At 65.2% G+C, this 451,658-nt stretch carries 428 protein-coding genes, 5 tRNA genes and 1 pseudogene (2 of these 434 cut by a window edge); 237 read left to right on the top strand and 197 right to left on the bottom strand.

All coding sequences use genetic code 11. The features are described from left to right. Positions 1-252, top strand: partial view of a lipid-A-disaccharide synthase N-terminal domain-containing protein gene (locus ACE191_RS04055; protein WP_400190903.1) — the 3' end only. 483 nt of this gene lie to the left of the window's left edge; the window shows 252 of its 735 coding nt (coding positions 484-735); its start codon lies beyond the left edge, outside the window; the stop codon is at positions 250-252. Here the strand turns inward: ACE191_RS04055 and ACE191_RS04050 are convergent. Then, on the bottom strand, positions 226-1,221 hold the full coding sequence (locus tag ACE191_RS04050) for a GDP-mannose 4,6-dehydratase (RefSeq protein ID WP_400190902.1): 996 nt from the start codon (positions 1,219-1,221) through the stop codon (positions 226-228). The genes ACE191_RS04055 and ACE191_RS04050 overlap by 27 nt on opposite strands. 150 nt (positions 1,222-1,371) lie before the next feature. Between ACE191_RS04050 and ACE191_RS04045 the strand changes: the two genes are divergently transcribed. After that, positions 1,372-3,042 carry an ArnT family glycosyltransferase gene (locus ACE191_RS04045; protein ID WP_400190901.1) on the top strand — a complete coding sequence of 557 codons (1,671 nt, stop codon included), beginning with the start codon at positions 1,372-1,374 and terminating at the stop codon, positions 3,040-3,042. Positions 3,043-3,077: 35 nt separating this feature from the next. Here ACE191_RS04045 and ACE191_RS04040 read toward each other — a convergent pair whose 3' ends face one another. The 8 genes from ACE191_RS04040 to ACE191_RS04005 all read right to left on the bottom strand — a co-directional run bounded on the left by ACE191_RS04040 (position 3,078) and on the right by ACE191_RS04005 (position 11,884). Further along, complete coding sequence (locus ACE191_RS04040; RefSeq protein ID WP_400190900.1) at positions 3,078-4,016, bottom strand: hypothetical protein; 939 nt, start codon at positions 4,014-4,016, stop codon at positions 3,078-3,080. Positions 4,017-4,831: 815 nt separating this feature from the next. Continuing rightward, positions 4,832-5,953: a tetratricopeptide repeat protein gene (locus ACE191_RS04035; RefSeq protein ID WP_400190899.1), complete on the bottom strand. Its 1,122-nt coding sequence runs from the start codon at positions 5,951-5,953 to the stop codon at positions 4,832-4,834. Positions 5,954-6,018: 65 nt separating this feature from the next. Continuing rightward, positions 6,019-8,571, bottom strand: coding sequence for a DNA gyrase subunit A (gene gyrA / locus ACE191_RS04030; protein ID WP_400190898.1), 2,553 nt, complete (start codon positions 8,569-8,571; stop codon positions 6,019-6,021). A gap of 110 nt (positions 8,572-8,681) precedes the next feature. Further along, positions 8,682-8,924, bottom strand: coding sequence for a hypothetical protein (locus ACE191_RS04025; protein WP_400190897.1), 243 nt, complete (start codon positions 8,922-8,924; stop codon positions 8,682-8,684). 47 nt (positions 8,925-8,971) lie between these two features. Further along, positions 8,972-9,649 carry an HD domain-containing protein gene (locus ACE191_RS04020; protein WP_400190896.1) on the bottom strand — a complete coding sequence of 226 codons (678 nt, stop codon included), beginning with the start codon at positions 9,647-9,649 and terminating at the stop codon, positions 8,972-8,974. A gap of 73 nt (positions 9,650-9,722) precedes the next feature. After that, complete coding sequence (locus ACE191_RS04015; RefSeq protein WP_400190895.1) at positions 9,723-10,511, bottom strand: DUF547 domain-containing protein; 789 nt, start codon at positions 10,509-10,511, stop codon at positions 9,723-9,725. A 58-nt stretch (positions 10,512-10,569) separates the two neighbouring features. Beyond that, on the bottom strand, positions 10,570-11,739 hold the full coding sequence (locus ACE191_RS04010) for a hypothetical protein (RefSeq protein WP_400190894.1): 1,170 nt from the start codon (positions 11,737-11,739) through the stop codon (positions 10,570-10,572). A 72-nt stretch (positions 11,740-11,811) separates the two neighbouring features. Then, positions 11,812-11,884 (bottom strand) — tRNA-Thr (locus ACE191_RS04005). 253 nt (positions 11,885-12,137) lie between these two features. Between ACE191_RS04005 and ACE191_RS04000 the strand changes: the two genes are divergently transcribed. Continuing rightward, positions 12,138-12,611, top strand: a complete 474-nt coding sequence (locus ACE191_RS04000) for a hypothetical protein (protein WP_400190893.1) — start codon at positions 12,138-12,140, stop codon at positions 12,609-12,611. A gap of 10 nt (positions 12,612-12,621) precedes the next feature. Here ACE191_RS04000 and ACE191_RS03995 read toward each other — a convergent pair whose 3' ends face one another. The 4 genes from ACE191_RS03995 to ACE191_RS03980 all read right to left on the bottom strand — a co-directional run bounded on the left by ACE191_RS03995 (position 12,622) and on the right by ACE191_RS03980 (position 16,824). Further along, positions 12,622-13,086 (bottom strand): RES family NAD+ phosphorylase, encoded by a 465-nt coding sequence (locus ACE191_RS03995; protein ID WP_400190892.1) that lies wholly within the window; start codon positions 13,084-13,086, stop codon positions 12,622-12,624. Between the two features lie 5 nt (positions 13,087-13,091). Beyond that, on the bottom strand, positions 13,092-13,547 hold the full coding sequence (locus tag ACE191_RS03990; protein ID WP_400190891.1) for an antitoxin Xre/MbcA/ParS toxin-binding domain-containing protein: 456 nt from the start codon (positions 13,545-13,547) through the stop codon (positions 13,092-13,094). Positions 13,548-13,709: 162 nt separating this feature from the next. Continuing rightward, positions 13,710-16,202 carry a DUF349 domain-containing protein gene (locus ACE191_RS03985; RefSeq protein ID WP_400190890.1) on the bottom strand — a complete coding sequence of 831 codons (2,493 nt, stop codon included), beginning with the start codon at positions 16,200-16,202 and terminating at the stop codon, positions 13,710-13,712. A gap of 55 nt (positions 16,203-16,257) precedes the next feature. Further along, positions 16,258-16,824 carry a YqgE/AlgH family protein gene (locus ACE191_RS03980; protein WP_400190889.1) on the bottom strand — a complete coding sequence of 189 codons (567 nt, stop codon included), beginning with the start codon at positions 16,822-16,824 and terminating at the stop codon, positions 16,258-16,260. Between the two features lie 230 nt (positions 16,825-17,054). Between ACE191_RS03980 and pdxH the strand changes: the two genes are divergently transcribed. From pdxH to ACE191_RS03965, 3 genes are all read left to right on the top strand, one after another. Next, positions 17,055-17,705, top strand: coding sequence for a pyridoxamine 5'-phosphate oxidase (gene pdxH, locus ACE191_RS03975; protein WP_400190888.1), 651 nt, complete (start codon positions 17,055-17,057; stop codon positions 17,703-17,705). Positions 17,706-17,802: 97 nt separating this feature from the next. Continuing rightward, a complete protein-coding gene (locus tag ACE191_RS03970; protein WP_400190887.1) occupies positions 17,803-19,104 on the top strand; it encodes a DUF1015 domain-containing protein in 1,302 nt (433 codons plus the stop codon). Between the two features lie 160 nt (positions 19,105-19,264). Further along, complete coding sequence (locus ACE191_RS03965; RefSeq protein WP_400190886.1) at positions 19,265-19,849, top strand: Maf-like protein; 585 nt, start codon at positions 19,265-19,267, stop codon at positions 19,847-19,849. Positions 19,850-19,880: 31 nt separating this feature from the next. Here the strand turns inward: ACE191_RS03965 and ACE191_RS03960 are convergent, their stop codons facing one another. After that, a complete protein-coding gene (locus tag ACE191_RS03960; protein WP_400190885.1) occupies positions 19,881-20,522 on the bottom strand; it encodes a DAPG hydrolase family protein in 642 nt (213 codons plus the stop codon). Next, positions 20,519-20,821 carry a hypothetical protein gene (locus ACE191_RS03955; protein ID WP_400190884.1) on the bottom strand — a complete coding sequence of 101 codons (303 nt, stop codon included), beginning with the start codon at positions 20,819-20,821 and terminating at the stop codon, positions 20,519-20,521. The genes ACE191_RS03960 and ACE191_RS03955 overlap by 4 nt, the downstream gene beginning before the upstream one ends. Positions 20,822-21,072: 251 nt before the next feature. Here ACE191_RS03955 and ACE191_RS03950 point away from each other — a divergent pair, with 251 nt between their 5' ends. Together ACE191_RS03950 and ACE191_RS03945 are read left to right on the top strand one after the other, a co-directional pair. Then, entirely contained in the window at positions 21,073-21,495 is a 423-nt protein-coding gene (locus ACE191_RS03950) for a Fur family transcriptional regulator (protein WP_400190883.1), read from the top strand. 71 nt (positions 21,496-21,566) lie between these two features. After that, positions 21,567-23,615 (top strand): heavy metal translocating P-type ATPase, encoded by a 2,049-nt coding sequence (locus tag ACE191_RS03945; protein WP_400190882.1) that lies wholly within the window; start codon positions 21,567-21,569, stop codon positions 23,613-23,615. 114 nt (positions 23,616-23,729) lie between these two features. Here the strand turns inward: ACE191_RS03945 and ACE191_RS03940 are convergent, their stop codons facing one another. The 8 genes from ACE191_RS03940 to sdaAB all read right to left on the bottom strand — a co-directional run bounded on the left by ACE191_RS03940 (position 23,730) and on the right by sdaAB (position 33,132). Further along, a complete protein-coding gene (locus ACE191_RS03940; RefSeq protein ID WP_400190881.1) occupies positions 23,730-25,424 on the bottom strand; it encodes a catalase in 1,695 nt (564 codons plus the stop codon). A 155-nt stretch (positions 25,425-25,579) separates the two neighbouring features. Next, a complete protein-coding gene (locus ACE191_RS03935; RefSeq protein WP_400190880.1) occupies positions 25,580-26,740 on the bottom strand; it encodes an MFS transporter in 1,161 nt (386 codons plus the stop codon). Between the two features lie 418 nt (positions 26,741-27,158). Continuing rightward, positions 27,159-27,587 carry an EamA family transporter gene (locus tag ACE191_RS03930; protein WP_400190879.1) on the bottom strand — a complete coding sequence of 143 codons (429 nt, stop codon included), beginning with the start codon at positions 27,585-27,587 and terminating at the stop codon, positions 27,159-27,161. Next, a complete protein-coding gene (locus ACE191_RS03925; RefSeq protein WP_400190878.1) occupies positions 27,588-27,992 on the bottom strand; it encodes a DUF4259 domain-containing protein in 405 nt (134 codons plus the stop codon). Positions 27,993-28,070: 78 nt separating this feature from the next. After that, complete coding sequence (locus ACE191_RS03920) at positions 28,071-29,060, bottom strand: NAD(P)H-dependent glycerol-3-phosphate dehydrogenase (RefSeq protein ID WP_400190877.1); 990 nt, start codon at positions 29,058-29,060, stop codon at positions 28,071-28,073. A gap of 166 nt (positions 29,061-29,226) precedes the next feature. Then, a complete protein-coding gene (locus tag ACE191_RS03915) occupies positions 29,227-30,624 on the bottom strand; it encodes an efflux RND transporter periplasmic adaptor subunit (RefSeq protein WP_400190876.1) in 1,398 nt (465 codons plus the stop codon). 191 nt (positions 30,625-30,815) lie between these two features. Continuing rightward, positions 30,816-32,348, bottom strand: coding sequence for a TolC family protein (locus ACE191_RS03910; protein ID WP_400190875.1), 1,533 nt, complete (start codon positions 32,346-32,348; stop codon positions 30,816-30,818). A 103-nt stretch (positions 32,349-32,451) separates the two neighbouring features. Next, positions 32,452-33,132 (bottom strand): L-serine ammonia-lyase, iron-sulfur-dependent subunit beta, encoded by a 681-nt coding sequence (sdaAB, locus tag ACE191_RS03905; protein ID WP_400190874.1) that lies wholly within the window; start codon positions 33,130-33,132, stop codon positions 32,452-32,454. A 176-nt stretch (positions 33,133-33,308) separates the two neighbouring features. Here sdaAB and ACE191_RS03900 point away from each other — a divergent pair, with 176 nt between their 5' ends. The 8 genes from ACE191_RS03900 to ACE191_RS03865 all read left to right on the top strand — a co-directional run bounded on the left by ACE191_RS03900 (position 33,309) and on the right by ACE191_RS03865 (position 40,781). Continuing rightward, positions 33,309-34,301, top strand: a complete 993-nt coding sequence (locus ACE191_RS03900) for a tryptophan 2,3-dioxygenase family protein (protein WP_400190873.1) — start codon at positions 33,309-33,311, stop codon at positions 34,299-34,301. 66 nt (positions 34,302-34,367) lie between these two features. Then, the gene (locus tag ACE191_RS03895) at positions 34,368-34,859 is read left to right on the top strand and encodes a hypothetical protein (protein WP_400190872.1); all 492 of its coding nucleotides are present in this window, start codon (positions 34,368-34,370) and stop codon (positions 34,857-34,859) included. Between the two features lie 113 nt (positions 34,860-34,972). Further along, on the top strand, positions 34,973-35,725 hold the full coding sequence (locus ACE191_RS03890) for a TonB family protein (protein ID WP_400190871.1): 753 nt from the start codon (positions 34,973-34,975) through the stop codon (positions 35,723-35,725). 109 nt (positions 35,726-35,834) lie between these two features. Continuing rightward, positions 35,835-37,412: an NAD(P)/FAD-dependent oxidoreductase gene (locus ACE191_RS03885; RefSeq protein ID WP_400190870.1), complete on the top strand. Its 1,578-nt coding sequence runs from the start codon at positions 35,835-35,837 to the stop codon at positions 37,410-37,412. Between the two features lie 159 nt (positions 37,413-37,571). Next, on the top strand, positions 37,572-37,937 hold the full coding sequence (locus ACE191_RS03880) for a CoA-binding protein (RefSeq protein ID WP_400190869.1): 366 nt from the start codon (positions 37,572-37,574) through the stop codon (positions 37,935-37,937). A gap of 177 nt (positions 37,938-38,114) precedes the next feature. Then, on the top strand, positions 38,115-38,693 hold the full coding sequence (locus ACE191_RS03875) for an RNA polymerase sigma factor (protein ID WP_400190868.1): 579 nt from the start codon (positions 38,115-38,117) through the stop codon (positions 38,691-38,693). After that, positions 38,674-39,570 carry a hypothetical protein gene (locus tag ACE191_RS03870; protein ID WP_400190867.1) on the top strand — a complete coding sequence of 299 codons (897 nt, stop codon included), beginning with the start codon at positions 38,674-38,676 and terminating at the stop codon, positions 39,568-39,570. Before ACE191_RS03875 ends, ACE191_RS03870 begins: the two co-directional genes overlap by 20 nt. Positions 39,571-39,632: 62 nt before the next feature. Beyond that, positions 39,633-40,781, top strand: coding sequence for an outer membrane beta-barrel protein (locus tag ACE191_RS03865; protein ID WP_400190866.1), 1,149 nt, complete (start codon positions 39,633-39,635; stop codon positions 40,779-40,781). 113 nt (positions 40,782-40,894) lie between these two features. Here ACE191_RS03865 and ACE191_RS03860 read toward each other — a convergent pair whose 3' ends face one another. After that, complete coding sequence (locus tag ACE191_RS03860) at positions 40,895-41,644, bottom strand: TrmH family RNA methyltransferase (RefSeq protein WP_400190865.1); 750 nt, start codon at positions 41,642-41,644, stop codon at positions 40,895-40,897. A gap of 11 nt (positions 41,645-41,655) precedes the next feature. On the opposite strand from ACE191_RS03860, the gene ACE191_RS03855 reads away from it, so the two are divergent. Continuing rightward, positions 41,656-44,247, top strand: coding sequence for a BamA/TamA family outer membrane protein (locus tag ACE191_RS03855; protein ID WP_400190864.1), 2,592 nt, complete (start codon positions 41,656-41,658; stop codon positions 44,245-44,247). A gap of 131 nt (positions 44,248-44,378) precedes the next feature. Here the strand turns inward: ACE191_RS03855 and ACE191_RS03850 are convergent, their stop codons facing one another. Next, positions 44,379-46,487 carry a thiamine pyrophosphate-dependent enzyme gene (locus tag ACE191_RS03850; RefSeq protein WP_400190863.1) on the bottom strand — a complete coding sequence of 703 codons (2,109 nt, stop codon included), beginning with the start codon at positions 46,485-46,487 and terminating at the stop codon, positions 44,379-44,381. Between the two features lie 160 nt (positions 46,488-46,647). Between ACE191_RS03850 and ACE191_RS03845 the strand changes: the two genes are divergently transcribed. Beyond that, on the top strand, positions 46,648-48,507 hold the full coding sequence (locus ACE191_RS03845) for a gliding motility-associated C-terminal domain-containing protein (protein WP_400190862.1): 1,860 nt from the start codon (positions 46,648-46,650) through the stop codon (positions 48,505-48,507). Between the two features lie 385 nt (positions 48,508-48,892). Continuing rightward, positions 48,893-50,215, top strand: a complete 1,323-nt coding sequence (locus ACE191_RS03840; protein WP_400190861.1) for a DUF2254 domain-containing protein — start codon at positions 48,893-48,895, stop codon at positions 50,213-50,215. 103 nt (positions 50,216-50,318) lie between these two features. Here ACE191_RS03840 and ACE191_RS03835 read toward each other — a convergent pair whose 3' ends face one another. Next, positions 50,319-51,740 (bottom strand): Glu/Leu/Phe/Val dehydrogenase, encoded by a 1,422-nt coding sequence (locus tag ACE191_RS03835; RefSeq protein ID WP_400190860.1) that lies wholly within the window; start codon positions 51,738-51,740, stop codon positions 50,319-50,321. A gap of 629 nt (positions 51,741-52,369) precedes the next feature. Between ACE191_RS03835 and hemF the strand changes: the two genes are divergently transcribed. Next, positions 52,370-53,314, top strand: coding sequence for an oxygen-dependent coproporphyrinogen oxidase (gene hemF / locus ACE191_RS03830; RefSeq protein WP_400192295.1), 945 nt, complete (start codon positions 52,370-52,372; stop codon positions 53,312-53,314). Then, positions 53,307-53,897, top strand: a complete 591-nt coding sequence (locus tag ACE191_RS03825; protein ID WP_400190859.1) for a phosphatase PAP2 family protein — start codon at positions 53,307-53,309, stop codon at positions 53,895-53,897. Before hemF ends, ACE191_RS03825 begins: the two co-directional genes overlap by 8 nt. A 112-nt stretch (positions 53,898-54,009) precedes the next feature. On the opposite strand, the gene ACE191_RS03820 is transcribed toward ACE191_RS03825, so the two are convergent. The 5 genes from ACE191_RS03820 to ACE191_RS03800 all read right to left on the bottom strand — a co-directional run bounded on the left by ACE191_RS03820 (position 54,010) and on the right by ACE191_RS03800 (position 57,846). After that, positions 54,010-54,213, bottom strand: a complete 204-nt coding sequence (locus tag ACE191_RS03820) for a hypothetical protein (RefSeq protein WP_400190858.1) — start codon at positions 54,211-54,213, stop codon at positions 54,010-54,012. A gap of 87 nt (positions 54,214-54,300) precedes the next feature. Continuing rightward, entirely contained in the window at positions 54,301-55,065 is a 765-nt protein-coding gene (locus ACE191_RS03815) for a hypothetical protein (RefSeq protein WP_400190857.1), read from the bottom strand. Between the two features lie 12 nt (positions 55,066-55,077). Then, positions 55,078-55,680, bottom strand: a complete 603-nt coding sequence (locus tag ACE191_RS03810) for a DUF6882 domain-containing protein (protein WP_400190856.1) — start codon at positions 55,678-55,680, stop codon at positions 55,078-55,080. A 33-nt stretch (positions 55,681-55,713) separates the two neighbouring features. Next, complete coding sequence (locus ACE191_RS03805; protein WP_400192294.1) at positions 55,714-56,304, bottom strand: riboflavin synthase; 591 nt, start codon at positions 56,302-56,304, stop codon at positions 55,714-55,716. Between the two features lie 123 nt (positions 56,305-56,427). Next, the gene (locus ACE191_RS03800) at positions 56,428-57,846 is read right to left on the bottom strand and encodes a sugar transferase (RefSeq protein WP_400190855.1); all 1,419 of its coding nucleotides are present in this window, start codon (positions 57,844-57,846) and stop codon (positions 56,428-56,430) included. 152 nt (positions 57,847-57,998) lie between these two features. Here ACE191_RS03800 and ACE191_RS03795 point away from each other — a divergent pair, with 152 nt between their 5' ends. From ACE191_RS03795 to ACE191_RS03780, 4 genes are all read left to right on the top strand, one after another. Then, on the top strand, positions 57,999-58,661 hold the full coding sequence (locus ACE191_RS03795) for a protein-L-isoaspartate(D-aspartate) O-methyltransferase (RefSeq protein WP_400190854.1): 663 nt from the start codon (positions 57,999-58,001) through the stop codon (positions 58,659-58,661). Between the two features lie 153 nt (positions 58,662-58,814). After that, on the top strand, positions 58,815-60,974 hold the full coding sequence (locus ACE191_RS03790; protein WP_400190853.1) for a M43 family zinc metalloprotease: 2,160 nt from the start codon (positions 58,815-58,817) through the stop codon (positions 60,972-60,974). 143 nt (positions 60,975-61,117) lie between these two features. Continuing rightward, positions 61,118-61,636: an acyl-CoA thioesterase gene (locus tag ACE191_RS03785; protein WP_400190852.1), complete on the top strand. Its 519-nt coding sequence runs from the start codon at positions 61,118-61,120 to the stop codon at positions 61,634-61,636. A 100-nt stretch (positions 61,637-61,736) separates the two neighbouring features. Continuing rightward, positions 61,737-62,567: a hypothetical protein gene (locus tag ACE191_RS03780; protein WP_400190851.1), complete on the top strand. Its 831-nt coding sequence runs from the start codon at positions 61,737-61,739 to the stop codon at positions 62,565-62,567. Between the two features lie 24 nt (positions 62,568-62,591). Here the strand turns inward: ACE191_RS03780 and ACE191_RS03775 are convergent, their stop codons facing one another. From ACE191_RS03775 to alaS, 12 genes are all read right to left on the bottom strand, one after another. Continuing rightward, positions 62,592-63,737: a redoxin domain-containing protein gene (locus ACE191_RS03775; RefSeq protein ID WP_400190850.1), complete on the bottom strand. Its 1,146-nt coding sequence runs from the start codon at positions 63,735-63,737 to the stop codon at positions 62,592-62,594. Between the two features lie 129 nt (positions 63,738-63,866). Beyond that, positions 63,867-65,018 carry a redoxin domain-containing protein gene (locus ACE191_RS03770; protein ID WP_400190849.1) on the bottom strand — a complete coding sequence of 384 codons (1,152 nt, stop codon included), beginning with the start codon at positions 65,016-65,018 and terminating at the stop codon, positions 63,867-63,869. Between the two features lie 275 nt (positions 65,019-65,293). Then, positions 65,294-66,418: a redoxin domain-containing protein gene (locus ACE191_RS03765; protein ID WP_400190848.1), complete on the bottom strand. Its 1,125-nt coding sequence runs from the start codon at positions 66,416-66,418 to the stop codon at positions 65,294-65,296. Positions 66,419-66,497: 79 nt separating this feature from the next. Continuing rightward, a complete protein-coding gene (locus ACE191_RS03760) occupies positions 66,498-67,616 on the bottom strand; it encodes a TlpA family protein disulfide reductase (RefSeq protein ID WP_400190847.1) in 1,119 nt (372 codons plus the stop codon). An 84-nt stretch (positions 67,617-67,700) separates the two neighbouring features. Beyond that, positions 67,701-69,161, bottom strand: a complete 1,461-nt coding sequence (gatB, locus tag ACE191_RS03755) for an Asp-tRNA(Asn)/Glu-tRNA(Gln) amidotransferase subunit GatB (protein ID WP_400190846.1) — start codon at positions 69,159-69,161, stop codon at positions 67,701-67,703. 136 nt (positions 69,162-69,297) lie between these two features. Beyond that, positions 69,298-69,981 (bottom strand): DUF6624 domain-containing protein, encoded by a 684-nt coding sequence (locus ACE191_RS03750; protein ID WP_400190845.1) that lies wholly within the window; start codon positions 69,979-69,981, stop codon positions 69,298-69,300. 138 nt (positions 69,982-70,119) lie between these two features. Then, positions 70,120-70,974 (bottom strand): energy transducer TonB, encoded by an 855-nt coding sequence (locus tag ACE191_RS03745; RefSeq protein WP_400190844.1) that lies wholly within the window; start codon positions 70,972-70,974, stop codon positions 70,120-70,122. A 122-nt stretch (positions 70,975-71,096) separates the two neighbouring features. After that, entirely contained in the window at positions 71,097-71,858 is a 762-nt protein-coding gene (locus tag ACE191_RS03740) for a DUF5995 family protein (protein WP_400190843.1), read from the bottom strand. Positions 71,859-72,131: 273 nt separating this feature from the next. Further along, entirely contained in the window at positions 72,132-72,878 is a 747-nt protein-coding gene (locus ACE191_RS03735; protein ID WP_400190842.1) for an energy transducer TonB, read from the bottom strand. Positions 72,879-73,138: 260 nt separating this feature from the next. Further along, positions 73,139-74,080, bottom strand: coding sequence for a toxin-antitoxin system YwqK family antitoxin (locus ACE191_RS03730; RefSeq protein WP_400190841.1), 942 nt, complete (start codon positions 74,078-74,080; stop codon positions 73,139-73,141). A 249-nt stretch (positions 74,081-74,329) separates the two neighbouring features. Next, positions 74,330-75,049 (bottom strand): hypothetical protein, encoded by a 720-nt coding sequence (locus tag ACE191_RS03725; protein WP_400190840.1) that lies wholly within the window; start codon positions 75,047-75,049, stop codon positions 74,330-74,332. Between the two features lie 22 nt (positions 75,050-75,071). Continuing rightward, the gene (gene alaS, locus ACE191_RS03720; RefSeq protein ID WP_400190839.1) at positions 75,072-77,756 is read right to left on the bottom strand and encodes an alanine--tRNA ligase; all 2,685 of its coding nucleotides are present in this window, start codon (positions 77,754-77,756) and stop codon (positions 75,072-75,074) included. A 257-nt stretch (positions 77,757-78,013) separates the two neighbouring features. Here alaS and ACE191_RS03715 point away from each other — a divergent pair, with 257 nt between their 5' ends. The 3 genes from ACE191_RS03715 (at position 78,014) to ACE191_RS03705 (ending at position 80,875) form a co-directional block, all read left to right on the top strand. Further along, positions 78,014-78,379, top strand: coding sequence for a MerR family transcriptional regulator (locus ACE191_RS03715; RefSeq protein WP_400190838.1), 366 nt, complete (start codon positions 78,014-78,016; stop codon positions 78,377-78,379). Between the two features lie 529 nt (positions 78,380-78,908). After that, positions 78,909-80,030: a DNA-processing protein DprA gene (dprA, locus tag ACE191_RS03710; protein WP_400190837.1), complete on the top strand. Its 1,122-nt coding sequence runs from the start codon at positions 78,909-78,911 to the stop codon at positions 80,028-80,030. Next, complete coding sequence (locus tag ACE191_RS03705; protein WP_400190836.1) at positions 80,027-80,875, top strand: aminotransferase class IV; 849 nt, start codon at positions 80,027-80,029, stop codon at positions 80,873-80,875. The genes dprA and ACE191_RS03705 overlap by 4 nt, the downstream gene beginning before the upstream one ends. On the opposite strand, the gene ACE191_RS03700 is transcribed toward ACE191_RS03705, so the two are convergent. The 4 genes from ACE191_RS03700 to ACE191_RS03685 all read right to left on the bottom strand — a co-directional run bounded on the left by ACE191_RS03700 (position 80,872) and on the right by ACE191_RS03685 (position 82,739). Beyond that, positions 80,872-81,075 carry a hypothetical protein gene (locus tag ACE191_RS03700; protein ID WP_400190835.1) on the bottom strand — a complete coding sequence of 68 codons (204 nt, stop codon included), beginning with the start codon at positions 81,073-81,075 and terminating at the stop codon, positions 80,872-80,874. The two genes, ACE191_RS03705 and ACE191_RS03700, sit on opposite strands and share 4 nt — an antisense overlap. 208 nt (positions 81,076-81,283) lie before the next feature. After that, a complete protein-coding gene (locus ACE191_RS03695) occupies positions 81,284-81,652 on the bottom strand; it encodes an energy transducer TonB (RefSeq protein WP_400190834.1) in 369 nt (122 codons plus the stop codon). Between the two features lie 6 nt (positions 81,653-81,658). Then, a complete protein-coding gene (locus ACE191_RS03690) occupies positions 81,659-81,871 on the bottom strand; it encodes a hypothetical protein (protein WP_400190833.1) in 213 nt (70 codons plus the stop codon). 73 nt (positions 81,872-81,944) lie between these two features. After that, the gene (locus ACE191_RS03685) at positions 81,945-82,739 is read right to left on the bottom strand and encodes a thymidylate synthase (RefSeq protein ID WP_400190832.1); all 795 of its coding nucleotides are present in this window, start codon (positions 82,737-82,739) and stop codon (positions 81,945-81,947) included. A 294-nt stretch (positions 82,740-83,033) separates the two neighbouring features. Here ACE191_RS03685 and ACE191_RS03680 point away from each other — a divergent pair, with 294 nt between their 5' ends. Then, positions 83,034-84,092 carry an N-acetylmuramoyl-L-alanine amidase gene (locus ACE191_RS03680; RefSeq protein WP_400190831.1) on the top strand — a complete coding sequence of 353 codons (1,059 nt, stop codon included), beginning with the start codon at positions 83,034-83,036 and terminating at the stop codon, positions 84,090-84,092. Positions 84,093-84,186: 94 nt separating this feature from the next. On the opposite strand, the gene ACE191_RS03675 is transcribed toward ACE191_RS03680, so the two are convergent. Beyond that, positions 84,187-84,438: a hypothetical protein gene (locus ACE191_RS03675; protein WP_400190830.1), complete on the bottom strand. Its 252-nt coding sequence runs from the start codon at positions 84,436-84,438 to the stop codon at positions 84,187-84,189. A 159-nt stretch (positions 84,439-84,597) separates the two neighbouring features. On the opposite strand from ACE191_RS03675, the gene ACE191_RS03670 reads away from it, so the two are divergent. From ACE191_RS03670 to ACE191_RS03645, 6 genes are all read left to right on the top strand, one after another. Beyond that, positions 84,598-86,895 (top strand): RND family transporter, encoded by a 2,298-nt coding sequence (locus ACE191_RS03670; RefSeq protein WP_400190829.1) that lies wholly within the window; start codon positions 84,598-84,600, stop codon positions 86,893-86,895. 110 nt (positions 86,896-87,005) lie between these two features. Beyond that, the gene (locus tag ACE191_RS03665; protein ID WP_400190828.1) at positions 87,006-87,596 is read left to right on the top strand and encodes a hypothetical protein; all 591 of its coding nucleotides are present in this window, start codon (positions 87,006-87,008) and stop codon (positions 87,594-87,596) included. A gap of 19 nt (positions 87,597-87,615) precedes the next feature. Continuing rightward, a complete protein-coding gene (locus tag ACE191_RS03660; protein WP_400190827.1) occupies positions 87,616-87,975 on the top strand; it encodes a hypothetical protein in 360 nt (119 codons plus the stop codon). A 586-nt stretch (positions 87,976-88,561) separates the two neighbouring features. Beyond that, on the top strand, positions 88,562-89,002 hold the full coding sequence (locus tag ACE191_RS03655) for a DUF2147 domain-containing protein (protein WP_400190826.1): 441 nt from the start codon (positions 88,562-88,564) through the stop codon (positions 89,000-89,002). 93 nt (positions 89,003-89,095) lie between these two features. Next, on the top strand, positions 89,096-89,545 hold the full coding sequence (locus ACE191_RS03650) for a DUF2147 domain-containing protein (protein WP_400190825.1): 450 nt from the start codon (positions 89,096-89,098) through the stop codon (positions 89,543-89,545). A 97-nt stretch (positions 89,546-89,642) separates the two neighbouring features. Next, positions 89,643-90,269 (top strand): hypothetical protein, encoded by a 627-nt coding sequence (locus tag ACE191_RS03645; RefSeq protein WP_400190824.1) that lies wholly within the window; start codon positions 89,643-89,645, stop codon positions 90,267-90,269. A 54-nt stretch (positions 90,270-90,323) separates the two neighbouring features. Here the strand turns inward: ACE191_RS03645 and ACE191_RS03640 are convergent, their stop codons facing one another. Beyond that, entirely contained in the window at positions 90,324-92,339 is a 2,016-nt protein-coding gene (locus ACE191_RS03640; RefSeq protein ID WP_400190823.1) for a M1 family aminopeptidase, read from the bottom strand. Positions 92,340-92,558: 219 nt separating this feature from the next. On the opposite strand from ACE191_RS03640, the gene ACE191_RS03635 reads away from it, so the two are divergent. Next, positions 92,559-94,823, top strand: a complete 2,265-nt coding sequence (locus ACE191_RS03635) for a gliding motility-associated C-terminal domain-containing protein (RefSeq protein WP_400190822.1) — start codon at positions 92,559-92,561, stop codon at positions 94,821-94,823. Positions 94,824-94,909: 86 nt separating this feature from the next. On the opposite strand, the gene ACE191_RS03630 is transcribed toward ACE191_RS03635, so the two are convergent. From ACE191_RS03630 to ACE191_RS03620, 3 genes are all read right to left on the bottom strand, one after another. Then, the gene (locus ACE191_RS03630) at positions 94,910-95,554 is read right to left on the bottom strand and encodes a heme-copper oxidase subunit III (protein WP_400190821.1); all 645 of its coding nucleotides are present in this window, start codon (positions 95,552-95,554) and stop codon (positions 94,910-94,912) included. Between the two features lie 140 nt (positions 95,555-95,694). Further along, entirely contained in the window at positions 95,695-96,039 is a 345-nt protein-coding gene (locus ACE191_RS03625; protein WP_400190820.1) for a hypothetical protein, read from the bottom strand. Continuing rightward, a complete protein-coding gene (locus ACE191_RS03620) occupies positions 96,032-96,274 on the bottom strand; it encodes a hypothetical protein (protein WP_400190819.1) in 243 nt (80 codons plus the stop codon). The genes ACE191_RS03625 and ACE191_RS03620 overlap by 8 nt, the downstream gene beginning before the upstream one ends. Before the next feature lie 155 nt (positions 96,275-96,429). On the opposite strand from ACE191_RS03620, the gene ACE191_RS03615 reads away from it, so the two are divergent. The 4 genes from ACE191_RS03615 (at position 96,430) to ACE191_RS03600 (ending at position 100,575) form a co-directional block, all read left to right on the top strand. After that, complete coding sequence (locus tag ACE191_RS03615; protein WP_400190818.1) at positions 96,430-97,257, top strand: hypothetical protein; 828 nt, start codon at positions 96,430-96,432, stop codon at positions 97,255-97,257. Positions 97,258-97,309: 52 nt separating this feature from the next. Continuing rightward, positions 97,310-97,822, top strand: coding sequence for a DUF4920 domain-containing protein (locus ACE191_RS03610; RefSeq protein WP_400190817.1), 513 nt, complete (start codon positions 97,310-97,312; stop codon positions 97,820-97,822). 264 nt (positions 97,823-98,086) lie between these two features. Then, positions 98,087-100,120, top strand: a complete 2,034-nt coding sequence (gene ligA / locus ACE191_RS03605; protein WP_400190816.1) for an NAD-dependent DNA ligase LigA — start codon at positions 98,087-98,089, stop codon at positions 100,118-100,120. Positions 100,121-100,191: 71 nt separating this feature from the next. Next, positions 100,192-100,575 carry a rhodanese-like domain-containing protein gene (locus ACE191_RS03600; protein ID WP_400190815.1) on the top strand — a complete coding sequence of 128 codons (384 nt, stop codon included), beginning with the start codon at positions 100,192-100,194 and terminating at the stop codon, positions 100,573-100,575. 40 nt (positions 100,576-100,615) lie between these two features. Here the strand turns inward: ACE191_RS03600 and ACE191_RS03595 are convergent, their stop codons facing one another. After that, positions 100,616-101,959 (bottom strand): glycoside hydrolase family 2 TIM barrel-domain containing protein, encoded by a 1,344-nt coding sequence (locus tag ACE191_RS03595; RefSeq protein ID WP_400190814.1) that lies wholly within the window; start codon positions 101,957-101,959, stop codon positions 100,616-100,618. A gap of 202 nt (positions 101,960-102,161) precedes the next feature. On the opposite strand from ACE191_RS03595, the gene ACE191_RS03590 reads away from it, so the two are divergent. After that, positions 102,162-104,594: a glycosyltransferase gene (locus ACE191_RS03590; RefSeq protein ID WP_400190813.1), complete on the top strand. Its 2,433-nt coding sequence runs from the start codon at positions 102,162-102,164 to the stop codon at positions 104,592-104,594. Positions 104,595-104,617: 23 nt separating this feature from the next. Here the strand turns inward: ACE191_RS03590 and ACE191_RS03585 are convergent, their stop codons facing one another. From ACE191_RS03585 to ACE191_RS03575, 3 genes are all read right to left on the bottom strand, one after another. Next, complete coding sequence (locus ACE191_RS03585; RefSeq protein WP_400190812.1) at positions 104,618-105,196, bottom strand: NAD(P)H-dependent oxidoreductase; 579 nt, start codon at positions 105,194-105,196, stop codon at positions 104,618-104,620. Between the two features lie 63 nt (positions 105,197-105,259). Then, on the bottom strand, positions 105,260-105,823 hold the full coding sequence (locus ACE191_RS03580) for a Crp/Fnr family transcriptional regulator (RefSeq protein WP_400190811.1): 564 nt from the start codon (positions 105,821-105,823) through the stop codon (positions 105,260-105,262). A 110-nt stretch (positions 105,824-105,933) separates the two neighbouring features. Continuing rightward, on the bottom strand, positions 105,934-106,863 hold the full coding sequence (locus ACE191_RS03575) for a polysaccharide deacetylase family protein (protein WP_400190810.1): 930 nt from the start codon (positions 106,861-106,863) through the stop codon (positions 105,934-105,936). 126 nt (positions 106,864-106,989) lie between these two features. Here ACE191_RS03575 and dapA point away from each other — a divergent pair, with 126 nt between their 5' ends. Together dapA and ACE191_RS03565 are read left to right on the top strand one after the other, a co-directional pair. Next, entirely contained in the window at positions 106,990-107,877 is an 888-nt protein-coding gene (gene dapA, locus ACE191_RS03570) for a 4-hydroxy-tetrahydrodipicolinate synthase (RefSeq protein ID WP_400190809.1), read from the top strand. Further along, positions 107,874-108,536 (top strand): hypothetical protein, encoded by a 663-nt coding sequence (locus ACE191_RS03565; RefSeq protein ID WP_400190808.1) that lies wholly within the window; start codon positions 107,874-107,876, stop codon positions 108,534-108,536. The genes dapA and ACE191_RS03565 overlap by 4 nt, the downstream gene beginning before the upstream one ends. Before the next feature lies 1 nt (position 108,537). On the opposite strand, the gene ACE191_RS03560 is transcribed toward ACE191_RS03565, so the two are convergent. From ACE191_RS03560 to ACE191_RS03545, 4 genes are all read right to left on the bottom strand, one after another. Beyond that, entirely contained in the window at positions 108,538-109,275 is a 738-nt protein-coding gene (locus tag ACE191_RS03560) for a (Fe-S)-binding protein (protein WP_400190807.1), read from the bottom strand. Between the two features lie 141 nt (positions 109,276-109,416). Beyond that, on the bottom strand, positions 109,417-110,268 hold the full coding sequence (locus ACE191_RS03555) for a hydroxymethylglutaryl-CoA lyase (RefSeq protein ID WP_400190806.1): 852 nt from the start codon (positions 110,266-110,268) through the stop codon (positions 109,417-109,419). A 66-nt stretch (positions 110,269-110,334) separates the two neighbouring features. Further along, positions 110,335-111,309, bottom strand: a complete 975-nt coding sequence (locus tag ACE191_RS03550; protein WP_400190805.1) for a hypothetical protein — start codon at positions 111,307-111,309, stop codon at positions 110,335-110,337. 121 nt (positions 111,310-111,430) lie between these two features. Beyond that, entirely contained in the window at positions 111,431-112,159 is a 729-nt protein-coding gene (locus ACE191_RS03545) for a helix-turn-helix domain-containing protein (RefSeq protein ID WP_400190804.1), read from the bottom strand. 101 nt (positions 112,160-112,260) lie between these two features. Here ACE191_RS03545 and ACE191_RS03540 point away from each other — a divergent pair, with 101 nt between their 5' ends. Then, positions 112,261-113,619, top strand: a complete 1,359-nt coding sequence (locus ACE191_RS03540) for a peptidoglycan DD-metalloendopeptidase family protein (protein WP_400190803.1) — start codon at positions 112,261-112,263, stop codon at positions 113,617-113,619. Between the two features lie 105 nt (positions 113,620-113,724). Here the strand turns inward: ACE191_RS03540 and ACE191_RS03535 are convergent, their stop codons facing one another. The 3 genes from ACE191_RS03535 to ACE191_RS03525 all read right to left on the bottom strand — a co-directional run bounded on the left by ACE191_RS03535 (position 113,725) and on the right by ACE191_RS03525 (position 116,957). Beyond that, the gene (locus ACE191_RS03535) at positions 113,725-114,330 is read right to left on the bottom strand and encodes a hypothetical protein (protein ID WP_400190802.1); all 606 of its coding nucleotides are present in this window, start codon (positions 114,328-114,330) and stop codon (positions 113,725-113,727) included. A 156-nt stretch (positions 114,331-114,486) separates the two neighbouring features. Next, entirely contained in the window at positions 114,487-115,197 is a 711-nt protein-coding gene (locus ACE191_RS03530) for a hypothetical protein (protein WP_400190801.1), read from the bottom strand. Then, positions 115,197-116,957: a S8 family serine peptidase gene (locus ACE191_RS03525; RefSeq protein ID WP_400190800.1), complete on the bottom strand. Its 1,761-nt coding sequence runs from the start codon at positions 116,955-116,957 to the stop codon at positions 115,197-115,199. Before ACE191_RS03525 ends, ACE191_RS03530 begins: the two co-directional genes overlap by 1 nt. A gap of 195 nt (positions 116,958-117,152) precedes the next feature. Here ACE191_RS03525 and ACE191_RS03520 point away from each other — a divergent pair, with 195 nt between their 5' ends. From ACE191_RS03520 to ACE191_RS03510, 3 genes are all read left to right on the top strand, one after another. Then, positions 117,153-117,983 (top strand): OmpA family protein, encoded by an 831-nt coding sequence (locus tag ACE191_RS03520; RefSeq protein WP_400190799.1) that lies wholly within the window; start codon positions 117,153-117,155, stop codon positions 117,981-117,983. Between the two features lie 187 nt (positions 117,984-118,170). Continuing rightward, on the top strand, positions 118,171-120,168 hold the full coding sequence (locus ACE191_RS03515) for an AAA domain-containing protein (protein ID WP_400190798.1): 1,998 nt from the start codon (positions 118,171-118,173) through the stop codon (positions 120,166-120,168). A 274-nt stretch (positions 120,169-120,442) separates the two neighbouring features. Then, positions 120,443-120,955: a peptidylprolyl isomerase gene (locus ACE191_RS03510; protein ID WP_400190797.1), complete on the top strand. Its 513-nt coding sequence runs from the start codon at positions 120,443-120,445 to the stop codon at positions 120,953-120,955. A gap of 61 nt (positions 120,956-121,016) precedes the next feature. On the opposite strand, the gene ACE191_RS03505 is transcribed toward ACE191_RS03510, so the two are convergent. After that, positions 121,017-121,427, bottom strand: coding sequence for a hypothetical protein (locus ACE191_RS03505; RefSeq protein WP_400190796.1), 411 nt, complete (start codon positions 121,425-121,427; stop codon positions 121,017-121,019). Positions 121,428-121,443: 16 nt separating this feature from the next. Further along, a complete protein-coding gene (locus ACE191_RS03500) occupies positions 121,444-122,034 on the bottom strand; it encodes an ACP phosphodiesterase (protein WP_400190795.1) in 591 nt (196 codons plus the stop codon). A gap of 196 nt (positions 122,035-122,230) precedes the next feature. Here ACE191_RS03500 and ACE191_RS03495 point away from each other — a divergent pair, with 196 nt between their 5' ends. The 3 genes from ACE191_RS03495 (at position 122,231) to ACE191_RS03485 (ending at position 126,964) form a co-directional block, all read left to right on the top strand. Next, positions 122,231-122,740: a pyridoxamine 5'-phosphate oxidase family protein gene (locus ACE191_RS03495; RefSeq protein WP_400190794.1), complete on the top strand. Its 510-nt coding sequence runs from the start codon at positions 122,231-122,233 to the stop codon at positions 122,738-122,740. Between the two features lie 134 nt (positions 122,741-122,874). Further along, positions 122,875-123,615, top strand: a complete 741-nt coding sequence (locus ACE191_RS03490) for a spheroidene monooxygenase (protein ID WP_400190793.1) — start codon at positions 122,875-122,877, stop codon at positions 123,613-123,615. A gap of 403 nt (positions 123,616-124,018) precedes the next feature. Beyond that, complete coding sequence (locus ACE191_RS03485; protein WP_400190792.1) at positions 124,019-126,964, top strand: leucine--tRNA ligase; 2,946 nt, start codon at positions 124,019-124,021, stop codon at positions 126,962-126,964. 138 nt (positions 126,965-127,102) lie between these two features. On the opposite strand, the gene ACE191_RS03480 is transcribed toward ACE191_RS03485, so the two are convergent. The 5 genes from ACE191_RS03480 to ACE191_RS03460 form a co-directional block, all read right to left on the bottom strand. Beyond that, positions 127,103-127,753, bottom strand: coding sequence for an NAD(P)-dependent oxidoreductase (locus tag ACE191_RS03480; protein WP_400190791.1), 651 nt, complete (start codon positions 127,751-127,753; stop codon positions 127,103-127,105). A gap of 111 nt (positions 127,754-127,864) precedes the next feature. Further along, complete coding sequence (locus tag ACE191_RS03475) at positions 127,865-128,311, bottom strand: Rrf2 family transcriptional regulator (protein WP_400190790.1); 447 nt, start codon at positions 128,309-128,311, stop codon at positions 127,865-127,867. Between the two features lie 105 nt (positions 128,312-128,416). After that, positions 128,417-128,764, bottom strand: coding sequence for an MmcQ/YjbR family DNA-binding protein (locus ACE191_RS03470; protein WP_400190789.1), 348 nt, complete (start codon positions 128,762-128,764; stop codon positions 128,417-128,419). A 111-nt stretch (positions 128,765-128,875) separates the two neighbouring features. Further along, a complete protein-coding gene (locus ACE191_RS03465) occupies positions 128,876-129,055 on the bottom strand; it encodes a DUF6728 family protein (protein ID WP_400190788.1) in 180 nt (59 codons plus the stop codon). Positions 129,056-129,164: 109 nt separating this feature from the next. After that, positions 129,165-129,686 (bottom strand): GNAT family N-acetyltransferase, encoded by a 522-nt coding sequence (locus ACE191_RS03460; protein ID WP_400190787.1) that lies wholly within the window; start codon positions 129,684-129,686, stop codon positions 129,165-129,167. A 99-nt stretch (positions 129,687-129,785) separates the two neighbouring features. On the opposite strand from ACE191_RS03460, the gene ACE191_RS03455 reads away from it, so the two are divergent. Next, the gene (locus ACE191_RS03455) at positions 129,786-130,241 is read left to right on the top strand and encodes a nuclear transport factor 2 family protein (RefSeq protein ID WP_400190786.1); all 456 of its coding nucleotides are present in this window, start codon (positions 129,786-129,788) and stop codon (positions 130,239-130,241) included. A gap of 11 nt (positions 130,242-130,252) precedes the next feature. Here ACE191_RS03455 and ACE191_RS03450 read toward each other — a convergent pair whose 3' ends face one another. From ACE191_RS03450 to ACE191_RS03420, 7 genes are all read right to left on the bottom strand, one after another. Then, entirely contained in the window at positions 130,253-130,525 is a 273-nt protein-coding gene (locus tag ACE191_RS03450) for a DUF6984 family protein (RefSeq protein ID WP_400192293.1), read from the bottom strand. 64 nt (positions 130,526-130,589) lie between these two features. Then, a complete protein-coding gene (locus ACE191_RS03445) occupies positions 130,590-131,255 on the bottom strand; it encodes an HAD family hydrolase (protein WP_400190785.1) in 666 nt (221 codons plus the stop codon). Between the two features lie 82 nt (positions 131,256-131,337). After that, complete coding sequence (locus tag ACE191_RS03440; RefSeq protein WP_400190784.1) at positions 131,338-131,751, bottom strand: contact-dependent growth inhibition system immunity protein; 414 nt, start codon at positions 131,749-131,751, stop codon at positions 131,338-131,340. Positions 131,752-131,803: 52 nt separating this feature from the next. Beyond that, positions 131,804-133,885 (bottom strand): (E)-4-hydroxy-3-methylbut-2-enyl-diphosphate synthase, encoded by a 2,082-nt coding sequence (ispG, locus tag ACE191_RS03435; RefSeq protein ID WP_400190783.1) that lies wholly within the window; start codon positions 133,883-133,885, stop codon positions 131,804-131,806. Positions 133,886-134,001: 116 nt separating this feature from the next. After that, positions 134,002-135,174: a chromate efflux transporter gene (gene chrA, locus ACE191_RS03430; protein ID WP_400190782.1), complete on the bottom strand. Its 1,173-nt coding sequence runs from the start codon at positions 135,172-135,174 to the stop codon at positions 134,002-134,004. A gap of 154 nt (positions 135,175-135,328) precedes the next feature. Next, on the bottom strand, positions 135,329-135,625 hold the full coding sequence (locus tag ACE191_RS03425; protein WP_400190781.1) for a hypothetical protein: 297 nt from the start codon (positions 135,623-135,625) through the stop codon (positions 135,329-135,331). 103 nt (positions 135,626-135,728) lie between these two features. Then, complete coding sequence (locus ACE191_RS03420) at positions 135,729-136,412, bottom strand: MarR family winged helix-turn-helix transcriptional regulator (protein WP_400190780.1); 684 nt, start codon at positions 136,410-136,412, stop codon at positions 135,729-135,731. A gap of 113 nt (positions 136,413-136,525) precedes the next feature. Between ACE191_RS03420 and ACE191_RS03415 the strand changes: the two genes are divergently transcribed. Beyond that, entirely contained in the window at positions 136,526-138,979 is a 2,454-nt protein-coding gene (locus ACE191_RS03415; protein WP_400190779.1) for a carboxypeptidase-like regulatory domain-containing protein, read from the top strand. Positions 138,980-139,061: 82 nt separating this feature from the next. Here the strand turns inward: ACE191_RS03415 and ACE191_RS03410 are convergent, their stop codons facing one another. Both ACE191_RS03410 and ACE191_RS03405 read right to left on the bottom strand, forming a co-directional pair. Continuing rightward, on the bottom strand, positions 139,062-139,493 hold the full coding sequence (locus ACE191_RS03410) for a hypothetical protein (RefSeq protein WP_400190778.1): 432 nt from the start codon (positions 139,491-139,493) through the stop codon (positions 139,062-139,064). Between the two features lie 49 nt (positions 139,494-139,542). Further along, entirely contained in the window at positions 139,543-140,511 is a 969-nt protein-coding gene (locus ACE191_RS03405; protein WP_400190777.1) for an NAD(P)H-quinone oxidoreductase, read from the bottom strand. A 211-nt stretch (positions 140,512-140,722) separates the two neighbouring features. On the opposite strand from ACE191_RS03405, the gene ACE191_RS03400 reads away from it, so the two are divergent. The 4 genes from ACE191_RS03400 (at position 140,723) to ACE191_RS03385 (ending at position 144,163) form a co-directional block, all read left to right on the top strand. Beyond that, positions 140,723-142,099: a peptidoglycan DD-metalloendopeptidase family protein gene (locus ACE191_RS03400; protein WP_400190776.1), complete on the top strand. Its 1,377-nt coding sequence runs from the start codon at positions 140,723-140,725 to the stop codon at positions 142,097-142,099. 135 nt (positions 142,100-142,234) lie between these two features. Next, a complete protein-coding gene (locus tag ACE191_RS03395; protein WP_400190775.1) occupies positions 142,235-142,747 on the top strand; it encodes a hypothetical protein in 513 nt (170 codons plus the stop codon). A gap of 40 nt (positions 142,748-142,787) precedes the next feature. Further along, a complete protein-coding gene (locus ACE191_RS03390; RefSeq protein ID WP_400190774.1) occupies positions 142,788-143,288 on the top strand; it encodes a glycine-rich domain-containing protein in 501 nt (166 codons plus the stop codon). After that, positions 143,288-144,163 carry a hypothetical protein gene (locus ACE191_RS03385; protein ID WP_400190773.1) on the top strand — a complete coding sequence of 292 codons (876 nt, stop codon included), beginning with the start codon at positions 143,288-143,290 and terminating at the stop codon, positions 144,161-144,163. Before ACE191_RS03390 ends, ACE191_RS03385 begins: the two co-directional genes overlap by 1 nt. Before the next feature lie 208 nt (positions 144,164-144,371). Here the strand turns inward: ACE191_RS03385 and ACE191_RS03380 are convergent, their stop codons facing one another. Further along, positions 144,372-146,558, bottom strand: coding sequence for a glutamine synthetase III (locus tag ACE191_RS03380; RefSeq protein WP_400190772.1), 2,187 nt, complete (start codon positions 146,556-146,558; stop codon positions 144,372-144,374). 487 nt (positions 146,559-147,045) lie between these two features. On the opposite strand from ACE191_RS03380, the gene ACE191_RS03375 reads away from it, so the two are divergent. Next, on the top strand, positions 147,046-148,911 hold the full coding sequence (locus tag ACE191_RS03375; RefSeq protein WP_400190771.1) for an LTA synthase family protein: 1,866 nt from the start codon (positions 147,046-147,048) through the stop codon (positions 148,909-148,911). A gap of 98 nt (positions 148,912-149,009) precedes the next feature. Here ACE191_RS03375 and ACE191_RS03370 read toward each other — a convergent pair whose 3' ends face one another. Next, a complete protein-coding gene (locus tag ACE191_RS03370; RefSeq protein ID WP_400190770.1) occupies positions 149,010-149,399 on the bottom strand; it encodes a hypothetical protein in 390 nt (129 codons plus the stop codon). 238 nt (positions 149,400-149,637) lie between these two features. After that, positions 149,638-150,504, bottom strand: a complete 867-nt coding sequence (locus tag ACE191_RS03365; protein ID WP_400190769.1) for a pirin family protein — start codon at positions 150,502-150,504, stop codon at positions 149,638-149,640. Between the two features lie 135 nt (positions 150,505-150,639). On the opposite strand from ACE191_RS03365, the gene mtaB reads away from it, so the two are divergent. After that, positions 150,640-151,983 carry a tRNA (N(6)-L-threonylcarbamoyladenosine(37)-C(2))-methylthiotransferase MtaB gene (gene mtaB, locus ACE191_RS03360; RefSeq protein WP_400190768.1) on the top strand — a complete coding sequence of 448 codons (1,344 nt, stop codon included), beginning with the start codon at positions 150,640-150,642 and terminating at the stop codon, positions 151,981-151,983. A gap of 95 nt (positions 151,984-152,078) precedes the next feature. On the opposite strand, the gene ACE191_RS03355 is transcribed toward mtaB, so the two are convergent. Together ACE191_RS03355 and ACE191_RS03350 are read right to left on the bottom strand one after the other, a co-directional pair. After that, a complete protein-coding gene (locus tag ACE191_RS03355) occupies positions 152,079-152,255 on the bottom strand; it encodes a hypothetical protein (RefSeq protein WP_400190767.1) in 177 nt (58 codons plus the stop codon). A gap of 1,095 nt (positions 152,256-153,350) precedes the next feature. After that, a complete protein-coding gene (locus ACE191_RS03350; RefSeq protein ID WP_400190766.1) occupies positions 153,351-154,592 on the bottom strand; it encodes an ABC transporter permease in 1,242 nt (413 codons plus the stop codon). A gap of 147 nt (positions 154,593-154,739) precedes the next feature. Here ACE191_RS03350 and ACE191_RS03345 point away from each other — a divergent pair, with 147 nt between their 5' ends. Further along, a complete protein-coding gene (locus ACE191_RS03345; RefSeq protein WP_400190765.1) occupies positions 154,740-156,008 on the top strand; it encodes an asparagine synthetase B in 1,269 nt (422 codons plus the stop codon). Positions 156,009-156,156: 148 nt separating this feature from the next. Beyond that, positions 156,157-158,022: a glycoside hydrolase family 2 protein gene (locus ACE191_RS03340; RefSeq protein WP_400190764.1), complete on the top strand. Its 1,866-nt coding sequence runs from the start codon at positions 156,157-156,159 to the stop codon at positions 158,020-158,022. A gap of 91 nt (positions 158,023-158,113) precedes the next feature. Here ACE191_RS03340 and ACE191_RS03335 read toward each other — a convergent pair whose 3' ends face one another. From ACE191_RS03335 to lpxK, 4 genes are all read right to left on the bottom strand, one after another. Continuing rightward, positions 158,114-158,563 (bottom strand): hypothetical protein, encoded by a 450-nt coding sequence (locus tag ACE191_RS03335; protein ID WP_400190763.1) that lies wholly within the window; start codon positions 158,561-158,563, stop codon positions 158,114-158,116. A 178-nt stretch (positions 158,564-158,741) separates the two neighbouring features. Beyond that, positions 158,742-159,362, bottom strand: a complete 621-nt coding sequence (locus ACE191_RS03330; RefSeq protein WP_400190762.1) for a tRNA-(ms[2]io[6]A)-hydroxylase — start codon at positions 159,360-159,362, stop codon at positions 158,742-158,744. 87 nt (positions 159,363-159,449) lie between these two features. Continuing rightward, positions 159,450-161,390: a putative porin gene (locus ACE191_RS03325; protein WP_400190761.1), complete on the bottom strand. Its 1,941-nt coding sequence runs from the start codon at positions 161,388-161,390 to the stop codon at positions 159,450-159,452. After that, positions 161,383-162,453 carry a tetraacyldisaccharide 4'-kinase gene (lpxK, locus tag ACE191_RS03320; RefSeq protein WP_400190760.1) on the bottom strand — a complete coding sequence of 357 codons (1,071 nt, stop codon included), beginning with the start codon at positions 162,451-162,453 and terminating at the stop codon, positions 161,383-161,385. Before lpxK ends, ACE191_RS03325 begins: the two co-directional genes overlap by 8 nt. 197 nt (positions 162,454-162,650) lie before the next feature. Here lpxK and ACE191_RS03315 point away from each other — a divergent pair, with 197 nt between their 5' ends. The 13 genes from ACE191_RS03315 (at position 162,651) to groL (ending at position 176,403) form a co-directional block, all read left to right on the top strand. Beyond that, positions 162,651-163,334 (top strand): uracil-DNA glycosylase family protein, encoded by a 684-nt coding sequence (locus ACE191_RS03315; protein ID WP_400190759.1) that lies wholly within the window; start codon positions 162,651-162,653, stop codon positions 163,332-163,334. Positions 163,335-163,415: 81 nt separating this feature from the next. Then, complete coding sequence (locus ACE191_RS03310) at positions 163,416-164,519, top strand: Nif3-like dinuclear metal center hexameric protein (RefSeq protein ID WP_400190758.1); 1,104 nt, start codon at positions 163,416-163,418, stop codon at positions 164,517-164,519. Next, the gene (locus ACE191_RS03305; RefSeq protein WP_400190757.1) at positions 164,509-165,261 is read left to right on the top strand and encodes a zinc ribbon domain-containing protein; all 753 of its coding nucleotides are present in this window, start codon (positions 164,509-164,511) and stop codon (positions 165,259-165,261) included. The genes ACE191_RS03310 and ACE191_RS03305 overlap by 11 nt, the downstream gene beginning before the upstream one ends. A gap of 63 nt (positions 165,262-165,324) precedes the next feature. After that, positions 165,325-166,872: a DUF3808 domain-containing protein gene (locus ACE191_RS03300; protein ID WP_400190756.1), complete on the top strand. Its 1,548-nt coding sequence runs from the start codon at positions 165,325-165,327 to the stop codon at positions 166,870-166,872. 35 nt (positions 166,873-166,907) lie between these two features. Next, positions 166,908-168,182 (top strand): aminodeoxychorismate synthase component I, encoded by a 1,275-nt coding sequence (pabB, locus tag ACE191_RS03295; protein ID WP_400190755.1) that lies wholly within the window; start codon positions 166,908-166,910, stop codon positions 168,180-168,182. Between the two features lie 166 nt (positions 168,183-168,348). Further along, positions 168,349-169,791, top strand: a complete 1,443-nt coding sequence (miaB, locus tag ACE191_RS03290) for a tRNA (N6-isopentenyl adenosine(37)-C2)-methylthiotransferase MiaB (RefSeq protein ID WP_400190754.1) — start codon at positions 168,349-168,351, stop codon at positions 169,789-169,791. A gap of 41 nt (positions 169,792-169,832) precedes the next feature. Then, positions 169,833-170,213: a four helix bundle protein gene (locus ACE191_RS03285; protein WP_400190753.1), complete on the top strand. Its 381-nt coding sequence runs from the start codon at positions 169,833-169,835 to the stop codon at positions 170,211-170,213. 56 nt (positions 170,214-170,269) lie between these two features. Next, entirely contained in the window at positions 170,270-171,580 is a 1,311-nt protein-coding gene (locus ACE191_RS03280; RefSeq protein WP_400190752.1) for a sigma-54 interaction domain-containing protein, read from the top strand. After that, positions 171,567-172,100 carry an LptE family protein gene (locus ACE191_RS03275; RefSeq protein WP_400190751.1) on the top strand — a complete coding sequence of 178 codons (534 nt, stop codon included), beginning with the start codon at positions 171,567-171,569 and terminating at the stop codon, positions 172,098-172,100. The genes ACE191_RS03280 and ACE191_RS03275 overlap by 14 nt, the downstream gene beginning before the upstream one ends. A 142-nt stretch (positions 172,101-172,242) precedes the next feature. Then, a complete protein-coding gene (locus ACE191_RS03270; RefSeq protein ID WP_400190750.1) occupies positions 172,243-173,736 on the top strand; it encodes a hypothetical protein in 1,494 nt (497 codons plus the stop codon). 3 nt (positions 173,737-173,739) lie between these two features. Then, positions 173,740-174,138 (top strand): preprotein translocase subunit SecG, encoded by a 399-nt coding sequence (gene secG, locus ACE191_RS03265; RefSeq protein ID WP_400190749.1) that lies wholly within the window; start codon positions 173,740-173,742, stop codon positions 174,136-174,138. A gap of 286 nt (positions 174,139-174,424) precedes the next feature. Continuing rightward, positions 174,425-174,712 (top strand): co-chaperone GroES, encoded by a 288-nt coding sequence (gene groES / locus ACE191_RS03260; RefSeq protein ID WP_400190748.1) that lies wholly within the window; start codon positions 174,425-174,427, stop codon positions 174,710-174,712. 44 nt (positions 174,713-174,756) lie between these two features. Then, on the top strand, positions 174,757-176,403 hold the full coding sequence (groL, locus tag ACE191_RS03255) for a chaperonin GroEL (protein WP_400190747.1): 1,647 nt from the start codon (positions 174,757-174,759) through the stop codon (positions 176,401-176,403). A gap of 78 nt (positions 176,404-176,481) precedes the next feature. Here groL and ACE191_RS03250 read toward each other — a convergent pair whose 3' ends face one another. From ACE191_RS03250 to ACE191_RS03240, 3 genes are all read right to left on the bottom strand, one after another. Then, positions 176,482-176,919, bottom strand: a complete 438-nt coding sequence (locus tag ACE191_RS03250) for a protein NO VEIN domain-containing protein (RefSeq protein WP_400190746.1) — start codon at positions 176,917-176,919, stop codon at positions 176,482-176,484. A gap of 229 nt (positions 176,920-177,148) precedes the next feature. Then, positions 177,149-180,763 (bottom strand): ABC transporter permease/M1 family aminopeptidase, encoded by a 3,615-nt coding sequence (locus ACE191_RS03245; protein ID WP_400190745.1) that lies wholly within the window; start codon positions 180,761-180,763, stop codon positions 177,149-177,151. Next, entirely contained in the window at positions 180,760-181,689 is a 930-nt protein-coding gene (locus ACE191_RS03240; RefSeq protein WP_400190744.1) for an ABC transporter ATP-binding protein, read from the bottom strand. Before ACE191_RS03240 ends, ACE191_RS03245 begins: the two co-directional genes overlap by 4 nt. 218 nt (positions 181,690-181,907) lie before the next feature. On the opposite strand from ACE191_RS03240, the gene ACE191_RS03235 reads away from it, so the two are divergent. Together ACE191_RS03235 and ACE191_RS03230 are read left to right on the top strand one after the other, a co-directional pair. Continuing rightward, positions 181,908-182,933 carry a sensor histidine kinase gene (locus ACE191_RS03235; protein WP_400190743.1) on the top strand — a complete coding sequence of 342 codons (1,026 nt, stop codon included), beginning with the start codon at positions 181,908-181,910 and terminating at the stop codon, positions 182,931-182,933. Continuing rightward, positions 182,902-183,627, top strand: coding sequence for a LytR/AlgR family response regulator transcription factor (locus ACE191_RS03230; protein ID WP_400190742.1), 726 nt, complete (start codon positions 182,902-182,904; stop codon positions 183,625-183,627). Before ACE191_RS03235 ends, ACE191_RS03230 begins: the two co-directional genes overlap by 32 nt. Before the next feature lie 156 nt (positions 183,628-183,783). Here the strand turns inward: ACE191_RS03230 and ACE191_RS03225 are convergent, their stop codons facing one another. Beyond that, on the bottom strand, positions 183,784-185,211 hold the full coding sequence (locus ACE191_RS03225; protein ID WP_400190741.1) for a peptide MFS transporter: 1,428 nt from the start codon (positions 185,209-185,211) through the stop codon (positions 183,784-183,786). A 268-nt stretch (positions 185,212-185,479) separates the two neighbouring features. Here ACE191_RS03225 and pckA point away from each other — a divergent pair, with 268 nt between their 5' ends. Together pckA and ACE191_RS03215 are read left to right on the top strand one after the other, a co-directional pair. Beyond that, positions 185,480-187,105: a phosphoenolpyruvate carboxykinase (ATP) gene (pckA, locus tag ACE191_RS03220; protein ID WP_400192292.1), complete on the top strand. Its 1,626-nt coding sequence runs from the start codon at positions 185,480-185,482 to the stop codon at positions 187,103-187,105. A 186-nt stretch (positions 187,106-187,291) separates the two neighbouring features. After that, complete coding sequence (locus ACE191_RS03215) at positions 187,292-187,780, top strand: SRPBCC family protein (RefSeq protein WP_400190740.1); 489 nt, start codon at positions 187,292-187,294, stop codon at positions 187,778-187,780. A 94-nt stretch (positions 187,781-187,874) separates the two neighbouring features. On the opposite strand, the gene ACE191_RS03210 is transcribed toward ACE191_RS03215, so the two are convergent. After that, positions 187,875-189,086, bottom strand: coding sequence for an SDR family oxidoreductase (locus ACE191_RS03210; protein WP_400190739.1), 1,212 nt, complete (start codon positions 189,084-189,086; stop codon positions 187,875-187,877). 176 nt (positions 189,087-189,262) lie between these two features. On the opposite strand from ACE191_RS03210, the gene ACE191_RS03205 reads away from it, so the two are divergent. The 5 genes from ACE191_RS03205 (at position 189,263) to ACE191_RS03185 (ending at position 193,245) form a co-directional block, all read left to right on the top strand. After that, entirely contained in the window at positions 189,263-190,048 is a 786-nt protein-coding gene (locus ACE191_RS03205) for a S1/P1 nuclease (protein ID WP_400190738.1), read from the top strand. A gap of 66 nt (positions 190,049-190,114) precedes the next feature. Further along, positions 190,115-190,549, top strand: coding sequence for a hypothetical protein (locus ACE191_RS03200; RefSeq protein WP_400190737.1), 435 nt, complete (start codon positions 190,115-190,117; stop codon positions 190,547-190,549). Between the two features lie 36 nt (positions 190,550-190,585). Next, positions 190,586-191,296: a 16S rRNA (uracil(1498)-N(3))-methyltransferase gene (locus ACE191_RS03195; RefSeq protein WP_400190736.1), complete on the top strand. Its 711-nt coding sequence runs from the start codon at positions 190,586-190,588 to the stop codon at positions 191,294-191,296. Positions 191,297-191,863: 567 nt separating this feature from the next. Further along, complete coding sequence (locus tag ACE191_RS03190; protein ID WP_400190735.1) at positions 191,864-192,448, top strand: helix-turn-helix transcriptional regulator; 585 nt, start codon at positions 191,864-191,866, stop codon at positions 192,446-192,448. 134 nt (positions 192,449-192,582) lie between these two features. Then, complete coding sequence (locus ACE191_RS03185; protein ID WP_400190734.1) at positions 192,583-193,245, top strand: DUF4159 domain-containing protein; 663 nt, start codon at positions 192,583-192,585, stop codon at positions 193,243-193,245. A 193-nt stretch (positions 193,246-193,438) separates the two neighbouring features. Here the strand turns inward: ACE191_RS03185 and ACE191_RS03180 are convergent, their stop codons facing one another. The 7 genes from ACE191_RS03180 to ACE191_RS03150 form a co-directional block, all read right to left on the bottom strand. After that, positions 193,439-194,053: a hypothetical protein gene (locus tag ACE191_RS03180; protein ID WP_400190733.1), complete on the bottom strand. Its 615-nt coding sequence runs from the start codon at positions 194,051-194,053 to the stop codon at positions 193,439-193,441. 38 nt (positions 194,054-194,091) lie between these two features. Then, entirely contained in the window at positions 194,092-194,988 is an 897-nt protein-coding gene (locus ACE191_RS03175) for a methylated-DNA--[protein]-cysteine S-methyltransferase (protein WP_400190732.1), read from the bottom strand. Between the two features lie 72 nt (positions 194,989-195,060). Next, entirely contained in the window at positions 195,061-196,224 is a 1,164-nt protein-coding gene (locus ACE191_RS03170) for a hypothetical protein (RefSeq protein ID WP_400190731.1), read from the bottom strand. 27 nt (positions 196,225-196,251) lie between these two features. Further along, the gene (locus ACE191_RS03165; protein WP_400190730.1) at positions 196,252-196,809 is read right to left on the bottom strand and encodes a 1-acyl-sn-glycerol-3-phosphate acyltransferase; all 558 of its coding nucleotides are present in this window, start codon (positions 196,807-196,809) and stop codon (positions 196,252-196,254) included. A 34-nt stretch (positions 196,810-196,843) separates the two neighbouring features. Further along, on the bottom strand, positions 196,844-197,656 hold the full coding sequence (locus ACE191_RS03160; protein ID WP_400190729.1) for a patatin-like phospholipase family protein: 813 nt from the start codon (positions 197,654-197,656) through the stop codon (positions 196,844-196,846). An 8-nt stretch (positions 197,657-197,664) separates the two neighbouring features. Continuing rightward, the gene (locus ACE191_RS03155; protein WP_400190728.1) at positions 197,665-198,513 is read right to left on the bottom strand and encodes an MBL fold metallo-hydrolase; all 849 of its coding nucleotides are present in this window, start codon (positions 198,511-198,513) and stop codon (positions 197,665-197,667) included. A gap of 69 nt (positions 198,514-198,582) precedes the next feature. Then, positions 198,583-198,789, bottom strand: a complete 207-nt coding sequence (locus ACE191_RS03150) for a hypothetical protein (RefSeq protein ID WP_400190727.1) — start codon at positions 198,787-198,789, stop codon at positions 198,583-198,585. Between the two features lie 341 nt (positions 198,790-199,130). Here ACE191_RS03150 and ACE191_RS03145 point away from each other — a divergent pair, with 341 nt between their 5' ends. After that, positions 199,131-199,382 (top strand): hypothetical protein, encoded by a 252-nt coding sequence (locus tag ACE191_RS03145; protein ID WP_400190726.1) that lies wholly within the window; start codon positions 199,131-199,133, stop codon positions 199,380-199,382. A gap of 101 nt (positions 199,383-199,483) precedes the next feature. Here the strand turns inward: ACE191_RS03145 and ACE191_RS03140 are convergent. The 3 genes from ACE191_RS03140 to ACE191_RS03130 all read right to left on the bottom strand — a co-directional run bounded on the left by ACE191_RS03140 (position 199,484) and on the right by ACE191_RS03130 (position 200,199). Further along, positions 199,484-199,557, bottom strand: a tRNA-Asp gene (locus tag ACE191_RS03140). A 247-nt stretch (positions 199,558-199,804) separates the two neighbouring features. Then, a tRNA-Asp gene (locus tag ACE191_RS03135) sits at positions 199,805-199,878 on the bottom strand. Between the two features lie 247 nt (positions 199,879-200,125). Further along, positions 200,126-200,199, bottom strand: a tRNA-Asp gene (locus tag ACE191_RS03130). 263 nt (positions 200,200-200,462) lie between these two features. Between ACE191_RS03130 and ACE191_RS03125 the strand changes: the two genes are divergently transcribed. Beyond that, positions 200,463-201,413 carry an acetyl-CoA carboxylase carboxyltransferase subunit alpha gene (locus ACE191_RS03125; RefSeq protein ID WP_400190725.1) on the top strand — a complete coding sequence of 317 codons (951 nt, stop codon included), beginning with the start codon at positions 200,463-200,465 and terminating at the stop codon, positions 201,411-201,413. Positions 201,414-201,566: 153 nt separating this feature from the next. Here the strand turns inward: ACE191_RS03125 and ACE191_RS03120 are convergent, their stop codons facing one another. Together ACE191_RS03120 and ACE191_RS03115 are read right to left on the bottom strand one after the other, a co-directional pair. Then, positions 201,567-202,532, bottom strand: coding sequence for an ADP-ribosylglycohydrolase family protein (locus ACE191_RS03120; RefSeq protein WP_400190724.1), 966 nt, complete (start codon positions 202,530-202,532; stop codon positions 201,567-201,569). Positions 202,533-202,626: 94 nt separating this feature from the next. After that, positions 202,627-208,701 carry a carboxypeptidase-like regulatory domain-containing protein gene (locus ACE191_RS03115; RefSeq protein WP_400190723.1) on the bottom strand — a complete coding sequence of 2,025 codons (6,075 nt, stop codon included), beginning with the start codon at positions 208,699-208,701 and terminating at the stop codon, positions 202,627-202,629. 441 nt (positions 208,702-209,142) lie between these two features. Here ACE191_RS03115 and ACE191_RS03110 point away from each other — a divergent pair, with 441 nt between their 5' ends. After that, on the top strand, positions 209,143-209,394 hold the full coding sequence (locus ACE191_RS03110) for a hypothetical protein (RefSeq protein WP_400190722.1): 252 nt from the start codon (positions 209,143-209,145) through the stop codon (positions 209,392-209,394). A gap of 111 nt (positions 209,395-209,505) precedes the next feature. On the opposite strand, the gene ACE191_RS03105 is transcribed toward ACE191_RS03110, so the two are convergent. Genes ACE191_RS03105 through ACE191_RS03090 form a run of 4 tightly spaced genes read right to left on the bottom strand, consistent with a single transcriptional unit; the run spans position 209,506 to position 213,015 of the window. Beyond that, positions 209,506-210,153 (bottom strand): hypothetical protein, encoded by a 648-nt coding sequence (locus ACE191_RS03105; protein ID WP_400190721.1) that lies wholly within the window; start codon positions 210,151-210,153, stop codon positions 209,506-209,508. Between the two features lie 37 nt (positions 210,154-210,190). Further along, positions 210,191-211,564 (bottom strand): tyrosine-type recombinase/integrase, encoded by a 1,374-nt coding sequence (locus tag ACE191_RS03100; protein WP_400190720.1) that lies wholly within the window; start codon positions 211,562-211,564, stop codon positions 210,191-210,193. A 1-nt stretch (position 211,565) separates the two neighbouring features. Further along, complete coding sequence (locus ACE191_RS03095) at positions 211,566-212,075, bottom strand: DUF4236 domain-containing protein (RefSeq protein WP_400190719.1); 510 nt, start codon at positions 212,073-212,075, stop codon at positions 211,566-211,568. Positions 212,076-212,091: 16 nt separating this feature from the next. Beyond that, complete coding sequence (locus ACE191_RS03090) at positions 212,092-213,015, bottom strand: helix-turn-helix transcriptional regulator (protein WP_400190718.1); 924 nt, start codon at positions 213,013-213,015, stop codon at positions 212,092-212,094. Between the two features lie 151 nt (positions 213,016-213,166). Here ACE191_RS03090 and ACE191_RS03085 point away from each other — a divergent pair, with 151 nt between their 5' ends. From ACE191_RS03085 to ACE191_RS02955, 27 genes are all read left to right on the top strand, one after another. Next, a complete protein-coding gene (locus tag ACE191_RS03085; protein ID WP_400190717.1) occupies positions 213,167-213,358 on the top strand; it encodes a hypothetical protein in 192 nt (63 codons plus the stop codon). Between the two features lie 32 nt (positions 213,359-213,390). After that, complete coding sequence (locus ACE191_RS03080; RefSeq protein ID WP_400190716.1) at positions 213,391-213,747, top strand: hypothetical protein; 357 nt, start codon at positions 213,391-213,393, stop codon at positions 213,745-213,747. An 83-nt stretch (positions 213,748-213,830) separates the two neighbouring features. After that, positions 213,831-214,094, top strand: coding sequence for a hypothetical protein (locus tag ACE191_RS03075; RefSeq protein ID WP_400190715.1), 264 nt, complete (start codon positions 213,831-213,833; stop codon positions 214,092-214,094). 2 nt (positions 214,095-214,096) lie between these two features. Further along, a complete protein-coding gene (locus ACE191_RS03070; protein ID WP_400190714.1) occupies positions 214,097-214,411 on the top strand; it encodes a hypothetical protein in 315 nt (104 codons plus the stop codon). Positions 214,412-214,421: 10 nt separating this feature from the next. Next, the gene (locus ACE191_RS03065) at positions 214,422-214,544 is read left to right on the top strand and encodes a hypothetical protein (RefSeq protein ID WP_400190713.1); all 123 of its coding nucleotides are present in this window, start codon (positions 214,422-214,424) and stop codon (positions 214,542-214,544) included. Positions 214,545-214,550: 6 nt separating this feature from the next. Continuing rightward, positions 214,551-214,739, top strand: coding sequence for a hypothetical protein (locus ACE191_RS03060; protein WP_400190712.1), 189 nt, complete (start codon positions 214,551-214,553; stop codon positions 214,737-214,739). 63 nt (positions 214,740-214,802) lie between these two features. Beyond that, positions 214,803-215,861 (top strand): hypothetical protein, encoded by a 1,059-nt coding sequence (locus tag ACE191_RS03055; protein WP_400190711.1) that lies wholly within the window; start codon positions 214,803-214,805, stop codon positions 215,859-215,861. Positions 215,862-215,948: 87 nt separating this feature from the next. Next, the gene (locus ACE191_RS03050; RefSeq protein WP_400190710.1) at positions 215,949-217,016 is read left to right on the top strand and encodes a PolC-type DNA polymerase III; all 1,068 of its coding nucleotides are present in this window, start codon (positions 215,949-215,951) and stop codon (positions 217,014-217,016) included. Positions 217,017-217,072: 56 nt separating this feature from the next. Then, complete coding sequence (locus ACE191_RS03045; protein ID WP_400190709.1) at positions 217,073-218,011, top strand: hypothetical protein; 939 nt, start codon at positions 217,073-217,075, stop codon at positions 218,009-218,011. After that, positions 218,011-218,502 carry a hypothetical protein gene (locus ACE191_RS03040; protein WP_400190708.1) on the top strand — a complete coding sequence of 164 codons (492 nt, stop codon included), beginning with the start codon at positions 218,011-218,013 and terminating at the stop codon, positions 218,500-218,502. The genes ACE191_RS03045 and ACE191_RS03040 overlap by 1 nt, the downstream gene beginning before the upstream one ends. Continuing rightward, positions 218,499-219,974 (top strand): replicative DNA helicase, encoded by a 1,476-nt coding sequence (gene dnaB, locus ACE191_RS03035; protein ID WP_400190707.1) that lies wholly within the window; start codon positions 218,499-218,501, stop codon positions 219,972-219,974. Before ACE191_RS03040 ends, dnaB (ACE191_RS03035) begins: the two co-directional genes overlap by 4 nt. Positions 219,975-219,976: 2 nt before the next feature. Beyond that, entirely contained in the window at positions 219,977-220,999 is a 1,023-nt protein-coding gene (locus ACE191_RS03030; RefSeq protein ID WP_400190706.1) for a phosphoadenosine phosphosulfate reductase family protein, read from the top strand. A gap of 2 nt (positions 221,000-221,001) precedes the next feature. Then, entirely contained in the window at positions 221,002-222,375 is a 1,374-nt protein-coding gene (locus ACE191_RS03025) for a DNA-methyltransferase (protein ID WP_400190705.1), read from the top strand. Between the two features lie 8 nt (positions 222,376-222,383). After that, entirely contained in the window at positions 222,384-222,575 is a 192-nt protein-coding gene (locus tag ACE191_RS03020; RefSeq protein ID WP_400190704.1) for a hypothetical protein, read from the top strand. Further along, on the top strand, positions 222,572-222,733 hold the full coding sequence (locus ACE191_RS03015) for a hypothetical protein (RefSeq protein ID WP_400190703.1): 162 nt from the start codon (positions 222,572-222,574) through the stop codon (positions 222,731-222,733). The genes ACE191_RS03020 and ACE191_RS03015 overlap by 4 nt, the downstream gene beginning before the upstream one ends. A gap of 11 nt (positions 222,734-222,744) precedes the next feature. After that, positions 222,745-223,110 (top strand): hypothetical protein, encoded by a 366-nt coding sequence (locus ACE191_RS03010; RefSeq protein WP_400190702.1) that lies wholly within the window; start codon positions 222,745-222,747, stop codon positions 223,108-223,110. Continuing rightward, positions 223,107-223,289 carry a hypothetical protein gene (locus ACE191_RS03005; RefSeq protein ID WP_400190701.1) on the top strand — a complete coding sequence of 61 codons (183 nt, stop codon included), beginning with the start codon at positions 223,107-223,109 and terminating at the stop codon, positions 223,287-223,289. The genes ACE191_RS03010 and ACE191_RS03005 overlap by 4 nt, the downstream gene beginning before the upstream one ends. Positions 223,290-223,333: 44 nt before the next feature. Further along, the gene (locus ACE191_RS03000; protein WP_400190700.1) at positions 223,334-224,287 is read left to right on the top strand and encodes a hypothetical protein; all 954 of its coding nucleotides are present in this window, start codon (positions 223,334-223,336) and stop codon (positions 224,285-224,287) included. Further along, positions 224,284-224,487, top strand: coding sequence for a hypothetical protein (locus ACE191_RS02995; protein ID WP_400190699.1), 204 nt, complete (start codon positions 224,284-224,286; stop codon positions 224,485-224,487). The genes ACE191_RS03000 and ACE191_RS02995 overlap by 4 nt, the downstream gene beginning before the upstream one ends. Next, positions 224,484-224,669, top strand: a complete 186-nt coding sequence (locus ACE191_RS02990) for a hypothetical protein (RefSeq protein WP_400190698.1) — start codon at positions 224,484-224,486, stop codon at positions 224,667-224,669. Before ACE191_RS02995 ends, ACE191_RS02990 begins: the two co-directional genes overlap by 4 nt. Before the next feature lie 7 nt (positions 224,670-224,676). Next, on the top strand, positions 224,677-224,943 hold the full coding sequence (locus ACE191_RS02985; RefSeq protein ID WP_400190697.1) for a hypothetical protein: 267 nt from the start codon (positions 224,677-224,679) through the stop codon (positions 224,941-224,943). A gap of 85 nt (positions 224,944-225,028) precedes the next feature. After that, positions 225,029-225,373 carry a hypothetical protein gene (locus ACE191_RS02980; protein ID WP_400190696.1) on the top strand — a complete coding sequence of 115 codons (345 nt, stop codon included), beginning with the start codon at positions 225,029-225,031 and terminating at the stop codon, positions 225,371-225,373. Between the two features lie 67 nt (positions 225,374-225,440). Continuing rightward, on the top strand, positions 225,441-226,247 hold the full coding sequence (locus tag ACE191_RS02975; RefSeq protein WP_400190695.1) for a terminase small subunit: 807 nt from the start codon (positions 225,441-225,443) through the stop codon (positions 226,245-226,247). Continuing rightward, positions 226,240-227,424, top strand: a complete 1,185-nt coding sequence (locus tag ACE191_RS02970; RefSeq protein ID WP_400190694.1) for a PBSX family phage terminase large subunit — start codon at positions 226,240-226,242, stop codon at positions 227,422-227,424. Before ACE191_RS02975 ends, ACE191_RS02970 begins: the two co-directional genes overlap by 8 nt. After that, entirely contained in the window at positions 227,424-228,029 is a 606-nt protein-coding gene (locus ACE191_RS02965) for a hypothetical protein (RefSeq protein ID WP_400190693.1), read from the top strand. The genes ACE191_RS02970 and ACE191_RS02965 overlap by 1 nt, the downstream gene beginning before the upstream one ends. A 4-nt stretch (positions 228,030-228,033) precedes the next feature. After that, entirely contained in the window at positions 228,034-228,696 is a 663-nt protein-coding gene (locus ACE191_RS02960) for a hypothetical protein (RefSeq protein ID WP_400190692.1), read from the top strand. Positions 228,697-228,797: 101 nt separating this feature from the next. Then, complete coding sequence (locus tag ACE191_RS02955; RefSeq protein ID WP_400190691.1) at positions 228,798-232,214, top strand: hypothetical protein; 3,417 nt, start codon at positions 228,798-228,800, stop codon at positions 232,212-232,214. Between the two features lie 842 nt (positions 232,215-233,056). On the opposite strand, the gene ACE191_RS02950 is transcribed toward ACE191_RS02955, so the two are convergent. The 5 genes and pseudogenes from ACE191_RS02950 to ACE191_RS02930 form a co-directional block, all read right to left on the bottom strand. Further along, the gene (locus tag ACE191_RS02950) at positions 233,057-233,200 is read right to left on the bottom strand and encodes a hypothetical protein (protein ID WP_400192306.1); all 144 of its coding nucleotides are present in this window, start codon (positions 233,198-233,200) and stop codon (positions 233,057-233,059) included. Positions 233,201-233,459: 259 nt separating this feature from the next. Continuing rightward, positions 233,460-233,567, bottom strand: a pseudogene (locus ACE191_RS02945) (HNH endonuclease); the annotation flags it as partial. A 334-nt stretch (positions 233,568-233,901) separates the two neighbouring features. Continuing rightward, positions 233,902-234,180, bottom strand: a complete 279-nt coding sequence (locus ACE191_RS02940) for a hypothetical protein (protein ID WP_400190690.1) — start codon at positions 234,178-234,180, stop codon at positions 233,902-233,904. 1 nt (position 234,181) lies between these two features. Next, complete coding sequence (locus ACE191_RS02935; RefSeq protein WP_400190689.1) at positions 234,182-234,595, bottom strand: hypothetical protein; 414 nt, start codon at positions 234,593-234,595, stop codon at positions 234,182-234,184. 6 nt (positions 234,596-234,601) lie between these two features. Beyond that, a complete protein-coding gene (locus ACE191_RS02930) occupies positions 234,602-235,135 on the bottom strand; it encodes a hypothetical protein (RefSeq protein ID WP_400190688.1) in 534 nt (177 codons plus the stop codon). A gap of 195 nt (positions 235,136-235,330) precedes the next feature. On the opposite strand from ACE191_RS02930, the gene ACE191_RS02925 reads away from it, so the two are divergent. The 16 genes from ACE191_RS02925 to ACE191_RS02850 all read left to right on the top strand — a co-directional run bounded on the left by ACE191_RS02925 (position 235,331) and on the right by ACE191_RS02850 (position 252,230). Further along, a complete protein-coding gene (locus ACE191_RS02925; RefSeq protein WP_400190687.1) occupies positions 235,331-235,507 on the top strand; it encodes a hypothetical protein in 177 nt (58 codons plus the stop codon). 94 nt (positions 235,508-235,601) lie between these two features. Further along, entirely contained in the window at positions 235,602-235,967 is a 366-nt protein-coding gene (locus ACE191_RS02920) for a hypothetical protein (RefSeq protein ID WP_400190686.1), read from the top strand. Between the two features lie 261 nt (positions 235,968-236,228). Beyond that, complete coding sequence (locus tag ACE191_RS02915) at positions 236,229-237,215, top strand: AAA family ATPase (protein ID WP_400190685.1); 987 nt, start codon at positions 236,229-236,231, stop codon at positions 237,213-237,215. Next, positions 237,208-239,934, top strand: a complete 2,727-nt coding sequence (locus ACE191_RS02910) for a S8 family peptidase (protein ID WP_400190684.1) — start codon at positions 237,208-237,210, stop codon at positions 239,932-239,934. Before ACE191_RS02915 ends, ACE191_RS02910 begins: the two co-directional genes overlap by 8 nt. 239 nt (positions 239,935-240,173) lie before the next feature. Beyond that, complete coding sequence (locus ACE191_RS02905) at positions 240,174-240,671, top strand: hypothetical protein (protein ID WP_400190683.1); 498 nt, start codon at positions 240,174-240,176, stop codon at positions 240,669-240,671. Positions 240,672-241,226: 555 nt separating this feature from the next. Then, entirely contained in the window at positions 241,227-241,616 is a 390-nt protein-coding gene (locus ACE191_RS02900) for a hypothetical protein (protein ID WP_400190682.1), read from the top strand. Between the two features lie 294 nt (positions 241,617-241,910). After that, entirely contained in the window at positions 241,911-242,186 is a 276-nt protein-coding gene (locus ACE191_RS02895) for a hypothetical protein (protein ID WP_400190681.1), read from the top strand. Continuing rightward, positions 242,183-242,401, top strand: a complete 219-nt coding sequence (locus ACE191_RS02890; protein ID WP_400190680.1) for a hypothetical protein — start codon at positions 242,183-242,185, stop codon at positions 242,399-242,401. Before ACE191_RS02895 ends, ACE191_RS02890 begins: the two co-directional genes overlap by 4 nt. Next, positions 242,398-242,844: a hypothetical protein gene (locus tag ACE191_RS02885; protein WP_400190679.1), complete on the top strand. Its 447-nt coding sequence runs from the start codon at positions 242,398-242,400 to the stop codon at positions 242,842-242,844. Before ACE191_RS02890 ends, ACE191_RS02885 begins: the two co-directional genes overlap by 4 nt. Further along, the gene (locus tag ACE191_RS02880; RefSeq protein ID WP_400190678.1) at positions 242,841-243,254 is read left to right on the top strand and encodes a hypothetical protein; all 414 of its coding nucleotides are present in this window, start codon (positions 242,841-242,843) and stop codon (positions 243,252-243,254) included. Before ACE191_RS02885 ends, ACE191_RS02880 begins: the two co-directional genes overlap by 4 nt. Continuing rightward, complete coding sequence (locus tag ACE191_RS02875; RefSeq protein WP_400190677.1) at positions 243,255-243,758, top strand: hypothetical protein; 504 nt, start codon at positions 243,255-243,257, stop codon at positions 243,756-243,758. Between the two features lie 3 nt (positions 243,759-243,761). Then, a complete protein-coding gene (locus ACE191_RS02870) occupies positions 243,762-245,834 on the top strand; it encodes a hypothetical protein (RefSeq protein ID WP_400190676.1) in 2,073 nt (690 codons plus the stop codon). Then, positions 245,831-246,157 carry a GNAT family N-acetyltransferase gene (locus ACE191_RS02865; protein WP_400190675.1) on the top strand — a complete coding sequence of 109 codons (327 nt, stop codon included), beginning with the start codon at positions 245,831-245,833 and terminating at the stop codon, positions 246,155-246,157. The genes ACE191_RS02870 and ACE191_RS02865 overlap by 4 nt, the downstream gene beginning before the upstream one ends. Further along, positions 246,154-248,358, top strand: a complete 2,205-nt coding sequence (locus tag ACE191_RS02860) for a hypothetical protein (protein ID WP_400190674.1) — start codon at positions 246,154-246,156, stop codon at positions 248,356-248,358. Before ACE191_RS02865 ends, ACE191_RS02860 begins: the two co-directional genes overlap by 4 nt. Before the next feature lie 4 nt (positions 248,359-248,362). Next, a complete protein-coding gene (locus tag ACE191_RS02855) occupies positions 248,363-251,692 on the top strand; it encodes a hypothetical protein (RefSeq protein WP_400190673.1) in 3,330 nt (1,109 codons plus the stop codon). Between the two features lie 49 nt (positions 251,693-251,741). Next, entirely contained in the window at positions 251,742-252,230 is a 489-nt protein-coding gene (locus ACE191_RS02850) for a hypothetical protein (RefSeq protein ID WP_400190672.1), read from the top strand. A gap of 57 nt (positions 252,231-252,287) precedes the next feature. On the opposite strand, the gene ACE191_RS02845 is transcribed toward ACE191_RS02850, so the two are convergent. Together ACE191_RS02845 and ACE191_RS02840 are read right to left on the bottom strand one after the other, a co-directional pair. Beyond that, positions 252,288-252,575: a hypothetical protein gene (locus tag ACE191_RS02845; protein ID WP_400190671.1), complete on the bottom strand. Its 288-nt coding sequence runs from the start codon at positions 252,573-252,575 to the stop codon at positions 252,288-252,290. 220 nt (positions 252,576-252,795) lie between these two features. Further along, positions 252,796-252,969, bottom strand: coding sequence for a hypothetical protein (locus ACE191_RS02840; protein ID WP_400190670.1), 174 nt, complete (start codon positions 252,967-252,969; stop codon positions 252,796-252,798). A 103-nt stretch (positions 252,970-253,072) separates the two neighbouring features. Here ACE191_RS02840 and ACE191_RS02835 point away from each other — a divergent pair, with 103 nt between their 5' ends. The 14 genes from ACE191_RS02835 (at position 253,073) to ACE191_RS02770 (ending at position 265,371) form a co-directional block, all read left to right on the top strand. Further along, complete coding sequence (locus ACE191_RS02835) at positions 253,073-254,380, top strand: ATP-dependent Clp protease proteolytic subunit (protein WP_400190669.1); 1,308 nt, start codon at positions 253,073-253,075, stop codon at positions 254,378-254,380. A 48-nt stretch (positions 254,381-254,428) separates the two neighbouring features. Continuing rightward, positions 254,429-255,514: a hypothetical protein gene (locus ACE191_RS02830; protein WP_400190668.1), complete on the top strand. Its 1,086-nt coding sequence runs from the start codon at positions 254,429-254,431 to the stop codon at positions 255,512-255,514. Positions 255,515-255,584: 70 nt separating this feature from the next. Then, a complete protein-coding gene (locus tag ACE191_RS02825) occupies positions 255,585-256,178 on the top strand; it encodes a hypothetical protein (RefSeq protein ID WP_400190667.1) in 594 nt (197 codons plus the stop codon). A gap of 3 nt (positions 256,179-256,181) precedes the next feature. Further along, positions 256,182-256,748, top strand: coding sequence for a hypothetical protein (locus ACE191_RS02820; RefSeq protein WP_400190666.1), 567 nt, complete (start codon positions 256,182-256,184; stop codon positions 256,746-256,748). 87 nt (positions 256,749-256,835) lie between these two features. Beyond that, on the top strand, positions 256,836-258,251 hold the full coding sequence (locus ACE191_RS02815) for a hypothetical protein (RefSeq protein ID WP_400190665.1): 1,416 nt from the start codon (positions 256,836-256,838) through the stop codon (positions 258,249-258,251). Next, positions 258,248-258,727: a hypothetical protein gene (locus ACE191_RS02810; RefSeq protein WP_400190664.1), complete on the top strand. Its 480-nt coding sequence runs from the start codon at positions 258,248-258,250 to the stop codon at positions 258,725-258,727. The genes ACE191_RS02815 and ACE191_RS02810 overlap by 4 nt, the downstream gene beginning before the upstream one ends. A 3-nt stretch (positions 258,728-258,730) precedes the next feature. Continuing rightward, positions 258,731-259,855, top strand: coding sequence for a hypothetical protein (locus tag ACE191_RS02805; RefSeq protein WP_400190663.1), 1,125 nt, complete (start codon positions 258,731-258,733; stop codon positions 259,853-259,855). 3 nt (positions 259,856-259,858) lie between these two features. After that, positions 259,859-260,572, top strand: a complete 714-nt coding sequence (locus ACE191_RS02800) for a hypothetical protein (protein ID WP_400190662.1) — start codon at positions 259,859-259,861, stop codon at positions 260,570-260,572. Between the two features lie 5 nt (positions 260,573-260,577). Next, entirely contained in the window at positions 260,578-262,848 is a 2,271-nt protein-coding gene (locus ACE191_RS02795) for a hypothetical protein (protein WP_400190661.1), read from the top strand. Positions 262,849-262,878: 30 nt separating this feature from the next. After that, positions 262,879-263,478: a hypothetical protein gene (locus ACE191_RS02790; RefSeq protein WP_400190660.1), complete on the top strand. Its 600-nt coding sequence runs from the start codon at positions 262,879-262,881 to the stop codon at positions 263,476-263,478. Between the two features lie 3 nt (positions 263,479-263,481). Further along, positions 263,482-264,039: a glycoside hydrolase family 19 protein gene (locus ACE191_RS02785; RefSeq protein WP_400190659.1), complete on the top strand. Its 558-nt coding sequence runs from the start codon at positions 263,482-263,484 to the stop codon at positions 264,037-264,039. Between the two features lie 62 nt (positions 264,040-264,101). Beyond that, on the top strand, positions 264,102-264,341 hold the full coding sequence (locus ACE191_RS02780; RefSeq protein WP_400190658.1) for a hypothetical protein: 240 nt from the start codon (positions 264,102-264,104) through the stop codon (positions 264,339-264,341). Beyond that, positions 264,341-264,811: a hypothetical protein gene (locus tag ACE191_RS02775; protein WP_400190657.1), complete on the top strand. Its 471-nt coding sequence runs from the start codon at positions 264,341-264,343 to the stop codon at positions 264,809-264,811. The genes ACE191_RS02780 and ACE191_RS02775 overlap by 1 nt, the downstream gene beginning before the upstream one ends. Next, entirely contained in the window at positions 264,808-265,371 is a 564-nt protein-coding gene (locus ACE191_RS02770) for a hypothetical protein (RefSeq protein ID WP_400190656.1), read from the top strand. Before ACE191_RS02775 ends, ACE191_RS02770 begins: the two co-directional genes overlap by 4 nt. A 219-nt stretch (positions 265,372-265,590) precedes the next feature. On the opposite strand, the gene ACE191_RS02765 is transcribed toward ACE191_RS02770, so the two are convergent. The 4 genes from ACE191_RS02765 to ACE191_RS02750 form a co-directional block, all read right to left on the bottom strand. Continuing rightward, positions 265,591-266,058: a DNA polymerase beta superfamily protein gene (locus tag ACE191_RS02765; protein ID WP_400190655.1), complete on the bottom strand. Its 468-nt coding sequence runs from the start codon at positions 266,056-266,058 to the stop codon at positions 265,591-265,593. Positions 266,059-266,111: 53 nt separating this feature from the next. Next, entirely contained in the window at positions 266,112-266,873 is a 762-nt protein-coding gene (locus ACE191_RS02760) for a DNA polymerase beta superfamily protein (protein WP_400190654.1), read from the bottom strand. Positions 266,874-266,965: 92 nt separating this feature from the next. Continuing rightward, entirely contained in the window at positions 266,966-269,560 is a 2,595-nt protein-coding gene (locus ACE191_RS02755; RefSeq protein WP_400190653.1) for a polynucleotide kinase-phosphatase, read from the bottom strand. A 52-nt stretch (positions 269,561-269,612) separates the two neighbouring features. Continuing rightward, a complete protein-coding gene (locus ACE191_RS02750) occupies positions 269,613-271,055 on the bottom strand; it encodes a 3' terminal RNA ribose 2'-O-methyltransferase Hen1 (protein ID WP_400190652.1) in 1,443 nt (480 codons plus the stop codon). 154 nt (positions 271,056-271,209) lie between these two features. Between ACE191_RS02750 and ACE191_RS02745 the strand changes: the two genes are divergently transcribed. After that, positions 271,210-271,767, top strand: a complete 558-nt coding sequence (locus ACE191_RS02745) for a hypothetical protein (protein ID WP_400190651.1) — start codon at positions 271,210-271,212, stop codon at positions 271,765-271,767. A 151-nt stretch (positions 271,768-271,918) separates the two neighbouring features. Here the strand turns inward: ACE191_RS02745 and ACE191_RS02740 are convergent, their stop codons facing one another. Further along, positions 271,919-272,437, bottom strand: coding sequence for an NUDIX domain-containing protein (locus ACE191_RS02740; RefSeq protein ID WP_400190650.1), 519 nt, complete (start codon positions 272,435-272,437; stop codon positions 271,919-271,921). A 103-nt stretch (positions 272,438-272,540) separates the two neighbouring features. Between ACE191_RS02740 and ACE191_RS02735 the strand changes: the two genes are divergently transcribed. Together ACE191_RS02735 and ACE191_RS02730 are read left to right on the top strand one after the other, a co-directional pair. Further along, a complete protein-coding gene (locus ACE191_RS02735; RefSeq protein ID WP_400190649.1) occupies positions 272,541-273,947 on the top strand; it encodes a DEAD/DEAH box helicase in 1,407 nt (468 codons plus the stop codon). Between the two features lie 225 nt (positions 273,948-274,172). Beyond that, on the top strand, positions 274,173-274,649 hold the full coding sequence (locus ACE191_RS02730) for a hypothetical protein (protein WP_400190648.1): 477 nt from the start codon (positions 274,173-274,175) through the stop codon (positions 274,647-274,649). Between the two features lie 66 nt (positions 274,650-274,715). Here ACE191_RS02730 and ACE191_RS02725 read toward each other — a convergent pair whose 3' ends face one another. The 3 genes from ACE191_RS02725 to ACE191_RS02715 all read right to left on the bottom strand — a co-directional run bounded on the left by ACE191_RS02725 (position 274,716) and on the right by ACE191_RS02715 (position 278,296). Then, on the bottom strand, positions 274,716-274,889 hold the full coding sequence (locus ACE191_RS02725; RefSeq protein ID WP_400190647.1) for a hypothetical protein: 174 nt from the start codon (positions 274,887-274,889) through the stop codon (positions 274,716-274,718). A 638-nt stretch (positions 274,890-275,527) separates the two neighbouring features. Further along, the gene (locus ACE191_RS02720) at positions 275,528-276,130 is read right to left on the bottom strand and encodes a helix-turn-helix domain-containing protein (protein WP_400190646.1); all 603 of its coding nucleotides are present in this window, start codon (positions 276,128-276,130) and stop codon (positions 275,528-275,530) included. Between the two features lie 393 nt (positions 276,131-276,523). After that, the gene (locus ACE191_RS02715) at positions 276,524-278,296 is read right to left on the bottom strand and encodes a murein L,D-transpeptidase (RefSeq protein ID WP_400190645.1); all 1,773 of its coding nucleotides are present in this window, start codon (positions 278,294-278,296) and stop codon (positions 276,524-276,526) included. A gap of 282 nt (positions 278,297-278,578) precedes the next feature. On the opposite strand from ACE191_RS02715, the gene ACE191_RS02710 reads away from it, so the two are divergent. Both ACE191_RS02710 and ACE191_RS02705 read left to right on the top strand, forming a co-directional pair. Next, a complete protein-coding gene (locus ACE191_RS02710) occupies positions 278,579-280,369 on the top strand; it encodes a M1 family metallopeptidase (protein WP_400190644.1) in 1,791 nt (596 codons plus the stop codon). An 85-nt stretch (positions 280,370-280,454) separates the two neighbouring features. Next, the gene (locus ACE191_RS02705; RefSeq protein ID WP_400190643.1) at positions 280,455-281,378 is read left to right on the top strand and encodes a cyanophycinase; all 924 of its coding nucleotides are present in this window, start codon (positions 280,455-280,457) and stop codon (positions 281,376-281,378) included. 98 nt (positions 281,379-281,476) lie between these two features. Here the strand turns inward: ACE191_RS02705 and ACE191_RS02700 are convergent, their stop codons facing one another. Continuing rightward, positions 281,477-282,451: an isoaspartyl peptidase/L-asparaginase family protein gene (locus tag ACE191_RS02700; protein WP_400190642.1), complete on the bottom strand. Its 975-nt coding sequence runs from the start codon at positions 282,449-282,451 to the stop codon at positions 281,477-281,479. A 188-nt stretch (positions 282,452-282,639) separates the two neighbouring features. On the opposite strand from ACE191_RS02700, the gene ACE191_RS02695 reads away from it, so the two are divergent. From ACE191_RS02695 to ACE191_RS02680, 4 genes are all read left to right on the top strand, one after another. Then, entirely contained in the window at positions 282,640-283,056 is a 417-nt protein-coding gene (locus tag ACE191_RS02695) for a DUF3127 domain-containing protein (RefSeq protein WP_400190641.1), read from the top strand. A gap of 109 nt (positions 283,057-283,165) precedes the next feature. Next, a complete protein-coding gene (locus ACE191_RS02690; protein ID WP_400190640.1) occupies positions 283,166-284,038 on the top strand; it encodes an SDR family NAD(P)-dependent oxidoreductase in 873 nt (290 codons plus the stop codon). 271 nt (positions 284,039-284,309) lie between these two features. After that, the gene (locus tag ACE191_RS02685) at positions 284,310-284,570 is read left to right on the top strand and encodes a hypothetical protein (RefSeq protein WP_400190639.1); all 261 of its coding nucleotides are present in this window, start codon (positions 284,310-284,312) and stop codon (positions 284,568-284,570) included. Between the two features lie 350 nt (positions 284,571-284,920). Beyond that, positions 284,921-285,580, top strand: a complete 660-nt coding sequence (locus ACE191_RS02680) for a helix-turn-helix domain-containing protein (protein WP_400190638.1) — start codon at positions 284,921-284,923, stop codon at positions 285,578-285,580. Positions 285,581-285,626: 46 nt separating this feature from the next. Here ACE191_RS02680 and ACE191_RS02675 read toward each other — a convergent pair whose 3' ends face one another. Next, positions 285,627-286,160 (bottom strand): DinB family protein, encoded by a 534-nt coding sequence (locus tag ACE191_RS02675; RefSeq protein ID WP_400190637.1) that lies wholly within the window; start codon positions 286,158-286,160, stop codon positions 285,627-285,629. 219 nt (positions 286,161-286,379) lie between these two features. Between ACE191_RS02675 and ACE191_RS02670 the strand changes: the two genes are divergently transcribed. Then, a complete protein-coding gene (locus ACE191_RS02670) occupies positions 286,380-286,877 on the top strand; it encodes a YkvA family protein (RefSeq protein WP_400190636.1) in 498 nt (165 codons plus the stop codon). 23 nt (positions 286,878-286,900) lie between these two features. Here ACE191_RS02670 and ACE191_RS02665 read toward each other — a convergent pair whose 3' ends face one another. Then, positions 286,901-287,701, bottom strand: coding sequence for a DUF4184 family protein (locus ACE191_RS02665; RefSeq protein ID WP_400190635.1), 801 nt, complete (start codon positions 287,699-287,701; stop codon positions 286,901-286,903). A 104-nt stretch (positions 287,702-287,805) separates the two neighbouring features. On the opposite strand from ACE191_RS02665, the gene ACE191_RS02660 reads away from it, so the two are divergent. After that, positions 287,806-290,082, top strand: a complete 2,277-nt coding sequence (locus tag ACE191_RS02660) for a S46 family peptidase (protein ID WP_400190634.1) — start codon at positions 287,806-287,808, stop codon at positions 290,080-290,082. A gap of 659 nt (positions 290,083-290,741) precedes the next feature. Here the strand turns inward: ACE191_RS02660 and ACE191_RS02655 are convergent. Beyond that, positions 290,742-291,506 carry a glycosyltransferase family 2 protein gene (locus tag ACE191_RS02655; protein ID WP_400190633.1) on the bottom strand — a complete coding sequence of 255 codons (765 nt, stop codon included), beginning with the start codon at positions 291,504-291,506 and terminating at the stop codon, positions 290,742-290,744. Between the two features lie 122 nt (positions 291,507-291,628). Here ACE191_RS02655 and ACE191_RS02650 point away from each other — a divergent pair, with 122 nt between their 5' ends. Continuing rightward, positions 291,629-291,928, top strand: a complete 300-nt coding sequence (locus ACE191_RS02650; RefSeq protein ID WP_400190632.1) for a hypothetical protein — start codon at positions 291,629-291,631, stop codon at positions 291,926-291,928. Positions 291,929-292,004: 76 nt separating this feature from the next. Next, on the top strand, positions 292,005-292,841 hold the full coding sequence (locus ACE191_RS02645) for a DUF1571 domain-containing protein (RefSeq protein ID WP_400190631.1): 837 nt from the start codon (positions 292,005-292,007) through the stop codon (positions 292,839-292,841). 191 nt (positions 292,842-293,032) lie between these two features. Here the strand turns inward: ACE191_RS02645 and ACE191_RS02640 are convergent, their stop codons facing one another. Continuing rightward, complete coding sequence (locus tag ACE191_RS02640) at positions 293,033-293,908, bottom strand: SDR family oxidoreductase (RefSeq protein ID WP_400190630.1); 876 nt, start codon at positions 293,906-293,908, stop codon at positions 293,033-293,035. A 146-nt stretch (positions 293,909-294,054) separates the two neighbouring features. Between ACE191_RS02640 and ACE191_RS02635 the strand changes: the two genes are divergently transcribed. From ACE191_RS02635 to ACE191_RS02625, 3 genes are all read left to right on the top strand, one after another. Further along, complete coding sequence (locus tag ACE191_RS02635) at positions 294,055-294,912, top strand: NAD(P)H-binding protein (protein ID WP_400190629.1); 858 nt, start codon at positions 294,055-294,057, stop codon at positions 294,910-294,912. Positions 294,913-294,936: 24 nt separating this feature from the next. Then, entirely contained in the window at positions 294,937-296,181 is a 1,245-nt protein-coding gene (locus tag ACE191_RS02630) for an NAD(P)/FAD-dependent oxidoreductase (RefSeq protein ID WP_400190628.1), read from the top strand. Positions 296,182-296,340: 159 nt separating this feature from the next. Continuing rightward, positions 296,341-296,808 carry a PA2169 family four-helix-bundle protein gene (locus tag ACE191_RS02625; protein WP_400190627.1) on the top strand — a complete coding sequence of 156 codons (468 nt, stop codon included), beginning with the start codon at positions 296,341-296,343 and terminating at the stop codon, positions 296,806-296,808. A gap of 376 nt (positions 296,809-297,184) precedes the next feature. Here ACE191_RS02625 and ACE191_RS02620 read toward each other — a convergent pair whose 3' ends face one another. Together ACE191_RS02620 and ACE191_RS02615 are read right to left on the bottom strand one after the other, a co-directional pair. After that, positions 297,185-299,083: a DEAD/DEAH box helicase gene (locus ACE191_RS02620; protein ID WP_400190626.1), complete on the bottom strand. Its 1,899-nt coding sequence runs from the start codon at positions 299,081-299,083 to the stop codon at positions 297,185-297,187. A 301-nt stretch (positions 299,084-299,384) separates the two neighbouring features. After that, on the bottom strand, positions 299,385-299,576 hold the full coding sequence (locus ACE191_RS02615; protein ID WP_151079922.1) for a cold-shock protein: 192 nt from the start codon (positions 299,574-299,576) through the stop codon (positions 299,385-299,387). Between the two features lie 238 nt (positions 299,577-299,814). Here ACE191_RS02615 and ACE191_RS02610 point away from each other — a divergent pair, with 238 nt between their 5' ends. After that, on the top strand, positions 299,815-300,519 hold the full coding sequence (locus ACE191_RS02610; protein WP_400190625.1) for a DNA alkylation repair protein: 705 nt from the start codon (positions 299,815-299,817) through the stop codon (positions 300,517-300,519). 14 nt (positions 300,520-300,533) lie between these two features. After that, entirely contained in the window at positions 300,534-300,956 is a 423-nt protein-coding gene (locus tag ACE191_RS02605; protein WP_400190624.1) for an acyl-CoA thioesterase, read from the top strand. A gap of 6 nt (positions 300,957-300,962) precedes the next feature. On the opposite strand, the gene ACE191_RS02600 is transcribed toward ACE191_RS02605, so the two are convergent. Continuing rightward, a complete protein-coding gene (locus tag ACE191_RS02600) occupies positions 300,963-301,682 on the bottom strand; it encodes a hypothetical protein (protein ID WP_400190623.1) in 720 nt (239 codons plus the stop codon). Between the two features lie 55 nt (positions 301,683-301,737). Between ACE191_RS02600 and ACE191_RS02595 the strand changes: the two genes are divergently transcribed. Next, a complete protein-coding gene (locus tag ACE191_RS02595) occupies positions 301,738-305,322 on the top strand; it encodes a UvrD-helicase domain-containing protein (RefSeq protein WP_400190622.1) in 3,585 nt (1,194 codons plus the stop codon). Between the two features lie 33 nt (positions 305,323-305,355). Beyond that, a complete protein-coding gene (locus ACE191_RS02590; RefSeq protein ID WP_400190621.1) occupies positions 305,356-306,336 on the top strand; it encodes a hypothetical protein in 981 nt (326 codons plus the stop codon). A 62-nt stretch (positions 306,337-306,398) separates the two neighbouring features. Here ACE191_RS02590 and ACE191_RS02585 read toward each other — a convergent pair whose 3' ends face one another. Beyond that, positions 306,399-307,577, bottom strand: a complete 1,179-nt coding sequence (locus ACE191_RS02585) for a hypothetical protein (protein WP_400190620.1) — start codon at positions 307,575-307,577, stop codon at positions 306,399-306,401. A gap of 150 nt (positions 307,578-307,727) precedes the next feature. On the opposite strand from ACE191_RS02585, the gene ACE191_RS02580 reads away from it, so the two are divergent. Beyond that, the gene (locus ACE191_RS02580) at positions 307,728-308,027 is read left to right on the top strand and encodes a hypothetical protein (RefSeq protein WP_400190619.1); all 300 of its coding nucleotides are present in this window, start codon (positions 307,728-307,730) and stop codon (positions 308,025-308,027) included. Positions 308,028-308,049: 22 nt separating this feature from the next. Here ACE191_RS02580 and ACE191_RS02575 read toward each other — a convergent pair whose 3' ends face one another. Beyond that, positions 308,050-308,814 carry a hypothetical protein gene (locus tag ACE191_RS02575; protein WP_400190618.1) on the bottom strand — a complete coding sequence of 255 codons (765 nt, stop codon included), beginning with the start codon at positions 308,812-308,814 and terminating at the stop codon, positions 308,050-308,052. A gap of 106 nt (positions 308,815-308,920) precedes the next feature. Between ACE191_RS02575 and ACE191_RS02570 the strand changes: the two genes are divergently transcribed. Both ACE191_RS02570 and ACE191_RS02565 read left to right on the top strand, forming a co-directional pair. Further along, positions 308,921-309,451 (top strand): GNAT family N-acetyltransferase, encoded by a 531-nt coding sequence (locus ACE191_RS02570; RefSeq protein ID WP_400190617.1) that lies wholly within the window; start codon positions 308,921-308,923, stop codon positions 309,449-309,451. Between the two features lie 329 nt (positions 309,452-309,780). Next, entirely contained in the window at positions 309,781-312,915 is a 3,135-nt protein-coding gene (locus ACE191_RS02565) for a PD-(D/E)XK nuclease family protein (RefSeq protein WP_400190616.1), read from the top strand. 87 nt (positions 312,916-313,002) lie between these two features. Here ACE191_RS02565 and ACE191_RS02560 read toward each other — a convergent pair whose 3' ends face one another. Then, positions 313,003-314,001 (bottom strand): alpha/beta fold hydrolase, encoded by a 999-nt coding sequence (locus ACE191_RS02560; protein WP_400190615.1) that lies wholly within the window; start codon positions 313,999-314,001, stop codon positions 313,003-313,005. Then, positions 313,998-314,567 carry a hypothetical protein gene (locus ACE191_RS02555; RefSeq protein ID WP_400190614.1) on the bottom strand — a complete coding sequence of 190 codons (570 nt, stop codon included), beginning with the start codon at positions 314,565-314,567 and terminating at the stop codon, positions 313,998-314,000. The genes ACE191_RS02560 and ACE191_RS02555 overlap by 4 nt, the downstream gene beginning before the upstream one ends. A gap of 180 nt (positions 314,568-314,747) precedes the next feature. Between ACE191_RS02555 and ACE191_RS02550 the strand changes: the two genes are divergently transcribed. The 3 genes from ACE191_RS02550 (at position 314,748) to ACE191_RS02540 (ending at position 315,946) form a co-directional block, all read left to right on the top strand. Then, positions 314,748-315,182, top strand: a complete 435-nt coding sequence (locus ACE191_RS02550; RefSeq protein ID WP_400190613.1) for a nucleoside deaminase — start codon at positions 314,748-314,750, stop codon at positions 315,180-315,182. A 99-nt stretch (positions 315,183-315,281) separates the two neighbouring features. Further along, entirely contained in the window at positions 315,282-315,587 is a 306-nt protein-coding gene (locus ACE191_RS02545; RefSeq protein ID WP_400190612.1) for a hypothetical protein, read from the top strand. Next, the gene (locus ACE191_RS02540; protein ID WP_400190611.1) at positions 315,560-315,946 is read left to right on the top strand and encodes a hypothetical protein; all 387 of its coding nucleotides are present in this window, start codon (positions 315,560-315,562) and stop codon (positions 315,944-315,946) included. Before ACE191_RS02545 ends, ACE191_RS02540 begins: the two co-directional genes overlap by 28 nt. Before the next feature lie 57 nt (positions 315,947-316,003). Here the strand turns inward: ACE191_RS02540 and ACE191_RS02535 are convergent, their stop codons facing one another. After that, on the bottom strand, positions 316,004-317,164 hold the full coding sequence (locus tag ACE191_RS02535; RefSeq protein WP_400190610.1) for a tail fiber domain-containing protein: 1,161 nt from the start codon (positions 317,162-317,164) through the stop codon (positions 316,004-316,006). 310 nt (positions 317,165-317,474) lie between these two features. Between ACE191_RS02535 and ACE191_RS02530 the strand changes: the two genes are divergently transcribed. After that, complete coding sequence (locus tag ACE191_RS02530) at positions 317,475-318,314, top strand: mechanosensitive ion channel family protein (RefSeq protein ID WP_400190609.1); 840 nt, start codon at positions 317,475-317,477, stop codon at positions 318,312-318,314. A gap of 476 nt (positions 318,315-318,790) precedes the next feature. Beyond that, positions 318,791-320,569, top strand: a complete 1,779-nt coding sequence (locus ACE191_RS02525) for a chloride channel protein (RefSeq protein WP_400190608.1) — start codon at positions 318,791-318,793, stop codon at positions 320,567-320,569. A 239-nt stretch (positions 320,570-320,808) separates the two neighbouring features. Here ACE191_RS02525 and ACE191_RS02520 read toward each other — a convergent pair whose 3' ends face one another. After that, the gene (locus tag ACE191_RS02520; protein WP_400190607.1) at positions 320,809-321,999 is read right to left on the bottom strand and encodes a cation:proton antiporter; all 1,191 of its coding nucleotides are present in this window, start codon (positions 321,997-321,999) and stop codon (positions 320,809-320,811) included. Positions 322,000-322,115: 116 nt separating this feature from the next. Here ACE191_RS02520 and ACE191_RS02515 point away from each other — a divergent pair, with 116 nt between their 5' ends. Continuing rightward, the gene (locus tag ACE191_RS02515; protein WP_400190606.1) at positions 322,116-323,354 is read left to right on the top strand and encodes an NAD(P)/FAD-dependent oxidoreductase; all 1,239 of its coding nucleotides are present in this window, start codon (positions 322,116-322,118) and stop codon (positions 323,352-323,354) included. Here ACE191_RS02515 and ACE191_RS02510 read toward each other — a convergent pair. Further along, positions 323,351-323,599, bottom strand: coding sequence for a hypothetical protein (locus tag ACE191_RS02510; RefSeq protein ID WP_400190605.1), 249 nt, complete (start codon positions 323,597-323,599; stop codon positions 323,351-323,353). The genes ACE191_RS02515 and ACE191_RS02510 overlap by 4 nt on opposite strands. Before the next feature lie 224 nt (positions 323,600-323,823). Here ACE191_RS02510 and ACE191_RS02505 point away from each other — a divergent pair, with 224 nt between their 5' ends. Further along, positions 323,824-325,272 (top strand): diadenylate cyclase, encoded by a 1,449-nt coding sequence (locus ACE191_RS02505; protein WP_400190604.1) that lies wholly within the window; start codon positions 323,824-323,826, stop codon positions 325,270-325,272. Positions 325,273-325,335: 63 nt separating this feature from the next. On the opposite strand, the gene ACE191_RS02500 is transcribed toward ACE191_RS02505, so the two are convergent. Then, complete coding sequence (locus ACE191_RS02500; RefSeq protein WP_400190603.1) at positions 325,336-326,631, bottom strand: cation:proton antiporter; 1,296 nt, start codon at positions 326,629-326,631, stop codon at positions 325,336-325,338. A 161-nt stretch (positions 326,632-326,792) separates the two neighbouring features. Continuing rightward, positions 326,793-327,791 carry an aldo/keto reductase gene (locus ACE191_RS02495; protein WP_400190602.1) on the bottom strand — a complete coding sequence of 333 codons (999 nt, stop codon included), beginning with the start codon at positions 327,789-327,791 and terminating at the stop codon, positions 326,793-326,795. A 565-nt stretch (positions 327,792-328,356) separates the two neighbouring features. Between ACE191_RS02495 and ACE191_RS02490 the strand changes: the two genes are divergently transcribed. The 5 genes from ACE191_RS02490 to ACE191_RS02470 all read left to right on the top strand — a co-directional run bounded on the left by ACE191_RS02490 (position 328,357) and on the right by ACE191_RS02470 (position 331,860). Then, positions 328,357-328,872: a DUF4112 domain-containing protein gene (locus tag ACE191_RS02490; RefSeq protein ID WP_400190601.1), complete on the top strand. Its 516-nt coding sequence runs from the start codon at positions 328,357-328,359 to the stop codon at positions 328,870-328,872. A gap of 363 nt (positions 328,873-329,235) precedes the next feature. Beyond that, on the top strand, positions 329,236-329,640 hold the full coding sequence (locus tag ACE191_RS02485) for a hypothetical protein (protein WP_400190600.1): 405 nt from the start codon (positions 329,236-329,238) through the stop codon (positions 329,638-329,640). Between the two features lie 23 nt (positions 329,641-329,663). Continuing rightward, on the top strand, positions 329,664-330,353 hold the full coding sequence (locus tag ACE191_RS02480) for an SCO family protein (protein WP_400190599.1): 690 nt from the start codon (positions 329,664-329,666) through the stop codon (positions 330,351-330,353). Between the two features lie 6 nt (positions 330,354-330,359). Further along, positions 330,360-330,800: a c-type cytochrome gene (locus tag ACE191_RS02475; protein WP_400190598.1), complete on the top strand. Its 441-nt coding sequence runs from the start codon at positions 330,360-330,362 to the stop codon at positions 330,798-330,800. A gap of 85 nt (positions 330,801-330,885) precedes the next feature. Next, complete coding sequence (locus ACE191_RS02470) at positions 330,886-331,860, top strand: enhanced serine sensitivity protein SseB C-terminal domain-containing protein (RefSeq protein ID WP_400190597.1); 975 nt, start codon at positions 330,886-330,888, stop codon at positions 331,858-331,860. A gap of 143 nt (positions 331,861-332,003) precedes the next feature. Here the strand turns inward: ACE191_RS02470 and ACE191_RS02465 are convergent, their stop codons facing one another. Then, a complete protein-coding gene (locus ACE191_RS02465) occupies positions 332,004-332,528 on the bottom strand; it encodes a DUF2062 domain-containing protein (protein ID WP_400190596.1) in 525 nt (174 codons plus the stop codon). A gap of 101 nt (positions 332,529-332,629) precedes the next feature. Between ACE191_RS02465 and ACE191_RS02460 the strand changes: the two genes are divergently transcribed. The 4 genes from ACE191_RS02460 to ACE191_RS02445 all read left to right on the top strand — a co-directional run bounded on the left by ACE191_RS02460 (position 332,630) and on the right by ACE191_RS02445 (position 336,147). Then, positions 332,630-333,574, top strand: coding sequence for a YihY/virulence factor BrkB family protein (locus ACE191_RS02460; protein WP_400190595.1), 945 nt, complete (start codon positions 332,630-332,632; stop codon positions 333,572-333,574). Positions 333,575-333,600: 26 nt separating this feature from the next. Next, on the top strand, positions 333,601-335,016 hold the full coding sequence (locus tag ACE191_RS02455) for a DEAD/DEAH box helicase (RefSeq protein WP_400190594.1): 1,416 nt from the start codon (positions 333,601-333,603) through the stop codon (positions 335,014-335,016). 63 nt (positions 335,017-335,079) lie between these two features. Beyond that, positions 335,080-335,784, top strand: coding sequence for a DUF2625 domain-containing protein (locus ACE191_RS02450; RefSeq protein WP_400190593.1), 705 nt, complete (start codon positions 335,080-335,082; stop codon positions 335,782-335,784). 6 nt (positions 335,785-335,790) lie between these two features. After that, the gene (locus ACE191_RS02445) at positions 335,791-336,147 is read left to right on the top strand and encodes a low molecular weight protein tyrosine phosphatase family protein (protein WP_400190592.1); all 357 of its coding nucleotides are present in this window, start codon (positions 335,791-335,793) and stop codon (positions 336,145-336,147) included. A gap of 65 nt (positions 336,148-336,212) precedes the next feature. On the opposite strand, the gene ACE191_RS02440 is transcribed toward ACE191_RS02445, so the two are convergent. After that, positions 336,213-336,848: a hypothetical protein gene (locus tag ACE191_RS02440; RefSeq protein WP_400190591.1), complete on the bottom strand. Its 636-nt coding sequence runs from the start codon at positions 336,846-336,848 to the stop codon at positions 336,213-336,215. Between the two features lie 100 nt (positions 336,849-336,948). On the opposite strand from ACE191_RS02440, the gene ACE191_RS02435 reads away from it, so the two are divergent. The 4 genes from ACE191_RS02435 (at position 336,949) to ACE191_RS02420 (ending at position 341,589) form a co-directional block, all read left to right on the top strand. After that, positions 336,949-337,893, top strand: coding sequence for a zinc-dependent peptidase (locus ACE191_RS02435; RefSeq protein ID WP_400190590.1), 945 nt, complete (start codon positions 336,949-336,951; stop codon positions 337,891-337,893). A gap of 381 nt (positions 337,894-338,274) precedes the next feature. Beyond that, on the top strand, positions 338,275-340,125 hold the full coding sequence (locus tag ACE191_RS02430; protein ID WP_400190589.1) for a M2 family metallopeptidase: 1,851 nt from the start codon (positions 338,275-338,277) through the stop codon (positions 340,123-340,125). 16 nt (positions 340,126-340,141) lie between these two features. After that, positions 340,142-340,636 (top strand): hypothetical protein, encoded by a 495-nt coding sequence (locus ACE191_RS02425; protein ID WP_400190588.1) that lies wholly within the window; start codon positions 340,142-340,144, stop codon positions 340,634-340,636. 161 nt (positions 340,637-340,797) lie between these two features. After that, on the top strand, positions 340,798-341,589 hold the full coding sequence (locus tag ACE191_RS02420; RefSeq protein ID WP_400190587.1) for an alpha/beta hydrolase: 792 nt from the start codon (positions 340,798-340,800) through the stop codon (positions 341,587-341,589). A 140-nt stretch (positions 341,590-341,729) separates the two neighbouring features. Here ACE191_RS02420 and ACE191_RS02415 read toward each other — a convergent pair whose 3' ends face one another. From ACE191_RS02415 to recQ, 6 genes are all read right to left on the bottom strand, one after another. Beyond that, positions 341,730-342,449 carry a pirin family protein gene (locus tag ACE191_RS02415; RefSeq protein ID WP_400190586.1) on the bottom strand — a complete coding sequence of 240 codons (720 nt, stop codon included), beginning with the start codon at positions 342,447-342,449 and terminating at the stop codon, positions 341,730-341,732. A gap of 202 nt (positions 342,450-342,651) precedes the next feature. Beyond that, entirely contained in the window at positions 342,652-343,494 is an 843-nt protein-coding gene (locus ACE191_RS02410) for a helix-turn-helix domain-containing protein (protein WP_400190585.1), read from the bottom strand. A 142-nt stretch (positions 343,495-343,636) separates the two neighbouring features. Further along, positions 343,637-344,449 carry a hypothetical protein gene (locus ACE191_RS02405; RefSeq protein WP_400190584.1) on the bottom strand — a complete coding sequence of 271 codons (813 nt, stop codon included), beginning with the start codon at positions 344,447-344,449 and terminating at the stop codon, positions 343,637-343,639. A gap of 70 nt (positions 344,450-344,519) precedes the next feature. Then, positions 344,520-345,392 (bottom strand): hypothetical protein, encoded by an 873-nt coding sequence (locus tag ACE191_RS02400; protein ID WP_400190583.1) that lies wholly within the window; start codon positions 345,390-345,392, stop codon positions 344,520-344,522. Continuing rightward, positions 345,389-346,099, bottom strand: coding sequence for a DUF2306 domain-containing protein (locus ACE191_RS02395; protein ID WP_400190582.1), 711 nt, complete (start codon positions 346,097-346,099; stop codon positions 345,389-345,391). The genes ACE191_RS02400 and ACE191_RS02395 overlap by 4 nt, the downstream gene beginning before the upstream one ends. Before the next feature lie 173 nt (positions 346,100-346,272). Continuing rightward, positions 346,273-348,546, bottom strand: coding sequence for a DNA helicase RecQ (recQ, locus tag ACE191_RS02390; protein ID WP_400190581.1), 2,274 nt, complete (start codon positions 348,544-348,546; stop codon positions 346,273-346,275). A gap of 230 nt (positions 348,547-348,776) precedes the next feature. Between recQ and ACE191_RS02385 the strand changes: the two genes are divergently transcribed. The 4 genes from ACE191_RS02385 to ACE191_RS02370 all read left to right on the top strand — a co-directional run bounded on the left by ACE191_RS02385 (position 348,777) and on the right by ACE191_RS02370 (position 351,447). Next, the gene (locus ACE191_RS02385) at positions 348,777-349,235 is read left to right on the top strand and encodes a DUF4265 domain-containing protein (RefSeq protein ID WP_400190580.1); all 459 of its coding nucleotides are present in this window, start codon (positions 348,777-348,779) and stop codon (positions 349,233-349,235) included. 62 nt (positions 349,236-349,297) lie between these two features. After that, positions 349,298-349,999, top strand: coding sequence for a hypothetical protein (locus ACE191_RS02380; protein ID WP_400190579.1), 702 nt, complete (start codon positions 349,298-349,300; stop codon positions 349,997-349,999). Positions 350,000-350,109: 110 nt separating this feature from the next. Continuing rightward, positions 350,110-350,763, top strand: coding sequence for a hypothetical protein (locus tag ACE191_RS02375; RefSeq protein WP_400190578.1), 654 nt, complete (start codon positions 350,110-350,112; stop codon positions 350,761-350,763). Between the two features lie 237 nt (positions 350,764-351,000). Next, positions 351,001-351,447: a hypothetical protein gene (locus ACE191_RS02370; RefSeq protein WP_400190577.1), complete on the top strand. Its 447-nt coding sequence runs from the start codon at positions 351,001-351,003 to the stop codon at positions 351,445-351,447. A 17-nt stretch (positions 351,448-351,464) separates the two neighbouring features. Here the strand turns inward: ACE191_RS02370 and ACE191_RS02365 are convergent, their stop codons facing one another. Next, entirely contained in the window at positions 351,465-352,646 is a 1,182-nt protein-coding gene (locus ACE191_RS02365) for a class I SAM-dependent RNA methyltransferase (protein ID WP_400190576.1), read from the bottom strand. A 106-nt stretch (positions 352,647-352,752) separates the two neighbouring features. On the opposite strand from ACE191_RS02365, the gene ACE191_RS02360 reads away from it, so the two are divergent. The 4 genes from ACE191_RS02360 (at position 352,753) to ACE191_RS02345 (ending at position 358,516) form a co-directional block, all read left to right on the top strand. Further along, positions 352,753-354,159: a sugar MFS transporter gene (locus tag ACE191_RS02360; protein ID WP_400190575.1), complete on the top strand. Its 1,407-nt coding sequence runs from the start codon at positions 352,753-352,755 to the stop codon at positions 354,157-354,159. Between the two features lie 18 nt (positions 354,160-354,177). Then, positions 354,178-354,900 (top strand): hypothetical protein, encoded by a 723-nt coding sequence (locus ACE191_RS02355; RefSeq protein WP_400190574.1) that lies wholly within the window; start codon positions 354,178-354,180, stop codon positions 354,898-354,900. A 60-nt stretch (positions 354,901-354,960) separates the two neighbouring features. Continuing rightward, the gene (gene murB, locus ACE191_RS02350; protein WP_400190573.1) at positions 354,961-355,995 is read left to right on the top strand and encodes a UDP-N-acetylmuramate dehydrogenase; all 1,035 of its coding nucleotides are present in this window, start codon (positions 354,961-354,963) and stop codon (positions 355,993-355,995) included. 205 nt (positions 355,996-356,200) lie between these two features. Further along, positions 356,201-358,516, top strand: a complete 2,316-nt coding sequence (locus ACE191_RS02345; RefSeq protein WP_400190572.1) for a phospholipase D-like domain-containing protein — start codon at positions 356,201-356,203, stop codon at positions 358,514-358,516. A 77-nt stretch (positions 358,517-358,593) separates the two neighbouring features. On the opposite strand, the gene ACE191_RS02340 is transcribed toward ACE191_RS02345, so the two are convergent. The 9 genes from ACE191_RS02340 to ACE191_RS02300 form a co-directional block, all read right to left on the bottom strand. Further along, a complete protein-coding gene (locus ACE191_RS02340; RefSeq protein WP_400190571.1) occupies positions 358,594-359,067 on the bottom strand; it encodes a hypothetical protein in 474 nt (157 codons plus the stop codon). Positions 359,068-359,080: 13 nt separating this feature from the next. Then, positions 359,081-360,100: a 23S rRNA (adenine(1618)-N(6))-methyltransferase RlmF gene (rlmF, locus tag ACE191_RS02335; protein WP_400190570.1), complete on the bottom strand. Its 1,020-nt coding sequence runs from the start codon at positions 360,098-360,100 to the stop codon at positions 359,081-359,083. A 109-nt stretch (positions 360,101-360,209) separates the two neighbouring features. Then, complete coding sequence (locus ACE191_RS02330) at positions 360,210-362,630, bottom strand: endonuclease MutS2 (protein WP_400190569.1); 2,421 nt, start codon at positions 362,628-362,630, stop codon at positions 360,210-360,212. Positions 362,631-362,755: 125 nt separating this feature from the next. After that, entirely contained in the window at positions 362,756-363,430 is a 675-nt protein-coding gene (locus ACE191_RS02325) for a hypothetical protein (RefSeq protein ID WP_400190568.1), read from the bottom strand. 242 nt (positions 363,431-363,672) lie between these two features. After that, positions 363,673-363,975 (bottom strand): hypothetical protein, encoded by a 303-nt coding sequence (locus ACE191_RS02320; protein WP_400190567.1) that lies wholly within the window; start codon positions 363,973-363,975, stop codon positions 363,673-363,675. Positions 363,976-364,023: 48 nt separating this feature from the next. Then, positions 364,024-364,386 (bottom strand): hypothetical protein, encoded by a 363-nt coding sequence (locus tag ACE191_RS02315; RefSeq protein ID WP_400190566.1) that lies wholly within the window; start codon positions 364,384-364,386, stop codon positions 364,024-364,026. Positions 364,387-364,437: 51 nt separating this feature from the next. Beyond that, positions 364,438-365,070 carry a hypothetical protein gene (locus tag ACE191_RS02310; RefSeq protein ID WP_400190565.1) on the bottom strand — a complete coding sequence of 211 codons (633 nt, stop codon included), beginning with the start codon at positions 365,068-365,070 and terminating at the stop codon, positions 364,438-364,440. Between the two features lie 56 nt (positions 365,071-365,126). Continuing rightward, complete coding sequence (locus ACE191_RS02305; protein ID WP_400190564.1) at positions 365,127-365,885, bottom strand: TIGR02757 family protein; 759 nt, start codon at positions 365,883-365,885, stop codon at positions 365,127-365,129. A gap of 70 nt (positions 365,886-365,955) precedes the next feature. Further along, positions 365,956-366,897: a LysM peptidoglycan-binding domain-containing protein gene (locus ACE191_RS02300; RefSeq protein ID WP_400190563.1), complete on the bottom strand. Its 942-nt coding sequence runs from the start codon at positions 366,895-366,897 to the stop codon at positions 365,956-365,958. A 365-nt stretch (positions 366,898-367,262) separates the two neighbouring features. On the opposite strand from ACE191_RS02300, the gene kdsB reads away from it, so the two are divergent. Next, complete coding sequence (gene kdsB / locus ACE191_RS02295; RefSeq protein ID WP_400190562.1) at positions 367,263-368,009, top strand: 3-deoxy-manno-octulosonate cytidylyltransferase; 747 nt, start codon at positions 367,263-367,265, stop codon at positions 368,007-368,009. 12 nt (positions 368,010-368,021) lie between these two features. Here kdsB and ACE191_RS02290 read toward each other — a convergent pair whose 3' ends face one another. The 5 genes from ACE191_RS02290 to ACE191_RS02270 all read right to left on the bottom strand — a co-directional run bounded on the left by ACE191_RS02290 (position 368,022) and on the right by ACE191_RS02270 (position 371,190). Then, positions 368,022-368,423, bottom strand: a complete 402-nt coding sequence (locus ACE191_RS02290; RefSeq protein ID WP_400190561.1) for a DUF1622 domain-containing protein — start codon at positions 368,421-368,423, stop codon at positions 368,022-368,024. Between the two features lie 77 nt (positions 368,424-368,500). Further along, positions 368,501-368,848: a translation initiation factor gene (locus ACE191_RS02285; RefSeq protein WP_400190560.1), complete on the bottom strand. Its 348-nt coding sequence runs from the start codon at positions 368,846-368,848 to the stop codon at positions 368,501-368,503. Positions 368,849-368,935: 87 nt separating this feature from the next. Further along, positions 368,936-369,847 (bottom strand): diacylglycerol/lipid kinase family protein, encoded by a 912-nt coding sequence (locus ACE191_RS02280; protein ID WP_400190559.1) that lies wholly within the window; start codon positions 369,845-369,847, stop codon positions 368,936-368,938. 114 nt (positions 369,848-369,961) lie between these two features. Continuing rightward, positions 369,962-370,969: a type I glyceraldehyde-3-phosphate dehydrogenase gene (gene gap / locus ACE191_RS02275; RefSeq protein ID WP_400190558.1), complete on the bottom strand. Its 1,008-nt coding sequence runs from the start codon at positions 370,967-370,969 to the stop codon at positions 369,962-369,964. A 149-nt stretch (positions 370,970-371,118) separates the two neighbouring features. Next, a tRNA-Glu gene (locus ACE191_RS02270) sits at positions 371,119-371,190 on the bottom strand. A gap of 421 nt (positions 371,191-371,611) precedes the next feature. Here ACE191_RS02270 and ACE191_RS02265 point away from each other — a divergent pair. The 5 genes from ACE191_RS02265 to ACE191_RS02245 all read left to right on the top strand — a co-directional run bounded on the left by ACE191_RS02265 (position 371,612) and on the right by ACE191_RS02245 (position 376,722). Next, the gene (locus ACE191_RS02265; protein WP_400190557.1) at positions 371,612-371,950 is read left to right on the top strand and encodes an STAS domain-containing protein; all 339 of its coding nucleotides are present in this window, start codon (positions 371,612-371,614) and stop codon (positions 371,948-371,950) included. Positions 371,951-372,015: 65 nt separating this feature from the next. Beyond that, positions 372,016-373,812 (top strand): ABC transporter ATP-binding protein, encoded by a 1,797-nt coding sequence (locus ACE191_RS02260; protein ID WP_400190556.1) that lies wholly within the window; start codon positions 372,016-372,018, stop codon positions 373,810-373,812. Between the two features lie 162 nt (positions 373,813-373,974). After that, positions 373,975-374,862 carry a membrane-binding protein gene (locus ACE191_RS02255; RefSeq protein WP_400190555.1) on the top strand — a complete coding sequence of 296 codons (888 nt, stop codon included), beginning with the start codon at positions 373,975-373,977 and terminating at the stop codon, positions 374,860-374,862. A gap of 246 nt (positions 374,863-375,108) precedes the next feature. Further along, positions 375,109-375,945 (top strand): DNA-formamidopyrimidine glycosylase, encoded by an 837-nt coding sequence (gene mutM / locus ACE191_RS02250; protein WP_400190554.1) that lies wholly within the window; start codon positions 375,109-375,111, stop codon positions 375,943-375,945. Between the two features lie 276 nt (positions 375,946-376,221). Beyond that, positions 376,222-376,722 carry a hypothetical protein gene (locus tag ACE191_RS02245; RefSeq protein ID WP_400190553.1) on the top strand — a complete coding sequence of 167 codons (501 nt, stop codon included), beginning with the start codon at positions 376,222-376,224 and terminating at the stop codon, positions 376,720-376,722. 106 nt (positions 376,723-376,828) lie between these two features. Here ACE191_RS02245 and ACE191_RS02240 read toward each other — a convergent pair whose 3' ends face one another. From ACE191_RS02240 to ACE191_RS02210, 7 genes are all read right to left on the bottom strand, one after another. After that, entirely contained in the window at positions 376,829-377,098 is a 270-nt protein-coding gene (locus tag ACE191_RS02240) for a hypothetical protein (protein WP_400190552.1), read from the bottom strand. Between the two features lie 54 nt (positions 377,099-377,152). Then, complete coding sequence (locus ACE191_RS02235) at positions 377,153-377,437, bottom strand: hypothetical protein (RefSeq protein ID WP_400190551.1); 285 nt, start codon at positions 377,435-377,437, stop codon at positions 377,153-377,155. A 3-nt stretch (positions 377,438-377,440) separates the two neighbouring features. After that, positions 377,441-378,841 (bottom strand): radical SAM protein, encoded by a 1,401-nt coding sequence (locus ACE191_RS02230; protein WP_400190550.1) that lies wholly within the window; start codon positions 378,839-378,841, stop codon positions 377,441-377,443. Between the two features lie 91 nt (positions 378,842-378,932). Next, on the bottom strand, positions 378,933-379,478 hold the full coding sequence (locus ACE191_RS02225; RefSeq protein WP_400190549.1) for a hypothetical protein: 546 nt from the start codon (positions 379,476-379,478) through the stop codon (positions 378,933-378,935). A gap of 32 nt (positions 379,479-379,510) precedes the next feature. Next, the gene (locus ACE191_RS02220; protein WP_400190548.1) at positions 379,511-380,317 is read right to left on the bottom strand and encodes a prolipoprotein diacylglyceryl transferase family protein; all 807 of its coding nucleotides are present in this window, start codon (positions 380,315-380,317) and stop codon (positions 379,511-379,513) included. Positions 380,318-380,366: 49 nt separating this feature from the next. Next, on the bottom strand, positions 380,367-381,116 hold the full coding sequence (phhA, locus tag ACE191_RS02215; RefSeq protein WP_400190547.1) for a phenylalanine 4-monooxygenase: 750 nt from the start codon (positions 381,114-381,116) through the stop codon (positions 380,367-380,369). Between the two features lie 252 nt (positions 381,117-381,368). Beyond that, positions 381,369-382,415: an SDR family NAD(P)-dependent oxidoreductase gene (locus tag ACE191_RS02210; protein ID WP_400190546.1), complete on the bottom strand. Its 1,047-nt coding sequence runs from the start codon at positions 382,413-382,415 to the stop codon at positions 381,369-381,371. Between the two features lie 187 nt (positions 382,416-382,602). Between ACE191_RS02210 and ACE191_RS02205 the strand changes: the two genes are divergently transcribed. Beyond that, positions 382,603-383,073, top strand: a complete 471-nt coding sequence (locus ACE191_RS02205) for a hypothetical protein (protein ID WP_400190545.1) — start codon at positions 382,603-382,605, stop codon at positions 383,071-383,073. Positions 383,074-383,174: 101 nt separating this feature from the next. Here ACE191_RS02205 and ACE191_RS02200 read toward each other — a convergent pair whose 3' ends face one another. Beyond that, entirely contained in the window at positions 383,175-383,948 is a 774-nt protein-coding gene (locus ACE191_RS02200; protein WP_400190544.1) for a sulfite exporter TauE/SafE family protein, read from the bottom strand. Between the two features lie 424 nt (positions 383,949-384,372). Between ACE191_RS02200 and ACE191_RS02195 the strand changes: the two genes are divergently transcribed. The 6 genes from ACE191_RS02195 (at position 384,373) to ACE191_RS02170 (ending at position 390,233) form a co-directional block, all read left to right on the top strand. Next, a complete protein-coding gene (locus ACE191_RS02195) occupies positions 384,373-385,947 on the top strand; it encodes an MDR family MFS transporter (RefSeq protein ID WP_400190543.1) in 1,575 nt (524 codons plus the stop codon). Between the two features lie 339 nt (positions 385,948-386,286). Continuing rightward, the gene (locus ACE191_RS02190; protein ID WP_400190542.1) at positions 386,287-386,547 is read left to right on the top strand and encodes a hypothetical protein; all 261 of its coding nucleotides are present in this window, start codon (positions 386,287-386,289) and stop codon (positions 386,545-386,547) included. Between the two features lie 51 nt (positions 386,548-386,598). Further along, positions 386,599-387,642 carry a bile acid:sodium symporter family protein gene (locus tag ACE191_RS02185; protein WP_400190541.1) on the top strand — a complete coding sequence of 348 codons (1,044 nt, stop codon included), beginning with the start codon at positions 386,599-386,601 and terminating at the stop codon, positions 387,640-387,642. Between the two features lie 113 nt (positions 387,643-387,755). Continuing rightward, complete coding sequence (locus tag ACE191_RS02180; RefSeq protein ID WP_400190540.1) at positions 387,756-389,150, top strand: T9SS type A sorting domain-containing protein; 1,395 nt, start codon at positions 387,756-387,758, stop codon at positions 389,148-389,150. 209 nt (positions 389,151-389,359) lie between these two features. Then, a complete protein-coding gene (locus tag ACE191_RS02175) occupies positions 389,360-389,815 on the top strand; it encodes an ankyrin repeat domain-containing protein (RefSeq protein WP_400190539.1) in 456 nt (151 codons plus the stop codon). Positions 389,816-389,996: 181 nt separating this feature from the next. Next, positions 389,997-390,233 (top strand): hypothetical protein, encoded by a 237-nt coding sequence (locus tag ACE191_RS02170; RefSeq protein ID WP_400190538.1) that lies wholly within the window; start codon positions 389,997-389,999, stop codon positions 390,231-390,233. A gap of 108 nt (positions 390,234-390,341) precedes the next feature. On the opposite strand, the gene ygiD is transcribed toward ACE191_RS02170, so the two are convergent. Together ygiD and ACE191_RS02160 are read right to left on the bottom strand one after the other, a co-directional pair. Next, complete coding sequence (ygiD, locus tag ACE191_RS02165) at positions 390,342-391,172, bottom strand: 4,5-DOPA dioxygenase extradiol (RefSeq protein WP_400190537.1); 831 nt, start codon at positions 391,170-391,172, stop codon at positions 390,342-390,344. 147 nt (positions 391,173-391,319) lie between these two features. Then, on the bottom strand, positions 391,320-391,928 hold the full coding sequence (locus ACE191_RS02160; protein ID WP_400190536.1) for a Crp/Fnr family transcriptional regulator: 609 nt from the start codon (positions 391,926-391,928) through the stop codon (positions 391,320-391,322). A gap of 150 nt (positions 391,929-392,078) precedes the next feature. Here ACE191_RS02160 and ACE191_RS02155 point away from each other — a divergent pair, with 150 nt between their 5' ends. From ACE191_RS02155 to ACE191_RS02145, 3 genes are all read left to right on the top strand, one after another. Next, on the top strand, positions 392,079-394,565 hold the full coding sequence (locus ACE191_RS02155; RefSeq protein WP_400190535.1) for a TonB-dependent siderophore receptor: 2,487 nt from the start codon (positions 392,079-392,081) through the stop codon (positions 394,563-394,565). A 99-nt stretch (positions 394,566-394,664) separates the two neighbouring features. Then, on the top strand, positions 394,665-395,936 hold the full coding sequence (locus tag ACE191_RS02150; RefSeq protein WP_400190534.1) for a PepSY-associated TM helix domain-containing protein: 1,272 nt from the start codon (positions 394,665-394,667) through the stop codon (positions 395,934-395,936). 607 nt (positions 395,937-396,543) lie between these two features. Next, positions 396,544-396,927: a hypothetical protein gene (locus ACE191_RS02145; RefSeq protein ID WP_400190533.1), complete on the top strand. Its 384-nt coding sequence runs from the start codon at positions 396,544-396,546 to the stop codon at positions 396,925-396,927. Between the two features lie 192 nt (positions 396,928-397,119). Here the strand turns inward: ACE191_RS02145 and ACE191_RS02140 are convergent, their stop codons facing one another. The 3 genes from ACE191_RS02140 to ACE191_RS02130 form a co-directional block, all read right to left on the bottom strand. Then, positions 397,120-397,650 carry a GNAT family N-acetyltransferase gene (locus tag ACE191_RS02140; protein WP_400190532.1) on the bottom strand — a complete coding sequence of 177 codons (531 nt, stop codon included), beginning with the start codon at positions 397,648-397,650 and terminating at the stop codon, positions 397,120-397,122. A 260-nt stretch (positions 397,651-397,910) separates the two neighbouring features. Then, entirely contained in the window at positions 397,911-402,419 is a 4,509-nt protein-coding gene (locus ACE191_RS02135; protein ID WP_400190531.1) for a T9SS type A sorting domain-containing protein, read from the bottom strand. A 7-nt stretch (positions 402,420-402,426) separates the two neighbouring features. Next, positions 402,427-403,416 (bottom strand): hypothetical protein, encoded by a 990-nt coding sequence (locus ACE191_RS02130; RefSeq protein WP_400190530.1) that lies wholly within the window; start codon positions 403,414-403,416, stop codon positions 402,427-402,429. Between the two features lie 451 nt (positions 403,417-403,867). Between ACE191_RS02130 and ACE191_RS02125 the strand changes: the two genes are divergently transcribed. The 4 genes from ACE191_RS02125 to ACE191_RS02110 are packed head-to-tail and all read left to right on the top strand — an operon-like array spanning position 403,868 to position 407,604. Beyond that, on the top strand, positions 403,868-404,623 hold the full coding sequence (locus ACE191_RS02125) for a carboxypeptidase-like regulatory domain-containing protein (RefSeq protein ID WP_400190529.1): 756 nt from the start codon (positions 403,868-403,870) through the stop codon (positions 404,621-404,623). A 31-nt stretch (positions 404,624-404,654) separates the two neighbouring features. Then, positions 404,655-405,356, top strand: a complete 702-nt coding sequence (locus ACE191_RS02120) for a hypothetical protein (protein WP_400190528.1) — start codon at positions 404,655-404,657, stop codon at positions 405,354-405,356. A gap of 34 nt (positions 405,357-405,390) precedes the next feature. Continuing rightward, positions 405,391-406,071: a hypothetical protein gene (locus tag ACE191_RS02115; RefSeq protein ID WP_400190527.1), complete on the top strand. Its 681-nt coding sequence runs from the start codon at positions 405,391-405,393 to the stop codon at positions 406,069-406,071. Positions 406,072-406,107: 36 nt separating this feature from the next. Next, positions 406,108-407,604 carry a PKD domain-containing protein gene (locus tag ACE191_RS02110; RefSeq protein WP_400190526.1) on the top strand — a complete coding sequence of 499 codons (1,497 nt, stop codon included), beginning with the start codon at positions 406,108-406,110 and terminating at the stop codon, positions 407,602-407,604. Positions 407,605-407,794: 190 nt separating this feature from the next. Here the strand turns inward: ACE191_RS02110 and ACE191_RS02105 are convergent, their stop codons facing one another. Next, a complete protein-coding gene (locus ACE191_RS02105) occupies positions 407,795-408,574 on the bottom strand; it encodes a LytR/AlgR family response regulator transcription factor (protein ID WP_400190525.1) in 780 nt (259 codons plus the stop codon). A 28-nt stretch (positions 408,575-408,602) separates the two neighbouring features. Continuing rightward, complete coding sequence (locus tag ACE191_RS02100; protein ID WP_400190524.1) at positions 408,603-409,691, bottom strand: sensor histidine kinase; 1,089 nt, start codon at positions 409,689-409,691, stop codon at positions 408,603-408,605. Positions 409,692-410,001: 310 nt separating this feature from the next. On the opposite strand from ACE191_RS02100, the gene ACE191_RS02095 reads away from it, so the two are divergent. Both ACE191_RS02095 and ACE191_RS02090 read left to right on the top strand, forming a co-directional pair. Beyond that, positions 410,002-410,877, top strand: coding sequence for a nuclear transport factor 2 family protein (locus ACE191_RS02095; protein ID WP_400190523.1), 876 nt, complete (start codon positions 410,002-410,004; stop codon positions 410,875-410,877). Positions 410,878-410,932: 55 nt separating this feature from the next. After that, positions 410,933-411,478, top strand: a complete 546-nt coding sequence (locus ACE191_RS02090) for a cupin domain-containing protein (RefSeq protein ID WP_400190522.1) — start codon at positions 410,933-410,935, stop codon at positions 411,476-411,478. Between the two features lie 95 nt (positions 411,479-411,573). On the opposite strand, the gene ACE191_RS02085 is transcribed toward ACE191_RS02090, so the two are convergent. Together ACE191_RS02085 and ACE191_RS02080 are read right to left on the bottom strand one after the other, a co-directional pair. Next, a complete protein-coding gene (locus ACE191_RS02085; RefSeq protein WP_400190521.1) occupies positions 411,574-412,065 on the bottom strand; it encodes a hypothetical protein in 492 nt (163 codons plus the stop codon). A 58-nt stretch (positions 412,066-412,123) separates the two neighbouring features. Next, on the bottom strand, positions 412,124-414,319 hold the full coding sequence (locus tag ACE191_RS02080) for a glycoside hydrolase family 44 protein (protein WP_400190520.1): 2,196 nt from the start codon (positions 414,317-414,319) through the stop codon (positions 412,124-412,126). A gap of 537 nt (positions 414,320-414,856) precedes the next feature. On the opposite strand from ACE191_RS02080, the gene ACE191_RS02075 reads away from it, so the two are divergent. The 3 genes from ACE191_RS02075 (at position 414,857) to ACE191_RS02065 (ending at position 416,818) form a co-directional block, all read left to right on the top strand. Continuing rightward, the gene (locus ACE191_RS02075) at positions 414,857-415,327 is read left to right on the top strand and encodes a cupin domain-containing protein (protein ID WP_400190519.1); all 471 of its coding nucleotides are present in this window, start codon (positions 414,857-414,859) and stop codon (positions 415,325-415,327) included. Positions 415,328-415,584: 257 nt separating this feature from the next. Then, on the top strand, positions 415,585-416,217 hold the full coding sequence (locus ACE191_RS02070) for an FMN-binding negative transcriptional regulator (protein ID WP_400190518.1): 633 nt from the start codon (positions 415,585-415,587) through the stop codon (positions 416,215-416,217). A gap of 10 nt (positions 416,218-416,227) precedes the next feature. Beyond that, complete coding sequence (locus ACE191_RS02065; RefSeq protein WP_400190517.1) at positions 416,228-416,818, top strand: HD domain-containing protein; 591 nt, start codon at positions 416,228-416,230, stop codon at positions 416,816-416,818. Positions 416,819-416,831: 13 nt separating this feature from the next. On the opposite strand, the gene ACE191_RS02060 is transcribed toward ACE191_RS02065, so the two are convergent. Continuing rightward, positions 416,832-417,587: a LytR/AlgR family response regulator transcription factor gene (locus tag ACE191_RS02060; protein ID WP_400190516.1), complete on the bottom strand. Its 756-nt coding sequence runs from the start codon at positions 417,585-417,587 to the stop codon at positions 416,832-416,834. Then, positions 417,580-418,761, bottom strand: coding sequence for a sensor histidine kinase (locus ACE191_RS02055; RefSeq protein WP_400190515.1), 1,182 nt, complete (start codon positions 418,759-418,761; stop codon positions 417,580-417,582). The genes ACE191_RS02060 and ACE191_RS02055 overlap by 8 nt, the downstream gene beginning before the upstream one ends. A 195-nt stretch (positions 418,762-418,956) precedes the next feature. On the opposite strand from ACE191_RS02055, the gene ACE191_RS02050 reads away from it, so the two are divergent. Beyond that, positions 418,957-420,381, top strand: a complete 1,425-nt coding sequence (locus tag ACE191_RS02050) for a M16 family metallopeptidase (protein ID WP_400190514.1) — start codon at positions 418,957-418,959, stop codon at positions 420,379-420,381. After that, complete coding sequence (locus ACE191_RS02045) at positions 420,378-421,769, top strand: M16 family metallopeptidase (protein WP_400190513.1); 1,392 nt, start codon at positions 420,378-420,380, stop codon at positions 421,767-421,769. The genes ACE191_RS02050 and ACE191_RS02045 overlap by 4 nt, the downstream gene beginning before the upstream one ends. A 600-nt stretch (positions 421,770-422,369) precedes the next feature. On the opposite strand, the gene ACE191_RS02040 is transcribed toward ACE191_RS02045, so the two are convergent. Both ACE191_RS02040 and dnaB (ACE191_RS02035) read right to left on the bottom strand, forming a co-directional pair. After that, complete coding sequence (locus ACE191_RS02040) at positions 422,370-422,945, bottom strand: hypothetical protein (protein WP_400190512.1); 576 nt, start codon at positions 422,943-422,945, stop codon at positions 422,370-422,372. Positions 422,946-423,047: 102 nt separating this feature from the next. Continuing rightward, positions 423,048-424,673 (bottom strand): replicative DNA helicase, encoded by a 1,626-nt coding sequence (gene dnaB / locus ACE191_RS02035; RefSeq protein WP_400190511.1) that lies wholly within the window; start codon positions 424,671-424,673, stop codon positions 423,048-423,050. Positions 424,674-424,897: 224 nt separating this feature from the next. Here dnaB (ACE191_RS02035) and murC point away from each other — a divergent pair, with 224 nt between their 5' ends. Both murC and ACE191_RS02025 read left to right on the top strand, forming a co-directional pair. Next, positions 424,898-426,292: a UDP-N-acetylmuramate--L-alanine ligase gene (gene murC, locus ACE191_RS02030; protein ID WP_400190510.1), complete on the top strand. Its 1,395-nt coding sequence runs from the start codon at positions 424,898-424,900 to the stop codon at positions 426,290-426,292. 343 nt (positions 426,293-426,635) lie between these two features. Next, complete coding sequence (locus ACE191_RS02025; RefSeq protein WP_400190509.1) at positions 426,636-427,340, top strand: alpha/beta fold hydrolase; 705 nt, start codon at positions 426,636-426,638, stop codon at positions 427,338-427,340. Here the strand turns inward: ACE191_RS02025 and ACE191_RS02020 are convergent. The 3 genes from ACE191_RS02020 to ACE191_RS02010 form a co-directional block, all read right to left on the bottom strand. After that, on the bottom strand, positions 427,337-427,609 hold the full coding sequence (locus ACE191_RS02020) for a hypothetical protein (protein ID WP_400190508.1): 273 nt from the start codon (positions 427,607-427,609) through the stop codon (positions 427,337-427,339). The genes ACE191_RS02025 and ACE191_RS02020 overlap by 4 nt on opposite strands. Before the next feature lie 185 nt (positions 427,610-427,794). Further along, a complete protein-coding gene (locus ACE191_RS02015) occupies positions 427,795-428,388 on the bottom strand; it encodes a hypothetical protein (RefSeq protein WP_400190507.1) in 594 nt (197 codons plus the stop codon). Positions 428,389-428,391: 3 nt separating this feature from the next. Beyond that, positions 428,392-429,189: a M48 family metallopeptidase gene (locus tag ACE191_RS02010; RefSeq protein ID WP_400190506.1), complete on the bottom strand. Its 798-nt coding sequence runs from the start codon at positions 429,187-429,189 to the stop codon at positions 428,392-428,394. 268 nt (positions 429,190-429,457) lie between these two features. On the opposite strand from ACE191_RS02010, the gene ACE191_RS02005 reads away from it, so the two are divergent. From ACE191_RS02005 to ACE191_RS01995, 3 genes are all read left to right on the top strand, one after another. Continuing rightward, positions 429,458-430,072 (top strand): fumarylacetoacetate hydrolase family protein, encoded by a 615-nt coding sequence (locus ACE191_RS02005; protein ID WP_400190505.1) that lies wholly within the window; start codon positions 429,458-429,460, stop codon positions 430,070-430,072. A gap of 119 nt (positions 430,073-430,191) precedes the next feature. Beyond that, positions 430,192-432,189 carry a M23 family metallopeptidase gene (locus ACE191_RS02000; protein ID WP_400190504.1) on the top strand — a complete coding sequence of 666 codons (1,998 nt, stop codon included), beginning with the start codon at positions 430,192-430,194 and terminating at the stop codon, positions 432,187-432,189. A gap of 171 nt (positions 432,190-432,360) precedes the next feature. Then, on the top strand, positions 432,361-434,064 hold the full coding sequence (locus ACE191_RS01995) for a hypothetical protein (RefSeq protein ID WP_400190503.1): 1,704 nt from the start codon (positions 432,361-432,363) through the stop codon (positions 434,062-434,064). 209 nt (positions 434,065-434,273) lie between these two features. Here ACE191_RS01995 and ACE191_RS01990 read toward each other — a convergent pair whose 3' ends face one another. After that, entirely contained in the window at positions 434,274-434,777 is a 504-nt protein-coding gene (locus tag ACE191_RS01990; RefSeq protein WP_400190502.1) for a phosphoheptose isomerase, read from the bottom strand. A gap of 197 nt (positions 434,778-434,974) precedes the next feature. Here ACE191_RS01990 and ACE191_RS01985 point away from each other — a divergent pair, with 197 nt between their 5' ends. From ACE191_RS01985 to ACE191_RS01960, 6 genes are all read left to right on the top strand, one after another. Further along, entirely contained in the window at positions 434,975-435,544 is a 570-nt protein-coding gene (locus tag ACE191_RS01985; protein WP_400190501.1) for a lipocalin family protein, read from the top strand. Positions 435,545-435,892: 348 nt separating this feature from the next. Next, entirely contained in the window at positions 435,893-436,342 is a 450-nt protein-coding gene (gene bcp, locus ACE191_RS01980) for a thioredoxin-dependent thiol peroxidase (RefSeq protein ID WP_400192291.1), read from the top strand. Positions 436,343-436,477: 135 nt separating this feature from the next. Beyond that, on the top strand, positions 436,478-437,374 hold the full coding sequence (locus tag ACE191_RS01975; protein ID WP_400190500.1) for a transketolase: 897 nt from the start codon (positions 436,478-436,480) through the stop codon (positions 437,372-437,374). Positions 437,375-437,474: 100 nt separating this feature from the next. Beyond that, the gene (locus ACE191_RS01970; RefSeq protein ID WP_400190499.1) at positions 437,475-438,881 is read left to right on the top strand and encodes a VWA domain-containing protein; all 1,407 of its coding nucleotides are present in this window, start codon (positions 437,475-437,477) and stop codon (positions 438,879-438,881) included. A 20-nt stretch (positions 438,882-438,901) separates the two neighbouring features. Continuing rightward, the gene (locus tag ACE191_RS01965; protein ID WP_400190498.1) at positions 438,902-439,603 is read left to right on the top strand and encodes a phytanoyl-CoA dioxygenase family protein; all 702 of its coding nucleotides are present in this window, start codon (positions 438,902-438,904) and stop codon (positions 439,601-439,603) included. 36 nt (positions 439,604-439,639) lie between these two features. Beyond that, positions 439,640-440,596: a transketolase family protein gene (locus tag ACE191_RS01960; RefSeq protein WP_400190497.1), complete on the top strand. Its 957-nt coding sequence runs from the start codon at positions 439,640-439,642 to the stop codon at positions 440,594-440,596. 121 nt (positions 440,597-440,717) lie between these two features. Here the strand turns inward: ACE191_RS01960 and ACE191_RS01955 are convergent, their stop codons facing one another. Continuing rightward, the gene (locus tag ACE191_RS01955; RefSeq protein WP_400190496.1) at positions 440,718-441,266 is read right to left on the bottom strand and encodes a cupin domain-containing protein; all 549 of its coding nucleotides are present in this window, start codon (positions 441,264-441,266) and stop codon (positions 440,718-440,720) included. A gap of 75 nt (positions 441,267-441,341) precedes the next feature. Next, positions 441,342-442,172, bottom strand: a complete 831-nt coding sequence (locus ACE191_RS01950) for a helix-turn-helix domain-containing protein (protein ID WP_400190495.1) — start codon at positions 442,170-442,172, stop codon at positions 441,342-441,344. Positions 442,173-442,284: 112 nt separating this feature from the next. Between ACE191_RS01950 and ACE191_RS01945 the strand changes: the two genes are divergently transcribed. Beyond that, the gene (locus tag ACE191_RS01945) at positions 442,285-443,049 is read left to right on the top strand and encodes a DUF481 domain-containing protein (RefSeq protein ID WP_400190494.1); all 765 of its coding nucleotides are present in this window, start codon (positions 442,285-442,287) and stop codon (positions 443,047-443,049) included. A gap of 128 nt (positions 443,050-443,177) precedes the next feature. On the opposite strand, the gene ACE191_RS01940 is transcribed toward ACE191_RS01945, so the two are convergent. From ACE191_RS01940 to ACE191_RS01930, 3 genes are all read right to left on the bottom strand, one after another. Beyond that, positions 443,178-443,828 carry a zinc ribbon domain-containing protein gene (locus ACE191_RS01940; RefSeq protein ID WP_400190493.1) on the bottom strand — a complete coding sequence of 217 codons (651 nt, stop codon included), beginning with the start codon at positions 443,826-443,828 and terminating at the stop codon, positions 443,178-443,180. Positions 443,829-444,391: 563 nt separating this feature from the next. Beyond that, positions 444,392-444,700: a GNAT family N-acetyltransferase gene (locus tag ACE191_RS01935; protein WP_400190492.1), complete on the bottom strand. Its 309-nt coding sequence runs from the start codon at positions 444,698-444,700 to the stop codon at positions 444,392-444,394. 121 nt (positions 444,701-444,821) lie between these two features. After that, positions 444,822-445,385: a hypothetical protein gene (locus ACE191_RS01930; protein ID WP_400190491.1), complete on the bottom strand. Its 564-nt coding sequence runs from the start codon at positions 445,383-445,385 to the stop codon at positions 444,822-444,824. Positions 445,386-445,731: 346 nt separating this feature from the next. Between ACE191_RS01930 and ACE191_RS01925 the strand changes: the two genes are divergently transcribed. The 4 genes from ACE191_RS01925 (at position 445,732) to ACE191_RS01910 (ending at position 448,619) form a co-directional block, all read left to right on the top strand. Beyond that, positions 445,732-446,277 carry an RNA polymerase sigma factor gene (locus ACE191_RS01925; protein ID WP_400190490.1) on the top strand — a complete coding sequence of 182 codons (546 nt, stop codon included), beginning with the start codon at positions 445,732-445,734 and terminating at the stop codon, positions 446,275-446,277. Between the two features lie 30 nt (positions 446,278-446,307). Beyond that, positions 446,308-446,790 carry a hypothetical protein gene (locus ACE191_RS01920; protein ID WP_400190489.1) on the top strand — a complete coding sequence of 161 codons (483 nt, stop codon included), beginning with the start codon at positions 446,308-446,310 and terminating at the stop codon, positions 446,788-446,790. 9 nt (positions 446,791-446,799) lie between these two features. After that, on the top strand, positions 446,800-447,297 hold the full coding sequence (locus tag ACE191_RS01915; protein WP_400190488.1) for a hypothetical protein: 498 nt from the start codon (positions 446,800-446,802) through the stop codon (positions 447,295-447,297). 125 nt (positions 447,298-447,422) lie between these two features. Then, complete coding sequence (locus ACE191_RS01910) at positions 447,423-448,619, top strand: aspartate aminotransferase family protein (protein WP_400190487.1); 1,197 nt, start codon at positions 447,423-447,425, stop codon at positions 448,617-448,619. 65 nt (positions 448,620-448,684) lie between these two features. On the opposite strand, the gene ACE191_RS01905 is transcribed toward ACE191_RS01910, so the two are convergent. Further along, complete coding sequence (locus tag ACE191_RS01905; protein ID WP_400190486.1) at positions 448,685-449,149, bottom strand: TerB family tellurite resistance protein; 465 nt, start codon at positions 449,147-449,149, stop codon at positions 448,685-448,687. Positions 449,150-449,406: 257 nt separating this feature from the next. On the opposite strand from ACE191_RS01905, the gene pfkA reads away from it, so the two are divergent. Beyond that, entirely contained in the window at positions 449,407-450,378 is a 972-nt protein-coding gene (pfkA, locus tag ACE191_RS01900) for a 6-phosphofructokinase (protein WP_400190485.1), read from the top strand. Between the two features lie 68 nt (positions 450,379-450,446). Here the strand turns inward: pfkA and miaA are convergent, their stop codons facing one another. Both miaA and ACE191_RS01890 read right to left on the bottom strand, forming a co-directional pair. Next, on the bottom strand, positions 450,447-451,355 hold the full coding sequence (gene miaA / locus ACE191_RS01895) for a tRNA (adenosine(37)-N6)-dimethylallyltransferase MiaA (RefSeq protein WP_400190484.1): 909 nt from the start codon (positions 451,353-451,355) through the stop codon (positions 450,447-450,449). After that, a protein-coding gene (locus ACE191_RS01890) for a glycosyltransferase (RefSeq protein ID WP_400190483.1) crosses the window boundary here: on the bottom strand, positions 451,352-451,658 show its final stretch. It continues 830 nt past the right edge of the window; the window shows 307 of its 1,137 coding nt (coding positions 831-1,137); its start codon lies off the right edge, out of view — the gene reads right to left on this strand; it ends in the stop codon at positions 451,352-451,354. Before ACE191_RS01890 ends, miaA begins: the two co-directional genes overlap by 4 nt.

The raw sequence follows: 451,658 nt of genomic DNA, 5'->3' as shown, positions 1-451,658 counted from the left end.
TCCGAGCGCAAGGGCGAGTCGGTGCTGCCGCTGGGCTTCTGGGTGGTGAGCCTGGCGGGCTCCCTGCTTATTCTGGTTTATGCCGTGCTGCGCCGCGACGTGGTGGTGCTCATCGGCAACGTCTTCGGCACGGTGGTGTACGCGCGCAACATCGTGCTGCTGCGCCGCGAGAAGGCCGCTGAGGCGGTTGCGCCGGGCTACCCGTCCGCTGCCGGAAAGGTGAAGTTACCCGTGCACAACGGCGGGCACTGATTCGGCCCGCAGCCAGGCCACGAACTGCTGCAGGCCCTTGCTCAGGGAAGTGCGCGGGGCGTAGCCCAGCAGGGCGCGGGCCTTGGTGAGGTCGGCGAAGGTCAGGTCCACGTCGCCGGCCTGCATGGGATGAAATTCCAGCCGGGGCTCGATTTCCAGGGCGTGACCCAGGGCCTGAATCAGCTCGAGCAGGGCCACGGGGCGGTTGTTGCCCAGGTTCACGGTTTCGTACACGCGGGGCTGCACCAACAGGTAGCGCAGGCCCCGCACAATACCATCCACGGTGTCGTCGATGTAGGTGTAGTCGCGGGCCGTGGTGCCGTCGCCGTAGACGGGGATGGGGCCCCCGGCCAGCAGCAGCCGGGCAAACTTGTGAATGGCCAGGTCGGGGCGCTGCCGCGGGCCGTACACGGTAAAGAAGCGGGCGTTGAGCACGCTCAACCCGTGCAGGTGGTGGTAGGTGTAGTTGAGTTCCTCGCCGGCGAGCTTGGTGGTGGCGTAGGGCGAAATGCATTCCTGCTGCAGGGGCTCGTCTTCGCGGAAGGGCCGGTGCACCGTGTTGCCGTACACCGAGGAGGAAGAGGCAAACAGGAGCCGCCCGACGCCGGCCGCGCGCATCCACTCCAGCAGGTGGGCCGTGCCGAGCACGTTGTTGCTGAGGTAGGCTAGGGGTTCCCGTACCGAAGGACCCACGCCGGCCTTGGCAGCCAGGTGGACCACCAGGCTGATGCCACTGTCTCCGGCCCCCAGGGCCTGGATTAGCGCCTCGCTGCCGGCACGCAAATCCAGTTCGTGAAAGGTGAAGCGCGGGTGCAGCAGCAGCGGAACCAGGTTGTGCTGCTTGATGGAGCGGTCGTAAAACGGGTCGAAGTTGTCGAGGCCGATAACCCGGAAGTTTTCGGCCAGCAGCCGTTCGCACAGGTGCGAGCCGATAAAGCCCGCGCAGCCTGTCACCAAAACCGTGTGCATGCGCTCCAAAATCAGAATGTAGATACCACTCCTACGCAACCCAGGGGCAAAAAGCTGGGGCGCCGGGGGCGGCAAGGTAGAAAAACTGGTGAGCCGAATCGGCCCGGCGGCTTTCGCCGTACTTGCAGCACGCTAACTACAACGCGCCGTATGAGGTTTGTCGACTGGGGTGCCGCGGCCACGCGGTCGGGGAGGTGGGGCCGATTGGGTCTGCTGCTGGGAGTCTGTTTCCTGGCTTTTTTCGTGAACCTGGGGGCCCAGGAACTGGGGCTGATGGAGGCGCGCAACTTCGTGGCCGCCCGCGAAATCCACGAGGGCGGTTCCTGGCTGCTACCGACCATGAACGGGCAGCTGCGCCTGGCCAAGCCGCCCCTGCCTACCTGGCTGGTGGCCGCCGTGATGCAGCTTACGGGCAACACCACTGACCTAGGGGTGCTGCGGTTGCCCTCGGCGCTGGGGGCTACCTTGCTGGTACTGGGCTTCTGGCGACTGGCGGCTCGCCTGGTGGCCGATGCGCGCACGGCCTGGCTGGCGGCCCTGGTGCTGGCCACCAGCCTGCTGATGATGACGGTGGGCCGCGACGGTAACGGCTGGGACGTGTATTGCTACACTTTTATGGTGTGGGCCCTGCTGCTGCTGGTGCGCGGCTGGCAGAGCGAGGAGCGGGCCTATGGCTGGTTTGCCGGGGCCGGGGCGCTTATCGGCCTGTCGATGCTGAGCAAAGGCCCGGTGGCGCCTTACGGCATGCTGCTGCCATTTCTGGTGGCCTGGGCCTGGCAGGGCGGCGTGCCGGCCCTCCGGCAGCACGGGCGCGAAGCCTTACTGGCGGCGACGGTGGCCTTGTTGGTAGGAGGGACCTGGCCTTTGTACGTCCTCAGCCAGCACCTGCCCGATGCCCTGGCGGTGGCCCAAATCGAAAGCTCGTCCTGGGCGGGCCGGCACGTCAAGCCCTTCTGGTTTTACCTGCCGTTTCCGGTCTTTACCGGCCTCTGGGCCTGGTGTGCCGTGCTGACGCTGGTGTGGCCCTTTGCCCGTCCCCGGCTGCAGTCCTACGTCCCTTACCTGCTGGTGCTGGGGTGGGCGCTAGCTACCGTATTGGTGCTGTCGGTGGTGCCGGAGAAAAAAGAGCGGTACCTCTTGCCCGTATTGCCGCCAATGGCGCTGCTCGTAGCCGGACTGTTGCGCCACTGGCTGGCCGCGAGTCTGGGGCGCCCTGACCAACGATTGGTTCGCACCTGGGGCGCGTTGCTCATGCTGTTTGGCTTGAGCATTCCGCTGGCCCTGGGCTTTGCAGAACTTCCAGGTTACACCACGGGCTCGGGATGGTTCGCTGCGGTGGCTTTCTGGTTTGCTTCGATTGGGCTGTGTGCCTTGGTGGGAGGAGTATGGCGGGCTCGGCCGCTGCCGTTGGTTGCCGGAAGTCTTGCGGCTACTGTTGGGTTTACTGTGCTGTTGATGGGCGCCTATCCGCACTGGCAGCACCGCCGCGACGAGCCGGGGTTGAGAAGCCAGGCAGCCCTGGTGGCAGCGCATCCGCGGGTGCTCCAGGTGCCGGTGTTCAGCTTGGGCGGGGAGATGCACATCAAATGGATCTGGATGGCTGGGCGTAGGGTGCCGGCCTGGCAGCCCGGCGCCGATTCCACGCTGCCCGCCCGTCAGCTGCCCCTTATGTTTTATAGCGGCTTCCGACCACAACCCGCCCATTTTGGCGGAACCTGGCGGCCGGGTTTGCAAATGACCGTGCTCGATAGCTTCAATTTAGGAAGTCGACACCAGGACGGACAATGGTATTTGTCAGAGTTAGCAACCGTCCCCGATTGATACTTAACATAATGTTTACCTGCTCAGCAATTCAGTTATGGCAGGGATTGGCTGAGCTGCTTGCGTACTTTTTCGAGCAGGGCACTTACGATGATCAGATCCTGCTCGTCCTGAACTATAAGTTGGGTATCGATGCCCGGACCGTTGATTCGGATGGAGTATGCTGGATTTCCCGTGGGTAGGATTCTTTTCTCCAAGACCTCCGATTGAGTGGACTGATGAGTTTGATCCGAGGAAATTGCGGAGGTCGGTTCGGGTACAAAAGCAGGGGGTGAGGATATGCCAACCGCTGGTGCGAGAGGTTGGGAGGGGACAGAAGTATATGTAGATGTTTCAGATAGACCAAACAGCGCCGATACCAGATCTGGTGCCGAGGTGGTGAGAGGTATCTGAGGTGTTGCGTCGGGCTGCTGGGTGGTTGGCGTTGCGGAATTAGGAAATAGGTTTACGCCCATTACCGGGCTGGCCAGGTCGCTGCGGCGGGGCGCAGCCTGGGCCAATTGGTCGATGTCGGCAATAATGTTGCGCTCATCGAGTACGTCTACCATGCGGGCACCTTCTACGAAGGCTTTTGCCACGCTTTGCGCGTTGATTTCTTCTACGCCAAATTCACGCACCAGCATCACGTCAAACATGTGCACGGGCAATTCCCGGTTGCGGAATTTGCGGCAGATGTGCATGAACAGCGGAGGGTGCAGAAAGGCTTCCCGGTGGTAAACCTTTTCTTCCTGCTTGTCATAAGCGTGTTTAATACGCCGAAACAGATTGGTCGTGGTCAGCAATTCTCGCTTACTAGTAAGTAGGCCAAACTTAACCGCCGAACCAAGTATAGCCTTGAAGCTCCCACTGACTTTCCGGTTAAGCTTACGGGCACATGCTTCCACCGAGCACTTACCGCCGGTATCATCAACAACTTCGGCTACTTCCCAGGCACCTAAGTACGAGGTACGGGGATAGTCTATGGTTTTGGGCATCAGAAACAGGGAAGGTATAAGGCAAAATAAAGAAGGAAATCGGTAATAGAGAGTAGTATAAAGCACAAAATGGCATTTAAAAGTAATGCTTTTATATACTTTTTATGCTTTTATGTACTGTGTTCTGCTCTCACAGGCGGGTTTATTAAATCAAAATGAGCCTATAACATTAAATAAAAAATCTATCTAACAAACGGAGCGGGGGAACAGGGCAGGGTAAATAAAAGGGGAGAGGACGGCCTTAAACGTGCACCAAGCCACTTAACACAATGACGACGCAAAACAGGACTATGAAAACAACTGTAGTTTCTAAAGGCTAAAAACCCGCTTCACCAACATCCACGAAATAACGCTGAGAGAATCAGCATCAACAGAAATACCCACGCTACAGAAGTTCATGATGAAAACAACAAAACTGGTCATGAAGAACAGGAGCGTAAAACCGGCAACACCAAATCAGTTGATTACAAACGCAGCAATACTCCACTAACCAAACCCCAGCCAAAGCCGCCTAGACGGTGGACGCTAACCCATAAAGAATCAGAGCAATGTTGCCAGACATCTTACTCAGCAGAATCTTTCAAGCAAACAGCTTAACTCAGCTGCATCAACCTCAGTACAGGACACCATGCAACATCAACAAGTCAGTTCTACCGATAGAGACAGCACTACAAACCAGGAACAGAAATAACTCAAAACCAACCACAAAGTAAGCTCAGTACTTTGGGTTATAATTTATATTATGTTAAGTAATGATTTCGGATAATAGGCCATCCAATATGAATGGCCTATTATATTATTGTTGGTCCTCTACTCTACTTCATCAACCGCTCCGCATCGGCCTTGCGACCCACGCTACCGTAAGCTTTCTGTAGGGCCGACTTCACGCTCCGGTCTTCCGGGTTCAACTGAATGGCGGTTTCAAAGTACGGAATGGCTTGCTCCATAAACTTCTTACCGTCTGCCTCCATTTTCTTGCCTTTGGTCTGGTAGGTCTTCAGGTCCATCTTGTTAACGGCCTTGTAGATTTCGGCACCCTTGTTGAAGTAGTAAACGCCCAGGTTGTACTGCGAGTCGAAGTTCTTGGGATCTAGTTCAACCGCCTTTTTATGGGCCGCCAAAGCCTGCTCCGGCTGCTTGTTCTGCTCGTATACCGAGCCCAGCACCGAATACAGATTGGAGTTATTCGGATCGGCGGCAATGACCTTCTGAATCTTATCAATAGCCTCGGTTCCACGGCCTGAATTCAGTGTCGCATTTAGGTCCTCCAACAGGAACGCTTTGTTGTTGGGATACGCCTGTAGAGCCTGCTGGACAATCTTAGTCGCTTCAGCTTCGTTTTTTTCCTGCCGCGCTATCTGCAACAACCGGCTGTACATTTGCGGCGACTTGTAGTTGATAGCCAGCAGTTTGCCGTAGTTTTCCTTGGCCTGACCAAAGTCCTGCTTGGCTTCGGCGGCGTAGGCGCTGTACAACAGCGCAGTAGTGTCCTGAGGCTTGATGCGGTGAGCCATTTGGTAAGCTGCCAGCGCCTCGTCGTACTTCTGAGCGTTATAGCTCTCCACCCCGGTATTCAGCGCCACTCCGTACAGACCATCCATCCGTTGAAGGGCCTGCTTGGCGTAGTCGCTGTCTTTGCCTTCTACTTCGATGGCTTTCTGGTACGACTCGAAAGCGACCTTGTTGCCCTCGCCCGGCGACAGCGTTTTGCCGTAAATAGGGCTCTGCGCAATCCCCTCGTAAATCTCGCCACGGGTATACCAGGTCTTGGCTTTTCCGGAAGTCTTGGGATGGGCAACGGCTTTGTCGATTTCAACGCGGGCCTTATCCAAAGTGCCCTGCTTCTGCATAATGATGGCGTTGGTCACGGCCGAATTCTGGGCCATTGCGCCTTGGAGAACCAGCGCCGCTACGATGGTCAGGAAAGTCTTCTTCATGGAGTAGTTGAGGAAGGGGACAAAAAAGATGTCGCTTCCCCCAACGGGGAAGCGACGCACTTGGTTCAGGTGGTTTCCAGGGCCTCAGGCGCCGACTCACTGGCTTCGACGGCAGGGGTTCCCTCCTGCTCGTCGGCTACGACCAGCACTTCTTCGGTCGCTTCCAGCTCCTTGTCATCGGCGGCTACTTTGGCTACCGACGAAATTTCGTCACCGTCGCTGATGCGGATTAGGCGCACACCTTGCGTAGCGCGGCCAATGGAGCGAACCTCCGAAACGCGCAGGCGGATGGTGATGCCCGAGCGGTTGATGATCATCAGGTCATCGTCGTCGTTGACGTCCTTGATGGACACCAGCGCGCCGGTTTTATCGGTAATCTTGAGCGTGCTCACGCCCTTGGCGCCGCGGTTGGTGATACGGTAATCGTCGATGGGGCTGCGCTTGCCGTAGCCGTTTTCCGATACTACCAGCAGCTCCTTTTGCGGGTCGGCCAGACAGACCATACCCACTACCCGATCGTCGCCGGTTTCGGCCAGGGTAATGCCCCGCACCCCGGCCGCCGTCCGGCCCATGGGACGCACGTTGGCTTCGTTGAAGCGCACCGCCCGGCCCAGGCGCGAAGCCAGGATAACCTCGCTGGTGCCCGTGGTGAGCTGCACGTCGAGCAGCCGGTCGCCCTCGTTGATGGTAATGGCGTTGATGCCGGCCGCCCGGGGGCGCGAGTAGGCTTCAAGCGTGGTTTTCTTCACCGTGCCCTGCTCGGTGCAGAACATCAGGTAGTTGTTCTGGGCGTAGTCCGGGTCGCGCAAATCGCGCACGTTCAGCACCGAGCGCACCGGGTCGTTGGCCAGGTCCGGAATCAGGTTCTGAATGGGGCGGCCCTTGGCGGCCTTCCCTCCTTCCGGCAGTTCGTACGCCTTGATCCAGTACAGGCGGCCACCTTCGGTGAAGAGCAGCAGGAAGTCGTGCGTGGAGGCTACAAACAGGTGCTCGGTAAAGTCCGACTCCTTGGTCGAAACGCCCTTGGCGCCGGTACCGCCGCGACCCTGCGAGCGGTAATCGGCCAGCGACGTGCGCTTGATGTAGCCCTCGTTGGAGATGGTGATGACCATCGACTCCTCGGCAATGAGCGACTCGAAGTCGATGTCGCCGCCGGCATACTCGATGTGGGTGCGCCGGGCATCGCCGTACCGCTCGCGAATGTCGAGCAGCTCGTCCTTGATGATCTGCCGCTGCAGCTCCGGCGAGCTGAGCACCGCGTTCAGGTGGTCAATAAGCTTCATGAGCTCGTTGTACTCGTTCACGATCTTGTCGCGCTCCAGGCCGGTGAGGCGCTGCAGGCGCATGTCCAAGATGGCGCGGGCCTGCACGTCGCTGAGCGAGAAGCGCTCGGTGAGCTGGGCGCGGGCCACTTCCGGGTCGCGCGAGCCGCGGATGATGGCAATAACCTCGTCGAGGTGGTCGAGGGCGATGAGCAGGCCTTCGAGGATGTGGGCCCGTTTCTGGGCCTCGGCCAGCTCGAAGCGGGCCCGGCGCACCACCACGTCGCCGCGGTGCTCCACGAAGTGCAGAATCAGGTCGCGCAGGTTCAGGGTCATCGGCCGGCCCTTCACCAGGGCCACGTTGTTGACGCCGAAGGTGCTCTGCAGCTGGGTGTATTTGAACAGGTTGTTGAGCACTACCTGCGGCACGGCGTCGCGCTTCAAATCGTACACCACGCGCATCCCGTCGCGGTCCGACTCGTCGCGCAGGTCAGCAATGCCTTCGATGCGCTTCTCGTTGATGAGCTCCGCCGTCCGCTGAATCATGGCTGCTTTGTTGACCATGTAGGGAATTTCGGTGACGACAATCTGCTCCTTGCCTGTGGGCGTCTGCTCGAAGTGGGTTTTGGCGCGCATTACTACGCGGCCGCGGCCGGTTTCCAAGGCCTGGCGCACGCCCTCGTAGCCGTAGATAACGCCACCGGTCGGAAAGTCCGGCGCCTTTACGAACTCCATCAGCTCCTGCACCGTGATGTCGGGGTTGTCGAGGAAGGCCACGATGCCGTCGACGACCTCCGAGAGGTTGTGCGGCGCCATGTTGGTGGCCATGCCCACGGCAATGCCTGACGAGCCATTCACCAGCAGGTTGGGAAATTTAGCCGGCATCACCGACGGCTCTTCCAGCGAGTCATCAAAGTTGGGCTGAAAGTCCACCGTGTCCTTGTCCAGGTCGCCCAGCATTTCGTCGGCCAGACGCTTGAGGCGGGCTTCGGTGTAGCGCATGGCGGCCGGCGAGTCGCCGTCGATGGAGCCGAAGTTGCCCTGGCCATCCACCAGCGGGTAGCGCAGGCTCCAATCCTGGGCCATGCGCACCATGGTATCGTACACCGACGAGTCGCCGTGGGGGTGGTACTTGCCCAGGACCTCGCCCACAATACGGGCGCTTTTCTTGTGGGCTTTGTTGTAGGATACGCCCAGCTCGCTCATGCCGTAGAGCACGCGGCGGTGCACGGGCTTGAGGCCGTCGCGCACGTCGGGCAAAGCCCGCGAGATGATGACGGACATCGAATAATCGATGTACGCGCCGCGCATCTCGTCCTCAATGTTGATGGGAATGATCTTTTCGCCTTCAGCCATGATCAAAACAAACAGCCGCCACGCCGGAAAAAAGCGTCGGGGCACCTAGTGAAAAAACGGGTATTTAAGCTGGCAAGATACCGAAAAAGGGCCTTTCTCCCTAGCCGGAATCAGGGTTTGGGCTTCGAGCGGTTGTTGTGCATTTTGCTGTCGGGCTGCCCGTGCACCTTGATTTTCTCGCCGATCGACGGGTTCTGCTTTTTGAACAGCGGCTGCCCCCGGTACTTGTTGCCGTTGTGGAAGTGCACCTTACGCACGTGGCAGGAATCCATGGGGCAGGTTCGGCAGCTGCTCAGGGCCAGGCCCAGCAACAAAACGGGCAGCCAGCGCCACCGCAAAAGAGACTCAGTCATGCACAAATCAACGCAAAAACGGGCAAATACGTGCCCCCAGCAGCCGGCTAATTGGACAAATCCCGTCCTTCCCACTCGCTCAGAAACTGCTCCAGAAACTGCTCCATGAACTGCTGCCGGCCCTCGGCTACCCGTCGGGCCGCGGGCGTGTGCAACCGCTCGCGCAGGTGCAGCAGCTTTTCGTAGAAGTGGTTGACGGTGGGCCCGGCATTGCGCTTGTAGCCCTCAAACGAGTCGTGCTGCACGGGCGGCACCGCGGGGTCGTGCAGGGGCCGGCCTTTGTGGCCGCCGTAGGCAAAGGCCCGGGCCACGCCAATGGCCCCGATGGCGTCGAGGCGGTCGGCATCCTGCACCAGTTCGCCCTCCACCGTGCTCATGGGCGTAGCCACGCCCAAGCCCTTGAAGCTGACTTCGCGAATGATGGTTTCAACCCGCTCGATTACCGACTCGGCGACCTGTTGACTGGTCAGCCAAGCCCGGGCCGCCCGCGGACCGGCATCCTCGTCGCCGCCGTGAAACTTCCAGTCGGCCACGTCGTGCAGCAGCGCCCCTAGCTCGGCCACCAATTCATCGGCCTGCGCGGTTTGCCGGGCCAGGGCGCGCGTAGTCTGCCACACCCGCCGGATATGCTCCCAGTCGTGGCCCGAGCCTTCGTGCAGGAATTTTTCACGCACGAAGGCGGCCGTGCGGTCGATAATGAGTTGGTCAGCGGTGGTCAGAGCCATGTAAACGGGTTTAAATCGGGTTAAGCGCGAGGGTCAGCATGACTAGCTCGGCGTAGGTCGTGGGGCTTCCCTCCTATTCCCGCGGGCTTCCGGCGGTTTCAGGCTGCGCGTTCAGCTGCCAGTTGTAGGGCAGGTAGCGCAGCTGGGCCGCCGACGCAATGGGCTGCCGGGCGTAGCGGTTGATCCAGCTTTGCACGGTGGCGTCGCCCTGGTGGAAGTCCTGGGGGTAGAAGCGGAAGATGGCCGACACCCGCGGGCTAGCGGGCGGCGTGAGCTGGTTTTTGCGCGGGTCGTTGACGAAGTCGCGGGCCTGATCGTCGAGCTGGGCGTTGAGCCGGGTGGCCTGGTAGGCTTCGCGGCGCAGCTGGGGGCACGACACGGCCGCGCACACCAGCGCGAAGTGAATGCGGGGCTCGGCGAAGCGGCGGCGAATGAGGCGGTGCTCCAGGTCGTTGAGCGTGTAGCGCGCGTTGCCCAGCGCAATAAAGGGCTGGTCCCAGACGGTGTTGAGCAAGGTTTGTTCCCCGCCCAGCTCGCGGATGCTGCCGATGGGGTACGCTCGGATGACGCGCCGAATGGTGAAGGCGTTGTAGGCATTGAGCCAGTACGCGAGCTGCTCGGCCTCGCTCCAGTGCGTGGCGGGCAGGTTGTGGCCCAGGCTGTCGAGGTAGCCGTTGAGCTGCGCACTGTCGCGCTGCAAGCCGCAGTAGTTCACCATTCCCCGCTCGTCTACGTGCTTTTTCAGCAGCGCGTCCCAGGGGGCATGGTTTACCGGGCGGCCCGTAGCGGAAGTCGGGTTCAGCGGAATGAAGTATTCCACGTAGTTGCAGCCGCTCAGGCCGGCGCTTACCAGCCAGGCCACCAGCTGCCCGGCGCCGGCAGCCCGGCCGCGCGCGGGTATCCGGGTAGCGGCCGCCGGGCTAGCCAATGGCTTTGGCCCGCTCGAAGGGCTTGTTGCGGTCGAACAGAAAGCGGAAGGTGGCGTGGGTGCGCCAGATTTTGCCGCCCACCCGCTCGGCCACCTTCATCATCTTGGGGTTGAAGTCGCCAATCCAGTTCATCACGAAGTTCTCGTAGGGCACCTTGCTCGTATCCTGCACCACCTTGGAGGCCGCCAGCACCAGCATGGCCTCCACGCCCTTGCGCTGGTGGGCCGGCACAATACCGAAGGCAATGCCGGTGAACGTGTCCACGGCCCCGCGCCAGCGGTAGTAGGCAAACTTGAGCTTGCCCCACCAGTTCAAGTTGCCGTTGACGTGGCGGAACAGCTGGTTGAGCTCGGGTAGCGAAATGAAAAAGCCCACCGGCTCACCCTGGTAGTAGGCAAACCAGGTGATTTTCTCCTCCAGCACCGGCCGCAGCTTGGTCATGATGCTGCTGGCCTGGGCCGTGGTCATTTCCTTGACCCCGGCGTGGTTCACCCAGGCCTTGTTGTACACTTGGCGGAAGTCTTCGGTGTACTTGGCCAACTGCTTCAGGCGCAGGTGCTCGAAGCTGTAGCCGCTGCCCTTGAACAACCGCTCGGCCCGGCGCTGGTAATCTTCGGTGAGCATGTCCGCCACCTTGCGTGAATACGTGTACTGCTTGAAGTACACCTGGAAGCCATAGGTTTCGAGCAGGCGCTGGTAGTACGGCGGGTTGTAGTTGACGGTGTAGGTGGGCGGACCAAAGTTGTCGATCAGCAGGCCCCACCACTGGTCCCGGTCGCCGAAGTTGATGGGACCGTCCATGGCTTCCATGCCCCGGGCGGCCAGCCAGTCGCGGCAGGCGTCGAGCAGTACGTTGGCCGCCCCCTGGTCGTCGACGCACTCAAAAAAGCCCATGCCGCCGGTAGGCTGCTCCATGGTGTGGGCCGTGCGCTCGTTGATGAACGCCGCCACCCGGCCGATGGTCTGCCCCTGCCCGTCGAGCAGCAGCCAGCGCGTCAGCTGGCCGTGACGGAAGTACTTGTTTTTCTGCGGGTCGAACACCTGCTCCACATCCTGGTTCAGCGGACGGATGTAGTTGGGGTCGTGGCGGTAGATAACCCGGGGCGGAAACTCCAGGAACTCACGGGCCTGCTGGGGCGTGGAAACTTCGACGAGCTGCATGGCAGAGGGAAACGAAACCAAAGCAAAAGGCCCGAAAATCTGCCTTAGGCAAACTTTCGGGCCAACACCAAGAGCCCCCTGCCGGGATCGAACCAGCGACCTACTGATTACAAGTCAGTTGCTCTACCAGCTGAGCTAAGGAGGCCTGAGTTGCGCTGCAAACCTACAACAACCGCCGCAAAACGCCAAAGCCGGGCTTGGCGGCCGCCCACCGCCCCGGGTGCCTGCCCGGCGCGCCGCCCTTCGGCTACTGCCCCGCTGCTGCCCGGCCAGAGTGCTACTTACCCGAAATAACTAACGCATTATCATGCTATTGCCGCTGCGCCGGGCCCGCCGGAGCTTTGCCGTGGCCGGTGCGACCAGCTGCCGGCTACCTGCTCCAACTCTTTTTCTGCGCTATGAAAACGCCTTTTTCTTCCCTGTTGCTCGCCGCCGCGCTGCTGGTCGGCAGCGCGGCCTGCCAACGCTCTTTTTCCGGTCCGGTTTCCCCGACCGAGCCCCTACGGACCGCGGCCGACCGCACCCTGTACTTCGGCAGCGGCAGCCGCTACACCGGCTACGAGCAGAGCTTCACGCTGTCCACCAGCGGCCGCGTGGTGATGCGCCAGGGCTTGCGCACGCAGGCTCCCGCGGCCCCGCGCCTGCTGAAGGTCGCCCCGGGCGCGGCCCGCTCCTGCTTCCGCCGCCTCGACCAGCTGCCCACCGATAGCCTGCAGTTCGACTATCCCGGCAACCATTACTACTTCCTGGAAAGCCATACGGCCCGCGGCGCGGCGGTGCGCCTGGTGTGGGGCGCCGCCGACTCCACCGCTCCTCACGCGGCCCGCGTGCTGTACCAGCAGCTGCAGGCCCTGCTCCCGCCCAGCAGCTAAGTTTTCCGGGCTAAGATTTCGGGCCGGGCTTCAGTCGCGGGTCGAAATCGTGGGGCGTGATGCCGATTACCCGCAAGGTGGCGTGCTCGGGGTGCAGCGGGTTGATGAGGTAGTTCCACTCGGTAGGCGAGTGCGCCGAGGGCACCCGCATCAGCCAGTAGCGCTGCTCCTCGATCCAGCGGCGGGTAAGCAACGCCAGCTCCTGCGGGTACGGCAGCGCGGCCCAGTTGGCGGGCAGCTCCGTGGGCCACACGGTCTGCACCGAAGCGTCGTCGGGTACTTCCAGCTCGAGCACGGCGTAGTTGCGCGGCAGCACCGGCGAGTTGGCCAGCACCTCCAGCTTGGCCAGCGACAAATGCTCGGAGGTATACAGAATGCGGGTGCCCACCTCGTGCCAGCGCCCCGAGGCATACAGCCCGCCCGTGCCGTTGGTATCGGCAATGTACTGGCGCTGGGCCAGCCGGAACAGCCGCACCGCTCCTACGAGTAAATACCGTACTGAATGCGCACCAGCAGTTCGCGCACCTGCTCGCGCCCGATGGACGAAGCCAGCAGGTCCTTGGGCTCGATACCGCCCAGCGCCGGGTTGGGCGTCTCCAGCCAGTGACGGAAATCGTCCTCGTCTTCGAACACGCTGATGCCCTTGGCCATAACGGCCGACAGCTGAATGGTTTTCTCGCTCTCGTCGCGCGTGAGGGCGCGCTTGTTTTGCTGCCGGCGCAGCAGGGTGCTTTCCGACACGTCCAGAAACTCGCTGATTTCCTTGTTGGAGAACTGCATGCGCCGTTGCAAGGCCCGCAACGACTGCATGGATAGCCCCCGGGCGGCCAGGGCCAGCAAATCCAGCTCGTTGTGGATGCTTTGCCGCACCAAGGAGCTGCCGCCGAGCAGCTCGACTACCTGCGCAACCGGAGTGTTATAAGAGGGCTGCATCATCTGACTGTTTTTTAACCGTCATTTGACGGCAATATACGCAACAACGGATAACTCCGGTCGAAAGATTCCGACTGTAGATTACGAGGGCTGCCAACCAAGTAGAAAACCAACAGCCCCGCGCCGGTTCGGGCGCGGGGCTGTGTCAGCTGAATCAATAGAAGCCTAGCTGCGGATGATGCGCAGCTGGCGCTTCATCCGTTCGATGCGCACCTTGGTTTCGTCGATGCGGCCCTGGTACTCCTCGCGCAGCTGCCCGGCGTTTTTCGAGCGGGCAAAGAAGTCGAGGTTGGTTTGCAGGGTGGCAATGTCGTTTTCCAGCTCGTTGATTTCCCGGCGCAGCGCCTGCTCCTTGCGGTAGAGCAACTGCTGGGCATCGGGGTTGGCTTTCATGCGCTGCACCTGCAGCTGAAACAGCTGCTCTTCGCGCTCGGAGTACGACAGCCCGGTGATGGTGTCGATGTACTTGCCGGCCAGGCTCAGGAATTTCTCCTCGGCTTGCCCGCTGCCGCGGCGGTTGGGCTGAGCATCGAACTGCGCCCATTCCTGCACCATGGCCTGCAGGCCCTCCGGCGTGCCGGGGTTGTCGGCCGACAGCGCGCTGATCTGTTCGCCGAGGCGTTCGAGGTGAGCCGTCTGCTCAGCCGAAGCCTGTTGCACCTGCTGCTCGCGCTGGCGCACTTCCTGGTGCTTGCGCTCAAAAAATGCGTCGCAGGCCGTGCGGAAGCGGTGCCAGATTTTGTCGGACTGCTTTTCGGGCACGCGGCCAATGAGCTTCCACTCCTTCTGCACCCGGATAACCGTTTCGCGGCCTTCTTCCCAGTTGGGGTTTTCCAGCGCGGCTTCGGCCTGCTCGCAGAGGGCAACCTTCTGCTTGAGGTTGTTGGATTTCTCTTCGTCGAGGGCCTTGAAGAACTGGTTCTTGTGCTGGAAGAAGCCCTTGTAGGCGGCCCAGAACTGCTTGTTCATGCTTTCGGCCTGGCTGCGTGGCACCAGCCCGGCGCCGTCCCACTGTTCCTTCAGGGCCTGCAGCTCGTCGGTCTTGGCGCGCCACTCGTTCACGCGCTCGGTCTTGAACTCGCCGAAGGGCAGAATCTGGGCCAGGATTTCCTGCTTGCGAGCCAGGTTAGCATTTTCCTGGGCCGAGCGGGCGTCGAGGAAGCTGCGCTTGCGCTCATGCACCTTCTCCGAGGCCTGCAGGAAACGCTGCCACAGCGGCTCGCGCACGTCGTTGGGCACCGGGCCCACCGTTTTCCACTCCTCGTGCAGCTGGCGCAGCTCCTGCAGGGCCTTGTTGATGCTGGGCTGCGCCACCAGCGCCTCCGCCCGCTGAATCAGGGCTTCCTTGGCTTCCTGGTTGCGGCGGCGGTCCAGCTCCTTCATTTCGAAGAACAGGCCGCGGTTGTTGTAGTAGATGTCGAGCAGGGCGTGGTAGGAGTTCCACAGCTCCTGGGCCTGCTGCTGGGGCACCGGGCCGGTGGCCTTCCAGTCGGCCTGCAGGGTTTTGATGCGAGCCGACGAATCCTTGGTTTCGGCCGACTCCACCAGCAGGCGCAGCTGCGACAACAGGTGCTGCTTGTGGAGCAGGTTTTTGGCCCGCTGTTCGTCTTCCTGCCGGGCATCGCGCACGCGGGCATCGCGGTACTCCTGCATGGCCTTGCTTACCTCCCCGTAACCCTCGGGGCCGGTGAAGGCAAAGGCGTCGGCGTCGTTGCCTTCCTGCACGAAGCGCTGCCGGGCGGCCTGCCGCTCCACGTTCACGCTCTGCTCGTATTGCCGGTGCAAGTCACCGATCTGCTTGCGGTTTTGCCGCGCGTCGGGGCGCTGCAGCAAGCCCAGCAGGTAGGCGCCCTGCGCCGCAACGTCGAGGGTTGCGAAATCGGGTGCCGGGGTTTCGGGCACGTACTCCTCGTCTTCGTCATGGTGCCCGGCGGCCGGGGTTTCGGCCGGAGCCGGAGCCGGAGCCGGAGCAGCGGTGGAACCACCGGGCTGCACTTCCCCGGGAGTCTCAGCGGCGGAAGTAGCCGCCGGGTGAGTTTCGCCGGCGTGGGCGGCTTCGGTGGCCGACTCGTTGTTGGAAGTGGGCAGGGCAGCCAGCGGCTCAGGAGCAGTTTCAATCTCGGCAGCCTCGCTCAGCGCGTGGGCGGGCAGCGTTACGGCCAGAGGCTCGGCGTCGGCCGCATGGGCCACTTCGGTGGAAGTGGGTTGCTCCTCCACGGACTCCCCAGTAGCCGGAGCTTCGGCCGCCGGGGTTACGTCGACTGGCGCGCCAGCTGCCGGGCCCAGGTCGGCGGTGGCCGGCGCAGCGGCGTGGGCTGCCAGGTTTTCCTGCTCGGTTTCAAGGGCGGCTTCGGCACTGCGCACGCCTTCGTTGGCCGTTCCGTAGTGGGCTTCGGCGCGGGCCAGCGGCTCCGATTCGGCGGCCGGGGCCGGCGTAGCCAGGTCGGCAGCCGAGGGAACGGCGACGTTTACCTCGGTAGGCTGGGGCACGGCCGGCTCGGGAGCGGCGGCCGACTGGGCCGGCGCCTCCGGGGCCGGGGCGTCGCTGGCCTGGCGGCTGCGGGCAATTTCGGCCAACCGGCGCTCCAGGATGCTCATGGGCGACTCGCCGGATTCCTCGGGGCGGTTGGCAGCGGGATTTTCGTTATCGGGTAGCATGGCAGCTCAACAGTTAAAAGAGTCCGGCACAGAGGGTCCGGACCAACGGGGAAAGTTAATTCAGGCGCGGGTCGACCGGGTAGTTTGACAGGACGCGGAACCGGCCGCCCTTTTCGCGCAAAATAGCCTGCCAGAAGGCATCAGTGGCCAAAGTAAACACTTTCCCGGCAGCATTCGGGTGGACAATCCACGTATTTTCCTGCACTTCGCCCGCCAGCTGCCCGGCCGTCCAGCCCGAATAGCCCACGTACAGGCGCAGGTCGTCCTGGGTCAGCTCGCCGCTGGCCACCAAGCCAAGCAGCACCTCGAAGTCGCCGCCCCAGTACACGTCCTGGCCTAGGGGTTCGGCGTGGGGAATGTCGGCGCGGCGGTGCAGGTAGTGCAGGGTATCGGGCTGCACCGGGCCGCCCACGTGCAGGGGCAGCTGGGCCGCGGGGTGGTCTTCGCCCTCGGGCAGGCTGAGGGCATCGCCCAGGGCTACGGTAGTGGGACGGTTGAGCAGCAGCCCGAAGGAGCCTTCCTCCTCGTCGTGCCGGCACAGCAGCACCACCGACCGCTCAAAGTTCGGGTCGCCCAAAAAAGGCTGCGAAATCAGCAGACTGCCGCTGCGGAGCTGAGACATGGCACAGAATAACGAGGGTGAGACAAGCCGGGCACGGACACGCACAGGCCGCGCAAAGATGCACGGCCGCTGCACCCTACAAGGCGTTTGGGCAGCTAATGTTACGAGGACTTTCCGCAAACGGGTTCCGGCAGCGGGCAAGTCGCCCTACCCAGCTACGGCGCCCCGCTCCATTTCGACTACCCCCGCATTGATATTTAATGGGATATTTGACGCCAAATTCCCCTGCCATGCCCGACCAATCGTTAGCCGACCTGCGCCGCAACTACGCCCGCCACGAGCTGAGCGAGGCCGCCGCCGATGCCGATGCCCTGCGCCAGTTCCGCCGCTGGCTCGACGAAGCCCTGCAGGCCCAGCTCGACGAGCCCACGGCCATGACCCTGGCCACGGTGGGCCCCGATGGCCAGCCCTCGGCGCGCATCGTGCTGCTCAAGGGCCTGCCCGACGAGGCCGGCTTCCTGTTCTTCACCAACTACGACTCGCGCAAGGGCCGGGAACTAGCGGCTTCGCCCCGCGCCGCGCTGACGTTTTTCTGGCCCGGCCTGGAGCGCCAGGTGCGGGTGGAAGGCACGGTAGATAAAGCCCCCGAAAACCTGTCGACCGAGTATTTCCAGAGCCGGCCCCTCAGCAGCCAGATCGGTGCCTGGGCCTCGCCGCAAAGCCAGGTCATTGGCAGCCGCGAGGAGCTGGAGCAGCGCGAGCAGGCAGTGGCGCGGCAGTTTGCCGGCCAAAACCCGCTGCCGCGCCCGCCGCACTGGGGCGGCTTTGTGCTGCGCCCGCAGCGCATCGAGTTCTGGCAGGGCCGGCCCTCGCGCCTGCACGACCGGCTGCTGTACGAGCGCAGCGCCACCGGCTGGCAGCGTCGCCGCCTGGCCCCGTGAGGTGACAGGTAACACGTGACAGGTTCGTTCTTCCAACCTGTCACGTGTTACCTGTCACCTGTCACCTGTTACCTTATCACCCGTCACCCCAAAGAAATTGGCCGAGATTCAACCCGTGCGCGCCTGGCGCTACAACCCCGAGCTGAACCATCACATTGACCAGTACGTGTCGCCCCTGTTCGACGTGGTGTCGGCCAAGCAGCGCGAGCTGCTCTACCAGAATCCGCTCAACAGCATCCACCTCTCGGTACCCCGCGGTGCCGATGCGGCCGGCGAGGCCCTGCGCCGCCTTACCGAGTGGCAGCAGTCGGGCGTGCTGAGCCAGGACCCGCTGCCGGGCATCTACGTGTACTACCAGTACTTCCGCCTGCCCGGCAGCCCCCGCGAGTACTGCCGCAAGGGCTTCATGTGCCACATCCGGGCCTACGACTGGCCCGAGCGCGTGGTGCTGCGCCACGAAAACACCCTGCCCGCGGCCGTCAACGACCGGGCCGAGCTGCTGGCGCGCACCCAGTTTCAGACCAGCGCCACCCACGGCCTGTACCGCGACGAGGACTTTGAGCTGGAGCGCTACTGCGACGAGGCCATTGCAGACCCGCTCTGCCAGACCGAGGAAGACTACCAGGGCGCCCGCGACGTGCTGGCCGTGATTCAGGACGCGGCCGTCATCCGCCGCTTTCAGCAGGTGCTGGCCGAGCGGCACGTGATTCTGGCCGACGGCCACCACCGCTACGAAGGGTCCCTGGCGTACCGGCAGGCGCGCATGGCCGCCGAGCCCGCCCACCACGGGCACGAGCCCTGGCACTACCACCTCATGTACCTGACCAACGCGGCCGCCGACGACCTGCGCATTCTGCCCACCCACCGCCTGCTGCTGGAATTTCCCGACAACCTTAGCGACGCCGAGCTGCTGGCGCGCCTGGAGCCCTACTTCCTGATCATGCCCAAGGAAGACGCCTTCGCCCTGCCCGAGGTCATTGCCGGCAAGCCCTGGGCCTTCGGGCTGTATCTGGGCGGGCAGACCTACAAAATCCGCCTCAAGCCCGAAGTGCACGAGCAGCTGAGCTGGGACACCACGCCCGAGGTGAAGGCCCTTGACCTGACGGTGCTGCACTACTTCGTGCTCGAGCGCGCCCTGGGCATCGTGGGGCCCGACGCGCAGCGCCAGTGGCCGGGCATCACCTACGTGCGCAACTTTCCCGAATGCCTGCAGCGCGTGGACTCGGGCGAGGCCCGCGCCGCCTTCATCACCAACGAGGTGAGCATGGACGAGGTGGAGCGCGTGTGCCAGTCGGGCGCCGTGATGCCGCCCAAGTCCACCTTCTTCTACCCCAAAACCCTGGGCGGCCTGCTCTTCACCAGCATCCGCGACGACGAGTCCGTGGGCTTGCTGCAATGAATGAATGAATGAATGAATGAATGAGGGAATGACTGAATGATTGAATGTTGTTCTGACTTCCGCACTCATTCGCCCGCGCAGCTTTGTCCGCACCCCGCCGCTGAGGCATCTGCTTTTCCCGCTTCAGCACTAATCAATCATTCAGCCATTCCCTCATTCATTGAAAAAGCTGATTCTGGCTTCAAATTCGCCCCGGCGGCGTCAGCTGCTCACCGACCTCGGCCTGCGCTACGACGTGCGGTTGCGGGAAGTAGACGAGAGCTTCCCGGCCCACCTGCGCCGCGCCGACATAGCCGAGTACCTAGCCGCCCACAAAGCCAGCGCCTACCGTGCCGACTTGCAGCCCGATGAGGTATTGCTGACCGCCGATACCATCGTGTGCCTCGACGAGCAGGTGCTCAACAAGCCCGCCGACGAAGCCGAGGCCGTGGGCATGCTCAGCCAACTGCAGGGCCGCGCCCACGACGTGTACACCGGCGTATGTTTGCTCACCGGCGACGGTCGGGAGGTGGTGTTTTCGGACCACACGCGGGTGCACTTTCGCCCGCTCAGCGAGGCGCAGATTCGCTACTACGTGCAGCACTACCGCCCGCTCGACAAGGCCGGCGCCTACGGCGCGCAGGACTGGATCGGGCTGGTGGCCGTCACCCGCCTCGAGGGCTCCTACTTCAACGTGATGGGCCTGCCGGTACACCGCGTGTACGAGGAGCTGGAAAAGCTCGGGTTCGGCGTCAGCGGCGCGTAAGCTCCGACCTTTATCAGCCCGGCGCCTCTGTTCAGTTCCCGGCTTCGGCCGCGTACAGCTCGGGCAGGAAGAACTCGAAGTTGCCAACCTCCTCCACGTTGTGGCGCAGCCAGGCGTAGCCCATGTCGGCCGTGAACAGGCGCCGCTGCAGCAGCGGGTTGAGCAGGAACTGGCCCAGCGGGCTTTCGGCGCCCACCTGCATGCGCGAGCGGTAGCGCGTGCCCTGCGCGTCGGCCTCAAACCAGTGCTCCAGGCTGAAGACCTCGGTGCCCAGCGCGCGGCGCACCAGCCGGATGCCGGTGGCGTCGAGCTTGGTTACCTGCTCGGTGCTGTCGATCCAGTGCCGGGGGTTGCCACCGAACGCCTCCACGATGCGGAAGTGGCTGCCCACCCCGGCCCCGCCGCCCGGTGCGGCCTGGGCCAGGGCCCAGTGCACGTGGTCGGTGGGGTGCCACACCAGGTAGCGCGGGTACTCCCGGCCCTGGTAATGCATAGTCCCGTCAATATGGCCAAACCACCAGGCCAGCATGCGGGGCGTGACGTTGCGGATCAGGTCGTGCTCAATGGTCAGCTCAAACGAGCCCCGGGGCAAGCGCCGAAACGCGGTGCGGGCGCTGCTCAACGGTTTCATGGCCCAGCCAAACGCGCGGGGCGGGGGTAATTGTCGGCTCATATGCGGGTGGATAACGAGGTGGGGTGGCCGGCCGCCAGGGCGGCCCAGGAAAGCGCCGGCAGGCGCTGCGGCTCGGCGTAGGCGCGCAGCAGCCGGCCCAGGGCCCGCACCGCCGCGGGGCGGAAAGCGGCCGGAATGCGCCGCCCGAGGGCGCGCCGGCTGGCACTCAGCTGCCCCGGCGGGGCCGGCGCCGGGGTCAGTACGGGAGTCGGCCGTGCAGCCGGGCCGCCCGCCGTGGGGTGCAGCCCGGGCAGGCTGAGCAGCAGCAACAGCAGCATGATCGGCGCGAACGTGTTCATGGCGGGTGGGAGTTTAGCTCGAAGCCCCAGCGGCTGGCACTGCCGCCGACGACCACAGCAAAGGAGCGCGAAAACCCCGCCGGGCACAATCGCATAAGCATGTTGGCCGGGGCCGGCTGAGTGCCGTTTAGGCCACTTATTTATGTAGTAGCGGCCGCCAAAGCCCCGGTTTGCTAATCTTGCTTCCGCCGCCCGCCCTGTTGCGCCCGTCACCCGGCCACTGGGTTTTTGCCTCCTTCTCCTCTACTGCCATGCCCCAGCCCCTCGAAGACGCGCTCATCGCCAAGCAGATTGCTCCCACCGCCATGCGCATGCTGGTATTGCAGGTGCTGCAGCAGCACGCCACCGCCCTGAGCCTGGCCGACGTCGAGCAGCTGCTGGGGCCCGCCGACCGCATTACCGTGCACCGCACCCTGAAAACCTTCGCCGACAAGGGCCTGGTCCACCGCGTCGACGACGGCCGTGGAGCGGCCCGCTACGCCCTGTGCGAGCCGGACTGCAAACCGGACCAGCATCACGACCTGCACGTGCACTTTTTCTGCCGGCACTGCCGCGGCACCAGCTGCCTGCCGGCAGTGCCCATACCGGCCATTGCCCTGCCCGGTGCGTATCAGGTACAGGAAACCAGCCTGGTGATGAAGGGACTGTGCCCGGGCTGCGCCGGTGCCGGCTAAACAATGCAATACTGTTGCATGCTTGGGTTGGCGAGGTTTGCCCGCACAAATGGCCCCGTGCCGACACGCTCATGCCCCAGTTCTCCCCCGATAGCCTTAACGAAAAGCTCAACACCGCCAAACAGGTGCAGCTCGACAACGTGGGCGCCCTCACCCGCGAGCAGCTCACCCCGGTCGCCGCGGCCGCGCCCCTTGGCCAGGACCACGCGCCGACCGACGACGCTCACCACGATCATGACCACGGGCACGACCACGGACCCGCCGGGGCCTATCCCTACCTGCTGCCCGGCCTGAGTTTGGCGCTGCTGCTGGCCGGCCTCGCCCTCGACCATTACCACGTTGGCTACTTTACCGGGCCGCTGCGCCTGCTCTGGTACGGGGCGGCCTTTCTACTGGTGGGCTGGAAGGTGCTGAAGGCGGCCGCGCTCAGCTTGCCCTCGGGCCAGGTGTTCAACGAGTTTCTGCTCATGAGCCTGGCCACGCTCGGCGCCTTTGCCATCGGCGAATATCCCGAGGGCGTGGCCGTGATGCTGTTCTACACCGTGGGCGAGCTGTTTCAGGATGCGGCCGTGAACCGTGCCAAGCGCAGCATCCGCGCCCTGCTCGAAGTGCAGGCCACCGAAGTCACGGTGCTGCGCGCCGGCGGCAGCCAGGTGCTCGACCCGCGCGCGGTGCAGCTCGGCGAGGTGCTGGAAATCAAGCCCGGCGAAAAGGTGGCCCTCGACGGCACGCTGCAAACCGCGGCGGCCTCGTTCAACACCGCCGCCCTCACCGGCGAGTCGGCCCCGCAAACCCGGCAGCCGGGCGAAACCGTGCTGGCGGGCATGGTCAACCTCGACACCCTGGCCCACGTGCGGGTAACGGCCGCCTTCGCCGACACCAGGCTTTCCCGCATTCTGGCTATGGTGCAGGACGCGGTAGGGCGCAAGGCCAAAACCCAGCAGTTCATCACCCGCTTCGCCCGCATCTACACGCCCATCGTAGTGGGGCTGGCCGCGTTGCTGGTGCTGCTGCCCGCCTTCCTGGTTGCCGACTACGTGCTGCGCGACTGGCTGTACCGGGCGCTGGTGTTCCTGGTCATTTCCTGCCCCTGCGCCCTGGTCATCAGCATTCCGCTGGGCTACTTCGGCGGCATCGGCGCGGCCTCGCGGGCGGGCATCCTGTTCAAGGGCTCCAACTTCCTTGACGTGCTGCGCGAAATCGACACGGTGGTGCTCGACAAAACCGGCACGCTCACCCAGGGCGTGTTTGCCGTGCAGCGGGTGCAGCCCGCCCCCGGCACCGACGCGGCCGAACTGCTGCGCCTGGCCGCCGCGCTGGAAGCCAAATCGACCCACCCCATTGCCCGGGCCGTAGTGGATTACGCCGGCGCGGCTGCGGCAGGGGCTGACGTAACGGAAGTAGAGGAAATTGCCGGCCACGGCCTGCGCGGCCGCGTAGCGGGCCAGCAGGTACTGGCCGGCAACGCCCGCCTCCTGGCCCGGTTCGGCGTGGCCTACCCGCCCGAGGTCGACGCGGTAGCCGACAGCCTGGTGGCCGTGGCCATCGACGGCCACTACGCCGGCTACCTGGTGGTGGCCGACGCGCCCAAGCCCGACGCGACCCGGGCGGTGCGTGAGTTGCGGGCCGACGGCATTACGCGCCTGGTGATGCTCTCGGGCGACCAGGACCGCGTGGTCCAGCGCGTGGCCCGGGAGCTGGGCATCGCCGAAGCCCACGGTGGGCTGCTGCCCGAAGACAAGGCCCGCTACGTGCAGCAGTACCTGCGGGAAGGCCGCAAGCTGGCCTTCGTGGGCGACGGCGTGAACGACGCCCCCGTGGTGGCCCTGGCCGACGTGGGCATTGCCATGGGCGGCCTGGGCTCCGACGCCACCATCGAAACCGCCGACGTGGTGATTCAGACCGACCAGCCCAGCAAGATTGCCACCGCCCGGCGCATTGCCCGCGCCACCCACCGGGTGGTATGGCAGAACATCTGGCTGGCCTTCGGTGTGAAGGCCCTGGTGCTGGCCCTGGGCGCCGGCGGACTGGCCACCATGTGGGAGGCCGTATTTGCCGACGTGGGCGTGGCTCTGCTGGCCATCCTGAACGCGGTGCGCATTCAGCGCATGAGGTTTTGAGAGCTTAGAACTAGAAGCTAGAGCTGAGCGGCTGGTTCAGCCCTGCCCAACGAAAAAGCCCCGGTGGATACCGTTCCACCGGGGCTTTCAGGTTGATGCGTACTCAGCGGCTGCTTAGTAGGGCTTGGCTTCGTGGCCCTGGGCTTCGGCCTGGGCCACAGCTTGCTGCTGCTTGCCTTCGTTGTGCTGGTTGCCGCCCTTGGCCTGTTTGCCCTGGCGGGCGGCGGCCAGGCCCTCGGCCAGACGCCGGCCCCAGTCCGGGTCGCAGTTGGTGCACAGCTCCACCATTTTGTCGCTCACCCGGTGGTCGGCGTCGGTCAGGGCACCCACCATGTTGCCGATGAGGTCGTCCCGCTCCCAGTCTTCGTGCAGGCGGTACCGCTCGCCGGCCTGCTTGAAGTTGTTTTGCCGGTCAATGGTCTGGCGTATCAGGCGGCCGCTGTACTGGGGCATGTGGTCGGGAGCCGCGCGGGGCGCCTCCTTCAAGCCGTTCAAGGAGCTGGGTTCGTAGTTGATGTGGTTGTTCTGGCCCGGCGCGGCGTCCACGTGGTAGGCCATCTGCCCGTCGCGTTGGTTGGTGGCCACGTGCTTTTTGGGCGCGTTGATGGGCAGCTGCAGGTAGTTGGTGCCCACGCGGTAGCGCTGCGTATCGGAGTACGAGAAGGTGCGGCCCTGCAGCATCTTGTCGTCGGAGAAGTCCAGGCCGTCGACCAGCACGCCGGTACCAAAGGCCGACTGCTCGACCTCCGCGAAGTAGTTCTCGGGGTTGCGGTTGAGCGTCATCTTGCCCACGGGCAGGAAGGGAAACTGGTCCTGGGGCCAGATCTTGGTGTCGTCGAGCGGGTCGAAGTCCAGCTCGGGGTGCTCGTCGTCGCTCATGATCTGCACGCACAGCTCCCACTGCGGGAACTCGCCGCGCTCAATGGCCTCGAACAGGTCCTGGGTAGCGTGGTTGAAGTTTTTGGCCTGAATGGCCTCGGCCTCGGCGGCCGTCAGGTTTTTGATGCCCTGCAGCGGCTCCCAGTGGTATTTCACCAGCACGGCCTCGCCCTGGGCATTCACCCACTTGTAGGTGTTCACGCCCGAGCCCTGCATCTGGCGGTAGTTGGCCGGAATGCCCCAGGGTGAAAACAGGAAGGCCACCATGTGCATGGCCTCCGGCGTGTTGCAGATGAAGTCGAAGATTCGCTCCCCGCTCTGGCGGTTGGTGACCGGGTCGGGCTTTTGGGAGTGAATCAGGTCGGGAAACTTCATGGCGTCGCGGATGAAGAACACCTTGAGGTTGTTGCCCACCAAATCCCAGTTGCCGTCCTCGGTGTAGAACTTCACGGCAAAGCCGCGCGGGTCGCGCAGGGTTTCGGGCGAGTGGCCGCCGTGGCCCACCGTGGAGAAGCGCACGAACACCGGCGTCTGCTTGCCTTTTTCCTGAAACAGCTTGGCGCGGGTGTACTTGGCAATGGGCTCGTCGCCCACTTTGCCGTAGGCTTCAAAAACGCCGTGGGCCCCGGCCCCGCGGGCGTGCACCACCCGCTCGGGCACCCGTTCCCGGTCGAAGTGGCTGATTTTCTCGATGAAGGCGTAGTTTTCCAGCGTGGCCGGGCCGCGGTTGCCCACAGTGCGGATGTTCTGGTTGTTGCTGAGCGGATGGCCCTGGCGCGTGGTCAGCGTCTGGGCATTTTCACCGTCGGTGGTACGGCCATCGTGCGAGGAGCCGGAGCCGGTGACGGCCGTGCCGGTGCCATCGGCGGGCGAGTGGCCGTTGTGGCCGTTGTGGGCCGGCTGCTGGGGGTTCTGCGGGTTTTCGCTCATAGGTGGGCTGGTTGAAAGTGACGTATGCAATACCACCAAGGCCGGCCCGTGGTTTGGCTTGCGGAGAATTATTCTCCACAAGCGCGGCGGTCAGCCCCGCGGCACTGCGCCCTTATAGTAAGCAAGCAGCCCGAAAATCACAAGCTTAGCCCTTCTCACAGCCGCACCCGTCCCGCCAAACCCGCCACGGCCAGCCCCATCAGGGCAATCAGCGCGTACGACAGGCGCAGGCTGGTAGCCCCGGCCACCAGCCCGATCAGCGGCGGCCCGATGAGAAAGCCCAGAAAACCGATGGTCGACACCGCGGCCAGGGCCATGCCGGCCGGCATCACCCGGGAGCGGCCGGCGGCACTGTACACCAGCGGCACCACCGCCGAGGTGCCCAGCCCCACCAGCATAAAGCCCAGCAGCGCCGCCCCCAGCGTGGGCAGCGCCACGGCCAGCAGCAGCCCGCCAGCCGTAAGCAGCCCGCTGCCCTGCACCACGCGCCGCGGCCCCAGGCGGGCCGTGAGCCAGTCGGCGCCGAAGCGCCCCAGGGCCATGGTGCTCATGAAAGCCGTGTAGCCGGCGCCCACCCAGGCTTTTTGGGCGCCCACCACTTTCTGAAAGTACACCCCGCTCCAGTCGAACATGGCCCCCTCGCAGATCAGGGCGCAGAAGGCCAGCGCCCCCAGCCCCAGCAGGGTACGGTCGGGTCGCACGAAGGCGGGCTGCTCCTGGGCGTCGTCGGCCACGGAGTGGGGCAGCAGCCGGCGGTAGCTGAGTGCGGCGCCCAGCAGCACCGCGGCCAGAATCAGCAGGAAGTGGTAGAACGGCGGCACGCTCCCGCCAATCATGGCCGTGCCGATGCCCGCGCCGGTAAAGCCGGCCAAACTCCACAGGCCGTGAAACGAGGCCATGATGGGCTTGTGGTAGAGTGCCTCCACGCCCACGGCCTGGGTGTTGATGGAGATGTTCATCAGATTGCTGGCCAGCCCGAACACAATCAGGCAGGGCAGCAGCTGCCAGGGCTCGGCGGCCCAGCCCAGCCCCACCAGGGACAGGCCGTAGAGCATCGAGCCGGCCAAAGCGGTGCGCCGGCTGCCGAAGCGGTGAATCAGCCAGCCGGTGAGCGGCAGCGAGGGCAGCTGCCCCAGCGGAATGGCCAGCAGCATCAGCCCCAGGGTGGCGTCGGAAAAGCCCAGGCGCTGCTGAATGGTGGGAATGCGCGAGGCCCAGCTGGCGAAAACCAGGCCCTGCAGGAAAAACCACGCCGCCACCGCCACGCGGTGGGTGCGCCGGGCCGGAACGGCCGCTTCGCTGGCAACTGAAATCATGAATCCCCTCGTGGTGAGTGGCCGCCGCGGCGGCGCATAAACAAACGGGTGGGCCCGAGCAGGCCCGGTATTCGGCGCGAAGGCGCGGCCAACCCGAGGGGAGCGGTTGGCCGGCCAGAGCCAAAGATACGCGACGGGCTGGCTCCGGTTCGGTACCGGCCACCGGCGCGGGCGGCTGAGCCGGGCGCAATACGGGAGCGGCTACTCCGGGCTGGCGCAAAGAATTTTATTTTTTGCTGGTTTGCGCCAGCTCCCTCAGGTCTGGGCCCGTGGTAAGCCTTTCCCATTCGGGCAGCCGCTCAAAGCACGGCAGCCCAGGTCCGACGGCCGGTGTAGTGGTGAAGCGTTCAGAAATGGCAACGACAGCCGGATCCTGGCTGGGCGAAGCCCGCGCCGGTTGGTCGTTTTGCCGCCCGGCTCAGTGGCCGCGGGCCAGCAGCGCAATGCCGACCACGATGAGCAGCAGGCCTAGCACCTGGGGCCCCGACAAACTTTCGCGCAGCACCAGCAACCCCAGCACGGCCGTGAGCAGCACCGAGCCGCCCACAATCACGGGCGTGCCCACTGACGAAGGCACGCCGCGGCTAAACACCACGAACGTGAGGATTTCGGCCAGGCCCACGCCCAGCCCCGCCAGCGCCGCCAGCCCCAGGCCCGTGCCGGTAACGGTCAGCTGCTGGCCCTGCAGCTTCAGCTTGAGCAGCCACGCCGCACCGAGGGCCGCGGCCACCAGCTGCAGCACCACGGCGCCCACGGCTGCCTGCACGTGGCTCGAGGCCAGCTTGATAAAGAAGTTGTAAAAGGCCAGACTCAGCGCCGTGAGCAGGGCCAGCACCAGCCAGGGCATCTACTCGCTGTCGTCGAGGCGGGTGAGCAGGTCGCGCTGCAGCTGCTGCCAGGCCGCCAGCTTGTCGCTTTCGGCCAGCGCCGCGCGCACCTCCGACTTTTCCAGCACCGCCTCCACGGCTTCGGCGGCCAGCTCGCGCAAATCCTCGAAGTCGTCGGCGTTGAGCTTGCGAATCACCGGAATCAGGTCGGCGGGGAAGTCGGTGGCGGGCTTGCCCAGAATGGCAGCCACGATTTCGGCGGCGGCCAGCGCCTCGCGGGCCTCGTCGGCCTCCACCGGCTCGTCCGATTCGGCGGCGGCCACCAAAGCCTCCAGCAGCACGGCCTCGGTGTGGTGGTCGCGGAAGGTGCCGGCAAAGTCAGCGGCCGCGTCGTTGTCGAAGTTGTAGTGTCCCCAGGTAGCCATGCAGCGATGAGCGTTGATGCGGGTAGAGTGGTACGCAAAAAGCGCCCGCGCGGCTGGCTGGCGCGGGCATTTAGGCGGCTAGCGGAACTTCTCCTTGAGAATGTCCAGCTCCACGGCCGGGGCAATCTTCTCGTAGAGAATGTGGTAGGCGGCGGTGGTGATGGGCATGTTCACGCGCAGCTCCTTGTTGACCTCGTAGATGCTCTTGACGGCGTAGTAGCCCTCGGCAATCATGTTCATTTCCATCTGGGCCGACTTCACCGAGTAGCCGCGGCCCACCATGTTGCCGAAGGTGCGGTTGCGCGAAAACTGCGAGTAGGCCGTCACCAGCAAGTCGCCCAGGTAGGCCGAGGCCGACAAATCGCGCGGCTGGGGGCTGAGCGCGTACAGGAAGCGGCGGATTTCCTGCACCGCGTTGGCCACCATCACGGCCTGGAAGTTGTCGCCGTAGCCCAGGCCGTGGGCCACGCCGCAGGTCAGGGCAATGATGTTTTTCATCACGGCGCAGTACTCGATGCCGTCGAGGTCGGCCGCCGGGTGGGCCTTCACGTAGCGGTTGCGCAGGCGCTGGCAGAAGTCCTCGGCCAAAGCCAGGTCGGGCGAGCCGATGGTCAGGTAGCTTTGCTTTTCCAACGCCACTTCCTCGGCGTGGCAGGGCCCGGCCACCACACCCAGCTGCTCGCGGTTCACTTTGAAGCGCTCGGTCACGTAGTCGGTCACCAGCTCGTTGCGGCCCGGAATCATGCCCTTGATGGCCGAGATGATGCGCTTGTTCTTGAGCGCGTCGCGGTCGAGCTTGTCGAGGGCTTCTTTGACGAAGGCGGCGGGCACGGCCAGCACCACCCAATCGGCATCCTTCACCACGTCCTGAATGTCGGTGGAGGGCGTCACGCGCGTCAGGTCGAACTGCACCGACGAGAGGTAGCGGGCGTTGTGGCGGGTGGTGCGCAGGTGCTCCACGTCGGATTTGTGGCGCATCCACCAGCTCACGCGGGCGCCGTTTTCGGAAAGAATCTTGGCAAGCGCGGTGGCCCAGGAGCCGCCGCCAATCATGGCTATTTTATCCATTCGGGGAAAGGCAGGAAGGAGGTGGAAACGCCGGCCGCGCGGGGGTAAGCAAGGGCAGCGCGCCGGCGAAAAAAGCTCCGGCGGCCGAGTTTAGCCAAAAAAAACGAGAGGCCGGGCCCGATTACGGACCCGGCCTCGCCGGTTGGTTCCCGCTTTGGGGCGGCGCTTAGTCCTCGTCCTGGGGCATATCTTCCTTCAACGCGGCGCGGTTCAGGCTCTTAGCGTCCTTCACCACCACCACGCTGCCGTCCTTGAGGCGGCGCGCATTCGACACTACGCCGTAGGGGCCGCTCACCACCTCGTCGCCGGCCTTCAGGCCTTCCAGAATCTGGATGTGCTCGAGGTCGTTGATGCCGGTTTTGACGGGCACCAGCACGGCCTTGCCCCCGCGAATCACGAACACCACCTCCTGCACGTCGCCCTTGGGCTTGGGCGCCGCGGCGGCCGTGGCCACGGCGCGGCCACCGGCGGGCTGGTCCTTGCCGGCCTGCATCACGCTGTCGGAGCGGGTGGTCACCGCGTTCAGCGGCACGGCCAGTACGCCGGCGCGGCGGTCGGTGATGATGTCCACCGAGGCCGTCATGCCCGGGCGGAAGGGTACGATGGTGCGGCCGTTCACGGTGCGCACCAGCTGGCGGTACGACTCGGGCAGCAGGCGCACGCGCACCTCAAACTCGGTCACGGCCTCGGCCGTCAGCGCGTCCTTGGCCGTGTTGGCAATGCTGGTGACGAGGCCGCGGAACTTCTCGCCCTTGCTGGCGTAGGAGTCCACTTCCACCTCGGCCGAGTCGCCCAGGCTCACGTTCACAATCTGGTTTTCGTTCACGTTCACGCGCACCTCCATCGAGTTCAGGTTGGCAATGCGCATGATTTCGGTGCCGGCCATCTGCGAGGTGCCCACCACCCGCTCGCCGCGCTCCACGTTGAGCTTGCTCACCGTGCCGCTCACCGGGGCGTAAATCGTGGTTTTGTCGAGGTTGCGGCGGGCTTCCTCCAGGCCGGCGCGGGCCGAGCTGACGGTGCTCTGGGCCGCACGGATGCTCTGGCGGGCCGAGTTGATTTCCTCCTGCGAGGCGTCGTAGGCGGCCTTGGCCTGTTCGTACTCGGCCTGCGAAATCACCTTCTGCTTGTAGAGCGAGGCGTTGCGGCGGTAGGTCAGCTCGGTTTGCTTGGCCGAGGCCAGCAGCTGCTGCAGGCGGGCCTGGGCCTGCCCCACGTTGGCCTGCTGGGTGCCCACCACGGCCGACTGCTGGCTGACCATGGCCTGGTAGTTGTCGGGGCGGATGCGCAGCAGCAGCTGGCCCTTGCGCACGGAGTCCCCCTCGCGTACGTACAGCTCAATGATTTCCCCCGACACGTCGGGCGAGATTTTCACCTCCGTTTCGGGCTGCACCTTGCCCGAGGCACTGACTTTCTCCACGATGTTGGCCGGCCCGGCCTTGGCCGAGATGACCTCGACGCCGGCGGGCTGACCGATCCAGCCCTGTTTCTTGGCCACGACAAAGCCGATGAGCAGCACGGCCAGCAGGCCGAGCAGAATATACAACAGACGGTTGTTGCGCATGAACGAAGGGTATTGGGGGTCTTGGAAACGGGTGCTGGGCAACCGGGAAAACCCAGCTCACCAAGCGGGTGGCAGCCGGTCTACCGGCTTAAAGTCGGCGCAAAGTAAACCGGCGGCTGCGTGAAGCAAGCCGCCGGCCCGGTTTTTTAGCCTGATTTCGCCGCCGCCGCCGGCAGGCCGGGCGGCAACGCTTACAAGCTCAGCGGCTTGCCCTGGTAGAAATCCAGAATCTTGCGGCGGAACAGGTACTCGTACTTGGCCTGAATCATGCCCGACTCGGCGGCCGTGAGGTTGTTCTTGGCAATGTTGAAGTCGGTGCCGTTCATCAGCCCGTTGTTGAAGCGGATTTCGGCGTTGCGGTAGGCCGTGGTCAGGGCTTCGGTCTGCCGCTTGTTGGCCGCGTAGCGGCGCTGGGCCGCCAGGGCATCGGCGTAGGCCTGCTGAATGGTCTGGCGCAGCTGCAGGCGGGTTTGCTCGGCGCTGAGCTCGGCCTGCTTCACCCCAATGGTGGAGCGCTCCACGTTGGTGCGGGCCTGCCAGCCGTTCAGGATGGGAATCGACAGGTTGAAGCTGAGCTGCTTGCCCAGGTTGTTTTTCACCTGGGAGCCAAAGCCTTCCGACAGCGTCTCGAAGCGCGGCTGGTTTACCCCGGCGAACAGGCCCTGCACCTGCTGCGGGCCGGTGGGCGTAATCTGGTAGATAAAGCCGGCGGGCACCACCAGGGAGTCGCCGGTGAGCTTGCGGCCGATGCGCGCCGAGGAGTAGCCCGAAAAAATGCTGGCCCCGAAGGTCAGGCGCGGGTAGTAGGCGCCGCGGGCCACTTCCACGCCGCGCAGGGCGCTTTGCACGCGCAGGTCGGCGGCGCGCACCTGCGGCTGGGTGCTCTGCGCGGTGGCAAACGTGCCGGTCACGTCCTCGTCCAGCGGGGGCATCTCGTCGGGGTCGGGCAAGTTGGGCACCAGCACCTGAAAGCCGGCGGCGCGCTGGGCGTCGAGGTTCAGCAGCTGGGTGAGCTGCAGGCGGGCCAAATCGCGCTGGTTCTGGGCCGTCACAAGGTTTACCTCGTCGGTGGCCAACTGGGCCTGGCTGTCGAGCAGGTTGCTTTCGGCCACCGAGCCGGCGCGCAACAGCTTCTCGGTGCGCTCAATCTGCTGCTGCGCCGAGCTGATGCGGGCCTGGTTGGTGCGCACCAGCTCCTCGCCCAGCAGCAGCTGCAGGTAGGCCGAGGCCACGTTTACCGACAAATCGTTGCGGGCCTGTTCGATGTCGAGCAGGCTGGCTTCGTAGTCGAGGGTGTTGCGGCGGATGGTGTTGCGCACCTGAAAGCCCGAGAACAGATTCAGCTGGGCGTTGGCCGACAGGTTATTGGCCCGCGTGGTTTGGTTCTGAAACGTGAAGGTGAGCGGGTCCACGTTGGTGCCGTAGTTCCAGGTCTGCGAGGCCGAGGCGTTGGCCGTGGGCAGCCGCTGCAGGCGGCTCTGGCGCAGCAGCGCGTCGTTGACCTGGGCCGTGAGCTGCGACTGACGCACCGTCAGGTTGTTTTGCAGGGCATACTCTACGGCCTGCGGCAAACTCCAGGGCCCGGTAGGCGCCGCCTGGGGTACGGCCGCCGCGGGCGCAGCGGTGGGTGCATTCTGGGCGCCCGCGGGCAAATGCAGCCCGAGCGTAGCCAGCAGCAGGCTGCTGGCCAACCGGGCCGGGCGCGACGAAAGCGAGGCGGTCATAGTCGTTGTTCGTGGTTGGTTGTGCGTAGCTCCTTGCTCAATCATGTTGCTCGGGGCCGGTACCGAGGGCGCTAACGCAGCCTCCCCGCGGCCCGCTTCGGGGTTAGTCGACCGCCGCAATGTAGCGCACCTGGTGCACCCAGCGCAGGTGACGCAGGTACTCGATGCTGAGCGGCGTCAGGGGCGAGTCCATCTCGATGAACTGCCGGGCCACCTGGTTTTTGCCCTTGCGGCTCACGTTCATGGTGGCAATGTTGCAGTCGTCGTGGGCAATGACGTCGGCAATGAAGGCAATGGAACCCTTCACGTCGTCGGCGTCGATGATGAGCGTGTGCAGCCCGGCCGAAAAGTCGCAGGGAAAGCCGTCGACCTCCACGATGCGAATCACGCCCCCGCCCCGGCTTTGGCCGATTACCTCGACCTGGGCGCCGCGGCCTTCGTCGCGCAGCTCCAGCCGAATGGTGTTCGGGTGCATGGTCGAGGCGTTGCCCACGCCCTGAAAGGTGTACTGCAGCCCGGCTGCTTTGGCGTGGTCGAACGATTCGCGGATGCGCTTGTCGTCGGTGAGATAGTCCAGCAGCCCCGCCACGATGGCGCGGTCGGAGCCGTGGCCTTCGTAGGTGCGGGCAAAGGAGTTGTAGAAGGTAATGGTGGCGTGGGTGGGCTGACTGCCCAGCACGCGGATGGCCGCGCGGGCAATGCGCACCACCCCGGCGGTGTGCGAGGAGCTCGGCCCGATCATCACCGGCCCGATCATGTCAAAAATCGAAGATTTCTCAGCCATAAAGTGGGCTAAAGGTAGCGGGCGCGGTGGCAAAACCAACTAGGCCCGGCCGCCCCGACCGTTGGGCCAGCCCAAGGGCAGATGAAAGGCTCATCGAAAGGGTTGCCCCGAAAACTAGGTTTTTGCCGGCTTTTTCGTTCTTTGTGTTCCCCCTTCGCTTTCCCCACCCACCCCCAATGCCAAACCAGGACGAGTTTGCTCCCGCAGTCTACACCCAGCTGCGGCGATTACAGGAGAAGTATGCCGCTGATGGTCAGGACCTGGCCGCCTACCTCGAGGGCCTCTACCACGCCGATTACGTCAATTATTGGGACTACATCGAGCTCGACACGCTGCTTTCCCTGCAACGCCCGCTGACCCGCATTCCTGATGAGCGCATCTTCATCATGTACCACCAGATTACCGAGCTGTATTTCAAGCTCTGCCTGGTGGAATACGAGCAGATCGGCGACCTGCAGCAGCCCACCCTGGGCGAACTGGTGCTGCGCCTGGGCCGCATTAACCGCTATTTCGAGAATCTGATCGACTCGTTCGACGTGATGGTCGACGGCATGGACCGCCAGCAGTTCCTGCAGTTCCGCATGACGCTGATGCCGGCTTCGGGCTTTCAGTCGGCCCAGTACCGCATGATCGAAATTGCCTCGACCTCGCTCGATAACCTGCTCGACAAGGAAAAGCGCCGCCTGCTGGGCGAAGCCGCCGCCCACGACGAGCTGATGGGCTGCATCTACTGGAAGGCCGGCGCCACCCAGGAGCACGACGGTGCCAAAACCCTCACCCTGGTGCAGTTCGAGAAGAAGTACCACCAGACCCTCTCCGACCACGCCGCCCGCTTCCGCGAGCGAAACGTGTGGGCCGCCGTGCAGCGCCTCTCGGCCGACGACCGCCGCCACCCACGCCTGCTGCGCCAGCTCAAGCAGCTCGACGTGAACGTGAACATCAACTGGCCGCTGATGCACTACAAGTCGGCCGTGCGCTACCTCGAGCGGCAGGCCGGTGACGCGGTGCCCGCTACGGGCGGCACCAATTGGCGCAAATACCTGCCCCCCAAGTTCCAGAAGCGCATTTTCTACCCCCAGCTCTGGACCGAACAGGAACTCGAGGACTGGGGCAAAACCTGGGTCGACCAGGTGCTGGAGGAAGTAGCCGCCGCCAACGCCGCCAAATAAATTTCGCCCGTAGCCAACCGAAATATATTTCGGTTGGCTATTTTTGGTTTTCCCTATCACTCTGCTATGAAGCGCCTGATCATTGCTACGCTGTCGGCCGTGGCCCTGCTGCTGGCCCAGCCCGCCGCCCACGCCCAGGACACCCCGCAGCCGCTGAACACGCTGCCGCGCTACGGCGGCAAGGTCAAGAGCAAGGCGCTGCAGAAAGTCGACCGGACCTTCATCAGCTCGGAGCTGAAAAAGTACCGCTACGACGCCCGCGCCGCCTCCGACGTGAGCGTGGAGCTGGGCTGGCAGCACCTGGCCCAGCAAAACCCGGTGGTGTCCATCAAGCGCTTCAACCAGGCCTGGCTGCTCGACTCGACCAACGCCGACGTGTACTACGGCTTCAGCGCCTGCCTGAGTTTGCAGGGCAACGCCAAGGGCGCCCGTGAGTACTTCCGCCTGGCCCAGCGCCGCGACCAGAAAAACCAGGGCATGCAGAAGTACAACGAGCGCCTGGCCCAGGTGCGTAGCAAGCAGCAGGACGCAGACGTGCCCGGCGTGGTGCTGTCGTAAAAGCATAGTAGATTTCTTCCGAAACCCGGCCATCAGTACCCTGGCGGCCGGGTTTTCATTTCAATTCCCGTTCCCTCCCACTACCTACGCCCAAAGTGCCCCCGGCTTTTATATTGATTGTAGCCAGGATCTTACGCGCCGGCCAGCTGGGGCTGCTCCTTATCGGCCTGCCACTGGTGTCGCTCGGTCAGGCTACCCGTCCGGTAACCGTCAAGCGCGAAAAGCCGGAATACTTCACCGAAGTCTACTCGGTGCTGGCAGCCGACGGGCGCACCCGGCACGGCCGGTATGGCAAAAACGGCCTGCTGAATCGGAGCCTCGTGCGCGGCTACTACCGCCACGGGCAGAAGGACAGCACCTGGACGTTTTACTACGCGCCGAGTGGCCGGGTGCAGTCCCGGGGGCGCTACCGGGCGGGGCACAAGGTCGGGCTCTGGGAATATTGGCACGACAACGGCCAGCAAGCTTTTCGCTACGATCATACCCGCGGCACGCTGGAATCACTCTCGCCCCCAGCCGACGCCCTCACCGAGACGGTGGAGCAGAGCGGCCAACGCCTGACGAGCCCCCCGCGGTTTGTGGGCGGTGACGAAAGCCGTTGGTTCGGCGGCGACGGCCGCGTACGTTATCCGAATGCGGCCCTCAAGCGGCTCGCTAGTGGTAAGGTCATCGTGGAATTCAGCATCGATGAACGCGGCAACGCCACGGATTTCCGGGTAATCAAAAGTCAGGACCCGGCCCTCGACCAGGAAGCCCTGCGCGCTGCGCGCCAGGCCTTCGACAATTGGTGGTTGCCGGGCACTGCGGCAAGTGGTCGGCCGGTAAGGATAGTCCGCCGACTACCTTTCACCTTCACCATCCAATAAGCTCCTGCTCCCCTTCGCACTTGCTCGGGCAACGGAACCATTCGGCATACCTTTGCCGTCTGAAACGCTACCACCCGGTCTGCAGGCCTAGCTTCCTGCCGCCTTTCTTATGGATAAACACGAAGTAGAGCTCGTCCTCGCTCCCGCCGAGGCCTACGACGAGCTGGCCCGCTACCGGGCCATTCTGCTAGCCGCCGGCCTGCAGCCCGGCCAGGCCGATTACGTGCACCTGCTGCGCCGCTCCATCGACGCGCGCGGCCGCAACGTGGGCGTGCGCCTGCGGGCCGAGGTGTACCGCACGGCCCCACCCCGCGAGCTGTTCGGCCCCTGGGTGCAGTATCCCAACGTAGCCGACGCCCGGCGCACGGCCCTGATTGTGGGCGCCGGCCCGGCCGGCTTATTTGCCGCCCTGCGCTGCATCGAGCTGGGCATCCGGCCCATCGTGCTCGAGCGCGGCAAGGACGTGCGCGCCCGCCGCCGCGACCTGGCCGCCCTCAACAAGGAGCACGTAGTGGACACCGACTCCAACTACTGCTTCGGCGAAGGCGGGGCGGGCACCTACTCCGACGGCAAGCTCTACACCCGCTCCAAAAAGCGCGGCGACGTACAGCGGGTGCTCCAGCTGTTCGTGCAGCACGGCGCCACGCCCGAAATCCTGGTCGACGCCCACCCCCACATCGGCACCAACAAGCTGCCGGCGGTGGTGCAGGCCCTGCGCCAGAGCATCACGGACCACGGCGGCGAGGTGCGCTTCCAGGCCCGCGTGAGTGAGCTGCTGCTCGACGGCGGCCGGGTCCGCGGCGTGGTGCTGGCCGACGGCCAGAGCCTGGAGGCCGACGGCGTAATTCTGGCCACCGGCCACTCGGCCCGCGACATCTACGAGCTGCTGCTGCGCCAGCAAGTGCGCATCGAGGCGAAGGCCTTTGCCCTGGGCGTGCGCGTGGAGCACCAGCAAAGCCTCATCGACCAGGCCCAGTACCACCGCGCCGACCGCGGCCAGCTGCCGGCAGCCTCCTACTCGCTGGTGCAGCAAACCGACGGGCCGGGCGGCCAGCGCGGGGTGTTTTCGTTCTGCATGTGCCCGGGCGGCTTTATTGTGCCGGCGGCCACGGCGCCCGGCGAGGTGGTGGTCAACGGCATGAGCCCCTCACGACGCGACTCGCGCTTTGCCAACTCGGGCATCGTGGTGGCCATCGAGCCCGAAGACATGGATGTGAAGCGCCACGGCGTGCTGGCGGGCCTGAAGCTGCAGCAGGAAATTGAGCAGCGCGCCTGCCAGCTGGCCGGCCACACCCAGCTGGCCCCGGCCCAGCTGCTGGGCGACTTCGTGCAGCGCAAAACCTCGCGCAGCCTGCTCGAAACCTCTTACCAGCCGGGCCTGACGTCGCTGCCCCTGGACGAGGTGCTGGGGCCCAACCTGGCCAGCCGGCTGCGGCAGGGCTTTCAGGCTTTCGGGCGCAAGATTCCCGGCTACACCACCAACGCCGCGCAGATTGTGGGGGTGGAAAGCCGCACCTCGGCCCCCGTGCGCATTCCCCGCGACCCGGCCACGCTGCAGCACCCCGAGGTGCGGGGCCTGTTTCCTTGCGGCGAGGGCGCGGGCTTCGCGGGCGGCATCGTATCGGCCGCCATGGACGGCGAGCGGTGCGCCGAGGCGCTGGCCGCGGCCGTAGTAGCGGCGCGTTAGGTTGGGGGGCAGCACGTCGTTTAAACGACTTCACTCCAGCGCCCCGGTACTCGTCACCGGGATTTCAGGGAGTACGCAGGTCGGCTGCGCAAAGCGGGCCGATAGCCTTTACCGACGGCATTGCGTAATAGTAGCCTTCATCTTTCCCTTCGATTGGCCATGCCCAGCAAGAAAACCGTCGTCCTTGGCGCCTCCGACAACCCTTCGCGCTACGCCTACCAGGCCGTTCACCGGCTCAAAGCCCACGGCCACGAGGTGGTACCGGTGGGCATCCGCCGCGGCCAGGTAGCCGGGCTCGACATTCATACCGACAAGCCCACGGTCGACGATGTCGACACCGTGACCCTGTACGTAGGTCCTCAGAACCAACCGGCCTGGTACGACTACATCCTTGACCTGAAGCCGCGGCGCATCATCTTCAACCCCGGCACCGAAAACGAGGAGCTGGAGCGCCGCGCCCAGCAGCAGGGCATTCGCACCGAGGAAGCCTGCACGCTGGTGATGCTTTCCATTGGCAACTATTGATTTAGCACCGTAGCTAAGCGTTTTCGGCTCCTTCGTTTAGCTTGCCTGCCAACCTGCCCCGACCGGTTTAATGCCGGTCGGGGCATTTTTTTTGCCGGCCGGGCAACGGTGGGCAGCGGTTTCCCATCTAGCCCTTCAAACGCACTACTACTGCCCTACTCCTACCCTACCTGAGCTGTGAACGAGGCCGAACTCATCAATGCTTGCCGGCAAGGCAGCGTCCGGGCCCAGAAGCTGCTCTACGAGCGGTTTGCCGGGCTCATGCTCACGGTGTGCCTGCGCTACCTGCGCCAGCGCGCCGACGCCGAGGAAGCCATGCTGACCGGGTTCACCAAAGTATTCCGCGCCCTCGACCAGTACCGCCACGAAGGCTCGTTTGAAGGCTGGATCCGGCGCATCATGGTCAACGAGGCCCTGGGTCAGCTGCGCCGCAAGGAGCCCCTGCATCTGGCCATCGACGACCTGGTAACCGACGTGCCCGCCACCCAGGCCGACGCCGAAAGCAACCTGGCCGCCGCCGACCTGATGCAGCTGCTGAGCGAGCTGCCCGCCGGCTACCGCACGGTGTTCAACCTCTACGCCGTAGAAGGCTACAACCACCCCGAAATAGCCGAGCTGCTGGGCATTTCGGAGGGCACCAGCAAATCGCAGCTCAGCAAGGCCCGCGCCATGCTGCAACGTCGCCTCGGGGCCGCCAGCACCCAGGCTTCTTCCACCTCCTCACCGAAAGAATATTATGCGACCGGAAGATATTGATAAGCTGTTTCGCGACCAGCTGCAACAGCACGCCACGCCGCCCCCGGCCAACCTCTGGTACGACCTGCAGGAGCGCCTGGAGCCCGAGGAGCGCAAGCGCCGGGGCGGGTTCTGGCTGTACGCCGTGGCCGCCGCCGTCACCCTGCTGCTGGTAGCCGGCGGCGCCTGGCTGCTGAACCGGCCAGGGGGCCTGCCGGGCCGCGGCCCCGCCTCGCCCGAGCTGGCCACGGCCCCGCGCTCGGCCCGGGAGCAGCACCAGGAGCCAAATACGGACGCTCCCGAAAACAATCAGCCGCTCCAGGCAACCCCTGCTCCCGCTTCCGCATCTGACGCCTTAGCCGCCCAGCAGCCGACTGCCCCCGGGCAGACCCCGACTGCTGAGGTGCCCCGCCCCAACACCCCGAAACGCTCTTTCACCCCCACGCCGGACGCTCGCCGGCAGGATGCCATCCGGATGGTAGCCCGCGCCGAGCAACCGCCGCGCCCCTCGGCTCCGGAGCCGAAGCCCGCGCTGCGCCCGGCAACCCCTTCGGAGGCGCTGGCAGTGCAGCAATCCGCTGCGCCGGCTCCCCAAGCTCTGCCCGCCGACCCGGCCCCCAGCCAGGCCCTGGCCGTGGCTCCTCAGCCCCGAACTCCTCAAGGCGCCATTGAGGTAGAAGTGCGCGAGTCGCCCGACCTGCCGGTGCTGGCAGTGGCCCAAAACGATGAGCCCGCCCCGGGTCGCCGCGTTCGGCTGCTGGGCGTGGTGAAGCAGGTGGGCCGGGTGGTACGCGGCGAAAAGCCCGACCTGACCGAGGTGGGCCTGCCCGCCAACCCCGCTCTGACGGTGCAGGCCCGCGTGGGCGGCCACACCCTGAGCAAAACCATTTCCCTCTAATTCGGCCGCCGGTCCCGACGCCCGCGCCGCCTCTCTCCTCCGACTCTCAGCTTTCCTTCGTTATGAAACCCGCATTCTTCTGCGGCGCCGCTGCGGCGCTGCTGCTTACCAGCGCCACGGCCCTGGCCCGTCCCTTCGCTCCCGCCGGCGGCAACGACGACACCATTCTGGTGAAGCTGCCCAACCAGGTGTCCATGACCATCGTGGCCCGCGACAAGCAGCAGCTGCGCGAACTGCGCAACTACAAGCTCGACTCGTTGATGGTGCTGCTCTCGGGCTACATCAGCCAGGCCGAGGCCGCCGGCAGCAAGTCCAGCAACGGGCAGGTGACCATGGAATTTTACCCCGCCAAGGATAAGCCCAGCAGCCAGGCCGCCCCCGAGCAGGTGCGCGTAACGGTGCGCGGCGCCCAAACCAAAACCGACCGCGTGGAGGTCATCATGGGCAAGAAATTCGGCGTCATCGTGGAAGACAGCAACGACGGCGACGGCAACGACCGGGTGTCGGTGAAGTGGAACTCGGACTCGGGCAACGCCGACTCGCTCAAGCAGATGCGCCGCCAGGAGCGCCGCGAGCGGCTCACCGGCTCGGACTTCGGCGTGGACCTGGGCCTGAACGCGCTGGTCAACCGCAAGCCCTACCTCGACGCCGTAACGGGTCAGGAGCAGACCTTTGACCTGCGCCCCTTCGGCTCGCGCTACGTGAGCCTGAACTGGCACTTCTGGGCCCGCACCGGCAAAAACAGCCCGCTGTACTTTCACCTGGGCCCCGAGGTGGCCTTCAACAACTACATGCTGGAGGGCAACCGCCGCTTCGTGCAGGGCGACAACCGCCTCGAGATAGTGCGCGACACCGAGCGCAGCTACGAGAAAAGCAAGCTGGCCACCACCAGCCTGAACCTGCCGGTGGGCGCCACGCTCAAGTTCCGCGACAGCCGCGGCAAGGAAACCCTGCGCCTGGGCGCCGGCGGCTTCGTGGGCTACCGCGTGGCCTCGCACACCAAGCTCAAGTACGACCAGGACGGCAGCACCCGCAAAGACAAGGACCGCGGCAGCTACCACCTCGAAGACTTCCAGTACGGCCTGACCGGCACCTTCGGCATCCGCGGCTTCGACCTTTTCGCCAAGTACCACCTCAACGACTTGTTCAAGGACAACCGCGGCCCGCAGGCCCAGACCTTGAGCTTCGGCATCACCTTCAGCGACATCTAAGCTGCCGCCGGCTCGACGGAAACGAAACAGGCTGACCGCGCAAACGGTCAGCCTGTTTCGTTTCCGCCCGCTTCGGGGCGACGGAAAGGACAACGGTTGGTCCTCCTTGCCCGCTACTCGTGGCGGAAAAAGTTATCGAGCAGGATGGCGGCGGAAATGGCCACGTTCAAGCTTTCGGCGCCGCCGCGGCCGGGAATGTGCAGGCGCTGGGTCAGGTGGGCCTCTACCTCGGGCGTGAGGCCGTGCGACTCGCTGCCCATCACCAGCACGCCCGCGGGCCGCAGCCGCTGCCGGTGCACGTTGTCGCCGTGCAGGTCGGCCCCGAACACCGGGACTTGGGCGGGCAGCGCGGCCAGCCACTCGGGCAGCGGCCGCTGCCACACCGGCACCCGCGTAAAAGAGCCCATGGTGGCGGCCACCGTCTTGGCGTTCCAGGCATCGGCGCAGGATTCCGACAACAGCACGCCGGCCAGTCCGTACCAGTCGGCCAGGCGGATGAGGGTGCCCACGTTGCCGGGGTCGCGCACCTGGTCGAGGGCCAGCAGCAGCTCCCCGGAGGGCGTCGGCAGCGGCTGCTCGTCGGGGATGCGCACGACGGCCAGCGCCGCGTCGTTGGTTTGCAGGGTGCCCAGGCGGGTCAGCTCGTCGGAGCTCACCTCATCGGCGGGCAGCCCGGCCGGCAGGGCCAAACCGTCGGCGGCGGCGGCAAACCCGGCCGTATACAGCACGCGTTCCACCGTAAGTGCAGAACTTAGCAGCTCCCGCACGTTCTTGGCCCCTTCCACCAGAAAGGCGCCGTGGCGCTGCCGGTATTTTTTTTGGTGCAGCGACTGCACGTATTTCGCAACGGCTTTTGAAACCATCTGTTTCGGTAATGAGTGAGCGTAAGGGCGCGGCCGGGCGGCTGCTGAAGGGCCTGGCCCTGGGAGTGCTGCTGACCACGGTGGCCTGCTCGCCGCTGCGGCTGCTGGGGCCGCGCCAGCGCCTGCTCACCGACGTGCAGCTGCGGGGCGTGCAGCAGGCCGACGAGGAGCAGCTGCAGACCCTGTTTCGCCAGCGGCCCAACGACAACTTTCCGCTGCCCAAGCTGGCAATTTACAACCTCGGCTACACCTTCTACAATCCCGAGCGCCTGCAGCAGAAGCTCGACACCACCCGCACCGAGTTCAGCCGCCGTATTCAGGCTGCCGGCACCGACTCGGTGGCGGTGGGGCGGCTGCTGCAGAAGCGCGAGCGGCGCACCCAGCGCCTGCAGGCCGCCCTCGACAAGGGCAACGCCATCATGCGCCTGGGCGACCCGCCGGTTATCTACGACTCGGCGCTGACCCGCGTCACGGCCGGGCAGATCGGCATCTTCCTGCGGGCCAAGGGCTTTTTCCGCGCCCGCGTGGCCGCCGCCGACACCACCGACTGCCCGCGCGGGCTGTTTGGCGGGCCGGCGCGCGACTCGCTGGGCTGCCGCCGCGTGGCCGTGACTTACCGCGTGCAGGAAGGCCCGCGCTTTCACATCAGCCAGCTCAGCTACGACATTGCCGACTCGGCCGTGGCCGCCATCGTGCGGGCCGACACCAGCCAGGCGCTGCTGCGCGTGGGCTTGCCCTACGACGAGGAGCTGATTGGCCGTGAGCGGACCCGGCTGGAAACCCTGCTCAAGAACCGCGGCTACTACGACTTCCGCCAGCAGTACATCACCCTGGAAGCCGACACCAGCTTCGCGCCCTACTCGGTGCGCCTGCTGGTGCTGGTGGAAAACCCGCCCGAGCTGGCCGCCCACCGCGCCTACACCGTGCGCAACGTGACGGTGATTACCGACGCGGGCGTGAACCGCTTCGGCGTGCAGCGCGACACGGTGCGCCGCAACGGCGTCGACTACCTGGCCTACGACCACCGCTTCAGCACCCGCATTCTGGACCGCAAGCTGGTGGTGCGCCCCGGCCAGACCTACAGCCTGAGCAACTCCATTCTGACCCAGCGCCAGCTGGCCGAGCTCGACGTGTTCCGCTTCACAGGCGTGAGCTACCAGAAAGTGCGCAACCCCACTGACACCACGGCCGCCATTCTGGACGCGGTGGTGAGCACCTCGCCGCTGAAAAAGTACCAGGAAACCAGCGAGCTGGGCGGCACCTACGTGGCCGGGCTGCCCGGTCCCTTCGGCAACTTCCGCCTGCGGGTGCGCAACGCCTTCGGTGGGGCCGAAATCCTCGACATCGGCCTGCGCGCCGGCATCGAGGGCCAGTTCGGGCTGGTCGACGACTCGCCCGGCGGCAACCGCATCGAGTCGACCTACACCACCCAGCTCGGGGCCAATGCCAACCTCACCTTGCCGCAGTTTCTGCTGCCCTGGCGCAGCAACCGCCTGTTTACCCGCTACAGTCCGCGCACGCGCATCTCGGCCAGCTACACCTACGTGAACCGCCCCGAGTACGCGCGCACCACCCTCGAGGGCACCTACGACTACATCTGGCAGCGCAGCGCCTTTCACCAGTTCGTGCTCACGCCGCTGAACCTGAGTTTGGTGAACACCCCGCGCCTGCAGCAGCGCTTCCGCGAGTTGCTGCTGAGCCAGAGCAATTCCCAGGCCCTGCTGCGCTCCTTCGACCGCCTGCTGGTGCCCAGCATCAACGCCAGCTCGCTCTACAACTCCAACGACTTCACCCAGACCCTCGACGCGAAGTACCTGCGTTTGTTTGCCGAGCTGGGCGGGCCCTTCCGCCAGGCCTACACCAGCCCCGGCAGCCGCGCCGAAGCCCAGATGGGCAACCTGGTGGTGCTCAACTACGCCCGCCTGAGCGCCGACTTCCGCCGCTACCACAAGCTCACGGCCCGGCAGTTTCTGGTGTGGCGCCTGAACGGCGGCTGGGTGCAGGCCTTGTCGAAAACCGCCTACTACGGCGCCAGCGGCGAGCAGGTGAGCAACAGCTACGTGCTGCCCTACGACAAGTACTTCTTTGCCGGCGGTGGCTCGAGCGTGCGGGCCTGGCGCCCCCGCCGCCTCGGGGCGGGCTCGTTTCCCACCCTGCTCGACTCGGCCGGCATTCTGCGCCTCGACAGCCGGGGCTTGCCGCGGCGCAACGAAACCGCCGAGCAGCCGGGCAACCTGCTGCTGGAAGGCAGCGTGGAGTACCGCTTTCCCATCTACGACTACATCAACGGGGCGCTGTTCACCGACTTCGGCAACGTATGGACCCTGCAGGAAAGCCGCCGCGACGCCTCGGGCTACACCAACGGTACCTCCAGCTTCAGCCCGCGGCGCTTCTACCGCGAGTTTGCCGTGGGCTCGGGCGCGGGCCTGCGCTTCGACTTCACCTTCCTGATCGTGCGCCTCGACCTGGCCCTGAAAGTGTACGACCCCACCGCCCTGCCCCAGGACCGCTGGGCGCTGCGCCGCTTCGCCTTCTTCACCGATTCCCAGAAGCCCTGGCTCAACACCCCGGCCCTGAACGTGGGCATCGGCTACCCCTTCTAGCGGTGAGGTGGTGAGTTTGCTGTGCTGACGCACTGGCAGCAAAAGGCCCCGGTAACGACGGTTACCGGGGCCTTTCTCGTTGTTGACCTGGCTACGATGAGGGGCGAAAACAACCCTCCGCATTTCCGCACTTAATAGCCGAGCAGCTCCTGCAGGGCCGTGAGCACCTTATCGGCGGAGGGCAGCATCTGCCGCTCCAGCTCCACGTTCAGGGCAATGGCGGGCAGGTTGGCGGCACCCAGGGTAAACACCGGCGCGTCGAGCTGCTGGAAGCAGTGGCGCTGAATGCGGCCGGCCAGGCTTTCGGCGAAGGAGTTCATCAGCGGCTCCTCGGTGAGCACCAGCACCTTGCCGTGGCGCTTGGCGGCCGCTTCCACGGCTTCCCAGTCGAGCGGATTGAGGGTGCGCAAATCCAGAATTTCGACCTGCCCGGGCAGCTGCTTGCTGGCGGTTTTGGTCCAGTACACGCCCATGCCGTAGGTGATTACCACGCAGGTGTCGCCCTGGCGCAGCTTTTCGGCCAAAGCCTCCTGCACCACGTTGGCCTTGCCCAGCGGAATGACGTAGCCGGCGGCCGGCTCCACGGTTTTGGCGTCTTCGGTGCCAGGCACCTTGCTCCAGTAAATGCCCTTGTGCTCGAGCATCACCACCGGGTTGGGGTCGAGGAAGGCGGCGCGCATCAGCCCCTTCATGTCGGCGGCGTTGGAAGGGTACACCACCTTGATACCGCGGATGGTGAGCAGGGTGCTTTCGATGGAGCCCGAGTGGTAGGGCCCGCCCCCGCCGTAGGCCCCGATGGGCACGCGGATCAGGCTCTGCACCGGGAACTTGCCCATCGACAGGTAACAGGACTTGCTCAGCTCTTCCACCAGCTGGTTCAGGGCCGGCCAGATGTAGTCGGCAAACTGGATTTCGACAATGGCCTTAGCGCCCACCGCGCTCATGCCCGCGGTTGAGCCCACGATGTAGGCTTCCTGGATGGGCGTGTTGAACACCCGGGCGTCGCCGTACTTCTTGGCCAGCAGCGCGGCCTCGCGGAACACGCCGCCCAGCTCGCCGCCCACGTCCTGGCCGTAGAACAGGGCCTCGGGGAATTCGCGCAGAATGTCGTCCACCGCGTGCAGGGCCGCGTCGACCATGATGGCCTTGTCGGCGCCCTGCGGGGCCCGCTCGCCGGCTTCCTCGGTTACGGTAGCCGGGGCAAACTCGTGGTCGGCGAAGGTGGCCGGGTCGGGGTTGGGCGCGGCCAGGGCCCGCTGGTAGTCTTCTTCTACCGTGGTGCGGGCCTGCGCGGCCAGGTAGCCCAGCTCGCCTTCGGCGAAGCCCTCAGTGAGCAGCTGCTGGTGAAAGCGCGGCAGCGGGTCGTTTTGCTGGTGCTCGGTGAGGTTGTCGCCGCGGTACCACTCGCGGCGCACGCCGCTGGTGTGGTGGCCCAGCAGCGGACACTTGGCGTGCACCAGCACCGGGCCGCGGCGCCGGCGCACGTACTCGGTAGCCGCCGTCATGGTGGCAAAGCTGTCCACGAAGTCGGCGCCGTCGCACTGCAGGCGGTGCAGGCCCTTGAAGCCGGCCGCAAACTCGTAGGCGTCCATGGCGCGCATCTCACGGCCGGTGGCCGAAATGCCCCACTCGTTGTCCTGCACCAGGTAAATGATGGGCAGCTGGTGCAGCACCGCCATTTGCAGGGCCTCGGCCACTTCGCCCTCGGTCATGGCCCCGTCGCCGATGGAGCACAGCACCACGGGTTGCTGCGCGGCGGCGGGCAGCACGCCCTGGCTTTCGAGGTATTTCACGCCGTGGGCCATGCCGGTGGCCGGAATGGCCTGCATGCCGGTGGCCGAGCTCTGGTGCGGAATGACGGGAATACCCGGGCGGCGCAGCGAGGGGTGCGAGTAGTAGGTGCGCCCGCCCGAGAAGGGGTCGTCGCGCTTGGCCATGAGCTGCAGCATCAGCTCGTAGGGCGTCAGGCCCAGGCCCAGCATAAAGGCGTCGTCGCGGTAGTAGGGGGCGCAGTAGTCAGTTTCACGCAGCTGGAAGGCGGCAGCCAGCTGAATGGCCTCGTGGCCGCGGGCCGAAGCGTGCACGTACTTGGCCGTCACGGCCTTGTTTTCTTCGTAGAGCCGGGCCATTTCGGCCGAGGTCTGCATCAGCCGGTAAGCCCGCAGCAAGGTGGCGCGGTCGGGCTGGGTGGCGGGAATAAAGTCGGTTTCGGGGGTTTCCAGGGCAGTGGAGGCTTGCATCGACGGGGAACGGGGTGGCGAAGGGCCGAATTTACGGCATCCCCGGCAGATTGACCGGCCACAATGATTACCGGGCGCCGCCGTTTCGGCCCTGCTCCCCCTCCGCGCTACAGTCCCGCGCGGCCGGTAGTACTATTGTTTTTCCACCCGCTCCGCTCCGATGCCCCACCGTTACGCGCTGCTTCGTTTGCTTGCCTTTTTTCTGCTGCTGACCGGCGGCCGCCCCGCCCGCGCCCAGGGCGAAAACAACCACTGGACGTTCAGCTTTCTGCTGGGCCTCGCCTTTGAGCCCGCGGGGCCGGTGTTTGCCCGCTCCGCCACCAGCGCATTCGAGAGTACCGCCACCATTTCCGACGAGCGCGGCCAGCTGCTATTCTACACCAACGGCACCACCATCTGGGACCGGCAGCACCAGCCCATGACCAACGCCTGCGCCAGCTGCGACGGTGCCCAGAGCGTGCTCTACGGCGACGACTCCTCCAGCCAGGGCGTGCTCATCGTGAAAAAGCCCGGCAGCGCGTCGATCTACTACGTGTTCACCACCGACGTGCAGTCCAACAACTTCGCGCGGGGCCTCACCTACACCGAGGTGGACCTGACCTTGCGCGGCGGCCGGGGCGGCGTAACGGCGGTGCGCAACGTGCGCCTGCCCACGCCCACGCTCGCCAACATCGTCACCGAAGGCCTGGCTGGCATGCAGCACCCCAACCGCCGCGACGTGTGGGTGGTGGTGCACGGCCAGGATACCGACGCCTTCTACAGCTTCCTGGTGACGGCGGCCGGCATCAGCCCCGCGCCGGTCATCAGCCCCGTGGGCACGCCCGCCACCCGGCTGAGTACCATGAAGTTTTCGCCCGACGGCCGCCGCCTGGCCCGCTGCGGCGCCATTTCCGCACCCCTGGAGCTGTTCGACTTCGACGGCAATACCGGCCAGTTCAGCAACCAGCAGGTGCTGTGCCCCGTCAGCAGCACCTGGAAAAATACCGATGTGGAGTTTTCGCCCGACGGCACCAAGCTCTACCAGCAGCAGACCTTCCTGGGCCCGGTAGCCCGGCCCACGCTGCAGCAGTACGACCTCACGGCCGGCTCTCCGGCCGCCATCGTGGCCTCGCGCCAGCTGGTGGGCGAGCTGCCGTTCGAGGCGCACCTGGCGCTGGGGCCCGACGGCCGCATCTACTCCTCGCCCACGCCCCACCTGGGCGTGATTGACCGGCCCAACCGCCAGGCCCCCGACGTGAACCTGCGGGTGATGGGCGTGCCCAACCCCGGCGGCAACAACGCCTGGGCCCTGCAGAACATCGTGCGCCCGCAGCCGCCGGCCCTCGACTACATGGTGGAGACGGCCTGCGCCGGCGCCACCGTGGAGTTCCGCCCCTACGAGGTACCCGGCGACACCGAGCCGCTCACCTGGACCTTCCTCGACCCGGCCACCGGCGCAACCGACTCGGTGCAGGCCACCAGCACCACGCGGCATTACCCCACGGCCGGCACCTTCGTGGTGACCCTCTCGACCCGGGTGCGGGGCCAGAACTACCGGCACCGGCGCTACGTGGTCATCTCGCCGCTGCCCACTACGGGGCTGCCCCCCGGCCCCCAGGCCCTGTGCCAGCCCACGGCCCTGCTCAAGCTCGCCGAGCAGCCCGTGGGCACCACCGTGCGCTGGTCCGACGGCTCGGCGGGCACTATGCTGCAAGTGACGCGGCCGGGCAAATACTGGGTTGAGTTGCGCAACTATCAGGGCTGTCAGCGCACCGATACGGTCGAGTACACGCCCTGCTTTATTCCCAACGTCATTACGCCCAACGGCGACCCGGCCAACGAGGTGTTCCGCCTGATTGACCTGCCGCTGAACACCTGGCACCTGCAGGTGTACAACCGCTGGGGCCGCCTGGTGTACCGCCAAGAGCGCTACGACAACCGCTGGAACGCCGCCGGCCTGCCCAGCGGCCCCTACTACTACCTGCTCACCCACGCCCAGTCGGGCCAGCGCCTGCGCGGCTTCGTGGAAGTGATGCGCTGATTGGGCGGCAGCCGCCCAGACCGCGTGGAGGCCCGGTTCGAAGGGTAACTACCGCCGTTCCACGAACGGCGAATACGTGCCGGTGCCCGGGCTTGACTACAGGTGGATTCTGCTCGCGCAACCGCTACAGCAGCCGGCTCCGTGCCGGCGCGCCGCCGGCCGCCCGTGCCCGCAGCGGGCCGGCACCGGCCGGGCAACTCAGCCCATGAGGCTGTGCCGGGTGAGCCCGGCCGGTGCCGGCTACTGGCAGATGATTTCAGGCCGCGGTTTTTCCGCAACCCAGCCCGCCGCCCAAAGCCGCTGCCGCGCTGTTGGGGCCCGACCGGCTCCCCGGCTGCCGCGGGGCAAACCGAACCCAACGGGCCATTGCGGAGTAGCCCTAGGCATGAATCGTTTTCGCGCGCTGTGGCAGAACCTGAACGCCAGCCTGTGGTTTGTGCCGACGCTGATGGTGGCCGGCGCCATCCTGCTGGCGTTCGGCCTGGTGCTGCTCGATGCCCGCGTGCCGCACGACTGGCTGCCGGACTACCCCTTGCTGTTCGGCGCCGGCGCCGACGGTGCCCGGGGCATGCTCACGGCCATTGCGGGCTCCATGGTGACGGTGGCCGGCCTGATCTTTTCCTTGACCCTGAGCACCCTGGCGCAGGTATCGAGCCAGTACACGCCGCGGGTGCTGCGCAACTTCATGCGCGACCGGGCCAACCAGCTCGTGCTGGGGTTCTTCGTCAGCATCTTCGTTTACTGCCTGATCGTGCTGCGCACCATCCGGGGCGGCGACGAAGGGCGCTTTATTCCGTCGCTGGCCGTGGGCATGGGCCTGGTGCTGGCCCTGGTCAGCATCGGGGTGCTGATCTTCTTTATCCACCACATGGCTTCCTCCATTCAGGCGGCCAACATCGTGCGCAACGCCACCGAAGAAACCGAAGCCGCCATCCGCCGCCTGTTTCCCGACCGGCTGGGCCAGCCGGCCGACGCGGCCGACGCCCGGGAGCTGCTGCGCCAAGCCGGTCAGCTCAGCTGGCAGCCGGTGCCGGCCCGGGCCACCGGCTACGTGCAAAGCGTGGACGAAGCCGGGCTGCTGGCGCTGGCCCGTACGCTGCCGGGCGTCGTGCGCATGGAGCACGGCATCGGGGGCTTCGTGGCCCGCGGGGCGGCGCTGGTGTCGGTGGCGCGCTACGGGCCGGGCGCGGCGCGGGTCACGGATGAGCTGATCCGCCAGGCCAACAGCCTGTTCAGCCTCGGCAGCCAGCGCACCATCGAGCAGGACGCGGGTTTTGGCCTGCGCCAGATTGTCGACATTGCCCTCAAGGCCCTCTCGCCGGGCGTCAACGACACCACTACCGCCATCATTGGCGTCGACCACCTCGGCGCCCTGCTCGCGCAGCTGGCCGACCGCCACCTGGCCGGGCCCTTACGCGCCGACGCCGACCAGGTGCGCGTGGTGGCCGTACGCCCCTCTTTCGAGCAGTTTGTGGCCACGGCTTTCGACCAGGTGCGCAGCAGTGCCGCCGGCAACGCGGCCGTGTACCTGCGCCTGCTCACGGCCCTGGCTACCATCGCCCAGCGCACCCAGGACCCGCCGCGCCTGCTGGCGCTGCGCCAGCAGGCCGAGCTGGTGGCAGAAGCCGCCGAGCGTACCCTGGCCACCGAATACGAGCGCGCCCAGGTACGCGAGCGGCTGGGCAAGCTGCTGCCGCAGCTGCGCTAAGGCAACGGATTGTTTCCGCCCTGCCCACCGTTGATTCGCCCGCGCTCATTCTTCATTGCGTACTACTTATTGGGCCCAGTTGAAGCAGACGGCGCGCACAGCCCTACGGGAAAATACCCAGCGCCTGGTAGCTGACGCCGACCTTCTCGATGGCGGCGTAAAAGGCGGCGGTGCGCAGGTCCTGGATGCCCGGCACCTGGCGCATGACCGTGCGAATCTCGTGGTAGGCCCCAATCATGGTGTCTTCCAGGCCCGAGCGCACCAGGCTGATTTCGTCGGCGCCGCGCACAATCAGCTCCCGCTCCTGGGCGCTGATGCTCTTGCCGGTGGTTTGCTCGATGGTGCTGACCAGGCGCCGCAGGGAAGCTTCCTCCGCCCGCTTGCCCATGCGCCCGAAGCGCACGTTGGAGAGGTTTTTCAGCCACTCGAAGTACGACACCGTCACGCCGCCGGCGTTCAGGTACAGGTCGGGTAGCACCACGATGCCGCGCGCCAGCAGCACCTGCTCGGCCCCCTGGGTGACGGGGCCGTTGGCGCCCTCCGCCACTACCTTGGCCCGGATCCGGGCCGCGTTGCCTTCGTGAATCTGGTTTTCCAGGGCAGCCGGCAGCAGCACGTCGCAGTCGTACTCCAGCAGCTGGGCCGAGTCGGTTATGCTTTCGGCGCCGGGATAGTGCAGGATGGAGCCGCTCTCGGTGCGGTGCCTGACCACGGCTTCCACGTCGAGGCCGTCGGCGGCGAAGATGCCGCCCTCGCGCTCAGCAATGCCCGTAATCAGGGCGCCTTCCTGCTGCAGAAAGTGCGCGGCGTGGTAGCCCACGTTGCCCAGGCCCTGCACGATGACGCGCTTGCCGGCCAGGCCGCTGCTGAGCCCCAGCGGCTGGAGCAGCTCCGCGTCGGCAAACAGCTCGCGCAGCCCGAAGAACACGCCCAGGCCGGTGGCCTCGGTGCGGCCGCGGATGCCGCCCTGGCCCACGGGCTTGCCCGTGACGCAGCCCAGGGCATTGGTGTCGCCGAACTTAAAGGCCAGGTAGGTATCGGCAATCCAGGCCATTTCGCGGCTGCCGGTGCCGTAGTCCGGGGCCGGCACGTCCATGCCCGGGCCGATGAGGTTTTTCTTGATCAGCTCGCTGGCGTAGCGCCGCGTGACGCGCTCCAGGGTCTGCACCGAGCTGGTGCGGGGGTTGATTTTCACCCCGCCCTTGGCCCCGCCGAAGGGCACGTCGACCAGGGCGCACTTAAACGTCATCAGCGTCGCCAGGGCCTTCACCTCGTCTTCGTCGACGTGGATGCTGTAGCGAATGCCGCCCTTGCTGGGCAGCTTGTGGTGGCTGTGCTGCACCCGGATGCCCTCGAACACCTGAATCTGCCCGTCGACCTCCACCGGGAAGTTGACCTTGTAAATGCTGTTGCAGGCCTTGATCTGCGCTAGGATGCCCGGGTCGAGCTTGGAGTGGCGGGCGGCCTGGTCGTAGAACTGCAGCACGCTGGCGTAAAAGTCTTTTCCCTGGGTTGGCTGGCTCATGGCAAGGCAGTTAAAGGTGCAGCTATGGGAGAGCTAACGGCGAATCCGGCGCCACTGTTGCTCCGCCGCTGCCGTCCGGGGCTCGGGAGCCGGCGCCGGGCCGGGCCCGAAAACCAGGCCCACCTGACCGCGCCGCCGGCCGGCCGAACGGCCGAGAATTGCGGGCGTTGTCGCCGGGGCGGCCGCCAGGCAGCTTCCGGCGGCCCGCCTGCTGCCCGGGCGCCCCTGGCCCGACCTCACAGGTTTTTCTGAGGTAGGAAAAGTCGTGAGGTCACGGGCACCTAACGACTTTTTCAGTCCGTGCGAAAGTCGTTAGGTCACGGGCTACCTAACGACTTTTTCAGTCGGCGCAAAAGTTGTGAGGTCACGGGCTACCTCACGATTTTTTCAGTTCGCGCAAAAGTCGTGAGGTGCCCGGCGCGGGAGGGCGGACCGCAGCGGGTGCTGCCAGAAACGCTACTGAGTCCCCGGCTTCGGGCAAAATCCCCACCTTTGCGCTGACTAAAAACAGGCGGCGGACTGACGACAGTCAGGTTTTGGTGGGCCGGGCCGGGCGAATTTCGCCCCATCACTCAGCCCCTTTCTGCCCCATGAGCACCCCGCTTCTCTCCCCCGCCTTCACCCCCGACATGACGACCGATACCGACACCCAGCTCCAACCCTTCCGCCAGCAGGTAGAGCAGTGGATGCGCCAGTTCCAGCAGTGGCTCTACACCGAGCTGCAAACCACCGACGGCGGCGCCACCTTCGCCGCCGACCTTTGGCAGCACCACTCGGGCGGCGGCGGCGAGTCGCGCGTAATTCAGAACGGGCGCATCCTGGAGAAGGGCGGGGTGAACTTCTCGGCCGTGTGGGGCCAGATGGACGAGCGCGCCGCCCAGCACCTGCTCATGCCCGACCCGCGCTACTTCGCCACCGGCGTATCCGTAGTGCAGCACCCGCGCAGCCCCCGCGTGCCCATTTCGCACATGAACGTGCGCTACTTCGAGGCCGGCAACGGCGAGGCCTGGTTTGGCGGTGGCCTCGACCTGACGCCCATTTACGTGGACGAGCAGCAGGCCCGCTGGTTTCACGGCCAGATCGAGCAGGTGTGCCAGCGCCACCACCCCAGCTACTACCCGCGCTTCAAGGACTGGGCCGACGAGTATTTCTTCCTGCCCCACCGCCAGGAAACCCGCGGCGTGGGCGGCATCTTCTTCGACCGCCTGGTGGTGGGCAAGGACGGCTCGCGCGAAGAGCTGTTTGCCTTCATCCAGGACGTGGGCGAAGTGTACGGCCGCACCTACTGCGAGCTGATGCGCCGCAACGCCGAGCTGCCCTATGGCGAGGCCGAAGTAGCCTGGCAGATGCAGCGCCGCGCCCGCTACGCCGAGTTCAACTTGGCCTTCGACCGCGGCACCAAGTTCGGGCTGGAAACCGGCGGCCGCACCGAAAGCATCCTGATGAGTTTGCCCCCGCGCTGCGAGTGGCACTACAACGTGCAGCCCGCCCCCGGCTCGGCCGAGGCACAAACTCAGCAGTGGCTGAAAAAGGGCGTAAATTGGGCGGAAAATTCCCCCAATTCGCTTGATTGAACGCCTGCAGGAACTCGACCGATGGCTGCTGGTAGCGGCCAATAGCTCGGCTACCCCCGCCCTCGACCGGTTCATGATATTCATGTCCGACCGCTTCGTGTGGTTTCCGGCCTACCTGGTCATGGTCATTGCCCTGGCCTATTATTTCGGCCGGCGGGCCTACCTCATCATTCCCCTGCTGGGCTTGTGCGTGGCCCTGGCCGACTCCATTTCGAGCCGCTTTTTTAAGCCCTTCTTCGCCCGTCTGCGCCCCTGCCACGACCCCGACCTGTCGGAAACGCTGAACCTGGTGAACGGCTGCGGCGGCAAGTTCGGCTTCATTTCCTCGCACGCGGCCAACGCCTTTTCCCTGGCCGTGTTCCTGTGCCTGGTGCTGCCGCGCCGCTTCTGGCCCGTGAAGACGCTGGTACTGGTGTGGGCCGCCCTGGTGAGCTACAGCCGCATCTACCTGGCCGCCCACTACACCAGCGACGTGCTGGCCGGCACCACCCTGGGGGCCCTGCTGGCGTGGTTCTGCTACTGGCTTTACCGCCGCGGCGAAGCTCGCTGGTGGCCGGGGCATCAGGTGACAGGTGACAGGTGACAGGTGACAGGTGACAGGTGACAGGTGACAGGTGACAGGTGACAGGTGACAGGTTTATACCGAAAAAAGCCCCGTAGCGTTTGCTGCGGGGCTTTTTTGTTTAACGGTTTTGCTACTTCTTGGCGGGCTTGCGGTTGCCGGTGTGGCCGTCGCCCCGGTCGCCCTGGCCCGATTTGCTGGTGACGCTGGAGTTGTGCCGGTCGTCCTGCGAGAGGGAACGGTTCAGGTCCACGTTGCTGGTGAACTGGCCCTGCTCGTTGCGGCGCACGTAGCGCTTGTCGCCGGGGTTGGGTTCTATCAATTCGCGTTTCGACATGACGCAGAAAGAGTTGGTGGTCCTGGTTTTGTACGCGGCCCCGGCAAAAAGGTAGCAACGAGCCGTACCAGCCGCAACCGGCAGGAATTATAGACGGGCAAACGGCAACAGCCGCTGCTGAAATAGCTTCCATCGTAAATCATCGGCGTACCGGTGTGCAAAGCTTTCTTTTTCCGCCCAGGGGAGCTTATGGTACGCCTCCCACCTTCGCTCCCGGGTTTCATAATCCTCGTCGGCGCAACCGGGGTGGTCTACCACGCGGCAGTAATGCACGTAGTGGCCGAATTCGTGCAGCAGGGTCCGGTACAGTTGGGTATTGCGCACCGCTTCCGGCTCCAGTTCCGCTACGAAAGAATTGCCCGTTTCCCGGAAAGCGTGCCCGTCTGCTCTTAACCGGGCCAGCTCTTGTTGGTCGTCCACCGAAAGGCTTTTCGCCCATTTCAGCGCCCGGGAATAATTCACTGCTTCGAGGACAACGGCCGGGTAGAAACGGCCTTCTAACTCATACGAGTAAATCAGCCGGCCCCATACCCCCGACAGCACTTCTTCCTTTCTTTTCGGCTGCCGCAGCACAATCAGCTTTAGCTTGCCATAATCTTCTGCCGGGATAAGCGTGAGCAGCCGCTTGATATCCTCCACCGAACAAGCGTGCGCGGCCCCGCTGCGGGTTGCCTCAACTATGAAGACAAATTCATGCCCGTTAATTACGGCGCTGGTTTTCTGATAACGGCTGAGCCGCTCGTAGTACAACTTCGAATCCTTTCTGGAATCAGCAATCCGCAATCGGTTGTTTTGTCCGTACCCTTGCTTGACCGTGCCGATATTCCGATTTCGCCTGGCGGGGCTGTGCATAATTTCTGAAGCCTAGCGGGGCTCTCCTATATATTTATCGTGAATGCGGACTGATTTAAAGATCATAAAAGAATACAGGGTATTGTCGTTCAAGGGCACCCGATACGCACCCTTGGCTTTCATCAGATAGGCCGCTATTGCGGTCATATCCCACCCATCGCACTCGTCAGCCGTCCAGAGTGGTTCGGTGAGTTTCATAAAGCTTTCACCCCGGCGCAGCCCAAATGCGCGGACCTGCCCGATTTCAGACCGGACTTTTTCGTAGGAATGCGAGTTGTCCCAGGCCCAGAGCCAGGTATTGGACTTCAACGATACGGAGCCTACGTACTCGTAATCAATAACCAGCTTAGGCAGGGTTGGGTCGCTGAACGTCAGCTGCCCGGTGGCTTCGTCGTAGTACCAGTTGTCATACTCGCTGAGGTGATAAGCCGAGTCGCAGCGGGCTTGCTGAAGCTGCAGGTAGGCGCAGGCCCTATGCGTCAGGGAATCGTAGCTGATCGGCTCGTCGGCCGATGCTTCGGTCAGCCTCGCGGACCTGGGATTCTCCGTACAGCCCGACAGCAGCCCCGAGCCGATCAGGCCCAGCGTCAGATATCCATATAACCTGCCAACCATGCTTGTAGCGCTGCTTCGTTCACGATCCGTAACCTACCGCCCCAGCAGCTTGGCCACGTACTTGCCCACGATGTCGAACTCCAGGTTCACTTGGTCGCCGGGGCGCAGGTGCTGGAAGGTGGTGTGCGCGTAGGTATAGGGAATGATGGCCACCGAAAAGCCGTCGTCCGAGCTGTTGAAGCAGGTCAAACTCACCCCGTTGATGCAGATGGAGCCCTTTTCTACCGTTACGCGCCCCGGACCGGTGGCGTGGCGGAAGCGGTAGAGCCAGGAGCCGTTCTGGTCCTCCACGGCCTCGCAGGTGGCCGTCAGGTCGACGTGGCCCTGCACGATGTGGCCGTCGAAGCGGCCGTTGGCTGAGAGGCAGCGCTCCAGGTTTACCTGCCGGCCGGGTGCCCAGCTCTCCAGGTTGGTTTTCTGCAGCGTTTCGTCGATGGCCGTGACGGTGTGGGTGCCGGCGGCCGCGTCCAGCGCTACGACCGTCAGGCACACGCCGTCGTGGGATACGCTCTGGTCGATCTGCAGCTCGCTGAAAAAGGGCGAGGCGACGGTAAAATGGCGGTTGCTGCCTTCCTGGCGCACGTCGGTGATGGTACCGAGGGCCTCAATGATGCCGGTGAACATTCTTAAATGTGCGGGAATGTGGTGAATGTGCTTAATGTGGTCGAATGCCAGAATGTTTGACGTGCCCATTGCTAACTGAATTCATAACAAGCACATTCCTCACATTTTCCACATTCCCGCACATTACTTACCTCGCCCTTCCACGATGATTTTCACCGTGTAGAGCATCACCCGAAAGTCCATGGCCAGGCTCATGTTTTCGATGTAGAGGATGTCGTACTTGAGGCGCTGCACCATCTGGTCCACGGTTTCGGCGTAGCCGTACTTCACCTGGCCCAGCGAGGTGATGCCCGGGCGCACGCGGTGCAGGTGGCGGTAGTGCGGGGCCACCTGCATGATCTGGTCGATGAAGAACTGCCGCTCGGGGCGCGGGCCCACCAAGCTCATGTCGCCCTTGATGACGTTCCAGAACTGCGGCAGCTCGTCGAGGCGCACCTTGCGCATGAAGCGGCCCCAGGGCGTGATGCGCGGGTCGTTCTTGCTCGACAGCGCCGGCCCCAGCCGCTCGGCGTCCACGTACATCGAGCGGAACTTGTAGATCTTGAAGGGCTGGCCGTGAATGCCGATGCGCTCCTGGGCAAAGAAAATCGGCCCCGGCGAGGAAAGGCGCACCATCATAGCTGTGAAGGCATACACCGGCCAGGCCAGCAGCAGAAACAACGCCGAGCCCACGATGTCGATGACGCGCTTGACTACCTCCTGCCACACCGGCAGCAAATCCTGCTTGATTTCGATGAGCGGGGTGCCAAACAGGTGGTTGACCTTCACCGAGCCCAGCAGAATCTGGTACACGTCGGGCAGCACGCTCACCCGGGCGGGCGTACCCTCCAGCTGCTCGAGCACGCGCTGAATCATCTGGTGCTCGGAGGGCTCGAGGGCAATGACGACCTGCTCGATCTTGAGGGCGCGGATCAAAGCCGGCAGCCGCTCGTAGGAGCCGCGGCGGGGCAGCTCCACGGCCAGGTCGGGGTCGACGGCGTCGCCCACCGGGGCAAAGCCCACAATGTTGAGGCCCAGGTGGCGGTTGGTGCGCTCCAGCTCGCGGTAGGTTTCGCGGGCCAGGGCGCTGGCTCCCACGATGAGCGTGTTGAAGGAAATCACGCGCCGCCGCACCAGCCCTTGGATGCTGGTAATGGCCCAGGTGCGGGCAATGGCCGTGATGGTGAAGTGCAGCAGGAAGTAGGCCGAAATCGTCTTGTAGTAGAGCCGGTAGCTGCTCACGCCCTGGTCGTCGAGCAGCAGGGCGAAGAAGATGACCACGGCCCCCAGAAAGGAGATGCGCGCCAGGCGGATGATTTCGGCCACCCGCGACTTGCGAAAGATGTCGCGGTACTCGCCGATCAGGGCGTAGAGAATCACCCAGAAGGCGGCAATCATCAGGGCCGAGCCGGTGAGGGTGAACAGCTGGTCGCCGGTGAAGCGGTAGCCCTCGTTGATTTCGCTCAGCAGGTACTTGCGCAGCAGGAAGAAAGAGCCCCAAGCCAGCAAGGCCCCGCCGAAATCGGCGGCCAGCAGCTTGAACTTTTGCAGGGAGCGAATCAAGGAATCGGTATCGAAGCGGGAAGGAAACGCGCGCCGGCCAAAAAACCGGGCCGGCGGCGTAGCTTCGCGGCTGGAAGTAAAAAGCCCGGCGCGAGCCGGGCGCAAAGGTAGGGCTGGATTCCGTACCGGGAAACGCCCTCGTATACACTGCTATGTCGCACGCCGCCGATACCTACCGCCACCGGGGCCAGCGTCGCGCCCTCGTGGAGGAGCTGCGCCGCAAGGGCATCCGCGACGAGCGGGTGCTGGCCGCCATCGGCGAGGTACCGCGCCACCGCTTTTTCGAGCGCGGCTTCGAGTCGCACGCCTACCAGGACAAGGCCTTTCCCATCGGCGAGGGCCAGACCATTTCGCAGCCCTACACCGTGGCGTTTCAGACCGAGCTGCTGCGCCTGAGCCCCGGGCAGCGGGTGCTGGAGGTGGGCACCGGCTCGGGCTACCAGTGCGCGGTGCTGCTGGCCGTGGGCGCCGAGGTGTTCAGCATCGAGTACAACGCCGTGCTGTTTGAGCGCACCCGCCGGCGCCTGCACGAGCTGCAGCTGGGCGGCGCGCACTTGTTTTGCGGCGACGGCTCGGTGGGGTTGCCCGCCCACGCACCCTACGACGGCATTCTGGTGACGGCCGCTGCCCCGGCCCTGCCCCGGCCGCTGCTGCGCCAGCTGCGGGTGGGTGGCCGCCTGGTGGTGCCGGTGGGCAACGAGCAGGTGCAGCGCATGGTGCGCGTCACGCGCGAGTCGGCCGAGGGCTTTGCCCAGGAAGAGCTGGGCGACTTCCGCTTCGTGCCCCTGCTGGGCGCGGCGGGCTGGGCCAGCTAAAGTGGCTCGGGCTCATCGGCTTGAATTCCTCTACCCCTTGCGTACCTTGGGGCTGCTTTTCGCGCCCGGTACTATTCCGGGTTGGCCCGTCGTTATTTCGGCTTTCCCCGGCGGACCTGCTCCGAGTCTTTTTCTTCCACATCCATTTTCTTCATGCTACGAAAACTTCTACCCGCTCTGCTGCTGGCCGTTAGCGCCTGGTGGTCTACGGGCCAGGCGCTGGCCCAGCACCAGCCCCGGCCCGAGCACAACTTCGGCTACCGCTGCGCCTTCGACAGCGTGCAGCAGGCCGAGTGGCAGCGCAACCCCGGCGCCGAGCGCGAGTACCGCGCCTTCCTGCAGCAGGTAGCCCAGATGTCGGCCGCCGACCAGGCCCGCCTGCGCGCCCAGCCCGACGTGACGGTGCCGGTGGTGGTGCACGTGATTCACACCGGCGGCGCCAACAACATCTCCGACGCGCAGGTGTACGACGCCATCCGCATCCTCAACGAGGACTTCAACAAGCAGAACCGCGACACCAGCGACGTCATTGCCGCCTTCCAGCCGATCTACGCCCGGGTGGGCTTCCAGTTCCGCCTGGCCCAGAAAGACCCCAACGGCAACTGCACCACCGGCATCACCCGCACGTACTCGACCCAGACCAACATCGGCGACAACAACGTGAAGGACGTGATTCGCTGGCCCACGGAGCGCTACGTGAACATCTGGGTGGTCGACCGCGCCAACGGCGCCGGCGGCTACGCCATCCTGCCCTGCGGCGGCGGCTCGCTCTACGACGGCATCGTGATTCTGAACACCCAGTTTGCCAGCATCGGTCGTGCCTGCAGCTCCAACTTCTGCCACCGCTCCATGACCCACGAGATGGGCCACCACTTCGGCCTGCCCCACACCTGGGGCGGCTCCAACACCCCCGGCCTGGCCTCGAACTGCACCCTCGACGACGGCATTGCCGACACGCCCAACACCACGGGCGTGGGCGCGCCGGCCGGCGGCAGCGGCTGCCCGCTCACCAGCGCCCCCTGCGGCGTGCAGGCCAACGTGCAGAACTTCATGGACTACTCCAGCTGCGCTAAGATGTTCACCGAGGGCCAGAAACTGGTGATGCGCGCCTCGCTGAACCTCTCGTGCCGCTCGACCATGGTATCGCAGGCCAACCTGGTGGCTACGGGCACCAACGACGGCTACGTGCCGGTGCTGTGCAACCCCAGCATCGCCTTCCGCGCCTCGGGCAGCATCATCTGCGAGGGCAGCACCATTACCTTCAACGATTACTCCTACAACGCCGACCTGACCGGCGCGCAGTTCCAGTGGAGCTTCCCCGGCGGCACTCCCGCCAGCTCCACGCTGCGCAACCCCACCGTGCGCTACAACACCGCCGGCACCTACGACGTGACCCTGACGGTAACCACCGCCGACGGGCGCACCAACACCCTCACCCGCTCGCAGTCGGTGCAGGTGCTGGGCGCGGCCGTGGCCGTTTCGGCCCCCTACGTCGAGTCGTTTGAGAATCCCATCTGGCCGCAGCTTGACGTGGCCCGGCCCGAGAAAAGCTGGCGCATCGAGAGCAGCGCCACCAGCCCCGAGCGGTGGCAGCGCGTGGGCTCGGTGGGCTACACGGGCGCGTCCAGCCTGCGCCTGCGCAACCCCAACATCGCCAACGGCACCGTCACCACCCTCTACTCGCCGGTGCTGAACCTGAGCGGCGGCGGCGGGCCCTACACCCTGCGCTTCCGCGAGGCTTACGCCCGCCGCAGCTCCGCCTCCACCGAAACCCTGCGCGTGTCGTTCAGCGACAACTGCGGCTCGAGCTGGAGCGCCACCACCAACTTCTCGGCCGCCTCGCTGGTGTCCAACGGCGGGGGCTTCGTGACCGGGCCGTTCATTCCCAACAACACCCAGTGGAAGGCCGTTGAAATTCCGGTGCCCGCCGCCTACCAAAGCTCCACCCAGCTGCTGGTGCGCATTGAGGTAACCACCAACGGGGGCAACTACCTCTACCTCGACGACTTCGCGGTTTCGGGTCCGCTGGCCAGCAAGGCCGCCGACATGGCCGCGCGCGGCATCGGGGTGTACCCCAACCCGCTCACCCGCGAAACCGCCGTGCAGTTCCGCCTCGACCAGCCCACCACGGCCCAGGTAACGGTGCTCGACCTGCTGGGCCGCCCGGTGCTGAGCCTGCCCACCCGTCAGCTGGGCGTGGGCCAGCAGCAACTGCTGCTCCAGGCCGAGGGCCAGCGCCTGAGCGCCGGCGTGTACGTGGTGCAGCTCACCCTGGGCCAGGACCGCTACACCACCCGCGTGCTGGTGCAGTAAACGCCGCAGGTACGACCTGATGTAGCAACGCCCCCGCACCGAAGCGCGGGGGCGTTGTTGCGTTCAGGGGCCGACGGCGGCGCGGGCGGGGCGGGCCGCTATCTTTGCGGCCGATTTACCGTTTTTCTACGCCCTACCCAGTGATGCGCAAACAAAAACCCGTGCGGGAGTCCTTCGTCCGAATGACGGAGCTGGTGCTGCCCAACGACACCAATACCCTCAACAATTTGATGGGCGGGCGCATGATGCACCTGATGGACATTGCCGCCGCCATTGCCGCCCAGCGCCACTCCAACCGCATCGTCGTTACGGCCTCGGTCGACAACGTCTCGTTTCGGGAAAGCATCCGCCTGGGCAACGTCATCACCCTCGAAGCCCAGGTGACGCGGGCCTTCAGCTCGTCGATGGAAGTGCACATCGAGGTGTGGGCCGAAGACATTCCCAGCGGCACCAAGGTCAAGTCCAACGAGGCCTACTTCACCTTCGTGGCCGTGGACCAGGCCGGGCGCCCCATCGACGTGCCCGAGGCCGTGGCCGAAACCGAGGAGGAAATCCGCCACTACGACGGGGCCCTGCGCCGCCGCCAGCTGCGCCTGATTCTGGCCGGCCGCATGAAGCCCCACGACGCCACCGAGCTGAAGGCCCTGTTCGACATGGAATAAGGCCCGGGGCTGGCTAACTTGCTGTCAGTAGCGCGGCGCCCCCGGTTCATGCTTCGCCGGCGGCGCCGCGCTGGTTGGTTTCCTTACTTCCCGCTTTCCCTTGGACGACGCCACGCTTGCTTTTTACCAGCAGCTCTACGCCGGCACGCCGCTGTACGTAGTGCCCGAGTCGCACCCCGCCGCCGCCGCGCCCGCCCCGGGCGCAGGCGCTACGCCATTGGCAGCCTTGGCGCCGCCCGCCGCCCCGGCGGCAGCGGTAAACCTGGCTCCGGCCGCGCCGCAGTCCGTGCCGCAGCCGGCCCCGTCGGTTCCGCCAGCAGCACCCGCTTTGCCGGTAGCTGAGCCTTTGCCGGTAGCTGAGCCGCTGACGCCCGCGGCGGCGCCCGGCCGGCTGCCTTCACTGGCCGACCTGAAAGCCGCCCGCGCCGCCGCGGCCGGACCGCCGCCCCCGGCGCCGGTTTCCGAGCCAGCACCGGTAAAGGCACAGCCGCCTGTCCCTGAGCCAGTTCTGCCTCAGCACGTAGCCCCGCGCCCCCCGGTGCCCTTCGATACGCTGGGCAGCAACGCCCGCGGCATCGTGCTGCTGGTGCGCGTCGAGCCCGACCAGCTCATCAAGCTGCAGCGCAACGTCTTTCTCAACAACATGCTCAAGGCCATTGGCCAGGTGATGGAGGAGTGCGTGGTGGTGAACGTGCGCAGCCCCTACCCCGTGGCCCTGGCCGACCTGCGCGCCAGCGGCCTGGCAGTGAGCCAGGCCATCGGCTTCGGCAAAAACCTGCTCGACGTGGCCACCAAGCGCACCCAGCCCTACGAGCCCGTGCGCCTGGGCGACGTGGCCTACCTGCCGGCCGCCGAAATCGAAATCATCGAGTACGATAACGGCCGCAAAAAGCAGCTCTGGCAGGCCCTGCAGCGCATGTTCCTGGGTTAGCGGTGGCCGGGGGCAGGCCGCTTCTCAGTCAAACAAGGTTACGAGGCGCTCGACCAGGGACTCGCCCCGCAAATCCTGCCCGATAACCCGCCCCTGCGCATCGAGCAGCACCGAAGCGGGTATGCTGCGCAGGGGAAAGCGGGCGTAGGAAGCCTGCCCGTTGGGGTCCCAGGTCAGCACGCCGGCCAGGCTGTCCTCGGCTACCACTTGCCGCCAGTTGGCGCGTTCCGGCTCCAGGCATACGCTGTACAGGCGCAGGCCCTGGGCGGCATACTCGGCGCAGAGCTGGTGCACCTGCCGGGCTTCTTGCCGGAAGGACCGCTGCGAAGGCCACCAGAAGTAAACGAGCACCGGCTGGCCCCGGAGCGACGACAACGCCACCGGACGGCCATCGATACCGGGCAGCACGAAGTCTTGGGTTCCCAGCTCGCGGATGGGAGCCGACGTGTCCAGCCGCAGCTTGGCTCCCAGGTATTTTGTGTAGCGCGAGTCGGGCCGCAGCTGCTCGAAGCGGGTGCGCATTGAGTCGATAAACGCCCGGTCGAGGCTGAAATCGAGTAGGTAAGCCGTAGCGTATGCCGCCGCCAACGCGCCGGAATTGCTTTGCACAAACTGCCGTACGTCGCGACGGAATACACTTCTGCTCTGGTAGTACCGCCGCTGAATCAGGCGCAGCGTATCGGGGTGCGAAGCGGCGGCCAGCAAGCGGCGCTCCAGCAGCCCGACGCGCTGGTCCTGCCGGCGAATCAGCGCCTGCATCTTCTGTAGATGAGCCGTTTCAGCGGAACCCCGCACCGTGTAGGTGGCGGCGGGGCGGCGCAGGTCGCCCGCAACCTGCTGCGCGGAGCCGTTGCTCAGCACCAGCATCACGGAGCGCGCCGAATCGGCAAGGGGCGCCCCCGGGCGGAAGCTGAGCGCATACACGTCGGCTTCGGGTACCTGCCCAGCCAGGCGAAACCTCCCCTGCCGATCCAGCCGCGCCGAATCCAGCACCCTCGGCTCGTTGCCAGTTGTCAGCAGCGAAACCACGGTGCCGGTCGGGGCCGCTTCCAGCCGGCCCTTGAGGGTAAAGCCCGCCGCCGGGGTGCTGGTCGGCACCGCCGCCTGCCGACAGCCCGCCGACAAAAGCAGCAAACCACCCAGTCCGAACGCCCCAATCAGGTTTTTCATGCAGTACAGCGGCCCTGGCAGCCGGCTCCTAAGGGCTAAGTGGCGGCTAAAGTACGGTCGCGAACGGGCGAAAACGCGCCGGGCCCACCGAAATTCGGTGGGCCCGGCAGTGGCGTTCAGCAGATGGGCTTACTTCAGCTCCTTGGCCAGGCGGGCTTCCAGGGCCGCGCCGCGCAGGTTTTTGGCCACGATGCGGCCCTGCGGGTCGAGCAGGAAGTTCATCGGAATGCCCGTTACGCCGTACTGCTGCCCGGCGGCCGACTGCCAGCCTTTCAGGTCCGATACGTGGGTCCAGGTGAGGCCGTCCACCTGAATGGCCTTCTCCCACTTGGCCTTGTCCTGGTCGAGCGACACGCCGTAGACGGTGAAGTTCTTGTCCTTGTATTTCTGGAAAGTGCGCACCACGTTGGGGTTTTCCTGGCGGCAGGGGCCGCACCACGAGGCCCAGAAATCCAGCAGCACGTACTTCCCGCGCAGGCTGCTCAGGGCTACGGTCTTGCCGTCGGGCGCGGTCAGCGAGATGTCGGGGGCCACGGTGCCGATGGAGGTTTTGCGCAGGGGTTCGAGCTTCTGCACCAGAGCCTTGGTGTAGCGCGAGTCGGGGCGGGCCTTTTTCAAGCCGGTGGCCACGCTGTCGGCAAAGCCGAAGTTCTCGTCGGGGTTGATCAGGTTCGATACCACGAAGGCCGAAACCACCGAGGTGCTGTTCTGCTTCACCAGCTTCTTGAGCACGGCCGTGCTTCGGTCGCGGGCGGCGTAGAACTGCTGCTCAATCAGCGGCATGGAATCCTGGCGGCCGGCCTGGGCATTGAGCTGGAAGCGCTGCTCGATGCGGCCCATGGTGGTCTTGGACTGCTGCATGGCGCGCGTCACCTGCTGGAGCATCTCCGAGTCCTTGGAGCCCTTCACGGTGTAGTTGGTGGCCAGCTGCTGGGCGTCGCCGGTGAGCTGCAGCTTGGTGTTGTTGTCGAGGGCCAGCAGCACCTGGTTGGGCTCGTTGACTTTGAGTTGGTAAAGGCCGGCCTCGGTGACCGTGCCGCGGAAGCTGAACCGGCCCTGGGCATCGGTCTTGGCCGTGTCGCGCGAAACGAACTGCTGCTCCGTCAGCTCCGACAAATACACCGGCGTGCCGGCCGGCGCGTTGCGCAGCTGCCCGCTGATTTCGTAACCGCCCTTGGCGGCGGTTTCGGCGCTGCCCGACGGGTTAGCATCGGAGCAGGCGGTTTGGGTGGTGCCCAGCAGGGCAGCGGCCAGAATCAGGCTTAGCATAGGGTACTTCATCTTCAAGGAAAACAAGCCGGGCCGCGAGCAGGCCCGGCGAAGTCGGCAATTGCACCCGCAAGTTGCCGATTTGGGCCGGAATGCGAAACGCCCGGCCCCACTCCCGTGCAAAACCCGCCCGGCCTTGCTTGGTTCCCCAACGCCGGTTGCGGCCCGTTATTGGCTGCCCGCTTTTCGGCCCGTGAGGGCGGCGTCGAAGCAACCCCGGCTGGCTTTTTCCGAAGTTTCTGCCGCGCTACCCGGGGAGGCCTGGCGGACACTCGCGTCGCGGCGGCTTAGCGGGCGGCCAGCAGCTCGGCCACTTTCTTTTCCAGCTCTTCGCCGCGCAGATTCTTGGCGATGATGCGGCCCTGCGGGTCGAGCAGTACGGTGGCGGGAATCGAGCGGATGCCGTACTGCTGGCCGGCGGCCGACTGCCAGCCCTTCAAATCCGACACGTGGGTCCAGCCCAGTCCGTCGGCCTCGATGGCCTTGAGCCACTTGTCCCGGGAGTTGTCGAGCGACACGCCGTAAATCTCGAAGCCCTTGCTTTTGTAGGCCTGGTAGAGCTTCACCACGTTGGGGTTTTCCTGGCGGCAGGGGCCGCACCACGAGGCCCAGAAGTCGATGAGCACGTACTTGCCGCGCAGGCTGCTCAACGCCACCGGCTGGCCGTTGGTGCCGCTCAGCGCAATGTCGGGCGCCACGGCCCCGATGGCGGTGGCCTGTTGCCGGGCGCGATGCTCCACCAGGGCCTTGGTGTATCGCGAGGCCGGCTGTACCTTCTCGTACACGGCCGTTACCGAGTCGAGAAAGGCGGCCTGGGCCTCGCGACCGAGCAAACTGAGGGCGGCAAACGGCCCCAGCATCGAGGGTTGCCGGGCCAGGGCCTTGGCTTGCAGCTCCTGGGCGGCCTCCAGCGCGTCGTACTGCTTTTCGATGGCAGCTTTGGCGGCCGGGTCCTGGGTGGCCTGGTAACGCGTCAGCAGCTCGCGCAGCTGGCCCGCGGTGCGCAGGCGCGCCTGCTCATAGGCCACGTAGCGGGTGGCCTCGGCGGAGCCGCGCACCGAGCCGGTCTGCGCCAGCTTGCTGGCCTCGCCCGCTACCTGCAACCGGGCGCCCGGCGCCAGCGGCACCCCCAGCATTTCGGGCTGGCCGCGCACGCTCAGGTAGTACACGGCTGGCTCGGCCACGCGCCCGCGCAGCCGGAAATTGCCGGCGGCATCCACCGCGGCCGAGTCGAGCCGCACGGCCTGCCCGGCCTGGCGGTCGACCAGGTACACGCGGGCACCGGCCGGGGCACTTTGCAGCTTGCCGCTGAGCTCGTAGTTGGGCTTGGCCGGTTTGGCGGAGTTTTGGGCGGCAGCCGGGCCGGCCAGCAGCGCGGCCAGGGCCAGCGCGGAGTAAGGCTTGATGATCATGCGCGGAGGGCGGATTGGAAGCGTCGACGAAAGATACGCGTCGGGGCCGAACCGTTGCGCAGGCCCCTGGCTTGACCGCTCAAGGCATCAGCTCGGCCAGCTTATCGTCCAGCGCCTTGCCGCGCAGATCCTTGGCAATGATGCGCCCTTGGCGGTCCAGCAGAAAGGAAGTGGGATACTGGTAGACGTTGTAGCGGTTGGCGGCTACGCTGTTCTCCCCGGCCGCATCCAGCACCTGGACCCATTGCAGGCCATCCTGCCGAATGGCCGTGGTCCAGGCTTCTTTGTTCTCGTCCACCGACACGCTGAACACCTCAAATCCTTTGGCCCGATACTGCTGCCGCAGCTGCACCAGATGGGCATTTTCGGTCCGGCAGGGGCCGCACCACGAGGCCCAGAAGTCGAGCACCACGTACTGGCCGCGTAGGCTGCTGAGCAGTTGCAGCTGCCCGTCGGGTCCGGGCAGCTGCACCTCGGGTGCCGGTTGCCCCACTGCGGTAGCCCGGCGCGCCGCCTGGTAGCGCAGCAACTGCTGGGTGTAGGGCAAAGCGGGCCAGCGGCGGGCAGCGTACTCCGTCACCGAATCGGCTAAGGCTTCGTCGCTACCGACCCCGCTCAGGAAGGTTGCCGTGACGTAGGGTGCCAGGTAGGAATCCTGCCGGGCCAAGCGCTTGGCGGCCGCGGCGAAGTCAGCCATGTTGGCGCCCCACTCCTGCTCCAGCCGCCGCTGCGCGGCCGAGTTGGTGGCCTGGGCCCGGCGTGGAGCCAGCTCTTGCAGGCGCCCCATGACGCGGGCGTGTTCCCGGTTCATGGCCGCCAGGGCCGTTGCCTCGGCTGTGCCCGTTACCTCCACTGTAGCCCACAGGCGCCGGGCGTCGCCCCGAACCTGTAGGCGGCTGCCGGGTGCCAGGGCCAGGCCGACCTCGGTGCCCAGGCCCGGCAGACGTAGCACGTACACCCGCGGGCCGGCCAGCTGTCCGCGCAGCCGGAAGCGGCCGGCAGCATCAGTCTGGGTGGAGTCCCGAACTAGGGGACGCCCCCGTTGGTACTCGGCGACCTGCACGCGGGTTCCCGCCGGGGCATAGCCGAGCTGTCCGCGGACTTCGTAGCCGGATGTAGCCGTGGCCGCCGGGCGCTGGGCTAAGGCGGGCAGGCTGCCGAGCAGCCAAATGAAGAGCAGAATCGAACGAAGCGGCATAGGTCAGACAACGGAATAAAAGCAACAAACCCGCCGAAGGAGGTCCACCGGCGGGTTTGAGGTTGCACGGCGCGGCGGCCGAAATTACGCCTGCTCGAGCTGGTCGCGCAGCATTTGGTTGGCCAGCTTGGGGTCGGCCTTGCCCTTGGTGAGCTTCATCAGCTCGCCCATGAACATGCCGGTCAGCGACTTTTTGCCGGCGCGGTACTCGGCCACCTTGGCGGGGTTGGCGTCGAGCACCTGCTGCACCAGGGCCGCCAGCTCGCCCGAATCGGCCTGCTGCAGCAAACCCAGTTGCTCGGCGGCCTCGCTGGCCGACTGGGCCGGGTGCTCGAGCAGGTGCGGGAACAGCTGCTTGGAGGCTACCGAGTGGTTGATCTTGCCTTCGTCGATGAGGCCGATGATGTCGGCCAGGTGGCGGGCCGTGAGCGGGAACTCGCTCATGGCGTAGGCGCGCTCGTTCAGGAACGACTTCACCGGGCCCTGCATCCAGTTGGCGGCGGCCTTGGCGTTGGGCGTCAGGCGGGTGAGCTCGTCGAAAAACAGGGCAATGTCCTTCTCCGCCGTCAGCACCGAGGCGTCGTAGTCGGACAGGCCCAGCTCGCCGGTGAAGCGGGCGTAGAGCTGCTGGGGCAAAGCCGGCAGCTCGGCCTGCACGCGGTGCAGCCAGGCGTCGTCGACGATGACGGGCGGCAGATCCGGCTCGGGGAAGTACCGGTAGTCGTTCATCGTCTCCTTGGTGCGCTGGGCCTGGGTGGTGCCGGTGGTGGCGTCGAAGCCGCGGGTCTGGCTGATGACTTCCTCGCCGGCTTCGAGCAGGCCGATCTGCCGCTCAATCTCGTGCTCGATGGCGCGCTGCACGTTGCGGAAGGAGTTCATGTTCTTCACCTCCACCTTGGTGCCGAACTTCTGGGCGCCCACGGGCATCACCGAGATGTTGGCGTCGCAGCGCAGGGAGCCTTCCTCCATGTTGCCGTCGCAGATGCCTAGGTACTGCACCAGTTTCTTGATTTCGGTCAGGTAGGCGTAGGCTTCGTCGGCGTTGCGGATGTCGGGTTCCGACACGATTTCAATCAGGGGCACGCCGGCGCGGTTCAAGTCCACCAGCGTCTCGGTTTCCCCGGCCAGGTGCATCGACTTGCCCGCGTCTTCCTCCATGTGAATGCGGGTGATGCCGACGGGCTTCACCGTGCCGTCGGCCAGGCGAATGTCGACGTGGCCGTGGCGGCAGAGCGGGGTTTTGTCCTGGGTTATCTGGTAGCCCTTGGGCAGGTCGGGGTAGAAGTAGTTTTTGCGGGCGAAGTGGTTGTCGCGCGTGATCTGGCAGTTGGTGGCCAAACCCATCTTGATGGCAAACTCCACGGCCGTGCGGTTGATGCGCGGCAGGGTGCCGGGGTGGCCCAGGGTGATGACCGAGAGGTTGGTGTTGGGCAGGGCGCCGTACTCGTTTTCGTCGGCCGAGTACATTTTGCTGCGCGTCAGCAGCTGCGCGTGCACTTCGAGGCCGATAACCGGCTGGTATTTCGCTTTGATGCTTTCGTCCATAGGTTGGCAACCGGCTGGAGCTTCAGTTCGCGCCGGCATTATTAAGCTGCAAGTTAGGAACCACCGCGCTTTTCTGCGTTGTCGGGGCGCAGTGCGCCAAAACCCCGGCTAATCCAGGCAGTCGGCCGCCGGGGTGTCAGCGGGCTTTGGCGGGCAGCTTCTCCCGGGGGTCGTACACGGCGCCCAGCCGGGCCGCGTTCTGTTCCACCGTGATGGGAAAGCCCAGCTTTTGGCGCCGGGCGTTGACCTGCGCCGGGTTCTGAATGGGCCACACGACCATGGTGCCATCCGAGCGCACCCAGTTGGCCGTTTGGGTGCCGTACAGCTGCTTGCGGCCCGAATACATGAGCAGCCGGTCGCGCATGGTGGCCGCGTCGGTTTTGCTGGCTTCGCCCCGGGCCGCCATCTGCTCCATCAGCGGCAGGTAGCGCCGGATGGTTTTCTCGTCGGCGTGCTGCACTACCAGGTACACCGTGCGGGCGCCCTGTTCGCCCACTAGGCTTTGGGGCAGCCAGCCGTATTGGTCCAGCAGCGGCAGCACCAGGCGCTGGTTGACGGAATCGACCTGCCGCATGCGGGTATAGAACGCCCGGGCTTTCACCGAGTCCGCGGCCAGCTCGGCAAAATTCACCCGCCTGACTTGCTGGTCGCGGTGGTATACCGAGTCCAGCGCCTGCTTCAGCCCGGCAATTTTTTGCTCGTCCAACCCCTGGCGCGCGTGGCGGGCCGCAGCCCGGCACCCCGGCAGCGCGTGCGCCCCGGCTACGACGGCAGTCAGCGCCAGCAGGCGCAGCGCGGCGCGGTACCTGATAAAAAGCATGAAATCTGATAAGAAGACCGGAGTACGGCTAGTTGCATTAAACCGGGCCCGGCACGTGCCGGACCCGGTGCAAGGGTCGATAGAAACCAGCAGGCAGAATTGGCGGGGGCCGGCTCGTTGGGCGGCAATTAGTTCCTGCTACTCCTGCCCGGCCGCGGCGGCGCGGCGCGTGGGGTAATAGAAGAACTGGCCCTCCATCACGCTGGGCACGGGCTGGCCTTCCTCGGTGGCGGGCTGCAGGCGCGGCAGGCGGCGCACGGTTTCCAGGGCGGCTGCGTTCAGCTGTGCGTCGTCGCTGGCCAGCACCCGGGGCTCGAGCACGTTGCCCAGGCTATCCACGCCGAAGGCCACGTGCACGGCGGCATCGGTGGCGCGGCTGTAGCCCTTGGGCAGAAACTGCGCGAACTGCTTCTGCATGCCCTGAAACAAGGCCACCTGCCCGGCGCCCTTTCCCGCCAGGCGGGCCGAGCTGCGGTACAGCGGGCACTCTTCCAGCACCTGACCGCCGGGGGCGTAGCACTCCCCTTTCACCACCGCCCCGGCACGATTCTGCTGGTCACGGCGCGACTTGCCGGTGGGGAAGTAGGTTTTCATGGGTCCGTCGGGCTTGCCCAGGCGGTAGCTCACGTCCTCGCGCAGCTGCCCCGAAGGGTACCACTCGCGGCTGCGGGCGTGCAGGGTGCCGAAGGGCAGCTCGCTGCTGAAGCCTGCGTCGAGCAGCTGCCGGTGGCCCTGCACGGTAAAGCGCCGCACCCGCCACTTCACGCCCAGACTGTCGGCGCGGCGCATCACGTCGTAGGCGTAGGCGCCCTGGGCCGAGGGCAGCGGCACCAGGTCCCGGTCGAGGTAGCGCACGCCGGCCCGCTGGTTTTCCAGCTGGTCGAGGGTAGCCACCACTTTTACCTGGGCCTGGGAGAGCGAAGCCGAGGCCAGCAGCAGGCCGAGCAGGGAAGCACAGCGGCCGGGCGCCGCCGCAAAGCGAAGTGCAGTCATAGTGGGCGAAAGATACTGGACGGGCCGCAACCAGCCCACTTCCAGCGCCATTCCGGCGGGCTACTCCCGTGTGGTACCAGCGGGTTTTCTTAGGCGCGGCCGCTGGCGCGCGCTGCGCGCCCCTACCCCACGCGGGTGGTTTCGATCAGTCGGATGGTGCGGGCCACGTCTTCGTACTCGGTCAGGCGCACCAGGCGCAGCACCGCGGCCGGCCAGGGGCCGGGCTGGGCAATGCGCTGGCCCAGGCGGTGCACGGTGGCGTCCATGCCGCCGATGTGGGCCGGCCGCCGGTCGGGCGGCAGGCTGGCCAGCAGCACGGCGTTGGCCCAGGCCGCCCGCCGCGCCGCCCCGATGCTGAAGTTCAGCACGTCGGTTTGCTGGGTGGCGGCCACGCGGCTCAGCCAGCGCATGGGCCGCCACACCTGCTCCAGGCACTGCTGCACGTCGTCGAACAGCGCGCTGATGACCGCGTTGATGCGGTTGAAGTCGGTTTCCAGCGCGTGAATGCGCGGGCCGGGGGCCACGGTGGCCGCCGCCACGGCCAGATCGAGGTTGATGTGGGCGTTGATGCCCAGCAGCAGGTGCTGCAGCACCACCAGCGCGGGGTTGGGGCAGCCGTCGAAGGCGTGCTGCCAGGCCGCGGGGCAGGCGGCGCGCCGCCCGTGGGCCTGCCAGGCGCGGAGGTAGCGCCAGGCAAACACCACGTCGAGTTGTTCCATGCGCGGGCCGTCCTCAAACGCCCCGGCCGCAATGCCCGCGGCCACGGCCTCGGTCATGCGCTTGTAGAGGGCCGCGAAGTAGCCGGCGCGGTGGCGCGTTTGTTCGCAGTGGCGCACGATGGCGTCGAGGGCCGTTACGACTTCGGGTAGGGTGCGCGGTTCCATGCTGGCGCGGAATGCAGACCCCGGCCTTCGGGGGCAGGCTTTAAGATAAAGAAGCCGTTGCGGAAGTTATCGGCCCGTCATCCCGAGTACAGCCGAGACATTCCGCGTGCTTTCGTCGAATAGCTCGAAAAAGGCCGTCATGACGTCCTAAACCACTATCCGCACACACTCCTGGCCGCGGCAGCGCCCCGGCGCTTGTTTGAGTGGACGGTGACCAACGTCAGCGCCGAACGGCTCGGCATGACGCCCTTTTTTATTCACTGTCCACACACCCTAAGGGAAGACGATTTCCAGGGTGCAGTGGGTGGCCACCGGGTCGCCGTCGCCGTGGGCGGGCTGCCAGGTTTTCAGCTCGCGCACTAGGCGCAGGGCGTGCTCGTCGTGGGTAGCAGTGGCGCCGCGCACCACGCGCGGCTCCTGCACCTGCCCCGTGGGGTCGATTTGAAAGCCCACGTAGACCTTGCCCGGGGCCAGCTTGGTTTTGCCGCGCCAGCTGGCCAGCTCGGCTTTGCGCTTGAGCTCGGCCAGCAGCTCGGCTTCGCCACCGGGGTAGCGGGCCGGCGCGTCCATGGCGGTAAACGGGGCGGCGCTGCCGTCGGGCGCGAAGCACTGCCCCAGCACCTGCCGGCCCTGCTGGTGGTACTCCAGCCGGCGCAGGGTGCCATCGGGGTAGAACGTGGTTACCTGCCCGTCCTTGACGCCCCGCAGGTACTGCTCCCGCGCCTGGGGCTGCCCCGAGGAATACCAGCGCAGCGCCGGGCCGTCGCGCAGTTGCCGGTCGGCGTCGGCGTAGGTTACCAGCGCCACCAGCCGGCCCGGCGCCTCAAAGGTTTGCTCCACCGTGGCCGGGCCTTCGCGGCGGCGCACCACCCAGCGCGCCGCGCCGCCGCGCCCGGGCAGGGGCCGGGCCGTGGCGTCGTAGAACGTGGTGTCGGGGGTGCCGGTCGGAGCCGGGGACTGAGCAGCCAGCGGCGAGGCAAGCAGCGCGAGGCCGAAAGCCGGGACAAGGGAAAAGCGCACGAGAAAATGAGTAAACGGGTCCGGGGTCCTGGTAGGCGGCCTAGATTCGAAGGGCGCCGCAACCAACTCCTCGCCTCAAGGGAACCTTGGGTAAATGGAACGCGGAAAATAACTGCGACTGGCGGCACGCCCAAAGCCCTTGGCTACGTGCCGAACCAGCCGGGGCAGCCGAGACTCGACTCGGCCTAGGCAGTGCCGATGACGCCACCCGCCAAGCGTGGCCCAGCTGAGCCCGGGCATTGGGCGAATTGCCGGCATTATCAGCGGGACCGATGCTCGTAGATGAGGCCGCCGGCGAGGGCTTCGTGGGTGGGCTCGCCTTCCTGTGTGGCGGGCTCAAACCGCGGCAAGCTGCCGATGGCTTTGAGCACCGCCGCATTCACGTGCTCGTTGCGGCCCAGCAAAATGCGGGGCTTCTGCGCGTAGCCCAGGCTATCGACGTAAAACGCGTAGTACGTGGTATCCTGCGTCCGGCCCGCGTAGTTGGCCGGCATATACTGCGGGTACTGCTCGTTGATCCAGGTAAACACATCGGCGGTGTTGCTGCGACCGGGCCGCCGGAACTGCGCATACGTGTGGTACGGCGGGCAGCTGATGGCCTCGCCTTGCGCGCCGTAGCAGACCGAGCGCACCAGCCGACGCCGGTGGTATTCGGCCACGCGGCGCGGCTTGCCGTTGGGATAATACGTTCGCAACAGGCCTTCCACGTAGCCTTTGTGGTAGGTCAGTTCCTCGCGCAACTGTCCGCCGGCGTACCATTCCCGGCTATACCCCTCGAAGCCCACCCATGGCAGTTCTCCGCTGAAACACACATCGAGCATCACTTGCCGGGTTGCCTGGTCGTAGCGCCGCACCCGCCAATCGATGCCGGCGCTGTCTTTGCGCTGAATCAAGTCGAAATAAGCGGCCCCGCGCGCATCGGGCAGTTCTGCCCACCACCGATCCAGGTAATGAATGGCGGCAGCTTTGTCCTTCATTTGAGGTACTACGGCAATAACGGGCAGGGAGGCATGGTCGGCGGCCGGGTGGGTAGGCCCCTGTGCGCGCAGGCCGGCGCCCTCAGCCCCCGCCGCCAGCGGCTGGCTGGCATGGAAATCCTCCGCCACCCTGCGGCGCTCGGCAGATGCGGCTTGTTGGGCGCAGTCGGCTAAGGGCAGCAAGCCCAGCAGAGCGCCAGCGGTGACGCGGGCAAGCAAAGACATATTCAGCGGAGACGTCCCGGGGTACTGCCCCAGCCTGGATTAATAGAACGCTAAATGTAACGGGCCACTGGCGGCGGGCCCAAAATCCATACGCTCGCCGCAAGCCATTCACGCGGGCCAAGCAGTCGGCTGCTTCGTTTGCGACAACTCAGTTCAAGCCTAAATGCCGGCGCCGGCGAAATCCATTGATTCCGCCGGCGCCGACAAGTGAGTGGGAAAAACCGGCCGGAGCAGCCCCGGCCGCCGGCACTATTTATCCGCCAGTACCTGGTCGATGCGCCGGATAATGCCGCGGTTGTTTTCCATCACGTGGTGATAGCGCTGCACGATTTCGTCAATGGCCACGTCCTTGTCGAGATAATTCCGCATTCGAAAGCTGGTCATCAAAGTCAGGAAATTGTCGCTTGACCTATCCAGATTATCTTCCAGGTAGCTGGAAAGCTTTTGCTCTTTGTTTTGGGTAAACCCGCGGGTGGCATCCAGCAGGCCCGGAATCAGCTCTTGGTAGTTTTCCAGAATGCTGTTCAGCAGCTGTTCGTCTTCAATAACCCCAAGCTTCCCCGACGATTTCAGGCCTTCGAAGCGGCTGTTGTTCGGCACCAGGTTCACCGTGTTGCCCAGCGTCCACTGGTATTTTTTTACGCTGTCGGGATTGAGGGTTTGCGGGGTGAGCGTGCGGAAAAACCGGTAGCCGCGCTGCATGTGGCAGTAGCTGAGCGAGTCGCTGCGGAGCTCCTTCAGATCATTTGTTAAATCGGCGCGCAGGCCCACCAGGAACTTGCGCTCGGTTTCCCGGTCCACCGATTGTTCGTGCCGGTCGTGCAGCCACATCGACAGAAGGATGGCAAACACGATGATGGCAATTTCCAGCAGGATTTCCCCTGCCCGGTGCTTCCACGAGCCGCCGTGCTGCTCCGTCATACCCAGTGCCTTTTTGCCGTGTTTCTTGATGAGGTCAACTTCAACCATAATCGTGATGCGCTGAAAAAGCCTAGCCCAGCAGGCTCTGAATCAGCCCTTCGGCTTTGCTGATGGCCGCGTCGAGGCCGGCGGCGTTCTTGCCGCCGGCGGTGGCGAAGAACGGCTGGCCGCCGCCGCCGCCCTGGATGTCCTTGGCCAGCTCGCGCACCAGCTGCGAGGCGTTGAGCTTGCCGCCCTTGGCCAGCTCATCGTCGAGCATCACAGCCAACTGGGGCTTGCCCTCGATGTCGGCGCCGAGCACCAGCACCAGGTTGGGCACCACCTGGCGCAAACCGAAGGCCAGCGTCTTGAGGCCGTCGGCCGAGCGGGCGGGCACTTTGGCGGCCAGGAAGTTCACGCCATTCAGCTCGCGCACCTGGCCGGCCAGCTGGTCCTTGAGCTGCCCGAGCTGCTGCTGCTCGGCCTGCTCCAGCTGCTTGCGCAGGGCGGCGGTTTCGTCGCTGAGCTTCTGAATGGTGGTGGTCAGGTGCTGGGGGTTGCCCAGCAGTTCGCGCACCTGCCCCAGCAAATCCAGCTGCTCGTCCACGAACTGCTCGGCCAGCTCGGCCGTCACGGCCTCGATGCGGCGCACCCCGGCCCCCACGGCCGACTCGCTCACAATCTTGAAGAAGCCGATTTCGCCGGTGTTGGGGGCGTGAATGCCGCCGCACAGCTCCACCGAGTACTCGGGGTCGAAGGTGATGACGCGCACCGAGTCGGCGTACTTCTCGCCGAACAAAGCCATGGCCCCGCGCGAGCGGGCTTCTTCCAGCGGCACGCTGCGCTCCTCGCCCAGCGGAATCTGCTGGCGAATGCGCTGGTTTACCAGGCGCTCCACCTCGCGCAGCTGGTCGTCGGTGACCTTGGAGAAGTGCGAGAAGTCAAAGCGCAGCAGCTTTTCGTTCACGAGCGAGCCGCGCTGGGCCACGTGGGTGCCCAGCACCTGGCGCAGGGCGGCGTGCATGAGGTGGGTGGCCGAGTGGTTTTTGCGAATCTGCTCGCGGCGGGCCTGGTCCACGCGGGCTTCCACCACGGCGTCCAGGTCCTGGGGCAAATCGAGCACGGTGTGCACGATCAGGTCGTTTTCCTTGCGGGTGTCGATGACGCGCACCTTGGACATGGGCGTGAGCAGGTAGCCCGTGTCGCCCACCTGCCCGCCCGACTCGGCGTAAAACGGGGTCTGGTCGAGCACGAGGTGGTACTCGGTTTTGCCCTTCTGCGTCACGGCGCGGTAGCGCAGAATGCGGGCCTCGGCCGTGGTGGCGTCGTAGCCCACGAAGCGCGGCAGTTCCTGCGAGGGCTCCACGATGGTCCAGTCGCTCTGCTCCTGCTCGGAGGCGTTGCGCGAGCGGGCCTTCTGCTGCTCCAGCTCGGCCTTGAACTCCTCCTCGCTCACCGTCAAACCCTTTTCGCGGGCCAGCAGGGCCGTGAGGTCGAAGGGAAAGCCGAAGGTGTCGCTCAGCTCGAAGGCCGACTTGCCGTCGACGTGGTTGCCGTGCTGGCGGAAGCCTTCTTCCAGGGAATCGAAGCGGCGCAGGCCGTTTTCGAGGGTGCGCAGGAAGGCAATTTCCTCCTCCTCAATCACCCGCGTGACAAACTTCTCCTGCTGCTTGAGCTCGGGGAAGATGCTTTGCATGTGGTCGGCCAGCACGGGCACCACCTTGTAGAGGAAGGGCTGCTTCTGATTGAGCGAAGAGAAGGCGTAGCGCACGGCGCGGCGCAGGATGCGGCGAATCACGTAGCCGGCCTTCACGTTGGAGGGCAGCTGCCCGTCGGCAATGGTGAAAGCAATGGTGCGCACGTGGTCGGCAATGACGCGCACGGCAATGTCGGTTTTCTCGTGTTCGGTGGCCGGCGGGGTGTTCACGGTGGCCGGGGCCGTGCCGTGGTACTCCACGCCGGCTTCCTTGGCAATGAACTGAATCAGCGGCTGGAACACGTCGGTGTCGTAGTTGGACTTGACACCCGACACGGCCATCATCAGGCGCTCGAAGCCCATGCCGGTGTCCACGTGCTGGGCGGGCAGCTTCTCCAGCGAGCCGTCGGCCTTGCGCTGGAACTCCATGAACACGTTGTTCCAGATTTCCACCACCTGCGGGTGGTCGGCATTCACCAGCTCGGCGCCGCTTTTCTGGGCCCGCTCCTCCTCGCTGCGCAAATCCACGTGGATTTCGGTGCAAGGACCACACGGGCCCGTATCGCCCATTTCCCAGAAGTTATCCTTCTTGTTGCCGGGCAAAATGCGGTCTTCGGTGGTGTACTGGCGCCACAGGGCCTGCGTCTCGGTATCAGCCGAGAGCTTATCCCCGGCGTCGCCCTCGAAGTAGGTTACGTAGAGGCGGTCCTTGGGCAGCTTATACACCTCGGTGAGCAGCTCCCAGGCCCAGGCAATGGCGTCGGTCTTGAAGTAGTCGCCGAACGACCAGTTGCCCAGCATTTCGAACATGGTGTGGTGGTAGGTGTCGTAGCCTACCTCCTCCAGGTCGTTATGCTTCCCGCTCACGCGCAGGCACTTCTGCGTGTCGGCCACCCGCTTAAACGGGGCGGGCTTGTTGCCCAGGAAGTAATCCTTGAACGGGGCCATGCCCGAGTTGATGAACATCAGCGTGGGGTCGTCCTTCACCACGATGGGCGCCGAGGGCACGATGTGGTGGCCCTTGGAGGCGAAGAAGTCGAGAAACTGCTGGCGAACCTGGTTGGCGGAGGGAAGCGACATAAGCGGCGGTGCGCGAACATTCCGTTCGCGGATCGGTGAGTATCGGGAAGACAGCCCGGCCGGCCGGGAAATTGGCCGGGGCCGGGTTTTTGGCTACTTTTCGGCTACTGAAGCCGCCGCGGCGGCCCCGGAAAGCACTTTCGGCAAAGGTAGAAAGGTATTAGGTATTGGGTAGTAGGTAACAGGACATTGTTTCCTGACGCGCCCCCGCCCCCTTTTTCATCCTGATACCTGCTACCAACTACCCAGTACCAGCTATGCCCTACAAAGAGCGCGACATCGAGAAGCAGTACTACACCATCGGCGAAGTGGCCGCGCAGTTCGACGTGGCTCCCTCGCTGATTCGCTTCTGGGAAACCGAGTTCGAGGACCTCAAGCCGCGCAAGAGCAAGAAGGGCAACCGCCTCTACTCGCCGCAGGACATTGAAATCTTCCGCACCATCTACCATTTGGTAAAGGAGCGCGGCTACACCATTCCCGGCGCCCGCGACCTGATGAAGCAGCGCGGCCCCCAGCTCAAGGAGCGCGTCGACGTGATTCACTCCCTGGAAAAAGTGCGCAGCTTCCTGGTGGGTTTGCGCAAGGAGCTGGACGCAGCCGGCAAGCAGCCGGGCAATGGCTGATGGAAACCATGAACCGCTATAAAAACGTAGCTACCCGAACGCATACTGAAGGTTTGGGAGCAGGCATGACTGCTTTCTCCGTTGTGTCAATAACTTCGGTAATCGTCTGGGTAGCGGCATTATTCATCTATGCCTTGCAACAACCCGCAGGAGCAAGGGTAGTTTCAGGGCTGTTGCTGGTGCCTTTGTACGCCGTAGCGGTTTTGGGACTGGGAATATATTGGTGGTACTATCAGCAGCGTACCGCCCGGTTCTTCGGCATGTGCATCGGGTTGATACCTACTGTCTGGCTGATAGTAAGAGCCATAAGCCTTTAGCTTGATTGCTCGAGCAGCCGGCCTGGCAGCGTAATTAGCCGAACTAGTCAGGTTTTCAGCCCGTTCGAGCTATCAACGTGGCGCCGCCGCGCGGCTATAGGACTGATGGTGGCTGGGAAACTATATTTACCGCTTACCGCTCCTATTCCAAGCTCCGCAAATACCAACGACGCATTACCGTGCCACTATTTTCATCCGCCACCGATTCCCCGGTGCCCGCTGCTTCGACGGAGCCCGCTTCCCTCCTATCCGAAGTTGCCCTGACCCTGCTGCCCGGCATCGGGCCGCTGGTTACGCGCCAGCTCATCGGCTACCTGGGCTCGGCCCAGAACGTGCTGGAGGCCAGCCCCGGCCGGCTGCTGAAGGTGCCCGGCGTGGGTCCGGCGCTGGTAAACGTGCTGCGCAACAGCGCCGGGGCGCTGCGCCAGGCCGAACTGGTGCTGCGCCGCGCCGAACACGAGGGCGTGCGCCTGCTCTACTACTCCCGCCCCGACTACCCCGCCCGCCTGCGCCCCGTGCCCGATGCGCCCGTGCTGCTCTACTTCCAGGGCCCCGCCGACCTCAACAATCCGCGCACCCTGGCCATCGTGGGCACCCGCCAGGCCACCGACTACGGCCGCGAGCAGACGGAAAAGCTGGTACGCGGCGTGGCGCCCTACCAGCCGCTCATCATCAGCGGGCTGGCATACGGCATCGATATTGCCGCTCACCGCGCGGCCCTGCAGGAAGGTCTGCCCACCGTGGGCGTCATGGCTACCGGGTCCGATGGCATGTACCCGGCCGCCCACCGCCGCACGGCCGACAAGATGCTGGAAAGCGGCGGCCTGCTCACCGAGTTTCCCTTCGGCACCGGCCCCGACAAGTACAACTTCCCCGCGCGAAATAGAATTATCGCCGGGTTGGCCGACGGTACCGTGGTAGTGGAAGCGGCCCAAAAAGGCGGGGCGCTCATCACCGCCGAGCTGGCCCTGGACTACAACCGCGAGGTGCTGGCCGTGCCCGGCAACCTGGGCGCGGCCGCCTCCGAGGGCTGCAACCTGCTCATCCGTAACCAGCAGGCCAGCATCTACACCGGCCCGCAGGATATCGAGCAGACGCTGAACTGGGACCAGGCCCTGCATCCCATGCCACCCGCGCCCGCCCTGAACCCGGCCGACTTTACGCCCGAGGAGTTTCGCGTGGTGGAAGTGCTCACGAGTCGGGGCGAGCAGCAGATTGATGAGCTGAGCTGGCAGGCCCAGCTGCCGGTGCATCAGGTGGCTTCGCTGCTGCTGGCGCTGGAGTTTCGGGGGCTGGTGAAGGCCCTGCCCGGCAAGAAATTCGCGCTGCTATGAGCCCAGCCAACGCAGCCCCCGAATTTCTGCTGCACCGGGGCCAGCTGCTCCCGGCCGCCGGTTTTACCCTGCCCCACTCCTCGCGCGCCGCGCTCTACGGCGACGGTTTTTTCGAGACGCTGGTGTGGTCGGGCGGGCGGGTGCGCTACCGGGAGTACCACCTGGCCCGCCTGCACCGCGCCGCCGCCGTACTGCGCCTGCAGCTGCCACCCGAGCTCCTGTCGGTGGAAAGCGTTACCGAACTGGCCGCCCGGCTGACGGCGGCCAATCAGCTCGACCAGGCCCGCCTGCGGCTGCAGTGCTGGCGCCGGGGAGCCGGCCTGTATTTGCCCGAAACCAACGCGGCCGACTACCTGCTGACGGCCGCACCGCTGCGCCTCAGCGAGGCACCGGTGCCCACGGCCGGCTTTGCCCGGCAGGTTCGCACGCTGGCCGGCCCACTGGCGTTTTGCAAGGGCCCGCAGGCCTGGCTCTACGTGCTGGCCGCCCAGGAGCGGCAGGCCCGCGGCCTGGGCGAGCTGCTGCTGCTCGACGCCCGGGGCTGCGTGGCCGAAGCCGTGGCAGCAGCCGTATTCTGGCTGAAAGGAAATGACTTGTATACCCCGGCGCTGAGCACGGGCTGCGTGGCCGGAGTACGGCGGGCCCACCTGCTGGCGGTAGCCCGGGCCCACGGACTAGCCTGCCACGAAGGCGCGTTCGAGCCCGCCGCAGTGCTGGCGGCCGACGCCGTCTTCACGGCCAATGTGGCGGGTATTCGGGCTATTGAGCAGCTGGACGGGGTGGTGCTGGGCAGCAGCGGCCACCCGGGGCTGGCGGCGCTGCGGCGCTGGGAAGCGGTAGATTAACCGGCCGCGCTGAGGGTGCGGCAGCGCAAAGCCAACCAGCTTTCTTCGAATTCGACCAGGTCGGCTTCGGTTACGTCGTTTTCGCGCAGCACCTGGGCGCGGGGGCGGGCGCCGGCGTCGAGGGCGTAGAGGGCAACCCAGGCGCGGTGCTGCCGCGATAGGGTGCTGGCGGGGTGCGGGTGCAGGGGTAGAGTAAGCAAGGTAGGTGTGGTGGAGGTGGTAGGGGCAACTACGAGTTTGCCGTTGGATTGGATTATGGCGGGCGGGTTTAATTTTTCTAACGCAAATATTGCCCGCTTCATTGCGCTTATCCTTCCCGTCCCCGCTCACATAATGATGTGAGAGCCTGCTTCCACCCGGTGCCTAGTGTCCAAAATCACCGCCCGGCATCCCAACGCCGATTTCCTGTTACTCCCGAAACCGATAGGATAGCGCCACGATTTCGGTGCCGGCCTTGCCCGGCACGAAGCGCAGCCGCCGCAGCGCGTACACCGCCGCTTCCTGCATAGCCTGCCGGGCCGCCGATTCTTCCGCCGCTTTCAGGGGCTCCGCCGACCGGAACTCTGCCTCCAACAGCGTGGCGGCCGTAACGTAGCCGGCGGCCGAAACCGTGAGCTGCACGCGCACCGTGCCTTCCAGTTGCGCCCGTAATGCCGCCGTCGGATACCGCACAACCCTTCTTATCTGCGCGCAGTAGGCGGGGTCGGTGGCGCATTCCTGCCCGGTCTTCAGCCCCCGGCGCACCAGGGCCGAATCGGGCAGGGCGGCCAGCTGCACGGAATCCTACCGCCACTGCTGCACCTGCTGCCGCGCCCGCGCTTCGGCAGCCCGGGCGCGCGCCTCAGCCCCGCGCTGGCCTGCCGAAGGAGGCGGCGCGGCTGCCCGCACCGGGGTGCGCGCCGGCCAGTGGTTGTAGCTGCGCTGGGCCTGGGCCCGGCCGCTGAGCAGCAGCCCGGCAGCCAGTAACAGCGGCGCTGTAGTCGGGAAAAGCTTCATCGTTCGCAGCTCAGGCAGTGGAAAGAGACAGGGCCTGAACGGGCGCGGCGGCGTTTTTCGTGGTGGGCGGCGCCTAAACGGCTACCGGCGCCTTGATGGCGGGGTGCGGGTCGTAGTTTTCCAGCTTGAAGTCCTCGATCCGGAAGCCGAACAGATCGGTCACCGCCGGGTTCAGGCGCATCTGCGGCAGGGGGCGCGGTTCCCGGGTGAGCTGCAGGCGAGCCTGCTCGAGGTGGTTGGTGTAGAGGTGGGTGTCGCCGCCGGTCCAGATAAACTCGCCGGGCTGCAGGCCGGTTACCTGGGCCACCATCAGCGTGAGCAGGGCGTAGGAGGCAATATTGAACGGCACGCCAAGGAATACGTCGGCCGAGCGCTGGTAGAGCTGGCACGAGAGGCGGCCGTCGGCCACGTAGAATTGGAAGAGCGCGTGGCAGGGCATCAGGGCCATCTGGTCGAGCTCGGCCACGTTCCAGGCCGACACCAGGATGCGGCGCGAGTCGGGCGAGCGGCGCAGCTGGTCGAGTACCTGCTGCATCTGGTCGAGCTGGCCGCCGCGGCCGTCGGGCCAGCTGCGCCACTGCTTGCCGTACACCGGGCCCAGGTCGCCGTTGGCGTCGGCCCACTCGTCCCAGATGCTCACGCCGTTCTCCTTGAGGTAGGCCGTGTTGGTGTCGCCGCGCAGAAACCAGAGCAGCTCGTGGATGATGCTCTTCAGGTGCACCTTCTTGGTGGTCACCAGCGGAAAGCCCCGCTGCAGGTCGAAGCGCATCTGGTAGCCGAACACGGAAAGCGTGCCGGTACCGGTGCGGTCGGTTTTCGGGGTGCCGTGGTCGAGAATGTGCTGAACGAGGTTGAGGTACTGCTGCATGGCGGCGGGGTGGCGCGGGTAGTCGGCAAAAGTAGCATGCCGGCGGTTTAGCCGCCGGGAAAAGTGCGTCGCCCCGGCTGACTGAGGCGGGCAACGTACCTCGTTCAGCAGCCGCGCCCGCGGTATTTTCCGCTCAGAATGCGGCTACTATGCTTCCGGCGGCAACTCCCGTGGCTACTTTTGCGCTACTACCGCGACCTGGCTGCTCAACTTTCGACCCGCCCGCTGGCCATACGCTGGTTGCGGCGGCTCAGTAGTCGGTCCCCGCGCTCCGCCCACTCTCACCCCCCCGCCTTGCGTCTACTTCTGCTCTTTCTCCTGCTTTTCCCGGTTGCAGCCTTTAGTCAGCACTATCGCAAGGTGGTACCCCGGCGGGGCGACGTGATTTCGAAGCTGCTGATCCGCCACGGCCTGAACCCGCGGCTCTACGAGCGGGATTTTGTGGCCCTGAACAAGCCCCTGCTCGGGCCGCGCAACAGTCTGCGGGCGGGCAAAACCTACCGCCTGCCGGCGCGCAAATCGGCGGCCCGGCTGACGGCTCGCACCAGCGCCAAGAAAACCGGGACGCGGCCAGCGGCCGCCGCAGGTGAGAAAGTGAAATCGGTGGCGGGGCGCAGCGGCAGTACCGCGCTGCTGTTCGGCAAGTACGGCCGGCCCCGGGCCTCCGACCAGGCGCTGCGCGGGGCGGTGTTCTACCTCATGTCGGGCCACGGCGGCCCCGACCCGGGCGCGGTGGGCCAGTACGGCAACGCCAAGCTGGCCGAAGACGAGTACGCCTACGACGTGACCCTGCGCCTGGCCCGGGTGCTGATGGAGCACGGCGCCACGGTGCACATGATCGTGCAGGACCCCAACGACGGCATCCGCGACGAGGGCGTGCTGCCCATGGACGCGGACGAACTGACCCACCCCAACCTGACCATTCCGCTGGGCCACGTAGCGCGCCTGCGCCAGTACGTCAACGCCATCAACCGCCTGCACGGGCGCTACGGCCGCAAAACGTACCAGCGCATGATTACCATTCACATCGACAGCCGCTCGGCGGGCATGACCACCGACGTGTTTTTCTACCACCACGAAAACAGCGCCGTCGGGCTGCGTTTGGCCAAAAACATCCACCAAACCTTCAGCACCCGCTACAAGCGCTACCAGCCCAACCGCCCCTACGTGGGCACTGTGTCGCCGCGCACCAGCCTGTACGTGGTGCGCAACAGCTACGCGCCCACCGTGTTCATCGAGCTGGGCAACATCCGCAACGACAAGGACCAGCGCCGCTTCGTGCTGGCCCAGAACCGCCAGGCCCTGGCCAACTGGATCTGCGAGGGTGCCATTGCCGATTACCGGAAAAAGTAGGGCGCAGTGGTACATACCGCCGCTGCGCACCTCACGCAAAAAGGCCCCGCACTTTCCGGTGCGGGGCCTTTTTGGTAAGCTGATTATCCCCTGACTACTGGGCCGTAGCGGCGGCCGTCGTCGCGGGCTTGGAGTCGGTGGTTTTCTCGGCCGAAGCGGCGGCGCCCTTTTTCATGCAGCAGGAGGGCGTGCCGGCGGTGGCGCCCTTGTCGGCGCAGCTGGCCTTCATCTCGGTCGAGCAGGCTTCTTTCTTGGCTTTCTTGGCCTTGCCTTTTTCGTCTTTGTCATCGGCGGCGGCGGTACCAACGAAGGCAAACAGGGCCAGGGCGAGCAGGGCGTTTTTCATGGGGCGGAAAAGGGTGGGTGAAGGAAACAAAACCGGAAAACGGGCGGTTGGCTCACCGCCGGGTTTAAAGATAGAAATAATCCGGTACCGCCGACGCCCCGTTGGTGGCCGCGCGGCCTTGCTGCTTGGGCCCGCGCCCCGCCCCTGTTCTGCCCCCTGATGTCCGTTCGCTCCTATAGCTACCTCACCCTGCTGCTGCTGACCCTGCTGGGCGCCGCCTGCGTTACCGGGCTGGCGCGGCTGCGCTTCAACTACAACTTCAACGACTTCTACCCCACCGGCGACCCGGATCTGGCTTACTACGAGCAGTACAGCGCCCGCTTCGGCAACGACAACGACTACGTGCTGGTGGGCCTCGAAACCCCGCCCGGCCGCAGCCTCTTTGAAGCCGACTTTGCCCGCCGCGTCGACCAGTTCAGCCGCTTTGCCCGCCGCCAGCCCCAGGTGGTGTACGTGTTGTCGCCCACCACGGCGGCCAACCCGGTGGTGGAGGGCCTGGGCGTGTTCAACGTGCCCTACCTGCACCTCGACCAGCTCGCCGACCCCGCGGTGCGCGCCGCCGACTCCAGCCTGATTTACCGCACGCCCGGGCTGGTGGGCAACCTCTTTGCCCGCGACGCCCGCGCCGTGACGGTGCTGCTGCAAACCACCCCCGACCTGAAAAAGCCCCCCGGCGACTCGCTCATGAGCGCCCTGCGCGGCGAGCTGCAACGTCTGGGCTTCGCCGACGAGCAGATTCACCTGGGCGGCAAGCTGGTGGCCCAGTCGGTGTTCGTCGACCGGCTGAAGGTGGAAATGGCCCTGTTCGTGTCCTTGTCGGTGCTGCTGGTGATGGGCCTGCTCTGGCTCACCTTCCGGGCCTGGTGGGGCGTGGTGCTGCCCCTGGCGGTGGTGGCCGGCGCCACCGTGGGCGGCCTGGCCCTGGTGGGCTGGTTCGGGGCGGGCATCGACCTGATGACGGCCCTGCTGCCGGTGATGATGTGCGTGGTGGGCATTGCCGACTCGGTGCACCTGCTCACGCGCTACGTCACCGAAACCGGCGAGGGAACCGCCCCCATCCCGGCCCTGCGCATCAGCCTGCGCGAATCCATGTTCGGCTCGGGCCTCTCGGCGCTGACCACCTCGCTGGGCTTTTTCACGCTCACGGCCAGCCACATCCGGCCCATCCACAACTTCGGCCTCTACACCGGCTTGGCGGTGCTCATTGCCTACGGGCTCACTTTCACCTTGCTGCCCGCCCTGCTGGTGCTGCTGCCCCGCCCCCAGCAGCGCCACGGCGCCGGCCGCAGCTGGGACGGGCCGCTGGGCCGCCTGTTCCGGCTGGTGCTGCGGCGGCGGCGGCTGGTGTTTACCGTGGCCGGACTGGTGTTGGCCGGCAGCATCGCGGCGGCCAGCCAGGTGCGCATCGAGTCGCGCCTGCTCGACGATCTGGCCGACGACGACCCGGTGCAGCTGGACTTCCGCTTTTTCGAGCGGCAGTTTGCTGGCGTGCGCCCCTTCGAGCTGCACCTGGCCCCAGCGGCGGGCCGCTCGGTCTACGACCTGGCCGTGCTGCGCGAAACCGAGGAAATTGAGCGCTACCTGCAGCGGCGCTACGGCCTGCAGTTCGTGGCCTCGCCCGTCACGGTGGTCAAGTCGGTGCGCAAAGCGCTGAAGGGCGGCGGCCTGAGCGAGTACCGCCTGCCCGACTCGGAAGCCGAGCTGCGCCGCCTGCAGCGGCAGCTGCGCCGCGTGAGCCAGCGCCCCGAGTTTCGGGCCCTGGCCGCGCCCGACGGCCGCGAGGGTCGCCTCACCGGCCGCATGCCCGACCCCGGCAGCACCGTAGTGGCGGGGCTCAATGCCGACCTGCGCCGCTTTATCGAGCAACACACCGACCCCACGGTGCTGCGCACCCGCCTCACCGGCTCGGCCCTGCTCATCGACAAAAACAACCAGAACCTGACCCGCGACATGCTCATCGGCATCGGCGTCGACGTGCTCATGGTCACGGTCATCGTGCTGGTCTTGTTCCGCTCGCTGCGCATGGTGCCGGTGGTGCTCATTCCCAACCTGCTGCCCATCGTGGTGGTGGCCGGGGTGATGGGCCTGTGCGGGGTGCCCATGAAGGTGAGCACCAGCATCATTTTCACCATCGCCTTCGGCATTGCCGTCGACGACACCATTCACTTCATCAGCAAGCTGCGGCTGATGCTGGGCCAGGAGCCCACCGTACAGCGGGCCGTGAGCCGCACCTACCGTTTGGCCGGCAAGGCCGTCATCGTCACCTCGCTCATCCTGGTGGGCGGCTTTAGCACCCTGCTGTTTTCCTCGTTCGACGGCACCTTCTACGTGGGCCTGCTCATCGGCCTGACGCTGCTCATGGGCGTGGTGGCCGAGCTGACCCTGCTGCCCCTGCTGATTCTGGCGTTCTACAAGCGGCCCCGCGTGGGCCGGGCCCGCCGGGCGCAGGCTGCCTAGTGCCTAAACAATTTTGAGGTAAACAATTTGAAAAAGTTTAGAGCGGAATTGTTTAGCGGCTGATTCGCTCTGTTGAACTCCCCGGGCTGCCGTGCGTAGGTTTGTTCCGTATGAAAGTGAACTACCCCTGGGCCCTGCTGCTGGCCGCCGGCTTGCTGGCCGGGCCCGCCGCTGCCCAAACGACCTCCCCCGCCCCGCCCGCCGACCCGGTGCCGGGCCTCATCCGGCAGCGCGAACAGCTGATTCGGGAGTACGAAGCCGCCAGTGCCCAGCGCAATGCCCTGCTGGCCAACAAGCCCTCCAAAAAGGACTTGCAGGAAGTTATCGACGTGCTCAAGGGCATCATCCGCAAGGACACCGAGATTGTGCAGGCCCTGAAGGAAAGCTCGCTGCGCCGCACCGCCGGCATCGTGGCCGAAAAGCAGCAGGCCCAGCAGCAGGCCACCGTGGCCCAAACCGACCAGGTGTCGACCCGCCAGCGCTTCTACGACCTGGAAAACCAGATTCAGAACCTGCAGCTGCGCGAGCAGCAGCGCGAAAAAAAGCTGCGCGAGGCCCTGGCCGCCGCCCAGGAGGCCGAAGCGGCCCGCACCACGCCCGAGCTGCTGGCTGCCGGCCTGGCCGTGCTCTGCGCCGGGCTGCTGTGGGTTATCTTTCGGCAGCGCCAGCGCGCCGCCCCCGCGGCCCGGCGGCGCAAGTAGCCCCGCCTTCTGCCCCACCATGCTCGTTGTAGCCGCCGAATACCTGACCTACACCGAAGCCGTGGGCCTCTACCGCCGCCTCCACGACGAGGCCGGGGTGGTGAGTCTGGTGAAAAACTACGGTCCGGCCACCCTGCCCTTCGGCGACGGGCTCTACTTCCGCCTGCTCATCGAGGAAGAAGACGTGGCCGCCGCCCGGGAGATTGTGGCCGCCTTTGAGCTGCAGCGCACCGAGCGCGCCGCCGTGCGCTGCCCCCGTTGCGGCTCCTACGAGGCCTGGCCCGAGCCCGAAGCCTGCCAGCCCTGGTACAAGCGCCTGTACTACGCCGGCACTACTTTGTACCGCTGCCAGCGCTGCGGCGAGGAGTTTTCGGGCTGAAGCGGCTGGTTTTCCCAGTCGCCCGGAAACAGCGAAGCCCGGCTGCCTTCACAGGTAGCCGGGCTTCTAATCCTGGGGCCATCTTACCAAGCGACCGGCCACCGGGGACACCGGTGCGGCCATCTTAGTTCAGACCTGCCGTAATGCAGGGAAACATACGCTCCCCCACGACACTTGAGGGTTACGCGCGTTCGGCGGTGAAGCGAACGACATTACTCAGGCTTGGCAGGATGGATTTGGGACTATCAGACATTTTGTACCTCCTTTCTTATTGGTGAAACATGGCCCTGGGGGCGCTACCAGCAATTTAGGTCCGCTGGCCGGGGCTGTAGCCCTCGCTACGGACACTAAAGTTATATACCGGCCGAATGGTTCAAAATAAAACGGCGCTTTTTTTAGCCGCCGGCCCGCCTTATTTTCCAGTTTACTGAGGCTCAGGCGCTTTATTTTCGCTTGCGGCGCGAGGTTTGGGGTTGCCGCCCGGTATTGGTACGCTCCTTGCCATTGGCCGCCCGACGCGCCTGTTGCGCCGTCGGGTTGCTTTTGTATCTTTTCCCCACCAACCACACTCTCCCACTCTCTTCTCATGATGAAAAAACTGTTTTTGTGCCTGGCGTTGCTGCTGGGCGTTGCTGGCCTGGCTTCCGCTCAGTCGCTCTCGCCCCTGGGGGTTTGGACCAACAGCGAGAAGAAAGCCACCTTCGAGATTTACAAGTGCGGCAATAAGCTCTGCGGCAAAATTGTGTCGCTGACCGTGCCCAACGACCCGGCCACCGGCAAGCCTAAAACCGACACGCAGAACCCCGACCCCAAGCTGCGCAGCCGTCCGCGCCAAGGCATGGTGTTCATGCAGGGCTTTGAGTACGACGACGACAACAAGTGGGACGACGGCAAGATCTACGACCCGGAAAGCGGCAAGACCTACTCCTGCTACATGAAGATGATCAACGCCAACACCATGGAAGTGAAAGGCTACATCGGCTTCTCCATGATTGGCCGCTCGCAGACCTGGACGCGGGTGAAATAACCCCCCGGCATCTGCCCACGCCTACCGGCGCCCGGACCGCAAGGACCGGGCGCCGGCTTTTTTGTACCTTTTGCTCAGCCTACTCCCCCCGCTTTGCTTTCTTCCCCGCTGCGCCGCTATCTGCTCCTGTCTATTCTGCTGCTTGCGGCCCGCTGGGCCCCGGCGCAGGTGTCGCCGCCCCTGGGCGTGTGGGCCGATGCGCAGGGCGACACCCAGATCGAGCTCTATAGCTGCGGGCAGCAGCTGTGCGGGCGTATTGTGCAGCTGCGCCAGCCCACCGATGCCAACGGCCAGCCCCGCCAGGACGTGCGCAACCCCAACCCTGCCCGGCGCACCCAGCCCTGCCTGGGCCTCGTGGTGTTGCAGAAGCTGCAGTTCAACGCCACCGAAAACCGCTGGGACGACGGCGAGATTTACGACCCCGACAACGGCCGCACCTACTCCTGCTACGTGCGCCAGCTGGCTCCCGACCGGCTCGAGGTCAAGGGCTACATCGGCTTTCCCTTCGTGGGCCGCGCCCAGGTGTGGACGCGGGTGCGCTGAGGCGGCCTGCTGACCGCAGCGCCCACCCGCCCCTGAGCCGCGGAAACTATTTGCCGGGCCGGGTGTTTTCGGCCTGTCCCAACGCAATTCCCCGGTTTTGTTGCACCTTCTCCAACGGCTTCTGGGCCGGTTCGCGCCCGCGGCGGCGTGGCGGCCCCTACGGCGCTCGGCCAGCGAGCTACGCGCCTATGCCCGCTGGGTGCAGCAGCAAACCTACCGCAACTGGCTGGCGCCCTACTTCAAGGCCTACCACTACGGCAAGGCCGGTATGGGCTGCGGCGCCCAGGGCCTGCGGGCCCAGCCGCTGAACGAAGGCGGGCAGCAGGGCACGCTGCTGTTTTACGACCCCAGCATCGGCCCCGAGAACTTTCGCCACCTCTTCGATCTGATTCGTGACCGGGTGCAGGACCTGGGCTACCAGTTGGCCTGCTCCGACGTGCGCACCCGCCGCCACCCGCGCTACACCGAAACCATTGCCAAGCACCTGCTCAAGCCCCTGCCCACCAGCTGCCCCGAAACCGGCCGCTGCCAGCAGCGCTTCGGTACGGTGGCCGTCGACCTGGTGAGCCTCAACGACCGGCCGGGCTTCATTCGCCTGGTCAGCAGCGCCTGCACCTTCGACGACGCGGTGTTCTGCCCGGCCTATTCCTTCGATCAGCTCATGGAAGCCGTATTCAACGAGGCTTCGCCCGATAGGCCCAGGGAGCCCTGCCAACCCGCATAAAAAAAGCCCCGCCGTTGCTGGCGGGGCTTTTTTTGTGGTCGTTGCCGATCCAGCCTACTCCTTCACGAAGCGGGCAAACTGCACGGCCCGGCCATCGGCGAGCAGGCGCAGGTGGTAGAGGCCGGGGCTCAGGGCCAGCACGTTGAGCTGGGCTGCCGACGCCGTCAGGGCCTGGCGCAGCACCACGCGGCCGGTGGCGTCGGTTACCTCGGCCTCGCTCACGCGGGCGGGCAGCTCGGCCAGGCGCAGCACGTCCTGGCAGGGATTGGGGAATACCTGCGTCTGGGCTACGCGCCGGGCGGCCAGCGAAGCCAGCACCAGGCTGTTGTCGCGCACCACCGAGCCGTTGCCATTGAGCACCCACTGGTTGGGGTCTACATCAACGCCCACCACGGTTTCGCCGGCGGGCAGCGCCACGCTGAACTCGGTAACCGCCTGGGCCTGGCGGCGGCGCACCAGCTGGCTCTGGCCCGAGGCAAAGCGCAGGCGGAACTCCAGGTCGGTATCGAAGAAGGGCGTCACCGTGGGCATCGACACGCTTTCGGTGGAGCGCAGGTGGAAGGTCGTGCCCACCTGGTTCCAGCGCACGGCGAAGCTGGGGAAGCCCTGGCCGTAGATCCACTGCTGGAAGAAGTAGTTCAGCGGGCGGCCGGCTTCCTGCTCAAACACGCGCATCAAATCCTCGGTGCGGGCGGTACGGCCGGCGTAGGTGTTCTGATAGGTACGCAGGGCGCGGAAGAACTTCACGTCGTCGTTGAGCAGAAAGCGCAGCATGTGCACCACGGTGCCGCCCTTGGCGTAGGTCAGGCGGCTGCTGAAGATGCGGCTCACGTTGGCCGAGTCGGCGTCGGGCACGCGCACGCTGCCGTTGGCGGCGGACGTCACGAAGGCGTGGTCATCGTCGAGCCAGCGGCGGGCGTTGGCGGCGGTGCTCAGGGCGCTCAAACTCAGGTATTCGCCGTAGGTGGCAAAGCCCTCGTTCAGCCAGATGTCCTGCCACTGGCCGCAGGTCACGTTGTCGCCAAACCACTGGTGAAACAGCTCGTGGGCGGTGAGCGTGAACTCGAAGTTGGCCTGGGTGGTCATGGTCTGGTGCTCCATACCGCCGCCGATGGGCCCCATCGAGTGGCCGTACTTTTCCTTGGCGAAGGGATAGGGCGACACCAGGTTGGAGAAGTTCACGATCATGGCCGGCGTCTGGTCGATCAGGGTTTTCTGGTCGGTCAGCACCTGGTTGTTGTAGATGTAGTGCAGCACCGGCACCACGCGCCCGTCGGGCAACGTGGCGGGGGTGTTGTACTCGATGTAGGGCGCGCAGGCCACCGAAATCAGGTAGTAGGCCGTGGGGTAGCGGGTTTTCCACTCGTAGCGCACCTTGTTGCCGGGCAAATTCACGGTGCGCTGCAGCACGCCGTTGGAGCCCACCTTATTGGGCAAATCGGTGGTGGCCCACACTTCTACCGAGTCAATCTTGTCGGTGAGCACCTGCTTGCAGGGAAACCACTCGTAGGCCGAAAACGGCTCACTCAGACTCCAGGTCACCTGGGTGCCGTAGGTGGGGCTGGTGCCGTTGTCGAGGCCGTTGCCAATGGCGGCCGAGCTGCCGCTGGGCGCCGTGCCGCGGTAGTACACAGTGGCGTCGAACAGGGCGCCGGCGGCCACGGCCTGGGGAATGCGGGCCGTCACGTCGCCGGCGGCGCGGCGCCAGCCCGGGCTGCGACGGCCGTTTACCACCACCGAGTCGATGGTGTAGGTGGCGTACAGCTCGAAGGCCAGCGAGTCGAGGGCCTGGGTGGAAGTATTACGGGCGCGCAGGCGCACCGAGCCGCCGATGTTGAGGTTGAGGTTGCTCAGGCCGATGTCGAGCTTGTAGTAGTTCACGTCGTAGCGCTCCATCTTCTGGCGGTGGCGCACGGTGTGCACCGGCTGGGCCAGGGCGGCGCGCTGGTGCGCGGCCGCGCACTCGGCGGCGGCCGAGCGGTAGATGGGGCGCCGGGCCCCGTCCTGGGCCAGCAGCGGCAAGGCGCTCAGCCAGCTAAGGCCGGCGGCTATTACGGGTAAAAATCGCATGCAAACGGTCTGCGCAACGGGTGAAAAGAAAGCTGGTCCGCCCCGGCCCCTCGGGCCAAACGGGAAGCCAAGATACGCCGCCGCCCACACAAATCCGCCGCCGGACTCGCGGCCCGGGGGTGTTCATCCACCACGATTTCCTTGTACCTTGGCCCTACGCCGGCGCGGCTGTAAGCCTACGTCCCCCACGGGCCGGCGGACCGCTTTCCTCATCCTTCTATGCGACTACCTTTCCCCGCACTTCTGCTGGGCATCGTCCTGCTGCTTTTCCCCTGGTCGGCCCGCGCTACGCACATCGTGGGCGGCGAGCTGGGCCTGCAGTACCAGTCGGGCGACAACTACCAGCTCACGCTCACGCTGTACTTCGACGCCATCAACGGCAACGCCGGGGCCCTCGACCCCGACGCTACGGCGGGCATCTACGAGCGCGGCACCAACCGCCTGGTGCGCAACCTCACCCTGCCGCTGACGCGCAACACCTTTGTGCCCTACACCAACGTGGCCTGCACCATCGGCTCGCTCAGCACCCGCCAACTGGTGTACGAGGCCACGCTGCCCATGCCGCCCAACGAGTACAACCACCCGGCGGGCTACTACGTGGCCGTGGAGCGCTGCTGCCGCAACAACAACATCAGCAACATTCAGGGCCCCGGCAACGCCGGACAGACCTACTACCTGGAATTTCCGGCCGTGGTGCGCGGCGGGCAGCCCTTCCGCGACTCGTCCCCGCGCATCTTTCCGCCCCTGAGCGACTACGCCTGCCGCAACGAGCTGTTTTACTTTGACTTTGGCGGCACCGACGAGGACGGCGACTCGCTGGTGTACGAAATGGCCACCCCGCTCAACGGCCACGCCACCACTTTCGACCCGCGCCCGGCCCAGCCCGGCCCGCAGCCCTACAGCCTGGTGAGCTGGAACCCGGGACTGAGCGAGGCCCGCCAGATGCCCGGCAACCCCACCCTGGGCGTCGACCGCCGCACCGGCCGCCTTACCGTGCGCCCCAGCAACCTGGGCTTGTTCGTGTTTGGAGTGAAGTGCTCGGAGTACCGCGCCGGCGTGAAAATCGGCGAGGTGCGCCGCGACTTTCAGCTGCTGGTCATCAACTGCCCCACCAACCAGAGCCCGCAGATGGCCGTGACGGCGCCCGGCCCCGGCCGCGTAGCCTACGTGCCGGGCCGCGACACCCTGCACCTGCTGCCGGGCCAGGACCGCTGCCTGCGCCTGCGCTTCACCGACCCCGACGCCTCGTCGCAGCTGCGCATGGAGCTGCGGCCGGTCAACTTCACGGCCCAGCTGCCGGTGCCCACCGTCAGCTTCGGCACCGTGCGCGTGCCCGGCCAGCCCGACACGCTCACCTCCACGCTGTGCTTTCCGGAGTGCTTCAGCACCCGCGGGCGGGTGTACCTGCTCGACGTGATTGTGGCCGACAACGGCTGCAGCCTGCCGCGGCGCGACACCGTGCGGGTGGCCTTCACGGCGACCTCGCCGCCTAACTCGCCCCCACAGGCTTCGCTGATTGCCCCGCCCACCACCTTTCCCCTGGTGGCCCAGGTGGGCGACGTGGTGAGCCAGGACGTGCTGTGCACCGATGTCGACAACGACGCCATGACTCTGGAGCTGACGGGCCGGGGCTTCTCGCCCGCCGCCGTGGGCGCCCAACTCGTGACGCTCACCAGTGCCAGCGGCCGCATCACCGCGCAGCTGCGCTGGCCGGTCGACTGCCGCGCCGTCGACCGCAGCCTTTACGAATTTGAGGTGCGCGCCACCGCCAACCCCTGCCAGGAGCTGCAATCGAGCCCCGTGCTGGTGATTCCTGTGCGCGTCGACTACCAGAACGCCGCCCCGGTGCTGGCCACCACCTTCCCGCCCGACGTTCCCGCTGGCCCACCCGCCGTGGTGCGCCTGCTGCTGGGCGAAGTGTACGAGGCCACCCTCACGGGCACCGACGCCGACCAGCACAACCTGAGCTGGGCCGTATCGGACAACCCGACGCTGGCCGCCACGGGCATGAGCTTCCAGGTAACCGGCAGCAGCCCGGGCCGCAGCGAGGCCGTGTTCCGCTGGCAGGCTGCCTGCGACGCCCTGAAGCCGGACTCGCTGGGTTTCGAAGCCACGGCCTTCGTGCGCAACGTCACCTTCGAGCTGCGCGACGCCACCTGCAAGCCCCTGTCGCAGCGGCGCACGGTGCGCTTCGAGGTGATGCGCCCAGCCGCCCCGGAGTTTCTGCCGCCTACCATCTTCACCCCGAACAAGGATGGGCAGAGCCTCAACGAGCACTTTGCCCTGCCCACGCTGCCGCCCGACTTCTGCACCCAGCGCTTTGCCTCCGTCACAGTGTTCAGCCGCTGGGGGAACGAGGTGTACCGCTCCACCGACCGCGCCTTCCGCTGGGACGGCGCCCGGGCCGCCGACGGCGTGTACTACTACCTGGTGAAGTACACCGACGGGCGCACCTTCAAGGGCACCGTCACGCTGCTGCGCTAAGCCCCGGCTTCGTTCAGACTCCTGATAATGCAGGCGGCTCGGCTTTACCAAGCCGGGCCGCCTGATTTTTATGCCCAGTCGGCAACTCAGAACAGAAATAGGAAGACGATGAAGAGCACCACCCACAGCGCGTCGATGAAGTGCCAGTAGGTTCCCAGCAGGCGCAGCTGCAGGCGGCGGTAGGGGTTGCGGATGAACACCAGGGTGCGCACGCCGTCGCGCGCGGCGTGCAGGGTGCGCACCAGCAGGGTGAGCAGCAGCAGCACGCCGCCCAGCAGGTGCACCACGTGCAGGGCCGAAATCAGGTAAACGTAGGTGCCCGACGGCTCGCCGGTGAAAAAGATACCCTGGTTTACCAGTTCGCGCCAGCCCAGCAGCTGCAGGCCGGCAAAAACGGCGCCCAGCATCAGGGTCGCGCCCAGGCAGCGGGCCAGGCCGCGTACGTCGTCGGCGCCGTAGAGGCGCGGGGCCTGGGCCAGGGTGTAGGAGCTGACCAGCAGCACCACGGTGCTGAGTGAGAACCAGCGCGGAAACGGGTGCACGCTGCCCACCGCGCCGTTGTTGGCGCGCGTCTGCACGTACAGAGCCACCAGCACCGCAAACAGCACCACCACGCCCACCAGACCCACGTAGAGCAGCATGGCCAGCGGCGGCACTTTCTCAATGCGGTTGAACGCCGATGCCGGCCGCCCCGCTCCCACTTTGTCTTTGCGTTCCTTATCCGAGTTCATGGTCAGCTGCGGCTAGGGCCGCGGGGTGAAGACCACTCGAAAGGCAGAATGTTTCGGGGTGGAGCAGGTACGGCCTCCGAGCAAGTTACGCAAAAACGCTCCGCGTGGCCAGGCATTTAGCGGGTTTTCTGCGGCCGCAATTACTGCCCGCGGAAGAAGGCCCCGATCTTGCCCAGCACGGCGTTCAGGGTAATCTTGGGCCCGCGCCCGGCCCCGAAGGTCACCCAGGTTTTGCCGGCCACGCGCAGGTCGAGCACCAGGCCCAGGCGCAGCATTAGCTCGTTGAGCTGCTGCAGGGCATTGGGCGCGCCGGCGGACTTGGCCGGCTTGGGGCCGCTGCCTTTCTGCCCCGCACCGGTCAGCTCGTCGAGCACCTGGGCGCTGGGCACGTTCAGAATCAGGTAACGGCCCGAGCCGGCCAGCAGCAGGTCGTGGCCGTTCCAGGTCAGCACCAGCCGGGCCTCGATGTCGAGCCCGCTAGCCACCGATGCCGGGGTTGGCGGGTGCCGGCAGGGCGTTGGCGGGCGGGTTTTCGCCGCGGGTGCGGATGCGCAAGGAGCCGTTGACGCGCCAGGTGGCGGGGGCCGCGGCCGGGTTTTGCGGGTTGGGTACCTGCACTTCCATTTGCTCGAAGGTGCAGGCCAGCTCGACCCCGCCCGAAAGCTTGGAGAGCAGCGAAGCGGCCATGTCGGCCCAGTTGGATTGTGCGGAATCAGCCATAGAATCGAAAGGAAAAAGGCGGCGGAACGGGTTGCAAGAACGGCAGCCGGGCGCAAACGGGCAACGCCGGCCCGCGACCCTGCCGGGGGTGTTTACGTATGCAGCTCGGCAGTTCGTTGACTGCTATCCGCTTTTCTTCGCAATTCCCTTCCTTTATGCGCGCTGTTTTCTTCCGCTTTGGCGGGCTGCTGGCCCTGGGCCTGGCCGCCGCCTGCACTTCCCGGCCCGAAGCCCCGGCGGGCTCGCCCGTGGCCGAAGCCACCGCGGCCCCGGCCGCGCCGCCCGCCGCTACTGCCCCCGTAGCCGCCGCCCCCGACTGCCGCCAGCCCTTCGGCCTGTGCGACGGCACCGAGCTGACCTACCGCCTCACCAACGAGAAAAACAAGCTGGAGGGCGTGCAGGTGCTGAAAGTAGCCCGCATCAGCCAGCACGCGGCCGAAAAGAAAAGCCCGGCCTACGCCGAAGCCCTGCTCAAGAGCAGCCTCTACGACGCCAGCAACCGCCTGCTGCGCAACGACGAGTTTGTGTACCTGTGCCGCAACGACACGGTGCTCACCGATGGCCGCCTGCTGCTCGACCCGGCGCTGCTGAGCTCCTTCCGCGACCGGCGCTTTGCCTACGAGCCCCAGCACCTGCCCTGGCCCAACCAGCCCGTGGCCGGCCCGCTGCCCGGCGGCCGCCTTATCGTGCAGGTCAGCAGCCCCAGCACCGACATTGCCCGGGTGGTGACCACCGTGAGCCAGCGCCAGGTGAGCGGCCCCGTGGCCACTACCACGCCCGCGGGCACCTTTCAGTGCTACAAGGTGGAAGCCCGCTACGAGTACGCCACCGAGCTGCGCCCCGACCTGACGCGCCGCACCGTGAAGCGCGTGACCGACTACTACGCCCCCGGTACTGGGCTGGTGCGTACCGAGATGCGCGACGCCGACGGCGAGCTGGACCGCGTGGCCGAGCTGGTGAAACTGGCGGCCGGTAGCCGCTGAGCCGCGCCGATTCCGTAAGTTTGTAGCGGCTCCCTTCTCTCAGATTCTGACCATGAAACGCACGCTACTCGCTCTCACGGCCGCCCTGGCCGTGCTGGCTTCCTGCCAGCCCCAATCGGCCGCCGACAACGCCACGGCCCAGGCCCCAACCGAAACCGCCGCGGCCCCGATCGAAGGCAAAACCTACGGCGACGCCATCACGGCCGAGGGCGCGCAGCCCTTGTCGGCCCTGCCCACGGTGCTGGGCAGCCAGGACTCGGCCCAGGTAAAGCTGGTGGGCGAGGTAAAGGAAGTGTGCCAGGCCAAGGGCTGCTGGATGAAGCTGGAAACGGCCGACGGCAAGGAAATGCGCGTGCGCTTCAAGGACTACGCCTTCTTCGTGCCCAAGGACATCAAGGGCAAGACGGTGGTGGTCGACGGCTGGGTGCACCGCGAGGAGGTGCCCGTGGAAGACCTGCAGCACTACGCCAAGGACGCCGGCAAGTCGGAAAAGGAAGTGGCCGCCATTACCAAGCCCGAGCAGCAGGTCAACTTCGAAGCCAGCGGCGTGCTGATTCAAAACTGAGCACGGATTGCGGCGGATTTTACGAATTTCGTAGCCGATTCATTTCCAAGTGGTGCCCTGGCTTGCCGCCGGGGCACCACTTTTTTTTCGCCCGGCCCTCCGCCCCATAAATTCACTGGCGGACCCACTGCTTCTCGGCAAGCAGCTGATGATCAGGCGGGGCGATTCAGCGACGCGAAAAGTCGCCGGACGGGTAGCGGGAGCCGGGCGGTTCGGGGTATTTTTACCGCGCCCAATCCGGCTCCGGCCGCTTGCCCCGCTTCCATGACCGATCTGTTCGCCATTCAGGATAAAATTCGCGCCCTCACCGAGCGCCTGCACTACCTCAACCACCAGTACTACCAGAACGACGTGTCGGAGGTGCCGGACCAGGAGTTCGACCAGCTGTTGCGCGAGCTGCAGGAACTGGAGCAGCAGTACCCCGAGTACGCCCAACCCAATTCGCCCACCCAGCGCGTGGGCGGCACCATCACCAAGCAGTTTCCCACGGCCGAGCACCGCTACCCCATGCTCAGTCTGGCCAACACCTACTCCGAAGCCGACCTGCGCGAGTTCGACGAGCGCGTGCAGCGCGGGCTGGAAGGCGCCGACTACGAATATGTGTGCGAGCTGAAGTTCGACGGCGTGGCCATGAGCCTGAGCTACGAGCAGGGCCAGCTCACCCGCGGCGTGACCCGCGGCGACGGCACCCGCGGCGACGTGGTGACCAGCAACGTGCGCACCATTAAGACCCTGCCCCTGCATTTGCGCGCCGACGCCCACATGCCGCCCGATTTTGAGGTGCGCGGCGAGGTGTTCATGCCCCTGAACGTGTTCAACGACCTGAACGCGGAGCGCGAGCAGAACGGCGAGCCGCTGCTGGCCAACCCGCGCAATGCCGCCTCGGGCACCCTTAAGCTCCAGGACTCGGCCGTGGTAGCCGCCCGCCGCCTGCGCTTCTACGCCTACAGCTACCTGAGTTCCCGCCGCGACTTTCCCTCCCACAGCGCCGCCCTCGAAGCCCTCAAACGCTGGGGCTTGCCGGTGTCGGAAACCTGGCGCAAGGCCGGCTCCATCGACGAAGTGCTGGCCTACATCCACGAGTGGGACAAGAAGCGCTTCGAGCTGCCGGTGGCCACCGACGGCATCGTGATTAAGGTCGACGACCTGCGCCAGCAGGACCAGCTGGGCTACACGGCCAAGAGCCCGCGCTGGGCCATTGCCTACAAGTACCCCGCCGAAGCTGGCCGCACCCGCCTGCGCGACATCATCTACCAGGTAGGCCGCACCGGCGCCGTTACGCCCGTGGCTTTGCTCGACCCGGTGCCGCTGGCCGGCACCGTCGTCAAACGCGCCTCGGTGCACAACGCCAACCAGATTGCCGCCCTGGATCTGCGCCTGGGCGATATGGTGTTCGTGGAGAAGGGCGGGGAAATCATTCCCAAAATCACCGGCGTCGATTTGCTGGCCCGCCCCGCCGACTCGCAGCCGGTGGTGTATCCTACCACCTGCCCGGCCTGCGGCACGCCGCTCATTCGGCCCGAGGGCGAGGCCCACTACCGCTGCCCCAACGAGCGGGGCTGCGCGCCCCAGCTCAAGAGCAAGCTCGAGCACTACGTCTCGCGCAAGGCCCTCGACATCGACGGGCTGGGCGCCGAAACCGTGGGGCGTTTCTTTGACCTGGGCCTGGTGCGCACCCCCGCCGACCTCTACGACCTGCCCCAGCGCTACGCGGAGCTGATTCAGCTCGAGCGCATGGGCGAAAAGTCGGTCCAGCGCATGTTTGCCGGCCTCGAAGCCAGCAAGCAGGTGCCCTTCGACCAGGTGTTGTTCGGCCTGGGCATCCGCTACGTGGGCGAAACGGTGGCCGAGAAGCTGGCCGCTCACTACCGCAGCATCGACCCCATGCTGAACGCCTCCACGGCCGAGCTGGCCGCCGTGCCCGAAGTGGGCGGCGTCATTGCCGAAAGCCTGGTGGCCTGGGCGCAGGATGCGGCCAACCGCGAGCTGGTGGAGCGCCTAAAAGCCGCCGGCGTGCAGATGGAGCTGAGCGGCGAAGCCCCGCAGCCCCACAGCGACCGGCTCAATGGACTGACGTTTGTGCTGTCGGGCGTGTTTGAGCAGCACTCGCGCGAGGAGCTGGAGCAGCTCATCAGCCTCAACGGCGGCAAGGTGACGGGCTCCATCAGCAAGAAGCTCAGCTACCTGGTGGCTGGCGACAAGATGGGCCCGGCCAAGCGCGAAAAAGCCCAGACGATGAAAGTGCCCATCATCGGCGAGACGGATTTGCTGGCCATGGTGAAGGACGGCGGGCTGTAGGAATTTTCCCACGGGCGGCACGTAACTGGGCAGGGGCTTTGTTAACTTGGCAAAGCCTCACTCCTACCGCCATGAAAAAGCTGTTACCCTATCTGTTTTATGCCCTGCTGGCCACCGCCGCGGCCGGCTCGACCACCGCCTGCGCCCAGCAGCAGGCCGACCCCAAGCAGACGCAGGCCTTGCTGGCCAAGCCCGGCGTGGTGCTGCTGGACGTGCGCACGCCCGCGGAGTTTTCGACCGGCCACCTGCGCGGGGCCCGCAACCTGAACTTTCTCTCCACTGACTTCACCGACCAGGTAGCCCGGCTCGACCCCAACGCCACCTATGTGCTGTACTGCGCCTCGGGCAACCGCTCCGGCAAGGCCGCGGCCCTCATGCAGCAGAACGGTTTTCGCCACGTGGTCAACGCCGGCGGCTTTCCGGCCCTGAAGGAAGGCGGACTGCCCACCGAATAAGCGGACTGCGGCCGGTTGATGCCGGGTTCTGCCTTTCCCGTCAGGGCGACACGTAAAACGGCAGGTTGGCCGTGGCCGCGCCGCCCTGGCCGTCGAGCAGGGTGGCGTGCAGGCGGTAGCGCCCGGGCCGGGCCGGGGCCACCAGCTGCGCCTGCAGCCCCCAGGCACCTTCGATGCTGCCCGCCACGGGCTCGGGTGGGGTGCTGCGGGGCTTGTACAGGTTTTCCTCGGCCGGCGTCTTATCAGGCACCACTTCCCAGCGCACGCGCAGCGAATCCGCCTCGGGGTCGGTACCCACTACCAGGGCGGGGTAGCGCCGGCCGGCCTGTAGCCGCAGGTCGCCGTGGGCGGTTTTGCCGTTGAGCAGCAGCCCGCCCATTTCGGGTGCCCGGTTGGCCGGCGCCCGCCCCGACCACAGCTCCTGCACCACGTCGACCAGCGCGGTTTTTTCGCCGGCGCGGGTGAACAGGCTGTACCAGGTATCGGTCAGCTCAAACTTGTGGCCCCAGTAAAACACGTAGGCGCCCAGGCAGCGGGCGCTGTCGGCGCGCACCGACGTGAGGTACAGCTGCCGGGCGAAGGCGGCTTTCTGGGTGCTGGTTTCCTCAATGGGCGCGTTCCAGCTCGTGCGGTCCGATTCCCACCAGCCTTTGCCCCCGTATTCGGTCACGATGTAGGGCTTGTTCCAGCCCAGGCGACGCAAATCGGCGGGCAGGGTTTGCAGGCTGCCATACGCATTCACCGAGAGAACGTCCAGCTCGGGGCACCAGGCGCGGATGTTGCGGATCATGCCCAGCTGCCCGGTGAGCGTGGTGGTGACCGGGTGGTGCGGGTCGAGCTCGTGCACCATGCGGGCCAGGTCGTTCACGGCCTCGTACACCATGGGGTTGGTGGCTTCTAGGTCCAGCTCGTTGCCCAGGTTCCACATCAGCAGCGCCGGGTGATGGCGGAAGCGCAGCACCTGCTCGCGCACGTGCTCTTTCTGCCGGCGCACCGCCGCCGCGTCGTAGTAGTCGAACCCCTCCTGCTCGCGCTCCAGCCAGATGCCCAGCATTACGGTGAGGCCCTGCTGCTGGGCGTCGTCGAGCAGGGTTTCTGCGTAGTCGGTGCTCCAGAGCCGGATGGAGTTGCCCCCGGCCTGCCGCACCGCCGCCAATCGTTCGAGCCCGCCGGCACCTTTGATGTAGTACGGCTGCCCACCGCGCAGCAGCCGGGCTTGCCCGTCGCGCATTTCCACCTTCACCGGCACCACACCCGCGGGCGGACGGGGCTGCGGCGGCTCGGCCAGGGGCCGCTGACAGGCCACTAATCCGCCCAACAGCCCCCCAACCACCCAATCAGCCAGGCCAGACAACACTACGCTTCGGGGTAGATTCAGCTTCATAAAGCCTGTGGGTTGCATTAGGCGACAACTACGGATGGCTCGTACACCCGGCAGTGCATCTTACTAAAAAATCAGCAAACTAAAATTAATTTAGTTATAGTTTTTGTAAACAAAATCCTTAAATTTCCCTTATTGGTGCGCTGCGTCGCCGATGTCCTTTTCCTGTTAGGCCCGCAATTGGGTCGGCTGAACTCCCAAGGCTATGGGCAACATTTCCGCACCTGCAACCGCTGCTGTTCCCAATCACTGCGTAGCGCCGCGCCATAATCAGCTGCTGGCCGGTACCCGGGAAATGCGCGTGCTGGTGGCACTGGGTTTGATCTTCGTGGCGCAGTTCCTGTACTGGTTTATCGACCCGCGCCACGTGGGGTACGCGCCTTTGTTCTGGCTGCTGGTGGTGTCACTGAGCTTCAAGCTGCTGCGGCTGCTGCACGAGTGGTACCACTACGTGAGCGTGAGTGAGCCGCAGCCGCCCGTAGCCGCCGCCCGGCCGCTGACGGTGGACGTGCTGACCACCGCCTGCCCCGGCGAGCCGCCCGCCATGATCGTGCGCACCCTGGAAGCCATGCAGGCCATCCGTTACCCGCACACCAGCTACCTCTGCGACGAAGGCAACGACCCCTACCTGCGCCAGGTATGTGAATCACTGGGTGTGGTGCACGTCACGCGCACCCTCAAGGTCGACGCCAAGGCCGGCAACATCAACAACGCCCTGCGCCAGGCCCGCGGAGAATGCTGCGTGGTGCTCGACCCCGACCACGTGCCCGCCCCCGACTTTCTCGACCACGTGATGCCCTACTTCGCCGACCCGCAGGTAGGGTTTGTGCAGGTTGTGCAGGCCTACGGCAACCAGGCCGAAAGCTGGGTGGCCCGCGGGGCAGCCGAGCAGACCTACCACTTCTACGGCCCGCTGATGATGGGCATGAACCGCTACGGCACGGCCCAGGCCATTGGGGCCAACTGCACTTTTCGCCGCGCCGCGCTGGATTCCATCGGTGGGCACGCGGCCGGCCTCACCGAGGACATGCACACGGCCATGCGCCTGCACGCGGCCGGCTGGGAGTCGATATACGTGCCGCGGGTGCTGAGCCGGGGGCTGGTGCCGGCTTCGCTGGGCGCCTACTACGCCCAGCAGCTCAAGTGGGCCCGCGGCGCCTTCGATTTGCTGTTTCACGTGTACCCGCGGCTGTTTTCCCGCTTCACCTGGCGCCAGCAGCTGCACTACCTCACCCTGCCGCTCTACTTCCTGGGAGGACTCATGGTGCTCATCGACCTGGTAGTGCCGCTGATTGGCCTGGGCATCAGCAAGTTTCCCTGGTACGTGTCGCTGCCCGAGTTTGCGGTGCACATGGGCCCGGTGCTGGCCATGAGCCTGCTCATTCGGGTGCGGGCGCAGCGCTGGCTGCGCGAGCCCCACGAGGTGGGCCTGCACCTGGCCGGCGGGCTGCTGCGCGTGGGAACCTGGTGGGTGTACTTGTTGGGCTTGGTGTATACCTTCCTCGGCGTGCGCGTGCCCTACATTCCCACGCCCAAGGAGGGTGAGCGTCGCAACGAATGGCGCCTGTGCTTGCCCAACGCGGCCGTGCTGGCCGTGTCGCTGGGCTTGGCCGGCTACGGCCTGTTCTACGTGCACGACGCTTACGGCTGGCTGCTGGCTGCCCTGGCACTGACCAACGCCACGATTATGCTGGTGGTGATACTGATGGGCCAGCAGGCCCTGCTGCACCGGCTTGGGCAGCGGGCCACGAATTTCCCCGCCGGCCGGGCACTCCGGCAACAACTCAGCCTCGTCCGCACCTGGACGTACGCGCAACTGATGCCGCAATTGCAGCGGACGGCCCTGCCCCTGGCCCTGTTGCTGGTACTCGGCTATGGGCTGGGCCAGCGCAAGCTGCAGCAGTGGATTGCCCGCGAGCAAACCTGGCAAACGGAAAAGTGGCTGTGGACCGGCGACCAGCTGGTGCGCACGGGTTTCACCCTGCCCGAATTCCCCGCGCTGCGGGCCCTACCGGCCAGCGGCCAGCCGGCCACCGCCGCAGACGCTTCTCAACCGGGTATCGTGCAGGTAATGCTACCCCCCGGCGCGATTTCGCCGGCCGTTCGGCAAACCCTTGTCGGCCTGCCCCCGCGCGAGCTTACTGCGCTTATTACCTGGCCCATCAGCCCGGCCGAGCTGCGCGAGCCGGGCTGGTGGCGGCGCATTCGGCCGCTGGCCCGCCTGCCCCACCCCATCATGCTCCGCCCGCAGGTGCTCGGCAGCAGCTCGGCCCGGGAGCACCGCCGCGCCTGGCGGCAGCTTAAAGCCGGGCTGCGCCGGGCCGGGCTGGGCAAGACGGTGCTGGTGTGGACCAGCCCTCAGCCCGACTCGGTGGCCCAGTACTTTCCGGGCACCGATTTCGTTGACTGGCTGGCCGTAGAGGCCACCCGGCCCGGTACCGTGCAGGCCGACTACCACAGCTTCCGTCGCCAGGTGGCCGCGCAGCCGCAGTTTCACCTCATCCCCGTGATGCTCTTCAGCCCCGAAGCGCCGCGACCAGCCCGGTCGCGGCAGCTGGGTCGGCGCTTTCCCGAGCTGAAAGCGGTGGTGTTCGGCCCGCCCGCTGCCATGCGCCAGCCGGTGCTGGCCCAGCAGTAACGGTGCTCCCAAGGGGCTGCGGGCTATTTTAACTGGCCTCCGGCCCGCTCCACCTGCCGCAGCCACGCGGCGCGCTGTTCTTCAGTGGACCCGCGCACAGCCCCGATGTAGGTAACCCCAACCGGGCTGACTCCGCAGAACTTCAGGGTGGCACGGCGCAGCTGGTTGACGCTGGGCCGGCCGTACCTCAGCCGGTAGTACCACCCCGGTTGGTCGAGGGTGGTGATGATGCGCGCCGACTTGCCCCGCAGCAGCTTGTCCCACCAGCGGGAGCCGGGTCGGTAACGAAACGCCAGCCCTGGCAAAAACACCCGGTCGATAAAGCCCTTGGTGAGGGCCGGCAGGCCGCCCCACCACACGGGGTGCACCCACACCTGGTGGTCGGCCCACTGCAGGGTTTCCCAGGCCGCCAGCAGGTCGGGCTCCAGCGGCAGGCGCTGCTGGTAGCCGTGGGCCAGGTTGGGGGTGAACTGCAGCTGGCCGATGTGGATTTCCCGCACTGCCGCGCCGGAAGCGGTGGCTCCCTGGCAGTAAGCCTGCGCCAGCGCCGCCCCGAAGCTGTCGGGACTGGGGTGGCCGTTGATGACAACTATTTTTTTCACGGTGCCGAACGAGGTAGTCCGGTAAAAGTCCGCTGCTGCCCGCGCCCGGCGGCGGACAAATGTCTAAAACGTTTTTTCGCGGCGCAGGCGGCTCAGGTGCCGGGGCGTAATACCCAGCAGGGATGCCAGGTGCTGCAAGGGCACGTGCTGCAGGTAGTCGGGGTGCTCGGCCAGCAGTTGCTGGTAGCGCTGCCGGGCCGAGAGCTTCTGCAGGGCAAAAATGCGCTGCTCCATTTCCACGTACTGCTGTTCGGTGAGCCGCTTGCCCACCCGCGTCCAGGCGCAGCTGCCCGCGTACAGCGCTTCCAGGGCCGGGCGCCGGAGCACGAGCAGCTCGCAGGGCAGCAGCGCCTGAATGTTTTCCTCGGTGGGCTGCTGGGTAATGAGGCTGGAAAGAGCCGTCATCAGCCGCCCGGGAAACGTGAGGCAGTAGGTGATTTCGTCGCCGTTGTCCCTGGTATAGAACGAGCGCAGCAGGCCCTGGCGCAAAAACACCAGTTCGTGACACACGCTGCCGGCCCGGATCAGCCATTCGCCCTTGGCCAGGGTGCGGGCCGTTACCAGGCCATCGAGCTGCTGCAGCTCGGCTTCGGAGAGCAGGCCCAGGGAGGCAAAAAACGCTTTCATGCGCGCAAACGGGAAACGGGTCGGAACCGGCAGGCAAAGAAAAGCCTGCCCTCCATACTTCAACCAATTGAAGTAGAAGGGCAGGCCCAAAAGTGTAGTTCAGAAGCGGCTTACTTGCCGTCGAAGCTGTTGACGATGCTGTTGTGCAGGGTGCGGGGGCTCCAGTAGCCCGAGGCGATGATGCGGCGGATGGTGAACAGCGGGTCCTGCTGGTCGCGCTTCTCGGCCAGCACGAAGGCGGCCACCATGCCGCGCTTCTTCAGCTCGGGAATAGCCTCGGGGTTCCACAAACCGAAGGGGTAAGCGAAGTACTTGATTTCCTTGCCGGTGATTTCCTCCAGGGTCTTGGTGGGCTTCTCAATCTGCGTCACCCAGTCCTGGCCCTGGTACTTCTTCACGTTGTGGTGGTCCCAGGTGTGAGAGCCGATGACGTGGCCCTCGTCCGACAGCTGCTTGATCTGGGCCTTGCTCATGTAGCGCGGCCGGCCGATGCTCACCGTCATCACGAAGAACACGCCCTTGAAGCCGTGCTTGTCCATCTCGGGCTTGGCCACCGTGAACTGGTCCAGGTCGGTGTCGTCGAAGGTGAGCATGATGGGCTTGCTGGGCAGCGGCGCGCCGGTGGTCAAGTAAGCGTAGAGCTGGTCGGGCAGCACGGTGTGGTAACCCGAGTCGGCCAGCATCTGCATCTGCTTCTTGAAATCGGCCACCGGCACGATGTAGTCCTTGGCGCCCTTCGAGTCCTTGGCGCGCCAGTCGCGAATCTGGTGGTAGCACAGAATGGGCACCTGCGGCCGGGCCAGGATGGCGGCGGCATCGGCCACCTTGCCGGCGGGAATGCTGCTGGGGTCGGGCGCGGCCGTGGCGGCGGCTTTTTCGGCTTCGGCGGTGGCGGCAGTGCCCGACATGGCTTCGGCCGTGGCGCTGGCCGGGGTGGCGGCTTCCGTGGCCGAGGCTTTTTCGGTGTTGCAGGCCGGCAATACGAAGCCGGCAGCCAGGGCAGCGGCGCCTAGCAGAAGAGTGGAGAAACGGTGCGACATGGAGTGGAAAAACGCCGCCAGCGGCGACGGAAGCGACAAAAAGCAAACCCTGAAACCAACCGAAGCGCCCCGGGGTATTACCTTCGCGGTTCGCTTCTACTTACAAAGCAACGGTTTCTGCGCTTCATGGACAAACTTGACTCCCGTCTTCCTGCGCTTCACGGCACCGGAGTAGCCCTGGTCACCCCCTTTTCGGCGGCCGACTTCAGCGTGGACTACCCGGCCCTGCGGCGCCTGCTCGACTTCGTTATCGACGGCGGCGTGGAGTACATCGTGGTCAACGGCACCACGGCTGAGTCGCCGACTACCACGGCGGCCGAGAAAGCCGAGCTGCTGCGCGTGGCCAAGGAGCACGTGGCCGGGCGCGTGCCGCTGGTGTTCGGCATCGGCGGCAACGACACCGCGGCCGTGGAGCGGCTGATTCACAGCACCGACCTGGAGGGCGTCGCGGCCATCCTGTCGGCCTCGCCCTACTACAACAAACCCTCGCAGCGCGGCATCATCGCCCACTACCAGCGCCTGGCCGACGCCGCGCCGGTGCCGGTGATTCTTTACAACGTGCCCGGCCGCACGGCCTCCAACCTCTCGGCCGACACCACCCTGCGCCTGGCCGAGCACCCCAACATCGTGGGCATCAAGGAAGCCAGCGGCGACCTGGAGCAGTGCCTGCAGATTGCCGCCCTCAAGCCGGCCGATTTCCTGCTCATCTCCGGCGACGACCTGCTCACCACGCCCATGATTTCCTTTGGCGCCGTGGGCGTCATCTCGGTGCTGGCCAACGCCTTCCCCCGCCCCTTCTCCGACATGACCCGTCTGGCGTTGGCCGGCGACTACGCCGCGGCCAGCGAGAAGCTGTTCGAACTGCTGCCGCTCAACCCGCTCATGTACGAGGAGAGCAACCCTGTGGGCGTGAAAGCCGCCCTGGAGCTGCTGGGCGTGTGCTCGGGAGCGGTGCGCCTGCCCCTTCTGGCCGCCTCCGAAAGCCTGCAGCAGCGGATTCGCAAGCTGCTGTGAGCGACATCTGGATCAATTTGTTGATTCCAGCTTGCCTGCTGGCCAGTTACCCGCCCATGTTGCTGACTGCCCGGTTCTGGCCGAAGCACCAGTCGCCCCGGCTGCTTAAGTGGGTTCACTTGGGCGGCTGGGGCTTGGTGTTGCTGCAAATAGGGGCAATGGGAACCTGGCGTCTGTCTTTGCGCGGGCAATGGCTGGATATGCTGCCGTTTGGGCTGGCCTGGCTGGCAGCGGGCAGCTACTTTGCCCTGCGGCGCCGGCAAATGGGCTGGGCCGGCAAGTTCTACTTCGGCGGCTGGTTTGCCTACCCGGCAGCCTTGGTCGGGGCTTATCTGCTGGACCGCATCTTCTTCGTGCTGGTGTCGATACCTATCATCTTATTTATCCCCGACCAGGAGTTGTATTCCGGACCACAATGCGCCATCCGGTCGGGTAGCGGCGGCTTTCTAGCACCGCCACGTCTCGACCTGGTCACGCCCTTCGGTCCCTTGCTGGAAAAGCACCGTGGTTTTGTGCAGCGAAATGAAGCAAACCTGGCAGCCATTAAGACCATTTCCGCTGCGCAAGTGCTGACCACCCCAGCTTCCGATACCACGGCGGTAATGCTGATTGGCCCCACCGGCCGCCGGCATATTCTATACTTTCTCAGCAGCCATTAATCTACCACCCGCTGGCCAGCACATCGGCGACGTGCAGGGTGCGTAGCGGCAGCTTTTCGCGGCGGATGTAGGCGTCCAGGTGCATCAGGCAGCTGGTGTCGGTGCTCACGATGTAGCGGGCGCCGGTGGCCAGCGCGTGCTCGACCTTCTGCTGGGCCATGGCCACCGAAATGGGCTCGAACTTGACGGCGAAGGTGCCGCCGAAGCCGCAGCAGGTTTCGGTTTCGGCCATTTCCAGGCGCTCGAGGCCAGCCACCGAGTCGAGCAGGCGGCGGGGCTCCTCGCGAATGTGGCACTCGCGCAGGGCCGAACAGGAGTCGTGGTAGGTGTACTGGCCTTCGAGGCGGGCGCCGGGAATGCGCTCCACGCCCAGCACGTCGACCAGGAACTCGGTGAACTCGAACACGCGGCGCTGCAGGCCGGGAAACTGCGCCTGGCAGCTGGAGTCGCTCAGCAGCTCGCCGTAGTGGTTGCGCACCATCCCCACGCACGAGGCCGAGGGCGACACCACGTAGCGCTCGGCGGGCCCGGCGAAGTCGGCGAGGAATTTCTCGGCTACCTGCTGGCTTTCCTGGCGGTAGCCGGCGTTGTAGGCGGGCTGCCCGCAGCAGGTCTGGGCAGGATTATAGTTCACTTGGCAACCCACGGCTTCCAGCACCTTCACCATGTTCATGGCGGTGTCGGGAAACAGCTGGTCGACGAAGCAGGGAATAAACAGGTCAACGAGGGCGGCGGGCATAAGGAAAAGGGAATTGGATTGTCATCCGGCGGCCTAGCCGAAGGATCTTGTTAGCGCAGAACGTCAGGCACCGGCTGATTACTTTCTGATGCGACCAGGCCCCTCGCCGGCGCCACAGGATGACAGCCGCAAGTTTACGGCTCAATGCCCCACAAACACCCCCGCGCTCATTTGCTGCGCCGCGCGCAGGGCGGCCATATCCAGCCCGTTGGGCACGCCCTGCTCCTGCAGGTAGAGCACCAGGTTTTCGGTGGCCATGTTGCCGGTCAGCTCGTCGGCGGCCATGGGGCAGCCGCCAATGCCGCCCAGCGCCCCGTCGAAGCGGCGGCAGCCGGCCGCAAAGGCCGCCTCCACCTTCTCGCGCCAGGTAGCGGGGGTGGTGTGCAGGTGGGCGCCGAACTCGATGTGGGGGAAAGCCGCCGTCAGCTCGCGGAAGGCCGGGCCGATGGTTTCGGGCGTGGAAGCGCCGATGGTGTCGGACAGGGCCACGATGCGCACGCCCAGCGCGTCGAGGCAGCGGGTGAAGTCGCCCAGCACCGCGGGGTTCCACGGGTCGCCGTAGGGGTTGCCGAAGCCCATGGAGAGGTACACCACCAGCTGCTTGCCGCGCTGCTGGCACAGCTCCTGCATGCGGGCCACTTCCTCGAGGGCCTCGGCAATGCTCTTGTTGGTGTTGCGCTGCTGAAAGGTTTCCGACACCGACAGCGGGAAGCCCAGGTACTGAATTTCGGGGTAGCCCACGGCGGTTTCGGCCCCGCGCAGGTTGGCCACGATGGCCAGCAACTTGGTGCGGGTGTTGGTCAGGTCGAGGCCGGCCAGCACCTCGGCCGTGTCGCGCAGCTGCGGAATGGCCTTGGGCGAAACGAACGAGCCGAAGTCCAGCGTATCGAACCCCACGCGCAGCAGCTGGTTGAGGTAGGCGGTTTTGGTGGCCGTCGGAATAAAGTCCGACCAGCCCTGCATGGCGTCGCGCGGGCACTCAATGAGTTTCATGGGCAGCGAAAGGAATGGGCCGCAAAGGTAACGGCCCACCCGACAACCGCCCGGCCGGCCGCCGGGTTAGCGCAGCACCCCGAAGCGGCCGCCCGGCGCGTCGAGAATGATGGTGCGGCCGGCGAAAGGCTCGTTGCCCAGCATGCCGGCCAGGCCCGACAGGCGCGTGAGCATCTCCTGCGTGAAGCTCATGCCCTTCATGTAGCTCACGGTACCCAGCGGCAACTCGGTGCCCCCCAGCCGGATGGCCGCCGCAGTGGGAATGGTGTAGGTGGTAAGCGTCTTGCCCCAGGAATTCACCGCGTTGGTTTGCACCGGGGCCGCGGGCCGGGCCAGCTCCCGCCAGCGACTCTCACTGGTGAGCAGGGCGAAGGCGCTGCTGCCGCTGTCAAACAGCAGCGGACCCGACTGCCCAGGCAGCTCGGCGCCGAGCATCACCCGGCGGCCCTTCAGCTCCAGGGGCACAAAGTCGGCGCGGCCGGCTAGGCTGTCGGGCACGGCGGCGTAGAGGCTGAAGCGCTGGCGGGGGTAGTCGATGACCAGCACGTGGTGTTCCAGCACGTCGGCGCCGAGCGTGCCAATGACCAAGGGCGCGGTGGTGTCGGCGGGCAGCTCGCGGGCCCCGAATTGCAGCACCGGGGCTCGGCGTACCCGCACTTCGGCCCCGCCCAGGCGGAAGGCGACGTTGCGCACTGTATCGGCCCGGGGCACCAGGGCCGGGCCGGCAGCGGGGTACTGGGCGAGCAGGGCGGTCAGCGGGTGGGCGTAGAATACGGTGTACGGGGCGCCGGTATCAAACTGCAGGTAGCAGGTGCGGGCGCAGCCCGGCACCCGCACGGGCACCAGTTGGTGGGCGCGGGCCACTGCGGGCTGGGCGCGGTTGTCGGCCTGCCACACGAAGGCGCTCCGGGCCGGCAGCCCGGCCACGGTCAGCTGATTGGTCGGGGGCGCAAACTTCTGCTGCATGTAGAAGTAGCCGCCCACGGCACCCAGCACGAGTAGCAGCAACACGGAGAGGAGGATTTTGGCGAGGGTTTTCATGGGCCGGAAACGGAGGTGGATGACGGCAGCAAACCTACCCGCTGCCCTCCCCTCGCCCCTGCGTCATTTACCCGTCATATTGCCGCCACTTCGCTTAACGCCTTGATTAGACAATAATTAATTAGAGCCCGAACCGGTATATAGCCAGATTGCCGCGCCGCAATTGCAGGGCCGCATAGCCCACGGCCAGCACGTTGAGCACGTAGGAAACGACGAACACGCCGAGAAACGTCCCGGGCAGCACGGCCTGAAAAAAGCGCGCCGCCAGCCAGTGCGCCAGCACCAGCAGCAGGTAGGTCAGGGTGCTGGCCACCTGCCACAGAATCTGGAAGCCCAGCACCCGCCGCCCCACCTCGGCCACGTGCTCGATGTGGTGACGACGGGCGCGCCAGAGCAGCAGCGGCAGTACAATGTTGAGTAGCGGCAGCACCAGAAAGCCCAGGGCGCTCAGGTTGAGCAGCTGCACAAACTGCGGGTCGGAGCGCAGCATGGCCGGCTCCGCCACCGGCGCGGCGGCCACCCCGAGCGGTTGGGCCCCGACCATCGTCCGGTCCTGCGGCGGCGCAACCACCGCTAGTGCGGTCAGCCTGCCGTCCGGTTCCGGCCAGCCGGCGGGCAGCGACGAAGCTTCAGCTCCCAACCCGGGTTCGGCGGCCGGCGCCGAGCGGAAATCATCGAGCGACACGCCCAGGGCAGTGGCCAGGGCCTGCAGGGTATGGCCGCGGGGCACCGAGCCGCCCTGCTCCACCCGCTGAATGGTGCGCAAGCTGACTCCCGACTGCTCGGCCAGCATTTCCTGGGAGAAGCCCCGGCTTTTGCGAATGGTCAGGATGCGGTCGGCGGAAAACATGGGCAGCGGGTAAATGAGCCGTCAATATTACCGTTTCCGCCGCGCAAGCTCGCCACGCCCGCGCACCGAACCCGCCGCGCCCGGCCGGTGTTGAGCAGCATATGCGCCTAATCTCCACGACGCGCCGGTCGCTGCGCCGGCTTCTGCCCCTGCTTTTTCTGCCCTTTTTGTTCACCGGCTGCGGCCCGCAGCAAACCCTGCAGGGCATTTTTGCCCAGCCCCGCACCCCCCACGAAGCCTACGCCCGCCAGCTGCGCCAGGCCGGCCTCGACCGCACCGCCCTGGGCCGCGACTGGCTGGCGGCTGCCGACCGCGCCCTGCAGGATTCGCTGGTGGTGACGCTGCCCTTCCGCGAAACCGGCCTGTTTCGGGCCGAGCAGGCCTTTGCGGCTTCCTACCGCTACGCCGTGCGCGCCGGCGAGCAAATCAGCATTTCCCTGACTCTGGAGCCGGCCACCGCCGACGTGCGCGTGTTCGTCGATGCCTTTGAGCTCGACCCGGCCGACCCACGCCCCCGTGCCCTGGCCTCGGCCGATACGCTGAGCCGCTCGTTCAGCTACGTGGCCGAGGACGACCGGCAGCACCTGCTGCGGGTGCAGCCCGAGCTGCTGCGCAGCGGCCGCTTCACCGTCCGCATCCGCCGCGGCCCCTCCCTGGCCTTCCCGGTGCACGGCAAAAACGACGTGGCCGTGGGCTCGTTCTGGGGCGTGGAGCGCGACGGCGGCGCCCGCCGCCACGAGGGCATCGACATCTTTGCCCGGCGCGGCACGCCCGTGGTAGCCGCCGCTGCCGGCCTCATTACCCGCGTGGGCGAAACCCCGCGCGGCGGCCGCGTGGTGTGGCTGGCCGACGCCACCCACGGCCGCCACCTCTACTACGCCCACCTCGACCAGCAGCTGGTGCAGGCGGGCCAGCTGGTGCAGCCCGGCGACACGCTGGGGCTGGTGGGCAACACCGGCAACGCCCGCAGCACCCCGCCCCACCTGCACTTTGGCGTGTACCGCCGCGGCTGGGGCGCCGTCGACCCCTTCCCCTTCGTGCGCCGCCCCGATACCGAGCCGGCGGCCCCGCGCACCGCGCCCGAGCGCCTGGGCCAGTGGGTGCGCCTTACGGCCCCGCGCACAGCGCTGCGCCCGGCCCCCACGGCCCCCAAAACCAAGCCCGCCACCGGCCTGCCCAGGCACACGCCCCTGCTGGTGGTGGGCGCTACCGCCGACTGGCTGCGGGTGCAGGACCCCAGCGGGCGGCTGGGCTACGTGCCGGCCAAGTCCGTGGCCACCGAAGCCCTGCGCCGCGAAGCCCTGGCCGGTCCTGCCGACCTGCTCAGCCACCCTACTGCGGCGGCCACCCCACTCGACACGCTGCCGGCCCAGGCCCGCGTAGCGGTGCTGGGCGAGTGGAGCGGCTACCGGCTGGTGCGCAACGCCGCCGGTCAGGTAGGCTGGCTGCGCCAGGGCTAGCACCTCCCCACGCTGGATCCGGCCCACTTCCAGCGGCTACAAACACGACGGCCCGTTCCACAACCAAGGTGGAACGGGCCGCTTTGCGTTGCTGGCAGCGGGTTGTTACTCGGCTACCACCACGGCTTTGTTGAGCTTTTTGGCGAAGGCAATGCGCTTTTCGCGGCCCGAGGCGTCTACGTAGTCGAAGCCCACGGCGCGGTTGTCTTCGCGCACGGCCTGCCAGCCCTCGGGGTCGGCGCCCTCGGGGGCAGAGGTGGTTTTCTTGGGAATGGCGGGGGCGGTGAACTTGTCCTCGGCGAAGAACTTGTTCATGCCCTGCAGAATGGCAATTTCCTTGGCCCGCACGCTGCCGGCCTGCGGGTCTTCCTGCATGGCGCGTTCGTCGATGAGGGCCGTGGCGGGCATCACCTCATTGCGCAGAGTGTCGCCCTGGGCCGAGATAATCAGGAAGCGGGCGTTGGCCTCGGCCACCTTGGTGCCCTGCAGCAGCAGCACGAAGTTGTCCTTGGCGCGGGGGTCCGAAAACGCGTGCTGGGCCTGCACTGTGCGCAGCACCGTGCGGCTGGTCATGCGGCTGCGGGCGGCTTCGGGCTTGGGCGTAAACAGTTGGTCAGCGTTATTGGAAGTGCCCACCTCCCGGTCGGTCGTCACGCACGACGACTGGAAAAGCAGGGCAGCAAAAGCAACGGGAAGGAGGAATTTTCTCATGACGAAGGGAAGGTTCGATAGCCCTGGAGCGGCGGCGTACGAAAGCCGGTGTTCGGCGCGGGGCCGGCAGGCGGCCGCCAATTTCGTACCAAAGGACTGCTGCTTGGCCGTACGTAGTGGCGCGGTACCGGTTGCATTGCCCCGCTACCACTGCACCTAAAAAAGCCCGACTTCGAGGCCCAGGGCCCAGCGCGGCAGCTCGGGATAGGCCGCGCCGCGGAACGAGTCGGACAGGCGGTAGCGGGCCTGCGCGGCGTAGCGGCCCAGGCCCAGGCGCCCTGCCAGCCCGTAGGGCCAGCGTTCCAGGTAGCGCAGGCCGCGCTCGGTACCCAGCACCCGCCGGGCCGGGCCGGCGCCGGGGCGGTCTTCGGTGTGGTGGGCGCTGCCCAGCACCCAGCCCCCCCAGGCGCCCAGGTCGAGGTACTGGCCGATGGCGTTACCGCGGCGGCCGGCGTTGAGGCGCAGCCAGGCCTCGGCGTCGGCGCGGTGCAGGGTAAAGGACTCGCGGTGGTGCAGCACGGGCGTGGGCAGCACCTTCCCGGCGGTCTGGCGCAGCGCGTAAGTCTGACGCAGGTAGCGCACGTCGGCGCCCAAAGCCAGCCAGGACGTGAGGCGCAGCTTGTGGCGCAAGCCCAGCGTCAGCTCGCCCGAGGCGCCGTAGCGCAGAGGCGCGCCCGGCTGGTCGGGACCCACTACCAGGGCGTAGCCGCCGTAGAGGTGGCGGTAGAAGCGCCGGTTGGGGCCGAAGGTCTGCCGGGCGGTGTCGGCGGCCACGTCGGCGTCGAGCAGCACGGTCTGGGCGTGGGCGGCCGCGGCCGGCAGCAGGGCCAGCAGCAGCGCGGCCCGCACGAAGGTCAGGTGGCGCATCAGGGCAGGCGGTATTCGGCGGTGTAGCCGGCCACGTGCACGCGCAGCACGTCGCCCGGCAGCAGGGCATTCAGCGGCAGGCGCAGCACGGCGCGCTGGCGCACGTCGAGCACCTGGTAGCGGCGCAGGCGGCCCCGGCCGTCGGCCAGGTGCCAGTAGCAGTACAGCAACTGCTCGGGGCGGGCCGCGCCGGCCCCGGAGTCGCCCGCCGCCGCCGCGGAAGCCGGGCTGCTCAGCGGGTTCACCGCCGGCGCGTCGGCCACGGCGGGGCGGGCAGCGGGGGGCAGCGGCGCCTGGGTTGAATCGGCGTAGAGCGGCAGGGCCTGCACCGCGCGCAGGTGCGGCCGCAGCAACACCTGCACCCCGCCCGCATCGGCCACGAAATCGAAGGAAGGCGCGGCCGGGGCAGACGCGGGAGTCAGCAGCCGGGTTGCCGTAGGCAGGCCGTAGCCCTGGGCGTAGTCGAAGTAGGGATACAGCTCGCCGGCTTGCTCGAGGCGCCGGAACAGCTCCATGGCGGGCAGCTCGCGCTGCTGCTGCCAGAGACAGGCCGCCAGCCCCGCCAGCAGCGGACTGGCAAACGAGGTGCCTTCTACCTGGCGGTAGCCGCCGTCGGAGCTGGCGGCGGCCACCACACCCAGGGCAGCCACGTTGGGCTTGCGCCGGCCGCCGGCCGCGGGGCCGCAGGAGCTGAACTCGGTGGGCAGAAACGAGCCAGGGTCGAGGCCGGCCACAGCCAGGGCCGAGTCAGCATCAGCGGGCGTGCCGATGAGGCGCCAGCGCGGGTCGTCGCCGTCGTTGCCGGCGGCGCACACCACCAGCATGCCCTTGCGGGCGGCCATGTTGGCGGCGCGGGCCACCAGGCTGGTGCGCCCGTCCATCTGCTCGCGGAAGTAGCGGCGGTCGGTGTAGCCCAGCGAGGAGTTGATGATGTCGGCCCCGAGGCGGTCGGCCCACTCGGCGGCGGCCAGCCAGGCCAGCTCCTCGCTGTACAGCTCGCGGTGCAGGTGCTCGGTGCGGGCCAGCAGGTATTCGGCCTCGGGTGCCAGGCCCAGAGCCTGGCCGTTGGGCAGCACCCCGGCCAGGCAGGACAGCACCTGGGTGCCGTGGCTGCCGCCGCGGTACACATCGGGGCGCTGGCGCACGAAGTCGTGGGTGGCCACAATACGCCCGCCCCGCCGCAGGTGCTCGAAGGCCGGGTGCTGGTCGGCGCCGTTGAAGCCCACGTCGAGCACGGCAATGCGCAGGCCGCGGCCGCTCAGGCCGGCCCGGCGCAGCGCCCCCAGGCCCAGGCTGCCCACCTGCCGCTGGGCCAGCTGGTGCAGTTCGGAGGTGGCAGGCGCGTCGGCGGCCGGCCGCTCAGCCCGGGCGGCCGGCTGCAGGTCGGCGGTAGGCAGCGGCACCACGCGGCGCACGCCGGGCAGCCGGCGCAGGGCGGCCTGCTGGGCGGGCGTGGCGCGGCAGGCCATGGCATTGAACCAGCGGCTGACCAGCAACACGGTGTCAGCGTGGGCCTGCACCTGGGCCAGCAGGTCGGGGCGCAGGGGAAAGTCGGTGCTGTCGGCGGCGGGCAGGTGCTGGCGGCGGCGGCGGGCCTGGGCCTGGGGCGAGAAATACGCCCGCGCGTCGAAGTGCACGCCCGCTTTATCGCGCAGCTCCACCCAGCAGGGTGCCGCCGCGGGCGGCGGGGCCGCCCGGGCCGGCAGTTCCGGCAGAACCAGCAGGCAGGCAGCGCTCAGGCGGAGTAAAAATCGAATCACGCGGCAAAGACGGGCAAAGGAAAAGCAGACGGGCAAGTTACGGCCATTCCGGCGCACGGCGCAACGGCGGGGCCCTCTTCGCCACCCAAGCAGGCAGCCGCCTGCCGCAGGCGCCCGGAGCAGGCCGATAACTCCACCGGCGGGCCGGCCGTACCCCCGGCAACGCATATAGTTGCCATCATTCCCCCGTTCCTTATGAAGACTCCCCCTTTCCGTACCCTACCGGCCGCCGCCCTGCTGCTGGCCCTGACCGTGGCCCCGGGCTGCGTGTCGCAGAAAAAATACACCGCCCTGCAAAGCCAGCTGGGCGACGTGAGCAAGTCGCGCGACCAGCTGCAGGCCGAGAAAACCGCCCTGGAGCAGGAAAAAGCCCGCACCGAGGAAGAGCTGCGCCAGCGCCTGGTGTCGCGCAGTCAGCAGGTGCGCCAGCTCAACCAAAGCCTAAGCGGCGCCGAGGAGCAGAACTCCCAGCTCTCGGCCAACCTGCAGGACCGCGAGCAGCGACTGGCCGAGCTGCAGCGCAAGCTCGAGGAGAAAGACCGCGCCGTGCAGGCCCTGCGCAAGCGCGTGGCCGACGCGCTGCTGGGCTTCAACGCCCAGGACTTGCAGGTAAACCTGAAAAACGGCAAAGTTTACGTGTCCTTATCGGAGCAGCTGCTGTTCAAGTCGGGCTCGACCAAGGTCGACCCTAAGGGCCAGGAGGCGCTGAAAAAGCTGGCGGCCGCGTTGCGGGGCAACCAGGACGTGAACGTGGTGGTAGAGGGCCACACCGACAACGTGCCCATTGCCCGCGGCACGGCCGGCATGCGCGACAACTGGGATTTGAGCGTGCTGCGCGCCACCGAAATCACCCGCATCCTGACCGAATCGGGCCTGGGGGCGGCGCAGGTTACGGCCTCGGGCCGCGGCGAAACCCTGCCGGTGGCGGCCAACACCACGCCCGCCAACAAGCAGCTGAACCGGCGCACCGAAATCATTCTCACGCCCAAGCTCGACGAGCTGTTTCAGCTGCTGGAGCAGAATTAAGCCGCCGCGGGCTTCCCGCCCAAACGCCCGTGCGGCGCTGCTTCGGCCCCGGGCGGGCGTTTGGGCGGGTGCTCCGGGCCGGCAGTTGCGACCCGGGCAGTTGGAATCAGCATTTGTGCCCGACCTTAGCCCATTCTTTCGCCGTTTTCGTTGAACCTACGGTATTTCCCCACGCATTCCCAAGAGCTTGGCTGAGCCTACCCCCACTCCCCCCGCCCTCGAACCCGTTTACGACGAGCTACGCCGCGTGCAGGGCCTGCTGCGCGTCGAGCAGCAGGAAGACCTGGAGCAGTACCGCATCCGCAACGCCAAGAGTACCATTGCCGAGCGCGTGCACCGCGGCCTGAGCTGGTACCCCGTCAAAATCACCAAGGAAGACATCGGCTTCGGCGGCAAGCTGGTGCTGGAGCTGGAGCGCCCCAGCGGCCAGAGCCAGCAGCTGCACCTGTTTCAGGTGGGCAAGAACGCGGCGTTGTTCGGCAACGTGCCCGGCCGCGCCGGCACCGACCGCCCCACCCTGCAGGGCGTGGTAACCAGCGTGCGGCGCAACAAAATCACGTTGGCCACCAACAAGGAGGATTTGCCCGACTGGGTGGAGGAAGGCGGCAAGCTGGGCCTGGACCTGACCTTCGACGAGGTGAGCTACCGCGAGATGGAGCTGGCTTTGCAGAAGGTGCAGGGCGCCTACGGCCGCCTGCAGGAGCTGCGCGACACTTTGCTGGGCCACCGCCCCGCCGAGTACAAACCCGAGGCGCAGACCGAAAAGCTCTACTACCCCAACCCGCTCAACGCCTCGCAGACCGCCGCCGTGCAGCACGTAATGGCGGCCAAGGACGTGGCCATTATTCACGGCCCGCCCGGCACCGGCAAAACCACCACCCTGGTGCAAGCCATCCTGGAAACCATCCGGCGCGAGCGGCGGGTGCTGGTGTGCGCGCCCTCGAACACGGCCGTGGATTTGCTCACCGAAAAGCTGGCGGAGCGCGGCGTGAACGTAATTCGCATGGGCAACCCCTCGCGGGTGTCGGATCTGCTGCTCGAGCACACCCTCGACGCACAGGTGATGACCCACAAGCACTACCCCGAGATGCGCGCCCTACGCCAGACCGCCGAGCAGTACCGGCAGATGGCCGGGCAGTACAAGCGCAACTTCGGCTACGAGGAACGCCAGCAGCGGCAAAACCTGAAGGAACAGGCCCACCAACTGCTGCAGGAGTCGGACCAGCTGGAGAAGTACATCACCGAGGATCTGCTGGAAAAGGTGCAGGTGATTACCTGCACGCTGGTGGGGGCCGCCAACCGCGCCATTCGCCACCTCAGCTACGAAACCGTATTCATCGACGAGGCCGCCCAGGCCCTGGAGCCGGGCTGCTGGATTCCCATTACCAAGGCCGAGCGCGTGGTGCTGGCCGGCGACCATTGCCAGCTGCCGCCCACCGTGAAAAGCGACAAAGCTGCCGCCCAAGGCTTGCGCGAAACGCTTTTTGAGAAGTGCATCACCCGCCAGCCGACCACCGCCAAGATGCTGGAAGTGCAGTACCGCATGCACGAGGACATTATGCGCTTTTCCTCCGACCAGTTCTACGGCGGCCGGCTGGTGGCCGACGAGCGGGTGCGCCGCGCCGACCTGCACGCCTACGATTTGCGCTTTGCCCCCGAGCCCGGTGCGGTGGAGTTCATCGACACGGCGGGCTGCGGCTTCGAGGAAATGGGCATTCTGGACTCGCCCTCGGTGGCCAACCCCGAGGAAGCCGACCTGCTGCTGCGCCGCCTGGTGGAGCTGCTGCAGGACTACCACGCCGTCGACCACGAGCAGCACCCGCTCAGCATCGGTGTCATTGCGCCCTACCGCGCCCAGATCAACCACCTCAAGGACCGCGTGGAAGACGTGCCCGTGCTCAACGAGCTGCTGCTCAAGCGCCAGCTCAGCATCGGCACCGTCGATTCGTTTCAGGGCCAGGAGCGCGACATCATTGCCATCAGCCTCACCCGCTCCAACGCGGCCGGCGACATCGGCTTTCTGGCCGACATCCGCCGCATGAACGTGGGCATGACCCGCGCCCGCCGCAAGCTGCTGCTCATCGGCGACTCGGCTACGCTCAGCACCCACCCCTTCTACCGCGACTTCGTCAACTACGTGGAAGACATTGGCGCCTACCGCACGGCCTGGGAGTTTCAGCAGTAGCGCCCCGTCATTGCGAGTAGGCACGACGAAGCAACCGCAGGAAGGCGTAGCCAATCGGTCCTTGCCCGTGGCAGAAAACGGATGCGCCTGACCAACTAGTTTCGGTTGGTCAGGCTCTTTCAGTTGTGCTGCGAGGGGAAGGATTGCTTCGCTTCGCTCGCAATGACAGATGCCGCCTTGCCTGCTCAAGCCAGACCACATTACCCAACGGCGTCGTTATTTTCCCGTACTTGCCGCTAGTTTCAACCAAGATTTTCAACCAGTACCGCCTCCCATGCAGATTGCCGATAAGAAAGTGGTGACCCTCACCTACGACCTGAGTGTCACCAACGACGAGCAGGAAAAAATGCTCGTCGAAAAGGCGGAAGCCGATTCGCCCATGGTGTTTTTGTTCGGCATGAGCGGCCTGCCCGAGGAATTTGAGCAGCAGCTGCAGGGCAAAAACCCCGGCGACTCCTTCGCCTTCAGCCTCTCGCCCGAAGACGGCTACGGCGAATACGACCAGAACGCGCTGGTAGACCTGCCCAAGCAGGTATTCGAAATCGACGGCAAGCTTGACACCGAGATGCTGCAGGCCGGCAACTACCTGCCCATGTCCGACAACCAGGGCAACCAGCTGCAGGGCAAGGTGGTAGCCGTGACCGACGACACCGTGCAGATGGACTTCAACCACCCCCTGGCCGGCATGACCATGCACTTTGAGGGCCAGGTAGTAGCCGTGCGCGACGCCACGAAAGAGGAGCTCGACCACGGCCACGTACACGGCGAAGGCGGCCACCACCACTAGTCGGCCCGTTTAGCCCGCTTTCCGGCCCGCTCGTCTGCCCCAGACGAGCGGGCCGTTTTGCTTATTCCCCGGCGAAGGAGCCCGCGTCTTCAATCAGCGGGTCGCAGATCAGCCGGTCTTCGGCCAGCCGGTAGGTCATGTAGTAGTCCACCGCGTAGCCGTCGGGGCGCCGCAGGCGCAGGTGCAGGGCATCGGTGGGCGGGGTGTCGGCCGAGAAGCGCAGCTGCACGTCGACGCCGATGCCGCCCACGCGCAGGGAGCCGGCCGCCAGCTGCGCACGAATGGCCTGCTCCAGCCGGGTCACCCGTTCGGCCGGCGCCGCGTCGTCGTCCTCATCGGCCCCGAGCAGCACCATGCTGCCGTCGGCGCGCAGCCCGGCGCCGAAGGGTCGAAACTGGCCGGCCTCGGTCAGAAAAGATTTGGCTTGCTGCACCAGCGCGTCGCGCACCGCCAGCAGTTCAGGGTCCTGCATATCGTAAGAAATTCAGTTAATCCAGGGGGTCGACGGCGGCCCGCAGCTGCGGCCAAAACTCCTCAAAATCCGCCTGATACGCCGCCCGCTCGGCCAGGAAGGCGGCCGCGCCGGTGGCCAGCACGGTGCCGCCGGGCGCGCGCCGGCTCAGGCCGTACAAGGCCCGCTCCAGGCCCTCGGGCCGGGCATAGCCGGTCAGCCAGTCGTCCTCGCGCATGTAGCGCAGCATGTGCCGGAGGCGCTCGGGCAGCTCGGCGCGGCGGGCGTGCAGCAGGGCGTACATGCGCTGGCTGAAGGCGGCTAAGGGCTCGTGGGGGCGGTAGCTGTGGCGGGCAAAGTCGCGGGCCAGCAGGTGGTCGTAGCCCACGTCGGCCACCACGCCGGCCCATTTGCCCAGACCCTGTTCGCGCAGGCGGGCGGTGCTGCGCCGCACCACGGGGTGGGCGTCGGTGAAGCTGTCGATGAGCCGGTGTAGGCGAATGCCGCGCTGCACGGCGGGCGGGTAGGCCGCGAGGGCGGCGCGGCCGCGCACGGCTTCGGCGGCGAAGTTGCCCACGATCAGGTCGTCGTCGGGGCCCGAGAGCAGCAGGTGGGCGAGGAAGTTCACGGCGGAAATGTAGGGCAAAAAGCAGCTTTGCAGCCGGCAACTGGTTTGGCGGCCGCCAGAGCCAGGGCCCCGGAAACTCCGGGGCGGGCCCTGCCCTCGTTTACCGCCAAACCCGGGGCACTACCAACCCCGACCCGTACCCTACCGTACGTGCAAGCACCGCATTCTCACTCGATCAACCCAAACACCCTAACCCATGGCCGAAAAAGTTGCCGTAAGCCACGACGTAAGCAAGCTCGTGGAGCGCATTAAAGACATCAAGATTGCCATGCTCACCACGGCCGAGGCCGATGGCTCGCTGCACGCCCGCCCGATGTACACCCACGAGCCCGAAGCCAACGGCACGCTGTGGTTTTTTACGGAGCTGGACTCGCCCAAAATTGACGAGGTACAGCAGGACCGCCACGTCAACCTGGGCTACTCCAAGCCCCAGGACAACCTGTACGTGAGCATCAGCGGCCGCGCCAGCGTGGTAACCGACCGCGCCAAGATCAAGGAGCTGTGGAACGAGGGCCTGCGCACCTGGTTTCCCAAGGGTTCCGACGACCCCAACATTGCCCTAATGCGCGTTGAAATTGACCGGGGCGAATACTGGGACCAGCCCAGCAACGTGCTGGTTCACGCCTTTGGCTACGTAAAGGCCGTGGCCACCGGCGAGCGGTACCAACCCACCGGCGACGAGCACGCCAAGGTGAATCCACGATAAGGCGGGGCAACCTGCCGCCGCGGCCGCCCGTTTAACCCCAGGCCACCGCGCCCAACTTTGCTACTGATCGAAAGGGGGAGAATCCGTTCTCTCCCTTTTTTTGTTGCCCCTACGTCAACCCAACCTTGCGTCGCTTGCACCCCGCTCCCACCCCGGCCCTACCCGTCACCACGCTCACCATCATTACGCTGCTGCCCGCCCACCGGCGCTGGGGCCTGGCCCAGATGGGCGTGCTGCCGCGCTCGTTCGGGCAGGTGCCGGGGCTGCGCTTCGGCAAGCTGCTGGGCTCGGGCTTCGATTTCGGGCTGCGCCCTAACCTGCGCCGCTACGGCCTGCTGGCGGTGTGGGACAGTGAGGCCGCGGCCGCGGCGTTTTTCGACCACTCGCCGCTGTGGCAGTCCTACCGCCAGCGCACGAGCGAGCTGTGGACGGCCTACCTGCAGCCGCTGCACTCGCACGGTCTGTGGGACGGCACCGAGCCCTTTGGCCCCGCAGTAGCTGCCGAAGCCCCCGGTGCCGACGAGCCCGTGGCGGTGCTCACCCGGGCCAGCATCCGGCTGCGGCGCTCCTGGGAGTTCTGGCGGGCCGTGCCGCCGGTGAGCCGGGCCGTGCGCACGGCGCCGGGCTACCTGGGCGGTATCGGCCTGGGCGAGCTGCCGCTGATTCGGCAGGCCACGTTCAGCTTGTGGGAGTCGGCGGGCCTGATGCGACAGTACGCCTACGGCCGCCAGGCTGCGGGCCGGCACCAGGACGTCATTCGGCGCACGCGCCAGGAACAGTGGTACTCCGAGGAGCTGTTTGCCCGCTTCCGGGTGCTGCGCGCCGAGGGCAGCTGGGATGGGCAGAACCCGCTGAGCCGACCCGAAAGGGCATAAAAAAGCGGACCGCCTGTCACGGTACAACACCACACCTGAGGTTGCACCTAGTTGCCGCATTTGACAGGCAGCCCGCTCGATACAAAACAACGGCCCCGCCGGCCGGTCTGGCTACGCATTACTACGGGTTATACTCGGCTATTAGTACGTAATTTTTTCAGCTACTTTTTCGCCCTGGCGGCGCCTACGGGCCGTTTTTTGGATCTTTCCCGGGCTATCGGACTGGTACTGCGCACTTCCCACCCAAATCGGCCGCAGTCCGGCGCCGCCCCGGCTTGCCAGCAGCTCGGGGTGCCGGCCACCAGGCCAAAACCGCGGCCGACCGGCGCAAACGCGCCCCCGGCCTGGGCTGGTACGGCGCGGCGGGCTAACTTCGCGGTTTCAGCAATAGACCAATCGCCCTATGCCCGGCTACCGACCGCAGGAGATAGAGAAAAAGTGGCAGCAGTTCTGGCAGCAGAACCAGACTTTCCGCGCCCAGAACAGCTCCGACAAGCCCAAGTACTACGTGCTCGACATGTTTCCCTACCCCAGCGGGGCCGGGCTGCACGTGGGCCACCCCCTGGGCTACATTGCCTCCGACATCGTGTCGCGCTACAAGCGCCACCGCGGCTTCAACGTGCTCCACCCCATGGGCTTCGACTCCTTCGGTCTGCCGGCCGAGCAGTACGCCATCCAGACCGGGCAGCACCCCGAAAAAACCACCCGCGAAAACATTGCCCGCTACATCGAGCAGCTCTCGGCCCTGGGCTTCAGCTACGACTGGAGCCGCGAGGTGCGCACCTCCGACCCGAGCTACTACAAGTGGACGCAGTGGATTTTCCTGAAGCTGTTCAATAGCTGGTACAACCTCGACACCGATCGAGCTGAAAGCATCCACACCCTGCAGGAAAAGTTCGCCGCCGAGGGCTCCCAGGGTGTGCGCGTGGCCTGCAACGAAGACGAGCGGCACGACTTCTCGGCCGGGCAGTGGCAGATGATGTCGGAGGCGCAGAAGATTGCCGCCGTGCACCCCTACCGCCTGGCCTACCAAAGCGAAACCTACGTGAACTGGTGCCCGCAGCTGGGCACGGTGCTCTCCAACGACGAGGTGAAAGACGGCGTGTCGGAGCGCGGGGGCTACCCGGTGGAGCGCCGCCTGATGCCGCAGTGGAATTTGCGCATCACCGCCTACGCCCAGCGCCTGCTCGAAGGGCTGGATAACATCGACTGGCCCGACGCGGTGAAGGAAATGCAGCGCAACTGGATTGGCCGCTCGGTGGGCGCCGAGGTGCGCTTTGACGTGGACGGCCACCCCGAGCTGCCGCTGACCGTGTTTACCACCCGCCCCGATACCCTATTCGGCGTGAGCTACCTGGCCGTGGCGCCCGAGTCGGAGCTGGTGGAGGCGCTGACCACCCCGGAGCAGCGCGAGGCAGTGGCGAAGTACGTGGAGTGGGCCAAAAACCGCTCGGAGCGCGAACGGATGGCCGACGTGAAAACCATCACCGGCCAGCCCACCGGCGCCTACGCCCGGCACCCCTTCACCGGCGAGCAGTTGCCCATCTGGGTGGCCGACTACGTGCTGGCCGGCTACGGCACCGGCGTGGTCATGGCCGTGCCCGCCCACGACACCCGCGACTTTGCCTTCGCCAAGCATTTCGCTTTGCCCATCGTACCGGTGGTGGAAGGCTACGATGAGGCCGCCGGCGAGGCCTACGTGGCCAAGGAAGGCCGGGTGATGAACTCCGACTTCCTCAACGGCCTCGACGTGAAGCCCGCCATTCAGGAAGCTATCCGGCGCCTCGAAGCCAAGGGCATCGGCACGGGCAAGGTGAACTACCGCCTGCGCGACGCCATTTTCGGCCGGCAGCGCTACTGGGGCGAGCCAATTCCGGTGTACTACCGCGACGGCATGGCCTTCGGCGTGGCCGAGCAGGATTTGCCGCTGGTGCTGCCCGAAATCGACGAGTACAAGCCCACCGAAACCGGCGAACCGCCGCTGGGCCGCGCCCAGGACTGGAAGTACCGCGGGCAGTTCGACTTCGAGCTGAGCACCATGCCCGGCTGGGCCGGCTCCTCGTGGTACTACCTGCGCTACATGGACCCGCAGAACGACGAGCGGTTTGTGGGCGAAGAGGCCGAGCAGTACTGGCAGACCGTGGATTTGTACATGGGCGGCGCCGAACACGCCACCGGCCACCTGCTCTACGCCCGCTTCTGGTACCTGTTCCTGAAAGACCTAGGCTTGGTCAGCGGACAGGAGCCGTTCCAGAAGCTCATCAACCAAGGCATGATTCTGGGCCGCTCGAACTTCGTGTACCGTATTAATTGGGTTGTTCAAACTAAATTCAGAGAAGCACTCGAACAGCTTGGACGTGAACAAATTATACCTGTAACATTTGTTTCGAAAGGCAGATTACAAACTCTTAGTGATGGTACACCTTTTCTGTATCCTGAAAGAGAAGATTTCCTACAAGGGCTTACAGAAGCGTTTCATGCCAGATATCCTGACCTAGTGCTTTCGTATAATGGCATTACCCAACTCCACGTTGATGTGAGCTTGGTTGACAATGATATACTTGACATTGAGGCCTTCACAAATTGGCGTGAAGAATACAAAAACGCCCACTTTCTATGTGAGGAAGACGGCGGCCACTACGTCTGCGGGGTCGAAATCGAGAAGATGTCGAAGTCGAAGTACAACGTGGTGAGCCCCGACACGCTGATCGACCGGTACGGCGCCGACGTTTTACGTCTGCACGAAATGTTCCTCGGCCCGCTGGAGCAGTACAAGCCGTGGAATACCCAAGGCATGACGGGGGTATCCAGCTTCCTCAAGAAGCTCTGGCGCCTGTTCTACCCCGAGGACCGCGACTGGGCCGTAACGGAAGAAGCGCCCACGCCGGCCGAGCTGAAAGCTTTGCACAAGGCCATCAAGAAGGTGCAGGAAGACGTGGAGCGGTTCTCGTTCAACACCTCGGTGAGCACCTTCATGATCTGCGTCAACGAGCTTTCGGCCCTCAGCTGCCGCAAGCGCGCCATCCTGGAGCCGCTGGTGCTGCTCATCTCGCCCTACGCGCCGCACCTGGCCGAGGAGCTGTGGGAGCAGCTGGGCCACGCGGCCGGCTCGCTGAGCACCGCGCCCTTCCCCGAGCTCAACGAAGCCTACCTGGTGGAAGACACGGTGAACTACCCGGTGGCCATCAACGGCAAGGTCCGCGAGCAGCTGCAGTTCCCCGCCACCGCCACCGCCGCCGAAATCGAGGCCGCCGTGCGCGCAACCGATATCCTGGCCCGCTACGCTGAGGGCAAGCCCGCCAAGAAAGTCATCGTGGTGCCCGGCCGCATGGTCAACGTTGTGGTGTAACTACTGCCGGCTTTAGTGAACAAAAAGCCCGCTGGTATGGCACCAGCGGGCTTTTTGTTGAGCAAGCGCAGCCCGGCGGCACGGCTTCCAACTCTTGCCCGGAAGCGGCGCGTTTTGCGTATCCGGGCGAAGCCGCCGTTAGTAAGCCGCCGTAAACCGCTGCCGGCTGAACTGGTGCTTTTCGACTTCGTCGAGCACGGCCACGGCCAGGTCTTCGCCCGAGAGGAGGCTGCGGCCTTGGGCGTTGAACACCGGGTTTTCGGTGCCCAGGCGGTACTGCCCGGTGCGGCCGGTGTCGATGCCCGCGTGCATCTCGATGGCGGGACTCACGAAAGTCCAGTCGAGCCGGCCGTTGCTGCGCAGTTCGGCGAGGTAGTCGCGGGCGGCAGTGGCCCCGGCCTTGTACTCGGCCGGAAACTGCGGCCCGTCGACCAGCTGCTGGTCGCCGATGTAGAGGCTGCCGGCCCCGCCGATAATCACGAGGCGCGCAATGCCCGCGGCTTCGGTGGCTTGCTCAATGGCGCGGTTGCCGGCCAGGGAATCCGCGTATAGGTTGGGGTTGGTCCAGCCCGCATTGAAGGAGTTGAGCACCAAGTCGTGGCCTTTCAGCTGCTCGGCCAGCTGGGCCGGCTGGGTCACGTCGCCCTGCACCACGGTCAAGTTTTCGGGCTGCTCGCCGATTTTGCGGGGGTCGCGCACGATGGCCGTGACGTGGTGGCCGCGCTGCAGGGCTTCGCGCAGCAGGTGGGAGCCGACAAAGCCGGTAGCGCCGAGAAGGGCAATTTTCATAAATCAGGAAGGTGAGAGGTGAAGAAACGACTGCATATTGTAACCAACGCAATTACAACACAAAGTAACGACTTATTGTAACAACTATTGTTACAATAAAGCGCAAAAAAATCAGCTCGGCTCCAGCCGCGCCTGCCGACTGATGTCCTGGCTGACGTGCTGCAGGCTCACGGCGGCCAGTTCACGCTCCAGTGCCGTTTGGGCCCGCCGCAGCGAATCGTTCAGCGCCGCCTGGATGTTGCGGCCCACGGGGCAGGCGGGGTTGGTTTGCGCGTGCACGTTGAACAGCTGCCCCGCCTCCACTACTTCCACCGCCTGGTACACGTCGAGCAAGGAAATATCGGCCAGCTGGCGTGCGAGAAACGTGCCCCCCGAGGCGGGCCGCACCTCCACCAGCCCAGCTTTTTTCAGCTGCCCCAGAATGCGGCGAATAACTACCGCGTTGGTGTTTACGCTGGCTGCCATGCGCTCCGAGGTCAGCAGGCCATCGGCGGGCTGGTGCAGCGCCAGCAAAGCCAGCACGTGCACGGCAACGGAGAAACGGCTACTGATTTGCATAACGGGAAGCTGAATTAAGGGCCAGGACCACTCGGCTTGGCGCTGTAACCAACAAAGTTACAGCAAGGTTCGTTGGGCGGGGTTGCCGCGCGTTTTTGGCCGCGTTCAGCTCAGGCTTTCGCGCACGGCCCGCGGCAGCGAGGCGCGCACCAGGTCGTAGGAGTGGTCAATCTGCTCCTGCAGCTGCCGCACCGTGATGCCCGTGCCGATGAGCACCGTGTTCCAGTGCTTCTTGTTCATGTGGTAGCCCGGCAGCACGTAGTCGTACTGCTCGCGCAGCTGGGTGGCGCGCTCCGGGTCGCACTTCAGGTTCACGCTGCCGAAGTTGTCGATGCTGGTGAGGGCGTAGATTTTGCCGCCGACTTTAAACACCAGCGTGTCGGGGCCGAAAGGCACTTCTTCGGTGGTGCCGGGCTTGGCCAGGCAGTAGTCGCGGAGTTCCTCGATGTTCATGGTAGCGGCGGGTTGCGGGCGGCAAGGTAGCAAGCCGGGGCGTCGGCAAACAACAAAGCCCGCCAACCGGACGGGAGGCAGGCTTCGGAACCGGAAAACTGCGCCGGCAGCTTAGCGCAGGATGACGAACTTGAAGAGCATGAAAATCAACCCGGCCAGGAACATCAGCATCGAAATCTTATTGATAGTGTGCATGGTGCGCAGGTTGAAGTTGGTGTGGCGCGAAGGATCCTTCTTGCGGAAGAAATACGTCAGCACCGGGCCGAAATCGAACAAGCCTTTGGTACGCATAGGGCAGAAACGGGAAAGCAGCTGAAAAACGAAGGTAGCAAAACGCCCCGCAGGGCCGGCCGTTGGTAACAGCGCCCAGCGGCGGATAGTTGCGGCCGCCGGCCCGCCGCTAGGCGGCCACAAACTCGGCCGGGTAGCGCACCGTACCCGCGGCACCGGTCAGCGCCCCGGGCGCCAGCTCCAGCGCCATAAAAGCCTCCGCCGGCACCGCAAATGGTGCTTCGATGCCCCAGCGGCCGGCCGGCTCGAATCCGAAGCGCGGGTAATACCCGGGGTGCCCCAGCACAATAACCGAGCAGTAACCCAATTGGCGGGCGGCTGCCAACCCGGCCTCAATCAGGCGGCCACCCACGCCGCGCCGCTGAAACGCGGGCCGCACGGCCACGGGCGCCAGCGCCAGGCTGGCGGTTGTCGCGGCAGCGCCTTCGATGACGATGGGCGTGAACAGCACGTGGCCCACCACCGGGCCCGCGAGCGTGGTCACCAGGGAAAGCGCCGGCTCGAAACCACTCCGGCGGCGCAGCGCGCTGACCAGCCGGGCTTCCTGCGAACCGGGGAAAGCCTGGCGCAGCACCTGGTCCACGGCGGAGAAGTCGGCGGCGGTTTCGGGGCGAATCAGTAGCTCGGGCACGACGGGGAAGTTGGGCAGCAAACATAGCACTGACTCTGCAACCGTGGCCCGCCGGCGCGTGACTTTGCCCGGGCCGTTAACCCGGGCCTGCCTTGCTGCATGAAACGCCTGCTCCTCCCCTGCCTGCTGCTCGCCGCGCCGGCCGCCTTCGCCCAAACCAGCTCCGCCGAGGCGGAAGCCGTGAAACAGACCATCAACCGCTTTTTCGAGGGCATGCGCCGCACCGACAGCGCCCTGGTGCGCAGCACGCTGGCACCCAAAGCTATTCTGCAAACCATCAGCACCCGCGGCGGTCAGGTGCAGGTGCAGTCCGAAAACATCGGCGCGTTTCTCAAGGCCATCGGCACCCCGCACCCGGGCGTGTACGACGAGCGCATCCGCTTCGAGCAGGTGCTGGTGGACGCCCAGCTGGCTAGCGCCTGGACGCCCTACCAGTTTTTCGTCGACAACAAGTTCAGCCACTGCGGCTACAACTCGTTTCAGCTGGTGAAGCTCAACCAAGGCTGGCGCATTGCCTACATCATCGACACGCGCCGCAAGGACCAGTGCCAGTAGGCGCCCTGGCCTTAAAAAAGCGGGATGCGCCGCAGCGGCGAGTAATCTACCTTCCAACTGTCCAGCTCGTATAGTTCGCCTTCCCGATCCAGGTACAAGCTGGCCAGCACCGGCACGCCATCCGCGTCGGCATACTGCGTTTCGGCCAGCACCCTGCCAAATCTGCGCTCCGTTTTGGGGCTGACAAACTGGAAGCTGCCCATGCCGCCGTCGTCCAGGTCTACCACCTCGGCAGTGGGCAGCTGCGCCAAAAAACGCTCGGTTCCGTCGCGCCCGCGCAGCATGTACAGGAGTAGGCCGAGTTCGGGCAAAGTCAGCGGGCGGGCATGGCAGTTAGGAGCCTCTTTCTTACTCCGCCGCCCCCAGCGCCAGCACGGCCACCGCGCTGAGCTGGCCCAAATGCGCCACTACCTGGTCGGCGTGGTGCAGGTCCTGCCCCTCGGAATGCTCGCTGCGGTAGCCGATGCAGTACATGCCGGCCGCCTTGGCCGCCGTCACGCCGTTGGCCGAGTCTTCGATGACCAGGCAGTGCCGCGGAGCCACGCCGGCCAGCCGAGCCGCGTGCAGGAAGATGGCCGGGTCGGGCTTGGAGCGCGGGAAATCCTCGCCGCTGACCAGGTTCTGGAAGTACGGGTACAGTTCGAAGCGCCGGAACACGCGGGCAATGGTTTCCTTGGAAGCCGACGAGGCCAGCTGCAGCGGCACGCCCGCGCGGTACAGGTCGAGCACCAGTTCCCGGGCGCCGGGCAGCAAGTCCAGCGTGGTGTCCTGCTCGAACGAAGTCCCGAACAGCTCCCGCTTGCGCTGAATCAGGGTTTCCACATCGGCCGTTAGGCCGAACTCGCGCTTGAGCTGCTGGTACACGTTGCGCGTGGAGGAGCCCAGGAAGGTGGCGTATTCCTCGGCCGTCATCGGAATGCCCAGCTCGGCGAAGTGGCGGAAAAAGGCATCGTGGTGTAGCGGCTCGGTGTCGACAAGCACGCCGTCCATGTCGAAGATGACGGTTTGAATCATGCGGGGAGCTTTGGAATAGAAGGCTCGGTAAAGGTAGACGACTACGATACCCTAGGCCATAAATGAGTCAGCGCAGCTAGACTCATTTGTTCTCAAAGTCATCAATGGTTCGCAAAATCCCTTGCTTGACGGACCCCTCTTCTAATGATTCAACTTCGTCGTGTTTTGACCTAAGCAATTGCTTCATCAGGTCTTTCGCAGTAGGATTATCTACCCAATACTCATTCGCTCTCAATACACTTATCAACAAGTCGCCCTCATGCAAATCCCCTTCGGCTAAAACCGAATCTTGAAGCAGATTAATAGCCAAGGGCATAATGAACGGCAACCCAATTGCTTGCCCAATGAGCATCCGAAGTTGCTCAACTGTCAAGTCTCCAATTGGAATCCGACGATAGGCTGTGCATTTACGAACCAATTCCGTCGTTTCACCGTCAACCCAATCCTTGTTCTCCAGCTCTGCGATGCTCTTTGCCAAGCCAAGGTCTTTCCTCATACAACTATATTAAGTATATAGAAAAAGGGCTGCTGCTAGCCCCTTCCCACGATTACACCCCCACCGGCTCCTCCAGCTTCACCGGTTCCACCCAACGCCCATCTTCGCGGATGAGGTTGATGAGCTCGTCCACGGCGGCTTCTTCGGGCACCGACTTCTTGATGACTTCCTGACCGCGGTAGAGGGCAATTTTGCCCCGGCCCACGCCCACGTAGCCATAGTCGGCATCGGCCATTTCGCCGGGGCCGTTCACGATGCAGCCCATGATGCCGATTTTGACCCCCTTCAGGTGGTCGGTGCGGCGGCGGATCATGGCGGTGGTTTCGGGCAGGTCGAACAGGGTGCGGCCGCAACTCGGGCAGCTGATGTACTCCGTCTTGCTCATGCGCGTGCGCGCCGCCTGCAGGATGCCGAAGCCGAGCTGGTTGAGCGCGTCGAGGCGCTGGAGCCAGGTGGCCTGGTCGGTGTCGGGCAGCTTTTCGGTGCTGAGCACCACGCCGTCGCCGAGGCCGTCGAGCAGCAGGCCGCCCACGTCGGTAGCGGCGTAGAGCTGGGTTTGCTCGGGCGCCTGCTCGGGGTACTGGCGGTTGATGAGGACGGGATTGGTTACGCCCGCGTGCAGCAGCCGGAAAAAGGCCCGGCGGATTTCGGGCATGGCGTGGGCGTTGTCGGTGTAGAAAATGACCACCACCGTTTTATCCCGGCGCAGCTGCTCCAGAGTCTCGGGCGTGAGCGAGGCCAGGTTGTGGAACACGAAGTTGGCCTCGGCGTGTAGCTGGGGCGCTTCGGCGTACTCGTCGGGCGTCAGCACCGGGAAGTGGTCGGCGCGGCGGCCGCCGTCGAGCCAGGCGTTGTAGTCGACCAGCTCCTTGAGGCCGTTGGGCAGCATGAAGGGGGCCGGGCGCTGGCCGGTGTAAATAAAGTCGGCCCCGAGGTCGTTCATCTGAAACTTGTCGAGGAAGGCCGAGTACAGGTGGCCCACGCAGCGCAGGTCGGCGTACTCCAGCTGCGGCAGGCGTGACATATCGGCCAGCACCCGCGGCACGTTCGTCCCGCCGATGTTCAGCACCTCGTGCGTAGCGCGACGGTGGTACTGATACGGGTCGATGGGAATCAGAGAGCTGTCAGTTGTCAGTTGCGGGTTGTCAGGGCTGTTCTTTGCCCGGGCATCCCTGACAACTGACAACTGATTACTGTCAACTGCCAACGGCATAATCGGCTGGGCCTCGGCGGTGCGGTTGGTGTAGCGGTCGATGAGCATGCGGGCCACGGGGGCTTCGGCTTCGGGCGGCTCGGTGAGCGACACGCGCACGGTGTCGCCCAGGCCGTCTTCCAGCAGGGTGCCGATGCCCACGGCCGACTTGATGCGGCCGTCTTCGGCTTCGCCGGCCTCGGTCACGCCCAGGTGCAGCGGGTAGGGCTGCAGCCCCTCGGCTTCGAGCTTCTGCACCAGCAGGCGGTAGGCCTGCACCATCACCTGGGTGTTCGAGGCCTTCATCGAGAGGACCACGTTGTAGTAGTTCTCGTCTTCGCAGATGCGCAGAAACTCCAGGGCCGATTCCACCATGCCCAGCGGGGTGTCGCCGTAGCGCGACAGAATGCGGTCGGACAACGAGCCGTGGTTGGTGCCGATGCGCATGGCCGTGCCATACTGCTTGCATATCTGCACCAGGGGCCGGAACCGCTCCCGGATGCGCTCAATCTCGCCCTGGTACTCGGCGTCGGTGTACTCGATGGTCTGGAACTTCTTCTTGTCGACGTAGTTGCCGGGGTTCACGCGCACTTTCTCCACGATGCGGGCGGCCAGCTCGGCGGCGTTGGGCGTGAAGTGGATGTCGGCAATGAGGGGCACCGAGCAGCCGCGGCGGCGCAGCTCCTTTTTGATTTCCTGCAGGTTCTGGGCCTCCTTCATGCTGGGGGCCGTGATGCGCACGTACTCGCAGCCGGCTTCCACCATGCGCAGCGTCTCCTCCACCGAACCCAGGGTGTCCATGGTGTCGACGGTGGTCATGCTCTGCACCCGGATGGGGTACTGGCCGCCCAGCGGCAGGTCGCCGATGTTGACCACGCGGGCCTCGCGGCGCTTGTACTCGGTGAGGCTGGGGCAGTAAATCTTGGAAGCGGAAGGGCTCATGCAGCGGAAACGATAGACGGTAGCAAAACCGCCCGGTAGGCGGCAAAGTTGCTCGGCGGCAAAGGTACGAAGCCAATGGAAGCCGCCCGGCACCGGAAATCAGCCGGGCGGGCCAGTCAGAGCAGGCCGGTTTGCTGCAGTCCGTAGCCCAGCGCGGCCCCGCCCAGCACCAGCCAGGCCGAGTTTACGCGGTAGCGCAACAGCAGCCAGCCGCTGACCAAAGCCAGGGCCACCGTGGCCAGGTCCAGCAGGGCGGTGCGGGCCAGCGTGAGCGAGACGGCGGCCATCAGCGCCCAGGAGGCTGCGTTCAACCCATCGAGGAAGGCCCCGGCCAGCGGCGACTCGCGCAGCTGCGCCACCAGCCTGATGCTCAGCCCCACAAAGACAAAGGCGGGCAGGAAAATACCCACCGTGGCCACCAGCGCGCCGGGCCAGCCCAGCAGCAGGTAGCCCACGAACGTAGCGGTGGTAAACACCGGCCCCGGCGTCACCTGCCCCACCACCACGGCGTCGAGCAGCTGGCCCGGGGTGAGCCAGTGGAAGCGCTGCACCAGATCGGCGTCGAGAAAGGCCAGCAGCACGTAGCCGCTGCCGTAGAGCACCGAGCCGATTTTGACGAAGGCCAGCCCCAGCGGCAGCAGGCCCAGCGGACGGGCACCGCCGGCCGCGCCAACTTCGCCCGGCCCCAGGCCCAGCAAGGCCGGCAACAAGGCCAGGGCCGCCACCGCGCCCACCAGCTTCAGCAGGGCGGGCGGCACTTGTTTGTGCGCCAGCGTCGGCCAGCGCACCGCTCCCATGGCCACGCCGGCCCCGAACAGCAGCAGCAGCTCGTTGACTCCCAGCAAACCCAGCAGCAGCGCTACCCCGGCCACAATCCGCAGGGGCCCGCTTTGCAGCGCCGACTGGCCCAGGCTCCAGAGCGCCTGCGCCACCACGGCCACGATAACCGGCTTCACGCCGTAGAGCACGCCGCTCAGGGCCGGCAAGGAGCCAAAGCGCAGGTAGGCCCAGGCAAAGCCCATGACCAGCAGCATGGCCGGCAAAATAAAGCAGACGCCGGCTACCAGCAGTCCGGCCCAGCCGCGGCGCGCATAGCCGATGTGAATAGCCAGTTCGGTGGAATTCGGGCCCGGAATCAGGTTGGCAGCACTGAGCAAATCCAGAAACTGCTGCTGGGTGAGCCAGCCCCGGCGGCGCACCACTTCCTCTTCCATCAGGGCAATGTGCGCGGCCGGTCCGCCGAAGGCCGTGCCGCCCAGGCGCAGAAACAGGCCAGCCAGCTCAGCCAAAGAAGTAGATGAAGGGTTGGGCATAGGCGGTAGCCAAAACGCCCGGCGGGCGGCAAGGTTGATGGCCGGCCAAGGTACGGAGGCAGTCGAGTTGCTCGGAGGTCTTTCTCATCTGAGTCAAAAAGCAGTCAGGACGGAAAAAACGCAAAGGCCGTCATGCTGAGCTTGCCGAAACATCCCTACCGCCTTTCACCGTCAGGTTCATGCCATCATACAATGGAAACAAGTGGTAGCCGTAGTGCTCCGTAAATACGGCTACCTCTCGCCATTCCGGAGCTTCGATTACAAAAGCGTACCGAAACTCAACTTTTGAATCGTCCTCAAAGGTGATGCTTACCACGCTGTCGAGTGGAAAATCCGAAGCACCGAGCGTTTGATATTTACTGCCTTTATCAAGCAGATATTCGCTCAATTTCACTTGCCAACGTTCGGACAAATCAGTGTGGCGCATTGATTTATGATCTTAAGAAACGCAATAAGGTCAAGCTGATGCCGGCACCGAAGCGGTAGAGATGCTTCGGCAAGCTCAGCATGACCGTTCATAATTAGAATGATTAGTACGCTTGTTCACTTGACTCACCTTCTGCTTTCGGCAGATGCCGCAGCAGCTCTTCGAAGCTCTCGGCGCGCGGGCCGCTGAAAATGGGCTGGTGAAAGGCGTCGAGCTTCTGCAGCAGGTAGAGCAACTGCACCCGCTCGGCGGCGGTCAGGTCGCCGGCTACCAGCTGAGCGGCCTGGCCCATGCGCCCGAACACCTGCCGCAGCACCGCGCCACCGGCTTCGGTGAGGGTGAGCAGCTTGCTGCGGCGGTCGGTGTGGTGGGGCTGCTCGGCAACCAGGCCGCGGGCCAGCAGGCGCTTGATAACCTCGGTGCCGGTGGCTTTTTCGTGGATGTTGCGCGCAATCAGCTCGGTTTTCGACAGCGGCTGGTGGCCCATCACGGTAGCCAGGTAGGCAAAGTCGTCGGGGGTGAGCAGGGGCGTGCCGGCCAGTCCGCGCCGGATGTAGGAGCGGGCGTAGCGCGTCAGGAAGATGAGTAGCTTGCTGATTTCGGCCTCCGGCGGCATGGAGGGCACGTCGGCTGGAGCGGCCGGCCCGCGGGGCGCGGGCGGTGCCCCTACCCGGCCGTACAGCCAGGCGGCAAACGCGGCGAGGTCGGCGGGCGAACCGGCGGCGGCCCGTTGCTGCTCAAAAGCCTCGGCCTGCTCCAGGAGCTGCTTGAGTAAGGCGTAGTCCATGCCCGGCAAAGTAAGGCGGCCAGCGGCAAAACTGGTGTGGAAAAATAGTTGTTTGCTCCCAAAACATCTGAATCGGGCTTTGGTTCGTGTGGTATCAAACTAACCTTCTCGTCATGCGCCAACGCTACCTGCTTCTATTTCTGCTGCTCTTCACGGCCTTGCTGGCCCAGGCCCAGAGCGTGGGCGTGCTCAGTGGCAGCGTACGCGACCGGGCCACGCAGCAGCCGCTGCCGGGCGTAACGGTGGCCCTGGAAGGCAGCAGCCTGGGCACGGCCACCGACGAGCAGGGCCGCTTCCGCCTCACCGATATTCCCACCGGCAGCTACAACGTGCGGGTGAGCTTCGTGGGCTACGAGCCGCTGCTGCGCGCCAACGTGAACATCACCTCCGGCAACGCCAACATCGTGAACCTGGACTTGACGCCCTCGGCCCAGCAGCTGGGCGAGGTGCAGATAACCGGCAACCGTGCCATTCGGGTAGCCTCGGCCGAAACGCCGCTGAGCGTGCAGCGCCTGAACACCGAGGAAATCAAGAGCAACCCCGGCGGCAACTTCGATATTTCGCGGGTGGTGCAGGTACTGCCCGGCGTGGGCGGCGGGGGCACCAGCGGCACGGCCGGTTTCCGCAACGACATCATTATCCGCGGCGGCGCGCCCAACGAAAACGTGTACTACCTCGACGGCATCGAGGTGCCGGTCATCAACCACTTCCAGACCCAGGGCTCGGCTGGCGGCCCCACCGGTCTGCTGAACGTATCCTTTATCGAGGACGTGACGGTAAGCACCTCGGCCTTCGAAGCCCGCTACGACAACACCCTCTCGAGCGTGCTGCAGTTCCGGCAGCGCGACGGCAACCCCGACCGCGTGCAGGGCAACGTGCGCCTGAGCGGCACCGAAGTGGCCGGCACGCTGGAAGGCCCCTTGGCCAAGAACACCACCTTCCTGGCCTCGGTGCGCCGCTCCTATTTGCAGTTGCTCTTCAAAGCCATCGACCTGCCCATCCGCCCCAACTACTGGGACGGGCAGTTTAAAGTCACCACCAAACTCTCGCCCAAAACCACCATTACCGCCCTGGGCCTGGGCGCCATCGACCACTTCGAGGTGGCTGTGCCGCGCGAGTCGTCCTTGGAAAAAGAGTACATCCTGCGCAACACGCCCAGCATCGACCAGTGGAACTACACCCTGGGCGTGTCGTTGCGCCAGCTCATTGAGCGCGGCTACGTGAACGTGGCCCTGAGCCGCACGCAGCTCAACAACCAGATCAACCGCTTCGAGGGCGGCGCCGAGTTCAGCGACGACGAAAGCCGGCGCATCTCGCTTACCCGCTCGGGCGAGTCGGAAAACAAGCTGCGCGTGGACGTGAACCGCTCGGCCGGCAAGTGGCTCTACGCCTACGGCGGCGTGGGCCAGTGGATTACCTACGATTCGCGCTTTTTCAACCGCCTGCGCCGCGAGGTGCTGAACCCCGACGGCTCGGTGCAGCAGCCGGCCGTGGACGTGCGCTTTCAGTCCGATCTGAGCTTTGCCCGCTTCGGTGCCTTCGCCCAGGTCACGCGGCCCTTCCTGCCCAACGACCGCCTGACCGTATCGGCCGGCCTGCGCGCCGACGGCAACTCGTTTACCGAGGACGGCGCCAACCTGCTGCGCACCCTTTCGCCGCGCCTCTCGGCCTCCTACGCCCTAGCTTCGCGCTGGAACCTGAACGCCTCGGTGGGCCGCTACTACAAGATTCTGCCCTCTACCCTGCTCGGTTTCCGCGACAACGCCGGCCAGCTGGTAAACAAAAACACGCGCTACATCGGCAGCACGCACTACGTGGCGGGCCTGGAATACCTGCCCACGGCCAACACCCGCTTCACGGTGGAAGGCTTCCTGAAAAACTACGACTACTACCCCGTGTCGGTGCGCGACGGAATTTCCCTGGCCAACCTCGGCGGCGACTTCGTGGCCCTGGGCAACGAGACCGTGAACAGCTCGGGCAAGGGTCGGGCCTTTGGCGGGGAGTTTTTCTTTCAGCAGAAGCTCACCAACAACTGGTTTGCGGTGGCCTCCTACACCTTGTTCCGCAGCGAGTTTACCGGCACCGACGGCGTGTACAAGCCCTCGGCCTGGGACACCCGCCACCTGGCCTCGGCCCTACTGGGCCGCAAGTTTACCCGCGGCTGGGAAGCCGGCCTGAAGTACCGCTTTGCCGGCGGCGCGCCCTACACCCCCTTCGACCTCACGGCCTCGCAGCAGAACTATTTCACCATCGGCCAGGGCGTGCTGGACTACTCGCGCTTGAACACCCAGCGCCTCGGCTCCTACCAGCAGGTGGATTTCCGCCTCGACAAGAAGTACAACCTGCGCCGCGTGACCATCGACCTGTTCGTGGATTTGCAGAACGTGTTCCTGATCAAGAACCCCGCGGTGCCCACCTACACCTTCCAGCGCACCGCCGACAACGCCGCTTTCCTCACCACCGACGGCCAGCCCCTGCAGCCCAACGGCTCGAACGCCGTGCCCGTCATTCTCGCCGAAGACGACGCCACCGTACTGCCGACGATTGGGTTTATCGTGGAGTTTTAGGCTGGTCGCTTTTCGTTGTTTGTTATTCGTTATTCGGGGTCGACCTATGCCTTAAAAGCAAAAAACGAACAACGTAAAACGCTTAAGACCACAGCCTAATAAACCATAACTCATTTGACCACCGTACAAAATATAAATTTATCTTAGTATAAGGTTCGCCTGGTTCATGACTGCTTATCATTTGAATGTTTAATGATTCATTGTTAATGCATTCAAATGCAAGAGGTATCTGTTCGGTATTTGGAGATGGAGTCACGAAAAGAATATTTCCTTCACGTCTATATTCTTTTATTACTTTATAATTATTAGTTTTTTTGCCAATTACCTGTTCATGGTGATAAATAAGCTCCCGATCTGTTATGTCAAGATACCTATAGGAAGATTGAGGAGGCGTTTGAGTGATTGTTTCTACTATTTCTCCTGAAGCTAGGAAAACGATCTGTTCTGATCGTTGAAATTTCCAATAGCCCACAACTGTAAGAGGCTCTTGCGGCATTTGTGGAGTGATTTGCATGAGGCAAAAAAAATTTAGGGCCAAGAGCCTGATTAAAGCCATAACGAACTTACACCTTCAGCACCAGCTTGCCGATGTGCTGGCTGCTTTCCAGGAGCTCGTGCGCGGCGGCAGCTTGGACCAGGGGGAATTCTTTATGAATGACGGGCTTGAATTGCCGGTCGGTGAGCAGCGGCCACACGTGCTTTTCCACTGCGGCGGCCAACGCGGCCTTGAAATCGGCGGAGCGCGGGCGCAGGGTGCTGCCGGTGATGGTGAGGCGGCGGCGCATCACGTCCAGGGCGTTGAACTCGGCTTTGGCCCCCTTCATGGCGTTGATGAACACCAGGCGGCCGTCGTCGCGCAGCAGGCCGAGGTTTTTGGCGGTGTAGTCGCCGCCCACCATGTCGAGCACTACGTCCACACCCTCGGCCTGCAGCTCCTGGGCGAAGTCCTCGCTGTTGTAGTTGATGCAGCGGGTGGCGCCCAGCTCCTCGCAGGCGCGGCACTTTTCGTCGGAGCCGGCGGTGGCTACCACGAAGCAGCCCAGCGCCCGGGCCAGTTGAATGGCCGTGATGCCGATGCCGCTGCTGCCGCCGTGCACCAGCAGGGTTTCGCCGGGCTGCAGACGGCCGCGCTCAAACACGTTGTGCCACACCGTAAACACGGTTTCGGGCAGCGAAGCCGCCTCCGCCATGCTCCAGCCCTCGGGCACCGGCAGGCAGTGGCGGGCGTCGACCACGGCGCACTCGGCGTAGCCGCCCTGGCTCAGCAAGGCGCACACCTTGTCGCCGGGCTTCCAGCGGCTGACCTCGCTGCCCACCTGCTCGACAACGCCAGCTACCTCCAGGCCCGGCACCAGCCCGGCCACGTCGCCCGCGCCGGCGTACTTGCCCTGGCGCAGCAGCACGTCGGGGCGGTTGACGCCGGCCGCGAACACGCAGATCAGGACTTCGTGGGGAGCGGGCTGGGGCTGGGGCACTTCCTGCGGCTGCAGCACTTCGGGGCCGCCGGGCTGGGTAACGACAATGGCTTTCATAGCGAAGACTGGGATGCGGCGGCAAGTAAGCAGCAATGCCCGAAACCAACCGGCCAACCGGTTTCGGCCGGCGCGCCCCGCTCAGTCAGCCGGGAACCTGGGCAAGTGCCGGCCGGGAATGAAGGCGCCGCAGCCCGGAATAAACAGGCTTTTGACCATAAAATCGCGGGTATTTGCGGTACATTTAATTCTCACTTCACTCATCCTGGTTATGCGCAAGTTTTACCTGCTGCCAGCCCTGCTGGCCTTTTCCTTTGGCGCTGCGCGGGCGCAGGAGCTGGTGCCGGCCGGGGGCGGCGGACACGAGCCGCCCAAGGTAGCCTGCCTCTCGCCCGCGCAGTTCCGCTTCAACGACAGCCTGGTGCTGGCCGGCATTGCCCGGCTGGAGCGGGAAGGCCGGCTGCCCGACCCGGCCCGCCGCCCGGCCGCCGTGCCCCTGGCCTGGCCCCTGCGCCAGGCCCCCGGCTTCGACTACGCCAGCTACTACGGCATCAGCAACTTCGTGGACCGCAACCCCGCCTTCCCCAACCAGACCCTGGACTGGAACTGCGGCAACCGCACCTACGATTTGAGCAACGGCTACAACCACGCGGGCCTGGACATTTACCTGTGGCCCTTCAACTTCAATATGATGGACGCCGGCCAGGTCGACGTCATTGCGGCGGCGCCCGGCGTCATCGTGGCCAAGAGCGACAACAACTTCGACCGCAACTGCGCCATGTCCAACGCCAACTGGAACGCGGTGTACGTGCAGAACACCGACGGCTCGGTGTGCTGGTACGGCCACCTGAAAAGCGGCTCGCTCACCAGCAAGCCGGTGGGCGCCGCGGTGGCCCAGGGCGAGTATCTGGGCAAGGTCGGCAGCTCGGGCAGCTCCACCGGTCCGCACCTGCACTTCGAGCTGCACAACGACCGCAACCAGGTGACCGACCCCTACGCGGGCCCCTGCGGCCCCGGCTCATCGTGGTGGGCCACGCCCAAGTCCTACTACGAGCCGACGCTCAACACGCTGCTGACCCATTCGGCCCCGCCCGTCTTTGCGGCCTGCCCCAACCCGCACGCGCTTAACCTGAAAACGGCCTTCCAGCCCAACGACCTGGTGTACTTCGCGGGCTACTACCACGACCAGCAGGCCGGGCAGGTCACCAGCTTCACCATCTTCCGGCCCGACAACAGCGTGTTTGCCAGCTGGAACCACAGCATGACGCAGGCTTACTTTAGTTCCTCATACTGGTACTGGAGCTTTCTGCTGCCGGCCAACGCCCCCACCGGTACCTGGCGCTTCGCGGCTACCTACCAGGGGCGGAGCGTGACGCGCAACTTCACGGTGGGCACCGTTTCGGCCACCCGGGCGGCGCGGCAGCCGGCGTTTGCGCTCTATCCCAACCCCGCCCGCCAGCAGCTCACGGTGGAAAGCAGTGCCCTGCCCCGCGGCGCTACCATGCTCATTCGCACCGGCCTGGGTCAGCTGGTTGCAACCCATGTGCTCAGCGGCCCGCAAACCACCCTCCCGCTCACCCTCAGACCCGGCCTCTACCTCGTGTCGATTCCCGGCCAGGGTGCGGCCCAGCCGCTGGTAGTGGAATAGTCCGCTTGGCGGTTTCGCCGTCGTCGGCCCGGTTGGCGTATAAATTGCCAACCGGGCCGACGGCTTTTTTACCCCGGGCGAGGTCCGCCAACCTCAGAAACCGCACCTTTGCTGCCGTGGCCGCTTATTTCGTTTATGAACCCTCCCGCCTTTCTTTCGCCGCTGCTGGGCTCGGCCCGCGCCCTGGGGCTGCGCGCCTGGCAAACCGGTCCGTTGTTTCGCCGGGCCTTCGTGTCGGCCGTCGAGTCGGTGCAGGAGGTGCTGCGCGCCGAAGTGCAGAAGGGCAACGCCAAGCTGGTAGCTGATTTCCTGCTCGACAAAGCCGCGCCGGTGGCCAAGGAGCTGCTGCTGAAGCGCATGACGGTGACGCTGCTGGCTCGCCTGGGTTTGCGCGGCGCGCTGGCGTCGAACGTGGTGGGCTGGATTCTGCCCTTTGTGCTCGAGAAGGCCCTGCAGCTGGTGCTGCGCACCGAAACGGCCGCCCGCCTCCAGCAGCACCCCACCGTCACCAACGTGCGCCGCACCCTCGACGAGCTGGGCCGTAAGCTGCGCCGCACCGTGGCCCCCGACTTCGGCTCGGGCGCCGAGCTGCTGGAAAAGGAGACTGCGGAGCTGCCCGCGGCTCCCGTCTCGCCCAGTGCGTCCTAATGCGGCCCAATCCATTTATCAGGTAGTGTCGCTCCACTGCATGCCGCCCGAACACCTGAGTCTGTGGCAGAAAATCGACGCGTTTGAGCTCGACGACCCACAGGCCGACCTGACTTTTACCGACCGGCTGGCCCGCGAAAACGGCTGGTCGCTGGCCTTTAGTCTCCGGGCCGTGGCCGAATACAAGCGTTTCATGCTGCTGGTTTGCCTGGCCGGACACCCGCTCACCCCTTCCGATCAGGTCGACCAGGTCTGGCACCTGCACCTGCTGTACACCCGCAGCTACTGGGACGACTTCTGCCGCGACACCCTGGGCCGACCCGTGCACCACGGCCCCACCCGGGGCGGCGCCCAGCAGCAAGCCCAGTTTACCGACTGGTACGAGCGCACCCGGCAGCTGTATCGGCAGACGTTCGGGCAGGCCCCGCCCCTCGACCTGTGGCCCGATGGCGCCGAGCGCTTCGGCAACGGGCCATTTCAGCTCGTTAACCTCGGCCGCTACTGGCTACTGCCCAAATTCCGCCTGTTCCGACGTTTCTGATGCAGCTGGCTCGTTTCTCCCCCGCCGAAGTGCTCATTTTGCAGCGCACGCACCAGGCGCCCGTGCGCCACATGCTGCGCCTGACCTTCGCTGACCTCATCCTGCGCGGGGTACTGGATCTGGAAAACCGCCCTTTTCAGGCCTCGCCACACGACGCGCCCGCCCCCTGCTACTACGTGCGTCCCGGCGCGGCCGCGCCGGGCTATCAGCCGCGCCCCCACGAGCGGCCCTTGGTGCAGGTGCTGCCCGAGGGCCGACAAATGGTGCTTTTACGGCATTACGTCAAGATGCTGCTGGAAGCGCTGCCCGGCCCGCACCGCTTCCGCGTGCTGGTGACCGAATCTTCGGCTTTGCGAGGCTGTATCCTGCGCAACGGCTGGCACAAGATCCTCCAGCAGTTTACCCTAACCAACGATGGCTACGCCCTGCGTGCCGCCTTGGACCAGGAAACCGCGTTTCTGACGGCCCAGCTGGCCAGCCCCGAATCTGCGGCGGCGCAGTTGCCACAGCTGTTCGGCAACGCGCTGCTGGTTGGCGCGCCTTCTCCCCCAGAGCTGCACCTGTTCGACCAGGAATTGCGGCGGCGGCTGCGGGAGCGGTACGACCGGGGTTACGTCGGGGGCTGGGACGCGGGCGGGAGCGGCCCCGGCGACGCCCACAGCCCCGAGGGGGGCGGTGATTTCGGCGGGGCCGCTCGGGCGGCGGCGGGGCCAGCGGCGACTTTGGCGACGGGGACTCATCCGGGGGCTGCTCGGGGTGCAGCGGCTGCGGCGGCGACTAACCCAGGGTCAGTGGGTGTTGAGCCCGCCCCCAAAATCAAGTTCGACAGCCCAGTAGCTCCCTCCAGGCAAGCCTGGTTGGCCTCTCCGGGTTGAGGCGCCAAAACGCGCCGCTGGGGCAGCTTAATAAAAATCTCCCCTGCTCTCCGCCGCAAACGTTTGCGGAAGTCAGAAATTCCTTTTTATCTTCGCAGCAGGTAAATAAAAAAACCCGCCGGCAACGGTGCCAACGGGCTTAGTGGGTGGGTCAGCCGGTTAATCGTTTCCCCTCGACTTCCAGAGCTGACCCTACCTACCGCTTGAGCTAGTGCAAAAACAGTAGCTCACGGTATTTTACCAGCGGCCAATCCTCGTCCGACACCAGCAGCTCCAGCTTGTCGACCTGCCGACGAATAACGTCGAAGCACGGCCGGATATTTTCGCTGTAGGCCAGGGCCCGCTCCCGGGTGTCTTCCAGTTTGTTGGCCACCTTGCGCCGCTCTACCATATCGCCCACCGTGGTTTTGATGGTGGCAATGCGGCGCGAAATTTCTTTGATGCTGTCTACGGTTACCTGCGTGTACTCGTCGTCCAGACCCAGCTCCCGCAGTCCTTTTACGTTCTGAATGAGTTTGTTCTGATAGGCAACGGCCGTGGGAATGATGTGGTTCACGGCCAGGTCGCCCATCACCCGGCTCTCAATTTGCACCCGTTTGATGTAATCTTCCAAAAGAATTTCGTGGCGGGCGTGTAATTCCACGTGCGAGTAGATGCCCAGGCGGGCAAACAGCGAGGTGGAATCCTCGGTCACGAAGGCATCGAGGGCGGGCGGCGTGGTGGGCACGTTCGACAGGCCCCGGCGGGCGGCTTCTTCCTTCCACTCGTCGGAGTAGCCGTTGCCCTCGAAGCGGATGGCCTTGGAATCGATAACGTACTGGCGCAGCACGTCCACGATGGCCATTTCCTTTTTGCGGCCCTGGGCAATGAGCTCGTCGACCTCCTGGGTGAACTTGTTGAGCTGGTCGGCCACGATGGTGTTGAGCACCGTCATCGACGAGGAGCAGTTGGCCGAGGAGCCCACGGCGCGGAACTCGAACTTGTTGCCGGTGAAGGCGAAGGGCGAGGTGCGGTTGCGGTCGGTGTTGTCGAGCAGAATGGGCGGAATCTTGTCGATGCCCAGCTTCAGGTACAGGTTGTCGCCCTTGTCCAGGGGCAGCTTGGCGTTGCGCTCCAGCTCGTCGAGCACTTCGGAGAGCTGCTTGCCCACGAACACCGACATGATGGCCGGCGGCGCTTCGTTGGCGCCGAGACGGTGGTCGTTGGAAGCCGAGGCAATGGAGGCGCGCAGCAGATCGGCGCGGTCGTGCACGGCCTTCACCGTGTTGATGAAGAAGGTGAGGAACTGCAGGTTTTCCTTGGGCTTGCGGCCGGGGGAGAGCAGGTTCACGCCGGTGTCGGTGCTCAGGGCCCAGTTGTTGTGCTTGCCCGAGCCGTTGACGCCCGCGAAGGGCTTCTCGTGCAGCAGCACCTTCAGATCGTGCTTGGCGGCCACGCGGTCCATGATATCCATCAACAGCTGGTTGTGGTCGATGGCCAGGTTGGCGTCCTCGTAGGTGGGGGCGCACTCGTACTGGTGCGGGGCCACCTCGTTGTGGCGGGTGCGCAAGGGAATGCCCAGCTTGGTGGCTTCTTCCTCAAACTCCAGCATGAAGGCGTGCATGCGGGCCGGGATGGAGCCGAAGTAGTGGTCTTCGAGCTGCTGGCCCTTGGCCGGCGCGTGGCCGAACAGGGTGCGGCCGGTCATCACCAGGTCGGGGCGGGCGCCGTACAGGGCCTTGTCGACCAAGAAGTATTCCTGCTCGATGCCCAGGGTGGTGTGTACCCGGCTCACGTCCTTGTCGAAGTACTGGCACACGGCCAGGGCGGCTTCTTCCAGCACGCTCAGCGACTTGAGCAGCGGGGCCTTGTAGTCGAGCGCCTCGCCGGTGTAAGCCACGAAAATCGTGGGAATGCATAGGGTGGTGGCGCCGGCGGTTTCAATCAGGAAAGCGGGCGAGGTGGGGTCCCAGGCGGTGTAGCCGCGGGCCTCGAAGGTATTGCGGATGCCGCCCGACGGAAACGAGGAGGCATCGGGCTCCTGCTGCACCAGCGCCGAGCCCTTGAAGTTCTCGATGGGGCGGCCGTCGGAGTTCAGGTCGAAAAACGAGTCGTGCTTCTCGGCCGTGGCGCCGGTCAGGGGCTGAAACCAGTGGGTGTAGTGGGTGGCGCCCTTGCTCATGGCCCAGGTCTTCATGGCCCCCGCCACCGCATCGGCTACCGAGCGCTCGACCGGCTGGCCCTGCTTGATGGCCGCCTGCAGCTTTTTGAAGTAGTCGCCCGACATGGTGGCGCGCATGGCTTCGAGGTTGAAGACGTTGCGGCCGAAGATTTCGGAGCGGCGCTCAGAAGACACGACCACGCGCGGCTTGCGCTGATCGACCAGTTCGAGTGCTTTAAAACGGAGGGTTGCCACAGAAAGACTAATGGTTGAACAGAAGGCAGGTAATGCCCTCGATGGCCCAAAGGTAGAAACGAACGACTATTCCACCAACACCCCCTAAAAATTTAAGCCTTTATGAACCCAACATCACCAAAAACAGGCTAACCCCCTCCTATTTTCAGGGCCTTTGCTCCAACAAAGAGAAAAAGGTGTGTACTCACTCTCTTTTTTCCCGCCCGCCTTCGGGCCGGTTGCCTGGGCCTGGATAGGGGCTCTACTACCCCACTCGTGTACCAAGCGGGTTGCGGGCCGCTCGCAAGCCAGTTATGGGCGGCCCGCAACCCGGTTGCGAGTGGCCCGAAGCTAGAGTTGCACGCCGCCGATGACTACAGTTGCCGCCCGCCGGGAACTAGAGTTGCAAGCGGCCCGCGCCGTAGATACCCCGGCCGGGGCCTGAGCCAGCGCGGCAGTAAGGCTGGCCCGCCGGGGCGCTTACCTTTGCGGGCTGCTTACTTCTGCCGTGAGAAACCGCTTAACCTTTCAGCCGCGCTACTTTCTGTACTGGCTGCTGCTGTTCGCCCTGGCCCGAACCGCCTTTCTGCTCTACCACTACGCCCAGGCGGCGACCCTGTCGGCCGGCGAGGTGGTGGGCACCTTCTTCTACGGGCTGCGCCTCGACGGCTCGGCCGCAGCTTACCTGAGCATCGGGCCGTTTGCCCTGCTGCTGCTGGGCAGCCTGTGGCCGCGCCTGCCGGTGGCCCGCCTCACGGGGTTCTACTCGGCCGTGATGGGCGTGGTGGTGGCCCTGCTCACGGTGGTCGACCTGGAGCTGTACCGCGCCTGGGGCTTCCGCCTCGACGCCACCCCGCTGCAGTACCTCAGCTCGCCGGGCGAAATGGCCGCCTCGGCGGGTAGCTCGCCGCTGCTGCTGCTGGCCGCGCTTTTCCTGGGTTTGCTGGGGCTGGGCTGGGCGCTGTACCGCCGCCTGCTGGCGCCGGTGCCGCCGCTGCCACCGGCCTTCCCGCGCTGGCGGGCCGCCCTGGCCAGCTTGCTCTACGCGGTGCTGCTGCTGGTGCCGCTGCGCGGGGGCGTGCAGCAGATTCCGGTCAACCAAAGCGACGTGTACTTCTCGGCCCGGCGGCCCTTCGCCAACCACGCGGCCATCAACGCGCCCTGGAACGTGGCCCAGTCGCTGCCCCTGCGCGAGCTGCGCCAGAACCCCTACCAGTATTTGCCCGACAGCGAGGCCCAACAAACCGTGGCGGCCTTATATAAGGAGTCGGCGCCCGATTCGGCCCGGCGCCTGAGTACGGTGAAGCGGCCCAACGTGCTGTTCATTATCCTGGAAAGCTTCACCGCCAAGCTGGTGGGCCACCTGGGCGGGCAGCCCGGCGTGACGCCTACCCTCGACAGCCTGGCGCGCACCAGCCTCTCGTTCCAGCATATCTACGCCAGCGGCGACCGGAGCCAGAAGGGCATCGTGTCGCTGCTCAGCGGCTACCCCAACCAGCCCACCACCAGCATCATCAAGTTTCCGCGCAAAACCCAGCAGCTGCCCAACCTGGCCCGCTCGCTGCGCACGGCCGGCTACCAGACCGCGTTTTACTACGGCGGCGAGCTGGCCTTCGCCAACATGAAGTCCTACCTGCTGGGCGGCGGCTACCAGCGGCTGGTGGAGCGCCAGGACTTTGCGCGCCGCGAGCAGAACTCGAAGTGGGGCGCCCACGACCACGTGCTGCTGCAGCGGGTGCAGCAGGAGCTGGCGCGGCAGCCGCAGCCGTTCTTCGCCACGGTGTTTACCCTCAGCAGTCACGAGCCCTTCGAAATTCCGGGGCTGCCGCGCTTCCAGAACCAGAACGAGCCCGAGTTCTTCCGCAACTCAGTGGCCTATACCGACCACGCCCTGGGCCAGTTTCTGCAGCAGGCCCGCCGGCAGCCGTGGTGGGCCCATACGCTGGTGGTGCTCGTGGCCGACCACGGCCACCCGCTGCCGGGCTACTCGCCGGTATATGCCCCCGAGAAGTTCACCATTCCGCTGCTGATCAGCGGGGGGGCACTGGCCCCGGCCCTGGCGGGCCGCTCCATTGACACCTACGGCAGCCAGACCGACGTGGCCGCTACCCTGCTCGGCGGCCTGGGCCAGCCCACCACGGGCTACGCCTGGAGCCGCAACCTGCTGGCGCCGCCACCGGCGGCGGCGCCCGGTGGCTTCGCCTTCTACTGCTTCACCGACGGCTTCGGCCTGGTTACGCCCCGCGGCGCCACGGTGGTCGACAACGTGAGCCGCCAGGGCATTTACCCCGACAGCCTCAGCCAGCGCGGCCCGCAGCTGCGCCAGGGCCAGGCCTACCAGCAGGCTTCGTTCGCCGATTACATGCGCCGGTAGCGGCGGCTTGCGGGCCCGGTTAAGTGGAGCCGCCTCGGCTTGTTCTCCATAAACCAACTACAGCCAGGGGTTTGGTTAGCCACTGTTAAGGGTGACTCCTACTCCAGTATCGGATTGAATAACTTTTTCCGCCCGATTGGCAGATAACTTCTTACCAGGCTCACCACTGTATTGTCTAGTACATAGGAGGTGTCATTGATACTTAGAATTTTATTCTTTCCTACTAAGACTTTACTGCCATTAAGCACCAAGGCAACTCTTATGTCATTGGGCATTTCTGAACGGGCAGAAATCTGGTTTACTGCCGTGTAGCGCTTTATATCATTGAATAGTCTAGCAGCGGATTTTCCCTCTATGATGAGGTTTGACTTCCTTATTAATCCTTCTTCGGTCATTGCGTACCGCAGGTTTTTGGCGTAGGGATAGGCATACAGGGATGCTCTATTTTGAAGGGCTATACCATTGAAGGCACTGGTTGTACAGCCCATTAAACAGAGAGAAACAGCAATACAAAGTATTTTCCTCATCTGTTTTTTCTTTTAACTATAGCGGCTTTACCAACGGTGTAGAGATGCATACTTGCGTCTCGTTGTTGAACGACTGACGTTCGAACGGTACGGACGAGGAGACGCAACTATACGTCTCTACATGCCCGATACACCGTTCACGAATCCGCTATAACCTATTGCAATATGATATGTTATCGTGAAGACTGGTCCTTGCTAGCTAGCGGGTTTCGCTTTCGTGCAGCACACCCATACGTCCCATCTGGTAGTCGCGCATAGCTTCCATGATCTGCGTCTGGGTGTTCATCACGAAAGGCCCGTGCTGCACGACCAGCTCATCGAGGGGCGCGGCCGTACCCAGCAGCAGCACGGCGTCTTCTTCGGCCCGTAGCGCCAGCGTGTCACCGTCGGTGCCCAGCTGCACCAGGCTGTGGCCGGCGGCCGGTTGGCCGTTGGCACGCACCGCCCCGTGCAGCACGTAGCACAGGACCGTATGCGCCGGCTCGGCCCTCAGCGCAAACTCTTCCCCGGCGGGCAGGCGTAGCATAGCCAGCTGCACCCCCATTGGCGACTGGGCCGGCCCCCGCACCGCGCCCCAGGTGCCGGCCACCACGGTGAGCTGCCCACGACCCGCCGCCACGACGGGCAGCATGTCGGCGGGCAAACCCTGGTAACGGGGCTGCTCCATCTTGAGGCGGGCAGGCAGGTTGATCCAAAGCTGCAGGATTTCGAGCGTGCCCCCCACCCGGCGGAACTCGGCCGAGGTGTTCTCGGCGTGAATGATGCCCCGGGCCGCCGTCATCCACTGCACTCCGCCCGCCCCAATCACCTGGCGGTTGCCGCGGCTGTCGTGGTGCAGCACGTCGCCCTGCAGCACCAGCGTCACCGTTTCGAAGCCCCGGTGCGGGTGCGGGCCAAAGGGCAGGCCCACGTTGTCGGGCGGAAACGGCACCGGGCCGATGTGGTGCAGCAGCAGAAACGGGTCGAGCGCGTCGAGCCCAGCGGCGGGCAGGGGCTGGAAGATGGTCAGGTACTCGGCCCGGGTGGGCGTGGCCGGCACAATCTGCTGAACGGAGCGTGGGGTCATGGCTTCGGTAGTTGGCCCGCAGTATACCACGAATGGCCCGGGAAACGGTCATCGAGCCGCTCCTGCTTGCCAGCTCCGGCGCGCCGAAGGAACCGGCAGGCGGCCGGCGGTTGTATCTTTGCCGAACTTATGGACATGCGCACCGTTGCCTTTTATACCCTGGGCTGCAAGCTCAACTTCTCCGAAACCTCGGCCCTGGGCCGGCAGTTCGAGGAGCGCGGCTTTCAGAAAGTAGCCTTCGAGCAGGGAGCCGATATCTACGTCATCAACACCTGCTCCGTCACCGACCACGCCGACCGCAAATGCCGCAAGGTGGTGCAGCAGGCCCTCAAGCACAACCCAGCGGCCTACGTGACCATCGTGGGCTGCTACGCCCAGCTCAAGCCCCAGGAAATTGCCGAAATCCCCGGCGTGCACGCCGTGCTGGGCGCCGCCGAGAAGTTCCGCCTGGCCGAAATCCTCGACGAAACCGCCTACCGCAAGCCCGCGGCCGGGCAGCCGGGCCAGGTGTTTGCCTCGCCCATCAGTGAGGCCACCGAGTTTCACGCCGCCCACTCGTTCGGCGACCGGACGCGCACCTTCCTCAAGGTGCAGGACGGCTGCGACTACTCCTGCTCGTTCTGCACCATTCCGCTGGCGCGCGGCCACAGCCGCTCGGGCTCCGTGCCGAGCGTGGTGGAGCGCGTGCAGCAGCTGGCCGGCACCGGCGTCAAGGAAATCGTGCTGACGGGCGTCAACCTGGGCGACTTCGGCCTGCAGGGCGCCGACCGGCAGCGGCTGGAGACGTTTACCGATTTGGTAAAAGCCCTGGATGAAATCGAAGGTATTCAGCGCTTTCGCATTTCCTCCTGCGAGCCGAACCTGCTCACCGACGAGATTATCCGCACGGTGGCCCGGTCGCAGCGCTTCATGCCCCACTTCCACATTCCGCTGCAGTCGGGCTCCAACAAAATTCTGGGGTTGATGCGCCGCCGCTACCGCCGCGAGCTGTACCAGGAGCGCGTGGCGTTGATCAAGCAGGTGATGCCCCACGCCAGCATCGGCGTCGACGTCATCGTGGGCTTCCCCGGCGAAACGGAAGCCGATTTCCTCGACACCTACCAGTTCCTGAACGAGCTGCCCGTGTCGTACCTGCACGTGTTCCCTTACTCCGAGCGTGAAAACACCCTGGCGCCCACCCTCCCGGGCCGGGTGCAGGACCGGGTGCGCCACGAGCGCACCACCCAGCTGCGCGGTTTGTCGGAGAAGAAAAAGCGCTTCTTCTACGAGCAGCACGTGGGCCTGGAAACCGAAGTGCTGTTTGAGGACGACCTTGGCCCCGACGGACGCATCGAGGGCTTCACTCCCAACTACATCCGCGTGGCCGCCAAATACGACCCGCTGCTGGTGGGCGAGTTAAAGAAGCTGCGCCTCACGGCCGTCAACTCCGCCGGGCTGATGGAAGCCGAGGAGCTGGGTTTCGAAGTGCTGGCGCACTAAGTCCCGCTTTTTAGCAGCAGACAAACAAGCCGCGGCCCGCTTCGACGTTGTTCGAAGTGGGCCGCGGCTGTTCATTTGGGTAGTTGAGCGGAGCGCTATTTCTGGCGCAGCAGTTCTACCATTTGTTGCAGCATCTTCTGCTGCTCCAGCAGGTGCTGGTTGCGCATTTCGGCCAGGGCCAGCTGGTGCTGCAGCTGCTGGGCATACAGAGCGGCTTCCCAGTTCGGCGCCGTAGCGGAGGCCGGCGCAGCCGCTGGTTGAGCAGCCGGCACGGATGCCGGGGCCGCAGGTGCTTCCGCCATACTGCCAGCCGCTGAGGTTTCAGCCGTGGCCGACTCCGGCGCGGACTCAGCTGCAGCGCCTTCCGCTTCCACCGCAGCGGGTGGGGCTACGGGCGCAAGGAACTGGTGCGGCGCGGCGGGCGGCGCTGCGGTCTTGGCCTCGGCCGCCGGCTCGTTCGTTAAGGGCGGCACGGGGGCCGGGGCGGTGGGCAAGGGTTGTTGAGCGGTACCGTACATCGCCCCGCGACCCTCCATTAGCCAGTCTTTTGACACATTTGGATATACTTCAAATACCTTACACAAAAGGTCAAAACCCGGCTTATTGCGTTCCTCCACAATGTGTTGGATAACGGTAGCGGTTTTGTCGAGCGACAAGGCAAAGGCGTTTTTAGACATGCCAAGGTTCTGAATGAGCTGGCTGAATCTTTGCCCAACTGTTGCAGTTGTTGTCATATACTCAAATGGTTAATTGCTGATTTCTCGGCAAATATACCCCAAATGAGCAAATGCATCTACCTACTGTTTGCGCTGCGTTTCCCCCACGAGCCAACGAATGAACTCTCCGACCCCGGGCTGCTTCCGATGCCGGGATAAATCCGTTGGGAAAACCTGCCCGGAAATCTTATCCGGCCGGAGGCCACGGTGGTGTAGCCTGCGCCTGGGCGGCCGCCGCACTTCTTCATTCGACGGTCGGGTAACCCAACTCCCCCACGCGGCGGCTGTTCGGCACCATCCCGGGCTCTGCGTTCGACGCAGCAGGTTCTCGTCCGGGCGCTGTACTTGAGTTGGCAGCGCGAGGCAGACCCCGACTCGGGGTAGCAGGCGTTGCTGACCTCCCCTGCCCATCCGCCCGGGGCACCGGGTCATTGGCAGCGGAAGCAACTCTGTGAAGCGCGGGCCTGCGTATGCCGCGGCAACGGGTAGGCCAATCAATGACCCACCGCTACGGGACACTGGCAGCTTCGGCCAGATGGCCATGCTCGTTGGTTCGGCTCGCGGCCCGGCACCTACAGCCGGGTTGAACCCGGAACCGCAGCGGTGTTCCGGGGTTTGGACCGGCATCCCTGCCCCGGGAAAATGGCCGGTTTACTCGTAGCGCAGCGACTCGATGGGGTCGAGGGCGGCGGCTTTGCTGGCGGGGTAGTAGCCCGAGGCCAGCCCCACGGTCACGCAGATCAGCAGCCCCAGCATCATCCACAGCCAGGGCACCAGGAAGGCGCCCTCGCCCACGAACAACGACACGGCGTTGCCCATGCTCACGCCCAGCACGATGCCCAGCGCCCCGCCCAGCACGCAGATGACGATGGCCTCGATCAGGAACTGCTGGCGGATCTGCCGGGCCGTGGCGCCGAGGGCTTTGCGGATGCCGATTTCGCGGGTGCGCTCGGTAACCGACACCATCATGATGTTCATCAGGGCAATGCTGGCCCCGAGCAGGGTGATAAAGCCCACCACGAAGCCGCCCATCTTGAGGCTGCCCGACAGCTCGTCGAGCTTGTTGGCCAGCGAGTCGCTGCTTTCCATCTCAAACGAGTCTTCCTGGCTCAGGTCGTCCTGGCGCACGGCGCGCATGATACCGCGGGCCTGGTCCATCACGAAGTGCAGGTCGTCGGGCTGCGAAACGGCGGTCTTGATGTCGTAGGTAAGGGCCTGCTGCCGGGGCATGTGGTTGCCGGCTTCCAGCGGCATGAGCACCAGCCGGTCGGCGCCGCCGCCCCCGCCGCTGCCACTGCCGCTGCGCTCGAGCACGCCCACGATCTGGAAGCGGTTGCCCAGCAAATACACGTGCTTGCCCTCGGCCGAAGCGGTGCCGAACAGCTTTTCCTTGACCTCGGCGCCGATGATGGCCACGTTGGCGCCGTCTTCCAGCTCGGTTTGCGAAAAGCTGCGGCCCAGGCCCAGCTTGTAGTTCTGGTTGCGCAGGTAGTTTTCGTCGCCGGCTACCACCTGGGTGTTGGGGTTGGTTTCCTGGCTGCCGGCCTTCACCTTGGCTGCGCCGGCAATGAAGGCCGAAATGCCCACCTGCCCGTCGTCGCCGAGGCGCTCCTTGTAGAGCCGGGCCTGCAGGTAGCTGATGGGCGGGTACTGCTTGCCGCGCAGGCCGCCGCGCCGGAACCGGTTGTCGTAGCCCTTGGCCTCGATGTCGAAGGAATTGGCGCCCAGGCTGCTGAAAGTTTCGTTCAGCGAGTACTTCATGGCGTCGATGGCCGTGAGAATGCCCACCAGCGACATGATACCGATGCTCACGATCAGGGCCGTGAGGACGGTGCGCAGCAGGTTGCCGTGGATGGAACGGAACGCCTCACGAATGTTTTCTAACCAATGCATACCCGGCGGGGCAAAAGACGTCTTTGTCGTCGTGGGAGCCGCCGGCCACGTACTTGCCACGGGCGGCCCGGCCGAAAGGTAGCGGCTTCCCGACAAACTCCTGCCCATTTGCCTACATTTGTTTAGGCTGCTTTTCCGCTTCCGCGCATGATTTTGCTTCGTTTCCTCTGCTCATTGCTGCTTTTGCTCACGGCCCTGCCGGCGGCCCGCGCCAGCCAGGTGCTCATTCCCATGGACGACGCCCAGAAGGAGCACCTGAAAGCCTACGGCATGGCCTACTGGCTGCTGGGCAAGCAGGTGGAGGTCGACTGGCTGCTGAACTACCGCGGCGGCTCGTTTGCCTGCCCCAACCTGAGCGGCGTGGAGCAGGAGCTGGCCGTGCGCGGGGTGAGCTACCAGGTCATCAGCGACGCGCAGTACGGCGCCATTCTGGGCCAGATTGCCGACGCCAACGCCAACATGGACGTGATGAAGCTGGAGAAGTCCCCCAAGATTGCCGTGTACACGCCCAAGGGCAAGCAGCCCTGGGACGACGCGGTGACCCTGGTGCTGACCTACGCCGAAATTCCCTACACCGAGATTTACGACGACGAGGTGCTCGACGGCAAGCTGCCCAAGTACGACTGGTTGCACCTGCACCACGAGGACTTCACCGGGCAGTACGGCAAGTTCTTCGCCTCCTACCGCAACCGCCCCTGGTACCAGCAGCAGCAGCGCGACGCCGAAGCCGCCGCCAAGCGCCACGGCTTCGCCAAGGTGTCGCAGATGAAGGGCTCGGTGGTCACCAAGATGCAAGAGTTCATTGCCGGCGGCGGCTTTCTGTTCGCCATGTGCTCGGCCACCGACACCTACGACATTGCCCTGGCCGGCCTGGGCCTCGACATGGTGGAGAACATGTACGACGGCGACCCGGCCGACCCCACGGCCCAGAGCAAGCTCAACTTCAACCGCACCCTGGCCTTCAAGGACTTCCAGCTCGTGCGCGACCCGTATCAGTACGAGTACTCCAACATCGACATGCAGCCCTACGAGCGCGGCGTGGGCGAAGACAACGACTACTTTTCCCTGTTCACCTTCTCGGCCAAGTACGACCCGGTGCCCACCATGCTCACCCAGAACCACACCAAAACGGTGAAGGGCTTCATGGGCCAGACCACCGCCTTCCGCAAAAGCCTGGTGAAATCGGACGTGCTGGTGATGGGCGAAAACAAGGCCTCGGGCGAGGTGCGCTACATGCACGGCGAGCTGGGCAAAGGCACCTGGACGTTCTATGGCGGCCACGACCCCGAGGACTACCAGCACCTGGTGGAGGAAGAGCCCACCGACCTCACCCTGCACCCCAACTCTCCCGGCTACCGCCTGATTCTGAACAACATTCTGTTTCCGGCCGCCAAAAAGAAAAAGCAGAAGACCTGATACTCCGCTGCGGGCCGGCTGGCTTTGCCCGAGCCGCTCCCGTTGCCGCAGTGCCGCCGCCTCACCGGGCCGCGGCACTTTTTTTTGCCCGTCCGGGTAGCCCGCAAACCCGACTATTCCGTTTAGGGAAGGCCACCCTGCATCTTGTATGAGCGCCGAACCCTCCGCCACTCCCCTGCTGCCGCCCGGCTCCGAAAACGGGCGCGCCATCGTCGAGCCCGCCAACCCCCTGCCCCGGGCGGTGCTGCGCACCAACAACTACGAGCTGCTCGACGGCGAGTGGCGCTTCGCCCTCGACCCCCACGACTGCGGCCTGCGCGAAGGCTGGCACCTCAAGCACGACTACCCGCACACCGCCCAATGGCCCGGCTCGGTCGAAAGCCACATGATTGAGGCGCGGGGTCAGACCCCGGGCCCCGCCTGGCAGGACGAGGTGGTGGCCTGGTACGAGCGGGAATTCACCCTGCCCGAACGCTCCGAGGCCCAGGCCGGGCTGCTGTTTCAGCTTACCTTCGGGGCCTGCGGCTACGAGACGCGGGTGTGGCTCAACGGCCACCCGCTGCGCACCATCGAGGGCGAGGGCGTGCACTACGGCGAGTACACCTCCTTCAGCTACGAGCTGCACGAGGCCCAGCTGCGCCCGGTCAACCGCCTCACCGTGCGCATTGCCGACACCATGGACGCCGAGCGGCCCCGGGGCAAGCAGGAGTCGCACGTGTACAAGCGCGGCGGCATCTGGTATCAGACGCAGACCGGGGCCGTGCGCTCGGTGTGGCTGGAGCTGGTCGAACGCAACCGGCTCCGCTCCCGCGTGGGCGTCGACAGCGTGATTGAGGACCAGCTCGTGCGCTTCAACCTGAGCACCCGCATTCAGGACCCGGGGCTGTACACGCTGCGCCTGCAGGTGTTCGAGCGCGAGGCGGCCAACAATACCTTACCCCTGGCCTCGTCGGACTTTCAGCTGGCGCTGGAAGCCGGGGAGCGGCGGCAGCGCGTGGTGATGGAGCTGACGGGCAGCCGCTTATGGTCGCCCGAAAGCCCGCACCTCTACCGCCTGGTGGCCCAGCTCATCGACGCCGACGGCCGCGCGGCGCAGATCGAAACGCTGTTCGGCTTGCGCAAAATCGAGTCGCGGGGCCGGCACGTGTACCTCAACAACCAGCCCGTGTACCTCGACGGCATTCTGTACCAGCCCGGCACGGCTACTTTCGAGGAAATGCAGCGGCACATGCACGCCATGCAGGCGCTGGGCTGCAACCTGGTGCGGGTGCACATCGCCGGCGTCGACCCGCGCATCTACAACCTAGCCGACGAGCTGGGCCTGCTGCTGTGGGTGGAGGTGCCCAGTCCGCACTCTTCCACGCCCCGCAGCCGCGAAAACCACCGCGCCGAGCTGCTGCGCATGCTGGCCCTGATTGAGTCGCATCCCTCGGTGGTCATCTGGAGCCTCTACAACGAAGACTGGGGGGCCCAAGACATTGCCACCAACCCCGACACGCGGCGATACATCATCGACACCTACCACTACATGCTCATCGAGCACCCGCAGTTTCTGGTGGTCGACAACGACGGCTGGCAGCACATTTCGGCGGAAGGACGGCTGAAATCAGATTTACTCACGGCCCACCTCTATACCCCCGATCTGCCGCGCTGGCAGGAGTTGCTCGACCGGCTGGTGGCGGGCGAGTTTGAGGGCACGGCGGCCTTTCCGCTGGTGATTGGCGACCCGTTTTTCTACCGCCGGCAAAAACCCCTGGTGGTCAGCGAGTGGGGCGGCTTCGGCTTTCCCGACTACGGCGGCCCGCAGGACGCTGCGGCCCGCGCCGAGGCCATTCGCGCCTTCAAGCAGGAATTGCGGAGCCGCCCCATCGCGGGCGACGTGTACACCCAGGCCACCAACATCGAGGACGAGCGCAACGGCCTGATCGACCCGCACACCGGGGAGTTGAGCGTGCCGCCCGGCTTGCTGAACTCCCGCGCCGGAGCGCCGGACGAAGCCTTCCCGCCGGGCTAACTCTCCTAAGCAACGCAGCCCGAGCCGCTGGTCGACAACGCGACCGGCGGCTCGGGCTTTAGTCATTGGTTGCGGCCGGGTAACCGACTCGTTAGCGCTCCAGGCGCAGAATGCGGCGGGCGGCTTCGGGCAGGTCGGATGTGCGCTCGGGCGGGATGCCCATGGTCAGCTGCACGAGCACGGGCTGGCCCTTGGCCACGGCGGTGAAAATCAACTGGTAGGCGTAGCCGCCGGACTCCGTTACGTAGCTGAGGCGGTAGCCCTTGGCCGGGGAATCGAGGATAAAGCCCTGCAGGGGCACCTGCTCCACGGCCTTGTGCTTTTTCTTTTCGTCGCGGGTTACGCCCTCCAGCACGGCCGCCATCTGGTTGTAGTTCAGGTAGGCCCAGCGCAGCTCGAAGTCATTGCAGTTCAGCTCGTAGCCGGTAGCGGTGGTGCAGCCCGCCGCCAGAGGCATCTCAACCCCGCAGAAGTTCGGGGCGGCCTGCCCGAAAGCTAATGCCGGGCCCAGCAACGCGGCAATAAGCAGTAGTCTTTTCATGGTATGCGTAAGGAAAACAAAGCTAAGTTAGCCGGTCCGGGCTGAATCCCAGCACGTTTTCCCGCTGCGCATCCGATTTCTTTTCCGCAGCGGCTTCCCCGGGCCTGCGACGGACTTTCCGCCCCAAAGCCCTGTTGGGTAGCTGCTTCCGCCGCGGCGGGCGGCGGCCACTGCTCCGCTAGTGCATGCGGTCGTCGCGCACGGGCAGGGCGGTGATGATGTCACCTTCGATTTTGAGCAGCTCCTGCAGGCGCTCGTCCACCTGCTGCGGGTCGCAGTATTCCTTGGCTAGGTCCACGTAGGCCACGAAGTGCCCGGCTTCCGACACCATCAGCTCGTAGTAGAACTTGCTCAGCTCGGGGTCGGGAATGTGCTTCCAGAGCAGCTTGAACCGCTCGCAGGAGCGCGCTTCGATCAGGGCCGACACCAGCAGCTGGTCCATGAGCTGCCGCTCGCGCGCGCCGCCGCGGCGCACGTGCTTGAGCAGCTCCACCACGTACTCGTCGCGGCGCGGGCGGCCCAGGGGCAGGTTGCGCTTGCGCAGCTCCTGCAGCACCCGCTCGAAGTGGCTCCACTCCTCGGCCACCAGGTCGGTGAGCTCGTCCACCAGCCGGGTTTTCTCGGGGTAGCTCACGATCAGCGAAATGCCGGTGGAGGCGGCCTTCTGCTCGCAGTAGGCGTGGTCGACGAGGATGTCGCCGATGTTCTTGCCGGCAATGTCCACCCAGCGCGGGTCGGTGTTGAGCTTGAGCTTGAGGATGGTTTTCTCGCGCTGCTGCGCTTCTTCGGCGGATGTCATAAACTTGAAGCGTTGAAGTAGCTGATAAACCCTAACGACTGCCGGACTAAAGCATTAAGCAGCTCATACGGCCGTTGCTTTTGGGTGTTAGTCAAAGAAATTCCAGCGGATGCCGAGCTGGAAGCTGCGGGGGTTGCCGGTGTAGTAGGGCGCGGCAAAGTAGCCCAGTCGCCCGAGCCCCTGGTTGGCGTGGGCCATCTTCAGAAACACCGACACGGTCTTGATGTCGGCCGTCACGAAGGCGTCGACCACCGGGAAGCCGCCGGCGGTGAAGTAGTCCTGCACGAAAAACTGCTGGGTGCTGGGCGAGTAGTCGTAGGGCCGCCAGCGCGACTGGTAGTAGGTTTCGATACCCACCTGGCTGAACAGGGCTTTCTTGAACAGGTAGCCCTGGGCATACACCTTCAGGTTGGCCACCACGCCCGGGATGCGCAGCCCTTCGCCGTCACCGCCCTGGGTCAGGTGCAGCTGGTTGTCGGCGTGCAGCACGCCGTAGCTGAGCTGGTGACGCAGCAGGCCGGTGAGCAGCTGCTTGCTGCCGCCGAGCTGCTCGGGCTCGGCGCGCTGGTTGTAGAACACCAGCCGCTGCAGGTTCACCACGCTGGCCGCGGCCTGCACCCGCTGCTGCAGCCGCGCCCCTTTTCGGCTCAGGCGCTGGTCGATAGATACGCTGAGCTGGTCGGCAATGGTGTTGCGGAACGCGGTGCCCTGGTTGCGCCAGCCGTAGTGGTTGCCTTCGAGCAGGGTTTCGGTGAAGGTGGGCGCGTAGGCCGAACGGGCCAGCTCGGCCGTGAGCGGCCCGAAGCGCAGCCCGCCGCGCAGCCAGTACTCGTCGAAAAACTTGTACTCGCCGGCCGCTTCCACCCGAAACACCTCGCGCCAGCGGAAGGCCACGTTGCCACCCACGAAAATCTGGTTGGCCAGGGTGTCGAGGGCGCGGTTGCGGCGCAGCTCCTCGGGCGGGGGCGTATCGCTCAGGTTGCGGAAATCGAGGCGGGCCGCGCGGTGGCGGCCGTAGACGCGGTACTCCAGGAAATCGGTGCGCCCCAGAAAGCCCACGGTGTTTTCAGCCTGCCGGTACTCGGCGCGGTCGTCGGTGCGGGTGCTGTCGAGGCGGGTGCGCGGGTAATACAGCAGCTGCCCGCTCTCGTACTGCAGGGCGCGGTCAGTGTACTGGTTGAGCTGCCGATGCCAGTCGAAGACGTGAAAAGCCGTGAGGCCGCGGCCCACCAGCCGGTAGGTGTGGGCCAGGTGAAACCGGTCGCGGTTGTCCAGGTTCAGGGCCTGGGTCAGCCACACCCGTTCGAGGTTGTAGCCGAACAGGTTGGCCAGGGTGGAGTCTTCGGGCTGGGGCCGGATGCCGCCCTGCTCGGCGGCGCGGTGCCGCCCGATGTAGTAGTTGGCCTGCAGCTGGTAGCGGTTGTCCTGGGTTTGGTAGCGGCCGAAGAGCAGAATGCCCGTGTGGGCCGTCAAGCCGTCGTCGCGGCCCAGGCGAGCCAGCTGCTTGTCGCCCGAAAACCGCTCGTAGGCAATGCCCAGGTTGGCGGTTTTCTTGATGCTGCGGCTGTAGGAACCCTCGAACACGCCCTCGCCCTGCCCGCCCTGCACGAAACGGAAAAACGAGAACGGCGAGCGGGTGTCGTAGTAGTTGACCGTAGTCGGGTCGTGGAAGTACTTGTCGAAGGCCGTGCGGCCGAAGCGGGCCCCCAGGGTGGTGTTCAGCTGCCAGAGCAGGCGCCGCGAGGCCGTGCCGATGTTGCCCAGGTCCTGCTGGAAGGTGCTGTCGTGAAACCAGTAGCGGCTTTGCTGCAGGCCGTTGATGGTGGTATCGAGCGGGCTGCCCTCGGGCAGGTTGCGCAGCACGTTCACCTCGCGCACCACCAGCGTGGTGCGCGGGCCATAGAGCAGCCGGGTGGTGTCGTCGACAATCTGGGCGCGGCCGGCCAGCGGCAGCAGGAGCAGCAGCCAGGCCAGCCACCACCCACGGCCCCAATGGGCACCAGCGCAGGAAATCAGGAAATCAGGCAACGGAACGGGATGAAAACAGGCCGCGCAGCTGCTCCTGGAGGCGCTCGGCGCCATCGGCCAGGAAGCTCACGCGAATGGGAACGTAAAATAACGGCAAGCCGGCCACGGCAGTACGCAGGGCAGGCTCCCGCAGGCGCGCGGCATCCTTTTGCGTGGTAAAAATCACTTGCCCGGGCCGCCATTCGGCCTGCAGGGCCGCCAGCTCGGCGGCGCTGAAGGCGTGGTGGTCGGCGAAATTTCGGTGCCAGGCCACTCGGTAACCGGCGCCGCGCAGGTAGCTGAGCAGCGGCTCGGGCTGGGCAATGCCGGTGAGCAGGCCGATTTCGGCCCCGGGCGCGGGCACCGTAGCCCCGGCGGCCGAGCCCGGCAGGGGCAACGGCACGCCGTAGCGGTAGGTGGAAAACAGCACCGGCACCCCGGCGCGGGCGTAGCGCCCGGCCGCCGCGGCCGCCTGCTGCCGCGCGGGCGCGGGCCAGTCGGGCGGGCACTTGGTGACGATGATCAGGTCGGCGCGGCGGGCGCCGCCGCGGCTTTCGCGCAGGCGGCCGGCGGGCAGCACCCAGTCGTGCCAGAACGGGCGAGCCTGCTCGGTGAGCAGAATGTTGAGCGTGGGGCGCACGCGCCGGTGCTGGTAGGCGTCGTCGAGCACCACGGCCCCGAGGTCGGGCCAAAGGGCGGCCAGCTCGGCCAGGCCGTGGCGGCGGTCCTCGTCGACGGCCACGGGCACGGCCCCGGCAAACTCGTGGTAGTGCTGCCAGGGTTCGTCGCCGATGCTGGCGGCCGTGTCGGCGGCGGTGGCCAGGCGGAAGCCGCGGGTGCGGCGGCCGTAACCGCGGCTGAGTATGGCCGGCGCCTGCCCGGCCGCCAGCAAGTGCTGCACCAGCCAGGCCACGTGGGGCGTTTTGCCGGTGCCGCCCACACGCAGGTTGCCCACGTTGATCAGCGGTACCGCGGCGCCGGTCGAAGCCCACCGGCCACTGTCGTAGAGCCAGTTGCGCACGGCGGCCCCGGCGGCGTAGAGCCAGCTCAGGGGCAGCAGCAGCAAGGTCAGCAACGAAGGCATGGCGAGGGGGCGGGCACCGGCAGGGGGCCGGCGGCCGGCAAAAATACGCGAAATGCCTGCCCCCGGCCCCGGCGGGCAAACTTTGTGTTTCGGCAGCCGGCCCCATTGGTTTTACAGGGTGCCCGGCGCGGCTGTTCCCGGACGGGCGGGCCGCCCCTGCCCGACCCCGGCGGCCGCCGGCTGCGTATGCCGCTAGCATGACCTCGACCTTCGCCGACCGCCTGCGCGCGTTTCTGGCCGGCTTTCCGCTCCCTGGCCCGCTGCCCGACGAGGTGCTGGCCGTCAATCCTTACCAGCTCCAGCCCGCCCGGGCGCTGCTCACCAGCTTCGCCCAGCGGTTCTACGCCGACCACGCGCCCCGCGTGGCCCTGCTGGGCATCAACCCCGGGCGCTTCGGCGGCGGCACCACCGGCGTGGCCTTCACCGACCCCGGCGCCCTGGAGCGGCACTGCGGCCTGCCCAACGAGCTACCCCGGCGCGCCGAGCTGTCGAGCCAGTTCGTGTACCAGCTGATCGAGGCCCTGGGCGGTGCGACGGCGTTCTACCGGCACTTCTACCTTGGTTCGCTCTACCCGCTGGTGCTGCTGCGCCACGGCCGCAACCACAACTACTACGACTCGGCGGCGCTGACCAAAGCCCTCTGGCCCGACCTGCAAACCTCGCTGCGGCAGCAGGTAGCCGCCGGGCTGCGCCGCGACGTGGCCGTGAGCCTGGGCCGCCGCAACGGGGAATTTTTCCAGCGCTTAAACCAGGAGCTGGGCTTGTTCGAGCGCCTGATTGTGCTGGACCACCCGCGCTACCTCATGCAGTACCAGCGCCGCCGGGTGCCCGATTTCGTGGCGGAATACGCCCGGCTGCTGGGGGAGCTGATTATCACCTGACTTCGATGAACCCGCCGAGGACGCAGCATTCGGCGCAGCCTCGCTGACCGCCGCGAAGCAAAAACCTCGGAACTTCGCCCCATGTCCGTTACCGTTCACGCCCTTGCCCGCGCCCTCGAAGAGTGGGCGCCCCTGCCCTACCAGGAAAGCTACGACAACGCCGGCCTGCAGTGCGGCGACCCGACCATGCTCGTGCAGGGCGTGCTCATCGCCCTCGACTGCACGCCCGCCGTCATCGACGAGGCCGTGCGCCGGGGCTGCAACGTGGTGGTGGTGCACCACCCCGTCATCTTTCAGCCCCTCAAGCGCCTGACCGGGGCCACCGAGGTAGAGCGCACCATCATGCGCGCCCTGCGCTACGAGGTGGCCGTGTACGCGGCCCACACCAACCTCGACAACGTGCGCCACGGCGTGAGCCGCCACCTGGCCGAGAAGCTGGGTCTAAGTCAGCTGCGCGTGCTCGACCCCAAGCCGGGCCTGCTGGGCAAGCTCATCACCTACGTACCGCCCGCCCACGCCGAAGCCGTGCTGCAGGCCCTGTACGCGGCCGGCGCCGGCCAGGTGGGCGACTACCACGACTGCAGCTTCCGCCTTGCGGGCACCGGCACGTTTACGCCCGGCCCCGGCACCAGCCCCGCCATCGGCCGCCCCAACCAGCCCGAAACGGTGGCCGAGCAGCGCGTGGAAGTGCTGCTGCCCCTGCACCGGCAGGCGGCCGCGCTGCGCGCCCTGCGCCAGGCGCACCCCTACGAGGAAGTGGCCTACGAGCTCATCAAACTCGAAAACCAGCACCAGGAAGTAGGCTCGGGCATGATCGGCGAGCTGGCCGAAGCCCTGCCCGTGGCGGAGTTTCTGGCCCGGCTGCGCCAGCGCCTGGGCGTGCCGGTGGTCAAGCACACCGCATTCGCCGGGCCCATCCGCAAAGTGGCCGTGTGCGGCGGCGCGGGCTCGTTTCTGACGCGCAAGGCCGTGGCCGCCGGCGCCGACGCCTACGTGACCGGCGACATCAAGTACCACGAGTTTTTTGCCCCCGAAGGCCGGCTGCTGCTCTGCGACGTGGGCCACTACGAAAGCGAGCAGTACACCGGCGAGCTGTTTCAGGCATTGCTTACCGAGAAATTCTCCCGTACTTTTGCGGTCTTGTTAGCAGAGACCCCCACGAACCCCGTCCGCTATGATTTCTAATCCGTCCACGGAAACCACCGTCGCCAGCAAGCTGGAAGCCTTGCTGAATTTGCAGCGCATTGACTCGCAACTGGATGAAATCCGGCGCGTGCGCGGTGATTTGCCCGAGGAAGTACGCGACCTGGAGGACGAAATTGTTGGCTACGAAGTCCGCGTCAGCAAATTCGACGAGGAAGTAGCTTCGCTCAACGAGCAGATCAAGCAGCGCAAGCAGGCCGCCAAGGATGCCGACGTGCTGATCAAGCGCTACGAAGACCAGCAGCAGAACGTGCGCAACAACCGCGAGTACGAAGCGGTGGGCAAGGAAATCGAGCTGCAGAAGCTGGAAATCCAGATTTCGGAAAAGAAAATCCGCGAGGCCCAGTACCAGATCGACCAGAAGATTGCCGAAATAGCCGGCACCAAGCAGCGCCTCGAAGAGCGCCGCAAGGATTTGACCAACAAGCAGTCGGAGCTGCAGCTGATTGTGGGCGAAAGCGAAGCCGACGAGCAGAAGCTCATGGAAGAGCGCGCCCAGGCTGCCAAGCCCGTGGAAGAGCGCCTACTGAGCGCCTACACCCGCATCCGTGGCAACGCCCGCAACGGCCTGGCCGTGGTGATGGTGAAGCGTGATGCCTGCGGTGGCTGCTTCAACACGGTGCCCCCCCAGCGCCAGGCCGACATCATCTCGCACAAGAAAGTTATCGTGTGTGAGCACTGCGGCCGCATTCTGGCCGACGTGGAAGCCAAATCCCTGGCTTAAGCAAACCCTCCAGATTACCGAAAAGGAACGGCTGCCCGCCGTTCCTTTTTTGTTGCCGCGCCCATGAGTTGTTCCGCTAAGCTGCGCCATTGGCGGCGCTGGGTTGCGCTGCTGCTCCTGCTGCTGCCCGCGGCGGGCGCCCCGGCGGCCCCGCCGCAAAGCCCGCCCGAGTCGGTGGCCACCAGCCGCGCCGATGTGCTGGAGCCGGCCGCGGCGCTGCCGCCCGCGGTGCGCCGCGCCTACGCCGAACTGCTGAAGCTGCGACCGGCCGCGGCTCGGGCCCTGGTGCGCCCCGCGCTGCGGCCGGCCGTGCCCAGCCCCGGCGCGCTGCTGGTCGACGAGGGCATTGTGTTTGCCGAGCTGGTGGTCAGCCAGGATGCGGCGCGCTACGAGGACGTGGTGGAGCTGCAGGACCGCTACCTCGACCAGCTCGACGAGCAGCCGTCGAGTCCGCTACGCGACTACGCCCGGGCCGAAATCCGCCTACACCAGGCTGCTGCCCAGGTGATGTTCGACCACGAGTTTCAGGGCGCCTGGAGCCTGCGGCAGGCCTACCAGCAGGTGCAGCAGAACGCCCGGCGCTGGCCCCAGCACCTGCCCACTCGCAAAACCCTGGGCCTCTGCCAGTTCTTTATCGGCTCTGTACCCGAAGGCTACCGCTGGTTTCTGAATTTGCTGGGTTTGCCCGGCAACACCGCCGCCGGCCTGCAGAACCTGCGCCTGGCCGCTCAGCGCCCCCACGACTTTCAGGCCGAAGCCCAGATTCTGCTGGCCCTGCTGCGCCAGACCTACTACGGGGCCGACGCCGAAGCCGCGACCTTGGTGGAGCGCCTGGCCGCCGAGCAGCCCGACAACCTGCTGTTCAGCTACCTGCAGATGTCGGTGCAGAAAAAGCTGCACCGCACCGACCTGGCCCTGGCTGCCTACCGCCGCCGCCCCACCGGCCCCGACTACCTGCCCGCTGCCTATCTGCACCACATGGCCGCCGATCTGCTGCTCTACCAGGGTCAGTACGCGGCCTCGGCGCAGGCCAACCAGCAATTCCTGAGCGAGTACCGCGGCGTGCACTACCGCAAGGACGCCTGGTTTAAGCTGTACCTGGCCCACTGGCTGGGCGGCGACGCCCCGGCGGCCCAGCGCGCCCGCGCCCAGATCGGGACCGGCGGCGAAACCGTGGTGGAGGAAGACCGCTACGCCCAGCGCTTCGTTGACGACCGCGTGCCGCTGAACCGGGCGCTGACCACGGCGCGCCTGCAGCTCGACGGCGGCTACTACCGCGCCGCCCTGCGCACCCTCGAAGGCTTCAGTCCCGAAGCCGGCACGCCCCTGCGCGACCGGATTGAGGAGCCCTACCGCCGGGCCCGCGCCTACCACGGCCTGGGTCGCCTCGATTCGGCCCGGCTGTATTACCAGCGCGCCATTGCCGTGGGCGGCACGGCCCCCTATTATTTCGCCCCGCAGTCGGCCCTGCAGCTGGGCTACCTCAGCCAGCAGGCCGGCCAGAAAGCCCAAGCCAAGGTCTACTTCCAGCAGGCGCTCAGCTACGGCCGCCACGAGTACAAAACCAGCACCGACGCCAAGGCCAAGGTGGCCCTGGCCGCGCTGAAATAACCCGGGGCCGCCCCGTGGCTCGTACTTTCGCGGCTGTGTTGAGTATTCCGCTGACTGAGCTGCCCGCCGATTTCTGCGCCCGCGCCCTGCGCTGGGCGGCCGGCTTCGCGCACTGCGCCTACTTCGAGCCCAACGGGCTGGACTACCCCGGCGGTCCATTCGACCGGCTGCTGGCCGTGGCCGACGCGGCCCCCCAGGGGCCCGCCACGCTGCGCGAGCTGCGGGGCGCGCTAATCAGCCCGCCCCTGGCCGCCCCGCGCTGCGGCTTTGTGACCTACGACGTCAAAAACGAGATTGAGCAGCTGAGCAGTGGCAACCCCAGCGGCCTGGCCTGGCCCGAGTTGCACTTCTTCGCACCCACAACCTGGCTGCGCTGGCAGGCGACGACGCTGGAAATTCACGGCCCCGACCCGGCCGGCGTGCTGGCGCAGATTCGGGCAACCGAACTGCCCGCCCCGCCCCCGCCCGCGGTGCCGCGGCTGCGGGCGCGCATGCCCAAGGCCGACTACCTCGCGGCCGTGGCCGCCGTGCGCGAAGACATTCTCAACGGGGAGGTCTACGAGCTGAATCTGTGCCAGGAGTTCTACGCCGAAGCCGTGGCGCTAGACCCCGTCGATGTATTTCGGCGGCTGAACGCGGCCTCGCCCACGCCCTTTGCCGGCTTTTGCCGCTGGCACGACCACTACCTGCTCTGCGCCTCGCCCGAGCGGTTTCTGGCCCACCACGACCCAGTCATTATTTCCCAGCCCATCAAGGGCACCATCCGGCGCGGCGCCACCCCCGAAGAAGACGAACGGCAACGCCTGGCGCTGCTCAACGACGAAAAGGAGCGCGCCGAGAACCTCATGATTGTGGACCTGGTGCGCAACGACCTGGCCCGCGTGGCCCGCACCGGCACGGTGCAGGTGCCCGAGCTGTTCGGCCTCTACCCCTTCCGGCACGTGTGGCAGATGATTTCCACCGTGCAGGCCGAGCTGCGGCCCGGAGTAGACCTGGTGGACGTGCTGCGGGCCACCTTCCCGATGGGCTCGATGACCGGGGCGCCGAAAATCCGGGCCATGCAGCTCATCGAGCAGTACGAGCGCAGCCGCCGGGGCCTCTACAGCGGCTGCTTCGGCTACGCTTGGCCCGACGGCGAGTTTGAGTTCAACGTGGTTATCCGCTCCCTGCAGTACCGCCGCGACATGGGCTACCTCTCGTTCCAGGTCGGCTCGGCCATCACCTACGACTCGGACCCGGAACGCGAATACGAGGAGTGCCTGTTGAAAGCCCGCGCCATGCTCGACGTGCTGGGGACAGTTATCAGTTAACATTCATCAGTGCAGCTTTGCTGCTAAGGGCTTTTTCGGCTCGCCGCGGCCGGTCCACGCTGATAAATGATAATTGGTAAATGATCAATGACTCAGCCTGCCAAACTGTCATTTTTACCCGGTAAGGCTTACCTTTGTCGTCCTTTCGCTGATTTTTCCCGAGGCCATGTCTCAACCCATTCTTACGCTTGACTTTCTGGACCAGGTGCCGGCCGCTCCCACCGCCGAGCAGCTGCCGGCCGACGTGCGCGTGACCGAAGCCACCCACACCGGCCGCTCGCGCCGGCTCTACATCGAGAGCTACGGCTGCCAGATGAACTTCTCCGACTCGGAAATCGTGTCGAGCATCCTCTTCGACGAGGGCTTCGACACCACCACCGAGCTGGCCGAGGCCGACCTGGTGTTGCTCAACACCTGCTCCATCCGCGAAAAGGCGGAGGTGACGGTGCGCCAGCGCCTCAAGGAAATCAACGCCCACAAGCGCCGGCAGCCGGGTTTGCTGGTGGGCGTGCTGGGCTGCATGGCCGAGCGCCTCAAAAGCAAGTTCCTGGAGGAAGAGCAGATTGTGGACCTGGTCGTCGGCCCCGACGCCTACCGCGACCTGCCCCGCCTGATCAAGGAGGTCGACAACGGGCAGCGCTCGGTGAACGTGCTGCTGAGCCGCGAAGAGACGTACGCCGACATCACGCCGGTGCGCCTGAACTCCAACGGCGTGTCGGCCTTCATCAGCATCATGCGCGGCTGCGACAACATGTGCTCGTTCTGCGTGGTGCCCTTCACCCGTGGCCGCGAGCGGAGCCGCGACGCCCACAGTGTGGTGCGCGAGGCGCAGGACTTGTTCGAGAAAGGCTTTAAGGAAGTCACCCTACTGGGCCAGAACGTAGACTCTTACAAGTGGCAGTCCGAGGACGGCACCGAGGCGGTGAACTTCGCCCAGCTGCTCGAGCGCGTGGCCCTGGTGAGCCCCGAATTGCGGGTGCGCTTCTCCACCTCGCACCCCAAGGACATTACCGACGAGGTGCTGCACACGATGGCTAAGTACGATAACGTGTGCAACTACATTCACCTACCGGCCCAGAGCGGCAACTCGCGGGTGCTGGCCTTGATGAACCGCACCTACGACCGGGAGTGGTACCTCGACCGCGTGGCCGCCATCCGGCGCATTCTGGGCGAAGACTGTGGCATCTCGACCGACATGATTGCCGGCTTCTGCTCCGAAACCGAGGAAGACCACCAGGACACGCTGAGCTTGATGGACCACGTGCAGTACGACATGGCCTACATGTTCTTCTACTCGGAGCGCCCCGGCACCCTGGCCGCCCGCAAGCTTGCCGACGACGTGCCGCTGGAGGTGAAAAAGCGCCGCCTGGCCGAAATCATCGAGCGGCAGCAACAGCACAGCCTCGTGCGCAGCCAAATGGGCGTGGGCAAGGTGCACCGCGTGCTGGTCGAGAACGTGTCGAAGCGCTCGGCCGAGCACCTGAGCGGCCGCAACGACCAGAACAAGGTGGTCATCTTCCCCAAAAAGCACTACCAGAAAGGCGACTACGTGAACGTGCTCGTGACCAAGTGCACCAGCACCACGCTGCTGGGCGAATCGGTAGAGTAGCGCGTTTTTCGTTTTTGGTTGTTCGTTTTTCGTGAGATGCCATGACCCAAGCTTCCGAACCCAAGTCTTACAAAGACCTTGCGGTTTGGCAGCAGGGGCGCAAGCTGGTACAATACGCCTATGTGATGACCAAGGCGTTTCCCGCGGAGGAACGCCATGATCTGGTTAGTCAGATGCGCCGGGCCGCGGTTTCCATTCCATCGAACATCGCCGAGGGCTGTGGCCGTCAGCACCCCAAGGACACGATTCATTTCCTAACCATTGCCCGTGGTTCGCTTTACGAGCTTGAAACGCAGATATACCTGTCCTTTGACCTAGGTTATATCTCCGCAACCGACTTGGAAGTAACAGTAGAGAAAATCGAGAAAATGATTCAGTTGCTACAAGGGTTTATCCGCTATTACCGCACCCTGGCAAAATAACTGGTGCCCGATACCGTCTATCGAAGAACGAAAAACAAACAACGAAAAACGAGCCCTTGACTTCCTCCGAAATCCAAAGCATCAAGCAGCGCTTCGGCATCATCGGCAACGCGCCGGCGCTGAACTACGCCATTCAGGTGGCGGCGCAGGTGGCCCCGACCGACATGACGGTGCTCATCACGGGGGAAAGCGGCTCGGGCAAGGAGTCGTTTTCCAAGATCATCCACGCCCTCTCGCCGCGCAAGCATGGGCAGTTCATTGCCGTCAACTGCGGCGCCATTCCCGAGGGCACCATCGACTCCGAGCTGTTCGGCCACGAAAAAGGCTCGTTTACCGGCGCTTCGGAGGCCCGCAAAGGCTACTTCGAGGTAACCAACGGCGGCACCATCTTCCTCGACGAAATCGGGGAAATGCCGCTGGGCACCCAGGCCCGCCTGCTGCGCGTGCTCGAAAACGGCGAGTTCATCCGCGTGGGCTCGAGCAAGGTGCAGAAAACCGACGTGCGCGTGGTCACGGCCACCAACGTGAATCTGCTCGACGCCGTGCGCGAGGGCCGCTTCCGCGAAGATCTGTACTACCGCCTCAACACGGTGCCCATTACGGTGCCGCCGCTGCGCGAGCGGGGCGAGGATATCTACCTGCTGTTCCGCAAGTTCGCCACCGATTTTGCCGAGCGCTACCGCGTCAAGCCCATCACGCTCACGCCCGACGCGGTGCAGGAGCTGCAGCGCTTCCGCTTTCCCGGCAACATCCGCCAGCTCAAGAACATCGCCGAGCAGATTTCGGTGTTGCAGACCGAACAGCGCGAGGTCGACAGCCGCCGCCTGCGCCACTACCTACCTCAGGACCAAAGCTCCAACCTGCCCATGCTCATCGGCGCCACCGCCGACGGGGTGGCGCCCTCGGGCCTCTCGGAGCGCGACCTGCTCTACAAGGTGCTCTTCGACATGCGCCGCGACATGACCGACCTCAAGAAGCTGGTGCTGGAGCTGGCCGCCGGCGGCGCCCGCTACGACGGCAGCCAGGCCCAGGAGCTGGTGCGCCAGAACAGCCATTTGTTTGCCGGCAGCGGCCTGGCCGCCTACGAGGGCAGCCCCGGCCGCCTCAGCCGCCCCACCGACACTGGCAACGAATCCTTCATCATCAGCCAGGCCGATGCCGACTACGAGGAGGAAGACGAGGCCCAGCGCGTGGAGGACATCACCCACGAAACCGAGGAGGAAAGCCTCTCGCTGGAAGCCAAGGAAAAGGAAATGATTGTGAAGGCACTCAAGAAGCACCACAACAAGCGCAAGTACGCCGCCCAGGACCTGGGCATCTCGGAACGTACGCTCTACCGCAAACTCAAGCAGTATGACCTGGAATAAGCGCTTTTTCGCCCTGGGCGGCTGGCTGCTGCTGCTCATGCTGCCGCTCAGCGGCTGCGGCATCTACTCCTTCACCGGCACCAACATCGACCCGTCGATCAAGACCTTCTCGGTAGCCACTTTCCCCAACAACGCCGCTAACGGCCCCTCGTTTCTGTCGCAGCGGTTTTCGGAAGACCTGCGCGACTACTTTCAGCGCAACACCACCCTGAAGCTGGTGCCCCGCGACGGCGACCTGCAGTTTGAGGGCCAGATCGTGGCCTACGACTTCGCGCCCGCGGCCATCGAGCGGCAGGACGGTCGCGACCAGGCCGGTCTCAACCAGCTCACGGTGCAGGTGCGGGTGAAGTTCACCAATACCAAGGACCCCAAGCAGGACTTCGAGCAGACCTTCCAGAACAGCCAGCCCTTCGACGCGGCCCGCGACATTACCAGCATCAACAACGACCCCAACGCCGTGGGCACGGTGACCGACCGCATCATCACCGACGTATTCAACAAGTCGGTGGCCAACTGGTAACGAACTCCCCCGGCCGCATGGCGGTATGGCTAAATTGCCGTATTGTTGCGCCCCGCCCGGCGGGGCGGCAGCGGCCGGGGCCGCCGCTGAACCGTTGAAACGAACTGTACCAGCTTCGTAACCAAACCTTTAAACCTCTCAGATGACCCGCGCGTCGCTGCTGCACATCCTGGACCACGTCACCACCATTTCGGAAGCCGAGGTGCGGGAGCTGGAGCAGTTGGCCGCTACTTTTCCGTATTGCCAGACGGCTCACCTGCTGCTGGCCAAAGCCGCCCACGACCGCGGCAGCATGCTAGCCAGCCAGCGCCTGCGCCGCGCGGCCACCTACGCCGCCGACCGCGAGCTGCTGCGCGCCCTCATCGAGCAAACAGCCCCGGAAGCAGTTGCGGCCCCTCCCGTCCCGGTTGCCGCCGCCCCGGCGCCAGCTGTAGCCCCGCCGGTTGCGCCGCCCGATTTATCCCTTGCCACGCCCGCAGTCGAGCCTTCGTCGATTCCTGTAGCTGAGCCGGCTGCGACTTCGAAAGAAGGGCCTATAACTCCCACCGAATCGAATACTTCCGGTGTGGCTCTTGAAGCCGTAATTCAACCGCCGGCAGCTGCGCCTGAAGTAGGTGAACCCACGGCCGCCCCCGCAACTCCGGCCCCCGAAGCGGCGTTGGCAGCCACCGAATTGCCAGCCGAGCGCGAAAGCCTGGCACCCCAGGCGCCAATCGAGGCAACCGTTCTGGCGGCACCTGACCAGGAGCCCACCAATGCTGTCCCTGAGCCCGCCGCCGCGCCCGAAACCCTGGCGCCCGCAGTCGAGCCGGCCGCCCCGGCAGCAGCCCAACCCGCGCTTACGCCCGAGCCGGCGACTCCGGAATTAACTCAGCCAGCCGCCGCGGCTGAGGCAGCCCCTGTTCCAGAGCCTGACCTGGCAGCGGATTCTGAGCCAGCAGCCGAAGCTGCGCCCGCCGAAACTGCGGTAGCCGACAGCCCGGCCGCCCGGTCCGAAACCCAACTGGCAGCGCCAGCCGACGAGCTGCCGGCCGTGGCCCCGACCATTCGTCCGCCGGTGGAAGTGGGCAGTTCGCGCTTTGAGTACGGGCTGGCCGAGGCGCTGCCGCCGGTTACGGCCTACCAGTTGCCCGAGGCCCTGGCCGATGCCGAGACTGAATCCGCTGTCGTGCCGCCCTTCCGCGCCGACGAGCAGCTCGCCTACGACCAGCATCAGGGCAGCCGCTTCGGCTACGCGCTGACGGCCCGCTCCGGGGCAGACGCCCCCGTCGACCTGCCCCGGGCCGACAGCTGGCCGGCCGATGCCCTGCTGCTCGATTACCTGACCCGCAACCGCCCGCCCGCACCGCCGGCGCCTTCCTCCCTGGTACTCATCGAGCGGTTTCTGCGCACCCAGCCCCGCATCAAGGCGGCCACGCCCCGCCCGGTGGCCGTGGCCGAGCCCCAGGCCGACTTGTCGGTGCGCAGCACCAGCGCGGCGCCCAGTTTGGCCACCGAAAGCTTGGCCAAAATCCTCGTTATGCAGGGCAAAACAGCCCGCGCCATTGAAATTTACGAACAGCTAATGGTGCGCCAGCCGGAAAAAAAGGCGTACTTTGCCGCTCAAATTGACCACCTGAAACAACAGCCGGAGTAATCCATGTACACCGCCATTATCGTCCTCGCTCTTTTTGTTTGCCTGCTGCTGGCCCTCGTGGTGCTGGCCCAAAACTCCAAGGGCGGCGGCTTGTCCAGCAACTTCGCCGCGGGCGGCACGGCCCAGCTCATGGGCGTGAAGCGCACCGGCGACCTGCTGGAGCGCCTGACCTGGGGCTTCGCCATTTCCCTGATTGTTCTCTCCCTGGCTTCGCACGTGGTGCTGAGCGGCCAGACCACCGGCCCGACCCGCAGCGTCAACCAGCAGAAAGCCCTCGAAACCCGCATTCCGGCGGCTCCCGCCGCTCCGGCCCCGCAGGCTCCGGTCCCGGGCGCTGGTACCCAGCCGGCCGCTACTCCCGCCGCGCCGGCCCAGCAGCCGGCAGCTACTCCGGCCCAGTAAACTTCCCAGCGTTTTTCGCTGGCACCACCGGCGGCTTTTCGCACCAGCGAGAAGCCGCCGGTGGCTTTTTTATTACCGGCTCCGCCTTAGCCAAGCCGGTTTCTGTCAGGCTGACGCCTGCTTTGTCAGGTTCAGTAGCCCGGCGGCCGCAAAAAGTTCCGGTTTGCCACCATTCTGTCAGCTTTTGGCGGGCTGGCACAAGAAGTGCCGAGCGGCAGGCACCCCCTGCCGGGGGTTTCGCACAGCATTCCCCTTTTGTCAAAACACTTCAACCCAAACCAGCAGAATGGCTATTAGCATCAAACCGCTGGCTGACCGCGTAATCGTTGCGCCGGCCGCCGCCGAAGAGAAAACCAAGTCGGGCATCATCATTCCCGATACGGCCAAGGAAAAACCGCAGCGCGGTGAAGTAGTGGCCGTGGGCGCCGGCAAAACCGAGAACGGTACGCTCGTGCAGCCCCAGGTAGCGGTGGGCGACCAGGTGCTCTACGGCAAGTACGCCGGCACCGAAATTACCATCGATGGTCAGGACTACCTCATCATGAAGGAGTCGGACATCTTCGCCATCCTGTAAGTATCCTCTTTTTCATTCGACCTTAAACCAAGAACAGCCCGACAATGGCAGCTAAACTGGTTCAATTTGACATCGAAGGCCGCAACAAGCTCGTTGCCGGCGTAGACAAACTGGCTAACGCCGTGAAGGTGACCCTGGGCCCGAAAGGCCGCAACGTGGTTATCGACAAAAAATTCGGCGCCCCCACCATCACCAAGGACGGCGTGACCGTAGCCAAGGAAATCGAGCTGAAGGACCCGGTGGAAAACATGGGCGCCCAGCTGGTGAAGGAAGTAGCCTCGAAGACGGCCGACCAGGCCGGCGACGGCACCACCACCGCCACGGTACTGGCCCAGGCCATCTACCGCGCCGGCCTGAAGAACGTAGCCGCCGGCGCCAACCCGATGGACCTCAAGCGCGGCATCGACAAGGCGGTACACGCCGTGGTAGCCAACCTAAAGGCCCAGTCGAAGAAGATTGAAAACTCGTCGGAAATTGCCCAGGTAGGCACCATTTCGGCCAACAACGACGCGGAAATCGGCAAAATGATTGCCGATGCCATGGACAAAGTGGGCAAGGAAGGCGTCATCACGGTGGAAGAAGCCCGCGGCACCGAAACCGAAGTGAAAACGGTGGAAGGCATGCAGTTCGACCGCGGCTACCTCTCCCCCTACTTCGTGACCAACGCCGAGAAGATGGAAGTGGAGCTGGACTCACCCTACATCCTGATCTACGACAAGAAGGTCAGCACCATGAAGGAGCTGCTGCCGGTGCTCGAGCAAGTGGTACAGACGGGCAAGCCCCTGCTCATCATTGCCGAAGACGTGGACGGTGAGGCCCTGGCCACGCTGGTGGTAAACAAGCTGCGCGGCTCGCTCAAGATTGCCGCCGTGAAAGCCCCGGGCTTCGGCGACCGTCGCAAGGCCATGCTGGAGGATATTGCTGCCCTGACCGGCGGTACGGTTATCTCGGAAGAGCGCGGCTACAAACTCGACAACGCCACCCTGGACTACCTCGGCCAGGCCGAGAAGATCATCGTTGACAAGGACAACACGACCATCGTCAACGGCAAAGGCGGCAAAGACGAAATTGCCGGCCGCGTAGGCCAGATCAAAGCCCAGATCGAAACCACGACCTCGGACTACGACAAGGAGAAGCTGCAGGAGCGCCTGGCCAAGCTCTCGGGCGGCGTAGCTATCCTCTACATCGGTGCCAGCACCGAGGTGGAAATGAAGGAGAAGAAAGACCGCGTGGACGATGCCCTGCACGCTACCCGCGCCGCCGTGGAGGAAGGCGTGGTACCCGGCGGCGGCGTGGCCCTGGTGCGCGCCCTCGATTCGCTGGAAGCCGTTGACACCATCAACAGCGACGAGCGCACCGGCGTGAACATCATCCGCACGGCCCTGGAGGCTCCGCTGCGCACCATCGTGGCCAATGCCGGCGGCGAAGGCTCGGTAGTGGTGCAGAAAGTGCGCGAAGGCAAAGGCGACTTTGGCTACAACGCCCGCGAGGACAAGTACGAAAACCTGATGGCGGCCGGCATCCTCGACCCCACCAAGGTGACGCGCCTGGCCCTGGAAAACGCGGCCTCGATTGCCGGCCTGCTGCTGACGACCGAGTGCGTGATTTCGGAAGAAGCCGAAGAAGAGAAAGGCGGCGGTGCCGGTGCCGCCGGCATGGGCGGCATGGGTGGCATGGGCGGCATGATGTAATCAGCCCCCTTGGCTGCCGGCTGTTCGCCGTTAGCTTACCCGAAAAAGCCCCGCTGGACCTAGTCCGGCGGGGCTTTTTCAGTTTGTGTAATTTCTTGGTAACGCTCCGAGCTTGGTAAATCGGACGACCGTCAGCTCCTGCGCGATGGCGTCTAGCTTGGCTTTGTTTAACTCAAGGATAATCAATGGGGCATCGGGTTCTAGGCTAGGGCCTTCAACAAGATAGAGGAAATAGTCTGGGTCCGTGCGAAACTGCCTTGCTTCGTTGGCAGTTAGCTCCGTCCACCCAAATTTCTTACCCGTTCCCAGTTTACTTTTTACCTCGATATGCCGTTCCTGTGTTCCCTTAATCGACAATACGTCGTAGCCACACTTTTCTACTTTCATGGCCCGCCAGCCTCTTTTGGCCTCGTAGGCAATAACCCTTTCCTCGGCTAGCTGCCAGCTTTGCTTTTTTACTTGAGCCGCATTGTCCTCTAACCGCTCTAAATCAGAGTTGAGGTCTTTCTTTTTCATCGTTCACGTTCGCGTTAAGTGCCGTGTAATATATCAAAGCAGAAGACAAAATGGCGCGCCCTATCTCAAGCATCACTGGCGACATACCGAGTCAGTAAAAAGCCCGCGCTACTTCCGATAGCCCGGGTTTTTAATTTATCTGAAGAGGTTCTATGATATTATCAGCCCGGCTGCCCGGATTAGCTTCCCGGTCGGGTGGTAGACCCGTGGTTAAGTTCGGGTCCCGGCGTTAATTCATTGCTTTCACCGCCTGGTAATTGTCTATCGGGTTCCAGTCGATCAACAAATTGCGCGGATCAATCCCAACCTTCGCGGGTTTTTCAGGCAGCGTCAGCACGATGGTTTGCCGGCCGGACCGGAGCTGGTGCTTTTGCCGGTAGAGCGGCTTGCCGGTTTCCTGCCCCGCGGCGGCGGGGGCGAAAACACCGATTTCCACCCAGTCCCGCAGTGGTCGTTTCGTCTCGGTGCCGGCGCTGTCCACTACCAGCTTGCTGGCCCGCAGGTGAAGCGTGAGCTGCCACTTACTGCCGGCGAGCGGCCGAGCGGTGGCAGTTTCGGCCTGCAGTTCCCAGAAGGTGTTGGCCTCAAACAGGTCGTGGAGCAGCGGTTGGAGCGAGTCCGGGGCGGCCGCCCGCAGTTCCCGGTAGAGGTCCAGTGAAGTTGGGTGGGGCAGCGTCCCGGGGCGGTGCTTGGCCAGCAGCTGCCGGAGCGCCCCGTTTACCCGCTCGCGGTCCATGTACTGGCTGAGCGTGTACAGGGCGAAAGGCCCCTTGCGGTAGTTCTGGTAAAAGTCGTCGGCCTGCAGCAGCGGTTTGGCCGCCCGGGTGCGCGGGGTTTCGTTTTCTTCCCGCAGGAAGCTAAGCAGCGCTTCCAGGTGCTCCGCCCCGTAATTATCCTCCAGCACGCCCAGGGCCGAGTACCAGGCCAGGCTTTCGGAAATCAGGCCGGCCCCCTCCACGTAGGCTTGCTTGAGCTGATTGCCCCACCACTGGTGCGCTACTTCGTGGGCCACCACGGCCGTCACCAGGTCGAAGCCTCGCTCGTCAGCCTGCGGGTTCAAGAGGAAAAAGCCTTCCTCCGCCGTAATGTCAATGGGCGCGGCGTGGTGGCCGAACCGGTAGCTGGCATGGGCCACGAAGCGGAGCTGCCGGTACGGGTAAGGCCCAAACTGCCGGGTGTAGTAGTCCAGCGAAGCCCGGGCGCTGCGGACCATCCGCGCGGGATTCTGCGTCAGTCCCGGGGGATAGTACACCTGAATGGCCACGGCCGGCCCGTCCGCCGGACTGCACCACTGGCCTTGCTCTACGGCATAATTGGCCGAGAAAAAGGCGTATTCATTCCGGATGGGCGCATCAGCAGCGTAGTGGAAGTAGCGGCGGCCGGCCTGGGTCCAGGTCCGGCGCAGGGTGCCCGGCACCACTGCCGTCTGGTCGGCATCGGTGCCCACTACCGCCTCGAAGCGAATCTGCTCGGCAAACGGGGCGTAGCGGCGGGCCGCCACGTCGTAGAGCGAGTAGGTAGCGGGCCGGGCGGGCAAGCCGTGGGCTTTGCGGGCCCCGGCCTCGTCCAGCTCCCGGTAGGGCTGATACCCAATGACCGGCAGCCACTCCAGGTTCCGGAAGCTGCTGCCGTTCTGCAGCACCTGCGCGGCGGCACCGTCGTTGGCAAAGCCCCGCGCACGGTGCGTTACCCGGAAGCGCAGGCGCAGCGAATCGCCGGGCCGCAGGGGCGTGGCCAGGGCGAATATGCGGTGCCTCAGCTCCGCGTCGACGAGCACTTCCCGGGCAGACGGGCTGAAGTGAAGCGCGGTGGTTTCCACGCCCGCGCCCGTTCCCAGGTGTACCGAATCGATGGCAGCCGGGCTGTGGTTTACCAGTAGGTAAGTGCCCTGGATTTCCGCGGCCCGCTGCCGGGGATAAATTTCCACCCGCAGGGTTACGCCGCTCAGCCCAGGCTGGGGTGCATTGTGGTAGCGCCGGTAGCGCCGCTCGTAGTCCGCCCGCTGCTCCGTGGTTTCGGCGGAGGGCGTGTACTCGTGCAGTACGTTGGTGTTGTAGAAGATGAAGCCGCCAAACAGCAGAATGTCGGCTACGGCCGCGGCCGAAACCAGGACGTTGGCACGCGTGAAGCGCCCCCGGGCCAGCTGCAGCCGCGCGGCCAGGCTGTGTTCCCGGCCCCGCACCCAGAACAGCCGCGCCACCACCGCCAGCAGCAGCGCCCACGCCACCCAGTACGCCTTAAACCACAGCCAGGGCGCCAGCGACGAGCCGAAACCGGCCATGTCGGTGTAGGACCACGGCGGACTGGCGCCGAAAATGAGGAGCTTGTGCTCGACGCCCAGGGTAGACGCAAAGGCGATGCATCCGTAAGCCAGCAGCGCCACCAGGTGACCCAGGAATTTTTGATTCACCAGCACGTGCACCAGCAAAGCCAGCAGGGCGAAAAGCAGGCAATCGACCAGCTGCAGCCCGAACAGCGTTTGCAGGTACAGCCCGATTTCCGGCGCAGCGCCCCCAATGGCCACCTGCGCCGCCATGCCCGCCGTCATCAGCAGGGCCAGCCAGGCCACCAGCACCAGGCTCAGGGCCAGCAAGCGGCTCAGGAAAAGCACCCATTCCGGCACGGGTGCCGCGCTGGCAATGTCGCCGAGTCCCGCTTCCCGTTCGCGCCACACCAACTCGCCGGCGTAGAAAATGGTGAGCAGCGCCAGGATAATCCAGAAACGCTCCGGCTGGGCCAGGGAAGCCGTCAGATACTCCACGACAAAATCGGTGCGGGGCAGCAAAGGCGTGCCCCGGCCCTTCAGGTTGCCCTGCACCGTCAGGCCCACCACCAGAGCCAGCCCGGCCAGCAGGGGCAGCCCGGCCCGGCTTGTGGCGAGCGGCAGAAAGGATTGCCAGGTGATGAGGCGCAACTGACGCAGCTGGGTGGCCCAACCATACGTTCCCCGAGCCAGCGGCAGCGCTTTTCCGGTCTCCCAGCCCAGCTTCGACCGGGGCTTCCCCGCGGGCTCAGGCTGGTGGTCAGGCTGCTTTTTGGGGCTTGTTTCGGGCAGCACCAGCTGAAACCGGAAGTACGTGAGCGTGAGCAGGGCCAGCGAGAGACCTAGCCACAGGAGACGGTTGGCGAGAAAGGAACCCTCCAGCAGCAGAAAACGCGTGTTTTTCTCCAGGGGGGTCCAGTCGATGGACAGATGGCTCAGCACCGGGCCAAAACTCATCGGATCGGCCAGATTGCCCCATTCTTCCCCTTTTTCCAGCAGCGGCCAGATCGTGTAGGAAGCCGCGAACAGGGCCGCTCCCACCAGGTAGCTGACCAGGGCCCGGCGGCTGAGCACCGCCGCCGAAAACTGCATGGCTGTCGCGAAAAACGCATTGGGCAGTGCAATGAAGCAGAAGGTCGTCAGGTAGGGCGCCACCCGGAACGGACCCAGAATCTCGGCTTCTACCCCGGCGCAGTGCATGGCCAGCAGCATGCCCGCCGGTATGCCGAGCAGGGTGAGGCCACTCAGGGCAAAGGCGGCCAGAAAGCGCCCGCCCAGGTAGGCGGCTTTGCTGGCGGGAGCGGGATAGGTGAGCAAGTGCATGCGGGTCTGCACGTCGCGGGCCGCAGCCTCGCCCGCCACGGAGGCCCCTATCACCAGCCAAAACACGCAGCAGATAACCGTGACGGCCGCCAGGACGATGGGCGCATTCAGTAAAATATACCCGTCGCGCGCATCGGAGGCGTAGTTGGCAATGACAATCAGAAACGCAATGACGAGCAGCACCCCGAAGTAGAGCCAGGTGGTGGCCCGGCGCAGCTGGTAACTGAATTCCAGCGCAAAAATCCGTTGGAACTTCATAGCCCTACCGCCTCAACTTGCTGCTGCTCAATGGCGGGGCCGAAGCAGCCCGTCAGGGCACTGAAATAGACGTCCTCCAGGTCCGGCTCCACGGGCTCAAAGCCAGGGTCGGGCCTTTCCGGGCTGTACACGTGCACCAGCGTGCGGCCGCTGAGCAGTTTGGCCGAAATAATCCGGTGCTCCCGCTCCAGCGCGGGCAGCGTGGGTTTATCGGTCAGTTTGCGCCAGATGCGGCCTTGCAGCGCGGCCACCGCTTCCAGCGGCTGAGCTTCCAGCAGGATTTGCCCCTGGTTGATGATGGCCATGTTGGCGCACAGCTCGGCCACGTCGGCCACGATGTGGGTGGAGAGGATGACCACGCTGTTTTCGCCCAGCTCGCTGAGCAGGTTCAGAAAGCGCACCCGCTCGGCCGGGTCCAGGCCCGCCGTGGGCTCGTCCACAATCAGCAGCCGGGGGTTGCCCAGCAGGGCCACGGCCACCCCGAAGCGCTGCTTCATGCCGCCGGAAAAGCCGCCCAGCTTCTGCTTGCGCTGGTCCCAGAGGTTGGTTTGCCGGAGCAGGGCCTCGGTGGTTTCCCTGCGCTGGGCCCGGCTGGTGAGGCCTTTCAGCACGGCGAAGTAGTCGAGCAGCTCCTCGGCGCTGGCCTTGGGGTACACGCCGAATTCCTGGGGCAGGTAGCCCAGCGTCTCGCGCACCGCTTCCTTCTGGCTCACCACGTCGAGGTCGCCCAGCCGGATCTGCCCCGCATCGGGCTCCTGCAGGGTGGCAAGCGTGCGCATCAGGGTTGACTTACCGGCGCCGTTGGGACCCAGCAGCCCGTACATGCCCGGCGGAATACTCAGCGACACATTATGCAGGGCCTGCACGCCATTCGCGTACCGTTTGGAAACGTTGCGGATGCTCAGACCCAAGGGGTGGTTTTTCATGGTATCGGATGGACTTCGGTTGCGCTATTGCAGTCCGAAGCACTCCTTACCGGCGCGGAAAGCGAAACCCGATATGCCAGGGCGGGGAAGTAATCGACCAAGCGGGGTTTTGCTTCCGCCAACGCACTGGCCGGCTCTTTTTCCCCGCTCGTAGATTCGCCCGGCCAGCTGGTCGAGGGCGAGGGGCCCGGCCGGGCGGGAACCGCCACCTTTGCGGTATGGAGCGCGTCAAAAGAATCTTCCGCCTGACTCACCTGTTCGTCTGGCTTTTATTCACCTGGTTGGTAAGCCTGCAGCTGGATAATGACAAGGACGTTCACTGGCGGAGCACCACGGCCGCCTTTATCGCGACCTGCCTGTATATCTTTTATGCGCATTTCTACCTGTTAACCCAGTACTCCGGCCAGAAAAAGGACCGGGACTACTGGCTTCAGTTCGGGGCCGTTGCCCTGACCGGGCCGGTACCTTTCCTGCTATTTTACCAGAAGCCGTTCGATTCCGGGCACTATTTCATGCACCTGATTGCGACTGTACCCATCTTTCTCTGCCTGAGCTGGCTGGCCCGGGTCACCGAGCATTTGGTGCTCAATACCATCCGGAAAGAGCAGCTGGAAAAGCAGGCCGTGGAAGCCGAACTCTACTACCTCAAGTCGCAGATCAACCCGCACTTCCTGTTCAATACCCTCAACAACATTCACACGCTGGTGTACAAACAGGCCCCGGCCGCCCCGGAGGCGGTCATGCACCTGGCTTCGCTGATGCGCTACATGATATATGAGTCGAATGCCGCCACGGTGCCGCTGACCCGGGAGCTGGACTATTTGCGGGATTACGTGAGCCTGCAGCAGCTGCGCTACCGCAGCAGCCCGGTGGTCGACCTGCAGATTGAGGGGGCACCGGAGGCCTGCTCCATTGCTCCCCTGCTGTTCATTCACCTGCTGGAAAACGCCTACAAGCACAGTCCCGCCCGCCTGGCTCCCGGCGACCTGCGCGTGCGGGTGGAAGTCCAGGAAGACACCCTAACCTTCCGCGTGCAGAACCCGATAGCCCAAAAGCCAGCTCATCCGCTGGAAGAACCCGGCGGTATTGGGCTGCCCAACGTGCGCAAGCGGCTGGCGCTGCTGTACCCGGAGCAGCATACGCTGGCTATTGAGGACACGGGCCACACCTTTACCGTCACGCTTACCATCCACGGCCTTCACGCCCCGGCTCATGCCCGACAAGCTCACCTGCTGCATCATTGAGGACGAGTACCTGGCCCAGGAAATCCTGGAGGAATACATCCGCAAAGTCCCGTTCCTGACGCTGAAGGGCACCTACGCGAGTCCCCTCGAAGCCGCCGGCCACCTGCCGGCCGACCAGCCCGACCTGCTGTTTCTCGACATCAACCTGCCGGAGCTGGATGGGCTCAGCTTTATCCCGATGCTCAGCCCCAAACCCATGATCATCCTCACCACCGCCTACGACCAGTACGCGCTGAAGGCCTATGACCTGGAGGTGAAGGATTACCTGCTGAAGCCTTTCACGTTCGAGCGGTTTTACCGAGCCGTGTTACGCCTGTACCAGGAACAAAGCCCCCGCCCGGTCCCGGCAAAGCAGGAGGAAAAAGCGGAAGCGAAGTTAGAGCAGGAGCATATTTTCCTGAAGGTGGGCCACCGCATCCAGAAAGTTGCCACCCGTGATATTCTCTTCGTGGAAGGCATGAAGGACTACCTGCGCATACACACCCGGGACGAGAAGATCATGACCCTGCTCAGCTTTGCCCGGCTGGAGGAGCTGCTGCCCGCCCAGGAGTTTGCCCGCGTGCACCGGTCCTTTCTGGTGGCGCTAAACAAGATCGACCACATCGAGAAAAACCGGATTCAGATTGCCGACCAGCTCATTCCCATCAGCGACACCTACGCCGAGGCGTTCTACAACATGCTGAAGGGTTTCTGAGCGGCTCGCCTGGCCCCGGCGCTTTATGGTCCTGCTCCCGGCGGAAACGGCTTCACGAACCCGACCATGCCGCCAGCCCAGCGGCCAGCAAGCAAAAAGGCCCTGTCGGAGCAGTCCGACAGGGCCTTTTTAGTACCGATGAATCAGCCTGCGGGCTTAGCCGCGGCCGTGCATCATGGCGAACAGCTTCTTGGAAATGGCAATCAGCACCAGGCCGGCCAGAATCACGAAGCCGGCAATGAGGCCGAACACCTTCAGCGCGCCCAGCTCTTCGACGTAGGCGGCAATGTAGCCCCCGGCAATCTGGGCCACGAAGGGCGCTAGGAACCACACGCCCATGAGCATGGAGGTGAGGGCCACCGGCGAGAGGCGCGACACCATCGAGAGGCCGATGGGCGACAGGCACAGCTCGCCAATGGTGTGGAAGAAGTAGGTAGCAAGCAGCCACAGGATGCTGGCCTTCACGGTCTGGTCCTGCACGTCGCCGCCGCGCTCCATTACGGCACCCACCATGAACAGGAAGCCGGCGCCGAGCAGAATCATGCCCAGGCCCATCTTCACCGGAATGCTCAGGTCCTTGCCCTTGCGGCCCAAAGCCAGCCAGATGCCGGCCGTTACCGGGGCGAAGGCCACGATAAACAGCGGGTTGACCGACTGGAACCAGGAAGTCGGAATCAGGAAGCCGAACACTTCGCGGTTGATGTACTTATCGGTGTAGAGCGTCAGCGATGAGCCGGCCTGCTCGAAGCCGGCCCAGAAAAACACCACGAACAGGGTGATGATGAAGATTACGGCCATGCGGTCGGTTTCTTCCTTGGTCAGCGGAGCCTTGGCAATGGTTTTGTCTTCGCCGTGGCCTTCGGGGTAGAGGCCCACGTCGCCGAGGTACTTCTTGCCCAGCAGGTTAAACGCCAGCTGGCCCAGGATCATGCCGATGCCGGCGGCCAGGAAGCCGTAGCGGAAGCCGTAGCTGCTGATCTGCGTCACGCCGTTGACCACCGTCTTGGTGGCAAACAGGTCTTCGGCCAGGAAACCGCACACCAGCGGGGCGAAGAACGCGCCCACGTTGATGCCCATGTAGAAGATGGTGAAGGCCGCGTCGCGCTTCGGGTCGCCCTGCTGATAGAGCTTGCCCACGATGGTGGAGATGTTGGGCTTGAAGAAGCCGTTGCCCAGAATCAGCAGCAGCAAGCCCAGGGCCGTGGGCCAGGGCATGCCGAAGAAGGCGGGCTCGGCCGACAGCGCCGGCTGCATAAACAGGCAGAGCTGGGCCAGGGCCATGGTTACGCCGCCGATGAGAATGGCGCGGCGCTGCCCGATGTACTTATCGGCCAGCCAGCCCCCGATGATGGGCGTGAAGTACACGAAGCCGGTGAAGTAGCCGTAAATCAGCGAGGCGCTGGCTTCCGGAATGCCCAGGCCACCCTCGACGGCGGTTTTGGTGAGGTACAGCACCAGCAGACCGCGCATGCCGTAATAGCTGAACCGCTCCCACATTTCGGTGAAGAACAGCAGATACAGGCCGGGGGGGTGCTTGGTGCTCGTCGGGGTTGGCGCCGGCGCCTGAGCAGTTGCTACTTGCATGAGTGCGTGGAAAAAGGAGGTTTGGAAGGTGAATGAGGGGAAACAAAAAAGCCCGGCAGCGGCCGTACGGGGCTGGGGGCTTACGGGTAAATCTAACCAAAATTTCCCAACTGCCCGGCTCGCCCCGGCGTAAAGCGGCCCGCGCGGGGCCTCGCCACTAATACGCAGGCCGGCGGCTACGGCACGGGATTTTCGTCTATTTTTGCTTCGGATTTCCCCATTTCCCACACTTCCCATTTCCCTTCTCTTACCTACCGCGTTGTTTATGATGGAAACCAGCACTTCCGCCGCCGCTCTGGACCGCCTCCAGCCGCTGGGCATCACCCAGGCCCAAGAGGTACGGCTCAACCTGACGCCCGCCGAGCTGGTGGAGGAAGCCCTCCAGAATGGCGAAGGCACCCTCACCGACACGGGGGCCCTGATGGCCGACACCGGCAAGTTTACCGGCCGCTCGCCCAAGGACCGCTTCGTGGTGCGCGACGCCAACACCGAAGACAGCGTTTGGTGGGGCGACATCAACATCCCCTTCGACGCCGACAAGTTCGACCAGCTGCACCAGAAGATGGTCGCCTACCTGGCCGACAAGAAAATCTACGTGCGCGACGCCTACGCCGGCGCCCACCCCGACTACCAGCTCAAGCTGCGCGTGGTCAACGAGCTGGCCTGGCACAATCTGTTTTGCTACAACATGTTCCTGCGCCCCGAGCCGGGCGCGGACACCAGCTGGGCCCCCGACTTCTCCATCATCTGCGCCCCCGGCTTCGAGGCCGACCCGGCCGTGGACGGCACCCGCCAACCCAACTTCGCCATTCTCAACTTCACCAAGAAGATGATCCTGATCGGCGGCACGGGCTACGCCGGCGAAATGAAGAAGGGCATCTTCGGCGTGCTCAACTACCTGCTGCCCCACGAGAAAAACACGCTGAGCATGCACTGCTCGGCCAATGTGGGCGCCGAGGGCGACGCGGCCATCTTCTTCGGCCTCTCGGGCACGGGCAAAACCACCCTTTCGGCCGACCCCAACCGCGGCCTGATCGGCGACGACGAGCACGGCTGGATGCCGGGCCAGGCGGGCATCTTCAACTTCGAAGGCGGCTGCTACGCCAAGGTTATCGACCTGAGCCAGGAAAAGGAGCCCCAGATCTGGGACGCCATCCGCTTCGGGGCCATCGTCGAAAACACGCGCTTCATCCCCGGTACCCACACCGTGGACTACGCCAACAAGTCGGTGACGGAAAACACCCGCACGGCCTACCCGATCAACTTCATCGACAACGCTATCGAGCCCTCTGTGGCCGGCGTGCCGAAGAACATCTTCTTCCTCACGGCCGACGCCTTCGGCGTGCTGCCTCCCATCTCGCGCCTCGACAAGTCGCACGCCATGTACCACTTCATGTCGGGCTACACCGCCAAGGTGGCCGGCACCGAAATGGGCATTACCGAACCGCAAACCACGTTCTCGGCCTGCTTCGGCGCCGTGTTCCTGCCCCTGCACCCCACCAAGTACGCCGAGATGCTCGGCAAGAAAATGGAGGAGCACGAGGTGAACGTGTGGCTGATTAATACCGGCTGGAGCGGTGGCTCGTACGGCGTGGGCTCGCGCATGAAGCTGCCCTACACCCGCGCCATGATTACGGCCGCGCTGGAAGGCAAGCTCAGCGACGTGGAATTCACCAAGCACCCCATCTTCGGCGTGGAAGTGCCGGCCGCGGTGCCGGGCGTGCCCACCGAAATCCTGGACCCGCGCAACACCTGGGCCGACCAGGAAGCCTACGACAAGACGGCCGCCTCGCTGGCCGAGAAGTTCGTGAACAACTTCAAGAAGTACGCCGACTTCGCCAACGAGGAAATCCTGGCCGGCGCTCCGAAAGTAGCCGCCGAAGCCAACGCTTAGTTTCGGAGTTAACCCGATAAAAAAGCCCCGCCGGCAGCTGCCGGCGGGGCTTTTTGTTTTTTAAGCCTTGCTTTTTCTGGCGGACTTCACCTGCCCGGCTCACATCATCGTGCGGTTGTAGCCCGCCGCTCGGGCCCGCACCTTTGCCTCGGCCCCGGCAATTCTCCCCTGCGGCGCCCCCGAGCTATGAACCCTACCAGTACCGGCCGCGCGGTGGTTTCCGTGGAGCGGCGCATTACCATTCAGCGGCCCTGCGCGCGGGTGTTTGCCTACGCCGCCGACCTGCGCAACGACGCGAGCTGGCGCCGGGAAGTGCACCAGACCCTGCTCGACGCGCCGCAGCCCGCCCTCGGCGCCGTGGCCACCGAAGACGCCTACCTCTCGGCCCAGCGCCCCCACTCGCTCACCCGGCTGCAGTACGCTGCCTACGAGCCCGACCGCTACGTGCGCTGCACCACTGCCCCCGACAGCCCCCACTGGATGAGCCTGGAGCGCACGTTCCGCTCCCTGGGACCCGGGACTACGGAGTTTGTCTACGCGCTGGGCTTCGAGCAAAAGCTGGTGCAGCAGGCCCTGGGCTTTGCGCCGCCCCGCTGGTTTCTGCGCTGGTACACCGGCTGGATGATGGGCCGCTACCAGCGCCGGCTGCAACAGCTGCTCGAAGCAGAGGCTTAATCCGCTCGCGTAGCTTCACTGTCAGTAAGCCCAAAAAGCCCCGTCAACGCTGGTTGACGGGGCTTTTTGGGCTGATTCGGGATTCACGGCAGGCTCAAGGCAGGTCGAAGTGCCGGGCCTGGGAGTTGTAGTCGGGCCGCTGGGCGTAGTCGGGCGCGGCCTCGACGCCCCCCGAGGAGTAGGTGCGGGCCGAGCCGCCGTAGCTGCCCGAGGCCGCGCCGCCGGCAGTGCGGCCGTTGCCCACGCCGCCTTCGCCCCGACCGTTGCCGGCGCCCGCGCTGCCCCCACCGTTAGCCCCTTTGGCCTTGCTCAGCCAGGTGGCCAGGGCCAGGCCGGCGCCCACGGCCAGGGCCGTTTTCAGCACCGGGCTCTTGGAGGTAACGGCCTCGGTGTAGTAGCTGGTTTCGCGGGTGTGACCGGGGTAGTTGCCGCGCTCTTCCAGCGCGCCCATGGGCCGGTCGAGGCCGTTCTGGCTCAGGGGGCGCGGCGGGTAGTCGGCTTTTTCCTGCTTCACAAACGCGGTTTCCATGAACTTGTCGAGCAGGCCGGGCGTCCAGTGCTCCATGCCGATGAAGGCGCGGCCGCCGCCGCCCACCACCACGCTGCGCTCGTGGGTGGCGCAGCAGTGCAGAATGGCCTTGGCCACGGTTTCGGGGGCGTAAGCGGGCGGGGCGTGCTTGGCCTCGCGCTCCATGTAGTTTTTGGCGTGCACGGTGTAGGGCGTATCAATGGCGGCGGGCTGAATGAGCGTCACCGACACCGGGGCGCCGTCCATTTCCAGCTCCATGCGCAGGCCGTCGGTAAAGCCCTTCACCGCGTGCTTGCTGGCCGAGTAGATGGTTTGCAGGATGGCCGTGAGGTCGGACAGAATGCTGCCCACGTTGATGATGGCCCCGCCGCGCTGCTTCAGGTGCTTGGCCGCTTCCAACGAGCCGTTGACCAGCCCCCAGAAATTCACCTCGAACAGCTGGCGCATGTCCTCGATGGGCGTCTCCTCGACCTTGCCGTAGATGCTCACGCCCGCGTTGTTGACCCAGGTGTCGAAGCCGCCGTAGCGCTGAAACGCGTGCTGGGCAATGCGCCGGGCCGCGTCGGGCTGGCTTACGTCGGCCACCACGTAGGTAGCCTTGCCGCCGGCCTGCTCGATTTCGGCGCAGAGCTGGCGCAGGGCGTCTTCGGAGCGGGCGGCCAGCACCAGCTTGGCGCCCTTCCGGGCGGCCATGCGCGCCGTCACCAGCCCGATGCCGCTGGAGGCGCCGGTGATGACGATAACCTGATCCTGGAGTTTTTTGAGGTGTAGTGCCATTGGTTGTGCGTGGGTTTGGAATGAATGAGCGAAGCCCCTCATACGTTTTTGCGGGCCCCAAGGCTGCATTCTTCGGCTTTTCCGGGGCCAGAACTTGCGGCCCGCCCGGCTGTTCGCCTACTTGCGCGCCCATTGGCCCCGAAGCGTTTTCGGCGGCCGGCAGGGCCTTTCCCGCCATGACTTCCATTTTCTTCCGTTTCCTGCTCGCGCTGCTGCTTTGCCCCCACCTGCTGTGGGCCTGGGGCGCCGAGGGCCACCGCACCGTGGCCCAGATTGCCGAGCGCCACCTCTCCCGCAAAGCCCAGCGCCAGGTAAAGGAGCTGCTCGGCACCGAAACCCTGGCCGACGTCTCGGCCTGGGCCGACGACGTGCGCAACACCCCCGAGTACAAGGCCACCGGCCCCTGGCACTTCGTCAACCAGCCGCTGGGCCTCGACTTTCCCGCCTTCACCCAGCAGCTTAAGGCCCAGACCGAGCCCAATGCCTACCAGGCCCTGCAGGACAACCTGCGCATTCTGGCCGACAAAAAGCTGCCCCGCGAGCAGCGCAGCGTGGCCCTCAAGTTCGTGGTGCACATCGTGGGCGACATTCACCAGCCCATGCACATCAGCCGGGCCGAGGACAAGGGCGGCAACACCATTCAGCTGCAGTTTCAGGGCAAGGGCACCAACCTGCACCGTCTCTGGGACAGCGGCCTGCTTCAGGCCCAGGGCCTGACCTACCTGCAGATGGCCGCCAACTACGGCCAGCCCGGTAAGCGCCAGGCCAAGATCTGGCGCCGCGACAGCATGGAGCAGTGGCTGTTCCAATCCTACCAGCTCAGCACCCAGCTCTACGCCGAAGCCCCCACCGGCACCACCCTCGACGAAACTTACTTCACTACCCACATCGAGCAGGTGCGCCAGCGCCTGGCCCAGGCCGGCATCCGCCTGGCCGAGGTGCTGAATAAGTCGCTGGGGTAAGGAGCAGCGTCGCTACAAGTCACTTATAGCGGCACTGCTTCTACTGCTCATCAGCCGTTGGGAATTATGACATGCACTGCCGAAGAGTCTTTAGCAGCAGCTAACGCACTATGTCAATCCATCCTGCTTAACTCCTACGTGGAGAGTTATGGCGTTTCGCACCAGGTGCCATTTATCGAGTTTCGCCAGGATGGTAAGCCAGACGCATGGCTCAGCATTGATACTCGGTTGTCTCTTGGGCCCTATGAGAACCCTCAAGGCATGACGACCGACGAATTGGTTCTTCTCTACATGCACCAGATCAATTTGCAGCGTGTAACGGCGGTGGGCTGTTCCGCTCAGGCTGATTTACAACTGCAATTCGAAAACGGCTTGATGCTCACTCTCCACGGCGACGCTGCCGATACGGTTGAGCCCTGGCAACTAAGTTCAGGACTTCCAACGAATGAGGGCGGCCGGCTTATTATCGCGCTTTCCGGTGGCGGCTACGCTATTTGGTAGGTGCTCCCTCATCGGTCCTGCTGTACTTTAGCCCCTATGCCCCACACCTTCTACGCCCCCGACCTTAGCGGCCTCTCGTACACCCTGCCCGAAGACGAAAGCAAGCATGCCATTCGGGTACTGCGCCTGCGCCAGGGCGACGCGGTGGAGCTGCTCGACGGCCGCGGCGGCGTGTTCCGGGCTGAGGTGGCCGAGCCCGAGGCCAAGCGCTGCCAGCTGCGCGTGGTGGGCGAGCAGCAACTCGCCCGCCGCCCCTACTTCGTGCACGTGGCCGTGGCCCCCACCAAAAACCTCGACCGCATGGAGTGGCTGGTGGAAAAGGCCACCGAAATCGGCATCGACCGACTCTCGTTTCTGCGCTGTGCCCGCTCCGAGCGCCGCGACCTGAAGCTGGAGCGCCTTGAGCGAATAGCCGTCAGCGCCCTCAAGCAGTCGGGCCAGGCCTGGCTGCCCCAACTCGACGAGCTGACGGACTTCGCCGCCTTCGTGCGCGAGCTGGCCCCGGCCACCGCCTTCATTGCTCATTTGGCCGAGGGCGAGCGAACCGACCTGGCCCGGCTGGCCGCCCAGGCCGCCAGCTGCTGCGTGCTCATCGGCCCCGAGGGCGACTTCACCCCCGACGAAATCAGCCTGGCCCTGGGCCGCGGCATCCGGCCCGTGACCCTGGGCGCCTCGCGCCTGCGCACCGAAACCGCCGCCCTGGCTGCCTGCCACACCGTGCACGTAGCCCACGAGCTGGCGCGCTAGCGCAGTTCAGCCGCTTCCCGCCCGCCGTCATCCCGAGCCAGAGATGAACCGCCGGTCGACGCAGCCAAAGGCCCCACCCCGCTGGAGCGGCTCGTTGTATTGCCCGTCACTCTGAGTGCAGCGAAGGACCTTGCCACCGATGAACGACCAGTTCTGACGCGCCAAGGTCCTTCGCGTTGCTCAGGATGACGGGTTGGCTGGCATGGTTCCTACTTAGTAAGGTCCTTCGGCTGTGCCGTACGTCAGGCTAAGGCTGGCAGGGTCCGCAACGACTCGTTCACGTGGGGGCAAGCTCCTTTGCCTGCGGCTCAGGATGACAGACGACGAACAGCGGTTAAGGCTCTATCCGCAGACCTTGGCCGGCAGCTGAACTGACTCGAAAGTCTGAAATCAACTCGCGCTGGCAGCCCCAACCAACATCTGCGCCGACTGAAACGAATTTCAGTTTTCGCCAGAATTTGTTTCACCCCCTGAAACAAATTCTCGGGCTTACCCAGATTTGTTTCAGTACCCGAAATGAATTCCGCATATTAGGCCTATCCAGTTCAGCTATCGAAGTCACTGCCCATGGGCCGTCGTTCGTTTTATAATGGGTCGTCGTCGGGTGAGGTGCGGCGCTACTTTGGGCTCACGCAGGAGGCGCTGAGCGAGTACCTGGGGCTGAGCCGCGCCACGCTGGCCAACGTTGAAGCCGGGCGCCGCTTCATGAGCGGCCAGGCCCTGAGCTACCTGCGGCCCCTGCGGCAGCTGGTGCCCGATGGATGGTACCCCCCGTATCCGCCGCCGACCGAGCCGCCCCCCGCGGCCCCCGACGCGAAGATGCTGCGGGCACGCATTGCCGAGTGCCAGCACTTGGCCCGGCAGCTGCGCTGGGAGCTGCAGGGCGTGCACATGCGGCTGGTGGTGGCCCGGCACTGGCAGCAGGCCCTGCCCGCGCTGCTGGCCGCCGAGCCCTTGGCTCCCTCGTCCGAGGACCTGGCCCGCCTGCCCCTGATGCGGGACTGGCTGCGGTACCACGGCGCGCGGGCCGCCGCCGAGCTGGATGGCTACGCGGCCGCCGAGTATCACTTACGCGTGGCCCGCGCCGAAGCCCTCGAAACCGAAGCCGCTGCGTTGCGGCGCCTGCTGCCCGAGGCCCCGCCCGCGCCGTAGTTATCCCCGCTGATGCTGCACGCCCGGCCGGCCCCGACTTTCGGTTCGTGCGGCTTGCGCCGGAACCAACGCGGGCTGTGGCGGGGTTGCCGGGCAGGCGGCCTTTCCGCTTTTTTTGCGTCCCTTTGCCACTTATGATGAAGTCCTTTTTCGCGGCCCTGCTTTTGCTGCTGACCCTGGCCGCGGCGGCCCCGGCGCCCAGCTTCCGCATTGCCCGCCTGCAGTACGGCGGCGGGGGCGACTGGTACGGCAACAAAACCTCGCTGCCCAACCTGATCCGCTTCTGCAACCAGACGCTCAAAACCAACATCGCGCCCGAGGAGGCCGTAGTGGAGCCCGGCTCGCTCGAGCTGCTGCAGTACCCCTTCGTGCACCTCACCGGCCACGGCAACATCAGCTTCAGCGACGCCGAGGCCAAGAACCTGCGCCGCTACCTCAGCGGCGGCGGGTTCCTGCACATCGACGACAACTACGGCCTCGACAAGTTCATCCGGCCCGAGATGAAAAAGGTGTTTCCCGAGCTGGACTTCGTGGAGCTGCCTTTCTCCCACCCCATCTACCACCAGAAATTCGCCTTTCCCAAGGGCCTGCCCAAAACCCACGAGCACGATGGCAAGCGCCCCCAGGGCTTCGGTCTGCTCTATAAGGGCCGCCTGGTGTGCTTCTACACCTACGAGTGCGACCTGGGCAACGGCTGGGAAGACCTGGGCACCTACCCCGGCGACTCGCCCGACAAGCACGAAGCGGCCCTGCGCATGGGCGCCAACCTGCTGGCCTACGCCCTCACTCAGGAGTAGCGTTTCCATCGACCGCAACAGCCAAGCGGCGCGGCTCCCGATGGAGCCGCGCCGCTTGTTTTTATGCCGACTGCTACTGGTTGCTGCGCCTGACTAAGTGGTTATGCACCAATAACCGTAGTCATCTGGTCGTCATGCTGAGCCTGTCGAAGCATGACGTTCTTTTTCTGTAGGCTTACTTTTGATCAACTACTTAAAAGCGGCGCTGCAGCACTTCGGCCAGAATGAAAGCCGTGCGCACGTCGGTGGGGTTGCGCAGGCGGGCGGCCACCTCGGCGGCCGTGGGCGTGGGCGGCGTGCGGTTGGCGGTCTGCCGGCTCCAGAAATCCTCGTGGCCGTGCGCTACCGATACGCGGGGCAGCTCGGAGGCCCGGCGCAGCGTGGGCGGCATGGTTTCCTGGCTGCGGGCCGGGCGCGAATAGGCCGGGGTTTCGAGGCTGCGGGCCGGGCGCGCCGTCGCGGGAGCTTCCAGACTGCGCGCCGGCGTTCGGGGCGCTTCCAGGCTGCGGTCGGCGGGTGCCGTTTCCAGGGAGCGGGCCGGGCGGGCTTCTCGGGCCGGCTTGGGCTCGGCTGCCGGCGCGGGGCCGCGGCGGTTTTGCTCCATCATCTGCTGCAGCAGCTCGTCGAAGGAGGGGGCGCCGGGCGGGCGCACGGGGCGCATGGCCTCGGGGCGCACCTGGTCGGGCCGGGCCAGGCCGCGCTCCTGGGCTTCGCGCCGGGCCGTTTCGCGGGCCTTCACCACCAGGCGCACCACGAACACAATCAGCCCGAGAGCAATGAAAAGCAGGGTCTGGAGTTTTTCGGGCATGGCAGCGGCAGCCCGGGTGCTGGCGGGCCGCGGTCAATCTACGCAAGTTGCGCGGCTTGGCGCTCGGCCCGGGCCATTTCCCAGCCGATCAGGGCTTTTTTGGTAACCGAGCCCCAACGGTACTCGCCCAGCACCCCCTCCTTGCGGATGACGCGGTGGCAGGGAATGAGGTAGGCCACGGGGTTGGCCCCCACCGCCGAGCCCACCGCCTGCAGGGCCCGGGGCTGGCCGATGGCGGTAGCCACGCGTTGGTAGCTCACCAGCTCGCCGGCCGGAATGCGCAGCAGCGCCTCCCACACTTTCAGCTGAAAGTTGGTGCCGCGCACCAGCAAATGCAGGGGCTGGTCGCCGGGGCGGGGAGCAAAGGCCCGGGCCAGCAGCGGCGCCGTGGCCGCGGGCGCGGGCTCGATGAGGGCCTGGGGCCAGGCCCGGCGCAGGTCGTCCAGGGCCAGCTGCTCCCCACCCTCGCCCAGCAAGGCCAGTCCGCATACTCCCCGCCCGGTAGCGGCCAGCAGCGCCGGGCCGAAGGGCGTGTCGTGCACGCCGTAGCCAATGCGCACGCCCGCCCCGCCGCGGCGAAACTCCTGGGGCGTCACGGCTTCCAGGGTCACAAACAAGTCGTGCAGGCGCGAGGGCGCCGACAAGCCGGCCTCCTCGGCGGCTTCGGCCAGGCTACCCGACTCGGCCAGGCGGGCCTTCAGGAAGTCAGCCGTGAGGTACTGCACGAAGCGCTTGGGACTGATGCCGGCCCATTCACTGAACAGCCGCTGAAAGTGAAACGGGCTCAGGTGCACGGCCGCCGCTACTTCGTCGAGGCCCGGCTGGCGGCGGAAGTTGGCCTCCAGAAAGCGAATGGCGTGGGCCACCCGCTGGTAGTCGGTGAGCAGCTCTGGGGTGGGCAGCGCCGCGGCGGCGGGGAAAAGCGAGGTTTGCATAAAGTAAAGCTACGCGCCCGCCACCCCCGGCTCAACCCGATTCTTGCGGACCTGGGCTGGGCGCACTTTCTCTCAGGGCCGGCTGACTTCCAGGCGAATTTCGGGGTAGGCGGCGCGCAACCCGGTCAGCTGGTCGGCCGGGGCCCCGCGCAGCTGCGCGTCGAAGAAGGCCGTCAGCAGCTGGGCGCTCAGGCGCAGGCCGCGGGCGCCGTCGGCCGGGCCGAAGCGGCTTTGGCGCAGCTTGTCGGGCACCGCCGCGGCCGGCAGCAGCGCTGCATCCTGGAAGTTGCTGTGGTAGAGCCCCGGCAGGCGCACCCGGTAGGCCTGCGCCGAGCGGGCTTTCACCTGCTGCCACACGCCCAGCCGCCGCTTTTCCGAGCGGTCGTCGTCCCAGGCGTCCACCGGCTGGCCCTGCAAGCCGGGCGGCTCGGTGGTCAGGTACAGAATGGGCTGGCGCAGGCCGCCCGTCACTTCGGCGCCGTCGAAGTCGCCGTCGAGGTTGGCCACGGCCACAATGCCGGGGTCGGCCAGGGCCGCGCCCACCGTAGCGGCGCCGCCAATGGAGTGACCCAGCGCCCCCACCCGGCTCAGCGCCAGGCGCCCCCGCAGTGGGCTGTCAGGGTTTTGCTGCAGCTGGCCGAGCTGCCGGCGCACGAAGCCAAAATCGGCGGCAAGCACGCGGTGGTCGTGGCTGCCGGTGCCTTCGACCAGCTGCCCGGCCGAGTTCTGCACCACGCCCGCAAACTGCGGCGGCGCCCAGGCCACCACCACGTAGCCCTGGCTGGCCAGCTCTTCGAGCAGGGTACTGTAGTCGGTGGGCAGCCAGTGCAGGCCGGGCGCAAACAGCAGCACCGGCAGCGGCTCGGCGGTAGCGGCTACGGGCGCCTCGGTCCGGGCGGAGGTGCGCAGGTTCAGCAAAGCCGTGGCGGCCGCCAGACCCAGGCGGCGGGCTACCAGCTCGCGGTAGCGTGCTGCCCAGGCCGGCCGGGGCAGCACGCTGTCGGCCGGGGCGGCGGCGGTTTTGGCAGTAGGGTAATACACCCACACCGGCAACTCGCGGCCGCGGGCCGCATCGGTCCAGTAGCCGAAGGTGCGGCCCACGCCAAAACTACCGGTGGGCGTGGGCAAACTCAGCGCGGGCACGGGCAGCTCGGCGCCCGGCGGCGGGCCGGCCGTGCCGCAGGCCGTGGAACCCACGAGCAGGCTTCCGCACAGCAGCAGTACGAAACGATTCATAGCGGCGGACGGCAGGTGAAACCGGAATCAGCGGATGCCCTTTTCGGGGAACTTGCCCTTCTTGGTGCGGTAGAAAGCCTTGATGCGCTCCTCGTCGGCCTCGTAGTCGCCGGTGGGATATACGGCGGGCCCTACGCCGGCTTCCTTGTTGGCGTAGTCGAGGTAGCCGAGCAGAATGGGCACCTGGGCGGCCTGGGCGGCAAAGTAGTAGCCCCGGCGCCAGCGTGGCTGGTACTTGCGGGTGCCCTCGGGGGTGATGAGAATGATCAGGTCGGGGTGCTGCTGAAACAGGTCGCGCATGGCCTCAACCATGCTGTTGTTTTTGCTGCGGTCGATGGGCAACGCGCCCAAGCTCATCATCAGCTTGCCGAGCAGGGGAATTTCCGTCCACTCCTTTTTCACGGTGAAGCGCACGTTGCGGCGCATCAGGAAAAAGGCGGCCCGGGCGTGCATGAAGTCCCAGTTGCTGGTGTGCGGGGCGGCAATCATCATGGCCTGCCGGATGTCGGGCGGGATGCTGGAGGCCAGGCGCCAGCCGACGAGCTTAAACCAAAACTTCGAAAACGCCAGCCAGAAGCCGTTCATACGCGCGGGAAAGAGGTCGGAGGAAAGCCCAAAATTAGCCAAAATCCGCCGCCGGGGCGGGTTTTTCCAGCAAATCCCGCAGCGCGGCGGCCCGGCTCAGAGTGTAGCGGTAGCCAATGTCGAACAGCTCGGCGGCGTGGCGCAGGTCCATCACGCTGAAGCGGCGCAGCTCGGGGGGCTGCAGCACCAGCTCGCAGCGGGCCAGCCGTGCTACCACGTTGGTGCCGATAGCCAGGAAAAACGTGCGCTCGGCCACGTGGCGCAGGCTGGTGATGGGTGCTTCGGGGTTGAGCACGTTGGTGTGCACGCCCACCACCGCTACCCCGGGCCGACTGAGCAGCGGCTCCACGGGCAGGTTGTTGAGCAGGCCGCCGTCCACCAGCACCCGTCCCTGGTACTCCACCGGCTGAAACAGTACCGGCACGGCCGAGGTAGCCAGCAGCGCGGGCGTGAGCGGCCCCTCGTCGAAGTACACGGTTTCGCCCGCCGCGAGGTCGGTGGCGGCCAGCGTTACGGGCAGGCGCAGGTCGGCAAAGGTCTGGTTGCCGGGCAGGTGGGCCGCAATCAGCCGCTCGAGCATGGACACGCGCACCAGGCCGCGCCCGAAGGCCGGCCGCAGCAGGCGCAGAAAGCGGGTGTCGGTGAGCAGGCGCAGCACCTCGCGGGGCGGAATACCGGCCGCGTAGAACACCGCCGCCAGTCCGCCCGAACTCACGCCCGAGAGGCGGGCAATGGGCAGTTGCAGCTCGTCGAGGGCCTCGAGCACGCCCAGGTGGGCAATGCCGCGGGCCGCCCCGCCCGACAAGGCCAGGCCCAGGCCGCGCAGGGGCGTAAAACCAGCTTCCACCGTGCAGCTTATAAGTCGGTGAGGCGCAGGGTCTGGGCCAGGCGCACGCCGCGCTCGGTTTGCTCCACGGTGCAGGCTTCCACCTGGGCGTCGTGCTCGAACACCAGCACCCAGTTTTCGGCCGCGGCGCGGGCCAGCAGCTGCTCTTTCTCGCTCAGGGTCTGCAGGGGGCGCACGTCGTAGCTCATCACGTAGGGCAAGGGCAGGTGACCGGCCGAGGGAATCAGGTCGGCGCAGAATACCAGCGTGCGGCCCCGGTAGTCGAGCACCGGCAGCATCATCTGCTCGGTGTGGCCGTCCACGAAACGCAGCTCGTGCAGCATGGGCAGCGTGTCGGCCAGCCCGGCTGCGGGGTCGAGGAAGCGCAGCTGCCCGCTTTCCTGCAGGGGCAGAATGTTTTCCTGCAAAAAGGAGGCCTTCTCGCGGGCATTGGGCTGCACGGCCCAATCCCAGTGGGCTTGGTTCGACCAATAGGTAGCCTGCGGAAAAGCCGGCTCCAGGCGGTCCTCGCCCGTGCGCCGCACCGCCCCGCCGCAGTGGTCGAAGTGCAGGTGGGTAAGCAGCACGTCGGTTACGTCGGCCGGGCCGAAGCCCAGGCGGTACAGCGAATCCGTGAGCGTATCGTCGCCGTGCAGGTAGAAGTGCCCGCGAAACTTGGCGTCCTGCTTGTCACCAATGCCCGTGTCGACCAGCACCAGGCGGTTGCCGTCCTCGATGAGCAGGCAGCGCAGGGCCCAGGTGCACATGTTGTTGGCGTCGGCGGGGTTGAGCTTGTTCCACAGCGACTTGGGCACCACGCCAAACATGGCGCCGCCGTCGAGCTTGAACAAACCGGTATCGAGGGAATAGACGTTCATGGCCGCAAGATGCGCAAACGGCCGAATCTGCCCCATTCCTCCCCGGCGGCTACCCGCAATGGGCCGGGCCTAGTGGAAATACCGCCAGATGCCCCGGTGGGCATTGCCGGCCCCTTTGTAGCGCTTGAAGCTGGGGCGGGGCGTGTAGGCGCGGTGCTTGGTTTTGGCGCGCACGCTACGGGGCATGGGCCGGGCCTCCACTTGGGCGAGGTCCTGGTGGGTGGAAACGGCTGCCTCAGCAGCGCAGGATAGGCTGTTGCTGAAGACCAACAGCACTGCAGAAAGAAGTACAAATTTGGACATATTCCAGAAAAACTAAAATGCGTTTGCCTTACCAAATTTAAAACAATTTCAAGTCAACAAGCAATATCATGGCAATAAAAATTAACTATTCTAATAAATACAAATAAAACCACATTGAACTATATCCACATCATGATTTCCCTGCACCCGTTGCTTAATCCCCCGGCCGCTCGCCGCGTATACCCCCCTGATACTTGAGCTATTGGCGGTAAGGCGTCCCTTGGCTTTCTCACATCATCATGTGATATCCTAACCGGCAGCAGTTGCGTTACTTGCGGTAGCCCGGCTTCAGGGCTCACCGCACTGCCCGATTCATGGACGATTCATACCTGCTTGCTCTGGGATTTGAGGTATGGGAAAGCGCGCGGCGCTGGCAAACGACCGTGTATATCCACCGCAACGCCGCCCGCGACGGCGCCCGACTCTACATGTCTGTACCGCGCTCGGCCCACACCCAGCCCGACGCCACCGAGCAGCAGCGCCTGGCCGAATCAATCGCGGCCTTCTTTCACCGGCACGGTGGAGCCGTGCCCGCCGCGGCCCCGGTACTCGATATGGTCTGCTGAACCTCCCTCCTACAAACCTACCCGCAACACTTCGTCTACGCCCCCGCAGTTGGGCTGAAAACCGAAAAAGCCCCTCGAGCTTGCGCTTGAGGGGCTTTTTGCGGTCCGGACGGGACTCGAACCCGCGACCTCCGCCGTGACAGGGCGGCATTCTAACCAACTGAACTACCGAACCAGATGCCGACGGGAAAACCAGTTGCTTTCCCTTAGAGCGTTGCAAAGGTAAGGCCCGGCTTCAGATTTACAACCCAAGCTCGACCTTTATACCCCGCCGCAACCACCAAAAACCCGTAGTCCGTTGGCAGTGAAGCTGCTAAACGTCAAACTTTTTTTCCGGGCCGAGCCGGTTGCGGATGCCCCGCCCCCGCAGTTGGGCTGAAAACCGAAAAAGCCCCTCGAGCTTGCGCTTGAGGGGCTTTTTGCGGTCCGGACGGGACTCGAACCCGCGACCTCCGCCGTGACAGGGCGGCATTCTAACCAACTGAACTACCGAACCAGATGCCGACGGGAAAACCAGTTGCTTTCCCTTAGAGCGTTGCAAAGGTAAGGCCCGGCTTCAGATTTACAACCCAAGCTCGACCTTTATACCCCGCCGCAACCACCAAAAACCCGTAGTCCGTTGGCAGTGAAGCTGCTAAACGTCAAACTTTTTTTCCGGGCCGAGCCGGTTGCGGATGCCCCGCCCCCGCAGTTGGGCTGAAAACCGAAAAAGCCCCTCGAGCTTGCGCTTGAGGGGCTTTTTGCGGTCCGGACGGGACTCGAACCCGCGACCTCCGCCGTGACAGGGCGGCATTCTAACCAACTGAACTACCGAACCAGGCTGCAATAGCCGGGGCGTTTCCCCGATTGCGTTGCAAAGGTAGGCGGGCTTTGGGGGCTCCTGCAAGACCCCGGCCAAACTTTTTCCCGAAAAGCAGCCCTTGAAGGCTGTTATAGCTGATTTCCAACCACAAAAATTTTAGCCCGGGTCCGGTAAAAATGCCGGCGCTTGCTTGCGCCCGTTCGCTTACCTTTGCCCTCCTTCATTTCCCACCGTTTAACAAACGACTGCGCGGCGCGCCCCAGCCGCCACGTTAGGCTATGCTCCTGGACTTCGAACAACCCATTGCCGCCCTCGAAGGCAAGCTCCGCGAAATGCAGAAACTGGCGCAGGAAAGCCAGGTCGACGTATCGGAAGCCGTTGAGGCGCTGGAGGCCAAGATTAAGGCCCTTAAAAAGGAAACCTACGCCAACCTCACCCGCTGGCAGCGCGTGCAGCTCTCGCGCCACCCCGACCGCCCCTACACGCTCGACTACATCGAGGGCATTACCCAGAAGTTCATCGAGCTGCACGGCGACCGGACGGTGGCCGACGACAAGGCCATGGTGGGTGGGTTTGCCGAGCTCGACGGCCGCACCGTGATGTTTATCGGTCAGCAGAAAGGCCGTAACACCAAGCAGCGGCAGCTGCGCAACTTCGGCATGCCCAACCCCGAAGGCTACCGCAAGGCGCTGCGGCTGATGAAGCTGGCCGAGAAGTTCGGCAAGCCCATCGTCACGCTCATCGACACGCCCGGCGCCTTCCCCGGCCTGGAGGCTGAAGAGCGCGGCCAGGGCGAGGCCATTGCCCGCAACCTGCGCGAGATGTTCATGCTCAAGGTGCCCGTCATCTGCGTCATCATCGGCGAGGGTGCCTCGGGCGGCGCCCTGGGCATTGCCATTGGCGACCGGGTGCTGATGCTGGAAAACACCTGGTACTCGGTGATTTCGCCCGAGTCGTGCTCGAGCATTCTGTGGCGCTCCTGGAACTACAAGGAGCAGGCCGCCGAAGCCCTCAAGCTCACGGCCACCGACATGCTCAAGGCCGGCCTGGTCGACGGTATCGTGAAGGAGCCCCTGGGCGGCGCCCACACCGACCCGCAGAAAATGATTCAGGCGCTGAAAAAAACCCTGACCAAAACCCTGGACGAACTGGAGGCGGTGCCCGCCGAGGAGCGCATTTCCCAGCGCATCGACAAATTCAGCAAGATGGGCGTGGTGATGGATGCGTAGTCAGTTGTCAGTTGTCAGTTGTCAGTTGTCAGTTGTCAGTTGTCAGTAAGGCGTACTGCCTGCTCTGAGCACGGTTACATACAACGCGCCCAAGAAAAGGGCCCGCTGCTTCCGCAGCGGGCCCTTTTCTTGGGCGCGTTGTGCCAGCAATTTTCAGCTGATAGCTGCCAACGTATTTGCCATGCGGGCGGCCAGCGCCTCGATGTCGGCTCGGCGGGCCAGGGTTTGCCGCCACTCGGGTGGGATGGCGGCTTCGCCGTAGTACAGGCCGGCCAGGCCGCCGGTCACGGCGCCGGTGGTATCGGTGTCGTCGCCCAGGTTCACGGCGGCCAGCACGGTTTCGGCGTAGGTGTCGTGGCGCAGCAGGCACCACAGGGCGGCTTCCAGGGTGTGCAGCACGTAGCCCGAGCTGCCGAGGTCCTGCACCGGCACATCGGGCAGGGCACCGCTAACAATACGTTCGAAGTGGGCGGTTTCGTCGAGCGCGAGGTTCAGCTGCCGCAGCTGGGCTGGGGCATCGGCTACCAGTCGCTCGTAGGCCGCCGGCGGCGGGCAACTGGCCCGCAGGTGTCGTGCCATTTCCAGGTACAGCCAGCAGCCCACGGCCGAGCGCACGTGGCCGTGCGTAATGGCCGACACGTCGTGGATCAGCTGAAACCGGCTGGCCAACGGCCAATCAACTCCGTAGAACGCCAGCGGCAGAATGCGCATCAACGAGCCGTTGCCGTTGCTGTACTCATCGCGGCGGCCCGCCAGCAACAGGGTGGGGTCGGCGTGGAGACGGCCCAGCGCTTCGCGGGTGGTCACGCCGATGTCGAATACCGAGCCGTGGGGCGTCCAGAGGTTGTCGTAGTACCAGCGGCAGCTGTAGTCGGCGGCTAGCTGCAGGGTAAAGCCGTCGGCAATGGCCTGGGCCAGGCAAAACGTGAGCGAGGCATCGTCGGACCAGGTGCCGGCGGGCTGCTGGTGGGTGCCGTAGCCGCGCATGGTTACCACGGGGTCGAGGCTCCGCCGGGCGCGGCTTTCGAACTCCACGGGCACGCCCAGCGCGTCGCCCACGGCCAGGCCCAGCAGGGCGGCGCGGATTTGCGCGGTAAGCAGAGCTGGTTCTTGGGTCATTATTCCGGGGATAAGTTCCGGGCAAGGTCCGCAGCCGGCCCGGCATAAAAAAGCCGCTGCCGCCCGAAGTCGGCTTTTTTATGCCGGGCGGCCCCTACTCCACCTCGCACTGCTTGCTGGCCGAGCGGCCGAACCGGGTGGGGAAGTACATCATTTCGGCCTTGGCCGGGTTCACGGTGTAGCGGCCGCGGTAGCGCGGCTGCAGGGCAATGCGGAAGGTGTGCCGCCCGGCGGGCAGCAGGTCGATGAAAATGCCCGCCTGGTGGCGCAGGTACTCGCGGTGCACCTCGAAAGAATTGCCCAGCGCCTGGTCGCCGTAGGAGCAGCCGGCCGGAATGGGCACTTCCACCAGCACGTAGCGGGCCTCAGCCGCGCTTTCCACCGTTACCACCAGCTCGGCGGGCTGCCCGGCCCGCAGCTTCACCCGGGTACCGGCCTGCCCGGCCAGCGTGGTACTCACGCCGAATGGCGTGGCCCGGGCAGCCGGGACCGGATTCCAGAAAACCTGGTGGGCACTGGCGTACACCGGCAGCGTGCCCTGCTTGCGCAGGCTTACTCCCGCCCCGGTCGGGCTGAGTTGGACCTCGAAGGGAAACTGCGTTACGTGCTGGCTGACGGCGCCGCTCAGCTCTACCCGGGCCGCGGCGGCCGGCAAGCCGGGCGCAAACAGATCGGGGCCGATGGTTTCCAGAATCTGCGCGGCCTCGTAGGTACTGCGCCAGTGGCCGGCGCTGCGCAGCCCCAGCAAATACACGCGCAGGCGGGTGAGCTCGGCCTCGTGCCCGCCGTGCCGGCGCAGTACCCGGTAAGCCAGCAGCGAGCTGCCCACCGCCGAAGCCAGCAGGTGCCGGTAGTACAAGCCCGGGCGTAGGGTATCGTCGTAGCGCACGCCGCCCACGGCCGTGGCCAGCCGGTAGCGCCGCAGGGTATCCAGCTGATAGGGCAGGCGCAGTTGCTGGCGCAGTTCGGTGAGGGCCAGGTAGCGGTCGAGGGGCTGGCGGCCGGATTCCCGGCGGGCCAGGCGGTCGAGGTAGGTGCGGTAATCAACCGGGGTTCCGAGGCGGTGCAGCAGCTGCAGCAGGCGGAGCGGGTCGTCGGGGGTGCCGAAGTAGCGCCGGCCGGCGGGGCCGGGCGCGCCACCCGCGGCCAGGCTGGCATCCAGCTCGCCGAGCAGGTACTGCCCCACTTTGTCGCGCTCGAGGGCCACCCGGAAACCGGCTGCTTCGGCGCTCAGCAGGGCTTCCAGCACGTGCGCGGTAGCCCAGCCGCTACCGGACGACGTGGGCCAGGTACCCCAAAGGCCCTCGGGCCGGCGGCCGCTTTGTAGCTTGCGAATGAGGTAGTTGACCTGCCGCTCGCCCTGGAAGGTCTCGCCGCGCAGCCCGCGGATGCGCTGCTCCAGCAGCAGAGCTTTGAGCTTGGATGCGGCCTGCTCGTTGCAGAGGTAGGCGTAGGCCTGCAGGTGCCTAATCTCCGACAGGATAGCCGGCAGCGGGTCGCTTTCCAGGCGCAGCGTCACCGTTCCCAGCGCCGGGTCGAAGGCCGGCAGCTGCAGCAGGGTGTCGGGGGCGGCCAAGGTCAGGAACGTGCCCACCTGCTCGCGGGTGCCGGCCGGCAGCACCGGAATCGGGCGCTGCTCACCGTCCTGGTAGCCGCTGGCCTGCGTCAGGCCGAAGGTCAGCTGCAGCGAGTCGGCGGCGGGAGCGGTAACCGTCAGCGTGTCGAGGGCTGCGGCCGCCACGCGGTGCTGCCGGCGACGCAGCTCGGCCCCGTTCACGCGAAACGCGGTGGTTACCTGCGCGCTATCGGGCAGGTAGTTGCGAGTCTTGCCGAGCACCTGCACCCGGTCGCCGGCCACCAGGAAGCGCGGCACGGCCAGCTCGGCCAGCAGGGCTTTGAAGGAGCGCAGCCGGCCGGTGGCGCTGCCCGTGCGGCCGCGGTCGTCGGAACCCAGCACGAAGGCATCCCAGCCGGTCACGTCGTCGGGCAGGGTAATGGTGGCGCGGGCGCGGCCCTGGGCGTCGGTCACGAGCGTAGGCTGCCACCAGCCCACGTCGGCAAAGCGGCGGCGCAGCGCCAGGCGCGGGTCGCGGGCCGAGCTGCCGGCAAGCAGATCCGTCGCCTGGGCCAGGCGCTCGGGCGAGTCCGCTTTGGTGGTGATGATGATGACGCCATTGGCGGCCCGGCTGCCGTAAATGCCCGTAGCCAACGCCCCCGTCAGGGTTTGCGCACTGGCAATGGCGGCCGGGTCCAGGTCCTGCACGCGGCCCACGAACGGCAGGCCGTCGACGATAATCAGCGGGGAGCCGGCGCCCGCCCGGGAATTGACCCCGCGGATGCGGATGCCGCCCCCCGGCGCGCCGCCGGTAATCTGCACCCCGGCCACGCGCCCCTGCAGCGCCGCATCGTAACTGACCACGGTTACCGAACCGGTAATGTCTCTTACTGCCCTTCCCCCGTACCCGGTCACCACCACTTCCGACAGCTGCTTGGTGTCGCCGGCCAGCGACACGTTGACGGTAGTGCCGTCGATGGCGCGCTCCACGGCCAGGTAGCCGACCGAGGTAATCATCAGCGCCCGCGCATTGGGCGGCACCGTCAGGGAGTAGCTGCCGTCGGCGTTGGTTGACACCCCGATGGTGGTGCCTTTCACCAGCACCGTAGCGCCGGCCAGGCCCTCCCCGGTTCGGCGGTCAGTAACCTGTCCGCTCAGCGCGACCCAGTGGCCCGGCGCCGTGACGGGGCGCGCCACGTTGATTTCCCGGCGCGCCGGTTGGGCTTCCTCCCGCGCGTGGGCGGCGGCCAGGCGGCGCACCAGCTGCCCGATGCTGCGGCCGCGGGGGCCGGGCGGCTGCCAATCGGTGGCGCGCAGCTGCAGGTACGTTACGCCGTCGGCGCGCACCTCCACCAATTCGGTCGGCAGCCACAGGGAGCTGTCGGCCAGCAGCACGGCTACCCGGTAGCGCCCGGGGGGCAGCGCGTGCACCGTGCCCAGTCCCGGCTGCAGCCGCTGAAAGCCGGGCGCAGCGGGCCGGGTCAGCAGCAGGAAATGTGCCCGCGGCCAGGCATCCGGCTTCGGACGGTCGGGCAGGCGGATTTCCAGCCGCCCCTGACCGGCCGGGGTCTGCTCGGGAACGGTGAGCCGGGGATTCCAGTAGCTGTCGAAGGCGAAACGCAGCGGGGAGTTCCGGCCGTTGCCGCTGGCGGCGCCCGCGGGCCGCAGCGCGGCTTCGGTATGGGCGAAACCGGCCAGCGGAAGCCCGGCCGGAAAGCCGTAGCCGCTGAGGGGGCCAAAAGCCGTGGGCTCGATGCTGCGCAGCTTGAGCAGGCCGGGCTGCACGCTGTAGCGAAACAGCGGCTCGAACACGAACTTGGCTCGCAGCCCGTCGGCTTGGCGCAGCAGCACCGAGTCGGGGCGGAAGGGGCCGGCCAGCCGGGGCCGTCCGTAGGCCGGCTGGGCCAGGGCCTGCAGGCGGTTGCCCTGGCGCAGCAGGGTGCCGATGGGCACGTGGTCGTCGACCATCAGCAGCGAGCGGCTGAGCGTAAACTGCTCCTGGGCCAGAAACACCGGCCGCGACTCCACCGCCAGCTCCTGGCAGCGCTGGTTCACGTCGATGCTGAGCGTGAGCTTGTGCAGGTGGCGCAGGTACACGTCGCGCAGCGTGACCAGGTGCCGGGCCGTGCGGATGCTGACGGTGTGGTAGCCGCTGTCGGCCACGAAGCTGTAGGGGTCCTGCTGGTTCACGTCGCGCACGTACACCGGCACGCCGTCGACATACACCGCAATGGGCGGCCGCACCCGCCCCGAATCAACCACGAACGGGGCTAGCTGCGTGAGCCCGCCCGGCGCCGGGTGGTACTCGTGAAACTGGCCGAACTCGGGATACAGAAACTGGTAGAAGCGCAGCGAGTCGAGCCCCAGGCGGGGTGCCCATTCGCGCCAGCGCAGGGGCTGGTGCCGGGTTTGGTCGGCCGCATTCTCGAACCCGGCCGCCTCCACCCGAAAGCGGCGCAACGACGCCCGCCCCCGCAGGGGCCGCTCGAAACCGGGCAGAGCCGGGGCCGCGGCCTGGTCAAACTTGCTGGTGTAGGCATAGGCCGTCAGGTCGGCCTGGGGCACGGGGCGGCCGGCGCCGTCGGTTACAGTGAAGTTGAGCTGCAGGCGCTGACCGGGGTAGGCCACGGCGGGCATATCGGAATGGATCAGCAGGTTGCGCTGGTGCAACGGCACGTTGTACTCCCGGCTTTGCATCTGCTCGCCCCAGAGGTAGTGCACCGATACGTACCAGGGCTCGGCGGTGCGCGCCGGCAGGGCCAGCTGCCAGTCGGGCCCGGCGTAGCGGCGGTACACGAGGCGGTTGGCGCGGTACACGTAGCACCAGAACCGCAGCCGGCGCGGGTTGTCGATGGCCAGGAAGATGGAGTCGGCGGTGCGCTCGGAGCGCAACGCGAGGCCGGCGTTCTGCTCGTTGAGCTCGAGGCCCGCCCGGCGCCCCAGGGAGTCGCGCAGGGTGTAGTCGGTGGCCCGGGCATCGAGGGGCACGGTGAGCGGCAGCCGCACCGGCGTCGCCCTCGCGGGGCCGGCTTGCAGCTCGCTGCCGCTGGCTACTTCCAGCCGGGCCCGGTGCGGCCGCGACTGGCCCAGGTACAGGTAGCGCAGCTGCACCGAGTCGCCGGCCAGCGTCACCGACAGCTGGCCGGGGTCGTAGCGAAAGGGCACCGTTACCGTCTGGCGGTGCCGCTCGTTGTCGGCGTTCAGAAAGGCCGCGTGCACCTCGTAGCGGAAGTCGGCCGCCGGAAAGCGCGCAGCCGGCACTTCCAGGCGGGTCTCCCCTGCTGCGGCGAGCGGGCCGGCGTGGCGCCAAAGCGTGTCGGGCACGAACAGCTGCCGCCCGGCGAAGGCCCCGGGGGCGCCGACGGGTACCAGGCTGAGCTGTACGCGGGCGTCGGCAAGGTTCAGCTCGTTGGCATCGGTGCCGCGCATGATCAGGGCCTGCGGGGCGCCGCGCCGGTGCTCCGGCTCACCCACGCGCAGGGCGTAGCGCGTGTTTTTCAGCTCGTAGTCGGCCAGGCGAAACTGGCCGCTGGCCAGGGTCATGCCGCGGCGCGTGGCCAGGCGCAGCTGCACGTAGGTATCGGCGCGCAGGCCCAGGGTGTCGGTGAGGGGCAGGGCGTACTGGTAGGTGCCGGGGCGCCGGGGTTTGAGCACGGCCAGCTTTTTATCCTGGCCCGCGCTGCCGCCCAGCCACAGCGTGAGCCGGCGGCGGGCCGGGCGGCCATCGGGGCGGCGCAGCAGGCGAACCTTCAGCTGCAGGGTGTCGGCGCGGGGGCGGTACTGGGGCTTGCTGAAGGCCACGTAGCTGGTCCACTCGCGGCGGCCGCGCCCGGTATTGCGGTAGCCGTTGGCCCGGTCCTGCCGGCGTTCCTCGCGCACGTCCTCGCTGAACACCGAGCGCAGCAGCCCAACCGGCCCGGTAGTCACGTAAGAGGCCTGCCGCAGGTCGCCAACTAAGCGGCGCACCGGGCGGCTGAGGTAGCCCAGCGGGAAGCCGAACAGCACGCGCCGCCCGCCGCGCAGCAGCGCCGCGGACGTTCGCCGCCAGCGGGGAGCCTCGCCGTACTCGTCGCGGGCGTACGGGAAGGTTTGCTTCAGGGCGTGGTAGGTGGTGCGCCCGCGGTAGCTCACGGCCAGCAGGCCCGCGCGCCCGCCCCGGGGGCGGCGGTAGGTTCCGGTTGCGGCGTCGTAGGGCACGCGGCGCCGGGCCAGCGCCACCTGCGCGTCGGGCAGCAGCCGGCCCAGCGAGTCGCGCACGAGCAGGGTCAGGTCGACTTGGTTGTCGAGCACCAGCACCTGCCGGTCGGTTTCGGAGCGGAGCCAGTACACCAGCTCCGGGCCTTCGGTGTGGGCCACAAGGTAGTAGCCGGGCGGCAGCGGGCGCCGCGGGCGGCGGTAGGCGCTGTCGGTGGGAAACGAGTCGACGGGCTGCCGGAAGAACTCGGGACGGGCGCCCCGCAGGTCGTGCTCGTAGAGGTAGCGGGCCTGCTCGTTGGTGAGGCGAAAAACCTTGGTGAGGAAGCTGGTCTGGCGGGCCTGAGCCAGGGGCTGCTGGGCGTGGGCAACGACGGAAAAGAGCACGCCGAGGAGGCCGAGAAGTACAGGTCGGAACATAAGCAACGGTGGAAACGGGCGCGGAGGTCGGCCTGCCCCGGCCGGTGGCCAGCCGGGCGGGAGCAGTCGTTTCCAGTGGATGCGGCCCAGCGGGGCTTTCCACAATAGCCGGCGAAAATTCCCCGGCTTTAGCCGGACCTGCCGAATATTTTTCGGAATAAATTCAGGACAATCAGCCCGGTTATACCGGAATGACTTAGGCCTCCGGCGCCAATTATCGGTTGCCTGGTTACCATCGGCTTCTAAAAATTAAAAAAATGAAGCGCGCCCGCCCTAAGCATTAACCACCTGAACAACAGAGGTTATAATTATTTTTACCGCGGTTTCATGGGCCGGCGGACGGTAGTTCGGGAAATTAATTACCGGGGCCGGGCCGGGAAATGGCACAACATTTTCAGGTGGCAACCCAAGTTTGATCCGTCACCCCCAACATTTTCGCCCATGATCAGGATTCTGCTGCTGTGTTTTGCCCTGCTCGTGGGCACCATTGCCTCGCCGGTTGAAGCGGGCCGCCCCAGTGCCTACGCCCGCGCCAAAATGAAGGGCCGCGTTTTTACTCACCGCCCGGTGTATAAGAAATACAAGGGGGCCAAATTCTCCAAGCGCCAGCGCCGCAGCAAAGCGGGTCACCTGAAGCGCGCCAAAGCCGCTACGCACAGCCTGCGGGCCACCCCGCGCACTACGCGGTTTTAGCCCCGCCGGCGCCCAATAATATTCGGTTTCGCCGCGTTAATAGCATCTTGCTATTCAGCAGGTAAGGACCGGTTTTCAAGTAAATAATAAAGGACCCCGCGGGGTCCTTTATTATTGGCGGCCGGCGTAAAATTCCCGGCGAGTTTGGATGAGCAGCTGCTCCACGGCGCGGCGGTCGGGCTCATCGGGCAGAGGGGAGTCGGCAAAGGCCGCCTCGACCCGCTTCACCAGCTCCTCGGCTTGGCTTACCAGGGCCTCGTACTCGAATTCGCCGCGGCGGATTTGCAGCAGAAACTCGCGGTTGGGGCGCCGCACCAGCAGCTGGCCGTGCAAGGCAATTTCCTCGGCCATCTGCAGCAGCCGGAACACGTGCAGCATGTTCTTGGCGTCGTAGTTTTTGCCGTGCTGCACGGTGTTCTGGTAGCGCTCGGCGTTGCGCCGGGCCACCCAATCCCAGTATTCGCGGTACACGCGGCAGTACGTGCTGTAGCCGTTGCGGTTAAACGACAGGTAGGCCACCGGCTCCTCCCCCTTCGGCACGGCCGAAAGCTGCACGTCGTTGGAAGCCTCGGCGTCGCGCACCAGGCCTCGGTAGCCCAGACCTGCGTCAGCCGAGCGGTCGACGAACAGGGCGTACAAATCGGTCAGGTGGGGCACTTTGGCCAGGCCGCAGCGGGCGGCATCCAGGCCCTGGCGGCCCAGCCACTTTTCCGCCGCCACCGCCCCGGCACCCTGGGTTACGTAGCAGAAATCGAGCACCTACTATAACATTCACGCAACGGTAAGCGGTGATTGCTTAGGAGGCTGCTTTTTTGGGGCTTTCTGCGGGATTTTCCGCCCCGTCGCCAGGCGGTGTTTGCGCGCCCGTGGCGGGGTGTTGTTTTACCTGTGTTTTACCTGACAACGCCTGGTACACCGTGCGCGCCGCCTCGTCGACGGTGTGGGTGTCCAGGTCCTGCAGGTAAATCTGGGTGGTGCGCGTGTTGGTGTGGGCCAGCAACCCACCCACCTGGCGCAGGTCGCCGCCCAGGATGCGCTCCGACAAGGTGGCCAGCGTGCGCCGGGCAACGTGCGAGGTGAGCTTCTTGCCCAGGCTCAGGCTGCCGCTGGCGCGGCCCAAGGCGGCGTTGATGCGCGAGATGGCCAGCCGCGTCTGGTAGAGCTGCTGCTTGGGGTGCAGCCGCTCGAAGTCCGCCGGCAGGTAGGGCAGCACGTAGGCTTCTGGGTCAGGCGGACCGCCGGCCGGGCGCAGGCTGTCGAGCAGGGCGCCCAGCTCGGGCGTTTCCTCCACGTCCTTGATGCGGGTGCCCTTGTCGACGAGGAAGTACACGCGGCCGCCGCGGCGGTCCTTCCACTTCAGGCGCAGGATGGCGCCGATGCGCGAGCCGTGGGCGTAGTACTGCAGGAAGTACACCACGCGGGCCGCGTGCTGGGTGGGGGTCAGCTCGGCCTCGGCCAACACCTCGACCTCCTCCCGGCTCATCCAGACGCGTTTTACTTTGGAGCGGGGAAACTCGTAGAGCGCCATCGGGTCCTTGTCGGGCGTGAGCAGGCCGGCCCGGATGGCGTCGCGGATGAGTGTACGCAGGATGCCCAGCTTTTTGGTGACGGTGTTGGCCTTGTTACCTACCTCGTTGAGCAGGTACTCCTCGTAGGCCTTGATTTTAGTGGCCGTCAGCCGGGGCACGGGCAGCGGCCGGGCGGCCCACTTGGCCATCTCCTCCACCACCTGGCTGCGGTTGTCGATGGTGCCTTGGCTGAGCAGCTGCGCGCCCTTGCCGCGGCGGTGCACGTCGTCGACCTGCACCTGGGCCTGCGCCAGCCGGCGGCGGCAGAACGCAAAGAAGTCGGGGGCCGCGGGGTCCAGGTCGCCGTTGCTCAGCGCCGCTTTCAGCTGGTCGGCCGACCAATCCGGGTACGCCTGTGCCAGCTTCTTGCCGCGGCGCAGCCAGGCGAAGAGTGTGTCGTTGTGGTCGGAGTGGTCGTGGTTGCTGCCCTTGATCCAGTTCTCGCGGTCGGTGGTGGCCTTTGCGTTCCAGTCCTTCGCCTTCACCGCCACGCCCGTGTTGAGGTAGCGCACCACGCGGTTTACGGTGATGCGCAGGCGCACATCGAAGAGGCCGTCGCTGTCGGCCTTGGCGGCCAGGACTATTTTAAATGTGGCGGGCATTTTAATAAATAGCCCCGACGGCCTTTAAGGTGGAATCGGGAATTATTAAATATTCCCGCAATACATACACCTCGCCTTTATCCCGCAACGGCGACTTGGGGTCGTAAGAATTTACGCGGCACCACTTCCCCTCCATTCCTTCCAATTCCAGCGTGTCACCAGTGGATACGGCGCCTACCACGTCGGAATGGGACTCGGTAGAAGCGTATCGCCTGGCGTGTACGCCCTGCCCCTTCACGATAACGGGGTGTTTGTATGGCGGGCGACCATGATCGAAGGCCACCAGCCAAACGATGATTCCAGCGAACACGAGCCCAAGGCCGGCGACCAGCCACAAACAGCCTGCAGCGAGTTTCGACGGCTTGCCCGGCACGCCGTTTGTCTTGCCGCCCCGGTGGTTGATATTGTAGCTGGCCCCGCGGCCGCCAATGGTAGTGCTAAATCCGCTGGGGCTCACATTAATTTTTACCCCCGGCAGAATTTTAAAGCTTTTCCGAAATCGAAACGCCATAATTATTTTTAATTAATTATTTAACAATAGGGAGATTATTTGCGCGCAGCAGTGCCATTACCTGCTCATTTAGCATTTCATATTTGTCTTCGAGCGAATTCACCTTATCACCAAGCGTATCGGTTAGGCTCTCGAAATTATTGGTGATGCGCCACTGCACCTCCCATATCTGCTCTATCTCGTCGAACTCCAGGGTAAATGGTGGATTTAGCTGCCGATTGTCGCTTTCACAGCGCAGGCAGTCGGTGCCATCAAGACTCACACGTTTTATCTGTAGGCCGTTTGGCTTACTTACCACCACATAAACCTTCCTGTCAGCCAGGCTACGGGAGAGGTAGCGCCAGTCGCTTTTCGGAATGAAGCGACACCAGACGTAATCTCGGTTAAGGAACGTGGGCGTCATTGAGTCGCCCACCACAGGGAATACCGTGTGGGTGCTGCCCCGGACCATGTATTTGGGGAAGCTCATCACATCGAGCTGCTCAGGGTGCTCCTGGCTGTTGTAGCCACTCGCGTAGTTGGCGGCCGCTTTGTAGTTGACTACAGGAGCAATGATGGTGTCGCCTTCCTCAGAGCTCACCACTCGGGGCTCGTCAAGGGATTCTGATGCCCGCCGAATCAACTCCTCGTATTTCTGCGCCAGCTCATTATTAGAAAGAGCATCTGCGTGTACGAGCATGTTCCGCAGTTGCACCTCGGGGTCATCCTTCTTCAGCATGCTCCCCTCTCCGAACATCAGCCACTCCCAGCGCACCTGAGGGTACGCCCGGCCGATCTTCTGCAATATCTCGAACCCAGGTTTTACCTGGCGTTCCCCAATGAATCCGGCCAGAGTGCCGGTGGCGATGCCCACAGCCCGCCCAAAAGCCGATTGGTTGCCGTCTGCCAGCGTTTTGATCATTTCTGCAATACGCTGATGCACAGAGCTATCTTCAGGCATTCGATATATTTCTAGATTTTATTCTTCACATCTCTTGACATTCCGTAGAGATATCTAGAGATTTGAAGAAGAAAAAGAACAACAGGCGCAATATACGCCACCTCTAGAAATGGCTAAGGAAAATCAAGCACCTCCGTTGAGCATCCGGGCTATGATGCCCGACGGCTTCATCAAGCGGCTTTCGCAGCTAACCGGGTGCAAATACCCCGGTACCCTCTCGAGCGTGGTGAACCTCGAAAACACCACTTCGAAGTATTGGCCTGCTGTCGAAACCCTCGCCCGCGAAACCAATCCGGCCGGCTTCGCCCAGTGGCAAGCTGAGCAGCTGCAGCCGGCCGCCTAATTCATTTCCAACCCCTTCACTCATCACGCATCGTGAAAAAGAACTCCACCGCCGTGCGTCGTCAGCTGCTACCTGACGGCGCCACCCTCTCCCTCAAATGCCTCGGTGCAGGCGACCTGCTCAGCGTTCGGTGCGCCACCACCGGTGTGCTGCTGCCGCCGGTGCCGCTGCTGGGCTATGCCCGCACCCCGGATGGCCTGAGCCTGTACGTGGCGGGCCACACGGGCTCGGCCCTGCGCCTAGCCACGGAGCATGCCCCCGACTTCGTGCGGGAAGTCTTCTTCGGCCCCGCTCCTACCCACCTGACCGAGCTGGCGGTGGAGGACTACGCCGACGGCGATCTGGTGCGCTACCCGCGCCGCACGGCTCAATACCTGCGGGCCGCCTAAAAGCACGAAAGCCCCCGGCTGTGCTACCAACCGAGGGCTCCTGGACAACTCCGCAGAGTCACCCATCACGCATCGCAAAGATAATGAATCATCTCCGCATCACTTCCTCAAACGCGTCTGCCGCCCCCATCGGCCCGGTCAACCTCATCGAATTGAAGGAGGTCGACTCGCAGCACCTGCCCGGTCACCTCACGCGCTTCGCTCCGCTGGATGAAATCCGCCGGGTGGGCCGCACGGTGAAGCGCCAAAAGCCGCACCTCACCGAGGAAGTGGATTTCCGCATCGCTGACATCGAGGTGGCCCGGGCCATGCAGGAGGATGACGCCCCGCTTTCTGTCGCCTACTGACCATGAGTACCACCCTCGAAGAATTGGACGGGTATGGCGCCCGCATCGCAGCCCTGGAGCGGCTGTGCGCCAAGCTGCAACGCGACATCGACGCGATTCGGCAGGATGCCGACCAGTGGGTCGATACGGAGAAGGCCCTGCAAATCCTCGGCATTTCGCGCTCCACCCTGCTGGTGCAGCGCAGCAAAACGCCGCAGCGGGGCAAAGTCCTCTACCGCAAAGACGGCAAGAAGTGCCTCTACTCGCGGGAAAGCTGCAAGGACTACAGCCAGCGTCAGGCCCTCGCCAGCAACAGCTCACTCCGCATCGCTTCCTGATCCCACCGCCATGCCCACCGAACTCGATTACCACCGCGCCGAGCGCCGCTTCAACCGCGCCCTGGGCCTTGCCGCCGGCTGCGCCCTGGCGGCTGTGGGCTGCCTGATCCTGATCTACTGCCTGCTGTTCTAGCGCCCCATGAAAGTCCCCGTCTTCACCTGGTCCGGCCCGCTGCCCAAGATGGTCGCCGACGTGCGCCGCCAAGCCGAGTCCGACCACCTGCTCTGGGTGCTGCTCTTCGCCGTGCTGCTGCTGGCCTCGTGCCAGCGCCGCGCCTACCTGCAGCACGACCCCGAGCGCCCGGCCCCGCGGGTAGCGGCCCGCTAAAACGCAAACGACCCGCGGGGTGCCACCCGCGGGCCATTCAATCAACGATTTCCCGCCACAAAGATGTCTGAAAATTCGAATACCCCCGCCGTGGCTGCTCGTTCGACGGCCTCCACGGTTTCCCGCGAAACCATTGAGAAGCTGGTGCTGGCCGGCGACCTGTCGAAAATGGACCCCGCCGCCCGCGTGGCCTACTACCTGCAGCTCTGCGAATCGCTCAAGCTCAACCCCCACACCCAGCCGTTTCAAATCCTGCGCCTCTCGGGCAAGGAGGTGATGTACGCCACCAAGTCCTGCACCGAGCAGCTGCGCAAGCTCAACGGGGTGAGCGTCACCAAGCTCGAAACCGCCCAGCCGGCAGGCCTGCTGGTGGTCACGGCCTACGTGCGGGACAAGAAGGGCCGCACCGATGCCTCGACCGGGGCCGTGGTGCTGGAGGGGCTCAAGGGCGAGGCCCTGGCCAATGCCTACATGAAGGCCGAAACCAAGGCCAAGCGCCGCGCCACCCTCTCCATCTGCGGCCTGGGCATGCTCGACGAATCCGAGCTGGACACGCTCAAGGGCGCGCAGCCGGTGGCCCTGCCCGACCTGGGCACGTCGGCCGAGGTCGTGGCAGAGCCCGCGCCCGTCGCCGAGCAAGCGCCGGCCCCGATGGCGGTCAATGCGTTTCAGGCACCCGCTGCCGAGCCCGCCCCGGCCCACGTCGGCCAGCTGCCCGACATGCCCAGCATCGATGCCGAGGGCGTAGCTCCGGCGGCCGAACGCTACCCCAACGGGGAGACGCCAGCCGAAGCGGCCCAAAAGCAGGAAATCATTGCCCTGCTCAACCACCCCGTGGTGCGCCGCTCGGAGAAGTCGAAGATGCTGCTCAACATCCACAAGCTGACGCAGGCCCGCGCCAACCAGGCTATCGACGGGCTGCGCACCACCATCCCCACCCGCAAGCAGGAGCGGCAGCAGGATGCCCAGGAGCTGCTCGACTTCGTGCACCAGAACGAGGAGCTGCTCGGGGAAGAAACGGCGGCTCGCCTGCGCCGCCTGGGCATGGACCCGAAAACGCCCAGCGACGTGCTGCGCGAAGAGAAGATGAACGCCGCCCACCAGCTGGCCAACGTCGCCTAATCCCATTTGCCCCCTCTCCCCCGGGGAGGGGGCTTTTTCGGCCCTAGCGCCACGCCTTGTATTCCACCTGTCTGCTGGCATTTCCCCATGAGCTACCACGTCCTGCATTCGAACCTCTGCCTCGACCTGGTGGGCACCGACAAGAAGCCGTGCGCGTGGAAGAAGGAGTACTTCTTCCGCCACGCCGACGGCCGCCTGGCGCAGGTCACGGAGTTGGAACACGGCTTCGTGTACCGCAGCCCCGCCACCTACCGCCGCGACCTGAGCACGCCCAGCACCGACTGGCTGCAGTGGCGCAACGGGCAGAAGAAAATGACAAAGGGCGAGCAGCCCCCTTTCAAGTACGCCGAGCTGCCGGGCCAGCTGCTGGAGCTGCCCCACGGGGCCGAGCCCTGCACCCAGGCCGAGTACGAGGCGGTGCTGGCCAAGGCCCTGGCCGCCGAGCAGAAGAAGGCCGACGACGAAGCCAAAGCCAAGGCGTTTGCGGCCCTGCTCAAAACCGGCAAGCTCTACGCCGCCGACCCCGAAGCCGTCACGCTCACCGCCTCCGCTGCCATGCCGTTCCTCTCCGACTACACGGTTCTGGATTTTGAGTTCATCCCGAAAGGCCACGTGCCGCTGGAGCTGGGCGCGGTGCGCTTCGTGAACGGGGTGGAAGTCGACCGGTTCTCCTCGTTCATCGCCCTGCCCGAGTTCGTGACCGTGCCCGGCCTGGTCACCGAGATTACCGGCATCACCACGGCCTCGCTGCGCAACGCGCCCCCGGTGAAGGCGGTGCTGCAACGCTTCCGCCAGCTGGCCGGCGACTCGCTGCTGGTGGCCCACAACGTCACCGCCGACCGCACGGTGCTGGAGAACACCCGCGCCGCCCTGGGCTCCTACACCCCGCTGCCCGGCCCCTGGCTGTGCACCATGAACGTGGCCAAGGACCGCGGCTACAAAGGCGGCCTGGCCGATGTGTGCGCCCGCTACGGCATCAACACCCGCGGCCACCACGGCGCCCTCACCGACGCGCTGCTCTGCCACCAGGTGCTGCAGGCCCTGCACGCCGAGCGCCCCATCGAACCCGGCTGGGCCACCCCGGACGGCAAGAAGCCCGGCCGGGGCAAGAAGCAGGCCGCCGTCGGTACTCCCTCCCTCTTCGCTGCTGCTTAAGCATGGCTGCCCCGCTTATGACCGCCCAACCCGGCGGCACCCCTTCCCCCGCCCAAATGGATTACATCAAGCTCTCGAACCGGTTCTGGAAGCTGCACAAGGAGGCAGCCTTTTCGACGGCGGAGATTGCGCTGTATTTCCACCTGCTGAGCATCTGCAACGAACTGACGTGGAAGAACCCCTTCCAGCAGTCAAACGTGCTGCTGTGCGCCTCGCTGGGCCTGTCGGAGAAAACCCTTATCGCCGCTCGCGCCAAGCTGCAAACCAGCGGGCTGCTGGCCTTCGTTCCGGGCCACAAGCGCACCCCTACTACCTACCGCCTGGCCGGGCATGCCGCCCTGTTTTCCCTGGAGGATACCCTGGAGAATGCACTGGAAAATTTCCAGTCAAAACTCCAGCCTATTCGGGAGCTGACCCCACCTGATTCGGCTTCTCAGCTCCCGAATACACTGGAAAATGTTGCCTCATCAATAAACCAAACTAGTTCTGTAGTAGAAAACCAAACCTCTCGCGTGGGCGCGTGTGAGGGGCAAGTTTCCTCCCTTCCTGAATCACCCAGCCCCGGGGCCCCATCTCCCCGTTGCGCGGCCCCCTCTTCCCCGGCCTCGCCGGCGGCCCGTGGCGTAGCGGCCAAGCTCGCCGCTCACTGGAAAATCACTGAGCTGCGCAACGCCCGACGCTGGGGGCAGCTGGTCAGCTTCTGCCGCGCCCTCGATGAAGCCGGCCAACTGGCTTACCTCGATCAGCAATTCGCCGCCTATGCGGCCCACCGCCAGCTGCGCGGCATCAGCTCGCACGGCCTGGACACCTACCTCGGCCACGAGCAGAGCCTCGGCCCCGACGGCATGCCTTACGCCGACGGCGCCTGGACCGAAAAAGACTGGGCTGCCGAGCTGGCCGATGAGCGCCACCGGCAACAGCAGCGCCCTGGCGCCACCCCCGCCCTGGCTACGAAGGCCTCGGCTTCTCCCTCCAAACAGCAATCCTGGGACTAATGAAATTCCTCGTTTCCAAAGATTCCGAAACCGGTGCCAAGCTCACCGCCCTGCGCACCCGCATCACCGCATGCACCCAAGCCGCCAAGGACTTCGCCGCTACCCACGGCTGGGAGCAGTGGCTGAGCGACTCGTGGTACGTCTCGGGCAACATCGCCGGTGTGTACTTCCCCGAGCAGCCCAGCGGCTGGAAGCGCCGCGGGGAAGCGGAAGGCAAAACGTTTTACAGCCCCCGCTCCACCAAGGCCAACGCCGCGCTGCTCCAGCAGCTGGCCGACCTGCCGAAGGTCTCGCGCCAGCAGTACAACAGCGCCATCGGCTACACCGCCGGCCCCTTCGGCCTCTACGGCCTGGCCGATTGCGGCGACTGCTGGCTGCTGGACATGACCGAAACCCATGTGCCGAAGCCCCTGCCGGCTGACATGGTGGAAATCACCGTGACCGAGTACCGCGCCCGTCTGGACGCCACCAAAGCCCCCGCCGCGCAATGAAGCCCACGCACATCCTTCCCCACGACCTGGCCTTCGAGCAGGTCGTGCTCGGCACCGCCCTCTACCAACGCTCTGCGCTCGACACGCTGCTGGAGCTGCTGCCCGAGCAGGCCTTCCATGCCGACAAGCACCAGGTGATTTTCCGCGCCGTTCGTGCGCTGCACGAGGCCGGGGACCCGGTCGACCAGCTCAGCCTCACCCGCTATTTTCTGGACCACGGCCTGGCCCACCGGATCGGCGGGCTGCCCTACCTGGCCAAAATCAGCGAGCAGGTCGACAACGCCGCCGGCCAAGAAAAGCGCTGCCGCAAGCTGCTCGAACTCTTCGCGCAGCGCACAGTCATCCGCACGGGCCAGCTGCTGGAACAGCGCGGCCACGACGCGCTGACCGACCCGCTCGACATCCTGGCCGACGCCCAGCAAGTGCTCAACGACCTGCACCAGGTGCTGCAAACCCGTCCGGCCGACACGCTGGCCGCCCTCATGCCGCAGGTGTTTGACCGCATGCGTGCCGCCGTGGACCGCCGCGGCCTCACCGGCCTGAACACCGGCCTGCTGGCGCTCAACGACGCCACCGGCGGCTGGCAGCCGGGCGAGCTGATCGTGCTGGCCGGCCGGCCGGGCATGGGCAAAACAGCGGCCCTGCTGCACGCCGTGCACACCGTGGCCATCGCCGACGGGCTGCCCGTCGGGGTGTTCTCCCTGGAGATGCCCAAGCTGCAACTCGCCCGCCGCCTGGTGGCCGTGGAGGTCGAAGGCTACACCAACAAGAAGCTGGCGAAAGCGGACTTCCCGGGCGGCCTCGACGAAATCAACCAACTGGAGCGCAAGGCGGCCCGCCTGCTGTCCGACCGCGTCTTTATCGACGACACGGCAGGCTTGAGCATCCAGCAGTTACGCGCCCGGGCCAAGCAAATGAAGGCCACTTACGACATCCGGCTGCTGGTCATCGACTACCTGCAGCTCATGAAGGGGCTGAAGTCGGGCAACCGCGAGCAGGAAATTGCCAGCATCACCCGCTCGCTGAAGGAGGTGGCCAAGGAGCTAAACATCCCGGTTATCCTGCTCTCGCAGCTGTCGCGCTCGGTGGAAACCCGCGGCGGCGACAAGCGCCCGCAGCTCAGCGACCTGCGCGAGTCGGGCTCCATCGAGCAGGATGCCGATATGGTGATTTTCCTCTGGCGCGGCGAGTACTACGACATCGCCGAGTACCAGGACGGCACCAGCACCGCGGATACCATCCTCTACGACATCGCCAAGCAACGCGACGGGGCCACGGGGGAGCTGGTCTTCGGCTGCAAGATTGCCCGGGGCTACTTCTTCGACCTGTCGCCGCACGCGGCTGGCGAGAAGGGCGACTTCCGCCCGCTGCCCAGCAGCGAGTCGTTCGAGAATCCGCATGAGGTGGCCGCGCCCGACAACAAGCGCATGCCGGCCAGCAAGTTCGAGGATAAAGACGAGCTGCCTTTCTAGCCATGGGAACCCAGCTCGACTTCCTCACTACCGAGCAATGCCCGGTGTACCTGGGCGGCTACGACCACATCATCGTTGCCTTTTCCGGCGGCAAAGATTCGGTTGCCTGCGTGCTGCACTTGCTCGATCAGGGCGTGGACCTGCGCAAGCTGGAACTCTGGCACCACCGTGTCGACGGCTGGGACGGGGAGTTTATGGACTGGCCTTGCACCAACGCTTACTGCGAAGCCTTCGCCGCGGCCGTGGGCGTGCCCCTGTACTGGACGTGGAAGGTGGGCGGCTTCGAGGGCGAAATGCTGCGCGAGAATGCCCGCACGGCGCCTATCTGCTTCCAGGCCCCGCAGCCCGATGGCTCGGTCATCGTGAAGCAAACCGGCGGCCACGGCGGCGTACTCTCCACCCGCCGGGCCTTCCCGCAGGTGGCGGCCGACCTCTCGGTGCGCTGGTGCTCGGCCTACCTGAAAATCGACAACGCCCGCACGGCGCTGCGCAACCAGGAGCGGTTCGTCGGCAAGCGCACCCTCTTCCTTTCGGGGGAACGGGCCCAGGAGTCGCCCGGCCGCGCCCACTACGCCCGGTTTGAAAACGACGATGCCGACGCCCGCACGAGCCCTAGGTTGCGCCGGCACATCGACCGCTGGCGTCCGGTCCATCATTGGTCCGAAAAGCGCGTGTGGGAGATTTTGGAGCACTACCGGGTGAACCCGCACCCCTCGTACCGGCTGGGCTGGTCGCGGTGCTCCTGCGCCGGCTGCATTTTCAACGGCCCAGACCAGTTCGCCACGCTGCGCCACATCTGGCCCGCGCGCTTCGCCCGACTCTGCGGCTATGAGCGGGAGTTCGACCGCACCATCAAACGCAACATCGCCCTCGAAGCCCTGGCCGACCTGGGCACGCCCTTCCCGGTGAGCGAGGCCGACGTACGGGCCGCCCTCTCAGCTCAGTGGCACGAGCCCATTTTCCTCAATCCTGGCGAGTGGCGCCTGCCTATGGGCGCCTTTGCTGAAAACGCTGGCCCAGTTTAGTTATGCGCAGCCAACTCATACAAAACGATTGCGTGGCGGCGCTGCCCACGTTGGAGGCCTGCTCGGTGCAAGCCTTCATCACCTCGCCGCCCTACTGGGGCCTGCGCGACTACGGCGTGCCGCCCACCTCCTGGCCCGAGGTGCGCTACGCCCCGATGGCTGGGCTGCCCGAGGTAGTGGTGCCGGCGATGGAGTGCTGCCTGGGCCTGGAGCCTACGCCCGAAGCCTTCATCGGCCACCTGCTGCATGTGTTCCGGCTGGCGGCGCCGGCCCTGAAGGCAGACGGTACCTGCTGGGTAAACCTGGGCGACACGTACAGCGGCAGCCGCTGCGGCGGCAATACGGGTGTGATTCAGGGCAAGCAGTCCGGCCGAGGGCGCGCCGAGTCGGTAGCGGCCCGTAAGCAGGTGCTCGATGCCCGCACCCAGAGCCGCCGGCGCGACCGAACCGAAGTGCCGCGCTCCGACGTGCAGGTGGGAGGCCTTCCAGCAAAAAATCTGGTCGGCATTCCCTGGCGCTTTGCCTTCGCCATGCAGGCCGATGGGTGGTACCTGCGCCAGGACATCATCTGGGCCAAGCCCAATCCGATGCCCGAAAGCTGCACCGACCGCTGCACGAAAGCCCACGAGTACCTCTTCCTGTTCAGCAAGTCGCCCCGCTACTACTTCAACCACGTAGCCATTGCCGAACCGTTGGCCGCTTCGTCGGTGGCGCGGCTGGCTCAGGATCTCGAGCAACAAAACGGCAGCGACCGGGCCTACGGCGGCGGCGCCCAGCCCATGAAAGCCGTGCAGGCCCGCCCGCAGCTGCTGCGGGCCCTGGAACTGGCCGAGAAGGGCGGCCTGACGGAAGCCCACCTCGATGCCATCCGCGCCTGCGGCATTGCGGACGGGAAAACGCTGGAAACCCAGACGGGGGCCGGGCGCAACACCGAGCAGGTGCAGCAGCTGGCCGAAGAGGCGCGCCAGGTACTGGGCTCCTATTACCGCGAGTTCCTCGCCGGCAGGCGCAGCAGCGGCAACGCAGAGCGCAAACCCCGCCCCGAAGGGCCCGAGGACTCCGGAAAAAACCAGTGCGGGCATGTGCCCTGGGAAGATGAAACCGGGCTGCGCAATAAGCGCAGCGTGTGGACCGTGGCCACCAAGCCCTACAGCGAGGCGCACTTCGCCGTGTTCCCGCCCGAGCTGATACTGCCCTGCATTCTGGCCGGATCTCGAGTAGGCGACCTGGTGTGCGACATGTTCTCCGGCTCCGGAACCACCGGGCAGGAAGCTATCCGCCTCGGCCGCCACTACCTCGGCATTGAAGCCAAGCCCGCAAACATTGGATTGCACCGCAAACGCATAGGCGGCCTTCAGACCGTCATGCCCATGTAGCCCCTGCCATGCCCGACGAGCAATACTCCGAGTGGATGCGGCGCACGCTGGCCCGCACCCTCACCAAAACCAAAGAGCGCGACCTGCTCAACCTCTACACCCACTTCCAGCAGCGCGGCGGCCCGGGCCTGGAGCTGGTCGAAGCGGAAATGACCACCCGCGGCCTGCCCCTCAAACAGCCAGCTGGCCCGGCGCCATGAGCAAGAAGCTCCAAGTAGTGCGCCGGCGGCTGGCGACCGAGAAGGCCGACCAGCTCTACCGCCTGCGCAGGATTTACCGGGGCGACGCCGTTGCTGTCGCCCTCATCGATACCGAATTGGAACAGCGGGGCCTGCTTATTCCGCAGCAGGCCCCATAACCGCCCCTCTTATGTCAATCGAAACCCTTGCCGATGAGCTGCAGCCGCTGGGCCGCCTCTACCAGCTGGCGGGGCTGCCATTATCTGCCAGCTTCGCCAGCTTGGAAAAGGTCCTGGCAGCCCGCCTGTCGGCACCTGTGCTGGCCCCCGAGCCAACGCCAGTGCCGGCCCCCATCGTGGCGCCAGCGCCAGCCCCAGCACCTGCTGCGGCCCGGCTGCCCTTCGTCGGTGTCAACCGCGCGGGCTCTACCGCTGAACTGCTGGAAAAACTGGCCCTGCTCGAAGCCAACCCCGGCCACTACCAAACCCAGCGCGGCATTATCGAAGATGAACTCCGGCGCCGCGGGGTGAACCTGTTTCCGGCTGAGCAGGCATGAAACGGACCAAGACACCACCTGGGCAGGGCGCCCTGTTTGGCCCGCCGCCCCGCGAGTCGGCCTCGCAGCTCGAGGCCCGCTACGCTGCCCTCGGTCCCGATGGGCGCAAACAGAACGGAAGGCATTTGCAGGCCCTGGCCATGCGCCGGCTGCAGCAAATCGACGAACGAGACCAATGAACCCAGCAAAACAGACCCCCGAAGAGGCATTGCGCACTGCACGCATGCACCCCGACTCCATCAAAGCCATCGAAGAGCTGCGTAGGCTGGCCGCGCAGGGCTTTTGGGAGCCGCAGCTGGATGATAACAACGATATCATCGGCATCCTGGCCAGTGAGCCAACCTTTGAGCCAGTGACCCCGCAGCATGTGGATGAAGGTCGCGATGCTGAGCAGACCGGCACCTATACCGAGATTGTAGCAAATACCGCTTGGGACCGGGAGGGCAACGAGCTGGAGCGGATTGATGCCAACACGCACTACATCTGCCGCCTGCACAACGTGTTCCCAGGCATCGTTTCCCGCCTGCGAGAAGCAGAGGCCACCCTGCGACGCGCTTCCGCACCGATCGCCGGCCCCAGCGATGATGTGATTGATGCCCAGCGGTACGCCACTACGCCTGGCGCCACCCAATCCCCCGAGAGTGTCGAGTGGTCAGCCTCCACCGTGCTGAACCGCGCCATTGCGCGCCACTACGGCCTGCCCTTGGATACCCCCGCCTACGCCATCGAGGGATTGTCGCTGCCCCGTGCCGTGGTGTTGCAGGTCTTGGAGCAAACGGGAGCCGTTGCCGCCGAAGCCCACAACGCCCTGTCGGCCCTGCGTTCGGCTGCTGTAGAGCCCACTGGAGCAGCGGAAGCTGCCCCGGACCCCTGGGAGGTGATGGGACGGTTGGAAGAAAGTTTTAAGACACTGGAGCCCTTCGGCGTGGTAGAAGGCAGCCACCACTCGCTTGCGGTATTCCTGAGCGATGTGGAGCAGATGCTGGAGGACGTTCGAGTGCTCTATCCCTGGCCGTCGCAGCCCCCGGTAAAGGAATCATACTTGAAGACCGCAGCCACCACCTGCGCCGACCCCAACTGCAAAAACGGCCTGCAGTTCGTCGGCCCCGGCGACTGGCGGCCCTGCGACCAGTGCCAGGCAGGCCTCAATCAAGCCCAGACCACTGCAGCACCATGAAAGACCCGTTCAGCGAAACCGGGTACTGTCAGCGCTGCGGAGGCGACCTGGATACCCAAGCCGAGCAGGATGCTGGCTACTGCTCCTTCTGCTACCACGAGGACGACGATACGCTATCGGACCCCGATACCTGCACCTGCGGCGAGCTGCTTGACGAGGTCGGTGCCTGCCCCGTCTGCGACCCCATCTACCTCCGATGAGTAAGCAGCCGCAACCCCAGCCAACCGGCCCGCCGTGCTTCGCGGTGGCCCGGTTGGTCTACGGGCGCGCCACCTGCCACAACTGGCCACCCGAAGCCATTGCCGAGCTGCGCCTGCTCGCCCAGAAGTACCGCATCCCCGAACGCAACATGCCCGCCACGGCAGCCCCTGACATCACCTGATCCGCTCATGAATCACATCCACATTGCCACCACGCTCGATGAGCAGCGCCAGCCCGAGGGTCTTACCCAGGTCGAAATGACGTTGAACCCGGTAGCCAAGCAGTCCGCCTGGGGGGAGTCACTACTCGCCGCCTGTGAGGTCGAAATCCTGCGCGGCTTCTGGCTTGAGCGCGACGACGGTAGTACCACCTACTGCTTCGAGCTGGATACTGAGAAGGCCGGCCAGCTCAAACAGGCTCTTACGCTGGCCTTCTTCCGCCCCGACACCAACTAGTCCGACCTCACCTGAGCGCCCGCCACGGCGCCCAGGTTTTTTCCGTTACCGCGCCCGCCACGGCGCCCAGCCTTCTCTCCACCACATGCCCCGCAATCCCAACGCCGTTTACCTGCCGACCCTCTCGGTGTCGGACACCCGCCGCGTGCTGCTCAGCAAGGAGCTCTGCACCCGCCTCGGCATCAAAGCCGGCCACCGCATCGACCTGATTCCCCCGCCCCGCCGCGGCGGCATCTGGCACCTGGACATTCGCCCCCGCGTCGGCAAGCCGCTCACCCATACCCCCAGCACCCGCCCCACCTTCTTCTGCGCCCACCACATCAGCCGCGACGTGCTGCACGACGGCACCCAAGTGCGCAAGCGCATCAAGCTGATCCTGGTGGACGAAACCCCAGATACGCCGGGCCTCTATCGTTTGCAAGAACGGTAGGGGTTCACGCAACAACGGTACATGCCGCCCGGCCCTTTCCGGGGTGGGCTGGCGGCAACTTTGAGCTATGCTCAACGCCACCCAGCCCCAATCCGCCTACAGCCAGCTGACTGAGAAGCAGCGCGCCTTCGTGGATGCGTTGTGTCTGGAGCCCAACATCAGTGCCACCCAGGCCGCCATTCAGGCCGGCTACGCCAAGTCTGGGGCCCGGGTGGAGGGGCATCGGTTGCTAACAAATGCTAACATCCGAAAGGCTCTTGGGGAACGGCTCAAAGACACGTCACCGACGCCTGAGGAGATTGCCCGCCGCTGGGATCGGGTGAGCCGGGCCACGCTTGATGACTTTTACACCCGCAAGAAAGTCGAGGTCCGCGCGAAAGTAAAACAGCCTCTCACTGAGGCCATTGAGCGTATCAAGGAAGAGATTGAGTACGAGTACGAGTTCATGGTTCGGTCCTGGGACGTGCTCAAAACGAGCGAAGACGACCGGGCTGCCGAGTTGGTGCGCCACGAGCAGTACAAGCGTAGCCGCCGGCTCGACATCCTGCGCCACCAGATGCAGCTGGAGCGGAACCCCAATGCCTTTCGCATCATCGACGGCCCTCCCAAAACGGAAGAGGTGCTGGAGCTGGACCTGGTGAAGGCGCAAAAAGCTGGCGTGCTGGACCTGGCCAAGGCCATCAAGCCCACGGCTCACGGCATCGGTGTGGAGCTGCGCGACCCGGATGGTGCCCTCGACAAGCTCGCCCGCATGGCCGGGGCCTACGAGAAGGACAACGCGCAGCAGGCGCCGCTGGTGATGCCGGAAATCCGCGTGTACACGGGCGCGCCGCCGCTCAGCAACTCGGAAAAAGACGTGGACGACGATGTTTGACGCCGGCCCGCTTTACCTCGAAAACCTCAACGCCCCTGAGAAAGTGTTGGTGAACCAGGGCGGCACCAGCAGCGGCAAGACCTACACGATCATGCAGCTGCTGTATTGGTATGCCATTAGCCGCCCGGGCGCGGTGATTACCGTCGTGGGCGAAAGCATCCCGAACCTGAAGAAGGGCGCGTACCGGGACGCCGAAACCATCCATGCCCGCACCCCCGAGCTGCAGTACTACATCAGCAAATGGAATCTGACCGAGCGCGTCATCCATTTCCGCAACGGCAGCCTGATTGAGTTTGCTTCCTTCGAGACCGAGCAGAGTGCCAAAAACGGCAAGCGGGACATTCTCTTCGTCAACGAAGCCAACGGCATCAGCTACCAGATCTACTGGCAGCTGCGCCGGCGCACCCGCTTCAAAATCTTCCTCGACTACAACCCCACCGCCAAATTCTGGGTGCACGAGAAAGTCATCGGCCGGCCAAATGTGCGGCTGATCATCTCCGACCACCGGCATAATCTGTGGCTGAGCCCCGAGGACCACCAGGAAATTGAGGACATCCGGCTGGAGGACATCGAGTTGTTTCGGGTGTACGCCCGCGGCAAGACAGGCAAGATCGAGGGGCTGATTTACCGCAAGGTCGAAGTGGTGGAGGCCATTCCCCCGGATGCCAAGTTCCTGGCGCGCGGCCTTGACTTCGGCTTTACCAACGACCCGACGGCCGTGGTGGACCTCTACACCCAGGACGGCGAGCTGTGGGTAAACGAGGTGCTCTGGGGCCCAGGCCTGCAGAATACCGACATCTACCGGGAGTTGCTGGAGGCCGACCCGCAGAGCCGCCGCAAGCGCACCGTGGCCGACTCGGCCGAGCCCAAGAGCATCAAGCAGCTGAAGGACCTCGGGTTGCCGGTGGAGGCTGCGGAGAAAGGCCCAGACTCGGTGCGCGCCGGCATCGACTCTCTGAAACGCTACCGCATCAACGTCACGCGCAGCAGCAAGAACCTGCGCAAGGAGTTCGACGCCTACAAGTGGAAGGTGGATAAGGCCACCGGGGAGCCCACCAATATCCCCATCGACAAGTTCAACCACGGCATGGACGCGCTGCGCTACGCCGCCCTGGCCACGCTGCCCGCCCTGGCGCTGCCCCGCCGCCGCTCGGCTCAACCCCAACTCGTTCGCTAATGCGCCACACGCTGACCCTCTCCACCGCCGATGGCACCACCCAGCACACGCTGCAGGTGCCTGTTTCGTGGCACGATGTAACGCTTCAGGAGTTCATCGACTGGCAATGCTCGGATGAGCCCGCCATCTGCTGCCTGGCCGGCATCAGCCGCGCGGTGCTGGAGCAGCTGGCCTGGCAGGATGCGGGCTACCTGCTCAACCTACTCTCGTTTGCGGCCGAGTTGCCGAACCCGCCGCCGGCGCCGGACCTGGTGGACCCGGGCGAGGCCAGCTACGGCCAGATGCTGCTGGTGCAGCAGTACCTGGCCGAGCACCCAGAGAAGCCCGACGTGTGGTACGCCCCGCGCCTGTACGCCATCTACCGCAGCCAGCAGGTCTACCGCCGCTACGACCAGGCCAAAATTGACGCAATGGACGCCGCCATCCGGGCCGCCCCGGTGGGCGAGGTGCTGGGGTCGGTGCTTTTTACCTCGGCCGTGTGGCTGCTTTCCACGCGCGCCACGCGGCCGACCCCGACGACGAAGACCCCGGGCCCGACGACGCCGAGGTCGATGCCGGGCTGGAGGAGCTGGGCGACCGGTTTGGCACGCGAAACTTTCATCTGAGCACATGAAGAACTTTATAACGACTACCCCCGACGGCGCCGAGTGCTTCAACCTCCAGGTGCCAACGAGTTGGGCCGATGTGACACTAGCCCAGTACCTGCGCTTGCTCACCGAGCCCGACGCGCATCCGCTGTGCATCCTTACAATCCTTACCCCCGCGCAACTCGACCGCTTGCACTACACCCATGTCGCCATTCTCGCACACCGACTGGAGTTTTTAGCCGACACTGCGGCGCTGTCCGAGCGAGCGTCGGCACCCGACTTGCCCGACGTCGGAGATTCGACCTATGGGCAGATGGTGCTGGCGACCCAGTACTTGGAGCAGCACGCCGACCAGCCCTTGCTGGCCTGTGCCCCCTACCTCTATGCCCTGTACCGCCACCAACAACTGCTCGGCCGCTACGACGAGGTCCGACTGGCCGAGATGGAGGCCGCCGTGTTGGCCGCGCCGGTGCCCGACGTGTACGCCGACCTAGTTTTTATACTGGCAGCCTGGCAGCGTTCCACGAGCGCCACGCTGCCGACGAGCCGGATGACGTGGACGAGTACACCGACGACGAACTCGACGCCGGTGTGGAAGACCTGGCTGCGCAGTTTGGCGTGTTTGCGACCCTGGACACGCTCAGCGGCGGCGACCCGGCCCAATACAAGGCCATCCTCGACCTAGACGCCGATACAGTCCTGCGCAAAATCCGCCTGGAGCAAGCCCGGCGGCGCGTGCAAAAGAGATTGCAAGCCATCCACGAAGCCAAATCCCAGTAAGAAACCATGGCTGAAGACGCCACCGTCCTGCTGCGCATTCAGATCGATTCCGATGCGTACCACAAGCAGCTGCAACAGCTCACGCTCGACATCGAGAAGAACAAGCTAGCCCAGCAGGAGTTGACCAGGGCCCGCAAGGCCCATACGCTCACCGACGAAGAGTTTTCCCAGCGTTCCGTGGAGCTAGCCGCCGAGCTGAAACGACAGCGGGGGGAATACGCCGCCCTGCAGAAGGACTTGGCGCTGTATAATTCCGCCGTGGCGGGCACGGGTACCAGCTACAAAGAAGTGCAGAGCGCCCTCAGCCTGGCCCAGCGGCAATTTCAACAGCTGGAAGGCTCAGCCGACAACAACACGGAGGCCACCAAAGCCCTCTCCGAGGTTATCGACGGGTACCGCCAGCGGCTCACCCAGACCGACGCGGCCCAGTCGGCCTACTTCCGCCAGATCGGCAACTACCCCAAGCTCTCGGCCGACGCCCAGCAGAGCCTCGAAAGCCTTGCCATCGAACTGGAAAAGCTCCGGAAAGCGCAAGCCGAGTCCGCGAAGGCCGGCGGCCCCGTGTCGCCAGAAGCCACCCAGCGCGTTCAGGAACTGGAATCGGCGCTGGCACAGGCGCACCTGGCCAACACCGAGTATGGGAACAGTGTAATCGACCTGAAACGCAAGCTGGCCGACCTGACGACTGCCCGCGACCTGAGCCAAGACAAGGAGGCGGTCAACGAACTGAACGCAGCCATTCTGGAAGTGAAGGGGGCGCTGCAGGAAGCCCGTGGCGTAACGGACGAGTTCGGCGACCGAATCGAGAAGAACGCCAAAAAGGAAGAGCTAGCTACCCTGGGGGATGCGTTCGGTGGGGTCACGGCGGCCATTCAGCTCAGCACCCTGGCCATGGTGGACCAGGAGGACGCCGAGCGCGCCACAGCCGTTGCCACCACCATCCTGGCCCAAGCCGAAGCGGCGCGCAACCTGCAGATCGGGCTGGCCTCCGCCCGCGACGCGGGCCACATCATCCTGCTGAAGGCGAAAAACCTGCTCTTCACCGAGGGCGCCACCGCCACGGCTGCCCACACCGCCGCCACGACCGCCGGGGCCGCTGCGGCGACGGCCCAGACCGCCGCCACCGGCGGGGCCACGCTGGCCCAACGGGCGCTGAACCTGGCCATGAAGCTCAACCCCATCGGCCTGGTGGTGGTCGCTGTCGGCGCGTTGGTCGGGGCTTACTACGCCTGGCGCGGGGCCAGCGAGAAAACCAAGCGCGAGGTGGCCGACCTCATGGAAAAGGTGCTGCGCTTCGGCACGCCCATCGGGCTGGTGGTGACAGGATTGCAAAAGCTCTACGAGAAGTCCGAAACGGTGCGCAAGGTGCTCGACCCGCTGGGGAGATTGTTCGATACGGTAGCCGGCAAAGCCCTCTCCGCTGCTCGCGAGGCGGGGGAAGCGGTGGGGCTGCTGGACACGGCCACCGAGAAGGCCATCAAGGCGCAGGAGCGGCGGGTGGAAAACCAGAAGAAGCAGCTGGAGGCCGCTGACCTCATCGCAGGCAAGTACAAGGAAGAGGCCCGCGCCGCAGAGCTGGCCGGCGAAGCCCTGGAAAAGAGCCGGGCCCTGGAGCGCAAAGGGCTGGCAAAGCAGTTGGAGGAAGCGAAGGAATACGTAGCCCGGCTAACCGAGCTTCGACGGCGCCGGAAAGAAGACGGACAGGCGTTTACGGATGAGGAAACAAAGACTCTGCAGGAATACCAGCTCAAGACACAGGAGCTGCAAAACAACCTGCTTGACTTCGACCTTCAGACCCGCGATAAGTTGGCCGCCGCCCGCAAGAAAGAACTAGACGCTACCAAGTCGGATGCGGAAAAAGCCCGCAAGCTGGCCGAGCAGCGCCTGAAGGACGAGTACGCTACCCGCAAGCAGCTGCTCGACAACCGTCAGCAGCAGATTGCCCGCCTGCTGGAAGTCGTGGAGAAAGGCAGCGAGGACGAGCAGCGGCTGCTGCGCGAACAGGTGCGCAACGCCACCAACATCCAACTGGCCGAGAACAGCGCCGCACAGGTTGGGGCCGCTAAGAAACAGCAGCAGGCCCTCACGGCTGCCCGGGCCGAACTCATGGCCAACGGCAACGCCCAATTGGCGCAGCTGGAGCGGCAGTTCACCCGCCAGCGCATCCTGGACGTGTTCGACCTCACGGCCAAGGGCAACGAAACCCTGTTGGCCCAGGTGCAGGAGCACACCGACGAGGAAACCCGCCTGCGCCAGCAGGCCATCGCCACCCAACTCGGGCAAGAGCTGGCCGCCATCGACCGGCGCGAGAGCGCCGAGAAGCAGGCCGCGCAGGAGGCGCTGCTGCGGGCCACGGCCGCCAAGGAGCTGGCCGACCTGGAATACGCCGACAGCCTGCGTCGGCTGGAGAACTTCTTGGCCGAGAAGCGCCAGGCCCTCGAGCGCGACCACGCCACCGGCGCCCTCTCCGAGGAGCAGTACCAGCGCACGCTTGCCGCCTTCGAGCAGTCCGCCCTACAAGCGCGCATTGTCGTCAACCAGGACTATCAGCGCGACACCGTGGAGCTGACCCGGCAGAAGGTAGATGCGCAGCTCCGCGAGGAAAGCCGCCTGACGGAGCAGACCCGCGACGCGCTCAAGGACCGCCTCGACGCAGCTGCCGACTTCGGCCAGCAGGTCGGGGACGTGTTTGCCGACAGCATGCAGCAGCAGGGGCGCGAGTTGGAAAGCTTTGCGGCGGGCTTTATCCTCTTGGTGGTGGACGTGCTGCAACGGCAGGTACAGGCCACCTTGGCGGCGGCCATTTTCAACTCCACGGCCGCCTCCATGGCCTCGCCCGAGAGCGTGGCCACGGCCGGCGCGGCGGGCGTGCTCAAGGCCGCCCTCTTGAATGCGGCCATCGCCGCGGCGTTTGGGGTCTTCAAAGGGGCCATCCGCAGCAGCTTCGCCGCCCCGTCCGACAGCAAGTTTGCCGGCGGCACGGTGCTGGGCGGCGCGCCCCATAGCCAGGGCGGCACGCAGCTGTTTGCCCCCGGTGGCCAGCACTGGGGCGAGGCGGAGCAGTACGAAATGGTGCTGACCAAAAACGTGTTCCTGACGCCGGGGCTTCGGGAAGCGGCCAACGCCCTGAACCTGGCAGCGGGGGGTAAAAACCTGCTGGCGGGCTTGCCTGGTGGTGGGGCCTGGCCTACGCGTATGGACTTGGGGCGCCTGCTGGCCCCGCCCAGCATCGTGCGCGACTACCTACGGGCGGGCTACCTACCGGGCACGGGCAGCATGTTGGCAGCGCCCCCCGCTTCAGCCCGTGAGGTCGGACAAGAAGTAGCAGAAGCCCTGAAGGGGGTCAAGATTGTTACGCGTGTCACCGACATCAAAGACGGTCTGTCACGGGACGCCTTCACAGCGCAGTTAGGCGGCGATTAAAGCCGCACGACTTGGCCACTGCGGTACACCACGAAGCGGGCGCTGTCCAGTACAGCGCCCGCCTTTCCTTGTAGCTGGTAAGCGTGGAACAGACGGGTTCCAATGCGGGTGGTGTCAGTTACTCGCATCCCTCTATCCGCCCTTGCTTTGTAATCAGTTTTTAGTCCGCTACGGCCCGCTGCAATAAGCGCGCTTGACGCATCATCCAACGCTGAGTCGCGCCGCGTGTATGCTTCTGGTTTTCCCCACCGCATCGGCTGGTACGCTTGAGGAGAAATAGCACGGGCTTTCACAAAGGCTACCACGGCCTGTTGCTCAGTGCTGAGTAAGTGACTGTCAGGAGAGCAGGCAAGCAGAGAGAGGATTGGCAAACAGCGAAGACTCATCATAGTCGCCAAGATAGGCTGACTGTTCAACAAAAGTTGTGAAAGCAAAAAGCCCCAGCCATTCAGCCAGGGCTTTTAATTAACTCAACTGCGCTGCCTTTCTCTTGGCTCTGCTTCTGGCCTGCGCTGCGCGCTTACATGCCTTGCACCCCCACGCGCCATGGTCCAAGAACACGTTGTCTGTGCTCAGAGCGTGCCCGTGAAGGCAATGTGACTTGGTCAAGGCAGGAGGACAGGCTTTCCTGCGCTGCTCAAATGCCTGCTTGCATTCTTTGCAAACGGGACCTGTAGGTGTGATAACGGCATTCTCAGGGGTCAGTGGGTGCCCCTTACGGCAATATTTTTTCATCGCGGGCACCACGCCAGCCTTGAGCGCCGCTCGCTTTATGTCCCTTTTGATTCGAGCACAGGCGAGACAATAGACACCTCGCTTGCTCTGCCCTCTGTTTTCGGGTGTCATTTCGTGCCCTTGAAGGCACCGCTTTTCGCGAAGCTCTGCGGCTTGACGTCGGGCTTGTTCGCGCTGCTGCCGCTTGGCTTCTTGATCGCGTTGTTTCTCGGCCGTCTTTCTGTTTCTTTCTGCTTCGCGGTCTTCTGCACATTGCCGGCATCTACGCCGCTCCAGTTTGTCGAAATAGCTATTCTCCTCGTTCAGCATGTGCCCTCTTAAGCAGCATGCATCCGTTTGCCTTCGCCGGTTTCTAGTCATCTGGCATGCTTTGCATTCCCTGCGTGGGGCGCCTGTAGCGGAAAACCGCTGTAGCGTATTACCCTTCGTGAAAGCATGTCCATGCTTGCATTGGTCTTTTTTCTGCTGATGGTGCCGCCCCTTTGCCAGCATATCTTGCACGTTGTCAGAAGCTGTGCCTATAAACAAATGTGCTGGGTTGACGCAGCCTGGATTGTCGCATTGGTGACAGACAAATAGCTTTTCGGGTAGTTTCCCGTGCTCCAACAGGTACGCCATCCGATGGGCTATAAATGGTGACTTCCTGAACGAGAAGGAGCCATAGCCGTTCGGATTGCGCACGCCGAGCCACTCCCAGCACCCTTTCTCAGTGTCTGCGACCTGACACCAAAATCTGGTCGCAACGTCAACAATTTCGGCTATGGAATCAAAAGGCAGGCTACCTCCCTCGTTCGCAATTGAATACAGCTTTTCCGCCGAAGCCTTAATTTTTGGCAGATGCGCTAGGGCCTTTTCAAGGTCTTCCGCGGTTGTTGGCCGGCCAGCAAGCCTAACAGCGCGTGGAGCTAGTGATTTACTCATCTTGGTTTATTCAGTTGTATTAGCCCCCTGCTCATGGCACAATGGGCAGGGAGTGGGCGGCATCGTTGCGGGCGGCAGCGGCTTCCTTGAGCAGCTGGTCGCGCCGGGTTTCGGCATCCTCGGCTAGGTCCGACAGCAGCCCGTTGGCCAGCTCCCGCCCCACGGGCAGCGTCAGGGCCTGGGTGCGGGTGCGCAGCGTCAGCTCGTAGACGCCCTCGGCCAGCATGCGCCGCAGCTGGTCCATCTCGGCCTCGGCCAGGCCCGCCACCTGCTCCAGGCGGCGGGCTTCTTCCAGGAAAAACGGGTCCATCTCAGTGCACGGGCAAGGTGACGTAGTGGCTCACGCGCCAGAGCTGCACGGCCGGGTCGTGCCAGTCGATAACCACCGGGGACGACATGGCTTCGTCGGGGTTGTCGTAGCTCAGACGCAGGGCGTAGGGCGCGGTCAGCACCTCCACCAAGCGGCCCACGTAGCGGGGGCATTCGGTCACGGTCACGGCGTAGACGTGGCCGAGCGTGACGTCTTGGGGCGTGGGGACGGGCTCCATCGCCACAATGCAGCCTTGGGGGAAGGCCGGGGCCATGCCCGCGCCCAGGAAGGCGAATTGGCGCAAGGTGTCGAGCCGGCCCGAGGCGGCGGCCTCGTCCAGCACCCGGCCAGCCAGCCAGGGCAAGCCCGGCTCCGGCCGAAAGGCCGGAGCCGGGGAAAGCGTGTGCGGTGCCATGCGGCCCTAGTGCTGCAGAAAGGACAGGAAGGCCGAGGCCCCGGCTTCGTGGGCGGCCCACAGGGCGGCCTCGCGCTCGTCGGCTACGCGCCGCACGTTCTGGAGCCAGAGCGCCAGTCGGCGTTGGTCGTCGGTTTGGTAGGCGTTGTCGTTGGCCCGCACCCGCTCGGCCATAGAAAACACGCTGTTGCTCATGGCCTGCATCAGAAACAAGCGGCACTGCCGCAGACAGGCGGCCGTGTACTCGGCGGCCGGAATCGGCCGGGCCACCGCGACGGTGCGCTGCTGGGCCGCAGCCACGGCGCGCTCGGCCGCGACGCGGGTGACGTTGCGCAGCCACAAGGCGAGGCGAAACAGGCTGTCGCAGGCCAGGGCGTTGGCAGCGGCGCGGGCGCGCTCTTCGTCGGTGAAGACCGGGGCGGCCAGGGCAGCGGCCAGGGCCTTGCGAGCGGCGGTGAAGCGGGCGGCGTTGTAGGCGCCGTTGCCAGGGAGGGCTTGGGCAGTTACCGCTGCCGATTGCCCGGTAGATGCGTTTTGCATTACCTTTGGAGTTAGTTAGGTTGACGAATCAGGGTTACCGCCCTGGTTCCGAATCGGGAGGCTGTCTGTTACCGCAGGCAGCCTCTTTCTCTTTCAGAACACTACAAATATACAAGCATATTTCTAGAAAACAAGCAATGAGCTTTTATTTTACTTGCTTATTTCTAGTTTTATTCTTGTTGCTATATTTGCCTCATGAAAGCAGATAAGCCCGCACGCAAGCCTCAACTCAACATAGCCTTAGAGCAGGAGGAAAAAGACTTAGTAGAGGCTGTTGCCAAGGCCCGGGGGGTTACCGTGTCAAGCTTGATTCGACTGCTTGCCTTTGACGAGGCGCGGCGGCTGGGCATGAAGCTGCCAGGGCAGGGCTAAGCCCCCTACCCTAGCCACCTCGCCTGCGAATAAGTATGTCGTAATATCTGGGGCTCCCACAGCGCTACGCCCGAACATCAACTTCTCTCACCCCATGACCCGCCAAGAAACGCTGCCCTATCTCAAACTGGTGCTCAGCCGTGACCTAAATGATAACCTCACCGCTATGGGGTTACGCACCGTCCTCTCCGTGGTGATTAAAGACATCAACAACATTGATATTCAGCCGAATGAAGAGGCATTTTTGCTTAAGCGCCGTTTAGCAGTTACGACTTTGCAGGGCATCCTGTCACGAGAAGCATCCAACGCGGTACACTCCGAACGGGCCAGCAAGAGCAAGAAAGATCAAACGAAGATTTATACCGCCCGCAGCGATTACCAAAAGGCTGTTGCTGCCATAGAAGAGGCTATTCGTGACTTTGTTCAAGCAATGGAACAAGCCGAAGGAGCAGAAAAGTAACGACAGCTATGACCCTACACCTGATCTAATGCCTCGGTTCCGACAAGCCTTGGTTTACGCCTTCATTCTCTTCTACTCAACCGTACAAATTGAGTAACTTTGCTTTTACTATTTGGGTTAGCCTAATAAGGCGCATCTCATATGGCCCTTATGCTAAGCTTGACAGCCTCACGCACAAGGATTTGTGGAAAAATGCGTTGCTAAAGAAATTGGCAAAGTAGCAGCCTGTGGTTCCAGGCTAGTAATCTCTTCCTATTCAAGATGGCACGCGCTGACTTATTGTTGAAGCTTGTAAGAGCCAGCCTGTCCGGCGATTCCAATCTTATAAAAAAGGTTGTACAAGCTGTAATCGCCGAAGAAAGAGTAAAGCAACATAACGTTATTGCGAATCAGTTAGAAGAGGCCCTGAATACCTTTCCTGCTTCACTGGCTCCATCCCCGAGTCGCTCAGTAACGCCTGTTCTTTATGATAAAATTGATAGCTTTCTATATTCTATCAGCCCCAATAAGCCTCTCGGCAACTTAGTACTTAATAGCTTAGTCGTTAATGCTATCCGCGAATTCGTCTTAGAATTTGCCCGTGCTGATGTGCTGCGTTCTTATAGTCTAGAGCCCCGAAATAGGGTTCTGCTTGTTGGCGAACCCGGAAATGGCAAAACGTCTATTGCCGAAGTCATTGCTACTGAACTCATGTTGCCCATGTTCGTCATTCGCTACGATGGCATCATAGGGAGTTATTTGGGCGAAACGGCAAGTCGCTTAGAGAAGATGTTCAACTTCATTAAAACACAACAATGTGTTTTATTTTTTGATGAATTTGATGCAATTGGAAAAGAGCGCGGAGACGAGCATGAGACCGGCGAAATAAAGCGCGTAGTAAGCTCGTTACTTTTGCAGATTGATAAGCTTCCAAGCTATGTTATAGTAGTAGCAGCCACAAACCACTCTGAACTACTTGACAAGGCTGTTTGGCGTCGTTTTCAAATAAAACTAAATATTGACAAGCCAAACAAGGACTTAATTAAGAATTGGCTTGATCGTTTTGAATCCAACTTTGGCCATAAACTTCCAGCGGCGAAGGCTAGTATTGTTAATAAACTCCATGGACTCAGTTTCGCTGAGATAGAAGAGTTTGGTTTATCCATTAGGCGTCGATTCGTATTATCAATGCCCGCGCCAAATTTGCGAGAGATAGTAAATTTTTCTCTTGAGGAAGTAGAAGATAAAAAGGGATTTAACAATGCCTAGGAGACCAATTCTGATTTTCCCTAAGGGAGTAAATGCATCGTATACCAAAGGCAGTAGACCAACTTTTGATGCGCCTAAAGTCAATATACGAAAGCAAGAAAAGGAATTTAGGCAGAAGTGGCAGGACCTAAGGAAGGACTTCCATGACTTCCATCTTTCTGACACTATTTCCAACAGCATATCAGAGATGGTGCTGGTCCTGGAAGTGTTTGGCACAGTCGATGATTTTTACAAGGCAGTTCTAGAAACGGACGAGTTGCAATTTTTGGGTCACGAATTCGACTTTACACCTATTGCAGTTGAAAGCGACCCTGATATTGAAGATGATAAAGGGGGATTAGATCCAGAGTATCCACAAACTAGTAGGGTGTTCTTAACGCTCCAGAATGAGCAAAGTCTAAATAAAATCCTCTCACTGTGGGATTCCTATGTTAATAAAAGGGAGTTTGCCGATCGCACGAATCTATTTAAGAACCTATTCAGGCTTTTGAAAGATGTGCGCCTATATAGCGTAGAAGACCGTTTGCGTGATACTGGGTTTAGGGAATATGTAGCAGAGATGGCGCAAATCGATGATTCACCTATATTGACCGAAATAGAACTATTAATAGTAAATAGAAAGATTCGCCCTGGCTCAATAACACGCCGTAATGGCTCAATTGTGTTACGGCCGAACTCAGAGGAAACTGACTGGGCAGGTAACCAAGAAGTATATGAACGCTTTAAAAATTTAGTAGAGGAATATGGCGGAGAGGTTATTGCTGGATCACGCACATTTATTCCGGAAATACGCTACCATGCGTTAGCCGCACGTATTCCGCTAAATCTACTACATAACTTAAGCAACAACACTGATGTAGAACTACTTAAGGCACCCCAAGTAATATTCTTTCGCCCACTAGGCCAATATAGCTGGACAGGCCACCTTGACGAGGATTTAGGTGACCAATCACTTAATGAGATAAACGAGGAGTTCTTAAGCACTCCTGAGGGTGAACCCATCGCGGCTTTGCTTGATGGTCTTCCATTGCAAAACCATGCAGCATTGGCTAATCGCCTAACCATCGATAGCGAAGGCGTTGATGAATCCCAATACCCAGCAGCAGACAGAGTTCACGGTACAGCGATGGCCACGCTCATTACCCGTGGTGATTTAAGCGATACAAGTGCCCAACCATTAAAACACAAACTCTACGTCCGACCCATACTTGTACCAGGCCAGGCGTTAGATGGAAGTGCTATTGAAGAGTTCCCGCGATTCAAGCTTCCTGTCGATATAATCCACAGGGCTGTGAGGCGCCTTTTTGATGGAGATGCAGGCGAGGCCCCAGTAGCACCGGGTGTCAAAATTATTAACTTGTCCGTAGGAGACCCATCTAGGCCATTTCATCATAGCATGAGCGCGTGGGCACGTTTGATAGATTGGCTTTCATGCAAATACAACGTTCTTTTTATCATTAGCGCAGGAAATATTTCTTCAAATATTGAATTATCTGTTTCTGAAGCATCATTTATTTCTTCAACTCCAGAAGAAGTCGAGCAGCATCTTTTGAAACACATGGTTTCTGATAATATTAACCGCAAAATACTTACACCTTCAGAATCAATTAATGCAATTACTGTTGGGTCGGCTCAATCAGATGCTGGACCAGATACTTGGATAAATGCAGCAGGTCGGCTTACTCTTATCCAAGACAAGCAGCTTCTAAGTCCTATTAGCAGAATTGGGTTTGGTTATAGAGGCTCTATTAAGCCAGAAATCTTAATGCCCGGCGGCCGTAAATGCTTCCGAAAGTATGCTTTTAACCCTAATCCAGATACAACAACAATTTTAAGAATAGAGAATTTTAAGTTTAGTAAACACCCTCCTGGCACAAGAGTAGCTGTACCAAGTACAACCGGTTCGCTACGTGATACGGGCTATTTAACCGGAACAAGTGGAGCCGCGGCCCTAGCGACACGCTTAGCATGCCAGATTCACGAAATGCTAGATGCGCTCAACTCTGCCAACCCTTCGGCTGAGCAGATACCAGATAGCTACTATACCGTCCTAATAAAGGCCCTTTTAGTTCATGGTGCTGGCTGGGGTAATAGTAGTCGCCGGCTTTATGATATTATCGAAGCGAAACCTGGGGTGCCGCCAAAATTTGTAAAGAAACATATCACACCTTATCTAGGCTATGGCTTAGTAGATCCTCAACGTGTCCTTAGTTGCACAGCTAGCCGTGTTACACTCCTTGGGTGGGGTGACTTAATGGATGAAAAGGCCCACGAGTTCTTATTCCCACTTCCTGAAGCTTTAGAAGGATTAAGTATCGAGAAGCGTCTCACCATCACCCTTGCATGGTTAAGTCCCACCAATTGGCTGTCGCGCAAGTACCGTCAGGCACGCATGTATATCGTCAATATCACAGGTAGAAATTATGCCGGTAATGGTGAAATACTAAGCTTTGAGAGAAAAGGGGTAGACTGGAAAACCACACGGCGTGGAACAGTTCAACATGATTTATTAGTTGGTGACCAAGCCGAGGTTTATGTCCAAGATGGCAACTTAGTTGTCAAGGTTGACTGCAGAAGGGATGCTCCCGGACTTGCCAAGGCCGACCTTACTAAATACGGCATAGCAGTTACCCTAGAAGTGAATGAGCGAACCGGTATTGAAATTTATGAACAGGTCCGCGATAAACTTGCAGGCGTTAGAATCAGACCAACTTCTTAGAGGGCTCCGCCTATCAAGTGAGCGATTTTGCTCCGGCTAACAGACTAGCGTTATTCACTCATTCCCAATATAACACCTTCAATGGAGAAGCATTTTTTTAAATAATCCACATACTGAATTTACATTCCAATTATTAGCCAATTGACCTAAGTAATTAATAAGTGCACAACTTGTTTTTCTCTTAAAGCTTCATGACAAGGCAGCAAGAAATTAATTACATCCACGCCATCTTGGATTTCATGCTTACTCAAGATGGCAACCACTACCATGGTTTCAATGACCCTAATTTTGGTTTTAGTGCTGACGAAGCCAAAATTATTAGACAACAAATGGTGGTTGAAGGTTTGATTACCAAACAAGATACGCGTCATGGGAAAGTATCAATACTAACTCACACTGGCTTTAGAATTGCACGCAGTGAAGGCGGCTATAAAGGAGTTAAGCTGAAAGAACAAATTGCATTAGAACAGCAACGGCTCGCACAGCAAGAGCAGTGGCTGCGCGAACAGGAGCAGCTTTCTCTTAATCGAGTGAGTACAAATGCAGCTGTAAGCAGCGCTAAGTGGGCCCGAATAAGTGGCTGGATTGCAGCAGGCAGTTTACTGGTTGCCATTATTGCTGCTGTGATTGCTTGGCAAGCCAACACTACCAGCAATAGTACCGAAGAAAGGCTACGAGTATTAGAAGCAAAATCAAAGAGTAGTGGGACTCATCCTCGTGAGACCCCTGCCCCATAAGTCCTTGTATTGCTATGAAAGCACAAGGCGCCTGAAATAAAACATTCCTTATCTGACCATTATTTCATGACGAAGCGACACATACCAAACCACTTATAGATCGAAAACGTCACCTACCCTGACAAAAGCGGCAACTAGGCGCACGTATAATGTATAATCATGGCGCGAATGGATAGAACTCGGCAATGGCACGACGTGTGAGAAGGTCCGCCGCTGCCGGTCAACTTCCCCGGCGTTCCACAACCTAATGCCAAAGATTCTATTAACCTATGACCTGTCTGTCCCCCCTGGGCGTCACAGCGAAGTAAAAGCCCTCATGAAGAGCAAGGGCTATGTCGATACTTGGCATATGCCATCTACTCCCGATAAGCATCACCCTCTACCCAATACTTGTTTGCTTGGCCTCACCACCCAGGCACAAGCCATAATAGACCTGAAGGAGGCAGTACGGCAGGCTGGGGCGCGCTTGGAGATGGTGGTAGCCGCTGAGTTCTCCGGCTTCGCTGCCGAGCAAGTTAACCCACGTGGGTAGTCCGAACCCTTCAATTGCTATTTATGAGCCTGCCCCTCGTCATCACCAACGTTGAAAACACGACCCAACCTGAGCGCATCTTCTTGCACGCAAAGGAGGCGTTGAATCTCAATGATTACCTCATTTACGATGCCACCTTTACGGATGAAGAGCACCAGTCCAACAAAGGGCGGCACGTATACCGCTTCCCCACCCACCTAGTGGCAAAGGATGCACGAATCGTCCTTGAGATAGGCCCAGGTCCGCGCAAAGGCAACCCTGTGGACCTTACCGTAGGCACTACAGCCAATGTCAAGGGACACCGGCATTACTGGGACCGCAAAGCGCCGATCATCAACAACACAGGCGATAAGCTTACGCTGGTAAGAATTGCCAGTGACAATATCTTCACGGTGCCTGCTGCCAAGAAGTAAACATGGTTCAGCCCAGTTGTACAAGCCCGCCCTCCACAGGGGCGGGCTTTTTTATGCCCTTCCATCCCTGCGCAGGGCGCGTGCAACAAAAGGGGTGGCCGGATTCCGCGCCCGGGCACGCACGCGGGTAGCTTTGAAGAGATTCGTTGGCTGCCTCGCTTCGGGTCACGCGCAAGCAGCTCCTCGAGGAGTACGACGCCGACACCGTCTACGCCCAGCTGAGGCTGGAGCAAGCCAAATCCGCCTACCAACGCCGCTTAGCGGCTATTCACCGAGACAAACACAAGTAAGACCATGGCAACACCCATCGAATTCGCCGAGCAGAACACCCTCCTCAAAGCAGCGCCTGGCACCGAGTCCTGGGTGCGTGACCTGCCGATCTACCGCCAGTTTCCGGACGGGGTGAATGATCAATGCGTGGTGTCGTGCTGGGAGCTTTCCCCGGAAGAGCTGGCAGAGGTAGCCCGCACTGGCCGCGTGTACTTCCAATGCTTTGGTACCACGCACCCGCCGGTGTCCATTTGGGGCACGTCCCCATTTCGTCACGTCGGCGCACCCGAGACGCCATGAGCCGCCGCCGCACAGACCCGCCGCGCCCCTGCGGCAAGAAGAAGCTCGGGGAGCTAAAAGCGCAGGGTGTGGTCGACGCGGCCCGCCGCTCCTCCCGGGAGCACCGCCAGGAGCAGCGGGTGTACTACTGCCGCGGCTGCGACGCCTGGCACACCACGAGCAAGCCTTACCTCACCGTCGCACAATACCGCGCCCAGCAGCGGTCCCCGCCATGACTCACACCGCCTACGAAATCGAGTTGGTCCCGAGTGAAACCGAGGGGGACTACTTCGAAGCCATGATGGCTACCATCACCGGGCTGTCGAAAGGGGAAATTCGGGAGCGGGTACCCGCGCAGCTGCTCGACGCGAAGCGGTGGCGCGGCGCCTCCTTCCGGGAAGTGGCCCACGCACTGGGCTACAACGTGCTGCCCCGCTTCGTCAAGTTCGACCCGGCCACTGCTTGGCCGTGCGTGCTGCGGATCAAGGTGCCCGAGCAGTGGGGGTGGAAGGGCTGCTGGTGGGCCCTGCTCTACAATCAGCGCGAAGTCTACGACGTGCAGCGAAACCAGAGCTACTCCCTGGAGCAATGGCAGCGCATCTGGCCCGAGTGCCGCATCACCAGCATGCTGCCCATCTGGATTTCCACCGAAACCACTTTATCTGCCTTCCAACGATGAACCACCAACCCCTCACCGATTTACTCGAGGAGCTGGCCACGGCCGCCGGCTGCGCCTCCTTCTGGCACGGCAAGCGCTCGGCCATGAACATCAACTACAACGAGCCCTTCCCCCAGGCCCACCTGTTCCTGATGCCCTCGCAGCTCAAGGGCGGGGCCATCACCACGCAGGTGGCCATGTGCTTCTACGGCAAGGACGAGCACGAAAACGGCAGCGAGCAGAGCATTGCCATCCAGAACGAGATGGACGTGCTCACCCAGCGGTTTCACGCGGCCTTCGCCGAGCAGGACGACGTGGAGCTGGTGGGCGACACCATGGAGCGGGTGCCGGTGCTGCGCCAGGGCGCGGGCATCGGCACGGGCTACTTCGTCAATTTCACCCTCACCCACCTGGCCCAGTGCCGCCCGTAGATGCTCGCCTCCGCTAAACTTGCCTTCGCCCAGTCGGCGCCGGAGCTGGTGGCCGCCTGCATCGAGCAGCTACGCCGCCACCCGCAGCCGCCCTACAACCGCCCGGCCGAGGCCTCGGGCCGCACGGCCCAGCAGATCCGGGAGGAACACGGCGACGACTTCCTGCAGGTGCTGGGCCCGGCCCACGCGCAGGCCCTCATCACCGGCCGCCGGCCCACCGGCACCGGTGCCGCGGCCGGCGCCGAGCCGCTGCGCGTCATCCTGGCCCAGTGGGCGCAGGACAAGGGCATCCAGCTCAGCCCCGGCATGAGCTACAAAAGCTTCGGCTTCCTGGCCGCCCGCAAGATTCACCAGCAGGGCACGGCCCTCTACCGCCTGCAAACCCCGTCGGCCATCTTCTCCGACGTGCTGACCCCGCAGCGCCTGGCCACGCTCAAAAGCCGCATCGCCGCCGGCGAGATGGTCGCCATTGCCTCCGAACTCCGCCACGCCCTCACTGCCTAGCCTATGGCCACGCTGACCCTCGACACACTCACCTTCGACAACTGCACCCTGGAGGTGCGCTACGACGACGCCACCGGCACCGTCACGGCCGTGCAGGTGGCCCCGCTCGGCCCGGACCTGCCCCCGGAGGGCACGCCAGCGCGCACCTACGAGCCGGGCACCACGATGCGTCAGTACCGCCGTGGCAACGACCGCGTCACGGTCACCAGCGACGCCTTTGCTCCCTACGGCGTGGAAACCATCGAAGCGGGCCACTACGCCGGCAGCTGCGACCTGGCCTTTACCCACCAGTTCGCCGGTACCACGCTCACCATCACGCCCACGACGTCGCACGGGCCGTGGTCGTCGCGGCTGAATAACCAGGGCTACCAGGCCGGCCGCACGGAGTACGCGAACCTGACGGCTGGCGCCACGGTGCGCGTGTGGGTGAAGGATGCGGCCGACTGCGAAACGTTCAAGGATTTGGTGGTACCCGCTGGCAGCCCGCACCCGGGCGTGCTGGTGGATTCGTTCACGGACGCCCAGGGCGTGCTCCACGAGATTTACTACGACGCGGCCCAGCCCATCGGGCAGCAGGTGGCCGACTACACCACGCCCCTCACGGCGCCGTATGCTGACCCGCTGCCCGAGGCCGAGCGCGGCCGAGCGGCCGACGCCTACCTCACGGCCTTCTGCGAGTCGCCCGACTACACCCGCGTCACCCTCACGGCGCAGCTCGACGAGCCCTATGCGGCGGTGCTGCGCGAGGCGTATTCGCCCCTCTGCGGCTTTACCCTGCCCGATGAGCTGACCCTCACCGCCCAGGGCGTAGCACCGACCACGGCCCAGGGCGGCGGCAGCATCACGGCCACGCCCGGCGGGGGCCTGGCCCCGCTGACGGTGCTGGTGGTGGAAACCGGCGACACCCAGCCGGGCGTGGCCACGCAGCCGGTGAGCTTCGCCGGCCTGGCCCCGGGTACCTATACGGTGCGTGCCACTGATAACTCCCTGATTCCCCAGATCGTGGAGGTGCCCGTCACCGTGCCGGCCTACACGGCCGCCGTGGTGGGCTGCGACGACCCGAGCGCCACCAACTACGACCCCAACGTCACCGAGCCCGACAACGCCCTCTGCCGCTACGCCCCGCGCTGGGTGGGCGTGTGGGCCCGCGGCGGCGTGCCGGTGCGCTTTACCCCGTCCGTCGAGGAGCCGGCCCCGGCCTACGTGACGGCCTCGCTCTGGGCGGGCTTCGCCGACGGGCACCCGCTGGCCGCCGAGCGGCCCCTGGCGTACGTGTGCGACGTGCGGGCGACCGTGAGCCCCACCGGCGTGGCCACGTTCGACCTGGCGCCGTATCTGCGGCCGCTGCTCGGCGCCCCGGGCGTGGGCGGCGCCCGCCGGCTCGACCTCAACAGCCCTACCGCGCACGCGGCCGACCTCTACGTCGGCTTCGGTCTGTTCGTGGGCGACACGCGCATCGCACACGGCTACGCCCTCAACAGCGCCCTCGACGAGGTAGACATGGAACAACTGCGCCTGCAGGCCCTGCCGCTCACGCCGTTCGGTACCGTCATCCCCCGCTGGCCCGGCTTCGACTACCTGGCCAGCTTCATGGCCGAGGACGCCACCGGCCGCATCGGCATCCTGAGCACCGGGCCGGCCGAGGCCGACGAGGAGTCCGCTTTCCGCGAAGTGTGGCTGCCCTGCGCCCGCTATCCGCTGCCGGTGGCCTGGCTCAACCCCGCCGGCGGCATCAGCTACTGGCTGTTCACCGGCCGGCCCGAGCACGGCGACGCCATCGGCGAGGGCCAGCTCTACCGCGAGGGCGGCACCGGGGAACGGCGCTACAGCAGCCGCGCCGAGTCGCTCCGGGCCGTGGCCGCCACGTCGGGCGTGTTCAGCCAGCGGGCCTTGCTGGAGGGCCTGCGCACCCTGCGCCGCGCCCCGCAGGCCTGGTACCAGCCCGACCCGCTGGGCCCCTGGGTGCCCATCGTGCTCGGTTCCGGGAGCGTTCCGGCCTACCGCGAGGGGCGCCGCCGCTACGAATTCACCATCAGCTTCTCCGAAGCCATCAGCCAACCCGTGCAAGGGCAATGATCCAACGACTCCATTCCGTGGTGGACGCCGACACCACCATCTACCTGCTGGCCCACGGGCCCAACGGTGTGCGCGGGGTGCTGCGCATCGACCCCGACGGCTACATCCTATCGGTGTTTGTGGAAGAGGCCGCCCGGGGGCAGGGGCTCGGCAGTGCCCTGCTGGACCAGGCATTTGCTGTGCTGCGCGAACTGGGCAAGCGCACGGTGGGCCTCTCGGTGCACCAAGACAACCACGGCGCCCGGCGGCTCTACGAGCGCCTGGGTTTCATGCCCTACATGCCCGGCCACGAGGGCTACACGCAATTCGTCAAGGTGCTATGAACAATCAGCTATTCGTCACCGGTGTGGAGCTGGACCTCGATGAGCAGGCCCTTCTCCTGCCCACTTTCCAAGTTTCCGATTTGTGCGAGCCGGACAAAATTCAGTCTGACTACACCCACGAAGCCTCCTTGCCCAGCACGGCCCGGAACCACCAGGTGCTGGGCCACGCCGCCTACGACAGCGAGACGGCCCGGGTGCCCTACCGCTCGCTGCCCGGGGTCATGCTCAAGGCCGACGGCGTGGAAATCATGCCGCGGGCCCGGCTGTACCTGAAAGGCTACTCGGGTGGGCGGTACCAGGTGCAGTTGGTGGCCGGCAACAAGCGGCTGGTGGAGGCCCTGGGCGAAAAGACCCTGCGCGAGCTGGACTTCTCGCGCTTCGACCACCTCTGGACCCTCGACAACGTGGCCCAGCGCGCTACCGCGGCGCACTGGGCTGCCCACGGCTGGGGCTACGAGCTCTTCGACCGTGGCAAGCCCGTCACGCCAGCGGCCACGCCCTTTACCGACCTGTACCCGACGCTGTCGGCGCGGCTGCTCTGGGAGCAGCTACTGGCCGATGCCGGCTTTACGGCCGAGCCCTGGCAGAGCGCACTGCTCGACCGCCTGGCCGTGCCGGCCGCGGAGCAGGGCACCTTTGCCGAGGATTTCCGCGAGGCCCGAGCATTGCGCGTGGGCCTAGGCCCCGGGCACGAGGACGGCAGCGGGCAGCCCAGCGCCAACCGCAACACGGTCACCCGGCAGATTCCTTTCGACGACTTCACGCGCGACATCGGCAACATGCCGCCCGTGGTGCCCTCGGTGCCCGGGGTGTACGACCCGGCCACCTTCAGCTACACGGCTGACCGCACGGTGTACGTCACAGCCGAGGCCCGCTGCGCCGTTGAGCTAACCGTAAGCTACGCGAAGGCCTCCGCGCAGGTGTACTTGCTCGTCAACGACCAGGAAGTTGTCGGAGGAGAGAAGGTCATTGTGGGGCGCGATGCGGCACCCTTCTCGGCACGCGCTGCGGTGCAGGGCCTGCTGCTGCAAGCCGGCGACGTGCTCACCGCCAAAGTGGTGCTGCGCGGCGAAGATCCCCTGGTGTTTACCGGGACCCGTTGGGGCTGGCGATTGTTCAGAGACGCAGCATTTAGCAATGGTTTCGGCTCCAGCGCTACCACCGTACCGGTAGACCGCTTCACCGTGACCGTCGACGAAGCCCTGCCGCCCGGCGCCGAGGTGCGCCTCCAGGACTGGCTTCCAGATATAAAATTATTGGACCTATTTAAAACGGTGGTGCAGCTCGGCGGGCTGACCGTGGCCACCGACCTCTACGACGACCACCTGCGCCTGTACCCGTCGCGGGCTCCACTCGACAACGTGGCCCGGGCCCGCGACTGGACCGGCAAGCGCGACCAGCCCGATGCGCCCCTGGGCATGCCCCGTGAGGTGAGTTACCGCGTGGGCAACTTCGGCCAGCGCAACTTCTTCCGCTACGCCGAGGATGATACCGTGACCGAGGGCTACGGCGACGGCGTGCTGCTCATCGACGACGCCACCCTGCCGCGCGAGTACGAGATGGTAAAGCTGCCCTTCGCCGCCTCCGAGCCGTCCCCTTCGGCGGCGGGCTTGCTGCGCATTGCCCGCTGGCGCGTGCGCGAAACCGACGACCCCTTTGCCGAGCCGGCCTACGAGAATGTGACGGCCAAGCCGCGGTTGGTGCTGCGCCACGGCACCACGCTGGCTGTGGGGCTGCGCGGCGGGCCGGACCCGGGAGACAACCCACAGGCCGACCCCGACTCGGCCGAGCAGCAGAAGTGGGTGGCGGCGCTGGCCCGGTTCAACACCCGGCGCGACGTGGCCATGCCCACCAGCTATTTCGACCTGGAGTCGGAGGCCGTTTCCCTCGATGCCGGACGCTACGTGCTGCCCGAGGCCTGGGCTGGCCTGCGGGCCATGCTCGCCGACACCCGGGCCCTCAAAGAGCGGTACCGCCTGAGCCCGCTGGATATTGCCACGTTCGACCCGAGTTTTCCCATCTGGGATGCTTCGTTAGGGGCGTACTTCGCCGTGAGGCGAATTTTAGAATACACCCCGACCCGCAGCGTGGAAGTGGAGCTGTTGCGCCTGCACCCCAGCTTCCTGCTGGCGCCCACCGGCCAGCCCGAGCTGGGCCGCGAGTTCGACGAGACTGAGCATTTCATTTCTGAATTCTACTAGCCCTATGGCCGACGAGACCGTAATCTTAAGAGTCCAGCTGGACGAAGCAAAAACGCAGGAGCGGCTGCAAGCGCTGGTGCTGGAGATTGAAAAAACCCGCACCGCGCAGGGCGACCTGAACGTGGCCCGGGCCAAGGGCAAGGTCACCGACGAGGAGTACGCCAAGCAAGCCGTCGCGCTGCGCCAGCAACTGAAGGCGCAAACCGTCGAGCAAACGGCCCACACCAAAAACCTGGAGCTCTACCGCGCCAGCGTAAACGGCGTGGCTGGAAGTTACGACCAAGTGCAAAACCAGCTCACGCTCGCGCAGCGCCAGTTCCGCGGCCTGGCCGATTCCTCCACCGACAGCACCGAAGAGACGAAGGCGCTCAGCGCTGTCATCCGGGAGCTTCGTGGAAATTTGAAAGAGCTCGATTCGACCAGTCTCGATCAACACTACCGCAACATCGGCAACTACCCCAAGGGGCAGATGGAGGACTTTGTGCGCGAGCTGGTCAAGCTGCGCGAGGAGGAAAAGAACCTGGCGGCCGGCTCCAAAGAGTTGGCCGCAAACCAGGACCGGCAGGTCGGGTTTATGACGGCGGCGCAGCGGGCCGCGGCGCAAGCCGGTAAGTCGTACAACGAGGCGTCGAAGGACATTGAGAACTATGCCCGCCAAATCCAGCCCGCCACGGCCGAACTCGTGCAGTTGGCGCAGGCCCAGAGCCGCTTGGTGGAGTCGGGCGAGCAAGCCTCGGAGTCGTTCAAAAAAATCGGGTTTCAGATCGGCAAGCTGGAAAAGGATATTCAGGAGGTGCCCGTTGAGACCAAGAAGGTATCGGACCGGCTGGCCGAGCTGGACGATACCACCGGTGCGTTCGGCGGCCGCATCAGCGGGCTGAAGGATGCCTGGACCAGCGCCAAGGGGGGCTTCGACACGGCCACCAAGGGCTTGAGCGGGGTGCGCGTGGCCATGCTGGCGGTGCCTATCTTCGCCATCATTGCGGGGCTCACGGCGCTGTACGCTTGGTTCACGCGCACACAGGAAGGGGCCGACTTTGTCGAGCGCAAGACCAAAGCCGTGTCCGTCGTCTTCGGGGTGCTGGCGGATAAAATCGCCCCGCTGGGCAAGGCCCTGGCCCAGGTGTTCGAGAACCCGGGCCAAGCCGTCCGGGATTTCGGCCAGCTGCTGGTCGACCAGGTGATTGTGCGGTTTCAGGCCCTGGGCGTGCTGCTGGAGGCGGTGCAAAACGGGGACCTGACCCAGCTTCGGGATGGATTTGTTCAACTCGGCACCGGCATCACCGACGCCACCGCGAAAGCGAAGGCCTTGCGCACCGAACTCCTGGACGCCGCGGCAGCCGGGGAGGACATTGCCCGCGAGTTCCAGCGCATCCGCGACGAGGAGCGGCGCATCAACGTGGAGCGGGCCCAGGCCAAGAAGGACATTGAGGCCCTGAAGCTGGTGGCCGAAGACGTGACCAAGTCGACGGCCGAGCGCTTAGAGGCGACGCGCGAGGCCTTTGCCTTGGAGCAGCGCAGTGTTGCGGCGCAGCTGCAAGCCCAGCGCGACCGGGTGGCCAACATGGAGCGCGAGGCCACGCTCACCAACCAGATGACAGCCGACAACGACGCCTTGGCCGAGGAGCGCATCAAGCTGGCGGAGTTGGAGGAAGGCAGCCTGACGCGGCAGATTGAACTCAACAACAAGCTCAACGAGCTGCGCCAGCAGGCCACCGAGCGCAGCCTGGCCGACAGCAAGGCGTACTACGAGCGGCTGGCCCTGCTGGCCGAGAAGGGCAGCCAGGCCGAACTCAACGCCCGCATCGGCGTGATCCGGGCCGAGCGGGACGCGCAGCTGGCGGCGCAGGGGCTGACGGCCAACCAGCGCCGGCTCATTGTCACCCAGGCGGAACAGCAAATCAGCGAAGTGCGGCAGGGCTTCCGCCAGGCGGAACTGCAAGCGCGGTTGGGCCAGCTGGACCTAGAACTACAGTCGGTGGCGCGCAACTCCGACGAGGAGCTGAACCTGCTGCGCCGCAAGCTCGACACCCAGCGCCGCCTCGAGCTGGCGGCCAAGGACCTCACCATCGGTCAGGTGCGCCTGATCAACGCGCGCGCAGCGGCCGAGGAAACCAAGCTCACCCTCGACAACGTGCGGGGGCGGGCGGCCGCCGCCCTGCAAATCGAGGTCAACAACATCGCCGCCCGCATGGCCTTCGTCGAGCGGGGTTCGGCCCAGGAGTTGCAGCTGCAGCGGGATGCCATCGAACGGCAACGGCAACAGCAGATAGCCGCCATCGACGAGCGGGCCAGCGCCGAGGAGCGGGCCAGCCAGGAGCGCGTCATCAACGCCCGGGCCGGCCAGCAGCAGGAAGAGCTGGTGTACCAGGACCGGCTCCGCGGGGTGCGTGCCTACTACCAGCAGGAGCGCAATGCCCTGGAAGAGGCCCGGGCCACAGGCCTGATTACCGAGCAGCAGTACCAGGGCACGCTCTACGAGCAGCAGCGCGCCGCCCTGGTGGCCCAGCGCGAGCTGGCCGTGCGCTTCGGCCGTGACACGGCTGAGCTCGACCAGCATCTCACGGACCTGAAGATTGCCAACCTGGACCGGCTGACGGATAAAGAGCGAGACGCGGCGCAACAGCGCGCCGCCATTACGGCCGAGCTGGCGCAGTTGGTAGGGCAGTTCTTTGCCGACTCGGTGAACAACGCCGGCCAGGCCCTAGACGATTTCGCTCGTAAGGCCATCCTCGTGCTCGTGGAGAGCGTCGAAAAGGCGATTCTGGCTGCCCAGATCAAGATTCTCACCGACTCCTTCTCGCGCCCCGACTCGGTTACCACCTTCGGGGCCTCGGGTGCGGTGCGGGCCGCGCTGATCATCGCGGCCACGACAGCCGCCACGGCGCCCATCAAGGCCCTGCTGTCGCAGCCGTCGGGCAACAAGTTCGCGCTCGGGGGCATTCCCGCAGAGGGCGGGGTGGTGATGGGCCCCGCCCATGCCCAGGGCGGGGTGCAGCTCTGGCACAAGTCCGGTGCGCACTTGGGCGAGATGGAAGGGCGGGAAATCATTTTGGCGAAGGGCGTGTACGACAGCCCCCTGCTCAGGCCCCTGGCCAGCATCTTGAACGTGATGGGCGGCGGGCGCCCGTTTTCGGGGTTCTCGCGCCACATGGCGCTGGGCGGGGTCACGCAATCCGCCTTTGTGCGCGATTCGCTCAGCGGGCACCCCATCGGCCTGGACTACGACCGGCTGGCCCAATCGCTGGGGAAGGTGAACATCTACACCAAGACCCAGGAGGTAATGACTTCAATGGAGAAGGTGAAGTACACGGAGGCGCTAAGCAGGGATTAGGCGAGTGGCAAGGAATCAATACATTGCCGCCCGGTTTAACTATCTCCCCATGAAAAGCCTTCTGTACACTCTCTCGGTTGGAGCGTTGTTGCTGCTGGGCAGCTGCGACGATAAGAAAGATGACCCCGCCGCCGTTACGACCCCTCAGCCACCAACCAAAAACCGAATTACTATCGAAGGGACACGAACTGGCAATGAAGCCTCGATGGCTTCCATTTCTTTGCGAGCAGGCTCGGTAACCAACGCCAGCGCGGCAACCCTGAGCTCATCCGCATTTGAGTCCACCCGGGGCCTCGTTATCAACGATGACCGGCACACGGGGAAACTTGTGTATGTGGTGCTCTCTTACGATAATGTGGGCACAACCGGGGTTGTTCGGCCCACGGGCAATGACAAACTCACTGCGGTTATCACGACCACCGACAATCAGCAAAAAACGCTCACCGTCACCGCGGCCGACTTCAACAACGCCGCCAAGCAATACAGGGATGCTGCTGGCGTGCTGCACGTATATAGCGAAACCTCTGTACAACTTTAGCGCGCAATGCGCAACAAAAAGCCCCGACCTGCTGGCCGGGGCTTTTTGCTGTCCTTGCTAGAACCGGCTCCAGTTGGCCATAACCCAATCTTCCACGTTTTTGTGGCTGCGGATATGCCCCGGATGTTCGCGGATCATTCGCTCCAGCTTGTGTCCAGCGGCGCCGTTATCGGGTCGCCAGGCGCGGCTCTCAGCGAACCGATTGATGAAGGCGAGCACCTCGTAGCCTTCCGTGCGGTCCAGCAGGACCCGGTCGGGAAACCCGGTAATCTGGGGGTTGTCCCCCTCTTGTTTGGCTTTCCAGTTGTACTGGAGTCGCAAATCGGCTTTGGTAAAGTAAGCCATGAGTTGTGGAGAGCCGGGGATGTAAACCGGCTGCACACGGCCATTCCTCACATAATATGCCCTATTATATCCAAATGAATAATTTTTACTTTATATGAATCCAGCGAGCCAAACCCAGACATAAGGTCCGGGAAGCTCTGTCGGTTCTGGCAGTAATGGTGGCGCGCCTGTGCTCGGCTCCTGACGAAATGGCTGTTGTTCTGAGAGATGAGCTTGACCACTAGGACTTCTGCTGACTGGGCGGCGGGAAGTGCACGACCATCGTCAGGCTCCCGTCCGCAATGGCGTTGAGGAAGGGGGCCAGGAAGGCGTTGACCGACACGCCAGCCCGGGCCGCCTTCTGGCGGATGGCGTCGGCCGTGGAGGGGGTGGGGTTCAGGTGAATCTGCGGCATATCGCGTTAGAGTAATACCAGAGCAATTTCCTACAAGAAGTTGAAGCCAGGGCATTTGCGGGCCCTCCTTTGTTGCACACGCCCCCAATCGGCGTGGCCGCATATGCCCGAGCTCGTTATCAACGTCCCTTCCTACATCGGCGAATCCCACATGGATTGGCTCGACTGCAAGTGGGTGGAAGGCATCACCTGGGCCGATATCGACATGCAGTTGTGGTGGGCCGAAGCGATGGGCGAAAAGGCCGACTCGATCCTGCTGCGCATCGGCGCCTGTGACGGCGGTTCGGCGTTGGAGGGGTTCAACATCATCAACAACCTGCGGGCGCTGAACCTGCCCATCCGCTCCCATGTGAGCGGCTACGCGGCCAGCATGGCGGTTCCGCTGGCTCTGGCGGCGGATGTGGCCCCCGAGATGGACTACACGGCCCAGTTGATGTTTCACGCAGCCAGCTTCAACGGCGGCGTTGGAGCGGAAACGTCGAAAGACCTGCGCGCGGCCGCGGATCAGCTGGACAACGCCAACCAATTGCTGCTCGACTTCATGGTGGCGCGCACCGGGCAAACGCCCGAGACGGTAACCCAGTGGATGTCGAAAGACACCTGGTTCACCGCCACGCAGGCCCAGGCCGCGGGGCTGTGCAGCACGGTCAATCCGCTGCCGGCCGCCACCACCCCCACGGCCGCTGCTGCGATGATTACCGCCCGGCGCCGCCGCGTGCCGATGGCCGCCGCCCGGGCCGCCTCTTACGCCTTGACAGCTCGCCCCAAGCCTTCCCCCAAAGCCACATCGGCCGCCCACCCGGCGGCCCCTTCCCTGCGTCCTATGACCAAAGTAGCCAAGCCGATTACGGCTGCCGCCGGCAAGAAGCCTGCCGCGGCCAAACCCGCCGCCCCTGCCAAGCCGGCGGCCTTGAGCGCCAACCAGCAGCTCGTCGCCAACCTCGCCAAGCAATTGGGGGTGAGCGTCCAGCTGGACGGCCTGGAGGCCCCCACGGCCGAACTCCAAAATACCGAGCTCGACAACGGCGCCCTGCTGTACCACGACGGCGCGCTGGCCGTGGACGTGGCCGTGTTCAACGACGAGGCTCTGACCGAAGCCACCGGCGACGGCGACTACGACGCCGCCGACGGCCGCGTCATCAGCGTGGCCAGCGGCATCGTTACCGCCATCGAGGATGCCGAAGCCGAGGCGCAGGGCACCGAGCAGGAGCCTGCTGCCAGCACCGCTGCCCTCACGGCGGCCATCACGGCGGCCTTGGCCCCGGTGACCAAGCGTCTGGACGAGATGGAGGCCTCCTTCAAAAAAGTGGTGCCGCCCACGCCCCGGCCCCTGGCCCGCGGCGCGCAGTCCCCCGACGCCAAGGTCAAGCCCAAGCCCAAGCCCAAAGCGTCCCACCACAGCACGCTCTAAGCGCCCCCGCCCGGTTCCTATTCCCCGCCTTTTTCTCCCTACGCCCTTATGCCGTTTTTTGAGAATACCCCCGCTTACCGGCCGCCCGTGCACGTCGTGGCCCAGCCGGCCCGCAAGATTCCCACGCTCGAGGAGCTGGGCTTCCGCGTCATTGAAAACGTGAAAACCGGCGTCATCCTGGCCGGCCTGCTGGCCAAGGACAAGGTGACCGTGCGCGACACCGGCTGCGGCGAGTTCGTGGGCACCGGCAAGCTCGCCAGCTGGACCACCAACGAGCTGTCGGTCGATAAGCTCATGGCCCAGGACGAGGACTGCGCCGAAACCTTCGAGGGCACCATCCTGCAGGGCATGCTGGCCGCCGGCCACGCCACCGACTCGGATTTGACCGGCACCCAGATCGAGGCGCTGGTGCGCACCTACCTGGAAGGCGGCTCGGTGGCCCTCACGGTGGAGGAGCAGGGCATTTTCGGCGACCTGCTGGATCTGGCCCTCAACGCCCAGGTGACGCCCGTCGTGTACCGCGACGCGCTGCGCATCTGGATGCTGGGCGACAAGGCCAACGCCAGCCGCGACTACAACCAGACCGACGGCCTGCGCAAGAAGCTGCTGAGCAAGAACGCCACGGCCGGCAGCACCTCGGCCAACGGCCTGTACCGGGCGCCCAACATCGTCCTGGCCGACCTGGAGGCCGACCCGGCTGCCATCGAGGAGCTGCTGGCCGACCTCTACGACAACGGCAGCGACGAGCTGCAGGACGCCGACGACGACCAGAAGGCCTTCTACCTGACGAAGACGCTGTACCGCTTCGCCAAAAACCGCGCCCAGACGGCCATCCCCGAGGACAAGTCGAAGCTCGAGTACGACAAGGCGACCAAGACCGTCACCTACGACGGCATCGAGATCAAGCAGCTCAAAATCTGGGAGCAGTACATGAAGGCGGACTTCCCCGCCCAGTCGCCGCACCTGGCCCTGTACACGCTGCCCAAGAACCTGGTGTGGGCCACCGACCTGGAGTCGGACATGACCACGGCCGAGTTCAAGTACGAAGCCCGCACCCGCATCAACTGGTGGCGCGTGCTGCACCGCCTCGGCGCCGGCTTCGCCTACGACGTGTTGGTCGCTTTCGCGGTCTAAGGCAGCGGTCAATCATTCGTGAAACCCGCCCCGGCCGGGCTACCGGCCGGGGCCATTTCAAGCAAGCACCATGTCTGACATCTGCAACGCCATCAGCAAAAACCTCACGTCGCGCAACTGCGGCTCGAAAGGCGGCACGAATCGCAACAGCTGGACCTTCCAGCTGCCGCAGTTCACCGGCGCCGAAACCCGCAACGCCACCACGGGCGCGCTGTCCGGCTTCACCCTCAAAACCGGCGAGAAGGGCATCAAGGGCGTGGGCCGGCCCAAAAAGGGCTCGGGCGCCAGCAAGCTCACCACCGCCGAAAACGGCAACTCGGAAGTCGAGCAGACGCTCATTCAGGAGTACCGCTTCGCCAACCAGAACGATTTGACCGCGCTGGAGGAGTTCCTCAAGGGCGACGGCAAGGTCGTGTTTCAGGAGCTGGCCAACGGCAAAATCCGCGTCTACTTCAAGGAGTTCGGCACGGAAACCAGCACCGGCGAGGAAGGCACCGGCGTGGTGCTGCTCGACGACAACGAAATCATGAAGGTGACGCTCACCGGCAAAGAAGGTGGCTTCCCCATGTACTTCGAAGCGCCCATCTCGGGCAGCCTCACGCAGCTGGCATCCTCGCGCGCCTACCTCGACGCGCTGGTGGTGGCCGACGTGGTGGAGGAATAGGCCGTGGCCGTCACCTACACCCAGGAGCTGCTGGACCGGGCCGAAGCCTGGACCCGTCAGCCGCTGGCCGAGAAGCGCAGCGCCGCCGGGCTGATTCGCCTGGCGGCGCTCTACAGCGCCATCACGGGCACGGCCGCCGGCAGCTGCCGCCAGTGCCAGTACTCCGATTACAACGCCGTGGTGCAGGCGTACGTGCGCCAAGCTTCCGCCCATTTATACCCCGAAACCGTGTCCAAGACCCAGTACTCCCTCGCCCCGGGCTTCGAAAACGAAACGTTCGTCCACGAAGCCTACGACCAGGCCGTCACGGCCGCCACGCTGACCGACGCCGACGCCGAGTTTTTCATCAAAAACGGCTTCGGCCATGCCTTCCTGAAGGACGGCAAGCCGATTCCCCAGAAAACGGAGGCCGAGGCCGCCGGCGACGGCGCCCCGAAGCTGAAGAAGGCCGACTACCAGGCCCGCTACGAGGAGCTGCACGGCGAAAAGCCCGACGAGAAGCTGACCATTGCCCAGCTCATCGAGGCCAACGACGCCAAGCAGGCCGACCTCGACGCCCAGCGCGACTAGGCCCCGCCTCATCTGCCCTGAAAAGGCCGCTGCTCGGCGAGCGGCGGCCTTTTTTCTTCTCCTCCCGTCGCTGATTCTCCCTCGCTCATGGCCAAGCGCCGCGTTTCCACCCCTACTGCTGCCGTCCGCGTGGGCTGGCGCCCCGACCTGCTGCCCGTGGCCGAGCCCTCGGGCAAGGACGGGGTGAAAATCAAGGTCCGCAACTGGGGCCCCAACAACCTGCTGCCCCAGGACGTGCTGCGCCTGCTGATGGATTCGGCCACGGGGGCCGCCTGCCGCGAGCGGCTGCAGCAGTTCATCGCCGGCCGCGGCTTTGCCGAGCCGGCCACGGCCCGCCTGAAGGTCAACCCGCTGCAAACCCTCAACGACCTGCTCACCCAGTTCAGCGACTACGCCGGCATGCAGCTGGGCGTGGGCCTGATCGTGCGCTACAACCTGGGCGGCGAGCCGGCCGAGTTCTACGCCGCCGAAACCGACTGCCTGCGCGTGTCGGAGTGCGGCCAGCGCTACGTCCTCAACGAGGCCCTGGCCGAGGGCAAGATGCCGGTGAAAGAAAACCAGGTGTACCTGGTGCACGACCCGCTGGCCGCCCCGGAAGAAATAGCTGCGCAGGTGCTGGCCGAGGTCGAGGCCGGCGGCTACTGGGGCCACCTGGTGTATGCCTTTGACGAGCGGGCTGGCCAGCGCTGGTACCCGGTGCCAGGCTTCTACGCCGGCCGGGAGGACCTGGAGAACGACGCAGCCATCAGCCGCTTCGACCTCAAGCAAGCCAAAAACGGCTTCTTCCCGGATGCCTGGCTCACGCTCATCGGCGCCAAGTACGCCGAACAGCTCGATGCGGACTGGACGCCCGGCGAGGGCGAAACAGAGAACGACCGGCCGTTCCTGCCGTCGGCCGACCTGGCCAACGTCATCAAAATGCTGCGCGACCTGAAAGGCAGCGAAACGGAGTCGTCGGTCGGCATCACGGTAGCGGATACCGAAGACGAGGTGCCGGACCTCAAGTTTTTCGACAAGGGGCCGAACAGCAAGGGCCTGACCGATATGCGCCTGCGCCTGGTGCAGTCGGTGTGCCGGCACATGGGCGTGCCGCCGGAGCTGATCGGCGTAGCCGTGGCCGGCGTGCTGGGCAACAACCAGCAAATCGTCAACCTCATCAAGCTCTTTAACCTGACGGTGCAGGCCCGCCGCGCGGTCATTCTGCGCGTGCTGGCGCCCTTCTTCCCGGGCGTGGACCTGACGGTGCTCGAGCTGAACCCCGTGGACTACCTCGACCCGACGGTGGCCGCGAAGATGACCGACGACGAAATCCGCGCTTTCGGGGGCCTGCCCGCCGCCGAGAAGCCCGAAAGCACCGAGGCCCAGCTCACGCTGCAGGCGCTCAACTCCATGTCGCCGCTGGTGGCCACGAAGGTGCTCAACGAAATGACCAGCGAGGAAATCCGCAGCCTGGCCAACCTCGGGCCGAAGGAGCACCCCAAACCCCAGCCCCGCACCGCATGAGCTACCTGATCAGCAAAGCCGACTTTCCAGAGTACACTACGCTTTCGGCCAACATCGGGGACCACCTGCTCGACCCCTACATCCGCGACGCGTGGCGCTACGACGTGGCGCCGTTGCTCAACACGGCTGAGGCGGCCCTGCTGCGCACCGCGCGGGCAGACTGGTCTCCGAAACTGGAGCAGCTCTTCGTCACCCACATCAAACCGGTCTGGGTCTTGGAGGCCTACCGCCGCTTCCTGGGCATGCACGGCGTGCACGTCACCCCAAACGGGCTGGAAACCATTTCCGACGTGGGTCACGCGCCAATAAGCACCCAGCAGCGCGCCGAGCTCAAGGCCGACGCCCAGGGCAAAGCCAGCATCGAGCGCGGCCTGCTCGAAGCGGCCTTGCGCGCCTACCGCGGCACCGTTCCCTCTACCTGCAGCCCCGTCCGCCGGCGCCCCGGCAACGGCGGCCTGCGCATCTACACAGCCTAAAACATGGGTTTTCGTGACACCTTTAAGCAGCTCGTCGTCTCCTCCATCAAAGTAGTGGCCGGCGGCCCCGCTACCCGCACCCGGGGCGTGGGTATGCGCGGTCTGTTCGACGCGCTGCTCGACAACTCCCTGCTGCAGGACGACCCGGGCACTAAGCTCCGCTTCTGGGGCATTCAGTTCGACACCCAGGACCAGGCCGGCGGCGTGGCCCGGGCGGGGTGGTTTGTGGAAACCACGCCGGGTGGGCCTCGCTATGCGGAGGCCTTCCGCTACCGCAACGCCGACGGCACGCCAGCAGCTGAGCAGGAGGTCTGCTACAACTTCGTCGACGGCAGCGGCGTGGGCGAGGTGTGGGTACCGGTGCAGGCGCCCACCACGCCGGCCACCATCACCCGCCTGGCCACCCGGGCGGCGGCCGGCATTGCCGTGGGCGACTCGCTCACGGTGAACGACGACGCCAACGGCGCCACGCTGCTGCAGGCCTTCGCGCCGGAAAACCCGCCGGTGGTTGCCTTCGCCGGCAACCCGCAGCTGCGCGAGCCCGGGGCCAGCACCACCATCAAGCTGGAGTGGGAAGTGGCTATCGGCACCAATCCGGTTATCGAAAACGTGACGGTGCACAACACCGACCAAGGCACGACGGTGGAAGGGGAACTCGACGTGACGGCCGCGGCCACGGGCGCCAGCACCTTCTACATGAGCGCCACGGATGCCGGCGGGCTGACGACCACCAAGCAGGTCACGGTGCGCGTGGTGCCCTACCGCTACATCTTCTTCCTCGCCGACGACCCGCTGCTACTCAGCGACGGGGACCTGAGCGTTCTGCTCCAGTCGGTACAGCCGCTGCCCGGCTACGTGGGCCCGCCCACCCCGGGCACGCGCGAGTTCAACGCCGCCAAGGCATTCGACACCCGGGTGCTGGCCGTGGGCGCTACGCCCAAGTACATCGTCGTGGTCTACGAGGAGGCCAACAACGGCGTGCCCGTGGTGACCCAGAACGCCGGCCTCAACACCGGCTACCTCAGCCAGGTGCGCACGCTCAACAACTCCGTGGGGGCGCCGCGCAGCATGCGCGTGGTGCGCTCGGGTGACAAACAAGTCGGCAACACCAGCCTCAAATTCGAATAAGCCATGGCCGACATTCTAGCGCCTGTATACCCGGACGGCTACAAGCCTGGCTCCCCGATGGTGAAGAACCCGCTGCTGCCCTACGCCACGCACTACGCGCGGGAAGGGGACTGGCACATGGGCGGCTACGGCCTGGCCATCCGCGACGCGCTGCCCACGGGCACCACCTTGTTGTTCGGCAACACCTCGGGCCAGCGCCAGTACGGCATGGAGTTCGAAGATTTCGAGACGGGTACGAAGTGGAAGCTCAAGCCTACGGGCTTCTTCACGCTGACCACCGCAGCCGCCCGCATCGCGGCGCTGGCTGACAACGCCAACTGGGTTCCGGCCGAGTTCATTGCCGAGGACGAAGCCGGCGAGGAGCACCCCGCCTTCAGCTCCGAGCGAGCGGCCATTCTCTGGCTGCTGGCCAACCGGTCCGCTGCGCCAGTCGTCACCACGCCCGACGCGCCCACGCTCACGGCCGACGACACGGCCGACACGCTCAGCGCCGCGCACCCGCTGGGCGCCTCCGAAATCCTGGTCAGCACCAACGGCAGCACCTACGTGGCCTACGCCGGCCCCATCACAGTGGGCGACGTGGCCCGGGCCGCCGGCTACTGGAAGTTCAAAACCCGCGCCGCGGTGGGCCGGAACGAGAGCCCCGTGGCGGAGTCGCCGGCCTTCAATGTGGCGCCCGTCGAAAGCGTCACCATCACCAACGTGGTAGCCTCCTAACCGCCATGCCCAATACCCTCACCATCACGGCCACGAAGGCCAACACCACCAAGGACATCGAGTACCAGCACCCGAACACGGGCGTGTGGCAGGATTCCAACGTCCTGACTGGGGTCACGAAAGGCACCTACACCAGCATCAAGTGCAGGCTCAAGGGCACCGCCATCGAGAGCACTTGGACCACCCCCGTCACGGTGGTCAACAACGTGCTGACCGCGCCCACTGGCCTGGCCGCTACACCGCTCAGCTCCGCAAGCGTGGGCACCAGCTGGAACGCGGCTACCAACGCCGCGGGCTACGTGGTGGAGCGCGCCACCAACGCGGGATTCACCACCGGCCTGACGCAGGTCTACGCCGGCACGGCCCTGAGCTACACCGACACCGGCCTGACCGCCAGCACCGGCTACTACTACCGCGTGAAAGCCGCGGGCACCGGCTTCTTCGACGACTCGCCGGTCTCGGCGGGGGTGCTGGCCACCACGTCGGCGGCGGCCCCCACCAAGCAGTACCAGCTCATCGTAGTGGGGGACTCGCTGGAGGGCCGCGGCTACGGCACCGGCGACGCCAACGACCAGGGCAGCTTCTACCCCGATACCGTCAGCTCGAAGCGGTGGACGGCCCAGGCCCAGGACCTGCTGGAGGCCCAGTACCCCGGCCAGTACGAGGAGATTCCCAACTACGGCACCTCGGGCACCACCGTCAACGCCTTCAAAACGCAGCTGTTCACGCAGGGCAACACGCCCTACCTGCCCAGCTTGTTCAACGCCGCCCAGTACCCGGGCCGCCGCATTCTGATCCTGAGCGGCGGGCGCAACGACCTGCAGAACGGTTCAACGGCCCAGCAGGTGTACGATCTGAAAAAGAACATCATTCAGCAAATGCGAACGGTGGCCCCGGGCGTGCTGATTGCTATTCCCACGCACACGCTCAGCCTCAAGGACGGGCAGGCGTCGGACGTGCCCAGCAAAATCGTGCAGCTCAACAACCTCTACAAAAACAACCAGGTCGACCTGGACTACGACCTGCTCATCCCCTGGGACCAGGTGCCAGCGCTGCAGTACGTGGAGGACACCACCGTCTACGTTGACAAACTGCACATCACGGGCAAGGGCGACAAGATCAAGGCCGAGTTTGCGGCCCCGCTGCTGCACGCGCTGGCCACCTCGGGCCGGCAAACTTACGTCCGCCCGCCGGCCTCGACCGAGTACGACGTGGTGTGGACCACTCCTTCGGACGTGCAGATCAGCGGCAACCGCCTCACCAAGATTGCGGGCGGCACGGCCTACACGCCCGGCGGCAAGGCCATAAGCACCCAGGCCATCGGCCCGCTGCTGACCGGAGCGACCGGCACGGCCTGGCGCGGCTCCCTGGTGTGGACGGTGAAGGAGCTCGGCCACTCGGCCATTGTGGGTCTGGCTTCTACCTACTCGGTCACGGGCTTCACCAACATCAAATACAGCTGGCACAAGGAAGCCGGGCAGGCATCGGCCTACGGCACCTCGAACTCGCCGGCCAACACCGATGCCTACTTCAACGTGGCGGTCGATGACGAGCTGGCCATTGAGGTCTACGAGCACCAGGTGCTGTGGAAGCACAACGGGGTGACGGTGGACTCGGTGACGCTGGCCGACACGACCGACCTGTTTGTCGACGTGAGCATCCGCGACGTGGGCGACTACGTGGAGAACGTGGCGCTGAGCGGGGCCAACCTGATTTTCAAGAACGCGCTGAGCATCGTGCCCCCGAGCACGCTGCCCGCGGAGGTCATTGCCTGGGACGCCGACCCGACCAAGTACACGGTCGCCGCCGACAGCGTCACTTCGCTGGTGGCTGGCACCAGCTCGGATGCCTTCAAGGCCCGCTCCACCAAGAAAGTGGCGGCAGACGCCGGCGCTACCGAGCGGGGCTTCTTCGAGTGGACCATCAACGACACCGGCTCCGACCTGTTCATCGGCTTCCAGAGCGTGCTGGTGGGCAACACGCTCAACGCCCTGAGCAGCCTCGACTACGGGTTCATCTACCGCACGGCCAGCAAAACGATGGCCTACTGGATTTCGGCGGGCAACGTGCAGGGCACGGCCATTGCCGCCTCGACCGGCGACAAGTTCCGCATCACCATCTGGAACGACTGCGTGCGCTGGACCAAGAACGGCGCCCTGGTGCACAAGCTCGACATCGTGGAGGGCAATGCCCTCTGGGTGGAGCTGCACATGACCACCGCCAACAAGACCGCCACGGGCTTCAAAATCGCCGGCACCAGCCTCGTTGCCCGGTAACAGGCTCCATACCCAATCCTTCTATCCCTCGTGAATCCCGTGCGCCACACCCTCATCGAATTCTACAAGCTGCTCGGGTTTCGCGGGCCGCGCGACCTGGCCGCGTCGGCACTGGGGCTGAAGGCCTATCCGTTGCCGCTGCTCAAAATCCAGCTGAGCGGCACCCTGTTCGCCGCCATTCTGGCCTTCTGCGCCAAGTGGGTCTGGGACCCGCCGTCGGCGCTGGGCCTGCTCGTGGCCCTGGACGTGCTCAACGCCGTGTACGGCTACAAGGTGGCGGTCCGGCTCAAGGGCGAGCGGTTCAAGTGGGAGGAGCTGCAGCGCACCTTCGGCAAGGTCGTGGCCACGGTGCTGGTGCTCATGGCCGTGCGCTGGGCCATCAACAGCTACGAGTACTACAGCTACGCCGCCGACGTGGTGTTTGCCTGGCTCTTCACCCACAAGCTGCGGAAGCTGGTGCTCAAAATGGTGGCGCTGAAGGTCGTCGAAGGCGGCCTGCCCAAGCTCATTCTCGGCCTGCTGGCCTCCAAGTTCGGGCCCTACATCGTGGATCTGGCCCAGAAGAAAACGCCGGCAGAAGCCGAGCCCGTGGCCGCCGGTAGCGCGCCGCCCACCGAACCCCCTTTATAGCTTATGCAACTCTCGAAAGTAGACCTGCTGGCCGCCGTCACCGGCTGCACCGCCGCGGAGGCCGACAAGTTCCTCGGCCCCCTCAACGACACGCTGGCCAAGTACAAAATCAACACGCCCCTGCGCGTGGCGCACTTCCTGGCGCAGATCGGCCACGAAAGCTGCGGCTTCGATGCCGTGCGCGAGTACGCCAGCGGCGCCGCCTACGAGGGCCGCGCAGATCTGGGCAATGTGCAGAAGGGCGACGGGGTGCGCTTCAAGGGCCGCGGCCTCATCCAAATCACCGGCCGGGCCAACTACTACGCCCTAAGCCGGGCCTTCGGCGTCGACTTCGTGAAGGAACCGCTGCTGCTCGAGCAGCCGAAGTACGCCGCCCTGAGCGCCGGCTGGTACTGGAACAGCCGCAACCTGAACGAGCTGGCCGACGGCAACTTCTTCCGCACCATCACCAAGCGCATCAACGGCGGCACCAACGGCTACGCCGACCGCGAGCGGCGCTTCCTGCGCGCGGCCCAGGCCCTGGGCATTCCCGGCGGCGTGGTGCCCGAGCCGGCCGCTTAACCTGTCACCTATCACCTGGTACCCTTTCACTGCCTCACCACCTCACCTTTTCTGTTCTGCTTATGAAACCTATTAAGTTTTCCTGGCTGGCCTTCGCGCTGCTGCTCGCGGCCATCATCGTATCCGGCCTGCTGTCGGACGTGAACAACGACGGCCTCGACGGCTTCTTCCAAAGCCTGGCCAGCGGCAACGGCTGGCTGCTGCTGTGCGCCGTGCTGACCGTGCTGCTCATTATCTGGGTGGTGCTGGCCGTCACGACGGGCGGCCTCAGCGACGGCTCCAACAAACGGCGGGGCGCCTGATGTTCTGGCTGCTCTACAACCTGTTTGCCCTGCTCGACGGAATCTGCGACGCGCTGCTCTACGGGCAACGCGGCGCGGAGTCCTTCCGGTGGAACGAACACACGCCCCTCACGGCCCGGCGCACGGCGGCCGTAGCCGCCGCCCTGGGCGCCGCGGCCGATGCCGTGCTCATGCCCGCCGGCGGCGTGGAGCTGGGCCGGGCCATGGTGCCCTACTGGCTGCTCTGGTTCCTCTGGCAAGGCGCCGCGGCGGCGCTTTCCTTCAGCCTGTTCCACAACGAAGCCTACAACTTCGGCCGCGTCTGGATTCAGCAGCAGCAGCTGGCCCGGGCCTGGCAGGTGTTCCGCTTCAACTACCAAAGCCCCACCACCAGCGCCCGGTTCGATTTCGATGGGACGGTGCGCTGGGTGATGGCGGCCACCGCCGGGCTGGTGATGGCCGCGGGATTCATTCTTCTCGCTCAACTATGATGCGTCTACTCCTCTATTTAGTGGCTGGCATGCTGCTCAGCTGCAGCGCCAGCAAGAAGACCCTTCGCCCGGATCCGGACGTGCACCCAGAAAATGCAGCAGTGCATCGGTCGGAAAGCGCGCTTGGCGCGCCTATCGACAGTATTGCACCAAAAAAATGCAGCATTGCACCGGACTTTCCGGCGCCTGCTCGACGCCTGTTCGGCCTGCTGCCACCGGCCAAACCCAAGAACTCTGCTGGCAAAATCAAGAACAGCACCATCATCTACCAAGTAGGCCAGGGCAACACGGCCGGCGCGGCAACTAAGCCCGGCAACATGGCCACTGGTACCAACTCTGCCGCGACCGATGCGAAGAAAGCGGCAGGCCCTGTCATCACCGGCGACGGCAACCAGGGCTCCAGCTCGCGCAAGGGAGCGGCCGTGGCGGGCGATGGCAACAGCGTCACGCAGCCCGAGGCCGGCTGGCCGTGGTGGAAGTGGCTGGGAATTGGCCTGGTTGTAGGTTTCGCGCTGCGGCAGTTCGGTCCGCGCGTGTGGCGATTGGCTCGCCCGGGCTAGTGCCTCCCGTACGTCCTTCGCAAAGCCCCTCTCCTTCTTGGAGGGGGGCTTCTTTATTATGCAGCTGGGTCGCGCCGCCCTGCAAAAAAGGCCTACAAAAATTTCCAATAAAATTTCCGCCCCTTCTTCCTGATCCGAGCCGTTGGCCAACTCACCACGCACCAATGTTTTACCGCTGTTTTACCTATAGCCGTATATTATCATATAACTAATTGAAATTTAACACATAATCACCACGCAACGGAAATCGAGCACCGACTTGCGCGTGGGCGGCTCGGGGTGGTTGATTTTCTTGTTGAGGCCCCGGGCTTTTTTGATCTGGGCCACGGCATAGTCGGCGAAGGTCTGGCGGCAGAGCTTGGAGAGAAACAGCTCGGGCCGCAACAGCGGCGGCAGCAGCGGGTGTCGGGTGACCACGCAGTCGGCGGGCGAGGCCAGCAGCTCCAGCACGTTGGGGTTGTTTTTCAGGGCCAGCTCCACGAAGCGCCGCAGCTCGTAGAACACCTCGTCGTTGCTGGCGTTGGCGACCTGCGGCACGTAGTCGAGGCCCAGGAACTGCTGCTCGGGCAGCACGAACACGCCCTTCAGGTCGGTATCGGAGTGGGCCAGGTTGGTGCCGTAGGCGCGGCTGCCGCTCACGGCCTCAAACACGATCAGCTGCTGGTGGCGCAGGTCTTCGATGGTCATGCAAGCTCAGGCTTTACGAGGAATGGATAATCCGGTACGCAGCTATGCGCAGCTCAGCTGGCGCCCACCAGCTGCCGGAACAGGGCCGTCAGCTCGGGCGTGGGGTCGAGGCGGCGCGGCGCGGCCAGGGTGGCGCGGGCCTGCTGGCCGGCCGCGTATTCGGTTGCGAGAAAATCGGCCAGGGCCGCGGGGCGCGGCACGGTGGTTTTCTCGTCGGCCGTGGCCTTGCGCCGCAGCAGCGCATCTACCTCCGCCTGCAGGGCCGCGGGCAGCATTGCGCGCAGCGGTGTCAGCTCCATGGGCGGCAGGCTGTGCCGCTCCCGAATCCAGCGGGCTGCCAGGGCCGACCGCAGGGCGTAGAACAGGCGCTTCAGGCGCACTTCGGCGGCCGACAAATCTTCCTCCACCCCGCGCCGCACCAGCCCCAGGTAGTGGTGCAGCCCGGCCAGGGGGTTGAAGCCGGCCGCCAGCAGCGGCTGCACGGCCGCCCGAAAACCAGGTGCTTCGTGGTAGGTGATGGGCGACTGCAGCCACTCCAGCAGGGCGGCGTTGGAGCCGCGCAGCAGCTTCAGGGTTTTGCGCAGCTCCCAGCCGGCCAGGTCCAGCTCGTCGTCCACGGGAAAGTTGAGCGTGTCGGCGCCCTCGTCCAGCGTCAGGTACCACGCGGGCGGGTGCACGTAGATGAAGCGCACGTCGTAGTCGCTGTCGGGTGAGGGAAAGCCCCAGGCCCGGCTGCCCGACTCGCAGGCGTACAGAATGCGGACGTGGTGTTCTCGTTCGAGGCGCAGCAGTTCGGCTTGAATGCGGGCTTGCATATCGCAAAGGGGTCAGGAACCAGCCCGCTGGGCGGCCCGGCGCAACCGGGCCGCCCAGCGGGCCAGAAAAATAACGTTGGTGCCGCCGGCCGCTACAGGCGTGGGTCTACCGATTCGCTTTCCAGGGCCAGCACGCCGAACACGCACTGGTGCACTTCCCGCAGCGGCGCGCCCGCCACGAAGCGTTCCAGGCCCTCCACGCCCAGGGCAAACTCGCGCAGGGCCAGGCTGCGCTTGGCCTTCAGGCCCCGCTCCTTCAGCCGCTCCAGGTGTTCGGGCAGCAGGTAGTCGGGGCCGTAGATGATGCGCAGGTACTCGCGCCCGCGGCACTTAAGGGCGGGCTGAATGAGGCCGCGCTTGGCCGTGGGCAGAAAGTCGTAGGCCTTCACCACCATGCCCTCGCCCCCGCTATTGGTCAGCTGCTGCCACCACTGCACGGCGGCTTCGGTATCGGCGGGGTCCAGCAGATTTACCACCCGGTACTCGGTGGGCCGGAACAGCGAGGTATCGGCCGCGCACAGCCCGCGCAGGGTTTCCATGTGCCAGGCGTGGTCGCGGTCGGTATAGAGGTGGCCTTCGGTAGCCAGCAGGTGAAAGGGCGCCAGCCGCAAATCGTCGACCGACTGCACCGGCCAGCTGTAGCGGCGGTAGGCCTGCGCGTAGTGCCCGGCGGCGTCCTGCCGGGTCGCGGTGCGCGCCAGCAGGGCGTCGGCGCCGTCGAGGCCGCGGGCGGCGGCCTGCTCCAGCACCTGCCGGGCCACGGGCAGCGCGGCGGTGGCAGCGGCCGCTACGGCGGCGTACTGGCCTTTAATCAGTTCCTGAGCCTTGGCCGACCAGGGCAGCAGCTCGGCGTCGAGGCACAGCCAGTCGGTTTCGAACCGTTCCCAGAAGCCGGCCGCGGTCAGCGCGTCGCGCACCTTGGTGAGGAAGGCCAACTCCAGCGCGGGGTCGGTGAAGAAGTTGCGGCCGGTGCGGGTGTAGCACTTGCCAAACCCCTCGCCCACCACCCCGAAGCGGCGGGTAGCGGCGGCCTCGTCGCGGGCCAGCACCAGCACCGTGCGGGAGCCCATGTGCTTTTCCTGGCACACCACGCGCTCCTGGCCCAGGCGCCGGTAGTAGGCCAGGGCTTCGGCGGGGTGCTCGAGCAGGCCGGGCAGCTCGCTGGTCTCCGAGGGGCTCATGGTGGGCGGCAGGTACACCAGCCACTTGGGGTTGAGCGCGAAGCGGCTCATGACTTCGAGCGCGGCAATGGCGTTTTCCTCGCGTACCGTCACGGTGTGGGCCAGGCGGGTGCGAATGAGCTGCTTGCCGGTCACGTCGCGGATGTCGAGCAGCTCGTCGTGCTGCTGCTGAGCGCTGAGCGCGGCGGCTTCGGCGGCCAGATGGGCGTGGCGCAGCGGGCGCACCGGCTCGCAGTACACCTGCGCGGCGGGCACCGTCACCAGCTCCCGCTCGGGGTAGCGCAGGGCCGTGAGCCGCCCGCCAAACACGCAGCCGGTGTCGATGTCGATGGTGTTGTTGAGCCACTCGGGCTCGGGCACGGGCGTGTGGCCGTACACCACCATGGCCCGGCCGCGGTACTCGGCAGCCCAGTTGTAGCGCACGGGCAGGCCGAACTCGTCGGTTTCACCGGTTGTCTCGCCGTACAGGGCAAAGGCCCGCACGGCGCCCGAGCCGCGGCCCTGCATGTCTTCGCGCAGGCCGGCGTGGGCCACCACCAGGCGGCCGCCGTCGAGCACGTAGTGGCTCACCAGCCCGTCGATAAACTGGCGCACCTGCTCGCGGAAGGCGGCCGGCTCGTTTTCCAGCTGGGCCAGGGTTTCGGCCAGGCCGTGGGTGGCGCTGACTTTCTTGCCGCTCAGGTGGCGCAGCAGCTTCACGTCGTGGTTGCCGGGCACGCACAGGGCCGCGCCGGCGCGCACCATGCTCATTACCAGGCGCAGCACCGCCGGCGAGGCGGGCCCGCGGTCGACCAGGTCGCCCAGGAACAGGGCGCGCCGCCCGGCCGGCGGCGTCACGCGCACGCCCAGGTCGCGGCCATCGGTAACGGACTCGGCCTCCACCTGGTAGCCCAGCTCGCCGAGCATCTGCACCAGCTCGTGGTAGCAGCCGTGCACGTCGCCGATGATGTCGAAGGGGCCGGGGTCGTGCTTGCGGTTGTTGTAGAGCGGGTCGCGCTCAATGGCCTGAACCGCGTCGACCTCCTCCACGCCGCGCAGGTGGTAAATCTGGCGGAAGCCTTCCTCGCGCAGGCGCTTAAGGCTTTTGCGCAGCTGCTGGCGCTGCATGGGCAGCACATGGCGGCCCATGTGCTGGCGGTCGGGGCGCTGGCGGTTGCGCTCTTCGGCCACGGCTTCGGGCACGTCGAGCACCAGGGCTACGGGCAGGCAGTGGTACTGGCGGGCCAGCTCCACCAGGGATTTGCGCGACTCGGGCTGCACGTTGGTGGCATCGACCACCGTGAGCAGGCCGCGCTTGAGGCGCTTGCCCACCAGGTAGTGCAGCAGGTCGAAGGCGTCGGGCGTGGCGGCTTGGTCGTTCTCATCGTCGGCCACCAAGGCCCGGCAGTGGTCCGACGACACGATTTCGGTGGGCCGGAACAGGCGCCGCGCAAACGTGCTCTTGCCCGAGCCGGTGGCCCCGATGAGCAGGACCAGGGAGAGTTCAGGAATTTTCAGGGAGGTCATCTACAAGCTAGATCGAAAGCCCGGGGGCCGGCTGGGCGGCCGCACCGGGGCGTTATTCCAATTCAAACACGGCCAGCTGCGAGGGGGCGCCCACGTCCGGGTCTTCGGGCCCCAGCGGCTCGACGCGCACGCGGTAGCCGTGGCGGCCGGCCACGCCGCTGGCCCAGTCCTCGAACTCGGCCCGGGTCCACTCGAAGCGGTGGTCGGTGTGGCGGAAGGCGCCGGCGTGCAGCTGCTCGAACTTCTGGTTGTAGCTCACGTTGGGCGTGGTCACCAGCACGGCCTGGGGCCGGGCCCGCGCAAATACCACCTGCTCGAACGCCGTGAGCCGGCCCTCGTCGAGGTGCTCGATGACTTCAACCACGGCCGCCGCGTCGAAGCCCGCCAGGCGCGGGTCGTGGTAGAGCAGGGAGCCCTGCACCAGCTCGAGGCGCTGCCGCTGGCGGGGCGGCATCTCGGCCAGGTGCAGGCGGTCGTGGGCGCGGCTCAGCGCTTGGTACGAAACGTCCATTCCCAGCACGAACTCCACGGCGCGGATTTGCAGCAGCAGGCGCAGCAGCTTGCCTTCGCCGCAGCCCAGGTCGAGCACCCGCTTGGCCCCGAGGCGGCCGATTTCTTCGGCCACGCGCTCCAGCCGCAAGTCGTGCAGGTTGCGGCGGGGTGCCGGAGCCTGTTCAGCGGCCGGGGCGGCTTGCGCGGGCGAATCCGCGAATTCGGGTTGCCGCTCGCCCGCAGCGGCGTCGGGCGCGGCCGGGTCGCGTTCGGCCAGCAGGCGCTCCAACGCCGGGCGGGTGTACTCGGCCAAATTCAGCAGGTAGCGCCGGGTGATGAACTCCCGCTCGGGGTGGCGCGGCAGCCAGTCGCCGCCCTTGCTGAGCAGCTTTTCCACCTCGCTTTCACCTACCCAGTAATGCTTGTCGTTGTCGAGCACCGGCATGAGCACGTAGAGGTGGCTGAGCAGCTCGCGCAGCTGCAGCGCTTCGTGGCGCAGCCGCAGGGTGTGGTAGCGGCTGGGCCCCCAGTCGGGCTGGGCAGGATCGAGCGGGTGCGTTTCTACCGCCACCGCGTAGCCCAGCGGCTCGAACAAACGTCGCAGCTCCTGCTCGGAGGCGGCCGGCACCACCGCCACCGTCGCCTCGAAGGGCCAGCGCTGCGCGGGCAGCTCGGGGCGGTCCTTGCAGGTGCCGTTGAGGGCGGTGTTGAACGACTTGGCCAGGGCCGAGCTCAGAAACGAGGAAGCCACGTAGGGCCGGTCGTTGACGTACTGCTCGAGGGCAAACCCCTCGCCGGCCGGGCCGCGGTGGTTGCGCACCAGCCCCACGGGGTCGATGTCGAGCAGCAGGGCGGCGGTGCAGCGCGTGGGCGTGGCCTCGGGGTAAAAGATGTGCGCCGTGCCGTAGGCCAGCTCCACCGACTGCAGGCGGCTGGGGTTCTTGTGCAATAAGTAGCCCAGGTCGGTGGCGGGCTGGTGGGTGGTGGAAATCGTGAGCAGCATGGGGAATAAAGGCTATAGCGGGCAAACCGGCCGCTCCCAGCGCCCGGGAGCCGCAAGAAATGCCGGCGGATTCCGCCCGGCCGTGCGGGCGGAGTGCAAGTTGTCTGTAAATTTGCCAATTGGAGCGGCCTATGTCCGGCTCCCGTTGCTTGTTATGAAGAAGTTGCTTACCCTGTTTGCCCTGGTGCTCAGCACCGCGGCCGCCTTTGCCCAGAACATTCCCGGCGTGGAGCGCAAGCGCCACTTCCGCCCCCAGAAGGAGGAAGAGTCGCCCTACGTGCTGAACGTGACCAAGAACACCGACGAGGACTCGCAGGCCAACGGCACCGTCACGCGGCTGGTGTACCAGCCCAAGGATCTGCTGCTGACCATCGTGAACGAGCAGCGCAAGATGAACAGCTGGGCCGACAGCACCTACCAGCGCAAGCTGGCGGCCATTCCCGAGGGCGGGGCCCTGCAGGTGACCATGTACCGCGTGGGCGCCAAAAACGCCGACCCCAGCCTGCTCACCGTGTCGGCCCGCACCAAGGACGGCAAGGAAGTATTCAGCCAGCAGCTCACGCCCGGCACCGGCCGCTTCTGGAACCGCGACCAGTACATGAGCCAGCGCACCATTCCCTTCGTGAAGGTCGACCCGAGCGAGCCGCTGGAAGTCACAGTCACCGACGCCGCCCTCAAGCAGAAGTTCGAGTACATCATCACCACCAAGTAGGCCGCCGGCCACCCTGAAACCAATTTTCCGAAACCGGAAGAATTGGTTTCAGGGTATGAAACGAATTCTTACCAATTCAAAGAATTGGTTTCTGCTCGCACGGTGGCCGGGACAGTGATCAGCCAGTGCTTGCCATTTGGGTAAGCGGCGGCTAGGTTAGCTGCAGCCGCCGCCATTGCACGGCCAGCAGGGTTTTGGCGTCGCGCAGCTCGGTTTCGAGCAGCTCGTCCCAGCTTAGGCGCACTATGGTGATGTTCTCGTTTTCGCCCTCGGCGCCGCCGCCCTGCCCGGTTTGCCGGCTGACTTCGGCAAAGTACACGTCGATCTGCTCGGCGCTGCCGCCGGGCGAGGGAAACATCTTAACGATGGGCGTGAGCTGATCGACCTGGTAGCCCAGCTCTTCCTCGATTTCGCGCCGCAGCGCCGCCTCGGGCGCTTCGCCCACCTTGTCGAGCATGCCAGCCGGAATTTCCAGCACCTCCCCTTCGGCCCCGATGCGGTACTGGCGCACGAAAACGTAGTGGCCGGTGTTGGTGTCGTACACCAGGGCCGCCACGGCCTGGCCGGGCTCAAACCGTTCGCGCACGAGCTGCTGGCCGGCGTGTTCCAGAGTCAGTTTGCGCAGTTTATAGAAGCCGTCGTAAACCGTTTCTACCTTTGTAATCTTCATAGGGTGCAATGGAGGTGAGGCCTGACCGGGCTTCGTACGCCAAATATGCGGGCCGGTATTCGGTTCGCGCCCTCTTTTGCCGCATTTCTTTTTTCCTCCGATTTTGACATTTGACGACCTCAACCTGCTGCCGGCGCTGCTGAAAGCCCTGCACACTGCTGGCTACGAAACCCCCACCCCGATCCAGCAGCAGGCCATTCCCCACGTGCTCGACGCCCGCGACCTGCTGGGCGTGGCCCAGACCGGCACCGGCAAAACCGCCGCCTTCACCCTGCCGCTGCTCCAGCGCCTGCACGAGGCCAAGCCCACCAACCAGCCCACCGGCCCGCGCTCGGTGCGCGCCCTCATCCTGACGCCCACCCGCGAGCTGGCCATCCAGATCGGGGAAAGCTTCGCCACCTACGGCCAGAACCTGAAGCTGCGCCACGCCGTCATCTTCGGCGGCGTGAGCCAGCACCCGCAGGTGCAGGCCCTGCAGCGCGGCGTCGATGCCCTGGTGGCCACCCCCGGCCGCCTGATTGACCTCATCAACCAGGGCTACGTGGACTTGAAGCGCCTGGAGATTTTCGTGCTCGACGAAGCCGACCGCATGCTCGACATGGGCTTCATCAACGACATTCGCCGCATTCTGCCTTTGCTGCCCAAGCAGCGCCAGTCGCTGTTTTTCTCGGCCACCATGCCGCCCACCATTCAGCAGCTGGCCGACACCATTCTGCGCAACCCGGTGCAGGTAGCCGTAACGCCCGTGTCGAGTACCGCCGAAACGGTGGAGCAGGCCGTGTACATGGTGGAAAAAACCGACAAGCCCTTCCTGCTGCTGGAAGTGCTCAAAGACCCCGCCCTGCGCCGCGTGCTGGTGTTCAGCCGCACCAAGCACGGCGCCGACCGCATTGCCAAGGGCCTGACCGCCAAAGGCATCGGGGCCGAGGCTATTCACGGCAACAAGTCGCAGAACGCCCGGCAGCGCGCCCTGCAGAACTTCAAGAGCGGTGAAACCCGCGTGCTGGTGGCTACTGACCTCGCGGCCCGCGGCCTCGACGTGGACGAGCTGAGCCACGTGGTGAACTACGAGCTGCCCAACGAGCCCGAAACCTACGTGCACCGCATCGGCCGCACAGGCCGGGCCGGCGCCGCCGGCGTGGCCCTCTCGTTCTGCGACCTGGAAGAGCGTGCCTACCTGCAGGACATCCAGCGCCTGATCAGCCGCGAAATCCCGGTGGAAAGCAGCCACTCCTACGCCGACAACGACGTGGCACCGGTGCCGCTGAAAGGCCCCAACATCACCAAACCCAAAGGCCCCGCCGGCCGGCCACCCCGCGGTGCTGGTGCTGGCCGCAGCGGGGCCCCTGCTGCCGGCGCTTCGGCTGCGGGCGGAGCCCCGCGCCGCGAGCACGCCCGCCCGGCTCCGGCCGCCCCGCGCCACAGCCCCGACCGCCGCAGCCAGCGGCCGGCCTCGGCCGAAAAGTCGGGCGCTGGCAGCCGTCCCGGCCGTCGTCGGCGCCGGGATTAGGCAATGAGGTTATTTATACAAATGGTTAACCATTTGTATAAATAACCTCATTGCTAACTGAAAATCAATCCATTGCCCACAAGCCCCGCTTTCGTCTGGCAGACGAAAGCGGGGCTTGTGGTTTTGCAGCCTGACTGGTGCCGGGTAAACAAAGCGGGGCCATTGACTTGTTATCTGCACGGGCAGCATCGCCCGCTGTATCACTCATTAGCCCCGGTTTGCTTTATGGCTTCTTCTTCCCTTCCCGTCATCGAGGCCCTGCGCACCACCGCGCAGCGGCTGGCTGCCGAGGCCCCCTACCAATGGGGCCACATGGGCAGCTGCAACTGCGGCCATCTGGCCCAAACGATTACCCGCCTTTCCAAAGCCGACATTCACGCCCGCGCCCTGCAGCGCTACGGCGACTGGGACCAGCAGCTGCGCGACTACTGCCCCAGCAGCGGGCTGCCCATCGACGCCGTAATTGACGAGATGCTGGCCCTGGGCTTCACCCGCGGCGACCTGGCCTACCTCGAACGCCTCTCCGACCCGCTGATCAGGGCTGCTCTGCCCCTTGAACGCCGGCATGGCCTGCAGCACAACCGCCGCGACGATGTGGTGCTTTACCTGCGCACCTGGGCCGAGCTACTCGAGCAGGAGCTGCTGCGCCGCGTGGTACTGCCCCGGCTATTTGAGCCGCCCGCAGCGGCCCTAGTACAATAAGGGATAAAAGCAGCCAGCCCCGCCCGATATGGTATCGGGCGGGGCTGGGTAAGTACGAGCAGACCGCTACTTGATGGCGTTCGGGTTGGAACTCTGCGCCTCGCGGTAGCCTTCGGGCCGATGGCTGCGCTTATAAGCGGCGTCAGCATTGGGGTCATTCTCAGCGTTGGGAGCAGGCGAGCACGACGTGGCTAGCGCCGACACCCAGGCAAACAGGGCGAGCAGGCAGATCTTCTTCATGCTTCAAAGGTAAGCAGCGGCCCGGTATTCCGCCAAGCCTTCCGCCAAGTGCCACACCGCACCAAGCCGACACCCCAATGCTGTTTAGCTACGTAAACAGGGTTGGTAGCCGACAGGCCCCATCTGACACTTGGTGATTCCGCAGCAATGGGATAAGAAAAGCCTCGCGCTACTGTTTACAATAATAACACATCCGAATCCACAACCGATCCTGCCTTATTGACCCGCCAAGTCCGATATAAATATTTTCAGCCCATCCCTTGAACATAATTTTAGCAATCAACCTCGGTCTGCAACCACAAAACATAGTTGCAAAAAGAGAATCATCGCACTTCGTTAATTTTAACTATTGCTATAATAGTCAACAGCATCTCCTCTACTAACATATCCATATCATAACTTCAAGTATAATATCATAACAAACTGATTATCATAAATATAAATACATGTTTAAGGCATTATTAAAAAGATAAACACACGCAATATTTCATTAAACTTAACCAATTACCGCCCTTAAGCTTTCGTACGTAGCAATCAACGAGTATAGCCATCTAAGATTTCACTATCGGCCACTACCATAAGCCTCTTCCATCTACTCATCATTAGAACTTTTCAACCATAGCCCTACCGCTCATGTTCTATAAAGGATCAGCCGCTGGGGTGAAGTCGGTGAACGTCCCGTCGCTGTAGAAAATCAGCACACGCCGGATGGTACGGGCGACGGACGAGGCCAGGTGGGGGGCTATCGGGTCTGGCCCAGACGTTGCACTAGTCGCAATAGCTGTTGCAGCAGCCGTCGTCACCTCAGCCGGTAGCGAAGGGATACTGCTCGCTTCCGCCAAGGCTGTAGGCACAGACGGTTCGGAAAACAGTTCAGGTGTAGCAACAGGACCTTCTTGCTGGGATTTGGTACCCCGCGCTGCCGCTGGCCGACGTAGTGGGCCCGCGGCCCGCTCAGCAGCGTTCGGCGGAGACGGCGCCGGGCCGGTGGAGGCTCCTGTGGCGGGGAGAGGTAGGGACAAGGGTGCGTCTGCCGCCCAAATGGAGCCCCGGCCGGTAAGCAGCCAGGGCATCGACAGGTCGGGGAAGGCGGCCAGCACTTTCTGCACAACTTCCAGGCTAGGCTTGTTGCGGCCACTCAGGATATGACTGACTACTGGTCGGGCCACGCCGATGGTATCGGCAAACTGGGTAGGCGACAAATGGCGGGCTTGTAGCAGTTCACGAATGCGGTCAACCATGAGAAAAGAGGCCTTAGTGGTTCGGTTTACAAATCTACCATACTCCGGTTGAGGAAAGCTACTCTCCCTTGAAACCCCATTCTGCTCATGGATTACTCTTGTAAATCACCAATTAACCTAAATTAAACATTTGTATTTACATGTTTACATAAGTAACAGATGTAAACAATCCTTGCTCTTTGCTTATATCCGCCACTGCAGCCCCATTTTCACTGGAGCACTGGTTCATTTTGGCTTTAGTCAATTCTGGGAGAGGTAGTGCGTCGAAGCTGGTCCCCCTCCCCGTGCAGAAAAAAATCCGGTCGGACCAACTCTGGGGTACAGAGCTGGCCCGACCGGAGTCAGGGCGTTTAAGTAAGGAGCCGGGCTACCCGGCTGTCGCTGGTCGCGTACTCAGGTACTGAAGTACTCGCGAGCCAGGCTCTTGTCGTGTTCGTAAATGTCGTCGCGGAAGTGCACGTTACCGGCCTCGTCGACCCAGGTGGTAAAGTATACCAGGTACACCGGTAGCTTCTCGGCCACGCTCACGTACTGCTCCTGCCGCCCGGCAATGGTTTCGCGAATCTTGGCGGCGTCCCAGCCCGGCTTTTTCCGCAGCAGGTACTCGGCCAGCTCCAGGGGTTTCTCTACCCGCACGCAGCCGTGGCTGAATCCGCGCTTGGTTTGGTTGAAGAGTTCATCATGCGGCGTGTCGTGCAAGTACACGTCGTTGGAGTTCGGGAAAATGAACTTCACGTCGCCCAGATCATTCTTGGGCCCCGGCCGACGGCGCAGAGTATAGCGCCAGGTTTTCTCCGTGAGGTTGGCCCAATCGATGCTGGTGGGGTCGACGGGCGTGGCCTTGGCGCCCGAGCCTTTTACTACCTCCATGTCGAGGCGGTCCAGCGTACCCACCGGGTCACGGCTCAGGTTGCCGCGCATCTCCTTGTCGATAATGCTGTAGGGCACGTTCCAGTACGGAGCCAGCACCACGTACTCGAGCTTGTCGCTAAACACGGGCGTTGCGTTCAGGGCCTTGCCCACAATGACGCGCATGGTCATCACTTCCTTGCCGCCCTCCACCACGTGGAGCTTGTAGTCGGGAATATTTACCAGCAAGTAGTCGGGTTCGAAGCGCTTGGGTATCCAGCGCCAGCGTTCCATGTTCAGGATAATCTGGTCGATGCGTTGCTGCAGCGGCACGTTGAGCAGGCGCACCGTTTCGGGTCCGATGCGGCCGTCGGGCTTGAGGCCGTTCTGCTCCTGGAAGGCCTTCACCGCCGCCACCAACTCGGTATCGTAGCGCTGCGACTCACGCGGGCGCGCGGCGGGCTGCCCCGGTTGACTAGCCACGGGCACAGCCGCGGCGGCCACGCCCGGGTTGGGCGTACCGTCGGGCTTGAAGCCCAGCAGCCGGCGGCGCAGGGCCGGCACTACGGCCGACGAGTCGCCGGGGCGCAGGCTTTTCACGGCGGGCACCGTGGGCCAGCCGCCGTTGCGCTGCATGCTGCGGTAGCGCGCCAGCGCGTCGCGCAGCCGGTCGTACTCGGGGTGCAGGGGCGCGAACTCGTAGTACGGGTAGGTACTCTCGCGCTCCTGCAGAATGGTCATCAGCGCCTTATGGAGCTTGATTTTGTTGCGCTTGACCTTCCAATCAATGTTCTTGACTTCGCGCGGATTGACAATGCCGCGGTAAAAGTCGTCGGCCCAGTTGAAGTAGGTAGCCGACAAAGCCAGGTCAATTTCCTTTTCCAGCGCGTTGCGCTGGGTGGTGTCGGCGGCTTCTTTGAGCTTGGCCAGCAGGGGCTCGATGTCTACTATGCGGTAGTCCTTGGGGTCGAGGCCCTCCTTGCCAGCCTGGTTGATAACGCCCAGCATGCGCTCGGCGTGGGGCACGAGCTCGTGGTTGCGAAACCAGCCGAGCCGGCCTTCGCGCTCCTTGTAAAACTTCTTGCCCCACTCAATTTCATCCTTGAAAGCGGGCTTGGCAGCCATGTAGCGCTGCACGTATACGGTATCGATGCGCGGCTGCGCGCCGCCCAACTCGCGGCCGCCCAGCAAGCCGGACGCCGCGTCCTGGGCCTTGGACTTCTGCTCCTGACTGCAGGCCGAGGTGACCAGCAGCAGGCAGGAAGTAAGCCAAAGCAGCAGGGTGGAAAGAAAAACGGATTGAACCGGAGACTTCATCAGCAAAGCGGGTGGAAACGAGAAACGAACCTGCCAGGCGGTGGCATCCCCGGCTTGGGGCCGCGGCAGGGCTTGCCCGTTGTACTGCAACCGTTGCCGGCAGGTTGCCGGAACCGCTGCGCTCCACGCCGCAAGATAAGCGGATTGGCGGGCGCGCCGAAACATTTCTAAACTGATTCCGGTCCTTTATCCCCAAGCCATTCGCCCCCCTGGCCCGACCCGGCGCTTATCTTTGCCCGCCGCCTTGTCTGGCAACTTCGCCTACTTCACTCCTTGTTATATATGGCTGCTCTGCCCCTTGTCCCCGACCCGCACAGCTGCGCCCGCCCGGCCCAGGCCGTGGTGCGCCACCTGCTGCTCGACCTGACCGTTGACTTTGCCAGCCGCACGCTGGCGGGTTCGGCCACCTGGCAGATCGAGGTGCAGCCCGGCGTCGACGAGCTGTGGCTCGATGCCCGCGACCTGACCATCGACGCGGTGCTGCTCGACGACCACGCAGCCACCACGTTTGAGCTGGGCGCGGCTGACCCCGTGCTGGGGCAGCCGCTGCGCGTGGCCTTGCGCCCGGGCGCGCGCACCGTGACGCTGCGCTACCGCACCGCCCCCGCAGCGGCGGCCCTGCAGTGGCTCGCGCCGGAGCAGACTGCTGGCAAGGTGCATCCCTTCCTGTTCACTCAATCGCAGGCCATTCTGGCGCGCACCTGGATTCCCTGCCAGGATTCCCCCGGGGTGCGCTTCACCTACGAGGCCCGGGTGCGCGGCCCGCGGGAGCTGCTGGCCCTGATGAGCGCCGGGAATCCGCAGCAGCTCAGCGCCGAGGGCGAGTACCACTTCCGCATGCCCGAGCCCATTCCCTCTTACCTGATGGCGCTGGCCGTGGGCAACCTGGAGTTTGCGGCCCTGAGTGCCCGCACCGGTATTTACGCCGAGCCCGCCACGCTGCCCAGCGCCACCCACGAGTTTGCCGATTTGGAAAACATGGTAGCCGCGGCCGAGGAGCTGTACGGCCCCTACCGCTGGGAACGGTACGATTTGCTGGTGCTGCCGCCCTCCTTCCCCTTCGGCGGAATGGAAAACCCGCGCCTCACCTTCGTAACGCCCACCATACTGGCCGGCGACCGAAGCCTGACCAGCCTGGTGGCCCACGAGCTGGCCCACTCCTGGTCGGGCAACCTGGTGACCAATGCCACCTGGAACGACTTCTGGCTGAACGAGGGCTTCACCGTGTACTTCGAGCGCCGCATCATGGAGCGCCTCTACGGCCGCCCCTACGCCGACATGCTGCAGGTACTGGGCCAGACTGGCCTGCACCACACCGTGGCGGAATTGGGCCAGGACAGCCCCGACACCCACCTGCACCTGAACCTGGCCGGTCGCGACCCCGACGAAGGCCTCAACGAAATTGCCTACGAGAAAGGTAATTACCTGCTGCTGACGCTGGAGAGCATCGTGGGTCGCGCCCGGCTCGACCAGTTCATCACCGACTATTTTGCCCGCCACGCGTTTCAGTCGATGGACACGGACACGTTCCGCCAGTACCTGCAGCGCGAGTTGCTCGACCAAGTCCCCGGAGCGGCCGAAAAACTGCGGCTCGACCGTTGGATCGACGCGCCGGGCGTACCGGAGGGCGCCCCGGCCGTGGCCTCGCAACGCTTCGCGGGCGTGGAAGCCAGCCTGCAGAGCTGGCGGCACGGCGCGGCCCCGGCCGCGCTCGACACCCAGGGCTGGAGCAGCCACGAGTGGGTGCATTTCCTGCACGGCTTGCCCGAGCACATCACTGCCGAGCAGCTGGGCGCGCTGGACGCGGCCTTCGGCTTTACCCAATCGGGTAACGCCGAAATTCTGAGCGCCTGGTTTCCGCTCACCATCCGCGCCGGCTACCGGGCGGCCGACGAGCCCCTGCATCGCTTTCTGACCGGCGTGGGCCGGCGCAAGTTTCTCTCCCCGCTCTACAAAGCCCTGCTGGCCGCTCCCGATGGCGCCGAGCGGGCCCGGAGCATCTACGCCCAGGCCCGCCCCAACTATCATTCGGTGGCGACGAGTACCTTCGACGCGCTGCTGGGGCGCCCCTAGCTCGGCAGCCGCCCCAAAGCTGGCGCGGGTATTGCTTGCCTTCGCCGCTCCAGGTTTGATCTACCACCTCTGAAATACCCATTCGTTGAACGCACCGAAACCCCTGGGTAAGCTCATTGCCGTTGGCGGCAACGAAGACAAGGGCACCCACCCCAACCCGCGTAAGCGCAAGAAGTACTACCTCAACTTTTTCGAGCTGGGCATCCTCAAGCGCATCGTGCTGGAAAGCGGCAACACCAATCCGCGCATCGAGGTCGTTACCACGGCGTCCATGATTCCCCACGAGGTTGGCCCCATCTATGTCAGCTCGTTCGGCATGCTCAATTGCCTGAACGTGGGCGTGATGGATATTCGCGAGCCCGCCGACACCGACCAGCCCGAATACCTGGAGCGCCTCGCCCAAGCCGACATCGTCATGTTTTCGGGCGGCGACCAGTCGCGGCTCAAGCAGATGTTCGGCGACTCGCGGTTTCTGCAGCTGATGGCCAAGCGCTACTACGCCGAGCCCAACTTCGTCATTGCCGGTACCTCGGCCGGGGCTATGGCCATGTCGCACATCATGATCCGCGGCGGCTCGGTGCCCGATGCCCTGATGAAGGGCGCCGTGAAGATGGGCACCGGCCTGGGCCTGAACCGCGGCGTGGTAATCGACTCGCACTTCGTGAAGCGCGGCCGCTTCGGCCGCCTGATCGAGGCCGTGGGCCTGCACCCCAAGCTCATCGGCATCGGGCTGGGCGAAGACACCGGCGTGCTCATCACCAACGGCAACCTGATCGAAACCATCGGCTCCAACCTGGTCATCATCGTCGACGGGCACACTATTCAGCACAACAACACGGCGGCCGCATCCAAGGGCACGGCCCTCTCCATTGAGAGCCTGACTTTGCACGTGCTGGCCAAGGGCAACGTGTACGACATTCAGGAGCGCAAATTCTTCGTCGACAAGCGCACCCACGACGAGGCCATTGCGGCCCACAGCGGCGAGGCCCAAACCGCCCCGGCGCACTAGTCGCCTACTCCTTATTATATAGGTCGCAGGAAAACGGCCGCCGGGCATCGATGCCCGGCGGCCGTTTTTGGGTGGTGGAGCTTCGCCCGCGAGGCAGGTTACGCTTCTTCCTTGTAGATGCCTACGAACAGCGGCTGCCGGCTGCTGATGCTGGCCCGGTACATGCCCTCGGAGTTGAAGAGCAGGGCAATATTGCCGGCGGCATCCACCGCCACCAACCCTCCCTCGCCGCCGATGGGAGCTAGCTTGTCGTGCACGACCACCCGGCAGGCTTCGGCCAGGCTCAGGCCGCGGTACTCCATCAGGCAGGCCACGTCGTGGGCCACCACGGCGCGGATGAAATATTCGCCGTGCCCGGTGCAGCTAATGGCGCAAGTGCGGTCGTCGGCCCAGGTACCAGCCCCGATCAGGGGCGAGTCGCCGATGCGGGAGTAGCGCTTGTTGGTCATGCCGCCGGTGGAGGTGGCGGCGGCCAGGTGGCCCTGCTGGTCGCGGGCCACGGCGCCCACCGTGCCCATTTTCTTTTTCGGGTCCTCGTCGAAGGGAATCGGCTCCTCCAGCGGCGCTTCCTGGCTGTGGTCAAGGCGCACGCGCCCGCTGAGCAGAGCTTCCTGCAGCTGGGCATAGCGGTGCTCGGTGAAGAAGTACTCGGGTGGCTGCATCGGCAGGTCGTGCTGGCGGGCAAACTCCTCGGCCCCGGGCCAGGCCAGCAGCACGTGCTCGGAATGCTCCATTACGAGGCGGGCCGCCTGAATGGGATTCTGAATGCGGCGCACCCCGGTAACGGCCCCGGCCCGGCGGGTAGCCCCTTCCATCAGCGAAGCATCCATTTCGTGGTGGCCCTCGTGGGTGAACACGGCGCCGCGGCCGGCATTGAAGAGCGGGCAGTTTTCCAGCCGCACCACCGTGGCCTCCACCGCGTCGAGGGCCGAGGCACCCTGGCGCAGCAGCTCGTAGCCGCCGAGCAGGGCATCGTGCAGGGCCTGGCGGTAGTCGCGCTCGGCCTCGGGCGAGAGCAGGTGACGGGCAATGGTGCCGGCGCCACCGTGAAGGGCTAAAGCAATTTCAGACATGCAGCAGAGTACGCAAATGCCCCGTAAAAGTACGCCGCCGGGCCGGCTTGGCCCCGGCGCCCGGCCCGGCGAAAAAGCAGTACCCTGAGCCCTAGGCAGAAGCCCGCAAAACCCCGCCCCAGCAGGCCGGCGGGGAATTATTTTTCGTAGATTTGGCTTACTAACACTTCAACATCACCCCCCTCATTATGGCTTACGAAGCTACCGGCCGCCTGCACGACATCATGGACGAACAGCAGGTGAGCGAGAAATTCCGCAAGCGCGAATTCGTGCTGGAGGTCGTGGACGGCCAGTACCCCGAGCATATCAAATTTCAGTTGGTTCAGGACAAGACGGCGCTGATTGATCAATACAAGGTTGGGGACGAAGTGCGCGTGCAGTTCAACCTGCGCGGCCGCGGCTTCAACAAGAACGGCCAGATGCTGTACTTCACCAACCTCGAAGCCTGGCGCATCGAGTCGGCCGCCGGTGGTGCTGCTGCGGGCAGCCAGGGCGGGGGCTACGCCGCGCCGGCCGCCAACCAGAACGCCAACCTGCGCCGCGACGCGCAGCCTTCGCGCCCGGCTCCCATTGCCTCGGACGACGACAACGACCTGCCGTTTTAATTTCCGCTGACGCCCCAGGGCTTCCGTAAATGCCGCTTCCATCTGCCGGGAGCGGCATTTTTGCGTACACAGGAGTCAGGCCGCCACGCCTCCATCCTGCTCCCCCGCCATGACTTCCGATTCTGACGCCCCGCTGCGGGGCAAGACCATCCTGCTGACCGGCGCCTCCGGCGGCATCGGCCTGGCCACGGCCCGGCAGCTGGCCGGACTGGGTGCCGACCTGCTGCTGGTTTGCCGCGACGCCACCCGCGGCGAGCGGGCCCGGCAAGCCGTGCAGCTGTCCGGCCCCGCCACCCGCGTCGAGCTGCTGCTCTGCGACCTTTCCCGCCTCACCGAAGTGCACCAGCTGGCCGAGCAGGTGCTGGCGCGCTACGACCGCCTCGACGTGCTCATCAACAACGCCGGGGTGCTGCCCAACGCGCTGCAGGTCACCGAGGAAGGCCACGAGCTGTGCTGGGCTACCAATCACTTGGCGCCCTTCGTGCTCACCAACCGTCTGCTGCCCCTGCTTACTGCCGCGCCCGCCGGGCTCATTCTCACCGTGTCGTCGCAGGCGCACTGGCTGGGCGAGCTTGAAACCTCGGCGGCCCGGCGCAACGACCCCGCCCTGAACAGCGCCTTCACGGCCTACTGCGACTCCAAGCTGGCCAACATTCTCTTCACCCGGGCCCTGGCCGAGCGGCTGGAGCTGACCCCGGCCACCGCCTGCAGCCTGCACCCGGGGCTGGTGCGCAGCCAGCTTTTCGCGGGCAGCTCCTGGCTGATGCGCGGCTTGGTGTGGCTTGCCCGGCCTTTTGCCCGCTCCTGCGAGCAGGCCGCCCGCGGTATTGTGTGCCTGGTAAACGGCGGGGCCAAGCCCCGGTACAGCGGCCAATATTTTGCCAATTGCCGCCCGGCCCGATCATCAAGCAGTGCCGCCAACCTCGCCGAAGCGCACCGGCTCTGGCGAATTTCAGCCGACGAAACCGGAGTAGGAACCTAGCCGCCGGCGGGGTGAGCGGCGCATTTATTGCAAAACTATTTTGATTGAAATAGCACCCTATTTCCGGGGACGGCAGGGCGCGCGCAATTGCCTATAATCCGCTAATCTGCTTGATTTAAACCCTTTTTATTCCCCCCTCATTGGTAATTCGCCTATAGCAAGAATACCGATTTGGCCAACCCACAAAAAAAAACCGTTCGTGTCGTTACTTTATTTTATAATTCTCGTTCCTTTGTTGAGGTTTTAGCACGCTTTTTAACCAATTGAACCAATGGCCGAACTCAACATTCAGCATCTGCAGAAAGTACTGGCTGACGCTGGTCGCAACGAAAACCTGATCCGCGAAATTCGCCGCGCCCACGGCAAGATGCAGTCGGCGCTGGATGAACTGGCTAATCTGCTTGATCCCGCTTACGAGCCTTCCGAGCGCAAGAAGCCGGGCCGCAAGCCCACTGCCGCCGAGGGTGGCGAAGGTAGCGGCCGCCGCCGGGGCCCGGGCCGTCCGCCCAAGAACGCCGCCAACAACGGCTAAGCAAGCTGCCTGCTCTGCTCCATGGGGCATAATACCGGGCCCGCCTTTTCCAGGCGGGCCTTTTTATTTTTACCGACTACTAAATCGGCCTCGCGGAAATTTCCTCTGCCCTACTTACCCGATTTGCAAAGCCCCGTAAACTCCGTCAAACAACCACCCCAATTACCCATTCAGCTCAACTCCTTCTGGCAGACGATGCCGCCCCCGATTTCCAGCCCCGTCCAGGTTGGCTTCGCAGAACAATTAAATAGCCGCGGCAAAGCCAGAAAAATCATCACCGCCCCGCTACCGGCTACCGCTGTAGCCGCTGCCTGCGTAAACAGATTCTGTACGGCGATTCAGGCACCCATATGGCTTTTTCGGCAGCGCAGCTGCGGGCGTTGATAGCCCGGGGCGAAAGCGAGGAATTGGAATTCAAGACCCGCACCACCCACCCGACCCGCATTTCGCGCACGTTGGCTTCACTGGCCAACACCCGCGGCGGCTGGGTGCTCGTGGGCGTCGACGATGCCGGCCGCATCGTGGGAGTGCGCGATGCCGAAGAGGAACGCTACCAGCTGGCGGAAGCGGCCGCTCACTACGTGCAGCCCCCACTGAGCCCCACGATCAGCGAGGTGGAAACCGAGGAAGGCCGCGTTGTGCTAATGGTATTGGTCGCCGAAAGCCCCCGCAAGCCCCACCAGGCCCTGGTAGGTCCCGACGACTGGCGCGGCTACATCCGCACCGGGGCGGCCAGCGTGCAAACCAGTCGCCTTACCGATAAGGTGCTCAGCCAGGAGCCACCGACCAGCGCGTTTGAACCGCTGCCCCTGAACCGCCACGAGCTGGCTGCCCTGGCCTACGTGCAGGAGCACCCGCGGCTGACCCTGCCCCAGTTTCAGCGGCTGATCAACGTGTCGCAGCGCCGGGCGCACCGCTTGCTCATTAAGCTGGTGTTGCACGGTTACCTGCGCTTCCACGACAAGGAAAAGGAACCTTACTACACCCGCGGCCCGCGGCGGCTGGCCTGAATAGAGCTGCCTGAGCGCTTGCTCAGCATGCTTGCACGGCCCGAGTCTAGGCCGTGAGCAGGGGTAGGTAGCGTTCGGCCAGCACGGCCAGGTGATGGGCTTCGTGGCCGGCAATCAGGTAGAGCAGGGCCCGGGCGCTGGCGGGGTTGCCGTTGGCCCGGCCCGGTCGGTCGAGCTGCTCGGCGCTGAAGCTGCCAAACAAGGTCAGGGTAGCCTGCCGCACGGCGGCGTACTCCTGCAGCAGACTGACCAAGGACCGCTCGTCGGCAGCTGAGTGGTCGGCATAGGCGTTTTCGTCGAAGCCAGGCAGTTCCTGTGCGTCGGCGCGGGCGAAGCGCAGGGCGCGGTAGGCAAAGATGCGCTCGGCGTCGGCCAGGTGCAGCACCACCTGCTTGATGCTCCACTTGCCCGGGGCGTAGCGGAAGCCGGCCTGCGCCTCGCTCAACTCGCCCAGCAGCTGATGCAGGGCCGTGGGCTGCACGCCAAGCAGGTCCAGCGGGTCAGCTCCGAGCGGAATGCGGCTGAAATAGGAGTCGGAATACGCCGGGTAAGTACCGGCTGCGGGGCGCTGCGACGACATGATTTCCAAGAGAAAAGGAGAAAGCGCGAATATAGGCTACCGGCCCAGCCGGCGGGCGCCCCGCAAGACCCGGGGCGGACCGCGTAGCGGCTGCGGCGAAAAGCCCCGCGCGGCCCAGGCCCACAGCCGCCCGGGACCGGGGCAATACTACCCGGCCCGCGGTCAACGCCGGGCTAGCTCTGCCGTACAACCCGCATTGCTCATCTCACTGCTTCTCCCATGTCCTCACTCGCCGACAAAGGCCTCCAGATTTCCAAGAACGCGCTCTTCAACGTGTTTCTCAACCGCGCCGCCCGCCTGCTTGGCCGCCCCTTCAAGGCCGTGCTCATGCTTAATGAAGTAGCCGACAAGCTGGCCGACCAGAAAAGCAAGAAAAACAAGTTTGCCCAGCTCATCGACGTGATGCTGACCGTGGTGCGGATGCTGCGCAGCTACATCAGCGGCTCCTACCGGCAGATTGAAACCGGCACCATCCTCTCGGGCCTGGCCGTGCTGCTGTACACCCTCTCCCCCATCGACCTGGTGCCCGACTTCATTCCGGTGCTGGGCTTCCTCGACGATTTGAGCCTGATGAGCTGGTTTGTGGGCAAGTTCCAGGGCGAAATCACCCGTTTCCGCGAGTGGGAGGCCACCAGCGCCACCACCGAGCTGCCCAGCGCCGAGCCGGCGCCGGCCGCCCTGAGCCAGTCGGCCGTAGCCGAGCTGGGTCACTCTTAGCTTACTTTCTTTACCCTCCGACTTCAGCTGGCCAGCCTTTCGGGGCGGGTCCGCTTTTTTTGGTGCTGTTGCCTCAGGCCCCACAGCAGCAGCGCCAGCCACAGGACCGTGCTGCTGGCCACCACGCCCCGCGCCAGCAGTTCCCGAGCCGATGCATAGTCTATAATGGGCCGGGCCTGCCAGTAGCCGTAGCCAAACCCCAGGGCCACGGCCGTCCCCACCAACACGGCCAGCAGCCACGGCGGCGCGGCGGGGCCGGCAATAGGCTGCCGCGGCGCCCGGGTTAGCCAGCGGCCCAGGGCCAGCAGCAGCCCGGCCGCCCCCAGCAAGGAGCTCAGGTGCTGGGCCAGCTTGAAGGCGGGCATCCTACCAAATACCGGAAACGGCAGCTCGGCCTGCAGCGCGGGCAGGCGCCGCACCAGCCAGCCATCGGCGTGGGTGGCCGAGTCCCAGACCAGGTGCGTGAGGGCGCCCAGCAGGATGGCGGCGGCCAGCAGCGGTAACCGGCGGCCCAGCGGAAAGGGCTGCCGGGCCAGCGGGCTTAGCCGGGCACGCAGCAGCCCGGGCAGCAGCTCGGCGGCGGGCTCCTTCACGATGCGGTGCCAGAGTCCGAGCACCAGCAAGCTCAGCGGCAGGCAAAACAGCACCAGGCCCGGCAGCGTGTGGCCGAAGTGGCCGCGGGGCACCAGGCGCAGAAAGTACAGGAAGTCGGGGCTCATGCTGCCCACCACCAGCGCCGAGAGGGGCAGCCCGCGGCAGCGGGCCAGGGGGCAGTACGGCGGCGGGGTGGCAAAACGGAAACGGCACGGGCAAAGGGCAAACAACCGGGCAGAGCGCCGCCCGCCGGACAAGATAGCGGCCCGGCGGCGGGCGGTTGTGGCCGGGCTGCCGTAATTTCGCCCTACTACTCACCAACGACTCGTACCGCGTGACGTCATTTCTTTCCCGCTTTCCCCGCCTCGGCGCGCTGTTGCTGGCCCTGGCGCTGCCCCTGGCCGCCCGCGCCGACGAAGGCATGTGGCTGCCGCTGCTGCTCAAGCAGCTCAACGAGGCCGACATGCAGCAAAAAGGCCTCAAGCTCACGGCCGAAGACATTTACAGCGTCAACCGCGGTTCTTTGAAGGACGCGGTGGTGCAGTTCGGCGGCGGCTGCACGGGCGAAATCATTTCCAACGAGGGCCTGCTGCTCACCAACCACCACTGCGGCTACGGCCAGATTCAGCAGCACTCCTCGGTCGAGAACGACTACCTCACCAAGGGCTATTGGGCCATGACGCGCGGCCAGGAGCTGCCCAACCCCGGCCTCACCGCCACCTTCATCGTGCGCATGGAAGACGTCACGGGCCAGGTGCTGCAGGGCATTCCGGCCGGCGTGGCCGAGGCCGAGCGCGAAAAAACCGTGCTCCAGCGCAGCGCCCAGGTGGCCCAGCAGGCCGTGCAGGGCACCCACTACAAGGCCTTCGTGCGGCCCATGTTCGGCGGCAACGAGTACTACCTGTTCGTCACGGAGGTGTTCGAAGACATTCGCCTGGTGGGCGCGCCGCCCGAGAGCATCGGCAAGTTTGGCGGCGACACCGACAACTGGGCCTGGCCGCGCCACACCGGCGACTTTTCCCTGTTCCGCATCTACGCCGGCCCCGACAACAAGCCTGCGCCCTACTCCAAGGACAACAAGCCCTACCAGCCGCGCCACTCCCTGCCCATTTCGCTGGCCGGCGTGCAGCCCGGCGACTTCACCCTCGTCTTCGGCTTTCCCGGCCGCACCACCGAATACCTCACCAGCTGGGGTGTCGACGAAATCTACGCCGTGTCGGACCCGGCGCGGGTGAAGGTGCGCGACGCCAAACTGCGTATTCTCAACGAGGACATGCAGGCCTCCGACAAGGTGCGCATTCAGTACGCCGCCAAATACGCCTCGCTGGCCAATTACTGGAAGAAGTGGATTGGGGAGATGCGCGGCCTCAAGCGCCTCGGCGCTACCGCCCGCAAGCAGCAGCAGGAAACGCAGTTCCGCGCCTGGGTGGCAGCCGGCGACCCCACCCGCAAAGCGGCCTACGGCCAGATTCTGGATCAGCTCGAGCAGCAGTACCGCCTGGTGCGCCCCTACGTGCTGGCCCGCGACTACACCACCGAGGCCGCGCTGGGCGTGGAGCTGGTGGCCTACGCCAACAGCCTGCAGAACCTGGTGGATTTGATTCAGGCCAAAGCCCCGCAGCCTGAGCTGGCTACGGCGGTGGAAAAAGCCCGCCGCGGCACCAGCAACTTCTTCCGCAACTACTCCGTGAGCACCGACCAGAAAGTGGCCGCCGCCCTGCTGCCGCTCTACGCCGACGGCACGCCCGCCGAGTTGCTGCCCGAGTACGTGCAGAACCTGCGCCGCCAGCACACCACCCCCGCGGCCTGGGCGCGCTTCGCCGCCGAGCTCTACCAGCGCAGCCGCCTGACCTCCGATGCCTCGGCTCAACGCGTGCTCGACGAGCTGCTGAAGGGCAACGCCCAGGCGTTGCTCGCCGACCCGGCCTACCAGCTGGCCGCCCCCATTGTGGCTACCTACCGCCAGAAAGTGCTGCCGGCCTACTCGGCGGCCCAGGACCAGATTACCCTGCTGCAGCGCACCTACCTGGCCGGCCTGCGCCAGTGGCAGCCCGAGCGCAAGTTCTATCCCGATGCCAACTCCACCCTGCGCGTGGCCTACGGGCAGGTGGCCGGCTACCAGCCCGCCGACGGCGTGCAGTACGCGTACTACACCACCCTCGACGGCATCATGGAAAAAGCCGACCCCACCAACCCCGAGTTTCAGGTGCCGGCCCGCCTCGTGGAGCTCTATAACAACAAGGACTACGGCCCCTACGCCCACAACGGCACCGTGCCGGTGGCTTTCACGGCCACCAACCACACCACCGGCGGCAACAGCGGCTCGCCCGTTATCAACGGCCGCGGGGAGCTGATTGGCACCAACTTCGACCGCAACTGGGAGGGCACCATGTCCGACATCATGTACGACCCCGACCGCGTGCGCAACATCACCCTCGACGTGCGCTACATGCTCTTCGTGGTCGATAAAGTAGCCGGTGCGGGCCACCTGGTAAAGGAAATGAAGCTGGTAGGCCTCCCCGGTCAGCCCGCCGAAACCGCCCCCGCCGACAAGAAAATCAAGAAGCAGAAAGTAAAAGTGAAGCGCGAGAAGGCCGCCGTGGCTCAATAGCCCCGCTTCCTACTCCTTTGCTCCTACCGGCCCAAGCCGGAAGCTGCCCGCGGGCGGTTTCCGGCTTGTGTCGTTTCGGGCCGGCCGCGTTGCGCCGCCCCGCTCCCACCGGCTACCGACCAGACGTGCCCCGCCGCCCGCCGCAACCTGCTACATGGCGGCCAAGTGCTACCCTCCGGCCGCACTACGTCCCACGCCGAGGCCCGAGCCGATTTCTAAGTCCATTCCGCACGCTTCTAAGTCCGTCCCACATGCTTCTAAGAAGATTCCGCGCGCATCTAAGTCCATCCTGCATCCATATAAGTCGGTTTCGCACGCTTCTAAGACCAGTCCGCACGCATCTAAGTCCGTTTTCCGCCTTCTAAGACCGTCCTGCACGCATATAAGTCCATTCCGCACGCTTCTAAGGAGGGTTTGCAGGCATATAAGACCGTTTGCGCTCATATAAGTCGGTTTCGCACGCTTCTACGTCCATTTTGCACGCATATAAGAAGGTTTTGCGCAGCACACTTCTGCTCCGAAGCAAGCCAGAAGCCCAACTGCCGGCCCGAGGCCGCCGGCATAACCGCTCAACGCGCTGCATGGCCCCGTGGCACCAGCTGCCCGGCACGCGCTACCGGCCACCTGTCACGTATCACCTGCTACCTGTCACCCAACAACTACCCCGGCCGCTCCACGCCCAATTGCTGGAGCTGCGCGACGTACTGGTCGTAAATCCGTTGCAGGTCGGCGCCGTGCTTGGCAGCATCTACGCCCTGGCTCACGTTGCTGCGGTGAAAGCGGTGCAGGTGGCTCAGGTGGGGGCACACCACGGGCAGCTCGCCGGCCAGCAGAAAGCGCACGTACAAATCCAGGTCTTCGGCCATGCGCAAGGTTTCGCTGTAGCCGCCCACCGCGTCGAACAGGCGGCGGCTGAAGCACACGTTGCCCTGAATGAAATGCTCGGCGCGGAAAATGGCGCGTAGCATATCGGCCGCCGAGTCGAAGCGCCAGGCGTAGTAGTCCTCGCCGGGCAGGTAGCGCCGCTCCTCGTCCACGCGCAGGAAATCGGCCACGAACCACTGCCGCCCGGGGTGGGCTTCGATCTGGGCACCGTAGTGGTAGAGGCAGCGCTGCAAGAGCAAATCGTCGTCGTCGAGGGGCACCAGCCAGGCCTCGGCCGGGGTTTCCCGAATCAGGCGGTTGCGGGCCGGGCCGGGCAGCAGTTTGCCGGCGCGCTGCGCCCAGGTGCGGATGGCGGGGCCTTCCCAGCTGGCGGCTTCGGCCAGGAAATCGGCCGTGGCGTCGGTGCTGGCGTTGTCCAGAATCAGGTGTTCGTAGCGGGCGTCGGGCAGCGGGGCCAGCACGCTGGCGCGCACGCTCTGCACGGCTTCGGGCAGGAAGGCGGCGCGGTTGTGGGTGGGAGTGATGACGGCGAAGTGCATGGGTGCAGCGTTGTTCGGTGGGGCGGGCCAAAAAGTTGCCGCCGCGCCGGCGGCCGGCGTCAACTTTCCGCCCGCCCGTGGCGTTTACCGCCCGGTAGCCCGCCCTTTTTTTCCGTTGTTGTATGGCCGTTTTCGTTGTGTCGCTGCGCCTGCCCGAGTCGTTCGACGAGGAGTTCGTGTCCACCATTCCGCGGCACCGCGCCTTCATCAACAGCCTCATCGAAGAAAACATCGTGGTGGCCTACGCCATCAGCGCCGACCGCTCGCGGGGCTGGGTGACCATGCACGGCCCCGACGCGGACACCGTGCGCGGGGTGGTAGAGCAGTTTCCGCTGTTCCGCTTCCTGGAGCAGGTGGAAATCGACGAGCTGTTCGTGTTCGACAGCGGGGCCTCGCGCCTGCCCAAAATCAGCCTCAACTAGCCGGCGGCCCGCGCAGTTTTGCCGAATTCTGCGCAACTTACTGAATCCGAAGCCCGGCCCTCGCCCTTTATTTCCTATGATTCGTCTGCTCCAGCTCCTTACCCCCGCCCTAGTGCTGCTGCTGGCGGCCGCCCCGCCCGAGAAAATGACCACCGAGTTGCTGGTGACGCGTCTGAGCACCAGCATCGACAAGCTGCAGTCGTTGCGCTGCTCGGTGAAGGCCACCGAGCGCATGGGCGGCAGCTTGCAGCAGGTTCGCTCCCAGATGAAGCTCACCTTCAACCCCCAGCGCGTGTACCTGCGCAACCACAAGGGCATCGAGGTGCTGTGGGTGGAGGGCCAGAACGGCGGCGACGCCTGGGTGTACCCCAACAGCTTCCCCTACGTGACGCTCAGCCTCGACCCCAACGGCACACTGATGCGCAAAAACCAGCACCACGGCATCCTGGAGGCCGGCTACGGCGTCATCACCGACGTCATCCGCACCTCGCCCCAGCGCGCCGACACCTACCGCCGCTCCTTCCGCTACGCCGGTGACACCACCGTGCAGGGCCGCCCCTGCTACCTGCTGCGCTCCGACTTTCCGCAGTTCCGCTACGTGAACTACAAAACCGAGAAGCCCGAGACGCCGGCCCAGATTGCCGACCGCTTCGGCTGCGGCGAGCACCGCATCCTGGAGCGCAACAAGCTTGGCTACGGCGAAACCATTGCCGCCGGCCGCACCCTGCAGGTGCCCAACGCCTACGGTCGCCGCACCATCATCTGCGTCGACCAGAAGCTGATGCTGCCCCTGCTCATCAGCGTGTGGGACGACCACGGCCTCTTCGAGTCTTTCGAGTTTCAGAACGTGGTGGCCAACCAGCCCATCCCCGCCGCCGAGTTCAGCAAGGATTACAAGGAGTACAAGCTTTAATCACGAATTCTTCCGGATTCGACGGATTCCACGGATTTTGTGGACGATTAAATTTCACATTGACCAGATAACAGCTAGCCGTTATTTAGCTGAACAGATAAACGAGACAGGCCACCCGCACGGGTGGCCTGTCTCGTTTTACAATCGTCAACAAAATCCGTGGAATCCGAAAAATCCGCAGAAATCCGTGCTTAGCGGCGCATGGTTTTTTCGATCATGTCCCACATCTGCGGGGTCAGCAGCTCGAGCTTGTTGAACTCGCCCGCGCCGTTGAGCCATTCGCCGCCGTCGATGGTGATGACCTCGCCGTTGATGTAGGCCGCGAAATCCGACACCAGGAAGGCCGCCAGGTTGGCCAGCTCCTGATGTTCGCCCACGCGCTTGAGCGGCACCGAGGCAGCCGGGTCGAGCTTGGAGGCCAGCGGCTCGGGAAACAGGCGGCTCCAGGCCCCCTCGGTGGGGAACGGGCCGGGCGCAATGGCCACCGAGCGGATGCCGTACTTGGCCCACTCCACGGCCAAGGAGCGCGTCATGGCCAGCACGCCGGCCTTGGCCGTGGCCGAGGGCACCACGTAGGCCGAGCCCACCGAGGCGTAAGTGGTGACGATGTTGAGGATGGTGCCGGGCTGCTGCTGCTCGATCCAGTGCTTGCCCAGGGCCAGGGTGCAGTTGTAGCTGCCCTTCAGCACAATGTCGACGATGACGTCGAAGGCTTTGTTGGACAGCCGCTCGGTGGGGCTGATGAAGTTGCCCGCGGCGTTGTTTACCAGTACGTCCACGCGGCCGAACTCCTCCACGGTGCGGCGCAGCAGGTTCTCCACCTCGTCGTACTTGCGCACATCGCACTGCACGGCCAGTACCTTGCCGTTGGTTTGCGCGCGCAGCTCGTTGGCCGTGGTTTCCAGCACGTCGAGCTTGCGCGAGCTGATGACTACGTTGGCGCCGAGCTGCAGGAAGTAGGTGGTCATGGCCCGGCCCAGGCCGGTGCCGCCGCCGGTGACGATGATGGTTTTGCCCTGCAGGGCGCCGTCGCGCAGCATGGGTTGGGCGTAGGGAGCTGAAGCCATAAGAAAAGCGAAAAAGAAATGGGCAGTGATTGACGAAACGCAAGAACGGCAATTGCGCGGTTTTGTCGGCATGCCGAATGGTTTGCCGCCGCGGCCGCTCTGCCACGCGCCCCCCGGCGGCGCGAATCCTGCGTTATTTGCAGCCTATGCACCAAACCGATTACCAAGCCGTCCCCGTGGCCGTGCTGGGCTGCGGCTGGCTGGGCTTACCGCTGGCCCGCGCCCTAACCCAGGCCGGCCACGCCGTGGCGGGCAGCACCACCTCGCCCGACAAGCTGCCGCTGCTGGCGGCGGCCGGCATTCGCGGCCACGTCCTGCGTCTGGGTGCCGAAACGCGGGCGGCCGAGGTGCGGCCGGTGCTGGCCGGCGCCCAGGTGCTGGTGCTCAACGTGCCCCCCGGCCAGCGCCGCGACGCCGCCCCCGACCCCGCGGCCTACCCCGCCCTGCTGCAGCCCGTGGCCGACGCGCTGGCCGATTCATCGGTGCGGCAAGTCATCTTCATCAGCTCCACCGGCGTGTATGCCGATGAGCCCCGCCGCATGACGGAAGCCGATGCGCTGGCCGCGCCGGATGCCGCCAGCGGACTGCTGCGCGCCGAGTGGTTGTTGCAGCAGCCCGGCCGGCCCTGGCTCGCCACGGTGCTGCGGCTAGGCGGGCTGATGGGTCCCGGCCGGGCGCCGGGCCGCTTTCTGGCCGGCCGCACCGAGCTGCCGCAGCCGGCGGCCCCGGTCAATATGCTGCACCTGGCCGATGCGCTGGGCGTGGTGCAGGCCATCGTGCACCAGCAGGCCTGGGGCCCGACCTTCAACGTGTGCGCCCCGGCCCACCCTTCCCGCCAGAGCTTTTACACTGCCGCGGCTGACTTCCTGCGCCTGCCCGCGCCCCGTTTTCTCTCCGGGGACCAGCGCGGCGGCAAGTACATCGACACCACCGCCTTGCACGAGCAACTGCGCTACGAATTCCGCCACCCCGACCCGCAGGCGGCGCTGGACGCCTGCGCCTAAGCTGCGCGCCGTACTTTTGCCTTTGTGAAGGAGCATGCAAACCAGGCCGTAGCCGTGCTGGGCGGCGGCGCGGCCGGCTTTTTCGGCGCCATTGCCTGCGCCGAGGCCAACCCGACCCGCCCGGTGTACCTGATTGAGAAAACCGGCAAGCTGCTGAGCAAGGTGCGCGTGTCGGGCGGCGGGCGCTGCAACGTGACGCACCACTGCTTTTCGCCGGCCCAGCTGGTGCAGCACTACCCCCGCGGCGGCCGCCAGCTCAAGGAACCCTTCAACCAGTTTGGCGCCCAGGACACGGTGCGCTGGTTTGAGGCGCGCGGCGTGCAGCTCAAGACCGAGGCCGACGGCCGCATGTTCCCCGTCACCGACTCCTCCGAAACCATTGCCCAGTGCCTGCTTGAGGCGGCCCGCCGTGCCGGCGTGCGCATCCTGCTCAGCACCGCGGCCGAACGCATTCAGCCCCTGCCCGAAGGCGGCTTCGAGCTGACCTTGACCGGCGCCCACGCCCAGCCGCTGCGGGTGCAGAAGCTGCTGGTGGCCACCGGCGGCAACCCCAAAGCCGAAGGCTACCAGTGGCTGCGCGGGCTGGGCCACGGCCTGCAGGAGCCGGTACCTTCGCTGTTCACCTTCAACGTGCCCAACTCCCCGCTCAAGGAGCTGATGGGCGTGAGCGTGCCCCACGCCCGGGTGGTGCTGGCCGGTGAAAAGCTCGACTACGAGGGCCCACTGCTGGTCACGCACTGGGGCGTGAGCGGCCCGGCCGTGCTCAAGCTCTCGGCCTGGGGCGCCCGCCGCCTGCACCAGCTGCAGTACACCGGCACGGCCCTCGTGAGCTGGGTGCCCGCGCACACCGAGGAAACCCTGCGGCAATGGCTGAACACTTTCCGGGCCGAGCACGGCAAGAAAACGGTGCTGGCCAACCCGCTCTTTGGGCTGCCGCAACGGCTGTGGCGCACCCTGGTCGAGCTGGCCGGCATCGGCGCCGACGCGCGCTGGGGCGAGCTGCCGGCCAAGCTGCAGAACCGCCTGATTGAGCTGCTGCTGCGCCAGCCGCTGGGCGTGCGCGGCAAAACCACCTTCAAGGAAGAGTTCGTGACCTGCGGCGGCATTCCGCTGGGCGAGGTCAACCTGAAAACCATGGAAAGCCGCCTGGTGCCCGGCCTGCACTTCGCCGGCGAGGTGCTCGACATCGACGGCATCACCGGCGGCTTCAACTTCCAGGCGGCCTGGACCACCGGCTACCTGGCCGGGCGGGCTCTGGCGGGGCAGTGAGCTGGCGAATTTAATATTCCAGGTTGCGCGAACCGCGTTCGTGCCCAAGCGAAACGTCAGCTTCGTCATCTCGCTATTTCACCGCTCGCAACCTTCTGCCAGCTGGCACAGTACTTTATCCTATTCCAACCTGAACCTTACCTCAACCTCCCAAACACCATGGCAAGCAACAACAATCCCCTGCAAACGGTCCTGAACGAGCTGGTCGAAACCCTGAAAGACGGCGAAAGAGGCTATTCCGAGGCCCTGACCGACGTGAAGGATCAGGACCTGAAGCAGGTGTTCAAGCAATATGCGGTGCAGCGCGACGGCTACCTGACGGAGCTGGAAAACGCCATGCACAAGCTCAACCTGAGCCCGGCCGAGGCCAAGGAAGACAAACTGGATTCGGTGGTTGGCACCGCGCACCGCGCCTGGATCAACATCAAGTCGGTGGTAACCGGCAACGACCGTCACGCCATTCTGGCCGAGTGCGAGCGGGGCGAAGACTACGCGGTGAAAGCGTTCCAGAAAGCTGTGCAGGCCGAGGGCCTGCCGAGCGACATCAAGGCCATCGTCGAAAAACAGTACAACGGCATCAAGCAGGCCCACGACCAGATCCGCGGCCTGCGCGACTCGTCGAAATAATCACGGATTGGAGCGGATTCGACGGATTGCCCGGATTTCGGGGACGATTCGCTCGGGCACCAACCCTGCGACTGTTTTCGGATTGCGCAGATTTCGAGGGCGGATAGGTTCCGTCGGCTGCATAATCCGAAATAAACGGGCAGGCCACCTCATTGAGGTGGCCTGCCCGTTTTTGTGCGTGGCGTCAGGTCCAGCCGTTGCGACAAGGGGTAGTTCCGGCACGCCTCGTGGCGATTAGTCCCCAATTCCGCTTATCCTGCTAGCGGCCCAAATGGCTATAAAAAAGTGGTGCCACGACATCAAGCCGTGGCACCACGCTACCATCACAATCGTCTACGAAATCCGGGGAATCCGCTAAATCCGGACGAATCCGTGATTATTCGTCGAAGCCGCCTTCGTTACGGTCGCGCCGGGGCTTGTAGCCGCCTTCGCGGTTGCCGCCGCCGTAGCCGCCCGAGCGCTGCCCGCCGCCGTAGCTGTTGCCGCCGCGGTAGCCGCCCTCGCGGTTGCCGCCGCCGTAGCCGCCCGAGCGCTGCCCGCCGCCGTAGCTGTTGCCGCCGCGGTAGCCGCCCTCGCGGTTGCCGCCGCCGTAGCCGCCTTCGCGACGCTGGAAGCCGCCTTCGCGGTTGCCGCCGCTGTACGGACGACGCGGACGCTCACTGCCTTCGGCGCTTTCGAGGCCGGCTTCGCGCTGCGTAGCCAGGCTAAAGGCCACCGGGCGACCGTAGAGCGAGGTACGGCCCAGTTGCTCCACAATCTCGTTTACGTTCTCGTTGGGCACTTCCACGAAGCTGAACTTGTCGTACAGTTCGATGTCGCCGACGCGGCCGGGGGCCATGCTCGTAGCGCCCACAATCAGCTCGACCAGGTCGCGCGGGTGCAGCCGGTCTTTCTTGCCCATGGTCACGAACAGGCGGGTGTAGCCCTCGCGCGGGGTGCCTTTCTGGCGGTCCGCTTCGATGCCCTTTTCGGCCTGCTTGCTTTCCTTCATCACCATCTTGAGCAGGGCAGCGGCAATGTCCAGCGACGTTACCTCTTCCTCCTGGTCAATCAGGCGCTGGACGCGGCCGATGTATTTATCCAGGTTGCCCTTCTCGATGATATCCTTGATCTGACCCAGCAGCACGGTGGTTTTCACCTCCGACACGTCCTCGAACGAGGGCACGCGCTCCTGCTTGATCTGCGCCTTGGTGAAGCGCATGATGTCGCGCAGCTTGTAGATGTCGCGGCCGCTCACGAAGGTGAAGGCCTTGCCCGACTTACCCGCCCGGCCGGTGCGGCCGATGCGGTGCACGTAGTATTCCTCGTCGGTGGGCAGGTCGTAGTTCACCACAGCTTCCACGTTGTCCACGTCGATGCCGCGGGCGGCTACGTCGGTGGCCACCAGGATTTCCAGGGTCCCCTTGCGGAATTTGTCGAGGGTGTTCTGGCGGGCCTGCTGGCTCATGTCGCCGTGCAGGCCGTCGGCAAAGTAGCCCTTGGCTTGCAGGTCGGCCACGATGTCGTCGACCATGCGCTTGGTGTTGGCAAACACGATGACCGACTTGAGGCTGTACATGTCGATGACGCGCGAGAGCACATCCTTTTTCTGCGGACCGCGCACCTCGTAGTAAGCCTGCTCGATGTTCGAGACGGTCATCTCCTGGTGGTTGACCTTCACGATCTGCGGCTCCTTCTGGTACTTCTTGGTCAGCTCCATGATGGGCTTGCTCATGGTCGCCGAGAAGAACACCGTCTGGCGCTCTTCCGGCAGCTGGGCCAGCACCGTCTCGATGTCGTCGCGGAAGCCCATGTCGAGCATTTCGTCGGCCTCATCGAGGATGATCATCTTGCACTTGTCCAGCTTGAGCGTACCGCGCTGCAAGTGGTCCATTACGCGGCCGGGCGTACCGATAACTACCTGCACGCCGCGCTCCAGGGCGCGGAACTGCCGGTCGTAGCTCGAGCCGCCGTAAATGGGCACCACGGCCAGGCCGCGCTTGTACTTGCCCAGCTTCTGAACTTCGCCCGAAACCTGCACGGCCAGCTCGCGCGTGGGGCAGAGTACGAGCACCTGCACGTCGCGCGAGTCGGTGTCGATGCTTTCGATGGCGGGAATGCTGAACGCCGCAGTTTTACCGGTGCCCGTTTGGGCCTGCCCGATAACGTCCTTGCCTTCGAGCAGAACGGGAATGGCCGCCGTCTGGATGGGCGAGGCTTCCTCGTAGCCCATCTCCGTGATGGCGCGCTGAAGCTCTTCCGAGAGCTTCAGATCTTCAAATTTTACTTTCTCCATGTCTTGTGTAGGGAGTGTTTGGAACAGCAATCGGTAACCAGCTCGTTCCTTTCCCTACGCAACACGACAGGACAACGGACGACGACGACAAACGACAAATAAAACGACAGGCGCTACAACAGCAGGGCGCCCCGGCCGGGACGGGCCGATTCTCAATTGCGGCTGCAAAGGTAGACAGAATAAACGGCAAAGCCCACCAGGGCGCCGAAGTACGGCAAGTCCGTCCCGGCCGGGTGGGGCCTAAAAGCAAGAAAGCCCGCCGATTGGCGGGCTTTCTTGGGATTTACCTATACGCAGCGAACTAGGCGCGGCGCACTTTTACGGCGTTCAGACCTTTGCGTCCTTCCGACACTTCGAACTGAACTTTGTCGTTGTCACGGATTTCGTCGATGAGGCCGGTTACGTGAACGAAGATGTCTTCGCCAGTCTCGTCGTTTTTGATGAAACCAAAGCCCTTGGTCTCGTTGAAGAATTTTACAGTTCCTGTCTGCATGATGGTGGTATTGAAAAAACTATTTAAGCAAACCGCCGCAGGACCCTACTGTAATTCTGCACGAGAATAAGTGTAGTGGTTCGGAAGCTTAATTTCCTTAAACGCTAGTAAAGGTATTACTTATTTTGAATAATCCGCCAGCCAATACTTCACTTAGGCGATACTTTATTATGGCCTTTGCCGGCGCGTGGTCAACTTTAAGGCCCGAACGGCTTTACTACCCGCTACTTCCCCCGCCATGAGCTTCGACGAGATTTACCAGCAGCTGCAGACCCTGGGCACCGAGCAGACCCGCCAAACCTACCGCCGCCACGGCTGCGGCGACCACGTGTTCGGCGTGAGCTTCGCCGAGCTGGGCAAGCTGAAGAAGCAGCTGGTGGGCCGCGGCAAGGACCGCGCCCACGCCCACGCGCTGGCCCGGCAGCTCTGGCCCACCGGCAACTTCGAGGCCCGCACCCTGGCTACCATGCTGGCCGACCCGCAGCAGCTGAGCGCCGCCGAAGCCGAGGCCTGGGCCGCCGAAGTGCCCAACCACGCACTGGCCGATTCGCTGGCCGCGCTGGTGGCCGAAACGCCCTTCGCCCAGGCCAAGCTGGCCGAGTGGACCGCCACGCCCGACGAATACCGGCAGCGCCTGGGCTTTGCCCTGCTCGGGCGGCTGGCCCTGCAGGATGCCGCGCTGCCCGACGCGTTTTTCGAGCCCTACATCCGGCAGATCGAGCAGCAGCTGGCCGGAGCCGCCAACCGCGCACGGGAAGGCATGAACAACTGCCTCATCAGCATCGGCAGCCGCAACGAGGCCCTGCGGCAGCGGGTAGAGGCCGCCGCCGACCGCATCGGCCCCGTCAGCATCGACCACGGCGATACGGCCTGTCAGACCTTCGATGTGCGGCCGTACCTGGCCAAAGTGTGGGCCCGCAAGGCCGCGCGTGCCTCCGCCTGAGCCCTTCTATTAAAATGACTGAATCCACCGCTTCCGCCTTCCGCTTCTCCCGGCCCGTTACCGTGGTTGAGGACCACATCGACGCGCTCAACCACGTCAACAACGTGCAGTACGTGCAGTGGATTCAGGACATTGCCGGCGCGCACTGGCTTACGGCCTACCCCGCCGGCGCGGGGGAGCCCTACGTTTGGGTGGTCATGGAGCACCACGTGCGCTACCTCAAACCCGCGCTGCTGGGCGACGAGCTGCAACTCACGACCTGGGTGGGCGAAATGAAGGGCGCCACCTCGCAGCGCTTTACCCGCATCGAGCGGCTGGCGGATGGCGTGCTGCTGTGCGAGGCCGAAACCCGCTGGGTGCTGCTCGACCCGCACACCCAGCGGCCCAAACGCATCGAGCCCGCGGTGGTGGCGCGCATGCTGGGGCCGGTGGGCTAGGTTGCACTAGAATACTTCGGATTCGGCGCTTAGAGGCAGGGGTTCACCCCTGAAGTGAGCGGCTATCAGGGCTTCGGTATCGGCATGGCCTCCAATAATGGGGCAGAGGCCGTCTTCAACGTTGACCAGGCACCAGTTTCGCGCATCCGGGAACAGGTAGGCCGTGGCATCGAAGGCGGCTTGCTGCAGGAAGTCAATGAACTCCCTCGCTGTCACCCGATACAGCACTTCCTCATCGGTGGGCAGTATTGGGGTAAACTCCGGTCCCCAGCGCCAGGAATCCTCAACGTAGAGGTTAAGCGTGGTTGCCGGTGCGAGTTGTAGCAGCAGGTCCAGCAAAACAGCCGCGGTGGGCTCGGCCAGGGTAGCAAAACCCAACGTGCGCCAGAGCAGCTTACCTAATAAGTCTAAGTTGTAGGGCAACGCAAACCGGGCGGCCAGCTGCCGGAAGGAAGTAGGCTGGTAGACTGGCGTGCGCCCCGCGCGGTAAACATCGTGCTGCGTCCAGATGGCCACGTTGCGGTTGATCTGCTCAATACGGCTGCTGTCGGGCTTGACCTGATCAAAAGGAAAACCCTCGATGATGCCTACCGCCGGCAGCAGCGCCCGGATATACGGATAGCGCTCCGGCAACAAGTGCTTCACCAGCAGCGGCTCCGTGGCAGCTCGCGCAGCAGGATTCTGCTTCAGCCACTGAACCGGCTCCAAGTCTGTTGTGTACTCCATCGTTCAAATAGACTGATTCGTTCGACCTTTACCAAACGACACTCCGCTTCCCCGCATGCCCGCTACCTTCCGCATCTATTCCGCTTCGGCCGGCTCCGGCAAAACCTATCAGCTCACCAAGGAATATCTGCGGCTGGCGCTGGGCGCCGACGAGCCGGGCTACTACAAAGGCATCCTGGCCATTACCTTCACCAACGCCGCCGCGGCCGAAATGAAGGAGCGCATCATCGGCGCGCTGCGTGGTTTTGCCCAGCCCGGTACCGACCCGAAGGCCGACGCGCTGCTGGCCGAGCTGGCTGAGGAAATGGCCGCCGACGGCCTGCTGCCCCGGGTGCTCGACACGCCCGAAGCCCGGCAGGGGCTGCTGTGCCGCCGGGCCCAGCAGACGTTCAAGCTGGTGCTCTACCACTACGCCGACTTTGCCGTCAGCACCATCGACTCGTTTGTCCAGCGGGTGGTGCAGGCCTTCACCCGCGAGCTGGGCTTGCCCGCCGCCTTCGAGGTAGAGCTCGACGACGAATCGGTGCTGCACGCGGCGGTGGCTTTGCTGCTCGACAAGGTGAACCGCGGCCCCGAGCACCAGCTACTCACCCGCACCCTGCAGGACTACGCCCTGAGCAAGGCCGAGGAAGGCCGCAGCTGGAACCAGCTGCCCGAGGAAATCATGCGCTTCGGCAAGTTTCTGCTCAACGAGTCGGTGCACGAGGCGGTGGCCCAGCTGCAGCAGATGGAGCTCAAGCAGTTCCGCGAGCTGCACCGCACCCTCAAGCAGCTGCGCGAGCAGATGCAGGCCGACCTGCAGGCCGTGGGCGACCGGGTGCTGGCGTTGCTGGCAACCCAGGGCATCGGCCTCGACCAGCTGGCGGGCGGCAAAAACGGCGTGCACTCCCACTTCAGCAAGCCCCTGCGCTGGCTCGACGACCCCTCGGGTACGCCCACGGCCACGGCGCGCAAGGCGGCCGAATCGAGCAAGTGGGGCAGCGGCGACGCGCTGAAAGGGCCGCTGAAACCGGCTCTGGAAGCCGTGGCGCCCGAGTTGTCGGCCGCGTTCTACGAGCTGGAAACCCTGCGCGAGCGGTACCTGGGCCACTACCTGCTGATTGAGGGCATGCTGCCGCAGCTGTTTCACGTGTCGCTGCTGAGCGAGCTGAGCAAGGCCGTGCAGCAGGTCAGCCAGGACCGCAACGTGGTGCTCATCGGCGAGTTCAACCGCCGCCTGGCCCGCATCGTGCTGCGCGAGCCGGTGCCCTTCCTCTACGAGCGGCTGGGCGAGCGGTACCAGCACCTGCTCATCGACGAGTTCCAGGACACCTCGGAGCTGCAGTGGAACAACCTGCTGCCGCTGGTGGAAAACGCCGTGGCGGGCGGCAACCTCTCTTTGGCCGTGGGCGACGCCAAGCAGGCCATTTACCGCTGGCGCGGCGGCGAGATGGAGCAGATTCTGCGCCTCTACCAGGGTGCGCCCCGGGCCCTGGTAGAGCGGGTCCAGGACCTGGAGATGCGCGCCATCCTGGCCGAGCGCTACATCGGCCTGGCCGGGGCGCTGGAGCCGATGTCGCTGCAAACCAACTTCCGCTCGGGCCCGCAGATCATTCAGTTCAACAACGACTTCTTCGCCCACGTGGCCCAGGGCCACCCGCAGCTGGAGCTGGTGCAAAGCATCTACGACGCGCACTTCGGGCAACAGGCGCCGGCCGCGGCCCTGAGCGGGCCACCCAGTCACGTCGAAATCCTGTTCACCCAGCCCGACGCGCCGGCCCGGCTTTACGCCCCGGCCCAGGGACGCTACCGCGACGAGCCCCTACCCGGCCACCACGCCACCGATGCGCTGGCCTACGACGAAAGCACGCTCTACCTCACGCTGGCCTACATCGAGCAGGCCGTGGCCGACGGCATTCGGCCCGAGGACGTGGCCGTGCTCTGCCGCCGCCGCGACCAGTCGCGCCGGGTGGCCAAGTTTCTGAAGGAGCGCGGCTACGACATCATTTCGGCCGACTCGCTTTCGTTGGAGTTTGCCGAGGTGGTGAATCTGCTGGTGGCCATTCTGCGGGTGCTGCACCAGCCCGCCGATTCGCTGGCGCGGGTCGAGGCGCTGCTGCTGGTCGACAAGGTGGTGCGCGGGGTGCCGCCCACGCCCGGGCGGGCCCGGCAGATTGCGGCCGTGGCCAAGGCCGAGCGCAGCCTGCCCTTCTTCGACGAGCTGCGCCGCCTGGGCTACGACGTGCAGGAGCGCCAGACCGGCAACCTCGACCTCTACGAGCTGAGCGAAAAGCTTATGGGCCTGTTTGGGCTACTGCACCGCCGCGAGGAAAGCGAGTACTTGTTCCGCTTTCTCGACCTGACCCTGGAGTACTCCCTGCGCTTCGGCAACAACCTGGGCAACTTCCTGGCTTACTGGGACCAGCGCAAAAGCAGCCTGAGCATCAACGCTCCGGCGGGCCGCGGCGGGGCCATCACCATCACCACCGTGCACAAGGCCAAGGGCCTGGCCTACGGCGTGGTCATCGTGCCCTTTGCCGACTGGAGCCTGGAGCCCAGCTCGGCCTTCGGCGGCTCCTACCTCTGGGGCCGCCTGGCCGACGAGGACAAGCCCGTGGCCGAGATGCCGCCGGTGGCCGTGGTGAAGCAGCGCAAGGAGCTGGCCCAGACCGTGCTGGCCGGCCAGTACGCCGAGGAGCGCGAGAAAACCTTCGTGGAGGCACTGAACCTGCTCTATGTGGCCTTCACCCGCCCGCGCCAGCGCCTGTATGTCATCAGCCGCCGCCCCGAGGGCCGGGCCAAGGACGACGCGGGCCCCGCAGCCAACGTGGCCCAGCTGCTGCACCGCTACCTGGCGGACCGGGGTCAGTGGAACGACGAGCAGCTGACCTACGTGGTTGACTTAATTAATAATGATGAATTATCAATTATTAATGAGTCGCCCCTCTCCGCCGCCCAATCAACACCCAACAACGCACACCCAACATCCAACGACCAACAACCGGAAACGACCAACCAACAAACTATAACTAACACCCAACAACCAGAAACGGAAAACGAACAGCCAGAAACGAACAACCAAAAACCGACAACCAACAACCATAAACCAACCCTATTCCCCCTCACCAACCTGGCCACCGCCGACTGGGAGCAGCGCCTGCGCCTGCGCCGCCACGCCAGCACGGTATTCGATTTCTCGGAGCAGCAGCAGCAGCGCGAGTGGAGCCGCAAGCTGCACTTTGCCCTGCGCCGCGTCATCTCGCAGCGCGACGTGGAGCGCGTGGCCGGGCAGCTTACGGCCGAGGGCCTGGTGAGCCGGCGCGAGCAGCCCGAGCTGCTGCAGCGCCTGCGCCAGCTGGTGCAGCACCCGCAGCTGGAAGCCTACTTCCGCCCCGGCGTCATTGCCGAAACCGAGCGCGAAATCCTCGTCGGCGGTGCCCCGCGCGAGGACTACAAGCCCGACCGGGTGGTGTTTGAGCCCGCGGTGGGCCTGGGCCCGGGCCGCGTGACGCTGCTGGACTTTCGGGTGCCCCCGCCCGAGCCGCGGCACCGGCAGCTGCTGGCTCAGTACGGGCAGCTGTTCAAGCGCCTGGGCTACGCCGAGGTGCGCGGGCTGCTGTACTACTTCGAGACGGAAGAGGTGGTGGAGTTCAGCTGCTGAGCTGAGCTGGTAGCCAAGAACCCCGGATATCTGATGCGTGACCTATATGCTAAGCTGCGGCTGATTTTCCTGCCATTTCTGCTGCTGCTGCTGACTTTCCCCTGGCTCTATGCCATCCTGCTGGTAGCCCTGGGGTACGAGCTGCGGTGGGCCGAGTCCACCATCAACGGCTGGATGTTGTGGCTCCCCTTGGTGCCGGGCACCTTGCTGGTGCTGCTGACCTTGCGGCCCCGCCTGAATCTGCTGCGGCCCCAGCGCCGCGGTGACTCCAGCATGTTCCTGGGGATGATGGCCTGCGCAAGCCTGGTACTGCCCAGCATCAGCGCCACGGATTTTATTGCCAGCCGCCGGGGTAAGCTCACGGCTTTGGACTCCATCACCCAGCTGCCCCACCGCCCGCCAACTGACTTTTATACCGTCCGCGACTTCTACCTGGGCAAGCGCCAGGCCGCCTTTTACCCCGAAACGCAGGCCACGGGCAAGAACTCCCAGCGCCTGGATGTTACGCTCTACGCCAGCTATCCGCTCTTCGCCACCGCCGCCGACACCCTGGAAGGCCGGCCCGTGGCGTGGCTGGGGGCATCCATCAGCGAGGTAATCGACAACCGCATCAGCCACGCCCAACGCGAGGGGGCCCAGCAGCAGTTTATGGAGCGCGCCCACCGGGTGTTGCAACAGCAGCGGCCGGAGCAGTTCGCGTATCTGCAACGGGTTCGTAACGCGGGGGACGCGCAGCCGTTCCGCGCAGCCGTGGCCGCCAGCCCCTGGGGTATCATTGGCACGGCCGTTTCCGTCGTGTTGCTGCCGGTCAACGAGCCTTTTGCGGCCCGCGGTGCGGCGGCGTGGCGGCTGTTGTGGCTGTCGACCGCGGGCGCGGCGGCCCTGTTTCTATTCTTGCTGCTGTTCCCGCGCCTGAGCACCCACCGGGTAGCCGACTTCTTGGCTGGTCGCCCCCGCCCCGACTACCTCAGGGATTGGCTGGCGTGGGCTACTACCCGCCTCCATGCCCGCTGACCAGCCGGTGACTCCCCTGGCTTTAAGCCCCAACTACCTGCTCCCTTTGCGGCTTTCCAACGTTACAGCTGCCTGACCGGCTGGGCGCGCAACTCGCCGGAAACTGTGTCGGCGAATAGCACCAGCTGCTCGCCTAACCCCGTCCTGATTTCCAGTCGAACTTCCGCGGCCCGAGTTGGCAGCGCGTACTTCGGCAATGACTCCAGGGAAAGGAGGCGGGAAGCGGTGGGTTGGCGGGCCGGAATAATCCGCAGGGTGCGGTTGCTGTCGTCGAACAGGTAATGGCTACCCAGCTGCGGAGCATAGCAGTGGTTAAGGGCCAGGCCCTCGAGGTAGTCGGTGGCGGTGCCGCGAAAGGCAAACCGATCCAGCTCCCGTCCGCTTAAATCGAGCAGCCGGGCGTTGAGCTTCTCCCCCGGCTTACGCCGCCCTTTGTCGTTGAAATCCGGCTCGTAGACAACCAGCACAACATTGGAGCTAATGAGCTGAGTAGCGGCGATGCGTTGGTCGGGCCGCTGCAGAGCCAACTGCCGGCCCGACGCATGGATCAGGCGCTGCCGCGTAATGAGCACCTCTCCGTCAGGAGTGAGCATGTTGCTCTCGTGCAGGTCTTCGGAGGGTTTATCAGGCAGCAGGTAGCGCACGCGGCCCGTACCGGCGTCCAGCAGCAGCAGCGTCTCCATCGACCAGTCGGTGCCCTCGGCGGTGAACCTAGAGCGGTATGCCAGGGCGTTGAACTTCGGCAGATAGCCGTAGAACACCGGGGTATCCAGCACAGCCTCCATCAGCAGCTCTTTGGCAACGACTTCCGCAAAATCCATCTTGCGCAGGGTGGTCGTAAACCTCGCCCGTCCCCGGGCATCCAGCAGCTTAAACGTATAGGTCGCGTCGAAGCCGTAGCCGCTTTCGCGTATGGATTTCGCCCAGTCCGGGTCGGCCTGGGCCAGCGAATCGGCGTACCCTCGGGACCACAGCAGCGGGCGGGTAAGGTCGGGGCGGGCCTCCACTACTACCCGATAGTTTTCGCCCGCGATGCGCGCTACCGGCGCCCCGTTCAGCGAGTCGATTCCCTGGCCCAGCGGGATATAGGGCCGGGCGGCATAGCCGGTGGCGGGCCGAGGCGGCGCGGTGGGCCGGGCCGGCACCTCGGGGGCAGACTGGGGTTGCTGCGTCGCGGTTTCGCGGCGCGACTCGCCGCAGCCCAGCAAAGCCAGCATCAGGGTGTAATAATACTTTCGCATATAAAACCCGGCCACCTGTTCGGCAGGCAATGCCGGACCCGCAACATGCGAAAAAGTTGGCCAGGCCCGCCTTTACCGACGCTCTGTTGTTGCTGGCCCTATTCCCGGCAATAGCTTTAAGCCCGCACCACCCACCTGTTTACCAACCCCATGCCCGCTACCCTGCTGCTGCTAGTCGAAACCACCCTGCTGCTACCGGGCCTGGGACGGCTGGTGCTGCCCCGGCCCGCCTACGAACCCGCCCTGCGCCGCCTGCCGCTGCACGCCCAGTTGGAAGTGGAGTTGCACCTGCCCGGGGGCACGTTGCGGGTACCGGCCTCGGTGGAAGAGCTGCAGCGCGACGAGCAGACCCGCCCCGGCTTGCTGCTCGAAGCCGACGCGGTGCCCGACCTGCCCGCCGGAACCGAAATCCGCCTGCCCGCCGAGTGGGCGGCTATCTACGGCTGGTAGCCGCTGCGTTATGCTGGAGCAGCTAGCCCACTTCTTCCACCAGCTGCAGTTGCAGCTGCTCCCTGCCGGCACGGTCGTAGCGGGCGCGGTCGTATCCGTGGATTTGCAGCGGCTGGCCCGGGACTTCGTAGAGGCTGAACAGGCCGACTTCCGTTAGGATCGACCAGGCGCCGGAAGCGGAATCGAGCAGCACCAACCAGGAAGTCGCTCGCTTTTTTGCTTCCGCCCCGGCCCAGCCCACCACCTGAATCAGCTTGCCGCCGGCCACGGGTTTTTGAAACCCCGTGGCGTAGGGGCCGGGCAGCCCTTCGCGCTCCGGATAGGTTCTGATTGCTGCCAGCCAAACCTCGTTGTCTTCGGGCACTGCCGCTTCCCACTCCGCCGCCAGCGGGTCGTCCTCGCCCGCTCCATCATTGGGGAATGCTACCAGTTCCACCGTCAGCGCGGGCGACTCGAACACCCGCTCCGACTCCGGCTCCGCGGCGTCGCGCCAGCCAAATGCTTCCGGCTTACCCATAAGCACGCCCAGCGCATAGGAGCCGAACACGAACACCAGCCCCAACACCAGCACCGCAACTACCCCGGCTACTCCCAATAGCAGCAGCCCCGGAAGCACAGGAAAAATCAGCGTCAGGATGCCCCAGCCGATAAAGGACAGGGTTCGTTTCCACAAGCTCTGCGCCCCCACCGGGGCCGCGGGCGCGGTAGCTGATACGTCCGTTCTTTCCACCCGAAGCGCCATGCGCCCAAAGATACCGGCCACGGCAGGTTCAGCCTGAATGAACAAGCATGGTCCCTCCTCCTATTTTTACCCCACATCACGCCCGCCGTTTTTCCTGCCCGCCGCCGTTGCAACCCAAGGTGCCGGCAACCACCTCCAACGCCCCCAGTCCATGTCCCAGCTGCCCGAAACCGACCGCCTGGCTTTGCGCCGCCTTTCCCTCGATGACCTCGACGCGGTATTTCGCCTCGACTCCGACCCCGCCGTGATGCGCTACATCATTCCGCCCCGCACCCTCGAAGGCACCCGCGAGTACCTGCAGGAAGTGGTAGGCGACTACCCGCGCTTTCCCGGTCTGGGCCGCTGGGCCGTCATCGACAAGGCCAGCGGGCAGTTGGCGGGCATTCACCTGCTCAAGCACCTCGAAGCCTCGGGGCACATTGAGGTAGGCTACCGCTTCTTCCCCGCCTACTGGGGCCGCGGCTACGCCACCGAAATGACGCGGGCCCTGCTTCACTACGGCTTTCACCAGCTGGACCTGCAGCAGATTGTGGGCATCACCAACCCCGCGAACCTGGCCTCCCAGCACGTGCTCGAAAAGTGCGGCCTGCGCTACCAGGGCCAGCAGTTTCACTACGGCAGCGAAGTGCGCTTCTACACCATCGACCACCCCGACGCGGCCGGCTCCGCGGCCCATCAGTAGCCCTGCCCAGCGCCGCCCGACCGGCAGTACCGGGGCCGAGCAGCTGAAAGCTGTACCAAAACTTCCTGTACCAAGGAAATTTGGTACAGGAAGTTTTGGTACAAGCCGGCGGGCTCTTGCCCGACCGGCGCGGTTCCACTTGCCCGGCACCTGCACCCACGTCAGCCGCCAACCAGCAGCAGTCTGTACCAAAATGCCTTGTACCAAAAGTGATTTTGGTACAAGGCATTTTGGTACAACCCGTTTGACTTCTCCCCGACGGCCCGCGGACCGGAAACCGCCCGCCTCGGCTTCGCCATCCTCGGGGCCGTAGCCTATCTTTACCCTACATGAATTTGCCCGCTGCCCCCGCTTCCGAGCCCCTAATCACGGCTGCCCCTGACTCCGCTTCCCTGCAACCGTTTCTGCGCCAGGCCGCGCAGGATTTGCTGCGCCGCTTTTCGGGCGCCGAGCTCTCGGACCTGGTGGTGGTGGTGCCCACGCGCCGGGCGGTGGTGTACCTCAAAAACGAGCTGGCCCTGAACGCGCCCCTGGGCGAGGCCGTGTGGAGCCCGCGGGTGGCGGCTATGGAAGACTACATGGTGGAGCTGGCCGGCGTGCAGGTGGAAGAGCCCATTGCCCTGCAGCTGATGCTCTTCGACATCCTGCGCGAGCTGGACCCCAAGCTGGACTTCGACTTGTTTACCGGCTGGTCGCGCCTGCTGCTCGACGACTTCTCGGCCCTCGACCAGAACCTGGCCGACGCCGCCAGTTTGTTTGAGTACCTCTCCGAAGCCAAGGCCCTGGAGCGCTGGGACCTGACCGACTCGCCCGCGCCGGCCTCGGCCACGGCGGCCTGGTTCCGCTTCTGGGACGACCTGGAGAAAGTGTACCGCCGCCTGCGCCGCCGCCTCAAAGACCAGGCCCTGGCCTATCCCGGGCTGGCCTACCGCCTGGCCGTCGATGCCCTGCAAAAGCGCCTGCAGGAAGCGCCCCAGCAGGTGCCCCAGCACGTGTTTCTGGGTTTGGGGCTGCTGTCGCGGGCCGAGCGCCGCCTGATCAAGCTGCTGCTTAAGGAGCGCCGGGCCGAGGTGCGCTTCGATACCGACCGCTTTTACCTCGACGGCGACTCGCCCAACCGCGCCGGCTTGCCCTACCGCCGCCTCGCCGACTCGCTCGACCTGGCCCCCACCGCTTTCGGCTTTGCCGACACCGGGGCCGAGGATCTGCTGCGCACCCTGCCGCGGCAGGTGCGCTTTATCGGCGTAGCCAATAACTCGATGCAGGGCAAGGTGGCCGGGCAGCTGGTGGTCGAGGGCCTGCAAACCGCTCCCCAGGCCTCGGTGGCCGTGGTGCTGCCCGACGAAACCCTGCTGCTGCCGGTGCTGCACGGCTTGCCGCCCCATGCCGTGCCGCAGTTCAACGTGACCATGGGCCTGAGCTTCCGCAGCACGCCCCTGTTCAACCTGATCGATCTGCTGTTTGAGGTGCACCTGACCGGCGTGCGCGAGGGCGAAACCGGCCCCGACTACGGCATTCGCCGCTACCACCACCTCACCGTCACCAAGCTGCTGGCCCACCCCTTCCTGCGCCGCTACGAAAACTGGCTCGACCAGCAGCCCGAGCAGGCGCGCTTCCACGGCGTGCTCGACCAGCTCTGCCGCCAGATTGTGCAGCGCAACGCGGTGCTGCTCACCGAAGACGAGCTGCGCGAGCTGGGCCGCCACCACCCGCTGGTGGAAGCCCTGTTCCGGCCCTGGCGCAACTGCGACGACGTGGTGCGGGCCTGCTACGAGGTCATTGAGCTGCTGCGCGACGTGTACCGCCACGAGCACTCGGCCATCGAGGCCGAGTACCTGTACTTGTTCTACACCCTGGTGCGCCAGCTCGACTCGGCCTTCGACTGCCGCGAGCAGCGGCCCTCGGTGCGCTCGTTCCGTCGCTTTCTCTACGAGCAGATGGGCCGCACCCGCCTGCCCTTCGCCGGGGAGCCCATTGCCCAGGTGCAGATCATGGGCTTGCTGGAAACCCGCGCCCTCGACTTCGACCACATCGTTATCCTGAGCTGCAACGAGCAGATTCTGCCCGCCCCCAAGCGCCACGGCTCGTTGTTTCCCTACGACGTGCTCACCCGCTACGGCCTGCCCACCTACGCCGACCACGAAGCCGCCACCTCGCACCAGTTCTGGCGCCTCTTGCAGCGTGCCCGCCAAATCGATTTGGTGTACATCCTGCCCGGCGCCGAGGGCGTGCAGGCCGGCGAGCGGAGCCGCTTTCTGCTGCAGATCGAAAACGATTTGGCCGCCCAGAACCCCGGCCTGCAGGTGCTCGACCTGGTGGCCAGCGCGCAGGCTCAGTTGCCAGTTGTCAGTTCCCAGTTACCAGTTGCAGGCGTGGCGGACCTGCCCCTACCCCCATCAACGAACAACCAACAACGAACAACCAGCAACGAACAACTGGCAACTGGCAACTCGCAACTCGCACCTGACAAGTACGAAGGCGACCTAGTGCTGGAGAAAGACGCCGAGATGCTGGGCGCCATTCGCGGGCTGCTGGAGCGCGGGCTGTCGGCCTCGGGCCTGAACCAGTTCCTGACCTGCTCGCTGCAGTTCTACTTCTCGCGCATTGCCAAGTTTCAGGAGCAGGAAGGCGTGGCCGAGGAAATGGGGGCCGACGTGTTCGGCACCGCCGTGCACTACGTGCTCGAGCACCTGATGCAGCCCTTCGTGACGGCGGGCCGCCCCATCGCGGCCGAGGACGTGGAGGCATTCCGGCCGCAGGTGGCCGAGCTGCTGGAGCGCGGCCTGGCCCTCGACGACGGCGAGGAAACCGACAACCCCCGCCAGCAGCTGCCCGACGAGGGCCTCAACCACGTGCTCCGTGGGGTGGGCCGCCACCTGGTGCAGCGCTACCTCGATTCGCTGGCTCGGCAGATCGAGGCCGAGGGGCCGCTGCGCGTGGTGGGCCTGGAGCAGGAGTTGTTCGGCACCGTGTTCGTCGAAACCGAAAACAGCGGGCGGGTGGCCGTGCGCCTGGTGGGCTTTGCCGACCGCGTCGACGAGCTGCCCGACGGCCGCAGGCGCATCATCGACTACAAAACCGGCGCGGTGCACGGCAGCGGGCTGAACCTGCTGGGCGGCGGCCGCAAAAAGTACTCGGCCGCCGAGGCCCTGGAGCGGCTGGTGAGCGAAGCCGGCGGCGGCCCCGACAAGGTGCGCCAGCTTTGGCTCTACCGCCTGATGCTGGCCCAGCTGGGCTACCCCGCCGCCGAAGCCGCCATCGTGCCCCTGCGCAGCCCCGACCCCGCCCCGCTGGCCGCCGACCTGTCGTTCCTCACCGAGGGCGGCGACTCGTTTGAGCAGGCCAGCCAGCAGGTACTCACCCGCCTGGTCGAGCGCATGCTCGACCCCCAGGAGCCCATCCGCAAAACCGACGACCTGGACGTGTGCCAGTGGTGCCCCTACAAGGGCATCTGCGCGCGGTAGCCGCCGGGGTGCCGCTACCCCCAACGAGCCGCGCCCCGGCCGAAGCTGCTTCGGCCGGGGCGCGGCGGGCGTGGTTGAGGCCGGTTACTACTGCACGAAGCGCAGCACCTCGCGCACGAACTTGGCTTGCTCAGCCACGAAGGGTTCGTGCCAGGAGTTGTCGAAGGTCACCAGGTCTTTGCTCGGGGCATTGGTCAGCAGGGCCTGGGTTTCGTGGGCAATTTCGATGGGCACCACCCCGTCCTTACGCCCCCAAAACAACGCTACCGGAATGCGCACCGTGGGTAGCTGGGCGCTGCGGTCGTACTGCAACAACTGGGTCTTATCGAAGCCGCTGTAGGCGTTGCCGTGGCTGAACTGGCCCAGCGCGGTGTTGGGCGAGGCAAACAGGTACTGCAGCAGAAACTTCTTGTTGTCGTAGAGCGACACGGGGTTGCCGTCCAGATCTAGCATGTAGCGGTAGTACTGCTGCCAGTCCAGGGTCATCAGCGTCTGGGGCGTAACGGGGTTGGCCAGGGCAAACGATTCGGCGGCGGTGTTGCCCTGTTGCCGGGCCTCGCGCAGCACCCACTCGCGCATCTGCACCAGCCAGCGGTAGTTGGAGTACACGCCGTTGACGGCCATCAGGCCCTTTACCAGCTGCTGGTGCTCGGGCTTGTGGGTCAGAAACTCCCAGGCCAGCTCCACGCCGTAGCTGTGGGCCAGCAGGTACACCTCGGCCTGCGGGTACTTTTGCCTGAGCAGCTTCACCACGTAGTAGGCATCTTCGCCGAACTGCTCGTAGGTGAGCGTGGCCGGATCGACCTTGCCCGACGAGGAGCCGGCCACGCGCTGGTCCCAGTAGGCCACTGCCACGTGGTCTTCCAGGTCCTTGAGGTAGTAGCGGTAGCACATGGCGCAGTCGCCGGGGCCGCCGTGCAGGAAGAGCACGATTTTGCGCGAGGCCAGGTTGCCCCGAACCCAGATGGGCATGTCGGCCCCCTTGTGGCGCAGGTGCAGGTCCTGCTCGAGCTTGGTGTCGTCTTTGCCGCAGCTGGTCAGCAGCAGCAAACCCAGGGCGTAGCAGAGGAAGAGCAGGCGTTTCATTGGGTTTTCAGGGATTTGATGATGCCCGCCTCCAGGGCAAATCGGGTAAGTGAACCGGCGTTGTAGGGGTATTGCTTGGACAGCAGCAGGCGGCTGTACCAGCCCCAGCTGGCTTGCCGGCTTACCCGCAGGTCGCGGCCCACGCCCACGAAGACGGTGGGCAGAAAGGCGCTGCGCCCGGCCAGGGGCACCTTTTCCAGCTCGCCCTGCCCGTTTACCTGGTAGGTGGTGCCGGCCAGGAAGTAGCGAAAGTAGCTGGGCGCCACGCCGGCCTCCAGCAATCCGCCGCGCGCGCCGGTGCGGCGGTACAGCAGCTCGGGCGAAACAATCACGCCCAGGTGGTTGTGCGGGTGCCGGTACACGGCCAGGCCGGGCGCCACCAGCAGCTCCTTGCGCGCGCCGTTGCCGCTTTTCACGCGCGCGGCCAGGGAGTGTTCGTAGGCGGCTTTCAGCCCGTAGTGGGTAATGGTTTCGCCGTAATAGGCCACGCGCAGCTGCTGCGCGGCTACGGGCGGGGCGGCGTTCAAGACGGCCAGCGCCCCGGCCCCGATAAGCAGGGTTTTCATACTTGGATCAGGTTGCTCAGCCCGCCGGTGCGTTAGCGGGGCGGCAAAAGTAGACCAGCCCATTCCGGGCCACAATCACATATTCGGGGAGCCGCGGCCGGCTGCGGCCTCGTATCTTGCGGTGTTCACCTCATTATTGACCGGCGCCGGCTGCGGCCAGCACCTTTCCTTGCTTTTCCCATGGACCAATTCATGCAAGCCGCCATCGACGAAGCCCGCCTGGGCCGCTCGCAGGGCGGCATTCCCATCGGCTCGGTGCTGATGCGCAACGGCGAAATCGTGGCCAAGGGCCACAACAAGCGCGTGCAGGAGCTCAACCCCATCCTGCACGGCGAAATGGACTGCCTCAACAACGCCGGCCGCCAGCGCACCTACCGCGACACGGTGCTCTACACCACCCTGATGCCCTGCTACATGTGCGCCGGCACCATCGTGCAGTTCAAGATTCCCAAGGTGGTGGTGGGCGAAGCCCGCACCTTCGGCGAGTCCAAGGCCTTTTTGGAAAGCCACGGCGTGGAAGTGGAAATTCTCGACCTGCAGGAGTGCGTGGACATGATGCAGGAGTTTATCACGGCCGAGCCCACGCTCTGGAACGAAGACATCATGGAGCTGTAGGCCAGCCACCGTTTCCGCTTCGCGGCCCGACCGGCGCACCCCAGGCCTACATAGATATGTGGGCCTGGGGTGCGCCGATCGGGCCGTACCTTTGCCGCCATGAACGCTGCCCCGCTTTCCGCCTCCAAGAAATGCCCCCACTGCGGCCAGTGGTCGGCCCACCAGCAGCAGCCCGACGACCGGTGCGAGCACTGCCACGAGCTGCTCGATCCGCAGGGCCCGGCCAAGCAGGCCGAGATGGAGCAGGCCTGGAAGTGGGAGCTGCCGCCGGCCATGCTCATCCCCATCCACCCCACCGACCCCTGGTGGCTACGCGGCCCCAAGTACCTGGTGCGCGGCGGGCAGCTGCTGTTCGCGGCCACGGTTTCCTTTGTGATATGGCTGGTAACGGCACTGGCCGGCTAGCCCTGCTGCTGCTGCGCCGCCCACTGTTCGTGGCGGCGGCCGCCCTGTATGGCCTGTATCAGCTGGCCACGCGCTGGGGCCGCTGGCAGCCGCCGGGCTGGGCCGCCAGCTGGCTGGCCGACCTGCTGTGCATGCCGGTGGTGCTCACGCTGGCCCTGGCCGTGCAGCGCGCCTGGCGCCGGCAGCCACGCTTTACCCTGCCCGATTCCTGGCTGCTGGCCGCCTGGCTGTACGTGAGCGGGTGGTTTGAGCTGCTGGCCCCGCTGCTGCGCCCCGACCGCTACACCGCCGACTGGCTCGACGTGCTGGCCTACGGCGCCGGCACGCTCGTTTTCCGGCGCTGGCTGAACCGCCCATAGCGCCCCAATCCGCCCAGTCGTTTCCTGGTCGGTTGCAGTTCCATGCGTAGCGGGCGCCTACCGCCGCTTGGTTAGCTGCTGCTCCAGCGCAGCCAGGCGGGTTTTCAGCTCGGCTATTTCCTGGCTTTGCTGGCCCAGCAACAGCTGCTGCTCCTGAATGGCCTTCACCGCCACCACGCCCAGCTGCGCGTAATTGATGCCGTACAGCTCCTTCAGGCCGTCGTAGCTGCCTTGTGCATCAGGACGCACTTCCACCAGTTCCGGAAACAGGGGCTGCACGTCCTGGGCAATCAGGCCGTAGGTAAGCTGGTTGTCGGGGTTGTGGTACTGCAGCTGGTAGCGCACGGGCTGCAGCTGCAGCAGGCGCGGCAGCGTAGCGCCAAGCGGCTCGATGCGGGTTTTCAGGCGGCGGTCGGAGTTCTGGGTGTAGCCCCCGTCGGTGGGCCGAAACCAGCCCTTGATGGCATCGTCGTACTTGAATTCCAAGCAGGTGCTCCTGTTGCGGCTGTACTCCTGCGAATGCACCTCCCAGTTGTGAAAGCCGACCTCGGGGCTGATCAGCAGCAGGCCGCGGTTGGCGGTCTGCACCACTTCCAGGGTGTACACGGGGTTGGCCGAATTGATGCCCAGCCGGCTGCCGCCGCTGAACTGCCCCACCAGCACCTTGCCGCCCGCAATGTCGTTGAGGTACACGTAGCTGCCGGGCCTACCCCCGCGGATGTAGGTATGTTCGTTGGTGGCGTAGTTGAAGCGGCTGTGGTTGGTGGTGCCCATGAACACCGCTGTGCCCCCGCCCGAGGTGCCCCGAGCCACGGTCAGCGTACCCAGGTTGGGCGCGTTGCGCACGCTCACGTTGCCGCCGCTAAACAAGCTTAGCGGCCGCACAGTGCCGAACACGCCCCCGTTGGCCGGGCCGCTGCTGTACAAATCGAAGTACAAGCCGCCGGAAGTCGGGTTGAGGTATAGGGCGGCGGCGTGGCCCGCGGTCAGGTAGCGCCCCAGACCGCTGTTGTACTGGTTGAAGCCGATGGCCGGCCAATTGCGCTGCAGGGAAATACCCTGACCGTCGGCCCCAAAAATAGCCGAGGTAGCTCCGGTGCCGGCCACGCCGTGCACCTCGAGCTTGGCCCGCGTAGGGTTGCTGGTGCCGATACCAACGTTTTGAGCGGTTGCGGTGCCGACGGCTGCCAGCAACAGGGGAATGGCTAGGTGTTTCATGGCAGCGGGCATCAACACTTTTAATATACGGAAATTGCCATATTTAATAACCCATAAACCCAGCTGCAACCCTTCTGCTGCCAGAACCCAACCAGCAAAACACCGCCGGTAAAATCCTGACAAACAGCCAGGTTCTCTGACTTTTGGCTGCTGCGCAGGAAAAGGCGGGGATGCATCCTTCTGCGGCGCAGCGGCGCGGGCTGCTGGGCCGGCTTCAACCCTGTGCCTACCCCCGACCGTACAAAGCCACTGCCGCCCGCCGTGCCCCATGCGCGGCGGGCGTTTCGTTTCGCCAACGCGCCCACAATCTATGCTGCTCAACGACCTTCACCAGGTTCTCGCCTCCTATTGGAATCAGTTTTTGTACCTGCTGCCCAAGCTGGCGCTGGCCCTGATTCTGCTCGTCGTTGCCATTTTCCTGGCCAACCGCCTCAGCCGCCTCATCGGCGGGCGCCTGCACGCCCGCTCCCACGACCCGCTGCTGGCCGAGTTCCTGACCCGTCTGAGCAAGTGGGCCTTTATCCTACTGGGCCTCACCCTGGTGCTGCAGATTCTGGGCATGACCGGCCTGGTGGGCGGCATGGTAGCTGGCGCGGGCCTTACGGCCTTTGTGGTCGGCTTTGCCCTCAAGGACATTGCCGAAAACTTCCTGGCCGGCGTGGTGCTGGCCTTCAACCGCCCGTTCCGCATTCACGACACTATTCAGATCCGCGACAACCAAACCCTGATGGGCCGGGTGGAAGCCCTGAACCTGCGCACCACCCTCATCAAAACCTTCGACGGCAAGGACATCTACCTGCCCAACGCCATGGTGCTGCGCGAGCCGCTAATCAACTTCACCCGCGACGGCCACATCCGCCAGGACTTTCTGGTGGCCGTGGACGTGGCGCACGACGCCGGCCCCGAGCGCGTGCAGCAGACCGTGCTCGACTTCGTGCACGGTTTCCAGGACGTGAAAAACGAGGAGCCGCACACGCCCTACCTCATCGTGGAAAAAACCGAGGGCAGCGTGGTGACCCTGCACGTGTACTTCTGGACCTATTCCGAAGACTACCGCCGCGGCACCCAGGAGCTGAAAAGCAACCTGATGCAGGGCATCCGCCAGCTGCTGCTTCAGCAGGGCTACGCCAAACCTGCCACGGTACAGTAACGTGCTGATGTGGCGCGCTTCGCGCGAATGTGCTGAGGTGCTAATGAATGTGGGGCGCTTCGCTAATGGGGAAATGTGGTTGAATGTGGGGAATGTGCCGTGGTGCTGCTCCCACGGGTTGCGCGCTGAAAGAGCGGCGTTGGAGCAAAAACAGCTGGTGCAAATCCCCACAGCACGCGAGGCCCTGGGTCCGGTTCCGCTCAGCGTCCCAGCAGCCGATTGATTCATTCCTTACACATTCCCCCACCTTCTCATTGCCCACCCCATCTCATTTCCCGCATTCATTAGCATCTCAGCACATTTCCCTCATCAGCACATTCAGGCACATTTTCCACATTAGCGAAGCGCCCCACATTCTCGCACATCAGCGCAGCACATTCCCCGAGCAATAGCCGGTTCTTTTCGCTAACATGCGGGCAGGTAGATTGGCCGGAAAGTTGCGGCGCCCCCGCGCCGGCCCGTTGCCGCCTCGCCCGATGTCTAAAAGTACCGTCCACCGGCTGCTACGTCCCCTGCTGCTTTGGCGCCTGCGTCACGTCAGCGACCGGCTGTACCTGATTCTGGTGGCCACGCTGGTGGGCTTGCTGGCGGGCCTGGCGGCGGTACTGCTCAAAAGCAGCGTGCACTGGGGGCAGCAGCTGCTCTACGGCTGGGTGCCCGAGCAAAACCGCGTGTTCGCGCTGTTCCTCTACCCCATCATCGGCATCGGCCTCACGGTGCTCTACGCCCGCTACTTTCTGGGCGGCTCGCTCTCGGGCGGCATCGGCCCCATCATCTACTCGGTGGCGCGGCAGGGCTCGGTGGTGCCGCGCTCCAAGATGTACTCGCAGGTCATCAGTTCGTTTCTCACCGTCACTTTCGGCGGCTCGGCGGGTCTGGAAGCCCCGATTTCGGTGACGGGCTCGGCTATCGGCTCCAACGTGTCGCGCATTCTGCGGGTGAGCCGGCGCGAGCGGCGCCTGCTGCTGGGCTGCGGGGCAGCGGCGGGCGTGGCGGCCATCTTCAACTCGCCCATCGCGGGGGTGCTGTTTGCCGTGGAAGTGGTGCTGAGCGAGCTGTCGGCGCCGTTTTTCATTCCCCTGCTGATTTCCTCGGCCACGGCCACCGTGGTGTCGAAGCTTTTGTTTTCGGGGCAGCCCTTCGTGCTCATCACCACCAACTGGGCCGTCGACACCATTCCCTTCTACCTGCTGCTGGGCCTGGGCGCGGCTCTGCTGTCAGTGTACATGATTCGCATCTACTTCGCCGCCGACCGCCTGTTTGCCCGCTGGCCGGGCACCTTCCGCAAGGTGGCGCTGGGCGGCGTGGCCCTGGGTCTGCTGGTGTTTTTGTTTCCCACGCTCTACGGCGAGGGCTACGACGTGGTGCAGCACCTGCTCAGCGGCGAGCCGCAGCGCCTGCTCGACACGAGTATCTTCTCGGTGTACCGCGACGAGAACGTGGGCATTCTGCTGCTGGTCACCGGTGCCTCCATGCTGCTGAAGGTGTTTGCCACCTGCGTCACCATCGGGGCCGGCGGCAACGGGGGCATGTTCGGCTCCTCGCTGTTTTCGGGCGCGCTGCTGGGCTTTTTCGTAGCCCGGCTCATCAACCTGAGCGGCCTGTTCGTGGTGCCCGAGGTGCACTTCGTGGTGCTGGGCATGGCCGGCACGCTGGCCGGCGTGGTGCACGCCCCGCTCACGGCCATCTTCCTCATTGCCGAAATCACCGGCGGCTACGCCCTGTTCGTGCCGCTGATGTTCGTCACCAGCATTTCCTATCTCATTACCAAGTACTTCGAGCCCTACTCGGTGTACACCCGCAAGCTGGTGCAGCGCGGCGTGTACGTGCACAACGACCGCGACCGGGGCCTGCTGGCCCAGCTGGTGCTGCCCCGCCTGGTGCAAACCGACTTCGAGCCCGTGCACCCCGACGCGACCCTGGGCGAGCTGGTCGACATTTTCCGCCATGCCACCCGCAACCTGTTTCCGGTAGTCAACGAAGACGGCGCGCTGGTGGGCATCGTCTCGCTCGACGACGTGCGCGACGCCCTGTTTGAGGAAGAGAAATACGGTACTACCCGCGTGCGCGACCTGATGGTGGAAGCGCCCGCCACCGTCAACATCGACGATACCCTGCTCGACACGCTGCGCTGCATGGAGCAGCTCGACGTGTGGGCCCTGCCCGTGCTCAACAACGGGCGCTACGTGGGCTTCCTGCTCAAGTCGGTAATTCTGGCCAACTACCGCCACCAGCTCATCCGCGAAAGCGAATAGCCGCACCTGCCTCACCACGCTGTCATTGCGAGCGAAGCGAAGCAATCAGTCCTTTTCGAAGGCCTAACCAAACGAGCCTGACGAACCGAAGTCCTTGCCGGTCGGCCAGGCTCTTTTAGTTGCTACCCCGAGCAAGCACCAATTGCTGCGGCTACGCCTCGCAATGACAGCCGTACCCGGGCCCACCGCCCCTACTGACAACCGGCAACTGACAACTCACACCTGACAACCAGCAACCATCAGTACTCCCCGATTTCGGCTGGCTGCTTGCTAGGCAGCTGCAGGCCGATGAGCATGAGCACGCCGGTGAGCAGGATGACCACGAACAGGATGTTTTCGCTGACTTCGCCGATGAGGTGTTTGTTGGGAATGCTGTAGAAGAGCAGAATGGTAATCAGGCCCTTGGGGGCGATAAACACCTCGGGCACCAGGCTGGTACGGGCCACGTAGCGCAGGTAGAAGTAGCGGATGAGCGTGAGCACGGCCACGATGAGCGCGCCCTGCACCAGCAAACTCAGGTTGAGCACGTTGGTGAGGGTAATGGAAAAGCCGAACAGCAGGAAGAAGAAGGTGCGAATCAGGAAGGCCGACTCGGCCGTGATGCTCTTGAGCTGGTGCAGCTCTTCCTGCAGACGCTCGGGCTTGAGCCACTGCCGCAGCCGCCCGCGCAGAAACAGATCGGCGTTTTTTACCGTGAGGCCGAACACCAGCACCACCAGCAGCGACGACAGGTGCAGCTTCTTGGCCAGCGAGTAAATCAGAATCAGGAAGGCCAGCACCAGGAAAAACTTCACGTGCAGGCGGATGCGGTCGAGCAAGTAGGCCAGGGCAATGGTGCTGAGCACCGACACGACCACGATGGCCAGCAAGTCGCGCGAGAAGGTGAGCACCGACACGCCCTGGGCGAAGTTGTCCTGGGCCACAAAGTTGAAGAACATGATGCCCAGAATGTCGGAGAACGTGCTTTCGTACACGATGAACTCCTGCTGCTCGCCGCCCAGGTTCGACACGCTGGGAATGGCCACGGCCGAGCTGATGACGGCCAGCGGCACGGCGTTGAGCAGGCAGCTCTGAAACGACACGCCCAGGTAGAGCTGCAGCAGCCAGGCAATGGCCAGGGCCTGCACCAGCAGCATGATGAGGGCGGCGGCAAACGAGCGGCGGATCAGCGGCCCTTTCTCGGGGCTGATTTTCAGGTTCAGCGACTCCTCCAGCACAATCATGATCAGCCCCACAATGCCCAGCAGCTGCAGCATCACCCGCGGCAGCTCGATGGGCGTATCGGTGTAATCCACAGCTTGCTTGAGGGCAATGCCGGTGAGCAGCAGCATCAGCACCGAGGGAATTTTCGTGGCCCGCGCGATGATGTCGAACAGGTACGAAAGAATGATGGCAACGCTCAGGTAAATCAGGATAGAGTACGGTCCCATGCGGCCAACTTACGCAACCCGCCCGCAAAAAGCTGGGCCGCGCCGTCCGCAGGACCTACTTTTGCCGGTCGCTTACCCACTTGCGGCGCTCCGTTTCTGCCTTGTCTGCTTTCCGTATGCCCCACCCTACCGTAGCCATCATCGGCGGCGGACCCGCAGGTCTGCTGGCGGCCCAGCACCTGGCCGAGGCCGGCGTGCGCGGGGTGGTCGTGTACGAGGCCCAGGCCACGCCGGGGCGCAAGTTTCTGGTGGCCGGGCACGGCGGCTTCAACCTCACCAACGGCGAGCCGGCCGCGCAGTTTCCGCCGCGCTACGGCTCCCGGCAAACCGAATTTGCGCGCTACCTCGCCCACTTCGGGCCCACCGAGCTGCGCCGCTGGGCCGCCGCGCTGGGCATCGAAACCTACGTGGGCAGCAGCGGGCGGGTGTTTCCGCTCGACGAGCACAAGCCGGCCCAGCTGCTGCGGGCCTGGCTGCAGCGCCTGCGCGAGCTGGGCGTGGAGCTGCACACCCGCCACCGCTGGCTGGGCTTCGACGGCCCCCGCGGCCTGCGCCTGCGCGATGAGCGCAGCGGCCAAGAGCTGCGCGTGGCACCGGCCGCCACCCTGCTGGCCTTGGGTGGCGCCAGCTGGGCCAAAACCGGCTCCGATGGACGCTGGGCCGCCGAGTTCACGGCTGCGGGCCTGGCCACCGTGCCCTTCGCGCCGGCCAACTGCGGGGCCGAGGTGGCGTGGTCGGCCTTTTTTCGCGACAAGGTGGGCCGCGCCCCGCTCAAAAACATTGCCCTGCGCTGCGGCTCGCACGAGGCCCGGGGCGAGCTGCTGCTCACCGACTACGGCCTGGAAGGCACCCCGGTGTACGCCCTCACGGCGGCGCTGCGCCCGGAGCTGGCCCGGACCCGGCCGGCCCTGCTCTACCTGAACCTCAAGCCCGAGCTGATGGAAGCCGAACTGCACCGGCGCCTAAGCCAGGCCCGGGCGGACCGCTCGCTGCCCGAAGTGCTGCGCCAGACCCTGCGCCTGGGCCCGCCCGTGCCCACGCTGCTGCGCGAGCTGGCGCCGGCCGAGCAGCTTAAAAATCCGGCACAGCTGGCCCATTTGCTGCAAAACCTCCCGCTGCCCGTGCGGGGCCTGCGCCCCCTTGATGAAGCCATCAGCACGGCCGGCGGGGTGGCGTATGCCGAGGTCGATGAGCAGCTGATGCTGCGCCGACGGCCGGGCACCTTCGTGGCGGGCGAGATGCTCGACTGGGAGGCCCCCACCGGTGGCTACCTGCTGCAGGGTTGCTTCAGCACCGGCGCCTGGGCCGCGCGGGGCCTGCTGAGCTGGCTGGAGGGCGCCGGGGCGGTGCGCTAGTGTTCCACCTCGTGGGCCTCCGCTTCGGCCAGAATGCGGCGGGCTTCGTTGAGGAGTTTCTGCCCGGGGCTCCACTGCTCGCGGCAGATGAGGGCCAGCAGCACGAAAAACGAGACGATGGGCAGCACGCAGCCCAGCGCAAACCACAGCCAGAACGACCGGTCGTAGCTGCGGGCGCAGTAGCCCGTCACGAGCGGCAGCCACAGCAGCACGAAGACCGCTCCCAGAATCAAATCCACCATCATGGCTTCAGCGGGCTAGCAAGGGCACCTAATATACAGGATCCACAGGCCTTGGGCAAGGCAGCCGCGGCCCCCTCGGTCGCGCACCGGCATCTACCGTCGATAACCCCACGCGGCGCCCGAAAGTTGCCGCCCGGCCGGGGTCCTGTACCTTGTGGGGGCAGTTTCGCGTACCTAGCCCACTGCCGCCGGGCGCTGCTGCCCCGGCCCGCGCCTATTCGTTGCCCATGTGGGATTACCAAAGCCTGTTTCGCGTCTCGGCCCAGCTCATTGCCGAGGGTGTTTTCAACCTGCTCGACCGCAACCTGCGCCCCGAAGTGTTTCTGGTCGGCTTTGCCGCCGCCCGGGAGCCCGACGAGCCCGGGGCCGTGCGCCTGGAGCCGCCTACCCACCGCTACGCCGCCGAAAACTTCCGCCTGGTGAAGGAGCGCGCCGTGGCCCTGGAAGCCGACACCGTGCGCGACGTGGTGTACCACCTGCACGCCGACGACCACGACCGCTCCGAGAAGATGCGCTGGTACGGGCTGGTGCGGCGCGCCACCGAAATCGAGCTGCGCACCCTCAGCGCCGCCGAGGGGCGCATCTCGTTCTGCTCGGTGCCGGTGCTGCTCAACGGCACCCTGGTGATGGTGGTGGTGCAGCTGGCCGCCGACGCCTACTACAGCTACTACTCTCTCAACGAAGACCCCGCCAGTGAGTCGCGCCCGCCTTCGCTGCTGCTGGCCGTGGTGCGCGAAGTGCTGCTGGAGTGCACCAAGGCCCTGCGCGGCTCCGATGCCGAGGAGGGCCGCCCCCTGCTCGACCGCGACTACAACGAGCTGCTGCGCGCCGCCGGCCGGCGCTTCATGCACGCCCCGGCCGGCGGCAACCACGGCCTCTACGACGCCTGCAACGGCGTAGCCGCCCTGCGCCACGAGGGCGACGAGGGCCGCGGCACCATGATTCTGGCCCGCCGCAACCACCCGGCCGTGGTGCCCGTGCTCACCCTCGAAGCGCCCGTGCCCCTGCGCGACCACCGCTCCATCCGCAAGCTGCTGGAGATGAGCGAGGGCCGCACCGCCCTGATTTCCGACGCCACCCAGGTATTCGGGCTGGGCTACCTGGTGGAGCCCACCGACCCGGCCTACGAACCCTTGTTTACCGTGCGCTTCACCACCCACTACAACTGGGAGCTGAGCCACGCTGAGCACGTGATGATGCGCGTGGTGTCGGGCACGCCGCGGTTGCCCCAGCGCCGCATCGACGAGCAGTACTTCACCCAGACCATCCGCCGCATGTGGCCGGGCATGGGCGACGCCACGGTGCAAACCCTCTGGGAGCTGGGCCTGAAAGCCACCACTCAGCCCACCGGCACCATCCTCATCATCTCCGAAGGCGCGGCCCAGGAAGCCCAGCGCCTTTCGCGCCAGTGCTTCCGGGTGGCCCCGCGCTTCATGACGCCCCCGGTGCTGCGCCTGGTTACCAACATCGACGGGGCCGTGCTCATCGACCCCCAGGGCACCTGCTTCGCCATCGGCGCCATCCTCGACGGGCTGGCCACCGAGAAGGGCGACTCCTCGCGCGGCTCGCGCTACAACTCGGCCCTGCGCTACGTGGGCAGCAGCCAATACCCCGTGCTGGCCGTGGTGGTGAGCGAAGACGGCTGGATTGACCTGCTGCCCTCGGTGAAAAAGTAACGCCCCAGCTACCGGACCCGTGAGCTCAACCGCCGCAGCCTGGCGCGTAATGGCTCGGGGCGGTCAGGGGCGTTCGGCGGAATCAGCCGTTTCCGCGCCGCTGTCGGGGCCGGGGCTGGCCGCGTCGAGGGGGCGCGGCGGGCGGAAGAACAGCTGGTAGAAGCCCAGGATGCGGCGCTTTTCGAGCAGGAAAAACAGCGCCGTGCACAGCAGCGTGGTAGCCACAATCACGGCGAAGGTGATGGTTTGGATGGCCGCCCCGCCGGGCAGCCCGCGCTGCGCGGGCAGGGTAGCCAGCACTGCCGCACCCAGGCCCTTGGGAATCATGATGCTCATCAGGGCCATGTCGAACTGCGGGGTGTGGCGGTCAGCCGAGGCCAGCACCACCGGAATGCGCACCAGAAACAGCACCACCGCCATGCTCACGCCCAGCGCAATCAGCCCGGGGTCGTCGAGCACAATGGACAGGCCCACGTACACGAAGAAAAAGGTGCGCAGCAGAAACACGATTTCGGCGAAGAAGTCCTTTTCCAGCGCGGTCAGCTCCACGGCGCGGGCCGGCAGCACGGTGCGCAGCCAGCCGCGGCGCAGCAAGGGCAGGTTGCCCAGCGTGATGCCGAAGAACAAAACCGCGATGGGGCCGCTGAACTCGAGCAGCTCCACCAGCCCGTAGAGAATAAAGGCGAAGGCCGGGGTCGAAAAGCGCGTTTTCAGCAGCGTGGGCACCCGGTTGAGCAGCTCCAGCCACAGGTAGCCGCTCACGGCCCCGGCCAGCACCGCCCCCACGAGCGACAGCACAATCTGGCTGAACAGGGTGGCCACGTTGAACGAGGTGCCGGTGTAGAAGCTGATCAGGGCAATGGGAATGGCCAGGGTATACACGTCGCTGAAGGCCGACTCCAGCACCAGCGTGGTGGAGGTTTGGGGCAGGATGCGCACCTGCCGGGCCAGGGTGGTGACCACCGCCGAGGACGTGCCGCCCAGGATGGTGCCCAGAATCAGGCAGCTGAGAAAGTCCAGCTGGGTAAAGGCCTGGGCCAGGGCACACACCACCAGCGTGGTCACCACGAAGTTGAGGGTGGTGAGCGAGACGGTGCCGCGCAGGGCCGAGCGCAGCTGCTCGAAGCGCACGTCGAGGCCACTCTCAAACAAGATGAACACCAGCACCAGGTTGGTGAACACCCGCCCCGCCCGCCCGAACGCCGCGGGGTCGATGAGGTGAAACACCGGCCCGAGCAGCATGCCCACCAGCAGCAGGCCCACCACGTCGGGAATCTTGGTGCGCTGAAACAGCTGCGCCAGGTAGTGGCCCAGGAAGATCAGAAAGCCAATCAGGATGATCAGCAGGGGGGTGCTCATAGGCGGCGCGTTGCCGGTGCGTCCCGGCCTCGGCAGCCTGTACGGGCAACCGGGATAGAGGGCCGCCCCGTGCGGCCCGCCGGACCAAAATAGCGCCTTGCCGCCAAAGACCGGCCGGAGAAGGAGCTGCTGACCTGCTTACCCGCCCGGCCCCGGCTGGGTTAGCGGTTCACCGACTGCATCATTTCGGCGGGGTAGCGCGGACCGGCCGCGGCGCCCTGCGGGGCAATTTCGTCGAGGCGGCGCCGCTCGGCGGGCGTGAGCGGCACCCGCAGGGCGGCCACGTTTTCTTCGAGGTAGCTGACGCGCTTGGTGCCGGGAATGGGCACGATGTCGTCGCCCTGGCTGAGCACCCAGGCCAGCGCCAGCTGCCCGGGCGTGCAGGCTTTTTCGGCCGCCAGCTCGCCGATGCGGGTTACCAGGTCGAGGTTTTTCTGGAAGTTGTCGCCCTGAAACCGGGGCGTAAAGCGGCGGTAGTCGTCGGCGGCCAAATCCTCGAAGCGCTTGATCTGGCCGGTGAGAAAGCCGCGGCCCAGCGGCGAGTAGGGCACGAAGCCAATGCCCAGCTCGCGGCACACCGGCAGCACGGCGTCTTCGGGGTCGCGGCTCCAGAGCGAGTACTCGCTTTGCAGAGCCGAGATGGGGTGCACGGCGTGGGCCCGGCGCAGGGTGTCGGGGGCGGCCTCGCTCAAGCCCAGGAAGCGCACCTTGCCCTCCTCCACCAGCCGGCTCATGGCGCCCACGGTCTCCTCGATGGGCGTGTGCGGGTCGACGCGATGCTGGTAGTAGAGGTCGATGTAGTCGGTGCCGAGACGGCGCAGCGAGGCTTCGCAGGCCTGGCGCACGTACTCGGGCCGGCCGTTCACGCCGCGCCGGGCCGGGTCCTGGGGGTCGCGCTGAATGCCGAACTTGGTGGCCAGCACCACCTCGGCCCGGCGCCCCTGCAGGAAACGGCCCAGCAGCTCCTCGTTTTTGAAGGGGCCGTACATGTCGGCCGTGTCGAAAAACGTGACGCCCAGCTCCTGGGCCCGGTGCAGGGTGCGCAGGCTCTCGGCGTCGTCGCGGCCGGCGTAGAAGTCCGACATGCCCATGCAGCCCAAGCCCAGGGCCGAGACGGTGAGGCCCTGGCGGCCCAGGGTGCGGGAAGGAAGAGTGTTCATAGCAGTGGGGGTTGGGAAGGGATGAACTCGCAGACCCTGATAACCGGCCCGCGCCCGAATTGATTGGCCGCAGCTCCCGGCTGCCGACCCGCGATAAAAATCCGAGTCGGTGCAACGAAAAGCGGCTTTCGCGCAACGAAAACCCATGTTCGTGAGACGTAAGTTCGTGCCAATGCGACAGAAAGCCGCACTGCTGCGACCAAACTTCGGTCTGCCGCAACAAAAAGCCGCGCTGCCGCGATGAAAAACCGCGTCGGTGCGATGAAAAGCCGCGACCTCGCGGCTCCCAACCGCAACCGACCGGCTTCGAACCGCGAAGTCGCGGTAAAAAGCCGCAACCGAGCGGCAAAAAGCCGCAACCGAGCGGCAAAAAGCCGCGACTCCGCGGTTCGGAGCCGCGAAGTCCCGGCTTCAAACCGCGACGGACCGGCTAAAAGCCGCGACCGGGCGGTTTCCAGCCGCAATGCCGCGGCTCAGAGCCGCGACCGAGCGGCAAAAAGCCGCGCCGCGCCCCGGCGGGCCGTTTCGCGGCGGGTTGCGTAAAAAGCGCTAAACCCCTTCCGTCATGGCCGCTCCCACCCGTCCCTCCGTCATCGTTCCGCCCGCCGCCGCTACCGACCCGCGCCTGCAGTGGGTCAACCAGGTGGCCAGGCTGATGGACAGCCAATTCCGGCTGCCCGGCACCCAGTTCCGCTTCGGCCTCGACCCGCTGCTGGGCCTGGTGCCGGTGCTGGGCGAGCTGGGCACCTTCGCCGTGTCGTCGGCCCTCATCCTGACGATGGCCCGCCACGGGGCCAGCCGCAAAGTCATCATCCTGATGGTGCTCAACGTGCTGCTCGACACCGTCGTGGGCAGCATTCCCATCATCGGCAACCTGTTCGACTTCGCCTACAAGAGCAACGAGCGGAACGTGCGCCTGCTGCAGCGCCACTACCAGGAAGGCCGCCACCAGGGACGCGGCACCGGCCTGATTGTGGTGCTGGCCGTGGGGCTGCTGCTGTTCTTCGGCCTGCTGGGCTGGGGCCTATGGAAGATCCTGCTGTGGCTGTGGCAGTACGGCCAGCAGCACTGGACGCTGTAGCCAATGGGTGAATGAGGGAATGTGGGGATGGGTGAATGTGAAGGAATGGGGATGAATGTGCGGAATGTGGGAAATGGGACAGCCTTTTGCCCCTGCTTCGTGGGCAAAGCCGGTTGATTTGGGGAAGTAGAAACGCCGCCGGGCGGCTACCCGCCCGAACGGCCCTCCGGTAAGACGCCGGGTTACGGCTCAATCCCAGGCCCGCCTCATCCATTCCCGCACATTCTCTCTCATTCCGCCCATTCCCCACATTCTGCACATTCTCCCACATTCATCCTCATTCCCCCATTGCCTTCGGGTTTGGCGGCGCGGGTCTACCTTTGCGGCGTGAAGAAGCTTTGCCGCCCCACCGCCCGCCTGCTGATGGCAGGTTTGCTCCTGACGATGCTGCCCGCCTGCCTGTCGCTGCAGAGCGAGGAGGAAAAACAAGCCGCCGCCGAGCTGGCCGCCAAAGACCGGGTAATGGCCCGCCACGACGAGCTGATGGCCCGCATGGACGAGCTCTACAGCCTGCGCCAGCAGCTGGCCAAGGTGTCCGACTCGGTGGCCGCCGGCCGCCGGCGCCGCGCCCTGCTGCGCGCCGACGCGGCCATGATGGACTGGATGCACCAGTACCGCCAGCCGACCGACTCGGTGAGCCACGCCCGCACCCTGGCCTACTACGCCCGGCAGCAGCAGCGCATCGACTCGGTGGGCGTGCTCATGAACCAGGCCGTCGACTCGGCCCGGCTGCTGCTGCCGGCCGCCCCGGCTTCTTCCGCCCGCTAGTTTCGCCGCCGTTTCCCTTGCCGATGATGCGCTTCCTGCCTTCCCGCTCCTTTCTTTCTGCCCTGGCCCTCGCGGCCGTCTCGCTGCCGGGCTTCCAGGCCTGCCAGCCCAACTCCGATGCCGACGCGGCCGGTGGGGCCCGCCTGCCCTACCTGGGCGAGCCTACCGTAGTGGCCCCCGGCGACACCACCTACCCCACCCTGCCCGCTTTCACCCTCACCAACCAGGACAGCCAGACGGTGACGCCGGCCACGTTCCGGGGCAAGGTCTACATCGCCGACTTCTTTTTCGCTACCTGCCCCAGCATCTGCCCCAAGATGAGCGCCGAGATGCTGCGCGTGTTCGAGAAATACCAGGGCGACGAGCGGGTGGCCTTTCTCTCGCACACCATCGACCCCGAGCACGACACCATTGCGGTGCTGCGCGACTACGCCCAGCGCCTGGGCGTGACCAACGCCGCCCAGTGGCACTTCGCCACGGCCGAGCGCGACACCATTTTCCGCCTGGCCCGCACTTACATGGTGGCCGCCCAGCGCGACCCCAGCGCCCCCGGCGGAGCGGTGCACAGCGGCGCCTTCGTGCTGGTGGATGCCGAGCGCCACATCCGCGGGGTGTACGACGGCACCAACACCCAGGAAGTGGACCGCCTGCTGCGCGACTTACCCGTGCTGCTGCAGGAGCTGCCCGCCGCCCCGGCCACGGCCCGCAACTAAGCCGCCATGCCCCGCCTCGCCGACTTTCGCCGCCGCTGGCCCCGGCTCGCCGGGGGCTGCGCCGCGCTGGCCCTGCTACTGAGCGGCTGCTTCACCGACCGCCAGAACGAAGGCCAGCGCCTGTACGCGGCCCGCTGCGCCAGCTGCCACGGCGAGCAGGGCCAGGGCCTGCGCCGCCTGATTCCGCCCCTGGCCGGCGCCGACTACCTGGCCCGCCACCGCGCCGGCCTGCCCTGCCTGGTGCAGCACGGCCAGCAGGGCCCCGTGGTGGTCAACGGCGTGGAGTACAACCAGGTGATGCCCGGCCAGCACGACCTGACCGACGCCCAAATCACCAATCTGCTCAACTACGTGCAAAGCAACTGGGGCAACCAACTCGAGCCCTACACCATTTCGGAGGTCACGCGCCTGCTCGAGCCCTGCCGCACGGCCGATATGGCGCCGTAGCCCGGCCGGTGGCCTTTTACGCCGCGGCGAGGCTGCATTCTTCGTCATTCCTCCTTAGCTTGCATCTTCAACTAGTTCGTTACGCATGGGCCTCCTCGATTTCCTGAAGAAAAAACCTGAAGCGCCGGCCGCGGCGCCCACCACCCCTTCGGCCTCCCCCGCTGCTCCTACTGCCTCCCCCGCCGCCGAGGCGCCCAAGCCCGCCGGCGGCCCGCGCTACCAGCGCCCCACCTTTGCCACCCAGGCCGCACCCGACCTGCAGCCGATGATGCCCATGGTGCCGCCCATGCCGCCCGACGCGCCCCAGGTACCGCACTTCGAGCCGGCTACTCCCCTGGAGGAAGCTTTGCTGCGCGCCGCCCAGGAGCCCGACATGCGCCTGGCGTTCTACCACGAGCTGCTGCACGGCGAGCTGCTGGTACTCACGGTGCAGCCCGAAGGCACGCCCAGCGGTGAGGTAACCGTGGACGAAGGCACCGAAATTCAGCTGCACGTACTGCACGACGGCCGCATTCCGGTGTTTTCCTGCGAGCAGCGCATCTACGACGGCGGCGCCAACCCCGAGGAAGTCAACTTCCTGCGCATCCAGGGCCAGGCCCTGTTTCAGATGGTGGCCGGCGCCGAGTGCGTGCTCAACCCCTTCTCGCCCTTCGGCAAGCTGCTGGTGGCCCAGGAACTCGACGACCTGCTTTCGGGCCGCATCTTCGGCCAGGGCGCCGAGGGCCAGGAGCAGCCGCAGGTGCAGCTCAGCCAGATTACCGAGCTGCCCGAGGGTATGGCCGAGTCGCTGCAGCAGTTCTGCGCCGCGCACCCGCACATTAAGGCCGGCCACATGGCCGTGATGCAGCTGGCCGGGCAGCCCGCCGCCCCGCGCCTGCTGCTGGCTTTCGAGGTAGACGGCGAAGACATGAACTTCCTGCAGGAGCTGGGCCCGGTGCTCAAGCAGTACATCTCGGAGCAGGAAACCGTGGATGTGGTGCGCCTGAGCGCCGACCCCGAGGAGCCGTTGACCCAGTACTTCAGCCAGCAAGAGCCGCTGTACCACCGCCAGGAAGCGTAGAGGCTCCGAGAATTTGTCTCACACGAGAAAGCCCCGCGTTGCTGCAACGCGGGGCTTTCTCGTGAATCAAGGATTCCGAAAAGCCATCTGGGCGGGCGACTCGCAGCTAGCCATTGCTCAACGGCGTTAATGAAAGGCCTTTGCTACTGCCCTGGCCGCACCTCGGGCTGCTCGACCAGCTGCTGGCGGGCGGCCACGCGCCGGAACACGGGCCGCAGCACCCAGTAAAGCAGCAGCACCACCGGCACCGAGCCCGCCACCCACAGCAGCAAAGCCCCCAGCTCGGCCCGCCAGAACAGCTGAAAAGCGCCGGCCAGATCGTGGCTGAACAGGTACTTGATGCGCTCCAGGGTGAGCTTGCCGGCACTGGGCCCGCCCAGCAGGCCGGCCCCAAAACGCATCAGCGGCAGCAACAGCAGTACCTGCAGGGGGCTCAACAGATGGCTTACCAGCAGCATGGTGGCCACGTTCAGGCGCAGCCACACGGCCACGGCCGTAGCCAGCAGCGTGGTCAGCCCCAGCACCGGCACCAGCCCGAACGAAGTACCCAGGGCCACGGTAAGCGCCAACTGCTCGGGCGCCAGGCCCTGGCGCAGCTGCCCGAGCAGGGGTTCGACGACTCGGCGACGAAAAAAGCCCGCCACGGGCGGAGTTGCTTCAGCGGACATACAAAACCAGCGGGCGGCGCGGCAACGGGCACCTGCTGCCCGCCGTTAGGAGCCTACATTCGCTTTTTCGGCCGCAGGCACCGCGGCTGCCCACGCCCCGCATGACAAAGGTAAGTTCCCCGGCGCAGCCCCCCTATTTCTGGCGCGACTTCGCCCGGCTGCTGCGCCGTGCCGGCCGCGAGCTGGCGGCCCACGACCCGCTGCGGCTGGGCGCGGCCACGGCCTTCTTCACCACCTTCGCCCTGCCGCCCATCCTCATCCTGTTCACGGCCGTGCTCGGGGCGCTCTATCCCGCCTCCATCGTGCGCACAGCCCTGCTGGGCAAGCTCTCCGACCTCATTGGCGACAGTGGCGCGGGGCTGCTTGAGCAGATTGTGCTGAACGTGACCAACCTCGAGCGCAGCCGGCTGGTCACAGCCCTGGGCACAACCTTTCTGGTGTTCGTCTCGACGACCCTGTTCGTGGTGATTCAGAACTCGCTCAACGACTTGTGGCAGGTGCGCCCGCGCCCGGCCCAGGGGCGCCTGGGGCGGGTGCTGCGCGAGCGGGCCCGCTCGGGCGCGCTGCTGCTGGTGACGGGCGCGCTGGCCGTGGCAGCCCTGGTGGCCGACTCGCTGCTGCACCTGCTGGCCGACTACATCCGCGACTTCGACCTGACCCTGCTCTACTACTTGTTTCAGGGGCTGAACTTCGTGGTGTCGCTGCTGATTCTGGCGGCCTGGTTTGGGGCCACCTTCCGCAACCTGAGCCACGCCCGGGTGCCCTGGCCGGCGCTCTGGCGCGGGGCCCTGCTCACGGCGGTGCTCTTCGAGCTGGGCCAGCGCCTACTGGGCCTGCTGCTGCAGCCGCGTAACCTGGGGCCCATCTACGGTCCCGCGGCCTCGGTGGTGCTGCTCTTGCTGTTCGTGTTTTACTCGGCCATGATGTTTTATTTCGGCGCCAGCTTCACCAAAGCCTACGCCCACTACGTCGGGCAGCCCATTCGGCCCAAGGCCTCGGCAGTGGGTTACCGGCTGGTAAATCTGCCGGAGCCGGAAGAGGCGTAGCTTTGTGGTTTCCTATCCTTGCCCGCATGTCTGCCGAACCCACCCCCACTGCCCCCGCTACCCCGCTTGACTTTGCCGCTCTCGGCCTGGCCGAACCGCTGCAACGCGCGCTGGCCGAGCTGGAATACACCCAGCCCACCGCCATTCAGGCCCAGGTAGTGCCGCTGGTGCTGGCCGGGCAGGACATTGCCGGGCAGGCCCCCACCGGCTCGGGCAAAACCGCCGCCTACGGCCTGCCCCTGCTCCAGCAGGTCGATCTGCAGCTCGACGCGGTGCAGATGCTGGTGCTGGTGCCCGCCCGCGAGCTGGTGCTGCAGGGCCGCGCCGAGCTCAAGCGCCTGGGCAAGTACCTGCCCAACCTGCGCGTGGCCGCGTTCTACGGCGGCCACAGCTTCGCCGAGGAAGCCAAGTCGCTCAAGCAGGCTCCGCAAATCGTCATTGCCACCCCCGGCCGGTTGTTCGACCACCTCGACCGGCGCACCATCGTGCCCAATCAGCTCCGGGTACTCGTCATCGACGAGGCCGACAAGCTGCTGGAGCTGGGCTTCCAGGAAGTGCTGGCCAACATCGTGATGCGCCTGCCGCGCCGCCGCCAGACCCTGCTGTTCTCGGCCACCATGCCCGACAAGGTCATGAACCTGGTGCGCAAGAACCTTACCCGCCCGCGTCAGGTAGAAGCCGACGTGGAGCGCGAAACCCTGCCCGAAACCCTGACCCTGCTGGGCCACCTGGGCACGGCGGAACAGAAGCCGGCGGCTCTTTACCACCTGCTGCAGCGCCCCGAAACCGGCCGTGCCCTGGTGTTCTGCAACACCCGGCAGCGCTGCGAGGAACTGGCCCGCTTCCTGGTGAGCCGCGGCGTGGCCGCCGAGGTGCTGCACGGCAAAATGCCCCAGCCCGAGCGCGACAAGGCTCTGCTGAAGCTCCGCAACGGCTCGGCCCTGGCCCTGGTAGCCACCGACGTGGCCGCCCGCGGCATCGACGTCAACGCCCTCGACACAGTTATTCAGTTTGAGGCGCCCGACAAGGTGGACACTTTCCAGCACCGGGCCGGGCGCACGGCCCGCGCCGGGGCCACCGGCACGGCCCACCTGCTGGCTACGGCCGCCGAACAGGCCCACGTGCAGCGGTTTCCGCTGGCCAAGCCCGTGCAGTGGGCGCCCATGCAGGCCGGGACCCTGCCCCCCGCTACCAAGGCGGCCAAGCCCACGTCGGTTACCCTACACATCTCAGCCGGGCGCAAAGACAAGGTTAGCGCGCACGACCTGGTGGGCGCCTGCGTGAACGTGGCCGGCCTGGCCCGCGAAGACGTGGGCCGCATCGAGGTGTTCGACCACTACAGCTACATCACGGTGCCGCGCGAGCTGGGCCCCGAGGTGCTGCAGCGCCTGACCGGAGCCCGCGTCAAGAGCAAGAAAATCCGCGTGAGCGAAGTCCGCTAAGCAATACCCATGCGTTGCAGGATTCTGGTAGGAGCATTTATATGGTGGGTTAGTGGTTCGCTGATGGCAACAGCTCAAACGGCTCCACTAAGCCCCGTTGCGGAACTCATTAACCGCACCGATAGCAGCTGGCCCCTGGTTCAAGCCTGGCTGAGCACGGCCAAGAATTCCGTGGAAGTTTTACCCGTTGCTGACCGCACGCAAGCCGAGCAGGCCCTGTATCAAACGCAGGTTACCACCCGCTCACCCATGGGTGCCATTGTGTACGAAACGGGTGGACTGCTCATTGACAGCGGCTGGATTCGCATTCTAGGCTCGGGGCACCCGCGCCTTGCCCGCAGTCTGCCAGGCTGGAACCTGGGCAAATCCATGGCACAGATCGGCGACCGTGCCCCATTTCTATTGATTGCCGATGACGCGGTTGGTGGTTTTTTCGCCCTCAACGGCGGGGCACTGGGTGCGGATATGGGCAAGGTCTACTACTTCGCGCCCGAACGGCTGGCGTGGGAGCCACTCCATTTGACATACTCGGATTTTATCAATTTCTGTTTTACCGGCGACCTGAATAAATTTTATGATGGCCTGCGTTGGACCGGGTGGCAACGTGAAATAGCCCAGCTCGACGGCAACCAAGCTATGGCTTTCTATCCATTTCTGTGGGCCGAGTACCCAAGCCTGCAACAACTTATTCGCAAGCCGGTGCCCGTGTCGGAGCTTTGGACGCTGGAGCAGGATGCGGTTCGCCAGCTGAATAAACCTAGCCGCTAAGCTCTTTTGCCGCTGAAGCCTCTCCCCGACTCCGCCCGCCAGCTGCTGTTCATCTGCAGCCAGAACCGCTGGCGCAGCCTCACGGCCGAGCGCCTGTTCGACGAGCACCCGCACTACCAGGTCCGCTCGGCCGGCACCGAGCCGGGCGCCCGGGTGCGCGTGACGGCCGGGCACCTGGGCTGGGCCGACGCGGTGTTTGTGATGGAGCGGCGCCACGCCGATATCCTGCGCCAGAAATTCGGCGCGGCCCTGGCCGGCAAGCCCATAGTGTGCCTGCGCATTCCCGACCAGTACCAGTTTCAGGATCCGGCGCTCATGGAGCTGCTGCGCGCGCGGCTGCGGCCCCACCTGGGGGATTGGTGAATCGGGGTGGGACTGCCACTGGCCAAGCCGGCTGACTCGGTTTGGCTAAGCCCCGGCAGTTCTGGTCAACGGCGGGGCTGGGCCGGCTGCCTGGCGCGGCCGGCCAGCAGGGACAGGGCCAGCAGGCCGCCCCCGAGCAGGATGGCGAATGCGTCGACGGCGTAGCTCACCCAGGTTTTGCCGGTTTGCACGAACAGGTACTTGTCGCGAGGGCCGCCCACGAGGGTTTCGGTGAGTATGCTGCCCCGGCCGCTGGCCTTGCCCACGGCAAATACCCGGTCGCCGCGGTGGAAACCGGAATAGGCGTAGAGCTTGGTGAGCTTGCCGTGGGGCGTTTCGAGCAGGTCGTAGTCGGCTTCGAGCTGCACCATGCCGCCCGCCACGTTGAGCTGCAGCGGCGGGGTGACCAGCTCCAGGTTCAGCAGCAGCTGCGTCGGGTCCTCTTTTTCCGCGGGCTTGCTGCTGGTGCGGCGGTAGGCCACAAAGGAACCGAAGCTGCGGGGGTTGGCCTCGCTCAGGGTGCCTTCCACCAGCACCGGCTCCCCGGCCCGCAGCCCGCGCACCGCGGCGGCCGAAGCCGGCTCCAGGGCGCGCAGGCGGTCGAGCACCGAGTGCGAGAAGTGGCTGCTCAGCAGCAGGTGCACGCAGCCGTAGCCCAGGGCCAGGGTGCCGGCAAAACCAAGAGAAATTCGGGTGGACATGGGCGGCAGTTGGCAACGGGCGCGGCGGCGAAGATAAACAAGCCACCCAAGGGCCCGGCCGCCGCAACTATCCGCGCCGGCTGCCGTTCTTGCGCCCACTATGGAGTATGTGATGGGCCTGGCCGTGCTGGCCGGCATTTTTTTTCTGATTTACCGCTACGTGACCGGCGGCTCGCGCCAGCGCAAGGCCATTCTGAAGCAGCCCTTCCCCGACGCCTGGCGCGCGATTCTCGCCGAGCGGGTGGCGTTCTACTCGGCCCTCACCGACACCGAAAAGCTGCGCTTCGAAAAGCAGGTGCAGCTGTTTCTGGCCCGCACGCGCATCACCGGCATCAAAACCAGCATCGACGACACCACCCGCCTGCTGGTGGCCTGCTCGGCCATCATTCCCATTTTCGGCATCCGCGGCGGCTGGGAGTACGACAACCTGGGCGAGGTGCTGGTGTTCCCCGAAGCCTGGAAGCTGGCCCGCGACCAGGATCAGGAGGTGAAGCCGCTGGAAGGTACCCTGCTGGGCTCGGTGCAGAACTTCCAGACCGACCACTACATGCGCCTCTCGAAGGCGGCGCTCGAGCAGGGCTTCCGCAACGCCCAGGACAAGCAGAACGTGGGCCTGCACGAGTTTGCCCACCTCCTGGACGAGGCCGACGGCGAAATCGACGGGGTGCCGCTGCTCTTGCTGCCGCCCGCGCTGGTGGGCCAGTGGCGGCAGCTCATGCACGAGGAAATCGAGCAGATCCGGGCGGGCAAGTCCAGCATCGGCGACTACGGGGGGACCTCGGCGGCCGAGTTTTTTGCCGTGGTGCTGGAGTACTTTTTCGAAAAGCCCGAGCAGCTCGAAGCCCACCACCCCGCGCTCTACCAGCTGCTCACCCGCACCTTCCGCCAGGACCCCGGCCTGCGCTTCGCCCGCTTCGACCCGCGCAACTTGCTCCGGAAAGCGCCCAAGCGCCTGGGCCGCAACGATGCCTGCCCCTGCGGCTCGGGCGAGAAGTTCAAGAACTGCTGCCAGCGCACCCAGCAGGAAGCCGAAGCCGCTGCCTAGCAACGGAGCAGTTGTACTGAGAGCCTGTCATTGCGAGGAGTTACGACGAAGCAACCGCAGGAAGGCGTAGCCAATCTTTCCTCTCGCGGCACAACCGGGCGAGTCTGACGAACCGAAGGTCAGCGAAGCCTAGCAGTTCGCCCACTGCACCTCGGGCAGCTCATGTTGTGCGGTTTTTCCGAGTTTTTCAGAATACCGCACAGATCCTGCGCTGAATCTTGTGCGGTATTCTGAGATTTTCCTGACAAACAGCACAAGATTTCCGCTTCCGCTCACTCCCACAACTTGTTGCCGCCTTGCCAGCTACCCCGCCCCAACTTCCGGCCAGGGTTTGCAGCCAGGTGCTACATTTGGTTTCCCGCCTTATTCCCCGTCCCTGCCATGAACAAACACCTGCTGCCCCTGCTCACGGCGGCGCTGCTCACGGGCTGCGCCCAGAAAGCCACGGCCCCCGCGGCCGCCAGCGCCCCAGCTATGCCATCCCCGGCCGCCCAGCCCGCCCCCGTCGACTACGCGGCCGAGGCCGACGCCTTCCTGAAAACCTACTCGGCCGAGTACCAACGGCTTTACACGCAGTCGGCCGAGGCGGAATGGCGCTCCAACACGCGCATCGTGCCCGGCGACTCGACCAACGCGGTGGCCACGGCCCGCGCCAACGAGGCGCTGGCCGCCTTCACCGGCAGCACCCGGAACATCGAGCAGCTGCGCCGCCTGCTCGAGCACAAAGACCAGCTCAGCCCCATCCAGGTAAAGCAGCTGCAAACGGCCCTCTACAACGCCGCCGGCTCGCCCCAAACCGTGGCCGAAGTGGTGAAGCGCCGCATCAAGGCCGAAACCCAGCAAACCGAAAAGCTCTACGGCTACACCTATAAGTACGGCGGCAAGGCCGTAACCACCAACGACCTGGACGAGCTGCTGCGCAAGGAGAAAAGCCTGGCCAAGCGCCAGCAGGTGTGGGAAGCCAGCAAGGCCATCGGCCCCACCCTCAAGGACGGCCTGCTAAATCTGCGCGGCCTGCGCAACCAGACGGTGCAGGCCCTGGGCTACCCCGACTACTTCACCTACCAGGCCTCCGACTACGGCATGAGCCGGGAGGAAATGATGCAGCTGGTACACAAGCTCAACGAGGAGCTGCGCCCGCTCTACCGCGAGCTGCACACCTACGCCCGCTACGAGCTGGCCAAAAAGTACGGCCAGAAGCAGGTGCCCGACTACCTGCCCGCCCACTGGCTGCCCAACCGCTGGGGCCAGGACTGGAGCGCCATGGTCGACGTGAAGGGCCTGAACCTGGACGCCACCCTGGCCAAGAAGGGCGCCGAGTGGCAGGTGCAGCAGGCCGAGCGCTTCTACCAGAGCCTCGGGTTCCCGGCCCTGCCGGCGGTGTTCTGGGAAAAGTCGAGTTTGTACCCGCTGCCCAAGGACGCGACCTATAAGAAAAACAACCACGCCTCGGCCTGGCACATGAACCTCGACCAGGACGTGCGCAGCCTGATGAGCGTGGAGGGCAACACCGAGTGGTACGAAACCACCCACCACGAGTTGGGCCACATCTACTACTACCTCACCTACACCAACCCCGACGTGCCGGTGCTGCTGCGCGGGGGCGCCAACCGCGCCTACCACGAGGCCATGGGCAGCCTCATGGGCCTGGCCGCCACCCAGAAGCCCTTTTTGGTGGGCCTGGGCCTGACGCCGGCCAACACCAAAACCGACGAGACGCAGACCCTGCTGAAGGAAGCCCTGAACTACGTGACCTTCATTCCCTTTGCCTCGGGCGTGATGAGCGAGTGGGAAAACAGCTTCTACGCCGACAACCTCTCGCCCGACCAGTTGAACGCCCGCTGGTGGGCGCTGGCCAAGCAGTACCAGGGCATCGTGCCGCCCACGACGCGCGGCGAAAACTACCTCGACGCGGCCACCAAAACCCACATCAACGACGACCCGGCCCAGTACTACGACTACGCCCTGTCGTACGTCATTTTGTTCCAGCTCCACGACCACATCGCCAAGAACATCCTCAAGCAGGACCCGCACGCCACCAACTACTACGGCAACCAAGAAGTGGGCAAGTTCCTGCGCGACATCATGTACCCCGGCGCCTCGGCCGACTGGCGCCAGTTGTTGCGCGAGAAAACCGGGGAAGACCTCTCGGCCCGCGCCATGGTCGACTACTTCCAGCCGCTGATGGCCTACCTCAAGCAGCAGAACAAAGGCCGCAAGTACACCATGTAGCCCCGGGCACCCTACTATGAGTTATGCGCTGGCGTTTGTGGCCGAAATAGAAAGGAATTTTTCGGCCACTCCTCTCTTTATAGGTTCTGGTCTGGCTGATTTGAATAAGGAGGCTGTGAGCAACCAGCATTCCATAGCTTTTACAACTCAGCAGGCCCAACAGCTGACCATCCAGGATTTGAGGCAGATGATACTGGGTATTGTGGCGGCAAAGCATGAGCAGCTGCGTACGCAGAGCGGCCTTGTCTACCCCATGCAGTTTTATTGCTGGCACGACAAGCAGGCCGCCCAATTGCGGTTCAGTATTGTCTCAGCCGCCGCAGCTGCCTTACCATTCAGATGTCAGGTTCGACTTACCCCCGACCTCGACGACATCTTATCATCTTTCCTAGGCTCCGGTTACCACGATGGAATTCCCTGGAACGAGTTGCTCACCGGGCCTTCAACTGGCGATGAACCTACTGACGATAGTTCTGGTAGCTGCCTTGAGGTTTGGAAAACGCTTCTTTAAGAACTAAGCAACAAAGCCCGGGTTTACCGGGCTTTGTTCTTTCCGAAAGGGAGCTGTTCAGCTACCCGCTGCCACACTTGCCACTTCCATAGTATCGTATGCTTTCCTGCTGTCGTTGGCTTGCTCAAACACTTCTGCTCCTGTTTTTCGTAGCGGCTTACTTGCCCCAGGCTACCGCCCAAAGCAAAGCGGAGCCCCTGACCATCGGCCAGACGTTTACCATTGCGTCCAAGGTGCTGGGCGAAACGCGGCGCATCAACGTGTACGTGCCCGCGGGCTACGCTGAATCCCCGAACCTGCGGCTGCCGGTACTCTACATGCCCGACGGCGGCCTGGGCGAAGATTTTCTGCACGTGGCCGGCCTGGTACAGGTATCGGTGGGCAACGCCACCATGCGTCCCTTCCTGCTGGTGGGTATCGAAAACACCGAGCGCCGCCGCGATATGACCGGCCCCACCACCGTAGCCGACGACCGAAAGATTGCGCCCCGGGTGGGCGGCTCGGCCGCCTTCCGCCGCTTTATCCGCACCGAGCTGATGCCCGAAATCCAGCGTCGCTACCGCACCACGCCCGAAACCGCCGTGGTCGGCGAGTCGTTGGCCGGGCTGTTCGTGGTCGAAACCCTGCTGCTCGAGCCCGACCTGTTCGACACCTACCTGGCCTTCGACCCCAGTCTGTGGTGGAATGGCCAGTACCTGGTCAACCAGGCACCGAAGCTGCTGCAGGCCCAGGCCGGTAAGCTCGGCACCAAAACCCTGTTTCTGGCCACCAGCAACGAGCCCGGCATTGTAGCCGACACGCGCCGCTTCGCCGAGGAGCTAAAGGCGGCTGCGTCGCGCCTGGGCTTGAAGTGGCAGTACGAGCCCCTGCCGACCGAAACCCACGCCACCATTTACCATCCCGCGGCCCTGCGGGCCTTCCGGCTGCTGTTCAAACCCGCGTCCCGCAAGTAACGCGCAACCGCGTTGCTGAGCCATTAAAACCGAAAAGCCGGAGCAGTTGCTCCGGCTTTTCGGTTAATGCGCGGGTTTGCAGTCGTCGCCAATTGCCTGATCCTGTCCTGACTGACAACTCGCAACCAACAACTGCCAACTCAATAATTGGCTTCAGCCGCCGGCAAGTCAATGAGCACGAACTGCGCGTCGCGGTCGGCGCGAATGTCGACCACGTGCTCGTCGGTGAGGCGGGCCTGGTCGCCGGGACCCAGTTCGCTGCCGTTGACGAAGATGTTGCCCTCGCGCACGTAGATGAAGGTGAGGCGAATAGGGAAAGTCTTGAACTGGATTTCCTTTTCAGCGCGCAGGTTGGCCCAGTACACGGTGCTGTTCGAGTTCATGTACACCACGTCCTCCAACACCTTCTGGCCCGACACCAGCGGCACCAGCTCATTTTTGGTGCTCAGGAAGTTCAGGTCCTTCTGTTCGTAGCTGGGCGAGAGGCCCTTCTGGTTGGGCAGAAACCACAGCTGGTACAGCTGCAGGGGCTTGTCGGAGCGGTTCTGCTCGGAGTGGGCCAGGCCGGTGCCGGCCGTCATGCGCTGCACCTCCCCGGCCTTGATGGTGGTGCGGTTGCCCATGGTGTCCTCGTGCTCGATTTCGCCGTCCAGCACCAGGGTCACAATTTCCATTTCGTGGTGCGGGTGCTGCGGAAAGCCCGAGTTGGCTGCTACCGAGTCGTCGTTGAACACGCGCAGCGGCCCGAAATGCATGTTTTTCGGGTCGTAGTAGTCGGCAAACGAGAACAGGAAAAAGCTGTTGAGCCAGGGGGCGGGCGAGGCGTGGCGCCGCTCGGCGGCCGGGATGTAAGTCAGCATGACGTTGAAATCGGGAGTTGAAGCTTTCGGGGAAGCGGGAAAACTAGCCCGCATACGCGCCGCGGCGGCGTGAAGTTAGAAACGCCTGCCGCAATACATGCAGCTTCGGCTATACTCGGCCGAAAACAAAACCGCCCGGACCAGGGGCCCGGGCGGTCTACTAGCCTTAAAGCCGCCGACTACCCGACGGTCTTCAGGGCATTTAAGCTTTTTTCATCGTGGTCACCTGCTTTTGCAGATCGAGCACGATGCTGGCCAGGCGGTTGAGCGAGAGGTCGGCAATGGGGAAGGTGCTGCTGATGTAGCTCTTGGCTTCCCAGATTTCGAGTACGTCCTCCACATCGATTTCGTAGGGCGAGTACACCGGGTTGTCGGAGTGCAGGGTGAGTGTGGCGGCTTCCTTGAGGCGGTTGAACACGCGTTTGAACACGATGCCCTCCTTCTTGCTCACCACAATGCAGGGCGAGCCGTCCTTCACCTCGTTCCAGTCGGCCACGTAGCGGCCCACGATGACGGTGCCCGAGGCGATGGGCAGCATGGAGTCGCCCGAAATTTCGAAGGCGCGGAAGGTGCCGGTCTGCCCCAGCATGGGCAGGCGAAACTTGGGCAGGTCCTCGATGTACTCCTGATCGGCGTAGCCGTTGAGGTAGCCGGCGGCAGCTTTTAAGGGCACCAGCTCGATGTTCTCGTTCTGCTGCTGGTCGACGGTGAAAGCCAGCACCCGCAGGTTTTCGCCGCTGGCCTTGTCGAGCGAGGCGCCATCGGTGCCGGCGGCAACGGTGGTGGGCGCGTCCAGGGCGGGCACGTTCTGGAGTTGGCGCAGCACGGCTGCCGCCTGCCGCTTCTTGGAGAAGTCAGTGGTTACCAGGGCGTCCAGCGAAATACCGAACAGCCGGGCCATCTTCACCAGGGTGGTGAGTTTGGGCTCGGCGCGGCCTTCTTCGTAGGCTCCGATCAGGGAGCGTTTGATGCCGAGTTTATCTGCCAGCTGGGCCTGGGTCAGGCTCAGTTCGCGACGCCAGAATTTGAGATTGGTATTGATCATGGGGCGGGGAGCCGGCTAACGTGATTCGCCCTCAATGGCTTGCCGACTCGTGAAGGTAGCAACAACGCGCTTCTTTTACTAATTCAATTAGCCAAAAGTTTTTTTCCTTGCCCGGGCTGCCTTTCGCCGCTCTGCCCGCCGGCTACCGGCGCGCCACGGGGCGCTCGGCCCACCATTCTTCGTTTTCCCAGTACGTGTCCCAGCCGCGTCGGGAGTACTTGCGGTTGATTTCCACGTCGCGGGAGCCGATTTCAAAGTCCGTCAGGATGTTGCGGGCCAGGCTGAAGATGTCGTCCTTCCAGATGACGGGCACGCGCTCGGCTCCCAGGCGCCACTGGCCCTCGAACAGGATGCCCCCGCCGCGGGTCTCGTTGTCGGCCGCGCAGCACCACACGCGCACCTTGCGCTCGGGGTCAGGCGCCACGTCCACGTCGATGTCGCCGCTGAAAGTGCCGCGCCGGCCGCCGGTTTCCTGTAAGGTGAAGCTACCGCTCACCGTAGCCGGCTGCCAGGGCTGATAAGGCAGATCGGAGGCGCTGGGCCGGGGCAGCAGCGCGACTTCGGTAAAGCGAATGGTGCCGCTCAGGGGCGTGACTTTGCGGTGGCGGCGGCTTTTGCCGCGCACGTGGTAGAGCCCGGGGTTCTTGGCATCGCGCTGCACCGCGGTCAGCACCACTTCCAAGCGCCAGTAGTCGTAGCTGTAAAAGCCGTTCATCACCCCCGCAGTGCCGCTGGCCGGGTTGAAGCGCAGCAGCGGCGCCAGGTTCACGCGCTGCAGAAAACGCTGAGTGCGCGCGGCGGCAGCACTGACGGCAGCTGGCCGGGCCGCCGCTTTGGTCGCGGGCTTTTTAGCGGCCGCCACCGGCTTGGGCGCAGTGGTGGTCCGGGGCTCGGAGTCGGGAGCGGAAACAGTGGCCAGCAGGCCGATAACTAGCAGGACGAACGGTTGGTACATGGCAATGGGGAGCTGCTCTGCGCCACCGGTAGCGGGCAGAAAGTGAAGAATACCAGAATAATGCGGGGCTTTACCGGCGGGCGGTGGCCGGCGCCGTGGCCCACCACTCGTCGTTTTCCCAGTAGGTGTCCCAGCCGAGCTTGGCGTAGCGGGGGTTGATGTTCACGTCCCGCTCGCCCACCACAAAATCCTTGAGCACGCTCGAGCCAATGACCAGGAACTGATCGGCCCACACGCAGGGCTTGCCCGCCCCGCCCTGGTACGCCGTCCACTGCCCCTCAAACTTGAAGCCGCTGCCCTGGGTGGGCGAGTGGTCGGTGCCGGTGCCGTACCACAGCTGCAGGCCACCTTGCGCCGAGGGCTGCAGGCGGAAGTCGGTGGCTACGGTGCCAGCAAAGCGGCCGGCGCCGGCCCGGCCGGGGTTTTCGCGCAGCTCGAAGGTGCCGGTGGCGGTGTAGGCGCGGGCATCCTCCCCGGCTTCCTCCCGCTCGAGCGGCAAATCCTGCAGCTGGTGCAGGGTCAGCGTGCCCGCGAAGGGCGTAATGCGCTTTTTAAAGCGGTTTTTACCCTGGATATGGTAAAGCTCGGGCCGCAGGCTGTCCTTCCGCACCGCCAGCAATACCAGCTCCAGGCGGTAATGGTCGGCCCCGAAAAAGCCGTCGAGGGAGCGGCCGTTTTCCACCGGGGTCTGCCACAGCGGGCTCAGGTCGTAGTCGCGCAGCAGCGCCCGCATGTCGGCCGTGAGCTGCGGCGCGGGCGCCGCCGGGGCGGCGGGCACGGGTACCAGCGCGGGCCGGGGTTCCGGCCGGGCCTCAGCAGGGCGGCGTTCGACGGCGGGGCGGGTGTGCACGGCCGACACGGTGGCCCGGTCGCCCTCCGTGTGCCGCTGGCAGGCGCCGCCCAGCGCGGCAAAAGCCAGCAATGCAAGTACGTGCGTTTTCATACGGCTACGGCCTGGGGTTTTGGTTGGGAAGCAGCGGGGTGGGTTTGGTAGAAGTCGCGCAGCAGGCGCCGCGCCGCGCCGGCCTGCACCAGCACCTCGGCCAGCAGCAGGTTGCCGGTCCACGAGAGCCAGACCACGGTGAGGTAGGTTTCGATGGGCTTGGTGCCGAAGAAGTGGTAGAGCACGTAGCTTTCCAGGCGCAGACTCAGGGCCGCCAGCGTCACCAAAAAGCTGCGCAGCATCCACTTGATGTGCTCTTCCCACTGCCGCTGCCGGGCCAGGCGGTAGGCCTGCCAGGTGCATAGCCACCACACCACGCACTGCAAAGTGAAGCCCACTTTGGCCGCCAGCCCGCCGTTGGCGAAGTAGGCCAGCACCAGCCCCGAGGGCGCGGCCAGCGCCAGAATGGAAGCCACGTAGAGCTTGCCCAGCTGTTGGTGCACCCGGCGGCGGTTGCGCCACAAACCGGGAAAGAACTGCAACAGCCCCGCCACCAGCACCCACCAGCTGCTGACGATGTGCACGTAGAAGCCCGCCCGGAACACCGCGTTGGCGTTGATGGCCTGCGACTTGGTGGTCAGGAAGTGAATGCCGGGCTCGAAGCTCAGGTAGGGCAGCACCATCTTCAGCATCAGCCCGATGAAGAGCGTGACGCCCACGCCCAGCAAAGCCTGGGCGCCGCGGTAAACGGTGAGGGAAGCGGGCATGGCAGAAAACGGGAAGGGCCTCGGGTAAAGTAGTAATTTCCGAAGCCGGAACAGCCTTATAACGGCCGTCGCCGGGCATATTGTGTTGGCCGGCCGAAAAAATAAACCCCGCCCGGCCGTAGCGGCCGGGCGGGGTGTAAGTATTTCATTCTTTGAAGCAGCCAGCGGCTTGCCTAAGCATCCGCGGGCTTGGTGGGCAGCTGGCCGCGCAGGCGCTTGTCGTAGATGAGGGCCACGCGCAGCTGGAAGTAGTCGAACTGCTCACGCAGGTGGTCGAACAGGTCGCGCAGGCGGAACTCGGGACCCAGCTCGGCGGCGGCTTCGCGGATGCGGGCAAACTCGTCCATCGTCAGAAACTCCTCGGTGCGCAGCTGGTAGCCCTTTTCGTAGAGGGCCTCCAGGTGCGACTTGATGGTGCTGGGCGAAAGACTGCGCTGCTCGGCAATCTGCGCCACAGTGAGGCCCTGGCGGTGCAGCTTCCACGAGTCGAGGTAGGTGCTGCCGGCCGCGGCGGAGCCGGCAGCCGCCGCGGCGCGCTTGCGGGCGGGGGCCGCCGGCGCGTCGTCTTCGTCGGCGGGCTCGTCGGCCAGATCCTCGGGGGCGGGGGCGCCGGCCTGCTCGCTGATCAGGTCGATGAACTGCTGCCCGTAGGTTTCAAACTTCTTCATGCCCACGCCCGAAATGGCCAGCATAGCCGTGCGGGTGCGGGGCCGCTCGATGGCCATTTCCTGCAGGGTAGTATCGGTAAACACCACGTAGGGCGGCACGTTCTGCGCGTCGGCAATGCGCTTGCGCAGGGCGCGAAGCTTGTCGAACAAATCGTCGGAAATGGAGGGCAGGCGCTGACCGGCGGCTTTGGCGGCGCGGCCCTTGGGCGCTTTTTCGGCTTTCTCGGGCACCTGGAACTGGCGCAGGTTCAGGCGCCGCTCGCCTTTGAGCACCTGCCAGCCCTGCTCGGTGAGCTTGAGGGCGTAGCCCTGCTCGTAGGCAATGTAGAGCAGGCCCGCGTTCAGCAGCTGGTGCAGGTAGCTCTGCCAGTCCAGGAAAGTGAGGTTGGCGCCGGCGCCGAAGGTCTTGATTTGGTCGTAGCCGCGCGAGATGACGCCCTGGTTGCGGCGCCCCAGCAGGATGTCGACAATGACGCTGAGCGGGGCTGCCTCGCGGGTGCGGGCTACGGCCGACAAAGCCTTCTGGGCCAGCTCGGTGCCGTCGAAGGTGGAGGGCGGGTTGCGGCAGATGTCGCAGTTGCCGCAGTCCTGCTCCGTGACCTCGCCGAAGTACGCCAGCAGGATGCGGCGGCGGCACGAGGCGGCCTCGGCAAACTGCTGCATGCGCTCGAGCTTGGTGGTATTCAGCTGCGAGAGGCGCGGGTCGGCGTCCTTGGTAATCATGTCGCGCAGCTGGGCCACGTCGGCGTAGCTGTAGAACAGCACCGCCTCGGCGGGGGCCCCGTCGCGGCCGGCGCGGCCGATTTCTTGGTAGTAGCCCTCGATGTTCTTGGGCAGGTTGTAGTGAATTACCCAGCGCACGTTGCTTTTGTCGATGCCCATGCCGAAGGCCACCGTAGCGCAGATGATCTGCAAGTCGTCGCGCAGAAACTTCTCCTGCACGTCGGAGCGGGCCTTGTCGGTCATGCCCGCGTGGTAGAAGCCGGCGCGGTAGCCCTTCTCCTTGAGCTTGCCGGCCAGTGTTTCGCACTGCTTGCGCGAGAGGCAGTACACGATGCCGGGCTCGTCGGGGTGGCTTTTCAGGTAGTTGATGATGCCCGTCACGCGGTCCTGGCCGGGGCGCACATTCAGGTTCAGGTTGGGCCGGTCGAACGAGGACAGGAACACCTGCGGGTCTTGGAGGCGCAGCTGCTGCTGGATGTCGCGCTGGGTGAGGCGGTCGGCGGTGGCGGTGAGGGCAATGATGGGCACCTGCGGAAACTGCTGGCGCAGCACCTTGAGCTGGGTGTACTCGGGCCGGAAGTCGTGGCCCCAGGACGAGATGCAGTGGGCCTCGTCGATGGCGAACATGCTCACCTTGATGCGCTGCAGAAAGCTCAGGAAGCCCTCCGAGAGCAGCTTTTCGGGCGACACGTACAGCAGCTTGAGCGCGCCGGCGTGGCAGGCCTTGCCGATGCTGTTCTGCTCGGCCTGCCCGATCGAGGAGTTGATGCAGGCGGCCGAAATGCCGTTGGCCTTGAGCGCCTCCACCTGGTCTTTCATCAGGGCGATGAGCGGGGAAACCACCACGCACACGCCCTCCTGCACCATGGCCGGCACCTGGAAGCACACCGATTTGCCGCCGCCGGTGGGCATGAGCACCACCGTGTCGCGCCCGCTCAGAATCGACTGGATGATGTCCTGCTGCTGGGGCCGGAACTGGTCGTAGCCGTAGTACTGCTTGAGCACGCGGCGGGCCGAGTCGAGGGTGGGCGCGAGGGGTTCGGTAGCAAATAACATGGGGTAAAAATACGGCGGTTCGGCGGGAGTTGAGCGGTAAGACCAACAGCCGCGCGGGCAAAATCGTGCGCGGGATGGGTGGGAAAGCGGCCGGGGCCAGTAACGGGTAACTGCCCACCGGCGGCTATCTTGAGCCACTGACCAGCAGTGGCAACCCGGCTATCAGTGGGCCGCAGCGGCTAACGACCGGCGTAAATCAGGCGAAGAACCCGAAGTACATATTTCAACCGATGAATTACCCAGACAACATACCGGTTGTGCTTACCTACAAGCACGACCCTGAAGACGAGGAAATATTTACCGAGCGCGTAATTGCGGAAAGAGTTGGCGACTACTACCGGGTGATACTTATTCCCGCTTTTGCCAAGAATTTAGCCTACGGCGACCTTATCGCGGTAGAATATGATGAGGGTGAGTTTCACTTTGAAGATCTGATTGAGGAATCGGGCTATAGCGTCGTGCACATAGTCGTATTCCAGACAGCTGCAAGCGAGAATATTGCAGAGGCGTTAGCTCGTTTCGGGTGCGGAGTCAACCCACACGTCTCGGATAACTATATAGTCGTCAACATTCCACCGGAAGTTGATTACGAACCCGTGCAGGCTTTTTTGTTAACAGAAGAGTCAAGCGGCACCATTGACTTTAGAGAGTCCTGTTTAAGCCAGCTTCACGCGCCAGGCAAGAGTTAAGTCAACGCCATTGCGGCCTTCAATATCAGCGCTGAATACAGCTTCTATCATCTTCCTATCCCATGTCAGAATTCCTACCCCTCCTACTGAGCCTATTGCTTATTGGAACGGCCGCCGCTCAGCCTGCCCTCATAAAAGACCCCGGCGGCTACTGCAACGTCCGGCTGGCGGCCAGCGGCCAAGCCGCCGTCATTGACCGCTTGGCCAGCGGCAAAATCGTGCTTGTCTTAGCCAAGCAGGCCGAGGGCGGCTGGCTGCCCATAGCCTACCAAACCGGCCAGCAGGCGCAAGCGGGCTACGTTCACCAATCCCGCGTTGCGTTCCTGACCGGCCTCGCCCCATTCAAGCCGCTAACGCGCACCGAGAGCCAGCTGAAGCTGCAACTCGACGGCCTTGAGCTAACCCTGACCAAAGCCCGCTTCAGCCCCCAGGGCCGGCAAATTCGGTACGGCAAACTGCCGGGCGAGGCGGCCGTGGTGCAAACCATCGACCGCACCTTTCCCTGGGGCACCGACGGCAACGTTCCGCGGCAGCAGTACCAGGGCATTCAGGTGGGCACCGGGAGCAGCGCCTGGCATTTTCCGGTTAGCGCGTTCCGGGACGTATTCGAGCCGAATCTGGAGCTGACGGCAGCTTACCTGGACCGGGCAACCGGCACGGTGTACCTGGAAGCCAACAACAGCGACGGGGCCGGGGGCTACGTGGTGGTCTGGGCCGTCAAGGGCCGGCAGATTATTGCCCGGGAAGTTTTCTTCCCGTTCTGACCCGGCAGCCCGCGCCGACCAGACCCGCGGCCACGCAGCCGCGGACGGTGGATTTCTGTATGCCGCCCCATTAAATTGCCGGCCCGGTCAATCACCTTTCACCAACCGCCATGCTCCGGAAATACGCCTTGCTGCTGGGAATAGCCCTTGCCCTGCTGCTGCTGCTGGTGGCCACCTGGGTGTACCCGGGCGGCTCGGTGGCCGATCAGCATTCCGTGGGCTTCGACTGGTCGCGCAACTTTATCAGCAACCTGTTTGCCGCCCGGGCCGTCAACGGCGCCGCCAACCCCGCCCGGTTCTGGTCGGTGGCCGGCATGCTGCTGCTTTCCGCGAGCATGGCCCGGTTCTTCATCGACTTCTCCCGGAAAATACCCGATAAGGGTGCCGCCCGCGTCATCAAGTACTGCGGGGCTATCTGCATGGTCTTCACCTTTCTGATTGCCACGCCGCTGCACGACGTCATGGTCATCATCGCCAGCACGCTGTTTCTGCTGGGCATTTTCTACATCACGGTTTTCGTGTTCAAATCCCGGCTGCACGTATTTAAATTCCTCTGCGTGGCCTGCCTGTTGGTATTTTATGCTACGCTGTACCTCTACGGTGCGCGGGAGTACCGGGGCATATTGCCGCTGATGCAGAAGCTCACCGTGGCCGTTTCCCTGCTGCTGGTGCTGGGGCTGGAATACTTCACCCACGCCCGGGATTTTCAGCCGGCTTCGGCCGGCCAGCCGGACGCGGGTGGCCCCACTGCTACGCTTTTGTAGCTGGCTCTTGAACGGGTAGCGCGGGCCCTCCATTCGATGAACCGATAAATAGCTAGGAAGCGGGCACCTGACCACGGGTGCCCGCCTTGATTCCGGGCGGAACCCCAGACGGCCGGGGTCCAGCCATTAACCATTAGAATTCTGTAATATTCCAACACTTTCGCCCGCTCCTGTCCTGTTCCTTCCCCTCCCGCCCAAGACTTGCTGCCCCGGATTGGGAGGGTTGCCCCGCCCCGCATGCCCCCACCCACCGATCTGCCCAGCCTGCCGTTCTACTCGGTCCACTACGAAGCCAATCCACCGTTGCTGTTCGGCGTCAACCCGCGGGCGCTGAGCCCCGAGGAAGTTACCGAAGCCTGCGAGTTGCTGCTGGACCAGGCCCGCCGTCACGGCTGCCCCTACTGGTTGCTCGACGGCCGGCTCAATGGCAGCGAACAGCCGCGCGAACTGCACGAATGGATGCAGGAAGAATATTTCCCGCGGGTACGGACCGAGCTCGGGCGCATGCCCAGCATCGCGTTTCTGGTTACGCCCCAGGTGTGGGCCGGCCTCCCAACCCGCGGCTACGACGAGCCCGGCAACTGGCAGTCCCGGGCCGCGCGCATGGCCTGGTTTACCGATGACGCGCCCGCCCTGGACTGGCTGCGGCAACAGCGCCAGCTCGCCGCGGCCGGCCCGCGCTGAACCGGCCGGGAGGCCTGCTACTCCGGCTTGTCGGCTTTGCGGCTGCCGCGGTACAACTCGTACTTGAGCAGGCGGCACTCGATGGGACCGTTGTAGAGCGGCACGCGGCGCGAGGTGCGCAGGCCCACGCTCTTGGCCGCCGTCAGGTTGCCGGTAAACAGGTAGGCGTCGTAGCCCTGGAAGTGGGTTTTGAGGGTGTCGCCGATGGTTTTGTAGAGCCCGGCCATTTCGGCCTCGGCCCCGATTCGCTCACCGTAGGGCGGGTTGCTGAGGATGAGGCCGGGCTCCTCGTTTTTGGGCGGCACCGCGTCGCGCACGTCGCGCACGGCCAGGCGAATAAAGTCGTCGAGGCCGGCGGCTTCCACGTTCTGGCGGGCCAGGGCAATGGTGTCGCGCGAGAGGTCGGAGCCGGCCAGGTAGGCCTGCGGCTCGTCGAGGCGGGCCTGGCGGGCGTCCATCAGCACGGTGTCCCAGAGCGCCTGCTCGAAGTCGGGCCAGTGCTGGAAGGCGAAGTCGCCCGGGTGGTAGAGGCCGGGCGCAATGCGCTGGGCAATGAGGGCGGCCTCGCAAAGAATGGTGCCCGAGCCGCACATGGGGTCGATGAGGGGGCGGCGGCCGTCCCAGCCCGTGAGCAGCACCAAACCGGCGGCCAGCACCTCGTTGAGCGGGGCTTCGTTGGTGAGCTGGCGGTAGCCGCGCCGGTGCAGCGACTCGCCCGCCGCGTCGAGCGAGAGGGTGGCTTCGTTGTCGAGCAAATGCAGGTGCAGGCGCACGTCGGGCTTCACCGGGTCGACGCTGGGCCGGCTGCCGGTGCGGGCGCGGAACTGGTCGACGATGGCGTCCTTGGTGAGCTGCGCGATGTAGAGGGAGTGCTCCAGGTTCGAGCGGTTGGTCACGGCCGTAATGGCGAAGGTCTGGTCGGCCGAGAGGTACTTCGACCAGTCGATGCGGCCGACTTCGCGGTAGAGGCTGCGCTCATCGGGGGCGTCGAAGGCGGCGAAGGGCAGCAGAATGCGCATGGCGGTGCGGCACCAGAGCACGGCCTCGTAGAGCAGCTGCTTGTTGCCGCTGAACTCCACGGCCCGGATGCCTACCTTCTCCACCGTGGCCCCGAGCTGGCGCAGCTCCTCGGCCAGCACTTCTTCGAGGCCAAATTGAGTGGTGGCAGTCAAGTACAATTCGGCGGAGCGGGAAGCCATGAGCGGGAGCGGTTAAGGAAAGTCGGCGGCAAAGGTGCGCACAAAACCCCGCCCGCGTGCCGCCGATTCCTATCTTTAAGGCCTTCTTTTCCCCTTTCGCCTGCCCATGGCCGCCCCGCTTCCTACTGCTTCCGCCCCCGCCAGCACCACTACCGCCGCCCGCAGCTACCTCGTGCCCATGGTGGCCATGACCTCGCTGTTCTTTTTGTTCGGCGCCGTCACCAACTTCAACGACGTGCTCATGCCCTACCTCAAGGACGTGTGCCAGCTCACAGATCTGCAGTCGTCGCTGGTGCAGTCGGCGTTTTTCGGGGCCTACTTTCTGATGTCGCTGCCGGCGGGGAGGGTGCTGGAAAAGCTGGGCTACCAACGCGGCATCGTGCTGGGCTTGCTGGTGATGGCGGCCGGGGCGTTGCTGTTCGTGCCGGCGGCCAACTCGCGCACTTTCGCCGTGTTTCTGCTGGGCTTGAGCGTACTGGGCGCGGGCGTTACGCTATTGCAGGTGGCAGCCAACCCCTACGTGTCGGTGCTCGGGCCGGCCAGCCGCGCCGCCAGCCGGGTGAGCATCGTGGGTGTGGCCAACAACTTCGGCGGCACCCTCTCGCCTTTGCTGGGCGGCATGCTGCTGTTCGGCGGCTCGGTGGCGCTGAAGGCCCGCCTGGCGGCCCTGCCCCTGGAGCAGCGCCTGGCCGAGGAAGCCACGCTGGTGAAAGCGCCCTACATCGGCTTGGCGGTGTTTCTGGCCGTGCTGGCCGGTGTGTTTTCCCTGTTGAAGCTGCCCGAAATCGAAGGCATTCAAGCCGATGAGGATGCCCAGGCCGCGACGCCCGCTCCGGCCGCGGGCCGCTCGTCGGCGCTCGACTTCCCCCACCTGAAGCTCGGCGTACTGGCCATCTTCCTGTACGTGGGCGTGGAAGTGGGCCTGGGCTCCTTCCTGATTCGCTACGGCGAGGCCCAGGGCATCGGCCAGCTCAGCGAGTTTACCCAGGCCCTGGTGCGGGGGCTGAACGTGGCCACCAACTTCCTGGCCGTGCTCTTCGGCCAGCCCCCGGCGCCCATCGACACCACCGCCGGCTTCACCAAAGCCGTGGGTGCGGTGCTGGTGGCCTCTTACTGGTTTGGCTCGCTGGTGGGCCGGGTAGTGGGCATTCCCCTGCTCAGCCGCATCAACGACCGGAAGGCCCTGGCGGCAGTCTGCGCCGCGGCCGTGGTATTCGTGCTGGCCTCCATTGCCGTGCGCGGCGAAGCGGCCCTGTGGCTCATCGTGCTTTGCGGGCTGATGAACTCCATTATGTGGCCGGTCATCTTCCCGCTGGCCATCAAAGGGCTGGGCGGCTTCACTAAGCAGGGCTCCTCGTACCTGATCATGGCCATCGTGGGCGGGGCCATCGTGCCGCTGCTCATGGGCTGGGTAGCCACCAACGGCGGCGGCCTGCGCGTGGCCTTCGTCATTCCGGCTTTGTGCTACGCCTACCTGCTGTACTACGCCCTGCGCGGCTACCGCGTGCGGTAAGCCGCCGGCATTTCGCCCATGATTTCTGCCAACGCCCAGCTCAGCGCCGCGGTTGAGGAGCTGTACCGGCAGTTCGCGACCAGCCTCCCGCAGGCGCCGCTGAATGCCTGCCCCTGCTGCATTTCGCCGGCCGAAAACGCCGTGCTGAGCGCGGTGCCGCTCCGCCAGCTGACGGCCGATCAATTGGCGCGCTACGCCTTTAAAGCCCTGACGACCTGGGGCGACGCGGCCGATTTCCGGCACTTCCTGCCCCGCATCCTGGAGCTGAAAGCCTCCGGCGAGCTGTTTACCGACTTCCCGGTGCTGCGCGGCAAGCTGGAGCAGGCGGGCTATTCGGCCTGGCCCGAGCCCGAGCAGGCGGCCGTGCGGGCGGTGCTGCTGGCCGGGCTGGGCCGGCAGTGGCAGCAGCACTCCATCGACCTGGCGGAGCTGGGGCCGGCGCTGGATTTGGTGGGCGGCATCGGGCCCGTGCTGGCGCAGTGGCAAGTGTCGGAGGAAGGAATGGTCTTCGAGAACCTGGCTTACCTGGCTGCGCACGAACTGTCCACCCTCAATGAGCACCGCGCCTCCTGGGTAGCCCAGGGTTTCACCCCGACGGTAGTGGCCGAGCTGAATCAGTGGTTTCGCCGGCAGGTACCGGTGCTGGAAGCCGGTTTTTTCCGCTGGGCTGACGAGCAGCCCGCCCTGGCCGAACTGGCTTCCTGGGGACATGACTACGTCAGCCGCCTGCCGGCCCGTTAGTCGCCGGTAGGCGGCCCTACGCCGCCCGCCGCTACCTTTGCCCGGCATTCCGTTTTCTCCATGGCCGCTCAGCTTCAGCACAACGTTTCGCTTCGTTCCCTCAACACCTTCGGCATCGACGCCCGGGCCCGGCTGTTTGCCGCCTTCAGCAGCGTGGATGAGCTGCGCGAGCTGCTGCGCCTGCCCGAGGTGCAGCAGGCCGAAAAGCTGGTGCTGGGCGGCGGCTCCAACGTGCTCTTCACCCGCGACTTCGACGGCGTGGTACTGCGCAATGAAATCCGCGGCCTCGAGGTGCTGGCCGACCCCGACGGGCAAACCGCCCGGCTGCGGGCCGGCGCGGGCGAGTCGTGGCACGGCGTGGTGGAATACGCCCTGAGCCAGGGCTTGTCGGGCATCGAGAACCTGTCGCTGATTCCGGGCACGGTGGGCGCGGCGCCGCTGCAGAACATCGGGGCCTACGGCGTGGAGCTCAAGGACGCCTTCGACCACCTCGAAGCAGTGGAAATCAGCACCGGCCAGCTGCGCGCGTTTTCGCACGAGGAGTGCGGCTTTGGCTACCGCGAGTCGGTGTTCAAGGGCGCGCTCAAAAACCAGTTTATCGTAACCGGCGTGGTGCTGCGCCTGCACCGCCAGCCCCGGCCCAACGTGTCGTACGGCGCCATTCGCACCACCCTGGAGGAAATGGGCATCACCGACGAGCCCACGCCCCAGCAGGTGAGCCAGGCCGTCATCAGCATTCGGCGCAGCAAGCTGCCCGACCCCCAGCAGATCGGCAACGCCGGCTCCTTTTTCAAGAACCCCGAGGTGTCGCAGCAGAAGTTCGACGAGCTGAAGGCCCGCTTTCCCGAGCTGCCCGGCTACCCCGTGCCCGGCGGCGTGAAGGTGCCCGCGGGCTGGCTCATCGAGCAATGCGGCTGGAAAGGCCACCGCGCCGGCGAAACCGGCCACTACGGCGTGCACGCCCAGCAGGCGCTGGTGCTGGTTAACCACGGCGGCGCCACCGGGGCCGAGGTGCGTGAGCTGGCCGAGCGCATCATTGCCTCGGTGCGCGAGCGGTTCGGCATCGAGCTGCATCCCGAAGTCAATATTCTGTAGCGCGGCGCGGGCGGCAACAATTTGCTAATCACCCGACTGGCGGCAATGTGGGGCAAAAGCCGGATATTTAATGCCGCCTTTGCCGCGGGCGCGTGTCCCTTGGTCTTTCGCTTGTTTTGGTCCTGGCCGGTTTTGCCTGGCCGGGTTTCTCCCCCGGCCGGCTCCGGCTCAGCCTCTCTTCTGCCCGATTTCCCATTTTCTCTGCATGAAGCATTCTACCCTTCTGGCGCTGCTTTGCGGCGCACTTTGCTCCCTGGCCCGGCCCGCGACGGCGCAAACGGCCATTACCATTGCCCAGGCCCGCGCCCAGGACCCCGGCTTCAACCTCTCGGGCGCCACGGTCACGGTGCGCGGCGTGGTCACCAACGGCGGTGAGCTGCGCGACATTCGCTACCTGCAGGACGCCACCGGCGGCATTGCGGCCTACTCGCCCGTGCAGGTGGCCGGCGTCAACCGCGGCGACAGTATCGAAGTGACCGGCACGCTCAAGAACTTCCGCGGCCTGCTCGAAATCGACCCGGTAACCTCGCTCACGGTGCTGGCCGGCAACCGGCCCCTGCCGGCGCCGGTGCCCTTCCCGGCCGCGGGCCTGACGGCCGCCTTTGCCGAGCAGTACGAGGGCCGGCTGGTGCGCCTCAACGGCATCACCTCCCTCACCACTACCACCGGCGCCCCAGTTACCGCCTTCGCCAGTACCCCCTACCGGATCAACGGCAGCCCCGCCATGCTGCTGTTCCCGAATGCCGGCTCCATCGGGCCCGACGGCCTGATCGGCAAGCCTGCGCCCTCGGGCCCCTTCGACGCGGTGGGCATCATGAGCCAGTTCACCAACGCGGCGCCCGGCACCGCCGGCTACCAGCTGCTGCCCCGCCTCTACTCCGACCTGGAGCAGGGCGGCACGCCCAACGTGCTGAGCACGCCCATGCCCACCGGTATCAGCACCACCGGCCTGATCATCAACTACACCACCCAGAACCCCGGCACCTCGCAGCTGCAGTACGGCACCTCGCCCGCCGGGCCCTTCACCAGCCTGGGCAGCAGCACCGGCCCGCAGAGCACCCAGCACGCCGTAGCCCTGAGCGGCCTCGCGCCCGCCACGGTGTACTACGTGCAGGCCATTTCTACCAACGCGGTGGGCCAGTCGCAGTCGCGCGTGGTACCCGTCATTACGGCTTCGCTTTCGTCGGGCCGCATGAAGGCCTACTTCACCAACCCGGTGAACACCACCCTGGCTTTGCCCGGCAACAACGCCGTGCACGCGCCCAACGGCTCGATTGCCGACACGCTGGCCCGCTACATCGGCCGCGCCCAGCAGACCCTCGACATTGCCATCTACAACTGGAACAGCGCCACCATCCTGAACGCGGTGAATGCCGCCCACGCCCGCGGCGTGCAGGTGCGCGTGATTTACGAGCAGGGCAACGCCAACGTGAGTGTGCCTTCGCTCAACCCCGCTATCCGCCGCGTGGGCCGCAACACCGTGCAGAACATCATGCACAACAAGTTCGTGGTGATTGACGTGAACAGCACCGACCCCAACCAGCCCTGGGTGTGGACCGGCTCGACCAACTGGACGCCCGCCCAGCTCAACCAGGACCGCAACAACGCCATTGCCGTGCAGGACCAGGCCCTGGCCCGCGTCTACACCATGGAGTTCAACGAGATGTGGGGCGGCGGCACCCAGGCCACGGCCGTGTTTGGCTCGCGCAAAACCGACAACACCCCGCACTACCTCAATATCGGCGGCAAGCTGGTGGAGTCGTGGTTCTCGCCCACCGACAACGTGAACAACCGCCTGATCGGCACCATTCAGTCGGCCAACAACGATTTGCACATTGCCACCATGCTCATCACCCTGAGCGAGCTGGGCACGGCCATCCGCAACCAAGTGCAGCAGCAGAATATTGCCGGCTGCTCGGAAGTGCTTGTGGACGACACCACCAGCTCCACCAGCTCGGGCCCCATCTTCCGCACCATCCGCCAGGCTCTGGGTAACCGCGCCATCGTCAACAACGTGTCGGGCATCATGCACCACAAGTACGTCATTGCCGACGCCGGTGCCGCGCAGTCGGACCCGCAGCTGTTCGTGGGCTCGCACAACTGGAGCCTGTCGGCCAACACCGAAAACGACGAGAACACCCTGATTGTGCACGACCCGCTCATCGTGAACCAGTACTACCAGGAGTTCTACCGCCGCATCACCGACCAGAACCGTCCCGGCGTGACGCCCTGCGCCCTGGTGCTGGCCAATAAGACCGCCCGCGTGCAGGAATCGAGCGTGCAGGTATACCCCAACCCCACCCGCGGCCAGTTTCAGCTGCGCGTGAATGCGGCCGCCGCGGCCCGCAGCGCCACCATCACCCTACGCGACGCCACCGGCCGCGTGGTGCTCACGCAAACCCAGCCGCTGGTAGCCGGCCAGGATCTGACGGTGGACGCTTCGCAGCTGAAAGCCGGCCTGTACCTGGTGCACATCACCACGCCCGAGGCCACGCAGGTGAGCCGCGTAGTGGTGGAGTAATTCCCTACGCAGGTTAGCGCGTAAAAAAGGCGGCTCCCAGATCGGGAGCCGCCTTTTTTAGTTTGCTCAGATGCTTCTTACGCCGTATCAGAACCCAGAGTCAGGCGCGCTGCCCAACGCTGCAGAGCCGGCGACGGGTAGCTGTGCAGCAGGGCAAAAGCCGTAACGCTCCACCCAGCCGCAGCCAACGGCAAGTTGGGCACCTGCCTGGGCAAGCCTTCGGCGGCCGTAACCGTTGTGGCATACAGTCCCGATAACCCCAGCAGCGCAATGCCCGCCAGCAGCAAAACCCGCTGCACGGCCGCGTGCCGCAGCCACCACCGGCGCACCGGCCCGCTCACGCGAATGGGCAAGCCGAAAAGCAGGCAGACCGCCACGGTGCCGCCCGAAAAAACCGCGCCCAGCAGCGGCTGAAACAGCGTAAAGCCAATCAGGCCGTCGATTCCGCCCTCGTAGTCAGCCCAGGCAAAGAGCAGGTAGACAAACCACATCACACCGAAGGTCAGCACCGATTGAGCGGCCAATACCAACGCCCGATAAAGCAGCGGCATAGCGGTAGCCGGGTTACGCGCCCTGCTCCTTGGCCGGCTCGGCAGTGGGTTGCTGCCAGCGGCGCTGGGCCCACTGCTGCTGCTGCTCGGGCGTCTGAAACGTCCAGGCCACGATGCGACTGGCTTTGTGGCCGTGGTTCATGGCAATGGTGCGCACCTCCAGGGCGCCGGCCTGCTGCAAAAAGTAGTAGATGCTGGGCAGGGTTTCTTTTTTGCTGATGAGCGAGGAAAACCACAGGCAGCGGGCAGCCAGCGGCACACTCTGCTCCACGTAGCGGCGCACGAAGCCTTCTTCACCGCCCTCGCACCACAGCTCGGTGTTCTTGCCGCCGAAGTTCAACGTCGGCTCGGGGGCTTTGGCGTAGCCCAGGTTGCGGTTTTTGCGGCGCGCGCTGTCGGCGGCTTCGGCGGCCGAGGCGTGGAAGGGCGGGTTGCACATGGTCAGGTCCACCTCCTCGCGGGGCTTGAGCACGCCCTCGAACACCAGCTCGGCGTTTTTCTGCTGGCGGCAGTCCACGCGGCCGGCCAGCGCGGGGTTCACGGCCGTCAGGTGCTTGGCCACGCGCAGGGCCGTGGGGTCGATTTCGGAGCCGATAAAGCGCCAGCCGTATTCCTGGGTGCCGATGATGGGGTACACGCAGTTGGCGCCCACACCCACGTCGAGCACCGTCACGCCGCGGTGGGGAATCACGCCCTGGTTGCTGGAGGCCAGCAGATCGGCGGCGTAGTGCAGGTAATCGGCGCGGCCGGGAATGGGCGGGCACAGGTAGCCGGCGGGAATATCCCAGGTGTCGACGTGGTAGAACTGCTTGAGCAAGGCCTGATTCAGGGCTTTTACCGCGGCCGGGTCGGTGAAGTCGATGGTGGAGTCGCCCGGCTCGGTGGGCGTCACGAAGGCCGCCAGGGCGGGGCTGGCCTGGGTGAGCTGGGCAAAATCGTAGCGGCCCTGGTGACGGTTGCGCGGGTGCAGGCCGGCGGGCGTGGCCGGGGCCGCCGGCTTGGCGAGCTTGTTCTTGGACTTGGGGTGCTTCATGGCGGGGAGGGTGCGCCGGCCGGCAAGGATAAATAGCCGGAGTGGCGAAAAAATCGGGGCCGGGCGAAGTGCCGCCCGGCCCCAACGAAGGTAATCAGGAATGCCGCGGCTATTTGAGCACGGCCACCGTCACGCCGTCGCCGCCGCGGTCGGCGTGCTCGTTGGCCACGCTGGCCACGCTGCGCTGCGAGTACAGGTAGTCGCGCACGATCTGGCGCAGCACGCCGTTGCCGCGGCCGTGCAGGAACTTGATTTCGGGCACGCCCAGCATCACTGCGTCGTCCACGTAGTTCATGATGCGCTGCAGGGCGTCCTCGGCCCGCTCGCCGCGCAGGTCCAGCGTGGTGCTGAAGCCGGCCATGCGGCCGGTCACGTCGAGGCCGGCGCCGCCGGTGCGGGCTTCGGCGAGCGGGGCCTTGCGGGCGGCTTCCTTTTCCCGCTCGCGGATTTCCGAGCGCGTGAGCTTTTCGAGCTGCGCTACCTTCACCAGAGTTTTCATACCCCCGAACAGCACCTCGGCGGTCTTGCCCTTCACGCTCACCAGCTCGCCGTGGCCCTCCTGCCCAATCAGCGCCACTTTGTCGCCGGGCTTGAGGGTGGCCGAGTCGGCCTGCTCGCGGTGGGCCTGGGCTTTGGGCCGCTCCTCCTTCAGCTCTTTCTGCACGAAGTCCTGGAGCTTCTCGCGGGCCTGCTTGGTTTGCTCTTTCTCGGCGCCGGCGGTGCGAATCTGCTGGATGGTGGCCTCGATCTGCTGATTGGTATCCTTGAGCAGCAGCTTGGCTTTCTGCTTGGCCTCGCGCAGCACCTCCTGCTTGGTTTCCTCGAGGTGATTTTTCAGGTCCTGGTACTCCTGGGCCGCCTTTTTCATGCGCCGCTCGTGCTTTTCGGCCTCGGCGTTGCGCTTCTCGAAGGTGGCCTTCTCGGCTTCCAGCTCTTCCAGCAGGCGGTCGTAGCGCACCTTCTCCTTGCCCACCAGCTGGGTGGCGCGGTCGACGATGGCCTTGGGCAGGCCAATTTTGCGGGCAATTTCCAGGGCGAACGACGAGCCGGGCTTGCCCGTTTCGAGGCGGTAGAGCGGCTGCAGGTGCTTGGGGTCGTAGCGCATGGCGCCGTTGACTAGCCCCGGGGTGCGCTCGGCCAGGTTTTTCAGGTTGGTGTAGTGGGTGGTGATGACGCCGTAGGCCCGCACGCGGTTCAGCTCGCTGAGCACGGCTTCGGCAATGGCGCCGCCCAGTGCCGGCTCGGTGCCGGTGCCAAACTCGTCGATGAGCACCAGGCTGCGCTTGCCGGCCAAGAGCAGAAACTGCTTCATGTGCGTCAGGTGCGAGGAGTAGGTGCTCAAATCATTTTCCAGGCTCTGCTCGTCGCCGATGTCCAGGAAGATGTCATCGAACACGCCGGCCTCGGAGTTTTCCTGCACCGGAATCAGCAGCCCGCACTGCAGCATGTACTGCACCAGGCCCACTGTCTTCATGGCCACCGACTTGCCGCCGGCGTTCGGACCCGAGATGATCAGAATGCGCTGCTCGGCGTTCAACTCTACGTCCAGGGGCACCACCTCGCGGCCCTGCTCCTTGAAGTTGAGGTACAGCAGCGGGTGGCGGGCCTGCTTCCAGCTGATGAGCGGGCGGCTGCCCAGCTTGGGCATCACGGCTTCCAGGTCGCGGGCCAGGCGGGCCTTGGCCCGGATGAAGTCGAGCAAGCCCAGGAACTGGTAGGCGCGGCGCAGATCCGGGATGTGGGGGCGCAGCTGGTCGGTGAGGGCCAGCAGGATGCGCACTAGCTCGCGGTGCCAGGCGTTTTCCAGGTCCTTGATGTCGTTGTTGAGCTCGAACACCGACTCGGGCTCGATGTACACTGTCTGGCCCGTGGCCGACTCGTCGTGAATCAGGCCCTTGACGCGGCGCTTGTGCTCGGCAATGACGGGCAGCACCAGGCGGCCGCCGCGGATGGTGGGCTCGGCTCCCTCGGGCGTCCAGCCCTCGGAGCGGGCCTTGCGCAGCACGTCGGCAATCTGGCGACGCAGAATGCCCTGGCGGCTGATCAGCTCCTGGCGCAGCTGCCGCAGCAAGGGTGAGGCGTCGTCGCGCACTTTGCCCTCGTCGTCCACCACCTTGTCCATGGCAGCCAGCAGGTTGCGGTCGGCCTGCACGCCCACGCCCAGCAGGCGTAGGGTCGGATACTGGCCCTCGGGTGCCTGGGTGAAAAAGGTCAGCGCCTCGCGGATGGTGCGCAAGGACATTTTCAGCTCGTGCACGGCGCCCACTTCCAGGTAGGCCCCGGGCAGCTGGGCGCGCAGCAGGTGCGGGCCGGCGTCGTAGTAGTACTGGCCGGGAAAGTCGGCGCCGGAGCTCAGCAGCTGGCGAAACTCGTCGGTCTGCAGCAGCAGCTTTTTCAGCTCGTCGGCGCGGGGCTGAAACGCCATCTTCTGCACGTAGTGGCGGCCCAGGGAGCTGAGGCACATCTCAGCCAGCCGCTCGCGCACCTGCTGAAAGCCTATTTTCTGCTCGAAAGTCTGCGGGTAAATCAAAAGGGGGTCGTAAGGAAGTAGTCAGTAATAAGACTCGGCCAAGGTTGCCAAGCCTCCTTCAACAGCCCGGCGGGCCGAAAGATTCAGGCAAAGCTATACGAAGCGAGCCGGGGAAAGGGAAAAAATCAGGGCGCGGCCGGGCGCCGGGCCCGCCAACGGGTAGCCAGCAAACCCAGGTAGCCGCCGTAGAGGCCCGCCACCTCCCAGCCCGACTGCCCCGGCCGCAGCCCGTGGATCAGCAGCCAGCCGGTCAGGGCCAGCAGCAGCAAAGTCAGCCCGGCCAGCAGCCCCACGATGGCGCGCCCTTCCCAGAAGGTAGGCTCGCGGGCCGGCGGCGGGGCCGCCCCGCGCAGCCGGCCGAGCAGGGTGGCGGTAAACTCCGCCAGGTTGTCCTGCCGCCAGTACTGCCCGCCGTGGCCGAAGCGGATGGTTTCGCCGCTCGGCAGCCGCAGCCGCACCACGTGGCCGCCGCCAGCCCACTCGTGCTGGTAGGAGCGCACCTCTCGCAGGTCGATTTGCCGGGGGCGCCGCCAGCGCCGGTCCCAGCCCCGCGGCACCAGGTACAGGTACTGCCGGTCGAAGGCGGCCTGCTCGCGGCGCAAACCCAGCTGCATACCCAGCCAGAACCCGCCCAAGGCGCCCGGCAGCATCAGCCCGATAAACAGCAGTACCTGCAGCGGCAGCCCGAGCCTTTGCAGCACAAACGGCAGTGCCGCCCCGGCCGAGGTACCCAGCAGCGCCCCCAGCAGCGTCCACAGCGGGTGGGGCGTGGTAATGCGGTAGCTGACGGGGGCACTCACGGCAGGGCGGCTGATGGGCGTAACCAAGATACGAAGCCGGGCGGGCCGCGCCGCCGCGGCCGGCGGCTCTGCCTGTCGGTAGACAGCACCCCTGAAAGGACCGCTGCTGTCTACCTCATTTGGTATACGACATTCAAGAAATGTTCAGGCTCGTATACCTAACTTGGTATACGAGCCTGAACATTTCTTGAATGTCGTATACCACGCCGGGCAAACGAGCCGGGGAATCTTCGGCGGCCTGGCTACCGGCCGGTGGCCGAATCGGCAGAATTGGCGGCATCGGTAGCGGCCCGGGAGTCCTGCCGCGCTGTCCACCAGAACGAGGCCAGGCTCACGTAGCCGAAGTAGCTAAGCAGCAGGTTGCCCCAGTTGGGGTCGTCGCTGGTCAGCACCTGCCAGGTCAGGGCCAGCTCTACGGCGGTTAGCGCCAGCATTAGGGCGGCGGCCACGGGCCCGGCCAGCCACGTTTTGGTGAGCTGCGCCCGGGGTTCGTCGGGATGCCGCTGCTGGTGATAGGCCAGAAACACCTGCAGCACCGCCAGCACTTCCCGCAGGTTGTCGCTGCGGCCCCAGAACGAGTTGTCGCCGAACTTCTAATCCTCCCTCGAGCGCAGCCGCAGCTGCAGGTCGTTGCCCTGCGCGGTGCCCGTCATCCGGTAGGCTGCCAGCTCGCCCCAGCTAATGTGCCAGGGCGGCTCCGGCCCACGCACCCGAGTCAGCACCAGCCCGTCGACCTGCAAACGCAGGCGGTAGGGCACGTTCAGCCAGTAGCGGAACGCCACGAAGAGCATCCCCAGCCAGGCCAGGGCCGCTGCTCCAGCCACGCCGCCCGGGTACAGCCGGGCGTGCATTCCCAAGCCAATGCCCAGCAGGCCGATTGCCCACAGCAGCAGGCTGGTTAGCTGCACCCGGTTGCGGTAACGGAGCACCGTAAACTCAATCGGCGTTGGCTCCATTATGCATGTATTCATTGACTACCACTGCTTGTTGACGCCCGCCAAGCACTGCTATTCGGCCGGGCCTGAACGGCGAGCCTGCCAGTATTTATACAGGAACACGCCGTAGTAACCGCTCAGCATCAGCAACGGCAACAGCCCACGCGGGGCTATTCCGCCAGTCAGCAGCAGCCCGAACGTGAAAAGCATAAAGGCGGAAAACAGCACCAGCACGAACGTAGCTATTGGGCGCTCAAAGAACGTGGCTTCGCGCCGTGGGGCTGGCAGGCCTGCGGCTGGCGGCTGGTCCATCCAAGCCACTGCCTCGAGCACAAACCGTTCGTAATCCAGGCCGCGGCACAGGGCCGTCATGAAGCGCAAACGCAGCGTGCGCCCCCCCGTCAGGTACAGGAGCAGCAACGGGTTGTGCATCTGCTCGTGGCGGTACGATAGGATTTGCACCCGCGCAATGCAGCGGGGGCGGCGGAAATACCGGGTCCATCCTTCTGGCTCAAGGTGCAGCTCCTCGTCCTGCCACCACGCCCGGTATTGCCAGGCGCCCAGCAAGCGGCCCACGCGCTGGTAGCCCACCCACACCAGCGCCACGAAGGCGGCCATGAACCCCCAATCGTGCAGGTCTGGCCAGGTCCGGCGCAGCCCAAACGCCGCCGTGGCGCCGGCCAGTGCCCCCAGCGCAATGCCCATTAAAGCCGGCACTACGCGGCTAACTTCCAGCCGATAAATTTCCGGTGCGTTCTGCTTTACCACTTCTCGTCGATGCCCAGCCCGAACAAAGCAAAGTCGTATTTGACCGGGTCCCGGGGGTCGAACTGCCGGAGCGCATCGGTCAGCTCGGTGGCGGCCTGCCAGTCGGGTTGCTTGCGGGTGAGCAAGCCCAGGCGCCGGGCCACGCGCTCCACGTGCACGTCGAGTGGACAGATCAAATCGGCGGGCGAGAGGCGCGTCCAGAGGCCGAAGTCGACGCCCTGCGGGTCGCGGCGCACCATCCAGCGCAGGTACATGTTCACGCGCTTGCAGGCCGAGTTGCGCGCCGGCGTGGCCACGTGCTTGCGGGTGCGCCCGGGGGCGTCGGGCAAGCTGAAAAACAGGTTGTGGAAGTTGATCAGCCGCTCGCGCTGATTGCTGCCCTGCAGAAAGGCGTCTTCCAGCGAGTCGTGCTGCTGGTAGTACCAGCGCAGCCAGTGCACGAAGTACAGCAGGTCGGTGTCGCAGAAGGTGCGGTGGCAAAAGCGCTCCAGGCGGCGCAGGTCGTCGTCCTGGTGACCCACTATAAAGGCGTGGGGCGCATCGTCCATGCGCCGGAGCAGCTCCGTGACTTTGTTGAGAATGATGCTGCGCTTGCCCCAGGCCAGCAGGGCCGCAAACAGCCCGCTGATTTCAACGTCGGCCCGCGCGGAAAAGCGGTGCGGCAGGCTGATGGGGTCGGGCGCGATGAAGGCGGGCTGGTCGTAGCGGGCGTAGCGGTCCTCGAGCAGGGCGTGAATCTGGGCGGTGGTCATGGGCAAAGCCGGCAGCAGAAAGCCCGACCAGGGCCGGGCTTTCAGTTAAAATAACGGTAAGCAGCCGGGATTAGTCGGCCAGGTAGGAGGTTTCCACGCGGAAGCGCTGGTCGGGGGTGCCCAGTTTGGCCACGGCCATCTTGGAGAGGCGGATGAGGATGCTGGCGTTGTCGCCGGTGTCGGGCAGCTTGCCGATGACGCGCACGTACACCACCACCCCGTTCATGATGTTGCGCACCATCATGATGGTACCGATGGGCGCGGTTTTGTGCAGGGCCAGGTACTTGGTGGAGTTGCCGCCCTCAATGATGGCCGCCAGGCCGCTTTCGGTAACCTTGCGCACCACCTCGCTGGCGCGGGCGGGCTCTTTTTCGGCTTCCTCGGGGGCGGTGGTGGGGGTGGTTACGGGCCGCTCCTCGGCCGGCTCGCGGGACTTTTCGGGGGCTTTGGCGGCGTCCTTGTCGGGGGTCTCGTCGCGCTCGGGCCGGGCCGTGGGCGGCGCTTTCGGCGCCGCGGGCTCGGCGGCGGGCCGCGCCGCGCCGCTGCTGGCTACGATGATGAGCGTCTGGCCCGAGCGCACGGCGCCGCCGGGCAGGTTGTTGAGGCGCTGCAGCTCGGCGGGCGTGGTGCTGAACTTGCGGGCAATGGCAAACAGGGTCTGGCCGGCCTGCACCTGGTACACGCGGTTGCCGCGCTCATCGGTGGGCAGAGCGCGGGCGGCCGCCGAGGGAGCGGGGCTGCCGGACGCGGGCGCGGGGGTGGCGGCTTTGGCTCCGGCGGCGGGCAATACGGCGCGCTGGCGGGGCACCAGGATTTCCTGGCCCGAAACCAGAGCGCCCTTCACCGTGGGGTTGGCTTCCATGAGCTGCTCCACGCTCACGCGGTAGCGCCGCGCAATGCCGTAGAGCGTTTCGCCGGGAGCCACGCGGTGCCGCACCAGGGTTTTGTTTTGCCGGTACACCACCCCCACCGAGTCGGGCGGCGCGGGCCGGGCCGCGGCGGCAAGGGGCAAAACGAAAAAGGATAAAGCGAGGAGTCGGTGAGAAAGACGGGTCATACGGAAGGTTCGTACGGCGCGGGGAATAGCGGCCGAAAAGGCGGCTGGTACCAGCTACGGCGCCCGGAAACGGGCGCCCGCACTGCCGAAAGATACAGAAATCCGCTGGCCGGCTAGTTTCGTGCCAACCTTACCGGTCCCGGCCCGGGCCTGTCTAAACGATTGATTTCAGCCCCCTGGGCAGGCCGCCGCGAAGCCCCGCCCTACCCTTCCCACATAGATGATATCGAGGATAAGGCACCGCTGATAAATGTTAAATGATCAATGTCCCCTGACGGCCCGGGCTTACCTTGCCGGCTCAAACCAGCCTCTTCCCTCCCATGCTCAGCATCGGCATCATTCCCGCCCGTTTCGCCTCCACCCGCCTGCCCGGCAAGCCCCTGGTCAATTTGGGCGGGCAGAGCATGATTCAGCGCGTGGTGGCGCAGGCCCGCCAGGCCCGCCTGAGCCGCGTGGTGGTGGCCACCGACGATGAGCGCATCCGCCGGCACGTGCTGGACTTTGGCGGCGAGGCCGTGCTCACCCACCCCGACCACCCCAGCGGCACCGACCGCGTGTGGGAAGCCTACCAGCAGCTGGGCGCGGCGGCCGACTGCGTGGTCAACATCCAGGGCGACGAGCCCTTCATTCAGCCCGCGCAGATCAACGCCCTGCTCGAGTTGTTTGCCGACGAAACCACCCAGATTGCCACGCTGGTGAAGCCGGTGGTGAGTCAGGAAGAGCTGCTGAGCCCCCACCTGCCCAAGGTGGTGCTGGGCGCCGACGGGCTGGCGCTGTACTTCAGCCGCCACCCCATTCCCTACCTGCGCCAGTACGAGCCGCAGCACTGGCTGGCGCACCACCGCTACCTGCGCCACATCGGCCTCTACGCCTACCGCCCCGCCGTGCTGCGGCAGCTTACCACTCTGGCCCCGGCCCCGCTGGAGCTGGCCGAGTCGCTGGAGCAGCTGCGCTGGCTGAGTCACGGCTTCGGCATCCGCACCGCCGAAACCACGCTGGAAACCATCGGCATCGATACGCCCGAGGACGTGGCGCGGGCCCTGCGTTACCTGCGCGCGGGGCAGTAGCTTATCAGCGGGCTATTCCGGACCAAGCGGCGGGCCGGCGGCCTTGGCGGCCACGGTTTCTTCGGCCACCGAGACCTGTTCCTCGCGCATTTCCCGGGCTAGGAAGAAGTTGAGCACGGTGCGGATGACGGCAATGGCGCCGAGCTGCCCGATTTGCTCCCAGCTGGGGGCAATGGCGGTGGAGAGAATGTCGGCGCCAAGCTGAAACTCCAGGGCCAGGGCCAGGTAGCGGGCCAGCGAGAGGCGCACGGCCGTGAAGTTGGCCGGGCGGCGGCACAGCAGCATGGGCAGCAGCTGCCCCAGCGCCATACATACGCCCACGCCGATAATGAGCGCCCCCACGGCCTCTACCCCCAGCTTCAGCCACTGGGCTAGCTGACCAACTACGCTTTCGGCAAGCTCGAACTGACGCATACGGGCGAAAAAAGGGCCGCTACGGCGCGGCGCGGGCCTCTATACGAAGTCCCCGGCGGGAAGCTGCGCCGCAGGACTTAGCCGCCCGCTTTTTTGGCCTTGTAGCCCAGCCTGAGCAGCTCGGCCAGCACCTTGTCGCGCACGTCACCCTGAATCAGGATTTCGGCGTCCTTAGCGCTGCCGCCCACGCCGCACTTGTTTTTCAGGGTTTTACCGAGAGTCTGCAGGTCGTCGTCGGTGCCCACGAAGCCGGTTATCAGGGTTACCTGCTTGCCGCCGCGCTGTTTGCGGTCGAGCTGCACGCGCAGCTGCTGCTGCTGGGGCGGCAGCGTGGCGGCCTCGCCGGGCTCGTCGTTGGTCTGGTAGCCGAAGTCGGGGTTGGTCGAGTACACCACGCCCAGGCGGTTGCTGTTCTTTTTGCTCATGGCGAAAGGCTGAAATAGCGGACGAAGAGAATAACGGGCCGGGTAACTAATGAACGTCGCGTCCGCCGGCAAGTACACGGGGCACCATTAAACGGCCTGGTTTTCGAACCCCGCGCCCACCACCACCGGCAGCCCCAGCGGCTGGAGGGTGGCAGTGAAGTCGGTGGCCTCGCCGGCAAAGTCGCCGTCGAGGTGGAAGCCCAGGGGCCGCTCGGTGCGCACCCGCACGGTTTGGGCGCTGTGGTAGGTGGCGGCGCCCGAGGTGGGCAGGTCGCCAACGGCCAGCCCGTAGGCCACGCGCAGGGCCCGGCTCAGCGGCAGGCGGTCGATGAGGCAGAGGTCGAGCAGCCCGTCGCGGATGTCGGCCAGCGGGGCGATGTAGGCGTTGTTGCCGTACTGAGCGGCGTTGGCGAAGGCCAGCACGTAGCAGTCGGTGCCGATGCGCTGTCCGTTCAGCTCGATTTCCACCGGGCAGGACTGGTAGCGCTGGTACTCGCGCAGGGCCACGCGCACGTAGGTGCTCAGCCCGCGGGTGCCGGCCTGGGCAAAGCAGCGGCTCACGTGGGCGTCGAAGCCCAGGCCCGCGGTGCAGAAAAATGGCCGCCCGTTGAGGCGCCCCACGTCGATGGGCAACACCCGCGGCTGGCGCAGCAAGGCCACGGCCGCCGCCGGCTCAAGCGGAATGCCCAGGTGCCGGGCCAGGCCGTTGCCCGAGCCCCGGGGCAGCACGGCCAGGGCGCTGCCCGTGCCCAGCAAACCGCGGCCCACCTCGTTCACGGTACCGTCGCCGCCCACCGCCACCACCACGCCGAAACCCTGCCGGGCGGCCTCGCGGGCCAGCTCTTCGGCGTGGCCGGCGTATTGGGTGGGGCGCACCTCGTAGTGCAGGCCGTAGCTTTTGCCCAGCACCCTATGCAGCAAGGCCGGCAGATCGAAGCGCCGGTTGGTGCCCGAAATGGGGTTGAAGACGAAGCACAGGCGGGACAGGTCGGGCGTCATAAGGCAGCAAGGTAGCAGCGCGGGTGTGAAGTGCGGCGGGAACGGCGCGCAAAAACGCCCGCCCCGCCGGGCGGCGGAGCGGGCGTGGCTTACGCAGGCCAAGCGGCTTTAGGCCTACTTGCTCTTCATCTGACCGAGTTTCTCGATCAGGTCGGCGGTGCGGGTGGAGTAGCCGAACTCGTTGTCGTACCAGCCCACTACTTTCACCAGGGTGCCGTTGGTCGAGGTCAGCTCCGAGTCGAAGATGCACGAGTGGGGGTTGCCCACGATGTCGATGCTCACCAGCGGGTCGGTGCTGTACTCCAGGATGCCTTTCAGCGGGCCTTCGGCGGCCTTTTTGATGGCTTCGTTCACCTGCTCCTTGGTTACTTCCTGCTTCAGGATAACCGTCAGGTCGGTGGTCGAGCCATCCGGCACGGGCACGCGCATGGAAATGCCGTCGAGCTTGCCCTTGAGGTGGGGCAGCACCAGGCCCACGGCCTTGGCCGCGCCGGTCGAGGTCGGAATGATGCTCAGGGCAGCACCGCGGGCGCGACGCAGGTCTTTGTGGGGCGCGTCCTGCAGGTTCTGGTCGGAGGTGTAGGCGTGCACCGTGGTGATGTAGCCCTTCTCGATGCCGAAGGCATCATCCAGCGCCTTGGCCATCGGGGCCAGGCAGTTGGTGGTGCAGGAGGCGTTGGAGAGAATGGTTTCCGAGCCGGTCAGGATGTCTTCGTTGACGCCCAGTACCACGGTGGGAATGTTGCCGGTGGCGGGAGCGGAAATCACCACTTTCTTGGCCCCGGCGGTCAGGTGCTGGCCGGCGCCGGCTTCGTCGGTGAAGCGGCCGGTCGACTCCAGGACCACGTCCACGCCCATGTCGCCCCAGGGCAACAGCTTCGGGTCGCGCTCCGCCAGGGCGGCAATGCGCTGGCCGTTCACGGTCAGGCTGCTCTCGTCGTAGGCTACCGTGCCATCGAAGCGGCCGTGCACCGAGTCATACTTGAGCAGGTGGGCCAGCGTCTTGTTGTCGGTCAGGTCGTTGATGGCCACCACTTCCACGTCGGGGCGGCTCAGCAGCGACTTAAACGTCAGACGGCCAATCCGGCCGAAACCGTTGATGGCAACTTTGATTTTAGCCATAATGGGGAAGAAAAGAAGTTAGCGGCCCAGTGCCCGGGGCCGACAAGTGAGAATGCGCGGGCGAAGGTACGCGCCCCGGGGAGAAAAGCAAAAACCCGCCCGGCGCGGTGCCGGGCGGGTTTTAGAAAGTGCTCCAAGCAAGTGGCTAGTAGTCCGTAGGGGAATCGAACCCCTGTTGGCAGAATGAAAATCTGCAGTCCTAACCCCTAGACGAACGGACCAGATTACGCGCCCAACTCGCTTTGAGTGGTGCAAAGATAGCAGTGCCGACGCTGAGCGCAATACCCGGTGGGCAAAAAAGCCGGAGCAGCGCAGGAAATTTCTGATTTTCAGCCGGAAATTTTTCACCCCCACAGCCCGCCGTACGCCGCTTTCACAAGGGACGCCCCGGCCGAGTTGTCGAAAAGCCGCGCTCATTCCGGGTAGTAAGAGGTTGCTCGGCCGCGTCAGCCGGCCAGCCGCCGGCCCGTTGCTTTATTCCATAGTCTACCGCCACTAAGTAAATACGGACTTCGGCGGCGGTAAATACGGTTTTTTAAGAGCTGTGCCCGGTCGAACTTCTTCAGCCCCATCCCGGTCGGGCTGCGGCCCGTATAGCCCGCAGCGCCCGGCTTGCCGCCGGGCCCCAGCCGTTCTTTCCCCATGCAAGTCTTCCACGAAATCCTGGCCGACCGCTACCTGCTGTTTCTGGCCGACAGCCAACCCTCGCCCGCCGCATCCGACAGCCTGGAGCGCTGCCTGCTGCAGGCCTGGCGCAGCCGCAAGCCCAGCGTGTGGGTCGACTGCAGCCGCCTGCACGCCCTGGCCGCCGCCCACTACGAGCTGCTGCTGCGCTACCACCAGCGCCTGCGCCGCCGCGGCCAGCAGCTGGTGCTCTGCCAGCTCAGCGCCCCCCTGCAGCGCGCCTTCGAGCAGCTCACCGACGACCTGCGGCCGCTGCTGGTACCGGCCCCCACGGCCGAGGGCGGGGCCCTGGCGTAGGCGGCCGCTAAACTTCCCGCCGGGCCGGGCGGTTGTTCGGGGTCTTTTCCCCTACTTGCCGCCCTATGAAACTGCTTTACGGATACCTGCGCCATTACTGGGGCCTGCTGACCCTGGCCTTGCTGCTGGCGGCCATCAACCAGGTTTTTTCCCTGCTCGACCCCTACATCTTCCGGCAGATCATCGACCGGCACGTGGTGGGGCAGAGTGGCGTGCTGGCCGGGGCCAGCTTCTGGACGTTTCTGAGCGGGGGCGCGGGCATCCTGATTCTGAAGGCCATGGGCGTGGCCATGGTCTCGCGCATTGCCAAGAACTTCCAGGACTACTACGTCAACGTCATCACCCAGCGCCTGGGGGCCGAGCTTTACTCCGACGGGCTGCGCCACTCCCTGGAGCTGCCCTACCAGGTGTTTGAGGACCAGCGTTCGGGCGAAACCCTGGGCAAGCTGCAGAAGGTGCGCACCGACGTGGAGCGGCTGATTCAAAGCTTCGTGAACGTGCTGTTCATCTCCCTGGTGGGCATCGTGTTCGTGACCTGGTATGCCGTGTCGGTGTACTGGCCCATTGCGGCGGTGTACTTCCTGACTATTCCGCTGCTGGGCTCCCTGAGTTTGTTTCTGAGCAAGCGCATCAAGGTCATCCAGAAAACCATCGTGGCCGAAACCACGGCGCTGGCCGGCTCCACCACCGAGAGCCTGCGCAACATCGAGCTGATCAAGAGCCTGGGGCTGGCCCAGCAGGAAACCACCCGGCTGAACGCCACCACCGAAAAAATCCTGAAGCTGGAGCTCAAGAAGGTGCGCTACCTCCGGTCCCTGTCGTTTGTGCAGGGCACCTTCGTGAATTTGATGCGCAACGTGATTCTGCTGCTGCTGCTGTTTTTGGTGGTGCAGCAGATCATTTCGGTGGGCGAGTTCTTCTCCTTCTTCATTTACTCCTTCGCCATCTTCGGGCCGCTGCAGGAAATGGGCAGCATCATCAACGTGTACCGCGAAACCGAGGCTTCGCTGGCCAACTACCAGCAGATTCTGGCCACGCCCAAGGAAGTGAAGCCCCGGCACCCCAAGGCGGTGGCGAAAATCGAGACGCTGGCCTTCGAAGACGTGCACTTCCGCCACCTCACGGCTCAGGCCCCGGCCCTCGACGGCATCAGCTTTGGAGCGCGACTGGGCGAAACCATTGCCTTTGTGGGTCCCTCGGGCTCGGGCAAAACCACCTTGGTAAAGCTGCTGGTGGGCCTCTACCCGCCCCTGTCGGGCCGCATTCTCTACAACGGCATTCCGGGCTCTGAGCTGGACCTCGACGCGCTGCGCGAGCAAATCGGATTCGTGACCCAGGACACCCAGCTGTTTGCCGGCACCATCCGCGAAAACCTGCGCTTCGTAGCACCCCAGGCCACCGACGAGCAGTGCCTGCAGGCCCTGCGCCAGGCCGCGGCCGACTCGCTGCTGGCCCGCGCCCCCGAAGGCCTCGACACCGTTATTGGGGAGGGCGGCGTGAAGGTTTCGGGCGGCGAAAAGCAGCGCCTCAGCATTGCCCGCGCGCTGCTGCGCAACCCCACCCTGCTGGTGTTCGACGAGGCTACCTCGGCCCTGGACTCGCTCACGGAAGAGGAAATCGGCAAGACTGTGCGCGAGTTGTCGGGCTCGCGCCAGCACATCACCATCCTCATTGCCCACCGTCTGAGCACTGTGCTGCACGCCGACCGCATTTTTGTGCTCGAGCGCGGCCACGTAGCCGAGCAGGGCCGCCACGACGAGCTGATCGAGCAGAAGGGCCTCTACTACGCCATGTGGCGCCAGCAAATCGGCGAGCGGCCCCAGGCAGCCAGCCCCGCCCCGCGGCAGCTCAGCCGCGTGTAGGGACTGCCCCGCCGGTGTGCAACCAGCGGCCGGTTTTAGGAGTCCCGGGTAAACGAAATACCCGGCAGTTGACGTTATAGCCGGGTACGCGGCCGGGATGGTATTACTATTTCTGGCCGGAAACTTGCCTTTCGCTCACGCGTTCCATTCGACTTCACCCGCATGACTACCCACCGCCTCTTCCGCCGCCTGGCGACCTTCGTGCTGGTCGGCTGGCTTTTCGTTTCGGGTTCGGCCACTGCCCAGAGCTCCAACCAGCGCGACGTGCTGCGCGAAATCACCGACGTGGTGGGCCTCAAGCCCCGCTTCGAGCTGCGCGCCACTACCGAAGTGCCCAACGCCGCCGCCGTGGTGTACGGCGGCAAGCGCTACCTGCTCTACAACCCCAACTTCGTGGGTGCCGTGAACCGCGCCGGCCGCACCGACTGGGCCGGCATCAGCATTCTGGCCCACGAAATGGGGCACCACCTCAACGGTCACACCCTGCTGGCCGGCGGCTCCAACCACTCCGACGAGCTGGAAGCCGACGAGTTTTCGGGCTTTGTGCTGCGCAAGATGGGCGCCAGCATGGCCGAGGCGCAGGCCGCCATGGCCGTAGTGGCCCAGGAAGTAGCCTCCCCCACTCACCCGGCCCGCTCGGTGCGCCTGAGCGCCATCGGCCGCGGCTGGCAGCAGGCCAACGGCCAGATCGTGGCCAGCGCCCGCACGTCGGCCCCCTCGGCCCGGCCGGCCGCCGTGGCCGCCCGCCCGGCCACGGTAAGCCGCCCGGTAGCCGTGCCGGTTTCGGTGGCCCCGGTGAGCGTGGTGGGCAAGCTCACGTTCCGCAACAGCCCCGACGAGCCGCTGTACGTGACCAACCAACTGAGCGTGGTGCGCTTCGACCCGCAGGACCGCTCGGCCGAAGTGGTAGGTCGGCTCACCCGCTCGACCAGCGCCGATTTTCCGTTTGTGCTGGTAGACTCCCAGCAGCGCCGCCTTTACGTCAGCGCCCGGGGCGCGGTCTACAACAACCGCGGCGAGCAGATCGGCCGCATGACCGATCCTTCGTAAGCCTTCCTGCTTCAGGCTTGCAGCCGGCTCCCACCACGGGGGCCGGCTTTTTTACGCGGCATCTGGCTCACTAAGCCAGTAAGCACGCCGGCATGACACTTCTTTCTACCTGAGCATCAATCCCCTCCCTCAAGGCCCGCGCTGGCCACTCATAGGGGCGGAACACGGCCACGCGGGACGTTGTATTGACCACGGCCCCGCGCCCTAAACCCGTTTCTGAAAGCCGGTGGCGAACCGGCGAATGCTATGCCCGAGCTACCCGAAGTTGAAACCTACCGCCGCTTCCTGGAGGAAATAACCCTGCACCAGACCGTTACCGCCGTCGAGGTGTTCGACGCGCACGTGCTGGCCGTGGACGCCGACGAGCTGCGCCGTGAGCTGGTGGGCGCCACCGTTACCGGCACGCACCGCCTGGGCAAAAACTGCTTTCTGCAGCTGTCGTCGGGGCGGCTGCTGGTGCTGCACTTCGGCATGACCGGCGACGTGGGCGCCTACCGCCACGACTACGACCGTCCGCGCTTTACCCGCGTGGCGCTGCACCTGCGGGAAGGCCTGCGCGTGGCGTTTATCGACCCGCGCAAGTTCGGCCGCATTCGGCTGGCCGACAGCGTGGCCACGTTTCAGCAAGCCAAAAAACTGGGTCCTGATGCCCTGGACCTGACCGCCAAGCAACTGCAGAGCGCCCTGGGCCGGCGCAAAACCCTGCTCAAGCCCCTGCTGCTGGATCAGCGGCTCACGGCCGGGCTCGGCAACTGGATTGTCGACGAAGTGCTGTTTCAGGCCCGCGTGCACCCCGAGCGGCCGGCGGCTTCGGTGTCGGCCGACGAGGCGGCCCGCCTGCACGCCGCCGTGCAGCTGGTGCTGCGCACGGCCATTGCGCAGGAAGCCAATTACCGGCAGTTTCCGGCCTCGTTTCTGATTCACGCCCGCGAGTGGGACGAGGCGCCCGAGCCGCAGTCGGATGCCCACCACCACTGCCCGCGCGACCGGTCGCCAATTGTAAAAAAGTACGTGGGCGGGCGCGCTACCTACTACTGCCCCGTTTGCCAGCCGGCCCCGCCCGATTCGCATTCCGCAGCTTAACCAAAAGCCGTTTCAGCGCCTTGAAACGGCTTTTTCTGTCTTTCAGCGGGGGTATAATGCAAGTTCCCACCGATGTACTTTTACATATATAAAGTTTGAATTATTGTCTTTTTCCGATATGCCCTGAACTAAACTTCCGCCCCCGGCCGTTAGGCCAGCAACTTACGAATCCGGACAGGCCGGGCGTCGGGAAGTTGGACTTGTGCTGCTCGTATCGAAACACGCCTACTGAGTAATGTTGCTCACCGCTCTTCATCCAAAACCCAACCGTTCTTCATGAAGAAACTGTCCGTTTACCTGAGCTTGGCTCTGGCCGTTGCTGGCCTGGCCGCATGTGAGAAAGAAATCGAGGAGGTAGCCCAGCCCAAGGTTGAATCGGCAGCAGCCGTGCAGCAAACCCCGCAGGCCCTGCTCACTTCGGCGGCCTGGCGCCAGACCGACCTGAGCACCACCAGCCTGGCCGCCGGCACCAACGAGCCCACCACCGTGAGCTTGTTTGCCCGCCTGAAAGCCGAGCAGAAAGACAACCTGACCCAGTTTTCGGCCGATGGCGGTTACGTGCTCGACGAGGGTGCGACCAAGAGCGACCCGCACGGTGCCCAACAGAAAACTGGCACCTACCAGCTGAGCGAGGACGCCAAGACCCTGGTGGTGAAGCTGCCCGAGTTTGAGCGCAGCTTCACGGTAGAGGAGCTGTCAGCCACCACCCTGCGCCTGAAGGTTACCGACGGCGAAGGCAACGCGGCCGTGTCGTACACCTCCACGTTCAGCCACTAAGTTATTCCCGGGGCTTCGGCCCCACGCTGTGCCCACCCGCAGCGCCGGCGCCCGGTCAGTCCTGACCGGGCGTTTTGGCGTTTAAGCGGCTCGGGGCGCGCTTGGCTCAGTAAGTGGAAGCCGTGCCCAGGCAGGCCCCGAAGCCGACCAGCAGCACCAGCAGCAGACCCAGCACGAAGTCGAGGCGGCGCTTCCGCTCCCGGACCAGGATGATGCCGGCCAGGTTCAGCAGCAAGAGCAGCAGCACCAGTAGGGCCATGAAAATCAGAAAGCCCAGGCCGGCGTCGCGGCCCTGGTTGAGCAGGCGCAGCCCGCCGGCCCCCAGCAGCAGGGCCAGCAGGTTGTAGCTCAGTACGCGGCGGGTGTGCGGCTCCATGAGAATTGCGGAAGAAAGCAGGCCTGAGTATACGCTTATCGCGCGAGCGGTGGCTCAGTGCATGGCTCCCAGGTTAAGGTGCGTCGCGCAGTCGCTGAAGCCGATGAGGAACACCAGCAGCGCGGCCAGCAGGAAGCTTCGCCCCAGGCGCCCGTGCCCCCCGGCCAGCAGCACCAGAAAGGCCACTACGTCGAGAAACGCCAGCAGAAACAACAGCCCGAAGATGCCCATATCATCGTCGATGAGCTGGCGGCCCAGGTGGAGCACGAGTATCAGCCCGAGGTGGGCCAGCAGAATGCGGCCGAGGCGGCTGGGCGGCGGTGGAGTGGCGGGCGGCATGGCTCAGAGCACGGGAATGCCGCGCAGCTCCTGCAGGCGGGCCAGCTTTGCCGGGTCGCGGTAAAACAAATTCATGGTTTCGAAGGGTATGATTTTGCGGTCCTTCGAGATGATGTGCACGCAGGACTTCTTCACGGCGCGCACATCGAAGTTCCAGGCGTCCATGAACTGCAGGATGATGACGCGGAACAAATTCTCGTAGCGCAGCTCGGGGGCCTTCACCAGCGGCAGGCAGCACAGAATCTGGTTGAGCTCGGGCGTGATGGTGTCGACCGTGTTGGCGGTGCTGAACAGGCGCAGCAGGTGGTTGCGCAGGCCCGCGTCGCGCTCGTACACGATGGTGTTGCCGGCATTCTGCAGCAGATCGGCGGGCTGGATGTAGCGCGTGAGCGGAAACACCTCGCCGTCGAGCTTCAGGGCGTAGCCCATCACCAGCGCATCGGGGTTGCAGGGCACGGGCAGCAGGTCGGCGGCTGAAAAGACGGGGCTTTGGTCGAGAATGGCCTGGCGCACGTCGGTGAGCGTGAACCGGTCGGTTTCGGGGTCGAAGTGCTCGAGGCGGCCGGCGGCCTGGGTGGGCTGAAACGTGACGCCGCGCACGCAGCGCTGCTGCAGGGCAAAGTCGATGAGCGGCCCGACTTCGTCGTCGTTAAGCCCGCGCTGCAGGGTGGCCACCAGCGTGGTGCTCAGGTTGTACTTGTTGAGGTGGGCCAGCGCGTCGAGGCGCACCTGGCGCAGGTCGCGGCCGCGCATGGTTTCCAGCACCGACTGCCGAAATGAGTCGAACTGCAAATACACCTCGAAGGCGGGCATATAAGTAGCCAGCCGCGCCACGAAGGCCTCGTCCTTGGCCAGGCGCACGCCGTTGGTATTCACCATCAAATGCTTGATGGGCTTGCGCTTGCACATGTCGAGGATTTCCCAGAACTGCGGGTGCAGCGTTGGCTCGCCGCCGCTGATCTGCACCACGTCCGGCTCGCCCTCGTTGGCCACCAGCACGTCGATCATGGCCTCCACTTCCTCCAGGGTGCGGTGCCGGCCGTGGGTGGGGCTGCTTTCGGCGTAGCAGGTGGGGCAGGTCAGGTTGCAGCGGTCAGTTATTTCCACCACCGTCAGGCAGCTGTGCTGCTCGTGGTCGGCGCACAGGCCGCAGTCGTAGGGGCAGCCGTAGTGGGTGGCGGTGTTGAAGCGGCGCGGCACCTCGCTCGGCTTCACGTAGTTGCGGATGCTCTTGTAGTACGCCACGTCGGAAGACAGGCGCACCCGCTGCCGGCCGTGCTCGGGGCAGCGCTTGAGCATGTACACCGCGTCGTCCTCAAACACGATTTTGGCCTCCACGCGCCGCAAGCAGTGCGGGCAGAGACTCAGGGTGAAGTCGTAGTATGTATAGGGGCGCTCGGGCATGGTGGCGGCAGCATAGTAGCAGGTCTAGCTGCAACCTAACAACTTTCCGCGGGCGGCCCTAGCCCAGTTTTGCTCAAGCCATTCAACCGCGCTAGTTGGCTTTTGCCGGCAGCACGATTTCCCGGCTCAGGTTGGGCACCAGCCACCGCACCGTTTCCCAGTCCTTGCCGCCGGTGTCGAGAAAAGCCCAGGTCCGGCCGCCGTCGGCGGAAACGGCCAGCAGCGTCGATTGGGTGCTCTTGGTGGCGGCGGCAAACTGAAACTCGGTAGTTTGTGGCAGGGTGCACTGCAGCTGCCGGTCGACGGCCACCAGGCGGGTGGGCGGGCCGTGCCGCACGCCGCTGATCTTGCCGCCCTGGGCGCTCATTTCCGCCATGCTCTTGCGCAGCTGCCGGGCCAGCACGTCGGGGCCGCCGGCCAGGCGCACCACATCGGGATGCATGAAGTCGGCGAAAGCCTCGAAGTCTTCCCGCATAAAGGCCTGCTCCATAGCCGTAACCTGGGTTTCGAGGTTGGCGCGGCGCACTTCGTCGGATAAAGGCTTGGTTTGGGCGAGGCTGAGGACGGGCAGCAGGGCGCTCAGCCACAGCAGCAGGCAACAACGCCAACGGCGCGGGGCGTCAAGTAAAGCAGGCATTGGCAGTAGTCAGTAAAGGAGTTGGCAAGGCGTTAGTCGGGCAGGCTGGCAACCGCGGCCTGGGGGGGCTGAGCCGCGGGCCAGCGGCCAGCCCGGCGCCGGCGGGCGTCCCGCGCCCACAGCCCGGCGTAGTAGCCCAGCCCGGCCACGCAGGCCCACTGAATGGCGGTGAGCAGCAGGCCCGGCCAGGGCGGCGTGGGCTTGATGAACTCAACGAGCAGGCGAAACAGCAGGTAGCTCACCATCAGCAGGCGGAAGCGCCAGCCGTCCGGCAGCGGGCCGCGGCGCTCCAGCAAGCCCACGGCCGCGGCCAGCAGCAGCCAGAACCCGATTTCGTAGAGGTTGGTGGGGTGGCGCGGCACTCCGTCGCCGAAGTCGATGGCCCAGGGCAGCGCCGTGGCCGTGCCGTAGGTGCCGTCTTCGAGGCCCGCCAGCAAGCAGCCGGTGCGGCCCAGCACCATAGCCAGAATCAGCGGAAACACCATCAGGTCGCCCGACGAGGCCGTGACGCCCAGGCGCTTCTTGGTTTGCTCCACGCCGATGAGGCCGCCGAGCAGGCCGCCCACGATGGTTTTGTTGCTGAAGTAGTACAGCCAGCCGCCCGGCGGGTGCAGCAGCTGTGCCGGGTGCTCGAGCAAACCCAGCAGGCGGGAGCCCAGCAGCGCCCCGGCCGCCGCACCCACGAAAATCCAGAGCCGGTGCTCGGTGCTGATGCGGTCATGGGTGCGGCGGCGCAGGTGGGCGTAGAGGCGGTAGCCCAGGGAATAGGCCAGTACCTCGCACAGCAGGTGCACGGGCAGCTGGAGCGGACCGAGGGTCAGGTGAACGGGAAACGTCAAGGGCGGCGGCGTAGCGCCGGGCCCGAAAAGCGCGCCCGGCGCCCTCAAGTTAGCGCCCCGCCTCGCTTAGGCAAGCAACCCGGCGCAGGGCCCGCTGCACCCGGGGCAGGGTGGCCGGCAGCTGATCGAGGGAGTCGAGCACGAAGTAGTCGGTCTGAAACACGTCTTTGCGGAACGCGGTGTCGAGCACGCGCGCCACGTCGAAGGGCTGACGCCGGGGTTCGGGGCCGAGGCTGTAGCGCGTTTCACCGGCCGAGGAAAGGATGCCCGCGCCGTAGATGCGCGCCGCGCCGCTGCCCGCGTCGCGCAGCAGGCCAAACTCCACCGTAAACCAGTACAGGCGGGCCAGCAGCTCTACGGCGTCGGCGTCGGAGGCGTGCAGGGTGCCGAGGTGGCCGAGCTGGTGCAGGAAGCGGCAGAAGTCGGGGTTAGTGAGCAGGGGCACGTGGCCGAACACGTCGTGAAACATGTCGGGCTCTTCGAGGTAGTCCAGCTCGGCCAGCTTGCGCAGCCAGGTGGTGGCGGGAAACCGGCGCGCGGCCAGCAGCCCAAAAAACGCGGCGTCGTCGACGATGCCGGGCACGGCCACCAGCTCCCAGCCGGTGAGGCGGCGCAGCACCTGATTGGTCTGGCGGAAGTCGGGAATGCAGTCGGCCGTGAAGCCGATGCAGGCCAGGCCCGCCATAAACTCGGGGGCGGCCCGGCCGGGCAGGGCCTGGAGCTGGCGCTCAAACAGCAGCTGCCACACCTGGCGGTCTTCGGCGGTGTACTGGTCGTAGGCTTGGTGAAGAAGGGTCATTGCGGTACGCATTGGAGTTGGGAGAAAAAGAAAAAGCCCCATTCCGGCTGGCGGAATGGGGCGGGTATGCAAGGGAGTTGCTCGTTCTAGGGCTACCTCGGCGGGAGCAGCAACGCACATACCTGACCATTGCCGGAGCCGGTGGGCTGGCAGGTCGGGTAATAATAATAGGGCTGCTGGCAGAAGGAGTTCACGGTGCAAAGATGGGCAATTGCCTGCACATGGCGCAAGCTTTGACGGAAGCTACTGACGTTAAGCCGGATAGGCCGGGTGATTGCCCAGCTCGTTGTTTTGCTTTTCGGCCTTGCGGGTGAGGGCCGTCAGCCAGGAGCGCGTCACCGCCGACTCGCTCTGGTAGCCGCGGCGGCGCACGTTGCCCAGGTCGCCGGCGTGCTCGGGCAGGGCGCGGTTGATCCAGCTCAGCACGTTGACGGTGGTGCCGGGCGCCACACCGTGGGCCAGCGACAAAAGCTTGGCCGGCAAGCCCAGAATCAGCTCGGCGTCGCCGCGGCGGCAGGCGTTCCAGATCTGCCGGGCGGCGTACTCGGCGCTGACGGTAAGGCCGGGCAGCGAGTCGGCAATCATAAACCAGCCGAACTCCTTTTCGTGCTGGCCCTTCACCACGGCCTGCCGGGCCGAGCCGGTGCGCATTAGCCCCGGACACACGGTGGTGACGTGAATGCCGTAGCGCAGCATCTCGGCCCGAAAGCCCTCGGAAAGACCCACCAGGGCAAACTTGCTGGCGCAGTAGGGCGCCATGTGCGGCACGGCCACCTTGCCCCCGAGCGAGGCCACGTTCACGATGCGCCCCTCGCGGCGGCTCATCATGTCGGGCAGCACGGCATGCATGGCGTGCAGCGGCGCCCAGAAGTGGGTGTTCATCGACTCCTGGTAGTCGCGCTGCTCCATGTGCTCGAGCGGGCCGCCGGTGATGATGCCGGCGTTGTTGATGAGCACTTCCACCGGCCCGAAGGCCTGCCGCACTTCGGCTACCAGGGTGCGCACCTCGGTTTCGTCGGTCAGGTCGCGGGCCAGGGCCAGCACCTCGGCCCCGCCGGCGGCCAGCTCCTGGCGGGCCCGCTCCAGCTCGTCGGCGTCGCGGGCGCAGATGGCTACGCGGGCGCCCTCGGCCACGGCCTGCCGGGCCAGCACCAGGCCCAGCCCCCGCGAGCCGCCGGTGATGAGTACCACGCGGCCGCGCAGGCGGTAGGAGCCGCGGCGGGAAGTCCAGAGCGCGGCGGCCACGGCGGCGCCGATGCCGGCCAGGGCCAGCCAGTTGGGGCGGTTGTGCTGCTTCATGCTATGCTTCTATGCAAGCGCGGCGGAAAGGTTACACGCCCGGTCCGTCGGCCCTGGCGGCCGGAACGGGGAATAAAACGGCGGCCGCCGGTGTTAGGGGCAGCACGGATCATTCTGGCATCATATTTTCGTGCCCGCTCCGGCCGCTTCGGCTTTCCCCACCCGCTTCTTTAGCTTCCGTTCCCGCATGAAACGCATTCTGTTCGCCGCCCTGCTGCTGAGCGCCCCCGCCGCCTGGGCCCAGACCACCAAGGCCAAACCCCGCCCAGCCGCGCCCAAAACCGCTTCGGCCGCCCAGCCCGCTATTTCGGCTCCGGCGCCCAAGCCCGACGATACCAAGATTACTAACCAGGCCCGCGCCCTTACCCAAAACCTGAAGCAGGCCCTGAGTCTGACGCCCCAGCAGGAAGTGAAGGTGCAGGAAATCAACGAGCGCAGCGTGCGGCAGGTGGAAACCGCCCGCCTCGAGCACCGCGACGATTTGCGCAAGCTCAACGCCCTCATCGACGACATCGGCCAGTCGCGGCTGAGCGCGCTCAAGGACGTGCTCACACCCGCGCAGTTTGCCCGCTACCAGCAGCAGCGCGAAAAGAAAATGGGCATTCCCAACGTGCAGGGCAACCAGGGCAACGCCGTGCCCGGCATGCGCGGCGAATAATAAGCGCCGCTTCATCAGCCCCCGACCGCCGCGCGGGCTTCTCCGGCCTTCCCGACTACCCGGGGGCTCGGGGAAGCCCGCGCCTGCGTTTCAGGCCCGCGTCAGGCGCCGAAGGTTTCCCAGCCCAGCTTGAGGATGATGGCGCCCACCACCAGCAGAAACAGTACCCGCACGAAGCCCACGCCGCGGCGCACGGCCAGCCGGGCGCCCAGCGTCGAGCCCAGCATGTTGCAGGCGGCCATGGGCAGGGCCACGTACCAGAGAATCTGCCCGGAGTAGGCAAAAAACAGTAGGCTGGCCAGGTTGGTGGCCATGTTCACGAGCTTGGCCGAGGCCGAGGCGCTCAGGAAGTCGTAGCCGAACAAACCCACGAAGGCGAAGAGCAGAAAGCTGCCGGTGCCGGGGCCGAAAAAGCCGTCGTAGAAACCCAGCAGCAAGCCCACTAGCGCGCCGTACAGCGGCTCGCGCCGCGCGGGCAGGCGCGGGGCGTGAATCGAGCCGAAGTCCTTGCGCCAAAAGGTGTACACGGCAATGACCACCAGCAGCCCCAGCACCAGGGGCCGCAGCAGCTCGGAGGGAAGCAGGCTGACCACCCGCGCCCCCAAAAACGAGAAGATACCCGCCGCCACCGCCGCCGAGCCTACGGCCGGCCAACGGATGGGCACCTGCCCGGCGTAGCGCAGAAAGGCCGCCGAGGTGCCGGCAAGCGACGACACCTTGCCGGTGCCCAGCACCGTGGGCACCGGCACGCCCGGCAGCAGCAGCAGCATGGCCGGCAGCTGAATCAGCCCGCCGCCGCCCACAATCGAATCGATAAAGCCCGCCAGAAAAGCAAAGGCGCAGAGCAGGGCCAGCGTCGCATCCAGAAAATCCATTCGATACCGTGCTCGGGGGCTAAAGCCAGAATAATGCGGGTAGTTTACCCTGATTGGGCGGCAAAGGTAGGGGCGGAATGCCCTGAAAAAAGGAGTGGTCAGCCAGCAGCAACCCGCGGGCGCTCCGGGCCGGTGCCCGCCCCGGGTCAGGGGCCTTTTTGCTTTATTCCGCGGCTGAATCGGCTACTCGTCTACTCCGGCCGCCATTTCCCGTATCAGCACCTTCGCGCGCCGCTTCCGGCCTCTTCCCCAACGCTCGGGGGAGCGGCCGCGCGCTGATCGGGTGAACGTTGCAGCTGCGCTGAGCGGGTTTCGTTCGCGGCCGGTTACCTGGCCGTTTGATAACCTTACGGCCTTTGGCGCCTTACACGAGCAGCTTATTGCGCCTCTTTCTTTCCGCGCCTCAGTCCACTCCCCAAGCTCCATGACCCACCCCCTTACCCACAACGACCGGATGCTCACGCTGGCCGGCGTGCTGCTGGCCATGTTCCTGGGTGCCCTCGACCAAACCATCGTCTCCACCGCCCTGCCGCGCATCGTGGCCGATTTGCAGGGACTCGACCGCTTTACCTGGGTGGCAACGTCCTACCTGGTGGCCAGCACGGCCCTGGTGCCCATCTACGGCAAGCTAGCCGACACCTATTCGCGCCGCGCCATCGAGCTGGTGGCCATCGGCGTGTTTCTACTCGGTTCGGTGCTGTGCGGGCTGGCCGGCGAGTTTGGGCCCCTGCCCCTGCTCGGCGACGGCATGACGCAGCTCATCGTGTTCCGGGCCATTCAAGGTTTGGGCGGCGCGGGGCTGTTTGCCATGGCTTTCATCGTCATTGCCGACTTGTTTCCGCCCGCCGAGCGCGGCCGCTACCAGGGCTTTGTGGGGGCGGTGTTCGGCATCTCGTCGGTGCTGGGCCCGTTTCTGGGCGGCCTGCTCACCGACCACGGCGACAACCTGCTGCCGGGCGTGGCGGGCTGGCGGCTGGTGTTCTACGTGAACGTGCCGCTGGGCGCGCTGGCTTTGTGGTTTATCGTCACGCACATGCCCGCCCTGCGCCCCACCGCCGAGGCCCGCCGCCTCGACTACCTGGCCACCCTGCTGCTCATTACGGGCCTGGTGCCGCTGATTGTGGCCCTGCAGCTCAACAAGGCCGCGTACCCCTGGACCTCGCCGCTCACGCTGGGGCTGCTGGCGGCTTCGGCCCTGCTGCTGACCTTGTTCGTGCTTAAGTCCCTGCGCTCGGCCAACCCCATTCTGGAGCTGAGCCTGTTTCGCAGCCGCGTGTTCAGCACCGCCAACGCGGCCGTGTTCCTGCTCGGCGGCGGCTTTCTGAGTTTGATCATCTTCGAGCCGCTGTTCATGGTCAACGTGCTGGGCGAGTCGGCCACGCGGGCGGGCACCAGCCTGATTCCGCTGTCGCTGGGCGTGGTGTCGGGTTCGATGCTGGCCGGGCAGATGGTGTCGCGCTTCGGCCACTACCGCCGCTGGATGCTGGCCGGCAATGCCCTGCTGCTGCTGGGCTTGTTTCTGATGAGCACCCTGTCGGAAAGCACCACCTACGGCCAAGTGCTGCTGTACGTGTTCGTGTGCGGGCTGGGCGCGGGGCCCAGCATGCCGCTTTACACCCTGGCCATTCAGAACGCCATCGAGCCGCAGCTGATGGGTCAGGCTACCTCGGCGGTGCAGTTTTTCCGGCAGATCGGCGGGGCCGTGGCGGCCGCGGCCCTGGGCACGGTGCTCACCATGAGCCTCGCCCGCGCCCTGCCGCCCCAACCTACGCCGCCCGCCACCGCCCAGGTGGTAGTGGGCGAAGGCCCGGCGCTGCCTGCCACTGCCCCGGGCCGGGCCGAGTCGCCGCTGGTGCGGCAGGCCTTCGTTAGCTCCATCGCGCGCATCTACCGGCTGGTAATGGTGCTGGTGGCCCTGGGCCTGGGCATCACGCTGCTGGTGCCAGAGCTGCCCCTGCGCAAAACCCACGCCGCCGCGCCCCCGGTAATGGTGGAGTAGCTGGTGTAGAGTTTAGATGTTAGAGCTTAGGCCTGGGCGTCGAGGCGCGGCTCCTATCTAGGTCACATTCCCCGTTTTAGCTGGCGGGAATGTGACAGGCGCTGTCACATTCGAGGAATTTCTCGCCCCACTTGTGACCGGCCGGCCCACTGTCAGGGGCAGCCTACCGGCGGTGCTTTGCCCGGGTACTTTGAGCTGGCCCGACTGCTCCCCGCCACCCGCGCCGGAACTGGCCTTTTCCGGGCATCCCGGGCGGCCCGGCCGAACGCCCGGCGCGGGGCTTCGTTTAGGCTTGTGGCCCCCTGCCGCTTTCTTTGCCCGTTTAACTGCCCTCTGCCCATGAACCGCCCCGCTCCCCACCGCGTCGCCCTGCTGTACTGGCTCACCGCCGCCGCCTGCCTCGTCGTCACGGTCACCGACATCATGCAGGGCAACCCCGCCAAGATTGTCGGCTCGGTGGCGCTGCTGGCCTCCTTCGTGCTGCTGGCCTTGTTTCCGCGGGCCGACCAGCGCCCGCGCTGGGTGGGCTGGACGTCCATGGTGCTGGTACTGGTGGCTTTGGGCAGCCTGGCTTACCGCCTCACCCGCCCGGCCGGCTAAGCGCCCCAAGTTATTGCCCCTGTCCTTTTCGCCCTGCGCCGCTCCCCACCCATGACGCCCACTCCCCCCGCTACTCCCTCGCCCGCTACCCGGTTTTTCGCCCTGCTGGCGCGCTTCGGCCTCGACTGGTTTCTGCTGGCCTTGCTGGCGGTAGTGGCCCTGGCTTACCTCGCGCCCGCCATCGGCAGCAAGGCCAGCCCCGTGCCCTGGGAGGCGGTTACCTCGCTGGGCGTGGCCCTGATTTTCTTTCTCTACGGCCTGCGGCTCAGCCCCGAAAAGCTGCGCCTGGGCATGCGCAACTGGCGCCTGCACGCGCTGGTGCAGCTGAGCACCTTCGCGCTGTTTCCGCTGCTGGGCCTGGCCCTGCGCCCCTGGCTGGGCGGCGCGGGCTCCGACGAAGCCCTGTGGATCAGTATTTTCTACCTCTGCACCCTGCCTTCCACGGTTTCTACCTCGGTGGTGATGGTCAGCATTGCGGGGGGTAATATGCCGGCGGCCATCTTCAACGCCAGCATTTCCAGCCTGCTGGGCATCGTGCTCACGCCGCTGTGGGTGAGTGCGGTGCTGCACACCGGCAGCGGCGGCGGCTCGGTGGGCGGGCTGGTGCTCGATCTGACCCTGCAGGTGCTGGCGCCGGTGGTGCTGGGCGTGGCCCTGCACGGCCGCTACGGCGCCTGGGCCGAGCGCCACAAGGCCGGCCTGCGCCGCTTCGACCAGATCATCATCCTGCTGATGGTGTACACCTCGTTCTGCGAGTCGTTTGCCCGGGACGTGTTCCGCAGCTACGGCTGGACCGAGCTGCTGGGGCTGGCCGCGGGCATGGTAGCCCTGTTCCTACTGGTCTACGGCCTGATTACGGCGCTGAGCCGCCTGCTGGGTTTCTCCCCCGAAGACCGCCTGACGGCCGTATTCTGCGGCTCGAAAAAGTCGCTGGTGCACGGCACGGTGCTGGCCAAGGTGCTGTTCGCCGGCTCGGCCGTCACGGGCACGCTGCTGCTGCCGCTCATGCTCTACCACGCCCTGCAGATTGTGCTGGCCAGCAGCCTCGCGCAGAGCCAGGGCCGACGGCACGCGGCGGCTACGGTGGCCGGCTAGAGCGCCCGGTTGGCGGACGGGTTGCATGTTCAAGGCTCACATTTACATGGGATTTCGCCGCTGAGCGGCAGGACGTAGGTTTGCCAGCTCACCCGCCCGGCCTGCCCTACGCTATGAAAACTGCCGCTTACCGCTTCTGCCGCACCCCTTCCCGCCTGCATTTTTGCCTGCTGCTGCTCTTGCTGCTGCTGGGCCTGGCCGCGCCCTCGCGGGCGCAAAGCTTCTGGCGCACTACCCGCGACTTCCCCGGCGGCCTGAAGTTTGGCCTGGCTGCTACCGGCGACTCCACCCTGCTGACCACGGCCGAAACCGGGGTGTGGCGCACCAGCAACCAGGGCCGCTCCTGGACGCGCGTGCTGCGGGCCCGGCAGTTGGGGGCCATCCACGTCACGCGGGCCGGCTGGCTGCTGGTCGGCGGACCGGGCAAGGTGTACCGCAGCGCCGACGGCGGCAGCAGCTGGGACTCCGTCGCGCTGGCCTCGCCCTACCCCGTCGCCGAGTTCCTGGAAACGGCGCAGGGCAACTTGCTGGCCGGCACAGGCATGATTGATTTTGTGGATGGCTTCGTGGGCAGCGGGGTGTTTTTCTCGGCCGACCAGGGCCAGACCTGGACGGCCCGCAACGGCGGGCTGGGCGCGGGGCGTTTCGTCAACCACCTGGCCGCCGACCGCCACGGGCGGCTGTACCTGACCGTGGCCGACGACGTGCGCGCCAACCAGCCCGGTCTCTACACCTCCACCGACCAGGGCCTGAGCTGGCAGCACCTGCCCGTGCGCATCGACCGCGGCGTGGGATTCGCCAACCTCACTCTGTACCAGGCCACGTCGCTGGTCGTCAGCCCTCAGGACTCCTTGCTGCTAAGCTTCAACGGCTCGGGCGGCAACTTTGGCGTAGCCCTGAACCTGAGCAAGAGCATTGCGGAAACCGGTAACCCAGCGGCGTACTGGACGGTGCAGCCGGCCCTGCACAGCAGCTGGTGGTGGGACGGTGCCCTGCTCAACCGCGTGCATTTTGCCCGCAACGGCGACTGGTACAGCTCGCGGCGGGGCAGCCCCAACACCGGGGGCACGCTGGTCTCGGACAACCAGGGCCGCAGCTGGCTGCGCATTCAGTTTGGCCTGGGCCTGGACGAATTCCTGCAGCGCAGCCCGCAGCACTTCGTGGAAGTTTCCGACGGCAAGATTTTCATGATTCAGGAGCGCGACGAGCGGGTGTACTGGACCAATGCCAGCGTCATCACGGCGGTAAGCAAGGGCCGGGCGCAACGGCCCGCGCAGCTCTACCCCAACCCGACCGCGGGCGCGCTAACCGTGCAGCTGGCCGCCGGGCAGCAGGCCCGCCGCGTCCAGCTGCTGGACCCCAGCGGCCGCCTCCTGCGTTCCTTTTCGCCGCTGCCCGGCGGCCAGCCGCTGCGCCTCGACCTGACGGGCGAGCCGGCCGGCCTGTACCTGCTGACAGTGGAGTTGAGCTCGGGTCAGGTGCTACGGCAGCAAGTAGTAAAATATTAAGACCGAGCAGGGCAGCTGATGCCGCAGCAGCGGTACCGGATTCGGAATACACAAACCAGCCTTAAACGGTCTGATTCACCGATTTTACCGCTCCGATTCTTTCTGCCTGACTTTCCGCTGCTTAAGATAAAGCGCCGCTACCGAAGCGAGTAAAATGGCACCCAGCCAGTATTTTCGCTGCTTCGCTCGTTTGCTTACTTACCCCAATCATGAAGAAGAGCTTACTCCTGATGGCCTTGACGCTGGGCCTGTTTTTTTCGGCCGCGGCCCAGACGACCAACAAGGAGCTGTTTAAAGCCGTGATGAAAAATGACGCGGCCAGCGTGGAAACCCTGCTCAAGGGCGGCGCCGACCCCAACGCGGCCATCGAGGTGATGCCCGGCTTCCGCACCAGCTACCTCATTACGGCGGCCACCAACGGCAACCTGGCGGTGGTGAAGGCCCTGGTGCAGCACAAAGCCCAAATCAACGCCAAGGACGCCGGCCAGGAAACCGCCCTGGTAGCCGCCGCCGCCCAGGGGCATAAGGCCATCGTGGAATTCCTGCTGACCAGCGGCGCCGACCCCAAAGCCGCCGATGGCCAGGGCACTACCCTGCTGGCCGCCGCCAAAGCCAGCGGCAACAAGGACGTAATTGCCCTGGTGGAGCAGAAGCTGAAAGGCTAGCCCCGGCCGGCTTAACCCGTAGCCCCGCAGTCGAGCGCGAAGCCCGGCTGCGGGGTTTTTCGTGGGCCGACCATAGCGACCGAATACAGAATTTTTCCGTAAATAATTTTCACTAGTCCGGAATAAAACAGGAACCAACCCCGATCGAATTGGTGTATTGCGGCCAAACAACAACGAAGCTATGCTGAATGTGCAGTTGGTCGACGCCGGGTTTTATGAAGTATGCTGGCCGGAAAACGAGGTTGCGGGCGCAACCTACGTGCGGCCCGGCCGCCGCGAGTCGGTACGGGTGTTTCTGCACCGCGACTCCCCCGAAGTAGAAGTGTACACCGGCGAGCTGCACGGCGGCAAGCTGGTATACCGCGGCCCGGCTGAGGCCGCCGCTCAGCTGCGCTGGCTGGCGCTGCGCTGCAACTAAGCCCCAGCCAATTTACCGCGGAGCTTACGTTTCCAGTAGCTACAGCGAGGCCCGGCAATGGGTAGTTGCCGGGCCTCGCCGTGTTTGCAGGTCGGCGGCACCGGCTTATCAGCCCACGGCCAGGCTGCGCATGCTCAGTCCACCGTAGCTCACTTCCTCGAATACGTGCTGGATGTCCTCGTCCTTTTCGGCCAGAGCCAGGGTGTATAACAGGGGCCAGTAGTGGTCGGGCGTAGGCACGGCCAGCGGGCCGCTGGCGCCGGCCTGCTGCACGTCGAACAGGGCCCCGAAGTCGCGCTGGTCGATTTTCCGCTTCACGAACTCGTCGAACTCGGTGGCCCAGGCGTAGGGCGTGGCGTCGCCGGCCATGAGCTTGGGCATGCTCTGGCGCAGGTTGTGCACCACGTTGCCCGAGCCGATGATGAGCACGCCCCGCTCGCGCAGCTGCCGGAGCTGGGCCGCCAGGGCAAAGTGCTGCTCGGGCGTTTTGTGGAAGTCGAGGCTGAGCTGGAACACCGGCACGTCGGCGGCCGGGAACAGGTGGTGCAGCACCGTCCAGGTGCCGTGGTCGAGGCCCCACTCGTCGGAGCCGTGCAGGTCGGGCACCAGCGCCAGGGTTTGCCGGGCGTAGTCGGGCGCGCCGGGCGCGGGGTACTGCATATCAAACAGCTCCTGCGGAAAGCCGCCGAAATCGTGGATGGTTTCGGGCCGCTCGTTCAGCGTCACGAACGAGCCGCGGGTAAGCCAGTGCGCCGAAACCACCAGAATGGCGTTGGGCGGCTGCACCCGGCGCAGATCCTCGCCCAGCTGCCGCAGGCGGCGGGTGAAGGCGTTGTCTTCGAGGGCATTCATGGGCGAGCCGTGCCCGATAAACAGCGCGGGCAGGCGGCGGCCCTGCTTAAAGGAGCTGGCGACGGAATGAAGTTCTTGCAGATTCATGGCGTAGGCGAAGGGAAGCAGCGTCAGGGACTTGAGAAAGGCTTTCCGGTTCATCGGGCTTCCTGAATAGGTATGCCGCAAAATTACCCCCGCCCCCGGCGCGGCGCCTTGATGTAGGGTAAGAAATGCGCCCGGTTCGGCCGCGGCCTACTGCCCGGCCAGCTCCCGCCGGATGCGGCTCAGCGACTCGGGCGTGACGCCCAGGTAGGCGGCAATCATGCGCTGGGGCAGGCGCCGGGCCAGCGTGGGGTAGGTCTGCACGAAGTCCAGGTAGCGCGCCTCGGCCGGGGCGCCCAGCGTCAGGGCCAGGCGCTTCTGCATGACGTGGATGCTGGCCAGCAGCAAGTCCTGAAACCGACCTGCTACCGCGGGCGTGAGCTGGCCCAGGCGCTGGTAAAAGGCCGGGCCAAACAGCAGCACCTCGGCGTCCTCCACCGCGTCGATGGCAAACAAGGCCGGCACCTGGTGGCGCAGGCTGTACTGATCGGCCACCCACCACTGCTCGGGGGCAAACTGCAGGATGTGCTCCTTGCCGCGCGGGTCTATTACGTAGCTGCGCAGGCAGCCACTCACCACGAAGGCTCCGTGCCGGGCCCGCTCGCCGGCGGCCTGCAGCAGCTCGTGGCGGCGCAGCTGGCGCAACTCAAACAACTCGGCCAGCGCGGGCAGCTGCTCCGGGGGCACGCCCAGACGCTCGTGCAGGTAGGCATGCAGGGCGGCGGCGGGTGAGGCGTTCATGTTGGCAATATCAGGCATTCGGCGCGGGTAAGGCCACCTACTTCCCGCCCGAAGCGCGAACCGCCCGCGGGGCAGGCAAAAAAATGCGGGGAAATCGGAGGCAGTATTTGGATTGAATCTAAACAGACCGTTGCTTTGCATAAATTTTGAATGAGTCTAAATAACTCGATGCGCCGCACCCTTCCGCTCCTGCTCCTGACCCTTGCTCCCCTGGCCACTCCCGTACAAGCCGCCGGGCTGCGCCTCCGCCATTCGGGCGACACTCCGACCACGAACAATCCGCTGGCGGGTGGACTGGTAGTCGGCCGCGTACTCCTGGCCGACGGGCAGCAGGCCGAGCAGGTTTCGGTGATGGTAAAGGGCAGCACCATCGGCACCAGCACCAACACCGACGGCTCGTTTCGCCTGAAGGTGCCGGCCGGCAAGCAGACGCTGGCCGTGGCCTACCTGGGCTACCTAACCCAGGAAATCGAGGTGGAAGTGGCTGCCAAGGGCACCACCAGCCTGCCCGCCATTACCCTGGTGAAAAGCTCGCAGCAGCTCTCGGAGGTGAAAATCACCGAAACGCGCACCATCAACCAGCGCCCGACCAGCGTGGGCAAGATGCCGGTGCGGCCTCTGGATTTGCCCCAGGCCGTGCTCACCGTGAACCAGGAGACCCTGGAGCAGCAGCAGGTGCTGCGCCTGAGCGATGCCATCGTGAACACGCCGGGCCTGTACGTGATGGCGGCCACCGGCGGCACGCAGGAAGAGCTGGGCAGCCGCGGCTTCGCCTACGGCTCGAACAACACCTTTAAGAACGGGGTGCGCTTCAACAACGGCATCATGCCCGAAGCTTCGTCGCTGGAAAACCTGGAAGTGCTCAAGGGCAGCGCCGCTATCCTGTACGGCAACGTGGCCGCCGGCGGGGTGCTGAACCTGGTCACCAAGAAGCCCAAGTTTGAGCAGGGTGGCTCGGTGGGCATCCGCACCGGCTCGTTCGGCTTCTGGAAGCCGATGGTGGACGTGTACGGCGCCGTGGGCAAGAGCGACAAGGTGGCCTACCGCCTCAACACCACCTACGAGCAGGGCAACAGCTTCCGCGACGGAGTGGAGTCGGACCGCTTCTACGTGAATCCTTCGCTACTCTTCAAGCTCACGCCCAAGACCGACCTGGTGGTGGAAGGCGACTACCTGCGCGACAACCGCACGCCCGACTTCGGCATCGGCGCCATCGACTACGAAATCCTGGAGTCGCGCACGCGCTTCCTGAACGTGGCCGGCGCCAACAACGCCGCCCGCCAGACCAGCGCCACGGCTACCCTCACCAGCCGCCTCAACGACACCTGGCAGGTGCGCGCCGTCACTGGCTTCCAGCGCTACGACGTGGAGCAGCGCAGCGGCGCCCGCCCCATCGGCATCAACAACGGCAAAACCAACCCGGCCCTGCGCGGCAACTGGACGCGTAACCTGCAGCGCAGCGAAAACTCCGAGAACTACTTCCTGGCTCAGCTCGACCTGACCGGCTCGTTCCACACCGGCTTCCTGGGCCACACCCTGCTGGTGGGTGCCGACGCCGACCAGTACCTGACCAACAACCTGAGCTACACGGCCGCCGCCTACGACAACATCAACGTGCTGGACCCCAGCCGCGAGCTGACGCGCCCCGCCGGGGCGGTGAATGGCTTCGATGACCTCAAGCGCAACCAGCTCACCAAGGGCAGCACCCGCCGCGCCGGCTTCTACGTGCAGGATCTGGTGACCATCACCGAGAAGCTGAAGATGCTGGCCGGCCTGCGCTGGAGCTACCAGGAAACCCCCAGCGACGTGTACACCTTCGCCACGGGTAAGTTCGACCAGAACCGCCGCTTCGACAACGCCTTCTCGCCCCGCCTGGGTTTGGTGTTCCAGCCGGTGAAGAACACCTCGCTGTTTGCCTCCTACGCCAACTCCTTCGCCCCCAACAGCGGCATCGACGTCAACGGCGCCCCGCTGCCGGCCTCCATCATCGACCAGGTTGAGGTGGGCGTGAAAAACGACCTGTTCAACGGCGTGCTCTCGGCCAACGTGACGGCCTACCACATCGTCAACAATAACCAGGCGCAGACCATCCAGCAGTTCCTGGCCCCCGGCCTCGAAAACCCGGCCTTCAACAAGAACCGCCCCACGGCCCAGGAGCTGGCCGGCCAGGTAACCAGCAAGGGTGTGGAGGTTGATGTGCAGAGCAAGCCCTACCTGGGCATCTCGCTCATTGCCGGCTACAGCTACAACCACACGGCCTACACCAAGAGCAGCCTCTACGAAAACAACAGCCGCCTGCGCTACAACCCCGCCCACACCGCCAACCTGAGCTTGTTCTACACCTTCGAAAACAGCGCGCTGAAGGGCCTGACCGCCGGCGTAACCGGCTACTACGTGGGCGACAAGCTGGCCGGCCGCAACCCCCGTATCCTGCGCGACGCCCAGGGCAACGTTACCCCCGACACCTACAAGCTCATCTCAATTCCCAACTACACCCTGTTCGACGCCTCGCTGGGCTACAGCTACCAGCGGTTTGCTTTGCGGGTGAAGCTGGCCAACCTCCTCGACGAGCTGAGCTACAACCTGCACGACGACAACAGCGTGAACCCCATCGCGCCGCGCAATTACTCGGCCACGCTCACCTACAAGCTCTAACCTAACCCCTACCCTTTTTCGCTGCCGCCCTGCCCACCGGCGCCCAGGCCTTCTGCCGGGTCCGGTGGGTTTGGCATACCAGCCCCTCCGGCTTCCGTCATGAAGATTTTCCTGCGTAACATTCACCTCTACCTCAGTCTCGCCGCCGGGCTGATTATTGCCGTGGTGTGCTTTACCGGCGCCGTGCTCGTGTTCGAGAAGGAGCTGGAGCAAAGCCTGCACCCCGAGCGGTACTTTGTGGCCCACGCCGCCCCGCAGCGCCTCACGCCCGAGCAACTGGTAGCCGCCGTGCAGGCCGTGGCGCCGCCCAAATCCAAGGTTACCGGCCTGAAAATCTACGCCGACCCGCTGCGCACCGCCGAGGTGAGCCTGGCCGGTGGCCCCGGCAAGGAAGGCGGGAAAGAAGGCGGCAAGGGCCAGCGGGGCGACCAAGCCCGTGCGGGCGGCGAAAACGCCCGCGCCGAAGGCAAGGGTGAGCCGGGCGGCAAGGGCGAGAAAGGCGGCAAGGGCGGGAAAGGCGGCGGCGAAGGCGGGCGCGGCCCCACCTACTTTGTGAACCCCTACACCGGCGCCGTGGTGGGCCCCTACAACTACCGCGACACGTTTTTCTACACCATGATGGCCCTGCACCGCGGTATGGTGGGCGGCCCGGTGGGCAAGTGGATTGTGGGCACCAGCACCTTGCTGTTTTTGGTCATCATCCTCACGGGCCTGGTGCTGTGGATTCCGGCCACCGGCAAGGTGCTCAAGCAGCGCCTGAAGGTAAAGTGGGATGCGAGCTGGAAGCGCCTCAACCACGATCTGCACATCGTGCTGGGCTTCTACTCGGCCCTGTTCCTGTTCGTGTTTGCCTTCACCGGCCTGGCCTGGTCGTTTGAGTGGTTCAACAACGGCATCTTCGCCGTTACCAGCTCCGACCCCAAAGGTCCCGAAGCCCCCAAATCGACCCTGGCGGTGGGTGGCAAGCTGGGCTACAGCCAGGCCTTCAACGTGGCCCGGCAACAGGTGCCCGACGCCCTCTCCTACGCCGTTTCGCTGCCCAAAGACTCGACCGAGGCCGTGCGCGTGATGACCACCTCGGCCAACGCCGCCTACGAGGGCGCCACCGACGAGCTGTACCTCGACCAGTACTCGGGCCAGGTGCTCGGCCAGCTCCGCTTCAACGACCGCAACCTGGGCCAGCGCGTGCGCCGCACCTTCAAGCCCGTGCACACCGGCGCCATCTACGGCACGCCCTCCAAAATCGTGGCCCTCATCACCTGCATCCTGGGCGTCACCTTCCCCGTCACCGGCACCATCATGTGGCTGAATCGCCTGAAAAAGGAGCGCAAGAAACAGGGCAAAAAGGCTGTGGCCGCCGCGGCGGCTTAACCCAACCTACAGCAGTCAGACAAAGCGGCGCGGGGCAACCGGCGCCGCTTTTTTCGTGGCGGGCATCCCGCTGCGACAGCGGCCGACCTTCAGCGGGGCGCCCGGCCAAAATCAGCCCTTTTGCCGGGCCTCGGGCAGCCATTGGGTTGGTGCGCCGCCCAGGTCTGGCGGGTTGCCGCCGGCCGGCGCAGGACTGCCCCGCCTGGTTCGGGGCCGAAACGGGTGTGCCGAGTTTCACAAATGACTTTCCGCATGCGGAAAATGGTTTGCCGAGTTTCACAAATGACTTTCGGCACGCGGAAAATGGTTTGTGGAGCTCCTCAAGTGACTTTCTACGTGCGGAGACAGGTTTGCGGAGCTCCGCAAACCGACTACTTCGGCTGGTGAGGGGTTTGGGAGCCTCCCAAACGGCAAACTTCGCCTGGGGAAGGGTTTGGAGCCTCCCAACCCATGCCCTTGCTGCCGGAAAGGGTTTGGGAGGCTCCCCGGGCTCCGTCTGGAGCTGCTGGGTAATCGATTACTTCACTGCCATGAGTCGAGAAGAAGCCCTTGCATTGCTAGCGTCTCATCAGCCGCTGCCTGATGATTATTGAAGCTACATTGAGCTATGGTTTATCGTTATCTGCAGTTCCCTAACCCAATCGACAAGCCTTCTGAGCCAGATCCTTACTGGCAAGTTCTCTTCTGGAAGCTAATTGGCAGTATTCTATCTTCACTTCTACCAGCCGCCAACCCTGACTTCGAGCATCTAATCGACGGTGTTGCGCATTGGTACCTTGAGGTTGATACTGAAACGGGCATTCCCCAAAGGGAAATTGGCTTCGACAGGCAGCGAAACCCCATTGTAGCCTTACCCTGGGCCGACAACTGTGGCTATTGGACCGACAACAATATGCTGGCCCAGTATTTTGAAGAGCATTTCAAGGCCCAGCCCTTGTTACAACAGAGCTTTGAAGAAGCTTGGCAACGGTTTTCCAAAGCTGCCATGTAGCAGATAGCTCCCCAACAACCTAAACCATACGTGTTTCAACAGACAGGCCCGCCGGCATGCCGGCGGGCCTGTCTGTTGGTTTGAGCACGTGCCGTCTAGCGGCTGGGCCGGGGGCTTAAATTCGAGCCAGACCCAAAATCATGGCGGCACCGCGGTAGACCACCTCAACCCAAGCCCCGGCCGGGGCAGGCCTCAAACGGTAGTTGAACAGCGCTCCAGTAGCACTACGGGTTGCTGGTGGTACTGCGTCCGGGCAAACTCGGCGTAGCCGCATTTAGCCGCTACGCGCAGCGAGGCCGCGTGGTCGGCGTGCACCAGGCACACGGTGCGCGGCGGCAACGGCTGCGCATCGGCCCAGGCCAGACTGGCCCGCACCGCTTCGGTGGCGTAGCCGCGCCCGTGGCAGGCGGGGTCCAGAATCCAGCCGGCCTCGGGAAAGCCCCTGAGTGAGGGGCTGATGTCGCGCCGCCACTCGGCCAGGCCCACGGCCCCGATAAATGTGCCGCTGGCTTTTTCCTCCACGGCCCAGTAGCCGTAGCCCAGCAGCGCCCAGAGGCCAACGTTGCGCAGCATGCGCTTCCACACCTCTTCTTCGGGCAGGGCGGCACCGTTCAGGTACTGGTAAAAAGCGGGCTGCTGCCACATGGCCAGCAGCACATCGAAATCAGCGGGCCGATGGCCGCGCAACAGCAGTCGTTCGGTCTCGAGGACGGGAAGGTTCATGGAGTTCGTAGTGGTTAGAAGTGGTGAGTTGAGACAGCGGCGGGTCATTTCCGGGCCGGGCCGGCCGCAAGTGCCGAGAAGCGCGGGCAGCAAGCCCCGAAAGCGGTGCCGGCGTTCTGGGCAATTGGCAGAGCGTTCAGGGGAAGGTCTGGGAGGCGGCTTCCGGCGGAGGCAGCAGCCAAGGCCCTCCGGAAAGCAAACAGCCCGCCGGGATGCCCAACGGGTTGTTTAACGTTCCCTTTTGCTATGGGAAGAGAGGCTTACTGTTTCACCAGGCGGCGTACCAGCGTGCCCTCGGCCGTGTGCAGGCGCAGGGTATACACGCCGGCGGGCAGCTCGCGCAGGTTCAGCTCCTGGCTGATGAGGCCCTGGCGCACGGGCAGACTGAGCGTGCGCACCTGCTGGCCGATGAAGTTGAGCACCTCGGCCGGCACCGCGCCCGGCGCCCGCAGGCCGGCCACCGTGAGCGTCACCGCGCCCGCGGTCGGGTTGGGATATAGGCTCACGCTGGCCTGCAACTGCCCCACTGCGGCGGCCGTCAGGCGCGGCTGCAGCCACAGGTAGAAGCGCTGCCGCACCGAGTCGGGGTGCATGGTGAACTGGTAGACCGAATCCAGCGCCAGGTTCTGTTGCCGGCCGAGCAGGCGGTCTTCCAGCATTATCTGGGTGCCGGCCGGCAGGTGCTGCGCCGTGAGCACCAGCGTGTGCTGGCCGGCTTGGCTCACGCGCACACCCAGCGGCACCACCCCGGCCGTGGCCAGGTCGGGCAGGCCGTTGATGCTGAGCGCGTCGTTGCCGGCCTGGCTCCAGAGGCTGGGCCGGCCCGAGCCGTTGAGCTGCACCTTGTAGGCGTCGAAGCCCGGCTGGTAGATCTGGCCGGCTTGGGGCTCGAAGTAGAGCACCGCCTCGTCGGCCTGGCCCTGGGCGTTGCGTGCCTCCAGGCGAACCAGGGGCTTGGTGGTGGTGCCCGCGCCCGCGCGGTTGAAAGTCGGGCTCAGGTAGCTGGTGTGGCGCACGGCGTTACTCAGCGAAAGCGTGGCCGAAGCTGCGGTGGCGCGCACGAAGAAGCCCTGCATGGCGGCCACATCCTTCGAGCCGCCGTTCTGGCCGATGCCGTTGACGTAGCTCTGGTAGGCGCCGGTGTACGGCCCCGAGGGAGCAAATACGTAGAGCGCCTTGTCCACTCCCGGGCTGGCGGGCACCAGGTCCCAGTCGATGGGGGCCGGGTAGGGGTTGCCCAGCAGGTTCCAGCCCGAGCCCGCCTGCCCGCCCCGCGTGAGCGGCACGGTGAGCGTTCCGTTCTGCAGCAGGCCGCTCACGTCGACGGTCGTCGTCGGAGCCGTTTGGGCCGAATAGCCGCGGCCGGGCTGCAGGTTGTCGGCAGCCGTGGGCACCATCCAGCCCTGATCAAACCCGTTGGCTGCCGCGTTCAACCGGCTTTCCTCGTACTGGAAGAAGGTCGGGAAGGGACTCACCGTGTTGCCCTGGGTGTTGTAGGCCGGGTTCAGCTCCAGGCGCGGCAAATCGTCGGCAAACTCGCTGACGGTGGCCGAGCCCAGCTGCATGGGCGAGGCGTAGTGGCGGTAGCCGCTGCTGCCCGCGCCCGTGATGAAGCGCTCCATGGTGGCGCGGCCGGTTACTACGCCGCCGCCGGCCGGGTTCACCACCATGGCCGTGCCCGTGGCGCTGGAATGCAGCGTCAGGTGGCCGTTCGAGGCCAGGTTGCCCGAGGTCAGGGTGAGCACGTGGCTGACGCCGTAGGCACTGGTGAGCGTCACGCCCGCCGGGTTTTGGATCAACAAATCGTGGAAGCGGATGGGTGTGGCCGTGGTGCCGCCCAGCGTCTGAGCCGCGGTACCTACGCAGTACCACGGGTGGCTGCCGGTGATGAGACGCCCGTTGTTCATCAGATTGCCCCGCAGGTACACCGGGCCGTCGACGCTCAGGCCGGCGGTGTTCTGCACCGTCAGGCCGTTGAAGCGAAGCTGCCCCGTGCCGGCTACGGTCTGGGGCGTGGTGCCGTTGAACACGACGGTGTTGGTGGCCGCATCAAACACGCCGTTGTTGACCCAGTTGCCCGCCACGTGCAGGTGCTGCGTCAGGCGCAGGGTGGCCCCGGCATTGATGACGACTCCGCCCAGTTGCAGCGGCACGGGTCCGCTGATGGTGTGCGTGCCGCTGCCGGCGAAGATGGTTTGCCCCGCCCCGCTCCAGGTGCCGTAGTTGGATACGTTCCCGTACAGGCGCAGCGCGGAAACAACCTGCAGGGCTGCCCCGGGCTCGATGCTGAGGGTTTCCACCTCGGCCCCGCTGCCGGTAACCACCGGCTGAAACGGCCCGCTGGCAATGGTGGCGGTGCTGCTGCGCGTGGGCACCTGCCCACACGACCAGTTGCGCGCGTCAAACCAGTCCGACGAAGTACCGCCCGTCCAGGTAAAGCGGCCCTGTATGGTCAGGTCGCTGCCGTTGTCGTTCACAACTTCAAAGCTGCCATCCGTAGCCATGAGTACGATGCGGTACCGGCGGCCGGGCCGGGCGTTCAGCGGAATGGTGGCCGGAATGCTGCCGCTCAGGTTGGTGCCGCTCACATTGGGCACGGTTCCGATGATAGTGCCATTATTGGGCGGCCCGGCGGCATCGAACAGGTAAGCCGAAATATCCGTCGGGGTGGCGAAGGTACCCTGGGTGGTATAGGGCACGCTCAGGCTGCTGCCGGGGCAGAACGTACCCGCGAACTGACCGGTGTAAAGCAGGTTTTGCACCACTGAAACGCTCAGGGTCCGCTGCACCGAGCAGCCTGCCTGGCTCACCGTCAGCGTGTAGGTGCCGGCGGCCGTGGTCGTGGCATTCGGAATCTGCGGGCTGGGCTGCGCCGAGGCAAAGCCGTTCGGCCCGCTCCACTGCAGGACCGCGCCGGCGGGCACCCCGCCGGCCGTGAGCTGAATGGTGGCGCCCGCCTGCACCGGCGAGTTCGACGCGGCCGTGACGCCCGCCAGGCTGATGATGGTCCACAGCCCGCTTTCGTTGCTGGTCAGCACTGGGTTGGGGCTCACGAGGCGCACCCGGTACTGGCTGCCCGCCACCGCCGAAGCGGGCACGGTCACCTGCACCACGCCCGTACCGACGCCGCCGAAAGCCGTGGACCCGATAACGGTGGGGCTGGTAAACGAGCCGCCGGCATCGGAGAGCTGGGCCGTGATGGTAGAGGCCGGGGGCAGACCGGCACCACCCACCGCAAAGCTCAGCCCCAGCGGGTTGCCGGCGCAGATCTGCTGCGGACCGGCGGAGGTCAGTGCCAGGCTGGGAGCGGCCGGCGGGTAGGTGTAGCTGCTGGCCGAGCAGGCCGAGCCGGCCGGCGTAGTCACGCAGATCGGGCCGGTAGAGCCGCCGGCCGGCGCGGCCACCGTGAGCTGGGTGCCCGCGCCATTAACCGCGAAGCCCGTCGCCGCGGCGCCGCCGAAGGTGATGCCGGTAGCGCCCGTCAGGTTGGTGCCCGTAACGACTACGCTGGTGCCGGCCGCCCCGCCCGTGGGCGTGAAGCTGCTGATGGTGGGCGGGCAGCCGGCCAGGAAGACGCCCGCGCCGTTGACCAGGATGGGGCTGGTGAGCGGCCCCAGCGCCGACTGGAACTGAATTCGCACGCCGCGCACGTTCGCGGCCGGCGTCGGCAGCGCCCGCGCCAGCAGGTACACCTGCCCGCCGTCGAGCGGCACGGTGTAGGTGGCCGCGGTGGTCCAGGCGCTGAGGTCGGCCGAGGTCTGCATTTCCACCCGCAGCTCGACCGCGGCCTGGGCCTGCAGGGCCAGGCGCAGCTCGCTTACGCTGCGTGGGCTGCCGAAGTCGGCCTGAATGAAGGTGTTATCGCTGACCAGCGTGCCCTGGCCGCTGCCCGCTGCCGAGTTGAAGGCCAGCTGCGCCGAAGGCAAACCCGGCGACTGCGCGTAGCTGCCCGCGGGCAGCCCGGCGGCGTAGTTGGCCGAGAAGCTGCAATCGGTTTTCTCAAACTCACGGGTTTGCACCAGGCTCCAGCGGCCGGCCGCGTCGCGGGCGCGCAGCAGCAGCCGGTGCGGCCCGTTGGCCAGCGCGCCCACGTCGACCGAGAAAGTCCAGCGGGCCAGGTCCGGGCCGGGCACGACGGGCACGCTAATGCCGTTGCCGAAGCCGGGGTCGGTATCAATGAAGTATTCGACGCGGGTAACGTTGGGCACGGCGGCCAGGGCCGGCTCGTAGTAAAAGCTGCGCACCGCCGTCAGGCTCCAGCGCCCGGCCGCGTCGCGCGAGCGGATGCAGAGCCGGTGAAAGCCCGCGCCCAGGCCGCTCACGTCGGCCGTGAAGGCGGCAGTTGTCAGTACCGGCGCGGGCGTAAGCGGCACGCCGGTGCCGTTGCCGAAGCCCGGGTCAGTATCGATGAAATACTCCACGCGGGTAACGTTGGGCGCGGCGGGCGCGGCGGCCTCGTAGTAGAAACTGCGCAGTGTGGGCAGGCTCCAGCTACCGGCCGCGTCGCGCGAGCGAACCGCTAGTTGGTGAAAGCCCGCGCTGAGCCCGGCCACGTTGGCTGTGAACGTGAGGTTGCGCAGCGCCGGGGCGGGCGCCGTTACCGGAATGGGCGTGCCCTGCCCATAGCCGGGGTCGGCGCCGAAAAAGTACTCGGCCTGAGTGATGGTCTGGGCCGGGGCCGGGCCGGCGCCCAGCAGCCACAGGGCCAGCAGGGCGCACAGCTGCGCCAGCTGGGGGCCGCCCGGCAGCAAACGAAGAGCGTGCAGCATGGCCGGGCTAGTTGTTGGCGCGGGTGCTCAGCGTCACCTGCAGCTGCGTGCCGCTGAGCACGTGGTTGTACTCGTAGATGCTGGGCACAGCCGGAATGCCCGAAAGCACGTAGGGCGCGGCCCCGCCGAACGCCCCGATGTCGCTGCCGCCGGTGCCGGTGCCGCGGGCCGGGTTGGGGCCGCTTTTCAGCTGGTAGTGGGCGTCGTAAACTGCGCCCGGCGTCAGCTCAAATACCGCCGTGGCGGGCACGTTCAGTTGGTTGTTGTTGCCGGCCGGCAGGCTGTTGCCCGAACTTAGGTTGTGCGACACGGTGCAGTTGGTGAACACGTTGCTGCCGGTGAAGTAGTTGTTCTGCACCACGAAATCCTTCAGCAGGGCCGAGCTGCCGTTGACAATTACGTTGTGGCGGTACTCGCCGCTCACGTTGCTTTGCAGGGTGACGCCGCCGTTGTACACCAGGTTGTTGGCAATCAGAATGTCGTAGCACTGCGCCCCGCTGTTGATTTTGACAATGCCCGACACGTAGTTCTGCCGGATGTAGGTGTTATACATGGCCGTGCTCAGGCTGCCGCCCAGGTAAATGCCGCCATCCACGCGGTTGCGCTCGATGCGGATGTTGCTGGCTGCCACCGAGATGGCACCGTTGACCGTGACGCCGGTAATCGAGGCACCGTCGCTGCCGGGGTCGAAGTTGAGGTTGCCCAGGCGGGCCGTTGCGGTATTGGCTTGCAGACCGGGCGTGCGGTCGAGAAAGTAGCCCGGCCCCACGATGCGCACGTTCTTGGTGCAGGTCAGCGCGCCGTAGTCGTTGGACGACTGCTCGAGGTGAATCACGTCGCCGGGCACGGCCGCGTCGTGGGCCGCCTGCGCGGTGGCGTAGAGGTTGGCGCCCGTCGCGCCGCTGTTGTTGACGCGGCGGATGGTCTGGGCCGGCGCCGTTAGCACGGCGGCGCACAGCAGGGCGAGGCTGAGCCCGGTAGCATAAAGTCTGTTCATGGCGGGAAGGAAAAAGGCGTGCCGCGGCCCGCTGGCCAGAGCCACGGCGCCGCTTATCCCGCCAAGATTCCGCCGCCCGCCCCGCTAACCCCAGCAGAAACCGGACGAACCGCGCAAACCCGCGCCTCAACCCGCCATTTGTTCGCCTCAGCCGCACCCCGCGCCCCGCTCCTACCCGGCCCGTCAGCGGCCGCGGGTTAAAGCAGCGAAATGCCGGCTTGGGGCGCCGAATTCGCCGCTTCAGGCAGAACCCGGTTGAGGCCGCCCGGGCGGTGGCCGAACTTTCAACCACGTTTCGCCGCGGCGGGACTTGCCGGACCGCCCGAACCGCTTCCTCTTTTCTGCGCCCAACGTGGGGGGCGCCGGCCGCGGCGAAGCCCTGCTCCTGCTGGCCTGCCCCAGGATACTGTGCCGCTGGCGGTGCCCTTCACCTTCTTCCCGACTTGCTCGCATGATGACGAATTTTCGCCAGTGGCCGCTGCGGCGGCTTTTTACGGGAGCCGGGCTGCTGGTGCTGGCCCTCGCCACCGGCTGCTCCTCCGACCCCAAACCCAGCCCGGCCGGGCCCGGCTACGCCACCGGCAAGGTGGTCGATACCCAGGGCCGGCCTCTGCCGGGTATCACGGTACTGCTGGACAACACGGCCTTCTTCAACACCCACCTGGAAGGCACTACCGATGCCAACGGGATGTACCGCATCCGGGTGACGCGGGGCAGTTGGCGGGCCATTGCCGAGTACAACCGCCCCTACAACGGCCGCGTCTACCGCTTCGACCTGGAACCCAGCAGCATGGCGGCTTTCACCGAAGAGGATGCCGTAGTCCGGGATTTTACCTGGAAAATCACCGGCCCCAAATCCGACCCGCCCGGTGCCCTGCACGGGGGCTGGGTCGATGTGCATCCGGACCTCATGTCCGGCATCCAGGACCGCGAAAACGTGGATTTCACCTTCAAGCCGGTCGGCCCGTTGGTTGACGGCTCCACCGGCACTGTGCTTACCCGTCGCGTGGACCTGACTACCGGCACCATTGCCGATCTGCCCATCGGGCGCTACCGCATCACGGCCCGCTACCAGGGGCGCCCGCTCAAGGTGCGCAGCCGCGTCGACGGGGCCTACACCGCCGATGGGGCCGCCACGCTGGACTTCTACGGCCGCGAAGGGCAGTGGAGCTCGACCAACGTGCTGTTTCTGGAATACACCGAATAAGCCCCGGGGGCATTTTCCCGGCGTACGAGTTATGCTGAATTTCCTCAAACCCCGTCTGCTGCTCGGGTTGCTGAGCGTGGCCCTGGCCGTGTCGGGCTGCAAGCTCTTCGGCGGCAACGAGCCCGCACCCGAGCCCGAAGAGCACTACGAGCCGGGCTTCGGCCCCTCGCAGGAGCGCCCCGTGGGTACTGCCTTCACCTGGCCGGCGGGCATCACCCTCATCGGCGAGCCGGCCGACGACAACCTCGACTGCGTGATGGAGGCCGACCAGCACCGGCGCAACCTGGGCAACGGGGGCATGGTGAGCTTGTGCCTGAACCTGTACAACAGCACCAGCCAGCCCATCAACGTGACCCTGCCGCCGGGGCTGATGTGGATAGCCAAGTCCTTGAAGACGCAGAACGGCATCATCGTCAACCGCATATCCTTCGAAGTGCCGCCGGGGCAGCGCTTTTTCCGCCTGCACACCTACTGCGCCAACGGCGGCACCCGCTCGCCTTCGGGCGGGCAGACCTACGAGGCCCAGCCGCTAGTAACCCAGCACCCGGGCCTGCAAGAGCTGATCGGGCAGCTGGAAACCAGGAAAATCAACTTCGAGGACTACGGCGGCGAGCGGCTTTCGACCGTGGCGGCCTACTCGGGCCCGGTGGCTGGGGCCGTTACCAAAGTTGCCTTCAACGAGCCGATAAGCGAGCAAACCCGCCGTGAGCTGGCAGCCCTGCCCTTGCGCTGACCTGCTGGCAGGGCCCACCTTTTTAACTCATCTGATGAAGCACGTTGTTTTCCTGGGCCTGCTGAGTGCCGTCCTGACCCTGACGGGCTGCGACCTGTTTGGTCCCAAAGAAGCGCCCCCCAAGCCCGCCAAGCACTTTGAGCCGGGTTATGGACAATCTATCGAACGGCCGCTGGGCACCCCGTTCACCTGGCCCGCCGGCCTGGTGCTGCTGGGCCGGCCCACCTACGACGGCTGCGTCGAAGACCCGCGCACCGAAGCCCACTGGGGCAACGGCGACGCCGTGATGCTGTGCCTGAACCTGTACAACACCACCAGCCAACCCATCAAGCTGGATCTGCCGCCGGGCCTGATGTTCATTTCGGATGATAATAGGGCCCAGAATGGGCTTGTCATCAATCTTATATCCGTGGAAGTGCCGCCCGGCCAGCACCTCTACGTGCTGCATTCCCACTGCGCCAACCTGGGCCGGGGCGGATCGGGCCCCGAGTACACCTACGACCCGCGGCCGGTGGTAACTCAGCATCCGCAGATGCAGGATCTGCTGCGGCTGCTGGCCACCAAAAAAATCAACTTTGAGCACTACGGCGGGGCTTACTTCTCCCCGGCCCGCAATTTCGGCGGGACGGTGCAGCGGGCTGTTCACCGCATTGCGGAAGCGGAAACCATCGAACCCGAACTGCTGCGCGAACTGGAGGCCCTGCCCGCGCGCTGAGCCCCGCATTTTCCTTCATTCCTTTTTCTTTTTCCGATGCTGACACACCGCCTGCTGGTTGCGGCCCTGGCTGCCTGCCTGCTCGTTACGGGCTGCCAAGACGACCAGAACGAACCCAACCCGAACCCCGGCCCGGGCACGGGCCAGGGCGCCAACCGCCTCATTGCCCACGCCGGCACCAACCAGGTCGCGCCCGTGGGCACTACCGTCACGCTGGACGGCACGCAGTCGCGCGACACCGAAAACCGGCCCTTCACCTTCCGCTGGGCTTTGCTCAGCCGCCCCGCCGGCAGTGCCTCCGCTATTCTGCTTGCCGACATGCCCCGCCCCACCTTCGTGCCCGACAAGCCCGGCGAGTACAAAATCGAGCTGACGCTGTCGAACGGCGGCGGGGAAACCGCCAAGGCCGAGGTAACAGTGGTGGCGTCGCCGGCCGCCACGGCGGTGCTCGACGCCACCATCGGCCAGCGCACGGTGCTGCCCGACCTGGTGACCGACCCGAACGTGCCCGACTACCTGGCCAACGGGAGCGTGGTGGTCAACGCGGAGCTGGTGGTGATGCCCGGCGTAACCATCGGTTTTGCCCGCGACGCCCGCCTGACCATCAACACCGGCGGCATCCTCATTGCCGAGGGCACGGCCACCCAAAAGGTACGCTTCATCGGCCAGCAGGCCACCAAGGGCTTCTGGCAGGGCATCTTCATCAGCTCCGCCAGCAACGCCAACAGCCTCGGCTACGCCGAAGTGCTGCACACCGGCAGCAGCTCGCCCACCAGCGTGAAGGCCGGCCTGACCGTCAACGCCAACGGACAGCTGGGCGTCAAAAACAGCTTGTTCAGCTTCTCCGACGGCTACGGCCTGCACCTGAGCAGCAGCTCCCTGCTGCGCGAATTCGCCCATAACACCTTCAGCAGCAACAGCGAAGCCGGTCTGTACCTGCCGGCCAAGCACGTGAGCAAGCTGGACGCGGCCTCGCGCTTCACCGGCAGCAACGGCCGCGACGTAGTGGAAATCAACCACGGCACGCTGAGCAATCTGCCCGAAGCCGTCTGGCCCAGCTTCACCGACGGCACGCCCTACCGCCTGCTCGTCGACCTGGGCATCAGCAGCGGCCTGAAGCTGAGCCCGGGTGTGCAGCTGCAGCTGGGCCCCAACGCGAGCATCAACGTGAACAGCAGCGGCTACCTGTCGGCCATCGGCACGGCCAGCAACCGCATTACCATCACCGGCACGCAGCCCAACCAGGGCCACTGGGACGGCATCGGCTACAGCTTCGCGGCCAGCGCGCAGAACGTGCTGGAATACGTGGACCTCAGCGGGGGCGGCGGCCAGCGCCTCGGGGCGACCAACAAGGGCAACCTCGTGCTGCACGGCAACGGGGCCAGCGCCTCGCGCGTGACGGTGCGCAACTGCACAGTCCGCAACAGCGGCGGCTACGGCATTGTGGTGGGCTTCGGCACCAGCCTGAACGCCGACGCGGCCACGGTCAACACCTTCAGCGGCAACGCGCAGGGCACCATCGTGACCGAATAAGCTCCGGGACCAATAAACTCCCGGCTCGGCACGCCCGCGGGCGGCGGATAAGCAGCAGCTTGTCCGCCGCCCGCTTTTTTTTGGGCCCGGCTTCGAGCGGCGTGCCGGCCGGCCCCTAGCTGCGGATGCCGCCGGGCGACCCTTCGGCTAAAGCCCTGCCCGACGGCGGGGGTGCCCGGTTGCGGCTGGCTTACTTACCCAGCCACACTTTGAAAGGCGTGATTTTTTCGCGGCTCACGATGACCTCCTTGTCGATGGCCGGCTGCAGGCGCACGGCCAGGCGGTTGCCGAAGTACTGCTCCACGTGCTCCACGCAGTCGACCGATACGAGGAAGGCCCGGCTGACGCGGAAAAACCGCGCCGGGTCGAGCATGTCCTCCAGCTCGTCGAGGGTGTACTCCACCACCATGCGGCGCCCGTCCCGGGTCCGAATCAGGCTCAGGCGGTTGTCGCTGTAGAAGTAGGCTATGTCCGCCAGGGTTACCGACACCATCTTCTGCATGTAGTGCACCAGGAAGCGCTGCCGGTATTCCTTGCCCTGAGCCTTGTGCAGGGAGGTAATCAGGCTGGCAATATCGACGGCGGAGCCCGGCTCGGGCGGGCCCTGGTGAAGGCTGCGCAGGCGCTGGAATTTGTCGACGGCGGCGCGCAGCTCGCTTTGCTGAATGGGCTTGAGCAGGTAATCCACGCTGTTGACTTTGAACGCCTTGATGGCGTACTCGTCGTAGGAAGTGGTGAAAATAACGGTGCTCGTCACCTCGGTTTTCTCGAACACCCGAAAGCTCTGCCCGTCGGCCAGCTCAATGTCCATCAGAATCAGCTCGGGCGCCGGGTTGGCCTGCAGCCACGCCACCGTTTCGGCGATGCTGCCGGTGGTGCCGGCCACGCGCGCCTCCGGCACGGCCGCGGCCAGGGTTTTGACCAGCTTTTTGGCCGCCATTTCTTCGTCTTCGACAATCAGGACTTGCATAGTGCCGCGGGAGAAAAAAGGTGCAACCTCAGGCCGCAATGATGGGCAGGCGGACAATGAATTCGGCCTCGGTTTGCTGAATCACCACGGCGGGCTGCTGCAGCAGCGCAAACTTTTTCACGATATTGTTCAGCCCTATTTTGCTCGAAGGAATGGCCTCCTCCTTCAGCTGCAGGTTGTTTTTAACGGTCAGCCAACCGGGTTCGTGGGTGGCAATTTCAATGCGCAGCGGGTGGTCCCGGTGAATGACGTTGTGCTTGACGGCGTTTTCCACCAGCAGCTGCAGGGTCAGGGACGGAATCAGGTGGTTGTCGTACCGGCCGTCGATGGCCATGTCCAGCCCCAGGCAGTTGCCGTAGCGCGTTTTGAGCAGGTGGAAGTAGGATTTGATGAACTGCATTTCCGTGGCCAGGCTGGTGAGTTCGTACTCGTTGTTGTGCAGCAGGTGGCGGTAAACCTTGCACATCTCGTTGAGAAACTCCTCGGCTTTGGGCGCGTCCTCGCTGATGAGGTAGGAAAGCGTGTTGAGGGAGTTGAACAGGAAATGCGGGTTGACCTGCTGCTTGAGGCTGTCGAGCTGGGTTTGCAGGTGCTCCTTCTTGAGCTGCTCGGCTTCCTTCTCGGCCCGCAGGGTGCGGTTGAAGTAGTAGAGCGCCTCCTGCGCCCCCACCACAATCATGGCCGTGGCCAGGCCGCCGGGAATGCCGTTGAGGATGCTCGCCGTGGAGTACGGTGCCCGGAAGCCGGTGGCGTTGACCAGCAGCATATCCACGATGTCAATCAGCGCGGCCGCCGCCCAGCAGACCAATAGCGCCAGCAGCAGGCGCGTGCGCGACTGATCGAGGTGGGGATACAGGCGGCGCGACAGCAGCAGAATGCCCCGGCAGGCTTCCCACGAAAGGGTGGTGAGTAGCAGCGACTCGAGGATGACGCGGCCGCCCGGCCAGTGCAGGGCCTGCCACAGACGCGGCAGGCTGCGCCAGCTCAGCCCGGCGTCGCGCAGCAGGGCCGCGTCCCAGGTGGGCAGCTGGGTAAAGACTTTCTGGTAGTACAGCCCGCTGAGCACCAGCACGGCAATGCCGCCCACGCGGATCCATTTGTCGTTTAGCGGTTTCACCGGCGGGTAAGGGCTGAGAGCATGGGGCGGGGGCGGAACTGTCAAAGATAAGCCGGGGCCCGCCGGCGCGCCAGGCCCAACCGGATGACCGGGGAAAAAGCCGCGCTGAACCGGCTAAATCCGCGCATCACCCGCCCCGGCGCCGGCGGCGGCGCCCCGGCCGGGGCCGGGGCAGACTAAGCTACCGTTCTGCCGGGCTCAGGCGCCGTTTTGCCCGCTTCGTGCGGTTTGCCGTTGCCGCCGGCCGGCGCCGCGGCCACTTTCGCAGCGCCGGCCGGCTCCCCGTCGGCGCCTCACTTCCACCTGCCCCATGAAAGCACTGGCCTTCCTGCTCATCGGCCTGGGCGCCGCCCGGCCCCTGCCCTATTCCCGCCCCGACACCCCGCTTACCGTAGCCCAGGATTACCACGCCCTGGTAGCGGCCGAACGCGCGTTTGCCGCCTTTACTGGGCAGCACGGCATCAAGGCCGGCTTCAGCCGCTTCCTTTCGCCCGAGGCGCTGGTGGTAGTAAACGGCCGCTACCGGCTGGGCCGCCCCCTGTACGAGCGCGCCCCGGCGGTGCCGGGCCTGCTGCTGTGGCAGCCCGTGCACGCCGACGTTGCCGCTTCCGGCGACTTCGGCTACTCCACCGGCCCCTTCACCTTTCACCCCAAAGCCGCCACCGACAGCGCCACCGGCGCGGGCTACTTCACCAGCGTGTGGCAGCGCACGCCGGCGGGCGAGTGGCAGGTGCTGGCCGACGTGGGCGCCGAAATGCGGCCCGATCAGGTTAGCGCCGCGCCGCTGGCCGTACCAGCGCGGTTTGCCCGCAAAGCCACCGCGGCGGCCGACACCACCGCCAGTCGCCGCGAGCTGCTGGCGGCCGAGCAGGCCTTCGCGCAGCTCGCGGCCCAGTCGCTGCGCGCGGCTTATGGACGCAGCCTGGCCGCGGGCGCCGGCACGCGGCTGTACCGCAACGGTGCTCCGCCCCAGGTGGGGGCGCAGGCCGCCGCCTTCGCCGGGCAGCAGCACGCACCCGTCGCCTACTCCGACGCCCGGGCGCGGGTGGCCGCTTCCGGCGACCTGGGCTTTACCTACGGCCACGGCCGGGCCGACAACCGGGCCGGGGCCTTCCTGCGCATCTGGCGCCGCGACGAAAAAGGCCGCTGGCAGATCGTGCACGAGGTGCTGGCGCTGAATTCGTGACCCGCCCGCGGCCGCCGGTTCGGCCCTCCCATTCTTGCCCCAAGCTCTTTTTTCGATGAAACGCACCCTGGAAAATCCCCTGATCGGCGACGTGGTTCACTTTGTGAAGCTGGCCCACGAGCCCGGCAGCCCCGACACCGTGGTGGAGGTGACGCTGAAGCCCGGCGGCGGCAACGACCCGCACTTTCACCGCACTTTCGACGAGCACTTCGAGTGCCTGGAAGGCGAAGTCAACCTGCAGCTCGGCCGCCAGATTGTTACGCTGCGGCCGGGCGAGCGGGCCGTGGCCCCGCGCCGGGCGGTACACCGCTTTTTCAACGCCAGCTCCCAGCCCACGCGGTTTCGGGTGACGATCCGACCCGGCTCACCCGGCTTCGAGCACACCCTGCAGATCATTTACGGCCTGGCCGCCGACGGGCAACTCACGCGCCACGGCCGGCCCCGCAAGCTCTGGCAGCTGGGGTTGATTGTGGAGCTGTCAGACATCAACCTGCCCGGGCTGCCCGGCCTGCTGCAACCCCTGCTGCGCCGCCTTGCCCACAAGGCCATAGCCGATGGCCGCTACGAGCGGGAGCTGCGCCAGCGCTACTGCGCCGAGTAGCCCGGCCCGCCGTTTCCGGGCACCCATGCGCCCCGGCGCCCGTCGTGCAGGTACGACGGGCGCCGGGGCGTGGCCGCGGCCAACGTGGCCGATGGCTATCCTGCGGGGCCGGCCGGATCGGGCCCGCCAGCTACCGGCAGGTGGCGAATCCAGGCGGCGGCCTGGGCGCGGTCGGTGAAAAACCGCTCGTGGGCCCGGCCGAAGCGGGCTTCGTAATTGGTGATTTTGGTGGCATCGTGGTGGCAGTGGGCGGCCCCCACGCAGCGGATGCCGCGCCGGTGGGTGTAGGTTATCTGCCGGGCTTCGTCCTCGAACAGCTGCACGTAGCCCACCTGCCAGCCGTACGAGGCCAGGGTCAGCGGCACCATGCTGCGGAAGGCCTTGTGGGATATCAGGTCGGCCGCCGTGAAGCCGTGCAGGTCCACCAGAATCTTAAAGCAGCCGTGGTCGGGAATTTCGGCCAGGGCGGCCCCCAGCGAGCGGTACCACTGCTCAATCACCGGCAGATCGGCCTCGCCGCTCAGGCGGGTGGTGAGCAGCTGCCGGGCAGCGTCCCAGCTCGATTCGGCTACGGTAGTTGTGGTCATGCGGAAAGAAGGCAAGAGGTTGAAAATCGTTTACGCGCCTCGTAGCGAGGGGCCGGGCTTAGTTAACTCCCAGCACCACGAAGCGCTGGGTGCTGGTGCCGGCGGCCGTGGTCAGGCGGGCCAGGTAGCTGCCGGGCGGCACGTTGGGCAGGGCAACCACGCCGTGGCGGGAACCGGCGGGCACGGAGAAGCTGCGCAGTTGCTGGCCGGCCAGGGTCAGCACGTCGAGTCGGCCGGCGGCCGTGGTGAGCCCGGCCGGCACCTCGTAGCGCAGCTCCCCGGCCGCTACCAGCGTGGGGTACACCCGAAACGCGCCCGGCTCGGGGCGGGCTACGCGCACGGCGCGCACCGGCCCGGTGGTGCGCGTCCGGTCCTGGTCGACCAGCTGCAGGCGGTAGTAGTTGAGTCCCGGCTGGGGCGCGGCGTCGTACCAGGCATAATGGCGGGTGCCGGCGCCGTTGGTGGCGGACACCCGGGCCAGCTCTCGGAAGGCGGTGTCCTGCCCACTGCGGCGCTCCACCGCGAAGTAGGCGGCGTTGCGCTCGGTGGCTGTGGTCCAGCGCAGCTGCGCGCCCGCACCCGCGGCCGCCGCGTCGAAGGCGGTCAGCGCTACCGGCAGCGGCCCGCTCGGGCGCAGCTCGATGGCGGTAGCCGACAGGGCCGGCAGCGTATAGGTAAAGCGGCCGGCGGCGAGTCCGCTCACCGCCGGCCCGCTGACCAGCGCCGGGCTGCCCTGCACCAGGCTCCACACCCGGCCCGTGGCGTAGCTGGCGCCGCCGCTCAGCGTGAAATTGCCCGTTACCGCCTGGTTGGCTTTGTTGATGACCACCAGCGTCAGGCGCTGCTCGCTCGGGCCGTCGATGGCCGCGTACACCGAGGTGCTGGCCACGTTGGAAGTGGTGGCCGTCACGCTGGTACTGCCGAAGGCGCTGCCGGCCCCGTCGAAGTTGGTGTAGAGCCGGAAGGCCGGGGAGATGTACGAGGCGGGCGCGTTCGGATTGCCGGGGTCGTAGACCTTCCACCAGTTGGCGTTGTACACGCCGTACTTGCCGAAGATGCCCAGCACGTCGGCCTGGGCCAGCCCGCCGGAAATGTCCTCGTTGCCCCCGTAGGCGTACTCCGAGATGCTGAGCTTGGTGCCGGGGAAGTAGGTGTTGATGGACTGCAGCAGCCGCGGCAGAATGGGTAGGTAGTTGTTGAGAAAGTAGGGCTCGTCGGCAATCCAGCTGTTTTCGCGGTAGCCGGGCTGCCAGAGCGTGCGCGGGGCCTGCAGACGGGCCTGCCGGTCGAGGGCCGTGTTGGCCCCTGGCTCAATGATGCGGTTCGTGCCCACGGCCTCGGGGTACCAGTGCACATCGAGCACGTCGATGAGGCGGCGGCCGGCGGCCTGCGAGGCCTGCCGCAGGTTGTCCAGGTAGTAATCGATAAACCACGCGTAGCCGGCGGCCTCCACGGCCGGGTAGTAGTCGGGCGCGTCCTGCAGGCTGAAGTAGTCGCCGAAGCCGTAGAGCCCGCCGCCGTAGATCAGGGCCGAGGGGTCGACGGCTTTCACCGCCAGGGCCAGGTCGCGGGTTTTGGTCCAGAGCTCCTGCGAAGTGGGCTTATCCGGGTGCAGGCCGGGGTGCGTCTCGGGCCAGAGGCCGGGCTCGTTGTCGAGAAAGTAGCCCGCCACGCCGGTGCCGCTGGCGGTGGTGCCGTGCTGCTGAGTCAGGAAGTTCACCTGCTCGTCCATGTACACCACACCGTCGGCGGTGCTGGGCATCAGGCTAAACGCGCTGCCCTTGCGAAACACCACCTGCTTCCAGCGCGCCGACGGCGCCACCTGCCCCGGCGTGACGGTGGTGCCCGATTTGTCGGCGGCCACGTAGCCGGCCAGCTGCAGCGTAACCAGGGGCGCCTGGCCGCGGGCACGGGCCGTTTCTACGAAGCGCGACACGGCTTTGCCGGGTAGGGCGCACTCGCCCGGGCCCAGGCCCTGGCACAGAAAGTCGTCGTTCTGGTAATTGTAGTCGGCGCCGGCGTGGGAGGCGTTGTTTTCCCAGTTGTAGCCCGTGAGGCGGTTGCCGCCCAGGCGCACGGAGCCGTAGCGGTCGGCGCTGTGCAGGGGCTCGTTGGTGCCGTAAATCAGCGGGCTGATGGGCTGGCGGCCGGTAGCCGTGTTGATGGTGAAGTTTACCGACAGCTGGGCCTGGGCGGCCGGAGCGGTCAGGCCGGCGGCCAGCAGGAGGACCGCCGCGCGGGCAGAAAAAAGCATGGACGATGAGCGGGTAAGCCGGCGGCGCACCGACCGGCGTGAAGTATAGCGGCCGGCTGCGGGGCAATAACCAGGCGCCGGCAGCGGCGCGGCCCCGGCGTTTGGCCCGGGCCGGCGGTGGGCCCTGGTTTGGCTATGAAGGTCCGCGGCGGCGGCCGGCCCGCCAACCGGGTTCCAACCGGAGCGGGCAAATCGGCGCCTGAAGCGGGCAGTTTGGGCGCTGAGCCTGGGCCCTGGGTTGCGCAGCGGGCCGGGTCTTGCCGGCTGAGCCGGCCTTCCGCAGTCCAGGCCAGACTTTGCGCGCTTCAGTGGCCATTATCGCCGGCTCAGGCAGGAAGGGGTTCCGACGGGGCGCCGGGCGAAGCACTTTTGGCAGCGACCGGGAAATCAGCGGGGCAGTACCCGGCCGTCCCGCTGATTTCCCGCGCACCCACCCATTTAGCCCGGGCGCGGGCGGCCGGGCGCCGCTCCGGGGGGTGAAGCGGCTCCGCCGCGGCCGCGCCTGGGCCCCACTCCAACCCTTTTTCCTGCTTAGTTATGGAACAACAACTCATTTCTGCGCCCACCAGCGCGCTGCGCGCCTACCAGGGCGGCTATCTGCAAATGCTGATTTCGCCGGAGCAGACCGGGGGCAGCTTCGCCCTGCTCGACATCACCCTGCCCCGGGGCAGCGAGCCGCCGCGCCACCGCCACACCCGCGAAGACGAAACCTTCTACGTGCTCGACGGCCGGGTGCAGTTCGCCGTCGGCGACGAGGTGGTGACGGGCGAAGCCGGCCAGGCCGTGTTTGCCCCGCGCAACGTCGCCCACCACTTCACCATTCTCACGCCGCAGGCCCGCATGCTCACCCTGATAACGCCGGGCGAGTTTGCCAACTACTTCCTGGAGTTCAGCTCGCCCATCGCTGAGGCCCCCACCCAGCTGCAAGCCCCGCAGGGCCCGCCCCCGGCCGAAGTGCTGGCGGCGCTGCTGGCTCGCACGGCCGGCTACGGGGTGGAATTTGCCTGACTTCGAGCGGCCCCGCTCGGCCACGCCCCAACCGGGGCCGCTCGGGTACTCCGGCCGCAGGGCCGGGCCCGGGCGGTCCGGCTGGGGCGTTTTCATGGGCTGCCGACGAGGCGGGCCCGCCCCCGGAATATCCCGCGCTATGGGGCCGCAGGCGGCATCATGCCGGGAGCCTTTATCTTGGCCCGCGCCGGGCCGCATCGGCGGAGCCTGCCTCTCCCCGGCCTGGCCATCCGCCCCAACCCGATTTCCAGCGCATCATGTACATTCCCAGGCATTTTCAGGGCCCCGAGGAGCCGACGGTACTCGTGGACTTTATGCAGCGCCACAGCTTTGCCACGCTGGTAACGGCCGCTAGCGGCTTGCCGGTAGCCACGCAGCTGCCGTTTACGGCACGCTTGTCGGCGGCCGGGCAGGTGGTGCTGACGGCGCACCTGGCCCGGGCCAACCCGCAGTGGCGCGAGCTAACGGCCGGGCCCGCGCTGGTCATCTTCAGCGAGCCGCACGCCTACGTGTCGCCGCGCCACTACGAGCAAACCCAGAACGTGCCCACCTGGAACTACATCGCCGTGCACGCCTACGGCTCGGCGCAGCTGCTGGAAACCGAAAGCGCCCGGCGGCAGGTGCTGGAAGACCTGATTCAGGCCAACGAGCCGGAGTATCTGCCGCAGTGGCAGGCCCTGGCGCCCGACTACCAGCAGCGCATGCTCGGCGCCATCGTGGCGTTTGAGCTAACGGCCACGGATCTGCAGGCCAAGTACAAGCTCAGCCAGAACCGCACGCCCGCCGAGCAACGCGCCCTGGCGGCGGCCTTCGCCCACAGCGGCAATGCCAGCGCCCGTCAGCTGGCCGACTACATGCCGCCCGCCCACGAGTCCACGGCTCCGGCCTAACCCCTTACCCATGAACCAGCCCTGGTCAATCGATACCATTCAGCGGGCCTGGGAGCTGGCATCCCGGCTGCACCGCGGGCAAACCTACGGCGGGCCGGCCGCAGGGGAGCAGATCGAGTACTTGGACCACATCGGCAGCGTGGCTTTTGAAGTGCTGCAGGCCCTGGCGCAGGGCCCCGGGCTGAACGCGGAATTGGCCCTGACCTGCGCCATCCTGCACGATGTACTCGAAGACACGCCCTGCACCTATGCAAACGTGGCCGCCGCGTTCGGGGAGCCGGTTGCCCGCGGCGTGCTGGCCCTGACCAAGGACGCGGGCATTGCCGACCGGCGGGAGCAGATGCGCGACAGCCTGCGCCGCATCCGGCAGCAGCCCCGGGAGGTCTGGGCCGTGAAGCTGGCCGACCGCATTGCCAACCTGGCCCACCCGCCTTACTACTGGGACGACGCAAAAAAGCGGGCCTACCAACAGGAATCCGAGCTTATTCTGAGCGAGCTACAGGCCGGCAACGCCTACCTGGCGCAGCGGTTGCGGGCCAAAATCGAAGGCTACTCCCGCTTCCTGGCCAGCGCCCCCGCCCCGCCCGCGGCGGAGAGCTGACCCAGCGGCTTACCTACGCCTGCCGCGCCTGAAACGCCCGCAGGTTGTCGCGGTAGCTGCGCGTCCACTTCAGCTGGGGCCCGCCGCGCAGCTGCACCAGATACTCGCCGTTGAAGTGGGTTTCCACGGCCTGCACGAAGTCGAGGTTGACGATGTAGGAGCGGTGAATGCGCACGAAGTCGGCCGGGTCAAGGCGGGTTTCGAGGTGGGCCAGGCTGTCGTAGATGATGTGCCGCTCGCCCCGGCTGGTGTGCAGGGTGATGTAGTTGCCCTGCGCGTCGAGGTATATAATGTCGGCGGTGCTGACCAGGTACATGCGGCCGGTTTCCTTCACCAGAATGCGGCGCAGGTAGGGCGCGCGCTGCTCCTGCTGCCGCACCAAGGCCTCCAGCTGGGGTTGGTGGCGCTGGCCCAGCCGCTCGCGCACCCGCTCCAGGGCCTGATGGAAGCGCACGGCATTGAAGGGCTTGAGCAGGTAGTCCATGGCGTTGGCCTCGAAGGCGCGCAGGGCGTACTGGTCGTAGGCGGTGGTGAACACCACCGCCGGCTGGTGGTGGGGCCACACCTGCTGCAGCACCTCGAAGCCGTCGAGCTCGGGCATCTGGATGTCGAGAAAAACCAGTTCGGGCCGGTGCTGCAGGATCTGGATGACCGCCTCGCTGCCGTTGGCGGCTTCGCCCACTACCGTCACGCCGGGGCTAGCCTGCAGCAGCGCGCGGATGACGCCGCGGGCCAGCCGCTCGTCGTCGATGATCAGGGCCTTATACATGGGGCAGGGCCGCGGTGGAAGCCGGGGCGGGTTGCCGCGGCAGGGTGAGCGTAACGGTGGTCCCCCAGCCGGGCTGCTGGGCCAGCTCAAGCCAGGCCGCAGCCCCGTAGGCGTGGGTGAGGCGGGCGCGGGTGTTGCGCAGGCCCAGCCCCGAGCCACCGCGCACCGGCTTGCCCGGGCCGTTGTCTTCCACAACAACAGTCCAGGCGCCCGGGCCGGCGGCGGCCACGGCAATGCGCAGGCAGCCGCCGGCGGCGCGCTCGGCTAGACCGTGCGTCAGGGCATTTTCCACCAGTGGCTGCAGCAGCAGCGGCGGCACCGGGCAGGCCTCGGCCGCCGGCTCCACGCAATACTCGATGCGCAGGCGGTCCTGAAAGCGCACCTGCTGAATGGCCAGGTACTGCCGCGTCAGCGCCAGCTCCTCGCCCAGCGGAATGAACTCGGCCTGCTGGTGGGCCAGCACCCCGCGCAGCAAGTCGCTCAGCCCCGTGACCATATCGATGGCCCGGTCGGTTTCGTGCTGCATCATCAGGGCCACGATGGTGTGGTGGGTGTTGAACAGAAAGTGGGGATTGAGCTGCATCTGCAGGGCCTGCAGCCGGGCGGTGGCCAGCTGCGTCCGCAGCTGCTCACTGTGCAGCTCATACTCGGCGGCCCGGCGCTGCAGGCGCTGGTTTTGCTGCGCAGAACGGGCAATGCTGCCGCCCACCACCACCAGCAGGTAGGTCAGGGCGGTGGTGGAGTACGAGGACAGAAACCAGGCGACGATGTAGCCGGGGCCGATCCACTTGCCGGTTTCGTGGGCGTAGAGCGGGCGCACTACCACGAAGCACACCGCGCACACCAGCAGGCCGAAGGCCGAGGCAACCAGCAGGTGGCCCAGCAGCGTGCGCAGCCAGGCGCGGGGGCCCTGGGCCAGGGGCAGCGGAAACCGCAGCGTGGCGTAGAAAATGCCGGGCGTGAAGGCCCACCACAGCACAAACGTGAGCCACCACTGCAGCAGCTCGGCGGCAAACATGGGGCGCCGGCCGGTCAGCAGGGTCAGGCCAAAGGGGTTGCTGCCGCTGATGAGCACCATCAGGCCCCAGAACAGGGTGGCGTAGAGCCAGAACTGCCGCCGCGTCAGCGGAAGCTCGGCGTCGCGCAGCAGGCGGTTGACCAGGGAATCAGCCATGATATCGGGCAGGAACAGGGCAAAGCTAACCCGCCGCTGCCGGCCCCGGTAGCCCCGGCGGCCGGGCCCGCCGAATCATTATTTAAAAGCGCGGTTCGGCGCTTTAAATAACGGATTGGTGCTTCAGGATAAGACGGGCGGCGGCCGGCCGGGGGCCCGGGTAGCTTTGGCGCTTCTTCGCCTAACCCCTCCCCTATGCCTTCCCTTTCCCGTTTGGCCCCTTGGCGCCGGGGTCTGAGCGCGGCCCTGCTGCTGGCGCTGGCCGCCTGCAGCCGCGCGCCCTGGACGGCGCCCAGCCTGGCGCCGGCGGCTTCCTTCCAGGTGCCCATCGACTACTACACCCTGCCCAACGGCCTGCAGGTGGTGCTTTCGCCCGACCATTCGGCCCCGTTGGTGACCGTGGCCCTGCACTACCGCATCGGGTTTCGGCAGGAGCCGGTGGGGCGCACGGGCTTCGCGCACCTGTTCGAGCACCTGATGTTCGAGCCCTCGGCCCAGTTGGGGCCGGGCGGCCTGGGCAGCCTGGTGCAGCAAAGCGGCGGCGTATTTCAGGGCTCCACCCGCTACGACTTCACCACCTACTACTGCACCGTGCCGGCCCACAAGCTGGAAACCATGCTGTGGGCCGAAGCCGACCGTATGCGCGGCCCCCGGCTCACGCAGGCCGCGCTGGACAAGGAGCGCAACGTGGTCAAAAACGAAGTGCGCGAGCGGGTGCTCAGCCAGCCCTACGCGGGCCTGAGCTGGCTCGACATGCCGCAGGTGGCTCACCAGAACCGGGCCAACGCCCACAACTTCTACGGCGACTTTCGCGACCTGGACGCGGCCACGCTGGCCGAGGCGCAGGCGTTTTTCCGCACCTATTACGCGCCCAACAACGCCTGCCTAGTGGTGACGGGCGACTTCGAGCCCGCCGAAGCCAAAGCCTGGATTCAGCGCTATTTCGGGCCGATTCCGGCCGCGCCCCGGCCGCCGCAGCCCGATACCCGGGAGCCGCGCCAGCGGGCCGAGCGGCGCATTCACCGCGTCGATTCGCTGGTAAACCGCCCGGCCCTGGCCTTCGCCTACCACCTGCCCAAGCGCGGCACGCCGGCCTACTACGCCATGGGGCTGCTCGACCAGATTCTACTGCAGGGCACCGACGGCCGCCTGACCCAGGCCCTAACCCAGCGGCGGGGCTACGCCAGCGCGGTGCGCGGCGGGGCCAACGTGGAGCTGGGCAACCTCTTCAACTACGAAGGCCCCATGCTCTGGACCGGCAGCCTGCTCTATGACCCGCAGGTGCCCGCCGACTCGGTGGTGGCGGCCCTGGACCAGGAAATCAACCGCGTCATCGAGCAGGGCGTGGACGCCGAAACCCTGGCGCTGGCCCAGCAGAAGCTACGCTCCAGTCTCTACGACCTGCTCGGGCAGCGCTACGGCTACGGCACGGCCGATCTGCTGGCCTGCTTCGCCCTCTTCGACCGTGACCCCGCCAAACTGAACCGCCTGGAAACGGAGTTTCGCCGCGTGACCCCGGCCCTGCTGCAGCGCACCGCCCGCGAGTACCTGCGCCCCGGCAACCGCACCCTGCTCTTCGTGGCTCCCGCCCCCACCGCCCAAGCTACCCCGCGCCCATGAACCATTCCCTGCTGACGCTGCTGAGCGGCCTGCTGCTGCTCGGCCCGCTCGCGGCCCGCGCACAGCAAGCCCCGCCGCCCGGGGCCGCGCCGCGCCCCTTCGTGCTGCCCGCCCGCACCTCGTTTGTGCTGCCCAATGGCCTGAAAACGCAGCTGGTGCCCTACGGCCGCCTGCCCAAAGTTACCGTGAGCCTGGTGCTGCAAACCGGCAACGTGCACGAGCAGGCTACCGAGCCCGGCCTGGCCGACATCGTCGGCACGCTGCTGAGCGAGGGCAGCCCCGCGGTGCCGGCGGCCGCGCTGGCCACGCAGGTAGCCCGCATGGGCGGCACGCTCGACGTAGCCGTGGGCGAAACGGAAACCACCCTTTCGGGCACGGTGCTGGCCGAACACGGCCCGGCTTTCGTGGCCCTGCTGGGCCAGCTGGTGCAGCAGCCGGCCCTGCCCGCCGAGGCACTGCCCCGGGTCAGGGCCGATCTGAAGCGGCGCCTGGCGCTGTTTGGGGCCCGCCCCGCCACGCAGGCCCGACTGGCGTATGCCGGGGCCCTCTTCGGCAACCACCCCTACGGCCGCGGCCTGCCCACCGACGCCCAGCTCGAGGCCTACACCATCGAACAGGTGCGCGCTTTCTATGCCCGCGAGTACGGCGCCCGCCGCGCCAGTCTGTACGTGGTGGGCCGCTGCGATACGGCCGCCGTGCGCCGCGCCACCGTAACTGCCCTGCGGGATTGGACGCCAGGCCCTGAGCGCCGCATTGCGGTGCCGCAGCCGCAGGCCCGGGGCCAGTTGCTGGTGCTCGACCGGCCGGGGGCGCAGCAGACGTCCGTGGTTATGGGGCTGCCCGTGGTGCCGCCTTCCCACCCCGATTACGCCGGCCTGCGGGTGATGAACGCCCTGCTGGGCGGCAGCATGAGCGCGCGTATTCCGCGCAACATCCGGGGGGCCAAAGGCTACACCTACGGCAGCGTCAGCGGCATTTACCCCCGCTACGGCTACGCCGACTGGGGCGAGGGCACCGACGTAGCCAGCGAGCATACCGCGGATGCCCTGCGTGAGATATTCGCGGAGATTACCCGGCTGCAGGAAGAAGCGCCGCCGGTCCAGGAGCTGCGCGACGTCCAGGGACAGGAGGCAGGCCAGTTCGTGCTGCGCAACTCCTCGCCGGCCGGCATTATCACCCAATTGCGCTTTCTCGACCTGCACGGCCTGCCCGATGCCTACCTCGCCGCGCAGGTACCGGCCGTGTATACCATCACGCCCCAGCAGGTGCAGGCCTTGGCCCGCCAGTACTTGCGCCCGGAAGCCATGACCGTGGTGCTGGTCGGCGACCGGGCGGCGCTGACCGGGCAGCTGCAGGGTTTTCAAGTGCAGGGGCGCCGGCTCTGGTAGCGCTCCGGGTGGCCCCTCCTCACCGGCATCCTGGGCGTCACCTTCCCCATCACCGGCACCATCATGTGGCTCAACCGCCTGAAGAAAGAGCGCAAGAAGCAGGGCAAAAAGCCCGTGGTGGCCGCGGCGTAAGCCGGCGACTTCTTGCAAGCATAAAAAGCGGCGCGGGGCAACCGACGCCGCTTTTGTTGTGTCCGGGCGCACAGTTGCTCCGCCCGTTTTCCTGCCTGATCGGGGGCGCCGCCGCCCGCCGCCCGTCGATTTCCGGGCGGCCGTGCCCGGGGAAACTTCCAAACGGCCGATTGCTGCTCAGCCAGCGGCTGGGAGACTCCCAAAGCAGGTATTGGGCCTCAGGAGCGGTTTGGGAGCCTCCCAAACCCCCTATTTTCTGTCAGGGACCGTTTGGGAAACTCCCAAAAGGCAGATTTCGTCTCCGATGCGCTTTGGGAGCCTCCCAAACAGCATATTTCGCGTCAGGAGTGGTTTGGGAGGCTTTTGGTCTTATGCTGCCTAACCGACACACCAGGGGTATCTACAAAACAGGCCCGCCGGAATTCCGGCGGGCCTGTTCGTTGGGGTACGTTGTGCTTAAAACGATGCTTACTGCTTGTTGTCAAATCTCAAGTTTCGCATTTGCCCTCTTATCAATAAACACCCAGTTTCACCGTCTTGGCGAGCCATAATGCACCACTTCTGTAAGTGCTTCAAGAGGGCAGCATCTTGCCCTCGGTTAGAGCACCCATTTTCATTGAAATAATAGTCAATAAAATACTGCTGCCCCTTCGATGCAACGGCATCTGCTTCAACGGTGCTGTCAGCAAAATCAAACCCAAATTTAGCCAAACTATCAAACGGCACGTGCGCCTTAATTGGAGCTGCTTTATATATGTAGTTAATGGTTCTATCGGCTCTTATTATTTCATTGGAAATGCCTTCATGTACCTCAATATAATTTTCCAACGCACCTCGCTGAAAGGCTGCAAATTTCATCTGGTCCTTATACTGAAATGGCAGGCAAAACATGTAGCGTTCAGCCGCCGGTGCGTATTGGAATAACGCCAAGTATTCGTACGGACAATCATTCGGCACCCATTCCGCATTATGCTTCTGCGCAATGCTTGGGTTGTAAACCAGCATCAATAAAAGGGCGCATATACACCTGCTAATCGTTTTCATACGATGCCCCTAAAAACCCACTCGAACAAAACAGCCAGAGCCAATATATAGATACCATATATATTGACTCTGGCTGCTGCAATTTACCTAGACAATTCCCGCTTAAAACGGCGGGTCTTCGTTGCCGAAGGTGCTCTTGGGGAAGGGCTGCGGCGGGGGCGGCGCATCGTTCATGCGCGAGCCCAGCCGGATGGTATTGGGCGCAAAGCCCGGGTCGGGCTCGTCGAAGTTGCTGGCCGGCAGCTGGCCGGTGTTGTAGTTGGTGCCGCCGTAGCCGCCCTCGTCGAAGCCGCCGGCCCCGTCCAGGTCGCCGAACTTGGTGAAGCGGCCGATGAACTTAAGCTGCACGTTTTCCAGGGAACCGTTGCGGTGCTTGGCAATGATGACTTCGCCCATGCCCTGGGTGGGGTTGCCCATCTCGTCCTCGGTAATCTTGTAGTACTCGGGGCGGTACAGGAAGATTACCATATCGGCGTCCTGCTCGATGGAGCCCGATTCGCGCAGGTCACTCAGCTGCGGGCGCTTGTCGCCGCCGCGGGTTTCCACCGAGCGCGAAAGCTGCGAGAGGGCCAGCACGGGCACGTTCAGCTCCTTGGCAATGCCCTTGAGGGCCCGCGAAATCGAGGCAATTTCCTGTTCGCGGTTGCCCGCCCCCTTGCCCCCGTCCGAGTTGCCGGTCATCAACTGCAGGTAGTCGATGATGATCATCTGGATGTCGTGGTGGGCCTTGAGGCGGCGGCACTTGGTGCGCAGCTCGCGGATGCTGAGCGCGGGCGTGTCGTCGATGAAGATGGGCGCGCTCGAGAGCGAGGCAATCTTGTGGTTGAGCTGGGCCCACTCGTAGTCGGCCAGGTTGCCCTTCTTGATTTTCTCCGAGTCCAGCTCTGCCTCCGCCGAAATCAGGCGGTTGACCAGCTGAATCGAGGACATTTCCAGCGAGAAGATGGCCACCGGCTTCTTGAACTCCACGGCCGCGTTGCGCATGGCCGACACCACGAAGGCCGTTTTACCCATGCCCGGGCGGGCGGCAATAATCACCAGGTCGGAGGGCTGCCAGCCCGAGGTGACGCGGTCGAGGGCGGTGAAGCCCGAGGGCACGCCGGTGAGGCCGTCCTTCTGGTTTTTCTTTTCCTCCAGCTCCTTGATGGCCTTGCCCATCAGGCTACGCATGTCGTCGAAGTTCTTGCGAATGTTCGACTCCGACACCTCAAACAAGGACTGCTCGGTCTGGTCGAGCAGGTTGAACACGTCGGTGGTGTCTTCGAACGCCTCGCGCTGGATGTCGGAGGCAATGCGAATCAGCTCCCGCTTGATGGCGTTTTCGGTGATGATGCGGGCGTGGTACTCCACGTTGGCGGCCGAGTTCACCTTAAAGGTGAGCTGGGCCACGTAGGGCGGGCCGCCGGCGGCTTCCAGCTCGCCCCGCTCGCGCAGCTCCTGGGTAACGGTCAGAATATCAATCGGCTCCGACTTGTCGAACAAGCCCAGGATGGCCTGGAAGATGCGCTGGTGCCGGTCGTCGTAGAAGCTCTGGGGCTTGAGAATGTCGATGACGGTGGTCAGGGCATCCTTTTCGAGCATGAGCGCGCCGAGCACGGCGGCTTCCAGCTCACGGGCCTGCGGAGGGAGCTTGCCGGTCGGGCTCGTCGGGAAAACCGGCTTGGATTTCCAAGCGGTTTGGGCCCGCGCGGCCAACTGTTTTACGCGGCTGTTGCTTTCATCCATCATTGCGTGCGGCAGGTCTCTGATTCCGAAGGTACGGCGAAGGGGCTACAAAACTACGGGCCGGGGGCCGAATAAGTGCCGTTGCCCGCCCACATAGTTTTTGCTACTTTGCCCTACTAGCCCGGCCGCCAGCCGGGTGCGGGCGGCGGGTTTGCCTACCTTTGCCCGGCGGCTTTCCACCTATTTCCCGAGCCGTTTCACTTTAGCATAGCGCCCCGACTGCCCGCATGGCTTACCCCTCCTACCGGCGCGTCCACCTCATTGCGGTGGGCGGCAGCATCATGCACAACCTGGCCCTGGCCCTGCACCGCCAGGGCGTCCACGTCACCGGCTCCGACGACGAAATCTTTGACCCGGCCCGCAGCCGCCTGCAGGCCGCCGGCCTGCTGCCCGCCCGCGAAGGCTGGGACGCGGCAAGCATCACGACCGACCTCGACGCGGTCATCGTGGGCATGCACGCCCGCCCCGACAACCCCGAGCTGCACCGCGCCCAGGAGCTGGGTTTGCGCATCTTCTCCTTTCCCGAATTCATCTACGAGGCCTCCCGCGACAAGCAGCGCATCGTCATCGGCGGCTCGCACGGCAAAACCAGCATCACCTCGCTGATTCTGCACGTGCTGCGCCACCACGGCCGCGACTTCGACTACGCCGTGGGCGCCCAGCTCGAGGGCTTCGATTTGATGGTGAAGCTCACCGACTCGGCCCCCATCATCATCATCGAGGGCGACGAGTACCTCGCGTCGCCGGTGGACCGCCGGCCCAAGTTTCACCTCTACCAGCACCACATCGGCGTCATCTCGGGCATCAGCTGGGACCACATCAACGTGTTTCCGACCGAGGAAAACTACCGCGAGCAGTTCGCCATCTTTGCCCGCATGACGCCCAAGGCCGGCGCCCTCATCTTCGACCGCGACGACGAGCAGGCCCAGCTGGTGAGCGTGCCCTCGAACCCCGACGTGAAGTACCTTCCCTACGGACCGCACGAGCACGTCATCAAAAACGGCGCGACCTCGCTGGTTACCAAGAAAGACGAGCTGGTGCCCATTCAGGTGTTTGGGGAGCACAACCTGCGCAACATCTCGGCCGCCAAGGAGGTGTGCAAGCAGCTCGGCATCAAGGGCAAGGATTTCTACGAGGCCGTGGCCACGTTTAAGGGCGCGGCCCGCCGCCTGGAACTGGTGCAGCAGGGCGCCACGTCGGTGGTGTACAAGGACTTTGCCCACGCGCCCTCCAAGCTCAAAGCCACGGCCCAGGCCCTGAAAAAGCAGTTTCCGCAGCGCCGCCTGGTGGCCTGCCTGGAGCTGCACACCTTCAGCTCGCTCAACCCCGCCTTCCTGCCCCAGTACCAGGGCACCTTCGACGCGCCCGACCTGGCGGTGGTGTACTTCAACCCCCAGGTACTGGCCCACAAGCGCCTGGCCCCGCTCAGCGCCGAGCAGGTGCAGCAGGCCTTCGGCCGCCCCGACCTGCGCGTGTTTACCGACAGCCGCGAGCTGGCCGCCTTCCTGCAGGCGCAAAACTGGCAGCACGCCAACCTGCTGATGATGTCCTCGGGCACCTTCGACGGCCTGAACCTCGCGGAGCTGGCCGCCCGGGTTACCGCCGGCCAGAACGGGCAGTAAGCCCCGGGGCGGCGGCTCCCGCCAGGCCGCTCACCAAGCGCAAGGAAACCAAGCCCCGGCCGCCCGCCGGGGCTTGGTTTTTTCCGGCCTGCGGCAGGCATGGGAAGCGGCAGCCGGCGGCCCCGCTCCCGGTATCGTCCTAAACGCGGCGGCGATGCTCAATCGGGGGCGAACCATGAAAAGAATAGAGGGAGTATAGACGGAGTATAGGTGCAGCATAGAGGGAGATTAGCAGCAGCCTAGGGGCAGAATACAATTGCCTGCTCCGGGCCAGCTGGTCAGCACCTAACAGGCAGTTGGTAGCCGAAGGGGCTGTATCGGGCAGCTTTATACTTTTGGCCCCATGAAACCCGACCTGCTCCTGCTGCACGGCGCCCTGGGGGCCGCCGCCCAACTGCAGTCCCTGGCCCAGCTGCTGGCCGCCGACTTCACCGTCCATTCCCTCGACTTCAGCGGCCACGGTGGCCGGCCGGTGGTGGCGGCCGAGTTTGCCATGCCGCACTTCGCCCGCGAAATCAACCAGTACCTGGGCGAGCGGCAGCTGGCGACGGTGCACGTATTCGGCTACAGCATGGGCGGCTACGCGGCGCTGCTGGCCGCCACCGAGCAGCCCGCCGCGTTCCGCTCCATTACCACCCTGGGCACCAAGTTCGACTGGTCGCCGGAGGCCGCGGCCGCCGAGGGCCGGCTGCTCGACCCTGAGAAGCTGCAGGCCAAGGTGCCGCAGTTTGCCGCCCAGCTCGCAAGCCTGCACGCGCCCACGCCCTGGCCCGAGGTGGTAACGGCCACGGCCGCCATGATGCGGGCCCTAGGCGAGACGCCGGCCCTGCACGAGCTGAACCTCGCGCCGCTAACCGTGCCGGTACAGGTACTGGTGGGCGAGCTGGACAAAACTGCCGGCGTGGAAGACTCGCGCCAGTTTGCCGCCTACCTGCGCCAGGGCACTTTCGAGGTGCTGCCCGCTACGCCCCACCCCCTCGACCGCGTAGACGTGGCCGCGCTGGCGCGGCGGATTCGGGAGTTTGCCGCGGCCAACGCGCTCAATTAACGGTCCGCCCGCCGCCCAGTAGTTTTCTTTAGTGCCCGCCCGAGCAAGTACAGCCCGGTGGCCCAGATTGCGCCGTTGAAGGCGGCAGCCCAGAAAAAATACCGGCCGAAGGGGTCCAGGCTGAGGGGATGGCCGATCAGCCAAGCCGCCACCGGCAGCCAAGCGGGCTTGGGGCCACCCCAGGTGACGCCGAATATTGAAACGGCCACGAGCAGCACGCAGTGAAGCAATCCGCCCAGGGCGGCAATCAGCAGAAGCTTGCGTAGCATGAATTCGGTAATAACTGGCCCGCATAATAAGCAGAAACGGCCCGCTTCGGCTGAAGCGGGCCGTTTCTGCTTATTATGCGCCCTCCTTTTCGTTCGGCTTGGGCAGGGGCGGCGCGGGCCGGCGGCGGTCGGTGGTTACCAAGAGGGCCAGGGCGGTGAGGCCCAGCCGCCACAGCCACTGGCGGCTACTCACTGCGGCGGGCCGGGGCGGCCGGAAAGAAGGTGTTGTGGTTGGCCACGGTCAGGTCGCAGGTGTTGCTGCCACCGTCCTGGCAGGTGGTGCCCACAATCTGATTTTTCTCGAAGTTGAAAAAGCAGAACTGGCAGCCCGTGCCCTCGATGATGTAGCGCTCGGCCGCCGAGTTCAGGTACAGGCTGTTGTCGGTGGAGAGCTGCAAGGGCAGGGCCATGGCCCGGAACATGCCGTTGTTCAGCCCCAGGCCCACCAGAAAATAAGCAGGCTTGTCTTTGGGCGAGCTTTGAATCTTGCGGATCATGGCCTTGTCGACCACGGTGCCGTCGTTGAACTGGCGGATGAAGTTCTCGGCCAGCTTTTCGCGGGGCACGCTGTACTGCACCTTGCCCTCCGCGATTTCGCCCACCAGGAAGCTAGGCGAGTTCATGGTGCCGATGTCGGCCCCTTCGGCGTCCTTGCCGGGGTCACTGACCTCGGGAAAGCCGCGCTTGGTGGTTTCGCAGGCGGCCAGCCCCGCGAGCAGGGCCAGCAGCGCCAGCCGGGGCCGCAGCCGACGGCGCCATCGGTTCAGGAAATTCAGCATCCGCTATCGGGGCTTGTAGAAGGTGCGCGCTTCGGGCAGCAGGCGCTGAATGTCGGCGATGCGCGTCTCGTTGGAGGGGTGAGTCGAGAGAAACTCGGGCGGCGAGGCGCCGTTTTCGCGCCCGGCCATGCGCTGCCAGAACGCCACCGCGCCATTGGGGTCATAGCCGGCAATGGCCATGAAGATCAGCCCCAGGCGGTCGGCCTCGCTTTCCTGGTTGCGCCCGTACTTGAGCATGGTTACGCCCGTGCCCACCCCGAAAGCCTGCAGGGCCAGCTGCTGGGTAGCGGCCGAGTTGGTGGACAGCGCCGCCGACAAGGCCTGCCCGCCCATCTGCTGCACCAGGCCCTGGCTCATGCGCTCGTTGCCGTGCTTGGCCACGGCGTGGGCGATTTCGTGGCCCATGACCACGGCCAGACCGGTTTCGTCCTGGGTGATGGGCAGAATGCCGGTGTACACGGCCGTTTTGCCGCCGGGCATGGCCCAGGCGTTCTGCTGGGCGTCGTCCTCAATCAGGCTGAACTCCCAGGCGTAGCCGGCCAGCTGGTCCTGCTGGTTCTGCTGGCGAAAGTAGGTTTCGACGGCCGCCTGAATGCGCTGGCCCACCCGCTTGACCAGGGCCGTTTGGGTGGCGTTGGTGGAGAGGCGGCTTTTGCTGAGCACTTCCTGGTACTGCTGGGCCGCGAGGGTGTTGATTTCGGCGTCGGACACCAGGCTGAGCTGCCGCCGGCCCGTGATGGGCACCGTGGAGCAGCTGACGGCCGTGAACAAGGCCACGGCGAGCATACATTTCTTGAACATGGGAACTGGCGGCGTTGAGGGTCAGGCGAAAGTACCGGGAAAGGCCGGCGGAGCGGCCGGTTCGGGTCCGGCCCGGGCCATCCGCGGCCTGCCTGCTATACGTCGGCGGCCGGGCAAAATGTTGTCGGGCCGATTAACGCGCTGAGGGCCTTCTGCGTAAGGCGGCCCGGGCCCGCCGCCCTACCGGGCGCACGGGCAAACTCCTATTTTTGCTTGAGTGCCGCCGCCGCACGGGCCGCCGCGCTTCCTTTCTCCGACTTTCCGCGACATGAAAATTCTCTGCATCGGGCGCAACTACGCCGAGCACATTGCCGAGCTCAACAACGAAACACCCGCCGAGCCGGTCATCTTCCTCAAGCCCGACACGGCGCTGCTGCAGCGCAACCAGCCCTTCTTCCACCCCGAGTTCACCCAGGACATTCACCACGAGGTGGAACTGGTGCTGCGCGTGAGCAAGAACGGCCGCCACATCGAGGAGCAGTTTGCCCACAGCTACTTCGACGCCATCGGCCTGGGCCTGGACCTGACCGCGCGCGATTTGCAAAGCCAGCTCAAAAGCAAGGGCCTGCCCTGGGAGCTGGCCAAGGGCTTCGACGGCTCGGCCCCGCTTTCGGAGACGTTTAAGCCGGTGAGCGAGTTTGCCGACCTGAAAAACATCAGCTTCCGCCTCGACGTGAACGGCCAAACCCGCCAGCAGGGCAACTCGGGCCTGATGCTGCACGACTTCGGCAAGATCATCAGCTTCATTTCGCGCTTCATCACCCTGAAAATGGGCGACCTGATCTTTACCGGCACGCCCAGCGGCGTGGGCCCCATCCGCGTGGGCGACCGGCTCGAGGGCTACCTCGAAAACGAGAAGCTGCTCGACCTGAACGTGCGGTAGGGGCGCGTTGCCCGCGCCCGCCGTTGCCCCGCCGTTGCCTGGGGCGGCTTCCTCCCTCAGTATTCATCCCCATGAGCGGGCGCCTTGCCGCGCCCCAGTACTCCGTTGTTGCTTCCGTGTTGTTGAACCGTCTCCTGAAATCCTGGCTGCTGGCCCCGCCCGCCCTGCTGCTGCTCGTTTCGGCCTCGCTGCCGCCCGCCTGCTCGACCGACGAAGCGAAAACTGAAAAGCCCGCAGCCCCGACCAAAACCGCCGCCGCGCCGCCCGATAGCGCCGCCCGGGCTGCCCTGAAGGGCTACTTCCTGTTTCCCATTAAGCCCGGGCAGCCCAACCTGCTGGCCGGCAGCATGGGCGAGCTGCGCCCCAACCACTTCCACGGCGGGCTCGACATCAAAACCGACGGCGGCGTGGACCGGCCCGTGTACGCCTCGGCCGACGGCTACGTCTCGCGCCTGAAGCAGTCGTCGTTTGGCTACGGCAACGTGCTCTACATCACCCACCCCAACGGGCTGGTGACGGTGTACGGCCACCTCAACCACTTCCGCGGGCCCGTGGCCCAGGAGCTGCTGCGCCGCCAGTACGAAAAGCAGACCTACGAGCTGGAGCTGTTCTTTCAGCCGGGGCAGTTCCCGGTGAAGCGCGGCGAGGTGGTGGCCTTGTCGGGCAACACCGGCGGCTCGGCCGGTCCGCACCTGCACTGGGAAGTGCGCGACGCCCAGGACAACCAGCTTAACCCCCTGCAGTGGGGCGGCTTCCCCGAAATTCAGGACCACGTGGCGCCCACCGTGCTCGGGGCCGCCGTGGAGCCGCTCAGCATCGACGCCCGGGTGCAGGGCCGCTTCGAGAAGCGCCTGTTTACCCCCACCGGCGCCCCCGGCAGCGGCTTCGTGGTGGCCGATACCATTGCCGCCTACGGCACGGTGGGCCTGCTGCTGCAGGCCTTCGACCGCTACGACAACGCCTGGAACAAGAACGGCCTGCAGCGGGTGGACGTGCTGGTGAACGGCCGCCTGCTGCACTCCCACCTCATCGACGGGGTGGGCTTCCCGGATGAGTCGCGCCAGATCAACCACCACGTCGACTGGGACTTCCAGCAGCTCTCGGGCAAAACCTTCCAGAAGCTGTGGGTGGACGACGGCAACACCCTGCCCATTTACCGTACCACGGCCGATAAGGGCCGGCTGCGCGTGGAGCCGGGCCAGCTCTACCAGGTGGAAATTCGCCTGGCCGACTCCTACGGCAACACCACGCCCCTGCGCCTGGTGCTGCGCGGCGAGCAGCCCGCCTACTGGCAGACCCGCGCGGCCGCGGTGCGCAAGCCGGCCCTGCGCTACGAGGTGCTGCGCAACATTCTGCGCGTGACCTGCGACGACACCGCCCGCCAAGCGCCCCGGCTGACTTTGCTGCGCGCCGGCCGCCAGCTGCAGCTCAACCCCAGCTACACCGACCTCTCGCGCACCGTGTACCTCTACGACCTGCGCGCCGGCCTGCCCGACTCGCTGCGCCTGCCCGGCCTGGCCCGCGCCGTGCGCTTCGCCCCCCAGGTGATGGTGCCGGCCGGCAGTGAGCAGCTGGTGGCCACCCAGGAGCTGAGCCTGACCTTTGCCGAGCGCAGTTTGTTCGACACCCTGTACCTGCAAACCAGCTACCAAGACGGCCTCTGGACCATTCATAACCCGCGCACCCCGCTGCTGCAGAATGTGCGCGTAACCCTGCGTCCCCCGGTGCCGGTGGCCGACAAGGCCCGCTCGGCCGCCTACCTGGTGCGCGGCAACGCCAAGATCTGGCAGGGCAACAAGTGGGAAGGGGAATACCTGAGCTTTCCCATGCGCATGTTCGGCCAGTTCCGCATCCTCACCGACACCATTCCGCCCTCGGCCCGGCTGATCAGCAAGGGAGCGGGTGGCCTGGTGTTCAAGGTGGGCGACAACCTCTCGGGGCTGGCCAGCTACCGCCTCGAAGTGGGCGGGCAGTGGAAGCGCCTGCGCTTCGAACACAAGAACTCCACCCTCTTCACCGAGCGGCAGGACACCCTGGGCTCGGTCCTGCGCGGCCCCGCCACCCTGCGCATCACCGACCAGGCCGGCAACGAAAAGGTGCTCAGCCTGACGCTGTAGCCCCGGCTGCCGGCTCCGGCTGCCCCCCGCATCCCGCGGCGATGCGCTATTTTGCCGCCGCGCCACCCGGCCGCCTGACCCGTTCAGCCCGGCGCACCGGGCTGCTTCGGCCTGCCCTGTTTTCGCACCAACGGCGCCTTACGCGCCTTAACCTTTACTGACCATACGTTCATGGGAGAAACGCAACATTCCGTGCCCGCCGCCACGCTGCACCTGGGTTCGTACCAGGCCGCCGTCGACGCGAAAATCGCCGACTTCAACGCCAGGAACTTCACCGCCGGCTTCTGGCAGAAGCAGGCCGACCTGTGGGTGCAGGACCCCGCTGCCCAAGCCGAGCTGCGCGCCTACATGGGCTGGCTGCGGGTGGCCGAAACCATGCTCGGGCGCGTGCCCGAAATTCAGGCCTTCGTGCAGGAGGTGCAGGCCGCCGGCTTCACCCACGTCATCGTGATGGGCATGGGCGGCTCCTCCATGGCCCCGATCGTGTTTCAAAAGTCCTTCCCCAGGGCCAAGGGCGGGCTGGAAATGCTGGTGCTCGACACCACCGACCCCGGCACCGTGCAGCAGATTGAGCAAGCCGTACCGCTGGCAACCACCCTGTGCATCGTGGCCAGCAAGTCGGGCACCACGGCCGAGCCGCTGGCCTTCGGCGACTATTTCTACGACCGCATGAAGTCCCTCAAAGGCGACAAAGCCGGCGAGAACTTCGTGGCCATTACCGACCCCGGCTCCAAGTTCATTGCCACCGCCGAAAGCCTGGGCTACCGCCGCACTTTCCTGAACTTCACCGAGGTGGGCGGGCGCTTCTCGGCCCTCTCCTACTTTGGCCTGGTGCCCGCCGCCCTCTACGGCATCGACATCGAGGAGCTGCTGCGCCGCAGCATCGGCATGATGCAGGCCACCGGCGCCGACGGTGGCGTGGCCCACAACCCCGGCCTGGAGCTGGGCGTGGCCCTGGGCGTGCTGGCCCAGCAGGGCCGCGACAAGCTCACGCTGGTGACGCCCGCGGGCCTGAGCGACCTGGGCCTTTGGCTGGAGCAGCTCATTGCCGAAAGCACCGGCAAGCACGGCGTGGGCATCCTGCCCGTGGCCGGCGAGCCGCTGGCCGATATCAGCCTCTACGGCCCCGACCGCGTGTTTGTGTACGTGGGCTACGCGGGTGAAGCCGACGCCGGGAATCAGCAGCAGCTGCAGGTCCTGCAAGCCGCCGGCCACCCGGTTATCCGCATCCTGATGCACGACGCGCTGGATCTGGGCCAGGAGTTTTTCCGCTGGGAAGTGGCCACGGCCGTGGCCAGTGCCGTGCTCGAAATCAACCCCTTCGACCAGCCCGACGTGCAGGCCGCCAAAACCGCCACGGATAAGCTGATGAAAGAGGTAGCCGAGAAGGGAAGCCTGCCCCAGGAGGAAAAAACCCTGGCAGCCGACGGCCTGAGCTACTACGGCGGCCCGGCCGCGGCCGACGCCCAACAGCTGCTCGGCCAGTTCTTCCGGGCCGAGCCCAGCAGCTACGTGTCCATTCAGGCCTACCTCACCGAGACGCCCGAGCTGAACGCGGCCATTGCCGAGCTGCGCGCCGCCCTGCAGCGCCGCCTGCGCGCGGCCACCACCTTCGGCTACGGCCCGCGCTTTCTGCACAGCACCGGCCAGTACCACAAGGGCGGCCCCAACACCGGCCTGTTCCTGCAGCTCACCGCCGACAATGAGCCCGACCTGCCCCTGCCCGGCCGCAGCTACACCTTTGGCACCCTGAAGGACGCCCAGGCGCAGGGCGACTTGGAAGCCCTGCGCAACGCCGACCGCCGCACCCTGCGCGTGCACCTCGGCGCCGACGCCCTGTCCGGCGTACGAAAGCTGACGGCGGTGCTTAGGTAGGTTTTATGGCCTTAAGGCTTAGGCACTAAAGACCAATAGCCAACCGGGAACCGTTGAGTGGCTTGCCAGTTCGAGCCACCAAGCAGAAGCCCCGCCGGAGAGGACTCCGGCGGGGCTTCTTTCTACTAGCGGTTTACGGTCATGGCTGAGCAGCCTAACCCCAGCTTCTACACTCTTGACTCTGATACCTAAGCCCTAAAAACTAAACCTTACCGCCCAAAATCGTCCTGCACGCGCACGATGTCGTCTTCGTCAGAGGGCTGCTGGCCGTCGGTGTGCTGCCAGATTTCGGCCAGGATGCCCCAGTCCGCGAGTCCTACTAAGCGGTGCCGCTCGCCCTGGAGCAGGATGATCTGCTCGCCGACCTGGTAGGTGCGCAGCTCGCCCTCGGCGTCGGTGTGGCTGGTGACCACGCCCACCGGGCCCTGCACCACGCGCCAGATTTCGGCGCGGCGGTGGTGGTACTGCCACGAGAGGCGCTGGCCGGGCGCCACAATCAGGATTTTGGGGCTGAGCTTGCCGGCGATGCGCAGCTCGTCCACGGGCAGCCCGTCGAAGTAGGCATCGGCGAACTGCTGGGCCTGGCCTTCGTCGATGACGAAGAAGCCGCCCCAGGGGCGCGTCTGATCCTGGCGCTCAATGCCGAAGCCCTGGGCGCGGAGCTGCTGCTCGGTGTGCTGGAAAAGCTGCTGTTTGGTAGCGTCGGAAGTCATGGCGGCGGCAAAGGGCTAGGGCTCGTGGGGTTGGCTTAAGTTACCGGACTAAGCCGAAAAAACCGCACGCGGCCCGGGCCGAACCGCGAATTTAAGCGGCCGTCCGCATTTGGGGCGGCTCCGGGCCGCGGGCCGGTCAACACCGCTGGCCGGCTTGCGTACACCGGCCTTGGCTCACCACACCTCCCGATACGCCGATGGCTACTCCTCCCAACACCCGCCACCCGGCCCTGCTGGGCGTGGCCCTGGCCGCCGCAGCCGCCGGCGCGGCCGTTTACGCCTACTCCCGCCGCCGCCCGCCCCTGGCCACCGTGCCCCACGTCGATTTGCACCGTTACGCCGGCCTCTGGTACGAAGTGGCCCGCCTGCCCCAACCCTACGAGCGCGGCTGTACCCACGTCACGGCCGAGTACCGCCCCCTGGCCGACGGTCGCCTCGACGTGCGCAACACCTGCCACAAGCCCAGCATCTACGGCCCCGCCAAGGTGGTCCGCGGCACCGCTCGCGTGGTCGATACCGCCACCAACGCCAAGCTCAAGGTGCAGTTTCAGTGGCCCTTCGAAGGCGACTACTGGGTGCTGGCCCTCGACCCCGCCTACCAGTTTGCCCTGGTGGGCACCCCCGACCGCAAAAGCCTGTGGCTGCTGAGCCGCACGCCGCAGCTGGCCTTGCCCACCCGCCACAACCTCATCAACCTGGCCCGGGAGAAAGGCTTCCCCGTCGAGAAGCTGGTGTATACCCCGCAGCCCCAGAGCGCGCAGCCCTAGCTGCCGGCCCGCCCATTGATTCGGCTACCTCCTTTGCCAAGCCAGCCCGCGCCCCGGGCTGGCTTTTTCGTTGACGCCCCTGGCAGAGGCCGACCCCGGCCTCGCCCGCTCCTGATTGCATTCTGCCGCTATGCCGCCGCTAAGCTGTCTATAACCTGAGTATATGGCGACTATATCCTGTGTATATCGAAAGTGGCGGGTGGGCTTATGCGCCTGGGCGCGGGCCCGGTAGCACTATCCCGCGAATGCGGCTGGCCGACGGCTGAGAGAACGGCGGCCGAATCTGTCCGCGCAAAACGGCCCTCCAACCGCGTCCTTGCCATTCTCTGCGTAACTTGCCGCCCGATGATTACGCTGCAACCGGGCGACGCTGCCCCCGACTTCGAAGCCCTCGACCAGCACGGCCAGCCAGTGCGCCTCGCCGATTTCCGCGGCCAGCGCGTGGCCCTATACTTCTACCCCAAAGACGATACTCCCGGCTGCACGGCCCAGGCCTGCTCGCTGCGCGACGGCGAAGCCCAGCTGAAGGCCGCCGGCGTGCGGGTGCTGGGCGTGAGCACCGACGACGTGGCCTCGCACCAGAAGTTTGCCCAGAAGTACGAGCTGCCCTTCCCCCTGCTGGCCGACCCCGACAAGCAACTCGTGGAGGCCTACGGCGTGTGGCAGGAAAAGAAAAACTACGGCCGCACCTATTGGGGCACGGTGCGCACCACCTTCCTGATCGACGCCGCGGGCCGCGTGGAGCGCATCATCCGCCGCCCCGACACCAAGGCCCACGCCGCCCAGCTGCTGAAATGACCCCGCCGCCGGCGGACCCGCTTCGGGTCCGCCGGTGTTGTTTTTGGTGGCCCCGCGCCGAATCCCGAATTTTACCCCGCCCCGCCGGCCCGGCCCCGGGGCCTCTCCCGCCGCAACTCTCTTCTCCTTCTTTTTATGTCCCATTCTTCCCCCGCCGCCACCGCCCCCGTGGCTGCTCCCCAGGTTCAGTCCATCGACGAGCTCAAGCAGATTGCCGCCCAGGTGCGCCGCGACATCGTGCGCATGGTGCACGCCGTCAACTCGGGCCACCCCGGCGGCTCGCTTGGCTGCACCGACCTGCTGGTGGCGCTGTACTTCAAGGTGATGAAGCACCAGCCCGCTCCGTTCGACATGGACGGCCGCGACCAGGACCTGTTCTTCCTCTCCAACGGGCACATCTCGCCGGTGTTCTACTCGGTGCTGGCCCGCTCGGGCTACTTCCCGGTGAGCGAGCTGGGCACCTTCCGCAAGCTCAACTCGCGCCTGCAGGGTCACCCCGCCACCGAAGAAGGTCTGCCCGGCGTGCGCGTGGCCTCCGGTTCGCTGGGCCAGGGCCTGAGCGTGGCCCTGGGCGCGGCCCAGGCCAAGAAGCTCAACCAGGACGAGCGCACCGTGTTCGTGCTCATGGGCGACGGGGAGCTGGAAGAAGGTCAGATCTGGGAAGCGGCCATGTACGCCGCCCATCACAAAGTCGACAACCTGATCGGCATCGTGGACCGCAACGGCCAGCAGATCGACGGCTCGACCGACCAGATCGGCGGCCTGGGCGACTTGCGCGCCAAGTTCGAGGCCTTCGGCTGGAAGGTAATCGAGGGCGACGGCAACCAGTTTGAAACCCTGCTGCCCGCCCTGGAAGAAGCCCAGGCGCTGACCCGCCAGGGCCAGCCGGTGATGCTGCTAATGGACACCCAGATGGGCTTCGGCGTGGATTACATGATGGGCTCGCACAAGTGGCACGGCGTGGCCCCCAACGACGAGCAGCTCGAAAAAGCCCTGCAGCAGCTCGAAGTAGAGCGCAACTCCGACTACTAAGTCCGGTGGCCGCGCAGATTGCCGGCTCGCGGAGTATGAAGCCTGAGCGATTATCGTTCTATTAGCTCCGCCATTCAGCGTCTGCGCTGCCTCCCGCCTTATGCCCCAGCCTCTCCTCCGCCTTTGCCTGTTGCTCGTGGCCAGCCTGCTGCTGGCCGGGCCGCTGCGTGCCCAGCAGGGCGCGCCTTCCAGTCAGCCCCGCACCACGCGCATTCTGTTCGTGCTCGACGCCTCGGGCTCGATGAACGCGCCCTGGGAGGGCGAGCCGCGCTGGAACGTGGCCAAGCGCCTGCTGGCCAAGATGGCCGACTCGCTCAACGCCTACCCCAACCTGGAGCTGGGTTTGCGCGCCTACGGCCACCAGTACGACAACAAGGACAACAACTGCGAGGACTCGCGCCTGGAAGTGTCATTTGCCCGCAAAAACGCCGCCGCCATCAAGCAGAAGCTGCAGGACCTCACGCCCCAGGGCAACACACCCATCACCTACTCGCTGCTGCAGTCGGCCGCCGACTTTCCGGCCGACAAGACGGCGCGTAACGTGCTCATTCTGATTACCGACGGGGTGGAGTCGTGCAAGGGCGACCCGTGCGCGGCCTCGCTGGCCCTGCAGCGCAAGCGGGTGTTTCTGAAGCCCTTCGTCATCGGCATCGGGGCCGAGAAGGACTTCGGCAAGCAGCTCGAGTGCCTGGGCCAGTACTACAACGCGGCCGACGTGAAAACCTTTCGCACCATCCTCAACGACGTCATTGCCCAGACCCTGGCCAAGACGACGGTGGCGGTGAACCTGACCGATGAGAACGGCCGGCCGGTGGAGTCGAACGTAAATCTGACCTTCATCAACAACGTGACCGAGCAGCCCGAGTACAACTACGTGCACTACCGCGACGCCAAGGGCCAGCCCGACGTGCTCGACGTGGACGCGCTGCAGAGCTACGATTTGATTATCAATACCGTGCCGCCGGTGCGCCAGCAAAACCTGGCCATCAAGGCCGGCAAGGCCAACGTGCTCACCTACAAAACCCCGCAGGGCACGCTCAGCCTGCAAAGTCCGCAGCTCACGCCCAACCCCTACGGCACGGTACAGGCCGTGGTGCGCGCCCAGGGCAGCGGAGCCACGGTGGTATCCCGCGCCTTTGGCAGCAAGCAGAAGCTGCTGGCCGGCAACTACGAGGTGGAGCTGCTCACACTGCCGCGCATCACCCGGCGCATCACCATCAAGCAGGGCCAGGAAACGGTGGTGACCTACGACGCGCCGGGCACGCTCAACATCATCACCGACCTGAAAGGCTACGGCAGCATCTACCGCCTCAACCAGGACGACTCCCAAACCTGGCTCTACAACCTGCCCGAGGGCGGCAGCAGCAAAATCAACCTGCCCATGCAACCGGGCACCTACCGCCTGGTGTTCCGCACCGCCACGGCCACCGGCAGCAAGTTCACCGACGTGCGCCCGTTCACCATCCGCTCGGGGCAAACCACCTCGGTCAGCATTTTCGGGAAATGATAGCCGTAGCGCAAGACTGCTTGCTGGATTACCAACGCGACGGGTTTGCCGTGGTGGAGGACGTGTATGGCCCAGCGGAAATCGAGGCTATCCTGGGCGTTATCGAACAGGCCGGGACCGGTAGCAACTGCCGCCGCTCGGCCAATCTGTTTGCCATCCGCAACCTCCTGGCGGAGTTGCCGCAGCTGCCCCCGCTCATCTGGAACGAGCGGTTTACGGAGCTGCTCAATACGCTGCTACCCACGCCGCACCACTTGGTGAAGGCCATTTACTTCGACAAACCCGCCGGTTCGAACTGGGTGGTAGCCTGGCACCAGGACTTGATGGTGGCCGTGGACCGTCGCGCCGACCTGCCAGGCTTCGGGCCCTGGAACGTGCGGCCCGAAGGCGTAAACGTGCAGCCGCCCCGCGAGTATCTCGAGGGCATCTGCACGTTGCGCATTCACCTGGACAAGTGCGACGAAGGCAATGGTGCGCTGCGCGTAGTGTCCGGCTCGCACCAGTACGGCGCTATTCACGCCTCAGCCATTGCCGAGTTCACGCCGCAGGCTACGGTTTGCCCGGTGCCGGCCGGCGGGGTAATGCTGATGAAGCCGCTGACCCTGCACGCCTCGCACCGCAGCACCGATGCCCGTCCGCGGCGCGTGATTCACCTTGAATTTTCTTCCCAAGCCCTGCCCGCCAGCCTGCGCTGGCGTGAAGACGCCGCTCGGGTGTCGTAGCGGCTTTTCCCTTTGCAACCTCTCTCCTTTCCATCCATGAAAGACTTTCCCTACACCGAATCGAAAGACACCCGCTCGGGCTTCGGCGCCGGCCTGCACGAGCTGGGCAAATCCAATCCCGACGTGGTGGCCCTCTGCGCCGACCTCACCGGCTCGCTCAAGATGGATGCCTTTAAGAAGGACTTCCCCGAGCGGTTTTTCCAGGTGGGCATTGCCGAAGCCAACATGATGGGTTTGGCCGCGGGCATGACCATCGGCGGCAAGATTCCCTTCACTGGCACCTTCGCCAACTTCTCGACCGGCCGCGTCTACGACCAGATCCGCCAGAGCATTGCCTACTCGGGCAAAAACGTGAAGATCTGCGCCTCGCACGCGGGCGTGACGCTGGGCGAAGACGGCGCCACCCACCAGATTCTGGAAGACGTGGGCATGATGAAGATGCTGCCCCACATGTGCGTCATCAACCCCTGCGACTACAACCAGACCAAGGCCGCCACCATTGCCATTGCCGCCTACGAAGGCCCGGTGTATCTGCGCTTTGGCCGCCCGGTAGTGCCCAACTTCACCCCCGCCGACCAGTCGTTTGAAATTGGCAAGGCGGTGGTGCTCAACGAGGGCGCCGACGTGAGCATCTTCGCCACCGGCCACCTGGTGTGGAAGGCCATTCTGGCCGGCAAGCTGCTGGCCCAGAAGGGCATCGACGCCGAAATCATCAACATCCACACCATCAAGCCCCTCGACGACGAGGCCATCCTGCAGTCGGTGCGCAAGACACGCTGCGTGGTAACGGCCGAGGAGCACCAGATGAACGGCGGCCTGGGCGACTCGGTGGCCCAGCTGCTGGCCCGCCACGAGCCGCTGCCCCTGGAAATGGTGGCCGTAAACGACTCCTTCGGCGAATCGGGCACGCCCGAGCAGCTGATGGAAAAGTACGGCCTCTCGGAAACCGCCATCGTGGCGGCTGTTGAGAAAGTGCTGGCCCGCCGCAAGTAATTTCGTCGGCTGCTTGCCACAGCCCGTCGGCCTGAGGCCGACGGGTTTTTTTTGTTGCTTGCCGGGCATTGGGCCTCACTCGGCACTGGCGCACCAACTGCTAACGGTTGATTCAGCCGGCTTACAACTGCAACGGCGGCCCCAGTACCCGCATGCCGTGGGCGAGGTGGATTCGCTGCAATTCTTCCGCCGTGGGCACTTGTTTCAGGTTCTGCATTGTGCGCAGAAAGGCTTCGAACTGGCCGGCGGGCTGCAGCAGGTACAGTTGCCTGCCCGTTTCGGTGAGCTGAATCCAAGTGTGCGGGACGTTGCGCGGCAAGAACACCGTGTCGCCGGCCGCGGCCACGAATTGTTCGCCGCCGACTACGAAGCGGTACTGGCCTTCGACGACGTAGAACACTTCGTCCTGCTCGTAGTGAACGTGCAGGGGCGGGCCCGTTTTTTCGCGGCCCGTGTACTCCAATACGCTCAGCACGCCTCCCGTGTCGGCGGTGGAAACTTTCACGTCCTGGCTGTTTACTTGCCGGAACGTCAGTACTTCGTTGCGGCGACTGCGGCCCGCCTTCACCACGAAGGGCTGCTCAGCTGAGGCGCCCGCCGCACCGAGCGGGGCCAGGGTTATCAGGGGCACGGCCGCTGCCGTGGTCTGCAGAAAGGTTCTTCTTTTCATGGCCAGCAAGGATTGTTTAGCAAATCTGCTGGCCGGCCGGGGCCTTTTGGTGGTAAAAAACAGACTTTCGGGCCCCTACACTTCCCGGTCGCCGAAAGCGCGTTCGGGCGCCTGGGCTTCGATCTGGTAAAAGGCGGCCGGGGTGCAGCCCGTAAACAGCCGGTAGTCCTTGACGAGGTGCTGGTAATCGTGGTAGCCGCAGAGCAGCGCGATGCTGAGCCAGTCTTGCTGGGGTGCCTGGTTTTTCAGCCGAAAGGCCTGGTCGAAGCGGATGATGCGGCTGTACTGCTTGGGCCCGATGCCCATGTGCTGCTTGAATTTTCGGTCGAACTGCCGGTAGCACAGGCAGGATTCCCGGGCCAGCCACTCCAGGGAATACCGGTTGGGATACTGCTGCATCAGGCGGGCTACGCGGGTAATGGGGTGGGACTCGCCGCGGGCCCGGCGCAGCAGTTGCCGCAGATAGGCCTCCATTACCATTACCATATCCTGATACGAAGCGGCGTAGAACAACTGTTCGTTGACCCGCGCTACCTCGCCCCCCAGCACAGCTTTGGCATCGAGGTAATGGTTAGCCAGTTCAGCGGCCGGAATGCCCGTGAGCAGGAACAGCGCGCCGGGCTGAAACACTACCTGCAGCGTGAGAAAATTTTGCCCGATGTGCCGGTTGGTCACCATGGTATGCTGCCCGATCAGCGACACGTTGGTCTGGGGGCATTGGTGTCCCCCGCGGGGATACTCCACCTGCTCGGCGTCTTTGGGGTAGAACTGCAGGCACTCCTCCGCCCGGGGTGGGTACGCTTTGAAGGGAATGGCTTGCCCCGCTTGAAAGGTAAAATCCGCAATGCGGTACTGCTTCACGAAGGGAGCCAGGTCAGGGGCGGGCGCGAGGTTTTCCAGTAGCATAGCGTCAACCGTTTGACTTCGGGAATTTCGGAACCCCACCCGGCCGGGCCCTGACAAAACCCGCCGCCCGGCAAGTCAAGTTACCATTTCTGGCCGGGGCATAACCGCACAAATGCCCGACTTTTGCGCCATGCGCCTTATTCACCCCGCCTTGACCGGCTTGGCGGCCCTCGGTACGCTGCTGCTTGGTTTGCCCGCCCAGGCCCAGCGCCCCGATACCACCATCATCCACTACACCGGGCAGCTGACGGGCGCCCTCTCAGCCGGGGGCGTGTACCGCACGCTGCTGACCACCACGCACGCGCTCAGCTTCAGCCGCGGCCTGCACTTTGGGCTGCCGCTCACGGGCACCTTCACCTTCGGCAAGCAGGACCGGCAGCTGCGGGAGCGGGAAGCCCTCGTCAACGCCACGCCTTATTACTGGAAGGGCCACTTCCGCGCCTACGGCCTGGGCGGCTACGAGCGCAGCAACCTGCGCGGCATTCAGGACCGCGTGCAGGTGGGTGCCGGGCCGGGCTGGTCGTTCTACCGCGATTCGCTGGGCACCCGCGAAGTAGCCCTGAGCAACCTGCTCATCCGCGAAGCCACCTACTACGTCGACGGCAGCCGGCGGATGGTCACGCGCAACTCCCTGCGCCTGAAACTGCTTTACACGCTCCGGCAGTTTACCGTGTCGACCTTCACCTACTACCAGCCTTCCCTGCCCACGGTTTCCGACTTCCGCGTCAGCCAGCTGGCCACCATCACGCTGCGTGTGACCAAGCGCCTGGCCGTGAATGCCACCAGCAACTACACCCACGAAAGCCGGGTGCTGGCCGGCAAAAGCCCCGACAACTACAACCTGACGGTGGGCCTCTCCTACACCAACACCAAGTAGGCTGCATAGGCCGGCTCGGTTTCGAGCAGCTGCACGTTGCCGCGCAAATCCATCCGGAAACCCTAAAACAGCCCGGCCCGGCTGCTGACGAGCAACCGGGCCGGGCTGTTTCATTCCGGGCGCGACGCTTACTGCTTGCTGCCGCACTCGGCGCAGAAGCGCTGGTCGGCTTTCATGGTCGCACCGCAGTCGCTGCAGAACTTTTCCTTGGCCTGGGCCGCAACGTTGGGCGTGCCGCACTCGGGGCAGAACTTCTGGCCGGGGCTCATCTTGGCGCTGCAGCTCGGGCACTGCACGATGCCGGCGCGGTTCACGAAGTCCAGCTCCTTGGTGTAGTCCTGGGCGCGGGTCTTCTCGTAAATCTGCTCGCGGGCGGCCAGCGACTGTTGCGCGGCCAGCTCCTCGTGCTCGTCGGGGGCGCAGTCTTCGCAGAGGCCGGCCTTGTGGTTCCAGCACACGTCGGGGCACACCCAGTGGCCGCAGCGGGTGCACTGCTTGAAGTGCTGCTTGCCCTCCAGTACGGCTTTCTCCATGGCCTCGTCGTGGGCCTTGCCACCAATGGCGCGCTGCACGTGGTAGGCCGCATTGCCGGCACTGGAGAAGTAGCCCCCGAATAGGCTGCCGGCCGCGCGCATCAGCTCCCCGGCAATGCCCACGGCGTTGGGCTGAAACCGTGACATGTGGCCATTACGGCACTTGTCGCAGTAGAACTTGAACTGAAAGCCTTTGTCGGTGGAAAGGTCGTCGTGGTTGGCGACGAATTGAATCAGGTTGCTCACGGTGGAAGGAGGAGTGGATTTAGATCGTAAATATCACCTTTTACCGCTCCAGTGGGCAATAGCATGATAATGTGAGCCGGCCCGCCAAGCAATATTTACTCGAATCCAGCGCTGGATAGGTGCTAGGCAGGCAGCAATCGGGCGTCACCCCCTGACTTCACCTCAACCCGGAGCATCTCGCCGGGCCCATTATCTGAAAGCAGCCTCAAGGCATCGGACCTCAACGCATAGCTGCCAGGCCGGCCATTGGTGGGCTTTCCAGCGGGTCGCGGCCCACCATTGCGTAGTTCCTTTAGCTGCTAGGCCGACACAGACCGGGCTCAACCCGGTATAGCCTGAACTATTGCCCGGCACTTACAAAGGCGAAAACCAAGAGAAATAATGCGAGCAAAAGAGCCTTCTTCCTTATATATATTCCTGTATCCGATATTATAAGCGCTACGCCAATCTGTAAATGTACTCTTCAATTTCTGCCTGCCGCGCGTTGGCAAAGCCTTTGTCTACCCCGACGCTGACGAACCCGCACTTTTCCAAAACCCGCTGAGAGCCAGCGTTATCAAAGGCTACCCGTACGAATAACGGAGGGTCGTTTCCAGCTTCAGAAAAAGGCTTAAGGCCCTGGTTGCAATGCCCCGGTGCCAGAATGCCCGGTCAAGCCAGTAGCTAATTTCGGCCTTGCCGTCTATTTCAAATTTGGCCACGCTGCCCGCAACCACGTCGCCCACCAGGATGGTTTGATTGTTTACCGTCGGGTCACTCAGCAGCATGGTGTATTTGTGCAGGTAGGCCGCTTTATCCGTTGGGTCCGGCGCGGTAAACGCGGCCAGATAGCGAGCTTGGGCATCGAGCTGAAACTCAAACAACAGCGCCAAGTCGGCAATGTCGGTTTGCCGCAGGGTTATTTCGTTGCTACTCCTTACCATCATCAGCAAGCTTCATTGTTCATTAACCATTCTGCCAACATTCTGCCACAAGGTCCTATTTCTGCGGCTATTAACGTATTAGTGTTGCAGCGTTATGCAGGGTTATTCCGAATCCCAGCATCACGAAGAATACACCCATAATAAAACTCAATCCCGAAAAAATCAACAACCATTTACACTTACGCAAATCCCGCTCAAAGCTTTGATCTTCGCAGTCGACTTTTTCTTCCAGATCTTCAATTACCGCCCTCGCGCCATTTTCGCTATTTGTCAACCCCTGTAGTTCTGCCAGCTTTTTCATTAGCCGTAGTCTTCTGATAAAGTGCGTCATACAATCAGTGGAATAATAACGATGCCCTAATGCGCAAAATGCCGCAGCTATTAATGCAATTGCGCCAATAATGAAAACCAGCTTGCTATCAAGGAATGACTTCAGGAAAACAAACGTAGTCCCCTGCGTGACTTTGAAAACGATATTCGTAAGCAAAAATCCATAGACAGCTAAACCTAACAATGACAGCCTTAGAATTTCAGAGGAGAAGGCCTGGTATTTTTCAAGGACATTAAAATCCGCCTTGAAATTATTTTCATCTACCGGAATGTCTCCCAGATATTTCAGCCTCAACGTACGCATAGCTGCGGAAATATTTAATGAACAATGTTTTTTGCTTATGCTAAATGCTTAGCTGGCAAATCAGCTATAGCGGCTTTACGAACGGTGTAGAGACGCATACTTGCGTCTCGTCGTTGAACGACTGACGTTCGAACGGCACGGACGAGGAGACGCAAGGTTGCGTCTTTACATGCCCGATACACCGTTCACGAATCCGCTATATGACAATATAGCTACCGTTGGTTGTACTGTTGCTATTGCCGCGCCAGGCACTGGGCGGCGGGCTTTTTGCCCCGCCGATTAAACCCTCGCCCCGCGGCCGCGTCTAAGCCCTACGCCACCCGCTCCCACCAACCCCGCCTGCTGCTTGGACGACCAGGAGATTCTCAGCAAGTTCGCCGACCCCGGTTCCCGGAACCTGGCCTTCAACCAGCTGGTGCGCAAGTACCAGCAGAAGGTATACTGGCACGTGCGCAAGATGGTGGTCGACCACGACGACGCTGACGACCTGGTGCAGGAGGTGTTCATCAAGGTGTGGAAGCACCTGGAAAACTTCCGCCGGGATGCCTCGCTCTATACCTGGATCTACCGCATTGCCACCAACGAGTGCCTGAACTTCCTGCAGAGTAAGCGGCGCAAGTTTTTTCTGCCCCTCCATGACGTGGGTGCCGAGCTGGCCCAGAAGCTGGAAGCCGACGAGGGGCTGGCCGGCGACGCGGTGGAGTTGAAGCTGCAGAAAGCCATTCTGCGCCTGCCCGACAAGCAGCGCTTGGTGTTCAACCTGCGCTACTACGACGAGATGCCCTACGAGCAGATGGCCGAGATAACTGGCACCAGCGTGGGCGCCCTCAAGGCTTCCTACCACCACGCTGCCAAGAAGATCGAGCAGTACGTAAACGAAGCCCCCGATTAAACTTCGCGGCTCCGGCCGCCTCCAACGCCTATGAAAACGCCTTTTCGTCTGGACGAGCACCCGCGCCGCGCCCGGCTGCTCGCCCCGCCCCCGGACCAGTACTTCGAGCGCCTGCCGCTGCGCGTGATGCAGCGCGTGCAGGCGCCCGATGCCGACCCGGCCGCCGCTTTCGGCTGGCTGCGGGCGCTGTCGGCCCCGCTGCGCACGGCCCTGGCCTCGGTGCTGCTGCTGCTGGGCTTCCTGGGGGCGTTCTGGCTGCTTCCGCGCCCCGTGGCTACCGACGCGCCGCTGGCGGCGGCCCGGCCCCTGCCCGCCAGCCAGGCGCTGGCCCGGGTGCCGCCGGCCGAAGTGGTGCAGTACCTGCTGGCCGACACCGGCCCCACGCTGGCGCTGAGCGACCTGGCCGAAACCGCCGTGGCCGACCAGGACCTGACCCAGAGCTTCCTGCCCGGCTCGGCCGCTGAAATTCAGGCGGCCCTCGATGAGCAGCCGGCGGTGGACGTGTACCTATAACTTGCCCTCATGCCCTTCCCCTCCATGAACTTTCGCGCCTCATTCCTTCGGCCCCAGCTCGCCGCACTCCTGCTGCTGCTGGCATTCAGTCCCGCCCGGGCCCAGCAGGGCGGCAGCCAGCCCCGCCTCGAGCGCATCGAAGCGGCCCGCGTGGCCTATCTCACCGAAAAGCTGAGCCTGACCAGTGAGCAGGCCCAGCGCTTCTGGCCCGTATACAACGAGTACACCGACAAGCGCCGCAGCCTGCGCAAGCAGGGCCGCCCCGGCGGGCCGCGCCGCCCCGACTTCGCGACCATGAGCGACAAGGAAATCCGCGAGGCCATCAACGACCAGTTTGCCACCCGCCAGAGCGAGCTGAACCTGGAAAAAGAGTACCTCGACAAGTTCCAGAAGGTAATTTCGCTGCGCCAGGTAGCCCTGCTCTACCAGGCCGAGCGCGACTTCACCAAGGAGCTGCTCAAGCGCCTCGACGGCCGACGCCCCGGCGCGCGCCCAAGCGAGCAGTAACGCCACACTTCATTTACAAAAGCCCGCTGATTTCGGCGGGCTTTTTTCATGGCCGGGCGGTTCCGGGGGCCGGTGCCGAGTCGCCGGGGTGGGCAGTGCAAGCAGCGGCGCGGTACCTTTGCGGCATGCTTACCCCCCGCCAGCTTTTCCTGCGCCACCAGGCCCAGACCTCCGATACGCCCTTGCTGCTCGAAGTGGAACGCGCCGAGGGCGTGTGGATGTACGGCCCCACGGGCCGCCGCTACCTCGATCTGATTTCGGGCATTGGCGTGAGCAACGTGGGCCACCGCCACCCGCGGGTGCTGGCCGCCATTCAGCAGCAGCTCGATAAGTACCTGCACCTGATGGTGTACGGCGAGTTGGTGCAAACGCCCCAGGCCGAGCTGGCCCAGGCCCTGCACGCCACCCTGCCCGCGCAGCTCGACTGCGTGTATCTGGTCAACTCGGGGGCCGAGGCAGTGGAGGGCGCGCTCAAGCTGGCGAAGCGCCACACCGGGCGCACCGAGCTCATCAGCTGCCTGAACGCCTACCACGGCTCCACGCAGGGCGCCTTATCGGTTACGGGCTCCGAGAGCTTTAAGCGCAGCTTCCGGCCCCTGCTGCCCGACGTGCGCCACATCCGCTTCAACCACGCGCCCGACCTGGCGCTGATAACCGCGCGCACGGCTGCCGTCATCGTGGAAACCGTGCAGGGCGAAGCCGGCATCCGCGTACCCGAAAACGACTACCTGCAGCTGCTGCGCCGCCGCTGCGACCAAACCGGCACGCTGCTCATTCTCGACGAAATTCAGTGCGGCTTCGGGCGCACCGGCACGTTCTGGGCCTTCGAGCAGTTCGGCATCGTGCCCGACGTGCTGCTGTGCGCCAAGGGCATGGGCGGCGGCATGCCCATCGGGGCCTTCATTGCCCGTCAGGAGGTAATGCACGGCTTTAAGTCGGCGCCCGTGCTGGGGCACCTGACCACTTTTGGCGGGCACCCCGTGTCGTGCGCGGCTGCGCTGGCTACCCTGCGCGTGATTCAGCAGGAAAACCTGCTGGCGGGCGTAGCCGAAAAAGCCGCCCGGTTCCGGCGGCAGCTCCGGCACCCGGCCATTCGCAACGTACGCGGGCTGGGGCTGCTGATGGCCGTGGAGTTTGACTCCTACGCCGTGCTCAAGCCCATCATCGACCACGCCCTGGCCCACGAGGGCATCCTCACCGACTGGTTTCTGTTCTGCGACAACTCCCTGCGCCTGGCTCCGCCGCTCACCATCTCCGACGAGGAAATCGACTACGCCTGCGCCGCCCTGCTGCGGGCCGTGGCACACGTGACTGGCCACTGAGCGCACAAAAAGCCCGCCCCGGTCGGCTGACCGGGGCGGGCTGGGCAGTACGAGTTGACCCCGAGCTACAGTCCCTGGCCGTGGCTGGGCTGGGCCGAAGCGGGGAAGTTCAGAAAGGCCTGCGACTCTTCCTTGATTTGCTCGCGGGGCAGGCCGTCGCGCACGCCGATGGAGATTTTGCGCACCAGCACGCCCACGATGGCCTTGCGGAAGCCCAGCTTGCCGGCCATGTCGATGCAGAAGTCCATCTCGTTGTCGTCGACCACGCCGTCGGCCAGCATCATGTCCACCAGGTCGAAGATCTGGTCGAAGCGCTCCGAGTCGTTGTCGGGAATGGTGAGGGTGCCCTGGCTGGCATTGGCCACTACGCCGCGCACGTCGTTGGCACTAAGGCCGTTCTTTTTGCCCACCGTCACCAGAAAGTTCATTTCCCGCTCGTCGATGTGCCCATCGACTCGGGCCAGCGAGGCTAGGTTCTGGATGTGGCTACGAACTTTTTTATTTTGCTCGCTTTCGAAGAAACCAAACATAGCGGGAAAAGGAAAACGGTGAGTGGGGAAATGGCCGGGGCGAAAAACGGCGGCTGGCCAGGCGGAAAAAAGTGGCTGCAACCGGCCGGAACGCCGTTAAGATATCTTTTCGCCCTCAACATACCATACGCGGTCTGGAAAAAAACTGCCAGCTTGACCTGCATATTTCCGCGAAATGGTACTAACTCGCGGGCTTGTCCACCGGTTTTCGTTTTCGACCCCGGCCCGGCTCCTTCCCTTCTGACCTTGCATTACCAATGAAACGCATCGGAGTATTTACCAGCGGCGGCGACTCGCCGGGCATGAACGCCTGCATCCGGGCAGTGGTGCGCACCGCCCTCTACCACGGCATCGAAGTATACGGCATCATGCGCGGCTACTCCGGGATGATCAAGGGCGAAATCGTGCGCCTCGACACCACCTCGGTAGCCAACATCGTGCAGCGCGGCGGTACCATCCTCAAGTCGGCCCGCAGCCAGAAATTCACTACCAAGGAAGGCCGCCAGGAAGCCTATAACCAGCTGATTCACCACGGCATCGAGGGACTGGTAGCCATTGGCGGCAATGGCACATTCACCGGCGCCGAGCTGTTTGAGCGCGAATTCGGCATTCCCACCGTGGGCGCGCCCGGCACCATCGACAACGACCTGTTCGGCACCGACTACACCATCGGCTACGATACGGCCGTGAACACCGCCCTGGAGGCCATCGACAAGATCCGCGACACGGCCGACTCGCACGACCGCGCCTTCTTCGTGGAGGTGATGGGCCGCGACTCGGGCTACATTGCCATTCCCTGCGCCATCGGCGGCGGCGCCGAAATCGTGCTGGTGCCCGAGCAGCAGCAGTCCATCGACACGGTCATCGACACGCTGCAGGTGGCCCGCAAGCGGCAGAAGTCTTCGTTCCTGATCATCGTGGCCGAGGGCGACGAGGAAGGCAACGCCACCTCGATTGCCCAACAGGTGAAAGCCGCCATTCCCGAGATGGACGCCCGCGTGACGGTTATCGGCCACATTCAGCGCGGGGGCGCCCCCTCGGCCGCCGACCGCCTGCTGGCCTCGCAAATCGGCATTGCCGCCGTGGAGGGCCTCATCAACGGCATGCGCTCGGTTATGGCCGGCATTGTCAACCGCAAGCTGGTGTACACGCCCTTCGAGGAGTGCATCTCGCGCAAGAAGCCCCTCAACCAAAGCTTCATGCGCATGGTCGAAATCCTCTCGACTTGATCGATGCGTGAATGGGTGGCTGGGTGAATGAGAGAATGCGCAAGCGGCACATTCCCTCATTCACCCAGTCATTCATTTAACCATTCCCCAATGGCGTCAAAGGCCTGGTCCGGGTGCAGGGGTTGGTAGGCCGGGTCGCGGCGCAGCCAGGTCAGCTGGCGCTTGGCGTAGCGGCGGGTGTTGCGCTTGAGCAGGCGCACGGCTTCCTCGTAGTCGTAGAGCCCGTCGAAGTAGCCGATCAGCTCCTGGTAGCCCACGGTTTGCAGGGCCTGGGCGTGGCGAAAGGGCAGCAGCCCGCGCACTTCGTCGAGCAGGCCCTGCTGCAGCATCTGGTCCATGCGCTGGTCGATGCGCTGGTAGAGTTCGTCCCGCTCGCGCTCCAGGGCCACCTTCACCACCTGAAACGGCCGCTCGGGCCGCGCTGCGCCGTGAAACGAGCTGAAGGGCCGGCCGCTGCTGCGCGTGACTTCCAGAGCCCGCAGCACCCGCACCGGGTTCTGCCGGTCGATGCGCGCGTAGCTGACGGGGTCGAGGCGGGCCAGTTCGGCCAGCAGCCCGGGCAGCCCTGTTGCGGCCAGCTGCTGCTGCAGGGCGGCGCGCACCGCGGGGTCGGCGGGCGGCAGCTCGTCCAGCCCGTCGGTGACGGCCTGCAGGTACAGGCCCGAGCCGCCGGTAAGAATGACCACACGATGACGGCCAAACAAGTCGTCGAGCAAGGCCAGGCAGTCGGCCTCGTAGCGGCCCGCGCTGTAGTCTTCGGTGATGGAGTGCGAGTCGATGAAGTGGTGGCGCACGCCCTGCATTTCCTCGGCCGTGGGTTTGGCCGTGCCGATGTGCAATTCACGAAAAAACTGCCGGGCGTCGGCCGACACCACGTCGGTGCCGAAGTGCCGGGCCAGGCGCACGCACAGGGCGGTTTTGCCTACGGCGGTGGGGCCGGCTACGGTCAGCAGCACGGGCAGGTTGGCGGGGCTCATGGTTGCAGAACGGGTTGGGGCGCCGGCCACAGCGCGGCGTACAGGTTTAGCAGCACAACTTCCTCGCGCTGCCAGTTCAGCTCCTGCCGGGCGCGGCGGCAGTTGCCGGCCAGCTGCCGGTAGCGGGCGGGCTCGTCGCGCAGCAGGCGGTTGAGGGCCGCCGCCAGCGCCGCGGGCGTCAGTTCGGGCACTACTTCGGCCACCTGGTGCTCGTCGTTGAGGGCCAGGTACTCGGGGAAGGGCGAAATCAGCTGGGGCACGCCGGCGTGCAGGTAGTCGAAGAACTTGTTGGCCAGGGAGTAG

Source organism: Hymenobacter sp. B81, assembly GCF_044628455.1.
GTDB lineage: Bacteria > Bacteroidota > Bacteroidia > Cytophagales > Hymenobacteraceae > Solirubrum.
This window is presented reverse-complemented; position numbering and strand designations above follow the sequence as displayed.

Coding starts and splice junctions, on each gene's coding strand:
- ACE191_RS03715 (WP_400190838.1), top strand. CDS start 78,014: ATGCCCTACAAAGAGCGCGACATCGAGAAGCAGTACTACACCATCGGC.
- ACE191_RS02835 (WP_400190669.1), top strand. CDS start 253,073: ATGCCCGAGCTCGTTATCAACGTCCCTTCCTACATCGGCGAATCCCAC.
- ACE191_RS02900 (WP_400190682.1), top strand. CDS start 241,227: ATGAGCCTGCCCCTCGTCATCACCAACGTTGAAAACACGACCCAACCT.
- pdxH (WP_400190888.1), top strand. CDS start 17,055: ATGCCCGACCAATCGTTAGCCGACCTGCGCCGCAACTACGCCCGCCAC.
- ACE191_RS02825 (WP_400190667.1), top strand. CDS start 255,585: ATGTCTGACATCTGCAACGCCATCAGCAAAAACCTCACGTCGCGCAAC.
- ACE191_RS02570 (WP_400190617.1), top strand. CDS start 308,921: ATGTCCCAGCTGCCCGAAACCGACCGCCTGGCTTTGCGCCGCCTTTCC.
- ACE191_RS03195 (WP_400190736.1), top strand. CDS start 190,586: ATGCCCCACACCTTCTACGCCCCCGACCTTAGCGGCCTCTCGTACACC.
- ACE191_RS02450 (WP_400190593.1), top strand. CDS start 335,080: ATGGCAACAGCTCAAACGGCTCCACTAAGCCCCGTTGCGGAACTCATT.
- ACE191_RS02895 (WP_400190681.1), top strand. CDS start 241,911: ATGGCAACACCCATCGAATTCGCCGAGCAGAACACCCTCCTCAAAGCA.
- ACE191_RS03275 (WP_400190751.1), top strand. CDS start 171,567: ATGACCTGGAATAAGCGCTTTTTCGCCCTGGGCGGCTGGCTGCTGCTG.
- ACE191_RS03090 (WP_400190718.1), bottom strand. CDS start 213,015: ATGCCTGAAGATAGCTCTGTGCATCAGCGTATTGCAGAAATGATCAAA.
- ACE191_RS02285 (WP_400190560.1), bottom strand. CDS start 368,848: ATGAGCAAAAAGAACAGCAACCGCCTGGGCGTGGTGTACTCGACCAAC.
- ACE191_RS02345 (WP_400190572.1), top strand. CDS start 356,201: ATGAAGCATTCTACCCTTCTGGCGCTGCTTTGCGGCGCACTTTGCTCC.
- hemF (WP_400192295.1), top strand. CDS start 52,370: ATGACGACCGATACCGACACCCAGCTCCAACCCTTCCGCCAGCAGGTA.
- ACE191_RS02525 (WP_400190608.1), top strand. CDS start 318,791: ATGTCTAAAAGTACCGTCCACCGGCTGCTACGTCCCCTGCTGCTTTGG.
- ACE191_RS03455 (WP_400190786.1), top strand. CDS start 129,786: ATGAAACGCCTGCTCCTCCCCTGCCTGCTGCTCGCCGCGCCGGCCGCC.
- ACE191_RS03110 (WP_400190722.1), top strand. CDS start 209,143: ATGATCAGGATTCTGCTGCTGTGTTTTGCCCTGCTCGTGGGCACCATT.
- ACE191_RS03415 (WP_400190779.1), top strand. CDS start 136,526: ATGCGCCAACGCTACCTGCTTCTATTTCTGCTGCTCTTCACGGCCTTG.
- ACE191_RS02490 (WP_400190601.1), top strand. CDS start 328,357: ATGGCCGCTCCCACCCGTCCCTCCGTCATCGTTCCGCCCGCCGCCGCT.
- ACE191_RS02120 (WP_400190528.1), top strand. CDS start 404,655: ATGCTGAATTTCCTCAAACCCCGTCTGCTGCTCGGGTTGCTGAGCGTG.
- ACE191_RS02125 (WP_400190529.1), top strand. CDS start 403,868: ATGATGACGAATTTTCGCCAGTGGCCGCTGCGGCGGCTTTTTACGGGA.
- ACE191_RS02850 (WP_400190672.1), top strand. CDS start 251,742: ATGAAAAGCCTTCTGTACACTCTCTCGGTTGGAGCGTTGTTGCTGCTG.
- ACE191_RS02090 (WP_400190522.1), top strand. CDS start 410,933: ATGAAACGCACCCTGGAAAATCCCCTGATCGGCGACGTGGTTCACTTT.
- ACE191_RS02400 (WP_400190583.1), bottom strand. CDS start 345,392: ATGAAAACGCACGTACTTGCATTGCTGGCTTTTGCCGCGCTGGGCGGC.
- ACE191_RS02970 (WP_400190694.1), top strand. CDS start 226,240: ATGTTTGACGCCGGCCCGCTTTACCTCGAAAACCTCAACGCCCCTGAG.
- ACE191_RS02065 (WP_400190517.1), top strand. CDS start 416,228: ATGAACCAGCCCTGGTCAATCGATACCATTCAGCGGGCCTGGGAGCTG.
- ACE191_RS02145 (WP_400190533.1), top strand. CDS start 396,544: ATGGTTTATCGTTATCTGCAGTTCCCTAACCCAATCGACAAGCCTTCT.
- ACE191_RS02535 (WP_400190610.1), bottom strand. CDS start 317,164: ATGAAACACCTAGCCATTCCCCTGTTGCTGGCAGCCGTCGGCACCGCA.
- lpxK (WP_400190760.1), bottom strand. CDS start 162,453: ATGCCTTCGTTGCTGACCTTGCTGCTGCTGCCCCTGAGCTGGCTCTAC.
- ACE191_RS02175 (WP_400190539.1), top strand. CDS start 389,360: ATGAAGAAGAGCTTACTCCTGATGGCCTTGACGCTGGGCCTGTTTTTT.
- ACE191_RS03530 (WP_400190801.1), bottom strand. CDS start 115,197: ATGCGCCACCTGACCTTCGTGCGGGCCGCGCTGCTGCTGGCCCTGCTG.
- ACE191_RS02355 (WP_400190574.1), top strand. CDS start 354,178: ATGATTTCTGCCAACGCCCAGCTCAGCGCCGCGGTTGAGGAGCTGTAC.
- ACE191_RS03705 (WP_400190836.1), top strand. CDS start 80,027: ATGAGCCCAGCCAACGCAGCCCCCGAATTTCTGCTGCACCGGGGCCAG.
- ACE191_RS02605 (WP_400190624.1), top strand. CDS start 300,534: ATGACTGAATCCACCGCTTCCGCCTTCCGCTTCTCCCGGCCCGTTACC.
- ACE191_RS03230 (WP_400190742.1), top strand. CDS start 182,902: ATGCCCGACAAGCTCACCTGCTGCATCATTGAGGACGAGTACCTGGCC.
- ACE191_RS02255 (WP_400190555.1), top strand. CDS start 373,975: ATGACTACCCACCGCCTCTTCCGCCGCCTGGCGACCTTCGTGCTGGTC.
- ACE191_RS02800 (WP_400190662.1), top strand. CDS start 259,859: ATGGCCGACATTCTAGCGCCTGTATACCCGGACGGCTACAAGCCTGGC.
- ACE191_RS03685 (WP_400190832.1), bottom strand. CDS start 82,739: ATGCAGCAGTACCTCAACCTCGTTCAGCACATTCTCGACCACGGCACC.
- ACE191_RS02560 (WP_400190615.1), bottom strand. CDS start 314,001: ATGAAACGCCTGCTCTTCCTCTGCTACGCCCTGGGTTTGCTGCTGCTG.
- ACE191_RS03895 (WP_400190872.1), top strand. CDS start 34,368: ATGAAGCGCCTGATCATTGCTACGCTGTCGGCCGTGGCCCTGCTGCTG.
- ACE191_RS01975 (WP_400190500.1), top strand. CDS start 436,478: ATGTCCCATTCTTCCCCCGCCGCCACCGCCCCCGTGGCTGCTCCCCAG.
- ACE191_RS03985 (WP_400190890.1), bottom strand. CDS start 16,202: ATGCTACCCGATAACGAAAATCCCGCTGCCAACCGCCCCGAGGAATCC.
- ACE191_RS02965 (WP_400190693.1), top strand. CDS start 227,424: ATGCGCCACACGCTGACCCTCTCCACCGCCGATGGCACCACCCAGCAC.
- ACE191_RS02935 (WP_400190689.1), bottom strand. CDS start 234,595: ATGGCACCGCACACGCTTTCCCCGGCTCCGGCCTTTCGGCCGGAGCCG.
- ACE191_RS02750 (WP_400190652.1), bottom strand. CDS start 271,055: ATGCTGCTCACGATTTCCACCACCCACCAGCCCGCCACCGACCTGGGC.
- ACE191_RS02635 (WP_400190629.1), top strand. CDS start 294,055: ATGCACCAAACCGATTACCAAGCCGTCCCCGTGGCCGTGCTGGGCTGC.
- ACE191_RS02015 (WP_400190507.1), bottom strand. CDS start 428,388: ATGCTGAATTTCCTGAACCGATGGCGCCGTCGGCTGCGGCCCCGGCTG.
- ACE191_RS03310 (WP_400190758.1), top strand. CDS start 163,416: ATGTCCGTTACCGTTCACGCCCTTGCCCGCGCCCTCGAAGAGTGGGCG.
- ACE191_RS02780 (WP_400190658.1), top strand. CDS start 264,102: ATGAAACCTATTAAGTTTTCCTGGCTGGCCTTCGCGCTGCTGCTCGCG.
- ACE191_RS02860 (WP_400190674.1), top strand. CDS start 246,154: ATGAACAATCAGCTATTCGTCACCGGTGTGGAGCTGGACCTCGATGAG.
- ACE191_RS02515 (WP_400190606.1), top strand. CDS start 322,116: ATGCCCCACCCTACCGTAGCCATCATCGGCGGCGGACCCGCAGGTCTG.
- ACE191_RS03770 (WP_400190849.1), bottom strand. CDS start 65,018: ATGAAGTACCCTATGCTAAGCCTGATTCTGGCCGCTGCCCTGCTGGGC.
- ACE191_RS03940 (WP_400190881.1), bottom strand. CDS start 25,424: ATGAGCGAAAACCCGCAGAACCCCCAGCAGCCGGCCCACAACGGCCAC.
- ACE191_RS03450 (WP_400192293.1), bottom strand. CDS start 130,525: ATGCTGCGCGGGCGCGACGGAACCGAGCGTTTTTTGGCGCAGCTGCCC.
- ACE191_RS04045 (WP_400190901.1), top strand. CDS start 1,372: ATGAGGTTTGTCGACTGGGGTGCCGCGGCCACGCGGTCGGGGAGGTGG.
- ACE191_RS02785 (WP_400190659.1), top strand. CDS start 263,482: ATGCAACTCTCGAAAGTAGACCTGCTGGCCGCCGTCACCGGCTGCACC.
- ACE191_RS01960 (WP_400190497.1), top strand. CDS start 439,640: ATGAAAGACTTTCCCTACACCGAATCGAAAGACACCCGCTCGGGCTTC.
- ACE191_RS03410 (WP_400190778.1), bottom strand. CDS start 139,493: ATGCAAATCACTCCACAAATGCCGCAAGAGCCTCTTACAGTTGTGGGC.
- ACE191_RS03670 (WP_400190829.1), top strand. CDS start 84,598: ATGTCCGTTCGCTCCTATAGCTACCTCACCCTGCTGCTGCTGACCCTG.
- ACE191_RS02760 (WP_400190654.1), bottom strand. CDS start 266,873: ATGCAAGCCCGCATTCAAGCCGAACTGCTGCGCCTCGAACGAGAACAC.
- ACE191_RS03045 (WP_400190709.1), top strand. CDS start 217,073: ATGGATTACATCAAGCTCTCGAACCGGTTCTGGAAGCTGCACAAGGAG.
- ACE191_RS02435 (WP_400190590.1), top strand. CDS start 336,949: ATGGAGTATGTGATGGGCCTGGCCGTGCTGGCCGGCATTTTTTTTCTG.
- ACE191_RS03470 (WP_400190789.1), bottom strand. CDS start 128,764: ATGAACATCGAGGAACTCCGCGACTACTGCCTGGCCAAGCCCGGCACC.
- ACE191_RS03330 (WP_400190762.1), bottom strand. CDS start 159,362: ATGACATCCGCCGAAGAAGCGCAGCAGCGCGAGAAAACCATCCTCAAG.
- ACE191_RS03760 (WP_400190847.1), bottom strand. CDS start 67,616: ATGCCGCTTCGTTCGATTCTGCTCTTCATTTGGCTGCTCGGCAGCCTG.
- ACE191_RS03115 (WP_400190723.1), bottom strand. CDS start 208,701: ATGTTCCGACCTGTACTTCTCGGCCTCCTCGGCGTGCTCTTTTCCGTC.
- ACE191_RS03205 (WP_400190738.1), top strand. CDS start 189,263: ATGACTTCCATTTTCTTCCGTTTCCTGCTCGCGCTGCTGCTTTGCCCC.
- ACE191_RS02465 (WP_400190596.1), bottom strand. CDS start 332,528: ATGTCCGCTGAAGCAACTCCGCCCGTGGCGGGCTTTTTTCGTCGCCGA.
- ACE191_RS03840 (WP_400190861.1), top strand. CDS start 48,893: ATGAATCGTTTTCGCGCGCTGTGGCAGAACCTGAACGCCAGCCTGTGG.
- ACE191_RS02755 (WP_400190653.1), bottom strand. CDS start 269,560: ATGACCTCCCTGAAAATTCCTGAACTCTCCCTGGTCCTGCTCATCGGG.
- ACE191_RS03335 (WP_400190763.1), bottom strand. CDS start 158,563: ATGAAAAGACTACTGCTTATTGCCGCGTTGCTGGGCCCGGCATTAGCT.
- ACE191_RS02845 (WP_400190671.1), bottom strand. CDS start 252,575: ATGGCTTACTTTACCAAAGCCGATTTGCGACTCCAGTACAACTGGAAA.
- ACE191_RS03785 (WP_400190852.1), top strand. CDS start 61,118: ATGCGCAAACAAAAACCCGTGCGGGAGTCCTTCGTCCGAATGACGGAG.
- ACE191_RS02640 (WP_400190630.1), bottom strand. CDS start 293,908: ATGGCTTCAGCTCCCTACGCCCAACCCATGCTGCGCGACGGCGCCCTG.
- ACE191_RS02130 (WP_400190530.1), bottom strand. CDS start 403,416: ATGAACAGACTTTATGCTACCGGGCTCAGCCTCGCCCTGCTGTGCGCC.
- ACE191_RS02440 (WP_400190591.1), bottom strand. CDS start 336,848: ATGTCCACCCGAATTTCTCTTGGTTTTGCCGGCACCCTGGCCCTGGGC.
- ACE191_RS02990 (WP_400190698.1), top strand. CDS start 224,484: ATGAGTAAGCAGCCGCAACCCCAGCCAACCGGCCCGCCGTGCTTCGCG.
- murB (WP_400190573.1), top strand. CDS start 354,961: ATGGCCGCTCAGCTTCAGCACAACGTTTCGCTTCGTTCCCTCAACACC.
- dapA (WP_400190809.1), top strand. CDS start 106,990: ATGGACAAACTTGACTCCCGTCTTCCTGCGCTTCACGGCACCGGAGTA.
- ACE191_RS02480 (WP_400190599.1), top strand. CDS start 329,664: ATGATGCGCTTCCTGCCTTCCCGCTCCTTTCTTTCTGCCCTGGCCCTC.
- ACE191_RS02370 (WP_400190577.1), top strand. CDS start 351,001: ATGCCCCCACCCACCGATCTGCCCAGCCTGCCGTTCTACTCGGTCCAC.
- ACE191_RS03155 (WP_400190728.1), bottom strand. CDS start 198,513: ATGAACGTCTATTCCCTCGATACCGGTTTGTTCAAGCTCGACGGCGGC.
- ACE191_RS02540 (WP_400190611.1), top strand. CDS start 315,560: ATGGCTGGTAACGGCACTGGCCGGCTAGCCCTGCTGCTGCTGCGCCGC.
- ACE191_RS02185 (WP_400190541.1), top strand. CDS start 386,599: ATGACGCCCACTCCCCCCGCTACTCCCTCGCCCGCTACCCGGTTTTTC.
- ACE191_RS03555 (WP_400190806.1), bottom strand. CDS start 110,268: ATGAAACTCATTGAGTGCCCGCGCGACGCCATGCAGGGCTGGTCGGAC.
- ACE191_RS02805 (WP_400190663.1), top strand. CDS start 258,731: ATGGGTTTTCGTGACACCTTTAAGCAGCTCGTCGTCTCCTCCATCAAA.
- rlmF (WP_400190570.1), bottom strand. CDS start 360,100: ATGAAGCACCCCAAGTCCAAGAACAAGCTCGCCAAGCCGGCGGCCCCG.
- ACE191_RS03440 (WP_400190784.1), bottom strand. CDS start 131,751: ATGAGGAAAGACCTTGGCTTGGCAAAGAGCATCGCAGAGCTGGAGAAC.
- ACE191_RS03225 (WP_400190741.1), bottom strand. CDS start 185,211: ATGCAAGTAGCAACTGCTCAGGCGCCGGCGCCAACCCCGACGAGCACC.
- ACE191_RS03175 (WP_400190732.1), bottom strand. CDS start 194,988: ATGCAAACCTCGCTTTTCCCCGCCGCCGCGGCGCTGCCCACCCCAGAG.
- pfkA (WP_400190485.1), top strand. CDS start 449,407: ATGAAACGCATCGGAGTATTTACCAGCGGCGGCGACTCGCCGGGCATG.
- sdaAB (WP_400190874.1), bottom strand. CDS start 33,132: ATGGCTGAGAAATCTTCGATTTTTGACATGATCGGGCCGGTGATGATC.
- ACE191_RS02555 (WP_400190614.1), bottom strand. CDS start 314,567: ATGAAAACCCTGCTTATCGGGGCCGGGGCGCTGGCCGTCTTGAACGCC.
- ACE191_RS02150 (WP_400190534.1), top strand. CDS start 394,665: ATGAAGATTTTCCTGCGTAACATTCACCTCTACCTCAGTCTCGCCGCC.
- ACE191_RS02670 (WP_400190636.1), top strand. CDS start 286,380: ATGTCCTCACTCGCCGACAAAGGCCTCCAGATTTCCAAGAACGCGCTC.
- ACE191_RS03030 (WP_400190706.1), top strand. CDS start 219,977: ATGGGAACCCAGCTCGACTTCCTCACTACCGAGCAATGCCCGGTGTAC.
- ACE191_RS02870 (WP_400190676.1), top strand. CDS start 243,762: ATGGCCACGCTGACCCTCGACACACTCACCTTCGACAACTGCACCCTG.
- ACE191_RS03815 (WP_400190857.1), bottom strand. CDS start 55,065: ATGCACAGCCCCGCCAGGCGAAATCGGAATATCGGCACGGTCAAGCAA.
- ACE191_RS02050 (WP_400190514.1), top strand. CDS start 418,957: ATGCCTTCCCTTTCCCGTTTGGCCCCTTGGCGCCGGGGTCTGAGCGCG.
- ACE191_RS01985 (WP_400190501.1), top strand. CDS start 434,975: ATGGCTACTCCTCCCAACACCCGCCACCCGGCCCTGCTGGGCGTGGCC.
- ACE191_RS03425 (WP_400190781.1), bottom strand. CDS start 135,625: ATGCGCCACACTGATTTGTCCGAACGTTGGCAAGTGAAATTGAGCGAA.
- ACE191_RS01955 (WP_400190496.1), bottom strand. CDS start 441,266: ATGAAAAGAAGAACCTTTCTGCAGACCACGGCAGCGGCCGTGCCCCTG.
- ACE191_RS03485 (WP_400190792.1), top strand. CDS start 124,019: ATGCCCGGCTACCGACCGCAGGAGATAGAGAAAAAGTGGCAGCAGTTC.
- ACE191_RS02160 (WP_400190536.1), bottom strand. CDS start 391,928: ATGCCTGATATTGCCAACATGAACGCCTCACCCGCCGCCGCCCTGCAT.
- ACE191_RS03055 (WP_400190711.1), top strand. CDS start 214,803: ATGTCTGAAAATTCGAATACCCCCGCCGTGGCTGCTCGTTCGACGGCC.
- ACE191_RS02550 (WP_400190613.1), top strand. CDS start 314,748: ATGGACCAATTCATGCAAGCCGCCATCGACGAAGCCCGCCTGGGCCGC.
- ACE191_RS03285 (WP_400190753.1), top strand. CDS start 169,833: ATGACCCAAGCTTCCGAACCCAAGTCTTACAAAGACCTTGCGGTTTGG.
- ACE191_RS03550 (WP_400190805.1), bottom strand. CDS start 111,309: ATGAAAACCCTCGCCAAAATCCTCCTCTCCGTGTTGCTGCTACTCGTG.
- ACE191_RS02080 (WP_400190520.1), bottom strand. CDS start 414,319: ATGCTTTTTTCTGCCCGCGCGGCGGTCCTCCTGCTGGCCGCCGGCCTG.
- ACE191_RS02770 (WP_400190656.1), top strand. CDS start 264,808: ATGATGCGTCTACTCCTCTATTTAGTGGCTGGCATGCTGCTCAGCTGC.
- ACE191_RS03445 (WP_400190785.1), bottom strand. CDS start 131,255: ATGATTCAAACCGTCATCTTCGACATGGACGGCGTGCTTGTCGACACC.
- murC (WP_400190510.1), top strand. CDS start 424,898: ATGGCTTACCCCTCCTACCGGCGCGTCCACCTCATTGCGGTGGGCGGC.
- ACE191_RS02600 (WP_400190623.1), bottom strand. CDS start 301,682: ATGGAGTACACAACAGACTTGGAGCCGGTTCAGTGGCTGAAGCAGAAT.
- ACE191_RS02580 (WP_400190619.1), top strand. CDS start 307,728: ATGCCCGCTACCCTGCTGCTGCTAGTCGAAACCACCCTGCTGCTACCG.
- ACE191_RS04020 (WP_400190896.1), bottom strand. CDS start 9,649: ATGGCTCTGACCACCGCTGACCAACTCATTATCGACCGCACGGCCGCC.
- ACE191_RS02685 (WP_400190639.1), top strand. CDS start 284,310: ATGGCCGAACTCAACATTCAGCATCTGCAGAAAGTACTGGCTGACGCT.
- ACE191_RS03520 (WP_400190799.1), top strand. CDS start 117,153: ATGAAGACTCCCCCTTTCCGTACCCTACCGGCCGCCGCCCTGCTGCTG.
- ACE191_RS02405 (WP_400190584.1), bottom strand. CDS start 344,449: ATGTACCAACCGTTCGTCCTGCTAGTTATCGGCCTGCTGGCCACTGTT.
- ACE191_RS03615 (WP_400190818.1), top strand. CDS start 96,430: ATGCGCGCTGTTTTCTTCCGCTTTGGCGGGCTGCTGGCCCTGGGCCTG.
- ACE191_RS02340 (WP_400190571.1), bottom strand. CDS start 359,067: ATGCCGCTGCTTTATCGGGCGTTGGTATTGGCCGCTCAATCGGTGCTG.
- ACE191_RS02930 (WP_400190688.1), bottom strand. CDS start 235,135: ATGCAAAACGCATCTACCGGGCAATCGGCAGCGGTAACTGCCCAAGCC.
- ACE191_RS04010 (WP_400190894.1), bottom strand. CDS start 11,739: ATGCAGCTCGTCGAAGTTTCCACGCCCCAGCAGGCCCGTGAGTTCCTG.
- ACE191_RS02430 (WP_400190589.1), top strand. CDS start 338,275: ATGAACAAACACCTGCTGCCCCTGCTCACGGCGGCGCTGCTCACGGGC.
- ACE191_RS03990 (WP_400190891.1), bottom strand. CDS start 13,547: ATGATGCAGCCCTCTTATAACACTCCGGTTGCGCAGGTAGTCGAGCTG.
- ACE191_RS03865 (WP_400190866.1), top strand. CDS start 39,633: ATGAAACCCGCATTCTTCTGCGGCGCCGCTGCGGCGCTGCTGCTTACC.
- ACE191_RS02470 (WP_400190597.1), top strand. CDS start 330,886: ATGGGCCTCCTCGATTTCCTGAAGAAAAAACCTGAAGCGCCGGCCGCG.
- ACE191_RS01970 (WP_400190499.1), top strand. CDS start 437,475: ATGCCCCAGCCTCTCCTCCGCCTTTGCCTGTTGCTCGTGGCCAGCCTG.
- ACE191_RS02695 (WP_400190641.1), top strand. CDS start 282,640: ATGGCTTACGAAGCTACCGGCCGCCTGCACGACATCATGGACGAACAG.
- ACE191_RS03945 (WP_400190882.1), top strand. CDS start 21,567: ATGCCCCAGTTCTCCCCCGATAGCCTTAACGAAAAGCTCAACACCGCC.
- ACE191_RS02585 (WP_400190620.1), bottom strand. CDS start 307,577: ATGCGAAAGTATTATTACACCCTGATGCTGGCTTTGCTGGGCTGCGGC.
- ACE191_RS03580 (WP_400190811.1), bottom strand. CDS start 105,823: ATGAAAGCGTTTTTTGCCTCCCTGGGCCTGCTCTCCGAAGCCGAGCTG.
- ACE191_RS02135 (WP_400190531.1), bottom strand. CDS start 402,419: ATGCTGCACGCTCTTCGTTTGCTGCCGGGCGGCCCCCAGCTGGCGCAG.
- ACE191_RS02260 (WP_400190556.1), top strand. CDS start 372,016: ATGAAACTGCTTTACGGATACCTGCGCCATTACTGGGGCCTGCTGACC.
- ACE191_RS03400 (WP_400190776.1), top strand. CDS start 140,723: ATGCGCAAGTTTTACCTGCTGCCAGCCCTGCTGGCCTTTTCCTTTGGC.
- ACE191_RS02115 (WP_400190527.1), top strand. CDS start 405,391: ATGAAGCACGTTGTTTTCCTGGGCCTGCTGAGTGCCGTCCTGACCCTG.
- ACE191_RS02875 (WP_400190677.1), top strand. CDS start 243,255: ATGCTCGCCTCCGCTAAACTTGCCTTCGCCCAGTCGGCGCCGGAGCTG.
- secG (WP_400190749.1), top strand. CDS start 173,740: ATGTACACCGCCATTATCGTCCTCGCTCTTTTTGTTTGCCTGCTGCTG.
- ACE191_RS02915 (WP_400190685.1), top strand. CDS start 236,229: ATGGCACGCGCTGACTTATTGTTGAAGCTTGTAAGAGCCAGCCTGTCC.
- ACE191_RS03655 (WP_400190826.1), top strand. CDS start 88,562: ATGATGAAAAAACTGTTTTTGTGCCTGGCGTTGCTGCTGGGCGTTGCT.
- groES (WP_400190748.1), top strand. CDS start 174,425: ATGGCTATTAGCATCAAACCGCTGGCTGACCGCGTAATCGTTGCGCCG.
- ACE191_RS03005 (WP_400190701.1), top strand. CDS start 223,107: ATGAAACGGACCAAGACACCACCTGGGCAGGGCGCCCTGTTTGGCCCG.
- ACE191_RS03235 (WP_400190743.1), top strand. CDS start 181,908: ATGGAGCGCGTCAAAAGAATCTTCCGCCTGACTCACCTGTTCGTCTGG.
- ACE191_RS03560 (WP_400190807.1), bottom strand. CDS start 109,275: ATGCCCGCCGCCCTCGTTGACCTGTTTATTCCCTGCTTCGTCGACCAG.
- ACE191_RS03935 (WP_400190880.1), bottom strand. CDS start 26,740: ATGATTTCAGTTGCCAGCGAAGCGGCCGTTCCGGCCCGGCGCACCCAC.
- ACE191_RS03185 (WP_400190734.1), top strand. CDS start 192,583: ATGATGAAGTCCTTTTTCGCGGCCCTGCTTTTGCTGCTGACCCTGGCC.
- ACE191_RS03495 (WP_400190794.1), top strand. CDS start 122,231: ATGGCCGAAAAAGTTGCCGTAAGCCACGACGTAAGCAAGCTCGTGGAG.
- ACE191_RS01910 (WP_400190487.1), top strand. CDS start 447,423: ATGCTTACCCCCCGCCAGCTTTTCCTGCGCCACCAGGCCCAGACCTCC.
- ACE191_RS02690 (WP_400190640.1), top strand. CDS start 283,166: ATGACTTCCGATTCTGACGCCCCGCTGCGGGGCAAGACCATCCTGCTG.
- ACE191_RS02475 (WP_400190598.1), top strand. CDS start 330,360: ATGCCCCGCCTCGCCGACTTTCGCCGCCGCTGGCCCCGGCTCGCCGGG.
- ACE191_RS03370 (WP_400190770.1), bottom strand. CDS start 149,399: ATGGGCTGTACAACCAGTGCCTTCAATGGTATAGCCCTTCAAAATAGA.
- ACE191_RS01945 (WP_400190494.1), top strand. CDS start 442,285: ATGCCCGACTTTTGCGCCATGCGCCTTATTCACCCCGCCTTGACCGGC.
- ACE191_RS02245 (WP_400190553.1), top strand. CDS start 376,222: ATGAAGAAACTGTCCGTTTACCTGAGCTTGGCTCTGGCCGTTGCTGGC.
- ACE191_RS01930 (WP_400190491.1), bottom strand. CDS start 445,385: ATGCGTACGTTGAGGCTGAAATATCTGGGAGACATTCCGGTAGATGAA.
- ACE191_RS03395 (WP_400190775.1), top strand. CDS start 142,235: ATGAACCCTCCCGCCTTTCTTTCGCCGCTGCTGGGCTCGGCCCGCGCC.
- ACE191_RS03870 (WP_400190867.1), top strand. CDS start 38,674: ATGCGACCGGAAGATATTGATAAGCTGTTTCGCGACCAGCTGCAACAG.
- ACE191_RS03955 (WP_400190884.1), bottom strand. CDS start 20,821: ATGAACACGTTCGCGCCGATCATGCTGCTGTTGCTGCTGCTCAGCCTG.
- ACE191_RS03810 (WP_400190856.1), bottom strand. CDS start 55,680: ATGGTTGGCAGGTTATATGGATATCTGACGCTGGGCCTGATCGGCTCG.
- ACE191_RS03745 (WP_400190844.1), bottom strand. CDS start 70,974: ATGACTGCACTTCGCTTTGCGGCGGCGCCCGGCCGCTGTGCTTCCCTG.
- ACE191_RS02520 (WP_400190607.1), bottom strand. CDS start 321,999: ATGGGACCGTACTCTATCCTGATTTACCTGAGCGTTGCCATCATTCTT.
- ACE191_RS02650 (WP_400190632.1), top strand. CDS start 291,629: ATGGCCGTTTTCGTTGTGTCGCTGCGCCTGCCCGAGTCGTTCGACGAG.
- ACE191_RS02265 (WP_400190557.1), top strand. CDS start 371,612: ATGCAAGTCTTCCACGAAATCCTGGCCGACCGCTACCTGCTGTTTCTG.
- ACE191_RS02225 (WP_400190549.1), bottom strand. CDS start 379,478: ATGCCTGCTTTACTTGACGCCCCGCGCCGTTGGCGTTGTTGCCTGCTG.
- ACE191_RS02105 (WP_400190525.1), bottom strand. CDS start 408,574: ATGCAAGTCCTGATTGTCGAAGACGAAGAAATGGCGGCCAAAAAGCTG.
- ACE191_RS02890 (WP_400190680.1), top strand. CDS start 242,183: ATGAGCCGCCGCCGCACAGACCCGCCGCGCCCCTGCGGCAAGAAGAAG.
- ACE191_RS02425 (WP_400190588.1), top strand. CDS start 340,142: ATGAGTTATGCGCTGGCGTTTGTGGCCGAAATAGAAAGGAATTTTTCG.
- ACE191_RS02485 (WP_400190600.1), top strand. CDS start 329,236: ATGGCAGGTTTGCTCCTGACGATGCTGCCCGCCTGCCTGTCGCTGCAG.
- ACE191_RS02085 (WP_400190521.1), bottom strand. CDS start 412,065: ATGACCACAACTACCGTAGCCGAATCGAGCTGGGACGCTGCCCGGCAG.
- ACE191_RS02625 (WP_400190627.1), top strand. CDS start 296,341: ATGGCAAGCAACAACAATCCCCTGCAAACGGTCCTGAACGAGCTGGTC.
- ACE191_RS03510 (WP_400190797.1), top strand. CDS start 120,443: ATGCAGATTGCCGATAAGAAAGTGGTGACCCTCACCTACGACCTGAGT.
- ACE191_RS03145 (WP_400190726.1), top strand. CDS start 199,131: ATGGACGATTCATACCTGCTTGCTCTGGGATTTGAGGTATGGGAAAGC.
- ACE191_RS02025 (WP_400190509.1), top strand. CDS start 426,636: ATGAAACCCGACCTGCTCCTGCTGCACGGCGCCCTGGGGGCCGCCGCC.
- ACE191_RS03915 (WP_400190876.1), bottom strand. CDS start 30,624: ATGCGCAACAACCGTCTGTTGTATATTCTGCTCGGCCTGCTGGCCGTG.
- miaA (WP_400190484.1), bottom strand. CDS start 451,355: ATGAGCCCCGCCAACCTGCCCGTGCTGCTGACCGTAGCCGGCCCCACC.
- ACE191_RS03540 (WP_400190803.1), top strand. CDS start 112,261: ATGCGCCTAATCTCCACGACGCGCCGGTCGCTGCGCCGGCTTCTGCCC.
- ACE191_RS03920 (WP_400190877.1), bottom strand. CDS start 29,060: ATGGATAAAATAGCCATGATTGGCGGCGGCTCCTGGGCCACCGCGCTT.
- ACE191_RS01915 (WP_400190488.1), top strand. CDS start 446,800: ATGCCCTTCCCCTCCATGAACTTTCGCGCCTCATTCCTTCGGCCCCAG.
- gap (WP_400190558.1), bottom strand. CDS start 370,969: ATGGCTAAAATCAAAGTTGCCATCAACGGTTTCGGCCGGATTGGCCGT.
- ACE191_RS03820 (WP_400190858.1), bottom strand. CDS start 54,213: ATGTCGAAACGCGAATTGATAGAACCCAACCCCGGCGACAAGCGCTAC.
- ACE191_RS02495 (WP_400190602.1), bottom strand. CDS start 327,791: ATGAACACTCTTCCTTCCCGCACCCTGGGCCGCCAGGGCCTCACCGTC.
- ACE191_RS03860 (WP_400190865.1), bottom strand. CDS start 41,644: ATGGTTTCAAAAGCCGTTGCGAAATACGTGCAGTCGCTGCACCAAAAA.
- ACE191_RS04050 (WP_400190902.1), bottom strand. CDS start 1,221: ATGCACACGGTTTTGGTGACAGGCTGCGCGGGCTTTATCGGCTCGCAC.
- ACE191_RS03930 (WP_400190879.1), bottom strand. CDS start 27,587: ATGCCCTGGCTGGTGCTGGCCCTGCTCACGGCGCTGAGTCTGGCCTTT.
- ACE191_RS02700 (WP_400190642.1), bottom strand. CDS start 282,451: ATGTCTGAAATTGCTTTAGCCCTTCACGGTGGCGCCGGCACCATTGCC.
- ACE191_RS03660 (WP_400190827.1), top strand. CDS start 87,616: ATGCTCGTTGTAGCCGCCGAATACCTGACCTACACCGAAGCCGTGGGC.
- ACE191_RS03065 (WP_400190713.1), top strand. CDS start 214,422: ATGCCCACCGAACTCGATTACCACCGCGCCGAGCGCCGCTTCAACCGC.
- ACE191_RS03790 (WP_400190853.1), top strand. CDS start 58,815: ATGCTACGAAAACTTCTACCCGCTCTGCTGCTGGCCGTTAGCGCCTGG.
- ACE191_RS03725 (WP_400190840.1), bottom strand. CDS start 75,049: ATGGTTGAAGTTGACCTCATCAAGAAACACGGCAAAAAGGCACTGGGT.
- ACE191_RS03215 (WP_400190740.1), top strand. CDS start 187,292: ATGAACCCTACCAGTACCGGCCGCGCGGTGGTTTCCGTGGAGCGGCGC.
- ACE191_RS03085 (WP_400190717.1), top strand. CDS start 213,167: ATGATGCCCGACGGCTTCATCAAGCGGCTTTCGCAGCTAACCGGGTGC.
- ACE191_RS02410 (WP_400190585.1), bottom strand. CDS start 343,494: ATGATCAATACCAATCTCAAATTCTGGCGTCGCGAACTGAGCCTGACC.
- ACE191_RS03475 (WP_400190790.1), bottom strand. CDS start 128,311: ATGCAAATCAGTAGCCGTTTCTCCGTTGCCGTGCACGTGCTGGCTTTG.
- ACE191_RS03010 (WP_400190702.1), top strand. CDS start 222,745: ATGTCAATCGAAACCCTTGCCGATGAGCTGCAGCCGCTGGGCCGCCTC.
- ACE191_RS02920 (WP_400190686.1), top strand. CDS start 235,602: ATGACCCGCCAAGAAACGCTGCCCTATCTCAAACTGGTGCTCAGCCGT.
- gyrA (WP_400190898.1), bottom strand. CDS start 8,571: ATGGCTGAAGGCGAAAAGATCATTCCCATCAACATTGAGGACGAGATG.
- ACE191_RS02725 (WP_400190647.1), bottom strand. CDS start 274,889: ATGAAGAAGATCTGCCTGCTCGCCCTGTTTGCCTGGGTGTCGGCGCTA.
- ACE191_RS03595 (WP_400190814.1), bottom strand. CDS start 101,959: ATGAAGCTGAATCTACCCCGAAGCGTAGTGTTGTCTGGCCTGGCTGAT.
- ACE191_RS03350 (WP_400190766.1), bottom strand. CDS start 154,592: ATGCATTGGTTAGAAAACATTCGTGAGGCGTTCCGTTCCATCCACGGC.
- ACE191_RS02925 (WP_400190687.1), top strand. CDS start 235,331: ATGAAAGCAGATAAGCCCGCACGCAAGCCTCAACTCAACATAGCCTTA.
- ACE191_RS02530 (WP_400190609.1), top strand. CDS start 317,475: ATGCTGCTCAACGACCTTCACCAGGTTCTCGCCTCCTATTGGAATCAG.
- ACE191_RS03665 (WP_400190828.1), top strand. CDS start 87,006: ATGAAAGTGAACTACCCCTGGGCCCTGCTGCTGGCCGCCGGCTTGCTG.
- ACE191_RS02505 (WP_400190604.1), top strand. CDS start 323,824: ATGTGGGATTACCAAAGCCTGTTTCGCGTCTCGGCCCAGCTCATTGCC.
- ACE191_RS01920 (WP_400190489.1), top strand. CDS start 446,308: ATGAAAACGCCTTTTCGTCTGGACGAGCACCCGCGCCGCGCCCGGCTG.
- ACE191_RS02055 (WP_400190515.1), bottom strand. CDS start 418,761: ATGGCTGATTCCCTGGTCAACCGCCTGCTGCGCGACGCCGAGCTTCCG.
- ACE191_RS04040 (WP_400190900.1), bottom strand. CDS start 4,016: ATGCCCAAAACCATAGACTATCCCCGTACCTCGTACTTAGGTGCCTGG.
- ACE191_RS02610 (WP_400190625.1), top strand. CDS start 299,815: ATGAGCTTCGACGAGATTTACCAGCAGCTGCAGACCCTGGGCACCGAG.
- ACE191_RS02235 (WP_400190551.1), bottom strand. CDS start 377,437: ATGCCGCCCGCCACTCCACCGCCGCCCAGCCGCCTCGGCCGCATTCTG.
- ACE191_RS03200 (WP_400190737.1), top strand. CDS start 190,115: ATGACATGCACTGCCGAAGAGTCTTTAGCAGCAGCTAACGCACTATGT.
- ACE191_RS02310 (WP_400190565.1), bottom strand. CDS start 365,070: ATGGGCATTGCGCTGGGGGCACTGGCCGGCGCCACGGCGGCGTTTGGG.
- ACE191_RS04025 (WP_400190897.1), bottom strand. CDS start 8,924: ATGACTGAGTCTCTTTTGCGGTGGCGCTGGCTGCCCGTTTTGTTGCTG.
- ACE191_RS02460 (WP_400190595.1), top strand. CDS start 332,630: ATGACAAAGGTAAGTTCCCCGGCGCAGCCCCCCTATTTCTGGCGCGAC.
- ACE191_RS02095 (WP_400190523.1), top strand. CDS start 410,002: ATGAAAGCACTGGCCTTCCTGCTCATCGGCCTGGGCGCCGCCCGGCCC.
- ACE191_RS03075 (WP_400190715.1), top strand. CDS start 213,831: ATGAATCATCTCCGCATCACTTCCTCAAACGCGTCTGCCGCCCCCATC.
- ACE191_RS02545 (WP_400190612.1), top strand. CDS start 315,282: ATGAACGCTGCCCCGCTTTCCGCCTCCAAGAAATGCCCCCACTGCGGC.
- ACE191_RS03795 (WP_400190854.1), top strand. CDS start 57,999: ATGTCGCACGCCGCCGATACCTACCGCCACCGGGGCCAGCGTCGCGCC.
- dnaB (WP_400190511.1), bottom strand. CDS start 424,673: ATGATGGATGAAAGCAACAGCCGCGTAAAACAGTTGGCCGCGCGGGCC.
- ACE191_RS03630 (WP_400190821.1), bottom strand. CDS start 95,554: ATGAACTCGGATAAGGAACGCAAAGACAAAGTGGGAGCGGGGCGGCCG.
- ACE191_RS02745 (WP_400190651.1), top strand. CDS start 271,210: ATGAAGAAGTTGCTTACCCTGTTTGCCCTGGTGCTCAGCACCGCGGCC.
- ACE191_RS03125 (WP_400190725.1), top strand. CDS start 200,463: ATGCTCCTGGACTTCGAACAACCCATTGCCGCCCTCGAAGGCAAGCTC.
- ACE191_RS03180 (WP_400190733.1), bottom strand. CDS start 194,053: ATGCCCGAAAAACTCCAGACCCTGCTTTTCATTGCTCTCGGGCTGATT.
- ACE191_RS03850 (WP_400190863.1), bottom strand. CDS start 46,487: ATGCAAGCCTCCACTGCCCTGGAAACCCCCGAAACCGACTTTATTCCC.
- ACE191_RS02855 (WP_400190673.1), top strand. CDS start 248,363: ATGGCCGACGAGACCGTAATCTTAAGAGTCCAGCTGGACGAAGCAAAA.
- groL (WP_400190747.1), top strand. CDS start 174,757: ATGGCAGCTAAACTGGTTCAATTTGACATCGAAGGCCGCAACAAGCTC.
- ACE191_RS02230 (WP_400190550.1), bottom strand. CDS start 378,841: ATGCCCGAGCGCCCCTATACATACTACGACTTCACCCTGAGTCTCTGC.
- mtaB (WP_400190768.1), top strand. CDS start 150,640: ATGCGCACCGTTGCCTTTTATACCCTGGGCTGCAAGCTCAACTTCTCC.
- recQ (WP_400190581.1), bottom strand. CDS start 348,546: ATGTTATTTGCTACCGAACCCCTCGCGCCCACCCTCGACTCGGCCCGC.
- ACE191_RS03980 (WP_400190889.1), bottom strand. CDS start 16,824: ATGTCTCAGCTCCGCAGCGGCAGTCTGCTGATTTCGCAGCCTTTTTTG.
- mutM (WP_400190554.1), top strand. CDS start 375,109: ATGCCCGAGCTACCCGAAGTTGAAACCTACCGCCGCTTCCTGGAGGAA.
- ACE191_RS02455 (WP_400190594.1), top strand. CDS start 333,601: ATGTCTGCCGAACCCACCCCCACTGCCCCCGCTACCCCGCTTGACTTT.
- ACE191_RS04035 (WP_400190899.1), bottom strand. CDS start 5,953: ATGAAGAAGACTTTCCTGACCATCGTAGCGGCGCTGGTTCTCCAAGGC.
- ACE191_RS02045 (WP_400190513.1), top strand. CDS start 420,378: ATGAACCATTCCCTGCTGACGCTGCTGAGCGGCCTGCTGCTGCTCGGC.
- ACE191_RS03040 (WP_400190708.1), top strand. CDS start 218,011: ATGAAATTCCTCGTTTCCAAAGATTCCGAAACCGGTGCCAAGCTCACC.
- ACE191_RS02955 (WP_400190691.1), top strand. CDS start 228,798: ATGGCTGAAGACGCCACCGTCCTGCTGCGCATTCAGATCGATTCCGAT.
- ACE191_RS03740 (WP_400190843.1), bottom strand. CDS start 71,858: ATGGAACCGCGCACCCTACCCGAAGTCGTAACGGCCCTCGACGCCATC.
- ACE191_RS02865 (WP_400190675.1), top strand. CDS start 245,831: ATGATCCAACGACTCCATTCCGTGGTGGACGCCGACACCACCATCTAC.
- ACE191_RS03165 (WP_400190730.1), bottom strand. CDS start 196,809: ATGAACGGCTTCTGGCTGGCGTTTTCGAAGTTTTGGTTTAAGCTCGTC.
- ACE191_RS02940 (WP_400190690.1), bottom strand. CDS start 234,180: ATGGACCCGTTTTTCCTGGAAGAAGCCCGCCGCCTGGAGCAGGTGGCG.
- ACE191_RS03480 (WP_400190791.1), bottom strand. CDS start 127,753: ATGAAAATTGCCCTTCTCGGCGCTACCGGCTTTGTCGGCTCCCACCTG.
- ACE191_RS03765 (WP_400190848.1), bottom strand. CDS start 66,418: ATGATCATCAAGCCTTACTCCGCGCTGGCCCTGGCCGCGCTGCTGGCC.
- ACE191_RS03340 (WP_400190764.1), top strand. CDS start 156,157: ATGAGCGCCGAACCCTCCGCCACTCCCCTGCTGCCGCCCGGCTCCGAA.
- ACE191_RS02005 (WP_400190505.1), top strand. CDS start 429,458: ATGAAAATTCTCTGCATCGGGCGCAACTACGCCGAGCACATTGCCGAG.
- ACE191_RS02880 (WP_400190678.1), top strand. CDS start 242,841: ATGAACCACCAACCCCTCACCGATTTACTCGAGGAGCTGGCCACGGCC.
- ACE191_RS03070 (WP_400190714.1), top strand. CDS start 214,097: ATGAGTACCACCCTCGAAGAATTGGACGGGTATGGCGCCCGCATCGCA.
- ACE191_RS02070 (WP_400190518.1), top strand. CDS start 415,585: ATGTACATTCCCAGGCATTTTCAGGGCCCCGAGGAGCCGACGGTACTC.
- ACE191_RS02565 (WP_400190616.1), top strand. CDS start 309,781: ATGAATTTGCCCGCTGCCCCCGCTTCCGAGCCCCTAATCACGGCTGCC.
- ACE191_RS02985 (WP_400190697.1), top strand. CDS start 224,677: ATGAATCACATCCACATTGCCACCACGCTCGATGAGCAGCGCCAGCCC.
- ACE191_RS03405 (WP_400190777.1), bottom strand. CDS start 140,511: ATGAAAGCCATTGTCGTTACCCAGCCCGGCGGCCCCGAAGTGCTGCAG.
- ACE191_RS02140 (WP_400190532.1), bottom strand. CDS start 397,650: ATGAACCTTCCCGTCCTCGAGACCGAACGACTGCTGTTGCGCGGCCAT.
- ACE191_RS03880 (WP_400190869.1), top strand. CDS start 37,572: ATGCCCAGCAAGAAAACCGTCGTCCTTGGCGCCTCCGACAACCCTTCG.
- ACE191_RS03675 (WP_400190830.1), bottom strand. CDS start 84,438: ATGAAAAACGCCCTGCTCGCCCTGGCCCTGTTTGCCTTCGTTGGTACC.
- ACE191_RS03250 (WP_400190746.1), bottom strand. CDS start 176,919: ATGAAAAAGAAAGACCTCAACTCTGATTTAGAGCGGTTAGAGGACAAT.
- ACE191_RS03835 (WP_400190860.1), bottom strand. CDS start 51,740: ATGAGCCAGCCAACCCAGGGAAAAGACTTTTACGCCAGCGTGCTGCAG.
- ACE191_RS03750 (WP_400190845.1), bottom strand. CDS start 69,981: ATGCTTTTTATCAGGTACCGCGCCGCGCTGCGCCTGCTGGCGCTGACT.
- ACE191_RS02305 (WP_400190564.1), bottom strand. CDS start 365,885: ATGACCACCGCCCAGATTCACGCCCTGCTCGAGGACCGCTACGCCCGC.
- ACE191_RS03020 (WP_400190704.1), top strand. CDS start 222,384: ATGCCCGACGAGCAATACTCCGAGTGGATGCGGCGCACGCTGGCCCGC.
- ACE191_RS02795 (WP_400190661.1), top strand. CDS start 260,578: ATGCCCAATACCCTCACCATCACGGCCACGAAGGCCAACACCACCAAG.
- ACE191_RS03775 (WP_400190850.1), bottom strand. CDS start 63,737: ATGAAAAACCTGATTGGGGCGTTCGGACTGGGTGGTTTGCTGCTTTTG.
- ACE191_RS03100 (WP_400190720.1), bottom strand. CDS start 211,564: ATGCCCGCCACATTTAAAATAGTCCTGGCCGCCAAGGCCGACAGCGAC.
- ACE191_RS02975 (WP_400190695.1), top strand. CDS start 225,441: ATGCTCAACGCCACCCAGCCCCAATCCGCCTACAGCCAGCTGACTGAG.
- ACE191_RS03805 (WP_400192294.1), bottom strand. CDS start 56,304: ATGTTCACCGGCATCATTGAGGCCCTCGGTACCATCACCGACGTGCGC.
- ACE191_RS03950 (WP_400190883.1), top strand. CDS start 21,073: ATGCCCCAGCCCCTCGAAGACGCGCTCATCGCCAAGCAGATTGCTCCC.
- ACE191_RS02315 (WP_400190566.1), bottom strand. CDS start 364,386: ATGGAGCCAACGCCGATTGAGTTTACGGTGCTCCGTTACCGCAACCGG.
- ACE191_RS03730 (WP_400190841.1), bottom strand. CDS start 74,080: ATGTCTTTGCTTGCCCGCGTCACCGCTGGCGCTCTGCTGGGCTTGCTG.
- ACE191_RS02775 (WP_400190657.1), top strand. CDS start 264,341: ATGTTCTGGCTGCTCTACAACCTGTTTGCCCTGCTCGACGGAATCTGC.
- ACE191_RS02155 (WP_400190535.1), top strand. CDS start 392,079: ATGCGCCGCACCCTTCCGCTCCTGCTCCTGACCCTTGCTCCCCTGGCC.
- ACE191_RS02010 (WP_400190506.1), bottom strand. CDS start 429,189: ATGTTCAAGAAATGTATGCTCGCCGTGGCCTTGTTCACGGCCGTCAGC.
- ACE191_RS03910 (WP_400190875.1), bottom strand. CDS start 32,348: ATGACCGCCTCGCTTTCGTCGCGCCCGGCCCGGTTGGCCAGCAGCCTG.
- ACE191_RS01950 (WP_400190495.1), bottom strand. CDS start 442,172: ATGCTACTGGAAAACCTCGCGCCCGCCCCTGACCTGGCTCCCTTCGTG.
- ACE191_RS02710 (WP_400190644.1), top strand. CDS start 278,579: ATGGCTGCTCTGCCCCTTGTCCCCGACCCGCACAGCTGCGCCCGCCCG.
- ACE191_RS02905 (WP_400190683.1), top strand. CDS start 240,174: ATGCTTACTCAAGATGGCAACCACTACCATGGTTTCAATGACCCTAAT.
- ACE191_RS02240 (WP_400190552.1), bottom strand. CDS start 377,098: ATGGAGCCGCACACCCGCCGCGTACTGAGCTACAACCTGCTGGCCCTG.
- ACE191_RS02385 (WP_400190580.1), top strand. CDS start 348,777: ATGAATTACCCAGACAACATACCGGTTGTGCTTACCTACAAGCACGAC.
- ACE191_RS02205 (WP_400190545.1), top strand. CDS start 382,603: ATGAAACGCATTCTGTTCGCCGCCCTGCTGCTGAGCGCCCCCGCCGCC.
- ACE191_RS03000 (WP_400190700.1), top strand. CDS start 223,334: ATGCACCCCGACTCCATCAAAGCCATCGAAGAGCTGCGTAGGCTGGCC.
- ACE191_RS02815 (WP_400190665.1), top strand. CDS start 256,836: ATGGCCAAGCGCCGCGTTTCCACCCCTACTGCTGCCGTCCGCGTGGGC.
- alaS (WP_400190839.1), bottom strand. CDS start 77,756: ATGTCGCTTCCCTCCGCCAACCAGGTTCGCCAGCAGTTTCTCGACTTC.
- ACE191_RS03385 (WP_400190773.1), top strand. CDS start 143,288: ATGCAGCTGGCTCGTTTCTCCCCCGCCGAAGTGCTCATTTTGCAGCGC.
- ACE191_RS03925 (WP_400190878.1), bottom strand. CDS start 27,992: ATGGCTACCTGGGGACACTACAACTTCGACAACGACGCGGCCGCTGAC.
- ACE191_RS02595 (WP_400190622.1), top strand. CDS start 301,738: ATGCCCGCTACCTTCCGCATCTATTCCGCTTCGGCCGGCTCCGGCAAA.
- ACE191_RS01905 (WP_400190486.1), bottom strand. CDS start 449,149: ATGTTTGGTTTCTTCGAAAGCGAGCAAAATAAAAAAGTTCGTAGCCAC.
- ACE191_RS02960 (WP_400190692.1), top strand. CDS start 228,034: ATGAAGAACTTTATAACGACTACCCCCGACGGCGCCGAGTGCTTCAAC.
- kdsB (WP_400190562.1), top strand. CDS start 367,263: ATGCTCAGCATCGGCATCATTCCCGCCCGTTTCGCCTCCACCCGCCTG.
- ACE191_RS02720 (WP_400190646.1), bottom strand. CDS start 276,130: ATGGTTGACCGCATTCGTGAACTGCTACAAGCCCGCCATTTGTCGCCT.
- ACE191_RS02910 (WP_400190684.1), top strand. CDS start 237,208: ATGCCTAGGAGACCAATTCTGATTTTCCCTAAGGGAGTAAATGCATCG.
- miaB (WP_400190754.1), top strand. CDS start 168,349: ATGTCTCAACCCATTCTTACGCTTGACTTTCTGGACCAGGTGCCGGCC.
- ligA (WP_400190816.1), top strand. CDS start 98,087: ATGACCGATCTGTTCGCCATTCAGGATAAAATTCGCGCCCTCACCGAG.
- ACE191_RS03210 (WP_400190739.1), bottom strand. CDS start 189,086: ATGGCACTACACCTCAAAAAACTCCAGGATCAGGTTATCGTCATCACC.
- ACE191_RS02810 (WP_400190664.1), top strand. CDS start 258,248: ATGAGCTACCTGATCAGCAAAGCCGACTTTCCAGAGTACACTACGCTT.
- gatB (WP_400190846.1), bottom strand. CDS start 69,161: ATGGACGAAAGCATCAAAGCGAAATACCAGCCGGTTATCGGCCTCGAA.
- ACE191_RS02360 (WP_400190575.1), top strand. CDS start 352,753: ATGGCCGCCCCGCTTCCTACTGCTTCCGCCCCCGCCAGCACCACTACC.
- ACE191_RS03590 (WP_400190813.1), top strand. CDS start 102,162: ATGGGCAACATTTCCGCACCTGCAACCGCTGCTGTTCCCAATCACTGC.
- ACE191_RS03960 (WP_400190885.1), bottom strand. CDS start 20,522: ATGAGCCGACAATTACCCCCGCCCCGCGCGTTTGGCTGGGCCATGAAA.
- ACE191_RS02200 (WP_400190544.1), bottom strand. CDS start 383,948: ATGGATTTTCTGGATGCGACGCTGGCCCTGCTCTGCGCCTTTGCTTTT.
- ACE191_RS03305 (WP_400190757.1), top strand. CDS start 164,509: ATGATTTCTAATCCGTCCACGGAAACCACCGTCGCCAGCAAGCTGGAA.
- ACE191_RS02510 (WP_400190605.1), bottom strand. CDS start 323,599: ATGATGGTGGATTTGATTCTGGGAGCGGTCTTCGTGCTGCTGTGGCTG.
- pckA (WP_400192292.1), top strand. CDS start 185,480: ATGGAAACCAGCACTTCCGCCGCCGCTCTGGACCGCCTCCAGCCGCTG.
- ACE191_RS02740 (WP_400190650.1), bottom strand. CDS start 272,437: ATGAAGATTACAAAGGTAGAAACGGTTTACGACGGCTTCTATAAACTG.
- ACE191_RS03535 (WP_400190802.1), bottom strand. CDS start 114,330: ATGAGAAAATTCCTCCTTCCCGTTGCTTTTGCTGCCCTGCTTTTCCAG.
- ACE191_RS02500 (WP_400190603.1), bottom strand. CDS start 326,631: ATGAGCACCCCCCTGCTGATCATCCTGATTGGCTTTCTGATCTTCCTG.
- ACE191_RS03885 (WP_400190870.1), top strand. CDS start 35,835: ATGGATAAACACGAAGTAGAGCTCGTCCTCGCTCCCGCCGAGGCCTAC.
- ACE191_RS03170 (WP_400190731.1), bottom strand. CDS start 196,224: ATGAATCGTTTCGTACTGCTGCTGTGCGGAAGCCTGCTCGTGGGTTCC.
- ACE191_RS03190 (WP_400190735.1), top strand. CDS start 191,864: ATGGGCCGTCGTTCGTTTTATAATGGGTCGTCGTCGGGTGAGGTGCGG.
- ACE191_RS03600 (WP_400190815.1), top strand. CDS start 100,192: ATGAAAAAGCTGTTACCCTATCTGTTTTATGCCCTGCTGGCCACCGCC.
- ACE191_RS02195 (WP_400190543.1), top strand. CDS start 384,373: ATGACCCACCCCCTTACCCACAACGACCGGATGCTCACGCTGGCCGGC.
- ACE191_RS03365 (WP_400190769.1), bottom strand. CDS start 150,504: ATGACCCCACGCTCCGTTCAGCAGATTGTGCCGGCCACGCCCACCCGG.
- ACE191_RS02365 (WP_400190576.1), bottom strand. CDS start 352,646: ATGGCTTCCCGCTCCGCCGAATTGTACTTGACTGCCACCACTCAATTT.
- ACE191_RS03050 (WP_400190710.1), top strand. CDS start 215,949: ATGAGCTACCACGTCCTGCATTCGAACCTCTGCCTCGACCTGGTGGGC.
- ACE191_RS02645 (WP_400190631.1), top strand. CDS start 292,005: ATGATTCGTCTGCTCCAGCTCCTTACCCCCGCCCTAGTGCTGCTGCTG.
- ACE191_RS03120 (WP_400190724.1), bottom strand. CDS start 202,532: ATGACCCAAGAACCAGCTCTGCTTACCGCGCAAATCCGCGCCGCCCTG.
- ACE191_RS03300 (WP_400190756.1), top strand. CDS start 165,325: ATGAGTTGTTCCGCTAAGCTGCGCCATTGGCGGCGCTGGGTTGCGCTG.
- ACE191_RS03690 (WP_400190833.1), bottom strand. CDS start 81,871: ATGAAGCTTTTCCCGACTACAGCGCCGCTGTTACTGGCTGCCGGGCTG.
- ACE191_RS03575 (WP_400190810.1), bottom strand. CDS start 106,863: ATGTCGCACCGTTTCTCCACTCTTCTGCTAGGCGCCGCTGCCCTGGCT.
- ACE191_RS02680 (WP_400190638.1), top strand. CDS start 284,921: ATGGCTTTTTCGGCAGCGCAGCTGCGGGCGTTGATAGCCCGGGGCGAA.
- ACE191_RS03845 (WP_400190862.1), top strand. CDS start 46,648: ATGCCCCACCGTTACGCGCTGCTTCGTTTGCTTGCCTTTTTTCTGCTG.
- phhA (WP_400190547.1), bottom strand. CDS start 381,116: ATGACCCTTCTTCACCAAGCCTACGACCAGTACACCGCCGAAGACCGC.
- ACE191_RS02110 (WP_400190526.1), top strand. CDS start 406,108: ATGCTGACACACCGCCTGCTGGTTGCGGCCCTGGCTGCCTGCCTGCTC.
- dnaB (WP_400190707.1), top strand. CDS start 218,499: ATGAAGCCCACGCACATCCTTCCCCACGACCTGGCCTTCGAGCAGGTC.
- ACE191_RS02995 (WP_400190699.1), top strand. CDS start 224,284: ATGAAAGACCCGTTCAGCGAAACCGGGTACTGTCAGCGCTGCGGAGGC.
- ACE191_RS02675 (WP_400190637.1), bottom strand. CDS start 286,160: ATGTCGTCGCAGCGCCCCGCAGCCGGTACTTACCCGGCGTATTCCGAC.
- ACE191_RS03620 (WP_400190819.1), bottom strand. CDS start 96,274: ATGGCTGATTCCGCACAATCCAACTGGGCCGACATGGCCGCTTCGCTG.
- ACE191_RS03015 (WP_400190703.1), top strand. CDS start 222,572: ATGAGCAAGAAGCTCCAAGTAGTGCGCCGGCGGCTGGCGACCGAGAAG.
- ACE191_RS02060 (WP_400190516.1), bottom strand. CDS start 417,587: ATGTATAAGGCCCTGATCATCGACGACGAGCGGCTGGCCCGCGGCGTC.
- ACE191_RS03390 (WP_400190774.1), top strand. CDS start 142,788: ATGCCGCCCGAACACCTGAGTCTGTGGCAGAAAATCGACGCGTTTGAG.
- ACE191_RS01995 (WP_400190503.1), top strand. CDS start 432,361: ATGGGAGAAACGCAACATTCCGTGCCCGCCGCCACGCTGCACCTGGGT.
- ACE191_RS03420 (WP_400190780.1), bottom strand. CDS start 136,412: ATGGACTACGCCTTACTCAAGCAGCTCCTGGAGCAGGCCGAGGCTTTT.
- ACE191_RS02180 (WP_400190540.1), top strand. CDS start 387,756: ATGAAAACTGCCGCTTACCGCTTCTGCCGCACCCCTTCCCGCCTGCAT.
- ACE191_RS03545 (WP_400190804.1), bottom strand. CDS start 112,159: ATGTTTTCCGCCGACCGCATCCTGACCATTCGCAAAAGCCGGGGCTTC.
- ACE191_RS03900 (WP_400190873.1), top strand. CDS start 33,309: ATGCCAAACCAGGACGAGTTTGCTCCCGCAGTCTACACCCAGCTGCGG.
- ACE191_RS02590 (WP_400190621.1), top strand. CDS start 305,356: ATGCGTGACCTATATGCTAAGCTGCGGCTGATTTTCCTGCCATTTCTG.
- ACE191_RS02020 (WP_400190508.1), bottom strand. CDS start 427,609: ATGCTACGCAAGCTTCTGCTGATTGCCGCCCTGGGCGGATTGCTTCAC.
- ACE191_RS02615 (WP_151079922.1), bottom strand. CDS start 299,576: ATGCAGACAGGAACTGTAAAATTCTTCAACGAGACCAAGGGCTTTGGT.
- ACE191_RS02395 (WP_400190582.1), bottom strand. CDS start 346,099: ATGCCCGCTTCCCTCACCGTTTACCGCGGCGCCCAGGCTTTGCTGGGC.
- ACE191_RS03315 (WP_400190759.1), top strand. CDS start 162,651: ATGACCTCGACCTTCGCCGACCGCCTGCGCGCGTTTCTGGCCGGCTTT.
- ACE191_RS02210 (WP_400190546.1), bottom strand. CDS start 382,415: ATGAAGCAGCACAACCGCCCCAACTGGCTGGCCCTGGCCGGCATCGGC.
- ACE191_RS03640 (WP_400190823.1), bottom strand. CDS start 92,339: ATGCGATTTTTACCCGTAATAGCCGCCGGCCTTAGCTGGCTGAGCGCC.
- ACE191_RS02840 (WP_400190670.1), bottom strand. CDS start 252,969: ATGCCGCAGATTCACCTGAACCCCACCCCCTCCACGGCCGACGCCATC.
- ACE191_RS03635 (WP_400190822.1), top strand. CDS start 92,559: ATGCGACTACCTTTCCCCGCACTTCTGCTGGGCATCGTCCTGCTGCTT.
- ACE191_RS03610 (WP_400190817.1), top strand. CDS start 97,310: ATGAAACGCACGCTACTCGCTCTCACGGCCGCCCTGGCCGTGCTGGCT.
- ACE191_RS02980 (WP_400190696.1), top strand. CDS start 225,029: ATGCCCCGCAATCCCAACGCCGTTTACCTGCCGACCCTCTCGGTGTCG.
- ACE191_RS02415 (WP_400190586.1), bottom strand. CDS start 342,449: ATGCTGACTTACATCCCGGCCGCCGAGCGGCGCCACGCCTCGCCCGCC.
- ispG (WP_400190783.1), bottom strand. CDS start 133,885: ATGAGCCCTTCCGCTTCCAAGATTTACTGCCCCAGCCTCACCGAGTAC.
- ACE191_RS02190 (WP_400190542.1), top strand. CDS start 386,287: ATGAACCGCCCCGCTCCCCACCGCGTCGCCCTGCTGTACTGGCTCACC.
- ACE191_RS02380 (WP_400190579.1), top strand. CDS start 349,298: ATGTCAGAATTCCTACCCCTCCTACTGAGCCTATTGCTTATTGGAACG.
- ACE191_RS03025 (WP_400190705.1), top strand. CDS start 221,002: ATGCGCAGCCAACTCATACAAAACGATTGCGTGGCGGCGCTGCCCACG.
- ACE191_RS03245 (WP_400190745.1), bottom strand. CDS start 180,763: ATGAAGTTCCAACGGATTTTTGCGCTGGAATTCAGTTACCAGCTGCGC.
- ACE191_RS02170 (WP_400190538.1), top strand. CDS start 389,997: ATGCTGAATGTGCAGTTGGTCGACGCCGGGTTTTATGAAGTATGCTGG.
- ACE191_RS03465 (WP_400190788.1), bottom strand. CDS start 129,055: ATGCGTACCAAAGGCTTGTTCGATTTCGGCCCGGTGCTGACGTATTTC.
- ygiD (WP_400190537.1), bottom strand. CDS start 391,172: ATGAATCTGCAAGAACTTCATTCCGTCGCCAGCTCCTTTAAGCAGGGC.
- ACE191_RS02655 (WP_400190633.1), bottom strand. CDS start 291,506: ATGCACTTCGCCGTCATCACTCCCACCCACAACCGCGCCGCCTTCCTG.
- ACE191_RS03060 (WP_400190712.1), top strand. CDS start 214,551: ATGAAAGTCCCCGTCTTCACCTGGTCCGGCCCGCTGCCCAAGATGGTC.
- ACE191_RS03345 (WP_400190765.1), top strand. CDS start 154,740: ATGATTTTGCTTCGTTTCCTCTGCTCATTGCTGCTTTTGCTCACGGCC.
- ACE191_RS02765 (WP_400190655.1), bottom strand. CDS start 266,058: ATGACCATCGAAGACCTGCGCCACCAGCAGCTGATCGTGTTTGAGGCC.
- ACE191_RS03505 (WP_400190796.1), bottom strand. CDS start 121,427: ATGCAGGACCCTGAACTGCTGGCGGTGCGCGACGCGCTGGTGCAGCAA.
- ACE191_RS02730 (WP_400190648.1), top strand. CDS start 274,173: ATGGCTTCTTCTTCCCTTCCCGTCATCGAGGCCCTGCGCACCACCGCG.
- ACE191_RS02830 (WP_400190668.1), top strand. CDS start 254,429: ATGCCGTTTTTTGAGAATACCCCCGCTTACCGGCCGCCCGTGCACGTC.
- ACE191_RS01990 (WP_400190502.1), bottom strand. CDS start 434,777: ATGACTTCCGACGCTACCAAACAGCAGCTTTTCCAGCACACCGAGCAG.
- ACE191_RS02290 (WP_400190561.1), bottom strand. CDS start 368,423: ATGCGTCAGTTCGAGCTTGCCGAAAGCGTAGTTGGTCAGCTAGCCCAG.
- ACE191_RS02280 (WP_400190559.1), bottom strand. CDS start 369,847: ATGACGCCCGACCTGTCCCGCCTGTGCTTCGTCTTCAACCCCATTTCG.
- ACE191_RS02620 (WP_400190626.1), bottom strand. CDS start 299,083: ATGGAGAAAGTAAAATTTGAAGATCTGAAGCTCTCGGAAGAGCTTCAG.
- ACE191_RS03095 (WP_400190719.1), bottom strand. CDS start 212,075: ATGGCGTTTCGATTTCGGAAAAGCTTTAAAATTCTGCCGGGGGTAAAA.
- ACE191_RS03240 (WP_400190744.1), bottom strand. CDS start 181,689: ATGAAAAACCACCCCTTGGGTCTGAGCATCCGCAACGTTTCCAAACGG.
- ACE191_RS04000 (WP_400190893.1), top strand. CDS start 12,138: ATGAAAACGCCTTTTTCTTCCCTGTTGCTCGCCGCCGCGCTGCTGGTC.
- ACE191_RS02885 (WP_400190679.1), top strand. CDS start 242,398: ATGACTCACACCGCCTACGAAATCGAGTTGGTCCCGAGTGAAACCGAG.
- ACE191_RS02075 (WP_400190519.1), top strand. CDS start 414,857: ATGGAACAACAACTCATTTCTGCGCCCACCAGCGCGCTGCGCGCCTAC.
- ACE191_RS02375 (WP_400190578.1), top strand. CDS start 350,110: ATGCTCCGGAAATACGCCTTGCTGCTGGGAATAGCCCTTGCCCTGCTG.
- ACE191_RS02040 (WP_400190512.1), bottom strand. CDS start 422,945: ATGAAAACGATTAGCAGGTGTATATGCGCCCTTTTATTGATGCTGGTT.
- ACE191_RS03270 (WP_400190750.1), top strand. CDS start 172,243: ATGACCCGCGCGTCGCTGCTGCACATCCTGGACCACGTCACCACCATT.
- ACE191_RS02715 (WP_400190645.1), bottom strand. CDS start 278,296: ATGAAGTCTCCGGTTCAATCCGTTTTTCTTTCCACCCTGCTGCTTTGG.
- ACE191_RS03855 (WP_400190864.1), top strand. CDS start 41,656: ATGAGTGAGCGTAAGGGCGCGGCCGGGCGGCTGCTGAAGGGCCTGGCC.